This is a genomic window from Pseudomonas sp. Leaf48 (assembly GCF_001421885.1).
GTDB lineage: Bacteria > Pseudomonadota > Gammaproteobacteria > Pseudomonadales > Pseudomonadaceae > Aquipseudomonas.
Map to the genome: position 1 here is coordinate 344850 of NZ_LMLH01000028.1, position 337164 is coordinate 682013.

General features: G+C 59.9%; 287 protein-coding genes, 2 tRNA genes, 4 pseudogenes and 1 riboswitch (1 of these 294 cut by a window edge). Of the genes and pseudogenes, 155 read left to right on the forward strand and 138 right to left on the reverse strand.

The window, feature by feature from the left end:
* The 13 genes from ASE98_RS17480 to mdoH form a co-directional block, all read left to right on the forward strand.
* Nucleotides 1-540: the 3' portion of a HutD/Ves family protein gene (locus tag ASE98_RS17480; RefSeq protein ID WP_060542584.1), read on the forward strand. The gene continues 30 nt to the left of window position 1, outside the view; 540 of the gene's 570 nt are visible here — the last part of the coding sequence; its start codon lies off the left edge, out of view; it ends in the stop codon at nt 538-540.
* Between the two features lie 534 nt (nt 541-1074).
* On the forward strand, nt 1075-2742 hold the full coding sequence (hutU, locus tag ASE98_RS17485) for a urocanate hydratase (RefSeq protein WP_156465531.1): 1668 nt from the start codon (nt 1075-1077) through the stop codon (nt 2740-2742).
* Nucleotides 2743-3069: 327 nt separating this feature from the next.
* Entirely contained in the window at nt 3070-4038 is a 969-nt protein-coding gene (locus ASE98_RS17490) for an ABC transporter substrate-binding protein (protein ID WP_060542586.1), read from the forward strand.
* 70 nt (nt 4039-4108) lie between these two features.
* Nucleotides 4109-4960, forward strand: a complete 852-nt coding sequence (locus tag ASE98_RS17495; RefSeq protein ID WP_008018927.1) for an ABC transporter permease — start codon at nt 4109-4111, stop codon at nt 4958-4960.
* Nucleotides 4957-5787: a quaternary amine ABC transporter ATP-binding protein gene (locus ASE98_RS17500; protein WP_060542587.1), complete on the forward strand. Its 831-nt coding sequence runs from the start codon at nt 4957-4959 to the stop codon at nt 5785-5787. Before ASE98_RS17495 ends, ASE98_RS17500 begins: the two co-directional genes overlap by 4 nt.
* Nucleotides 5788-5921: 134 nt before the next feature.
* A complete protein-coding gene (locus ASE98_RS17505; protein WP_060542588.1) occupies nt 5922-7445 on the forward strand; it encodes an HAL/PAL/TAL family ammonia-lyase in 1524 nt (507 codons plus the stop codon).
* 130 nt (nt 7446-7575) lie between these two features.
* Nucleotides 7576-9108: a histidine ammonia-lyase gene (gene hutH / locus ASE98_RS17510; RefSeq protein WP_060542589.1), complete on the forward strand. Its 1533-nt coding sequence runs from the start codon at nt 7576-7578 to the stop codon at nt 9106-9108.
* Between the two features lie 332 nt (nt 9109-9440).
* The gene (hutI, locus tag ASE98_RS17515) at nt 9441-10646 is read left to right on the forward strand and encodes an imidazolonepropionase (RefSeq protein ID WP_060542590.1); all 1206 of its coding nucleotides are present in this window, start codon (nt 9441-9443) and stop codon (nt 10644-10646) included.
* Between the two features lie 9 nt (nt 10647-10655).
* On the forward strand, nt 10656-11459 hold the full coding sequence (gene hutG / locus ASE98_RS17520) for an N-formylglutamate deformylase (RefSeq protein ID WP_060542591.1): 804 nt from the start codon (nt 10656-10658) through the stop codon (nt 11457-11459).
* A 207-nt stretch (nt 11460-11666) separates the two neighbouring features.
* Nucleotides 11667-12638 carry a prolyl aminopeptidase gene (gene pip / locus ASE98_RS17525; RefSeq protein WP_060542592.1) on the forward strand — a complete coding sequence of 324 codons (972 nt, stop codon included), beginning with the start codon at nt 11667-11669 and terminating at the stop codon, nt 12636-12638.
* Entirely contained in the window at nt 12635-13072 is a 438-nt protein-coding gene (gene dtd, locus ASE98_RS17530; protein ID WP_060542593.1) for a D-aminoacyl-tRNA deacylase, read from the forward strand. The genes pip and dtd overlap by 4 nt, the downstream gene beginning before the upstream one ends.
* 351 nt (nt 13073-13423) lie before the next feature.
* Complete coding sequence (locus ASE98_RS17535) at nt 13424-15208, forward strand: glucan biosynthesis protein G (RefSeq protein WP_162237403.1); 1785 nt, start codon at nt 13424-13426, stop codon at nt 15206-15208.
* Nucleotides 15201-17771, forward strand: a complete 2571-nt coding sequence (gene mdoH / locus ASE98_RS17540) for a glucans biosynthesis glucosyltransferase MdoH (protein WP_060542594.1) — start codon at nt 15201-15203, stop codon at nt 17769-17771. Before ASE98_RS17535 ends, mdoH begins: the two co-directional genes overlap by 8 nt.
* Before the next feature lie 90 nt (nt 17772-17861).
* On the opposite strand, the gene ASE98_RS17545 is transcribed toward mdoH, so the two are convergent.
* Entirely contained in the window at nt 17862-20114 is a 2253-nt protein-coding gene (locus ASE98_RS17545) for a YncE family protein (protein ID WP_060542595.1), read from the reverse strand.
* 340 nt (nt 20115-20454) lie between these two features.
* Between ASE98_RS17545 and ASE98_RS17550 the strand changes: the two genes are divergently transcribed.
* From ASE98_RS17550 to ASE98_RS17560, 3 genes are all read left to right on the forward strand, one after another.
* A complete protein-coding gene (locus ASE98_RS17550; RefSeq protein WP_060542934.1) occupies nt 20455-21252 on the forward strand; it encodes a transporter substrate-binding domain-containing protein in 798 nt (265 codons plus the stop codon).
* Between the two features lie 131 nt (nt 21253-21383).
* Nucleotides 21384-22343 carry an amino acid ABC transporter permease gene (locus ASE98_RS17555; protein WP_060542596.1) on the forward strand — a complete coding sequence of 320 codons (960 nt, stop codon included), beginning with the start codon at nt 21384-21386 and terminating at the stop codon, nt 22341-22343.
* Nucleotides 22336-23070 (forward strand): amino acid ABC transporter ATP-binding protein, encoded by a 735-nt coding sequence (locus tag ASE98_RS17560; protein WP_060542597.1) that lies wholly within the window; start codon nt 22336-22338, stop codon nt 23068-23070. Before ASE98_RS17555 ends, ASE98_RS17560 begins: the two co-directional genes overlap by 8 nt.
* 93 nt (nt 23071-23163) lie before the next feature.
* Here the strand turns inward: ASE98_RS17560 and ASE98_RS17565 are convergent, their stop codons facing one another.
* The 12 genes and pseudogenes from ASE98_RS17565 to ubiE all read right to left on the reverse strand — a co-directional run bounded on the left by ASE98_RS17565 (nt 23164) and on the right by ubiE (nt 32317).
* On the reverse strand, nt 23164-24018 hold the full coding sequence (locus ASE98_RS17565; RefSeq protein ID WP_060542598.1) for a hypothetical protein: 855 nt from the start codon (nt 24016-24018) through the stop codon (nt 23164-23166).
* Between the two features lie 238 nt (nt 24019-24256).
* Nucleotides 24257-25129, reverse strand: a complete 873-nt coding sequence (locus ASE98_RS27810; protein WP_371318066.1) for a methyl-accepting chemotaxis protein — start codon at nt 25127-25129, stop codon at nt 24257-24259.
* A pseudogene (locus ASE98_RS27815) lies at nt 25112-26173 on the reverse strand (methyl-accepting chemotaxis protein); the annotation flags it as partial. The pseudogene ASE98_RS27815 and the gene ASE98_RS27810, both read right to left, overlap by 18 nt.
* A gap of 80 nt (nt 26174-26253) precedes the next feature.
* The gene (locus ASE98_RS17575) at nt 26254-26961 is read right to left on the reverse strand and encodes a 16S rRNA (uracil(1498)-N(3))-methyltransferase (RefSeq protein WP_060542600.1); all 708 of its coding nucleotides are present in this window, start codon (nt 26959-26961) and stop codon (nt 26254-26256) included.
* The gene (gene tatC / locus ASE98_RS17580) at nt 26958-27752 is read right to left on the reverse strand and encodes a twin-arginine translocase subunit TatC (protein ID WP_060542601.1); all 795 of its coding nucleotides are present in this window, start codon (nt 27750-27752) and stop codon (nt 26958-26960) included. The genes ASE98_RS17575 and tatC overlap by 4 nt, the downstream gene beginning before the upstream one ends.
* Nucleotides 27749-28207, reverse strand: a complete 459-nt coding sequence (tatB, locus tag ASE98_RS17585) for a Sec-independent protein translocase protein TatB (protein WP_060542602.1) — start codon at nt 28205-28207, stop codon at nt 27749-27751. Before tatB ends, tatC begins: the two co-directional genes overlap by 4 nt.
* A 10-nt stretch (nt 28208-28217) precedes the next feature.
* A complete protein-coding gene (locus tag ASE98_RS17590; protein WP_056852243.1) occupies nt 28218-28490 on the reverse strand; it encodes a twin-arginine translocase TatA/TatE family subunit in 273 nt (90 codons plus the stop codon).
* A 25-nt stretch (nt 28491-28515) separates the two neighbouring features.
* Nucleotides 28516-28848, reverse strand: coding sequence for a phosphoribosyl-ATP diphosphatase (locus tag ASE98_RS17595; RefSeq protein WP_046816939.1), 333 nt, complete (start codon nt 28846-28848; stop codon nt 28516-28518).
* Nucleotides 28841-29242 (reverse strand): phosphoribosyl-AMP cyclohydrolase, encoded by a 402-nt coding sequence (gene hisI / locus ASE98_RS17600; protein ID WP_033045332.1) that lies wholly within the window; start codon nt 29240-29242, stop codon nt 28841-28843. Before hisI ends, ASE98_RS17595 begins: the two co-directional genes overlap by 8 nt.
* Before the next feature lie 80 nt (nt 29243-29322).
* Nucleotides 29323-30927 (reverse strand): ubiquinone biosynthesis regulatory protein kinase UbiB, encoded by a 1605-nt coding sequence (ubiB, locus tag ASE98_RS17605; protein WP_060542603.1) that lies wholly within the window; start codon nt 30925-30927, stop codon nt 29323-29325.
* Nucleotides 30924-31547 (reverse strand): ubiquinone biosynthesis accessory factor UbiJ, encoded by a 624-nt coding sequence (locus ASE98_RS17610; RefSeq protein ID WP_060542604.1) that lies wholly within the window; start codon nt 31545-31547, stop codon nt 30924-30926. The genes ubiB and ASE98_RS17610 overlap by 4 nt, the downstream gene beginning before the upstream one ends.
* Entirely contained in the window at nt 31547-32317 is a 771-nt protein-coding gene (ubiE, locus tag ASE98_RS17615) for a bifunctional demethylmenaquinone methyltransferase/2-methoxy-6-polyprenyl-1,4-benzoquinol methylase UbiE (RefSeq protein WP_060542605.1), read from the reverse strand. Before ubiE ends, ASE98_RS17610 begins: the two co-directional genes overlap by 1 nt.
* 154 nt (nt 32318-32471) lie before the next feature.
* Here ubiE and ASE98_RS17620 point away from each other — a divergent pair, with 154 nt between their 5' ends.
* The 3 genes from ASE98_RS17620 (at nt 32472) to ASE98_RS17630 (ending at nt 34212) form a co-directional block, all read left to right on the forward strand.
* Complete coding sequence (locus ASE98_RS17620) at nt 32472-32747, forward strand: polyhydroxyalkanoic acid system family protein (protein WP_060542606.1); 276 nt, start codon at nt 32472-32474, stop codon at nt 32745-32747.
* 243 nt (nt 32748-32990) lie between these two features.
* On the forward strand, nt 32991-33413 hold the full coding sequence (locus ASE98_RS17625; protein ID WP_060542607.1) for a phasin family protein: 423 nt from the start codon (nt 32991-32993) through the stop codon (nt 33411-33413).
* A gap of 10 nt (nt 33414-33423) precedes the next feature.
* A complete protein-coding gene (locus tag ASE98_RS17630; protein ID WP_060542608.1) occupies nt 33424-34212 on the forward strand; it encodes a phasin family protein in 789 nt (262 codons plus the stop codon).
* A 186-nt stretch (nt 34213-34398) separates the two neighbouring features.
* Here ASE98_RS17630 and ASE98_RS17635 read toward each other — a convergent pair whose 3' ends face one another.
* The 10 genes from ASE98_RS17635 to ASE98_RS17680 form a co-directional block, all read right to left on the reverse strand.
* The gene (locus tag ASE98_RS17635; RefSeq protein WP_060542609.1) at nt 34399-35019 is read right to left on the reverse strand and encodes a TetR/AcrR family transcriptional regulator; all 621 of its coding nucleotides are present in this window, start codon (nt 35017-35019) and stop codon (nt 34399-34401) included.
* A gap of 27 nt (nt 35020-35046) precedes the next feature.
* Nucleotides 35047-36729 carry a class II poly(R)-hydroxyalkanoic acid synthase gene (gene phaC, locus ASE98_RS17640; RefSeq protein ID WP_060542610.1) on the reverse strand — a complete coding sequence of 561 codons (1683 nt, stop codon included), beginning with the start codon at nt 36727-36729 and terminating at the stop codon, nt 35047-35049.
* A 127-nt stretch (nt 36730-36856) separates the two neighbouring features.
* A complete protein-coding gene (gene phaZ, locus ASE98_RS17645; RefSeq protein ID WP_060542611.1) occupies nt 36857-37711 on the reverse strand; it encodes a poly(3-hydroxyalkanoate) depolymerase in 855 nt (284 codons plus the stop codon).
* A gap of 156 nt (nt 37712-37867) precedes the next feature.
* Complete coding sequence (gene phaC, locus ASE98_RS17650) at nt 37868-39547, reverse strand: class II poly(R)-hydroxyalkanoic acid synthase (protein WP_060542612.1); 1680 nt, start codon at nt 39545-39547, stop codon at nt 37868-37870.
* A gap of 257 nt (nt 39548-39804) precedes the next feature.
* Complete coding sequence (locus ASE98_RS17655) at nt 39805-40182, reverse strand: gamma-butyrobetaine hydroxylase-like domain-containing protein (RefSeq protein WP_060542613.1); 378 nt, start codon at nt 40180-40182, stop codon at nt 39805-39807.
* 114 nt (nt 40183-40296) lie between these two features.
* Nucleotides 40297-41634: an HslU--HslV peptidase ATPase subunit gene (hslU, locus tag ASE98_RS17660; protein WP_060542614.1), complete on the reverse strand. Its 1338-nt coding sequence runs from the start codon at nt 41632-41634 to the stop codon at nt 40297-40299.
* 55 nt (nt 41635-41689) lie between these two features.
* The gene (gene hslV, locus ASE98_RS17665) at nt 41690-42220 is read right to left on the reverse strand and encodes an ATP-dependent protease subunit HslV (RefSeq protein ID WP_007975582.1); all 531 of its coding nucleotides are present in this window, start codon (nt 42218-42220) and stop codon (nt 41690-41692) included.
* Nucleotides 42221-42592: 372 nt separating this feature from the next.
* Nucleotides 42593-43297 (reverse strand): SPOR domain-containing protein, encoded by a 705-nt coding sequence (locus ASE98_RS17670; protein ID WP_060542615.1) that lies wholly within the window; start codon nt 43295-43297, stop codon nt 42593-42595.
* Nucleotide 43298: 1 nt separating this feature from the next.
* Complete coding sequence (gene argS, locus ASE98_RS17675) at nt 43299-45035, reverse strand: arginine--tRNA ligase (RefSeq protein WP_060542616.1); 1737 nt, start codon at nt 45033-45035, stop codon at nt 43299-43301.
* A 235-nt stretch (nt 45036-45270) separates the two neighbouring features.
* A complete protein-coding gene (locus ASE98_RS17680) occupies nt 45271-47490 on the reverse strand; it encodes a primosomal protein N' (protein WP_060542617.1) in 2220 nt (739 codons plus the stop codon).
* Between the two features lie 281 nt (nt 47491-47771).
* Here ASE98_RS17680 and rpmE point away from each other — a divergent pair, with 281 nt between their 5' ends.
* The 3 genes from rpmE (at nt 47772) to ASE98_RS17695 (ending at nt 50266) form a co-directional block, all read left to right on the forward strand.
* A complete protein-coding gene (gene rpmE / locus ASE98_RS17685) occupies nt 47772-47990 on the forward strand; it encodes a 50S ribosomal protein L31 (protein ID WP_008047849.1) in 219 nt (72 codons plus the stop codon).
* Between the two features lie 35 nt (nt 47991-48025).
* Entirely contained in the window at nt 48026-48814 is a 789-nt protein-coding gene (locus ASE98_RS17690; protein WP_060542935.1) for a thermonuclease family protein, read from the forward strand.
* Between the two features lie 183 nt (nt 48815-48997).
* Complete coding sequence (locus tag ASE98_RS17695; protein WP_060542618.1) at nt 48998-50266, forward strand: malic enzyme-like NAD(P)-binding protein; 1269 nt, start codon at nt 48998-49000, stop codon at nt 50264-50266.
* A 238-nt stretch (nt 50267-50504) separates the two neighbouring features.
* Here the strand turns inward: ASE98_RS17695 and ASE98_RS17700 are convergent, their stop codons facing one another.
* The gene (locus ASE98_RS17700; RefSeq protein ID WP_442962710.1) at nt 50505-52943 is read right to left on the reverse strand and encodes a penicillin-binding protein 1A; all 2439 of its coding nucleotides are present in this window, start codon (nt 52941-52943) and stop codon (nt 50505-50507) included.
* A 219-nt stretch (nt 52944-53162) separates the two neighbouring features.
* On the opposite strand from ASE98_RS17700, the gene ASE98_RS17705 reads away from it, so the two are divergent.
* The 23 genes from ASE98_RS17705 (at nt 53163) to gspM (ending at nt 80180) form a co-directional block, all read left to right on the forward strand.
* Nucleotides 53163-54227, forward strand: a complete 1065-nt coding sequence (locus tag ASE98_RS17705; RefSeq protein WP_060542620.1) for a pilus assembly protein PilM — start codon at nt 53163-53165, stop codon at nt 54225-54227.
* On the forward strand, nt 54228-54794 hold the full coding sequence (locus ASE98_RS17710) for a PilN domain-containing protein (RefSeq protein WP_060542621.1): 567 nt from the start codon (nt 54228-54230) through the stop codon (nt 54792-54794).
* On the forward strand, nt 54791-55414 hold the full coding sequence (locus tag ASE98_RS17715; protein WP_060542622.1) for a type 4a pilus biogenesis protein PilO: 624 nt from the start codon (nt 54791-54793) through the stop codon (nt 55412-55414). The genes ASE98_RS17710 and ASE98_RS17715 overlap by 4 nt, the downstream gene beginning before the upstream one ends.
* On the forward strand, nt 55411-55938 hold the full coding sequence (locus ASE98_RS17720; RefSeq protein ID WP_060542623.1) for a pilus assembly protein PilP: 528 nt from the start codon (nt 55411-55413) through the stop codon (nt 55936-55938). Before ASE98_RS17715 ends, ASE98_RS17720 begins: the two co-directional genes overlap by 4 nt.
* A 13-nt stretch (nt 55939-55951) precedes the next feature.
* Nucleotides 55952-58033 carry a type IV pilus secretin PilQ gene (pilQ, locus tag ASE98_RS17725; RefSeq protein ID WP_060542624.1) on the forward strand — a complete coding sequence of 694 codons (2082 nt, stop codon included), beginning with the start codon at nt 55952-55954 and terminating at the stop codon, nt 58031-58033.
* Between the two features lie 4 nt (nt 58034-58037).
* Entirely contained in the window at nt 58038-58556 is a 519-nt protein-coding gene (gene aroK, locus ASE98_RS17730; RefSeq protein WP_060542625.1) for a shikimate kinase AroK, read from the forward strand.
* Between the two features lie 150 nt (nt 58557-58706).
* Nucleotides 58707-59807 (forward strand): 3-dehydroquinate synthase, encoded by a 1101-nt coding sequence (gene aroB / locus ASE98_RS17735; protein WP_060542626.1) that lies wholly within the window; start codon nt 58707-58709, stop codon nt 59805-59807.
* Nucleotides 59808-59817: 10 nt separating this feature from the next.
* Entirely contained in the window at nt 59818-61410 is a 1593-nt protein-coding gene (locus ASE98_RS17740) for an AAA family ATPase (protein WP_060542627.1), read from the forward strand.
* A gap of 349 nt (nt 61411-61759) precedes the next feature.
* The gene (gltB, locus tag ASE98_RS17745) at nt 61760-66205 is read left to right on the forward strand and encodes a glutamate synthase large subunit (RefSeq protein ID WP_060542628.1); all 4446 of its coding nucleotides are present in this window, start codon (nt 61760-61762) and stop codon (nt 66203-66205) included.
* A gap of 32 nt (nt 66206-66237) precedes the next feature.
* On the forward strand, nt 66238-67656 hold the full coding sequence (locus ASE98_RS17750; RefSeq protein ID WP_007975602.1) for an FAD-dependent oxidoreductase: 1419 nt from the start codon (nt 66238-66240) through the stop codon (nt 67654-67656).
* 255 nt (nt 67657-67911) lie between these two features.
* Nucleotides 67912-68979, forward strand: coding sequence for a uroporphyrinogen decarboxylase (gene hemE / locus ASE98_RS17755; RefSeq protein WP_060542629.1), 1068 nt, complete (start codon nt 67912-67914; stop codon nt 68977-68979).
* 279 nt (nt 68980-69258) lie between these two features.
* Nucleotides 69259-70725, forward strand: coding sequence for an N-acetylglucosamine-binding protein GbpA (gbpA, locus tag ASE98_RS17760; protein WP_060542630.1), 1467 nt, complete (start codon nt 69259-69261; stop codon nt 70723-70725).
* A gap of 75 nt (nt 70726-70800) precedes the next feature.
* Nucleotides 70801-71340 carry a type II secretion system protein N gene (locus ASE98_RS17765; protein WP_060542631.1) on the forward strand — a complete coding sequence of 180 codons (540 nt, stop codon included), beginning with the start codon at nt 70801-70803 and terminating at the stop codon, nt 71338-71340.
* A gap of 8 nt (nt 71341-71348) precedes the next feature.
* Complete coding sequence (gene gspD, locus ASE98_RS17770; protein WP_060542632.1) at nt 71349-73268, forward strand: type II secretion system secretin GspD; 1920 nt, start codon at nt 71349-71351, stop codon at nt 73266-73268.
* Nucleotides 73269-73272: 4 nt separating this feature from the next.
* Complete coding sequence (gene gspE, locus ASE98_RS17775; RefSeq protein WP_060542633.1) at nt 73273-74745, forward strand: type II secretion system ATPase GspE; 1473 nt, start codon at nt 73273-73275, stop codon at nt 74743-74745.
* 3 nt (nt 74746-74748) lie between these two features.
* Nucleotides 74749-75957 carry a type II secretion system inner membrane protein GspF gene (gspF, locus tag ASE98_RS17780; protein ID WP_060542634.1) on the forward strand — a complete coding sequence of 403 codons (1209 nt, stop codon included), beginning with the start codon at nt 74749-74751 and terminating at the stop codon, nt 75955-75957.
* 3 nt (nt 75958-75960) lie between these two features.
* Nucleotides 75961-76419 carry a type II secretion system major pseudopilin GspG gene (gspG, locus tag ASE98_RS17785; protein ID WP_060542635.1) on the forward strand — a complete coding sequence of 153 codons (459 nt, stop codon included), beginning with the start codon at nt 75961-75963 and terminating at the stop codon, nt 76417-76419.
* A 3-nt stretch (nt 76420-76422) separates the two neighbouring features.
* On the forward strand, nt 76423-76890 hold the full coding sequence (gene gspH, locus ASE98_RS17790) for a type II secretion system minor pseudopilin GspH (protein ID WP_060542636.1): 468 nt from the start codon (nt 76423-76425) through the stop codon (nt 76888-76890).
* Nucleotides 76883-77266 (forward strand): type II secretion system minor pseudopilin GspI, encoded by a 384-nt coding sequence (gene gspI / locus ASE98_RS17795; RefSeq protein ID WP_060542637.1) that lies wholly within the window; start codon nt 76883-76885, stop codon nt 77264-77266. The genes gspH and gspI overlap by 8 nt, the downstream gene beginning before the upstream one ends.
* The gene (locus tag ASE98_RS17800; protein WP_060542638.1) at nt 77259-77801 is read left to right on the forward strand and encodes a type II secretion system protein GspJ; all 543 of its coding nucleotides are present in this window, start codon (nt 77259-77261) and stop codon (nt 77799-77801) included. Before gspI ends, ASE98_RS17800 begins: the two co-directional genes overlap by 8 nt.
* Nucleotides 77798-78649, forward strand: coding sequence for a general secretion pathway protein GspK (locus ASE98_RS17805; RefSeq protein WP_060542639.1), 852 nt, complete (start codon nt 77798-77800; stop codon nt 78647-78649). The genes ASE98_RS17800 and ASE98_RS17805 overlap by 4 nt, the downstream gene beginning before the upstream one ends.
* On the forward strand, nt 78646-79752 hold the full coding sequence (gene gspL, locus ASE98_RS17810; protein WP_060542640.1) for a type II secretion system protein GspL: 1107 nt from the start codon (nt 78646-78648) through the stop codon (nt 79750-79752). Before ASE98_RS17805 ends, gspL begins: the two co-directional genes overlap by 4 nt.
* Nucleotides 79749-80180, forward strand: a complete 432-nt coding sequence (gene gspM, locus ASE98_RS17815; RefSeq protein ID WP_060542641.1) for a type II secretion system protein GspM — start codon at nt 79749-79751, stop codon at nt 80178-80180. Before gspL ends, gspM begins: the two co-directional genes overlap by 4 nt.
* Here the strand turns inward: gspM and ASE98_RS17820 are convergent.
* Nucleotides 80173-81396, reverse strand: a complete 1224-nt coding sequence (locus ASE98_RS17820) for an MFS transporter (protein ID WP_256352617.1) — start codon at nt 81394-81396, stop codon at nt 80173-80175. The genes gspM and ASE98_RS17820 overlap by 8 nt on opposite strands.
* A gap of 164 nt (nt 81397-81560) precedes the next feature.
* Here ASE98_RS17820 and ASE98_RS17825 point away from each other — a divergent pair, with 164 nt between their 5' ends.
* Together ASE98_RS17825 and ASE98_RS17830 are read left to right on the forward strand one after the other, a co-directional pair.
* The gene (locus tag ASE98_RS17825; RefSeq protein ID WP_060542643.1) at nt 81561-82463 is read left to right on the forward strand and encodes a LysR family transcriptional regulator; all 903 of its coding nucleotides are present in this window, start codon (nt 81561-81563) and stop codon (nt 82461-82463) included.
* A gap of 518 nt (nt 82464-82981) precedes the next feature.
* Entirely contained in the window at nt 82982-83245 is a 264-nt protein-coding gene (locus ASE98_RS17830; RefSeq protein ID WP_060542644.1) for a DUF6124 family protein, read from the forward strand.
* A gap of 42 nt (nt 83246-83287) precedes the next feature.
* Here the strand turns inward: ASE98_RS17830 and ASE98_RS17835 are convergent, their stop codons facing one another.
* The 3 genes and pseudogenes from ASE98_RS17835 to ASE98_RS17840 form a co-directional block, all read right to left on the reverse strand.
* Nucleotides 83288-83719: a hypothetical protein gene (locus ASE98_RS17835; protein WP_060542645.1), complete on the reverse strand. Its 432-nt coding sequence runs from the start codon at nt 83717-83719 to the stop codon at nt 83288-83290.
* 251 nt (nt 83720-83970) lie between these two features.
* A pseudogene (locus ASE98_RS27300) lies at nt 83971-84096 on the reverse strand (beta-ketoacyl-ACP synthase); the annotation flags it as partial.
* 86 nt (nt 84097-84182) lie between these two features.
* On the reverse strand, nt 84183-85079 hold the full coding sequence (locus ASE98_RS17840; RefSeq protein ID WP_060542646.1) for a DMT family transporter: 897 nt from the start codon (nt 85077-85079) through the stop codon (nt 84183-84185).
* Between the two features lie 175 nt (nt 85080-85254).
* Between ASE98_RS17840 and ASE98_RS17845 the strand changes: the two genes are divergently transcribed.
* Entirely contained in the window at nt 85255-86169 is a 915-nt protein-coding gene (locus tag ASE98_RS17845) for a LysR family transcriptional regulator (RefSeq protein WP_060542647.1), read from the forward strand.
* A 244-nt stretch (nt 86170-86413) separates the two neighbouring features.
* Here ASE98_RS17845 and ASE98_RS17850 read toward each other — a convergent pair whose 3' ends face one another.
* From ASE98_RS17850 to ASE98_RS17940, 19 genes are all read right to left on the reverse strand, one after another.
* Entirely contained in the window at nt 86414-87640 is a 1227-nt protein-coding gene (locus ASE98_RS17850) for a beta-ketoacyl-ACP synthase (RefSeq protein WP_060542648.1), read from the reverse strand.
* Nucleotides 87640-88368 (reverse strand): 3-oxoacyl-ACP reductase FabG, encoded by a 729-nt coding sequence (gene fabG / locus ASE98_RS17855; RefSeq protein WP_060542649.1) that lies wholly within the window; start codon nt 88366-88368, stop codon nt 87640-87642. Before fabG ends, ASE98_RS17850 begins: the two co-directional genes overlap by 1 nt.
* Nucleotides 88365-88826 carry a hotdog family protein gene (locus ASE98_RS17860; protein WP_060542650.1) on the reverse strand — a complete coding sequence of 154 codons (462 nt, stop codon included), beginning with the start codon at nt 88824-88826 and terminating at the stop codon, nt 88365-88367. Before ASE98_RS17860 ends, fabG begins: the two co-directional genes overlap by 4 nt.
* The gene (locus ASE98_RS17865; protein ID WP_060542651.1) at nt 88823-90019 is read right to left on the reverse strand and encodes a beta-ketoacyl-[acyl-carrier-protein] synthase family protein; all 1197 of its coding nucleotides are present in this window, start codon (nt 90017-90019) and stop codon (nt 88823-88825) included. The genes ASE98_RS17860 and ASE98_RS17865 overlap by 4 nt, the downstream gene beginning before the upstream one ends.
* Nucleotides 90016-90552 carry a hypothetical protein gene (locus ASE98_RS17870; protein ID WP_060542652.1) on the reverse strand — a complete coding sequence of 179 codons (537 nt, stop codon included), beginning with the start codon at nt 90550-90552 and terminating at the stop codon, nt 90016-90018. The genes ASE98_RS17865 and ASE98_RS17870 overlap by 4 nt, the downstream gene beginning before the upstream one ends.
* On the reverse strand, nt 90549-91796 hold the full coding sequence (locus tag ASE98_RS17875; RefSeq protein WP_060542653.1) for an NAD(P)/FAD-dependent oxidoreductase: 1248 nt from the start codon (nt 91794-91796) through the stop codon (nt 90549-90551). Before ASE98_RS17875 ends, ASE98_RS17870 begins: the two co-directional genes overlap by 4 nt.
* A complete protein-coding gene (locus ASE98_RS17880) occupies nt 91783-92943 on the reverse strand; it encodes a hypothetical protein (RefSeq protein ID WP_060542654.1) in 1161 nt (386 codons plus the stop codon). Before ASE98_RS17880 ends, ASE98_RS17875 begins: the two co-directional genes overlap by 14 nt.
* Entirely contained in the window at nt 92940-95279 is a 2340-nt protein-coding gene (locus ASE98_RS17885) for an MMPL family transporter (protein WP_060542655.1), read from the reverse strand. Before ASE98_RS17885 ends, ASE98_RS17880 begins: the two co-directional genes overlap by 4 nt.
* Nucleotides 95263-95955: an outer membrane lipoprotein carrier protein LolA gene (locus tag ASE98_RS17890; RefSeq protein ID WP_060542656.1), complete on the reverse strand. Its 693-nt coding sequence runs from the start codon at nt 95953-95955 to the stop codon at nt 95263-95265. Before ASE98_RS17890 ends, ASE98_RS17885 begins: the two co-directional genes overlap by 17 nt.
* Complete coding sequence (locus tag ASE98_RS17895) at nt 95952-96377, reverse strand: acyl-CoA thioesterase (protein WP_060542657.1); 426 nt, start codon at nt 96375-96377, stop codon at nt 95952-95954. The genes ASE98_RS17890 and ASE98_RS17895 overlap by 4 nt, the downstream gene beginning before the upstream one ends.
* Nucleotides 96370-97914, reverse strand: a complete 1545-nt coding sequence (locus ASE98_RS17900) for an HAL/PAL/TAL family ammonia-lyase (RefSeq protein WP_060542658.1) — start codon at nt 97912-97914, stop codon at nt 96370-96372. Before ASE98_RS17900 ends, ASE98_RS17895 begins: the two co-directional genes overlap by 8 nt.
* Nucleotides 97895-98842 carry an LpxL/LpxP family acyltransferase gene (locus tag ASE98_RS17905; RefSeq protein ID WP_060542659.1) on the reverse strand — a complete coding sequence of 316 codons (948 nt, stop codon included), beginning with the start codon at nt 98840-98842 and terminating at the stop codon, nt 97895-97897. Before ASE98_RS17905 ends, ASE98_RS17900 begins: the two co-directional genes overlap by 20 nt.
* Entirely contained in the window at nt 98839-99573 is a 735-nt protein-coding gene (locus ASE98_RS17910; RefSeq protein ID WP_060542660.1) for a glycosyltransferase family 2 protein, read from the reverse strand. Before ASE98_RS17910 ends, ASE98_RS17905 begins: the two co-directional genes overlap by 4 nt.
* Nucleotides 99574-99722: 149 nt before the next feature.
* Nucleotides 99723-101405, reverse strand: a complete 1683-nt coding sequence (locus tag ASE98_RS17915; RefSeq protein WP_060542661.1) for an acyl-CoA synthetase family protein — start codon at nt 101403-101405, stop codon at nt 99723-99725.
* On the reverse strand, nt 101402-101947 hold the full coding sequence (locus tag ASE98_RS17920; protein WP_060542662.1) for a hypothetical protein: 546 nt from the start codon (nt 101945-101947) through the stop codon (nt 101402-101404). Before ASE98_RS17920 ends, ASE98_RS17915 begins: the two co-directional genes overlap by 4 nt.
* Nucleotides 101944-102198: an acyl carrier protein gene (locus ASE98_RS17925; RefSeq protein ID WP_060542663.1), complete on the reverse strand. Its 255-nt coding sequence runs from the start codon at nt 102196-102198 to the stop codon at nt 101944-101946. The genes ASE98_RS17920 and ASE98_RS17925 overlap by 4 nt, the downstream gene beginning before the upstream one ends.
* A gap of 9 nt (nt 102199-102207) precedes the next feature.
* Nucleotides 102208-102483, reverse strand: a complete 276-nt coding sequence (locus ASE98_RS17930) for a phosphopantetheine-binding protein (protein WP_060542664.1) — start codon at nt 102481-102483, stop codon at nt 102208-102210.
* A complete protein-coding gene (locus tag ASE98_RS17935; RefSeq protein WP_060542665.1) occupies nt 102461-103273 on the reverse strand; it encodes a lysophospholipid acyltransferase family protein in 813 nt (270 codons plus the stop codon). The genes ASE98_RS17930 and ASE98_RS17935 overlap by 23 nt, the downstream gene beginning before the upstream one ends.
* Nucleotides 103249-103974, reverse strand: coding sequence for a beta-ketoacyl synthase chain length factor (locus tag ASE98_RS17940; protein WP_060542666.1), 726 nt, complete (start codon nt 103972-103974; stop codon nt 103249-103251). The genes ASE98_RS17935 and ASE98_RS17940 overlap by 25 nt, the downstream gene beginning before the upstream one ends.
* A gap of 357 nt (nt 103975-104331) precedes the next feature.
* On the opposite strand from ASE98_RS17940, the gene ASE98_RS17945 reads away from it, so the two are divergent.
* The gene (locus ASE98_RS17945) at nt 104332-105102 is read left to right on the forward strand and encodes a ParA family protein (protein ID WP_060542667.1); all 771 of its coding nucleotides are present in this window, start codon (nt 104332-104334) and stop codon (nt 105100-105102) included.
* Between the two features lie 124 nt (nt 105103-105226).
* On the opposite strand, the gene trxC is transcribed toward ASE98_RS17945, so the two are convergent.
* From trxC to ASE98_RS17965, 4 genes are all read right to left on the reverse strand, one after another.
* Nucleotides 105227-105661, reverse strand: coding sequence for a thioredoxin TrxC (trxC, locus tag ASE98_RS17950; RefSeq protein WP_060542668.1), 435 nt, complete (start codon nt 105659-105661; stop codon nt 105227-105229).
* Nucleotides 105662-105734: 73 nt separating this feature from the next.
* Entirely contained in the window at nt 105735-107198 is a 1464-nt protein-coding gene (selO, locus tag ASE98_RS17955; protein ID WP_060542669.1) for a protein adenylyltransferase SelO, read from the reverse strand.
* Nucleotides 107199-107246: 48 nt separating this feature from the next.
* Nucleotides 107247-110615 carry a mechanosensitive channel MscK gene (mscK, locus tag ASE98_RS17960; RefSeq protein WP_060542670.1) on the reverse strand — a complete coding sequence of 1123 codons (3369 nt, stop codon included), beginning with the start codon at nt 110613-110615 and terminating at the stop codon, nt 107247-107249.
* 34 nt (nt 110616-110649) lie between these two features.
* Nucleotides 110650-112392, reverse strand: a complete 1743-nt coding sequence (locus ASE98_RS17965; protein ID WP_060542671.1) for a potassium/proton antiporter — start codon at nt 112390-112392, stop codon at nt 110650-110652.
* Nucleotides 112393-112898: 506 nt separating this feature from the next.
* Here ASE98_RS17965 and ASE98_RS17970 point away from each other — a divergent pair.
* The 4 genes and pseudogenes from ASE98_RS17970 (at nt 112899) to ASE98_RS27825 (ending at nt 115466) form a co-directional block, all read left to right on the forward strand.
* Entirely contained in the window at nt 112899-113129 is a 231-nt protein-coding gene (locus tag ASE98_RS17970; protein WP_053153499.1) for a hypothetical protein, read from the forward strand.
* Nucleotides 113126-113428, forward strand: a complete 303-nt coding sequence (locus ASE98_RS17975) for a cell division protein ZapA (RefSeq protein WP_060542672.1) — start codon at nt 113126-113128, stop codon at nt 113426-113428. Before ASE98_RS17970 ends, ASE98_RS17975 begins: the two co-directional genes overlap by 4 nt.
* A gap of 145 nt (nt 113429-113573) precedes the next feature.
* Nucleotides 113574-114599, forward strand: a pseudogene (locus ASE98_RS27820) (HAMP domain-containing protein); the annotation flags it as partial.
* A 135-nt stretch (nt 114600-114734) separates the two neighbouring features.
* A complete protein-coding gene (locus tag ASE98_RS27825) occupies nt 114735-115466 on the forward strand; it encodes a methyl-accepting chemotaxis protein (protein WP_371318068.1) in 732 nt (243 codons plus the stop codon).
* Between the two features lie 114 nt (nt 115467-115580).
* Here the strand turns inward: ASE98_RS27825 and ASE98_RS17985 are convergent, their stop codons facing one another.
* Nucleotides 115581-117383 carry an acyl-CoA dehydrogenase gene (locus ASE98_RS17985; protein ID WP_060542674.1) on the reverse strand — a complete coding sequence of 601 codons (1803 nt, stop codon included), beginning with the start codon at nt 117381-117383 and terminating at the stop codon, nt 115581-115583.
* Nucleotides 117384-117636: 253 nt separating this feature from the next.
* A complete protein-coding gene (putA, locus tag ASE98_RS17990; protein ID WP_060542675.1) occupies nt 117637-121587 on the reverse strand; it encodes a trifunctional transcriptional regulator/proline dehydrogenase/L-glutamate gamma-semialdehyde dehydrogenase in 3951 nt (1316 codons plus the stop codon).
* Nucleotides 121588-122049: 462 nt separating this feature from the next.
* On the opposite strand from putA, the gene putP reads away from it, so the two are divergent.
* Complete coding sequence (gene putP / locus ASE98_RS17995; protein WP_060542676.1) at nt 122050-123534, forward strand: sodium/proline symporter PutP; 1485 nt, start codon at nt 122050-122052, stop codon at nt 123532-123534.
* Between the two features lie 145 nt (nt 123535-123679).
* On the opposite strand, the gene ASE98_RS18000 is transcribed toward putP, so the two are convergent.
* Entirely contained in the window at nt 123680-124000 is a 321-nt protein-coding gene (locus tag ASE98_RS18000; RefSeq protein ID WP_060542677.1) for a DUF6124 family protein, read from the reverse strand.
* A 719-nt stretch (nt 124001-124719) separates the two neighbouring features.
* Here ASE98_RS18000 and ASE98_RS18010 point away from each other — a divergent pair.
* The 6 genes from ASE98_RS18010 (at nt 124720) to ASE98_RS18025 (ending at nt 131498) form a co-directional block, all read left to right on the forward strand.
* Nucleotides 124720-127338 carry a hypothetical protein gene (locus tag ASE98_RS18010; protein ID WP_060542679.1) on the forward strand — a complete coding sequence of 873 codons (2619 nt, stop codon included), beginning with the start codon at nt 124720-124722 and terminating at the stop codon, nt 127336-127338.
* The gene (locus tag ASE98_RS26670; RefSeq protein ID WP_156465521.1) at nt 127325-127759 is read left to right on the forward strand and encodes a hypothetical protein; all 435 of its coding nucleotides are present in this window, start codon (nt 127325-127327) and stop codon (nt 127757-127759) included. Before ASE98_RS18010 ends, ASE98_RS26670 begins: the two co-directional genes overlap by 14 nt.
* 107 nt (nt 127760-127866) lie before the next feature.
* Entirely contained in the window at nt 127867-128436 is a 570-nt protein-coding gene (locus ASE98_RS26675) for a hypothetical protein (RefSeq protein WP_156465522.1), read from the forward strand.
* Nucleotides 128420-129082: a hypothetical protein gene (locus tag ASE98_RS18015; RefSeq protein ID WP_060542680.1), complete on the forward strand. Its 663-nt coding sequence runs from the start codon at nt 128420-128422 to the stop codon at nt 129080-129082. Before ASE98_RS26675 ends, ASE98_RS18015 begins: the two co-directional genes overlap by 17 nt.
* Nucleotides 129083-129306: 224 nt before the next feature.
* A complete protein-coding gene (locus tag ASE98_RS18020) occupies nt 129307-130440 on the forward strand; it encodes a hypothetical protein (RefSeq protein ID WP_236707817.1) in 1134 nt (377 codons plus the stop codon).
* A gap of 221 nt (nt 130441-130661) precedes the next feature.
* On the forward strand, nt 130662-131498 hold the full coding sequence (locus tag ASE98_RS18025; protein ID WP_060542682.1) for a 23S rRNA (adenine(2030)-N(6))-methyltransferase RlmJ: 837 nt from the start codon (nt 130662-130664) through the stop codon (nt 131496-131498).
* A gap of 99 nt (nt 131499-131597) precedes the next feature.
* On the opposite strand, the gene msrA is transcribed toward ASE98_RS18025, so the two are convergent.
* From msrA to aceE, 6 genes are all read right to left on the reverse strand, one after another.
* Nucleotides 131598-132245 (reverse strand): peptide-methionine (S)-S-oxide reductase MsrA, encoded by a 648-nt coding sequence (msrA, locus tag ASE98_RS18030; protein WP_060542683.1) that lies wholly within the window; start codon nt 132243-132245, stop codon nt 131598-131600.
* 182 nt (nt 132246-132427) lie between these two features.
* The gene (locus ASE98_RS18035; protein WP_060542684.1) at nt 132428-135124 is read right to left on the reverse strand and encodes a putative bifunctional diguanylate cyclase/phosphodiesterase; all 2697 of its coding nucleotides are present in this window, start codon (nt 135122-135124) and stop codon (nt 132428-132430) included.
* Between the two features lie 255 nt (nt 135125-135379).
* Nucleotides 135380-136765: an alkaline phosphatase D family protein gene (locus ASE98_RS18040; RefSeq protein ID WP_060542685.1), complete on the reverse strand. Its 1386-nt coding sequence runs from the start codon at nt 136763-136765 to the stop codon at nt 135380-135382.
* Between the two features lie 288 nt (nt 136766-137053).
* On the reverse strand, nt 137054-138331 hold the full coding sequence (locus tag ASE98_RS18045) for a hypothetical protein (RefSeq protein WP_060542686.1): 1278 nt from the start codon (nt 138329-138331) through the stop codon (nt 137054-137056).
* A 219-nt stretch (nt 138332-138550) separates the two neighbouring features.
* Nucleotides 138551-140509 carry a dihydrolipoyllysine-residue acetyltransferase gene (aceF, locus tag ASE98_RS18050; protein WP_060542687.1) on the reverse strand — a complete coding sequence of 653 codons (1959 nt, stop codon included), beginning with the start codon at nt 140507-140509 and terminating at the stop codon, nt 138551-138553.
* 11 nt (nt 140510-140520) lie between these two features.
* Nucleotides 140521-143166, reverse strand: coding sequence for a pyruvate dehydrogenase (acetyl-transferring), homodimeric type (gene aceE / locus ASE98_RS18055; RefSeq protein ID WP_060542688.1), 2646 nt, complete (start codon nt 143164-143166; stop codon nt 140521-140523).
* Between the two features lie 383 nt (nt 143167-143549).
* Here aceE and glnE point away from each other — a divergent pair, with 383 nt between their 5' ends.
* The 15 genes from glnE to ASE98_RS18130 all read left to right on the forward strand — a co-directional run bounded on the left by glnE (nt 143550) and on the right by ASE98_RS18130 (nt 161703).
* Nucleotides 143550-146489 carry a bifunctional [glutamate--ammonia ligase]-adenylyl-L-tyrosine phosphorylase/[glutamate--ammonia-ligase] adenylyltransferase gene (gene glnE, locus ASE98_RS18060; RefSeq protein ID WP_060542689.1) on the forward strand — a complete coding sequence of 980 codons (2940 nt, stop codon included), beginning with the start codon at nt 143550-143552 and terminating at the stop codon, nt 146487-146489.
* Nucleotides 146490-146740: 251 nt separating this feature from the next.
* Entirely contained in the window at nt 146741-147775 is a 1035-nt protein-coding gene (gene waaF / locus ASE98_RS18065; protein ID WP_060542690.1) for a lipopolysaccharide heptosyltransferase II, read from the forward strand.
* A gap of 1 nt (nt 147776) precedes the next feature.
* Nucleotides 147777-148838 (forward strand): lipopolysaccharide heptosyltransferase I, encoded by a 1062-nt coding sequence (gene waaC / locus ASE98_RS18070; protein ID WP_060542691.1) that lies wholly within the window; start codon nt 147777-147779, stop codon nt 148836-148838.
* On the forward strand, nt 148838-149959 hold the full coding sequence (locus ASE98_RS18075) for a glycosyltransferase family 4 protein (RefSeq protein WP_060542692.1): 1122 nt from the start codon (nt 148838-148840) through the stop codon (nt 149957-149959). Before waaC ends, ASE98_RS18075 begins: the two co-directional genes overlap by 1 nt.
* Complete coding sequence (rfaP, locus tag ASE98_RS18080) at nt 149960-150766, forward strand: lipopolysaccharide core heptose(I) kinase RfaP (protein ID WP_060542693.1); 807 nt, start codon at nt 149960-149962, stop codon at nt 150764-150766.
* Complete coding sequence (locus ASE98_RS18085; protein WP_060542694.1) at nt 150766-151500, forward strand: lipopolysaccharide kinase InaA family protein; 735 nt, start codon at nt 150766-150768, stop codon at nt 151498-151500. Before rfaP ends, ASE98_RS18085 begins: the two co-directional genes overlap by 1 nt.
* Nucleotides 151497-152249 (forward strand): lipopolysaccharide kinase InaA family protein, encoded by a 753-nt coding sequence (locus ASE98_RS18090; RefSeq protein WP_060542695.1) that lies wholly within the window; start codon nt 151497-151499, stop codon nt 152247-152249. The genes ASE98_RS18085 and ASE98_RS18090 overlap by 4 nt, the downstream gene beginning before the upstream one ends.
* On the forward strand, nt 152249-153700 hold the full coding sequence (locus tag ASE98_RS18095; RefSeq protein ID WP_060542696.1) for a lipopolysaccharide kinase InaA family protein: 1452 nt from the start codon (nt 152249-152251) through the stop codon (nt 153698-153700). The genes ASE98_RS18090 and ASE98_RS18095 overlap by 1 nt, the downstream gene beginning before the upstream one ends.
* A 253-nt stretch (nt 153701-153953) precedes the next feature.
* Complete coding sequence (locus ASE98_RS18100) at nt 153954-154289, forward strand: YceK/YidQ family lipoprotein (protein WP_060542697.1); 336 nt, start codon at nt 153954-153956, stop codon at nt 154287-154289.
* 163 nt (nt 154290-154452) lie between these two features.
* A complete protein-coding gene (locus ASE98_RS18105; protein ID WP_060542698.1) occupies nt 154453-156210 on the forward strand; it encodes a carbamoyltransferase family protein in 1758 nt (585 codons plus the stop codon).
* Nucleotides 156194-157324, forward strand: a complete 1131-nt coding sequence (locus tag ASE98_RS18110; protein WP_060542699.1) for a glycosyltransferase — start codon at nt 156194-156196, stop codon at nt 157322-157324. The genes ASE98_RS18105 and ASE98_RS18110 overlap by 17 nt, the downstream gene beginning before the upstream one ends.
* The gene (locus ASE98_RS18115; protein ID WP_060542700.1) at nt 157324-158220 is read left to right on the forward strand and encodes an antimicrobial resistance protein Mig-14; all 897 of its coding nucleotides are present in this window, start codon (nt 157324-157326) and stop codon (nt 158218-158220) included. Before ASE98_RS18110 ends, ASE98_RS18115 begins: the two co-directional genes overlap by 1 nt.
* A gap of 8 nt (nt 158221-158228) precedes the next feature.
* Nucleotides 158229-159671 carry a PIG-L deacetylase family protein gene (locus tag ASE98_RS18120; protein ID WP_060542701.1) on the forward strand — a complete coding sequence of 481 codons (1443 nt, stop codon included), beginning with the start codon at nt 158229-158231 and terminating at the stop codon, nt 159669-159671.
* Nucleotides 159668-160822, forward strand: a complete 1155-nt coding sequence (locus ASE98_RS18125; protein WP_060542702.1) for a glycosyltransferase family 4 protein — start codon at nt 159668-159670, stop codon at nt 160820-160822. Before ASE98_RS18120 ends, ASE98_RS18125 begins: the two co-directional genes overlap by 4 nt.
* On the forward strand, nt 160819-161703 hold the full coding sequence (locus tag ASE98_RS18130) for a glycosyltransferase (RefSeq protein ID WP_060542703.1): 885 nt from the start codon (nt 160819-160821) through the stop codon (nt 161701-161703). Before ASE98_RS18125 ends, ASE98_RS18130 begins: the two co-directional genes overlap by 4 nt.
* Nucleotides 161704-161726: 23 nt before the next feature.
* Here the strand turns inward: ASE98_RS18130 and ASE98_RS18135 are convergent, their stop codons facing one another.
* Nucleotides 161727-162941: an acyltransferase family protein gene (locus ASE98_RS18135; RefSeq protein ID WP_060542704.1), complete on the reverse strand. Its 1215-nt coding sequence runs from the start codon at nt 162939-162941 to the stop codon at nt 161727-161729.
* The gene (locus ASE98_RS18140; protein WP_060542705.1) at nt 162941-164803 is read right to left on the reverse strand and encodes an O-antigen ligase family protein; all 1863 of its coding nucleotides are present in this window, start codon (nt 164801-164803) and stop codon (nt 162941-162943) included. Before ASE98_RS18140 ends, ASE98_RS18135 begins: the two co-directional genes overlap by 1 nt.
* Nucleotides 164804-164959: 156 nt before the next feature.
* Between ASE98_RS18140 and msbA the strand changes: the two genes are divergently transcribed.
* Both msbA and hldE read left to right on the forward strand, forming a co-directional pair.
* On the forward strand, nt 164960-166762 hold the full coding sequence (gene msbA, locus ASE98_RS18145) for a lipid A export permease/ATP-binding protein MsbA (protein WP_060542706.1): 1803 nt from the start codon (nt 164960-164962) through the stop codon (nt 166760-166762).
* 123 nt (nt 166763-166885) lie between these two features.
* A complete protein-coding gene (hldE, locus tag ASE98_RS18150; RefSeq protein ID WP_060542707.1) occupies nt 166886-168307 on the forward strand; it encodes a bifunctional D-glycero-beta-D-manno-heptose-7-phosphate kinase/D-glycero-beta-D-manno-heptose 1-phosphate adenylyltransferase HldE in 1422 nt (473 codons plus the stop codon).
* A gap of 255 nt (nt 168308-168562) precedes the next feature.
* On the opposite strand, the gene ASE98_RS18155 is transcribed toward hldE, so the two are convergent.
* The 4 genes from ASE98_RS18155 to ASE98_RS18170 form a co-directional block, all read right to left on the reverse strand.
* Complete coding sequence (locus ASE98_RS18155) at nt 168563-169528, reverse strand: hypothetical protein (RefSeq protein ID WP_060542708.1); 966 nt, start codon at nt 169526-169528, stop codon at nt 168563-168565.
* A gap of 32 nt (nt 169529-169560) precedes the next feature.
* Nucleotides 169561-170373: an aldo/keto reductase gene (locus tag ASE98_RS18160; protein WP_060542709.1), complete on the reverse strand. Its 813-nt coding sequence runs from the start codon at nt 170371-170373 to the stop codon at nt 169561-169563.
* Nucleotides 170370-171545, reverse strand: a complete 1176-nt coding sequence (locus ASE98_RS18165) for an NAD(P)/FAD-dependent oxidoreductase (protein WP_060542710.1) — start codon at nt 171543-171545, stop codon at nt 170370-170372. Before ASE98_RS18165 ends, ASE98_RS18160 begins: the two co-directional genes overlap by 4 nt.
* 198 nt (nt 171546-171743) lie before the next feature.
* Nucleotides 171744-172076, reverse strand: coding sequence for a DMT family transporter (locus tag ASE98_RS18170; protein ID WP_008004867.1), 333 nt, complete (start codon nt 172074-172076; stop codon nt 171744-171746).
* A 102-nt stretch (nt 172077-172178) separates the two neighbouring features.
* Here ASE98_RS18170 and ASE98_RS18175 point away from each other — a divergent pair, with 102 nt between their 5' ends.
* Together ASE98_RS18175 and waaA are read left to right on the forward strand one after the other, a co-directional pair.
* Nucleotides 172179-173075, forward strand: a complete 897-nt coding sequence (locus tag ASE98_RS18175; RefSeq protein WP_060542711.1) for a LysR family transcriptional regulator — start codon at nt 172179-172181, stop codon at nt 173073-173075.
* Between the two features lie 11 nt (nt 173076-173086).
* Nucleotides 173087-174364 (forward strand): lipid IV(A) 3-deoxy-D-manno-octulosonic acid transferase, encoded by a 1278-nt coding sequence (waaA, locus tag ASE98_RS18180; RefSeq protein WP_060542712.1) that lies wholly within the window; start codon nt 173087-173089, stop codon nt 174362-174364.
* Between the two features lie 88 nt (nt 174365-174452).
* Here the strand turns inward: waaA and ASE98_RS18185 are convergent, their stop codons facing one another.
* A complete protein-coding gene (locus tag ASE98_RS18185) occupies nt 174453-175892 on the reverse strand; it encodes a TolC family outer membrane protein (protein ID WP_060542713.1) in 1440 nt (479 codons plus the stop codon).
* A gap of 205 nt (nt 175893-176097) precedes the next feature.
* A riboswitch (TPP riboswitch) is annotated at nt 176098-176203 on the forward strand.
* Nucleotides 176204-176366: 163 nt separating this feature from the next.
* On the opposite strand from ASE98_RS18185, the gene thiC reads away from it, so the two are divergent.
* Nucleotides 176367-178256: a phosphomethylpyrimidine synthase ThiC gene (gene thiC / locus ASE98_RS18190; RefSeq protein WP_060542714.1), complete on the forward strand. Its 1890-nt coding sequence runs from the start codon at nt 176367-176369 to the stop codon at nt 178254-178256.
* A 186-nt stretch (nt 178257-178442) separates the two neighbouring features.
* Nucleotides 178443-179735, forward strand: a complete 1293-nt coding sequence (gene cytX / locus ASE98_RS18195; RefSeq protein WP_060542715.1) for a putative hydroxymethylpyrimidine transporter CytX — start codon at nt 178443-178445, stop codon at nt 179733-179735.
* Here the strand turns inward: cytX and ASE98_RS18200 are convergent.
* Nucleotides 179704-180450, reverse strand: a complete 747-nt coding sequence (locus ASE98_RS18200; protein WP_060542716.1) for an RsiV family protein — start codon at nt 180448-180450, stop codon at nt 179704-179706. The two genes, cytX and ASE98_RS18200, sit on opposite strands and share 32 nt — an antisense overlap.
* A gap of 225 nt (nt 180451-180675) precedes the next feature.
* On the opposite strand from ASE98_RS18200, the gene ASE98_RS18205 reads away from it, so the two are divergent.
* From ASE98_RS18205 to parC, 8 genes are all read left to right on the forward strand, one after another.
* On the forward strand, nt 180676-181293 hold the full coding sequence (locus ASE98_RS18205; RefSeq protein WP_060542717.1) for an NUDIX domain-containing protein: 618 nt from the start codon (nt 180676-180678) through the stop codon (nt 181291-181293).
* On the forward strand, nt 181284-181736 hold the full coding sequence (locus ASE98_RS18210; protein WP_034148716.1) for a DUF1249 domain-containing protein: 453 nt from the start codon (nt 181284-181286) through the stop codon (nt 181734-181736). Before ASE98_RS18205 ends, ASE98_RS18210 begins: the two co-directional genes overlap by 10 nt.
* A 112-nt stretch (nt 181737-181848) precedes the next feature.
* Nucleotides 181849-182664: a 3',5'-cyclic-AMP phosphodiesterase gene (cpdA, locus tag ASE98_RS18215; RefSeq protein ID WP_060542718.1), complete on the forward strand. Its 816-nt coding sequence runs from the start codon at nt 181849-181851 to the stop codon at nt 182662-182664.
* 189 nt (nt 182665-182853) lie between these two features.
* On the forward strand, nt 182854-183462 hold the full coding sequence (locus tag ASE98_RS18220) for a YqiA/YcfP family alpha/beta fold hydrolase (RefSeq protein WP_060542719.1): 609 nt from the start codon (nt 182854-182856) through the stop codon (nt 183460-183462).
* A 50-nt stretch (nt 183463-183512) separates the two neighbouring features.
* Nucleotides 183513-185417, forward strand: coding sequence for a DNA topoisomerase IV subunit B (gene parE, locus ASE98_RS18225; RefSeq protein WP_060542720.1), 1905 nt, complete (start codon nt 183513-183515; stop codon nt 185415-185417).
* The gene (locus ASE98_RS18230) at nt 185417-186406 is read left to right on the forward strand and encodes an esterase-like activity of phytase family protein (protein WP_060542721.1); all 990 of its coding nucleotides are present in this window, start codon (nt 185417-185419) and stop codon (nt 186404-186406) included. Before parE ends, ASE98_RS18230 begins: the two co-directional genes overlap by 1 nt.
* On the forward strand, nt 186403-186927 hold the full coding sequence (locus tag ASE98_RS18235) for a retropepsin-like aspartic protease family protein (protein WP_060542722.1): 525 nt from the start codon (nt 186403-186405) through the stop codon (nt 186925-186927). Before ASE98_RS18230 ends, ASE98_RS18235 begins: the two co-directional genes overlap by 4 nt.
* Before the next feature lie 7 nt (nt 186928-186934).
* Nucleotides 186935-189202, forward strand: coding sequence for a DNA topoisomerase IV subunit A (gene parC / locus ASE98_RS18240; protein WP_060542723.1), 2268 nt, complete (start codon nt 186935-186937; stop codon nt 189200-189202).
* 71 nt (nt 189203-189273) lie between these two features.
* On the opposite strand, the gene ASE98_RS26855 is transcribed toward parC, so the two are convergent.
* Entirely contained in the window at nt 189274-189450 is a 177-nt protein-coding gene (locus tag ASE98_RS26855; protein WP_162237400.1) for a hypothetical protein, read from the reverse strand.
* Between ASE98_RS26855 and ASE98_RS18245 the strand changes: the two genes are divergently transcribed.
* Nucleotides 189379-190092: a PqiC family protein gene (locus ASE98_RS18245; RefSeq protein WP_060542724.1), complete on the forward strand. Its 714-nt coding sequence runs from the start codon at nt 189379-189381 to the stop codon at nt 190090-190092. The genes ASE98_RS26855 and ASE98_RS18245 overlap by 72 nt on opposite strands.
* A 250-nt stretch (nt 190093-190342) precedes the next feature.
* Here ASE98_RS18245 and ASE98_RS18250 read toward each other — a convergent pair whose 3' ends face one another.
* Nucleotides 190343-191863: an AhpA/YtjB family protein gene (locus ASE98_RS18250; RefSeq protein WP_060542725.1), complete on the reverse strand. Its 1521-nt coding sequence runs from the start codon at nt 191861-191863 to the stop codon at nt 190343-190345.
* A gap of 135 nt (nt 191864-191998) precedes the next feature.
* Here ASE98_RS18250 and serB point away from each other — a divergent pair, with 135 nt between their 5' ends.
* Nucleotides 191999-193213, forward strand: coding sequence for a phosphoserine phosphatase SerB (serB, locus tag ASE98_RS18255; RefSeq protein WP_060542726.1), 1215 nt, complete (start codon nt 191999-192001; stop codon nt 193211-193213).
* 126 nt (nt 193214-193339) lie between these two features.
* On the opposite strand, the gene asd is transcribed toward serB, so the two are convergent.
* The 3 genes from asd to ASE98_RS18270 are packed head-to-tail and all read right to left on the reverse strand — an operon-like array spanning nt 193340 to nt 196614.
* The gene (gene asd / locus ASE98_RS18260; RefSeq protein WP_060542727.1) at nt 193340-194200 is read right to left on the reverse strand and encodes an archaetidylserine decarboxylase; all 861 of its coding nucleotides are present in this window, start codon (nt 194198-194200) and stop codon (nt 193340-193342) included.
* 18 nt (nt 194201-194218) lie between these two features.
* Nucleotides 194219-195034 (reverse strand): thiosulfate sulfurtransferase, encoded by an 816-nt coding sequence (gene rhdA, locus ASE98_RS18265; protein WP_060542728.1) that lies wholly within the window; start codon nt 195032-195034, stop codon nt 194219-194221.
* Nucleotides 195035-195075: 41 nt separating this feature from the next.
* On the reverse strand, nt 195076-196614 hold the full coding sequence (locus tag ASE98_RS18270; protein WP_060542729.1) for an HDOD domain-containing protein: 1539 nt from the start codon (nt 196612-196614) through the stop codon (nt 195076-195078).
* A gap of 167 nt (nt 196615-196781) precedes the next feature.
* Here ASE98_RS18270 and motA point away from each other — a divergent pair, with 167 nt between their 5' ends.
* Together motA and motB are read left to right on the forward strand one after the other, a co-directional pair.
* Entirely contained in the window at nt 196782-197633 is an 852-nt protein-coding gene (motA, locus tag ASE98_RS18275) for a flagellar motor stator protein MotA (RefSeq protein WP_060542730.1), read from the forward strand.
* A 3-nt stretch (nt 197634-197636) separates the two neighbouring features.
* The gene (motB, locus tag ASE98_RS18280) at nt 197637-198701 is read left to right on the forward strand and encodes a flagellar motor protein MotB (protein ID WP_060542731.1); all 1065 of its coding nucleotides are present in this window, start codon (nt 197637-197639) and stop codon (nt 198699-198701) included.
* Nucleotides 198702-198748: 47 nt separating this feature from the next.
* Here the strand turns inward: motB and ASE98_RS18285 are convergent, their stop codons facing one another.
* The 4 genes from ASE98_RS18285 to rsgA all read right to left on the reverse strand — a co-directional run bounded on the left by ASE98_RS18285 (nt 198749) and on the right by rsgA (nt 201854).
* On the reverse strand, nt 198749-199240 hold the full coding sequence (locus tag ASE98_RS18285) for a toll/interleukin-1 receptor domain-containing protein (protein WP_060542732.1): 492 nt from the start codon (nt 199238-199240) through the stop codon (nt 198749-198751).
* On the reverse strand, nt 199240-200199 hold the full coding sequence (locus tag ASE98_RS18290) for a caspase family protein (protein ID WP_060542733.1): 960 nt from the start codon (nt 200197-200199) through the stop codon (nt 199240-199242). Before ASE98_RS18290 ends, ASE98_RS18285 begins: the two co-directional genes overlap by 1 nt.
* Before the next feature lie 2 nt (nt 200200-200201).
* Nucleotides 200202-200609 (reverse strand): TIR domain-containing protein, encoded by a 408-nt coding sequence (locus ASE98_RS18295; RefSeq protein WP_060542734.1) that lies wholly within the window; start codon nt 200607-200609, stop codon nt 200202-200204.
* Nucleotides 200610-200822: 213 nt separating this feature from the next.
* A complete protein-coding gene (gene rsgA / locus ASE98_RS18300) occupies nt 200823-201854 on the reverse strand; it encodes a small ribosomal subunit biogenesis GTPase RsgA (protein ID WP_060542735.1) in 1032 nt (343 codons plus the stop codon).
* Nucleotides 201855-201961: 107 nt separating this feature from the next.
* Between rsgA and orn the strand changes: the two genes are divergently transcribed.
* Entirely contained in the window at nt 201962-202504 is a 543-nt protein-coding gene (gene orn, locus ASE98_RS18305; protein ID WP_060542736.1) for an oligoribonuclease, read from the forward strand.
* A gap of 210 nt (nt 202505-202714) precedes the next feature.
* On the forward strand, nt 202715-203326 hold the full coding sequence (locus tag ASE98_RS18310) for a trimeric intracellular cation channel family protein (protein WP_060542737.1): 612 nt from the start codon (nt 202715-202717) through the stop codon (nt 203324-203326).
* A gap of 106 nt (nt 203327-203432) precedes the next feature.
* On the opposite strand, the gene queG is transcribed toward ASE98_RS18310, so the two are convergent.
* On the reverse strand, nt 203433-204497 hold the full coding sequence (queG, locus tag ASE98_RS18315; RefSeq protein WP_060542738.1) for a tRNA epoxyqueuosine(34) reductase QueG: 1065 nt from the start codon (nt 204495-204497) through the stop codon (nt 203433-203435).
* A 63-nt stretch (nt 204498-204560) separates the two neighbouring features.
* Here queG and ASE98_RS18320 point away from each other — a divergent pair, with 63 nt between their 5' ends.
* From ASE98_RS18320 to ASE98_RS18375, 12 genes are all read left to right on the forward strand, one after another.
* On the forward strand, nt 204561-206060 hold the full coding sequence (locus ASE98_RS18320) for a bifunctional ADP-dependent NAD(P)H-hydrate dehydratase/NAD(P)H-hydrate epimerase (RefSeq protein ID WP_060542739.1): 1500 nt from the start codon (nt 204561-204563) through the stop codon (nt 206058-206060).
* Nucleotides 206048-206518 carry a tRNA (adenosine(37)-N6)-threonylcarbamoyltransferase complex ATPase subunit type 1 TsaE gene (gene tsaE, locus ASE98_RS18325; protein WP_060542740.1) on the forward strand — a complete coding sequence of 157 codons (471 nt, stop codon included), beginning with the start codon at nt 206048-206050 and terminating at the stop codon, nt 206516-206518. Before ASE98_RS18320 ends, tsaE begins: the two co-directional genes overlap by 13 nt.
* A 3-nt stretch (nt 206519-206521) precedes the next feature.
* On the forward strand, nt 206522-207949 hold the full coding sequence (locus tag ASE98_RS18330) for an N-acetylmuramoyl-L-alanine amidase (protein WP_201782599.1): 1428 nt from the start codon (nt 206522-206524) through the stop codon (nt 207947-207949).
* 8 nt (nt 207950-207957) lie between these two features.
* Entirely contained in the window at nt 207958-209856 is a 1899-nt protein-coding gene (gene mutL / locus ASE98_RS18335) for a DNA mismatch repair endonuclease MutL (RefSeq protein ID WP_177336985.1), read from the forward strand.
* Complete coding sequence (gene miaA / locus ASE98_RS18340; protein ID WP_060542743.1) at nt 209856-210827, forward strand: tRNA (adenosine(37)-N6)-dimethylallyltransferase MiaA; 972 nt, start codon at nt 209856-209858, stop codon at nt 210825-210827. The genes mutL and miaA overlap by 1 nt, the downstream gene beginning before the upstream one ends.
* Before the next feature lie 93 nt (nt 210828-210920).
* Nucleotides 210921-211181 (forward strand): RNA chaperone Hfq, encoded by a 261-nt coding sequence (gene hfq, locus ASE98_RS18345; RefSeq protein WP_007902656.1) that lies wholly within the window; start codon nt 210921-210923, stop codon nt 211179-211181.
* A gap of 12 nt (nt 211182-211193) precedes the next feature.
* Entirely contained in the window at nt 211194-212495 is a 1302-nt protein-coding gene (gene hflX, locus ASE98_RS18350; RefSeq protein ID WP_060542744.1) for a ribosome rescue GTPase HflX, read from the forward strand.
* A 96-nt stretch (nt 212496-212591) separates the two neighbouring features.
* Nucleotides 212592-213767 carry an FtsH protease activity modulator HflK gene (gene hflK / locus ASE98_RS18355; RefSeq protein ID WP_060542745.1) on the forward strand — a complete coding sequence of 392 codons (1176 nt, stop codon included), beginning with the start codon at nt 212592-212594 and terminating at the stop codon, nt 213765-213767.
* A complete protein-coding gene (gene hflC, locus ASE98_RS18360; protein WP_046039827.1) occupies nt 213767-214636 on the forward strand; it encodes a protease modulator HflC in 870 nt (289 codons plus the stop codon). Before hflK ends, hflC begins: the two co-directional genes overlap by 1 nt.
* Before the next feature lie 309 nt (nt 214637-214945).
* Nucleotides 214946-216133 carry an ATP phosphoribosyltransferase regulatory subunit gene (locus tag ASE98_RS18365; RefSeq protein WP_060542746.1) on the forward strand — a complete coding sequence of 396 codons (1188 nt, stop codon included), beginning with the start codon at nt 214946-214948 and terminating at the stop codon, nt 216131-216133.
* A gap of 54 nt (nt 216134-216187) precedes the next feature.
* Nucleotides 216188-217477 carry an adenylosuccinate synthase gene (locus ASE98_RS18370; RefSeq protein ID WP_060542747.1) on the forward strand — a complete coding sequence of 430 codons (1290 nt, stop codon included), beginning with the start codon at nt 216188-216190 and terminating at the stop codon, nt 217475-217477.
* A gap of 149 nt (nt 217478-217626) precedes the next feature.
* Nucleotides 217627-219561, forward strand: a complete 1935-nt coding sequence (locus tag ASE98_RS18375) for a methyl-accepting chemotaxis protein (RefSeq protein ID WP_060542748.1) — start codon at nt 217627-217629, stop codon at nt 219559-219561.
* Between the two features lie 244 nt (nt 219562-219805).
* On the opposite strand, the gene ASE98_RS18380 is transcribed toward ASE98_RS18375, so the two are convergent.
* Nucleotides 219806-219892 (reverse strand) — tRNA-Leu (locus ASE98_RS18380).
* Nucleotides 219893-220060: 168 nt separating this feature from the next.
* A tRNA-Leu gene (locus ASE98_RS18385) sits at nt 220061-220147 on the reverse strand.
* Between the two features lie 224 nt (nt 220148-220371).
* Between ASE98_RS18385 and rnr the strand changes: the two genes are divergently transcribed.
* The 11 genes from rnr (at nt 220372) to ASE98_RS18440 (ending at nt 237489) form a co-directional block, all read left to right on the forward strand.
* Nucleotides 220372-222999, forward strand: coding sequence for a ribonuclease R (gene rnr, locus ASE98_RS18390; protein WP_060542749.1), 2628 nt, complete (start codon nt 220372-220374; stop codon nt 222997-222999).
* A complete protein-coding gene (gene rlmB / locus ASE98_RS18395) occupies nt 222996-223763 on the forward strand; it encodes a 23S rRNA (guanosine(2251)-2'-O)-methyltransferase RlmB (protein ID WP_060542750.1) in 768 nt (255 codons plus the stop codon). Before rnr ends, rlmB begins: the two co-directional genes overlap by 4 nt.
* A 308-nt stretch (nt 223764-224071) precedes the next feature.
* Complete coding sequence (gene rpsF, locus ASE98_RS18400) at nt 224072-224494, forward strand: 30S ribosomal protein S6 (RefSeq protein ID WP_003217491.1); 423 nt, start codon at nt 224072-224074, stop codon at nt 224492-224494.
* Between the two features lie 28 nt (nt 224495-224522).
* Complete coding sequence (gene rpsR / locus ASE98_RS18405; protein ID WP_002551829.1) at nt 224523-224753, forward strand: 30S ribosomal protein S18; 231 nt, start codon at nt 224523-224525, stop codon at nt 224751-224753.
* Between the two features lie 36 nt (nt 224754-224789).
* Complete coding sequence (locus ASE98_RS18410) at nt 224790-225683, forward strand: hypothetical protein (protein WP_060542751.1); 894 nt, start codon at nt 224790-224792, stop codon at nt 225681-225683.
* 19 nt (nt 225684-225702) lie between these two features.
* Nucleotides 225703-226149, forward strand: a complete 447-nt coding sequence (rplI, locus tag ASE98_RS18415) for a 50S ribosomal protein L9 (RefSeq protein ID WP_008035347.1) — start codon at nt 225703-225705, stop codon at nt 226147-226149.
* Nucleotides 226150-226270: 121 nt separating this feature from the next.
* The gene (gene dnaB, locus ASE98_RS18420) at nt 226271-227668 is read left to right on the forward strand and encodes a replicative DNA helicase (protein ID WP_060542752.1); all 1398 of its coding nucleotides are present in this window, start codon (nt 226271-226273) and stop codon (nt 227666-227668) included.
* A 264-nt stretch (nt 227669-227932) separates the two neighbouring features.
* The gene (locus ASE98_RS18425) at nt 227933-230236 is read left to right on the forward strand and encodes a YgiQ family radical SAM protein (RefSeq protein ID WP_060542753.1); all 2304 of its coding nucleotides are present in this window, start codon (nt 227933-227935) and stop codon (nt 230234-230236) included.
* Between the two features lie 512 nt (nt 230237-230748).
* Nucleotides 230749-234024 (forward strand): transglutaminase family protein, encoded by a 3276-nt coding sequence (locus ASE98_RS18430; protein WP_060542754.1) that lies wholly within the window; start codon nt 230749-230751, stop codon nt 234022-234024.
* Nucleotides 234025-234112: 88 nt separating this feature from the next.
* Nucleotides 234113-236599, forward strand: coding sequence for a circularly permuted type 2 ATP-grasp protein (locus ASE98_RS18435; protein WP_060542936.1), 2487 nt, complete (start codon nt 234113-234115; stop codon nt 236597-236599).
* The gene (locus tag ASE98_RS18440) at nt 236599-237489 is read left to right on the forward strand and encodes a transglutaminase family protein (protein ID WP_060542755.1); all 891 of its coding nucleotides are present in this window, start codon (nt 236599-236601) and stop codon (nt 237487-237489) included. The genes ASE98_RS18435 and ASE98_RS18440 overlap by 1 nt, the downstream gene beginning before the upstream one ends.
* A 244-nt stretch (nt 237490-237733) precedes the next feature.
* Here ASE98_RS18440 and ASE98_RS18445 read toward each other — a convergent pair whose 3' ends face one another.
* Nucleotides 237734-237913: a hypothetical protein gene (locus ASE98_RS18445; protein ID WP_060542756.1), complete on the reverse strand. Its 180-nt coding sequence runs from the start codon at nt 237911-237913 to the stop codon at nt 237734-237736.
* Between the two features lie 68 nt (nt 237914-237981).
* Complete coding sequence (locus tag ASE98_RS18450; protein WP_060542757.1) at nt 237982-238569, reverse strand: TIGR00730 family Rossman fold protein; 588 nt, start codon at nt 238567-238569, stop codon at nt 237982-237984.
* A gap of 344 nt (nt 238570-238913) precedes the next feature.
* On the opposite strand from ASE98_RS18450, the gene azu reads away from it, so the two are divergent.
* The gene (azu, locus tag ASE98_RS18455; protein WP_060542758.1) at nt 238914-239360 is read left to right on the forward strand and encodes an azurin; all 447 of its coding nucleotides are present in this window, start codon (nt 238914-238916) and stop codon (nt 239358-239360) included.
* A gap of 181 nt (nt 239361-239541) precedes the next feature.
* Here the strand turns inward: azu and nadE are convergent, their stop codons facing one another.
* From nadE to ASE98_RS18470, 3 genes are all read right to left on the reverse strand, one after another.
* The gene (nadE, locus tag ASE98_RS18460) at nt 239542-240369 is read right to left on the reverse strand and encodes an ammonia-dependent NAD(+) synthetase (RefSeq protein ID WP_060542759.1); all 828 of its coding nucleotides are present in this window, start codon (nt 240367-240369) and stop codon (nt 239542-239544) included.
* 4 nt (nt 240370-240373) lie between these two features.
* Nucleotides 240374-241597, reverse strand: coding sequence for a nicotinate phosphoribosyltransferase (pncB, locus tag ASE98_RS18465; RefSeq protein WP_060542760.1), 1224 nt, complete (start codon nt 241595-241597; stop codon nt 240374-240376).
* Nucleotides 241598-241826: 229 nt separating this feature from the next.
* The gene (locus ASE98_RS18470) at nt 241827-242738 is read right to left on the reverse strand and encodes a LysR family transcriptional regulator (protein ID WP_060542761.1); all 912 of its coding nucleotides are present in this window, start codon (nt 242736-242738) and stop codon (nt 241827-241829) included.
* Between the two features lie 174 nt (nt 242739-242912).
* On the opposite strand from ASE98_RS18470, the gene amaB reads away from it, so the two are divergent.
* The 10 genes from amaB (at nt 242913) to ASE98_RS18520 (ending at nt 254018) form a co-directional block, all read left to right on the forward strand.
* A complete protein-coding gene (gene amaB, locus ASE98_RS18475) occupies nt 242913-244403 on the forward strand; it encodes an L-piperidine-6-carboxylate dehydrogenase (RefSeq protein WP_060542762.1) in 1491 nt (496 codons plus the stop codon).
* 153 nt (nt 244404-244556) lie between these two features.
* Nucleotides 244557-245840 carry an L-pipecolate oxidase gene (gene amaA / locus ASE98_RS18480; protein ID WP_060542763.1) on the forward strand — a complete coding sequence of 428 codons (1284 nt, stop codon included), beginning with the start codon at nt 244557-244559 and terminating at the stop codon, nt 245838-245840.
* 362 nt (nt 245841-246202) lie between these two features.
* On the forward strand, nt 246203-247336 hold the full coding sequence (locus ASE98_RS18485) for a branched-chain amino acid ABC transporter substrate-binding protein (protein WP_060542764.1): 1134 nt from the start codon (nt 246203-246205) through the stop codon (nt 247334-247336).
* Between the two features lie 253 nt (nt 247337-247589).
* Nucleotides 247590-248504, forward strand: coding sequence for an ABC transporter permease subunit (locus ASE98_RS18490; RefSeq protein ID WP_046819754.1), 915 nt, complete (start codon nt 247590-247592; stop codon nt 248502-248504).
* 3 nt (nt 248505-248507) lie between these two features.
* Nucleotides 248508-249791 (forward strand): high-affinity branched-chain amino acid ABC transporter permease LivM, encoded by a 1284-nt coding sequence (livM, locus tag ASE98_RS18495; protein WP_060542765.1) that lies wholly within the window; start codon nt 248508-248510, stop codon nt 249789-249791.
* Complete coding sequence (locus tag ASE98_RS18500; RefSeq protein WP_060542766.1) at nt 249788-250660, forward strand: ABC transporter ATP-binding protein; 873 nt, start codon at nt 249788-249790, stop codon at nt 250658-250660. The genes livM and ASE98_RS18500 overlap by 4 nt, the downstream gene beginning before the upstream one ends.
* Nucleotides 250657-251373 (forward strand): ABC transporter ATP-binding protein, encoded by a 717-nt coding sequence (locus ASE98_RS18505; protein ID WP_060542767.1) that lies wholly within the window; start codon nt 250657-250659, stop codon nt 251371-251373. The genes ASE98_RS18500 and ASE98_RS18505 overlap by 4 nt, the downstream gene beginning before the upstream one ends.
* Nucleotides 251374-251721: 348 nt before the next feature.
* Complete coding sequence (locus tag ASE98_RS27310; protein WP_236707809.1) at nt 251722-252150, forward strand: hypothetical protein; 429 nt, start codon at nt 251722-251724, stop codon at nt 252148-252150.
* 72 nt (nt 252151-252222) lie between these two features.
* Nucleotides 252223-252984: an SDR family oxidoreductase gene (locus ASE98_RS18515; protein WP_060542768.1), complete on the forward strand. Its 762-nt coding sequence runs from the start codon at nt 252223-252225 to the stop codon at nt 252982-252984.
* A gap of 128 nt (nt 252985-253112) precedes the next feature.
* Nucleotides 253113-254018 carry a cation diffusion facilitator family transporter gene (locus tag ASE98_RS18520; RefSeq protein WP_060542769.1) on the forward strand — a complete coding sequence of 302 codons (906 nt, stop codon included), beginning with the start codon at nt 253113-253115 and terminating at the stop codon, nt 254016-254018.
* A 59-nt stretch (nt 254019-254077) separates the two neighbouring features.
* Here ASE98_RS18520 and ASE98_RS18525 read toward each other — a convergent pair whose 3' ends face one another.
* The 7 genes from ASE98_RS18525 to ASE98_RS18555 form a co-directional block, all read right to left on the reverse strand.
* Nucleotides 254078-255211: an AGE family epimerase/isomerase gene (locus ASE98_RS18525; RefSeq protein ID WP_060542770.1), complete on the reverse strand. Its 1134-nt coding sequence runs from the start codon at nt 255209-255211 to the stop codon at nt 254078-254080.
* 198 nt (nt 255212-255409) lie between these two features.
* Nucleotides 255410-255982 carry a HupE/UreJ family protein gene (locus ASE98_RS18530; RefSeq protein ID WP_060542771.1) on the reverse strand — a complete coding sequence of 191 codons (573 nt, stop codon included), beginning with the start codon at nt 255980-255982 and terminating at the stop codon, nt 255410-255412.
* Nucleotides 255983-256011: 29 nt separating this feature from the next.
* Nucleotides 256012-256626, reverse strand: a complete 615-nt coding sequence (gene ureG, locus ASE98_RS18535) for an urease accessory protein UreG (RefSeq protein ID WP_060542772.1) — start codon at nt 256624-256626, stop codon at nt 256012-256014.
* Nucleotides 256627-256648: 22 nt separating this feature from the next.
* On the reverse strand, nt 256649-257323 hold the full coding sequence (locus ASE98_RS18540; RefSeq protein WP_060542773.1) for an urease accessory protein UreF: 675 nt from the start codon (nt 257321-257323) through the stop codon (nt 256649-256651).
* On the reverse strand, nt 257320-257820 hold the full coding sequence (gene ureE / locus ASE98_RS18545; RefSeq protein WP_060542774.1) for an urease accessory protein UreE: 501 nt from the start codon (nt 257818-257820) through the stop codon (nt 257320-257322). The genes ASE98_RS18540 and ureE overlap by 4 nt, the downstream gene beginning before the upstream one ends.
* 225 nt (nt 257821-258045) lie before the next feature.
* Complete coding sequence (locus ASE98_RS18550) at nt 258046-258678, reverse strand: TetR family transcriptional regulator (protein ID WP_060542775.1); 633 nt, start codon at nt 258676-258678, stop codon at nt 258046-258048.
* A gap of 152 nt (nt 258679-258830) precedes the next feature.
* On the reverse strand, nt 258831-259217 hold the full coding sequence (locus tag ASE98_RS18555; RefSeq protein ID WP_060542776.1) for a hypothetical protein: 387 nt from the start codon (nt 259215-259217) through the stop codon (nt 258831-258833).
* A 378-nt stretch (nt 259218-259595) separates the two neighbouring features.
* On the opposite strand from ASE98_RS18555, the gene ASE98_RS18560 reads away from it, so the two are divergent.
* Nucleotides 259596-261665, forward strand: coding sequence for an AsmA family protein (locus ASE98_RS18560; RefSeq protein ID WP_060542777.1), 2070 nt, complete (start codon nt 259596-259598; stop codon nt 261663-261665).
* A 79-nt stretch (nt 261666-261744) separates the two neighbouring features.
* Here ASE98_RS18560 and ASE98_RS18565 read toward each other — a convergent pair whose 3' ends face one another.
* From ASE98_RS18565 to ASE98_RS18575, 3 genes are all read right to left on the reverse strand, one after another.
* A complete protein-coding gene (locus ASE98_RS18565) occupies nt 261745-262446 on the reverse strand; it encodes a hypothetical protein (RefSeq protein WP_060542778.1) in 702 nt (233 codons plus the stop codon).
* Nucleotides 262447-262526: 80 nt separating this feature from the next.
* Complete coding sequence (locus ASE98_RS18570) at nt 262527-263291, reverse strand: hypothetical protein (RefSeq protein ID WP_060542779.1); 765 nt, start codon at nt 263289-263291, stop codon at nt 262527-262529.
* Nucleotides 263292-263473: 182 nt separating this feature from the next.
* Nucleotides 263474-264004, reverse strand: coding sequence for a ferritin-like domain-containing protein (locus tag ASE98_RS18575; RefSeq protein ID WP_060542780.1), 531 nt, complete (start codon nt 264002-264004; stop codon nt 263474-263476).
* A gap of 72 nt (nt 264005-264076) precedes the next feature.
* Here ASE98_RS18575 and ASE98_RS26680 point away from each other — a divergent pair, with 72 nt between their 5' ends.
* Both ASE98_RS26680 and ASE98_RS18580 read left to right on the forward strand, forming a co-directional pair.
* Entirely contained in the window at nt 264077-264220 is a 144-nt protein-coding gene (locus ASE98_RS26680) for a hypothetical protein (protein WP_156465524.1), read from the forward strand.
* Between the two features lie 87 nt (nt 264221-264307).
* Nucleotides 264308-265198, forward strand: coding sequence for an esterase/lipase family protein (locus ASE98_RS18580; RefSeq protein ID WP_060542781.1), 891 nt, complete (start codon nt 264308-264310; stop codon nt 265196-265198).
* Nucleotides 265199-265216: 18 nt separating this feature from the next.
* On the opposite strand, the gene ASE98_RS18585 is transcribed toward ASE98_RS18580, so the two are convergent.
* Nucleotides 265217-266110, reverse strand: coding sequence for a DMT family transporter (locus tag ASE98_RS18585; RefSeq protein WP_060542782.1), 894 nt, complete (start codon nt 266108-266110; stop codon nt 265217-265219).
* A 96-nt stretch (nt 266111-266206) separates the two neighbouring features.
* Here ASE98_RS18585 and ASE98_RS18590 point away from each other — a divergent pair, with 96 nt between their 5' ends.
* The 3 genes from ASE98_RS18590 to ASE98_RS18600 all read left to right on the forward strand — a co-directional run bounded on the left by ASE98_RS18590 (nt 266207) and on the right by ASE98_RS18600 (nt 268530).
* Complete coding sequence (locus tag ASE98_RS18590) at nt 266207-267001, forward strand: AraC family transcriptional regulator (protein WP_060542783.1); 795 nt, start codon at nt 266207-266209, stop codon at nt 266999-267001.
* Between the two features lie 63 nt (nt 267002-267064).
* Complete coding sequence (locus tag ASE98_RS18595; RefSeq protein WP_060542784.1) at nt 267065-267370, forward strand: PsiF family protein; 306 nt, start codon at nt 267065-267067, stop codon at nt 267368-267370.
* 146 nt (nt 267371-267516) lie between these two features.
* Nucleotides 267517-268530 (forward strand): AI-2E family transporter, encoded by a 1014-nt coding sequence (locus ASE98_RS18600; protein WP_060542785.1) that lies wholly within the window; start codon nt 267517-267519, stop codon nt 268528-268530.
* A gap of 158 nt (nt 268531-268688) precedes the next feature.
* On the opposite strand, the gene ASE98_RS18605 is transcribed toward ASE98_RS18600, so the two are convergent.
* Complete coding sequence (locus ASE98_RS18605; protein ID WP_060542786.1) at nt 268689-269963, reverse strand: Hsp70 family protein; 1275 nt, start codon at nt 269961-269963, stop codon at nt 268689-268691.
* 296 nt (nt 269964-270259) lie between these two features.
* Between ASE98_RS18605 and ASE98_RS18610 the strand changes: the two genes are divergently transcribed.
* Both ASE98_RS18610 and ASE98_RS18615 read left to right on the forward strand, forming a co-directional pair.
* Nucleotides 270260-271207 (forward strand): DnaJ C-terminal domain-containing protein, encoded by a 948-nt coding sequence (locus tag ASE98_RS18610; RefSeq protein ID WP_060542787.1) that lies wholly within the window; start codon nt 270260-270262, stop codon nt 271205-271207.
* Between the two features lie 26 nt (nt 271208-271233).
* Entirely contained in the window at nt 271234-271539 is a 306-nt protein-coding gene (locus ASE98_RS18615; RefSeq protein WP_060542788.1) for a chaperone modulator CbpM, read from the forward strand.
* 199 nt (nt 271540-271738) lie between these two features.
* Here ASE98_RS18615 and ASE98_RS26110 read toward each other — a convergent pair whose 3' ends face one another.
* From ASE98_RS26110 to ASE98_RS18715, 22 genes and pseudogenes are all read right to left on the reverse strand, one after another.
* On the reverse strand, nt 271739-272788 hold the full coding sequence (locus tag ASE98_RS26110; RefSeq protein ID WP_082457580.1) for an RHS repeat-associated core domain-containing protein: 1050 nt from the start codon (nt 272786-272788) through the stop codon (nt 271739-271741).
* A 76-nt stretch (nt 272789-272864) separates the two neighbouring features.
* Entirely contained in the window at nt 272865-273992 is a 1128-nt protein-coding gene (locus ASE98_RS18620) for a sensor histidine kinase (protein ID WP_060542789.1), read from the reverse strand.
* Between the two features lie 252 nt (nt 273993-274244).
* On the reverse strand, nt 274245-275945 hold the full coding sequence (gene ureC, locus ASE98_RS18625) for an urease subunit alpha (protein ID WP_060542790.1): 1701 nt from the start codon (nt 275943-275945) through the stop codon (nt 274245-274247).
* A complete protein-coding gene (locus ASE98_RS18630; RefSeq protein WP_060542791.1) occupies nt 275942-276277 on the reverse strand; it encodes an urease subunit beta in 336 nt (111 codons plus the stop codon). The genes ureC and ASE98_RS18630 overlap by 4 nt, the downstream gene beginning before the upstream one ends.
* Nucleotides 276277-276810 carry a GNAT family N-acetyltransferase gene (locus ASE98_RS18635; RefSeq protein ID WP_060542792.1) on the reverse strand — a complete coding sequence of 178 codons (534 nt, stop codon included), beginning with the start codon at nt 276808-276810 and terminating at the stop codon, nt 276277-276279. Before ASE98_RS18635 ends, ASE98_RS18630 begins: the two co-directional genes overlap by 1 nt.
* 6 nt (nt 276811-276816) lie before the next feature.
* On the reverse strand, nt 276817-277350 hold the full coding sequence (locus ASE98_RS18640) for a GNAT family N-acetyltransferase (RefSeq protein WP_060542793.1): 534 nt from the start codon (nt 277348-277350) through the stop codon (nt 276817-276819).
* Nucleotides 277351-277359: 9 nt separating this feature from the next.
* The gene (gene ureA, locus ASE98_RS18645; protein WP_007907366.1) at nt 277360-277662 is read right to left on the reverse strand and encodes an urease subunit gamma; all 303 of its coding nucleotides are present in this window, start codon (nt 277660-277662) and stop codon (nt 277360-277362) included.
* A 210-nt stretch (nt 277663-277872) separates the two neighbouring features.
* The gene (locus tag ASE98_RS18650) at nt 277873-278709 is read right to left on the reverse strand and encodes an urease accessory protein UreD (protein WP_060542794.1); all 837 of its coding nucleotides are present in this window, start codon (nt 278707-278709) and stop codon (nt 277873-277875) included.
* Between the two features lie 54 nt (nt 278710-278763).
* Nucleotides 278764-279462 (reverse strand): urea ABC transporter ATP-binding subunit UrtE, encoded by a 699-nt coding sequence (gene urtE / locus ASE98_RS18655; protein WP_060542795.1) that lies wholly within the window; start codon nt 279460-279462, stop codon nt 278764-278766.
* Nucleotides 279463-279592: 130 nt separating this feature from the next.
* Nucleotides 279593-280462, reverse strand: coding sequence for an urea ABC transporter ATP-binding protein UrtD (gene urtD / locus ASE98_RS18660; RefSeq protein WP_060542796.1), 870 nt, complete (start codon nt 280460-280462; stop codon nt 279593-279595).
* On the reverse strand, nt 280459-281538 hold the full coding sequence (gene urtC / locus ASE98_RS18665) for an urea ABC transporter permease subunit UrtC (RefSeq protein WP_060542797.1): 1080 nt from the start codon (nt 281536-281538) through the stop codon (nt 280459-280461). The genes urtD and urtC overlap by 4 nt, the downstream gene beginning before the upstream one ends.
* A complete protein-coding gene (urtB, locus tag ASE98_RS18670) occupies nt 281538-283040 on the reverse strand; it encodes an urea ABC transporter permease subunit UrtB (RefSeq protein ID WP_060542798.1) in 1503 nt (500 codons plus the stop codon). Before urtB ends, urtC begins: the two co-directional genes overlap by 1 nt.
* A gap of 442 nt (nt 283041-283482) precedes the next feature.
* Nucleotides 283483-284748, reverse strand: a complete 1266-nt coding sequence (urtA, locus tag ASE98_RS18675) for an urea ABC transporter substrate-binding protein (protein WP_060542799.1) — start codon at nt 284746-284748, stop codon at nt 283483-283485.
* Between the two features lie 269 nt (nt 284749-285017).
* Nucleotides 285018-286397, reverse strand: coding sequence for a PepSY-associated TM helix domain-containing protein (locus ASE98_RS18680; RefSeq protein WP_060542800.1), 1380 nt, complete (start codon nt 286395-286397; stop codon nt 285018-285020).
* A gap of 129 nt (nt 286398-286526) precedes the next feature.
* Entirely contained in the window at nt 286527-288644 is a 2118-nt protein-coding gene (locus ASE98_RS18685; protein ID WP_060542801.1) for a TonB-dependent copper receptor, read from the reverse strand.
* Between the two features lie 86 nt (nt 288645-288730).
* Entirely contained in the window at nt 288731-289189 is a 459-nt protein-coding gene (locus ASE98_RS18690; RefSeq protein ID WP_060542802.1) for a DUF2946 domain-containing protein, read from the reverse strand.
* Between the two features lie 21 nt (nt 289190-289210).
* The gene (locus ASE98_RS18695) at nt 289211-289690 is read right to left on the reverse strand and encodes a copper chaperone PCu(A)C (RefSeq protein ID WP_060542803.1); all 480 of its coding nucleotides are present in this window, start codon (nt 289688-289690) and stop codon (nt 289211-289213) included.
* Nucleotides 289691-289738: 48 nt separating this feature from the next.
* Nucleotides 289739-290137, reverse strand: coding sequence for a DUF2946 domain-containing protein (locus tag ASE98_RS18700; protein WP_060542804.1), 399 nt, complete (start codon nt 290135-290137; stop codon nt 289739-289741).
* Nucleotides 290138-290234: 97 nt separating this feature from the next.
* A pseudogene (locus ASE98_RS27315) lies at nt 290235-290339 on the reverse strand (helix-turn-helix domain-containing transcriptional regulator); the annotation flags it as partial.
* Between the two features lie 136 nt (nt 290340-290475).
* Nucleotides 290476-291204, reverse strand: coding sequence for a cobalt-precorrin-6A reductase (locus ASE98_RS18705; protein WP_060542805.1), 729 nt, complete (start codon nt 291202-291204; stop codon nt 290476-290478).
* Nucleotides 291201-292298: a cobalt-precorrin-5B (C(1))-methyltransferase gene (locus ASE98_RS18710; protein WP_060542806.1), complete on the reverse strand. Its 1098-nt coding sequence runs from the start codon at nt 292296-292298 to the stop codon at nt 291201-291203. The genes ASE98_RS18705 and ASE98_RS18710 overlap by 4 nt, the downstream gene beginning before the upstream one ends.
* Nucleotides 292291-293502, reverse strand: coding sequence for a bifunctional cobalt-precorrin-7 (C(5))-methyltransferase/cobalt-precorrin-6B (C(15))-methyltransferase (locus ASE98_RS18715; protein WP_060542807.1), 1212 nt, complete (start codon nt 293500-293502; stop codon nt 292291-292293). The genes ASE98_RS18710 and ASE98_RS18715 overlap by 8 nt, the downstream gene beginning before the upstream one ends.
* A 168-nt stretch (nt 293503-293670) precedes the next feature.
* Between ASE98_RS18715 and cobG the strand changes: the two genes are divergently transcribed.
* The 4 genes from cobG to cobJ are packed head-to-tail and all read left to right on the forward strand — an operon-like array spanning nt 293671 to nt 298046.
* Entirely contained in the window at nt 293671-294993 is a 1323-nt protein-coding gene (gene cobG / locus ASE98_RS18720) for a precorrin-3B synthase (RefSeq protein ID WP_060542808.1), read from the forward strand.
* Nucleotides 294986-295612 carry a precorrin-8X methylmutase gene (locus tag ASE98_RS18725; RefSeq protein WP_019650629.1) on the forward strand — a complete coding sequence of 209 codons (627 nt, stop codon included), beginning with the start codon at nt 294986-294988 and terminating at the stop codon, nt 295610-295612. The genes cobG and ASE98_RS18725 overlap by 8 nt, the downstream gene beginning before the upstream one ends.
* The gene (locus ASE98_RS18730; protein WP_060542809.1) at nt 295612-296343 is read left to right on the forward strand and encodes a precorrin-2 C(20)-methyltransferase; all 732 of its coding nucleotides are present in this window, start codon (nt 295612-295614) and stop codon (nt 296341-296343) included. The genes ASE98_RS18725 and ASE98_RS18730 overlap by 1 nt, the downstream gene beginning before the upstream one ends.
* Nucleotides 296343-298046 (forward strand): precorrin-3B C(17)-methyltransferase, encoded by a 1704-nt coding sequence (gene cobJ, locus ASE98_RS18735; protein ID WP_060542810.1) that lies wholly within the window; start codon nt 296343-296345, stop codon nt 298044-298046. The genes ASE98_RS18730 and cobJ overlap by 1 nt, the downstream gene beginning before the upstream one ends.
* Nucleotides 298047-298124: 78 nt before the next feature.
* On the opposite strand, the gene ASE98_RS18740 is transcribed toward cobJ, so the two are convergent.
* Nucleotides 298125-298775 (reverse strand): hypothetical protein, encoded by a 651-nt coding sequence (locus ASE98_RS18740; protein WP_060542811.1) that lies wholly within the window; start codon nt 298773-298775, stop codon nt 298125-298127.
* A 244-nt stretch (nt 298776-299019) separates the two neighbouring features.
* Here ASE98_RS18740 and ASE98_RS18745 point away from each other — a divergent pair, with 244 nt between their 5' ends.
* Nucleotides 299020-299853, forward strand: coding sequence for a hypothetical protein (locus ASE98_RS18745; RefSeq protein WP_060542937.1), 834 nt, complete (start codon nt 299020-299022; stop codon nt 299851-299853).
* Between the two features lie 110 nt (nt 299854-299963).
* On the opposite strand, the gene ASE98_RS18750 is transcribed toward ASE98_RS18745, so the two are convergent.
* The 14 genes from ASE98_RS18750 to ASE98_RS18815 form a co-directional block, all read right to left on the reverse strand.
* On the reverse strand, nt 299964-300560 hold the full coding sequence (locus ASE98_RS18750) for a MarC family protein (protein WP_060542812.1): 597 nt from the start codon (nt 300558-300560) through the stop codon (nt 299964-299966).
* 64 nt (nt 300561-300624) lie between these two features.
* A complete protein-coding gene (locus ASE98_RS18755) occupies nt 300625-303402 on the reverse strand; it encodes a hybrid sensor histidine kinase/response regulator (RefSeq protein ID WP_060542813.1) in 2778 nt (925 codons plus the stop codon).
* Between the two features lie 99 nt (nt 303403-303501).
* Nucleotides 303502-304797, reverse strand: coding sequence for a phosphoribosylamine--glycine ligase (gene purD / locus ASE98_RS18760; RefSeq protein ID WP_060542814.1), 1296 nt, complete (start codon nt 304795-304797; stop codon nt 303502-303504).
* Nucleotides 304798-304950: 153 nt separating this feature from the next.
* The gene (gene purH, locus ASE98_RS18765; RefSeq protein WP_060542815.1) at nt 304951-306558 is read right to left on the reverse strand and encodes a bifunctional phosphoribosylaminoimidazolecarboxamide formyltransferase/IMP cyclohydrolase; all 1608 of its coding nucleotides are present in this window, start codon (nt 306556-306558) and stop codon (nt 304951-304953) included.
* Nucleotides 306559-306640: 82 nt separating this feature from the next.
* Complete coding sequence (gene fis, locus ASE98_RS18770) at nt 306641-306961, reverse strand: DNA-binding transcriptional regulator Fis (RefSeq protein WP_007907419.1); 321 nt, start codon at nt 306959-306961, stop codon at nt 306641-306643.
* A complete protein-coding gene (gene dusB, locus ASE98_RS18775) occupies nt 306958-307968 on the reverse strand; it encodes a tRNA dihydrouridine synthase DusB (protein WP_060542816.1) in 1011 nt (336 codons plus the stop codon). The genes fis and dusB overlap by 4 nt, the downstream gene beginning before the upstream one ends.
* Nucleotides 307969-308152: 184 nt before the next feature.
* Nucleotides 308153-309370 (reverse strand): DUF3426 domain-containing protein, encoded by a 1218-nt coding sequence (locus ASE98_RS18780; protein ID WP_060542817.1) that lies wholly within the window; start codon nt 309368-309370, stop codon nt 308153-308155.
* A gap of 30 nt (nt 309371-309400) precedes the next feature.
* Entirely contained in the window at nt 309401-310279 is an 879-nt protein-coding gene (prmA, locus tag ASE98_RS18785) for a 50S ribosomal protein L11 methyltransferase (protein ID WP_060542818.1), read from the reverse strand.
* 326 nt (nt 310280-310605) lie between these two features.
* On the reverse strand, nt 310606-311964 hold the full coding sequence (accC, locus tag ASE98_RS18790) for an acetyl-CoA carboxylase biotin carboxylase subunit (RefSeq protein WP_060542819.1): 1359 nt from the start codon (nt 311962-311964) through the stop codon (nt 310606-310608).
* Nucleotides 311965-311981: 17 nt separating this feature from the next.
* Complete coding sequence (gene accB, locus ASE98_RS18795; protein ID WP_060542820.1) at nt 311982-312446, reverse strand: acetyl-CoA carboxylase biotin carboxyl carrier protein; 465 nt, start codon at nt 312444-312446, stop codon at nt 311982-311984.
* Between the two features lie 48 nt (nt 312447-312494).
* Nucleotides 312495-312947, reverse strand: coding sequence for a type II 3-dehydroquinate dehydratase (gene aroQ, locus ASE98_RS18800; protein ID WP_060542821.1), 453 nt, complete (start codon nt 312945-312947; stop codon nt 312495-312497).
* Between the two features lie 132 nt (nt 312948-313079).
* On the reverse strand, nt 313080-314825 hold the full coding sequence (locus ASE98_RS18805; RefSeq protein ID WP_060542822.1) for a protein-disulfide reductase DsbD: 1746 nt from the start codon (nt 314823-314825) through the stop codon (nt 313080-313082).
* A 178-nt stretch (nt 314826-315003) separates the two neighbouring features.
* Nucleotides 315004-316950, reverse strand: a complete 1947-nt coding sequence (locus ASE98_RS18810) for a methyl-accepting chemotaxis protein (RefSeq protein ID WP_060542823.1) — start codon at nt 316948-316950, stop codon at nt 315004-315006.
* A 52-nt stretch (nt 316951-317002) separates the two neighbouring features.
* Nucleotides 317003-318673 (reverse strand): response regulator, encoded by a 1671-nt coding sequence (locus ASE98_RS18815; protein ID WP_060542824.1) that lies wholly within the window; start codon nt 318671-318673, stop codon nt 317003-317005.
* Between the two features lie 459 nt (nt 318674-319132).
* Between ASE98_RS18815 and ASE98_RS18820 the strand changes: the two genes are divergently transcribed.
* The 6 genes from ASE98_RS18820 (at nt 319133) to ASE98_RS18845 (ending at nt 325830) form a co-directional block, all read left to right on the forward strand.
* Nucleotides 319133-320200, forward strand: a complete 1068-nt coding sequence (locus ASE98_RS18820; RefSeq protein WP_060542825.1) for a DUF2333 family protein — start codon at nt 319133-319135, stop codon at nt 320198-320200.
* A 3-nt stretch (nt 320201-320203) separates the two neighbouring features.
* On the forward strand, nt 320204-320773 hold the full coding sequence (locus ASE98_RS18825; protein WP_060542826.1) for an NUDIX hydrolase: 570 nt from the start codon (nt 320204-320206) through the stop codon (nt 320771-320773).
* A 210-nt stretch (nt 320774-320983) separates the two neighbouring features.
* Nucleotides 320984-321355, forward strand: coding sequence for a translation initiation factor Sui1 (locus ASE98_RS18830; protein WP_060542827.1), 372 nt, complete (start codon nt 320984-320986; stop codon nt 321353-321355).
* 218 nt (nt 321356-321573) lie between these two features.
* Nucleotides 321574-323487 carry an arginine decarboxylase gene (gene speA / locus ASE98_RS18835; protein ID WP_060542828.1) on the forward strand — a complete coding sequence of 638 codons (1914 nt, stop codon included), beginning with the start codon at nt 321574-321576 and terminating at the stop codon, nt 323485-323487.
* A gap of 232 nt (nt 323488-323719) precedes the next feature.
* Nucleotides 323720-325039, forward strand: coding sequence for a type VI secretion system Vgr family protein (locus tag ASE98_RS18840; RefSeq protein WP_060542829.1), 1320 nt, complete (start codon nt 323720-323722; stop codon nt 325037-325039).
* Nucleotides 325036-325830, forward strand: a complete 795-nt coding sequence (locus ASE98_RS18845) for a DUF4123 domain-containing protein (RefSeq protein WP_060542830.1) — start codon at nt 325036-325038, stop codon at nt 325828-325830. Before ASE98_RS18840 ends, ASE98_RS18845 begins: the two co-directional genes overlap by 4 nt.
* Nucleotides 325831-325859: 29 nt before the next feature.
* Here ASE98_RS18845 and ASE98_RS18850 read toward each other — a convergent pair whose 3' ends face one another.
* The gene (locus ASE98_RS18850) at nt 325860-327209 is read right to left on the reverse strand and encodes an MATE family efflux transporter (RefSeq protein WP_060542831.1); all 1350 of its coding nucleotides are present in this window, start codon (nt 327207-327209) and stop codon (nt 325860-325862) included.
* A 72-nt stretch (nt 327210-327281) separates the two neighbouring features.
* On the reverse strand, nt 327282-327575 hold the full coding sequence (locus tag ASE98_RS18855; protein WP_060542832.1) for a hypothetical protein: 294 nt from the start codon (nt 327573-327575) through the stop codon (nt 327282-327284).
* Nucleotides 327576-327768: 193 nt separating this feature from the next.
* On the opposite strand from ASE98_RS18855, the gene ASE98_RS18860 reads away from it, so the two are divergent.
* The 5 genes from ASE98_RS18860 (at nt 327769) to ASE98_RS18880 (ending at nt 332256) form a co-directional block, all read left to right on the forward strand.
* A complete protein-coding gene (locus ASE98_RS18860) occupies nt 327769-328071 on the forward strand; it encodes a MazG-like family protein (RefSeq protein ID WP_060542833.1) in 303 nt (100 codons plus the stop codon).
* Complete coding sequence (locus ASE98_RS18865; RefSeq protein ID WP_060542834.1) at nt 328071-328820, forward strand: methyltransferase domain-containing protein; 750 nt, start codon at nt 328071-328073, stop codon at nt 328818-328820. Before ASE98_RS18860 ends, ASE98_RS18865 begins: the two co-directional genes overlap by 1 nt.
* A gap of 12 nt (nt 328821-328832) precedes the next feature.
* Nucleotides 328833-329453, forward strand: a complete 621-nt coding sequence (locus ASE98_RS18870; RefSeq protein ID WP_060542835.1) for a DUF4136 domain-containing protein — start codon at nt 328833-328835, stop codon at nt 329451-329453.
* A 53-nt stretch (nt 329454-329506) separates the two neighbouring features.
* Nucleotides 329507-330064, forward strand: a complete 558-nt coding sequence (locus tag ASE98_RS18875) for a DUF4136 domain-containing protein (protein ID WP_060542836.1) — start codon at nt 329507-329509, stop codon at nt 330062-330064.
* A 221-nt stretch (nt 330065-330285) separates the two neighbouring features.
* Nucleotides 330286-332256, forward strand: a complete 1971-nt coding sequence (locus ASE98_RS18880; protein WP_060542837.1) for a pilus assembly protein TadG-related protein — start codon at nt 330286-330288, stop codon at nt 332254-332256.
* Here ASE98_RS18880 and ASE98_RS18885 read toward each other — a convergent pair.
* Nucleotides 332253-334994, reverse strand: a complete 2742-nt coding sequence (locus ASE98_RS18885; protein ID WP_060542838.1) for a PAS domain-containing sensor histidine kinase — start codon at nt 334992-334994, stop codon at nt 332253-332255. The two genes, ASE98_RS18880 and ASE98_RS18885, sit on opposite strands and share 4 nt — an antisense overlap.
* Entirely contained in the window at nt 334991-335431 is a 441-nt protein-coding gene (locus tag ASE98_RS18890; RefSeq protein WP_060542938.1) for a TadE/TadG family type IV pilus assembly protein, read from the reverse strand. Before ASE98_RS18890 ends, ASE98_RS18885 begins: the two co-directional genes overlap by 4 nt.
* 75 nt (nt 335432-335506) lie before the next feature.
* Between ASE98_RS18890 and ASE98_RS18895 the strand changes: the two genes are divergently transcribed.
* Nucleotides 335507-335977 (forward strand): prepilin peptidase, encoded by a 471-nt coding sequence (locus ASE98_RS18895; RefSeq protein WP_060542839.1) that lies wholly within the window; start codon nt 335507-335509, stop codon nt 335975-335977.
* Between the two features lie 114 nt (nt 335978-336091).
* Nucleotides 336092-336874 (forward strand): response regulator transcription factor, encoded by a 783-nt coding sequence (locus tag ASE98_RS18900; RefSeq protein ID WP_060542939.1) that lies wholly within the window; start codon nt 336092-336094, stop codon nt 336872-336874.
* Nucleotides 336875-337164 lie beyond the last annotated feature (290 nt).

A 337164-nucleotide genomic window follows, 5' to 3' on the forward strand; every position in this document is an offset into this window, starting at 1 on the left:
GATTACCCGCGCATGCCATGGAAAAACGGCGGCGGCAGCACCGAAGAAATCACCCGCGATGCCGGCACCGGCCTGGATGGTTTCGGCTGGCGCTTGTCGATTGCCGATATCGGTGAATCGGGCGGGTTTTCCATGTTTGCCGGTTACGAGCGGATCATCACCGTGTTGCAGGGCGACGGCATGACCCTGTCGGTGGATGGTCGGAACACTCGAGCACTGTTACCACTGGATCCGTTTGCCTTCAGTGGCGAAAGCCACGTGTCCTGCACATTACTGGGTAGTCCGATTCGCGACTTCAACCTGATTTATGCGCCGCAGCGTTATGCCGCGCGGTTGCAGTGGTTGAAGGGGGAGCAGCGGTTCTTCAGTTCGGCGGGCACCGTGTTGGTGTTCAGCATCAGCGATGCGCTGGAAGTGGTGGTCGGTAACGGCGCTTCGAAACTGGGTCGGCATGATTGTCTGCAACTGGTCGGTAACAATGGGTTGGTCGAGATCGGCGTCAACGCTGACTGCTGTGTGATTGAGCTGGCTGCACACTGATCCAGCTGCTAGCGAAATTTCATTGTGGTGAGGGGGCTTGCCCCCGTTGGGTCGCGGAGCGGCCCCAAAGCCTGCGGCCGAATCTTTTCGGATGCACCGCACAAGTCGGTTTGCGACTGCTTCGCAGTCGAACGGGGGCAAGCCCCCTCACCACAAAAGCATTCACATTTCTTGTTTCAAAACCCGCACTACTTTGTTACCGAACGCCCCAGCGTGGCGCAAAACCACGTTCAAGTAACAACCAACATCGCTTGCAGAATATTCCCCAGAAAAAATTCATCTTCGCCAGAACCCCTGTTTCAGGCGCTCTCCAGCTGTTTCAGAATTTTTCTCCACTGCGCATCCAGCAAGTTGGCCGCTCGATTGCATATGCTTGTATGTACAAGTAAAGACGTATGCGTATGAGTCGACCGAGACTCCCCGCAACGTCCACTGATTCGCTTGTGGCGCTTTGACGCGCGCAGGCTGGCTTACCCACCGCCAGGGTTGGTTTGGATTGATCGCTGAGGAGTTTCTTTCGTGACTGACAACAAGATGACCAAGTTTCGTGACGTCGAAGTCCGCGCTGCCCGCGGTAACAAGTTGACCGCCAAAAGCTGGCTGACCGAAGCGCCGTTGCGCATGCTGATGAACAACCTCGACCCGGAAGTCGCCGAGAACCCTAAGGAGCTGGTGGTTTACGGTGGCATCGGTCGTGCGGCACGTAACTGGGAATGCTATGACAAGATCGTTGAAAGCCTGACCAACCTGAACGATGACGAGACCCTGCTGGTGCAATCCGGCAAGCCGGTCGGCGTGTTCAAGACTCACAGCAACGCACCGCGCGTATTGATCGCCAACTCCAACCTGGTGCCGCACTGGGCGAGCTGGGAGCACTTCAACGAACTCGATGCCAAAGGCCTGGCCATGTACGGCCAGATGACCGCCGGCAGCTGGATCTACATCGGCAGCCAGGGCATCGTCCAAGGCACCTACGAAACCTTCGTCGAAGCCGGTCGTCAGCACTACAACGATGACCTGAAAGGCAAATGGGTACTGACCGCTGGCCTGGGCGGCATGGGCGGTGCCCAGCCTCTGGCCGCAACCCTGGCCGGTGCGTGCTCGCTGAACATCGAATGCCAGCAGGTCAGCATCGATTTCCGCCTGAAAAGCCGTTACGTCGATGAACAAGCCACCGACCTCGACGACGCTCTGGCCCGCATTGCCAAATACACCGCCGAAGGTAAAGCGATTTCCATCGCCCTGCTGGGCAACGCGGCAGAAGTCCTGCCGGAACTGGTCAAGCGCGGCGTTCGCCCGGACATGGTCACTGACCAGACCAGCGCCCACGACCCGCTCAACGGCTACCTGCCGGCCGGCTGGACCTGGGATCAATACCGCGAACGCGCCAAGACTGAACCAGCCGCTGTAATCAAAGCCGCCAAGCAATCGATGGCCGTACACGTTAAAGCGATGCTCGACTTCCAGAAAATGGGCGTACCGACTTTCGACTACGGCAACAACATCCGTCAGATGGCGCAAGAAGAAGGCGTGGAAAACGCATTCGACTTCCCAGGCTTTGTACCGGCCTACATCCGTCCGCTGTTCTGCCGTGGTATCGGCCCGTTCCGCTGGGCTGCGCTGTCGGGCAACGCTGAAGACATCTACAAGACCGACGCCAAGGTCAAGGAACTGATCCCAGACGACGCGCACCTGCACAACTGGCTGGACATGGCCCGCGAGCGCATCAGCTTCCAGGGTCTGCCGGCACGTATCTGCTGGGTTGGCCTGGGTCTGCGCGCCAAGCTCGGCCTGGCGTTCAACGAAATGGTCCGCAGCGGTGAATTGTCCGCGCCCATCGTGATCGGCCGCGACCACCTGGACTCAGGTTCCGTATCGAGCCCGAACCGTGAAACCGAATCGATGCAGGATGGTTCCGACGCCGTGTCCGACTGGCCACTGCTCAACGCACTGCTCAACACCGCAAGCGGCGCGACCTGGGTTTCCCTGCACCACGGCGGCGGCGTCGGCATGGGCTTCTCCCAGCACTCGGGCATGGTGATTGTCTGCGACGGTACTGACGAAGCGGCCGAGCGTATCGCTCGCGTCCTGCACAACGACCCGGCGACCGGTGTCATGCGCCATGCCGACGCGGGCTACCAGATCGCGATTGACTGCGCCAAGGAACAAGGGCTGAACCTGCCGATGATTACCGGCAAATAAAACTAGCCTGTGGAAACTGCTTTGTGGGGGGGCGGGCTTGCTCGCGAATAGGCCGGTACATTCAACATCTGTACTGGCTGGCACGCCGCTTTCGCGAGCAAGCCCGCTCCCACAAAAAAAGCAGCGCCATGGAAAACGGTTTCACAACGAATTCCCGGTTGAGTCAAAGCGCAATCCTGGATCGTTTGTTCCTGCCGTCGAGCAGGACGCGATATCGAACAAAAGCTGAGTGTCGGTCGCGCCGCGGCGCAGGCCTGATTGGATGTGGACAGGGCTGGATGCCTCTTGACTGCCGTAAGCCAATTCATGATTAGGAGCGTCACAATAATGAAATCGAACAAGACCCTGCTGACCACGTTGCTTTCCATGGGCCTGCTGGCCAGCGCTGGCGCCACTCAGGCGGCGGGCTGGTGCGAGTCCGGCAAACCGGTGAAGTTTGCCGGCCTGAACTGGGAAAGCGCCATGTTGCTGACCGATGTGCTGCAAGTCGTGTTGGAGAAAGGCTACGACTGCAAGACCGACAGCCTGCCCGGCAACTCCATTACCATGGAAAACGCCCTGAGCAGTAACGATATCCAGGTGTTTGCCGAAGAGTGGGTCGGTCGCAGCGAGGTCTGGAACAAGGCCGAGAAGGCCGGCAAAGTCGTTGGTATCGGCGCTCCTATTGTCGGCGCCATCGAAGGCTGGTACGTACCGCGCTATGTGATCGAAGGCGACGCCAAGCGCAAGCTGGAAGCCAAGGCGCCGGACCTGAAGAACATTGCCGATCTGGGCAAATATGCGGCGGTATTCAAAGACGCCGAAGAGCCATCCAAGGGCCGTTTCTACAACTGCCCGGCCGGCTGGACCTGTGAGCTCGACAACAGCGAAATGCTGAAAAGCTATGGCCTGGAAAGCACCTACACCAACTTCCGTCCAGGCACCGGCCCGGCGCTGGATGCCGCGGTGCTGTCGAGCTACAAGCGTGGCGAGCCGATCCTGTTTTACTACTGGTCGCCAACGCCGCTGATGGGCCAGATCGACGTCGTGAAACTTGAAGAGAAACCAGGCGTGAACAAGGCCGTGGATATCAAGGTCGGTCTGTCCAAGACTTTCCACGACGAAGCGCCGGAGCTGGTGGCCGTGCTGGAAAAGGTCAACGTTCCAATCGAGCTGCTGAACGAGAACCTCGGTCGCATGGCCAAGGAGCGGATCGAATCACCAAAACTGGCCAAGATCTTTCTGAAGGAACATCCTGAAGTCTGGCACCAGTGGGTTAGTGAAGACGCAGCCAAGAAAATCGACGCGGCCTTGTAGGTCCGGCCTCTCCGACTGTCGTAACCGGCAGTCGGAGGCTTGATCGCAACCCCTTGATTGAGAGTCTCTTATGTTTCCCGAAAGCTTTACCTTTTCCATCGCCGACTGGGTCAACAGTTGGGTCGATTCGCTGGTCACCAACTACGGTGACGTGTTCCGGCACATCTCCGACACTCTGTTGTGGGCCATCGTCAATCTTGAAGGGTTGCTGCGCGCTGCGCCCTGGTGGCTGATGCTGGCCATCGTGGCGGGCGTGGCCTGGCACGCGACTCGTAAGGTGGTGACCACCGCCGTGATCGTCGGTCTGTTGTTCCTGGTCGGCGCGGTCGGCCTCTGGGACAAATTGATGCAAACCCTGGCGCTGATGATGGTGGCGACGATCATTTCGGTGTTGATCGGCATACCGCTGGGCATTCTCTCGGCCCGCAGCAATCGCCTGCGTTCGGTGCTGATGCCGTTGCTCGACATCATGCAGACCATGCCGAGTTTCGTGTACTTGATCCCGGTGCTGATGCTGTTCGGCCTGGGCAAGGTCCCGGCGATTTTCGCCACGGTGATCTACGCCGCGCCACCGTTGATCCGTCTGACCGATCTGGGCATTCGCCAGGTTGACGGCGAAGTGATGGAAGCGATCAACGCCTTCGGTGCCAACCGCTGGCAGCAATTGTTCGGTGTGCAACTGCCGCTGGCCCTGCCGAGCATCATGGCGGGCATCAACCAGACCACCATGATGGCCCTGTCGATGGTAGTGATTGCCTCGATGATCGGCGCCCGTGGCCTGGGTGAAGACGTGCTGGTGGGGATTCAGACCCTCAACGTCGGACGTGGCCTTGAAGCCGGTCTGGCGATCGTGATTCTGGCTGTGGTGATCGACCGCATTACACAGGCGTACGGTCGTGCACGGCATGAGGTGAGCAAATGAACAACGCAACCGTGAGCAAGATCGAAGTCAAAAACGTCTTCAAGATTTTCGGCAACCGCTCCAAGGATGCGCTGGCCATGATCGGCCAGGGCAAGACCAAGGACCAGGTATTGTCCGAAACCGGCTGCGTGGTCGGCGTGAACGACCTGTCGTTGAGCATCGGCAGCGGCGAGATCTTCGTGATCATGGGCCTGTCGGGTTCCGGCAAGTCCACACTGGTGCGTCACTTCAACCGCCTGATCGACCCGACCAGCGGTGCGATCCTGGTGGACGGCGTGGACATCCTGCAATACGACATGGACGCCCTGCGCGAATTTCGTCGGCGCAAGATCAGCATGGTATTCCAGAGCTTCGGCCTGTTGCCGCACAAGAGCGTGCTGGACAACGTTGCCTATGGCCTGAAGATCCGTGGCGAGAGCAAGGCCATGTGCAGCGAACGCGCGCTGCACTGGATCAACACCGTGGGCCTGAAGGGCTACGAAAACAAATACCCGCATCAGCTCTCCGGCGGCATGCGTCAACGTGTGGGCCTGGCCCGTGCTTTGGCGGCGGACACTGACATCATCCTGATGGACGAAGCGTTCAGCGCCCTTGATCCGCTGATTCGTGCGGAGATGCAGGACCAGTTGCTGGAGCTGCAAAAGACCCTGCACAAGACCATCGTGTTCATCACTCACGACCTCGACGAGGCCGTGCGCATCGGCAACCGCATTGCGATCCTCAAGGACGGGCGCCTGATCCAGGTCGGCACGCCGCGAGAGATCCTGCATTCGCCGGCGGATGAGTATGTCGACCGCTTTGTGCAGCGCCGGGCGGCGGTGGTTTAAGGGATGTTCGGTGGCTGTTCGGGCCCCTTCGCGAGCAAGCCCGCTCCCACATTTGGAATGCAATCCCCCTGTGGGAGCGGGCTTGCTCGCGAAGGCGGCGGTGAAGCTGCATCAATATTTGGATGAGGTTCAAAATGTCCCAGGCTGAAAAAATCGTTATCACCGAAGCGCAGGTCACTTGGCAGGACGTGGTCGCCGTTGCTCGTCATGGCGCACGGCTTGAGCTGTCGGCACCGATCTGGGCACGCATCGAAAACGCCCAAGCCATCGTCCAGCGCATCGTCACCAGCGGCGAGAATGCCTACGGCATCAACACCGGCCTGGGCGCGCTGTGCAACGTCTCGCTGCAGGACGAGCAACTCAGCCAGTTGTCGCGCAATACCTTGCTCAGTCATGCCTGCGGCGTCGGCGCGCCGCTGACCGACGAGCAGACCCGCTCAATCATCTGCGCCGCGATTATCAATTACAGCCACGGCAAGTCCGGCCTGCACCGGCAGGTAGTCGAAGGGCTGCTGGCGTTGCTCAACCATGGCATCACCCCACAAGTGCCATCTCAAGGCTCTGTCGGCTACCTGACTCACATGGCCCACATCGGTATTTCACTGTTGGGGGTCGGCAATGTCAGCTATCGCGGCCAGATCGTTTCCGCGCAGCAGGCTTTTGCGGAAGAGGGGCTGCAACCGGTCAAGCTTGGCGCCAAAGATGGCCTGTGCCTGGTCAACGGCACGCCGTGCATGACCGGCCTGAGCTGCCTGGCAATTGCCGACGCCACGCGCCTGCTGCACTGGGCTGATGTGATCGGCGCCATGAGCTTTGAAGCCCAGCGCGGGCAGATCAACGCGTTCGATGCCGAGATCATCGCGCTCAAGCCGCACCCGGGCATGCAGCAGGTCGGTATCAACCTGCGGGCATTGCTCGAAGGCAGCGAAGTCATCGCCCAGAGCAAAGGCATTCGCACCCAGGATGCCTTGAGTATTCGTTCTATTCCGCAAGTGCACGGCGCCGCCCGTGATCAGCTGGTTCATGCGACCAGGCAGATCGAAACCGAACTCAACGGCATCAGCGACAACCCGATGGTGCTGGGCACTCCAGACAACTATCGCGTGGTGTCCCAGGCCAACCCGCACGGCCAGTCCGTGGCGCTGGCGGCGGACCTGCTGGCCATCGCCATGGCGGAAATCGGCTCGATTGCCGAGCGTCGTCTGGACCGCCTGATCAACCCGCACGTCAGCGGATTGCCGGCGTTCCTGGTGGCCAACCCGGGCGTGAACTCCGGGATGATGATCGTGCAATACGTTGCCGCCTCGCTGTGTGCGCAAAACCGTCAGTTGGCGCAACCGGCGGTGCTCGACAATTACGTCACTTCGGGCCTGCAGGAAGATCACCTGAGCATGGGGACCAACGCTGCCTTGAAACTGCATCAGGCACTGGAAAACTGCACGCAGATCCTCGCTATCGAGTATCTGCTGGCGGCCCAGGCGTTCGAGTTTCTGAAAGAGCAGAGTTTTGGCGCTGGCACCGATGCCGCTTGGCGTCTGCTGCGCGAGCGTGTCCCGGCTTATGATCAGGACCGTTGGCTGGCACCGGACATTGCCGCCGCTGCCAGTGTTTTGAAAGACGCGAATTTGCTGCACAAAACCTTACCGAATCTGAACTGATTTCCATACAAAACCAGCGTGCCAAGGCGCCAGCCCCCTTAAAAAGGGGGAAGCGACGGACAACGGATATCTCCGGAGCGACTGGTAGGTCTCTTTACACAAGAGACGAAACTCATACAAGGAGCCAAAAATGACTGCGCTAAACCTAATTCCCGGCCAGTTGAGCCTTGCTCAGCTGCGTGACGTTTATCAGCAACCGGTGACACTGACCCTAGACAACAGCGCCTCGGCGCAGATCGAAGCCAGCGTTGCCTGCGTGGAGCAGATCCTCGCCGAGAACCGCACCGCCTATGGCATCAACACGGGTTTCGGCCTGCTGGCTTCGACCCGTATCGCCAGCGAAGACCTGGAAAACCTGCAGCGCTCGCTGGTGCTGTCCCACGCCGCCGGTGTCGGCCAGCCGATCAGCGATGACTTGGTGCGGCTGATCATGGTGCTCAAGGTCAACAGCCTCAGCCGTGGTTTCTCCGGTATCCGCCGGGTGGTGATCGACGCGCTGATCGCCCTGATCAACGCTGAGGTTTACCCGCACATTCCGCTCAAAGGCTCGGTCGGTGCATCCGGCGACCTGGCACCGTTGGCGCACATGTCGCTGGTGCTGCTGGGTGAAGGCAAGGCGCGTTACAAGGGTGAGTGGATGGAAGCGACCGAAGCGCTGAAAGTCGCCGGTCTGACCCCGCTGACCCTGGCTGCGAAGGAAGGCCTGGCGCTGCTTAACGGCACTCAGGTGTCCACCGCTTTCGCCCTGCGTGGCCTGTTCGAAGGCGAAGATCTGTTCGCCGGCGCCCTGGCCCTCGGTGGCCTGACCGTTGAAGCCGTGCTGGGCTCGCGCTCGCCGTTCGATGCGCGCATCCACGCCGCCCGTGGCCAGAAAGGCCAGATCGACGCCGCTGCCGCTTACCGCGATTTGCTCGGCGAGCGCAGTGAAGTTTCCGACTCCCACGAGAACTGCGAAAAGGTCCAGGACCCGTACTCTCTGCGCTGCCAGCCGCAAGTCATGGGCGCCTGCCTGACCCAGTTCCGTCAGGCGGCCGAAGTGCTGGCTGTCGAAGCCAACGCCGTATCGGACAATCCATTGGTGTTCGCCGCTGAAGGCGACGTGATCTCCGGCGGTAACTTCCACGCGGAACCGGTGGCCATGGCCGCCGACAACATGGCCCTGGCCATCGCTGAAATCGGCTCCCTGAGCGAACGCCGCATCTCGCTGATGATGGACAAGCACATGTCGCAACTGCCACCGTTCCTGGTCGCCAATGGCGGCGTGAACTCCGGCTTCATGATCGCCCAGGTGACCGCAGCGGCACTGGCCAGCGAAAACAAGGCGCTGTCCCATCCGCATTCGGTGGACAGTCTGCCGACTTCCGCCAACCAGGAAGACCACGTGTCCATGGCCCCGGCCGCCGGCAAGCGCCTGTGGGAAATGGCCGAGAACACCCGCGGGATTCTTGCTGTGGAATGGCTGGCGGCGGTTCAGGGACTGGATTTGCGTAATGGTCTGAAGACTTCGCCGGCGCTTGAGAAGGCTCGAGGGATTTTGCGTAAGGAAGTGCCGTTTTATGAAAAGGACCGGTTCTTTGCTCCGGACATTAATGCAGCCACTGAGTTGTTGGCTTCGCGCTGCCTGAACGAACTGGTGTCGGCGAAGTTGCTGCCGAGCCTGTAAGAACCAACCCCCTCACCCCAACCCTCCCGAAACGTCGGACCGCCCCCAGGGGGGAGAGGGGGAAAGGGAGCAGATCTTCAGGTTTTTCCAGGTTTGAGTTCGACTCGAGGTTTCAGGTGGATGCAAACCGGACAAGCAACACGGTCAGTTCCCACCCGCATGAGGAAAGGGTTTAGATCTTCGTGTTTTTCCAGGCCTGAGTTCGGCTCGAATTTTCAGGTCGCAGTACATCGAACATTCAACCTGGTCAGTCCCCTCTCCCTCCGGGAGAGGGTTAGGGTGAGGGGGCTCTTGAGGGCTCCCCGCCAAACGAATCCCAACGGAGGCCAACAGTGAAAACCCTCTGGCAACACTGCCACGTCGCAACCATGGCCCAAGGCGTCTACTCGATCATCGAGGATGCGGCCATCGTGACATCCGGTGCGCTTATCGAATGGGTCGGCCCACGCACCGAACTGCCGGCGGGCGAATACCCGGCGGTCAATGATTTGAATGGTGCCTGGGTGACCCCGGGCCTGATCGATTGCCATACCCACACGGTCTTCGGCGGCAACCGCAGCGGCGAATTCGAACAGCGTCTGCAAGGCGTCAGCTACGCGCAAATCGCGGCGGCCGGCGGCGGCATTGCCAGCACCGTGCGTGCCACCCGCGCAGCCAGCGAAGACGAACTGTTCATCAGCGCGGCCAAACGCCTGAAAAGCCTGATGCGCGATGGCGTCACCAGCATCGAGATCAAATCCGGCTACGGCCTGGACCTCGCCAACGAACGCAAGATGCTGCGCGTGGCGCGTCGCCTCGGCGCCGAACTGCCGGTCAGCGTGCGCAGCACCTGCCTTGCGGCGCATGCCTTGCCACCGGAATACGCCGATCGCGCCGACGATTATATCGATCACATCTGCGCGGAAATGCTGCCGGCCCTGGCTGCAGAAGGGCTGGTAGATGCGGTGGACGCGTTCTGTGAATACCTGGCGTTTTCGCCGGCCCAGGTCGAGCGCGTATTCGTCACTGCGCAAAAACTCGGACTGCCCGTGAAACTGCATGCCGAGCAACTTTCGTCACTGCACGGCTCTACTTTGGCGGCGCGTTACCACGCCCTGTCCGCCGATCATCTGGAGTTCATGACCGAAGAGGACGCCATTGCCATGGCCGAGTCCGGTACGGTGGCCGTACTGCTGCCGGGCGCGTTCTACTTCCTGCGCGAAACCCAGTTGCCGCCAATGGACGCCTTGCGTAAACACGGGGTAAAAATCGCCATCGCCAGCGACCTCAACCCGGGCACCTCGCCGGGCCTGTCGCTGCGCCTGATGCTGAACATGGCCTGCACCTGTTTCCGCATGACCCCGGAAGAAGCCCTGGCCGGCGCCACGATCCATGCCGCGACGGCGTTGGGCATGGCCGCTACCCACGGCTCGCTGGAAGCCGGCAAGGTCGCTGATTTCGTCGCCTGGCAAATCGATCGCCCGGCCGATCTGTCGTACTGGCTGGGCGGCGACCTGGAAAAACGCGTCGTGCGTCACGGCGTCGAGACAAGCCTGTAGGAGAGCGTTGTGGATAAGGTTCTGAACTTCAAACAAGGCCGCGTGCCGCTGCTGATCAGCATGCCCCACGCCGGTGTGCGTCTGACCCCGGCGGTGGAAGCCGGATTGATTCCCGACGCGAAAAGCCTGCCGGACACCGATTGGCATATCCCGCAGCTTTACGATTTCGCCGCCGAGCTGGGTGCCAGCACCCTGGCCGCCGAATATTCGCGATTCGTCATTGACCTGAACCGGCCGTCCGACGACAAGCCTTTGTACGTGGGCGCCACCACCGGTCTGTATCCGGCGACGCTGTTCGACGGCATACCGTTGTTCCGCGAGGGGCTGGAGCCTTCGAAAGAAGAGCGCGCGACTTATCTGGAGCAGATCTGGACGCCGTACCACAGTACCTTGCAGAACGAGCTGGCACGGCTGAAGGCAGAGTTCGGCTATGCGCTGTTGTTCGATGCCCACTCCATCCGCTCGATCATCCCGCACCTGTTCGACGGCAAACTGCCGGACTTCAACCTTGGCACCTTCAATGGCGCCAGTTGCGATCCTCAGCTGGCGACCGGGCTGCAAGCCATCTGCGCCCGTCACACGGAGTACAGCCATGTACTGAACGGACGCTTCAAGGGTGGTCATATCACCAGGCATTACGGCAACCCGGCCGAGAATATCCATGCCGTGCAGCTGGAGTTGGGCCAGTGCACTTACATGGAAGAGTTCGAGCCGTTCCGTTACCGACCGGATTTGGCGGAGCCGACGCGGGTGGTCTTGAAAGAGTTGTTGCAAGGGTTGTTGGATTGGGGCGACAAGCGCTACCAGCGTTAAACGTACCCCCTGTAGGAGCGAGCATGCTCGCGATGGACGTCAACGATGACGAGGGCTGCCTGGATGAATGCGGCGCCTTCAGGTTCTTCGCGAGCAGGCTCGCTCCTACATGTGCATGCTCACCGACGTAATTCGGGTTTATGATGCCCAACGGCAGAATAATAGAAGTCCCCCCAGGGATGACCTCGACCCCTTACGGAGTGCGCAATGCAGACTTTGTACCCGCAGATCAAACCCTACGCCCGGCACGATCTGGCCGTCGATGCAACTCACACCCTCTACGTCGACGAAAGCGGTTCACCGGCAGGTTTGCCGGTGGTGTTCATTCACGGCGGCCCCGGCGCCGGTTGTGATGCCCAGAGTCGTTGTTTCTTTGACCCCAACATCTATCGCATCGTCACCTTCGATCAACGCGGTTGCGGTCGCTCCACGCCTCACGCCAGCCTGGAAAACAACACCACCTGGGATCTGGTCGCCGACCTGGAGCGGATTCGCCAGCACCTGGGCATCGACAAGTGGGTGCTGTTCGGCGGTTCGTGGGGTTCGACCCTGGCACTGGCCTACGCGCAAACCCATCCGGAGCGTGTGCACGGCTTGATCCTGCGTGGGATATTTCTCTGCCGTCCACAGGAAATCGAATGGTTCTATCAGGCCGGTGCCAGCCGTCTGTTCCCCGATTACTGGCAGGACTACATCGCGCCAATCCCATTGGACGAGCGTGACGACTTGCTCACCGCCTTCCACAAACGCCTGGTTGGCAACGATCAAATTGCCCAGATGCATGCGGCCAAGGCCTGGTCGACCTGGGAAGGCCGTACCGCGACACTGCGCCCGAACCCGCTGGTGATCGATCGTTTCTCCGAGCCGCAACGTGCATTGTCCATTGCCCGCATCGAATGCCATTACTTCAGCAACAACGCCTTCCTTGAGCCGAACCAGTTGATTCGCGACATGGGCAAGATCGCCCACTTGCCGGGTGTGATCGTGCATGGCCGTTATGACGTGATCTGCCCGTTGGATAATGCCTGGGAATTGCACCAGGCCTGGCCGAACAGCGAGTTGCAAGTCATTCGCGACGCCGGCCATGCCGCCTCCGAACCGGGGATCACTGACGCACTGGTGCGGGCCACCGACCAGATGGCGCGGCGCCTGCTCGACTTGCCGCCCGAAGAAGCATGAAAGGCTTGTTGCAACGCGTGCGCGGCGCGCGCGTCGAGGTAGCAGGTGAGGTGGTGGGTGCCGTCGATCAGGGCTTGCTGGTTCTGGTTGCAGTGGAACCGGGGGACACCCGGGCGAGCGCCGACAAACTTCTGCATAAGCTGCTTAACTATCGGGTGTTCAGTGACGCCGAGGGCAAGATGAATCTGTCCCTGGCGGATGTGGGCGGCGGGCTGCTGCTGGTCTCTCAGTTCACCCTGGCCGCGGACACTAAAAGCGGGCTGCGTCCAAGTTTCTCGACCGCGGCCCCTCCTGCTTTGGGCGAGGAGCTGTTCGACTATCTATTAAGCAAAGCGAAACAGGTGCATGGCACTGTGGCATCAGGTAGATTCGGCGCGGATATGCAGGTGCACCTGGTCAATGATGGCCCGGTCACCTTCCTGTTACAGACCTGAAAGCGCTTGAAACAACTTTTTAAGCTCATTTCCACTGAAAACAGGGGCTTTTCGCGATAAATACTTTGTTACGCCTGATGCGTTGTAACGCGGCCTGCTAGATAATCGCGCGCTACGGGGATCGGCGTTCGTTGGTCCATTTTGACTTAGGTAGAGACTTGTCCGGAACCGTTTGGGGAATCATTTTGCCTCATCGGAGTCGGAACAATGCTCGCCAACTTGGCAAGAGTGGTTTGTGAGGTCGGGTTTTTCAGGCTCGGTAACGCACAGGCCCGTCAACTGGCCGTTGGTTTTTTGATCTGTTTTCGGCGAGGGTTGCTCGTGATTGTTAGTCCCTGTAATGCACCAAGAATGTCTGCCAAACGGTTTCGTAGCGCTCTGGTAGCGGGCTCAGCCCTGCTCTGCCTGCTCAGCGCCGGCCAGCTTTGGGCATTCAGTCTGGATGATGTCTCGGTCAAGGCAAAAGAGCTGGCCGCGCAGAAGTACGAAGTACCGCGCAGTAACCTGCCGAACGAATTCCGCGAAATGAAATTCGCCGACTATCAGAAGATCCGTTTTCTGACGGAAAAAGCAGAATGGGCCGACCAGAAGACGCCATTCAAGCTGTCGTTCTACCACCAGGGTATGCATTTCGATACGCCGGTGAAAATCAATGAAATCACGGCGAACACCGTCGAAGAGATCAAATACGACCCGAGTCGTTTTGATTTCGGCGATTTGCAGTTCGATCCTAAAGCCACCGAGCAACTGGGTTATGCCGGTTTCCGTGTGCTTTACCCGATCAACAAGGCCGACAAACAAGACGAAATCATGACCATGCTCGGCGCGAGTTATTTCCGCGTCGTGGGCAAAGGTCACGTCTATGGCCTGTCCGCTCGGGGCATGGCAATCGACACCGCCTTGCCGTCCGGCGAAGAGTTTCCGCGTTTCCGTGAATTCTGGATTCAACAGCCGAAGCCGGGCGACAAGCACCTGGTGATTTTCGCGCTGCTGGATTCCCCACGGGCCACCGGTGCGTATCGTCTGACCCTGCGTCCGGGCAGCGACACCATTGTCGACGTCAAGGCGCAGATGTTCCTGCGTGACAAGGTCGGCAAACTGGGTATTGCGCCACTGACCAGCATGTTCCTGTTTGGTGCCAACCAGCCGTCGAAAGTCCTCAACTATCGTCGTGAGCTGCACGACTCCAGCGGCCTGGCGATTCACGCCGGCAACGGCGAATGGCTGTGGCGCCCACTGAATAATCCGAAACACCTGGCGGTGAGCAACTTCTCGGTCGAGAACCCGCGTGGTTTCGGTCTGTTGCAACGTGGTCGCGACTTCAGCCACTACGAAGACCTCGACGACCGTTACGACAAGCGCCCAAGCGCCTGGATCGAACCTAAGGGTGACTGGGGCAAAGGTACCGTCGATCTGGTAGAGATTCCGACCGCCGACGAAACCAACGACAACATCGTGGCTTTCTGGAATCCGGAAAAACTGCCAGAGCCAGGTCAACCGCTCGACGTTGCTTACCGTATGCACTGGACCATGGACGAAGCCTCGATTCATGCGCCTGACAGTGCCTGGGTCAAACAGACTCTGCGCTCCACTGGCGACGTCAAGCAGTCCAACCTGATTCGTCAGCCGGACGGCAGCGTTGCCTATCTGGTGGACTTCGAAGGCCCATCCCTGTCGGCATTGCCTGCAGATACGGAAGTTCGCAGCCAGGTGAGCGTTGGCGACAACGCTGAACTGGTGGAAAACAGTGTGCGCTACAACCCTGAAACCAAGGGCTGGCGCCTGACCCTGCGGATGAAGATCAAGGACCCGAGCAAGGCCACCGAGATGCGCGCTGCGCTGGTGCAGAACATCGTACCGGCGGACCTGGCCAAGACCTCGGTTCCAGCGTCCAACTCGTCGGTTGCCAAGGCCGACAAGGTTGCCGCCAAGCAACAGGAGAAAGCGGACAAGGAAGCCAAGCAAGCGGAGGCCAAACAGGCCGAGACCAAGCCGGTTGCTGATGCCAAGGATCAGGCCAAAAAAGACGCCAAGCAGCCTGAAGCTGCCGACGCGGTCCCAGCCACACCGGAATCGGCCCCGACTGAAGAAGTCCTGACCGAGACCTGGAGCTATCAGTTGCCTGCCGATGAGTAATTCTCAAGTACAGCCAGAGACGCTTTCCGAGTATCTGGCGCATCTGCCCATGACCGACGAGCAACGCGCGGAACTCGCGGGTTGCAAGTCCTTCAGCGAGTTGCACGAGCGTTTGTCGTCCTCGATGTTCGACGCTCCGACCGAGGCCGTCCAGGCTTCGGTCGGCAAGCGCCTGACCCTGAGCACCGCCGAAGAGTTGCAGGACGCCGAAATGCTGGCGCTCGACGCCAGCGGTCGCGTTTGCCTGAAGGCGACGCCGCCGATTCGTCGGACCAAGGTTGTGCCGGAGCCGTGGCGCACCAACATTCTGGTGCGCGGTTGGCGCCGGATGACCGGACGGACCAATCCGCCGAAGCCGCCGAAGGATGAGCGCGTACTGCCGGCAGCGCGCTGGCGTACGGTCGGCTCGATCCGTCGTTATATTCTGTTGGTGTTGATGCTGGGCCAGACCATCGTCGCCGGCTGGTACATGAAGGGCATCATGCCGTACCAGGGCTGGTCGTTCGTCGACCTGAACGAAGTGCTGAACCAACCGTTGTTGCAGACTGCGACGCAAGTGCTGCCGTATGCGCTGCAGACCAGCATCCTGATCCTGTTCGGCATCTTGTTCTGCTGGGTATCGGCCGGTTTCTGGACGGCGCTGATGGGCTTCCTCGAATTGCTCACCGGTCACGATAAATACCGTATTTCCGGTAAAAGTGCCGGTAATGAGCCGATTCCCAAGGATGCGCGCACCGCGTTGGTGATGCCGATCTGCAACGAAGACGTGCCTCGGGTATTCGCCGGTCTGCGCGCAACGTTCGAGTCGGTTGCGGCCACGGGTGATCTGGATCGCTTTGACTTCTTCGTCCTCAGCGACAGTAACGACGCCGATATCTGTGTCGCCGAACAGCAGGCCTGGCTGGACGTCTGCCGCGAAGCCAAGGGCTTTGGCAAGATTTTCTATCGCCGCCGCCGTCGCCGCGTGAAGCGTAAAAGCGGCAACCTGGACGACTTCTGCCGTCGCTGGGGCGGTGACTACAAGTACATGGTCGTGCTCGATGCCGACTCGGTGATGAGCGGCGAGTGCCTGACCAGTCTGGTGCGCCTGATGGAAGCCACGCCGGACGCCGGGATTATCCAGACCGCGCCACGTGCGTCGGGCATGGATACCCTTTATGCGCGCATGCAGCAGTTTGCTACCCGCGTGTACGGTCCGCTGTTCACCGCCGGTCTGCACTTCTGGCAGTTGGGCGAATCCCACTACTGGGGTCACAACGCGATCATCCGCATGAAGCCGTTCATCGAGCACTGCGCCCTGGCGCCGTTGCCCGGTAAAGGCGCGTTTGCCGGTGCGATTCTGTCCCACGACTTCGTCGAAGCCGCGCTGATGCGTCGTGCCGGCTGGGGCGTGTGGATTGCCTACGACTTGCCAGGCAGCTACGAAGAGCTACCGCCAAACCTGCTCGACGAACTCAAGCGTGACCGTCGCTGGTGCCACGGTAACCTGATGAACTTCCGGCTGTTCCTGGTAAAAGGCATGCACCCGGTACACCGGGCGGTGTTCCTGACCGGCGTGATGTCCTACCTGTCGGCGCCGTTGTGGTTCTTCTTCCTCGTGCTGTCGACGGCGCTGCTGGCGGTCAACACGCTGATGGAGCCGCAGTACTTCCTTGAACCGCGCCAGCTTTATCCGCTGTGGCCACAATGGCACCCGGACAAGGCCATCGCGCTGTTCTCGACCACCATCGTGCTGTTGTTCTTGCCGAAGCTGTTGAGCATCATCCTGATCTGGGCCAAGGGCGCGAAAGAGTTCGGCGGCAAGTTCAAGGTGACCCTGTCGATGCTCCTGGAGATGTTGTTCTCCATGTTGCTGGCGCCGGTGCGGATGATTTTCCACACCCGTTTCGTTCTCGCCGCGTTCCTCGGCTGGGCCGCGACCTGGAACTCGCCGCAACGTGACGACGACTCCACGCCATGGAGCGAGGCGGTCAAGCGCCACGGTCCGCAAACCTTGCTGGGCTTCTTCTGGGCCTTGCTGGTGATCTGGCTGAACCCGAGCTTCCTGTGGTGGCTGGTGCCGATCGTCGGTTCGTTGATGCTGTCGATTCCGGTGTCGGTGATTTCCAGCCGCGTTGGCCTGGGCCTGAAGTCCCGTGACGAGAGCCTGTTCCTGATCCCTGAGGAATACAATCCGCCACAGGCGTTGCTGGCAACCGACCAGTACACCCATGAAAACCGCTGGCATGCGCTGAACGACGGCTTCGTTCGTTCGGTGGTCGATCCGCAGCAGAACGCCCTGGCGTGCTCACTGGCGACTTCCCGTCACGGGCAAGCCGAGCCGATCGAATGGCTGCGGGTAGAACGGGTGCGGCACGCCATGAAGGTCGGGCCTGATGGGCTGAGCAACAATGAGCGTGTGCAGCTGCTGAGCGACCCGGTGGCATTGGCTCGCTTGCACGAGCAAGTGTGGAGCGAAGGTCACCCCGAGTGGCTGGCTGCGTGGCGCAAGTCGGTGAAAGCCGATCCCCATGCGCCGCTGCTGCCGCTCAAGCCGCTGAGTGCGCAGCCTCAGTTGGCATGATAAAAAACCCCGCTAAGTTAGCGGGGTTTTTTTTGGTGCCTGGAACTAACTACTCTAGTGGTTCACAATAGATGTCCATTGTTGCTGCTGTTAAAGGGCAACTACTACGACTGTGTTGCTATTTTCTTGGGAGATGTAGGCCTTCGAGCCGTCAGGAGTAATGGCTATAAAAGCCCCCCCGCCCACCCAGATTTCTTGGATGATTTCATGCGTGTTTGTGTTGATAATTAATAAAAAATTACCTGAAACGACGTACGCTAGTGGCATGCTTGGGTGTGTTGCAATACTGCGAACGCTATCACGAGTGATCAGGTCGCCGATGACCGTATTGGTCGCGGTATCGATAACTACTAATTTGCTCCCGCCACAGTACAAGTATGGGCTGTGGGCGTTGGTTTGGGTCAAGGCAATTGTTTGGCTGGCGCTTGCCGGAATTCTCTCTATTATTTGCAAATCATTAGCGTCAAGAACCAATACGTCTTCTGATGATGGGTGCACTGAATAAAGGCAAGTATTACGGGGGCATAATGCCAGGGCGAAAGAGTCGATGTCGTTCACGGCTAACTGATCTCCAGAAAGAGCGCGGGATCGTCTAACGGATCTATTATTAGCACTATATGCATTTTCACCATCTGTACTTATTTTCATGTCGGAGGTGCCCCAAATACCATCTAAGTTATGAGTCATCTCATAGGTATTTGTGTTGTAGACATATATGTATGCGTCTGCGTTATCACAATCGAAGACGTACTTCCCGCCGGGATGAACAGCGATGGTTGTAGCCTTCCCGCGAGTTCGGGGTATAGTGTGTATTACGGTGTTGCTTTCAGTGCCAATGACAGAGACGCTTTGGCTTCCACTGTTTGCTACAAAGACTTTCTTTCCGTCAATGCTAACTCCAACTTGTGTTGGGGCAGTACCAACAGCAATGGTAGCGATGACTTTAGGCTCTCTTGCTATGTGATATTCGCGAACTACAAAAGGGACGGCAGAACTTATCTCGCCCGTTGCATTCAGCGAGACCAGGGCAATCACTTTAACTACTTCGTCATGGGGCAGCGTATTCAGGTAGTCTGCCGGAATCAATTGTTCGATCCGCTTGGCATCAAACTCCAATTGACTCACGGGGACCCCGTCGCGCAGCGTATATTTTCCCTGGTTTCCTTCCAGGAAAATCCAGACTGCCAGGCCTGTTCGCATAAATGGAAACTCGGAGATCTGAACGGCGTGGCTGTCGCGCGGATCGAGCTTACCGTCTACAGCTCCGGGCACTTTCACCAAATCCATAGCCGAAGGCAGCAGAGGTAGCACCTTCACTTGCAGAGCATCCGACAATTTGCTTCTGCTACCACGCGTGTACTTGTAGCTTGCCGTGAAGTTTTGACCCAAGTTGGCCGCGATGACGTTGATATCCAAATAGAAATCAACCAAGCGCTTAACGGCATCACCATATTTTGGCGGGATCACTGGTGTTCCGGCGTCGGGCGTACCCTTAACGTACGGCTCGATCTCGTCGGTGCCGAGCATGTCGGGGTTGCGTACACGGAGCGTGAAAGTTCCCAATTCCAGGACTTTCATGGGGTCAATCGTGGCCGTGGCGGGATTGTCCAGGGTCGCTTCCAGTATCTCCGGCACGGGTAATTCCAGTGCCGAGCCGACCCACATCTCCACGACATCGGAGCAGCGGGAGCTCTGCCCATCCACCAGCGTGTAGTAGATTTTTACAGGGCCATTCAGGTTCGCCAGGACAATCGCGCGATCAACGGTGAAATACAGGTCCTTGCCCTCCCAGATAAACTCAATCGGAAACTCCTTGGTGAAACTGCCTCCCGCTGCACCGCCTTCGAAATGCAGCCAAACAGAACGCCCGGCGATAAAGTCGGGGTGTGTCCGGGCGATGATCGTCGCATCAAACAGCGATTGCTTCGGGTCAAACACGAATTCCGGTGCCGGAGCTTCCACGATATCGACGCGCGGTAATTTTTCCGTGACGACATTGAGGTGCAGTGTTTCAGAGGGTAAATGCGTCCCTTGCTGGGTGATGATCTCGTAGGTAATTTTGAGGATTTTCAGGTTCTCGATATCGATGTCGCGCTCGTTGATCAAGCGAAAAATGATAGGGCCATTGCCTGTGGGCCTTGGAGGAAGGGTCCAGTGATACGGCATGCCGTCCTCACGGATACCATTCAATATGAGGAGGATGGCGTCAAGAGGGTTACCCTGGTGCGGCTCGATATTCACGGTGATCAGTGCCGATTTTTTCGGCAATTCGCCATTTGGGGCTTCAGTGACGGTGGCGGCCGGCAAGAGGGAAGTGGCTATATTGGGGGAGGTAGTAGACACGTTGAACTCCTTGTCAGTATTGGAATGAGGCCCTTGAGAGATGAGAATCCGACAGGGGCGCCTACCCAAGTAAATTCTTAAAAGCGCTAGCTGTGTAGCTGTCATAAATGACAGTTGCGACCAGTGGCTGCGACCCGATGCATAGGTCAGTACAGTTACCTTCATGGAATAACGGGCTTTTTTTGCCTGAACGTCGCCAAGCTCTTGTGCAAATGAACGAGTGCGTTAGCATCCATCCCCGAATTGGTGCGCCCGGATAATTTTTCTCCGTATTGGTGTGTTTCCTTACGGAAGCCACCATTTGCGCGCCTCATATCGCAATGGTTTTGGGGACTTGAAGATGAAGAAGTATCTGTCGATGCTGCTGGTCGGCGTCACGGCATTGGTTGCAGTCAGCGCGGCGCAGGCCGGTGCCATTGATGATGCGGTCAAGCGCGGCACCTTGAAGGTCGGCATGGACCCGACCTACATGCCGTTCGAGATGACCAACAAGCGCGGCGAGATCATCGGTTTCGAAGTCGACATCCTCAAAGCGATGACCAAGGCCATGGGTGTCAAGCTGGAGCTGGTGTCTACCGGTTACGACGGCATCATCCCGGCCCTGCTCACCGACAAGTTCGACATGATCGGCAGCGGCATGACCCTGACTCAGGAGCGCAACCTGCGCCTGAATTTCAGCGAACCGTTCATCGTGGTCGGCCAAACCTTGCTGATCCGCAAGGAGCTGGAAGGCACCATCAAGTCCTACAAAGACCTGAACACTGCCGACTACCGCATCACCTCCAAGCTTGGCACCACCGGTGAGATGGTCGCGAAGAAGCTGATCTCCAAAGCCAAATACCACGGCTATGACAATGAGCAGGAAGCGGTGCTCGACGTGGTCAATGGCAAGGCCGATGCCTTTATCTACGACGCGCCTTACAACGTTGTGGCTGTGAACAAGGTCGGCAACGGCAAGCTGGTATTCCTCGACAAGCCGTTCACCTACGAGCCCCTGGCGTTCGGCCTGAAGAAGGGTGACTACGACAGCATCAACTTCATCAACAACTTCCTGCACCAGATCCACGAAGACGGCACCTACGATCGCATCCATGACAAGTGGTTCAAAGACACCGCTTGGCAGAAGGACATGGAGTAAGGCTCGGTCAGATAGACCGCGTCGCGCCGAATCGCCAGCAGGCTGGCTCTCACAATGAAATGCATTCCCCTGTGGGAGCCAGCCTGCTGGCGATGACGGCCTCCAAGGCAACACAAATTCCGGAACCTGCAATGAAACAGAAAAAAGCCCAATGGCCCTGGCACGCCCTGACCGTGCTGGTGCTGATCGGTCTGGCCGGCGCGTTGTATTACGCCACCTCGCTGATGTCCTACGAATGGCGCTGGAACCGCGTACCGCAGTACTTCGCCTACCACGCCGAAGAATCCCAACGCGCCGCCGACATCTCCACCGTCAGCGAACTGGTGCGTAAAGGCGACAAGGCGCAAGTGACCCTGCGTAACGATGCAGGCGATGAACAACACCTGACCGTCGACGAAAACAGCCTGCAAGTCGCCCAGGGCGATGATGTGGCCGAAGGTGACGTGGTCGGCGTAACCCGCCATTGGGCCGCAGGACCGCTGATGTGGGGCCTCTGGACCACCTTGTGGCTATCGGTGGTCTCTGGTGTGCTAGGTCTGCTGATCGGCCTCGCCACCGGCTTGTGCCGCCTGTCGAACAACCCGACCTTGCGCGACCTCTCGACCATTTACGTCGAACTGGTGCGTGGCACGCCGCTGCTGGTACAGATCTTCATTTTCTACTTCTTCATCGGCACGGTGATGAACCTGTCCCGGGAGTTCGCCGGGATCGCTGCGCTGTCGCTGTTTACAGGTGCTTACGTAGCGGAAATCATCCGCTCGGGCGTGCAGTCGATCGCCCGTGGTCAGAATGAAGCTGCACGGTCCCTGGGCCTGAGTGCGGGTCAGTCGATGCGCCATGTGGTGCTGCCGCAAGCGTTCAAGCGCGTGTTGCCACCGCTGGCTGGGCAGTTCATCAGCCTGGTCAAGGACACCTCGCTGGTGTCGGTGATCGCGATTACCGAACTGCTCAAAAGCGGTCGTGAAGTCATTACCACGTCGTTCTCGCCGTTCGAAATCCTGTTCTGTGTCGCCGGCCTGTACCTGTTGATCAACCTGCCGCTGTCGAAAATCGCCAGCCGGCTTGAGCGGAGGCTCGCGCAAAGTGATTGAAGTCCGCGATCTGGTAAAAGTCTACGACACCCGTGGTCAGGTGGTGCGTGCGGTGGATAACGTCAGCACCACGGTGGCCAAGGGCGAAGTACTGGTGGTGATCGGCCCGTCCGGTTCCGGCAAGTCGACCTTTCTGCGCTGCCTCAATGGCCTGGAAGAGTTCGATTCGGGCTCGGTAAGCATCGATGGTCTGCAACTGGCTGACCCGAAAACCGATGTAAACGCGTATCGCCGCGAAGTCGGCATGGTGTTCCAGCACTTCAACCTGTTCCCGCACATGACCGTACTGGAAAACCTCTGCCTGGCGCAGAAAGTCGTGCGCAAACGCGGCAAAAAGGAGCGTGAAGCCAAGGCCTTGGCGCTGTTGGAAAAGGTCGGCATTGCGCAGAAGGCCAACGAGTTTCCGTCACGGCTGTCCGGCGGTCAGCAACAGCGCGTGGCGATCGCCCGGGCGCTGGCGATGGAACCGAAGGTGATGCTGTTCGATGAGCCGACCTCGGCGTTGGACCCGGAAATGGTCGGCGAAGTGCTGGATGTGATGAAGAACCTGGCCGTGGAAGGCATGACCATGGTGTGCGTCACCCACGAAATGGGTTTTGCCCGGGAAGTAGCCGATCGTGTGCTGTTCTTCGATCATGGCAAGTTGCTGGAAGATGCATCGCCAGCGCAGTTTTTCGATGCCCCGAAAGATCCGCGGGCTCAGGCATTTTTGCGCCAGGTTCTATAGCGCAAGCGCCTGTAGCCAGGTTTTTCAGCACGTCGCTTTGCCGTGAGCAGGCTCGGCGACGTGCGGGCGGATGCTGATATCAGCCGATATCAATTAGCTGCGCGCGCCTCTGGCCTTGTTAAGCTCAATGCATTTTTCGACGATGCCTGTGTCTTGAATGAAGTCTGCATTGATGATGTTGAAAACGCTATGTTGCGGATGGAACACGTCTGTCCAGACTTTCTCGCCTCGCCTCAGGCGCATTGGGCCTCCGGTGTTATAAATGGTCGCTGACAGTGAGCTGAATGTACTGCTGGAAACTCTTGCCCTGGCTCTGTTGATGAAACTTTCAAGTTGTGCTCGAGTTGTCTGATCGCCTTCCCATATGTGCTGGATGGTATTCCAGTAGGCGCCGCCTTCCCAGCAAATGATTACATTGCGATTAGGGTGGCTCTTCTTGATTTCGGCCAAAGTCAGGTTTCTTGCGGTGGGTGGGATCAGTAAATGATTCAGTTGGCTTAACTTGTTTCGAAAGCGTCCAATGCTGTCATTCAGATTTCTGCCACGGTCAAACTTGTGAATGTCCAGTATTATCAGCTCGCCACGATTTGACTCCGCGAACCTTTTGACCTCCGCAAGGCATTGGTCGAAATTTCTTCCAGGTAAACCATGTACACACTTGAACTCCTCGATGAATTTGTATCGAGGGACCTTCGAGCCACCAACATCTTTTCTGTAACTGTAGTCGGTAACGCGCAAATCGAGGACACGGGCACCCTGGTTCAACTGGGTGCCGAAAAAATAGTCCTGGCATGCCATCCAATTGCCGAAAACAGGATCCAGTGAGCCTTTATCCACACCGGAATTATGGGCAGAGGGTAGAGCGAGCTGGTGCACGCGCAGGTTCTTGATATGTTCATAGATGCCCGTCATCCAGGCATTGCCAAGTGTAAAGTTTGTTACGTTCATGATGTTCACTCCTTGTGATTAGCCAACAACAAGCATGTCTATGCGTAATAATCGCGTCTGCGCTATTAACATAGTGCTTTGCTGTGGTTCCTTTGATTGAGGAGTGAACTTAGCATGCCGGGTTTTTGGTTTGTGTTCGGCGCCTTTGTATTCAGTTTTTCTACAGTCGTAAGTTAGTGTTTTTATATTGTTGAGTGAGGGAGGGCTTGTCCGCGTTGGGCAAGCCCTCTTTAAATATTCAAACTTTAAAGCGCCCCACCAACATTTGCAGATGTGTACCCAATCGCGCCAGCTCAACACTGGACGCTGCCGTCTCTTCACTCGCCGCCGACGTTTGGTCCGACACATCCCGTACGTTCAACACGCTTCGGTTGATTTCCTCGGCCACGGCGCTTTGCTGCTCGGCCGCCGCTGCAATCTGTTGGTTCATCGCCTGAATGGTCGATACGGTACGGGTAATGCTTTCCAGTGAAGTACCGGCACGGCGGGTCAGTTCGACGCTGCTGTCGGTCAGGTTGCGGCTGTTGTCCATGATGGTCGCCACTTGCTGGGTGCCGTTTTGCAGGCCGACGATCAGTTCTTCGATCTCTTCGGTGGACTTCTGGGTACGCTGGGCCAGACTGCGGACTTCGTCGGCGACCACGGCAAAACCGCGCCCGGCCTCACCGGCACGGGCCGCTTCAATCGCCGCGTTGAGTGCCAGCAGGTTGGTTTGCTGGGCCACGGATTTGATCACGTCCAATACGCTGCCGATCTTGTCACTCTCGCGCTTGAGCTCACCCATGGCTTCGGTGGAGTTACCGACTTCCCTGGCCAGGCGCTCGATCTGGGCGATCGCTTCGCCGACCACCTTGTCGCCTTCGCGGGCCTGCTGGTCGGCGGCGACCGCCGCTTCGGATGCTTCCTCGGCGTTGCGTGCGACTTCCTGCACGGTGGCAGCCATTTCGTTCATGGCGGTGGCGACCTGATCGGTCTCGACTCTCTGACTGTTAACCCCGGCGCTGGTCTGCTCGGTGACGGCGGACAACTCCTCGGCAGCGCTGGCGATCTGGGTAACGCCATCACTGATCCCACCGATCAGTTCGCGCAGGCCCCGGGTCATGCCTTGCATGGCGCGTTGCAGTTGACCAAGTTCATCGCGGCGCAGGGACACAAGGTTTTGCGTCAGGTCACCGGCGGCCACGCGCTCGGCCACTGCCAGGGTCTGGTTCAGGGGGATGACGATTTGCCGGGTAATTGCCCATGCCGCCAGCAAGCCGAAGGCAATCGCCAGCGCGGTAACCAGGGTCAGCATGTTCTTGGCGTGAGCGGCATCGGTGTCGCGGACAACGGTTTGCGAAACGGTGAGTTTCTTGCTCAGGTCCAGCAGGATGTCGCCTTGGGCGGCCATGCGCTCCAGTGATTGGGTCGTGGCCATCTGGGAATCACTGAACTGGCTGACAGCGGCGCGATAGGCCTTGAGGGCGTCGGTGGCCTGTTGCAGGTTGGCCAGGTGCTCTTCGGGCAATGTGGCTGGAAGGCTCTCGAGGTTTTTCAGGGCATTGTCGATGCCGTCCAGGGCGGGCTGTGCAGCTTCGCTCTTGCCGCTGTAGGTGTAGCCGCGTACCTGGAAGCGTGCCTGCTGGATCAGCTTGCTGAGGTTGATCACGCTGTTGAAGGCGCTCACGCTGTCGCCTTGCAGCATGGATTTTTCCACTTCGGCGACACGGGCCACTGCGGTGTCGGCAGTGGCGCCGAGTTTGCTGCGGGCGTCCTCGCGCTGGGCGCCTGCCCGGGTCATGTCGCTGAACGCGCGGCGGTACTCGGCGACAGCGGCCAGTTGTTGATCCACCATGGCGGCGTCAGCTGGTTGCTCAATCAGGCTGCGCGCGGTATGCAGGCCGGTTTCGAGCTTGCCTAACAGGTCGTTGACGGCTGCGGGGCCTTGCTCGCCGCGACGCATTTCATAGTCCATGCGCGCCAGGCGCAGATCCTTGGTCAGCTCGTTGACAGTGGCGATGAAACCTAGCTTGTCGCCACGGCTGATCACGCCGCTCAGGCCGGACCAGCCGGTGAAGGTGATCAGCAGTGTCAGCAATAACAGCAGGCCAAAACCGATTCCCAGTTTGCGTTTGACACGTATGTGCCCAAGATTCTCGGCTAGCCAACTGTACATGCTACTTCTCCCCTGACCGCAAATTGGTTTTGTGGGGGGTATATCGGCGGCGCGCAGATATTCTGTAGGGCTGTGTGAATTTAGAAGAGGCGGGCCAATAGCGCGGTTACGGCGGTTTCGACGCGAAGGATACGCTCGCCCAACTGCACCGGTTGCAGGCCGGACTTGCCCAGCAAATCGATTTCATAGGGGATCCAGCCGCCCTCGGGGCCGATCGCCAGGGTCACCGGCTCGTTCAGCGCACGAGGGCAGGGCGGATAGTTGCCCGGGTGCCCGACCAGGCCCAGGGTGCCTTCGCTAATCGCCGGCAGGCGGTCTTCGACAAACGGCTTGAAGCGCTTCTCGATAACAACCTGTGGCAGTACGCTGTCCCGGGCTTGTTCAAGGCCGAGGATCAATTGCTCGCGAATCGCTTCAGGCTCAAGGAACGGTGTCTGCCAGAAGCTCTTCTCGACGCGATAGCTGTTGACCAGCACGATGCGTGGCACTCCCATGGCGGCCACGGTCTGAAACACCCTGCGCAGCATCTTGGGTCGTGGCAGGGCCAGTACCAGGGTCAGCGGCAGCTTGGCCGGCGGCGATTGGTCGAGTGTGACGCGCAACTCCGCTTCAGCTGCGTCCAGGCGCAACACCTCGGCCGATCCCATCAGCCCGCCGATCCGCCCGACACGCATGCTGTCGCCGACTTCGCAGCGATGTACTTGCTGCATGTGAGTCAAACGACGGTCGCGCAGGACCACCCGGTCAGCCGCGATAAAGTCGGCCTCCTCGAGGAGCAGCAGGTTCACGCTTGAGTCGCTGGCGGCTGGTCGTTGTGATCGTCAGCCGGTTGGTCGTCCGGATGTTCGCCGCGCTTGCTGATCAGGCTGCCGAACAGGATGCCAACCTCGAACAGCATCCACATCGGCACGGCCAGCAGTGTCTGCGAGAAGATGTCCGGCGGCGTCAGGATCATGCCGACCACGAAGCAGCCGATGATCACGTACGGGCGGATTTTCTTCAGGTATTTGACGTCGACCACGCCTATCCACACCAGCAGCACCACGGCCACCGGAATCTCGAACGCCACGCCGAAGGCGAAGAACAGCGTCATGACGAAATCCAGGTAGCTGCTGATGTCGGTCATCATTTCAACCCCGGCCGGGGTGGCGGCGGCGAAGAATTTGAAAATCAGCGGGAACACCAGGTAATAGGCGAACGCCATGCCAGCGTAGAACAGCAAAATGCTCGAAACCAGCAGGGGCACGGCGATGCGCTTTTCATGCTTGTACAGGCCCGGGGCGATGAAGCCCCAGATCTGATGCAGGATCACCGGGATGGCCAGGAACAGCGAGACCATCATGGTCAGCTTCAGCGGCGTCAGGAACGGCGACGACACGTCGGTGGCGATCATCGTCGCGCCGACCGGCAGGTACTCGCGCAGCGGCGTGGAGACGAAGGTGTAGATCTGCTGGGTGAAAGCGAACAGCCCGGCGAAGATGATGAAGATCGCCGCTACACAACGCAGCAGGCGGGTACGCAGCTCGGTGAGGTGCGAAACCAGCGGCATGTGCTGGTCATTTTCAGGAAGGTCGCTCATGGGGCTCGCGGCGGCAAAGTGGTGTCGTTAGGCGCTGCCGTGGTCGGCGTGGTCGGCGCGGCGGCTGGAGCAACAGGTTCTTCCGGGGTCGCCACAACGACTGGCGCAGCTTCAGTTGTGGCGACAGCGGGCGCCGGCGCAGGTGTTGGCGCGGCGGCAGTGTGAATCGTCTGCGTTCCAACGTGTTCGACCGGCGTCGGCTCCTGCTGGGTCGGCGTGAAGATCTTCCGCGCCTCCTGCTCAAGCGACAGGATGTGTTCGTTGTGCAGTTGCCGACGAATTTCGTCGGCACCGATCTCACGTTCAACTTCCTGTTTGATCGCATTGAAGCTGCGCTTCAGTCGCCCGACCCACAGGCCTGCGGTGCGCGCAGCGCCCGGCAGACGCTCGGGGCCCAGCACCAGCAGGGCCACGAGGCCGACAAGCAGCAATTCAGAGAAGCTGATACCAAACATTAGTCAGTGCTCACACGTCTTTGCGGATCGGCTCTTCGACTTTCTGTGCCTGCACGTCGATGGTGTGCGGCTGGTTTACAGAGGCCTGTGGCTGAACCGGTGGAACCGGTTGGGCTGGGGTCGCGGTCGGATCGGCCGGTTTTTCGTCATCGTTCATGGCTTTGCGGAAGCCCTTGATCGATTCACCGACGTCGGTGCCAAGGTTTTTCAGTTTCTTGGTACCGAATACCAGTACCACGACAACCAGGATGACGACCCAGTGTTTCCAGTCAAAAATGCCCATGCTGCTGCTCCTCTCTAATCGTTATTCAGGCGGACGGGCGCGAGGCTTTCTCGGCGTGTCCGGACAGACCGAAACGACGGTCCAGTTCATCGAGTACAGCCTGTGGATGCTGCCCCAGTTGGGCGAGCATGACCATGCTGTGGAACCATAAGTCGGCAGTCTCGTAGATTACATCGCTGCAGTCACCGCTGACGGCGGCATCCTTGGCTGCAATGATGGTTTCGACCGACTCTTCGCCGACTTTTTCCAGAATCTTGTTCAAGCCCTTGTGGTACAGGCTGGCGACATATGAGCTGTCGGCGGCGGCGCCTTTGCGCTCTTCCAGCACTTGGGCCAGACGGGTCAGCGTGTCACTCATGTTTGTGTCCTGCGCAATAGATGGCGTGCGGATCTTTCAGGACCGGGTCGACAGTCGTCCAGTCGCCGTTTTCGAAAACGCGATAGAAGCAGCTCTGGCGACCGGTATGACAGGCAATGTCACCGATCTGCTCGACCATCAGGATAATCACGTCGGCATCACAGTCCAGGCGCATCTCGTGCAGGGTCTGCACGTGGCCGGACTCTTCACCCTTGCGCCACAGTTTGCCACGCGAGCGTGACCAGTAAATGGCACGGTTCTCGGCTGCGGTCAGTTCCAGTGCTTCACGGTTCATCCAGGCCATCATCAGGACGCGCCCGGTCTTGTGATCCTGGGCAATCGCCGGCACCAGGCCATCTGCGTCCCACTTGATCTCGTCCAGCCAGTTTTTCATTTTCGACTCCGACAGCGAACCCGACATTTCATGAGTCAGGCTCAACGTTGAAACAGTGTGCCAGTGCGCAGCACAACTGGCTATCGGCGTACGACCAGATACAAACCGACAGCCATCATGATGCCCGCCGGCCAGTAGGCCAGATCGTTCAACGGCCCGCCTGCGGCGAGGACCGCGCCACCGGCCAGATGGGCCGTGCCGAGCAGGCGCAGGAACCAGTCGTCGTGGCGACGGTGCCACGGTGGTGGCGGGTCGTAGGCGTGGGGCTGGGACATACGTTCGAGCAGGTCGCGGGCCATGTTGGCCAAGTGCGGGATCTGTTCGAACTGGCTCTGCACATTGCCCAGTAGAGCTTTGGGGCTGACCCGCTCGCGCATCCAGCGTTCGAGGAACGGTTGCGCGGTGTTCCACAGATCGAGGTCCGGGTACAGCTGGCGGCCCAGGCCTTCGATGTTCAACAGGGTTTTCTGCAAGAGCACCAGCTGCGGTTGCACTTCCATGTTGAAGCGCCGCGCGGTCTGGAACAGGCGCATCAGCACTTGGCCGAAGGAAATATCTTTTAACGGTTTTTCGAAGATCGGTTCGCACACCGTACGGATCGCGGCTTCGAACTCGTTGAGTTTGGTTTCCGCTGGCACCCAGCCCGAATCGATGTGCAGCTGTGCCACGCGGCGATAATCGCGCTTGAAGAAAGCGAACAGGTTACGCGCCAGATAATCCTGGTCCTCCGGCGTGAGGCTGCCAACGATGCCGCAGTCGATCGCAATGTATTGCGGGCTCCACGGGTTCACGGTGCTAACGAAGATGTTGCCGGGATGCATGTCGGCGTGGAAGAAACTGTCGCGAAACACCTGGGTGAAGAAAATCTCCACGCCGCGCTCTGCGAGCATTTTCATGTCGGTGCGCTGGTCGGCGAGGGTGGCCAGATCGGTGACCTGGATGCCGTAGATACGCTCCATCACCAGTACTTTCGGCCGGCACCAGTCCCAATAGACTTGTGGTACGTACAGCAGCGGCGAGCCTTCGAAGTTGCGCTTCAACTGGCTGGCGTTGGCCGCCTCGCGCAGCAGGTCGAGTTCGTCGTAGATGGTTTTTTCGTAGTCCTGAACCACGTCGACCGGATGCAGCAGGCGCGCATCGGCGGAAAGTTTCTCAGCGGCGCGAGCGAGAATGAATAGCCACGCCAGGTCCTGGGCGATCACCGGTTTGAGGCCCGGGCGGATCACCTTGACCACCACTTCTTCGCCGGTTTTCAACTGCGCGGCGTGCACTTGTGCCACCGAGGCCGAGGCCAGCGGTTCGACGTCGAAACGGCTGAACACTTCACTGATTTTCTTGCCGAGCTGTTCTTCGATCAGCTTGACCGACACCTGCGAGTCGAACGGCGGCACGCGGTCCTGCAGCTTCATCAGCTCATCGGCAATATCCTCGGGCAGCAGGTCGCGGCGAGTGGAAAGAATCTGCCCGAACTTGATGAAAATCGGCCCCAGGTCCTGCAGTGCCAGGCGCAGGCGCGCGCCACGGCTCAGGTCCAGAGTCTTGCGCGGGAACCAGCGCCACGGCAGCGCATACCGCAACGCCCGTAAAAACCAGGGCAGCGGCAGGGCGAACAGCAGGTCATCGAGACGGTAACGGATCACAACGCGCTGGATGCGCAACAAACGGCGGACGGCAAGCAGCTTCATGCGTTATCGCTTGGGTCGAGGGATCGGGAAAGGCGCTCGAAGCGCGCCTCAAGTCGTTCCAGATCGAGTTTGATCCGGTCCAGTTCACTGAAGCGGGCCTCGGCTTCGCGCTGACCGACGAGGGTGCGCGATTCTTCGGCCAGGTAATCACCCAGGTTCTGGTTCAGGCTGGCGAACCCTTGCTGATACCAGCGGGCGCGGCTGCGCAGGTGGCCGCCGACCAGTTGCGTGGCGACCGGCCCCAGCCAGCGCGAGAGTTCGTACTCCCAGTCCAGCTCAAGGTCCTGAAGGATCGCCGCCAGTTCCAGCAGCACGCCGCTGTCACCGTCCAGTTCGACTTCCGGGGCGTGCAGCACCGCAGTCTTGTCCTTGCTTATCGCCAGTTTCAACAGGCTTGAGGCCGGTGCACGCAAGGTGCAATCGGCGCCGGTTTCCCACTGGGAGGCGAGCATCAGGCCTTCATCGCTGGGCAGGATGAACAGTTGCAGCGCCGGGCTGCGGCAGTCGACGGCTATTACCTTGCCGCTCAAATGCGCCAACCGCGGCAGCGCCGTGCTGTCGAGGCGCAGCACCCGGTTCAGGCCGGGTTCAACGCTGGCGAGCAGGCCGGCGAGCAGCATCAGGGCTTGATGCCGCGGTGCAGGGCAACGATGCCTGCGGTCATGTTGTGATAGGTCACGCGGTCGAAACCGGCCTCGACCATCATCGACTTCAGGGTTTCCTGGTTCGGGTGCATGCGGATCGATTCGGCCAGGTAGCGATAGCTTTCCGAGTCGTTGGTGATCAGCTTGCCCATCAGCGGCATGAAGGCGAACGAGTAAGCGTCGTAGGCCTTGGACATCAGCGCGTTGGTCGGCTTGGAGAACTCCAGAACCAGCAGGCGGCCGCCTGGCTTGAGCACGCGCAGCATCGAGCGCAGGGCGTCTTCCTTGTGGGTCACGTTGCGCAGGCCGAAGGCGATGGTCACGCAGTCGAAATGGTTGTCCGGGAACGGCAGTTTTTCCGCGTCGGCCTGGACGAACTCGACGTTGCCGGCCACACCCAGATCCAGCAGGCGGTCACGACCGACCTTGAGCATGGATTCGTTGATGTCGGCCAGTACGACCTGGCCGGTCGGGCCTACCAGATGCGAGAACTTTTTGGTCAGGTCACCGGTGCCGCCGGCGATGTCGAGTACGCGGTTACCGCTGCGCACGCCGGACAGTTCGATTGCAAAACGCTTCCAAAGACGGTGCATGCCGCCCGACAGAAGGTCATTCATCAAGTCGTACTTGGCGGCTACCGAGTGGAAAACCTCGGCGACTTTTTCCGCTTTCTGGCTTTCCGGAACGTTTTTGAAGCCGAAGTGAGTGGTGGGTTCGGCATCGCTGCCTTTGCGCTGATCAGTCATATCGCTGTCACCAGAAGAGAATGCGCGCCATTCTAATCCCCAAGGCATGCTTTGTCTTGGAATGGCTAAAGGTAAGATAGGCAATCGCCGGGACGATTTGACGCAGCGCGGGTCAAATGTCCTGACCAAGCATTCATAAAGCAGGAGTCATTCAATGGCCCGAATTAGTGTTGAACGTGCCCACGGCCTGGGTAAGGAAGCGGCGCGCGAGAAGGCCGACCAACTGGCACAGAAACTCTCCGATCAGTATGGCCTGGAGCCGCAGTGGTCAGGCGATACCCTGAACCTCAAGCGCTCCGGGGTCAAAGGAGCGGTGCATGTCAGTGAAGATTCGATCAAGGTCGATGTCGAGCTGGGCCTGATGATGTCGGCCATGAGTGGTATGATCAAATCGGAAATCGAAAAGGCGCTGGATAAAGCCCTGGTCTGATTTGCGGCTGTAATGAGATCCCTTGTGGGAGCGGGCTTGCTCGCGAAGGCGGTGTGTCAGTGAGATTTTTATCAACTGACCCACCGCCTTCGCGAGCAAGCCCGCTCCCACATTTGTTTTGGGGTGCCGCCAGAGATTTATGTCGGTTGTTAGGGTGCCGTTTCTAATTTTTCTCCCTACTTTGTGCCAGAGCCCGACACCTATCCGGGCAGTTCCTCAAACCTTTTGCGCGTGAGGTGCACCATGGCCAAAGTTATTCTGAAGAAAAAAATCGACGCATCGACCAGCGCTCTGGGCGACGTCAAATCCTACGCCCGCAAGATCTGGCTGGCAGGGCTGGGTGCCTACGCCAAGGTCGGCCAAGAGGGCGGCGAATACTTTCAAGAGCTGGTCAAGTCCGGTCAAGCTGTTGAAAAGAAAGGCAAAAAAGTAGTCGCTGAGAAAATCGAAGCGGCCAATAGCGAGATCGACGAAGCCAAGAGCGAAGTCAGCACTTTCAAAGGCAAGGTTGAAGTTCAGCTCGACCGCGTCGAGAAGGCCTTTGACACGCGTGTCGCAAGTACCTTGAATCGTATCGGTATTGCGTCTAAACATGACGTTGAGACACTCTCTGCCAAGCTCGATGAGCTGACGGCATTGCTCGAACGCGTCGCGCGTAAATCTTAAGGAGAACGGGATGGCTGTTAAAAAGAACACCGAGAAAGAAGGCAGCTCGTGGATCGGGAAAGTCGAAGACTACTCCCGTAAGATCTGGCTGGCTGGCTTGGGTGTGTACTCGAAGATCGACACTGACGGCAGCAAACTCTTCGATGCATTGGTAAAAGACGGCGAGAAAGCCGAGAAGCTCACCAAAAACGCTGTTGGCAAAAAAGTCGACGCCGCCAAGGATTCCGCTTCTTCCGCCAAGTCGCGTATCAGCGACGTGAAAGATCGTGCCCTGGGCAAATGGGATGAGCTGGAAGGTGCTTTCGACAAGCGTCTGAACAGCGCCATTTCGCGTCTGGGCGTACCAAGCCGCAATGAAGTCAAGGCTCTGCACAGCAAGGTTGATACCCTGACCAAGCAAATCGAAAAACTGACCGGTGCCAAGGTTGCGCCTGTTGCGGCCAAAACCGCGGCAGCCAAGCCAGCAGCTAAAACCGCTGCCAAGCCACTGACCAAGGCGGCTGCCAAGCCTGCGGCGAAAACTGCCGCTGCCAAACCTGCTGCAGCCAAAGCAGCGGCCAAGCCGGCCGCCGCCAAGCCAGCGGCTAAAACTGCAGCAGCCAAACCTGCAGCCAAACCGGCCGCAAAAAAACCTGCAGTGAAGAAGCCGGCAGCTCCGAAGGCCGCCGCAGCAAAACCAGCAGTGCCTGCCGCCAAGCCGGCAGCACCAGTCAGCGCATCGAACTCCGCTACCGCGCCGACCCCTGCTGTGACCCCGACTGTCGCGCCAGCTCCATCGACGCCAACCAGTCAGTCCTGATTCTTCAGGGCTCAAGAAAACGCCCGGCCTGCGAAGGTCGGGCGTTTTTTTATGCGTCGCATATCCCCTGTAGGAGCGAGCATGCTCGCGATGGTCGTCAACGATAACGCGGGCTTCCTGAATGCCTGCGGCGCCCTCAGGTTTTTCGCGAGCAGGCTCGCTCCTACAGGGACTGCATTGTCAGAGTTATCCGTGCTCGTCGAGATACTGCATCGCCATCTGCTCAGTCGCAGCCTTGAGCGACGGCAAAAGGTGTGGTGCCACCAGCATCATCACTTGATAAACCACCAGTCGCACTTCACCTTCGCGATCGAGAATTCGCTGATAGTCCAGGGAAAACAGCAGCGTCATGGTGGTCTGCTCCACCAGCTGTCCCAGCGCCTGGGTATCGCTGACCACCAGCCCCCGAGCCTGCAATCGCGCGAGCAACGACGCCATGGTGCGCTTGAGTGCATTGAGCAGATTACGAATGCCCTTGGCCAGTTTCGGCAGGCGTCCGGCGAGGTTGGACAGGTCCTGGAACAGAAACCGGTAGTGCGCCAGGCGTTCTACGATCAGGTGCAGGAACAGCCAGTAATCCTCTGGCGCCAGCTCGACATCGGCCGGTGGATCGAGCAGCGGTGAAAGCTCGCTCTGAAAGCGTTCGAACAGCGCAAGAATCAGCGGTTCCTTGCCGTGGAAGTGGTAGTACAGGTTGCCCGGGCTGATGCCCATTTCGTTGGCAACTTCCATGGTCGAGACGTTCGGTTCACCCTTCTGGTTGAACAACTGCAAGGCACATTCGAGAATCCGGTCGCGGGTTTTCATCCAGTCTTCTTAATGGTTCGTTTAGCGTCAGCGTACGCGCACGTAAGTACCGGGCGCCGCCTCCATCGGTGGATAATTCTGATTGCCGAGAGCCATGTGGGTTTCTTTCTTCGCGCCGGAGCGCTCCTGAATCCAGAGCAGCCATTGAGTCCACCAGCTGCCATCGACATGCTTGGCCTCGTAGTACCAGGCCCGTGGATCGCTGCTCAGTTTGCCGTTTTCGACGTAGTTGGCCTTCGGGTTGCCCGGCGGATTGAGAATGCTCTGCACATGACCGCTGTTGGACAGGACAAAGCGCCGCTCCCCACCCAGCAGCAGGGCGGAGCGGTACACCGCGTCCCACGGCGTGATGTGATCGTTGATGCCGGCCACGCTGAAGCTGTCGACATTTACCTTTTGCAAGTCGATTGGTGTACCGCAGACTTCCAGCCCGCCGGGGTGAGTCAGCGGGTTGTGCTTGAAGAAGTCCAGCAGGTCGCCATGCAGGGCGGCCGGCAGGCGCGTGTTGTCGTTGTTCCAGTAGAGGATGTCGAACGCTGGCGGCTCCTTGCCCAACAGGTAGTTGTTGACGAAGTAGCTCCAGATCAGATCGTTGGGGCGCATCCAGGCGAAAATCCTGGCCATGTCGCGCCCGTCCAGCACGCCCTTCTGATACGAGCGGCGCTTGGCGGCTTCAAGGGTCTGTTCATCGGCAAAGAGCGCTGCCGGACTGTCCATCTGGCTGTCCAGCAGGCTCACCAGATAGGTTGCGCTGGACACCCGCCGAAGCTGACGCTTGGCCTGCAGGTGGCCCTGCAACGCGGCAATGGTCAGCCCGCCGGCACAGGCGCCCATCAAGTTGACCTCGCGCGCACCGGTGATCGCCCGGCAGACATTCATGGCTTCTTCCACGGCTGCAACGTAGGTCGACAGCCCCCACTCGCGGTGACGCACATCCGGGTTGCGCCAACTGATCATGAAGGTTTGCAAACCGTTTTTCAGTGCGTACTGGACGAAGCTGTTATGGGGGCTCAGATCGAATATGTAGTATTTGTTGATCTGCGGCGGCACCACCAGCAGCGGTTTGGAATACTGCTTTTCGCTCATCGGCTTGTACTGGATCAACTCCAGCAATTCGTTGCGAAACACCACGGCACCCGTGGTGGTGGCGACGGTCCTGCCGACCTCGAATGCCTGCTTGGTGACTTGCCTGGGCAGGCCGTCGTTGTGCAGAAGATCGTCGATCAGATGGCTGATGCCGCGGACCAGGCTGTTGCCGCCGGAGTTGAAGATCTCCTTGATCGCCAGCGGATTGAGCAGGCTGTTTGACGGCGACACCGCGTCGTTGAGCAAGGTAAAAACGAAGTGAGCCCGGGCGCGATCATCCGTGCTCATGTTGCTCTCGTCGATCCAGGTTTTGGTCTGTTTCTGCCAGCTGAGGTAGGCCTGCAGACTGCGACGGTAAAACGGGTTGAGGCTCCATGCCGGGTCGGCGAAACGAGCGTCATGCGGATTGGTCGGGTGCAGGGTATCCCCCAGCAGCACGCGGCCAAGCTGACCACCGAGTTTCAAGGCATGTCGGGCGCTGTGCAGCGGATTGCGTACGCCGTAGGCGGCAACGCTGCGCAGGGTCGATAACAGATCCCGCCCACTCAGGCCGCTAATCGCACTTTGTGCATTGATAAACACGGCGGGAGTGGGTAGGGAATCCCTCGCTGGTTTCTCGCGCATGAATCAACACTCCTTCGTCTTCAGGCCAAACAAAACACCGAACCAGAACAAACATAGACACTGTAATGGGTTGTTGCGCGGCGCGGCGTCCTGCCAATGTCTTTGCGCAAGCAAAAGCCAGGCCGGTTTAGCCGCCCAATGGCGCCGGATGCGGATGCATTACCGCACGCTGGCGCTCCTCCTCAAGGAATTTCATGATGATCGGCGCCACTGCTTCGGCCCGGGTAATCAGGAACAGGTGTCCGTCGTCGATGATGTGCAACTGGGCGTTGGGAATTCGCCAGGCCAGCAGGCGCATGTTGATCAGCGGAATCAGTGGATCGTCATCCCCTGCCAGCACCAGGGTCGGCTGGTTGATTTTGTGCAGCCAGTGAACGCTGGTCCAGCCGAAGCCGGCAAACAGCTGCCAGTAGTAGCCGAGCTTGCCCGCCGAACGGACCTTTGCCGCGTGATTGGCTGCCAGGGTCGGATCGCGACGGAACGAGCCGCCATAGATCAGCGGTGCAATGCGGATAACGTGGGAGGGCTGGATGTAGCGTCGAGGGCTGGCCATCATCCACAGCACTTTCGGCTTGCCCGGCACCATCACTGCGCCCGCCGCTGTCGCAGCCAGTACCAGTTTCTTGCAGCGCTCGGGATAGTCATAGGCGAACTGCTGGGCGAGGGCGCCTCCCCAGGAAACGCCGATTACATTGACTTGTCCGTAGTCGAGATAATCGAGCATGCGTGCCGTGAGCTTGGCCAGTCCGGGAAAGCGATATGGCCGACTCGGCGTCGATGAACCGCCGACACCGGGGACATCGAAGGCGATGACTTCCAGGTCCGGGTCCAGGGCCGCGATGAACGGAAATACCAGCTCCAGGTTGGCGCCGATGCCGTTGAAAATCAGCAGGGGCGTCAAATGAGGCTTGCCGGGGCGTACCGCGGTGCGGAGCGTCTGGCCATCCAGATCGACGGTACGGAATATAAAGGGTTGCGGCATGCTTCAGGCCTTGTGAGTCGCAGTTTCGAATTCTGCCTCGATCCCCTGTGGGAGCGGGCTTGCCCGCGAAGGCGTCAGGTCAGTCGACATTGATGTTGATGATCCATAGCTTTCGCGAGCAAGCCCGCTCCCACAAAGGGGGGCGGGGTGTGTCTGTTACCGCTCGTGTACGTAAGTGCCCGGTGCAGCTTCGCCTGCCGAATAAGCCTTGTTGCCCAGTTTCAGTGGAGCCTTTTTCAGGTTGCCCGAGCGCTCGCCCAGCCATGCGTGCCAGTGCAGCCACCAGGAGTCGGTGTGTTTGGTCGACTCTTCCTGCCAGTCATCGGCATTGACGGGCATTTCAGTGCTGGTCATGTAGCGCGACTTCGGATTGCCTGGCGGGTTGAGGATGCTCTGGATGTGGCCGCTGCTGGACAGTACGAATTCAACCTTGCCGCCGAACAGTTGTGCCGACTTGTAGCACGAGCGCCACGGGGTGATGTGGTCGCTGGTACCGGCCAGGGAAAACACATCGACCGTGACCTGCTTGAGATCGATCGGCGTGCCGCACACTTCCAGTGCATTAGGTCGAATCAGCGGGTTGTTCTTGAACATTTCGATCAGGTCGCCGTGGAACGCGGCCGGCAAGCGGGTGGTGTCGTTGTTCCAGAACAGGATGTCGAATACCGGAGGCTCGTTACCCAACAGGTAGTTGTTGACCCAGTAGTTCCAGATCAGGTCGTTGGGGCGCATCCAGGCGAAAACTTTCGCCATGTCACGGCCTTCAAGAACGCCGGCCTGGTAGGACTGGCGCTTGGCGGATTCGAGGGTTTGCTCGTCGACAAACAGGGCCACGTCGCTGTCCAGGGTGGTGTCGAGCACACTGACCAGCAGAGTCAGGGAGTTGACCTTCTTTTCACCGAGCGCCGCGTAATGACCCAGCAGCGCGGTGCAGGTGATGCCGCCGGAGCAGGCGCCGAGCATGTTGATGTCTTTACTGCCGGTGATTGCGCTAATCACGTCGACCGCTTCCTTGAGCGCCTCGATGTAGGTCGAGAGGCCCCACTCGCGTTGCGCCTTGGTCGGGTTGCGCCAGCTGACGATAAAGGTCTGTACGTTGCTGCGCAGGCAGAAGCGCGCCAGGCTTTTTTCCGGACTCAGGTCGAAAACATAGAACTTGTTGATCTGCGGTGGTACCACCAGCAACGGCCGTTCATGGACCTGCTCGGTGGTCGGTTTGTACTGGATCAACTCCAGTACGTCATTGCGGAACACCACCGCACCTTCGGTCACAGCCAGGGTCTTGCCTACCTCGAATGCGCCCATGTTGACCTGGCTCGGCATGCCGCCGTTGTGTACCAGATCCTTGGCCAGATGCGAAAGGCCGTCGAGCAGGCTTTTGCCGCCGGTTTCGAAGAAGCGTTTGACCGCAGCCGGGTTGGCGGCGGTGTTGGTCGGAGCCATGGCCTCGGTCATGAGGTTGATCACGAAGTGCCCGCGACTGACGTCACCGGCAGGCAGGTTGCTTTCATCGATCCACTGGTGGAGCTCCTTGCGCCACGCCAGGTAAGTCTGCAGATAACGTTTGTAGAGCGGGTTCTGGCTCCAGGCCGGATCGTTGAAGCGACGGTCATCGCTCGACGGGTTCAGCTGGGATTTGCCCAACAATACGTTCTTGAGCTCCAGGCCGAAATGGGCAACATGCCGGGCGCTGTGAATCGGTTGTTTGATGGCCTGCCTGAGCACCATGCGAGCAGAAGCCAGTAGATCCTTTCCACGTAATCCAACGACTGGATTCAAACCCAGGGTGTTTTCCGAGGCTTGGTATTTCAAGTCATCGTTATTCTTGTCACTCATCTACGACGCTCCATTGTCCTGAGACCAGTACCGGGTCCTGCTGTGTACTCACACAGCTAATGCCAGGTACTCCCGCCCAGGTGACCGTTAATACTGCATCGCTGCTTTTCAGTTCAGAGATCACTGCAGGGAACTTGCCAGTTCCATTGGTTACCCGAGTTTTATTTTTTTCGCAAGCAGGCCGATCTGTGGCGCTGGAGCCGAGCATTCAAACAGATGAAATTAGAAAATGCCTTCTAAAGAACGACAGGCTCGGATTAGAGCATCAGCTTGACCACGGACTGGTCCGGATCGCGGGTTTTTCCGGCCGCTTTGAGCTCGCCAAGATAATCGTCCCAGAGTGCGTCATAACGTCGCGCCAATTCGTACAGGTATTCCCAGGTGAACAAGCCGCTGTCGTGACCGTCGTCGAATGTCAGTTTCAGTGCGTACTGACCGGCCGGTTCTATCTTGGTGAGAGCGACGTTGATTTTGCCGAATTGCAGGATGGGGTTGCCGTGGCCCTGGACCTCGGCGGAAGGCGAGTGCACGCGCAGGAATTCGGCAGGCAGGGTGTACTCCTCGCCGGACGCGTATTTCAGCGACAGGGTTTTCGAGGCTTTGTGCAGTTTGATGTCGGTGGGGAGTTGGGTCATGACCAAATGTCCGTTTGTATGCGTGGCCTGACCTTGTAGGAGCCGGCTGGCTGGCGATGGCGATCTGAGGTGCGCCATCGCCAGCAAGCCGGCTCCTACAAGGAATCACATGACCTACAGGATATAACGGGACAGGTCTTCGTTCTGCGCCAATTCGCCCAGGTGGCTGTTGACGTAGTCGGCGTCGATCTGGATGACCTTGCCGTCATGGCTGCTGGCCAGATCGCCGGCACTGAACGACACCTCTTCGAGCAGGCGCTCGAGCAGGGTGTGCAGGCGGCGGGCACCGATGTTTTCGGTCTTTTCGTTGACCTGCCAGGCGATCTCGGCGATACGCTTGATCCCGCTCGGCTGGAACTCGATGCCCAGGCCTTCGGTTTTCAGCAGAGCGCAATATTGCTCGGTGAGCGATGCGTGCGGCTCGCTGAGGATGCGTTCGAAGTCTTCCGGCGACAGCGCCTTGAGCTCCACGCGAATCGGCAGACGACCTTGCAGTTCGGGCACCAGGTCGCTCGGTTTGCTCAGGTGGAACGCACCGGAAGCGATGAACAGGATGTGGTCGGTCTTGACCATGCCCAGCTTGGTGTTGACGGTGCAGCCTTCGATCAACGGCAGCAGGTCGCGCTGCACACCTTCGCGGGACACGTCGACGCCACCGGAATTGCCGCGCTTGGCGACCTTGTCGATTTCGTCGATGAACACGATGCCGTGCTGCTCGACCGCTTCCAGAGCCTTGGCCTTCAACTCTTCATCGTTGACCAGACGGCTGGCTTCTTCGTCGCGCACCAGTTTCAACGCTTCTTTGACCTTGAGCTTGCGAGCTTTCTTTTTGCCCTTGCCCATATTGGCGAACAGGCTTTGCAACTGGTTGGTCATTTCTTCCATGCCCGGAGGCGCGGAGATATCGACGCCGGCCATTTCGGCGACTTCGATTTCAATCTCCTTGTCATCCAGCTGACCTTCACGCAGGCGCTTGCGGAACAGCTGGCGGGTGTTGGAGTCGGCAGTCGGGGTGTCGTCGTTGCTGAAACCCATGCGCGGCGGAGGAAGCAGTGCATCGAGGATGCGTTCTTCGGCGGCGTCTTCGGCGCGGTGGCGGACCTTGACGATTTCCTGTTCGCGCAGGAGTTTGATGGCGGCATCGGCGAGGTCGCGGATGATCGATTCGACATCGCGGCCAACATAGCCGACTTCGGTGAACTTGGTCGCTTCAACCTTGATGAACGGCGCATTGGCCAGCTTGGCCAGGCGACGGGCGATTTCGGTTTTGCCGACGCCGGTCGGGCCGATCATCAGGATGTTCTTGGGCGTCACTTCAACGCGCAACTCTTCGGGCAGCTGCATCCGGCGCCAGCGATTGCGCAGGGCAATGGCGACGGCGCGCTTGGCATCGTCCTGGCCGATGATATGGCGATTGAGTTCGTGGACGATTTCGCGGGGAGTCATGGACATAATATTTGGCGGACCTCAAGCAAGAATGAGCCGTGGCGCGATGGCCTGCACGGGCTTACTCGGCGCAGTCCTGCTCCTCAATGGTCTGGGTGTGGTTGGTGAATACACAGATGTCGCCGGCGATGCCGAGGGCGGTTTCGACGATTTCCCGGGCAGACAGGTCGGTTTTTTTCAACAGCGCGCTGGCAGCGGCTTGAGCGTAGGCGCCACCGGAACCCATGGCGATCAGGCCGTCTTCGGGCTCAACCACATCGCCGTTACCGGTGATGATCAGGGACGCATCTTTGTTTGCAACCGCGAGCATGGCTTCCAGGCGGCTCAGGGAGCGGTCGGTGCGCCATTCTTTGGCGAGTTCGACAGCGGCGCGAACCAGATGGCCCTGGTGTTTTTCCAGCTGGCCTTCAAAGCGCTCGAAGAGGGTAAAGGCGTCAGCTGTAGCGCCGGCAAAACCGGCGATGACCTGACCGTGATACAGGCGCCGAACTTTTTTCGCGTTGCCTTTCATCACGGTGTTGCCAAGGGAAACCTGGCCGTCGCCGCCCATGACGACTTTGCCGTGGCGGCGAACTGAAACGATGGTGGTCAAGGGAAGAGTCTCCACGCAGCGGGGCGAAAATGCCTTATGCCCATTCATATGGGGGTGGTGGAGTGGATTTCAACTGAGAGAAGCGATGGGGGACGAATGGCGTGCACTAATTGTGGCGAGGGGGCTTGCTGTGGTGAGGGGGCTTGCCTGTGGTGAGGGGGCTTGCCTGTGGTGAGGGGGCTTGCCCCCGTTCGGTCGCGCAGCGGCCGCAAAATCAGTATCCCGGATTTGCCTGAGGCAACGCGGTGTAGGGGTTTTGGGGGCGCTTCGCACCCCAGCGGGGGCAAGCCCCCTCGCCACAGGGGTTTTGGGGGCGCTTCGCACCCCAACGGGGGCAAGCCCCTCGCCACAGGGTTTGGGGGCGAGCTCTACTCAGCGGTTCTGGCGTTGTTGTAACAACAGATTGCTGAACCCGGCGCCGGCCAGTTGCTTCTGGGCTGTGGTCAGTTGTTCGCGGTTGCTGAACGGACCGACCAGAACGCGATACCAGGTTTCGTCTTTCACGGTGCCGGACTCGACCGCCACAGCCTGGCCGAGCAGGATGATCTGCGCACGAACCTTGTCTGCGTCAGCCTCTTTGCGGAACGAGCCCGCCTGCAGGAAGAACCTGGTCACCGGCGCAGCCTTGACCGGCGGCGCTGGCGGCGGCGTGATACCGGCCAGGGCTGCCTGCGCGCGGGCGGTATCGATCTTCGCTGCTTCCGCCGGGGTGACCGGCGTCGTCGGAATCGCCGGCACTTGTGGCGTCGGCAGGGTTTTTTCCGGCACGGCGTCCGGCGGCACGATGACTTCCGATTCCGGCAGCAAGGTGTAGAAGTCGTACTTCGGCTTCACCGGTTGCGTCGGGCTCGGCGGCGTCTTGTTGGCCTCGGCGATCTTGGCTTTCTGCTGTTGCTCGACCTTTTCGCGTTTGACCGTGTCACTGCCTTTGCCGGGCTCCAGCTTCATCAGGAACACGATGAACGCGCCGACCGTCAGGCCGATGGCCATCCACAGCCAGCCCGGGATCGGCTGCTTTGCTGGAGCTTGGTAACGGCTGGCGCCACGCTTGGGTGCAGGTTTTTTCTTGGCAGCCAACTTACATACGCTCCAGAGTTTCCAGGCCCAAGAGTTCCAGGCCTTGCTTGAGAGTGCGGCCGGTCAGCGCGGCGAGGCGCAGGCGGCTCTGCATTTGTGCCGGGGTGTCGGCGGCGAGGATCGGGCAGTTCTCGTAGAAACTGGAGAACAGGCCGGCGACATCGTACAGGTAGGTGCAGAGGGTGTGCGGCGTGCCTTTTTCCGACACATTGTTCAGCACTTCGCCAAACTGCGCGAGTTTCGCTGCCAGTTCATGCTCGTGCGGCGCCTCCAGAACGATCTGGCCTTCGACTTCGCTGAATTCCTTGCCGAGTTTGCGGAATACGCCAGCCACGCGGGTGTAGGCATACAGCAGATACGGCGCGGTATTGCCTTCGAAGTTCAGCATCAGATCGAAGTTGAAGCTGTAGTCGCTGGTGCGGTGCTTGGACAGGTCGGCGTATTTCACCGCACCGATGCCCACGACCTTGGCGATGTTGCGCAGGTCGGCCTCGGCCAGCTCCGGGTTCTTGTCCTTCACCAGGATGTAGGCGCGCTCCTGGGCTTCGGTCAGCAGGTCGATCAGCTTCACGGTGCCGCCGTCACGGGTCTTGAACGGACGGCCATCGGCGCCGTTCATCGTGCCGAAGCCCATGTGTTCCATTTCCATCGGATGGGTCACGAAGCCGGCCTTGCGCGCCACGGCGAACACTTGCTGGAAGTGCAGGGCCTGACGCTGGTCGACGAAATACAGCGCGCGATCAGCCTTGAGCTTGCCGCTGCGGTAGCGCACGGCGGCCAGGTCGGTGGTGGCGTACAGGTAGCCGCCATCGGCCTTGACGATGATGACAGGCAGCGGGTCGCCATCGGCATTTTTGAATTCGTCGAGGAACACGCATTGGGCGCCGTTACTCTCGACCAGCATGCCGGCGGCCTTGAGGTCATTGACCACGTTGATCAGGTCGTCGTTGTAGGCGCTTTCGCCCATCACGTCGGCCATGGTCAGTTTGACGTTGAGCAGTTCGTAGATCTTCTGGCAGTGGGACAGCGAGATGTCCTTGAACTTGGTCCACAGGGCCAGGCAGTCGGCATCGCCGGCCTGCAGCTTGACCACCAGGCCACGGGCGCGGTCGGCGAACTCTTCGGATTCGTCGAAGCGTTGCTTGGCGGCACGGTAGAAGTTTTCCAGGTCCGACAGTTCGTCGCTGGTGATCGGGTTTTCCTGCAGGTAGGCCATCAGCATGCCGAACTGGGTGCCCCAGTCGCCGACGTGGTTCTGACGGATCACTTCGTCGCCGAGGAATTCCAGGACACGTGCCACGCCGTCGCCGATGATGGTTGAGCGCAAGTGGCCGACGTGCATCTCTTTGGCCAGGTTCGGTGCCGACAGGTCAACCACCGTACGCTGCACCGGAGCGGCCTTGCGCACACCAATGCGCTCGTCGGCCAGGGCCGCGTCCAGGCGCGAAGCCAGGGCCTGGGTGTTCTGGAAGAAGTTCAGGAAGCCGGGACCTGCGATTTCGGTCTTGCTGACGTTTTCGTCTGCCGGCAACGCGGCGATGATTTTCTCGGCCAGGTCGCGTGGCTTCATGCCCGCAGGCTTGGCCAGCATCATCGCGATGTTGCTGGCGAAGTCGCCGTTCTTCTTGTCACGAGAGTTTTCCACCTGGATCGCCGGCGACAGGCCTTCAGGCAACACACCTTCGTTGACGAGTTGGGTGATGGCTTGTTGGATCAGCTGGCGAATGGTGTCTTTCATGGTCTTCTCTTTCGACCGCTGGCGCGGCGGCGCATCGTGCGCTGGTGGAAAAACTGGGCATTATCCGTTGCGAAGACGGGCTTGCCAACCTTAGCAGGCTGCTTATGGATGTGTGGTGACAAATAGACCGCTTTTGCGAGCAAGCCCGCTCCCACAAGGGTGGTGATATGACGCAGAACATGTGAACGCCGCGGGTCCTGTGGGAGCGGGTTTGCTCGCGAAAGCGATCCGCCAATCAATACAGATCCACGGGATCGACATCCAGAGACCAACGCACCGCCCGTCCGCTCGGCATCTGCTCCAGCACCAGCAACCAACTGGCCAGCAACCGATGCAACGGCGCCCGAGCCGTGGCCTGCAACAATAGTTGCGCCCGATATCGCCCGGCCCGGCGTTCCATCGGCGCCGGCACCGGCCCCAGAAGTTCAATTCCGGTCAGGTTCTGTTCGGCCAGCAAGCGTTCGGCTTCGCTGCACGCCTCATCAAGAAATCCTTCCGCCTGCCCCGGTTTATGAGCTTCGGCCCGCAGCAGCGCCAGGTGCGCAAACGGTGGCAAACCCGCCGCACGACGTTCGCTCAAGGCCTGTTCGGCAAAGGCGAAATAGCCTTGCTCGGTCAATTGCACCAGCAACGGATGATCAGCCAGGTGCGTCTGGATGATCACCTTGCCGGGCTCTTCGGCGCGGCCAGCGCGGCCGGCGACCTGGACGATCAGCTGCGCCATGCGCTCGCTGGCGCGGAAATCACCGGAGAACAAGCCGCCATCAGCGTCGAGGATCGAGACCAGCGTTACCCGTGGAAAGTGGTGTCCTTTGGCAAGCATTTGCGTGCCGATCAGAATGCACGGCTGGCCTTTCTGAATGGTCGCGAACAACTGGTTCATTGCGTCCTTGCGCGACGTGCTGTCGCGGTCTACCCGCAGCACCGGATAATCCGGGAACAGAATCGCCAGGCGCTCTTCGGCTCGTTCAGTGCCGGCACCTACCGGGCGCAAGTCGACCTTGTTGCATTTAGGGCACTGGCGCGGCACGCGTTCGACGTAGCCGCAATGGTGACAACGCAGTTCCCCGTAACGTTGATGCACGGTCATGCGCGCGTCGCAGCGCTGGCATTCGGACATCCAGCCGCAGTCATGACACAGCAGGGTTGGCGCAAAGCCCCGGCGGTTGAGGAAAACCAGTACTTGCTGACCGGCTGCAAGGGTCTGGCCGATGGCCTGTTGCATCGGCCCGGAAATGCCGCTGTCCAGCGGGCGACTTTTTACGTCCAGGCGCAGGAATCGCGGCTGCTTGGCGCCACCGGCACGTTCGTTCAGCCGTAACAGCCCATAGCGACCGGTGTAGGCGTTGTGCAGGCTTTCCAGCGAGGGTGTGGCGGACCCGAGGACAATCGGAATGTTTTCCTGCCGCGCTCTGACCAGTGCAAGGTCACGGGCGTGATAACGCAGGCCTTCCTGCTGCTTATAAGAGCCATCGTGCTCTTCGTCGATGATGATCAGCCCGGGGTTCTTCATTGGCGTGAACAGCGCCGAGCGGGTGCCGATGATGATGTCGGCCTCGCCGTCCCGGGCGGCAAGCCAGGCCTCAAGGCGCTCACGATCATTGACCGCCGAGTGGATCAGGGCGATGCGTGCATTGAAGCGTTGTTCGAAGCGCGCCAGGGTCTGCGGCCCTAGGTTGATTTCCGGGATCAGCACCAAGGCCTGCTTGCCGGCTTCCAGGCTTTCGCGGATCAGTTGCAAATACACTTCGGTCTTGCCGCTGCCGGTGACGCCGGCCAGCAGGAAGGCGTGATAGCTGTCGAAGCCGGCGCGAATCGCTTCATACGCGGCCTGCTGTTCGGGGTTGAGCGGCAGCTCGGGTTGCGCCAGCCAGTGTTCGTGGCGAGCACCAGGGGCGTGCCGGCGAATTTCGACCTGCACCAGATCCTTGGCCAGCAGCAGATCGAGGCTGTCCTTGCTCAGCATCAATTTGCTCAGTAACTGATGGGCGACGCCGTGGGGATGCTGCGCGAGTGTCGCCAGGGCTTCGCGCTGGCGCGGGGCGCGGGCGATGCGCGGGTCATCGAGGCTGGCGCCGGGCGCGGCGGACCAGAAGCGTTCCTGGCGTGCTTCGGCCAGTTCGCCCTGACGCAGTAGCACCGGCAACGCCCAGCTCAGGGTGTCGCCAAGGCTGTGCTGATAATACTGCGAGGTCCACAGGCACAGTTTGAACAGCGCCGGCGGCAGTGGCGGCGTGGCGTCGAGCAGGGCCAGGGCCGGCTTGAGTTTTTCTGCGGGTACTTCACTGGTGTCGGTGACTTCCACCAGGATTCCGATCATTTCCCGTCGACCGAACGGCACTCGCAGGCGCATGCCGGGGTGCAACTGGGCGCGCAGCACCCCGACCGGCGCGCGATAGTCGAACAGGCGGCGCAGAGGCGAAGGCAGGGCGAGGCGCAAAATGGCGTCGGGCACGCGGGGATCTCGATAGGCGGAACAAACAGCAGGGCTATGACCTGTGGGAGCGGGCTTGCTCGCGAAGACGGAGTGTCAGTCAGCATTCAAGTCGTCTGACACACCGCTTTCGCGAGCAAGCCCGCTCCCACAGGGGCGGCGATTTGGTCGGGAGCCTAGCAGACGACCGGTTTGAGGGACAGCTTGCGTGATTGGCATTGTCTGGTAGAATCCGCGGCCTAATTACGTGCGGTATTCAACAATAGTGTTGGGTGGCGGCACGCTAGCCCGAGGAAGACACCATGAAAGCTGATATCCATCCAGAATACCCAGCAGTTGCTGTTACCTGCAGCTGCGGCAACAAGTTCGAAACCCGTTCGACCTTCGGCAAAGCCCTGGCGATCGACGTTTGCAACGAATGCCACCCGTTCTACACCGGTAAGCAGAAGACTCTGGACACTGGCGGCCGCGTTCAGCGCTTCGCCGACCGTTTCGGTGCATTCGGTGCGAAAAAGGCCTAAGGCCGATCAACTTGGGAAGCCGTTACGGTTTTTCCTTGCTGATGAAAAAGGCGCCCCTGGTGGGCGCCTTTTTTATGTCCGCGATTTGGCTATCAACGGCCCAGGCCTTCTGCCCGGCGCCCAGTGGTTTGGCCTCGGTCGCGGTAGAACGCGTGACAGACGGCGACACCTTGCGCCTGATCGATGGCCGCAGCGTGCGCTTGATCGGCTTGAATACCCCGGAGCTGGGCAAAAAAGGGCGTAGCGACGAACCCTTCGCCGTGGCCGCGCGCAAGCGCCTCGAAGCGCTGGTGGCGGCGAGCGATGGACGGGTCCAATTGTTGCCCGGTAAAGAAAGCAAAGATCACTACGGCCGTACCCTGGCCCATGTCTACGGTGCCGATGGAGCCAACTTCGAAGCGCAAATGCTCGCCGAGGGCCTGGGTTTTCAAGTCGCGGTCGCACCGAATGTCGATCTGGTCGTCTGTCAGCAAGAGGCGGAACGCAGCGCCCGTCAGGCCGGGCTCGGCGTGTGGGGCCAGTCACCTGTGCTGAAAGCGGATCAGATCAACGCTCCCGGCTTTGCCGTGCTCAGCGGTCGTGTGAGCAAGGTTCAACGCAATCGCGGCGGGTTTTGGATCGAGTTGCAGGATTCAGTTGTATTGCACGTTGCCCCCAATTGGCTGGCGCGGTTCGATGAAAAATCTCTGGAAGGGTTGAAAGGCAGGCAAGTCGAGGCTCGCGGCTGGGTGCTGGACCGTTCGCGACGTGGAGGGCGAAAGGAAGGGCAGGCGCGCTGGATGTTGCAATTGACCGACCCGGCGATGCTTCAGGCAACGCAATGATAAAAAATTGTAGACATTTTTTCTTTCGATTGTGAACACTGTATCCCTTGTGTTCCGTGGCTCTTGGGCCAAAGTCGTAGAGCAGGGCGCTTGACAGGGGTGACCGGTCAGTCTTGTGGGGACTTTGCGAGGCGCGTATCCTCGCTGACCAGTCTGTCCCACAGTAAAAAGCGGAATGCCAAAATGTCTGATCTGAAAACTGCCGCTCTCGAATATCATGCCAATCCTCGTCCAGGGAAGCTGAGTGTCGAGCTCACCAAGGCCACTGCTACCGCCCGCGACCTGTCGCTGGCCTACAGCCCGGGCGTAGCCGAACCAGTGCGCGAGATCGCCCGCGATCCTGAACTGGCCTACAAGTACACCGGCAAAGGCAACCTGGTTGCAGTTATTTCCGATGGCACCGCGATTCTCGGCCTGGGTAACCTCGGCCCATTGGCTTCCAAGCCAGTAATGGAAGGTAAAGGCGTACTGTTCAAACGCTTCGCCGGCATTGATGTTTTCGACATCGAAGTCGACTCCGAAAGCCCTCAAGCCTTCATCGACACCGTCAAGCGCATCTCCATCACCTTCGGCGGCATCAACCTGGAAGACATCAAGGCGCCTGAGTGCTTTGAGATCGAGCGCACCCTGATCGAACAGTGCGACATTCCGGTATTCCACGATGACCAGCACGGCACCGCCATCGTGACCGCCGCAGGCATGATCAACGCCCTGGAAATCGCCGGCAAAACCCTGGCGCAAGCCAAGATCGTCTGCCTGGGCGCCGGCGCCGCCGCTATCTCCTGCATGAAATTGCTGGTGAGCATGGGCGCCAACATCGAAAACATCTACATGGTTGACCGTACCGGCGTGATCCATTCCGGCCGTGACGACCTGAACCAGTACAAGGCCGTGTTCGCTCACGCGACTGACAAGCGCACCCTGGCTGACGCACTGCAAGGCGCGGACGTATTCGTCGGCCTGTCCGGCCCGAACCTGCTGAGCCCTGAGGGCCTGCTGTCGATGGCGGCCAACCCGATCGTGTTCGCGTGCTCCAACCCGGATCCGGAAATCTCCCCGGAACTGGCCCACGCCACGCGTAACGACGTGATCATGGCTACCGGCCGTTCGGACTACCCGAACCAGGTCAACAACGTACTGGGCTTCCCGTTCATCTTCCGTGGTGCCCTGGACGTTCGCGCCAAGCGCATCAACGAAGAAATGAAAGTGGCTGCTGCCAATGCCCTGCGCGAACTGGCCAAGCTGCCAGTGCCTCAGGAAGTGTGCGACGCCTACGGCGGCATCAAGCTGGAATTCGGTCGTGAGTACATCATTCCAAAACCAATGGATGCCCGTCTGATCACCCTGATCTCCGACGCTGTGGCCAAGGCTGCGATCGAAACCGGCGTGGCGACCCTGCCGTATCCGAAGAACTACCCGCTCAAAAGCGTGGATGATGTGTTCAACGGCTAAGTCGTTGTAGCGCTTCAACAAAAAGCCCCGGCTCGTGAGAGTCGGGGCTTTTTTGTGCCTGAAGGTTTTGTGTCGATAGTGACGGCCCCATCGCCAGCAGGCTAGCTCCCACCTTGAAATGCGATCCCCTGTGGGAGCTAGCCTGCTAGCGATAGGGCCAGTCCAGTCAGCACATAACCCATTGACAATAAAAAGCCCCGACTCTCACGAGCCGGGGCTTTTGCATTGCGCTACATGATCAGAACAAGTCGATCGGCGCCGCTTCGTCAGCCGGCAGCGGGCTGCCAGGAAGATTGCCGTTGCCCAGTTCGTCGGCTGACGGCGGGGTGTCTTCGGCCTTGAACAGCTCGAAGTAAGCACCTGGCGTGCCTGGAGTGGCCGCACGACCGCTGATCGGGTCTACGCGCAAGCTTAGAATGCCCTCCGGTTCCGGCTGGGTATGTGGCGGCTTGTCTTTGAGGGCCGCACCCATGTAGCTCATCCAGATCGGCAGCGCGACTGTACCGCCGAATTCCTTGCGGCCCAGACTCTCCGGCTGATCAAAGCCAGTCCAGACGGTGGTCACGTAATCGGCGTTATACCCGGAGAACCAGGCGTCCTTGGATTCGTTGGTGGTACCTGTCTTGCCGGCGAGGTCGCTGCGACCCAAGGCCAATGCCCGTCGACCGGTGCCGCGCTTGATCACGTCCTCGAGCATGCTGTTGAGGATGTACGTGGTGCGCCCATCGACGATACGTTCGGCCACCGCCGGTGTTTGTGGCGCTGGCGTAGTGCCCGGGGTTTCGGCCGGGGTCGCATTGACGGTGAAGGCTTCAGCGGCCGGTACGGCGATGCCGTCGGTGATGGTGCCGCCCTGAGGCACGCTTGGCGGGTTGGCGACGAACAGCGTGTCGCCATTGCGGCTTTCGATCTTGTCGATGATGTACGGGGTGATCTTGTAGCCGCCGTTGGCGAAGGTGCTCCAGCCGGTGGCGATTTCCATTGGCGTCAGGGTCGCGGTGCCCAGCGCCAGGGACAGGTTGGGCGGCAGGTCCTGCTTGTTGAAGCCAAAGCGAGTGATGTAGTCGATGGTTTTGCCAACGCCCATCGCCTGCAACAGGCGGATCGATACCAGGTTGCGCGACTTGTACAACGCTTCGCGCAGACGGATCGGGCCGAGGAAGGTGTTGGTGTCGTTCTTCGGACGCCAGACCTTGTCCAGGTACTCGTCGACGAATACGATCGGGGCATCGTTCACCAGGCTGGAGGCGGTGTATCCACTATCCAGCGCAGCGCTGTACACAAATGGCTTGAAGCTCGAACCCGGTTGGCGCTTGGCCTGCATTGCGCGGTTGTAGTTGCTCTGCTCGAAGGCGAAGCCGCCGACCAGTGAGCGAATGGCGCCGTTCTGCGGGTCCAGGGAAACCAGCGCGCCCTGGGCTTGCGGGATCTGGCTGAATTTCAGCGAGTTGTCCGCCTGGCGCTGCACGCGAATCAGGTCGCCGACCTGGGCCACATCCGCAGGCTGCTTCGGATTGGGGCCCATGCTGTTGGTGTTAAGGAACGGGCGGGCCCATTTCATGGTGTCCCAGCTGACATGTCCCTCACCGCCACGGGTCAGTACTTGCAGGCCGTTCTTGTCGACCTGAGTGACGATGGCCGGTTCCAGGCTGCTGATGGTGCGTTGCTTGGTCAGTTCGGTGGCCCAGGCTTCACGGGTCTTGCCCGGCAGGCGTGACTCGGGGCCTCGATAGCCGTGGCGCTGGTCATAGGTCATCAAGCCTTCATGGACCGCGGTGTTGGCCATCTCCTGCAGATCACTCGGTACCGTGGTGGTGACGCGAAAACCTTCGGTATATGCGTCGCTGCCGTACCGGCCGACCATTTCGGCCCGCGCCATTTCGGCGATGTAGGGCGCGTTCACTTCCGGGGTCGGCACGTGATAGCTGGCGTTCAGCGGCTCGTTGATCGCGGTGGTGTAGTCGGCCTCGCTGATTTTTCCGAGCTTGTACATGCGCCCCAGGATCCAGTCGCGACGCTCCTTGCTGCGCGCCGGATTGGCCAGCGGGTTGAAGCGCGACGGCGCCTTGGGCAGGCCGGCAATCATCGCCATCTGCGCCAGGCTGACGTCGCGGATCGACTTGCCGTAATAGACCTGCGCCGCTGCCTCGATACCGTAGGCACGGTTGCCCAGATAGATCTTGTTGACGTACAGCTCAAGGATTTCGTCCTTGGTCAGCTGTCGTTCGATCTGCAGGGCCAGAAGGATTTCAGTGGTTTTGCGCGAGAAGCTGCGTTCGCTGGTCAGGAAGAAGTTCTTCGCCACCTGCATGGTGATGGTGCTGCCGCCGGACTGGATGTGTCCGCTTTTTACCAGTTGGGTGGCGGCACGCATCAGGCTGCTGGGGTCTACGCCGTAGTGGTTGGCGAAATTGTCGTCTTCAGCACTTAGTAACGCATTAATGAAATTGGGGGGAATGTCGGCGAAACGGATCGGGGTTCGGCGCATTTCGCCAAACTCTGCAATCAACTTGTTATCGCTGCTGTACACCCGCAAAGGGATCTGCAACTGGATGCTTCGCAGCGCCTCCACCGATGGCAAACCAGGGCTAAGGTAGAGAAACGCCCCGCTCAGACCCAAGAGGAGTCCGCAGAAAACCGCGACGATGGACCAACCGAAAAACTTCAGCAGACGAATCAAGGCTTTTGGATATCCAGGGCAAAGAATGAATTGGGCAGCAGGGTTCGGGCAAACAAGGAGAACGTCCCGCGCTCGAGCAAAAAGCGGAAAAAAACGCTGGGCATTATAAGCATTTTTCCGTCGAGAGCGTCATTTGCACTGGTGTCAAGACGGGCGGTTTGAACGCAATGGATATTGCACAGTCCGTAACTCACGGAAAGTCATAGGGAATTTGTAGTGCCAGGACTCTTCAACAAAAAGACCAATACGCTTTTGGGAATCGACATCAGCTCCACCTCGGTCAAGCTTCTGGAGCTCAGCCGCCAGGGGGGGCATTACCGGGTCGAAGCCTACGCGGTGGAGTCACTGCCTGTCGGTGCCGTGATCGAGAAAAACATTGTCGAGGTCGATGCGGTGGCGCAGGCCCTTACGCGTGCGCTGCTCAAGGCCAGAACCAGCCTCAAGAAGGCGGCAGTGGCGGTGGCGGGCTCGGCGGTCATCACCAAAACCATCGAGATGGATGCCGGCCTTGGTGACGACGAGATGGACCGCCAACTGAAGGTCGAGGCAGATCAGTACATTCCCTATCCGCTGGATGAAGTGGCGATCGACTTTGAGGTCCAGGGTCTCTCGGCCCGTAATCCCGGGCGCGTCGACGTACTGCTCGCCGCCTGCCGCAAGGAAAACGTCGAAGTCCGTGAAGCCGCGCTGGCGCTTGCCGGTCTGACCGCCCGTGTGGTCGACGTTGAGGCTTATGCGCTGGAGCGTTCATATGAGTTGCTTTCCCGCCGGCTGGAGGCTGCCCGGGAGCCCGTGACGGTAGCGGTGATGGACATTGGAGCGACGATGACCACCCTGAGCGTGTTGCGCGGCGGGCGGACTATCTACACACGCGAGCAGTTGTTCGGTGGCCGCCAGCTGACGGAAGACATCCAGCGCCGTTATGGCCTGACAATGGAGCAGGCGGGGCTGGCAAAGAAGAATGGCGGGTTGCCGAACGATTACGTCAGCGAGGTGTTGCAGCCGTTCTGTGAGCTGCTGGTACAGCAAGTGTCGCGTTCGCTGCAGCAGTTCTTCGCTTGCGGTCAGTACAACTCGGTCGACCACATTCTGTTGGCGGGCGGGACGGCGTCGGTCCCGGGGCTGGATCAATTGATAGAACAGCGATTGGGCACTGCGACGCAGGTGGCAAACCCGTTTCTGGGCATGTCCCTGTCCGGCAAGGTCAGCAAGGCGGCTCTGGTGAGTGACATGCCGGCACTTCTGATTGCCTGCGGGCTGGCCATGCGGAGTTTCGACTGAATGGCGCGGATCAATCTTTTACCCTGGCGCGACGAGCAGCGGGAAGTCCGGCGTAAACAGTTTCTGCTGATTCTTCTGGCCGTGCTGGTGGGTTCGGCAGGGGCGGTTTTGATCGCTAACCAGGTCGTCAGCGCCGCCATTGACCGACAAGTCGCGCGCAATGATTACATCGGTGGGCAGATTACCGTGGTCGAGGAACGCATCAAACAGGTCGATGACCTCAGGGATCGCCGCCAGCAACTGCTCGAGCGCATGCGCATCATCCAGGACCTGCAAGTTAACCGACAGATCAGCGGGCGGATATTCGACCAGTTGGCGCGCACCTTGCCCGATGGCGTGTATTTCACTGAAGTGGAAATGACTGGCCGCAACCTGTCCATCACTGGCGTGGCGCAATCGAACAATCGTGTGTCGGACCTGATGCGCAATCTGGAGGCTTCGGACTGGTTCGGCGCGCCGAGCCTTACCGAAGTCAAAACGACCACCGCCGGTCAGATGGGGCAGGCTAACGTTTTTCAACTGAGCGTTCGCCAGACTCAGCCTGCGGCAGCGGAGGACGGGCAATGAGTCCGTCCGAATGGGTCGAAGGACTGCGCAGGATCGACATCAACGACCTCGATACCAGCAACATGGGTTCCTGGCCACCAGTCATCAAGTTCCTGGTGGCCGTCCTGGTCATGATTGTGGTGGTAGCGGCGGGCTACAATTTTTCTACCCGTGAACTTGAGAGCCAACTCAATCTCAAGCATGAGGAGGAGTTCCTGCTAATGGAGCGATTCGCCGCCAAAACCCAAGTGGCAGCGAGTATGGAGCTCTACACGCAGCAACTGAAAGAAATGCAGAGTTCTTTCAATGTGCTGCTGGGGCAACTACCCAGTGACACTGAAGTGCCTGGCCTTCTGGAGGACATCACGCGTACCGGTCTGGGCAGCGGCCTGGAGTTTGAAGAGATCAAACTGCTGCCGGAGATTTCCCAGCCGTTCTACATCGAACTGCCAATCCAGATCACCGTCACCGGCGCCTATCACGACCTGGCCAGGTTCGTCAGTGGCGTGAGTGGTTTGCCGCGGATCGTGACCCTGCATGACTTCGACCTGGTGCCGGTCAATCCGGATGCTGGTCCGAAGTTGCGCATGAATATCCTGGCCAGGACTTACCGCTACAACGACCAGGGGCTGCATCAATGAGCCCTGCACGTTGTTTATCGGTCGCGGTGTTGTCGGCTGTGCTCGCCGCTTGTGACGCCGGTAATGACTTCAGTGACGTTGACGCGTACATGAGCGAAATGCGCCAGCGAGCCCCCGGCAAAATTGAACCAACGCCGACATTCCGGTCTTACCCGACATTCACCTACAGCGCGGCGAATCTGCGCAGTCCGTTTTCGCAGCAGGTCAGACTCGATTCGGCAGCTGGTAACCACGGCTCGCGCGCTGTTAGTCCCGACCCCTATCGGGACAAGCAATACCTCGAAGGTTTCAATATCGAGCAGTTTGAAATGGTCGGCACAATCTCCAATGCAACCGGATCTTTTGCGCTGTTGCGCGGGGCTGGTGGCGTGCATCGGCTGAAAGTCGGCGATTACCTGGGGCGTAATGACGGGCGAATAGTCGCGATCAGCGGCTCGCAAGTCGATGTGGTGGAAATTATCCCCGACGGTGAAGGTGCCTGGCTGGAACGCCCCCGGATTCTCCCTTTGAAACAGCACTCATAGTGGAACTCGAAAAATGAACAGGATTTTCACCGCCATCGGCCGTTCGCTATGGATAGCGTTGTTGTCGCCGATGGTCTGCGCATCCAGCCTCACGGCGCTGGACGTCGCCGCACTGCCGGGAGATCGCGTCGAGCTGAAATTGTCGTTCGACCAGCCGCCTCCCACGCCTCGGGGTTACACCACAGACTCGCCGGCACGTATTGCCCTGGACTTGCCCGGTGTCGTCAACCGGCTGACCAGCAAGACCCGCGACCTGGGTAACGGCAATGCCCGCAGCGCTACGGTGGTGGAGGCTGCAGACCGCACGCGGCTGATCATCAATCTGACCCGGCGCGCAGCGTACAGCGCGCGGGTAGAGGGCAACGATCTCTTCGTGGTGGTCGGACCGGCTGCGCAGGGGGCGCAGGGGGCGCAGGCAGGGCAGGTGGCCACTGTAACGCCGGCCCCGCCCCGGGCCAGTCTGTCGGCAGGCAAGGCTATTGGTGGTGTTGATTTCCAGCGTGGCCCCCAAGGTGAGGGCAATGTGCTCATCGACCTGTCGGATCCGTCGATCGTGCCGGAGGTCCAGGAGCGCGGGGGCAAGATCATCCTCGGCTTCGCCAGGACTGGATTGCCCGAGCGATTGCGCGTACGCCTGGACGTGAAAGACTTCGCTACACCGGTGCAGTTCGTCAGCGCCAGCGCGACCGGCGATCGGGCCACCATCAGTATTGAGCCTGGTGGACCGTTCGAGTACTCGACCTATCAGACCGATAACAAACTCACGGTTAGCGTCCGTCCGAAGACCGCCGACAACCTGCGCAAGCGTAATGCCGACCGCAATGCCTACAGCGGGGAAAAGCTCTCGCTGAACTTCCAGGACATCGATGTGCGTTCAGTACTGCAACTGATCGCAGATTTCACCAACCTGAATCTGGTGGCCAGCGATACCGTCCAGGGCGGTATAACCTTGCGCTTGCACAATGTGCCCTGGGATCAGGCGCTGGATCTGGTACTGAAAACCAAAGGTCTGGATAAACGCCAGGTCGGTAATGTCCTGCTGGTTGCACCAGCCGATGAAATCGCCGCCCGCGAGCGGCAAGAACTGGAATCGCAGAGGCAGATCGAAGATCTCGCGCCGCTGCGCCGCGAGTTGTTGCAAGTCAACTACGCCAAGGCAGCCGATATCGCCAAGTTGTTCCAGTCGGTGACCAGCGCCGAAGTGAAAGCCGATGAGCGGGGTTCGATCACCGTTGATGAGCGGACCAACAATATCATTGCCTACCAGACCCAGGATCGGCTCGAGGAGTTGCGCCAGATCGTGGCACAACTGGATATTCCGGTGCGCCAGGTCATGATCGAGGCGCGGATCGTCGAGGCTAATGTCGACTACGACAAAAGCCTGGGCGTGCGCTGGGGTGGCTCGATCCGCAACAGGGGTAACTGGAACGCGTCGGGAATAAAAAATGGCGGCGACGATGCCTCATCGATCCTCGGAACACCAGGCAGCACCAGCACCAATTCACCGTTCGTCGATATGGGGGTTGTAAACAATACATCGGGAATCGGCATTGCCTTCATCACCGACAATGTCTTGCTGGATCTGGAGTTGTCGGCCATGGAGAAGACCGGCAACGGGGAAATCGTCTCGCAGCCCAAGGTGGTCACGTCCGACAAGGAGACCGCCAAAATCCTCAAGGGCACCGAAATTCCCTATCAGGAAGCCAGTTCCAGTGGCGCTACCTCGGTGTCGTTCAAGGAGGCATCGCTGTCTCTGGAAGTGACCCCGCAGATCACTCCTGACAATCGGATCATCATGGAGGTCAAAGTCACCAAGGACGAACCGGACTACCTGAACAAGGTGCAGGATGTACCGCCGATCAAGAAAAACGAAGTGAACGCCAAGGTGCTGGTCACGGATGGCGAGACCATCGTAATTGGCGGCGTTTTCTCAAATACTCAAAGCAAGGTCGTAGATAAGGTGCCATTTCTTGGCGATGTGCCGTATCTTGGCCGCCTTTTCCGGCGTGATGTGGTTTCGGAGAAAAAATCCGAGCTGTTGGTATTCCTCACTCCGCGTATCATGAATAATCAGGCGATTGCTGTGAGTCATTGATTCTGTGCGAAATTTGATTCTTGTTGGACCGATGGGCGCTGGCAAAAGCACCATCGGCCGGTTGCTGGCCAAAGAGCTGCGCCTGCCGTTCAAAGATTCCGATAAGGAAATTGAATTGCGCACGGGCGCCAATATCCCATGGATCTTCGATAAAGAAGGCGAACCGGGCTTTCGGGACCGCGAGCAGGCAATGATTGCCGAGCTGTGCGACTACGATGGCGTGGTGCTGGCGACGGGCGGTGGCGCGGTGATGCGCGAAGCCAATCGCCGGGCGCTGCATGCCGGTGGGCGAGTGGTTTATCTGCACGCGTCTGTTGAGCAGCAGGTCGGTCGCACCTCTCGCGATCGCAACCGGCCCCTGTTACGTACCGCCGACCCGGCCAAGACCCTTCGGGATCTGTTGGCGATCCGCGATCCGCTCTATCGGGAAATTGCCGACCTGGTGGTCGAAACCGATGAGCGACCGCCGCGAATGGTCGTGCTCGACATCCTTGAACGCTTGCAGCATCTGCCGCCCCGTTAAAGCGCCGGACGAAATGCGCTATCCTCGGCGTCCTGCCATGGTCGCTCAAGACTGTGGCGCAAGGCTCCGGAACGGCGTCAGACCAGCAGAGGCCGTGGATATTCGTTAACTCAAGGCAGGACGCCTGATTCATCTTCACTGTGGGGACACATGCAGACACTCAAGGTCGATCTAGGCGAGCGCAGCTACCCGATTCATATTGGCGAAGGTTTGTTGGATCAGCCTGAGCTGCTGGCCCCGCACATTCGCGGTCGGCAAGTAGCCATCATCTCCAACGAGACTGTCGCGCCGCTCTATCTCGAGCGTCTGACTCGCAGCCTGGCGCAGTTCTCGGTGATTTCCGTGGTGTTGCCCGACGGCGAGGCCTTCAAGACCTGGGAAACCCTGCAACTGATTTTCGACGGTCTGTTGACCGCCCGGCATGACCGCCGCACCACGGTGATCGCCCTGGGTGGCGGTGTGATCGGCGATATGGCCGGTTTTGCGGCCGCCTGCTATCAGCGCGGTGTCGATTTCATCCAGGTGCCGACCACCCTGCTGTCGCAGGTCGACTCTTCGGTGGGCGGCAAGACCGGGATCAACCATCCGCTGGGCAAGAACATGGTCGGCGCCTTCTATCAGCCGAACGTGGTGCTGATCGATACCGCCAGCCTCAATACCCTTCCGGCCCGCGAACTGTCCGCCGGGCTAGCCGAAGTCATCAAGTATGGGCTGATCTGTGATGAGCCGTTCCTGACCTGGCTTGAAGAAAACGTCGATCGGCTGCGCAATCTGGATCAACAGGCGCTGACCTACGCCATCGAGCGTTCCTGTGCGGCCAAGGCTGCCGTGGTCGGCGCCGACGAGAAAGAGACCGGTGTTCGTGCCACGTTGAACCTGGGGCATACCTTCGGCCACGCGATTGAAACCCACATGGGGTATGGTGTGTGGCTCCATGGGGAAGCGGTGGCTACCGGCACTGTAATGGCGCTGGAAATGTCCGCGCGCCTCGGCTGGATCTCCGAACAGGAGCGCGATCGCGGTATTCGCCTGTTCCAGCGAGCCGGCCTGCCGGTCGTTCCGCCAGAAGAGATGACTGAAGCCGATTTTCTCGAGCACATGGCAATAGATAAAAAAGTGATCGACGGTCGTTTGCGCCTGGTGCTGCTGCGCCACATGGGCGAAGCGGTGGTGACCGACGATTATCCGAAAGAGGTTCTACAGGCCACGCTGGGGGCGGATTACCGCGCTCTGGCTCAGCTGAAAGGTTAATAAGAACACAATGACTAGTTTGCATGCCGACGAGGCTTTCCTCGGCCATTACCAGTTGAGTCATGACCCTTTTGCTCCACGGGTGCCTGGCTTCAAATTTTTCCCGGCCCAGCGCAAACCGGTGTTGGGGCAGTTACATCACCTGGCGCGCTATAGCCAGCTGCTGCTGGTGGTCACCGGCCCCCAAGGTAGCGGCAAGACCTTGTTGCGTCAGGCCCTGGTGGCCAGCACCAACAAACAGTCGGTGCAAAGCGTGGTGGTATCCGCCCGGGGTGCCGGCGATGCGGCGGGTGTACTGCGTCAGGTGGCCCAGGCGCTGGACGTCGCTCAGACCGATGTGGGCGCGATTCTGGCCCAAGTGGTGCAACTCGCCCTCACCGGGCAGGAAGTCTATCTGCTGGTGGACGATGCTGAGCAACTCGACGAGTCCGCGCTTGAGGCGTTGATGGCCCTGGCTGCCGGTGCACCGGAAGGTCGCCCGCACGTATTCCTGTTCGGTGAATCATCGCTGATCGCTCAGCTTGATGCTTTGCACCTTGAGGAAGAGCGCTTCCACGTCATCGAATTGCAACCTTACAGCGAAGAAGAAACACGCGAATACCTGGACCAGCGGCTTGAAGGCGCCGGCCGGGGTATCGAACTTTTTACCGCGGATCAGATCTCTGATATTCACGAAAGCTCCGAAGGCTGGCCTGGCAACATCAATCAGGTCGCCCGTGATGCAATGATCGAAGCCATGATTGCCAGCCGCTCAGCGGTCAAGCGTCCAAGAATGGGGTTCAATATGCCGAAGAAACACGTATTGGCGATTTCCGCCGTCGTCGTGGTCGCGGTAGCTGCCGCCTGGTTGATTCCAGGTCGCAACAAGGCACCGACCACGGGGGCTCCGGCCAATGAGCAAGCGCAACTGCCATTGGGGGAGGGGCAATCGCAGGCCAATGGTGGTGCTCCCGCCGTTGAATTCGCCGGCAACACCCAGCCAATGCCATTGCCATTGGTCGGCAACTCGCAACCGGTCATGCGCGGTCCATTGGCCGAAGCGGCCGGTGGCATCACCGAGGGCGACGACGGCGTGCCGCTCGAAGGCTCCAGCGAAACACCGCCGACTGTAACCACCACTGCGCCGCCTTCGGGCGTGCCGGCTGGCCCGGCGCCAACACCTGCTGCCAAACCGACGCCAGCACCTGCTCAGGTAGCTACCGCCAAACCGGCGCCGGTTCCTGCCGCCAAGCCAGCTCCAGCCCCGGCCAAGCCAGCCGTCGCCGCAGCAGCTGCCAAGCCTGCCGAGAAACCGGCTCCTGCGGCCAAGGCTGCGGGTGGCACCTGGTACGCCGGTCAGGCTCCGGGCAATTACGTGGTGCAGATCCTCGGTACCAGCTCCGAATCGGCCGCCCAGAGCTTCGTCAAGGAGCAGGGCGGCGAGTACCGTTATTTCAAGAAAGTCCTCAATGGCAAGCCGCTCTACGTGATCACCTATGGCAGTTTTGCCAATCGTGATGCGGCCGTTTCCGCCATCAAGGCCTTGCCAGCGAAGGTTCAGGCTGGTAAACCTTGGCCTCGCACTGTCGCCAGCGTCCAACAGGAACTGGCAACAACTCGCTGAAGATTCGGCGGCCTTACCCAGGCCGCCTCTCCAAGCACCTCAAAATTTCTACAAGTGCGCGCAACCATTCAGGCTGCGTGCCTTGTGGTGTCTGCGTCACAGTAGTCTTTGAGTCGTAGCGGTCAAAATTAAAAAAGTTTTGACTAGCACAGCGGATCGCTTTAAACCTTTCACAAATGCGACATGAATTTGCGACATTTCGTCGCCAAATTTGTGAGGCCAAGTGTCGGTGTGTACAATGACCTCCCTTTTGCCCCCGCAAAGCTGGCGTACGTTCGGCGCGGATGGTAAGTGGTTGAATTGAAAAGAAATTTGCCTCGAAAAGAGGCAGCCTGGTGAGAAAGTGTCTATGAAAGCAGGTCTGTACCAACCAGATGAATTCAAGGATAACTGCGGTTTCGGCCTGATAGCCCATATGCAGGGCGAGCCCAGTCATACCCTTTTGCAAACGGCCATCGAGGCCCTGACCTGCATGACCCACCGCGGTGGGATTAATGCCGACGGCAAGACCGGTGACGGTTGCGGTCTGCTGATTCAAAAGCCGGACGTGTTCCTGCGAGCGATCGCCCAGGAAACCTTCGGCGTCGAACTGCCCAAGCAATATGCCGTGGGCATGGTCTTCTTCAACCAGGACCCGGTCAAAGCCGAAGCCGCTCGCGAGAACATGAACCGCGAGATCCTGGCCGCCGGCCTGCAGCTCGTCGGTTGGCGCAAAGTGCCGATCGACACCAGCGTCCTCGGCCGCCTGGCCCTTGAGCGCCTGCCGCAGATCGAACAGGTGTTCATCGGCGGTGAAGGCCTGAGCGATCAGGACATGGCCGTCAAGCTGTTCACCTCCCGTCGTCGCTCCTCGGTCGCCAACGCCGCCGATAGCGACCACTACGTCTGCAGCTTTTCGCACAAGACCATCATTTACAAAGGCCTGATGATGCCGGCGGATTTGACCGCCTTCTATCCAGACCTGAGCGATGAGCGCCTGCAAACCTCGATTTGCGTGTTCCACCAGCGCTTCTCCACCAACACCCTGCCGAAATGGCCGCTGGCTCAACCGTTCCGCTTCCTTGCGCACAACGGCGAGATCAACACCATCACCGGTAACCGCAACTGGGCCGTGGCCCGTCGCACCAAGTTCACCAACGATTTGATGGACCTGGAAGAGCTCGGCCCGCTGGTCAACCGCGTAGGTTCCGACTCTTCGAGCATGGACAACATGCTCGAGCTGATGGTCACCGGCGGCATCGACCTGTTCCGTGGCGTGCGGATGATCATTCCGCCTGCGTGGCAGAACGTCGAAACCATGGACCCGGATCTGCGTGCGTTCTACGAGTACAACTCGATGCACATGGAACCGTGGGACGGTCCGGCCGGCGTGGTAATGACCGACGGTCGCTACGCGGTGTGCCTGCTCGACCGTAACGGCCTGCGTCCGGCGCGTTGGGTCACCACCAAGAACGGCTTCATTACCCTGGCCTCGGAAATCGGTGTCTGGAACTACCAGCCTGAAGACGTGATTGCCAAGGGGCGTGTCGGCCCGGGCCAGATCTTTGCCGTGGACACAGAAACCGGCCAGATCCTCGACACCGATGCGATCGACAACCGCTTGAAGTCCCGTCATCCGTACAAGCAATGGCTGCGCAAGAATGCCCTGCGCATCCAGGCAACCATGGAAGACAACGACCACGGTTCGGCGTTCTACGACGTCGATCAGCTCAAGCAATACATGAAGATGTACCAGGTCACGTTCGAAGAGCGCGACCAGGTGCTGCGTCCACTCGGCGAGCAGGGCTACGAAGCCGTGGGCTCGATGGGCGACGATACGCCGATGGCCGTGCTGTCCCAGCGCGTGCGCACGCCGTACGACTATTTCCGCCAGCAGTTCGCGCAGGTCACCAACCCGCCGATCGACCCGCTGCGTGAAGCCATCGTCATGTCGCTGGAGATCTGCCTCGGTGCCGAGCGCAACATCTTCCAGGAGTCGCCGGAACACGCTTCGCGCGTGATCCTCAGCTCGCCGGTCATTTCCCCGGCCAAGTGGCGCTCGCTGATGAATCTCGATCGTCCGGGCTTCGAGCGCGCGATCATCGATCTGAACTACGACGAAAGCGTCGGCCTCGAAGCGGCAATCCGCAACGTTGCTGATCAGGCTGAAGAAGCCGTGCGCGCCGGTCGTACCCAGGTTGTGCTGAGTGACCGTCACATTGCTCCGGGCAAGTTGCCGATCCACGCATCCCTGGCCACCGGTGCTGTGCACCACCGCCTGACCGAAAAAGGCCTGCGTTGCGACTCCAACATCCTGGTGGAAACCGCGACCGCTCGCGATCCGCATCACTTCGCCGTGTTGATCGGTTTCGGCGCCTCTGCCGTTTATCCGTTCCTGGCCTACGAAGTGCTGGGCGATCTGATCCGTACCGGTGAAGTGCTGGGCGACCTCTACGAGGTGTTCAAGAACTACCGTAAAGGCATCACCAAAGGCTTGCTCAAGATCCTTTCGAAGATGGGCATCTCGACCATTACTTCGTACCGCGGTGCGCAGTTGTTCGAAGCCATCGGCCTGTCCGAGGAAGTCTGCAACCTGAGCTTCCGTGGCGTGCCAAGCCGCATCAAGGGTGCGCGTTTCGTCGACATCGAAGCCGAGCAGAAAGCCCTCGCTACCGAAGCCTGGAGCCCGCGCAAGCCGATCCAGCAAGGCGGCCTGCTGAAGTTCGTCCACGGTGGCGAATATCACGCGTACAACCCGGACGTGGTCAACACTCTGCAAGCCGCTGTGCAGCAGGGCGACTACAGCAAGTTCAAGGAATACACGTCGCTGGTGGATAACCGCCCGGTGTCGATGATCCGCGACCTGCTGAAAGTCAAAACCCTCGACACTCCATTGGACATCAGCGAGATCGAACCGCTGGAATCGGTGCTCAAGCGCTTCGACTCCGCCGGTATCTCCCTGGGCGCCTTGTCGCCGGAAGCTCACGAAGCCCTGGCCGAAGCCATGAACCGCCTCGGTGCGCGTTCCAACTCCGGCGAAGGCGGCGAAGACCCGGCGCGCTACGGCACCATCAAGAGCTCGAAAATCAAGCAAGTGGCGACTGGCCGTTTCGGTGTTACTCCGGAATACCTGGTCAACGCTGAAGTGCTGCAGATCAAGGTTGCCCAGGGCGCCAAGCCGGGCGAGGGTGGTCAACTGCCGGGCGGCAAGGTCAACGGTCTGATCGCCAAGCTGCGTTACGCAGTGCCGGGCGTGACCCTGATTTCGCCTCCGCCGCACCACGACATCTACTCGATCGAAGACTTGTCTCAGCTGATTTTCGACCTCAAACAAGTCAACCCGAAGGCGCTGGTCTCGGTGAAGCTGGTAGCAGAAGCTGGCGTCGGCACCATCGCCGCCGGTGTGGCCAAGGCCTATGCGGACCTGATCACCATCTCCGGCTACGACGGCGGCACCGGCGCATCGCCGCTGACCTCGATCAAATACGCGGGCGCGCCGTGGGAACTCGGCCTGGCCGAAACCCACCAGACCCTGCGCGGCAACGACCTGCGCGGCAAAGTCCGGGTACAGACCGACGGCGGCTTGAAAACCGGCCTCGACGTGATCAAGGCAGCCATCCTCGGCGCTGAAAGCTTCGGCTTCGGCACCGCGCCAATGATCGCCCTGGGCTGCAAATACCTGCGCATCTGCCACCTGAACAACTGTGCCACCGGCGTCGCGACTCAGAACGAGAAGCTGCGCAAGGATCACTACATCGGCACCGTCGACATGGTGGTGAACTTCTTCACCTACGTCGCCGAAGAAACCCGTGAGTGGCTGGCCAAGCTGGGCGTTCGTTCCCTCGAAGAGCTGATCGGCCGTACCGATCTGCTGGAAGTCCTCGAAGGCCAGACCGCCAAGCAACATCACCTGGACCTGACCCCGTTGCTGGGCAGCGATCACGTGCCGGCGGACAAGCCACAGTTCTGCGGCGTGGAACGCAACCCGCCGTTCGACAAAGGCCTGCTGGCCGAGAAAATGGTCGACATGGCCACCTCGGCAATCAACGACAAGAGCGGCGCCGAATTCGCCCTGGATATCTGCAACTGCGACCGTTCCATCGGCGCGCGGATCTCCGGTGATATCGCCCGCAAGCACGGCAACCAAGGGATGGCCAGCGCGCCAATCACCTTCCGCTTCAAGGGCACTGCCGGGCAGAGCTTCGGTGTGTGGAATGCCGGCGGCCTGAACATGTACCTGGAAGGCGACGCCAACGACTACGTCGGCAAGGGCATGACTGGCGGCAAGCTGGTCATCGTTCCGCCGAAAGGCAGCATCTACAAGACCCAGGACAGTGCCATCATCGGCAACACCTGCCTGTACGGCGCTACCGGTGGCAAGCTGTTCGCCGCCGGTACCGCAGGCGAGCGTTTCGCCGTGCGTAACTCCGGTGCCCATACCGTCGTGGAAGGCACTGGCGATCACTGCTGCGAGTACATGACCGGTGGTTTCGTCTGCGTCCTGGGCAAGACCGGTTACAACTTCGGCTCAGGCATGACCGGCGGTTTCGCCTACGTGCTCGACCAGGACAACACCTTCGTTGACCGGGTAAACCACGAACTGGTGGAAATCCAGCGGATCAGCGGCGAGGCTATGGAAGCCTATCGCAGCCACCTGCAAAACGTGCTGAACGAGTACGTCACGGAAACCGACAGCGAGTGGGGTCGTGAACTCGCCGAAAACCTCGATGACTACTTGCGCCGTTTCTGGCTGGTCAAGCCTAAGGCTGCCAACCTGAAATCGTTGCTTTCCAGCACCCGTGCCAACCCGCAGTGATATGCGCCTGAAGAGTTTGATGAGGTTTTAAAATGGCTGAACGTCTGAATAATGACTTCCAGTTCATCGAGGTCGGGCGCAAGGATCCGAAGAAGAAACTGTTGCGTCAACGCAAGAAAGAGTTCGTGGAAATCTACGAACCCTTCAAACCCCAGCAGTCGGCCGACCAGGCCCACCGCTGCCTGGGTTGCGGTAACCCGTATTGCGAATGGAAGTGCCCGGTGCACAACTTCATTCCCAACTGGCTGAAACTGGTGGCCGAGGGCAACATCCTCCAGGCCGCGGAGCTGTCGCACCAGACCAACACCCTGCCGGAAGTGTGTGGCCGGGTGTGCCCGCAGGACCGCCTGTGCGAGGGTGCCTGCACCCTCAACGACGGCTTCGGCGCGGTAACCATCGGTTCGGTGGAGAAGTACATCACCGACACCGCGTTCGCCATGGGCTGGCGCCCGGACATGTCCAAGGTCAAGCCGACCGGCAAGCGTGTCGCGATTATCGGCGCGGGCCCGGCGGGCCTTGGCTGTGCCGACGTGCTGGTGCGCGGTGGCGTGACTCCGGTGGTGTTCGACAAGAACCCGGAAATCGGCGGTCTGCTGACCTTCGGTATCCCCGAGTTCAAGCTGGAAAAGACCGTGCTGAGCAATCGCCGCGAAGTCTTCACCGGCATGGGCATCGAGTTCCGTCTCAATACCGAAGTCGGCAAAGACGTGACCATGGAGCAACTGCTCGAAGAATACGATGCCGTGTTCATGGGCATGGGCACCTACACCTACATGAAGGGCGGTTTTGCCGGTGAGGATCTGCCGGGCGTGTACGACGCGCTGGACTTCCTGATCGCCAACGTCAACCGCAACCTGGGCTTCGAAAAGTCGCCGGAAGATTTCGTCGACATGAAAGGCAAGAAGGTCGTGGTCCTGGGCGGCGGCGACACGGCGATGGACTGCAACCGTACTTCGATCCGCCAGGGCGCCAAGTCGGTGACCTGTGCTTATCGTCGTGACGAAGCGAACATGCCCGGCTCGCGCAAAGAGGTGAAGAACGCCAAGGAAGAAGGCGTGAAATTCCTCTACAACCGCCAGCCAATCGCCATCGTTGGTGAAGACAAGGTCGAAGGCGTGAAAGTGGTCGAGACCCGTCTCGGCGAACCGGACGCCCGTGGTCGTCGCAGCCCTGAGCCGATCCCGGGCTCCGAAGAGATCATCCCGGCCGACGCCGTGGTCATCGCTTTCGGTTTCCGTCCAAGTCCGGCGCCGTGGTTTGAGCAGTTCGAAATCCAGACCGACAGCCAGGGCCGCGTTGTGGCTCCGGAACAAGGTCAGTACAAGCACCAGACCAGCAATCCGAAAATCTTCGCCGGTGGCGACATGGTGCGCGGTTCTGACCTGGTGGTGACGGCGATCTTCGAAGGCCGCAATGCCGCCGAAGGGATCCTGGATTACCTGGGCGTCTGATCCCCCGATCCAGACCTGAAATGGTATCAAAATGTGGGAGCGGGCTTGCTCGCGAAGACGGAGTGTCAGTCAGCAGTGATGTTGCCTGACACTCCGCCTTCGCGAGCAAGCCCGCTCCCACATTGGTTTCAGGGTGTTGCCAAACATCGCATTCCCCCGCGACAAATTGACCCGATAGACAAAAGGCTGACCTGCAACCGTGCCTTTTGCGCCCGGCTCTGAGAAAATGCCCGCACTTTTTTTCCGGATGCCGACATGACTGCCCTGAAGAACGACCGTTTCCTGCGCGCCCTGCTCAAGCAACCCGTAGACGTCACTCCTGTGTGGATGATGCGTCAGGCCGGTCGCTACCTGCCTGAATACCGCGCCAGCCGTGCCAAGGCCGGCGACTTCATGAGCCTGTGCATGAACCCGGAGTTCGCTTGCGAAGTCACCATGCAGCCGCTCGACCGCTATCCACAACTGGACGCGGCGATCCTCTTCTCCGACATCCTTACCATCCCCGATGCCATGGGCCAAGGCCTGTACTTCGAAACCGGTGAAGGTCCGCGCTTCAAGAAAGTCGTCAGCACAATGGCCGACATCGAAGCCCTGCCGATCCCTGATCCGCACAAAGACCTCGGCTACGTCATGGACGCGGTCAGCACCATCCGCCGCGAACTGAACGGTCGCGTGCCGCTGATCGGCTTTGCCGGCAGCCCATGGACCCTGGCCACCTACATGGTCGAAGGCGGCTCGTCGAAAGACTACCGCAAGACCAAAACCATGCTCTACGACAACCCGCAAGCCTTGCACCTGTTGCTGGACAAACTCGCGCAGACGGTCACCAGCTACCTCAACGGCCAGATCATGGCCGGGGCGCAAGCGGTGCAGATCTTCGACAGTTGGGGCGGCGCCCTCTCGGCGGCGGCGTACCAGGAATTCTCCCTGGCCTACATGCGCAAGATCGTCAGCGGCCTGATTCGCGAGCACGAAGGTCGCAAGGTGCCGGTGATTCTGTTCACCAAGAGCGGCGGCCTGTGGCTGGAAAGCATCGCTGACGCTGGCGCTGATGCATTGGGCCTGGACTGGACCTGCGACATCGGCAGCGCCCGTGACCGCGTCGGTAGCAAGGTAGCCCTGCAAGGCAACATGGACCCGACCGTGCTCTACGCCAAGCCGGAAGCAATTCGCACTGAGGTAGGCCGCATTCTTGCCAGCTATGGCAAAGGCAGTGGTCATGTGTTCAACCTCGGTCACGGCATTACCCCGGAAGTCGATCCGGAGCACGCAGGTGCCTTCCTGCGCGCTGTGCATGATTTGTCGGCGCAATATCACCAGTAACTAACACGCAACAAAATCTAAAACCTGTCCGGACTAGCGCCGGACAGGTTTTTTTGTGCTGTTTAATTACCGATTAAACAAATTTTCTGAGTTTGCAGGAAATTGATGTCAGACAATTCCATCTGTGGAGTTTTCCAGCTGCTATTGAAGATTAATCCTACATAGAGGTTACCTTAAGCTCCGTAATATTCCCGATGGATTGCTCTAGGCGAAAGCAAAGGGCGATATCGCAAGCACTGGCGCAATTTATGCGCCTTAATTTCGATAAGTTGGGAATTTATGAGCGTTACTTTTGTTAAGAGAGCTACGTTAACTGCGGGCACATCGTCGGTACTGTTGTTGTCGGCAATGTTGGCGTCGCAAAGTGCTTCCGCCCACGGATATCTTGAAGTGCCGCCTTCGCGTGCACTGCTTTGCCAGCAAGGCAAAAACGTTAACTGTGGCGGAGCCCAATACGAGCCGCAAAGTGTCGGTGAAACCTTCAAAGGCTTTCCGGCAGGTATCGGCGGTGCTCCGATGCAGGGGCCAGTCGATGGCAAAATAGCGAGCGGCGGTCACTCGCTGTTCTCCGCCGTGGACGCTCAGTCTGCGAACCGCTGGCACCTCACGGAAATCAAGGATCGCAACATTGATTTCCAATGGCAGTATCCGGCTCCTCACCCGGCCACAAAGCACGAGTACTTCATCAGCCGCAATGGCTGGAACCCGAATGAACCGCTCACGCGGGCCACTTTCGAACCTGCGGCATTCTGCACAGTCGATGGCGGTCATAAGCTTCCGGTAGCCGGCGCTAAACAAAACTGCCAAATCCCGGCTGACAAATCCGGTCAGCACGTGATTCTGGGGATCTGGACCGTGGGTGATACCGACGCGGCGTTTTATAACGTGGCGGACGTGAACATCCTTGCAGAACCTGAGTTGCCGGGTGGCTGGTCGGGGGTAGGCAGCATTGCTTCCTCGGATACGTTGCTGGTCGGGGACAAGGTCAAGGCTCGCGCATTCACCGCCAACGGTGAGAGCCCGCAGTACAGCGTCGAAATCAGTATCGACAACCCTGAGGAAGGTTCACCGAACGAATGGTCGTTCAAGCTGGCTGAAAAAATCAACCAGACTCACAAGCTCATCCGCGCCGGCGTTCGTGACGAAAACGGCAATATCGAGCCGATCAAAGGCAATAACAGCCTGTACGCCCAAAAAGAAAGCGGTGTGACCAGTTACATCGTGAAGGCTGACATCCTGCCAGACCCTGGCGCCAGGTTGGCAATCGGGTCGAAGCCAGAAAAATATCAGCTTGAAAAAGGCCAGGCCAAAGTCGATTTCGGCGTTGTCTCCACGCGCAAAATGAACATCGAAGTCAACCTGTACGACGAAAACCAGAAATCGGTGGGTTCCCTCAAACAAGAGATTGGCGCGCAGAACTATATTCTTTCGATGGATGTTCGCAGCAATCCCGGCGCACACACCCTGGTATTGACCGGCACCACTCTGGATGGTCGTACGACCCTTCAGGACAGCCAACCCGCAGAACTCGTCGGTGAAGGCGCAGGCGTCGAATACGACTTCGTATTCCCTGAGGGTATCAGCGGCTACACCGCCGGCACCAAAGTGCTGCAGCCGAAGACCAATGAAGTCTTTGAGTGCAAGCCATTCCCTGAGTCGGGCTACTGCAAACAGTACAGCCCCACCGCGAACGGGTACGAACCAGGTGTCGGTGCTCACTGGCACATGGCGTGGAACAAGCTGTAACTCACAGCGCAGGACTTCAGGCGACCTGAACAGGGTCGTCTGAAGACGGTGTTGCTGTGGAGCATCGAGTTAAACATGGCACTTTCGAATTTCATCAGCCAACGCATTCGCGTTCGCCTGGGCCGCCTTTTTTTGTACGTATTGCCAGTGACCTGCGCAGTATTCCTGGTATGGCAAGAGCGCAACTTTCGCGAGCAACTGGCTAAACCACCGCCTGCCATTGCTGCTCCGTCGGCACTGCCGGCACGCCAGCCATTGGACGCGACAGCGGTATCCAGCGTATTCGGTCTGTCGACCGGTACCACGCTGCAGCCCAGTGCCGAGCCGCTGACTTTGCAGGGCAGTTTTGTCGTCAGCAATGGTTTGTCCAAGGCATTGCTAAGCAATGCGCAAGGCTCGCGCCTTTATCAAGTGGGTGAGCGCTTGCCCGGTGGCAGTGTTCTTCGCCGCGTGGAGTTCAATCAAGTCGTGTTGTGGAACAAGGGGCGCGAAGAGCTTTTAACGCTTGCACCTTCTACCGCGCGCTTTTTGCAGCGACTCGACCCTTCTGTCGCTGCGCAACCAGTGACCACTGCCGCGCGTTTCCTTCGCCCGAGTTCCGGGCAGACAGAGTGATCTAACCCATGAATAGCTACACCGGCGCGCATTCCCTGCGCACCACGCTGCTTTTCCTCGTTTTGGCGACGGCAGTCTTGCCGGGCGTACTTTGCGCCGAAGAAAAACAATGGCAGTTGGCGATGAACAATGCCGAGTTGCGGGACATCGTCGAAGAAATGTCCGGCATTCTCGGTACCACCGTAGTGCTGGACCCCAGAGTCTCCGGACGCATCACGGTCATGTCCCCCAAAGCCCTGGATCGAGAAGGCGTGCGTCGCCTGTTCTATTCGGTTCTCGATGCGCACAATTTCACCGTGATCGACGAAGGTGACCGCGTCCTGATTACCCCTGTCGCTGAAGCCAAGACCAGGGCCGGCAGCGGCACTGCAAAAAATGCCACGGCTTCGCAATATGTCACGCAGGTCATCGAGTTGAGTACCAGCAGCGCATCCGACATTGCCGGGCTGGTGAGACCACTGATATCGGCCAACGGCTATGTGGGTCCATCGGTATCAGCCAACGCTGTGGTCGTCACTGATACGGCCGCCAATGTGAAGCGTGTCGCCAGGGTTGTCGCTCAATTGGATGCCGGCCAGAACAATCTGCATGCGGTCGTTCAACTGCGTCACGCTCAGGCGACAGACATTGCTCCCGTGATGGAGGCCTCGCTGGGCAAGCGCAATACCGAAGCAGTCATACAGGTCCTGGCCGACGGCCGAACCAACCGTTTGATCCTCATCGGTCCACCAGCCGTTCGCCAACGCCTGACCGATCTGGCCCGCAGGCTTGATACACCTGCCAGCGAGACCCTCGACAATGCGCGGGTGATTCGCCTGCGTCATAGCGATGCAAAGCAGTTGGCCGAGATCCTCGAGTCGATGACCCAAGGCAGAAAGCAGGCAACCACCCTAGGCAATGCCAAGGACACATCGACTGTTTCAAATTTCATGATCAAGGCTGATGAAAGCCAGAACGCGCTGGTGTTGATTGCAGAACCAGCGCAGGTGCGGACCATAGAAAACATCGTCCGACAGCTGGACCAGCCCCGGGCCCAGGTTTTGATCCACGCCGCCATCGTGGAAATCTCCGGAGATATCGCCGAAGCCGTCGGCGTCCAGTGGAACCTCAATACCGGCGATGCGTCAGGCTTTATCAACTTTCCCGGAACCGACATCCCGATTGTCGGTGGGTTGAAATTCGACGAGAAAAAATCGGCGCCGGAAGGGGCGATGTTGCGGCTGGGCAGCGACCGCTTTGGCGCGTTGATCTCGGCCCTGGCCAGCAATACCCACAGCAACCTGCTGTCGACGCCGAGCCTGCTGACCCTGGACAACCAGGAGGCGGAAATCATCGTCGGCCAGAACGTGCCGTTCAAGACCGGTTCCTACGCCACCAATAGCAACGGCGCGGATAACCCGTTCACCACGGTCGAGCGCAAAGACGTCGGCATCAGCCTGAAGATCAAGCCTTACATCAACGAGGGCTCGACCCTGCGGCTGGAGGTCGAGCAGGAAGTGTCGGATATTGCGCCGTCGGTTTCGGGCATTGATTCCTCTGACTTGATCACCAACAAGCGCGCGCTCAAAAGCACCATTCTCGCCGACGATGGCGAAATCATCGTGATTGGCGGCCTGATCCGCGACAGCGTGCGCACTCAAAAAAGCGGCGTGCCGCTGCTGCGTGACATTCCTTATCTGGGCGCGATGTTCCGCTGGAACCGCGACACCCAGACCAAAAGCAACCTGATGGTGTTCCTGCGCCCCACCATCGTGCGCAGCAAGGAAGACCTTTCCCAGGTCAGTCAGCAGCGCTACAACGCGCTGCGTGACTTGAGCAAGTCGGGGGCGGGGGAAAACAATTCACTGCTGCTGCCAGCAGAAGCGCGCGGCTTGTTCGACCCGGATCCCGACGCACCGACGTTCGACTTGCGCAGCAAGACGCGGTGAAGTCATGAGTGCAATCTGCGAGCAATTGCCCTTTGGGTTCGCCCGACGTTTTGGCGTGCTGCTGGAGCGTGATGGTGATGACCTGCGCCTGGTTCTGCGTAGCGATGCGCCGCTGACAGCGTTGGCCGAAGCGCGCCGGCTGTGTGGCCGGGAGCTGCCGATGCAGATTGTCGCAGCCGATGAATATGCAGCGCGGCTGGCGTCGACCTATCGCGAGGGACACAGCGCGGCCGAGCAGGTCGCCCAGGGACTGGACGACGAGCTGGACCTGCTCAGTCTGGTCGATCAGGTCCCGCAAACCGCCGACCTGCTGGAGCAACAGGGCGACGCGCCGATCATCCGGCTGATCAACGCACTGCTCGGTGAAGCGGTGCGCGAGCACGCCTCGGACGTGCACCTGGAAACGTTCGAGCAGTATCTCTCGGTACGCATGCGGGTTGATGGGCAGCTGCGCGAAATGCTCAGGCCCCGGCGCGAACTGGCGACACTGTTGGTGTCGCGAATCAAGGTCATGGCGCGCCTGGACATTGCAGAAAAACGCGTGCCCCAGGATGGGCGAATGGCGTTGCGCCTGGCCGGGCATGAAGTCGATGTGCGAGTCTCGACGCTGCCCTCAGCCCACGGCGAGCGGGTGGTGCTGCGCCTGCTCGACAAGCAGGCCGGCCGCCTTGATCTGCATCGGCTGGGCATGCCTGACGACACCCTTGCAGTGTTGCGTCATCTGCTGGGGAAACCCCACGGAATCCTGTTGGTGACGGGGCCGACCGGCTCCGGCAAGACCACCAGCCTGTACGCTGCGCTGAGCAGCCTGAATGACCAGACCCGCAACATTCTGACGGTCGAGGACCCTATCGAGTATCACCTGCCGGGTGTCGGACAGATGCCGGTCAATCCGAAGGTGGACATGACGTTTGCCCGAGGCCTGCGGGCAATTCTGCGCCAGGACCCGGACGTGGTGATGGTCGGCGAAATCCGCGATCGCGAGACGGCCGAGATCGCTGTGCAGGCGTCCCTGACCGGGCACCTGGTGCTCTCGACCCTGCACACCAACAGCGCGGTTGGTGCCGTTACGCGTCTGGTGGACATGGGCGTCGATGCCTACCTGCTGGCCTCGTCACTGGTGGGCATTCTGGCCCAGCGTCTGCTGCGCACATTGTGTTCCCACTGCAAGGTTTCGTACCCGGCGGACGCGGCGGCCTGTCAGCGCCTTGGACTCGATCCGGCCGCGCCGGCGCAGCTGTTCAGGGCGGCGGGATGCGAGCAGTGCCAGCACGGTTATCGCGGGCGTATCGGCATCTACGAATTGATCAGCGTGACACCTGCCGTTGCCGCATTGATTCACCAGGGCGCGAGTGAGCAGGCGCTGGTCGATGCGACGCGTCAGGTCTCGCGCAGTTTGTTTCAGGATGGTCGCCAGCGGGTGCTGGATGGCATGACCAGCCTCGACGAACTGCTGCGCGTGACCCAGGAGAACTAGCCGGTGCCGACGTTCGACTATCGCGCTCACGATGCACAGGGCAAAGGCTGCAAAGGGCGGCTGGAAGCCGACGGGCCGCGCCATGCGCGACAACTGTTGCGTGAACGCGGTTTGTGGCCTCGCACGTTGACCGAGGTCAGAGTCGACGCCAGTACGGGAAGGCAGGCCCGAGGCGGGCGTCTGAGCGCTGCTGACCTGGCGTTACTGACCTTGCAGTTGTCAACGCTGGTCCAGGCCGGCCTGCCCCTGGAAGAAGCCCTCGATGCAGTGGCGAAGCAGAGTGCCAAGCGCAAGGTCGCGGGCCTGTTGTCAGCCGTCAGGAGCCGGGTGATGGAGGGCCATGCGCTGGCATCGGCACTAGGGCAGTTTCCCAAGGCGTTTCCCGAATTGTTTCGCGCTACCGTCGCCGCCGGTGAACGGTCGGGGCATCTCGGTCATGTCCTGGAACAGTTGGCGGCTTATACCCAGGCGCGTCAGGCCTCGCGACAGAAGATCCAGATGGCCCTGGTGTACCCGCTGATCCTGATGCTGGCCAGCGTGGCGATCATCGGTTTTCTGCTCGGTTATGTAGTACCGGATGTTGTGAAGATCTTTGTCGACAGTGGCCAGCCGTTGCCTTGGCTGACCCAGGCTTTGATTGGGCTGAGCAACGGGCTGCGCGACCATTTCCTGCTGGTGATGGGGGTGCTGACAACGCTGTTCAGCCTGTGGCGCTGGAGCCTGCGTCAGCCGCCGTGGCGCCTGCGCTGGCATCGATGGGTGCTGAACACGCCTGTCATCGGCGAGGTGTTGCGCGCCATGGAAGCCGCACGTTTTGCCAGCACCCTGGCGATCCTTGGCAAAAGTGCGGTGCCACTGGTGGATGCACTGGAAATTTCCGCCGCTGTCATCGGCAACCTGACCATTCGCGCGCGGATGGTCGATGTTGCCCGTTCGGTTCGAGAAGGTGGAACCCTGACCCGCGGCCTGGAACTGAGCGGCGACATCCCGCCGATGATGCTGCACATGATCGCCAGTGGCGAACGGGCCGGCGAGCTCGATCGCATGCTGGCCCGTGCCGCCGAACAACAGGAAAGCAGTCTTGCCGCGCGCATTGCATTGGTGGTGAGCCTGTTCGAGCCGGCCATGCTGGTGTTGATGGGCGGCGTCGTGCTGCTGATCGTCATGGCCATTCTGCTTCCAATACTCAGCCTCAACCAATTGGTGAATTGACCCATGCAACGTTTCCGCAAACACAACATAGCCCGCGCGCAGCGAGGTTTTACCCTGATTGAAATCATGGTGGTGGTCGTCATCATCGGTGTACTGGGGGCCATTGTGGTGCCGCAGTTCATGAGCCGTCCCGATCAGGCCAAAGTCACTGCCGCCAAAATCGACATCCAGGCCATTTCTACGGCCCTGGAAATGTATCGCCTGGATAACGCTCATTACCCTTCGACACAGCAAGGTCTGGAAGCCTTGGTCAAACGTCCGTCCGGGGTACCGGTGCCGCGCAACTGGAATCCTCAGGGTTATCTCAAGAGCATGCCGGTCGACCCGTGGAATACGCCCTATCAATACCTCAACCCGGGTGTTCAGTCGGTCGACGGCAGTTACGACCTGTATTCCCTAGGCGCTGATGGCATCACCGGTGGTGAAGGGCATGCGGCCGATATCGGTCTGCGGAGCGACTGATCCATGGTTTACCGCTGCCGGGGTTTCACCTTATTGGAGCTGATGATCGTGATCGTTGTGGTCGGTGTTTTGCTGGGAATGGTGAGCCTGGCGACGAGTGTGAATCCGGCGCGTCAGGCCCTGCAGGAGGCGAATGCGATGGTGCACGTCATCGGGCAGCTGCGTGAACGCGCCGTGCTTGAGGGCCGGGAGTACGGCTTGCGGTTGAGCGTTGATGGCTACCGGGTGATGCGTCAGGGCGATCGCGGCTGGGAGCCCATGGCGATGTTGTATCGCTGGCCCGAAAACGTTCGACCGCGTTTGTTGCAAGACGGTTATGCATTGAGCCTGGGGGCTGACGAAGGGGCGCCGCAGTTGTTGATCTACAGCAGCGATGAAACCAGCGCCTTCACGCTGACACTCGGTTCCGGAAACCGGACCTGGCTGAGCCTGTCCAGTGACGGCATTGGCGAGGTGGTGATCGATGGCTAGTCGGCGATCCATATCGCGTATGGACGGCTTCACCTTGCTGGAGATCATGGTCGCCCTGGCGATTTTTGCGACGCTGGCGGCCGCTGTGTTGTCGGCCAGCCAATACGTTTTGAAGCAGACCGGCGCCGTTGAACAGCGACTCTTTGCCGCCTGGCTTGCGGACAACCAGTTGAACGAATTACGTGTGCAACCCGGGCTGGCGGTCGGTCAACAACAGATGGTCGTGCTCATGGACCGCAGGGAATGGCTGATCCACCAGTCCATCAGCGCCTCGAACGATCCGCGCCTGCTGAAGATCGACATTCACGTCAGCCATCCGGGCAGCGAGCACCCGCTGCACCGCGCCACTGGCTGGATACACGCTCGCCATGAATAAGCAGCGCGGGTTCACCTTGCTCGAACTGGTGATCGCCATGGCCATTTTTGCCGTGCTGGGATTGGCCAGTTGGGGATTGTTCGACAGCGTGGTACGGGTGCAACAGGGCACCGCGGCCCACGAGCGAGAGTTCAGAAACCTGCAGCGCGCCTTGGCAGTGATCGAGCGGGACCTGCTGCACGTTACCGAGCAGCCCATGGTGCTCACACCGACATTTTTGCAGTTGCAGCGCAGCAATTGGCGCAACCCCATGGATCAGCCCCGCAGTGAGCGACAAACCCTGATCTATCGCCTCGATGACGGCGCGTTATGGCGTGAAAGCCTGGTGGACGGCACGCCAGTGATGTCGCGGCAAAAACTCCTCGGGGATGTCAGTGGATTGCGCTGGCGTCTGTTCGACAGGCAGTCCGGCTGGGTCAGTGCCTGGCCGGTCGGCCCTGCTGATAAGGTACCCCTGGCCGTAGAAATGGAAGTGTCGACCGGACGTTTCGAGGCGATTCGCAGGGTGTTCCTGATGCCGGGGGCACTACCGTGAGTGGGCGCCAACGGGGAATAGCGCTGATCAGCGTATTGCTGATCATGACCCTGGCGTTGCTGATCACCAGCGGCTTGTTGCGCAGTCATGGACTGGCATTGCAAAGCAGCGGGCAACAACTGCAACAGATGCATTTGCATCAACTCGCCACTGGCGTGGAAACCCAAGCGCTGTTGCTGTTGCAGGGCGCGCTGCAGACGCCTGCAAAAACCGTCGACCGCACTCAGGCGTGGGCCCGAATGACTCCCGAGCTGGATCTCGAAGACGAGCAGGTGCGGGTGAGCATCGAAGATCTGGCCGGGCGCTTCAACCTCAACTCGTTGTTGCGCTCGGGACAGATTGACCAGGTCACCCTCAATCGTTGGGCGCGTTTGCTTGGTCTGCTGGGTTTACCGTCCTTGCAGTTGGACCAGGTCGGGCCATTGCGCGAACTCAGTCAATTGCGCCTGTTGCCGGGAATTGACGCGCAGATGTTGCGACAGCTGGAACCTTGGGTATCGATGCTGCCCAACGACGCTGTGTTGAATATCAATACCGCGCCAGCGCTGGTGTTACGCACGCTCGGCGAGGTTGATGCCTCGACCGCGGAGGCATTGGTCGAGCAGGGTTCGACGACACCATGGACAAGTGTTCAGGCCTTCACCCTGGACCCGCTGCTATCCACAGCGGACTTGAGCGGCCACGGACTGGGCATCCAGAGCCGCTGGTATCGGATCACCGTGCAAGTGAACCGGGACGGGCGCGGCATGCGCCTGGCCACTGATGTCGAATTCGACCCGGATACCGCTCAACTGAATGTGCTGCAACGACGTTTTCTACCTTCGAGTACCTATGAGATGGCGCAATGACTACCTGGCTTTACCTGACTGCCGAAGGCCTGGACTCGCATTCGAGCGATTGGCCCTGCTGCCTGTGGTCCGAGGCCGGGCAACGTCAGCACCTGCCGTTGACGCAAGCGGCCCCGATGCTCAAGGGGCAACGGGTCGACGTACTGTTGCCCATGGAAATGTGCAGCTGGTTGCGCAGCGATCCTTGGCCGACAAGACGCAGGCCCGAGGCTCAGGCCATTGCTTATGCCGTGGAAGATCAACTGAGCCAAGCGCTGGAAGAGGTGCATTTGAGTATTGGCGCGCGCGATCATGAGGGCTGCTTCCCGGTGATGGTGATCGGCCGGGAGCGGTTGACCGCCGTGCTAGCGTTGCTGGCTGAGGTGGGCATAGAGGTGCGCGCGGTCTTCGTCGATGCCGATCTGCTGCCCGCTGGACAGGCGCTTGGCGTCTGGTGGTTCGGTCGCTGGATGTTGGGCGCAGGGTTGTCGGCACGCATGGCGTTGTCCCAAGAGAGTCTGACGATGCTCACACCGTCACTGCCCGAGGACACCCAGTGGCTGGATGATCGTGAGGACCCGACGAGAACCGATCAATGGCTGAGCGCCCGCCCAGCGCATGCCATCAATTTGCTGCAAGGCAGGTTCGCCTTGCAGCACAGACGTCTGCCTTGGCGTAGCGGTGCGCTGGTGATGCTGACATCGATCGTGCTTGCCTGGGTGGCCGCAGAGGTGCGCATCGATTTTCTCGCGGGTGAAACCAGCCGTCTGGCGGTTCAGAATGAGCAGCGGTTCAAGACGCTCTATCCGCAGCAGAGCCGCATCGTCGACATGGCGGCGCAACTCAAGGCGCTGCAAAGCCAGCCGGCGGACCGGCAGAACACGCGAGTCGCAGGGCTGGTCAAGCTGATCGAACAGGTGATTGGTGCTAGCCATGTAGAAGTCCAGCGCATCGAATTTCGTGCAGGCGATGGCTGGAAAATCCAGCTGACTGCCAACAGTTTTGCCGAGCTGGAACAGTTGCGCGAGCGGGGGCGCCAACAGGGCCTTCCCGTTAGTGTCGACAGTGCAAGCAAGGCGCTCGATCGCGTGCGCGCCACCCTCACCGTGGAGGACGGAGCATGAAGCAGGCATGGCAACGCATATCTGCCCGCGAACAACGTTTGCTGCAGGTACTTGGCGGGTTTTTACTCATGGTGTTGGCGTTCACTCTGATCTTTCAGCCGACGCGCCAACGTCTGGAAACCGTCGAGCGGCAATATCAGCAACAGATGGGGCTGGCCGCGCAGCTGCAAAGGGCGCAACCGCGCAGCCAAACAGCTGTCGCCACTGATGAGCCGCTCTCGCTGCGCATCAGCGAAAGCGTCACGTTGGCGGGCCTGGAAATACGGCAGATGGAGAGCGAAGGCGAGCTGTTGCGCCTCACGCTTGATGGTGATGCGCAAACCTTGATGAAGTGGATCGATGACGTCGAGCGCGACGCCGTCGCGCTGCAATCGCTGACGCTGGAAAACCGTGAAGGGGTTCTGCAGGCGCAGATGGTGCTCAGGTAGCCGAGCCGTTCTGAGGCAGTAGCGGCAATTTCGCCAGCTTCAACGCGACCAGCAGCGCAATCAGCAGCAGCGTGCCAATGAACAGGCCGATTCCGTTCCAGCCGCCCAGGTGCCAGAACACTCCGCCGGCCGTGCCTGCAATGCTCGACCCGGCGTAGTAGCTGAACAGGTACAGCGATGAAGCCTGCCCCTTGGCCTTCAGGGCCCGGCGGCCGATCCAGCTGCTGGCAACCGAATGGGCGCCGAAGAAGCCGAAGGTGAAGATGAGCATGCCGATGATCACCAGCACCAGCGGCGTGAACATTGTCAGGGCAAGGCCGGCGATCATCAGCACGATGGTGCTCCACAGCACCTTGCGCCGGCCGAGCTTGTCGGCCAGGGCACCGATTTTTGCCGAACTGTAGATGCCCGACAGGTACACGATCGAGAGCAGACCGACAAACACCTGATCCATATGGTACGGCTCGGCCAGCAGGCGATAACCGATGTAGTTGAACAGCGTGACGAACGCGCCCATCAACACAAAGGCTTCGAGAAACAGCAGCGGCAGCCCGGCATCGCGAAAGTGCATGGTGAAGCCGTCGAGCAGGCTGCGCGGGTGCAAGGAGCGCGAGCGGAAGTTGCGCGACTCGGGAAGGATTTTCCAGAACACCGCCGCCGCGATCAACGCCAGGCCACCGATCACCAGCATCGCCGTGTGCCAGCTGACGAAGTCGATCAGTACCCCGGTAATCAGGCGTCCGCTCATCCCGCCAATTGCGTTACCGGCGATGTACAGACCCATCGCCAGGCCGATGTGGTGCGGGTGAATCTCTTCGCTCAGGTAGGTCATGGCAACCGCCGCCAGGCCGCTCAGGGACAGGCCGATCAGCGCACGCATCAAGAGCACGCCATGCCAGCTCGGCATCATGGCGCTGGCCATGGTGCAGAGTGCGGCGGCGAATAGCGCGGTAACCATCACCGGCTTGCGCCCGACACGGTCGGAGATGGGGCCGGTGATCAGCAAGCCGAAAGCCAGCATGCCGGTGGCTACCGAGAGGATCAGGCTGCTCTGTGCCGCGTTGATGGAATATTCGTGGGACAGCAGCGGCATCATTGGCTGCACGCAATACAGCAGGGCGAAGGTCGCAAAGCCGCCACAGAACAGTGCCAGCACCGTGCGCATGAACGCAGGGGTGCCTTTTTCGATGTAGATTTCCTGCAACTGGGCAGGCATATCGGGCGCTACTTCATGGGTGAGTGGGGCGATAGCGGTTTTCACTTTGGACCTCGGGATGGCGCAGCCGGTCAGGCAATGAAAAAAGCATATAGCTGGCTATTGATTCAATCCAATATATTGTTCGACCTGTTTGAGAGCTTTTACGACCTAATGAGGTTTCCATGGAACTGCGTCACCTGCGCTACTTCATTGCGGTCGCCGAAGAACTGCACTTTGGCCGCGCCGCACAAGTGCTGGGCATTTCCCAGCCGCCGCTAAGCCAGCAGATCCAGGCGCTGGAACAGGAAGTGGGCGCGCGCCTGTTCGAGCGTACCAATCGTCGGGTCGAGCTGAGTGAGGCCGGCCGACTGTTCCTGGAAGAGGCGCGCCTGGCATTGGCGCAGGTCGACAAAGCGGCGGATGTTGCACGGCGGGCGCAACTGGGTGAACTGGGCGAGCTGAAGATCGGCTTCACCTCTTCGGCTCCGTTCAACTCGACCATCCCCCAGGCGATTTTTTCCTTTCGCCAGCGTTTCCCGGCGGTGCACCTGAACCTGCGGGAAATGAGCAGCACCCAGGTCGCCGATGCGTTGGTGGATGAGTCGATCGAGGTCGGGATCATGCGCCCGCTTGGGCTGCCGGATAGCCTCAGTGTGGTCGAGTTGATGCGCGAGCCCTTGGTGGCAGTACTCAGTTCCAAGCATCCGCTGGTGAGTGGCAGTGAAGAGGGTCTATTTCTCTCGGCCCTGGCCCTCGAACCCTTCGTATTTTTCCCCCGCAGTTATGGCAGTGGCCTGTACGCGCAACTGCTCAGCCTGGCTCGCGATGCCGGCTTCAGTCCGCACTTTGCCCAGGAGGCGGGCGAGGCGATGACCATCATCGGCCTGGTCGCCGCGGGCCTCGGCGTATCGGTGTTGCCGGCGTCTTATCAACGCATGCGCATTGATGGTGTGGTCTATCGGCCGTTGCTTGATCCAGCGGCGGTTTCGGCGGTGTGGCTGGTGCAGCGCAAGGATCAGAGGTCGCCGATGGCCAAGGCTTTTGTGGAGTTGCTGACCAGGAAGGTTGAGCCGCTGCAGCCATGACGGCTTTGCCGTCAATCGCGGGCAAGCCCGCTCCCACAGTGTTCAGCTAGCGAGCACAATTTTCGCCACACCACAAAACCTGTGGGAGCGGGCTTGCCCGCGAAGGCGTCCGCAAGAATAAAAAAACAGCGAGCGGAAACGAGGATGCAACAACCCTGTCGGAAGCCTTTACCAACCGCTGTGGGACATTTCCGAAATCCATCGACAAGGCTACGACACCTTGCGGTCTTGCCTACAACAGATCCAGAATCCGCCGGCTTGTGCGCTTTAGGGGCTGTCGGTAGCTTGATCCGCGTCACTGATGGTCAGTGATCGGGTTTAGCAGCCCGTAGCAAATCGAAGCGCACATGCGCTCCTGATAGGCAGGTATGTCCATACCTGCCCTTGACGGTAGTTGTGCGCAGGGCGCCTTCGGGCGCGCCGGTTTTCGTTTTGCCCGGTCTGCTAACCTGCGTACAGCTGCCACCCTTTTGATCACAAGCGATTGGGTGTGGCCGCCTTTTTCAGGATGCTGAATCATGAGCGATACGCCAAACCCTGCGCATTCCGATCCGGACGCGCCACACCAGCCCAGCCCCCTTTTCCTCGTCGCACCCGATATCGATAACCACACGCTGTTGGAATACGCCTGTGTGTCACTGGCATCGGCTAATGTCATGGCCAGTGATTTCGCGAGGAGTCTCAACGGGGTGCAGGGCAACACGCTGCTGGGAATTCAGCAGTCGATCATGCTGGGGGAAATGGCGGTGAATCGAGTGCTGGATAATCTAGATCCACACTGATCGGCCCAAAAGATCGTGCCCATTCGCCGAGCGTGGGAACGATCAATAGTTTCCCGCGCGAGGCGTTTGATTTATCCGTGAGACGAGACTTTTGTAAATTTTGAACTGCTGAGTCAGGTAGGTCGACAGTGTGATGAAGTACACGGCGGATAGAGTGAAATGATTTGGGGCGAGCCAATAAGCTGTGCTTAGGAAAAGCAGTGCGGATGAAAATGTCGTCGCTGCCAGTGCAGATGTAATCGCGATTATGTTTGATGGTTTCCCATGTTTCAGGTGCTTGTATATGGGGTATTGGATGAGCGATAGCAATAAAAGTATCACCGTTACCCCGGTTGTTTTGAAAAGTGGAATCCCTATCGAGTCTGCATTGATTGGGTAGATATTGTCGGCGTAATTTGAAATCACGATGTAATAGCTCATGACGGTAGAGAATATCAATGTCGTGATGTACAGCGCTGGGTTGATTGTAATCATGGTGTATTCAAACAGTTAGAAAGAAGGACTCGCTGTTTTCCACTGATGATCGGTGTGCGAGGTCGTGAGTATTGACCCTACCGTGTAGCCTGAATTCTGGCTGTGGGACGTTTCCGAAATGAGGTACTCCGGGTTCCGAGTGTGTCTTTTCTTTGCGGGAGGAATTGAACGGTCGCCGTCCGGATAACACGGGGTATCAGGCAGCCCGCGTTATCGTTGACGTCCATCGCGAGCAGGCTCGCTCTTAAAGGTTACGACCAACGCCGAAAAGTCAGCGAAGTATTCACCCCGCCAAAGGCAAAGTTGTTGTTCATCACATATCGGTTGCACATCTGCCGGAACTCGCCGCGCAGGTAGTCGAGCTTGCCGCACATCGGGGCGCAGGTTGGTGCAAATGAACACGTGATGTTCGAAGGCCAGTGAATGATGTGCTGTGTCGTTCGTTAGTGATCAGGACCTCTGTTCAAATTTTGTTGGCAGGGACCGTGGCTTTGGATGGTTCGAGATGAAGAGCGAGTACGCTCGTCAGCACAATGGCCGCTCCTGCGATAACCATGGCAGAAGGGCGTTCGCTTAGAACCAACGAGGCCATCAACAACGCTGTGGGGGGTATCAGGTAGAGTGAAATGGACGCACGGCTCACGTTGCTCTGTGCCAATACGTATGCCCAGGCGAGGTACGCAAGGGCGCTGGGGAAGATGCCCAGAATCAGCACCGCAAGATTGACCGAGGCTGAGGCATTTTGTGCTTCGTTCCACAACCCCGGAGCATAAACAAGCAGCAGTGCCGTACCCGACCAAATGGTGTAACACACCATCGTCAGCCCGTCATACCGATGGGCATGGTGTTTCTGCAAGGCGAAATACAGACTCCAGGACAGAGCCGCCAGCAGAATCAACAGCCCATGCGCGTCCAGTTCACCAAAGCCACGGTCCCCGGTGACTACTACCGCGGTACCGAGTAGCCCACATAGCACACAGGTCCATTGCCAGCCGTTGACTCGATCTTTGAACACGAAATGTGCCAGTAACGTACTGAACAGGGGCGTGGACTGTGCCAGTACACTGGAGGCCCCGGCGCTAACGCCTTGTTGGCCGTTGTTTAGGGCGATGTGGTGCAGGCTGACGGCAAAGAACCCCAGCACCGCCAGCAGAGGCAGGTCTTTCAGGCGAGGCAGGGAAATACGCATCACCCCTGCGACGCCAGCCATGAATGTTGATGCGATGAGAAATCGCATCAGTGCGAGATGACCGGGCTCATAGGCCTCTAGTCCGATGTGGATTCCAATCGGGGAATAGGCCCAGCAAAGGATTACAAAACTCGCCGCCAAAGCGATTTTTATACCCGGTCTTGTTTTCATTAAACCGTAATCCTGGGTGCAATTTTACGCTCAACTAATCCCATAAAAATTCCTGCTTATTGAGAATATGAAAGGGCGACAGCATCACTGCATCGTGTGCCGGCTGAAGTATCAAAAACACCAAGCCGCACTACAAGTGACTTAAACTGACCCATGCATTCACTCTGGGTGAGCTATGGAATTTTCCCAACTGCGCATGTTCAAGACGGTTCACGACTTCGGGAGCATTGCGCGCGCCGCCGAGTTGCTGCACTGCGTGCCCTCCAATATCACGGCCCGGCTCAAGTCCTTGGAGCGAGAGCTCGGCACACCGCTGTTTTTTCGCGACGGCCGTGGGCTACGGATCACTCCAGCCGGGGAGGTATTTCTTGATTACGTGACGAAAATCCTGGGTCTGGCTGATGAAGCCAAGCGCGCGGTAGCGCCTGACAATACGCCTTGCGGTCCTTTGCGCATTGGCGCCATTGAGTCCAGTGCAGCCGGACGGCTGCCCCGGTTATTGTCCAAGTACCATGCGCTGTACCCGCAGGTATCGCTGGAGTTGAGCACTGGCACTTGGGCGCAACTGCTGGACGACACTGAGCACCATCGACTTGATGGGGTGATCGTGGCAGTGAACATTGAGCGCCCCGGTCTCAAGCGAGCGGTGGTGTACCGTGAAGATTTAATGCTCATCGCGTCCGAGTCCCATGGGCCATTACGCACAGCAGCGGATCTACAAGGTAAGGAAATTTTCATGTGGCCCCCAGGCTGTCCTTACCGGTTGGCGCTGGAGCAGTGGCTGGTGCGTCATGATCAGGTGTTGCCGATCGTGAGCATTGCAAGCTATGGCACCATAGTGGGATGTGTCAGCGCTGGTGCCGGCGTTGCGCTGGTACCTCGGGGTATCTATGAGCAATACCGCCACACTGCGGGTTGGCTAGGATATGAGTTTCCGGATCTGACGAGTATCGACAACCTTTTCTATTGGCATGAAAACGCAGGAAGACACCCGGCTCGGGAGGCGTTTTTGACGCTACTGCAGACAGAGTTCGAGGAACCAGCGGTGTTGGAAGGAGGCGCTTGTGCATCTCAGGTAGAACCTGATTGATTAGCGCAGCTTCACTTGCCCTCTCAACCCAACCAGGACATAAACGTCCCAGCGTGGCTCTCATGGATTTCGCCGCTCAGCGCTGCTGAGCTGACTTACCAGCGATGGCGGCCCTGAATATTGCGTTGTCCATCGGAGCGCCATCGTCAACAAGCCGGCTCCTACAGATTTGGGTGATGCAACCTATCAGCATGCACCCGCATTCCTGTAGAAACTGCCGCAGGCTGCGATGTTTTGAGTTTGCTTACGACCAACGCCGAAAAATCAGCGAAGTATTCACCCCGCCAAAGGCAAAGTTGTTGTTCATCACATACCGGTTGCACATCTGCCGGAACTCACCGCGCAGGTAGTCGAGCTTGCCGCAGTGCGGGTCGATCTCGTCGAGGTTGAAGGTGTGCACATACAGGTCGCGGTTGAGCATTTCGATGCTGAACCACGACTCCAGCGCGCCGCAGGCGCCGAGGGTGTGGCCGAGGAAGCTCTTCTGCGAGCTGATCGGCATGTGTTCGCCGAACAGGCTGCTGGTGGCCTGGGTCTCGGCGATGTCACCCTGTTCGGTCGCGGTGCCGTGGCCGTTGACGTAGCCGATGTCGGAGGGTGCAAGTCCCGCATCCTCCAGCGCTAGCTCCATGGCCCTACGCATGGTGACCTGTTCGGGGCGGGTGGTGTGCTGGCCGTCGGCGTTGCTGCCGAAGCCGACGATCTCGGCATGGATGCGCGCGCCACGGGCCAGGGCATGTTCCAGTTCTTCGAGCACCAGCATGCCGCCGCCTTCACCGATTACCAGGCCATCGCGCCCAGTGTCGTAAGGGCGCGGGGTGCGTTGCGGGGTGTCGTTTTTCAGGCTGGTGGCGTAGAGCGCGTCGAAGACCATGGCCTCGGTCGGGCACAGCTCTTCGGCGCCGCCGGCGAGCATCAGCGGCAGGCGGCCGAACTTGATGGCCTCGTAGGCATAGCCGATGCCCTGGCTGCCGCTGGTGCAGGCGCTGGAAGTCGGGATCAGGCGGCCGGTGAGGCCAAAGAAGATGCTGATGTTCGCCGCGGTGGTGTGCGGCATCATCCGTACATATGAGTTGGCGTTCAGACCTTCGGCCACCGAATTGAGCAGCATGTTGCCGAACGCCTTGATCTCGTCGGTGCTGCCGGTCGATGAACCGCAGGCGACGCCCATGCGTCCGTCCTTGATCGAGTCGTCGCCGAGCAATCCGGCATCAGCCAGGGCCAGTTCCGCCGCGCCTACCGCCAGCCGCGAAACCCGGCCCATGCTGCGCAGTTGCTTGCGGGTCCAGTGGCTCGGTACCTTGAAATCGTCGATGGGGCCGGCCAGGCGCGTGTTGAGTTCGGTGAAGCGATCCCATTCGTACATGCGCCGGATGCCGCTGCGGTTGGCCGCGAAGTTGCCGGCGATGGTCTGCCAGTCGCTGCCCAGTGAGGTGATGCCGGCCATGCCGGTGACGACGACGCGCTTCATCAGCACAGGCCTCCATTGACGGCCAGAACCTGCCGGGTGATGTACGACGCTTCCGCCGACATCAGGAAATTCACTGCGCCGGCCACTTCTTCTGGGGTACCCATGCGTTGTGCGGGGATCATTTTCATCAGTTCTTCCACCGGCACGTTGTCGTCGAGCATGGCCGTGTCGATCAAGCCGGGTGCGACACAGTTGACCGTGATTTTGCGCTTGCCCAGTTCAATCGCCAATGCCTTTGCCGCGCCAATCAGGCCGGCCTTCGAGGCGCTGTAGTTGACCTGGCCACGGTTGCCGATCAACCCGGATACCGAGGTTATGCAGACAATCCGCCCGGCGGCACGACGACGGATCATCGGCATCATCACCGGGTGCAGCACGTTGTAGAAACCGTCGAGGTTGGTGCGCATCACCACGTCCCAATCATCCTCGCTCAGCGCGGGAAAAGCACCGTCGCGGGTCAGGCCGGCGTTGAGTACTACGCCGTAATAGGCACCGTGGGACTCGACATCGGCTTCGAGGATGGCTTTGCAAGTGGCACGGTCGGACACATCGAATTGCAGGATACGCGCTTTGCGTCCCAAGGCTTCGATTTCAGACTGCACCGCTATGGCGTCCGTCAGGCCGCTGCGGCAATGCAGCACGATGTCATGGCCAGCCTGAGCCAGGCGCAAGGCGATAGCGCGACCAATGCCCCGGCTGGAACCGGTGACCAGTACGGATGGCGTCATGACTGGACTCCTTCGGGTTCATGAAGATATTGAGCCACTTGTGGCGGGCGATAAACATTCAACCGGGCGGTGGCGTGGATGCCCGGCGCGTTGATATGGCATTCGAACACGCCCATGCCGTTGTCGTCTTCCAGTGAGCGCAGGCTATGGAGGGTCAGTTCGGTGCCGGCAGGAAAGCTTTCGACGTTGCATTCGAACTTGCGGCTACCGAGCAGGAAGCCCAGTTCCACGGCATCGCCGCGCTTGCGCGCACGGCAACCGGCGAAGGCGGCCACACTCTGTGCCATCAGCTCGATGCCGACCCAGGCCGGCAGGCTACCGTCGGGTTGGCTGAACAGGCCGCCGGGCCTGACGGTCAGGCGGGTGTGAATCTGCTCATCATCGAATGCGAGGATCTGCTCGATGAGGATCATGTCGCCGGCGTGGGGCAGCAGTTCGGCGAGCGGCCAGTCAATCATGGGGCGTCTCCGATAATCAGGCTGACGTTGTTGCCACCGAAGGCGAAGGAGTTGCTCATCAGGTAGCGCGGTGCAATGGACGCCAGACGCGTGCCCGGGGTCACCCATAGCAGGGGTGGCAGCTCTGGATCGGGCTGGCCGTCCCAGATGTGCGGTGGCAGGGCTTGCTCGCTGTTGTCGTCGCTCAGGCTAAGCCAGCAGAATGCCGCTTCCAGCGCGCCGGCGGCCCCCAGCGTGTGACCGGTCATGGGTTTGCTCGACGAGCAGGGCACACCGGCAGGGAACAGGGTCGCCACTGCCTGGCTTTCCATGGCGTCGTTATGGGCAGTGGCAGTGCCATGGAGGTTCAGATAGGCGATCTGCCCTGGCTCCAGGTTGGCACGGCCCAGGGCCTTGCGCATCGCTTGAAGGGCGCCACGGCCAGAGGGTTCCGGGGCAGAAATATGGTACGCGTCGGAGCTGGCGCCGCTGCCCAGCAGGGCAATCGAGTGCCCTTCTGCCGGCTGTTTGCTCATCACGAACAGCACCGCCGCCTCGCCAATGTTGATGCCGTTACGGTTGACCGAGAACGGATTGCAGCGCTGTGCGCTAACTGCGTCCAGCGCCGAGAAGCCGTTGAGCGTCAGTTTGCACAGGCTGTCGACGCCGCCGCACAACACCGCGTCGCAGATGCCCAGGTCCAGCAGGCGTTGGGCGCTGATCAAGGCGCGGGCGCTGGAGGTGCAGGCCGTGGAAATCACGTAGGTCGGCCCGCTCAATTGCAGCCAGTCGGCGAGAAAGATTGCCGGCGCCGCCAGTTCCTGCTGCTGATAATCGTAGGCGGCCGGGAACTGCTGTTCGCGCAGGTATTGGGACAGCCCCTGGCTGGCTTCCTCGATTCCAGAAGTACTGGTGCCCAGCACGATACCGATGCGGTCGCGGCCGTAGGTCTGGATCGCATTGTCAATGTCCGGGCGGATTTGCAGCGCCGCTTCCAGCAATAGTTGATTGTTGCGAGTGTGTTGCCAGGGCGGCCCCGGTGGAATCGCCGCCAACTCGCCACGGACCGCAGCGACCGGCAACGAACGCTCCGGCACCCAGCCGGCTTCGTCACGCATGCCGGAGCAATCGCCGGCAAACAGGTTGCGGGCGACTTCGCGCTTGCCCCGGCCAAGGGCGCAGATCACCCCCAGGGCATTCAGGTAGGCGGTCATGGCGTATCACCGCTCAGGGGTGTGATTTCAAATACTGGACCTTTCTGCAACTGCAATTCAAAGCTCGTCGAATGTGAGTAGCGCACGTCCCAGCGATCGGGCAGGGACCGTTGGGCGCCGTGTTGCCAGGCGCCGGGATAATTGATCGCCAACTGATCTCTTGGTGTCAGTGCGAACAGCAGCGCCGCGAACAGCTCTCGGGCCTCTGAATTGGGTGGCAGCAGGCCGTCGGCCTTCCAGGTTTTATCAGTGAGTATCTGGCGTGCCTGGGGAATGCCGAGCAAGTCCATCATCGACCAGCGAATGCCGGCCCCTTCGCTCTGAATCACCAGTACCCAATGCTGACGCTGATCGTCCTGCATGCGCTCGATGTGTAATTGCAGCGGCAATTCCAGGCTCGGTGTTTGCTCGGGCAGCGGCGCCCGGCCGGCGCAGGCGCTCAGCAGTACGAGACACCCGAGCAGCAGATAACGCGGGAGCGACCAGCAACCGATATGGCTTCGCTCGACGCAGTTGTGGCTCAAAAAACTCATGTCCCGTCCCGTGCACAGAGTTCGGAAATGACCTTCAGCCGGCGCCTGGCTTCGCTGACGAACGGGTTGCGTACATCCCAGGCATATCCGGCCAGAATGGAGCTGATCATCCGGCGGATCTCCGGTGAACTGCCTTCATGATAAATCACATCCTGGAAGGTCCCGGCGTACCAACCTTCGACATAGCAACGGAATGTGTCGACGCCGCGCTTGAGCGGTTCGGCAAACTCGCTCTGCCAGTCAACGGACTCGCCTTGCAGCTGGCGGTGCAGCACCGCGGCGGCCATGCTCGCCGAACGCATGGCGATGGTCACCCCGGAGGAAAACACCGGGTCCAGAAATTCTGCTGCGTTGCCCAGCAGAGCGAAGCCTGGGCCATGGAGGGTCTTGACGTTGGCTGAGTAACCGCCGATGGCACGAGCCTCGGTATCCCACTGGGCATTCTTCAGCACGCCGGCCAGGCTCGGCGTTTCGGCGATGAAGCCGCGCAGGCACTCGTCCAGATTGTCGCTGCGGCCGGCGAAGTGCTCTGCTGCGGCGACCACGCCGACCGAGCAGCGCCCGTTGCTGAACGGGATGGTCCAGAACCAAACATCCCGTTGGGTCGGATGGGTGGTAATAAGGATTTTGTTGCGGTCGAAGCCCGGGCTGTCGATACGATCTTCGACATGGGTGAACACGGCCTGGCGTACCGGGAAATTCGACGGTGCCTCGAGGTCGAGCAAGCGCGGCAAAACCCGGCCATAACCGCTGGCATCGAGCATGAAAGCGGCCTGGATGCGGTACTCGCTGCCGTCTTCGCGGCGCACGCCGAGCTGGGGTCCGCACGAGCCCGTATCGACACTGACGATGGTCTCGCCGTAGCGCAACTCCACGCCTTGCAGCGCGGCCTGATCAGCCAGCAACTTGTCGAAGTCTGCGCGCTGCACCTGAAAGGTCGTCGGCTTGCCTTCGCTGAACGTGTCACCGAAATCAAAGGTGCTGTACTGCTCGCCCCAGGCAAACGCGGCGCCGTTTTTCACCTGGAAACCGGCGGCATTGACGGCGTCGAGCATGCCCGCTTCCTCGACGAAATCCAGGCAGTGGGACAACAGGCTTTCGCCGATGGAAAACCGGGGAAAATGCTGACGCTCGATCACCAGTACGTCGTGCCCCTTGCGCTTGAGCAGCGCGGCGGCGATGGCACCGGATGGACCGGCTCCGATGACTACGACCTGGCGATGTTCCATCTCAATGGTTGGCATGGGAGCTCCTTGCGGGAACGGCGGCTTTCGAGGGAAGACGGTGCATGCCGGCCAGGGCGGGCAGCAGCGTCGCGACCAGACCCATCAGCATCAGCGCAAAGTACAGCGCCGGGCTGATGAGTTGCTGTTGTAGCAACAGGTTGAGGAAGACGATCTCGCTCAAACCACGAATGTTCAGCAGGATACTTTCGCGCCAGCGGCTGGCGCCTTTGAACGGCGAGGCGGCCCAGCCGAGGCCGAGCCAGTTGCCCAGCAGTTTGCTGGCAATCGGCAACAGCAGCAGGGCGCTCAGTTGCACCCAGCCGAGGCTGTCCATGGCGCTGTGCACGTTGATCTGCACAATGCCGAAAGTGAGAATCAACGGGATGGCGATGTACGTCTGCAAGCGGCTCATCCACAGGGCTGGCAACGGTAATACCAGCGGTGCTTTCAGCGCGGCCATGATCAGCAGGTAGCCGATGCCGAAGATCAGTGCATTGAGCTTGTAGTGTTCGGCGACCACCAGCAGCGCGAAAAAGCACAGGCTGTAGAGCCACGTCTGGCGCAGACCGAGCAGGCGCAACAGCAGTGGCAGGCACGCACCGGCCAAGGGCAGCAACAGGCTGCTCAGGTGCAGGCTGCCCTGGGCGATGCCAAACAGCGTCCAGCAGGTGAGGTCGATGAGGATTGCGGTTTGCACCAGTCTGCGCGTGGCCGCGGGTGGGTAATCGATGTGGCGCAGGTACAGGTACAACACCGGAATCGCGGTAATGGCGAACAGCAAACCGACGGCCAGCGAGCTGATCCACGGTTGCGCCGGCAACAACCAGATCGCCGTGGCGAGACCGCAGGCGAATGGAATGCAGAAGCTCGGCAGGGCGATTTTCAGGCTCTGGCGATCCAGTTGCAGGTCGATCACATCGCTGAGGATGTAGCCCAGCAGCAGGGCGAAACTCAAGCTGTAGAGGTTTTTCAGCCACACCGGTGCTACCAGCGCGGCGCCGCTCAGTTGCCACTGAGGTTCAACCCAGAAGTACATCAGCAGCGGCAAGCCGATGGTCGCCAGGAGTAACTGGCTGACAATCGGAATCAGGCCAAAGCGACGGCCGACACGGGTGGCCAGGGCAAACAACACCAGGGCCATCGCCCAGAACAACACGACCATCATGCTGCTGGCTCCGTGACTGCAGCGGCATGTACCTGTCGACCGGCCCAGGGGGCGAGCAGGAAGCTGAAGATCAGGCCCAGGCTGACCGACAAGCCGAAGTTGCTCACCGCCGGAGTGCTCGACACCGCCAGCAGCCCGAACGACAGCCAGGTGGTCAACGCCGCCAGTAAAGTACCCAGCAGGCTCACGGCAGCGCCGCCGACTTGCTCGCGCATCAGGATCGCGTAGTCGACGCTGATCGCCGTCACCAGCAGCAGGCCGAACAGGCTGAACAGGGTCAATGGTTGCCCCAGCCAGCCGAGGCTGGCGAGGCTGCACAGCGCTGCCAGCAGCGGCAGAAAAACGATGCGCAGCGCCCCGCCGAAGCCGAATCGCAGGATCAAAACCAGCACGATCAGTACACAGGAGGCGAGTTTCAACTCTGCGGCGCTGACCTGGGTAGCGGCGAAGACGAGGTTCAACTCACCCAGCCGATCTACCAGTTCCACGCCAGGTAAATCGTGGGTCTGGGCCCGCAGCAAGTTCGGGTTATTCACACCTTGCAGGCTGACCATCGCCGCCACGCCATCATCGCTGGGGCCAAGCCATAGCGCTCTATAGGGCTCTGCCAGGGGGCCCGCCAATGCCGCATCGATGTCTTCGCCAGGCAATGCCTGCAATGTTGCCAATTCGGCGCGCAACGCCTCGACCGGTACGCCGATGTCGAGCAGCGGTTGCCAGAACTGCGGCAGCTTGCTCAAGGCTTCGCGCACTTGCTGCTGTTGGTTCTGCGGGCTGACCAACTGGTTGAGGGACAGGTAGCCCTGGAGCTTTTCCAGGTTGCGCAACTGATCCAGGCGTTCGCTCAGGGCGGTCTGGCGTTCGAGCAGTTGCTGCTGATTGGCGGCGCGTACCAGGAAGAACTGGCTGGTGGGTTGATAACCGGTGATCTGCGCGATGGTCCGGGCTTCATCGGTCAATTGCTGCGGCGCGGCGATCCATTGGCGAATGTCGTTTTTGCTTTCGAGTTGCAGCAGGCCAGCGACACAGAAAGCGATCAGCAGCGCCAGCAACACTGGCGTGCTCACCCGTTTGAGCAGCGCTTCGCGACGGCCCAACAGGTATTCGCTCACCCGCAGCGGCCATTGCGCCGGGCGCAGGTCGGCACCCTTGAGCAGGGCCGGCAGCAGGCACACGGCAGACAAATAGGCGCCGAGCAGGCCGGCGGCAGAGAACACGGCAATCTGGGTGAGTGCCGGGAAGGGCGTCCAGGCCAGGGCCAGATAACCGATGGCGCTGGTAATCAGGCTCAGCGTGAGTCCTGGAAGGGTCAGGCGCAAAGCCGGCCAGCTGTGCCAGGGTTTCAGGCTCCAGCTCTTGGACAGGTAATGCAGCGGGTAATCGACCGCGACGCCGATCAGGCTCGAACCCAGCACCAGCGTCATCACATGCATGTGGCCAAACAGCGCCACGCAGGCCACCGCGCCGAACAGCATGCCCACCAGCACCGGGACGAAGGCCAGCAGTACGCGCCAGCGGCGGAAGGCCAGCAGCAACAGCAAGAGAATTCCCAGCGTGGCGCCGCCACCCACCCAGGTCATTTCCCGGGCGGCCTGGCGTTGGCCTTCGGCCGCATACAGCAAGCCGCTGGCGGCCAGCAGTTGAACGTCGCTTTGCGCCGCTACTTCGCGGCCATGCTCGAGCAGGTCGGCCACTTGCAGTGGCAGGTTCATGTCGAAGGCGTTGCCGATGGTGCGTGCGCGCAGCAGCACCCAGCTTTTACCGTTCGCGTCGGCGATCAAGGCGCCGCTGCCAATGTCCAGTTGCACTGCGCCGTGTTTCGGCTGGCTGTTCTGGATACGCCCGGTCAACCCCAGCCAGTCATCCTGGCTCGATACCAGGCTGAAGCCGTTGAACGGGTCGAACAGCGCCTGCACTCGTTCCTGGATAAATGCGTCGGGATGTTCGGTCAATAGCGCGCGGTCTTCGGCGGACAGCATCGCCAATCGGCCTCGCAGCAACTGTGTGCGCAGTGCTGGCAAGTCGGCTTGCAGGGTCCACTGGACCTTTTCGAACAGGCCGCTGGCCTGCCATTGTTCGCCCAGTTGCTGCGCCATGGCGATGGCTTGTTGGCGATCAGAGTGGCCCACCAGCACCAGCATTTCGCGGTTCAGCGGTTCTTGTATGCGCTGTTCGGCGCGCTGCTCGAGGGCGTCAGGTGCTGTACCGGGCACCAGATCCATCAGATTGGCCGACAGCGGTGCGCCGTCACGCCATTGCCAACCGGCGAGCGCCAGTACTGCCAGCAGCAGGGTCAGGAATAGCCACGGCAGCCTGCGCTCACTCGGCAAAGTCATGTTGCTCCGCTTCGCTCAACGGTTGGGCGCCGGTGCTGTCCTGCATGCGCAACAAGGTGCTGTCGCCCTGGGTTTCGAGTAGTTCGATGCTTTGCACCAGCTCGGCACCGGTGATATTGATCCGGTTGAACACTTGCTTGAGCAGCATCGAGCGCGGCACCAGTGTGAGCTGCCAGGCTCGGGCGTCGCCACTGAGCGAGAGCTCGAAATCGCGCTGCAAGCCAGTGCTGTCACCTTGCAGCACCGAGAGGAACAGGCGGTTCTGTTCGGCGCCAGCGGCCTTGCCCGGGACCATTTGCCAGCCTGCGGCGTCACGACGGGCAATGCCTTTTTCGTTGATTCGATAATCCTGCTGCAACGGGGTTTTCAGCAGCCACAACAATCCGTGGTTTTTCGCGAGCACGAAAGTGCCGGTGCTGGTCAGCGGCTTGGGCAGGGCGCGCAGGTGTTTTTCCTGGATGAAGTTGCCGTGAATGACCTCGGGTTTGGCCAGTTGAGTACTCAGTTGCTGCAGGTCGAATGCATGGGCCAGCCCTGGGATGCCCAGTAGTACGCAGAACACTGTAGGGGCGAGCCTGCTGGCGAAAAAGCGCAGTGTCAGGTGTCCAGCGTTATCGTTGACGACCATCGCGAGCGTGCTCGCTCCTACAGGGGGGCGGGGGCGCCAGAAAATCATGGCAGGGCCCTCGCTACGGCGTCGGTGAACACCTTGGGCGAAGCCAGTTGCATTTCGCGGCTGGCGATGTCGACGGCCACTTGCACGGAGACGGCGCGGGTCAGGCGTTCGCCGGTGTGCAGGTCGCTGATCAGGTAATTGATCTTCAACCGGTTCTCCCATTCCACCAGATTGGCTCGTACGTTCAGCTTCTGGCCGAACACTGCACCGCGCACGTACCGCAGTTGCAGGTCGATCACCGGCCAGGCGTAACCCGACTCGGACATGGCGTTGTAGTTGTGGCCGATCCTGTCCAGCAGCGCGCAACGGGCGACTTCCAGGTATTTGACGTAATGGCCGTGCCAGACCACGTACATGCTGTCGACGTCGAAGAACGGCACGACAATTTCAGAATCAGTGTGCAGAAATCCCTTGCTACGCATGCAGCCTCCAGTGTTGAGCGGCGATGCGTTGCAGGCACAGGCGCAATTCGCCCTCCAGGGCACGATCTTCAATGACCGGCGCAAAGTCCTTTGCCAGTGCTTCGCGCATTTCTGCCAGCGCCGGTGGCAATGGACGGGCGTCCTCGGCCAGGCCGCGCAGCCAGACACCCTGGTTGGCTGCGAGCAATGTGGCGGCGGCTACTTGTTCGGTCAGTTCCAGCACGCGGATCGCATCGCGAGCGGCGATGGTGCCCATGCTGACCTTGTCCTGGTTGTGGCACTCGGTGGAGCGCGAAAAGACGCTCGCCGGCATGGTGTTTTTCAGCGCTTCGGCGGTCCAGGCACTGGTGCCGATCTGCACGGCCTTGAAGCCATGGTTGAGCATGGCCCGGTCGGCGCTGGCACCGGAAAGGTTGCTCGGCAGGCCGTGGTTGTAGCGCTCATCCACCAGCAATGCCAGTTGGCGATCGAGCAGGTCGGCGACGTTGGCCACCAGGTTCTTCAGGCTGTCCATGGCGAACGCGATGTGACCGCCGTAGAAGTGCCCGCCGTGCAGCACTCGCTCGGCTTCGGCGTCGATGATCGGGTTGTCGTTGGCGCTGTTGAGTTCGATCTCGATGAACGAGCGCAGCCAGTTCAGGCTGTCGGCCAGCACGCCGAGCACATGGGGTGCGCAACGCAGGGAGTAACGGTCTTGCAGGCGATGCAACGGCGCGGTCGGTGCGTCGATTGCCAGATCTTTGCGCAACCAGGCGGCGACCTGCATTTGCCCGGGGTGCGGCTTGGCGGCGAACAGACGCTCGTCGAAATGTTCCGGGTTGCCTTGCAGGGCCACCACGTTCAGCGCGGTGATCCGGGTCGCCAGTTGCAGCAGGTAGTCGGCGCGGGCATAGGCCAGGCAGGCGAGCCCGGTCATGACGGCAGTGCCATTCATCAATGCCAACGCTTCTTTCGGGCGCAACACCAGCGGTTGCCAGCCGAGTTCGCGATGGACGTCGGCGGCTTGTCGGCGCTCGCCACGGAACAACACTTCGCGTTCGCCGGATAACGTGGCGGCGACGTAGGACAGCGGCGTCAGGTCTCCGCTGGCGCCTACTGAGCCTTCTTCGGGAATCAGCGGCAGGATGTCGTGCTCGAGGAAGGCTTGCAGGCGCTCCAGCAGTTCCACGCGTACCCCGGAAACGCCCTGGCACAGCGACTGCAAACGTGCCGCCAACACCGCGCGGGTGGCTTGGGCGTCGAGCAGTTTGCCCAGTCCGCAGCCGTGGAAGGTGTAAAGATGACGCGGCAGGGCTTCGACATGATGCAGCGGTACCGCGACCACACAGGAGTCGCCGTAGCCGGTGGTCACACCATAGATGACGCCTTCCTTGTCCAGCAGGGAGTCGAGGAACTGCGCGCCCTTGGCGATGCGCTGGCGGAACCCGGGGTCGTCCTGCAACTGCGTTGGTGCCTGGCCGTTGGCCAGGGCCAGCACGTCTTCGATACGCAAAGGTAGTTCGCCGAAGGTTACCGGCTCAAGCGTTGGCGTCGTCATCGGTCTTCCAGAAAGGGTAAAAGTTGAACCATTGGCGTGGCGCTTCGAGGCAATAGTGACCCAGACGCTCGGCATAACGGCAAGCCCACTGATGTATGACCTGCTCGCGGTCGCTACGTTTCCAGGTGATCGCGTCGGCGAAGGGTTCCAGCGTCAGGCGGTAGTCGCCGTCGGGCTTTTTCAGGCACAGCAGCAGGTTGACCGGGCATTTCAGCAGGCCGGCCAGCAGCCACGGGCCCTGGGGGAATCTTGCCGGGTAACCGAGGAAGTCCACCGTCACGCTGCGCCCGCCATGCAATGGCACGCGGTCGCCGGCAATCGCCAGCCACTCGCCGCGCTCCAGGCGTTCGTGGAGCTGCAGCATGATGGCGGGATCAAGTTCGCTGACCTGAATCAAGCGCAGATTGCTCGCCCCGGCCTCGCCCAACAAACGATTGAACTGCTCGGCGTGCTTGGTGTGCACCAGCACGTTCATGGTGACTTTCTCGCCGAGTTCCGCCAGCGCGCGGCAGACTTCCAGGTTGCCCAGGTGCGCGCCCACGAGCATCTGCCCGCGAGTACCACGCAACTGAGTGCGCAGCAGCGCCGGGTCGATGATTTCGATTTGCTCGATGCTCAGCTTGCCGTTCCACACGTCGAGCTTGTCGAGCATGGAATCGGCAAAGGCCATGAACTGTCCGAAGACGCGCCAGTGGGTCGGACGCAATTCGTTGCGGCCGCTCCATTGGGCAAGGCGTTGCTGGTACTGCCAGGCGCTTTGCCGGGCGCTGCGGCCGAACAGGAAAAAATACAACACGATGCCATACAGCAGCGGGCTCAGCAGGCGACGGCCCAGTACTTTGGCGCCGAATGCGGTGAGCTTCATCAACCAGAAACTGCCGCGCTCTTCACGGTCGGCCCAGTGCGACTTGTCGGCGCTGTTGGTCATGCTCGCCACCTTCGCCAGAGGATCGCCGGCGCGCGCAGCAACATGCCGAAGAACAACCGGGTGTGCATGCTGGAAATCAGCACGTTGTCGTGGAACAGGCGGAAATGCGATACACCATCCAGCGGGTAACGAACCCGGGTTTGCAGCCATTGCATCGGCTGATTGCGCCAGGCCAGGCGCACCAGGATGTCCGAGTCGAAGTCCATGCGCTTGCCGATCCTCGCCGACTCGATCACTGCCAGAACCGGTGGCAACGGATAGACCCGGAAGCCGCACATGGAATCGCGAATCTGCAGGGACAGGGTGTTGATCCAGACCATGACGTGGGTCAGGTATCGGGCATACAACCGGCCCTTTGGCACACTGGCGTCGAATTGCGGGTAGCCACAGATCACCGCCTGCGGATGAGCCCTGGATTGCTGGATAAACCGTTCGACGTCCTGCAGGTCGTGCTGTCCATCGGCATCCACCTGCAGGGCATGGCTGAAACCCAGGCGCGAGGCTTCGCGCAAGCCGGTCATGACCGCGCCACCCTTGCCCTGGTTGGCGGCGAGACGGATCAGGTACACCATGTCCCGCCGCGCCAGTTGGTCGAGAACCCTGGCACAGGCCGGACTGCTGGCATCGTCCACCAGGATGCACGGCAGGTTACGGGCAATCAGCGCATCGACTACCGTGGTGATCGCGGCTTCGTGGTTGTACACCGGGATAATGGCGCAGGGGCTATGCATGGTGGCATACACCTGAAAGACCGGGGTGCCTGCTTCGCGAGCAAGCCCGCTCCCACACTGGATTGCCGCAGGTCCCATGATCCACTTGCCACACCGAACCCCTGTAGGAGCGAGCATGCTCGCGATTGAGTGCGCAGCACTCACCAAGGCTATGCCTCACTTGAAGCCTCCAGCAAAATCCGCCCACTGGAACAGGTAGCAGTCTCATCGCGATAGGTGAAATACAGTTTGCTGCGAGCCGAATCAAAGCGCAGGTGCAACTGGATTTCATCGCCCGGTCGTATCAGTTGCTGGAATTTCAACACTTCCATCCCGGCGAACTTTCCCCGCAGGGTCATCAATTGCTGGCCGAGACTCAGCGCCCAGTCCACCTGTACCACGCCAGGCAACACCGGCGCGGTGGGGAAGTGGCCGCTAAAGTAGGCCAGGTCCGGCGGCACGGCCAGCTGCAGGCTCCATTCGCCATCGGTTTCGACCTGCGCCAGTACCTGTGGTGCCTTGGGGCGCGGAGCCAGCAGCAAAGACTCGACATCGACCTGAGGCAGCTTGCCCTGGGCATTCAATGGCATTTGTCGCAGCAGACGCCAGCGTCGTGGCAAGGCCACTGTTTCGCAGTGCTGGCCCAGATGTTGGCGCAGTTGTTCGGTCAATGTGCGTCGACCCTGGTTGCGCAAGGCGTGCAAGCCGGATTCACTCAGCACCAGCAATGCGCCTAGCGAAGCGCGGTTTTCCTGGATGACGCCCAGGCGCGCCTCGGCCACCCACTCATGTTGCATCAGCGCCTGTTCGAGCATGGGCAGCGAGATGCGTTTTTCTTCCAGCTTGACGATCCGGTCCAGCCGCCCGAGCAACTCGAAACGGCCATCAGCGGCAATGCGCACGGCATCGGCGGTGTGTTCGATATGGCCGCTGGGCAGGTACGGTGAAGCGATCAGCAACGCGCCGTCACTGTCCTGGCTAAGCACGACATCCGCGAAAGGCTGCCAGGCGTCATGGCCCTGGCGCCAGGCGATGCCACCGGTTTCCGAACTGCCGAAAATCTCCAACGGCCATTGTCCAAGGCGTTCATGCAGCCGCTGCGCGGCCTCGGTCGGCAGCGCGCCACCGGAAGAAAACACTTGGCGCACGGCGCTCAACGCCGGCCAGTCAAGGTTGTCGCCCATACGCTTGAGCAGTGCCGGGCTGGCGACCCAGGCGAATGCCGGGTGCTCGCGACTGGCGCGCTGCAAGTCTTCCGGGAAAGCCAGTTGCCGACGCAGGAATGGGCGCCCGGCGCACAGCGGCCACAACAGCCGAAACAACAGACCATAGATGTGCTGGGTGGCGACGCTGCCGATGATGCACGCCGGGCCCAGTCCGGTCCCCCACAACTGCTCCAGAGCTTCAATTTCATTGGTCAGTTGGCGCAGGGTTTTCTCAATGCGTTTGGGCTCGCCACTGGAACCGGAGGTGCACAGGCTTAGCCGGCATTGATCCGGATCCAGTGCTGCCGGGGCGAGTGGCGACTGACAGAAGTCGTTCAGATGTGCATCGTCGGGCTGATCGGTCAGCCACAGATCGACATCATTCGACCAGCGCTGGCGCGTTTGCGGTTGCAGATCGGCTGGCAGCAACACATTGACCCCGGCACGCCAGGCACCCAACAGCGCGATCGCCAGGTCGGCGGCGTCTTCCAGGTGCACGGCTATGCGTTGCACGCCTTGGGCCTGCAAGCCAGCGGCCAGTTGCAGCGCCTGTTCGCACAAGCGGGTGTGATCCAGCTCCGGTTCGGTCGTTACGACGCGCGCCGACTGAGTCTTGAACAGCAGTTGCTCAAGTTTTATCCAGGTCATGGGCGGCCTCGTACCCGTTGTCGAATGAGCCATTCAATGGCAAACATCAGGCCTATCAATCCGTAGGAAATCAGGCCGGTGTACAGCATCCACCAGCTCAGCGGCGCCCAAAGCGTCAGGGCGGCAGCGCACAAACCGTTGCAGAGAAAAAACAGGCACCAGGCGATGGTCACCTGACGGGTATAGCGAATGGCCCTGGCCGGCAGCCGAGGTTCACGCAGACGGGCCAGGCGCTCGATCATCGGTGGGCCGTATTTCAGGCTCAACCCGAACAGCCCCAACATGAAGGCGCTGATCAGTACCGGATACCATCGCAGCAGTGCCGGGCTATCGAGCAGCGCCAGCAGCAAACAGAACACGATTGCTGCGGTGGCCATCCACGAACTGCCAGGTCGTCGCCTGCCGGCCAGTGCCCGGGCCAGCCACAGGCTGCCCAGCAACAGGCCGAACTGCCATGGAGCAAAGTGCTCCATGCCGAAATACACGGCGAAAGGGTATAGCAGGCCCGCCAGCAACAGGCCAAGGCCGATCAATCGGCTCATGCGGCCGGTTGAACCAGACGGTAGACCGCCTCGACCACGTCGCTGACGGTACGCACCGATTTGAATTCTTCGGCGGCGATTTTCTTGCCGGTCTGGCGCTTGATGTGATCAATCAGGTCGACGGCGTCGATGCTGTCGATTTCCAGATCCTGGTACAGGTTGGATTCGAGGCTCACACGCTCGGGCTCGAGTTCGAACAGCTCGACCAGGGCATCGCGCAAGGTGTTGAAAATGTCTTCACGAGTTTGCATGGTCCGGTCTCAAGCTGCCTGTTTTGCGGTAACGAAAGCTGCAAGGCTAGCCACGTTACTGAAGTGACTACGGGTGTCTTTGGCATCGGCGTCGATTTTGATGCCGTATTTTTTCTGGATCGCCAGGCCCAATTCCAGGGCGTCCACCGAGTCCAGGCCCAGGCCTTCGCCGAACAAGGTCTGGTCGTTGCCAATGTCGTCGGCACTGATGTCTTCGAGGCCCAGGGCGTCAATGATCAACTGTTTGATTTCCTGCAGCAGGCTATGGCTGTTCAGTTCGCTCATCTTCGGCGAGCTCCTTGATAAAGTAAGAGTGCAAATATTCGTTGAGCTTGCGCGAGGCCTGCGGGGGCGGCCCCAGCGCTGCGAAGGTTTGTGGGTCTATATCGGCACCTACCCGGAAACTGAAGTGCACGCGCCGTTTGGGGATGCGATACCAGGGTTCGGCCTTGGTCAATGTGCTCGGGCTGACCTTGATGATAACCGGGGTGAGGATTTTCGCACCGCGCAAGGCGATTGCCGCTCCCCCCCGATGAAAGGCGGGTGCCTGGCCTGGCTGGGTGCGAGTACCTTCCGGAAAGATGATCAGGGTCTGGCCACTTTTCAGGGCGTCGGCGGCGGTGTCGAGCATGTCCATGCTGCCGTCGTTGCTGATGTATTCGGTGCTGCGCAGGGGCCCACCGGTGAAAGGGTTTTCAAAGAGGCTTTGCTTGACGACGCAATTGGCATGACGCACCAGGCCGATCAGAAACACCACGTCGATCAATGACGGATGATTGGCGATGATCATTTGCCCCGGCCGCCCCAGTTTTTCCGCACCTTGAATGTCGTAGGTCAGCACACCGCTGCGGCTCATGAACTGCACGAACAACCAGAAACAGCGGCTGACCATTTGCCGCGCCCGCCGCCGATGGGTCTGGGCATCGCCCGGCAGGCAGTTGAGCAGCGGAAAAATCACCAGGCGCAGGCACAGGCCGCCCAACCCGAACAGGGCAAAGCTTGCGGCGGTGGCCAGCAGGCGCCAGTAGTAGGCGTTGCGGTTTTTTTCGGTTACAGGTTGCGTTGCCAGGTCCATACACGATTTTTCCAGGCATGTTGGCAGGTGGTTTGCTGGCCCAGCAGTGTCGGCAGCAGATTCAGGGCGTGAGGCCAGCAGGTTTTTGACAACGCTTCAGAGGGGCTGTTCAGGGACAGCTGCCAGTCGGTTCCTGCGGTGATCAACAGGCCCAGGGCATAAGGGAAGGGTACGTCGTCGATCCAGGTCGAATAGGCTTCGGGCGGTTGCTCTTCGGTAATGACCAGTAGCACCGCTGGTGCCCCTTCGGCCAGCAGTGCCGCAGCCTCCAGCATGCCGTGCTCCAGGCCGTCGCCAGCTGCGGCGAGGGCCGTCATTTCGCTGGTTTCGCCACGCATGATCGACCACAGTCCGATGATGGCGTTGTGTACCGACAGGCTGAACTGGGTCGGCGAAAGCGGCTGGTCGCTCGCCAGGTCGCTGAGAATGTCGAAGGTGCGCGGGGTTTCCCCGTGACGGGAAATGTAGACCAATGGCAGGTCTTGCCGACCATCGGCTAATGGCCAGGCGACACTGAATGCCATCCGCGCCAGTCGGCCGAGTCGCCGACGCTGCATCGCCGGTAGAAACGAGACGTCGGGAGCGGCATCGCTACCTTGCAGCACAACTGGATGTCGGCTCCAGGCTTGCCAATCGTCCACGCTTTCGAGCCCAGGGGCCCACGCGCGCCATTGGGCGATGTTGAAGTTGATCAAAGACATTCATCCCGCCCCTGCGGGCTTTCTTGACGCGTTGAATGACCCGTCATCTACGGCTCACCCTTACGTGGCGCACGGCGCCGAGTGGCCCGCATTATCCCGGTGCGGCTGACGTGTAGCAAATGTTGGTTACATTTTGCTCAGCTAAATGTGTCGAACGGCCCACAGAAGCCAATTGTGGGGCAATTATCCATATTCTCATCAACTTGATCTGTCAGCGTTGACTGTGGATGACGCATGGGTTTACCGCTTTTTCAGCAAGAGAACTCGCGTGACTGTGTAGTCCCTTTCCGTTTAGGTAGCGGAGCCATGCCGTGGACCACTACACTCGGTCATTCTTTGATACACGGGGGTTTTGACATGCGGCGCGTGGTGTTCAATCAGAAAGGTGGCGTGGGCAAATCCAGCATTGCCTGCAATCTGGCGGCTGTCAGCGCGAGCGAGGGCTTTCGCACCTTGCTGGTGGATCTTGACGCCCAGGCCAACTCCACTCAGTACCTGACGGGCCTCACCGGCAGCGACATTCCCATGGGTATTGCCGATTTCTTCAAGCAGACGCTGTCCTCCGGGCCGTTCTCCAAGAAGAATCAGGTCGATATCTACGAAACCCCGTTTGAAAACCTGCACGTTGTGACGGCCACCGCCGAGCTGGCGGATTTGCAGCCAAAGCTTGAGGCCAAGCACAAGATCAACAAGCTGCGTAAATTGCTTGAAGAGCTGAGTGAAGACTACGACCGGATTTACCTCGATACACCGCCGGCGTTGAATTTTTACGCAGTTTCGGCGCTGATTGCCGCTGATCGCGTGCTCATACCTTTCGATTGCGACAGTTTCTCTCGCCAGGCGCTGTATGGCCTGATGGCGGAAATCGAAGAGTTGAAGGAGGACCATAACGAAGGGCTGGAAGTTGAGGGCATTGTCGTCAACCAGTTCCAGGCCCGCGCCAGTCTGCCCCAGCAGATGCTCGACGAGCTGATCGCCGAAGGCCTGCCGGTGCTGCCGGTGTACTTGACCAGCTCGGTGCGCATGCGCGAATCCCACCAGGCCAACACGCCACTGATCCATCTTGATCCACGGCACAAGCTGACCCAGCAGTTTGTCGAGTTGCACAACCTGCTGGAAAAGGCCTGAATCTCGTGGCTGACACCAAAACACTGTGGGAGCGAGCTTGCTCGCGATGACGGCCTCAAATCCAGCCTATCCGTTGACCGAGCGATCCCATCGTGAGCTGGCTCGTACATTGAGTCGAGGTGCGTCAGATCCCCTGGCTACGCAACCAGCTCATCAATTGCGGTAACGGGAAGGCTCCGCTCTGGCGTGCAACCTCCCGGCCGTTCCTGAACAGAATCAGGCTCGGAATCGAGCGAATGCCCAATTGCGCCGACAACTGCTGGTTCGCTTCGCTGTCCAGCTTGGCCAGCCGACACTTGCCCGCCAGTTGCCCGGCTGCCTGTTCGAACACCGGCGCAAACGACTTGCACGGCCCACACCAGTCCGCCCATACGTCCACCAGTAAAGGCAAATCGCCCTTGATCTGGCTGGCGTAGTCCCCTTGCTTCAATTCGAACGGTTTGCTCAGCAAGACGCCGGCTTTGCAGCGGCCGCACTTCGGTTGGTCACCGATGCGCTCGGCAGGGATGCGGTTGAGGCCGTTGCAGTGTGGGCAGGGGATGAGGAGTGAGTCAGTCATCGCGGATGGTCCAGTTGGAAGCGGGTCCTCCTTAATTGGAGGCGCCCGCCAGGATTTTCAATTGCGGCCAGCCTCACGACGAACAACTGATCTCCAGATGCTTGCCCCACTCCGGCGGCCGCTCTGCATAACTCTCCATCCCGGGTTGCTCCTCGAACGGATTGCTCAGCACCGCGTGCAGCCGGCGCACTTCCGAGTAGTCGCCGTCCTGCGCCGCATCGATGGCTTTCTGCGCCAGGTAGTTGCGCAGGATGTACAGCGGGTTTACCGCATTCATTCTTTTGCGGCGTTGTTCCTGGTCAGCCTCGCCTTCACGCGCGACCCGCGCGATATACAGCGCGCCCCAGGCATCGAAACCCTTGATGTCGACAAAGTCATCACGCAATCGGGCAGTGGCCTGTTCCGGTGCCTGCTCGCCCAAGCGGCGGAAGAACAGGCTGTAGTCGACGCAGCTGTTCTGCATCAGCTGCAACAGATGCTCCAGCAATTTCTGGTCATCATCTTCGGCAGTGGTCAGGCCGAGGCGGCGGCGCATCAGGTCAAGGTAGTGAGCCTGGAACAGCGGCAGATACAGGCCAAGGGTTTCGCGCAGGGCCTCGACGCTGATGAATGGCGTCAGGGCCTGCGCCAGGGCGCTAAGGTTCCACTGGCCGATCGGCACCTGATTGCTGAATGAATAGCGACCCTGGTCATCGGAGTGGTTGCAGATGAAATTGGCGTCGAAGTCATCGAGGAAGGCGAACGGGCCGAAGTCGAAAGTGATGCCGAGGATCGACATGTTGTCAGTGTTCATCACCCCGTGGCAGAAGCCGTAGGCTTGCCACTTGGCGATCAGTTCGGCATTGCGCTCGACCACTTCGCGGAACATCGCCAGATACGGCTCCGGTTGTTCCAGGCAATGGGGGAAGTGCATGGCCAGCACGTGATCGCCCAGTTCTTTCTGCTGTTCGGGGCGTTTGGTGTAGTAGAAGTACTCGAAGTGCCCGAAGCGCACGTGGCTCGGCGCCAGGCGCAAGACCATGGCGGCGCGCTCCTGTTTCTCGCGCCACACCGGGGTGTCGGAGCCGATCACGCACAGGGCACGGGTGCTCGGGATGTTCAGGGCGTGCAGGGCTTCGGAGGCGAGAAACTCGCGGATCGATGAGCGCAATACCGCCCGCCCGTCACCCATGCGCGAAAATGGCGTCTGGCCGGCACCCTTGAGGTGCAAGTCCCAATGCTCGCCGGCCTGGTTATACACCTCGCCCAACAGCAGGCCGCGGCCGTCGCCCAGTTGCGGGTTGTAGGAACCGAACTGGTGACCGGAATAGACCATCGCCCTTGGAATGGCATCGGCCCAGAGCTTGTGGCCGCTGAACAGTTCGGCGAACTCCGGGGTTTCGGCCACGGCCGGGTCGAGGTCCAGCAGCGCCATGGCGGCGGGGCTGGCCACGACCAGGCGCGGATTGTCGATGGGCTCGGGCAGCACATGAGCGGAAAACGCATCGCCCAAGCGGTCGAAGCGATTATCGAAAGTCAGTTCGTCGAGGGCTTTCAAGGGCCGGCTCCAGCAGAATGTCCGAGCATTCTGCTGGGGATTGGCCGGTTAGTCGAGTTTGGCGGCGGGCGGTTCTTGCGCGGGCTTGCGGTCGACGATCGGCACGATGGTTTTCGCTTCCGGCTCGATCGGCACCATCTTGTATTCCTGGCCGTGCAGGTTCTTCAGGTAAACCTCCATCTGGCGGAACGAGATGTTGATGTGCTGCTTCTTGAACTCGCGGTTGATGAAGCGGTTGACCTCGTCGAGCACCGGGTTGCGGTCACCGAGGTCGCGCACGTGCATGCGCAATTCGTGGTCCAGGGTGCTTTCACCGAAGTTCAGGAAGTACACGTGGGGTTCCGGATCTTTCAATACTCGCGGATTATCGCGGGCGGCCTTGAGCAGCAATTCTTTCACCAGATCGAGGTCCGAGCCATAGTCCACGCCGAGCTTGAGGGTTACCCGGGTGATGGTGTCGGTCAGCGACCAGTTGATCAGTTGTCCGGTAATGAACGTCTTGTTCGGGACGATGATGTCCTTGCGGTCGAAATCGGTGATGGTGGTGGCGCGGATGCGGATCTTGCTCACGGTGCCCGACAGGTTACCGATGGTGATGGTGTCGCCGATGCGCACCGGACGCTCGAACAGGATCATGATGCCGGAGATGAAGTTGGCGAAGATCTCCTGCATACCGAAGCCGAGGCCGACCGACAGCGCTGCCACCAGCCACTGCAACTTGTCCCAGCTCACGCCGAGTGTCGACAGGGTCGAGACGAAACCAACGCCGGCGATCACGTATGACAGCAGGGTGGTGGTGGCGTAGGCACTGCCCTGGGCCAGGTTGAGTTTCGACAGCACGAACACTTCCAGCAGGCCCGGCAGGTTTCGCGCCAGGGCGAAGGTAATGCCGATGATGATCAGCGCGCCGAGCATGTCGCCGATGCTGATCGGCACCATGCTCATGTTGGCGCCGGTGCCGCTGGTGTATTCGTACAGGGTGATGTTGTCCAGGTACGAGAACACCGAGATCAGGTCGGACCAGACCCAGTACAGCGCTGCGATGAAGCCGCTGAGCAGCGCCAGGCGGATCAGGCGCAGGGACTGTTCGTTGACCTTCTCGATGTCCAGCGTGGGTTCCTCGATCACCGCTTCGCCGTCCCCGGCCTCTTTCGCCGCCTGGCGTTTGGCCAGGGCGCGCTGGTAGGCCAGGCGGCGAGCCGCCACGCTGAGGCCGCGCACGAAGGTGGCTTCGATCACCAGCCAGAACATCAGCAGGTACAGGGTGTTGATCAGGCGATCACTAAGTTTCAGCGCGGTGTAGTAGTAGCCGAAGCACACTGCCACGAACAGCGCGACGGGCAGGGCGGTGAACATGATTCCCAAGGTCTTGCGGAACAGCGAGGCGTTTTCGTGGGTCGGGCTGCTGATCAGCAAGCGGCTGAGCAATAGCGTCATCAAGGCATAGCAGGTGAGTACCACCGGCATGCCGAGTACGTCATCGGCCAATGCCGCCGGTTGCAGTTCGGCAACCGCCACCACTGTCACCAGGGCCATCACCACCATGCCCAAGCGGCGGACCCAGCCACGGAGGAATTCGACCTGGGGTTTTTCCCAGCGGAAATGCAACTCCGCCACGCCACCGGGCGACAAAATCCGGTAGGCGGTATAGAAGACCAGCCAGGCCTGGGCCATTTGCATCAACGCTGCGCCGACACTGGCGTTTTGCTCCCGTGCGTCGATTTGCAGGGCCAGGCCGCACAAGCCCAAGGCCAGTGCCACCGGCATCGCCAGCAGGATATTGATCAGGATCGCCTGGGGCGTGTGCCACTGGCTGTCGCGTTTGAAGTGGCCGATGTCCTGGTGCACCTTGTTCAGTCGCGCATACAGCTGCTTGCGCCGCCACAGCAGGGCGCCGATCAGCAGGGCCAATGGCAGGAAGAGCAGGGGGCGCTGGGTCAGGCCGTCGACCAGCTCGCTGAAGCTTGAGGTCAATGGCAGCGAGTCGACCTGGCGCTCCAGGCGATCCGGCACGCTGTACAGCCATTCCAGGTCCAGCGGTTTGTTACTGGGAATCCAGAACATCTGCTCATCTAGCGTCGCTCGCAGGCTTTGTGCGGTGCTGAGCAATTGCTTCTGGTTCAACTGCAGGGTGATGGACTCGTTGAGCACCGCGCTAAGTTCGCGATTGAGCCGCTCCAGCAGGTCGGCACGGGTGGTGGCCAGTTCCAGCAGGCTTTTGCGCAGCTGTGGGGTGACCTGCTCAGGCGGCTGGGTCGACAGCAGGTTGTCGACGTAGGTCGCCGGATTGCTGAGCATCTCCCGTTGCTGGCTGACTTCGAACTGATACAGGCGGATGTCGGCAATTTGGTCGGCAAGGTTGCGGTCGACCCGCAGGCGCGGCAAGGCCTGCTTCTGTTTGTACAGAATCTTGGACAGCAGCAGGCTGCCCTTGAGCACGTTGATCTGTTCATCCAGGGCCGAATCGCTCTGGGTCACGCTGTCCAGTTGCTGCTTGGTCATCAGGTTTTGCTGGGTGACTTCGTTGAGACGGTCGGTGCTTTTGAGCAGGTAGTCCGACAGTTTCAGGTTGGCCGAACTCTCGGTGGCCAGAAGACTGCTGCCACCGGACTTTTGTGCTTCGATGGATTGCTGGGTGACGGTTTCCTGGGATTGCGCCAGGCGCTTCTGGTTGATCAGGTTTTGCAGGTCCTGGATTTCCTGATCCAGGCGCTCGGAGCGCTCCGATAGCAAGTCATGCTGGCTCTTGCCCAGGTCTTGCAGCTGGGTATTGCCGGCCAGTTCCTGGCGACGCAGTGGAATCAGGGCGTTCAGTGCCGCGAGTTCGGCATTGAGCTGGTCGCGCTGCTCGGCGCTCAGGGTTTTGCCGGCGTCTTTGCCTGTCTTGAGGATGTTGTTGATCTGCTGGATGCGCGTCTGGCTGGCGGAAATCTCCGCCTGGGCCCGCTCCGGCCGGGTCTGGGCGGTGATGATCAGGCTGTTGGCTTCGGCCAGGGCTTTTTGCAGATCGCTCTGCTGCGTCGAGCGTTCGGTGAGCACCTGCTCCAGTTGCTGAATCGGCTCTTTGGCGAAGCGTTGCGCGACCGGCGACACGGTGGTGGCTTTGAGCCGGGTCAGTTCGCGCTGGTTCTCTATGGTCTGGCGGGGTGCGCTGCTCAATTGCTGCTTGAGATCGGCCAGCTTCTGCTCGTAATCGCGCTTGCTGTCGAGCTGCGTGAGGGTGTTCTGCAGGACAGTTTGCAGGGCCTTTTGATCGGCTTCGGGCAGCTTGCGATCAGCGATCTTGTTCAGGCTCGCTTGCACGGCTTCGCTGCTAGGCGGTTCGGCCGCTTGTGCCGCTTGCGGTAAACCAAGGGAACCGACAGAAAGACTCAAGCCCAGCAGGGCAATGGCGAAAATGGAGCGCAGGTTAGGCATAAAGACCGGTCAAGCAAGTGATAGTGGGAGCAGTTTAGAGGAAGAGCCCGGGGCCCGGGCGACTTCCTTCGGGGAATCTGACGCCCACTTTGCCGATCTTGTTCCCGTCCATGACCGCAACTGTCCAGATGGTGTTGTTCCACTCCACCTGGTCGCCGACCACTGGTGCGCCACCGACTTTCTGGGCAATGAAGCGGGCCAGGGACATGTCCGGATCGATGCCTTCGACCTTCAACCCGTAGAGTGCAGCAACCGCGGCCAGCTGGGCGTCTCCTTCGAGGACGAAGTCGCCGAAGAAGCGCAGATCGAGGCCCCGTTGCGGGGCCTGGCTGAAGAGTTTTCCCAGGGCCGGCAGGTTGTGCTCATGGCCGATTACGCACAGCAAATCATCGACTTCGAGCACCGTACTACCCGACGGATGGAGCAATTGTTGGCCGCGAAACAGGGCCGCGATGCGGGTACCCTCGGGCATTTTCAGTTCCCGCAGGGGGGAGCCGATGCACCATTTCTCTGCGCCAAGGCGATAAACGAACAACTCCCATTCGCTGGTGACGTGCACCTCCAGAGCGGAGCGGGAGATTGGTGCAGGGTCCGGGGGCACGGTCACTTTCAGCAGTTTGGCGACCCAGGGCAGACTCGTGCCCTGCACCAGCAGCGATACCAGCACGATGAAGAATGCGAGGTTGAAATAAAGCTGGGCGTTAGGCAGGCCAGCCATCAGCGGGAACACCGCCAGAATGATCGGAACCGCGCCACGCAAGCCTACCCAGGAAATGAACGCCTTCTCGCGCCCATGGAAAGCCTTGAACGGCAGCAGGCCGACCACGACCGACAGCGGCCGCGCAAACAGAATCATCCACAGCGCCAGAGCCAGCGCCGGCAGGGCGATCGGCAGCAGGTCGTGAGGCGTCACCAGCAAACCCAGCACCAGGAACATGCCGATCTGCGCCAGCCAGGCCATGCCGTCGAGCATGTGCAGGATGCCGTGGCGGCTGCGCACCGGGCGGTTGCCGATCACCAGTCCGCACAGGTACACCGCGAGGAAACCGCTGCCGTGCAGGGCGTTGGTCAAAGCAAACACCACCAGGCCACCGGCAATGACCAGGATCGGATAAAGGCCGGTGGCCAGGTTGATGCGGTTGACCAGTTGCAGCATGAGCCATCCGCCGCCGAGGCCGATGACGCCACCAATGCCGAACTCGCGCAACAGGTGGGTCAGCAGGCTCCAGTGCAGCCCGGTCTCGCCGCTGGCGAGCATGTCGATCAAGGTGACGGTGAGGAATACCGCCATCGGGTCGTTGCTGCCGGATTCGATCTCGAGGCTGGCGGTCACCCGTTCGTTCAAGCCTTTGCCACCCAGCAACGAGAACACTGCCGCTGCGTCGGTGGAGCCGACGATGGCGCCGATCAGCAGGCCTTGAATCAGGTTCAGGTTGAACAGCCACGCGGCGGCCATGCCGGTCAGCCCTGTGGTAATCAACACCCCGACCGTGGCCAGCGACAACGCCGGCCATAACGCGACGCGGAAACTCGAGACCCGGGTGCGCAAGCCACCGTCGAGCAGGATCACCGCCAGTGCCAGGTTGCCGACCAGGTACGCCGTGGGGTAGTTGTCGAAAATAATGCCGCCACCGTCAACGCCGGCCGCCATGCCGACGGCCAGGATGATCACCAGAATCGGGATGCCGAGGCGCGATGAAAGCGAACTCACCAGAATGCTTGCACCTACCAGCAACGCGCCGATCAAGAACAGGCTGTTGATGGTCGTCGCATTCAAAGGCAGTACTCCAGAAAGCTGAAAGGCGGGCACAAACTGACCATGCAGTCTGCGTGCCAGCGATTCTAACCTGTTGAAATGCGATGCTGTCAAAAAGCTTTTTGACGGAGCTAACTGCGATCTCAAATTGAGTGCAGTCACTGTGGCGAGGGGGCTTGCCCCCGTTGGGTCGCGAAGCGACCCCAAGTCGGCCGGTGCAATATTTCCTGGAATATCCCGTCTGCAGGTTTTACGGTTGCTGCGCAACCGAACGGGGGCAAGCCCCCTCGCCACAGCAAGCCCCTCAAGCCCCTCAAGCCACAAAAGGCTATACCGCCCAAGCATTCGACCCAGCTGGCGAGATCGGGCGACGAAGTGCAGGAACCAGATCGCCGTAGTACAGTCTTTAAAACTCGCGGGAAAGGTCACCCGCCAGGAAAATCAAGGCATTGCGCCCGTATAACCCTGGCATCCATGATGACTTTTCTTTATCGTACGCGCCCTTTGAAAAAGTCCGGAAAATCAAAATGTTGGAAGCATCCCTAAGCCAATTGGAACAACTGGTCAGCGACCTGGTACAACAGAACCAGGCCCTGCTCGGCACCAACCAGACCCTGACCGCAGAATTGGCCCAGGCCAAGGATGAGAACGAAAGCCTGCAATTGAGCCTGATGGAGCAGGAAGAGAAGCAAGGCGCCACTGCGGCTCGCATCCAGGCTCTGGTCGAGCGCGTCAGCGCAGGTCCCGTCAGCGCATGAGTTACAACGCCGCAGGGGTAAAGGTCGTCTCGATCCTGGGAGAGGACTATTCGATCAGGGCGCCGGCCGGGGAAGAGCAGACCCTGCTGGACGCCGCATTGATGTTGAAGGCTGCCTTGGCCGATACCAAAAGGAAGTACCCGACGCTGATCGGTGACCGACTGCTGGTGCTGGCCGCGATGAATCTGTGTTCCCAGCAGATTGAAATGCAAAAGCAGCACAAGCTCGAACTCGACCGTTACCAAGAGCAAGTCAGCGCCACGGTCGAAGTGATTTCCAAGACGATCAACCAGGCCTGATCGGTTTTGCGCACAACCAAAGAATAAATTGTCGATGTAAATGTATACATTCGGCATGGCTGTTGCAGTGTTTCAGCCTCTTATTCTTTGGGGGTGCTCCATGCAGTTCTGGCGACGCAGTATCCAGTGGCAATTGATCCTCAGCATGGGCAGTGCCCTGCTGGTCAGTATTCTGATTGTGGTTGGCCTATATACCCTGGTAGTTAATCGCCTCGCCCAGAGCTACCTGGTCGAGCAGGCACTGCCGTCGAGTATCGAAGCGATGCGCAACGACATCGAGCGCATCCTCGTCCAACCCCTCACCGCGGCGAGGGATATCGCCAGCAACAGCATGGTGCGTGACTGGTTGGCCGGGGGCGAAGACAGTGACCAGGCCGGCACTTTTACTACCTATCTGGAAGGTATCCGCGCCGAGCACAAGGCCTTTACCGCGATTATTATCGGCAGCGCGTCCAACCATTATTTCACCGAAAAAGGTCTGGACCGGACGCTCAGTCGTTCCAACCCCACAGACGCCTGGTTCTACTCTTTCCTCGACAGCAACCAGCCACGCACTCTCAATATCGACAATGACACCGCCACCGGAGAATTGGCGCTTTTCATCGACTTCAAAGTCGAGCAGGCCGGGAAAGTCGTGGGTGTTGCCGGGCTTGGCCTGAGCATGAAAGAGCTGTCTGAGCTGATCCACAACTTCAACTTTGGCGAGCGCGGCAAGGTCTATCTCGTGCGTTCTGACGGTTTGATCCAGGTCCACCCGGAGGCGCAATTCAGCGGTAAGCGCACCCTGGTCGAACAAATCGGCGGCTCGGCGGCCCAGGCGGTGATGGGTCAAAAAACTGCCACCAGCAGCAGCTTCCAGCGCGACGGTGAAGACTTCCTCGCATTAAGTCTGCCCCTGCGCGATCTCGGCTGGACCCTGGTGGCCGAAGTGCCGCAATCGCAGATCTACGCCGAATCCCGTCGCGCGATGTGGATGAGCAGTGGCATCGGTCTGGCGGTGGCGCTGGTGTGCCTGTTGCTGGTGGTATTGCTGGCCCGTGGTCTGGTCAGGCCGATTCGGCAGGTAACAGCCGCATTGGTTGCCATTGGTAGCGGCGGTGGAGATTTAACGCACCGGCTCGATGCCAGTCGCGCTGATGAACTGGGGGACCTGGCACGCGGATTCAATCGCTTCCTCGACAGCCAGCACGGCATGATCGGCGAAGTGCTGACCACCAGCGAACGCTTGCGCACCGCCGTCAGCCAAGTGGCGCGAGTGGTGGATAACACCGCTGAACGCTCCGGCCGCCAGCAGGAAATGACCGATATGGTTGCCACCGCTGTCCACGAAATGGGCCTGACCGTGCAGGAGATCGCCCAGAATGCGGGCAACGCGGCAGTCGCCTCGCAATCGGCCCGGGATGAAGCGCTGCTGGCGCGGGATGTGGTCGGCGGATCGATTCGGCATATCGAAAGCATGTCCGACGAAATCGGCGTGGCGGCCACGGCCGTGGGGGAGTTGGCCCATCAGGTGGCCTCGATCGATCAGGTACTGGCGGTGATTCGCGGGATTTCCGAGCAGACCAACCTGCTGGCGTTGAACGCGGCCATCGAAGCCGCTCGGGCCGGAGACATGGGGCGCGGATTCGCGGTGGTTGCCGATGAGGTGCGAACCCTGGCGCGGCGTACCCAGTCGTCCACTGATGAAATTCAGCAGATGATTGGCAGCCTCAAGCTGGGTGCGGAAAACGCGGTGTCCTCGATGCATGCCGGGCAGGCGGCGACGGGTACCGGCGTCGAGTCGAGCCAGCGCACCGGCGCGTCGCTGACGGCGATTACCGGGCAGGTAGAACGCATTAGCGACATGAACCACCAGGTGGCGACCGCGACTGAAGAGCAGTCGGCCGTGACCGAAGAAATCAATCGCAATGTGCAGGGGATTTCGGATTTGGCGCGGGCGACGGCGGGGGAGGTCAGGGCTTGCCGCGAAGACTGTCAGACGTTGCAGCGATTGGCGGATGACCTGGCGCGGCAGATGGGTGGGTTTCGCTTGAGCTGATGTGTTGTCGGTGTGGACCCCTTCGCGAGCAAGCCCGCTCCCACAGTTGATCGCATTTCAACTGTGGGAGCGGGCTTGCTCGCGAATGGATTCAGCAGCACTGGAAGGCTTTAGTCAGAACCACTCATCCTGCATCCCAAGGCATACATCATCCCGCGCCTCAAGAATCGTCAGTTCATGGTGACAACCCGGTACTTCCCACGTCAGGAAGTAGCGCGCCGCTTGCAGCTTGCCTTTATAGAAGCTCGCATCCGCCGTATTGCCCTTGGCCAGGCCTTCCTCGGCACGAATCGCCTGTTCCAGCCAACGCCAGCCAATCACTGCGTGACCAAATACCTTCAAGTACAGCGCCGAGTTCGCCAGGCTGCTGTTGACCTTGCCTTGTGCCATGTCCATCAGCAGGCCGATGGTCACGCTCTGCAGGCGCGCCACCAGTTTTTCCAGCGGCTCGCGCAACGCAGTCAACGATTCATGGGCTTGTGCTCGCTCAGCGGTATTGGCGATCAGGCGGATCAGTTGCTTAAGCCCCGCACCGCCGTTCTGCGCCAGCTTGCGGCCCAGCAGGTCGAGCGACTGAATGCCGTGGGTGCCTTCGTGGATCGGGTTCAGGCGATTGTCGCGGTAGTACTGCTCCACCGGATACTCACGGGTATAACCGTGCCCACCAAGGATCTGGATCGCCAGTTCGTTGGCCTTGAGGCAAAACTCCGACGGCCAGGATTTGACGATCGGCGTCAGCAGATCCAGCAGTTCCTGGGCCTGCTTGCGTTCCGCCTCGGTCTCAAGGGTGGTGGTGTCATCGAACAGTCGCGCCGCGTACAACCCGAGGTCAAATGAACCTTCGACGTAAGCCTTTTGCGTCAGCAGCATGCGTTTGACGTCGGCGTGCTGGATGATTGCCACCGGCGCGGTGTTTGGGTCCTTGCTGTCCGGCACGCGACCCTGCGGGCGCTCGCGGGCGTATTCCAGCGAGTACAGATAACCGGCGTAGCCGAGCATTACCGCGCCCATGCCGACGCCGATCCGCGCTTCGTTCATCATCTGGAACATGTAGCTCAAGCCATGATGCGCCTTGCCCACCAGATAACCGACGCACTCACCGTTATCGCCGAAATTCAGCGCGGTAGACGTGGTGCCGCGCCAGCCCATCTTGTGGAACAGGCCAGCCAGCAGCACATCGTTGCGCTTGCCCAGGCTGCCGTCATCGTTCACCAGGAACTTGGGCACGATGAACAGGGAAATGCCTTTCACTCCGGCCGGCGCATCCGGCAACTTGGCGAGCACCATGTGCACGATGTTTTCGGAAAGCGGGTGATCGCCGCCGGAGATGAAAATCTTGTTGCCCTTGAGGCGATAGGTGCCGTCGGACGCAGGCTCGGCACGGGTACGAATATCCGACAGCGATGAGCCGGCGTGAGGTTCAGTGAGGGCCATGGTGCCGAAGAAGCGTCCATCGATCATCGGTTGCAGGAAGCGGCGCTTCTGTTCCTCGGTGCCAAAGCTCTCGATCAGGTTGGCCGCGCCCATGGTCAGGAACGGATAAGAGGTCGATGCCGCGTTGGCCGATTGGAAGTGCGCAAAACAGGCTTGGGACAAAAGCGTGGGGAGCTGCATGCCGCCAGCGTCGAAACTGCGCGCGGCGTTGAGAAAGCCGGCTTCGAGGAAGGCATCCACCGCCGGTTTCACTTCCGGAATCAGGATTGCCTGGCCGTTTTCATAGCGCGGCTCGTTCTCGTCGCCCTTGCGATTGTGCGGGGCGAAGAACTTCTCGGCGATGCTGCGGGCGGTGCCGATGGCTGCATCGAAGGTTTCGCGGTTGTGCTCGGCGAAACGCTCACGCTGGGTCAGGCCCTCGGCATCGAGGACTTCATACAGCTCGAAAGCCAGATTACGGGAACTGAGCAACGTCTCGGACATGGCGGCCTACCTTTTATTGGGATGGGCCGAGTCTAGTCATGTGAATTTATGCTGAATAGCATGATTGATGAGCGTGATAATTGGGCCGGGCGGCGACTTTGCAGGCGCCACAAAGCAAATGTGGGAGCGGGCTTGCTCGCGAAGAGGCTCCATTCAACATTTAAGTTGACTGACAGTCCGCTTTCGCGAGCAAGCCCGCTCCCACAGGGTTTTGGTTGCCAGGCAGCATTCGCGGCTGCCCGGTTTATCGGATTTAACCGATGGTCATCAGGCTGGCGTTACCGCCCGCCGCAGCGGTGTTAACGCTCAACGCCCGCTCGATCACCAGGCGCTCCAGCGCAATGTTGCTCTCGCCCTGGGCCAGGCCCTGAACCCCGACGATCGCACCGGCACGCTTGGCCACTTGCTGGCAAACCGAACGCAACTGATCGGAATGGCCGTGATGCAGGACTGCATCAAATACCACTTCGTCCTTGTTCCAGTCGGAAACCAGCTTGATGCGCACCTGAATGTCCTTCGGCAGACGTGCGAACAAGGCCTTGGTCAAGTCCGATTCCGGCCATACCGCCGAACCACCTACAGCCAGTACGGCTGCCAGTTGCGTCAGCAGATCGCCTTCGACTTCCGTCAGGCACAGCACGTGTTCGCGTGGCAGGATCGCATAGCTGTTGCGCTCGCCGGTCGGGCCGGCGAGTACACGGGTGATCCCGCTTTGCGATTGCGCGGCGAACTGCACGCACAGGGTGCTCAGGTCGGCGAACTTGTTGCTGTCGGCCCAGGCTTTCAGCGCGGTCAGCGGCTTGCTCATGGCATCGCGTAGACGAACGTCCGGCGCTGCGATGGCGTCACCGCGAGCGAAGGATTGTTCGATCGCATCGGTAGGACGGGTCGACAGCAGGCGGTACAGGTACAGCGGGCCGCCGGCTTTCGGACCGGTACCCGACAGGCCTTCGCCGCCGAATGGCTGCACGCCGACCACGGCACCGACGATGTTGCGGTTGACGTAGACGTTACCGGCATTGACGGTGTCGATCACCTTGGCGATGGTCTCGTCGATGCGGGTGTGTACACCCAGGGTCAGGCCGTAGCCGGAAGCATTGATCTGGGCGATCAGTTGATCGATGTCTTTGCGCTTGTAGCGAACCACGTGCAGTACCGGGCCAAAGATCTCCCGTTGCAGTTCGTCGAAGCTTTCCAGTTCGATCAGCGTTGGCATCACGAAGGTGCCACGTTTGACTTCTTCGGCGTCGGCGATAGCCACCTGGTACACGCTGCGACCTTTGTCGCGCATGGCCTGGATGTGCTTCTCGATGCCAGCCTTGGCTTCGGCGTCGATCACCGGGCCGATGTCCACGGACAGGCGCTCAGGGTTGCCGAGACGGCTTTCAGCCATGGCGCCCTTGAGCATTTCGATGACGCGGTCGGCGGAATCTTCCTGCAGGCACAGCACGCGCAGGGCGGAGCAGCGCTGACCGGCGCTGTCGAAGGCCGACGAAACCACGTCGATCACCACTTGTTCGGTCAGGGCCGAGGAGTCGACGATCATCGCGTTCTGGCCACCGGTTTCGGCGATCAGCGGGATTGGACGACCCTGGCTGTCCAGGCGACCGGCAATGTTGCGTTGCAGCAGACGAGCCACTTCAGTGGAGCCGGTGAACATCACGCCTTTGACGCGATCATCACCCACCAAGCCTGCGCCGACGGTTTCGCCACGGCCCGGCAGCAGTTGCAGTACGCCCTCCGGGATGCCGGCTTCGAGCAGCAGGCGCACGGCCTGAGCGGCCACCAGCGGCGTTTGCTCCGCAGGTTTGGCCAGTACCGGGTTACCGGCAGCCAGTGCCGCAGCCACTTGACCACTGAAGATCGCCAGCGGGAAGTTCCATGGGCTGATGCACACCACTGGACCCAGCGGACGGTGAGCGTCGTTGGTGAAATCGTTGCGTGCCTGCACCGCGTAATAACGCAGGAAGTCTACGGCTTCGCGCACTTCGGCGATGGCGTTGGCGAAGGTCTTGCCGGCTTCGCGGGCCAACAGGCCCATCAGCGGCTGGATTTCGGCTTCCATCAAGTCGGCGGCACGCTCCAGAATCGCGGCGCGCTCGGCTGGTGGTGTGGCCTGCCAGATCGGTGCGGCGTTGAGAGCGCACTGGATGGCGTTGTCGACGTCTTCTACCGTGGCTTCCTGCACATGACCGACCACGTCGCGCAGATCGGACGGGTTCAACACCGGTGCCGGAGTTTCAGTGCTGGAGGCGCAACCGAGCATCGGCGCGGCTTTCCAGTGGTTGTGAGCGGTTGCCAGCAGGGCGCAGGACAGCGAAGCCAGACGATGTTCGTTGGCCATGTCGATGCCGCTGGAGTTGGCGCGTTCGGCACCATACAGGTCGCGCGGCATAGGGATGCGCGGGTGTGGCAGGCCGAAACCGCCTTCCAGCGTTGCCATCTGCTCGATGCTTGCCACTGGATCGGCAACCAGTTCCTGGATGGAAATCGACTGGTCGGCGATGCGGTTGACGAACGAGGTGTTCGCGCCGTTTTCCAGCAGGCGACGTACCAGGTACGCCAGCAGCGTTTCATGGGTGCCGACCGGAGCGTAGACGCGGCACGGACGGTTCAGCTTGCCTTCGGACACCTTGCCTACAACCTGCTCGTACAGAGGCTCGCCCATGCCGTGCAGGCATTGGAACTCGTACTGGCCAGGGTAGTAGTTCTGCCCGGCAATGTGATAAATCGCCGACAGGGTGTGAGCGTTGTGCGTAGCGAATTGCGGGTAGATGACTTCCGGCACCGACAGCAGTTTGCGTGCGCAAGCGATGTAGGAAACGTCGGTGTACACCTTGCGGGTGTAGACCGGGTAGCCTTCCAGGCCTTCGACCTGGGCGCGCTTGATTTCGCTGTCCCAGTACGCGCCTTTCACCAGGCGGATCATCAGGCGATGACGGCTGCGGCGAGCCAGGTCGATCACGTAGTCGATTACGTACGGGCAGCGCTTCTGGTAAGCCTGGATCACGAAACCGATGCCGTTCCAGCCGGTCAGTTGCGGCTCGAAGCACAGGCGCTCGAGCAGATCCAGCGACAGCTCGAGGCGGTCGGCTTCTTCAGCGTCGATGTTCAGGCCGATGTCGTATTGCTTGGCCAGCAGGGTCAACGACAGCAGGCGCGGATACAGCTCGTCCATCACGCGCTCGTACTGAGCGCGGCTGTAGCGCGGGTGCAGTGCGGAGAGCTTGATCGAGATACCCGGGCCTTCATAAATCCCGCGACCGTGGGACGCTTTGCCGATCGAGTGGATGGCTTGTTCGTACGAGGCCAGGTATTTCTGCGCGTCGTGTTCGGTGAGTGCGGCTTCACCGAGCATGTCGTAGGAGTAGCGGAAGCCCTTGGCTTCGAACTTGCTGGCGTTGGCCAGGGCTTCGGCGATGGTTTCGCCGGTGACGAACTGCTCGCCCATCAGGCGCATGGCCATGTCGACGCCCTTGCGGATCATCGGCTCGCCACTCTTGCCGATGATGCGGCTCAATGACGAAGTCAGGCCGGCTTCGTTGTGCGTGGACACCAGCTTGCCGGTCAGCAGTAGACCCCAGGTAGCAGCGTTGACGAACAGCGACGGGCTGTTGCCCAGATGCGGATGCCAGTTGCCGGTGCTGATCTTGTCGCGGATCAGCGCATCGCGAGTGCCTTTGTCCGGGATGCGCAGCAGTGCTTCGGCCAGGCACATCAGCGCCACGCCTTCCTGGGACGACAGGGAGAATTCCTGCAACAGACCCTGAACGATGCCGGCACGGCCGCCAGCGCTCTTCTGGTTGCGCAGTTTTTCCGCAATGGATGCGGCAAGTTTGTTGGTGGCTTCGGCCATCGGTGCCGGCAGACGCGCCTGCTCGATCAGCATTGGCACCACTTCCGGCTCAGGGCGACGGTAGGCAGCGGTGATCGAAGCGCGCAGCACCGATTGCGGCAGGATGCTTTCGGCGAATTCCAGGAAGCACTGGTGGGCATGATCCAGAGGCGCATCGACGGTGTCGTCGGAATCCTTGGTCAAACCGCTCAGCTCAGTCAGGGTTGCACCACCCTCGAGTTTTTCCAGGTAATTGAAGATTGCCTGCTTGATCAGCCAGTGCGGCGTGCGATCAATCGAGGTCGCGGCGGCCTTGAGGCGTTCGCGGGTCGGGTCGTCAAGTTTGACCCCAAGGGTGGTGGTAGCCATGTTTTTATCCTCATGTTTGCCACGACTGCGTGGCATCAGCTGGCGGCAAGATTAGCCGTGCGCCTGTTGAGGTGCAACCGGGTGCAACCCTTTTTTTATCGGAATATTACGCAGCTCGTCAGGAAATAAATTCTGCTACGTCAGCGTTGTCTCTGCTTGGTGCTTTTTAGATAGGTTGGCGGTGGTTCTTGCTCCGAAAAGGAGCAAAAAAGCGGGTTTGAAGTTTATTTCAGACTCGGTGCAACTTATTCGCACGAAACAGGTTGCACCTTATTTGCTTTGTTGAATAGCATTCGCGCCCAAGGTGCAACCCGGTCGAAATCCGGGTGCTCCGGCCGATGGCTTTCCTGGGGAAACATCGGTCATAAATGCGCGGGATCCCGAATCGTCTGTCAAACGTCACCGTTTGCGCGCGGTTCACCAGCCGCCGCTACATAAAAACAAAGCCAGGGCGTCACTTAAATGAGCGTAAGCAATCCAACCCTGATCACGTTCGTGATCTACATCGCAGCAATGGTGCTGATCGGCTTGATGGCCTATCGCTCCACCAACAACCTTTCCGACTACATTCTGGGCGGCCGTAGCCTGGGCAGCGTCGTGACCGCGTTGTCCGCCGGTGCTTCCGACATGAGCGGCTGGTTGTTGATGGGCCTGCCGGGCGCCATCTACATGTCCGGTCTGTCCGAAAGCTGGATCGCTATCGGCCTGATCGTCGGTGCCTACCTGAACTGGCTGTTCGTCGCCGGCCGTCTGCGCGTACAGACCGAGCACAACGGCGATGCGCTGACCCTGCCGGACTACTTCTCCAGCCGTTTCGAAGACAAAAGCGGCCTCCTGCGGATCATCTCCGCCGTCGTGATCCTGGTGTTCTTCACCATCTACTGCGCTTCCGGCATCGTAGCCGGTGCCCGTCTGTTCGAAAGCACCTTCGGCATGTCCTACGAGACAGCGCTGTGGGCCGGTGCTGCGGCGACTATTGCCTACACCTTTATCGGCGGATTCCTGGCTGTAAGCTGGACCGATACCGTACAAGCCACCCTGATGATCTTCGCGTTGATCCTGACGCCGGTTATCGTGCTGTTGGCCACCGGCGGCGTCGACACCACTTTCCTGGCCATCGAAGCGCAAGACCCAAGCAACTTCGACATGCTCAAGGGCACCACTTTCATCGGCATCATCTCGCTGATGGGCTGGGGTCTGGGCTACTTCGGCCAGCCGCACATCCTGGCGCGTTTCATGGCGGCCGACTCGGTGAAATCGATCGCCAAGGCCCGTCGCATCTCCATGGCCTGGATGATCCTGTGCCTGGGCGGCACCGTGGCCGTAGGCTTCTTTGGTATCGCTTACTTCTCGGCGCACCCTGAAGTGGCCGGTCCCGTGACCGAAAACCACGAGCGTGTGTTCATCGAACTGGCCAAGATCCTGTTCAACCCATGGATCGCCGGGGTACTGCTGTCGGCCATTCTGGCGGCGGTAATGAGCACCCTGAGCTGCCAGTTGCTGGTGTGCTCGAGCGCCCTGACCGAAGACTTCTACAAGACCTTCCTGCGCAAGTCCGCTTCCCAGGTTGAACTGGTCTGGGTGGGCCGCGCCATGGTGCTGCTGGTTGCCCTGATCGCCATCGCGATGGCGGCCAACCCGGAAAACCGCGTGCTGGGCCTGGTGAGCTACGCCTGGGCTGGTTTCGGTGCCGCGTTCGGTCCAGTCGTACTGATCTCCGTGATCTGGAAAGACATGACCCGCAACGGCGCACTGGCCGGTATCCTGGTTGGCGCGATCACCGTGATCGTGTGGAAACACTTCGAACTGCTGGGCCTGTACGAAATCATCCCTGGTTTCATCTTCGCCAGCCTGGCGATCTACATCGTCAGCAAGCTGGGCGCGCCGACTGCCGGCATGCTGCAGCGCTTTGCTGCTGCCGAGGCGGATTTCCGTCTGAACAAGTGATGGGGATGAGCTGAGGCTCTGATCTTTCGCTGCACATGAAACGGCCCGCTTCCTTTGGATGCGGGCCGTTTTCGTTCATAGCATCAGACGATTGTTAAAAGCATTCTGCGTAGCTGCTGCAATGGTGTTAGCTATGCCAAGACAGTCACTGCGGATCAAGTTGATCCAGTGCTCGATTTACCGCCAGTTCACCCAGCATGATCACCTGCGCAATCCCCAGCAGCGCGTTGCGCGGGGTCCCTTGCAGATGGTCCGCCAGATCCGTGGACATCACGCTAGCCGATGCCAGTGACTCACATGCATATACCAGCAAAGTTGCTGTATCGAGTTCCGGATTGACTGTGAAGAAGGGGCTGGGGTTGTGCGGCGCGGCCATTATGCTGGCAGCCAACTGCGGTCTTATGGGGTCAGAAGTGTTGTGTGGTGATGGCGAATCTGTCGGAGGATCGGGAGTTACCTTGACCATGATTTAGCTCTCGGTTGGAGCTGCTTTTCCGGTCCGCGACTAAACAAATGGAGGCAGCTGTGCACAGGTTAGTCGACCGACGAGCTAAGAAATCGGCGCACTCGAAAGTGCCCTGCGCACAGCCACCATAACAACAGGTACGGCATACCTGATTGAATGGCGCTTACACAACTTAGCTACTACAGGCGACTAAACCCGATCACTGATGGGCAGTGACGCAAGCCAAGTTACCGAGCGGCTCCGAGGCGCACAAGCGGGCGGATTCTGGCGTAGCTGTAGGCAGTGACGCAAGATTTTGTAGCTTTCAAGGAGTGTTCGAGAGAGTTCTTAAACAAACGCGATTTATGCACCAACCCCTTCCTGCTACACGGCTCTCCCATTGTAGGAGCGAACCTGCTCGCAAAGGGCTCTGCCAGCGATTGCAGCGGTCCGAGGGAAGCCCACATCGCTAGGTCGACACGATCAAAGAAGTGGCCGTGCATGGACATCTTCTCAGCAAGAGATTTTCCTTACGGATTAAGCGCACTCAAGATTCGGAATCCTCCTACGAGCTCCGTGAAAACGTCCTATTTAAAACCAAGTCCGCTTAGCCAAAGCTCCTGTCCTCTGGCACCAGCATGCATTACGGCCCTACCTGACCGTCTCGGCACGGTCCGGGAAGGAGCAGCCATGCGTGCTGACTACCCCGTGAGAGCTGCCACACAAGGAGTGAACACAGCATGCGCGACTTGCTCATCTGGTTTTTTGGCACCGAGTCTTCATTTGGTCGCAAGGCAGGTTTAAATAGATCGGCCATGCAGAGCTCCCCGGCCCTGACCACTGCGCAGCCCTTACCGGAAAAATCTCTGCCACAAGAGTCCTTGCAACCGCTGAAGAACTGGTGCCATCCGTTCAAGGACAGCCGTAACCCACTGGAGCAACTGACCCACCTGGCCAATGCTAATGCCGGTTACTACCCCCTCGGGCGCGGCGGACTGTGGCACGGCGGTGTGCATTTCGACAGCGGCACCGCCGGCACCCTGAAACAATCCAGCGTGCACTGCCTCGCCGACGGCGAAGTGGTGGCTTACCGCATTGACACCCATTCTCCGAAAACAACTTACACCGCCAACCAGCAAGCATCCGAGAACTCCTACTCACGCAACTTCGTGTTGGTGCGTCATCGTTTGCAACTTCCCAGAATCCAGGGCAAATCGGATGCGCCGCCGAGCCTGACTTTCTACAGCCTGTACATGCACCTGCAGGACTGGGCGGTGTATCGGGATTCCACACTCACCCGCCCGGGTTTCTGGCCCGAACGACCAACTCATCGCGTGAAGCAAGCCGTAAGGGATTTCCACCCGAGTACACCTGAGCAGTCAGGCCTGCAAGTAAGTCACAAGTGGCATGGCCAGATGATTGATCTCCTGCCGCGAGGCGCTGAGGTGAACATCAGTGGCACTGGGGAATTCCGCAAGTTGGAAAACACCTTGGGGCCGGCCGAACTGCTCAATGCCGACGGTTCTATCAAGGGGTACATCGCTGCCAGAGTGCTCAGAGACCAAGACCGCAAAGAGACTCGTGTCCAGTCATCGCAACCAAAGGTTTACGTCCGCTCTTCGCCGGTGATTGCTAAAGACAACGTAATCTTCCAGCTGCCGACAGGATCAGATATCACGGTCAGTGGCACAGGCGAATTTCGCAAACTAGAACGCGTAAACCAATATGTGAAATTCGACGCGCTGGAAAACGCTATTGAGCCTGTAGCGGTTGATCAAGTGGTAGTGCTCGGTACCCCCGTCGCAGTCAAGGCGGGCGATCTGATCGGTCATCTTGGCCTGTATCACGACAACGGTACTGGCTTGCTGGAGGAAAGGCTCCACCTGGAAACCTTCAGCGGCGATGACGTTGAAGTGTTTATTGAAGCCAGTCGGGCCTGGGCCAAGCGCCTGCCGGAAAAAGACAAAACCTGGCTCAAGCTCGCCAAGGGTACGCCCGTAGTTTCGCCGGAGGGCAATCTCACCGTTGGCCAATTGGAAGCATCGAGGGCCTCCAGTCCGCTCAGTGCTGCCGACTTGCTCGTCCCCAAGACTCTGTTGGACAAATTACCGGCCAGTCACAAGCGACACATGCCCGCGAGTCCGCCCCGCAAGGCGTGCAACTGGTATTACCTGGAAGAACTGTTGCATGACACCAATAACACTCCGCTGAAGGGCTGGGTGCGCGAAGAAATCGGCGTCACGCCTTGGGTGAGCCCGTGGGCGTGGGAAGGCTACGATTTTATCTACGAATACGACGTTCCTCAGGAATTCCTGGCCTCTTTCCTTCGTACCATGAAAAAACTGAGCGAGTCGCAACTTGAACGCTTTGGGCCAATTGCGGATGAGGGTGACACGGGGCCGTTGAAGCAGCGGCTGTACGACATTATCGACCGCAACCGGGATGGCCGGATGACAGCTAAAGAGCTGCGAGCAGCAATCAGTCTGCCGGCCCACGCACAGGCGATTTCGCAGTTGATCGTTTGTTGTGACAGCGAGTGGTATTACAAGGAAGGCAAATGGGATCGGCTTGATGAATTGCTCGGCCATAGTGGCTCGACGCCGAACTTGAATTGGTTTCAGGAGAAGCGGCGAATCAGGCAGTTGAGTTGGTGGAGTGAGGTGGCGGAGCGGGTTGGGCTGCCAGGGCATGGAGAGGTTTATCACTTTCATCCGCTGGGTTTGACTGGGATGTTTGCTCGTGAAAGAAATGGATTGTGGGTGTTAGGCAAAACCTCTGAGCGTTATGAGTCGGGAGGTCGAGGGCCTGGTGTTATTTCTACAGGAGGAGGTGATTATGGTGGTATCTCCTATGGAGTCTATCAAATGTCATCAAACATGGGGGTTGTTCAAAAATTCATCGAGCTTTCTGCCTACGCTCACGCATTTGTTGGATTGGATGCTGGAACTGCTGAGTTTAATGAGAAATGGAGAAGTATCGCAAATAGTTCACCTGAAGAATTTAGAGGTGCGCAGCATAATTATATTAAAGTTACTCATTACGACGTGCAGGTGAAAGAGATTTTGAGTGATATCGGGTTTCCTATTGATAATAAAGATGCAGCACTGAATGATATGGTGTGGTCGACTAGTGTTCAGTTTGGTCCGAGAACAAAATTAATTAAGCGGGCTCTGAATGGCTTGGTTGTACCATCGCTCTCAGTGATTGAGATTATACGCGCAGTTCAAGATTATAAAATATCAAATAATTCTACTCTTTTTGCAAGCTCGCCTACATTGCAGTCAGGTCTGTTGGCAAGAGCAATCGACGAAAAAAGCAAGTTACTTGATTTGGAGGGGAGGGCGTATGAGGTTGAGTAGTCTTAGTGCGATATTCTGCGTGTTATTTTTGGGTTTTTTCTCGGAGGTTAATGCGGCATGCCACCATGGAGGGCATGATTCAATATGGGAAAAGACAGGTCAAAAATACTCTGAATGTATCAATAAAGCCGAAGGTGTACATCCGAAGATAATTAGCTGTATTCGCGGAGAGATAAGTCGTCAAGATAAAATCATTGAAAATAAAACTGCGGATGCGGCAAAAAATTTGCTTACTGCGGATCTCATTTCGTCTATTAGTAAAAGTAAGCGGGTATGGGAAAAATATGTACGGGAGTCATGCGGATTATACGGTGAATTGGGGGGGCAACGATCTGAGTTGCTAATAGAGAATTGCGTCTTGAAAGAGGTTATGTGGAGGGGTGTTTTTATTGATGATTTAATTAGTGAGGCTGATTTGTAGTGGCAATGCTTGCGTGGGTGGAGTAGGGGTAAGTCATTTTGTATTCGCTAGTGGCCATGTTTTCAGCTTTCCTGAATATTAAAAGACAAAAGTGGTGCTTTTTCTAGATGTTTACGGCTAACACAGATTGTCAGCGTCTCAGGAGTGCGCTGGTTCGATCGGATAAAGCAGTTCAGTTAGCCTGGGCTAGAGAGATTCTTCGTACAAATAGAGCTGGGTGGAAACAAGCCTTCAATTCATTGGGGAGTGAGCAAGAATTCCAGGAGATTCAACTTCGGGAGGCGGCTTCCTATCATTCAAATGTACAGCGCTGCATTAGAGATATGAGAGCAATATCACCTTCTATCATGAACGAGATTAGTGTATTGACTTACGTAGCTCTCTATGATCTTTGTGTCCAGCAAGGAGGGTTGGAAAAAGGCAGTACATTACTTGAAATTCGAAGCAGAGTAGACAGCGAGACACCGCTAACCCAGGAGCATTTATTAAAAATCTGTGTACAAGAAAGAGCTAAATCTGCCTCAAGTCGATGGGCAACTGACTGCCTGATCCGAAGAATGGGGATTATTCAGGCCGCTCCTTATTCGGCAACCCTTCAAGGAAATACGGCAAATCGTAACAATACGAATTTTCATCTGCTTGGGGAGGTTAAAGGAAAACATGTATGCGAATTATGATTACTCAATCAAAGCTGCATTTACCCTTGCCATGATCCTGTTTTGCGGTTTTTCGCTCGCACATGCCGGCAATGTACTTAGCGAGCACAAGGAGATAAAGGGCGTAGCATGCAATGCTTCCGGAGAGTGTGCATTAGATATTAGTGATACTGCTAAGCAAATAGTTTTGGCGTGTGAGACACCAAAGGTCGAGGTGACATGGAACCGTGCGAAACAGAACGCATTCCTCATTGCGTGTGATTGCGAATGCACTTCTCATGATAATGTTGGTTGGCTTGTAGATGAAGATATGTCAACTGGTAAGTACAGGATTGGAAGGTTGGATTTAGGTAAAAAATACACCGTGGAAGAATTGCGTCGAACGGTGGGTGATATTCCGGATATCTTCCAGTCGCATCCTTTATGTGGAGAGCCTGATAATGAGCTTCTAAAGAAAAGTTTTTTCGTTAATTTGCTCAAGCATCCTACTAGCAATGAAAGCTCTCCATACTGCTTTTCTCCGCTATATATTACGAAAGATGATGGGCTGCTGAAATTTAGAGGCCATAACGATGGTGGCGAATCAGGTGTGGTTCAGTTTCGTGAGAGTGATGGACCTACTATTTATGCAGAAATATTGAAGCTAGTAGATAATATAAAATATTAACACTCATTCATTAAGTGTATCTCCGGCTTTTGGGTTTAACGAGCGCGCGATGCTTAAAGAGGTACTGGTTGCGCATGTCAATCCACGAAGTGTTATTGGCTGGAGAGTGATCGTGTTGATGTTAGAGTGAGGACGGTTTAGTTATGCCCGTTAGAATTGATCAGATCCCCAGTCCCGCGCTACGTCCTGACCCACCGCGTGCTTGGTTATGGTTCAGTCTGTTGATGGTGTTCTTGTTGCTTGGCGTTGGAGGAGTCGTATTATTTTGCGACCAAACTACTATTCAACAACCTTTTGAATTTTGGCTCCCAGCCATCGGAATTCCTTTCCTGGGCTGGTGCGTGCTGGGTTTCGGGCGTTTATTGCTTCACGTTGGTCAGCATTCTGTTGCCGATGGTTGGGATGATGCCCGGGAAAAGGATATGAATCTTAAAGTTTCTCAGGGTCGGAGCTCACTAAAAGTATTGGCAGCTAGCCTGTACACCGCAGTTCGAATTCCAGGTGAGCCCCCGACTCAGCAGCTCGATAATTTAATGGATGGAGTTACACCTTTGAGAGCGCAGCCAGCGAGGCAGGGCGCAGAGATATCGCGTCACACCCGTCTCGTCAGCGGTATCGATGGCGATCCCAGGCGAACGCTGCTGCGCATCTTGAAGTCAGTACTCGCCGATGTGTCGTCGGTTTTGGCTCAGCTTCCCGACGATCAGCCATTGGCACTTTTGCTTGAAGTCGACACCGGTTTACCGGAGGAGCAATGGCGTCGAGTGTGGCGTCGCGCCTGGCGCGAATCGGGTATTCGTCAATCTTCCACCCCCCTCGAGGTCGGTGGTCTGACCGCAGTGGATCATTGGCTCGATCATCGTATCCAAGATCAGGCGTTGTTGTTGGTTGTCGCCTTGCAATTTGCTCCGAAGCTTCCCGCAGGCACAGCAGAAGTTGCTGCCGGACTGTTATTTGGAAATCAACTGACGCAAACCACTTTAGTACCTATCGCCCGCCTCCACCGTCCGGAACAAGAGCGTAAACCCACCGCTGATGATTTGGTTTACGCAACGCGCCAATCCCTCGATTGGGTACCGGTGGACGCGAATTCCATCGAGCAAGTCTGGCGGGTGGGTATCGATTCGCAACGACATGGCGCGATTGCAAGTGCCCTGGCTGGCGTTCCCATGGGCAAAGCAGGCGTGTGCAATCTTGATGAGTCGCTTGGCTTTCCAGGGTGCGCCTCACCTTGGTTGGCGATTGCTGCTGCGGCGCAAACAATACAGCGTGGCATAGGGCCGCAGTTCATTTTCAGTGGCAGCGTTGCTGATAATGGTCTTTGGGGAACAGTTTTGACACCTATAGTGGTCAACTAACTCCAAACGCCTGGGTCGCAGGCTTGGATGTGCTGAAAGTGGTGGTTGGCGGTTGCTCGCGCGGTCTTCGGCGGGTGAAGGCGTCGTCACAAGATCAAGATCAAAAGATCGCAGCCTTCGGCAGCTCTACAGGGGGAGGAGGGCAGGTTTGCCACTCGGCTGCGAGGTCCTGACTTGCCGGCCGGTAAAAGGTAAACTTGCCGCCCTGCGCAGGAGCAACCATGAATTATCGTCACGCCTTCCATGCCGGCAATCACGCCGATGTGTTCAAACACCTGACCTTGACCCGCCTCATCGCCTTGATGTCGCGCAAGGAGCAGCCGTTCGCCTATCTCGATACCCATGCCGGGATCGGGCTGTATGACTTGCAGGGCGATCAGGCCAATCGTACCGGTGAGTACCTGGAAGGCATCGCGCGTTTGTGGGATCAGCCGGATCTGCCGTTGCTGACGGCGGATTACATGCAGGTGCTGCATGAGATGAACCCCGATGGCCAGTTGCGCTATTACCCGGGCTCGCCGGAGCTGGCGCGCCGTCTGACTCGCCCGCAGGATCGGGTCATGCTCAATGAGAAGCATCCGGAAGATGGCCTGCTGCTCAAGGACAACATGGCCGGTGATCGCCGGGTCAAGGTGCATTTGGGCGAGGGCTGGCATGTTCCACGTGCGATGTTGCCGGTGCAGGAGAAGCGTGCGGTGATGCTGATCGATCCGCCGTTTGAAAAGCTCGACGAGATGCAGCGCTGCGCCGCATCGTTGAAAGAGGCGATTGGCCGGATGCGTCAGACCGTGGCGGCAATCTGGTACCCGGTGAAGGATCAGCGCGCGTTGCGCCGTTTCTATCAGGATCTGGCCGGCACCGGTGCGCCGAAGTTGCTGCGGGTAGAGTTGCTGGTGCATCCGCTGGATACGCCGGACTGTCTGAATGGTTCCGGGTTGGCGATTGCCAATCCGCCGTGGGGGCTGGAGGAGGAGTTGCGCGAGTTGCTGCCGTGGTTGTCCGAGAAGCTTGGGCAGACCCAGGGTGGGTGGCGGATGGATTGGTTGATTGCCGAGTAATGCTCGGCCCGTAGGAGCCGGCTTGCCGGCGATGGCGCCCTAAAGGTCACCGCTGGACCCAGCCATCGCCGGCAAGCCGGCTCCTACAAGTGCTTTGCGTCAGATCGGGCAAGTCACGCCCGTACCGCCAATCCCGCAATAGCCTTCCGGGTTCTTGGCGAGGTACTGCTGGTGGTAGGCCTCGGCGAAGTAGACCGTTGGAGCTTCTTCGATTTCGGTGGTGATCTGGCCTTTGCCAGCCTTGGTCAGTTCGACCTGGAACACTTCTTTGCTGCGTTCGGCGGCGGCCAGTTGCGTCGGGTTGGTAGCGTAGATCACCGAGCGGTATTGGGTGCCGATATCGTTGCCCTGGCGCATGCCCTGGGTCGGGTTGTGCAGTTCCCAGAACATCTTCAGCAATTCTTCGTAGCTGACTTTTGCCGGCTCATAGACCACGAGCACCACTTCGCTGTGGCCGGTCAGGCCTGAGCAGACTTCTTCATACGTAGGGTTTGGCGTGAAGCCGCCGGCGTAACCCACCACGGTGCTGACCACACCTTCACGCTGCCAGAAGCGACGTTCTGCGCCCCAGAAGCAGCCGAGGCCGAAGATCGCAAAGTCGACATCGGTGGCGAACGGGCCCAGTAGCGGGGCGTCGTGGACGAAATGTCTTTCCGGTAGGTTCATCGGTGTTTCGCGGCCGGGCAGAGCTTGATCTTTAGTAGGAAGCACGTTTTTGTTCACCAGAATTTCCGAGCGCAGAACCATGATCAGTCCTCTCAGTCAGGTTGGGTTGTAAATAGTCAGAGCGTCAGTGTGCCCAATACCTGGCAGATGCGCACTACCCTTGTGGGAGCGGGCTTGCTCGCGAAGGCGGTTTATCAGGCACATTGATGTCGACTGACTTACCGCATTCGCGAGCAAGCCCGCTCCCACAGGGGATCTGTGTATTACAGTGATATCGGGCCACGCGGGTAGCGCTTTAGCTTCTCGATCAGATCGGCGCCCGGGATCGGGCGGTCGAACAGGTAGCCCTGGCCGACGTCGCAGCGGTGACGGCGCAGGAACGACAACTGCTCGGCGGTTTCGATGCCTTCAGCCACGACCTTGAGTTTCAGGTTGTGGGCCATGGCGATCACCGCGGAGGTGATTTCCATGTCGTCCTGATTGTCCGGGATTTCGTGAATGAAGCTTCGATCAATCTTGATGATGTCGATGGGGAATTTTTTCAAGTAGCTGAGCGACGAGTAACCGGTGCCGAAGTCGTCCATGGCCAGGGTCAGGCCCAGGCGTTTGAGCTGGTCGAGTTGCAGGTGGGTGTCTTCGGTGGCTTCCAGCAACAGGCCTTCGGTCAGTTCCAGCTCCAACAGGTGCGCCGGCAGGGCTTCCTCCTTGAGGATGTTGGCAATGGAGGCAACCAGTTCCGGATCGGAGAACTGCTTGGGCGACAGGTTGATCGCCACCTGCAGGTTGCCCAGGCCGGCGGCGCTCAGCGCTTTGCTCATGCGGCAGGCCTGGCGGGCGATCCACTTGCCGATGGGAATGATCAGGCCGGTTTCTTCGGCGACGCTGATGAACTGATCCGGGCGGATCATGCCCTTTTCCGGATGATCCCAGCGCAGCAGTGCTTCCATACCCAGCAGGCGACCGCTGCGCAGACACAGTTTGGGTTGGTAGAACACGTCGAGTTCGTTCTGGGTCAGTGCGCGGCGCAGGTTGTTTTCGACGAACAGCTTGTAGCTGGCCTCGGCATTCAGTGCTTCAGTGAACACCTGCACCTGATGTTTGCCGTTGGCCTTGGCTTTGTGCAGTGCCAGGCCGGCGTTACGCATCAGGGTCTGCGGGTCACGTCCGTGCAGCGGCGCGCAGGCCAGGCCTACGGAGCCAGTGACACTGATTAACTGGTTGTCGACGAACATCGGCTTATCGAGGGTGGCCAGTAACTGATTGGCGACCTGCTGGCCTGACGAGGGATCGCTGTCGTCCAGCAGCACGGCGAATTCATTACTGGCGAAGCGCGCCAGGCTGCCGCTCGAGACCAGGCTGTTGCGCAAGCGTCGGGCCAGGCTGATCAGCAGTTTGTCGCCGGTCTGGTGGCCGAGGCTGTCGTTGATCCGCTTGAAGTTGTCGATGTCCACCAGCAACAGGCTGATTGGCGCATCGCTGTCCCGGGCGAAGCGTTCATCGAGGTTGCGGATGAAGGCAGGGCGGTTACCCAGGTTAGTCAGGTTGTCGGTGTAGGCCAGGCGCTCGATGCGTTGCTGGGCGAGTTTGGTCTGGGTGATGTCTTCGTAAATGCCGATGTAGTGGGTCAGTTCGCGGTTGTCGCCATAGACCTTGGAAATCGACAATTGGCCCCAGTAGGGTTCGAGGTTCTTGCGCCGGCTCTTGAATTCGCCCTGCCAGCTGTTGCTTTTGGCCAGCGCCGAAGGCGCGTCGAACAGCAGTTCGCTGAGGTTCTCCAAGGCGGGCAGTTCCGACAGGCGCTGGCCGTGGACTTCATCGGTGGTGTACTGGGTGATCGCGGTGAAACTTGGGTTGACGTACTCCACCACGCCGTCGCAGTTGACCAGTAGAAAGGCGTTGGCGCTTTGCTCGACTGCCCGCTGGAACAGGTACAGGGCGCTGGTGGCGGTGCGGCGGTTGTGGTTGCTGATGACCTGGGCGAACTGATCGGCCAGTTCGCCAGCAAAGGCGATTTCGTCAGATTGCCAGGCGCGGGTGGCGCCGTTTTGTTCGAGGCAAAGCACGCCGACCACCTGACCATCGACACGGACACTGGCGTCGAGCATGGCGTTGACATCGCGCGGACGCAGGCTTTCGGCTATTTCCCGGGTGCGCGGGTCGCGCATGGCGTTGTGGGCGTCGATGGCGCGGCCGGTGTGCAAGGCATCGAGATAGTCGGGGAAGTCGCTGACGTCGATCGGTTCCGGTAACTGGTACTCGTGGGTTGCACGGTGATAGGCCGAGATTGGCATCAGCCTTGAGCCTTCGAGATTCCACAGGCTGGCACAGTCGATCTGGTAAATGTCGCAAGCACTGCGCGTGATCAGTTCGGCGGCTTCTCGCAAGGAGTTGTTGCTGCTGTAGCGTTGACGGGTCAGCAGCAGGATCAGGTCTTGCTGAGCGCGCACCCGGTCAAGATGCTGCAACTGCTCCTGCTGGGTACGCTGGTTGAGCTCAAGGGCGATCTGCAGGCGCGAGTTCTGGGTTTCCAGGTCCAGGGCGGTCTGCAGCGGGTTATCCTCGAACAGGCCGCCGATCACCATCAGATAGCCACGCAACAGGTGTCGATTGTGTTGTTTGTAGGCTTCGCCCATCTCCAGGAGGTTCAGGGAGCCTGAGGGCGTGTGCAGGTTATAGTGGATCAGGTAGTGCGTGCTTTCGCTCAACTGTTGCTGGATTGCGTCGTGCAGTTGATAACGAACTTGCGGCTCCATCAGGCTGGCGTAGGGCGAGTCTACCAAGGCACAGAGGTCCACCGCCGGCAGGCCGAACTGCCGTTCGCAGTTGGGATCGAGAAACAGCAGTGCCCAGCTAGGTTCATTCAGCCGTTCGAAACGCAGCATGCCGAGCCGCGAGGGCACAGGCAATTGCGTCACTACCTCGGCCACCATACGGCTGGCGGCATCGGGTTGGCTTTTCATGGAGGGAACTCGCTTCGAATGTGCTGATAGCGCCGGGCTCACGCCCTCTCGATTATTGCGTGCGGCAAGGTTGCATCATTGCGACACCGACTTACAAGAGACATGAAGGCCAAGTGCTATAAGAATATGTCGGCAGGGGCGAAGATTTCTTCAGTAGGGGGCTGAAAGTAAGTGCCGGCCCATGAAAGATCGCAGCCTGCGGCAGCTCCACATGGAGCGCATTCCAGTGTGGGAGCTGCCGCAGGCTGGGATCTTTTATCGCAACGAAATGCTGGTCGATTGCAAAAGTCCGCCATTGCGATCGTGATAATTCACCTGAATGTGCCCGGCCTCTACCACCAGGTGGGCAAAGTTGTCCTGGCTGATCACCGGGCTGGTCAATTCATGCTGATAGTCACCTGTGGCCGTCCGTGCCAGCGGTTGGTCGAGGATAAAAGAGGATTGCGTGGCGTAGGGCAGCAATTTGCTGTTGCACAGGGGCGATGACACGATGGTGTGAACTTCGAAATCCGCATCGGCACTGTGCTTCAGTCGGCTGGTCAGGGAGCCATGAACATCGCCCGAAATGAAGATGACATTCTTTACGTTGTGCTCGCGGATCGTCTCCAGCAGGCGCAGGCGTTGTTGCGCAAAGGCTTTCCAGGCATCGCCATCGAGAATTTTCCGGTCGGGGTAAAACACGACGCTGGTGACCACGAATTTGACCCGGGCCGGGCTGTTGATCAGCCAGGTGCACAGCGCCTGTTCCTGTTCTGCATCAAGAATGCGTCGATCATCGGCACTTAAATTTCGGCGTGTGCGGCTGTCGGTTACAAACCATTCGATATCCCCTTCGAAGATCTGATACCAGTACTTATCCAGCTTTTTGTTTATTTGTCCGTCTGCGCAAAGTTCGTGGGCGGGACCATGGCTGGCCTGATATATCTCATAGGCTTTCAGAGCGTTGAGATATAAAAGATCATCGCTTTTGCTTTTGTTGGCCGGCCAATTGTCTTCTATCTCGTGATCATCGAGGATCATATAGGTTGGCAGGCTGGACATTAAATCGGCGATCCTGGGTTGCGAGAAGGCCACGCGATACTTTTGCAGGATGTCCTTGAGTTTGCGGTCTGGCGCGAAGACGTTCAGGTCATCGACGTAGATCTGGTCGCCGGTCATCACCAATGCGCTGACAGGCGGGTCGGCGAGTTCCGCCAGGCGTGACATCGACGCGAAGATCCTGTCTCCCAGATGCGGTGCCGCGGCAATGCCCGCGGTCATGCGCAGGTAACGGCAGGAACCGGTGAGGTAGGCGCGGGGCCGGGTTGATTGAGTGGAGCGGGTGCGAAAACGATAGATCTGTTGCGGCCAGTGCAGAGGCGACTCCTCCGCGGGAGGTGTCGGGTGCATGGATTTGAACCAGCCCGCCTGATATTCATAGACGGTATCGGCACAAAGCCCGTTCAGTGCGATGACTTCGGACATGTCGTGCGCGGGTTCGAGCCTGGTAAAAACACCCGGCGACCAAAGAACTTCGCCGCGGCGCCGATAACGAATTCCGGCATATGCCAGGGTGTTCTTTTGTACTTCGCCGCGCAAGAAAATGCGTGCATGATTAATTGTCGTATGACCAATGATTGGGCCAACTGTCGGTTTAAGCATGTTTGAGTCCATTCGGTTTATGCTGATTAGGCAAATGATGTTGTTCTCGGCCGTAGTTAATAACCGTTGAATGATCCTAGTTATTTGACCTTGAAAAATGTCGAGCCGAAATGGATTCGATTTGTGGGCGAAGTCAGCCACAAATGTAAGAAAACGGTTTTCTTCAGGGCAAAAAAAGCCCCGCCAAATTGGCGGGGTTGAGAGACAAGCGTGGTGCTGTCGTTCAGCTTGATGAACGGCCGCGGCCCCACGCAGATGCTAAGGAAACGCTCGAAAAGGATTCAAGACTCAGGCGTCCAGTTCGTAGCGTCGTACCGAACCCGCCGAGTTATCAGCCTGCCCGCCGACTGCGAGCAACCGGGTACCGGAGCTAAGGAGAATGTCCCAGAAACTTCCCTCCGGCTCTTCGAACAAACCATGAGTGCCAAAGTTTGTATCGGGTTGGCCATTGGCAAGGTAGCGGGCCAGAACGCCATGAAATCGTGGCCCTGGCGAGATGACCTGGCCGGCACACAGGATCAAATTATCGGGGTCCGGTTGTACGCGCTCGAAACGAAAGGTGCGGGTGTCGGCCGGGGTAAGTACAGGCTCGAAGCTCTGGTCGATCCATCCGTCAGCAGTAAACCTGACCGTCCAGCCGGCAGTAGTCTGCTGGTCGGTCAAAAAATAGCCAGAAGCGAGCAATTTTTCATCCGGTGTCGGGGTCAGTGACAGGAAGGCGCGTTTGCCAGGTATGTCCGTGAAGCCCGCTACGCCGAATGACAGGTCGGGTTCACCGTCCAGGGTCAGGGCAGCCAGCAATGCGCCTGCTCTATGCTGACCGGCCAATACGAGGCGTGGTTCGAGGCTGCCCACAACCTGTGCGATGACTCCATTCAATTGGCAGGGGCCGTTTTTGTAAGTGATCTCGGTGTAGCCTTTGCCGTGAAATCCGGTATCAAGTTTGCCGTTCTGGGCCAGGCGGATCAGAACGGTCCTGGCCGGTTCGTCGAACCAATTGTCGACCACGAAAGGAATCAGTATTTGGCCCTTGGGAGTCACGATGGGTGATGAGCTGTGGTTGCCATTGCGAGCCCCACTGCGTGCCATTGAGGTCCGGGCCGCGGTTTTTCCAGAGGAGCCCAGCTCGACGATGGTCACGCCCTCGGTGCCGAAAGTACGGTCACGTTGCCCATTGCTCAGGTACATGGCGAACCCTGGAATGAACTCATCCTCATCGTCGATCATGGCTGTCAGCAGCAATCGACCGTCAGGCATCAATTGAATATTGATACCGTCGCTGTTGCGTTCATCATCGAAATTTTCAGCGACATGGCCACCGCTACCAAAACTCCGGTCCAGACTGCCGTCCTCATTCAAAGCGATCAGCAGGGCATGGCCGGCGTAGCTGCTGACGAGCACCATTGAGCGATCAGGGCGCATAATCACCCCATAGATGGACGAGGCAGACACCCCATTACCCAGCAGTGCTGCGTTGCACACAACCGTGCCGAGGGTGCCGAAGGTCGTATCCAGGCGTGGAGTGGAGAGGGGGGTGGTGCTGATGGGTTCAAGTGGGACTTGCATGTCTATCATCCTTGTTAGTGGGGCAAAGTTTTGCCCTGGTAATGGATGAAACGACAAAAAGGCTGAAGCGCTCAACTCTCAGAAATACCAGTTTTGGTCTTTTGGAGTGGCCTTGGAAACAAAAAAAAGCCCCGCCAAATTGGCGGGGTTGAGGTACGAGCGTGGCGCTCGGAAACGTGGAACGCGACGGGCCCTCCGGTGAAGGAGGGCCGGCCGGTATTACAGCAGCATGGTGCGGATGTCGCCCAGCAGGTCGCTCAGACGCTTGGTGAAGCGTGCAGCAGCGGCACCGTTGATCACGCGGTGATCGTAGGACAGCGACAGGGGCAGCATCAGTTTCGGCTGGAAGGCTTTGCCGTCCCAGACTGGCTGGATGGTTGCCTTGGAAACACCGAGGATCGCCACTTCCGGCGCGTTGACGATCGGCGTGAAGCCGGTGCCGCCAATGTGGCCGAGGCTGGAAATGGTGAAGCACGCGCCTTGCATCTCATCCGACGAGAGCTTCTTGGTCCGGGCTTTTTCAGCCAGGGAAGCAGCCTCGGCGGCCAGTTGCAGCAGGCTCTTCTGGTCGACGTTCTTGATGACCGGTACCAGCAGGCCATCCGGGGTGTCGACGGCGAAACCGATGTTCACGTACTTCTTGCGGATGATCGCCTTGCCGCTTGGTGCCAGCGAACTGTTGAAGTCCGGCAGTTCCTTGAGCAGATGCGCGCAGGTCTTGAGCAGCAGTGGCAGGATGGTCAGCTTGACGCCAGCCTTCTCGGCCACGGCTTTCTGGCCGACGCGGAACGCTTCGAGTTCGGTGATATCCGCCGAGTCGAATTGCGTCACGTGCGGCACGTTCAACCAGCTGCGGTGCAGGTTGGCAGCACCGACCTGCATCAGGCGGGTCATCGGCACTTCTTCGATTTCACCGAAGCGGCTGAAGTCCACGACCGGAATCGGCGGGATGCCCGCGCCACCGGTTGCGCCAGCAGCAGCGGCCGGTGCTTCCTTGGCCTTCTGCATCATGGCTTTGACGTAAACCTGCACGTCTTCTTTCAGGATGCGACCGTGCGGACCGCTGGCGCCAACGGCACTCAGCTCGACGCCGAATTCACGGGCCAGTTGGCGCACTGCCGGGCCGGCGTGAACCTTGGCGCCCGGTTTGGCTGGAGCAGCAACCGGAGCGGCAGCAGCAGGTGCAGCGGCAGCCGGAGCAGCAGCGGCTGGCGCAGGAGCGCTCGCAGCAGCGGCAGGTGCCGGGGCAGCAGCAGGCGCCGCGCCTTTGACTTTCAGCTTGAGAATCAGGTCGCCGGTGCCGACTTCGTCATCGAGCTTGACGGAGACGCTTTCCACCACACCCGCGGCAGGCGATGGGATTTCCATGCTCGCCTTGTCGGATTCCAGGGTGATCAGCGACTGGTCGGCTTCAACGGTGTCGCCGGCCTTGACCAGGACTTCGATGATCTTGGCCTTGCCCGCCGAACCGATATCCGGAACGTGGATGTCCTGAACGCTATCGGCAACCGGTGCAGCAGGAGCGGCGGCCGGTGCCGGAGCAGTGGCGGCAGGAGCAGCGGCCTGAGCAGGAGCAGCGGCAGCAGCCGGCGCCGCAGCGCCCGCCACTTCCAGATCCAGAATCAGGTCGCCGGTGCCGACTTCGTCGTTGAGCTTGACGCTGATGGCCTTGACCACGCCAGCGGCAGGCGACGGGATTTCCATGCTGGCCTTGTCGGACTCCAGGGTGATCAAAGATTGATCAGCTGCGACGGTGTCGCCGACCTTGACCTGGATCTCGATGATCTGGGCCTTGCCCGACGAACCGATGTCCGGCACGTGCACTTGCTGAACCGAAGCGGCAACCGGCGCAGCAGCAGGAGCGGCCGGCGCTGGAGCAGCGGCCGGTTTCTCTTCGGCTTTGGCGGCTGGCGCAGCGGCGGCCGCTGGAGCCGCAGCAGCGGCACCTTCGACTTCCAGCTCCAGCAGTTCGTCGCCTTCTTTCAGGCGATCGCCCAGCTTCACTTTCAGGCTCTTGATAATACCGGCCTTCGGCGCAGGCACTTCCATGCTCGCCTTGTCCGATTCCAGCGTCAGGATGCTCTGGTCGGCTTCAATACGGTCGCCGACCTTCACAAACAGTTCAATTACTTCACCTTCACCGCTGCCGATGTCAGGTACGCGAATGAGTTCGCTCACAGAATCTCTCCTCAGCAGTCCAGTGGGTTGAGTTTTTCCGGGTTGATACCGAACTTGGCAATGGCTTCAGCCACAACCTTAGGTTCGATGTCACCACGGTCAGCCAGTGCTTCCAGGGCTGCCAACACCACGAAATGACGGTCAACTTCGAAGAAATGACGCAGTTTCTTGCGGCTGTCGCTGCGGCCGAAACCGTCGGTGCCCAGGACTTTGAATTCCTTGGACGGTACCCACTGACGGATCTGCTCGGCGAACAGCTTCATGTAGTCGGTAGAGGCGATGACCGGACCTTTACGGCCGTTCAGGCACTCTTCGACGTAGCTCAGCTTCGGCTTCTGGCCAGGGTGCAGACGGTTGCTGCGCTCTACGGCCAGGCCATCGCGACGCAGTTCGTTGAAGCTGGTAACGCTCCACACGTCGGCGCCGACGTTGAACTCTTCACGCAGGATCTTCGCTGCTTCACGGACTTCACGCAGGATGGTACCGGAGCCCATCAGCTGAACGTGGTGCGCCGCTTCGCGGGTGTCTTCTTCGAGCAGGTACATGCCTTTCTTGATGCCTTCTTCGGCACCGGCCGGCATGGCTGGCTGCTGGTACGACTCGTTCATCACGGTGATGTAGTAGAAGACGTCCTGTTGCTCTTCGGTCATCTTCTTCATGCCGTCCTGGATGATCACCGCCAGCTCGTAGCCGTAGGTTGGATCGTAGGTGCGGCAGTTCGGGATGGTCGCGGCCAGCAGGTGGCTGTGACCGTCTTCGTGTTGCAGGCCTTCACCGTTCAGGGTGGTACGGCCGGCGGTGCCGCCGATCAGGAAGCCACGGGTACGGCTGTCGCCAGCGGCCCATGCGAGGTCGCCGATACGCTGGAAGCCGAACATCGAGTAGAAGATGTAGAACGGCAGCATTGGCTGGTTGTGGCTGGAGTACGAAGTACCGGCAGCGATGAAGGAGCTCATGGCGCCCGCTTCGTTGATGCCTTCTTCGAGGATCTGGCCCTTCTTGTCTTCCTTGTAGAACATCACCTGGTCTTTATCGACTGGCTCGTAGAGCTGGCCGACGGACGAGTAGATGCCCAACTGACGGAACATGCCTTCCATGCCGAAGGTACGGGCTTCGTCCGGAATGATAGGAACGATGCGTGGACCGATTTCCTTGTCCTTGACCAATTGCGCCAGGATGCGCACGAAAGCCATGGTGGTGGAAATTTCACGGTCGCCCGAGCCGTCGAGGATGGCCTTGAGGGTATCCAGTGGCGGCGTCGGTACGCTGAAGCTTTGTGCGCGACGCTGTGGCACGAAACCACCCAGAGCAGTGCGGCGCTCGCTCAGGTAGCGGGCTTCGGCGCTGTTTGGTTCTGGCTTGAAGAACGGCAGGTTCTCCAGCTCTTCGTCCTTGACCGGAATGTCGAAGCGGTCGCGGAACAACTTCAGGCTGTCGACATCGACTTTCTTGGTGTTGTGCGCGGTGTTTTTCGCTTCGCCGGCACCGGTGCCATAACCCTTGATGGTCTTGGCCAGGATGACGGTAGGTTGTTCTTTGTGGTTGACCGCTTCGTGGTACGCCGCGTAGACCTTGTACGGGTCGTGGCCACCACGGTTGAGCTTCCAGATCTCGTCGTCGGACAGGTCTGCAACCATCGCCTTGAGTTCTGGCGAGTTGAAGAAGTGTTCACGCACGAACGCGCCGTCTTTGGCTTTGTAGTTCTGGTACTCGCCGTCGATGACTTCGTCCATGCGGCGTTGCAGGATACCGTCGACGTCCTTGGCCAGCAGTGGGTCCCAGAAACGGCCCCAGATGACTTTGGTCACGTTCCACTGAGCACCGCGGAAGACGCCTTCGAGTTCCTGGATGATCTTGCCGTTGCCGCGAACCGGGCCGTCGAGGCGCTGCAGGTTGCAGTTGATGACGAAAATCAGGTTGTCCAGCTTCTCGCGGCCAGCCAGGGAGATCGCGCCCAGGGATTCCGGCTCGTCGCACTCGCCGTCGCCCAGGAAACACCAGACTTTTTGCTTGCCGGCAGGAATGAAGCCACGGGCTTCCAGGTACTTCATGAAGCGAGCCTGGTAGATCGCCTGGATCGGACCCAGACCCATGGAAACGGTCGGGAACTGCCAGAAGTCAGGCATCAGCCAAGGGTGCGGGTAGGACGACAGGCCCTGACCGTCTACTTCCTGGCGGAAGTTGTTCATCTGGTCTTCGGTGATGCGGCCTTCCATGAATGCACGGGCGTAAACGCCTGGCGAGGTGTGGCCCTGGAAGTAGATCAGGTCGCCGCCGTGTTCGTCGGTCGGGGCCTGGAAGAAGTAGTTGAAGCCGATGTCATACAGGGTCGCACTGGAAGCGAAGCTGGAGATGTGACCACCCAGGTCAGAATCTTTCAGGTTCGTACGCATTACCATGGCCATCGCGTTCCAGCGTACCAGCGAGCGAATGCGGCGTTCCATGAACAGGTCGCCAGGCATGCGTGCTTCGTGGGTAACGGGGATCGTGTTGCGGTAAGGCGTGGTGATGGCGTAAGGCAACTGCGAGCCGCTGCGGGTCGCGAGTTCACCCATACGGGTCATCAAATAGTGAGCGCGGTCTTCGCCTTCTTTGTCGAGAACCGATTCCAGGGCGTCCAGCCATTCCTGGGTTTCGACGGGATCGAGGTCTTGCATGGCTTGCTCCAGGGCGGAAAGGCTTCCAGAATCGGTTGCCTGAGTTTGCGACTGGCCTTGTGGGCAGACGTTATGAATTCTTGGATTGCCGACAGGTTGTTCCGGCGGCGTGTAGTTTTACTACAAATCATCCGGCATTTCAGCTTCGCTAATGTATATACGAGTAGTAAAACTACAGATCAGCGGCTTGTGGCCCTCGGCTGCGTTGTGAGATTAATCATTAAGGTTGGTGTTTTATCAACCAAATCAGGTAAAAGTTTGATGCTGGCTGCCACAATAAAAGAAAATTCAGCTATTTCTAACTTTTGTTCGACACTCCTTCAGGTAGTGGGTTTGCCAGATTCACTACATGCAGCCCGTTGCACGCCGATCAAGGATAGACCATGAGCCTCCCACCGCTTGCCGTACTGCCCGCCATTCTTGTGCCGTTTGTCACCCGCGCCGAGCAGTCGTTCCGTGACGCCGTCGCCGCCCTAGACGATGATCATGGGCTGTCGACGTGGACGCCTGAACGCTGGGCGCAATTTGCGAGGGTAACCGCCGCCAGCGATTTCGTGATTGAACAGAGCGTTCGTGACCCTTTGATATTGCTGGATCTGGTGCAGTCCGGCGAACTGGACCGGCGCTTCGCCGCCGGTGAGTTGTGCGCGCAGATCGCTGGCGCCGTAAATGCCGCCGAAACAGAAGATCAACTGGGCCGCGCCTTGCGTCGGCAGCGAGCGCGCCAGCAGGTGCGGATCATCTGGCGAGACCTGACCCGCCAGGCTGACCTGGTGCAGACGTGCCGCGACCTCTCGGACATGGCCGATGCGAGTATCGATCAGGCCTATCGGTGGTTGTACACGCAACATTGCCAGCAGTTCGGCGTGCCGACCGGTCGGCGCAGTGGCGAGCCGCAGCAGATGGTCATCCTTGGCATGGGCAAGCTCGGTGCAGTGGAGCTCAACCTGTCGTCGGACATTGACCTGATTTTCGCCTATCCCGAGGGCGGCGAAACAGTCGGTGTCAAACGTGCCCTGGATAATCAGGAGTTCTTCATTCGACTCGGTCAGCGCCTGATCAAGGCCCTGGATCCGATGACTGTCGACGGTTTCGTATTCCGCGTCGATATGCGCTTGCGTCCCTACGGTTCGTCGGGTGCCCTGGTGCTGAGTTTCAACGCACTGGAACAGTATTATCAGGATCAGGGGCGTGACTGGGAACGCTACGCGATGATCAAGTCGCGGGTGGTGGCCGGCGATCAGGTGGCTGGTGCACAGTTGCAAGACATGCTGCGCCCGTTCGTATACCGGCGTTACCTGGACTTCTCGGCCATCGAAGCGCTGCGCACCATGAAGCAGCTGATTCAGCAGGAAGTCCGGCGCAAGGGCATGGCCGACAACATCAAGCTCGGCTCCGGCGGTATTCGCGAGGTGGAGTTTATCGCCCAGGCTTTCCAGCTGATCCACGGAGGTCGGGACCTGAGCCTGCAACAACGTCCACTATTAAAGGTGTTGGGCACGCTCGAAGGCCAGGGGTACCTGCCGCCAGCGGTCATCAGCGAATTGCGCGAAGGTTACGAATTCCTGCGGTACACCGAACACGCGATCCAGGCAATTGCCGACCGGCAGACGCAAATGCTGCCGGACGGTGAGCAGGATCAGGCACGCATTGCCTTCATGTTGGGCTTCGCCGATTGGCCGGCATTTCATCAACAACTGATGTATTGGCGTGGTCGCGTCGCCTGGCATTTCGCCCAGGTGATTGCCGACCCTGATGAAGAGCAAGGCGCCGAAAGCGAAGTCGTGGTGGGCGGAGAATGGTTGCCGTTGTGGGAGCAGTCCCAGGACGAAGAGGCCGCTTGTCGTCAGCTTGAAGAGGGCGGCTTTGCTGATGCCAGCAAGGCGTTGAAGGCCCTGGCCGGCCTGCGTGGCAGTCCACAGTTGCGTGCCATGCAGCGTCTCGGGCGTGAGCGTCTTGATGCCTTTATTCCTCGCTTGTTGGCCCAGGCCGTTGAGCACGCGGATCCCGATCTGGTGCTGGAGCGGGTGTTGCCATTGGTTGAGGCCGTGGCCCGGCGTTCCGCTTATCTGGTATTGCTGACCGAAAACCCCGGGGCACTGCGTCGATTGCTGACCTTGTGCGCCGCAAGCCCGTGGATCGCCGAGCAGATCACCCGGTTCCCGTTGTTGCTGGATGAGCTGCTCAACGAAGGCCGGCTGTTCAAGCCGCCATTGGCGCCGGAACTGGCCGCTGAACTGCGCGAACGCCTGACGCGGATTCCCGAGGACGATCTCGAACAGCAAATGGAAGCCCTGCGCCATTTCAAGCTGGCACACCGCTTGCGCGTCGCCGCTTCGGAAATCGCTGGCAGCTTGCCACTGATGAAAGTCAGCGACTATTTGACCTGGCTTGCCGAAGCAATTCTCGAGCAAGTGCTGGCGCTGGCCTGGCGCCAGACCGTGGCCAAGTACGGTACACCGTTGCGCACCGATGGCACGTTGTGCGATCCCGGCTTCATCATTGTCGGTTATGGGAAAGTCGGCGGCATCGAACTCGGGCATGTTTCGGACCTGGACCTGGTATTCATCCACGATGGCGATCCCCAGGCTGAAACCGACGGACCGAAACCGATCGATGGCGCACAATTTTTCACCCGGCTCGGGCAGCGGATCATTCACCTGCTGACGGCCCAGACCAACTCCGGTCAGTTATATGAAGTGGACATGCGCCTGCGACCTTCCGGTGCGTCGGGTTTGCTGGTGACTTCGCTGGGCGCATTTGCCCGATATCAGCAAGGCGAGGCCTGGACCTGGGAACATCAGGCGTTGGTAAGGGCGCGAGTGCTGGTCGGCAGCGAGGATGTCGGTCGGGCATTCGAGCAGATTCGCGCGCAGATCCTGGGGCAGGTGCGCGACCTGTCGACCTTGCGCAAGGAGGTCAGCGAGATGCGCGCCAAGATGCGCGATAACCTCGGCAGCAAGAGTACGGCGGCCGGCACCGGGGCGAATGCCTTCGAAGCCACGGCGCCGTTCGATCTCAAGCAGGACGCCGGAGGTATCGTCGATATTGAATTTATGGTGCAATACGCGGCCCTGGCGTGGTCGCAAACGTGCCCGCCGTTGCTACGCTGGTCTGACAATATCCGCATTCTGGAAGAGCTGGAGCGCGAAGGACTGATGCCTGCCGAAGACGCCAGTCTGCTGCGCGAAGCTTATAAGGCCTACCGCTCCGCAGCCCACAAACAGGCCTTGCAGAAGGACGCCGGGGTGATACCGGGCGACCAGTTCGTGGATGAACGGCGGCAGGTGATGCGAATCTGGCGCGAGCTGGGGCTAGGCTGAAACGGAATTTGCAACATCGAATACCCAGTGTGGGAGCGAGCTCGTGTGGTGAGGGGGCTCAATGTGGCGAGGGGCTTGTGTGGCGAGGGGGCTTGCCCCCGTCGGACTACGCAGTAGTCCCCGACCACTGTTATGGAGCCGCTTCGCAACCCAGCGGGGGCAAGCCCCCTCGCCACATTTGATCTGCAGTGTTTTGTAGAATTTTCGAGGCGGGGAGGCGTAGGCCTCCCCGGTTCGTTTTTGGAAACCACATGAAAATTCTGATTGTAGGGCCCAGTTGGGTCGGTGACATGGTGATGGCGCAGACACTTTTTCAGTGCCTGAAGCAGCGTCACCCGCAATGCGAAATCGACGTGCTGGCCCCCGAGTGGAGCCGGCCGATTCTTGAGCGCATGCCCGAAGTGCGCCAGGCCTTGAGCTTTCCGCTCGGCCATGGCGCGCTGGAGTTGGCCACGCGCCGGCGCATCGGCAAATCCCTGGCCGGCCAGTACGATCAGGCGATCCTGTTGCCCAACTCCCTGAAATCGGCACTGGTGCCGTTTTTTGCCGGCATCGCGAAACGCACTGGCTGGCGCGGCGAATTCCGTTACGGCCTGCTCAATGACGTGCGTACGCTGGATAAAGAGCGTTACCCGCTGATGATCGAGCGCTTCATGGCCCTGGCTTATGAGCCGGGTGCCGAGATGCCCAAGCCCTATCCGCGGCCGAGGCTGAAAATTGACCCGGTGACCCGCGAGGCGGCATTGGCCAGGTTTGGCTTGGCCCTCGATCGCCCGGTGCTGGCGTTGTGTCCTGGTGCCGAGTTCGGCGAGTCCAAACGCTGGCCGTCCGAGCATTACGCCAAGGTCGCGGAAGCTAAGATCCGGGACGGATGGCAAGTCTGGCTATTCGGCTCGAAAAACGATCATGCCGTCGGTGAGGATATCCGCGCGCGGCTGATTCCCGGTTTGCGCGAAGAGTCAGTGAACCTCAGTGGCGATACCTCGCTGGCCGAGGCCATTGATCTGTTGTCCTGCGCCGACGCGGTGGTCTCCAACGACTCCGGCCTGATGCACGTCGCCGCCGCGCTGAATCGCCCGCTGGTGGCGGTCTATGGCTCGACATCGCCAGGCTTCACGCCACCGCTGGCCGATCAGGTCGAAATCGTGCGCCTGGGCATCGAGTGCAGTCCGTGTTTCGACCGCACCTGCCGCTTTGGTCATTACAACTGCCTGCGCCAGCTCATGCCGCAAGCGGTGAACGAAGCCTTGCAACGGTTGCAGGGCACTGTGGTCGAGGTCAAATAGCTTGCGGGTACTGCTGATCAAGACTTCTTCGCTGGGCGACGTGATTCATGCGTTGCCGGCGTTGACCGACGCGGCGCGGGCGATCCCCGGCATCAAGTTCGACTGGGTGGTGGAAGAGGGTTTCGCCGAAATTCCTACCTGGCACCCGGCAGTGGACAAGGTGATTCCAGTAGCTATCCGCCGCTGGCGCAAAAACCTGTGGCAGACCATCAGGAGTGGCGAGTGGAAGCGCTTCAAGCAAAGCGTTCGCGCCACCCGATACGACCTGGTCATCGACGCCCAGGGCCTGCTGAAAAGTGCCTGGCTCACCCGTTACGTAAAAGCGCCGGTGGCCGGTCTCGATAAAAGTTCGGCGCGCGAGCCCATCGCTGCGCGATTTTATAACCGGCGCCTGGCGGTTGCCCGTGGCCAGCATGCAGTGGAGCGGGTACGCCAGTTGTTCGCCATTGCCCTGGGTTATGACCTGCCAAAGGGGTTGGGCGACTACGGCCTGAACGTCGAGCCCCTGGTTGAATTGCCGCGCAAGAACCCGTACGTGCTGTTTCTGCACGGCACCACCTGGGACACCAAGCACTGGCCCGAAGCCTACTGGCGCGAGCTGGCCGAGCGGGTTGGCTATCTCGGGGTCGGGGTGAAGCTGCCGTGGGGCAATCCGGTCGAGAAAGCTCGTGCCGAGTGGATCGCCCAAGGCATGAAGCACGTCGAAGTGCTGCCGAAGTTGAATCTTGCCGGCGTCGGTAAGGTTCTCGCAGGGGCGCAGGCCTGCGTAGCGGTGGACACCGGCCTGGGCCATCTGGCTGCTGCGCTGGACGTGCCGACGTTGTCTTTGTTCGGTCCGACCAACCCGGGCCTGACCGGTGCCTATGGCAAGTCGCAGATCCACCTGGCCAGCGACTTCCCTTGCGCCCCATGCCTGCAAAAGAAATGTACTTATCAACCGACGGCCGAAGACGCCCGCCGGTTTGACCTTAAACGCGAGTGGCCACTGTGCTTCACGCGTCTGAATCCCGAGCGTGTCGCCAGCCGACTGAGCACGTTGTTACTGGCTGAGGAGCTGCGCTGATGCAATTGGCTTTTGTCTTGTACAAATATTTTCCGTTTGGCGGCTTGCAGCGCGACTTCATGCGCATCGCCCTGGAGTGCCAGCAGCGCGGTCATCAGATCCGTGTTTACACGCTGATCTGGGAGGGTGACATACCGCCTGGCTTCGAAGTGCTGGTGGCGCCGGTCAAGGCGTTCTTCAACCATCGGCGTAACGAGAAACTCAGCGAGTGGATGGAGGCCGACCTGGCCAAACGTCCGGTCGACCGCCTGATCGGCTTCAACAAAATGCCCGGGCTGGACGTCTACTACGCCGCCGACGGCTGCTTCGAAGACAAGGCGCAGAACTTGCGCAACTCGCTGTACCGTCGCTGGGGTCGCTACCGGCATTTCGCCGAGTACGAGCGTGCGGTGTTCGCCAAGGACGCCAAAACCGAAGTGCTGATGATTTCCGAGGTCCAGCAGCCGCTCTTCATCAAGCATTACGGCACGCCGCTTGAGCGCTTTCATTTGTTGCCGCCGGGGATCTCTCAGGATCGTCGCGCGCCGGCCAATGCCGCCGAAATTCGCGACGGGTTCCGCCGTGAATTCAACCTCAAGGACGATGACTTGCTGCTGGTGCAAATCGGCTCCGGGTTCAAGACCAAGGGCGTTGATCGCAGTCTCAAGGCGCTGGCGGCGTTGCCCGCTGATCTGAAGAAGCGCACCCGGCTATTTGTAATTGGCCAGGACGACCCCAAATTATTCCAGATGCAGAGCGCCGCGTTGGGGCTAGGCGACAACGTGACGTTCCTCAAGGGTCGTAGCGATATCCCGCGTTTCCTGCTCGGTGCCGACCTTTTGATCCACCCGGCGTATAACGAAAACACCGGGACCGTATTGCTCGAAGCCTTGGTGGCCGGGCTGCCGGTGTTGGTCAGTGCCGTCTGTGGTTACGCCCATTACATCGCCGAGGCCGACGCCGGTCTGGTGCTGGACGAACCCTTCGAGCAGGCGCAACTGACTCAGTATCTGACCGGCATGTTGAAAGACGCGCAAGCAAGGGCGGCCTGGAGTCGCAATGGCCTGGCTTTCGCCGAGACAGCCGACCTCTACAGCATGCCGCAACACGCGGCCGATGTGATTCTGGCGGAGCACGCTTAAATGAAGTTGATGCTGGCTGAACCGTTCAAAAGCCTTTGGGCCGGGCGCGACCCGTTCGCCGAAGTCGAGGGGCTCGAGGGCGAGGTGTACCGCGAGCTTGAGGCACGCCGCACCCTGCGTACCGAAGTGAACGGCAATGGATTTTTCGTCAAGATTCACCGTGGCATCGGCTGGGGTGAGATTTTCAAGAACCTGCTCACCGCCAAGCTGCCGGTACTGGGAGCCGGTCAGGAATGGAAGGCTATCCAGCGCTTGCAGGAAGCCGGCGTACCGACCATGACCGCCGTGGCATATGGCGAGAAGGGTGGCAATCCGGCGGACCAGCACTCCTTCATCGTTACCGAGGAACTGGCTCCAACGGTCAGCCTGGAAGACTTCAGCATCGATTGGGTCAAGCAACCACCCGAGGTAAAACTCAAGCGGGCGCTGATCGCCGAAGTCGCACGGATGACGGGCATGATGCATCGCGCCGGGGTCAATCACCGCGACTGCTATATCTGCCATTTCCTGCTGCATACCGATAGGCCGGTGACGGCTGAAGACTTCAAGCTCTCGGTGATCGACCTGCACCGTGCCCAGACCCGCCCGGCCATCACGCAGCGCTGGCGCAACAAGGATCTGGCAGCACTGTACTTCTCGGCCCTGGACATCGGCCTGACCCGCCGCGACAAATTCCGTTTCCTCAAAGTCTATTTCCAGCGACCGCTGCGCCAGATTCTCAGCGAAGAAGCCGGGCTGCTGAGCTGGCTCGACGGCAAGGCCAACAAACTCTACGACCGCAAACAGCGATACGGGGATGCGCTCTGATGGCGGGTTGGAAACTGGAGCCGGCTTACAGCGATCTGGCAGAGGACTTTGGCAGTCTTGAGGCCGTGTTTGCGCTTGAGGGCGAGCAACTGACCCGTGATCTGCTGTCCGAGGTCATCCGCGTGCAGCGCAATGGCGTGAATTATTACGTCAAGCGTTACGTCGGCGCCGGTAAGGGCTTGCGTCGTTACCTGGGTAAACCGCGGGTGAAAATGGAATGGCAGAACCTCAAGCGTTTTGCCAAGTGGGGCATTCCGACCGCCGAAGTGGTGGCATGGGGCCTGGAGCGACGCGGAGCGGCCTATGCCCGGGGGGCGATGATTACCCGTGAGCTGCCGCGCACCGAAGACATGTCTGTGCTGGCCGAACGGCGCGATCCGAAACTCGCGGATCGTGCATGGGTCGACGCCGTGAGTCGCCAGTTGGCCTGCTATACCCGAATCATGCATGACCACCGCTTCACCCATAACGATTTGAAGTGGCGCAATTTGTTGATTGACGACGAGGCCCGGTTGTTTCTGATCGATTGCCCCAACGGTGATTTCTGGCGCGGCTTTTGGCTCAAGTACCGGATCACCAAGGACCTGGCATGCCTGGACAAGGTTGCCAAGTATCAACTGTCGGCGACTCAACGCCTGCGCTTTTACCTGCAATACCGCGGGCGGACCCGGCTCAATGCCGCCGACAAAAAGCGGATCCGACACGTGGTGAGATTTTTCGAGGGACGCGAATGATTGATTTTCTGGCAGCTGAAGACCATGCGCTGCTTGAGCGTCACGGTCTGGCCACCTTCGATGCACTCTGGGCCAAGCAGCTCGAGGCGGTGGATGAGCCCAACACCGGTCGTGGTGGCTGGAGCAGTGTGTTTCGCCTGGATCTGGAGGGTCGTGGCTTTTATCTCAAGCGTCAGTGCAATTACATGACCCGCACCTTGCGCGCGCCCTTCGGCGAGCCGAGTTTCGCCCACGAATTTCGCAATATCGTGCGCTATCAGAATTTGCAAATTCCTGCGCTGCATGCGGTGTTCTACGGCGAGCGCAAGGTTGATGGCGAAGTCCGGGCGATCCTGCTGACCCGCGCTCTGGACGGTTGGGATGATCTGGACTCGCTGTTGCAACACTGGCCGCAATTGAGCGAAGTGCAGCACAGCGAAATTCTCAAGGCTTGCGGCGAGCTGGCCCGGCAGCTTCATGGCGCACGTCAGGTGCATGGGTGCTTTTACCCCAAGCACATCTTCTTGCGTGCGTCCGGCAACAGCTATAAGGGCCAACTGATCGATCTGGAAAAGACCCGTCGATTGCTGTACGGGCAGCGTGATCGGGTCAAGGATCTGGAGCCGTTGATCCGTCGTGCGCCACAGTGGGGCGAGGCGCAGTTGCGCCAGTTGCTCGCTTCCTATCTGGATCAGCCGCTGGATAGTTCGCTGATCGACACCTGGCTCCAGCGTCTGACGGCGCGGCGCAGCCACAAGAGGGTGCGTTGATGCGCTTGTCGGAACTCAAAGCCAGCGGTCGCAATCCCTCCCTGCCACTGAGCGTGTCCCTGGCCGATGCCGCCGGCACCGCCGACTTGCAGTTGTTGAGCTTGTTGCGGGTTTTGCCAGGGCAGCGTTATGTCGGTGCCGGCATCTGGCGTGGCCGGCCGGTGTTGGCCAAGTTGCTGGTCGGCAACAAGGCGGCACGGCATTTTCAACGAGAGCTCGATGGCGTGCGCCTGTTGTCCGCCCAAGGGTTGACCACGCCGCAATTGTTGGCTGATGGCCTGAAAGACGGCGAGGGCGGCTGGCTGCTGTTTGATTTTCTGGAAAACGCGCAAAGCCTCGGCGATACCTGGAAACACGTTGAGCATTTGCCGGTACTGGCTGACGAACAAACCGCAGTGCTGGCCGAGGCGTTGGGTGCCATCGGGCAAATGCACCGCAAGGGCCTGTGGCAGGAAGACCTGCACCTGGACAACCTGCTGCGTCAGGGCGGGCGCTTGTATTTGATCGATGGTGCCGGGATACGCTGCGAAACGCCCGGTCAGGCGCTGTCGCTGCAAAAAGTCCTGGAAAACCTCGGTGTGTTTTTTGCCCAGTTGCCCAAGTCCCTGGAGCCATTTACTGAAGAGTTGCTGGTGTACTACCTGCTGAGCAACGGCGAGCACGCTTTGCCCATGGAGGGGTTGCAGAAGCAGATCGACAAGGTCCGTGCCTGGCGCCTCAGGGATTACCTGATCAAGGTTGGTCGCGAATGTACGCTGTTCAGCGTCCAGCGCGGGGCCTTCGGCTTGCAAGCGGTCCGCCGAGAGGAAGAGTCGGCCATGTTGCCGGTACTGGAACAGGCCGATGCCCTGCTTGATCAGGGGTACCTGTACAAGACGGGCGGTGCGGCGAGTGTCGGCAAAGTCGAGGTGAATGGCCGCACGCTGGTGATCAAACGCTACAACATCAAGGGTTTTGCCCACTGGCTCAAGCGCTTCTGGCGACCGAGCCGGGCCTGGCATTCCTGGTGCGAAGGCAATCGCCTGGCGTTCCTCGGGATTGCCACGCCCAAGCCGCTGGCGTTGCTGGAGAAGCGTTTTCTGTGGCTGCGCAGCCGAGCCTATCTGATCACCGAGCACCTGCCAGGGCCGGATATCATCGAGCGATTTGCGCCGTACGTTGAGAGCGGCGACGCGCCGGAATCAGAGCTGCTTGCCCTGGATCATCTGTTTGCAGAGCTGATTCGCGAGCGGATCAGCCATGGCGATTTCAAGGGGCATAACCTGTTCTGGCAGGAAGATCGCTGGGCGTTGATCGATCTGGATTCGATGTGTCAGCACGCGTCTGTCAGCAGCTTCGGCCCTGCCTATGCGCGGGATCGGGCGCGCTTCATGCGCAATTGGCCTGAAAGCAGTGCGCTCTATCAGGTTATTGACCGGCGACTGCCCAGGGATATCTCCAGCGCCAGCTGATCGGGCCTGCGGCCCTGTCGCCAGAACTCCGTCCCGAGCAAGCGTGCTCCCACAGAGATTGCTGCTGAACTAAAAGCCAGTGAACACCTCTGGCCAAATGTGGGAGCCAGCCTGCTGGCGATGGGGCCGGCACAGGCAACCCGGATTAGACTGCAAGCCCCTGTGAGCCGTCCTACATGATCTTGGGAAGCCGTGAACTGCCGCCCGGGTAAGTTGGGGTGTTAGGTTGCCTGACGTTCTCGGAGGGCAGCTTTTGACGATAAAAACGATTGTTGTAATCGGTGCTGTTTCACTGATGTTATCCGGCTGCGGGACCGCGCATACGGTGCTGCAGAGTGACGCCGATGCTGCTCGCGGCCTCAGGAAGCAAAAGACTTACTGCCAGTCGATTCCCCGTGTCTATAGCGGTCTGGCCTACGATTTTTGCGTTTTGAACGCCCCGCCCGACCCCACAGGTGTCCTGCTGCCATTCGTCTTGCTGGACCTGCCTCTCTCCGGCGTCTTCGATACGGTTTCCCTGCCCTACACGATTTACCGGCAAACCGTGGATGGCAACCTCGGTATTTACTGGAGGCCCGGCGTAAATTGAGATCGGCGGGGCGCCGCAGCGCCGTCCTGCTGCTCGCGGCTAGAGGCTTGTCGCTGCTTTTACGCTATAATCCCGCCCTTTAGCTGTCTCTCGCCCACTTGCGAGGGCACATTAATTTTCGAGGCGCTTGCGCCTGCATGCAGACTAAAGAGGCTAGACCCCTGTGGCATTGACGATTCTTGGCCTGTCCGGCGCCCTTAGCCATGATCCTTCCGCAGCCTTGTACATCGACGGCAAGCTGGTCGCGGCTGCTGAAGAAGAGCGCTTCGTGCGCGATAAACATGCAAAGAACCGCATGCCCTACGAATCGGCGAAGTTCTGCCTGGAACAGGCCGGTATCAAGCCTTCCGACGTTGACGTGGTGGCGATTCCATTCGCTCCGATCAGCCTGTTCGGCAAGGCCCGCTGGCAGTACGCCAAGCGTTACTGGTACGCCCCGGACCGTGCACTCGACGCGATCCTGATGGGCAACCGTCGCTACAAGCGCTATCGCAACAAGATCGTCTGGTGCCTGGAGCAACTGGGCTTCGATCCGAAGAAGATCAAGATCGAGCCGGTCGAACACCACCTGGCCCACGCCTCCAGTGCCTACCACTGCTCCGGCTTCAAGGAGAAAACCGCGATCCTCGGGATCGACGGCAAGGGCGAGTACGCCACGACCTTCTTCGGTTACGGCGAAAACGGCAAGATCCACAAGATCAAGGAATTCTTCGATCCTGACTCCCTCGGCGGCCTGTACGGCGCGATCACCGAGTTCCTCGGTTTCGATATGCTCGACGGTGAGTTCAAGGTCATGGGCATGGCGCCGTACGGCGACGCCAGCAAATACGATTTCTCGCGCCTGGCCTCTTTCGAGAACGGCGAGTTGGTCATCAACACCGACTACGCCAACGTCATCGGCCTGCGTCGCTACAAAGAGAAGGGCAAGGGTTACTACTTCTCGCCGAAGCTGATCGAGTGGCTGGGGCCCAAGCGCGAAGGCGACATCGCCGACGAGCCTTACATCCACTACGCCGCGAGCATCCAGGCGCTGTTCGAAAAAATTGCGCTGCAGATGATCGACCACTACCTGGGCGACGTGCTCAAGGAAACCGGCAAGCTGGCCTACGCCGGTGGCTGTGCGTTGAACGTCAAGCTGAACCAGAAAATCATCGCCCGCGACGACGTCAAGGAACTGTTCGTGCAGCCTGCATCCGGCGACGCCGGTACCGCGGTGGGCGCGGCAGCCTATGTGTCCAACGCCCGTGGCGTACCGGTCGAGAAGATGGAACACGTCTACCTCGGCCCGTCGTACAGCAACGAAGACGTGATCGCGGCCTGTGCCCGTCACGAGAACAAGCCAACGTGGCGCAAGCTCGACAACATGCCGGAGCAGATCGCCAGGATCATGGTCGACGGTAACCCGGTGGCCTGGTTCCAGGGCCGCATGGAGTTCGGTCCGCGTGCACTGGGCGGTCGCTCGATCATCGGTTGCCCGAGCGTGGCCGGCGTGGCCGATCGCATCAACCACCAGATCAAGTTCCGCGAGCGCTGGAGGCCTTTCTGCCCGTCGATGCTCGACACCGTGGCACCGCAGATGATCAAGATCGATCACCCGGCCCCGTTCATGACCTTCACCTTTGAAGTAGCGGAAGAATGGAAGACCCGCGTGCCGGAAGTGGTCCACGAAGACGGGACTTCCCGCGCCCAGGTGCTCAAGCGCGAATACAACCCGCGCTACTACGACATGATGAAAGCGCTGGAAGTGCTGACCGGTAACGGCGTGTCGCTGAACACTTCGCTCAACCGTCGTGGCGAACCGATGATCTGCTCGCCGACGGACGCCCTGAACATGTTCTTCGGTTCCGATCTACAGTATCTGATCATGGAAGACATCCTGGTGGTCAAAGAGGGCGCGAACGCATATGACACGCTCGGCTGAACGCCATGTGCTGCAGTTTTGTCACGGCTATGACGGGCCGTTCCTGGACTGCGCCCGGCAGTACGCCAGCCTGTTCGCGGGGACCGGTTATCGAGTGACCACGGTGTTTCTGACCGGGGTTGCCGATGCCGACGTCGCCGCAGGATGCGCCAGTGATGAAGTGCTGTTCATGGAGTACAGCTCCAAGGCCATTCGTGGCCTGAAGCTGGGGGCCATCGGCGATCTGCGCAAGATCGCCGCGTCGCGCAACTTCAGTTTCTGCATCGCCCATCGTTTCAAACCCATCTACATCGCCTTGCTCGGCACGTCGTTGCCGGTGATCGGTGTGCATCACGGGTTTGACGACTACAAGCGCGTCAGCCGCAAGCTGTTTGCGCACATATTCCGCAAGCGCCTGAGTCTGCTTGGCGTGTCCGACGCGGTGCGCGACGACATGCGCAAGTGTCTGCCGAAATGGCCGCATTCGCGGATTCGTACGTTGTACAACCGTATTGATGTGGAGGCCTTGCAGGCGACTCAGGTATCGGCCCGCGAAGCTCGGGAAACCCTGGGCCTGTCGGCGGATGCCTGGATTGTCGGCAATGTCGGGCGCCTGCATCCGGACAAGGATCAGGCCACGTTGCTGCAGGGTTTTGCCGAGGCGCTACCGGGACTGCCGGGCAACAGCCAACTGGTGATTCTCGGTTCCGGTCGCCTGGAAGAGGATCTCAAGTCGCTGGCCCGTGAGCTTGGCATTGGTGATCGCGTGCTGTTTCTCGGTCAGGTACCTGATGCCCGCAACTATTTCCGGGCCTTCGACGTATTCGCCCTGAGTTCCGATCACGAACCGTTCGGCATGGTCCTGCTGGAGGCTATGGCCGCCGGGGTGCCATTGCTGGCCACGGCTTGTGGTGGGGCGAGGGAAGTGGTCGAAGGTGTCGGCATCCTGTTCCCGCTCGGTGATGCCGCGCGTCTGGCGCAAGGCCTGCAACATCTGGCCGGCATGGATGAGCAGCAGCGTGTCCAGTGTGCCGGGCTGATGCTCGAACGCTTGCGCGAGCACTTCTCCGATCGCGCGGTACGCGATGCTTTCTGGCATTTGCCACACGTTACCGAACTGGCACAGAGGGGCTGATGCTCAACCGATTTCAAGGCTGGCGCGAGCGTGGCTGGGCGGTAGTCGATGCTTCGACTTACGCCCAAGCCTGGCAACTTCATGGCGGCAGCGTCGCGACCCACCCCATGGTGGTCGAGCGGCTGGCCAATCTGGCCGACATCCCGGTGCGTTACCTGGCCTGGGAACAGAACGGTGAGCTCAAGGCGGCGATCCCGACCTGGGGCCGCGACCTCGCCTTATCCAAGGACGTGCTCAAGCGCAGGGGCAAAAAAGGCCTGTTCGACCTGGGCAATGCCGAGATCATTCTGCCAGCTGCTGCCGATGCCCAGGCGCCGCTGCGACATCGCGGTCGCTATTTGTCGGCACTCAACGAAGGCCGCTTCAGCGGCATCAAGTTGCAGGCTGAACAACTGGCCATGGCGCGCACGCCGGAAGAGCTGTCGAAGAAATTTCGTTACAACCAGCGCCGCGAATTGCGCCTGCTGGAGGAGGCGGGCGGCGTGGTGCGTGCTGTCTGCGAGTTTTCCAGTGGCGAGCTGGCAGCGATTTACTGTGATCTTTTCCAGCGTCGCTGGGGCTTCCCGGCGACGGGGGCCGAGCGTATGGCCGAGGTCATCGGGTTGCTGCGTGAATTGCTGATCGGTTCGGTGATTTTCCTCAACGATGCGCCGATCGCCATTCAACTGGTGTATCGGGTCGAGACGCCACAATGGATCAGCGTCGAGTACATCAATGGTGGCGTCGATCCCCAGACCCGCGAGTTCAGCCCCGGCAGCGTGTTGAGCTTCCTCAATACCCAAAGCGCCTGGGAGCATGCCCGGGCACTGGACAAACCGTTGCGCTTTTCCTTCGGTCGCGCCGACCGTGAATACAAGGATCGCTGGTGCAATCCCGTGCCGGTCTTCACCGTATGAGCCAGCCCATGAGCCGCAAACAGCAACTGCTCAAGCGCCACCGGCGCAATAAACGTATCGGTCTGCTGATTGCGCTGGTGTTGCTGGTAGCCATTGGTGTGCTGGTGGTCTGGTGGTTGCCGCTGCTGGTCGCGGTCCTGGGCTGGATAGCCCACGAAGCCTGGTTTGCCGACCACCTGTTCTACTCGCCCAAAGACGACTACCAGTACAGTTTTCCCCCCTACACGCCGCAGCCCAAGGTGCACCTCAATGGTGAGTATTTGCGGCTGGACGAAGGGGTCATGCTGGTCGACGACGCAACACTGATACTGGCCCTGCGGGTAAAAAGCACCTGGCTGGGGCGCTTCATCGATCCTGTGGTCGAGTTGTGTGGCGGCGATAACCCGGACCGGCAAACATTCGAGCGCGGTGTCAACGGCCTGCGTTACCTCAATCTTACAGGGCAGGCGCAGGTACTTTCGCGCGGTGAGTTACGTCTGTGCGGGCGTTTTTGCCGCGTGCTCGGAGAGCCCGTGCTGTGGGCCTTGGAACATCCGGATTACCGACGTCAGCGGGTAATGGTGATCGCCCCGCACGCCGATGACGCCGAATTGGCTGCCTATGGTTTGTACAGCCAGGCGGACGAGGCCTGGATCGTTACGCTGACGGCCGGTGAAGTCGAAGCCGGACACTACCGGCAGATGGGTATGGATAAGGTTGAAGCAGCCCGCCTGAAAGGTCGTTTGCGCGCCTGGGACAGTATCGCCGTGCCGCGCTGGGGCGGAGTGCCGCAAGCCCATTGCGTACAACTGGGTTATTTTTGTCTGCAACTGGCGGCCATGCAGGCCTCGCCAACCTCGCCGGTAGCCTCGCGCGAGGCCGACTTGAGCGACACCCGGCTGTTCCGCCAACTCAATCCCTTTGCTTTGCCGGGCGACGCCGACGGTGCGCCGACCTGGAATAATCTGCTGGCGGACCTGCGTGAGTTGCTGTTGCGCGCGCGGCCCGAAGTCATCGTCCTGCCGCACCCGACCCTCGATCCGCACCCTGACCATATCTGCGCCCAGGCGGCCGTGCTCGAAGCCTTGCAAGGCCTGGACTGGCAGCCAACCACATTGTTGGGCTACGCCAACCACTTGCACGACAACGATCGCTGGCCGATGGGTGATAGCGGTCATGGCATCGCCCTGCCACCCGCCTTTGATCCGGCCGCGCCGATGCAACCCTGCTGCCTGCCGATATCGCTGGAGCTCCAGCGTGACAAGGCCATGGCGTTGGGCATGATGCACGACCTGCAACCACCCATGCCGTTCAAGCGGCGTCTACGCCGGTTGATTCAGCGGCTGTTGGCCGCCCGGGTACCGCCAACTTATGGCGAGAACGAATTCTTTCGCAAGGCAGTTCGGCGTCACGAACTTTTGTGGACCATCAAGCACACACCAGGCAATGTTTCTCAGCGGGGAGAGTTATGAGTCAGCGGTCAAAGGTCTTGCAGCTGCAGCCTGACTACAACGTCAAAGCCCATGATTTCGCCGACCTCGCGGAGCAGATCGTCAAGGCCTTGCCGAGCGATCGCTATGAAGTGACCGCAGCCTTTCTGCGTGGCAGGCCTGGCCCCGGCGAGGCAGTGAGCCGGGCCGACCGTTCGGTGTATTTCGAATTTTCCGACAAGTCCCTCAAGGGCATGCGCCTGCGCGCCATGTGGCAGCTGTACAAGTTCTGCCGCAGGGAAAAATTCGACGCGGTGATCTGCAATCGCTTCAAGCCGGTAAACATGATGCTGACGCTCAACCGATGGTTGAAAGTGCCGCTGTGCATCGGCATTTCCCACGGATTTGGCGAGTACGACCGGTTTTACCGGCGTCGCCAGACCCAGCGTCTGATCGATCGCCACTGGCGCTTCGTCGGGGTATCCCCGGCGGTAAAACAGTATTTGCTCGATTGTGACTGCGGTTTCACCGACCAGAACACCTACGCCATCACCAACGCCATCGACATCGAACAGGCCGAGAGTTTGCAGCACTCTCGGGAAAAGGCCCGTGAAATGCTGGGTATCGATCCGTCGGTGCGATTGATTGGCGCACTGGGTCGCCTGGTCCCGGTCAAGGGCCATATTTATTTGCTGCAGGCTTTTGCCGAACTCAAGGATAAATACCCGAACACGCAATTGGCGATCATCGGCGCCGGGCGAGAAGAGTCGCGCCTGGCCGCGGAAATCGACCGCCTGGGCCTCAGCGGTCGCGCCCATTTGCTGGGGTTCAAGGAAATAGCCCTGCAGTACATTCGGGCATTCGACATCTGGACCATGCCTTCTTTGGCTGAAGGCCTCGGGCTGGCGCTACTCGAAGGCATGAGCGGGCATTTGCCGGTGATTGCCTCGAACGTACCGGCCATGTTGCCGCTCATCGAGGGGGCTGGTGGCCTGGCGATTACACCGAAGGATGTGCCAACGTTGCAGGCGGCGCTGGACACTTACCTTGGCCTTTCGGATGACGAACTCAAGGCCAAGGGCGAGCAGGCCTTCCGTTATCTGCAGCAACACCATGACATCGAGGAGTTCCGTCGCGAATACCTCAATCTGATCGACTCCGGCCTGGAACAGGCCAGCAAGGAACAGCCATGAACGACGCGCAACCCATTGTCACGGTCATCATCCCGTCGTACAACCACGCTCCTTACATCGAGCAAAGCATCCTCAGCGTCCTCAACCAGACCTATCCGAACATCGAGTTACTGGTAGTCGACGATGGCTCGAAGGATGACAGCGTCGAGCGGATCAAGGCATTGCAGGCAATCCATGGTTTCGACTTCCGGGTCCAGGAAAACCAGGGTCTGACCAATACCCTCAACGGTGCAATTGCCCGGTCCAAAGGCAGCCTGATCGTGCCATTCGGTTCGGATGACATCATGCTGCCGGAGCGAATCGCCACCCAGGTCGCTCATATGGATGGCAAGCCGGAGGTCGGCATTTGCGCTGGCAACATCGAATTGATCGATGCCGAAGGCAATCTCTACCCCGAGAAGCGCCAGCGCCGGGATGTACCGTTCCGTCGTCTGGATTTCGAAGATATGTTCCTCGAGCGCAAGCCCTATCCTCCGGCTCCAACCCTGATGATCCGCCGCGAAGCGCTGGACAAGGTGGGCGGTTTCGACCCGACCATTCGCCTGGAGGATTTGCTGATCGAGCTGAAGGTGACTCACGCCGGTTACTTCATCGATGGGCTGAATGTGCTGATGGCGCGCTATCGCAAGCACGCCACCAACTCCTACAAGAACCACCGTTTCATGATCGACAGCATCCTGCGCACCTATGCGCTGTTCAGCGACCATCCGCTGTATGACGAGGTGCGCTACAAGTTTCTCAACTCGATGTTTCTCAAGACGGCCAACCGCGATCGCAAGCTGGCGCGAGAGCTCTTGGCGCAGATTCCGCTCAAGGCTTGGAACAAGAAGACCTGGCGAGGTCTGGGGCGATTGTTTTTTTCACGTGTGGAAAAAGACTGAGCCCGGGGCGTTGCTCAAGGTTATCAAGCAACTTCGTCCGAGAACTCTTTGCGGGTCTTCCTGTTGTGTCGTATCCACTGCAGGGTTTTCTTGCCTGCCGTGATGCCTGGTTTCTCGATGTAGACGTAGGTCAGGCTGCTGATGACGATCAGCAGGAAGCTGCACAGCGCCATCAAGGGCAGGAAAGTCCAGGTTTCCCGCGCATCCAGGTGCAACAATGGCGGCAGGCGCTGTACCAGAACCCAGAGCACGAAACCATGCAGCAGGTAGGTGCTGTAACTGATTTCTCCCAACCAGCGGATGCTGCGTGGCTTCAAGACGCCAAACAATAGATTGCCGGATGCCACGATAGTAAAAAATACGGTCAACAGCAGCAGCGGGCCCAAGCGGAAAGCGCGGTTGAATGCCGTAAATGCAATGGCCAGCGCCACCAGGGCGATGATTCCTGCCATTGGCGACTTGCCCCAGGCCAGCAATTGCGGCCGGCGAATCCAGTACGCAGCCGCGATGCCGCCGAGAAAGCCTGTCAGGTAGTGTTTCTTCAGCGAGTGCTCCCAGCCCACCAGCTGATAAAGTGCATAGATACCGATCAGGCAAAGCACCGTCTGCGCCCAGCTACCGCGATAGATGAACACCATGCCCGCCAGCGGCAGTGACAGGTAGAAGAACACCTCGTATCCCAGTGTCCAGGTGACGTTCGAGATCAGCATGCCGGTCTGGGGGTATTGATTGACGTCAGGTCGGTCGAACACCAGCCAAGCCAGAGTCTGGGCAATGATCCGGCCGACAGGTTCCTTCAGCTCCCAGTTCTGCACATAGAACACCGTCACGAACACTGCCAGCATCAGCGGCAGGTAGAGCGGATAGAGGCGAAACACCCGCGATACGGCAAAGGCCAGCCAGTCGTGCTGCCGCCCGTGGGTGAGCAGCCGGTCCCAGAACAGGAAGCCGGTAATCATGAAGAACAGTGCGACGCAGCCCTGGCCGAGCTGGGCGTAGAGGTTGTTCGGCGGCAAGTCGAACACACCGGTGCGCAGGAATATCCAGGTGATGATGGAGTGGTGCACAAACACGCCGAATGCCAGATAGCCACGCAGGCCATCAATGCCGGCATAGCGGCTTTCGCCAGAGTGATCCAGCTGTCGGGCGAACGCTGGCACGGTGCGTATCATCAGCGCAGCCGTGGCGATCGCGAGCAGATAGGCCGTCAGGGCAATCAGCGGGTTGGTTTCTGTCATCAGTGAGTCCGGGCCGGGGGAGGGCCGGCCAGCACTTGCCTGTGCAAATTGGCCACGTCGGACTCCGATGCTGTCGCGGCGTACCCCTGGAGCAGCGCGTCGAAATGATCCTCGAACAACCAGCGCCGATCCTCGGCATACCGCTGCATGTGGCGCAGATTGCGGCGACGCAGCGCAGCGCTCAGTGACGAAGGATAAATACGCATGTCGGCTATATCGATCAGGCCGAACTCACCGTCTTCGAGCACCAGTACGTTGCCCAGGTGCAGGGAGCGGAAGTAGACGCCTTGCTGATGCAATTGCGCCATGAACTTGCCGAAACGCTCCACCAGCGCCTGGCGCACTGCCGGGGCTGTGATGCCTTGCAGGACCTGGCGCAGCGTATTGCCAGGCAGCGGCGAGTAGTGCACTGCGGTATGGCCGTCTTCGAGGCGATAGAGGTCAAGGATGTGCGGGGTGGGAATACCCATGCTGCGCAATTGCACACTGTTGACGGCGAACCGTTCAGAGTAAGGGTTAAAACTCCCCGAGGTGTACCAGCGGCGGCGGCGAAACAATTTGAGGAAGCTGCCGTCAGCCAGGCGCAGGACTTTCGGGCCCAAGCCATCCTCTTCAATAACCCGGGCATCGGCAGTCAGTTGCTGCAAGGAGCCCTTTGTCATTGTCTTGACTGGCATGTCCAGGAGGCGTCTGGCCCGCTGATTGATGCTCAATGCTACGATCAGTGCCAGTGGAATCCACAGCAGGAACCAGTGTTCCTTGGGACGCGAGATAATGCCGCCGCCTTCAGTCAAACCGGCACCGATACCAAAGGCCAGCCACGTTGAGGCGATGATGAACAGCGGTTGCAGGCGATGGGTCCAGCAGCTGATAAAGCTGCGAATGTGGAAGAATAGCCATGGCAGCAAGCCGATGATACCCACGGCGTAAAGTACTCCGAGGGCAAAATTATGGGGTTCTTGCAGGGTATAACCGATACCCGGATCGAGTGACAGTGGGGCGTTATAGCCATGCCCGATCCACGGATGGTCGGCAATCTTGTCCAGGGTCAGTTGCCAGAGTTCGAAGCGAAATGAGCTGCCTCTTTCAATGATTTGCTGCGAAAAAAACGTGAAAACGACCGCTCCGGTAGTGAGCACGGACGCCAGCATCACGACGGAGCGCCGATTCCAGCAGACAAAGCACAGCCACAGGGCGGCTATCGACAGCGCTGCCAGAGGAGTTCTGGAGCCGGTTGCGATCACCGCGGCGAGCAAGATCGCCGTCGCAGGGAGGCTCAACCAAAGTACCTGCAGGCGCTTGCAAGTCATGCTCAGGCTTAGCCAGTAGGCGCAGAAAAAACCGAAGACATGGGAGCTGAGCAGTGGGTTATCAAAGGCGCCGACACCGATCAGACGCATCTCCGGTTCGTAGATCTGGCCAAACCTGTAGAGGTTGTAGGCTGAGGCGACCACTGCCACGGTCGCGGCGCAGAACAGCAGGGGGGCAATGATTTCGCTGCGATAGCGCACCATCAGCGCGCAGCCGACGAAAAGCAGAAAGGTATGCAAGGCGGGTTTGAGCTGACTGGCGGGAACGTCATCAACCGGGCTCCAGGACAAGCTGAGCAATGCCCATCCCAAAAACAGCAGTACCGCAATGATGATCGGATCCTTCAGCAGTTCTTTACAGATGCCCGGGCGCAGGCACAGGGTAACGAATGCCGGAATGCTGAACAGGCCATAATACAGTTTGTGGTGCACGCTGCGCCCCGGCAGAAAAAACATGGCGCAGAGCAACAGGAAATATCCGAGTGGAAGGATCCACAGGCAAATGAAATCGAAAACTCGATTGGATGTAGTGTTCAATCCGCTTAATTGCATGCTGAGAGACTTATTCCTGAAATTGAGCAGCCCTGCCCGGCCAGGGAGCAATCGATGAATATTTGACGCGCCACAATACACCGTCTTTATGCGATTGCCAGAGACCCGGGGAAGCTGTGCTAAAGTCAGCGTCCTTTTCATCGACAATCGCGTGATATGACCGACTCCAGTCTCTCCGCAAGCCCTTCAAGCTTGAAAATCTACTTCCGTCTGCTCGGCTACGTCCGGCCATATATCAGTCTGTTTCTGATCAGCATCGTCGGTTTTCTGATTTTCGCTTCGACGCAGCCAATGCTGGGCTACATTCTCAAGTACTTCGTAGACGGTCTGTCCAATCCCGAGGCCGTGCTGTTTCCAAGCGTGCCCTACCTGCGTGACCTGCAATTGTTGCAGGCTGTGCCGTTGCTGATCATTCTCATCGCAGCCTGGCAAGGTCTTGGATCCTATCTGGGAAACTATTTTCTGGCCAAGGTTTCCCTTGGGCTAGTCCATGATCTGCGGGTTCAGCTATTCAACAACCTGTTGGTGCTGCCTAACCGGTATTTCGACAAGCATAACTCGGGGCACCTGATTTCACGTATCACCTTCAACGTGACAATGGTCACGGGGGCGGCCACAGATGCGATCAAGGTCGTTATTCGTGAAGGCATGACGGTGGTCTTCCTGTTCGCCTCGCTGCTGTACATGAACTGGCGCCTGACGCTGGTCATGGTCGCCATCCTGCCGCTGATCGCTCTCATGGTGCGTACGGCGAGCAAAAAATTCCGCAAACAGAGCAAGAAAATCCAGTTGGCCATGGGTGACGTAACGCACGTGGCCTCGGAAACCATCCAGGGTTATCGCGTGGTGCGCAGCTTCGGTGGCGAAACCTACGAAGAAAAACGCTTCTACAACGCCAGCCAGGGAAACACCGACAAACAGCTGCGCATGACCCGTACCGGCGCCATTTACACGCCACTGTTGCAACTGGTGATCTACACCGCCATGGCTGTGCTGATGTTCCTGGTCCTGTTCCTGCGCGGTGACGCTTCTGCCGGTGACATGGTGGCCTACATTACCCTGGCCGGTCTGTTGCCCAAGCCGATCCGTCAATTGTCCGAAGTCAGCTCGACCATCCAGAAAGGCGTGGCCGGTGCCGAAAGCATCTTCGAGCAACTGGACGTCGAGCCTGAGGTCGACACCGGCACAGTCGAGCGCGACGTGGTCAGCGGTCGTCTGGATGTGCGCAATCTCAGCTTCACTTATCCCGAAACCGAGCGCCTGGTGCTCGATGACATCAGCTTCTCGGTCGAGCCTGGGCAGATGGTGGCGCTGGTGGGGCGTTCGGGCAGCGGAAAATCCACCCTGGCCAACCTCATTCCGCGTTTCTATCATCACGATAAAGGCGAAATCCTCATCGATGGTGTTGAAGTCGAGCAGTACAAACTGTTGAACCTGCGCAAGCACATCGCTCAGGTAACCCAGCATGTGACCCTGTTCAGTGACACCGTGGCCAACAACATCGCCTATGGCGATCTGGCCGGCGCCCCCCGAGAAGACATCGAGAAAGCCGCCAGGGACGCTTACGCGATGGACTTCATCGCGCAATTGCCCCAAGGCCTGGATACCCAGGTCGGGGAAAATGGTGTGCTGCTGTCCGGTGGCCAGCGCCAGCGTCTGGCGATTGCCCGCGCGCTATTGAAGAACGCCCCGTTGCTGATCCTTGACGAGGCGACGTCGGCGCTCGATACCGAGTCCGAGCGGCATATTCAGGCCGCGCTGGATCAGGTCATGAAGGGGCGTACCACACTGGTGATCGCTCACCGCTTGTCCACCATCGAGAAGGCCGATCTGATCCTGGTCATGGATCAGGGGAAAATTGTCGAGCGGGGCACCCATGCCCAACTGCTGGCGCAGAACGGCTACTACGCCCGCCTGAATGCGATGGGCCTAGATGCCCCGGCGCAAGACATCGCCTGACCTGCGACAAGAGGGTGGGCCGGGCTCACCCTTTCTGAATCATCAGGTTGCAGCCGTCGCACAAGCCGACGCCAACCCTGTGTTAATATCGCGCCCCTGTTCATTCTGTATGTGGGTTGCTCCATGAAGTTGTCGATGCCGCGATTCGATCAAGCCCCTGTCTTGGTAGTCGGCGATGTCATGCTCGACCGTTACTGGCATGGTGGTACCTCACGGATTTCCCCTGAGGCGCCGGTGCCTGTGGTCAAGGTCGATCACATCGAGGACCGCCCGGGCGGTGCCGCCAACGTAGCCTTGAACATTGCCGCCCTCGGCGCACCGGCCTCGCTGGTCGGCGTGACCGGCGACGATGAAGCCGCCAACAGCCTGGCCAACAGCCTTGAGGGCGCGGGCGTGCGGGCGTTGTTCCAGCGCATTGCGCATCAGCCGACCATCGTCAAGCTGCGGGTCATGAGCCGGCACCAGCAACTGCTGCGTATCGACTTCGAAGAACCCTTCGCCACCGATGCCCTGGCATTGGCAGCGCAGGTCGACGAACTGCTCGAAGGCATCAAGGTGCTGGTGCTGTCCGACTACGGCAAAGGCGCGCTGAGAAACCACCAGGCGCTGATCCAGGCCGCCCGTGCCCGTGGCATTCCGGTGCTGGCCGATCCCAAGGGCAAGGATTTCTCGATTTACCGTGGTGCGAGCCTGATTACGCCTAACCTCAACGAATTCGAAACCATCGTCGGTGGTTGCGCCGATGAGCACGAGCTGGTGAACAAGGGCGCGCAATTGATGCACGACCTGGACCTCGGTGCCTTGCTGGTGACCCGTGGCGAGCATGGCATGACCCTGTTGCGCCCTGATCACCCTGCGTTGCACCTGCCGGCCCGTGCCCGTGAAGTGTTCGACGTGACCGGTGCCGGCGATACGGTTATTTCTACCCTGGCAGCGGCGATTGCCGCCGGAGAGGAACTGCCCCACGCCGTGGCCCTGGCCAATCTTGCAGCGGGTATCGTGGTCGGCAAACTCGGTACGGCGGCCATCAGCGCGCCGGAACTGCGTCGGGCGATTCAACGTGAAGAAGGGTCCGAGCGCGGGGTGCTGGGCCTGGAGCAACTCCTGCTGGCGGTTGCCGATGCCCGGGCGCATAACGAGCGGATCGTCTTCACCAACGGTTGCTTCGACATCCTGCACGCCGGCCATGTGACCTATCTCGAGCAGGCGCGAGCCCAGGGTGATCGCCTGATCGTGGCGATCAACGACGATGCCTCGGTCAGCCGCTTGAAGGGGCCGGGTCGTCCGATCAACAGTGTCGACCGGCGCATGGCGGTGCTGGCGGGTCTGGGAGCGGTGGACTGGGTGATCAGCTTCCCTGAGGGCACACCGGAAAACCTGCTGCGCGAGGTCAAGCCTGATGTGCTGGTCAAGGGTGGTGACTATGGCATCGACCAGGTGGTTGGCGCGGATATCGTGACTGCTTACGGTGGCACCGTGAAAGTGTTGGGGCTTGTGGCAAACAGCTCAACCACGGCGATCGTCGAGAAGATCCGCAATAACTGACGGTGATGAGAGCTTGCTGTGGCAAGGGGCCTACTGTGTCTAGGGGGGCTCTGTGGCTATGGGGCTTTCTGTGTCGAGGGGGCTTGCTGTGGCGAGGGGGCTTGCCCCCGTTGGGCTGCGAAGCAGCCCCCCAAAATCTCTGACGCCTCAAAATCTTGTGAGCGCTTCGCGCTCAAACGGGGGCAAGCCCCCTCGCCACAGAAATCCTCTTCACCACGGGAACCTCTTTTTCACTGGTTCCCCCTTGTGCCTTTTCTATCGTGTGGCCTTGCGCGGCACCATTTTCTTCAGCAGCTGTTTGGCTTTTCCGCGCAAGCGCGCCAGGCCAGAGTCCTTCCCAGGCGGCGTCAACCCCTGCTGCCGTACCCAGTCCTTCCAGCGAATCCGCTCATCGCGCACCAGCCAGCCTTCCTGCCGGGCAAAGCTCTCGGCCAGGTACAGCCCGCGGGTGCTCGCCGGGTACAACTGATCCTTTTTCAAGGTATAGAGCTCGGCCATCGGGTGACCGTCCTGCAAAGGCATCAGGTACAGGTCCGGGCGCTTGCGGTCGAGGCGGGCGACGAGTTGATCGCCTTCCAGCCTTTCGTCGACATGGAACAGGCTCAAGGATTTGGCTTCCTTGGGCACTTCCAGGCGCAAGTCGTAGATCAGTTGCAGCGACGCCGTCGGCAAATGAACGTAGGCCCGGGGCCGCTCAATCAGTTGCAGATTCGCGCAACGCACCGGTCGCGCCGAGCCGGACAGTGGCGTCAACCGAAACGGCAGGGCTTCACGGTAATGCAGGGCCGTGGAGTAGGGTGCCGGCAGCCAGGTGTCGTTGAAGCGTCCACCGAGCCAGCCTTCGGGGGTTTCCAGCAGGCACTCTTCGGCAATTTCCTGGATCGCTGTGTGCAACGGCAGGTTCAGCTCGTGGGCCGGTACATAGCCGGAGATCAACTTGAGCACCACGTCGCCGCGGTCCTGACGACGCTGGCGAACCAGCACCCAGTAATCGCGATTCTGCCAATGCAGCGTCAAGCGCACCGAGACGCCGAGGTTGGCCAGTTCCAGGGCAAAACGCTCGCTGTCACTGACCGTCACCGGGCGACGACGTTGCAGGGTCTGAGTGAAGTTCAGCGGCCTGCCGACGCTTTGGTAAGTCAGGCCTTCGGGGGTCGCTTCGACGAATAACGGCAGGGTCTTGAAGTTGCTCGGGTTCTTTCTTATGAGCGTACGCGGCATGTCGGCTCCTGCTTAAGGCCGCGTGGGCGGCGTCAGTTGCTACGTAGGACCTGGGCAACGGTCGCGACATTGTGGGCGAGGTGCAACGGATTGATGGTGCCGACAATAGCACTGGCAACACCGGGATGTTCAAACAACAACTCGAAACTGGCGCGCACCGGATCAACGCCCGGGCTCAGGCAAACGTGACCGCTGGCTAGGGCTTTTTTCACCAGAATGGCTTTGCCGTGTGCAGCAGCATAGTCAATGACGGCTTTCTCGTTCTGTTCGTTCAGATTGTAGGTGACCATCGCACAGTCACCTTGCTCCAGTGCTTTCAAACCGCCATCGACGGTTTTGCCGGAGAAACCGAAGCCACGGATCTTGCCCTCGGCCTTCAACTCGGCGAGCGTCCCGTAGACCTCGCAGTCATTGAGGATTGCCAGGTCGTCACCGTCGGAGTGCACCAGCACCAGATCGATGAAGTCTGTTTCCAGACGTTGCAGGCTACGTTCTACCGACATGCGCGTATGTGCGGCGCTGAAATCGTGGCGCGACAGACCGTCGGCAAACTCCTCGCCGACCTTGCTGACAATCACCCATTCATGACGCTGGCCGCGCAGCAACGGGCCGAGGCGTTCTTCGCTGCGGCCGTAGGCTGGAGCGGTATCGATCAGGTTGATGCCAAGGTCGCGTGTCAGTTTGAGCAACATGCGCGCTTCGTCGTCGTCGGGGATCTTGAAACCGTTGGGGTACTTCACCCCTTGATCGCGGCCCAGCTTCACCGTGCCCAGGCCAAGGGGCGATACCAGCAGGCCGGTGCTGCCCAAGGGGCGATGCAAATCGTGCAGGGTCGGCTGGCTCATGGCAACAATTGCTCCCAGGCTGGAACGCCCATCGGCGGTTTCGGCAGTTCCGGCAGTGGCGCCGGATGGCCTGGCTGGATACCGTCGCGGGTCAGGCTGGCGATGACCCGGTCGGCGAAATCAGGTGCCAGCGCCAGTTTGGTCGGCCAGCCGACCAGCAGTCGATCCTGCTCGGCGAGGAATGCGTTGTCCGGGCGGACCAGCCCCGACTGCAGCGGCTCTGCACGGTCGACGCGCAGGGTCGCCCATCGCGCGGTGCTCAGGTCGATCCACGGCAGCAACTGACCGAGCTCTTTGTGCGCCGTGGCAATTTGTGTGGCGGGTTCACGGGCCACACCTTCGGCTTCGGCGATGTCACCGCCCAAGTACCAGACCCACTGGCCATCGGCGGCCGGGTGGGTGGTCACGGTCAGGCGCGGTTTGGTGCCCCCGCCCAGGCAGTGGGCGTACAGCGGCTTCAGGCCCGGGCCCTTGGCGATGATCATGTGCAGCGGTCGGCGCTGCATGGCTGGCTGGTCAATGCCCAATGCCGCCAGCAAGTCGGCGGTGCCGGCGCCGGCGCTGAGGACGATGCGTTGGGCACGGATTTCTCGCTCATCAACCTTCAGTCCGACCAGATCGCCGTTTTCCCGAATCGGTTCGATCTTGTGCCCGGCGAGCAAGCCGTCACCCGCCAGGTCGGCAAGGCGCTGGATCAGGCTCGGAACATCGATCACCAGCTCCGCGAGGCGATAGACCTTGCCCTTGAAGCGCTTGTCTTGCAGGGCCGGCGGCAGTTGTTCGCCCTTGACCTGATCGACGCGACCGCGCACGGCCTTGCTGGCGAAAAAACTGGTGAGGTTGCCGGCGAGGGTACCGGGCGACCACAGGTAATGAGCTTCGGACAACAGGCGCACGCCGGACAGGTCCAGCTCGCCGTCGCCGGCCAAGGCTTCACGCCAGCGGCGCGGCATGTCGGCGATGGCTTCCGAGGCGCCGGTCAGGGCACCGTGCAGCGCGTACTTGGCACCGCCATGGATAATGCCCTGGGACTTCAGGCTCTGCCCGCCGCCAAGGCTGGCGCTTTCCACCAGTACGGTCGAATAACCCTGGCGGCGCAGGCGCGCATTCAGCCAGAGGCCGGCGACACCAGCGCCGACAATCAGAACGTCGGTGGAAATAACGGATGGCATTCGGCGACCTCAGTGTTCAAGACGAGGACGCAGTATACAGACTCGAAGAAGAGTCGATTTGTTGGTGATCAATAGGGTGGACGCAAATCCTGTGGGAGCGGGCTTGCTCGCGAAGGCGGTGTGTCATTCAGAATGGAAGTTGGCTGGCTTTGCGCCTTCGCGAGCAAGCCCGCTCCCACAATGGAGCTTAATGCGTCTTCAGTGCCCGGCAGTTTTGGAGAAGAGCTGGATGACCACAACGCCCAGCACAATCAACGCCATCCCCAGCATCGCCGGTACGTCCAGCTTCTGCCCGTAGATAAACAGTGCCGCGACGCTGACCATCACGATGCCCATGCCGGCCCACACCGCGTATGCCACGCCTACCGGGACGCTGCGCACCACCAGGGTCAGCATCCAGAAGGCAATGCCGTAGCCGACGATCACCAGCAGCAGCGGCAGCGGAGTGCTGAAGCCTTTGACCGCTTTCATGGAAACAGTGGCAATCACTTCGGCGCAGATGGCAATGGCCAGGTAGTAGTAAGCGGTCATGGGTCAATCCTCGTGTGAAGTGTTGCTCTCTGAGGTCGGCATTCTAGAGTCTGGCCAGATGCGGTAAAGTCATTACCTATCTGTTTTGAAGATGGGTTTAGCATGCAGTGGAATCTGGAACAACTGCGCCTGTTCGTCAGCGTAGCGGAGCAGCGCTCGTTTTCCGCCGTGGCGCGGGATCAGCGCAAGGCGCAATCGGCGGTCAGCAGTTCGATCGCGCTGCTGGAAGAAGACCTGGGTGTGAGTCTGTTCGACCGCAGCAGCGGGCGCCAGCCTAAGCTCACCGAGGCCGGCAACGCGTTGCTGGAAGAGGCACGGGAAGTGCTGCGCCAGTGCGAGCGTCTCAACGGCCGGGCGCTGGCGATGATGCGCGGGCAGGAGGCATTGCTGCGGTTGGCCCAGGACGAGGCGATGCCTTATCAGCCGATCATCGAAAGTTTTGAAGCGCTGGCCGAGCAGTTTCCCAGTCTGGAAGTGCAGTTGACCAGCGCCGCGCAAGGGGAAGTGGCGCGTAAGCTGGTGGAGCGTCGCGCCGATCTGGGTTTGCTGTTTTTTCACGACCAGATTCCTGAAGCGCTGGAGCGGCGGGTGCTCGGTAGTGTGGAAATGGTCACGGTTTGCGGCGTCGATCATCCATTGGCGAAGCAGACCCACGTGAATTGCCAGGCGCTGGCGCAGCATCGTCAGTTGTTGATGTCCACCCAGTCCAGCGTCTATCCCGGCAGTGAGCCGGCCAGTCCGCAGGTCTGGCGTGCCGACAGTTTCTACGTGATGGCCGAATGGCTGGTGCGGGGCCTCGGCTGGGCCTGGTTGCCACGCCATGTGGTGCAGTACCCGACGTACCAGAATCAGATGGTCGAACTGGTCAGCGAATGGACCCCGCCGGCCCTTGTGGTGGAACTGGTCTGGCGTCGCGACGAACCGCTGGGCCCGGCCGCGCGCTGGCTCGCCGAACGTTTTGCCGTGCACTTGCAGGCGATTGGCGTGAAAAGCCGATAAACTCCGCCGCCATGAATAGAACTCTCTACACCGCGCTGTTTTATCTGGGGCTGCCACTGGTAGCGATTCGGCTATGGTTGCGCTCGCGCAAGGCGCCGGCGTACGCCAGGCGCATCGGCGAGCGCTTTTCCTATGGGATGCCGGCGATGCAACCGGGCGGCATCTGGGTGCACGCGGTGTCGGTGGGAGAAAGCATTGCCGCCGCGCCGATGATCCGCGCCTTGCTGCAACGTTATCCAACGTTGCCGATCACCGTGACCTGCATGACTCCGACCGGTTCGGAACGCATCCTGGCGTTGTTCGCCAATGAGCCGCGTATCCAGCACTGCTATCTCCCATACGACCTGCCGTGCGCGGCCAAACGTTTCCTGGACCGGGTCCAGCCGAAGCTGGCGGTGATCATGGAAACCGAATTGTGGCCCAACCATATTCATCAATGCGCCAGGCGCGGGATTCCCGTGGCGTTGGCCAATGCGCGCCTGTCCGAGCGATCGGCCAAAGGCTACGGCCGGTTTCGCAAATTGACCCAGCCGATGCTCGCCGAGATGAGCCTGTTCGCGGTACAGACCGAAGCCGAGGCCCAGCGCTTTCTTGAGTTGGGTGCGCGCCCGGAGACGGTGCAAGTGACCGGCTCGATCAAATTCGACCTGACCATTGACCCGCAACTGCTGGTGCGCGCCAGCGAACTGCGCCAGCAATGGCAGGCCCAGGAGCGTCCGGTGTGGATCGCCGCCAGTACCCACGACGGTGAAGATGAAGTGGTGTTGGCGGCCCATCGGCAGTTGCTGGCCAATCATCCCGACGCTCTGCTGATACTGGTGCCGCGTCATCCGGAGCGCTTCAATTCGGTTCACGCCCTGTGCCGGCAGCAAGGCTTTGCCACGGTGCGTCGCTCCAGCGGCGACGCAGTAGAGGCAGGCACTGCGGTGCTGTTGGGCGACACCATGGGCGAGCTGCTGTTTCTCTACGCTTTGGCCGACAGCGCGTTCGTCGGCGGCAGCCTGGTGCCCAACGGCGGGCATAACCTGCTGGAGCCGGCCGCCTTGGCCAAGCCGGTTTTGAGCGGGCCGCACTTGTTCAATTTTCTCGAAATCTCCGCGCAGTTACGTAGTGCCGGGGCGTTACAGGAAGTAGAGGATGCCGAAGGACTGGCGCTGGCGGTGCAGCGGTTGTTCGAGTTGCCGCGGGATGCGCAGCGGATGGCTGAGGCAGGGTTGAATGTAATGCGCAGCAATCAGGGTGCGTTGCAGCGGTTGCTGGATGGGTTGGGGCGGTTGATCGACCGTTAGACCGTGTTGCTTGAATTGAAAAGATCGCAGCCTTGTTTCACTCGACAGCTCCTGCAGGGAGCTGCCGGAGGCTGCGATCTTTTGCTTTTTATTGCTCCGGTCTTGCCTTCAGTTGCTCGGCCGCAGCCTTGGCCAGGTCCGGCGGCAGGAAGTCCTTGTCCGGGTTGTAGTTGGGGTTGAGCCAGCGAGCCAGGTCCTGCAGATCCCCAGGGTTCAACGTGCCTGCCTGCTGCTTCAGGCGCAGGTTGTCCAGGATGTAGTTGTAGCGGGTGTTGTTGTAGTCGCGCACCGAGGTGTACAGCTGGCGCTGCGCATCCAGGACGTCGACGATGTTGCGCGTACCCACCTGGTAACCGATCTCGGTCGCTTCCACTGCGCTCTGGTTGGAGATGATCGACTGCTTGCGCGCCTGCACTTGCTCGACGTCGGTGTTCACGGCGCGGTGCAGGTCGCGGGTGTTTTCGACGATTTGACGACGCAGGGATTCACGCTGCTGCTCGGTCTGGTTCAGTTGCGCATAGGATTGGCGCACCTGGGAGGTGGTCAGGCCGCCGCTGTAGATCGGGATATTCAATTGCAGGCCCACGGTCGTTTGCTCGACGTCGCCGCTGTAAGCCTGGGGAAGATTATTGGGGTTGCTGAAACCCAGGGCGTCGTTATCACCTTTTTCGTACTTGGCTACTGCGTCCAGGGTTGGCAGGTGCCCGGCCTTGCGCTGCTTGAGCGTTTCCTCGGCGGCGCTGACAGCATAATTGCTGGCCAGCAGATTGAGGTTCTGCCTGGCTGCCGTTTCGACCCAGGCTTTGGCGTCGTTCGGCGCGGGCGGCAGGATCGGCAAGTTATGGCTGATGCCCTGGATCGAGTTGTACCGACGGTTGGTCAGGGTGACCAAGGCTTCGAACGCGTCATCCACCTGGCGCTGCGCGACGATGCGGTTGGCGCGCGCGGTGTCGTAGCTGGCCTGGGAATTGAGTACGTCGGTCTTGTCCGAGAGGCCGACATCGAAACGCTCGTTGGACTGATCGAGTTGACGTTTGAACGCGGCTTCTTCGGCCTTGGTCGAGGCCAGGGTGTCCTGGCTACGCAGCACGTTGAAGTAGCTGTCGGCGGTCTGCAGGATCAGGTTTTGCTCAGTTGCCGAGAGCTGCAGAGCGGCCTGTTCGTTCACATCCTTGGCAGCCTGGAACTGGAACCAGCGATCGGCCCGGAACAGCGGCTGCGCCAGGGTCGCCTGATACGAATTGGCATTGCGGTTAGCCGTTGCCGAAGGCTGGTCGATCGAGGTGCGCACGTTGGCCACGTCCGCACCACCGGAAAGATTGGGCAGAAGTCCGGCGCGGGCCTGCGGCACCACTTCTTTTTGCGCGCCGTATTGGGCGACGGCGGCAGCCAGGTCGGAGTTGTTGTTCACGGCCTCCTGGTACACGCTGACCAGGTCTGTCTTGTTCGATAAGGGCGCTTCTGCTGCCCAGGCCATTCCGTTGGACGCACAAGACACGGCAAGGGCCAGTGAGAGTTTGCGCAGCATAGGCGTTCCCTAGATTTGATATTACACAGGTAATTTGAGCGCCAAGGCTAAGGCGCGGCTCGTTCAGCGTCAATGCGCCGTCCGGCGTAGCGAGTGTAGTTGTGCAGCGGGGCGGCAACAATCCTGTCTATGCGTGTTATTACGCCATTCATCGTGGTGGTTATAGCGGAGTTGGCGTTCTTTGCCAGTTGTGTCTAGACTGGCCGGGTTCTTGTCGGGGTGCCTTGCTATGAGGCTGAGATCGAATAATTTCGGATCCCGTTGAACCTGATCAGGTTAGCGCCTGCGTAGGGAACAAGATTTCTCGTCACCCGGCGAGTCCTCTTGTGCTTCGTCCGGGATGTTGTTCGACAATCGAACACCCCTCGAGCACTGAGCACAGCACAGCTGGTTTTCCAGCGCCCGTGCGTCCATTCGTTTACAGGTTCGCTCCGACAAAATTCCACTGCCTGGATGCTGTCTGGAGAGCCCGTGATGACTACAAAAGCAAAAATCGCTACCAACCTGAGTGACTCGGCCAAGGTCGATCAACAATCGGTGCAGCCGTTTACCCGCTCGCAAAAAATCCATGTTCAGGGCACTCGCCCGGACATTCTCGTGCCGATGCGCGAAATCAGCCTCGACGTGACGCCGACCGACTTCGGCGGCGAGGTCAATGCACCGGTCGTGGTCTATGACACCTCCGGCCCTTACACCGATCCCAATGTCATCATCGACGTGCGCAAAGGCCTGGCGGATGTACGTTCGCCGTGGATCGAATCCCGTGGCGACACCGAGCGTTTGAGCGGCCTGAGCTCGAACTTCGGCCAGGAACGCCTTGCCGATCCAGAGCTGACCAAGCTGCGTTTTGCCCACGTCAACAACCCGCGTCGCGCCAAGGCGGGCGCCAACGTCAGCCAGATGCACTACGCGCGCAAAGGCATCATCACCGCCGAGATGGAATACGTCGCCATCCGCGAAAACATGAAGCTGGAGGTGGCCCGCGCCGCCGGCCTGCTGGACCAGCAACACGCCGGTCACAGCTTCGGCGCCAGCGTGCCGAAGATCATCACCCCCGAATTCGTCCGTGACGAGATCGCCCGCGGCCGCGCGATCATTCCGGCCAACATCAACCACACCGAACTGGAACCGATGATCATCGGCCGCAACTTCCTGGTGAAGATCAACGGCAACATCGGCAACAGCGCCTTGGGTTCGTCCATTGAAGAAGAAGTGGCGAAGCTGACTTGGGGCATTCGCTGGGGTTCGGACACGGTCATGGACTTGTCCACCGGCAAACACATTCACGAAACCCGCGAGTGGATCATCCGTAACTCGCCGGTGCCGATCGGTACCGTACCGATTTATCAGGCCTTGGAAAAAGTCGGCGGCGTGGCCGAAGACCTGACCTGGGAGCTGTTCCGCGACACGCTGATCGAACAGGCCGAGCAGGGCGTCGACTACTTCACCATCCACGCCGGCGTCTTGCTGCGCTACGTGCCGATGACCGCCAAGCGCGTGACCGGCATCGTTTCCCGTGGCGGTTCGATCATGGCCAAGTGGTGCCTGGCACACCACAAAGAGAACTTCCTCTATACCCATTTCGAAGACATCTGCGAAATCATGAAGGCCTACGACGTCAGCTTCTCGCTGGGTGATGGCCTGCGTCCGGGCTCTATCGCCGACGCCAACGATGAAGCACAGTTCGGCGAACTGGAAACCCTCGGCGAGCTGACCAAGATCGCCTGGAAACACGACGTGCAGTGCATGATCGAAGGTCCTGGCCACGTGCCGATGCAATTGATCAAAGAGAACATGGACAAGCAGCTCGAATGCTGCGACGAGGCGCCGTTCTACACCCTCGGCCCGCTGACCACCGACATCGCGCCGGGCTACGACCACATCACCTCCGGTATCGGCGCGGCGATGATCGGCTGGTTCGGTTGCGCCATGCTCTGCTACGTGACGCCGAAGGAACACCTGGGCCTGCCGAACAAGGATGACGTGAAGACCGGGATCATCACCTACAAGATCGCCGCGCACGCAGCCGATCTGGCGAAGGGGCATCCGGGTGCGCAGATCCGCGACAATGCCTTGAGCAAGGCGCGTTTCGAGTTCCGCTGGGAAGACCAGTTCAACCTGGGCCTGGATCCGGACACCGCTCGTTCGTATCACGACGAGACGTTGCCGAAGGATTCGGCCAAGGTCGCGCACTTCTGTTCCATGTGCGGGCCGAAATTCTGCTCGATGAAGATCACCCAGGAAGTCCGCGAGTATGCGGCCAACCAGCGGATCGAAGCGCTGGACGTCGACGTCGCCCAAGGCATGGCCGAACAGGCCGAGCGCTTCAAGCAGGAAGGCAGTCAGCTGTACCAGAAAGTTTGATCTGACCTGTGATTGACGGCGCCTGCGCTGCCGTCTTCGCGAGCAAGCCCGCTCCCACACTGGATCTCCTGTGAACACAAATTTTGTGTACGACCGAGATCAATGTGGGAGCGGGCTTGCTCGCGAAGGCGTTGGAACAGGCACCGAATTACTCAATGACACACTTATCCCTCTGAGATAACACCCTTGAGCATTCAACCCAGCACTTACTCCCCTGACATCGCCGTGCCGACCGACAAACGTGTGTTCGGCGGCCGCGATCTGTTTTCCCTGTGGTTCTCCCTCGGCATCGGCCTGATGGTGTTGCAGACCGGCGCCCTGTTGGCGCCAGGCCTGGGCCTGTCCGGCTCGTTGCTGGCAATCTTCCTTGGTACGCTGGTCGGCGTTCTGCTGCTGGCAGCGGTGGGCGTGATCGGTTCCGACACCGGTCTGTCGTCGATGGCCGCGCTCAAACTCAGCCTCGGTGCCAAAGGCGCGAGCCTGCCGGCTGTGCTGAATTTGCTGCAACTGATCGGTTGGGGGGCGTTCGAAATCATCGTCATGCGCGACGCCGCCAGTCTGCTCGGTACCCGTGCATTCAGCGAAGGCTCCCCCTGGGCGAGCCCGCTGCTGTGGACCCTGTTTTTCGGTGCCCTGGCAACCCTGCTGGCAGTCAGTGGGCCATTGACCTTCGTGCGCAAAGTCCTGCGCAAGTGGGGCATCTGGCTGCTGTTGGCTGCGTGCATCTGGCTGACCTGGAACCTGTTCGCCAAGGCCGATCTGGCAGCATTGTGGGCCCAGGCCGGTGACGGCTCGATGCCATTTGCCGTGGGCTTCGACATCGCCATCGCCATGCCGCTGTCGTGGCTACCGCTGATTGCCGACTACTCGCGCTTCGGCAAGCGGGCGAAAAACGTTTTTGGCGGCACCGCCATCGGCTTCTTTATCGGTAACTTCTGGCTGATGAGCCTGGGCGTGGCCTACACCCTGGCGTTCGCGCCGAGCGGTGAAGTCAATGCACTGCTGTTGGCGCTGGCGGGTGCCGGCCTGGGGATTCCGCTGCTGCTGATTCTGCTGGACGAGTCGGAAAACGCCTTTGCCGACATTCACTCGGCGGCAGTGTCCAGCGGCTTTCTGTTGCGCCTGAAGGTCGAGCATCTGGCCCTGGCCATCGGCGTGATCTGCACCTTGATCGCCTTGCTGGCGCCATTGGCCCAGTACCAGAACTTCCTGCTGCTGATCGGTTCGGTGTTTGCGCCGCTGTTTGGCGTGGTGCTGGTGGATCACTTCATCCTGCGCAAGCGCAGCGCCCAGGTAGCGTCAGCTGCCTTGCGCTGGCCGGCGCTACTGGCCTGGCTGGGCGGAGTCAGCACCTATCACCTGTTGGCCAATCTCTATCCGGACGTTGGTGCAACCCTGCCGGCGCTGGTCCTGGCAGGGCTGTTGCAACTGGTGCTGGGCCGGGCTTTCAGTTACGGCCGGGAAACAGCTCGGGTTTGATGATGCCGTTCAGGCGTGGGTAGGGGATCTTCAGTTCGACATGGCCCAGCGCGTAAGGCGCGATGCTGCTGGTTTCGTACTTGAGGATCACCCCGCCATAGGTCAGCGCCACGTTCTGGGTTTTCTGGAACGGCCAGCTCTTCACGAACTCCGGTTCCTGATCGAGCTTGGTGCTGATCAGCCAGCTGTTGTGCGCCACCTGTGCCGCTTTCCAGAATGCCTCTTCCTGCCCCGGCACCAGCATGTCGGACAAGGTCAGCACTTTATGCTGCTGGCGCGAATAGTTGATGAAACCGCGACCCGGCGTGCCATGGGCACCGCCAGTATCCAGGTAACTGGACAACTCGATGATCACCAGGCCGTCATGTTGCTCGCGTACCTTGGCCTGCAAGTAGATGCTGTTGCCCGGGCCGGCACTGCGCAAAAACTGTTCGCGATAAGCCGCCAGGGTCGGTGCCACTGGTGCGTCAGGCGAAGTGCGGGTCATCTGCAGCAGGCGTTTTTCGATGATGCCGTCAAGCTGTGGCTCGTCCGGGAAGTGCAGGGTGTCGATGTTGACCAGTGGGCAATCCTGGTTGGTGCAACCAGTTTTGAGCTGTTCGGAAGCGTCGCGGGTGGTTTCCAGCGGCGCACGGTAATTGGGCTGAAACAGGCTCTGGCAAGCGCCCAGGGTCAGGGCGATGGCGGCCACAGAGACAATTTTGAAAAGTGACATGGGCGTCCTTTCTGAAACAGGGGAAGGCAAAAAGTTATCCGCTTCGACTCTCAACGAAGCAATCAGTTCGCCACTAAGCTAATTAGAGTGGGTTTCGTCTTCACCGTCCATCCCGCTGACGGCAAAGGGGCTGCATCAAACGCCACCGGCGCGTTAGGATGGCGCGAAGTCGAGGCTCCAGGAAAAAAGGAACCTCGTAAAGGATTTGCAGGAACGAGGATTGCCATGACCGATTTCACCACCGCCATTCCGACCGCCGTTGATATCGTACGGCGCGAGAAGTGCTTCGAGGGCTTCTACAAGCTCGACCGCGTGCACTTGCGTCACGAATTGTTCGCAGGGGGCATGAGCCGGGAAATCAGTCGCGAACTGTTCGTGCGCCATGATGCGGTATGCATGCTGCCTTATGACCCGCAGCGCGACGAAGTGGTGTTGATCGAGCAGTTTCGCGTCGGCGCCCTGGGCAAGACTGACAATCCTTGGCTGGTCGAACTGGTCGCTGGTCTGATCGACAAGGATGAAGTGCCGGAAGCAGTTGCTCACCGCGAAGCGCAGGAGGAAGCTGGGCTGGAAATCAGCGCGCTGTGGCCGATGACCAAATATTTTCCATCGCCCGGCGGCAGCAACGAATTCGTGCATCTGTACCTGGGGCGTTGCGAAACAACCGGGGTTGGCGGCCTGCATGGGCTGGAGGAAGAGGCAGAAGATATCCGCGTCACGGTCTGGGCCTTCGAAGATGCCCTGCAGGCCGTACGCGACGGGCATATTGCCAACGCGGCGAGCATCATTGCCTTGCAATGGCTGGCTTTGAACCGCGCTGAAGTGAGGGGGTTATGGTTGTAAACAAGCTGCGCGATCGCTATCGGGTGGATCTGGTGGGGCTGCAAGCATCCTGCGAAGCGAACTACGCGCGCCTGATGCGACTGCTGCCGGACATGCGCAGCGAGCCCGCCGCGCGGCGCATCGCCGTGACCCATGGCGAGCAGATGCTTGGTGTGCTGGCGCTGGAGGTGCTGCAGGTGTGCCCTTACACCACGACCCTGCAAGTGCGCCAGGAACACAGCCTGCCCTGGCTGCCGGTGCCGCAACTGGAAGTGCAGGTCTATCATGATGCCTGCATGGCTGAAGTGGTCAGCGCCGAACATGCACGGCGCTTTCGTGGCATCTATCCTTACCCGAACGCCTCGATGCACCAGCCAGACGAAAAAGCCCAGTTGAACATGTTCCTGGGCGAGTGGCTGAGTCATTGCCTGGCATTGGGCCATGAGTACGAAGTAGTACGTTAATCGAGCGCTGCAGTTGTGAACTGCGTCAGGTTCACAGGTTTCCCCTTTCGTTCGTCCCCCAGCATAATTGCGCCAACCCTCCATTCCCGTGATCACACCCTGGGAGAACGTCTTGCCGAGCGTATCGACATTGACCACCGCCGATGCGGCGTTGCTGGTGCAACTCTCCGACAGCCATCTGTTTGCCGAGACGCACGAAACACTGCTGGGCATGAACACCCGTGACAGCCTGCAAAAGGTCATCGAACTGGTGCGCGCGCAGCAGCCGCGAATTGATCTGATCATTGCCAGTGGCGACCTTTCCCAGGATGGCACGCTGGAGTCCTACCAGCAGTTTCGCGACCTGACCCGCCAGCTTGCTGCGCCGGCGCGCTGGATCCCCGGCAATCACGATGAGCCGCAGATCATGGCCCAGGCAGCGGTGCAGAGCGGTTTGCTGGAGCCGGTGGTGGATATCGGCAACTGGCGAGTCACGCTGCTTGATTCGGCTGTGCCGGGTTCGGTGCCCGGATATTTGCAGGACGAGCAATTGCAGTTGCTGGCCAGGTCATTGAGCGAAGCGCCGGAGCGGCATCACTTGGTGTGTTTCCATCATCACCCGGTGTCGATCGGTTGCGCATGGATGGAACCGATCGGTTTGCGCAATCCCGAAGCGCTGTTTGCGGTGCTGGACCGATTTGCGCAGGTACGTGCGGTGTTGTGGGGGCATGTGCATCAGGAGATCGATCAAATGCGCAACGGTGTGCGTTTTCTCGCCTCGCCCTCGACTTGCATCCAGTTCGAGCCGGGTAGCGACGATTTCAAAGTGAGTGATCAGGCGCCGGGGTATCGGTGGTTGCGGTTGTTGCCCGATGGTGGGCTGAAGACCGGTGTGGAGCGCGTCACCGGGTTTGATTTCACCGTGGATTACGGCTCCAACGGCTACTGACTGTTTATTTTCAGGTAAACCGGGGCGTGGCCCCGCTCCCACACTGCACTTGCGTCGGTCACAAATCCCCTGTGGGAGCGGGCTTGCTCGCGAAGGCGTCTACACAGGCGCCATGAACTCTATGGATATCCCCGATTCCCCAGACTCCCTGTAAACTCTGCCTCTTTACCCGACGCACAGGGAGCTCAAATGTCCGGTTCGATCCTATATATCCACGGTTTCAACAGTGCGCCTGCCTCAAAGAAGGCCACCCAGTTGATGGTCGTGATGGAGCGCCTGGGCCTGAGCAATCAACTTCGCGTTCCGGCCTTGCATCACCACCCGCGCGAGGCCATCGGTCAGCTGGAACAGGCGATTGCCGAGCTGGGTCGGCCACTGCTGGTAGGCAGCTCGCTCGGCGGCTACTATGCCACTCACCTGGCCGAGCGCCATGGCTTGAAAGCCCTGTTGATCAACCCTGCCGTCAGTCCGCACCGGATGTTCGACGGGTTTCTGGGAACGCAGAAAAACCTGTATACCGATGAAGCCTGGGAGCTGACCCACGACCATGTGACCGCCCTGGCCGAACTGGAAGTGCCGGCGCCCCAGGATCCGCAGCGTTTTCAGGTATGGTTGCAGACAGCTGACGAAACGCTGGACTATCGCCTCGCCCAACAGTATTACCGGGCATGCGCCTTGCGTATCCAGGCCGGCGGCGACCACAGTTTCCAGGGTTTTGCCACGCAACTGCCGGCCATGTTGAGTTTTGCCGGCATTGGCACCGATTTGTATCAGGCAATCGATTTCACCGCATTGTGAGCGATAGCCCCATGAATTCTTTTTTCACCGAACACTGACGACGAGACCCCATGGCCACTCCCAGCGCTAGCTCTTATAACGCAGACGCCATCGAAGTCCTCTCGGGCCTCGACCCGGTGCGCAAACGCCCCGGCATGTATACCGACACCAGTCGGCCGAACCACCTCGCCCAGGAAGTCATCGACAACAGTGTCGACGAAGCCCTGGCCGGGCATGCAAGGTCTGTACAGGTCATCCTGCATGCCGACCATTCCCTGGAAGTCAGCGATGACGGCCGTGGCATGCCGGTGGACATTCACCCCGAAGAAGGTGTGTCGGGCGTCGAGCTGATCCTCACCAAGCTTCATGCCGGTGGCAAGTTTTCCAACAAGAACTACCAGTTCTCCGGCGGTTTGCACGGGGTGGGTATTTCCGTGGTCAACGCCTTGTCGACCGAGGTTCGGGTACGCGTAAAGCGTGACGGCAATGAATATCAGATGACCTTCGCCGACGGTTTCAAGAAAACCGAGCTGGAAGTAATCGGCACCGTCGGTAAACGCAATACCGGTACCAGCGTGTTCTTTGCGCCGGACCCGAAATACTTTGACTCACCGAAATTCTCCATCAGCCGCCTCAAGCATGTGCTCAAGGCCAAGGCGGTACTGTGCCCGGGGCTGCTGGTCAGTTTTGAGGACAAGGCCAGCGGCGAGAAAGTCGAGTGGCATTACGAAGACGGACTGCGTTCCTATCTGGTCGACGCGGTCAGCGAGTTCGAACGCCTGCCGGACGAGCCGTTCTGCGGCAGCCTGGCCGGTAATAAAGAAGCCGTTGACTGGGCGCTGCTGTGGCTGCCCGAAGGCGGCGATGCGGTGCAGGAAAGCTACGTCAACCTGATTCCGACAGCTCAGGGCGGTACCCACGTCAATGGTTTGCGCCAGGGCTTGCTCGATGCCATGCGCGAATTCTGCGAATTCCGCAGCCTCCTGCCGCGTGGGGTGAAACTCGCACCGGAAGACGTCTGGGAACGTATTGCGTTCGTGCTGTCGATGAAAATGCAGGAGCCGCAATTTTCCGGTCAGACCAAGGAACGCCTGTCGTCCCGTGAGGCGGCGGCGTTCGTTTCCGGTGTGGTCAAGGATGCCTTCAGCCTGTGGCTCAACGCCCATCCGGAAACCGGCATGCTCCTGGCGGAACTGGCGATCAACAACGCCGGTCGTCGCCTGAAGGCCAGCAAAAAGGTCGAACGCAAGCGCATCACCCAAGGGCCGGCGCTGCCGGGCAAGCTGGCCGACTGTGCGGGACAGGATCCAATGCGTTCGGAGCTGTTCCTGGTCGAAGGTGACTCCGCCGGTGGCTCGGCCAAGCAGGCGCGGGACAAAGAGTTTCAGGCGATCCTGCCGTTGCGCGGCAAGATTCTGAACACCTGGGAAGTCGACGGCAGTGAAGTGCTGGCCAGTCAGGAAGTGCACAACATCGCCGTTGCCATCGGCGTTGACCCGGGCGCGGCGGACATGAGCCAGCTGCGTTACGGCAAAATCTGCATCCTCGCCGACGCCGACTCCGACGGCCTGCACATCGCAACCTTGCTGTGCGCCCTGTTCGTCCAGCATTTCCGCCCGTTGGTGGATGCCGGTCACGTCTATGTCGCCATGCCGCCCCTGTACCGCATCGACCTCGGCAAAGAGATTTACTACGCCCTCGACGAGGCCGAGCGCGATGGCATTCTCGATCGCCTGGTGGCCGAGAAGAAACGCGGCAAGCCGCAGGTCACCCGATTCAAAGGCCTGGGTGAGATGAACCCGCCACAGTTGCGTGAAACCACCATGGATCCGAACACCCGGCGCCTGGTGCAGCTGACATTGGATGATTTCGAGGCGACCTCGGAAATCATGGACATGCTGCTGGCGAAGAAACGCGCCGGCGATCGCAAGAACTGGCTGGAATCGAAGGGCAACCTGGCAGAGGTTCTGGGCTGATGCGTCTGGGCTTTGCCCTGGCTTGCGCACTGCTTCTGACATCGTTCACGGCGTCCGCCGAGCCGGTGCCGCAGTTGCGCCTGTTGTCCGGGCATGCCGTTGACGGCATGCGCGGCGGCAACCTGTCGGGGTTGGCCCAGTGCGGTAATGAGCTGTGGACAGTTTCTGATCGTGATGACAATCAGATCTACCGCCTGGATACCCGCGAGCACGTCTGGCAGGCCGAAACCGTGCACATTGAAGTGCCTGCGGTACCTGACAGCGGCCTGCCGTGGGGGTTGAAGTCCCGTGTTTGGGCGGCTTCGTTCGTGCGTGGCGGCGATCTGGACTACGAGGGAATCACCTGCGACAGCGCCGGCAATCGCTACGTGGTCAGCGAGGGCCACGCGGCTGTGTTGCAAATTCCTCCGAGCGGACCGGCGAGCTGGCTTAAGATTTCACCCACAATGGTTCGTGAAGCGCGGGCCAGGGGCTTGTTGTTGCAATTCAATTCGATTTTCGAGGGCTTGGCGATCAATCCGGCGGGTGACCAGTTGTGGCTCGCCGCCGAGCGCCAGGGCCGTGGGTTGCTGCTGATCAAGCGCAAACAGACCGTGTGGGACTGCGAGGGTGGCTGCGTGTTGTTGAGCGAAGCCGGCAGGGAAATGCAGCCAGCGCAATTTCCCAAGGCCAAAGCCGTGTCCCGGGACTTTTCCGATGTGTCCCTGTTCAGTGGCAAGTTGTTCACTCTGGAGCGCAATAACTACAAGATTTGCCGGCGTGATCCGCAGACCGCCGAAGTCGAGCGGTGCTGGTCGTACGCTGATGAGCTATTGCACGATAACCTTCGTTATTCTCAGAACTATGGGTTGGAAGAAGCGTTGGTGGTGGATGCCGATGGCGCCTGGATCGGTGTCGATAACAACAACGGTACTCGCGCCGATGGCGAAAACCGTCCGGTGGTCTGGCGTTTTGCCGCGCCCGACGGTGGCTGGAGCGCCCAGCCTTGAGCCAGCAAACCCCAGGCAAGCGCGCCGGTCGGGTGTTGATGGTGCTGGCGTGGTGTGCCGCGTTATTTCTGGCAACGCGATTTTTCGGTCAGTGGGAAGAGCGTCAGCAAAACCCGAATGTGGTGGTCAGCTCGCAGCAGGGCGAAGGATTCATCGAAGTGAAACTGGTCAGCAATGCTCAGGGTCATTTCGTCGCCAGCGGCCAGATCAACGGCCAGCCCGTGAGTTTCCTGCTCGACACCGGGGCGACCGATGTATCGATCCCGGCCGGGCTGGCCGAACGATTGAAGCTGGAGCAAGGCTTCGGCGTGACCCTCAGCACGGCCAACGGCTTGAGCGAGGGCTATCGCACGCGTATTGAACGCCTGCAACTGGGCGACATAGTGCTGCACGATGTGCGCGCTCTGGTGGCTCCAGGGTTGCATGGCGACCAGGTGCTGCTCGGCATGAGCGCACTGAACAAACTTGAATTTACCCAGCGCGGTGGCACCATGCTGCTGCGCCAGACAACGAACCGATGAGGCCCGCATGAGCGACTCCCTTGATCTCAGCCTGGACGGTGTAGAACGCCGGTCACTGGCTGACTTCACCGAAAATGCCTACCTCAACTACTCCATGTACGTGATCATGGACCGTGCCTTGCCGCATATCGGCGACGGCCTGAAACCGGTACAGCGGCGTATCGTCTACGCCATGAGCGAGCTGGGGCTGGACGCCGACTCCAAGCACAAGAAATCGGCGCGTACCGTCGGTGACGTGCTCGGCAAGTTCCACCCCCACGGCGACTCGGCGTGCTACGAAGCCATGGTCCTGATGGCCCAACCGTTCAGCTACCGCTATACGCTGGTCGACGGCCAGGGTAACTGGGGTGCGCCGGATGATCCCAAGTCCTTCGCTGCCATGCGTTACACCGAAGCGCGGCTGTCGCGTTATTCCGAAGTGCTGCTCAGCGAGTTGGGCCAGGGCACGGCGGACTGGGGGCCGAACTTCGACGGCACACTGGATGAGCCGCTGGTCTTGCCGGCGCGTTTGCCGAACATTCTGCTCAACGGCACCACGGGTATCGCCGTGGGCATGGCCACCGACGTTCCGCCGCACAACCTGCGCGAAGTCGCCACCGCTTGCGTACGCTTGCTCGACGAGCCAAAAGCCACGGTCGAACAGCTCTGTGAACACATCCAGGGCCCGGATTACCCGACCGAAGCGGAAATCATCACGCCGCGCGCCGACCTGCTGAAAATCTACGAGACCGGTCGTGGTTCGGTGCGCATGCGCGCCGTGTATCACATCGAAGATGGCGACATCATCGTCACCGCGCTGCCACATCAGGTTTCTGGCGCCAAGGTGCTCGAACAGATCGCCGCGATGATGCAGGCCAAGCCGTCCAAGGCGCCGCAGATCGCCGACTTGCGTGACGAGTCCGACCACGAGAACCCGTGCCGGATCGTGATTATCCCGGGCGCGCGGAAAAACTTTGACCACGATGCCCTGATGCAACATCTGTTCGCCAGCACCGAGCTGGAGTCGAGCTACCGGGTCAACATCAACATCATCGGCCTCGATGGCAAACCGCAGCTGAAAAACCTGCGGGCCTTGCTGGTCGAGTGGCTGGAGTTCCGGGTGCAGACCGTGCGTCGGCGCCTGCAATTCCGCCTCGATAAAGTCGAGCGTCGCCTGCACCTGTTGGACGGCTTGTTGATTGCCTACCTCAACCTGGATGAAGTGATACACATCATCCGCACCGAGGAGCATCCAAAGGCCAGTCTGATTGCGCGTTTCGCCCTGAGCGAAATCCAGGCCGACTACATCCTCGACACCCGTTTGCGTCAGCTGGCGCGACTGGAAGAGATGAAGCTGCGTGCCGAGCAGGATGAACTGCTCAAGGAGCAAGCCAAGCTGCAAGCCCTGCTGAGCAGCGAAGCCAAGCTGAAGAAGCTGGTGCGCACCGAGCTGATCAAAGACGCCGAGACCTACGGCGATGACCGTCGGTCGCCGATCGTCGAGCGCGCTGAAGCCAAGGCCCTGACCGAGCACGATCTGCTGCCGAACGAGAAAGTCACGGTCGTGCTCTCGGAAAAAGGCTGGGTACGTTCCGCCAAAGGCCACGAAATCGATGCCACCGGGCTTTCCTACAAGGCCGGAGACGGGTTCAAGGCCCTGGCGGCCGGTCGCTCCAACCAGTTTGCGGTATTTATCGACTCCACCGGTCGCAGTTATTCAGTGGCCGCACACACGTTGCCATCGGCCCGTGGCCAGGGCGAGCCGCTGACGGGGCGCCTGACGCCGCCACCCGGGGCGACTTTCGAATGCGTGCTGATGCCCGAAGACGACGCGCTGTATGTCATCGCTTCCGACGCCGGATACGGGTTCGTGGTCAAAGGTGAAGATCTGCAGGCCAAGAACAAGGCGGGCAAGGCGCTGTTGAGCCTGCCGAACAACGCGAAGGTGATTTTGCCGCGGCCGGTGGCTGATCGCGAGCAGAACTGGCTGGCCTCGGTGACTACCGAAGGTCGCTTGCTGATCTTCAAGATCAGCGATCTGCCACAATTGGGTAAGGGCAAAGGCAACAAGATCATCGGCATATCCGGCGATCGTGTCGCCAGTCGCGAAGAGTATGTAACGGACATCGCAGTGATCCCGGACGGTGCAACCCTGGTGTTGCAGGCCGGAAAACGTACCTTGTCCCTGAAAGCGGACGACCTCGAACACTACAAGGGTGAGCGCGGGCGTAGGGGTAACAAATTGCCACGTGGCTTCCAGAGGGTGGATGCGCTGCTCGTCGAAAACCTCAATTAAGCGTCCCAGAGCGGCCGATCTACGATTTAAGCTGTAGATCGACGCTTTCGCGCTGGAGTCGGAACGCATATTCACGGATGATATGGCCTTTCAAGCGCCGGCGTGGCCGAGCGTTCTTCATATTTTTTGAGTATTTTCACTGTGGTCAGCCTTGTGGCGACCACCTGGATGGGATGATGACTGTTCTGCGCCTTCCTTTTTTGCTCATGCTCGCTGGCGTTCTCGGCCTGGCGGGCTGCAGCGTTCATCAGCCGGTGTCGCTGTACCAACTGGACAGCGGAAGTCCGGTTCAGCCTGCGCAAAGCGCGGGCATGGCTGTTTTGTTGGGCCCGGTAATCGTAGCCGACTATCTGCAGCGTGAAACCCTGTTGCAACGTCAGCCGGATGGCAGTCTGCAGGCGTCTACCGACGGTCGTTGGGCGGGCAGCCTGTCTTCGGATATCGATCAGCTGCTGTTACGGCAAGTTGCCGGTCATCTGGACAGTCAGCGTGTAGTGCTGGCCCCAGCGACATTGGGCTTCACTCCGGACGTCCAGGTACTGCTGACCATCACGCGCCTGGACTCGGGTGAAAAGCAGCCGGCCATTCTGGACGCTCAATGGCGTCTGATCGACCGTCGCGGCCAGGTCCGTGACAACCGCATCATCCATTTGCAGGAACAGCATGCCGGCAATACCGCGGCTCAGGTTCAGGCTCAGGGTGTGTTGCTGCAACGCCTGGCCGAGCAATTGTCCGTGGCGCTCAAGCCTCTGGCCAATCAACCGCCGATCGCCGACACCCCGCGTAAATCGGCGGCCAAGCCTGCGGCACCGGCAGTTCAGCAGGAAAAACAGCCGAAGATCCCTATGGCTGCACCGATTCGCACGGATATGGAAGTGTTCCGCTTCTAAGTCTGCAGCGAGTCAAGTCAGAGCCCGCCTTGTGCGGGCTTTGTTGTTTCTGCAGGGTGGGATTTCTATCAGCTGTCCCGGCCTCTTCGCGGGCAAGCCCGCTCCCACAGGTTTCAAGGGCGTTCAAATTATTGTTGTGCGACACGGACACTGTGGGAGCGGGCTTGCCCGCGAAGAGGCCGGGACAGGCAACAAAAAAGCCCGCAGACGATCACTCATCTGCGGGCTTCGTTGTTGCCGGGGCTAATGGTTACGCCCGGCGCTCATGCATTCGCGCCAATTGCCGTTCCAGCAGCGATGGATAAGGCTCCATCAGCCGCTCTACACAGCACGCACCTTCGGGGCTCGCGATCGGCCGGATACGCGCGCGCTGGCGGATCAGGGCGTCGTCACTGATCTTGCGCTCCACCAGCAGCAGGTTGCGGCTGTGTTGCGACAGGGCCAGGGCATCCTGGGCACTGTCGGTCAGCAGCAGGTCGATCTGGCTCAGTCCGAACAGCTCGTCGCCCAGGGTCAGGCCCAGCTGAAGTTGCAGGGTGATGCCGCTGTCGGCGACCTCAATTTGCAACTGATGACCCAGCGCTCGCAGCAGTTCACCGCAGCAAATGGCGTTGGTCAGGTAATCGTCGCCGCTGTCCTCGGTGTGGAACAGCATCAGCGTGCTGCCATCGTTCAAAGTCTCGACTTCACCCTGATACAGCGAAGCGGCCTGATCGAGGCAATCGCGATAGCGTTCGAGCAATTCCTCAAGGCGTGCTCGCGGCAAGCGCCGCAGTTGTTCCTGGGAGCCCAGTTGCACCGCCAGCACCGCGCTGTGTTGCGGCACACTCGGGGTAGCCTTGCGGATCACCGGCTGAGCGGCGCTGCCCAGGGACTCGTCACGCAAGTCGGCGAACGGATCTTCATCATCGTCGTCCTCGACGGTGCTGACGACCTGTCGTGGCGCAGGTTTGAGGGCGGCCATCGGGCGGCTCTCGTCGAAACTCGGGTCGCGCAGGTTGCGCACTTCGAATGCCGGCTCGGCGTCCTCATCGACGTCGTCGAACTCTGGCTCCGGCACCGGCTCTGGCTCGCGGGGTTCCGGGGCGTAGTTGGCGTGCAGCTGACGGGCCAGATCGCCGATTTCGTCCTGGCGGTCGGTGGCCGGCGTGTATTCGTCGATATTGCGCAGCCACACGCGCAATTGCAGCAGCGGCGTGGACAGATACCGGCCCATGCGCAGGCTCAAGGCCAGGGACAGCGCCAGCAGGATCGCGCTCAGGATGCCCATGCTTTGCAGGCTGATGGTCATCGGCTGCTGGAACTGGTCCATGTCCAGGCTGATGCGCAGTTGCCCGGCGGTCACGTCCTGGAAGGTGATCTTGCTCTGGTACATGCCCTCGGCTTCGCCCAGCAGGCCGTGCTTGGGACGCTGACCGGCCTCGGCGAGGATGCGGTTATCCGGGCTGTAGATGGCGGCGTGGGCCACCAGCTTGTTCTTGGTCAGGTTGTTGAGCAGCACGTTGAGGCTGAGGATGTCGTTGGATACCAACAGCTCGGTAGCCGAGGTGGCTGTCTGCGTGGTCAGGCTTTCGCCCAGCGCATCCGCCTGCTCGTGCATGGCCTGCTTGAACTGCAAACCCATCACGCCGGCGTAGATGACCAGGGCCAGGGCGACCAGGATCACGTTATGGCTGGCGATGCGTAATGCAATCGGCACACGGCGGTGGCGCAGTGCCCGGAAGATCAGCAGAAAGAAGTTATCGGTTTTTACTGGCGTGGGCCGGTTCACTTGAGCTCGGCTCTTTTGTCCGTGAAGTTGACGCGCAGTATAGCGACAGGGTCTGGGCCGGCAAAGCGCTCACGGTGCCCGATGGTCACTGAAAGTGGGTAGAATGCGGTTTTTTTCCACCTGCGGGGGTGCGCCTTGCGCGAAATCGTCCTGATAAACATCACGGGAGTCGACCGTCCGGGTCTGACTGCGGCCATTACCGGCGTTCTGGCCCAGGGTGGTGTGAACATTCTCGACATCGGTCAGGCGGTGATCCACGACACCCTGTCGTTCGGCATCCTGGTTGAAATTCCTGACACAGAGCAAGGCAAGTCCGTGCTCAAGGACATCCTGTTCAAGGGATACGAACTCGATCAGCAGGTTCGATTCACGCCGGTCTCCGAAGAGGACTACCAGCAATGGGTCGGCAACCAGGGCAAAAAACGCCACATTGTCACCCTGCTGACCCGCAAAGTGACGGCGGGGCAGTTGCAGGCCGTCAGCTCGATTACCGCCAAATATGGTTTGAACATCGACCACATCGATCGTCTGTCCGGGCGCATGCCTCTGGACACGCCGGCTGACAAGGGCAAGGGTTGCATCGAGTTTTCCGTGCGCGGCGAAGCGGCCGATCCGCAAGCGCTGCGAGCCGAATTCCTCAGCGTCGCCCAGGAATTGAACGTCGATATCGCCTTCCAGGAAGATTCGTTGTTCCGGCGTAATCGTCGCCTGGCGGTTTTCGACATGGATTCGACCCTGATCGAGGCCGAAGTCATCGACGAGCTGGCCAAGGCTGCGGGTGTCGGCGACAAGGTATCGGAAATTACCGAGCGGGCGATGGCCGGTGAGCTGGACTTCCGCGCCAGCTTCAAAGAGCGCCTGGCTTTGCTCAAGGGGCTGGATGTCGGCGTGCTGGATTCGATCGGCGCCTCCCTGCGCCTGACCGAAGGCGCCGAAACCCTGTTCGCCGAGCTCAAGCGCCTGGGCTACAAGACGGCGATTCTGTCCGGTGGCTTCACCTACTTCGCCAAGCAATTGCAGGCCAAACTGGGCATCGACTACGTGTTCGCCAACGAGCTGGAAGTGGTGGACGGCAAGGTTACCGGTGTCGCGGTCGAGCCGATCGTCGATGCGCAGCGCAAGGCGGATTTGCTGAAGGAACTGGCACACAAGGAAGGTTTGCGCCTGGAGCAGACCATTGCGGTCGGTGACGGTGCCAATGACTTGCCGATGCTGGCGATTGCCGGGTTAGGCGTGGCGTTCCGTGCCAAGCCGCTGGTCAAGCAGTCGGCCAAGCAGGCGATTTCGACGCTGGGGCTGGATGGCGTGTTGTACCTGCTGGGTTTGCGCGATCGCGACGGACATCTGTAACGCGCAAGCCCACTGTAGGAGCGAGCATGCTCGCGATGGACGTCAACGATGACGCGGGCTTACTGAATGCCTGCGTCGCTCTCAGGTTCATCGCGAGCGTGCTCGCTCCTACAGTGATTGTGTCTGTCAGGCCTTCGGTGAGCCCATGCCTTGGCCCATCTGCACGGCAACGCCGGCAGTCATTTCTTCAGCCCACTTGACCTGATCCGGCCCGAACAGCACCACTGCGGTCGAACCCAGTTTGAAACGACCCAGCTCTGCACCTTTTTCCAGGTGGATCGGCGCGCGCGCGGCTTCGTCGTAGCGGAAGGTTTTCAGCTCGCGCTTCGGCGGCGTGACCAGGCCGGCCCAGACGGTTTCAATCGAGGCCACGATCATTGCGCCCACCAGCACCACGGCCATCGGCCCACGCTCGGTGTCGAAAATGCAGGCTACGCGCTCATTACGGGCGAACAGTTCCGGGACGTTTTCCGCCGTGGTCTGGTTCACCGAGAACAGGCGGCCCGGGATGTAGACCATCTCGCGCAAGGTGCCGGCCAGCGGCATGTGCACGCGGTGGTAGTCTTTGGGCGACAGGTAAATGGTCGCAAAGTCACCACCCATGAACGGCGCAGCGTTTGCCGCATCGCCACCCAACAGTTCCAGCACGCTGAAGCTGTGGCCCTTGGCCTGGAACACGCGACCGTGCTCGATCGGACCCAATTGGCTGATTGCGCCGTCGGCGGGGCTGAGAATCGCGCCAGGGGTCTGGTCCAGTGGACGGGCACCGTCTTTCAGTGCGCGGGTGAAGAACGCATTGAAGTGCTCGTAGGCGGTCAGGTCTTCGACCAGCGCCTGGGACATGTCCACCTGATAGCGCTTGGCGAACCAGGCGGTGAAGGCGTTCTTGAACCAGCGCACGCGGCATTCGGCGATGCAGCCGGCCAGTCGCGAGAGCAAGTTGTGGGGCAGCAGGTACTGACTGAGGATAAACAGACGCTTGTTCATTAACTGTCCTTAAAAACCTTAAATCTCTACAGGCGTATCGGGATGGTTGCCCCATTCGCCCCAGGAGCCGGCGTAGCCTTTGACCCGCGGATAACCGAGAGCCTTGGCCACCAGATAGGTGAAGCCAGAACGATGATGGGTCTGGCAGTGGGTAATCACTTCTTTGTCTTTGCTGATCCCGAGCTGTTCGAGGATCTGCGGCATATCGGTGCGGATGCGCAACTGGCGTGCCTGATCCATGCCCGCGGTCCATTCGAAATTGACCGCGCCGGGAATGTGCCCGCCCTTGGCTGCCAGCACTTTCTCGCCGGAGTACTCCAGCGGTCCGCGCGCGTCCCATATCGCCAGGTCGGCGGCGCCGAGGCGACTTTGCAGGTACTCACGGGTGGCAGTGGGTTCGTCGTGCAGGGTCAGTGAAACCGGGCCACCCACCGATGGCGGAATCTGGATCGACATGGGCAAGCCTTCCGCCAGCCAGGCCGGCAGGCCGCCATCTATATAGTGGTACTTGCTGTGGCCGATGACATCCAGCAGCCAGATGAAGCGGCCGGCCCAACCGCCGCCTTCGTCGTCATACACCACGTAGACCGCATCGGGGTTGTGCCCCAACTCGCCAAACAATGTTTCCAGTGCTGCCCGCGCAGGCATCAGCCCCGGGGCAGGTGCCTGGCCGAGTTGCGTGCGTTTCGGATCGACAAAACGCGCGCCGGGAATGTGCCCTTCGGCGTAACGGGTGGCACTGGTCAAGTCCACCAGAATCAGTTCGCGGGCGTCGAGGCGAGGGAGCAAGTCGCTCGGCTCGATCACCAGCGGCAAGCCAGAGAAGTCAGACATTTGAGGTCTCCAGAGCACAAAAGGGAGGATTGTAACGCAGCTTATCGGCCACGGTGACTAAAGCTGTGCAGGGCTTTCTCGATGCACTGGGCAGTTTTGCCGAAGGCTTGCACGCAAAGTTCCGAGAATGGCCCGCCCGCCTGATCGGCCACGACAATCATGATCACCCGGCCATTGTTGACCAGCGAACGCAACAGCAGGTGTTCACCACTGAATTGCGAACGCAGGCTGTTGGGTAGCAAGGCTGAAAATTGCCCGTTGTTGGCCGGCGTCAGGCGCACTTGCGCCTGTTGCGCGAGCAGTCGTTGCAACACGCTGCTCTGACTGACCGCAAAATTCAGCCCGGCGGCTTCCTGCGGTAACCCGGCCGTCTGGTGCACCCGCAGGTTAGTCTGGGTGCGATCGGCCATCAGGATCATCACTCGGCGCATGCCGCAGGCCACCAATGCGTCACGTGCCGCGATGGTCAGGTGCATGGCGTTGGTGAAACGGCTCGGCTCGTGCAGCAATTCGGCACATTGCCTGCGCCACTTCGCCAGGTCTTCGGCGGTCGGTGCCGCAGCCGGCAACAGCCTGGTATGGATGCGCTTCGTGCCACATGGCCAGATCAACGACTCGGCGGGGTGCCAGAGATCGGGCATGGCGTGATGGCGGGCGCTGTTGGCCGCCTGCTGGTGCAGCTGTTGTTGCACTTCGTGCATCGGTATTTGCAGGTAGAGGCTGGTCAAATACTGCCAACGCTCACTGTGCGGGCTGTCCCAGGCCTGTTGCGCCGACAGCGCCAGACCATTGGCCAGCAACACGGTGTTGGCCGGTTGATTGAGCCACCGGCGCAAGGTTGGATCGTCATCGAGGCGGTTTTGCTGGCGCAATGGATGCTCGCTGTCACGCGCGATGCGCAAGACTTTCACCAGTTCGCGCTGCTCGCAGAGCAACAGTCGATAGCCCTGCAGCACCCAGATCGGCAGGTGCCAGATCTCCACCAGGGCCTGGCATATTTCCAGCAGGCGCACGCCAAACAACTGCTTTTCGACTTTGCGCGCCGACTCGCCCTTATGAATGACCCGCAGCTCCCAGTCTTCGAGTAATTGCGGGTGCGTCAGCGCCAGCGGCCACAAGGGTGACAGAAACAACAGGCTGCCCCAGTGGATGTCCTGCCAAAGCCGCGCCAGGCGACTGGCAAAAAAACCCTTGGCTTGTTGCGTGGCGTGCTGACTGATCATCTGCATCTGGCGCAAGGCCTTGGGAATCCCGGCCTGAGGTTCGACAGGCAGGCGCGCGAGCAGCTCTTGGGTGCGCTTGAGGCCAAGGCGATTGATTGCGACCTCAAGGTTTTCGGCGGGCGTGGTCATGCTGCCATGGGTGTGGCGGTTGGCTTCGCGAATCACGCTCAGGGCAAGGGCCGGGCTGTCCTGCATCAGGTCGGCAATGTCGCGCAACGAGCGGCGATTATCGCCGATTGCGTTACACACCAGGTCATGGCTGGCTTGTGGAACCGGCAGGCGTACGCCATCGAGAAGCTTGACCCAGCCTTCGACAGTGGTCGGTTTTGCAGTGGGGACGTTCGTTTCGTTAGCCATGGCTGGAGGCGATCATTGTCAACGTTACCTATGCCCTGAGTGGGTCAAATTATCTTTTCGCCTGAACTGGCTATAGTCTGGCGCAGTTTTGCCGATAAATAGAAGAAGAGATTTTTTAACTTCCGAATATGACCTTGAACCCGACTCAGTAAGTGCTCTCCTAACCTATGGCTAAATTAATCGGCATCATTGTCGTATTCGCGAGCGTACTCGGCGGATACGTGCTTTCCCACGGCAAGATTGCCGCCCTGATCCAGCCTTTCGAGGTGATGATTATCGGCGGCGCAGCCCTTGGCGCCTTCGTGCAGGCCAACCCCGGCTACATGACGATGCACGTGCTCAAGAAGTCCTTGAGCCTGTTCAGCTCGCGTTTCAATCATTCCTTCTATCTTGAAGTGCTGGGCCTGATCTACGAGATCCTCAACAAGAGCCGCCGCGAAGGCATGATGGCCATCGAAGGTGACATCGAAGATGCCGCCGCGAGCCCGATCTTTGCCAAGTACCCGACTGTCCTCAAGGACGAGCGCATGACCGCGTTCGTGTGCGATTACCTGCGCATCATGTCCTCCGGCAACATGGCGCCCCACGAACTTGAAAACCTGTTCGACATGGAACTGGCCAGCCTCAAGGAAGACCTGGACCATCCGTCCCACGCGGTGAACGGCATTGCCGACGCCATGCCGGGCTTCGGTATTGTCGCCGCGGTACTGGGCATCGTGGTGACCATGGCTTCGCTGGGTGAAAGTGACCAGAAAATGATTGGTGTCCACGTAGGTGCGGCGCTGGTCGGTACCTTCTTCGGTATTCTCGCTGCTTATGGTTTCTTCGGCCCCCTGGCGCATGCGCTGCGTCACGATGCCAAGGAAGAGTTGAACATCTACGAAGCCATCAAGGCTTCGCTGGTCGCTTCGGCTTCCGGCATGCCACCGTCGCTGGCCGTGGAATTCGGACGCAAGGTTCTGTATCCGGCGCACCGTCCAAGCTTTGCCGAGCTGGAACAAGCGGTTCGCGGTCGTTAAGCCATGGAAAACAATCAGCCGATAATCATCAAGCGCGTCAAGCGCTACGCCAGCGGGCATCACGGTGGCTCGTGGAAAATCGCCTTCGCCGACTTTGCCACGGCGATGATGGCGTTTTTCCTGGTGTTGTGGCTGCTGTCCACCGCCACGCCAGAACAGAAGTTAGCCATCTCCGGTTACTTCAAAGACCCGGTCGGCTTTACCGAAAGCGGTACGCCCTACATCATTGATTTGGGCGGAACGCCGACCCTGGCACCGGAAAACACCCTTAACCCCGAGGATAAGTCGCAGCCGCAACCGGACCGGGTGACAGTCGACACCGATCAGGTCGAAGGTATGGCCGAAATGGTTGAGAGGGAACGCCTCGAACTGTTGCTGCAGGAATTGCAGAACAAGGTCGACGAGAACCCGCAACTGCAAAAGTTCAAGGACCAGATCCTGTTCGAGATCACGCCGAACGGCTTGCGCATCCAGATCATGGACGCCGAGAACCGGCCGATGTTCGACTCAGGCTCAGCACGCCTGAAGCCGTATTTCGAAGACATCCTGCTGGCCATGGCCGACACCATCAAAGCGGTGCCAAACAAGATCAGCATCAGTGGCCACACCGACGCCAAGCCGTACACCGGCACCGGCGATTTCGGCAACTGGGAGCTCTCGGCCAACCGGGCCAACGCGGCGCGGCGTGCGCTGGTGGCGGGCAGTTACCCGGAATCGCAGGTGGCCCGAGTGGTCGGTTATGCCTCCTCGGCCTTGTTCGATCGCGAGCATCCGCTCAACCCGGTCAACCGTCGCATCGACATCGTCGTGCTGACCAAAAAAGCCCAGCGGACCATCGAGGGTGCACAAGGCGCGGACCCTGCCCCCGCTGCCCCGCAAAGCTCGGCTACTCCGGACGCGGCACCGGCCACGCCAACCGCACCAGCCAAGCCGGCTGATCCGAACGCGTTGCCGGCGGACAAGGAACCGCTGCCGGCCCACGAACTGCGTGAGCGCCTGAACCTGTTCGATGACCCGCCGCCAAAGCCGGGCGAAACGGCCAAGCCGGCTGCAACGCCAAAGCAGTGAGCGACAAAAAAGCCGACAGTGATGTCGGCTTTTTTGTCGGCGCTACCTCAGAAACCCCGGTTAATTCTGGATTTGAGGTCGCTGTGGAAGCGGTCGGCATTGCTCCTGTTGGCGCTGCGCATGGACTCGCTACCGTTTATAGACTCCAGTGACATCGAACGCTTGAGTATCGCTTCGCTGCGATAGGCATCAATGAAAAACTCGATGTCTTTCTCGTGGGTAAGTTTCGGCCACTTGTCGAGGTACAACGGCAGTTCTGCCGGGCCGGTCTTGAACGAGCAGATGCGTCGATTGGTGATGGTCGCCTCGCCGATTTCGAACGGCACCCACCAGGACAGGGCGGTTTTATCCGAGACCACTGCCAGCAAGTGCGTGCATTCACTGATGTTGCGGGTAATCACGCCGGTGATGTCGTCGGTGGTCTGTGACTCCGGGTCCAGCACGTCGAGGTAAGTCTTGATGTTGGCCTGCATGAGGCGGTTATTGATGTTGATCGCATGGGCGCGATCCATGTGGCGGTAGCTGATAAAGACTGGCATCAGAAATGTCCCTTGATGGCGAGTTCGCGGTAATAGGCGCCGAGGGCGGTGAGCCGGCAGCCGGTGGAATGGATGGCGGCGTAGTACATATGCTCGGCGTCCACCGGTTCGATGAGACTGTGGCGGTTGCACTTTTGCAGCTGGGCGAAGACCTCACCGTGCTCCGGGTTGAACTCTGGCTCGGTGGGCTCAAAGCTGGGGGCGAGGGGGTACACCGACTCCGCTTCGGCAAACCATTCGGGGAGTTTGCGCAGGATTTCCTTGGGGATTAGCGGTGACACTTCGCGCAGCGAAATGAACTGCGAGACGTTGGTCTTGAACACCGGACGCTGCTCCCAGGCGTCGAGGGCATTGTCGACAAACGAATACAGGCTGCCAGGCGTGATCTTGCCCAGGATGTTCGCAGCGCCGCCGTGCAGGGCCTGGAGCAACAATCCGGTGAACACACCGTGCTGCGCGCCTTCCATCGCCGGTTCTTCCTTTTTGCAGGCGGTGAGGATGGTCATGCCTTCACCGACCACGCTGCCCTCGCTGCGCAAGGCGCGCAACTCGCCGGCCGAGCCGCTCTGGCAACAGTCGAGAATGATCACCTTGTTTTTGATCCTGGTCGCCTTGGTCGCCCAGTTGAGAATGTCGCTGATGCGAATCCCGTCCTTGGGGTTCCTGTAATCCTGAGGGATCAACATGCCTTCGTCGGTATCGCTATCGAAGCTGCCGTGGCCGGCGAAGTACAGCAGCGCGACGTTACAGTCGCCGGAAAACAAATCGCGTATCTGGTCTTCGAGCTTTTCCCGGCTCAGGTAATCCTCGGCGGAGGTCAGAACGATGTTCTTGAAGTTCGGATCGCCGTTGGCGTCAGTCTTGAGCACGGAAGCCATGGCCATGGCGTCGTTACTGCAGCCGCTCAGGCGCGAAACGTGGGTGTAGTCGTTGATGCCGATAAACAGTCCCTTGCGCATGGTTACACCGCCGTATGCTGGCGAATCGCGCTGATGATGCTGTTGGTGTTCCACGCGCACTCGGCATGGGCCGCGTTACGCACCACAGTGGAAATTCGCTCGGCACCGAACGGCTTGATCGCGATGATCACCTTGCCCATGCGCTTGGCGATCTCGATTTCCTTGTTGATCCACTTGCTGTACGTGGAATACATGCCGGCCATGATCAGCACCGCCGAGCATGCACGGATCTTGTTTTCGATGGCCTCCTCAAGCTGTTTGTCGGTTTTGGCGCCCACGATCGGGTTGTCCGTTGGCACCGAAAAATTCTTGTACATGAAACCGGGCCTGGCGTTGAGCAGGCGCACGAGATTGTCGTGGGCGTGGGGGTAGCTCCACGAATGGCTGATGAACAAATGGTAGGTTTGCATAGGTGTCCCTCTGTGTCGCCGGAGTGCGAAGAGGGCTTGAACTTAGGTGATTGGCGAACGGCTACAAGGGCTCGGCGCTTAAAGAGAAATGCCCTACAAGCAGGCGTGCGAATGCCTTACAGAAAGGTCTGACGTTTAAAACGGCGGGATTTTGTTTCGGGGCAGGGCCGCCACCCACCACCCCGTTGGCATCGGAGCGGTGGGCGCGTCTGTTTAGTAGCCGTTTTCCGGCAAGCTGGCGATGATCGAGCGGTAGCTGTTCATGCGTTGTTGCTGCACGCGGCCATCTTCCAGGGCCTTGAGCAGGGCGCAACCGGGTTCGCGGTCGTGCTTGCAGTCGCGGAAGCGGCAGGTGCCGAGCAGGTCGTTGAACTCGATGAAGCCGGCTTCGACATCGGCGCGGCTGACGTGGCCCAGGCCGAATTCGCGGATGCCCGGGGAGTCGATCAGTTCACCGCCGCCGGGGAAGTGGAACAATCGCGCGGTGGTGGTGGTGTGGGTGCCCTGGCCGGACAGTTCGGACAACGGCCCGACGCGGGTCTCGACGTTGGGCAGCAGACTGTTGACCAGCGAGGACTTGCCGACACCGGACTGGCCGACGAACACGCTGATGCGCCCGTCCAGTTGTTTCTGAAGTTGCTCCATGCCGTTGCCATGGTGTGCCGACACTTCCAGCACCGGGTAACCGAGGGTGCGGTAAACCGCGAGCAGGGCGTTCAGGGCCGGTGCGTTGTGTTCGTCGATCAGGTCGAACTTGTTGAGCAGCAGCAGTGGCTTGATGCCCGCATGCTCGGCGGCCACCAGATAACGGTCGATCAGGTTCGCATGGGGCTCGGGCAGCGGTGCAAACACGATTACGATCATGTCGACGTTGGCCGCTACCGGCTTGAGCTGGCCACGGCTGTCCGGGCGACACAGCTCGGTGTTGCGCGGCAGTTGCGCGACGATCACGCCGATGCCCTGGTTGCCGGCACGCCAGACCACCTGGTCGCCAGTCACCAGCGCCGGCAGGTTGGCGCGCAGGTGGCAGCGGAACACCTGGCCGGCCAGTTCACCGTCGCGAGCCTCGACTTCGACCTGCACACCGAAGTGCGCGATCACCAGGCCGTGCTGTTCCGGGCCCAGGTCACCGCCCTCGAGTGCCTCGACAGCCGAGGACTCGCGTTTGGCGGCGCGGGCAGCGCGTTCGCCCTGAATCTTTTCGATGCGCCAGTTTTGACGACGATTGAGTTGGCGTTTGGCCATGGGTGTTCCGTATCAAGAATGCAGCGATTAGGTAAAGCGGCGGCGAGTTTAGCACGCCCGGCCACCGGCCTAGGCTAAACTGCGCAGCATTACTTGGGAGCCGACACATGCAAAACTCGCAGAACCTTATCTGGATCGACTTGGAAATGACCGGTCTGAACCCTGATACCGACGTCATCATCGAGATGGCCACCATCGTCACCGACAGTGACCTGAACACCCTGGCTGAAGGTCCGGTGATCGCGATCCACCACAGCGACGCCATCCTCGCGGGCATGGACGAATGGAACACCCGTCAACACGGTGGCTCCGGACTCACCCAGCGCGTTCGCGACAGCCGCATCAGCATGGCCGAAGCCGAAGCGCAAACCATTGCCTTCCTGGAACAGTGGGTGCCGAAGGGCAAGTCACCGATCTGCGGCAACAGTATCTGCCAGGACCGTCGCTTCCTTTATACCCACATGAAATCTCTGGAAAGCTATTTCCACTACCGCAACCTCGACGTGTCGACCCTCAAGGAGCTCGCCGCGCGCTGGGCACCGGACGTTCGCGACAGCTTCAAGAAGGGCAGCACCCACCTGGCGCTGGACGACATCCGCGAATCGATCGCCGAGCTGCAGCACTACCGCAAGCATTTCATCAAGTTCTGATTGGGCGGCGCCTTTGTGGCGAGGGGGCTTGCCCCCGTAAATCGGCCGGCGCGGACTTACTGACAAAACACTTTGGCTTGGTTTTGGGGCCGCTTCGCGAGCCTGCGCGGGTAACCCCCTCACCACGGGAGCAGTGCTTTCTATGGAGCACTCTTTTGGTGCCTTGTTGAAGTGAGTAGACTGCGCGCCTTTTGTGCAAGGACCGCCACCATGTTGCTGATGCTCTACCTGATCGCCATCACCGCCGAAGCCATGACCGGCGCCCTGTCTGCCGGCCGGCGCGGCATGGACTGGTTTGGCGTGGTGCTGATCGCTTGTATCACAGCGCTGGGGGGCGGTTCGGTGCGCGACGTATTGCTCGGGCACTATCCGCTGACCTGGGTCAAACACCCCGAATACCTGGTGCTGACCTCGGCCGCGGCAATGATCACGGTGTTTACGGCGCGCTGGATGCGCCACCTGCGCTCGTTGTTTCTGGTGCTCGATGCCGTGGGCCTGGTGGCATTTACCCTGATTGGCTGCATGACTGCTCTGGAAATGGGCCATGGGATGTTGGTGGCATCGGTCAGCGGCGTGATCACCGGTGTGTTTGGCGGCATCCTGCGGGATATTTTCTGCAACGACATCCCGCTGATCTTCCGTCGCGAGCTTTACGCCAGCGTCTCGTTTGCCGCGGCGTGGTGCTACATGCTGTGCATCTACCTGCAATTGCCCAGCGAGCAGTCGATCCTGATTACCCTGTTCGGCGGTTTCCTGCTGCGGTTGCTGGCCATCCGTTTTCACTGGGAAATGCCCAAGTTCGTCTATAACGACGAAGCCTGAACGCGGGCCTCTGTAGGAACGAGCCTGCTCGCGATGGACGTCAACGATAACGCGGGCATCCTGAATGCCCGCGGCGCTCTCGGGTTTTTCGCGAGCAGGCTCGCTCCTACAGGAGTCCGTGTTGTTTCAGGGCCCACTCGACGTGTTCGCGCACCAACTCCGAGGGGTATTCCCTGCGAGCCTTCAGCGCTTCGAGCACTGGAATGGTCGAAGGCGCATTGCCCAGCCCGACCGCCAGGTTGCGCAGCCAGCTGTGATAGCCCGCCCGGCGTAGCGGCGAGCCTTCGGTGTTGCTGAGGAACTTGTCCTCGTCCCACATGAACAAGTCGGCCAGCTCGGCGTTGTCCAGGTTGTGCCGCGGCTTGAAGTCGCTTTCGCCGGAGGGGCGGGCAAAGCGGTTCCATGGGCAGACAATCTGGCAGTCATCGCAACCGAACACCCGGTTGCCGATCAGCGGTCGCAGATCTTCGGGGATGGCGCCTTTGAGTTCGATGGTCAGGTAGGAAATACAGCGTCGGGCGTCCAGCACATAGGGGCCCACGAAAGCATTGGTCGGGCAGATATCGAGGCAGGCCGTGCAGCGGCCGCAATGTTCGCCGGCGTGGGGCGGATCCACCGGCAGCGGCAAATCGACGAACAGCTCTGCCAGGAAGAAATAACTGCCGGCCTTGCGATTCAACACCAGGGTGTTTTTGCCGATCCAGCCAAGGCCCGCCTGCTCGGCGATGGCTTTTTCCAGCACGGGCGCGCTGTCGACGAAAGCACGGAACCCGAACGGGCCGATCTGGGCCTGAATTTTTTCTGCCAGTTGCTGCACGCGTTTGCGGATCAACTTGTGGTAATCGCGGCCCAGGGCGTAACGCGAGACGTAGGCTTTTTCCGGTTGGGTGAGCATTTTCGCCATTTGCGTGTCGCCCGACAGGTAGTCCATGCGCAGGGACACCACGCGCAGCGTGCCCGGCACCAGCTCTTCGGGATGCGAGCGTTTGCTGCCGTGGGCGCCCATGTACTCCATTTCGCCGTGGTAGCCGGCTTCGAGCCAGTGCTCCAGGTGCTGCTCATGCTCGGCCAGGTCGAGGCCGCTGATGCCGACTTGCTGAAAGCCCAGCTCGCGGCCCCAGTCCTTGATGGATTGGGCGAGGGCGGGCAGATCTGTGGTAATAGCAGGCATGAGACAAGAGAAACCGGAGCTGAGGTGCGTATAATTCTGCCAGACATCGGAGCCTGAAGACGCATGCCGCACACTAAAGATGAATTACCCGACGCGCTGTACAGCGCCGCGCAAGTGCGAGGGCTCGATGCGAGCCTGATCGCGGCCGGCACACCGGGCTTCGAATTGATGCAGCGCGCGGCCCGAGCGACGTGGCGGGCGCTGGTGCGGCAATGGCCGACAGCGAATGAACTGTGCGTGTTGGCCGGACATGGCAATAACGCCGGGGACGGGTATCTGGTGGCCGTGTTGGCCCAGCGTGCCGGATGGGCGGTGCGGGTGCTGGCGGTGGGGAATTCGCAGCGCTTGCAGGGCGACGCGGCGTTGGCCCATGCCGAGGCAGTGTCCGAAAACGTGGTCATCGAACCCTGGACGGCACAAACCGGATTGCGCGGCATTGTGCTGGATGCTTTGCTTGGCACCGGTCTGAGCGGTGACGTGCGTGAGCCGTATGCCGGCGCCATCGCCGCGATCAATGCCAGCGCACTGCCGGTTGCGGCGGTGGATATTCCGTCAGGGTTGTGCGCGGATACGGGTCGCATCCTTGGTCGTGCCGTGAGTGCCGACCTGACGGTGACCTTCATTGGATTGAAGCTGGGATTGTTCACCGGTGAAGCAGCGGACGTGGTCGGCGAGCTGGTATTCAATGATTTGCACGCGGATCCGCAGATGCTTGCGGGGGCGCCGGTCAGCGCTCGCCGACTGATGCCCGGTAACCTGCCGCGGCTGGCCTCACGAGCACCGGCTTCGCACAAGGGAAAATTCGGTCATGTATTGCTGATTGGCGGCGACCACGGTCTGGGGGGCGCTATCCTGCTCAGCGCGCAAAGCGCACTTCGCAGTGGCGCCGGCATGGTGTCCGTGGCGACCCGCGCCGAACATGTCCCTGCTGCGCTGGCCAGAATTCCCGAGGCGATGGTGCTGGGAACCTCTTCAGCCAATCAGTTGATGGAATTGCTACAAAAAGTGTCCGTGTTGGTCGTCGGTCCGGGATTGGGCCGGGCCGGCTGGGGGCGCAGTCTGCTGTCGGCGGCATCCGATGCGGCCCTGCCACAAGTGTGGGATGCCGACGCGCTGAACCTGTTGGCCGAAGAGCGTGCAACTCTGCCCAGGGATTGCGTAATCACCCCGCATCCGGGGGAGGCCGCCCGGTTGCTCGGGATAAGCACCGCCGAGGTTCAGGCGGATCGTCCGGCAGCGGCCCATGCACTGAGCAAAAAATACACAGCGGTCGTGGTTTTGAAAGGCGCGGGCAGTCTGGTCGCCCATCCCGACGGGCGACTGGCGCTTTGTCATCAGGGGCATCCGGCCATGGCCACTGCGGGTCTCGGTGATGTGCTGGCCGGCCTGGTCGGCGCGCTGCTGGCCCAAGGCATGACGGCGTTCGATGCGGCCTGCCTGGGGGTGTGGTTGCACGCCAATGCTGGCGCGCAACAAGGTAAATTCGGCCGTGGGTTGGCGGCCAGTGATCTGATTCCAGCCATTCGTCAGTTGTTGGAGGAGCATGCACCGTGTCTGAAGTAACCCTGTACCTGGCCGATGAGCAGGCCATGAGCGACTTTGGCGCACGCATCGCCCAAACTACCCAAGGTCATGGCCTGATTTTTCTTGAGGGGAATCTTGGCGCGGGGAAAACCACGCTGTCCCGGGGTATCATCCGGGGCCTGGGTCATGTCGGGGCGGTGAAAAGTCCGACGTTTACCCTGGTCGAGCCCTACGAAATCGGTGAAGTACGCGCTTTCCATTTCGACTTGTACCGCCTGGTCGATCCGGAAGAGCTTGAGTACCTGGGCATTCGCGACTATTTCGAAGATGATGCCCTGTGCCTGATCGAATGGCCGGATAAAGGTGCGGGCTTTTTGCCAAAGCCCGACCTGACCATTACCATTAGCCCGCATGACAGCGGGCGTTCGCTGAAAATTTTATCCCAGGGCTCGCGCGGCGAGGTCTGGTGTGCCGCCTTGGCGTTGGAATCCAAATAGATGATGGGGTTAGGTATGCGCTTTCGCGCGTTGGTGGCTGCCGTAGGGATGGTGTTTTTGGCGGTGACCGTCGACGCTGTGGCCGATTCGAAGGTCAACAGTGTTCGTCTGTGGCGTGCACCGGACAACACACGACTGGTGTTTGACCTGACCGGTCCCGTGCAGCACAGTGTTTTTACCCTTACCGCACCGGATCGCCTGGTCATCGACATCAACGGCGCGACCCTCGCTGCGCCGCTGAACGTCAATACCTCGAATACTCCAATCACCGCCATGCGCTCGGCCCAACGCACGCCGACCGACCTGCGCGTGGTCATCGACCTGAAAAAGGCCGTTACTCCGAAAAGCTTCTCCCTGGCGCCGAATGCCCAGTATGGCAACCGGCTGGTGGTCGATCTGTTCGATAACCCGTCCGATGCCGCGCCGCCGCCAGCACCGACTCCATCCGTTGCCACGGTGCCGGCGGTGCCGGTTACACCTGTGGAACCAGCGATCAAGCTGCCTCCCGCCCCAGCTGGCAAGCGCGACATCATTGTGGTGATCGACGCCGGTCACGGTGGCGAAGACCCGGGTGCCTCGGGCTCGCGCGGTCAGCGCGAAAAAGACGTGGTATTGGCCATCGCCCGCGAGCTGCAGCGTCAGGTCAACGGCATGAAAGGCTTCCGCGCCGAATTGACCCGTACCGGTGACTACTTCATTCCATTGCGCGGCCGAACCGAGATCGCCCGCAAGAAGGGTGCCGACCTGTTCGTTTCGATTCACGCCGACGCGGCGCCTTCGGCTGCGGCCTTTGGTGCGTCTGTGTTTGCCTTGTCTGATCGCGGCGCGACGTCGGAGACGGCCCGCTGGCTGGCCGACAGCGAAAACCGCTCCGACCTGATCGGCGGTGCCGGCAACGTCAGCCTCGATGACAAGGACCGCATGCTTGCCGGCGTGCTGCTTGACCTGTCGATGACGGCGTCCCTGACGTCCAGCCTGAACGTTGGACAAAAGGTATTGACCAATATTGGCCGGGTAACGCCACTGCACAAGCAACGGGTTGAACAGGCAGGGTTCATGGTGTTGAAGTCTCCGGATATTCCGTCGATCCTCGTGGAAACCGGGTTTATCTCCAATGCCAACGAGGCATCCAAACTGTCAGCGGCAAATCACCAGCAGGCGCTGGCTCGCTCGATCAGCAGTGGTGTGCGCCAGTTCTTCCAGCAAAATCCACCACCGGGTACTTATATTGCCTGGCTGCGCGACTCCGGCAAGATCGCCCAGGGGCCGCGTGACCATCGGGTAAGCCCGGGCGAAACGCTGGCGATGATCGCTGTGCGTTATCAAGTGTCACCGGCTTCCCTGCGTAGCGCCAACAAGCTGCCGAGTGACGAGCTCAAGGTCGGTCAGCACCTGACTATTCCGGGTAACGAGCTGGCGGCCAAGGAATGAATCAGGTCATCAGCAACAGTGCTCGCATCGAGCTGCTCAGTCCACGGCTGGCGAACCAGATTGCTGCCGGTGAGGTGGTCGAACGCCCGGCATCGGTGATCAAGGAACTGTTGGAAAATAGCCTCGATTCCGGTGCCCGGCGTATCGATGTCGATGTCGAGCAAGGTGGTGTCAAACTGCTGCGGGTGCGTGACGATGGCAGCGGCATTTCTGCCGATGACCTGCCGCTGGCCCTGGCCCGTCACGCCACCAGCAAGATTCGCAATCTGGAAGACCTCGAGCAGGTCATGAGCCTGGGTTTTCGTGGTGAGGCCCTGGCCTCGATCAGCTCCGTGGCGCGCCTGACCCTGACATCCCGCACCCGCGACGCTGACCAGGCCTGGCAGGTCGAAACCGAAGGGCGTGACATGGCGCCCCGGGTACAGCCAGCCGCCCACCCAGTCGGCACCTCGGTTGAAGTACGCGATCTGTTCTTCAATACCCCGGCGCGGCGCAAGTTTCTCAAGACCGAAAAAACCGAATTCGATCACCTGCAGGAAGTGATCAGGCGCCTGGCACTTGCGCGGTTCGACGTGGCGTTTCATCTGCGCCACAACGGCAAGACCATTCTCAGCCTGCACGAGGCCCACGATGATGCGGCCCGCGCCCGACGAGTAGCGGCGATCTGCGGCCCGGGGTTCCTGGAGCAGGCGCTGCCGATTGAAATCGAGCGCAATGGCCTGCACCTGTGGGGTTGGGTCGGGTTGCCCACCTTCAACCGCAGTCAGGCGGATTTGCAGTATTTCTTCGTCAACGGCCGTGCCGTGCGTGACAAGCTGGTGGCCCATGCGGTGCGCCAGGCCTACCGCGATGTGCTGTTCAACGGCCGGCACCCGACTTTCGTGCTGTTTTTCGAAGTTGATCCAGCAGGCGTCGACGTCAACGTGCACCCGACCAAGCACGAAGTTCGCTTCCGTGACGGCCGCATGGTCCACGATTTCCTCTACGGCACCCTGCATCGCGCCTTGGGTGATGTGCGTCCGGATGATCAACTGGCAGCACCGGTCGTGACCGCAGTCGTCCGACCTAGCGGTATCGAAGCGGGTGAGTTCGGTCCCCAGGGCGAAATGCGCCTGGCGGCCAATGCGCTGCTGGAGCAGCCCCAGGCGCAGCCGTCGTTCAATGCTCCGGCCGGTTCTGGCGCTGGCGCGGGTTATCAGTATCAATATTCGCCACGCCCGCAGGCCGCTGTGCCGGCAGCGGAAGCGCAGGCTGCGTATCGCGAGTTCTTCGCGCCGCTGCCTGAGGCCAACGCCATGGCGCTACCGGATGGGCAGGGTGATATCCCGCCGCTGGGTTATGCGCTGGCGCAACTGAAGGGTATCTATATTCTTTCCGAAAACGCTCAGGGGTTGGTGCTGGTGGACATGCACGCCGCCCACGAGCGGATCATGTACGAGCGCCTGAAAATCGCCATGGCCAGCGAAGGCCTGAGCGGTCAACCGCTGCTGGTGCCTGAGTCGCTGGCGGTCAGCCAGCGTGAGGCCGATTGCGCCGAAGAGCACGTCGCCTGGTTTCAGCGCCTGGGTTTCGAATTGCAGCGCCTTGGCCCGGAAACCCTGGCCATCAGGCAGATTCCAGCCTTGCTCAAGCAGGCGGAAGCCAACCGCCTGGTCGGTGATGTATTGGCCGACCTGATGGAATACGGCACCAGTGATCGCATCCAGGCGCATCTGAACGAACTACTCGGGACCATGGCCTGTCATGGCGCGGTTCGGGCGAATCGACGGCTGGCCTTGCCGGAAATGAACGGTCTGCTGCGTGACATGGAAAACACCGAGCGCAGCGGTCAATGCAACCATGGCCGACCGACCTGGACCCAACTGGGGCTGGACGATCTGGACAAACTGTTTTTGCGCGGTCGTTGATGAGCCAGTTTCCCCCTGCAATTTTCCTGATGGGCCCGACCGCCGCCGGCAAGACCGACCTGGCCATCGAACTCACCAAGGTCCTGCCTTGCGAGTTGATCAGTGTCGATTCAGCCTTGGTCTACCGGGATATGGATATTGGTACGGCCAAGCCTTCCAGGGAGCTCCTGGCGCAATATCCGCATCGCCTGATTGATATTCTTGACCCGGCCGAGAGCTACTCGGCTGCCGATTTTCGCCGTGACGCCCTGCAAGCCATGGCTGATATCACGGCTCGCGGCAAAATACCGCTGCTGGTGGGCGGCACAATGCTCTATTACAAGGCTCTGGTCGAAGGCCTGGCCGATATGCCGGCGGCTGATCCCGAGGTTCGCGCGCAGATTGAGGAAGAGGCTGCACGCCTTGGCTGGCAGGCCTTGCACGAACAGCTTGGGCAAATAGACCCGGAGTCTGCGGCGCGTATTCATCCGAACGATCCGCAGCGACTTAGTCGAGCGCTGGAAGTTTATCGTGTCAGCGGTCAAAGCATGACTGCCCTGAGATTGCAACAATCTGTGCAAAGTACTGAAGCAGCCGCTTCGGGACGGCAACAATTGCCCTATACTGTCGCAAACTTGGCGATTGCCCCGGCAAATCGCCAGGTACTGCATGAGCGAATTAAACAAAGATTCACTTTAATGTTGGAACAGGGATTCATTGACGAGGTCGTAGCCCTGCGTAAGCGAAGTGACCTGCATGCCGGGTTGCCGTCTATACGTGCAGTAGGCTACCGACAAGTCTGGGATTACCTGGATGGCAAGCTGACACAAGCCGAGATGCAGGAGCGTGGAATCATCGCCACGCGCCAGTTGGCAAAGCGTCAGTTCACCTGGCTGCGCAGTTGGGCTGATTTACACTGGCTGGACAGCCTCGATTGCGACAATCTGCCACGCGCCTTGAAATACTTGGGGACCATCTCCATATTGAGCTGAGTCTTCGCAATTGCCGTCTATCCTTGGGGGTGGGGCGGCCAAAGCCATCTGAATACCTATTTTTTATATTGAATCCTTAAAGGAGTGCGGCACATGTCAAAAGGGCATTCGCTACAAGACCCTTACTTGAATACTTTACGTAAAGAGAAAGTTGGGGTTTCCATCTACCTGGTCAACGGTATCAAACTGCAAGGCACGATCGAGTCCTTCGACCAGTTCGTTATCCTGCTGAAAAACACCGTAAGCCAGATGGTCTACAAGCACGCTATCTCTACAGTGGTACCGGTTCGTCCAATTCGTCTGCCAAGCGCAACCGAATCCGAAGCTGGTGACGCTGAGCCAGGTAACGCCTGATAGGAGTCTCCTTTGTTCTTTGAGCGCCACGGTGGTGGTGAGCGAGTCATTCTCGTTCACTTGGATGGACAGGACCCTGAGGCGCGCGAAGATCCGCAGGAGTTTCAGGAGTTGGCTAATTCGGCTGGCGCCGAGACCGTTGCGTTTTTTAACGTGCCGCGTCATCGGCCAACCGCCAAATTCCTGATCGGCAGCGGCAAGGTCGAGGAACTGCGCGACCTGGTCAAGGCCGAAGAGGCCGATCTGGTGATTTTCAATCACATCCTCACGCCCAGTCAGGAACGTAACCTCGAACGTGTTTTCGAGTGTCGCGTGATCGACCGTACCGGTCTGATTCTCGATATTTTCGCCCAGCGCGCCCGTACCCATGAAGGCAAGCTCCAGGTAGAACTGGCCCAGCTTGACCACATGAGCACCCGGCTGGTTCGAGGCTGGACCCACCTTGAACGCCAGGGTGGTGGTATCGGCATGCGTGGTCCGGGTGAAACCCAGCTGGAAACCGACCGCCGTTTGCTGCGGGTTCGCCTGCGGCAGATCAAGGGCCGGCTGGAGAAAGTGCGCAGTCAGCGCGAACAGTCGCGACGCGGCCGCTCCCGTGCGGATATCCCTACCGTGTCCCTGGTGGGGTATACCAACGCCGGCAAATCCACGCTTTTCAATAACGTGACGAAATCCGACGTGTACGCGGCTGACCAGTTGTTTGCCACGCTGGACCCGACCCTGCGCCGTCTGGAACTGGACGATTTGGGGCCGATTGTCCTGGCGGACACTGTAGGGTTCATTCGCCACTTGCCGCACAAGCTGGTCGAGGCATTTCGGTCTACTCTCGAAGAGTCGAGCAACTCCGACCTGTTGTTGCACGTGATCGATGCGGCCGAACCCGATCGCATGTTGCAGATCGAGCAGGTTATGGTGGTGCTGGGCGAGATTGGTGCCCAGGACTTGCCGATCCTCGAGGTCTATAACAAACTCGATTTGCTTGAAGGCGTTGAACCGCAAATCCAGCGCGACGAAAACGGCAAGCCCCAGCGGGTCTGGCTGTCGGCGCGTGATGGCACGGGTCTGGAATTGCTTGAACAAGCCATTGCCGAGTTGCTTGGCAGTGATTTGTTCATCGGTACCTTGCGCTTGCCGCAACGATTCGCTCGACTGCGTGCGCAGTTTTTCGAACTCGGTGCGGTGCAAAAAGAAGAACACGACGAAGAAGGCATCAGTTTGCTTGCCGTTCGTTTGCCCCGGGTCGAGTTGAATCGACTGGTAAGCCGCGAAGGATTGCAGCCGATGGAATTCATCGAGCAACACACTTTGCAATAAAAGCCTGAGAAAGCGGTTGTGTCGTGGTGACAGGCATTCTGTAGCATTGGTCGGCGCGCCGTGGGTGCGTCTTTGCTTTATCAGATGGAGAGCGCTATGGCTTGGAATGAGCCGGGTGGCAACTCGAATAATCAGGACCCTTGGGGTGGCAAGCGTCGTAACAACGGCGACCGCAAGGGACCACCGGATCTCGACGAGGCCTTCCGAAAGCTGCAGGAAAGCCTGAACGGGTTGTTCGGTGGTGGTAAAAAACGTGGTGGTGACGACGGCGGTGGTCCGGGCAAGAGTGGCGGCTTTGGCGGCCTGCTCGGTATCGGCCTGGTCGTGTTGGCGGCCGTATGGCTGTACAGCGCGGTCTATGTAGTCGACGAGCAGGAGCAGGCCGTGGTGCTGCGCTTCGGCAAGTACTACGAAACCGTTGGCCCGGGCCTGAATATCTACTTCCCGCCGATCGACAAGAAGTACATGGAGAACGTCACGCGTGAGCGTGCCTACACCAAGCAGGGCCAGATGCTGACTGAAGACGAAAACATCGTCGAAGTGCCGCTGACCGTGCAGTACAAGATCAGCAACCTGCAGGACTTCGTGCTGAGCGTCGATCAGCCGGAAGTCAGCCTGCAGCACGCGACCGACAGCGCCTTGCGCCATGTGGTGGGTTCCACCGCGATGGACCAGGTGTTGACCGAAGGTCGTGAATTGATGGCCAGCGAAATCAAGGAGCGTCTGCAACGCTTCATGGATACCTATCGCACCGGTATCACCGTTACCCAGGTCAACGTGCAGAGCGCAGCAGCACCGCGTGAAGTTCAGGAAGCCTTCGATGACGTGATCCGCGCCCGTGAAGACGAGCAGCGTTCGCGCAACCAGGCTGAAACCTATGCCAACGGCGTCGTGCCGGAAGCCCGTGGTCAGGCCCAGCGCATCCTCGAGGATGCCAATGGCTACCGTGACGAAACCGTCTCGCGCGCCAAGGGTGAGGCCGACCGCTTCACCAAGCTGGTCGCCGAGTACCGCAAGGCCCCTGAAGTCACCCGTCAGCGTCTGTACCTGGACACCATGCAGGAAGTCTTCAGCAACACCAGCAAGGTTCTCGTGACCGGCAACAAGAACGGCCAGAGCAATCTGCTGTACTTGCCGCTGGACAAGATGGTCGAGAGTGGTCGCAACACCAGCACCCCGGTGAGCAGTGCGGCAGCCACCAGCAATGAAGCGAATGCGCGTGCGGCAGCCGATCTGCAGCAACAGCAAGCACGTACCAGGGAGAGTCGCTGATGAGCAATAAATCGCTGATCGCCCTTATTGTCGGCGTCGTCGTGGCGATCGCTGCCTGGAACTGCTTCTACATCGTGGCTCAGACCGAGCGTGCGGTGTTGCTGCAGTTCGGTCGCGTGGTCCAGACCGATGTTCAGCCAGGCCTGCATGTGAAAGTGCCTTACGTTAACCAGGTGCGTAAATTTGACGCACGTCTGATGACGCTGGATGCACCGACGCAACGCTTCCTGACGCTGGAAAAGAAAGCCGTGATGGTCGATGCCTACGCCAAGTGGCGCGTGAAGGACGCTGAGCGTTTCTACACCGCGACTTCCGGCCTCAAGCAGATCGCCGACGAGCGTCTGTCCCGTCGTCTGGAATCGGGTCTGCGTGACCAGTTCGGTAAGCGCACCCTGCACGAAGTGGTGTCGGGTGAACGTGATGCGCTGATGGCGGACATTACGGCTTCGCTGAACAAGATGGCCGAGAAAGAGCTGGGCATCGAAGTGGTCGATGTTCGGGTCAAGACCATCGACCTGCCCAAAGAAGTGAATCGCAGCGTGTTCGAGCGTATGAGCACCGAGCGTGAGCGTGAAGCTCGCGAGCACCGCGCCAAGGGTAACGAGTTGGCCGAAGGCATCCGTGCCGACGCCGATCGTCAGCGCCGCGTGCTGCTGGCTGAAGCCTATCGTGAATCCGAAGAGGTTCGCGGTGACGGCGATGCCCAGGCTGCTGCGATCTACTCCAAGGCCTACGGTCAGGACCAGGAGTTCTACGCGTTCTACCGTAGCCTGCGCGCTTACCGTGAAAGCTTCGCGAACAAATCCGACGTCATGGTCCTCGACCCAAGCAGTGACTTCTTCCATTACCTGGAAAAAGCCAAGCCTTGATACGACGTTGACCTGAATCATCCCGCCGGGCGGCTAAAACCTCTGGCGGGGTGATCCTTTGGGGAAACGTGTGTATGATGCGGCAGCCGGGAAATCCCCGGCTTTTTTGCGTCTGCATGTTTGATTGTTTTTTTAAGCAGATGCCGGGCCGATTGGCTCGACAGTTTTTCGAGGAAAGTGGTTGGCGAAGCCGGTAGAAGGGCTTTTCGCTCCGTCGCTCATGCGCGTGGTTTGTGCGCAAACCGACCATTTTCTGCTTCACTCAAGGCTCGCCGACAGGCTGGTCGCCCGGAGATAGGGGAAGGCGTAATGGCAACGGTAGACCGCTGGCTTCTGCCAGATGGCATCGAAGAAGTACTGCCACCGGAGGCGGCGCGCATTGAAGTTGCGCGTCGTCAGGTGTTGGATCTGTTCCAGAGCTGGGGTTACGAGTTTGTCGTGACTCCCCATATCGAGTACCTGGAATCCCTGCTGACCGGCGCGGGCCAGGACCTGGATTTACGCACCTTCAAGGTCATCGACCCGCAATCGGGCCGGCAGATGGGTTTCCGTGCCGACATTACGCCGCAAGTGGCGCGGATCGATGCGCATACCTTGCGTCGCGAAGGCCCGAGCCGCCTGTGCTATGCCGGCAGCGTGCTGCATGCCCAGCCGCGAGCCCTGTCGTCCTCGCGCAGTCCGATCCAGCTGGGAGCCGAGTTGTACGGCGATGGCAGTCCGAGCAGTGACGTTGAAGTCATCAGCCTGATGCTGGCCATGCTGCAACTGGCCGATGTGCCGGACGTGCACATGGATCTGGGACATGTTGGCATCTACCGCGGCCTGGCCCGCGCTGCCGGTTTGTCCGGTGAGGTTGAACAGCAGTTGTTCGATGCCCTGCAACGCAAGGCTATCGACGAAGTCATTACCTTGACCGAAAGCCTGCCTGCCGATTTGTCGGGCATGTTGCGCGCCCTGGTTGATCTGTGTGGCGGTCGTGAAGTACTGACTGCCGCGCGCGAGCGCCTGGCCAATGCGCCGGCGCCGGTACTGGCGGCGCTGGACGATTTGCTGGCAATTGCCGAGCGTCTGTCCGTGCGTTTCCCGCAGCTGCCGCTGTACTTCGACCTGGGTGAGCTGCGCGGCTACCACTACCACACCGGCGTGGTATTCGCCGTGTTTGTGCCGGGTGTCGGCCAGTCGATCGCCCAAGGCGGTCGTTACGACGATATCGGCGCCGACTTCGGCCGCGCCCGTCCGGCAACGGGCTTCTCTACCGATTTGAAAACCCTGGTGACCCTGGGGCGTGCTGAGATCGAGCTACCGTCTGGCGGTATCTGGATGCCTGACAGTACGGATGCGGCACTCTGGCAGCAGGTTTGCCAGTTGCGCAGTGAGGGTCAGCGTGTCGTTCAGGCTTTGCCTGGGCAACCTTTGGCCGCCGCCCGTGAAGCGGACTGCGACCGGCAATTGATTCAGCAGAACGGGCTTTGGCAAGTATCGCCACTGGCTTCTTGAGTTTTCCCGCCGGCTGCCGCCGGCACCAAGTTTGCGCGAATGAGGACAAGTGTTATGGGTAAGAATGTCGTAGTCCTGGGCACCCAATGGGGTGATGAGGGCAAAGGCAAGATCGTTGATCTGCTGACCGAACATGCTGCCGCCGTAGTGCGCTACCAGGGCGGCCACAACGCAGGCCACACCCTGGTGATCGACGGCGAGAAAACCGTCTTGCACCTGATCCCGTCGGGCGTACTGCGCGAAGGCGTGCAGTGCCTGATCGGCAACGGCGTGGTGGTTGCACCAGACGCTCTGCTGCGGGAAATCATCAAGCTGGAAGAGAAAGGCGTACCGGTGCGTGAGCGCCTGCGTATCAGCCCGTCCTGCCCGCTGATCCTGTCCTTCCACGTTGCGCTGGACCAGGCCCGTGAAAAGGCTCGTGGCGAGCTGAAGATCGGTACCACCGGTCGCGGCATCGGCCCGGCTTACGAAGACAAGGTTGCACGTCGCGGCCTGCGTGTTGGCGACCTGCTCAACATGCCGCGCTTTGAAGACAAACTGCGTGAACTGGTGGATTACCACAACTTCATGCTGGTGGGTTACTACAAAGAGCCAGCCATCGAATTCGACAAGACCCTGGCTGAGTGCAAGGAATACGCTGAGCTGCTCAAGCCGCTGATGCTGGACGTGACTGCCGAGCTGCACGACCTGCGTCGCGCTGGCAAAGACATCATGTTCGAAGGTGCCCAGGGTTCGTTGCTGGACATCGACCACGGTACCTACCCGTACGTGACCAGTTCCAATACCACCGCTGGCGGCGTTGCTACCGGTTCGGGTGTTGGCCCGATGTTCCTGGACTACATCCTGGGCATCACCAAGGCTTACACCACGCGTGTAGGTTCGGGTCCATTCCCGACTGAGCTGTTCGACGAAGTCGGTGCGCATCTGGCCAAGCAAGGTCACGAGTTCGGCGCGACTACCGGCCGTGCTCGCCGTTGCGGCTGGTTCGACGCCGTTATCCTGCGTCGCGCTATCGATGTGAACAGCATCTCGGGCATCTGCCTGACCAAGCTGGACGTACTCGACGGTCTGGAAACCATCAACATCTGCGTCGGCTACAAAGATGCACAAGGCAACGCCGTTGCCCCGACTGATGCTGACAGCTACGTGGGCCTGCAGCCCGTGTACGAAGAAGTGCCGGGCTGGACCGAGTCGACCGTGGGTGCCAAAACCCTGGAAGAGCTGCCTGCTAACGCTCGTGCTTACATCAAGCGCGTCGAAGAGCTGATCGGCGCGCCGATCGACATTATTTCGACGGGCCCGGATCGCAACGAAACCATCGTTCTGCGTCATCCGTTTGCTTGATAAGCTGTTGATGTAACAAACAAAGGCCCCTTAATCGGGGCCTTTGTCGTATATGCCTGTAGGACGGCATGACCTTTGCTGTAATCGTTGCTTATTGCATCGCTTCCAGCGCGCCATCAATTTAATGGCGCCCAGCAGAGGGGTTTTAAGTGTCTGCCGTTCTCTCACTGTTACAAAGCCGTCTCTTGCGGCCAGTGTTCGTTACTCTCGGTATCGCCCTTTTGGTGCAGGTGCTGGTGGCTGTTGCCCTGACCCGGAGCACAGTGACCGCTCTGGAAGCCGATCTGGGGGCTCGGCTGGGTGCCGACAGTCAAAAGCTTGCCAGTGAGCTGGAGCAGGCCGGGCGTGAAGTCACGTCAAGTCTGGACAGTCTCTCCGCCAGTACCCGTCAGCGCCTCACCGCCGGTTTGTCCACGCGATTGCAGCAAGAGCAGGCGCAATTGCGTTCGACTCTGGAAAAGGCCCTGAAGGAATCTGCCAATGATATGGCGCAGCTTTTGGCATCGGTCGCACCTCGGGCCATGTGGGATAACGATGTCCCGACCTTGTCCGAATTCGCTCGTCGCGCCCAGCGCAATCCCAATGTGTTGTTCGTGGTGTATGACGATGCTACCGGCCAGCATTTGACGCGCTATCTGAATCGCGAAAACCCGATCAACAAGGTATTGCTGGAAAAAGGCCAGGGTGAGCGGGCGCTGGATAAGGTGCTGGACGCGGCGAAGAGCGATCCGTCGGTGTTCTACATCGAGGCTTCGATCAGCCCGAACGGTGTGGAAATCGGCAAGGTGTTGATGGGCGTCTCGAAGGCTTCGGTGGAGGCTGATGTTGCAGCCCTGGACAAGCGTTTCTCGGCGCTGATCGCCAGCAGTGATCAACTGGTTGGTGACAGCCTCAAAGGCGCGGCGGCTGACAGTGCGGCGGCCATGGGGGCGCGCCTGCAGTCGGCGCAGTCCACGGCGGCCGAAATGAAAGCCAACACCACCAGCACGGTGCAGGAAGCTGCGGCCACCTTGCGCTGGCGCATCGGTGTGTGCCTGGCGGTGGTGGGCTTTGGGGTCTTGCTGTTGCTGGCTGTGGTGCTCGGGCGGCGAGTGGTCAACCGCCTGAAAATGCTGATTGTCGCCATGGATGACCTGGCGGCGGGCGAGGGGGATCTGACCAAGCGAGTAAAAATCAGCAGCAAGGACGAGATTGGCGACATGGCCTCGGCGGTCAATCGTTTTGTGGATAAGTTGCAGCCGATCGTGCGCGAGGCGGGCGATGTGGCCCAGCGCACCGGGGTTGAAATCGGCGCCATGACGTTGCGCAACGCCGGTGCTGATGCTGCGGCAGGCATGCAGCGTGATGAGGTGGCGGAAAGTTTGCGTGCCTTGTCGCAAATGGCCGATGAGGCGCAATCGGAAAGTCATGCCATGCAGGCAGCGTTGAAGCAGGTCGTGGAAATTCGTCAGGCTACCGACGAAAACACCCGGACCTCGGCGAAAGTCGGCAGTCTGATCGAGGAGCTCGCCGGCCAAGTCAATACCGGTGCGCAGGTCATCGAACGCCTGGCGCAGCAAAGTCAGCAAATCGAGGTGGTGCTCACGGTGATCCACGGAATTGCCGAGCAGACCAATCTGCTGGCGCTCAACGCGGCCATCGAGGCGGCGCGGGCTGGCGAGACCGGGCGCGGGTTTGCGGTGGTGGCTGATGAGGTGCGGGCACTGGCGAGCAAGACGCAAAGCTCCACCGGCGATATCCAGGCGCACATCGTTGCCTTGCAGCAGGGCGCGCGTGAGGCGGTTGCGGCAATCGGTCAGGCCGGGCGTCAGGCCAACGAAGGTTTGCTGGTGTTGCGAGACAGTTCGCGGTTGCAGCAGTCGGTGCAGGCGTCGGTCGAGCAGGTGCACGCGGCAATCGGCCTGGCGACCCAGGCTGCCGCGCACCAGGCGCAGGGCGCTCAAGCGGTACGTGGCCGGGTCGAGACCATTCATGCGCAGGCCGAGAAGGCTGCCAAGGCTGTTGTGGAGACGACGGCCAGTGGCAAGGTGCTGGATGGGCTGGCAGCGCAGTTGAAAGCGAGCCTGGGGCAGTTCCGGGCTTAGATTATCTCTTGCCCGACCTGACGCCTTCGCGAGCAAGCCCGCCCCCACATTGAATCGAGTGCAATACGATTAAATGTGGGGGCGGGCTTGCTCGCGAAGGCGATGTCGGCAGCGCTGATGCCTTGGCATCTGGCTTGTCCGGCGCAAACAAAAGAGGGGTGATGCCACAGATGAACCCCGGAAACGCAAAAACCCGCTTTCGCGGGTTTCTGTGAAACTCAAGGCCGAAACCTTGAATTTGAATTGGTGCCCAGAAGAAGACTCGAACTTCCACGACCTTGCGGTCACCAGCACCTGAAGCTGGCGTGTCTACCAATTTCACCATCTGGGCATTCATCTTCAGCGTTGCCGCTGTTGATGTGGCGCACTATACGGAGGGTCTTTTGATCTGTAAACCCCTGATTTTAAAATTATTAAATCAGATGTTCAGAATGCAAAAAACCCGCTTTCGCGGGTTTTTGTGTGAGCCTTGAAATTGATCTAATCTCAAGCTCGAAATTGGTGCCCAGAAGAAGACTCGAACTTCCACGACCTTGCGGTCACCAGCACCTGAAGCTGGCGTGTCTACCAATTTCACCATCTGGGCAGTATCGGCAACGTCTCCGTCGTCGATGGCGCGCACTATACGGAGGGTCTTTTTGACTGTAAACCCCTGAGATCAAAAAAACCTGAAAAATTTCGCCAGCGGTCTTCAAATCAGCGTTGCAGTGTCGATAAAGGGCTTTAGAAGGGCTCTCGGAGCCTGAAATTTCCCGTTTCATTACGCCTATGCCAAACTAACCCGCATATAGACAAGGTGAAAACTCTCTAATGGCCGATTGGCAGTCCCTCGATCCCGAGGCCGCTCGTGAAGCGGAAAAATACGAAAACCCTATTCCTAGCCGCGAACTGATCCTTCAGCACCTTGCTGATCGGGGTTCGCCTGCTAACCGCGAGCAACTGGTCGAAGAGTTTGGTCTGACCACAGAAGACCAGATCGAAGCCCTGCGCCGCCGCCTGCGCGCCATGGAGCGCGATGCTCAACTCATCTACACCCGTCGCGGCACTTATGCGCCGGTGGACAAGCTCGACCTGATCCTGGGCCGCATCAGCGGTCACCGCGATGGCTTCGGCTTCCTGGTGCCGGACGACGGCAGTGATGACCTGTTCATGAGCCCGGCGCAAATGCGCCTGGTGTTCGATGGCGACCGTGCCCTGGCGCGGGTTTCCGGCCTGGACCGTCGTGGTCGCCGCGAAGGCATGATCGTCGAGGTGGTATCCCGTGCCCACGAGACCATCGTCGGCCGTTACTTCGAAGAAGGCGGTATCGGCTTCGTGGTTGCCGATAACCCGAAGATCCAGCAGGAAGTGCTGGTGACACCGGGCCGCAATGCCAACGCGCAGATCGGTCAGTTCGTCGAAGTGAAAATTACCCACTGGCCGACGCCACGCTTCCAGCCGCAAGGCGACGTGGTCGAAGTCGTGGGTAACTACATGGCGCCGGGCATGGAAATCGATGTCGCCCTGCGTACGTATGACATTCCTCACGTCTGGCCGGAAGCTGTACTCAAGGAAGCCGGCAAGCTCAAGCCGGAAGTCGAAGAGAAAGACAAAGAGAAACGCATCGACCTGCGCCATCTGCCGTTCGTCACCATCGACGGCGAAGATGCCCGCGACTTCGATGACGCGGTCTACTGCGAAGCCCGTCCAGGCAAGCTGCGCCTGTTCTCTGGCGGCTGGAAGTTGTACGTGGCCATCGCCGACGTCTCCAGCTACGTCAAGCTCGGCTCCGCGCTGGACAACGAAGCCCAGGTTCGCGGTAACTCGGTGTACTTCCCCGAGCGCGTGATCCCGATGCTGCCCGAGCAGTTGTCCAACGGTCTGTGCTCGCTCAATCCGCAGGTTGACCGCCTGGCCATGGTTTGCGAGATGACCATCTCCAAATCCGGCGAAATGACCGATTACTGCTTCTACGAAGCGGTGATTCACTCCCATGCCCGCCTGACCTACAACAAGGTCAGCGCCATGCTGGAAACGCCGAAAGCCACCGAAGCGCGCAAGCTGCGTGGCGAATACACCGACGTCGTGCCGCACCTCAAGCAACTGTACTCGCTGTACAAGGTGCTGCTGGCTGCGCGTCATGTGCGTGGCGCGATCGACTTCGAAACCCAGGAAACCCGGATCATCTTCGGTACCGAGCGCAAGATCGCGGAAATTCGCCCGACCGTGCGCAACGATGCTCACAAGCTGATCGAAGAATGCATGCTGGCGGCCAACGTGGCCACCGCCGAATTCCTGAAAAAGCACGAAATTCCTGCGCTGTATCGCGTGCACGATGGCCCGCCACCGGAGCGTCTGGAAAAACTGCGCGCCTTCCTCGGCGAGCTCGGCCTGTCCCTGCACAAAGGCAAGGATGGCCCGTCGCCAAAGGACTATCAGGCACTGCTGGCCGGTATCAAGGATCGTCCGGATTTCCACCTGATCCAGACCGTGATGCTGCGCTCGTTGAGCCAGGCGGTGTACAGCGCCGATAACCAGGGCCACTTCGGCCTGAATTACGAGGCTTACACGCACTTCACCTCGCCGATCCGCCGTTACCCGGACTTGCTCACGCATCGGGCGATCCGCAGCGTCATCCATTCGAAACAGGACACCCCGCACGTTCGCCGTGCCGGTGCGATGACCATCCCGAAGGCGCGTATCTATCCGTACGACGAAGCGGCCCTGGAGCAACTCGGCGAGCAATGCTCGATGAGCGAGCGCCGTGCCGACGAAGCGACCCGTGACGTGGTGAACTGGCTCAAGTGCGAGTTCATGAAAGATCGCGTGGGCGAGTCGTTCCCGGGGGTGATTACCGCAGTGACCGGTTTTGGCTTGTTCGTCGAGCTGACCGACATCTACGTCGAAGGCCTGGTGCATGTCACCGCGCTGCCGGGCGATTACTACCACTTCGACCCAGTACACCACCGCCTGGCCGGTGAGCGTACCGGGCGCAGCTTCCGTCTGGGTGATACCGTGGAAGTGCGGGTCATGCGCGTCGACCTCGACGAACGCAAGATCGACTTCGAGATGGCTGAAAAGACCATCAGCGCGCCAATCGGCCGCAAAAAACGCGGCGCCGAAACCGCAGCACCGGCAGCTAAAACCGCAGCAGAGCCGGCACCGGCAAAAACCGGTCGTCGTCCTGCCAAGGAAAAGGCCGCCGAGGCTTATCGCCCAAGCGATGCAGCAGCGAAAAACGCTGAAGTGCGCAAGAGTCGTGAAATGAAGCAGGCGTTGCTCGCCGGCGCGAAAAGCGGCGGTAAAGCGGCGTCTGGGGGAAAGACCAGCCGGTCGGCGCCTGACAAGGCTGTCGGCGGCAAACCAGCCAAACCGAGCAAGCACCGTAAAGGCCCGCCAAAAGCGGGCTCGGCTCCAGCCAAGAGTGGCGGGGCGCGTAAACCTAAGGCCAAGTCATGAGTCAGTTGGAAAAGATTTATGGCGTACACGCTGTCGAAGCGTTGCTGCGTCATCACCCCAAACGCGTCAAGCAGATCTGGCTGGCCGAAGGCCGCAATGACCCTCGTGTCCAGACGCTGATTGAGTTGGCCAATGAAAACCGGGTCCAGGTCGGCCAGGCCGAGCGCCGTGAAATGGACGCTTGGGTTGAAGGCGTGCACCAGGGTGTGGTCGCGGAAGTGAGCCCGAGTCAGGTGTGGGGCGAGGCGATGCTCGACGAGTTGCTCGATCGTACTGACGGCGCGCCATTGTTGCTGGTGCTCGACGGCGTGACCGATCCGCATAACCTCGGTGCCTGCCTGCGTTCGGCCGATGCGGCGGGCGCGCTGGCAGTGATCGTACCGAAGGACAAGTCGGCAACCCTGACTCCGGTTGTACGAAAAATCGCCTGCGGTGCAGCGGAAGTGATTCCGCTGGTTGCCGTGACCAACCTGGCGCGCACCCTGGAAAAACTCCAGCAGCGCGGCTTGTGGGTTGTCGGTACGGCCGGTGAAGCTGAGGTCAGCCTGTATGACCAGGATCTGACCGGCCCGACCATCCTGATCATGGGAGCCGAAGGAAAAGGCATGCGTCGCCTGACCCGCGAGCATTGCGACTACTTGGTCAACCTGCCGATGGCCGGCAGCGTCAGCAGTCTCAACGTTTCTGTTGCAACCGGTGTCTGCCTGTTCGAAGCGCAGCGCCAGCGCAGCGTCAAGGCCAAGGCTGCTGCCAAAAAGGCTTGAGTCGTACGCGATCAAAATGTGGGAGCGGGCTTGCTCGCGAAAACGGAGTGTCATTCAGCGAAAATGCTGGATGTGATACCGCATTCGCCAGCAAGCCCGCTCCCACATTGGTTTTGTGCAAGGGCAAAGATAGGTGATTGTTCAAATAATCACCAATTACCTTGCGCCTCCCGCGTCCCTTCTCTACAATTGCGCCCCTTGCTGTGATGGCAGGCACCCATGTGTCTAGCGTCCGCAAGTCCATAAGTGTCATTCACTCCTTGTCTGACCGCTTTTGAGCGGCAGGCTACAACCCGTAAGGAGCATTCATGCGTCATTACGAAATCATCTTTTTGGTCCACCCGGATCAAAGCGAGCAAGTCGGCGGCATGGTTGAGCGTTACACCAAGCTGATCGAAGAAGACGGCGGCAAAATCCACCGTCTGGAAGATTGGGGCCGTCGTCAACTGGCCTACGCAATCAACAATGTTCACAAGGCTCACTACGTGATGCTGAACGTTGAGTGCACTGGCAAGGCCCTGGCCGAGCTGGAAGACAACTTCCGCTACAACGATGCAGTGATCCGTAACCTGGTCATCCGTCGCGAAGAAGCCGTTACCGGCCAATCCGAGATGCTCAAGGCTGAAGAAAACCGCAGTGAGCGCCGTGAGCGTCGCGACCGTCCTGAGCACGAAGGCGCTGAAAGCGCTGACAGTGATGACAGCGACAACAGCGATAACGCTGACGAGTAATCCACGGACCTTTTAAGGAGCCTATCAAATGGCACGTTTCTTCCGTCGTCGTAAATTCTGCCGCTTCACCGCTGAAGACGTGAAAGAGATCGATTACAAAGATCTCAACACTCTGAAAGCCTACGTATCCGAGACCGGCAAAATTGTTCCAAGCCGTATCACCGGTACCAAAGCTCGTTATCAGCGTCAGCTGGCCACCGCTATCAAGCGCGCCCGCTTCCTGGCCCTGCTGGCCTACACCGACAGCCACGGCCGCTGAGACCGGGCAGTCGACACGTAGCAAAGGATTGAATGTATGCGTGCCTTAGCTGAGTTCATCATGCGGGGCCGTATGCAGGCCACTCTCGTAGTGGCTGGATGCGCGGCATTGCCGCTGTTGTATTGGTTGGGTGCTGCCGCTGGATGCCTCGTGCTCCTGCGGCGCGGATTGAAGGACGCCCTCGGCGTTCTTGCTCTGGGACTGCTGCCGGCATTGATCTGGTGGCTTTACTCCGACGACCCACGGGCACTTCTGGTGCTGCTGGGGTCTGCGAGCCTTGCGTTGGTTTTGCGCGCAAGCGAGTCCTGGAACCGCGTGCTGCTGGTCAGCATAGCGATGGGAGTGGTGTTTGCAGTGGTGCTGGGGACAGCTTTTGCTCCCCAAATCGAGATGCTGGCGCAGGCTTTGATAAAAGTCATGCCGTCGCTACTTGGTGATGTCTACCAGAAGTTGTCGGTAGACGAGCAAGCGCATTTTGCGTCCCTGATTGCACCAGTCCTGACCGGCCTTATTGCGGCCTTGTTGCAAATCGTCAGCTTGTTGAGCCTGCTTGTCGGGCGCTACTGGCAGGCGTTGTTGTACAACCCGGGTGGATTCGGTCGCGAGTTTCGCGCCATCCGTATCTCGCTTGTGCCGGCGATGTTGCTGCTGGCGTGCATGCTTCTGGGGCCGAACTTCGGTCCGCAGATGGCCATGTTGACGCCGTTGTGCAGCGTACCGCTGGTGTTCGCCGGGCTGGCCCTGATTCACGGGCTGGTGGCGCAAAAGCGACTGGCCAGGTTCTGGCTGGTGGGGTTGTACGTAACGCTGTTGCTGTTCATGCAGCTGATCTATCCGTTGCTGGTGGTCCTGGCCATCGTCGACAGCCTGATTGATTTTCGCGGTCGTCTGGCGCCGAAAGACGCCGATAACGCGAACGGTGAAGGTTAAAAGTTAAGAGGATTTTCACATGCAACTGATCCTTCTGGAAAAAGTCACCAACCTGGGCAACCTGGGTGACAAAGTGAACGTTAAGGCTGGTTACGGTCGTAACTACCTGCTGCCTTACGGCAAAGCTACCGCTGCGACCCCAGCCAACCTGGCTGCGTTCGAAGAGCGTCGCGCTGAGCTGGAAAAAGCTGCAGCAGACCGTAAAACGTCGGCTGAAAGCCGCGCTGCCCAACTGGCCGAGCTGGAAGTGACCATCACTGCCACCGCTGGCGACGAAGGCAAGCTGTTCGGTTCGATCGGTACTCACGACATCGCTGATGCACTGACCGCCTCTGGCGTTGAAGTTGCAAAAAGCGAAGTTCGTCTGCCGAACGGCACCATCCGCAACGTAGGTGAATTCGACGTGGCCGTGCACCTGCACGCCGAAGTTGAAGCCACCGTACGCGTTGTCGTGGTAGCAGCTTAAGCAACACCTGTCGGCTGGCACCCGCGGGTGCTTGCCGGTAACATCGGGCACGATCCTGTTTACAGGTCGTGCCCTTTGTCTTTCTGGCATCCCCGTTTCTACATCCTGATTCCAAGTGGCCATGAACGAAATCTCCGCTCCCGAGCAATACGATCTGCAAACCGCCGCGCTGAAGGTACCGCCACATTCCATCGAGGCCGAACAGGCCGTACTCGGTGGTCTGATGCTGGACAACAACGCCTGGGAACGCGTGCTCGATCAAGTCTCCGACGGCGATTTCTATCGACATGACCACCGTCTGATATTCCGTGCTATCGCCAAACTGGCCGATCAGAACTCCCCGATCGACGTTGTGACCCTGTCCGAACAACTGGACAAGGAAGGTCAGACCTCGCAGGTCGGCGGCCTCGGTTATCTCGGTGAACTGGCGAAAAACACTCCGTCTGTCGCCAACATCAAGGCCTATGCGCAGATCGTCCGCCAGCGCGCGACATTGCGCCAACTGATCGGCATCAGCACCGAGATCGCCGACAGCGCCTTCAACCCGGAAGGTCGCACCGCCGAGGAGATCCTCGACGAAGCCGAGCGTCAGATCTTCGCGATTGCCGAGGCCCGGCCGAAAACCGGTGGCCCGGTGGGCGTGAACGATCTGCTGACCAAGGCCATCGATCGCATCGACACGCTGTTCAACACTGACAACGCCATTACCGGTCTGTCCACTGGCTATACCGACCTTGATGAGAAGACCAGCGGCCTGCAGCCGGCTGACCTGATCATCGTCGCCGGTCGTCCATCGATGGGTAAAACCACCTTCGCGATGAACCTGGTGGAAAACGCCGTCCTGCGCAGCGACAAGGCAGTTCTGGTGTATTCCCTCGAGATGCCAGGCGAATCGCTGGTCATGCGTATGCTGTCGTCTCTCGGCCGGATCGACCAGACCAAGGTGCGTTCCGGTCAGTTGGAAGATGACGACTGGCCGCGCCTGACCTCGGCGGTCAACCTCCTCAATGACCGCAAGCTGTTCATCGACGACACCGCCGGTATCAGCCCGTCGGAAATGCGTGCGCGTACCCGGCGTCTGGCGCGTGAGCACGGTGAGATCGGCCTGATCATGATCGACTACCTTCAGTTGATGCAGATTCCAGGTTCCGGCGGCGACAACCGAACCAACGAGATTTCTGAAATCTCGCGTTCCTTGAAGGCCCTGGCCAAGGAATTCAACTGCCCGGTGGTGGCACTGTCCCAGCTCAACCGTTCCCTCGAGCAGCGGCCGAACAAACGCCCGATCAACTCCGACCTCAGGGAATCCGGAGCGATCGAGCAGGACGCCGACGTCATCATGTTCGTGTACCGGGACGAGGTGTATCACCCGGAGACCGAGCATAAAGGCATCGCCGAAATCATCATCGGCAAGCAGCGGAACGGCCCGATCGGCTTTATCCGCCTGGCCTTTATCGGTAAGTACACCCGATTCGAAAACCTGGCGCCGGGTAGCTATAACTTCGATGATGACGAATAACTGTTGATGCAGGGCCTCTGTGGCGAGGGGGCTTGCCCCCCGCTGGGCTGCGAAGCGGCCCCTGTTTTCCCTCTGTTAAGCCATTGACGACTGCTTCGCAGCCGAACGGGGGCAAGCCCCCTCGCCACAGGTATTTAATTGGTCTGTGGAATTTGCACTGAAGTAGCTCCCACCAATTTCCGACCACAGCCGTCGGAATTGGTCAAAATTTGTGCTATATTCCGCGCCCGCGAAATTCAATGAAAGCCAACACCGGTTATCGACATGCAAGCAGCCAAGCCGTTATTTGACTATCCCAAGTACTGGGCCGAATGTTTCGGGCCAGCGCCATTCCTGCCCATGAGCAGGGAGGAGATGGATCAGCTCGGCTGGGATTCCTGCGACATCATCATCGTCACTGGTGATGCCTACGTCGATCATCCGTCGTTCGGCATGGCAATCATCGGCCGGCTGCTGGAGTCCCAGGGCTTCCGCGTCGGGATCATTGCCCAGCCTAACTGGCAGTCCAAAGACGACTTCATGAAGCTCGGTGAGCCGAACCTGTTCTTCGGTGTCGCGGCCGGCAACATGGACTCGATGATCAACCGTTACACCGCCGACAAGAAAATCCGTTCCGACGACGCTTATACCCCGGGCGGCATGGCGGGCAAACGTCCGGATCGTGCCAGCCTGGTGTACAGCCAGCGTTGCAAGGAAGCCTACAAGAATGTGCCGATCGTCCTCGGTGGCATCGAGGCCTCCCTTCGCCGCATTGCGCACTACGATTACTGGCAGGACCGGGTACGCAACTCGATCCTGATCGACGCCTGCGCCGACATCCTGCTCTACGGCAACGCCGAGCGGGCGATTGTCGAAGTCGCCCAGCGTCTGTCGTTTGGCCACAAGATCGAAGACATCACCGACGTGCGCGGCACCGCGTTCATCCGTCGTGATACACCCAAGGACTGGTACGAAGTCGACTCCACGCGTATCGACCGTCCGGGCAAGATCGACAAGATCATCAATCCGTATGTGAACACCCAGGACACCCAGGCCTGCGCTATTGAGCAGGAGAAGGGGCCGGTCGACGATCCGAGCGAAGCCAAGGTCGTGCAGATCCTGGCCAGCCCGAAGATGACCCGCGACAAGACCGTGATTCGTCTGCCATCGGTCGAGAAAGTCCGCGGTGACGCGGTGCTGTACGCCCACGCCAACCGCGTGCTGCACCTGGAAACCAACCCGGGCAATGCCCGTGCGCTGGTGCAGAAGCATGGCGAAGTCGACGTCTGGTTCAACCCGCCGCCGATTCCGATGACCACCGAAGAAATGGACTACGTGTTCGGCATGCCTTATGCGCGTGTACCGCACCCGGCTTACGGCAAGGAAAAGATTCCGGCCTACGAGATGATCCGTTTCTCGGTGAACATCATGCGTGGCTGTTTCGGTGGCTGTACTTTCTGCTCGATCACCGAGCACGAAGGGCGGATCATCCAGAACCGTTCCGAAGAGTCGATCATTCGCGAAATCGAAGAGATTCGTGACAAGGTGCCGGGTTTTACCGGCGTTATTTCCGACCTCGGCGGCCCGACCGCGAACATGTACCGCATCGCCTGCAAGACGCCGGAAATCGAATCTGCGTGTCGCAAGCCGTCCTGCGTGTTCCCGGGCATCTGCCCGAACCTGAACACGGACCACTCGTCGCTGATCCAGCTTTATCGCAGCGCCCGTGCCTTGCCGGGTGTGAAGAAGATCCTGATTGCTTCCGGCCTGCGCTATGACCTCGCGGTCGAGTCGCCGGAATACGTCAAGGAGCTGGTGACTCACCACGTCGGTGGTTACCTGAAGATCGCCCCGGAACATACCGAGGAAGGTCCGCTCAACCAGATGATGAAGCCGGGCATCGGCAGCTATGACAAGTTCAAGCGCATGTTCGAGAAGTACACCAAGGAAGCGGGCAAGGAGCAGTACCTGATTCCGTACTTCATCGCGGCCCACCCGGGTACTACTGACGAAGACATGATGAACCTGGCCCTGTGGCTCAAGGGCAATGGTTTCCGTGCCGACCAGGTGCAGGCGTTCTACCCGTCGCCGATGGCCACCGCCACCGCGATGTACCACTCGGGCAAGAACCCGCTGCGCAAGGTCACCTACAAGAGTGACGGCGTGACTATCGTCAAGAGTGAAGAGCAGCGCCGTCTGCACAAGGCGTTCCTGCGTTATCACGATCCGAAGGGCTGGCCGATGCTGCGTGAAGCGCTGACCCGCATGGGCCGTGCCGATTTGATCGGGCCGGGCAAGAACCAGTTGATCCCGCTGCACCAGCCGTCCACTGACAGCTACCAGAGCGCCCGTCGCAAGAACTCGACGCCGGCCGGCAGCCATAAGGTTACCGGGGAAAAGACCACCAAAATCCTGACCCAGAACACTGGCTTGCCTCCGCGCGCCAGCGATGGCAGTAACCCGTGGGACAAGCGCGAACAGGCCAAGGCGGCGGCATTTGCCCGCAATCAGCAGGCGGCCAAGGAGCGCAAGGATGCAGCCAAGGGCAAAGGCCCCAAGCCTGCGCGCAAGCCAGTAGTACCGCGCTGACCGCCTTCCCCCTCACCCCAGCCCTCTCCCCCAAGGGGGCGAGGGGGAAAGGGAGCCGATCTCCATGCCTTTCGGAACCTGAGTTCGACTTGAGCTCTCAGGTCGTAGGTTTTCGACCAGGAGAGCCGATCTCCATGCCTTTCGGAACCTGAGTTCGACTTGAGTTCTCAGGTCGCAGGTTTTCGACCAGGAGAGTTCATCTCCATGCTTTTCGTAGCCTGAGTTCGACTTGATCCCTCAGGTCGCAGTATATCGACCAGACCACTCGGTCAGTCCCCTCTCCCTCTGGGAGAGGGCTAGGGTGAGGGAGCAGACTCAAGCCGGACGCAAAGTCCGAAGCCCCCGCAGCCAACCCTTCGCCACATTAACGTGCAACTGCCTCAAACCAATTCCCCGCATCGCCCGGTTTTGGTGCTGTACTGCCTTCAGCAACCGGAGAACGCGCCAGCACCACTGGATGGCATAAGTCTTGCGCGCTTTCCGATACGCTTAAGGCTCGCAGGAGGCACGCCGTGTCGATTCATGTCGCATTGCACCATGTCACGCACTATCGCTACGACCGCTCCGTCGAGCTTGGCCCGCAGATCGTTCGTCTGCGCCCGGCGGCCCACAGTCGCACGCGGATTCTGTCCTATGCGCTGAAAGTGTCGCCCGAGCAACACTTCATCAACTGGCAGCAGGACCCCCAGGGCAACTACCTGGCGCGTCTGGTGTTTCCGGAAAAAACCGATGAACTGCGGATCGAGGTGGATCTGCTGGCGGAGATGGCGATCTTCAACCCGTTCGATTTCTTCCTCGAACCTTATGCGGAAAAAATCCCGTTCACTTACGCCGCAGACGAGCGCAAGGAACTGGCGCCCTACCTGGAAACCTTGCCACTGACGCCGAAATTCCAGGCCTACCTGGACGGCATCGATCGCACGCCGCTGCCGGCGGTGGATTTCCTGGTGGCGCTCAACCAGCGTCTGAGCGAAGACATCGATTATCTGATCCGCATGGAACCGGGCGTGCAAACGCCTGAACATACCCTCACTCAAGCTTCCGGCTCTTGCCGCGATTCGGCGTGGTTGCTGGTGCAACTGCTACGCAATCTCGGGCTGGCGGCGCGTTTTGTCTCCGGTTACCTGATCCAGCTGACGGCCGATGTCAAAAGCCTCGACGGACCGTCCGGTACTGAAGTCGACTTCACCGATTTGCACGCCTGGTGTGAGGTGTATTTACCCGGTGCCGGCTGGATCGGCCTGGACGCGACATCCGGGCTGTTTGCCGGTGAAGGGCATATCCCGTTGGCCTGTAGTCCCGATCCGTCCTCAGCGGCACCGATCAGTGGCCTGGTGGAGCCCTGCGAATGCGAGTTCAGCCACGAAATGTCGGTGGAGCGGATCTGGGAAGCGCCAAGGGTCACCAAACCCTACAGCGAAGAACAGTGGCTGGCGATCCAGTCCCTGGGCCGGCAGATCGATGCCGATCTCCTGAAAGGTGATGTCCGCCTGACCATGGGCGGTGAACCTACCTTCGTCTCCATCGATGATCCGGACGGCGCCGAGTGGAACACCGCCGCACTGGGCCCGGACAAGCGTCGCCTGTCTGCCGAGTTGTTCCAGCGCATGCGCCGGCGTTATGCACCCCAGGGTCTGGTGCACTTCGGCCAGGGTAAGTGGTACCCCGGTGAGCAACTGCCGCGCTGGTCGCTCAATTGCTATTGGCGCCGCGATGGTGTGCCGATCTGGACAAACGGCGCACTGATTGCCGATGAGCAACAGGACTACGGTGCCGATGGCGAGCTGGCCGGGCGTTTTCTGGCGAGTGTCGCCGAACGCCTGAAAATTCCGACACGGTTTGTGTTCCCGGCCTACGAAGACAATTTCTATTACCTCTGGCGCGAGGGAGCATTGCCACAAAACGTCAGCGCCGAAGACTCCCGCCTGGAGGAACCGCTGGAGCGCGCGCGTTTGCGTAAAGTCTTCAGTCAGGGGCTGGACAAGGTCATTGGCCAGGTCCTGCCATTGGCGCGTACCGCCAAGGGTGATCACTGGCAAAGCGGTCGCTGGTATCTGCGCGACGAACACTGTCGCCTGGTGCCTGGGGATTCGCCGTTGGGCTATCGCTTGCCACTGGCTTCGCAGCCGTGGGTAAAAGCGGCGGAGTATCCGTTCATCCACCCGCAAGACCCGAATCAGGACTTCCCGCCACTTCCGGATACCACGCAATCTCAGAATCAGGGATCAGCAGCCGTTACCGAAGACCGGGTGCCAAAAATCGACGAGTCCGCCGACTGGCTGACCCGCACTGCCTTCTGCGCCGAAGCGCGCGAAGGGCGCCTGTACCTGTTCATGCCACCGCTGGAACGGGCTGAGGATTACCTCGAATTGGTCGCTGCGATCGAAGCCACCGCTGAAGAGCTGCATTGCCCGGTGTTGCTGGAAGGCTACGAGCCGCCGAGCGACCCGCGCCTGAGCAATTTCCGTATCACCCCCGATCCTGGTGTGATCGAGGTCAACGTACAGCCGTCCGCCACGTGGGACGAGTTGGTCGATCGCACTGAGTTCCTCTATGAACAAGCGCGCCAGACCCGACTGACCACCGAGAAATTCATGATCGACGGGCGTCACACCGGCACCGGCGGCGGTAACCATTTCGTATTGGGTGGTGCGACGCCGGCGGACTCGCCGTTTCTGCGCCGGCCGGACTTGCTGCGCAGCCTGATCAGCTACTGGCACAACCATCCGTCTTTGTCCTACCTGTTCTCCGGCCTGTTCATCGGCCCGACGTCCCAGGCGCCGCGTGTCGATGAGGCGCGTAACGATGCCTTGTACGAACTGGAGATTGCCTTCGCCCAGATGCCTGAGCCGGGGGAGGAATGCCCGCCGTGGCTGGTCGACCGGTTGCTGCGTAACCTGCTGATCGACGTGACGGGCAACACCCATCGCGCCGAGTTCTGTATCGACAAGCTCTATTCACCGGACGGCGCGACCGGGCGCCTCGGTTTGCTTGAGTTGCGTGCCTTTGAGATGCCGCCCCATGCTCGCATGAGCCTGGCTCAGCAGTTGTTGTTGCGGGCGCTGGTCGCACGGTTCTGGCGCGAGCCTTATGCGCCGGCGAAGCTGGCGCGCTGGGGCACGGAGCTGCACGACCGCTTCCTGTTGCCACACTTTATCGAGCAAGATTTCGCCGACGTCATCGTTGATCTCAACGCCGCCGGTTATCCCGTGCGGGCCGAGTGGTTTGCAGCGCACCTGGAATTCCGCTTTCCCAAGGTTGGCGATTACGCCGTCAATGGTATTGCGCTGGAGTTGCGTCAGGCGCTTGAACCCTGGCATGTGCTGGGCGAGGAGGGCGCGGTCGGTGGCACGGTGCGTTATGTGGATTCATCCCTTGAACGTGTGCAGGTAAAGCTCAGCGGCCTGCCGCCCCAGCGTTATCTGCTGACTTGCAACGGCAAACCCGTGCCGCTGCAACCAACCGGGCGGGTCGGCGAATTTGTCGCGGGCGTGCGTTTTCGCGCCTGGCAGCCGGCCAACTGTCTGCAACCGACCATACCGGTCCACGCGCCTTTGGTGTTCGACCTGGTCGATACCTGGATGCAGCGTTCGCTGGGTGGCTGTCAGTACCACGTTGCCCACCCGGGCGGACGCAACTACGACAGCTTGCCGGTGAACGCCAACGAAGCCGAGAGCCGGCGGATGGCACGTTTCTTCCGCATCGGACATACGCCAGGAAAACTGGCGATACCGAACGTTGAAATCAACGACGAGCTACCGCTGACCCTCGATTTACGACGTTTTTAGACCGTACGCGACGTCCGGATTTTTCGTCTATCCGGGCGTCATGAGCCTGCGTTAGTCTGACTGTTCATTGCTGTCTGCCGAGCACTCCATGCCTGACCTGCTAGACCGCTACCCGCTGACAGCGGGCACCTATCACGAACTGCTCGACGACAGTGGCGCCGTGCGTGCGCACTGGCGACGTCTGTTTGAGCAATTGCAGCGCAGCACGCCGGCGCAACTGGTGCAGCGTCAGGCACTGCTGACCCGGCAGATCCAGGAAAACGGCGTGACCTACAACGTCTATGCCGACCCCAAGGGCGCTGACCGGCCGTGGGAACTGGATCTGCTGCCCCATGTGATTGCCGCTGATGAATGGGGGCAGTTGTCCGCCGGTATTGCGCAGCGGGCGCGGCTGCTCAATGCGGTTCTGGCCGATCTGTACGGTCCGCAACGTTTGATCGCTGAAGGCCTGTTGCCGGCCGAGCTGGTCTTCGGCCACAACAACTTCCTCTGGCCCTGTCAGGGTATCAAGCCGCCGGATGGCGCTTTTCTGCACCTGTATGCAGTCGATCTGGCGCGCACCCCCGATGGCCGCTGGTGGGTCACGGCGGACCGGACCCAGGCACCGTCGGGCGCCGGTTATGCGCTGGAAAACCGCACCATCGTGTCCCGAGCCTTTCCTGAGCTCTACCGTGACTTGAAGGTGCAGCACCTGGCCGGATTTTTCCGGACGTTGCAGGAAACCCTGGCACGACAGGCTCCGGGCGATTCTGATGCGCCTTTGGTGGTGCTGCTGACGCCGGGGCGCTTCAACGAGAGCTATTTCGAACATCTCTATCTGGCGCGGCAGCTCGGTTATCCGCTGGTCGAAGGTGGTGACCTGACGGTGCGCGATGCCACGGTCTACCTGAAAACACTGAGCGGGTTGCGCCGGGTCCACGCGATCATGCGCCGGCTCGACGACGACTTCTGCGACCCCCTGGAGTTGCGCACCGACTCGGCACTCGGCGTGCCCGGCCTGCTCGAAGCCGTGCGACAGGGGCGGGTGCTGGTGGCCAATGCCCTCGGCAGCGGTGTGCTGGAGTCGCCGGGACTGCTCGGTTTCCTGCCCAGGATCAACCAGTTCCTGTTCGGCGAAGAATTGATCCTGCCTTCCATCGCCACGTGGTGGTGCGGTGAAGCACCGGTGCTGGCCCAGGCGCTTGAAAAACTTCCGGAGCTGCTGATCAAACCGGCGTTTGCGTCCCAGAGCTTTTCCCCGGTTTTTGGCCGTGATTTAAGTGAAGAGCAGCGTCAATCCCTCGCCAAGCGCATGCAGGCGCGGCCATACGCTTATGTTGCGCAAGAACTCGCGCAGTTATCCCTGGCGCCGATCTGGCAAGCTGAAGACGGTCAACTGCAACCACGTGCCATTGGCATGCGCGCGTATGCGGTGGCCAGCCGCGAGGGCTATCGAGTCTTGCCCGGTGGCTTGACCCGGGTCGCCGCCCAGGCGGATGCCGAAGTGGTGTCGATGCAACGCGCAGGCGCAAGCAAGGACACTTGGGTGCTCGGTGATCGCCCACCCAGCGGTGAACAGTGGAAAGCCCAGCGCAACATCGGTGTACGCGATCTGGTGCGGCGCGATCCGTACCTGCCCTCGCGGGTGGTGGAAAACCTGTACTGGTTCGGCCGTTATTGCGAACGCTGCGACGACAGCGCGCGGTTGCTGCGCATCATGCTGACGCGCTATGTCGATGGCGATGACCCGCAAGCCCTGCAGTCGGCGGTCGAGCTCAGCGAACGGCTGATGTTGTTACCCGATGAAGGCGAGCTGCCGGAACGCTTGCTGGTGGCGTTACTCGGTGATGACTGGCCGTTCAGCCTGCGCACCAATCTGCAACGTCTGCAGTGGGCCGCCTCTCAGGTGCGCGGCAAGCTCTCGCGGGAAAACTGGCAGGCGCTGGTAGAGTTGCAACGCGACGCCCTCGAGTTGGAAGCTGAAGACCCGGATTTCGGCGAGTTGCTGGATTTTCTCAACCGCCTGGTGATGTCTTTGGCGGCACTGTCCGGTTTTGCCCTGGATGACATGACCCGGGATGAGGGCTGGCGTTTCCTGATGATTGGCCGGCGAATCGAGCGACTGCAATTTCTCTGCGCCAGCCTGGCGGCGTTCCTGCGTGGTGCCGGGGCCTTCGATCAATCCAGTCTGGAGTGGCTGCTGGAACTGGGTAACAGCAGCATTACCTACCGCTCGCGGTACCTGGCAGTGGCGCAATTGATCCCGGTGTTCGACCTGTTGCTGCTGGACGAAGAAAACCCGCACGCGGTGCTGTTCCAGTTGAAACTGGTGACCCGTACGGTCAAGCGCTTGAACGATGACTTTGGCGCTGCGCGCGAAGCGGTGCTGCCAGCCCTGGTGGAGCGGCTGGCGCGCTTCGACCTGGGCTGTCTGGAACACTCATTGTTCGGCGATGCCAGCGTCCGGGCTGCCATAGACGGGCTGGCGGGGTTGCTGCAAGAGATTGCCGACGCCAGTGGACACGTATCGGATCGTCTCGCGTTGCGGCATTTCGCGCATGTCGATGATGTCAGTCAACGTACGGTGTCTGTGTGATGAGTGCCCGCTACCAGATTTTCCACGACACCCATTATCACTATGACAGTCCGGTGTCCCTCGCCCAACAACTGGCCCATTTATGGCCACGGCCTTGTGCCTGGCAGCACTGCGTCAACCAGCAGTTGCAGATCAGCCCGGATCCCACTTCGCGCCGTGATGAACTGGATGTGTTCGGTAATCCAGTGACGAGGCTGGCATTCGAGCGTCCCCATGATGAGTTGCTGGTCAATGCCAGCCTGACGATCGAAGTGCTGCCCCGACAGATAGCGGATTTCCACCTGTCCCCGGCGTGGGAAGAAACGCGCAGAGTGCTGACCTACAGCGGCCAGGCACTTTCCCCCGAACTGCTCGAGGCCTGCCGGTACCGGTTCGAATCACCCTATGTGCATCTAAAGAGGAATTTCGTCGAATTCTCGGAAAGTTGTTTTCCGGCGGGCAGGCCGTTATTGCTGGGTGTGCAGGCCCTCATGGAGAAAATCTTCAGCGAATTCACTTTCGATGCCGAAGCGACCCAGGTGGCAACACCACTGGTGGAAGTGCTGGAGCGCCGCCGCGGAGTCTGTCAGGACTTCGCTCACCTGATGCTGGCCTGCGTACGTTCCCGGGGGCTGGCGGCACGCTATATCAGCGGCTACCTGCTGACCCAGCCACCACCGGGCCAGCCACGATTGATCGGCGCCGACGCGTCCCATGCCTGGGTCTCGGTGTTTTGTCCGGTACAGGGCTGGGTGGACTTTGATCCGACCAACAACGTGCAACCGGCGCTGGAACACATCACCCTGGCCTGGGGCCGGGACTTTTCCGATGTGTCGCCGTTACGGGGGGTGATTCTGGGTGGTGGCAATCATGATCCCGAGGTACGGGTCACCGTGATGCCACTGGAATAACGCCGATCCGCTGTGGGAGCCAGCTTTATGGTGAGGGGGCTTTTGTGGTCAGGGGCTTTTGTGGCGAGGGGGCTTGCCCCCGCTGGACTGCGCAGCAGGCCCAATACCAAAAAGCTCAATGGGTCAGATAGAACCCGAACCCGGATATGGGGGGGCGCTTCGCGCCCCAACGGGGGCAAGCCCCCTCGCCACAAAGCTGCCAAGCCTGGACGCAGATTGATCAGGTCATCCGGCCCGGAGGTTCTCAGGCGTCGGGCGCCTGATCTTTCGGTGCATCAACATCGTCTTCTGCCGCCACTTCACCCTCAGGGTTCAGTGCGGTTTCTTCAGCTGAAGCTTTCTTGCGCTGAAGCTTTTCCTCTTTCTTCTGCTCCTTGGCCAAGTCTCTCTGACGTTTGGCGAAGGAATAATTAGGTTTAGCCATGGGCGATCCTCTTGGGTCGAAGGTGAGGTTGAGCGGCGCATATTCTGCCCTGTATCGATGCCCAGCCGTTAGCTGGGTTTTTGCTCGATCCACTTTGGCACCACTGTCGGCTGCCAGGCATCCAGTTCATCAAGCAGCGATTGCGGCGATTCGCTCACTTGCAGCATGTCACGGTGCGGTTCGCGAACGAAGCCTTCGCCGACGATATGATCGAGAAAAGACGTCAGTTTGCTGTAGAAACCGTTCACTTCCAGCAGCCCCAGCGGCTTGCCGTGGTAGCCAAGCTGGCCCCAGGTCCAGACCTCGAACAGCTCTTCCAGAGTGCCCAGCCCACCTGGCAGAGCGATAAAGGCATCGCTGAGTTCGGCCATCCGCGCCTTGCGCGCATGCATGCCATCGACCACTTCCAGGCGGGTCAGGCCTTTGTGGCCGATTTCCTTGTCCATCAGGCTTTGCGGGATGATGCCGATTACTTCACCGCCAGCCGCCAGCGCCGCATCAGCGACGATGCCCATCAGGCCCACGGCGCCTCCGCCGTAGACCAGGGTCAGGTTGCGTGCAGCCAGGGCCTGACCAAGGGCCACGGCGGCTTCACGGTAAGCCGGGTTGGTGCCGGTGCTGGCGCCGCAAAATACACAAACGGATGTTAAAGACATGCCTTGCTCCTGGGTCGATCAGGGGCACAGAGTAAAGGCAGGCGCGCGACGCTCCAAGGGCTAAACTTCCCGTTCAGGCGTTTGATGGGTACCACTGGCGCCGCAGGCGTAGGCGGCGAGCAAGCTGCACAACAAGCTGTTGATGGACATGAGCGGTACTCCGGTTCAGAGATGACGCCCTGATGATAGGGCCGGACCAGACGCTTGGCCGGTAGATTGTCTGCATCGGGCTAATAGCTCAAAAGTTGTATACAATTTTTGATTCAAATCATAGGAACTTGCGAAGATTTCAGGCAGTCTTCTGTGCATTCGCGTTTTCGATAACCCTGCCTTGGAGATTCACCATGTTTGCCAAACTTGTTGCGGTATCCCTGTTGACACTGGCGAGCAGCCAACTGATGGCTGCCGAGTGCAAGACCACCATTGACTCCACCGATCAAATGTCCTTCAACACCAAGGCCATCGAAATCGACAAGAGCTGCAAGACGTTCACCGTTGAACTGACTCACTCCGGCAGCTTGCCGAAAAACGTCATGGGTCATAACTGGGTGCTGAGTAAAGAAGCCGACATGCAGCCGATCGCCACTGACGGCCTGGCCGCCGGTATCGACAAGAGCTATCTGAAAGAAGGCGACGCGCGCGTCATCGCTCACACCAAGATCATCGGCGCCAAGGAAACCGACTCGGTGACCTTCGACGTGTCGAAGCTGGATGCGGCTGAAAAATACGGCTTCTTCTGCTCGTTCCCGGGCCACATCTCGATGATGAAAGGCACTGTGACCCTCAAGTAAGTCGGAATATCGCGTTATCGCTCATCGCGGGGCGACGCTCCCACAGGGGTTGTGATCAATACAAATCACTGTGGGAGCGGGCTTGCTCGCGAAGAGGCCGGTAGCATCCACACAGGCTCCGACCAAAGAAAAGCCCGCTGAAGATCAACGCTTCAGCGGGCTTTTTCATACCACTCACAAATCAAGGCGCAAACGGCATTACCCGCTTGTGATGAGTCTTGTTGTACGTATCACAAATGATCTTGAACGCTTCCTCGCGCACCGGTTCACCATGCAGAAACGCGTCGATCTCGGCATAGGTCACGCCATGGGACGCTTCGTCAGGTTTGCCTGGGGACAGGTCTTCAAGGTCGGCCGTCGGGATTTTCTCCACCAGCGACTCCGGTGCGCCGAAGCTGCGAGCAATGGCACGCACCTGGTTTTTCACCAGGCCGCTGAGGGGGGCCAGGTCACAGGCGCCGTCACCGAATTTGGTGAAGAAGCCCATCACCGCTTCAGCCGCGTGGTCAGTTCCGATCACCAGGCCGTGAGCCGCACCGGCGATGGTGTATTGGGCGACCATGCGCATCCGCGCCTTGGTGTTGCCGAGCACGAAGTCCACCGATACCGCATGCTTGCCTTCAAACGCCGCCACTTCATTGGCCAGGGATTTGACCGCCGGGCCGATGTTCACGGTGTGGCGCTCGTCCGGTTTGATGAAGTCCACGGACGCCTGCGCGTCGTGTTCATCGAACTGGGTTTCGTACGGCAGGCGTACGGCGATGAATTTGTAGGCGGCGTCACCGCTGCGCTGGCGCAGTTCGCGGATGGCGCGCTGTGCCAGCAGGCCGGCGGTGAGCGAGTCGACGCCACCACTGATGCCCAGCACCAGGGTTTTCAGTCCGGAATTGAGCAGGCAATCCTGAATGAAAGTAACGCGCCGGGCCACTTCGGCTTCAAGCGCGGCCTCGTCGGCGAACGGCGGCTGGACATTGAGCTGTTCAGCAATCTCACGCTGTACGGCTTGCATGAATTCACTCCTTGCTAGATAGACTGGATGGGGCAGGAACCTGGAACACGTGTCGCAGATAGGCGACGAAATTCGGGTCTTTACAGTGAGTCTTGCCTGGCTCGTCGGAGATCTTCGCCACCGGCTGGCCGTTGCAGGCGGTCATTTTAAGCACGATGCTCGTCGGTTCGACACCGGGAATGTCGCACGTCAGGTTGGTACCGATGCCGAAACTGACATTGATCCGCCCGCGCAGCGCCCGGAATATCTCCAGGCACCGGGGCAGGGTCAGGCTGTCGGAGAAGGTCAGCGTCTTGCTCATCGGGTCGATGCCGAGCTGGTGATAGTGGGTAATGGCTTTCTCCGCCCACAGGATCGGGTCACCGGAGTCATGACGCAGGCCGTCGAACAGCTTGGCAAAAAACAGATCGAAATCGCCAAGGAACGCATCCATGGTGATGCAGTCAGTCAGGGCGATGCCGAGCAGGCCACGGTACTCGCGGACCCAGCAGTCGAGAGCGGCAATCTGGCTGTCGATCAGCCGTGGGCCGAGTTGCTGATGGGCCATGATCCACTCGTGGGCCATGGTGCCCAACGGTTTCATGCCCAGCTCCCGGGACAGGTGCACATTGCTGGTGCCGACGAAGCGTCCGGGGAAATCATGCTTGAGCACGTTCACCACTTCTTCCTGCACGCGGTACGAAAAACGCCGACGGGTGCCGAAATCGGCTACCTGCAATTCGGACAATTCGTCGCTGCCGGCGTTGGCACTCAGCCAGTCGAATTTGCTGTAGAGCTGCTCGCGCGCCTGTTCCAGGACGACTTCCCGGTAGCGATAGCGGTTGCGCACTTCGCTGATCAGCGCCAGAAGCGGCACTTCGAACAGAATCACGTGCAACCAGGGACCGCGCAGGCGGATGAACAGCTCGCCGTTTTCAATTCCCGTGTGGATGTAGCGCAGATTGAAACGGAACAGCCCGAGAAAGCGCAGGAAATCCGGTTTCAGGAAGCTGATGCGCTCCAGGAAACTCAACTGGTCGGCACTCAGGCTCAACTCGGCCAAGCGCTCGATCTGGAAACGGATTTCCGCCAGGTACGGGCGCAGATCCTCGCCATTACGACAACGAAACTCCCATTCGACTTCCACGTTCGGGTAGTTGTGCAGCACCGCCTGCATCATCGTCAGTTTGTAGAAGTCGGTGTCGAGCAGGTTCTGCACGATGCGATCGGCAAACACACTCTCGCTCATAACGGGGGTCTCCAGGCGGGTCGCGGCCTGTGGTCGCGACGGTTCAGCTGTTTCAACGAATGGGCGTAGTGGCGCATATCAATGGCCAGAATTGCCAGCAATTTCCAGACCGCAGCAGATCCCCTGTGGGAGCGGGCTTGCTCGCGAAGGCGGAGTGTCATTCAACATGGATGTCAATGACACACCGCCTTCGCGAGCAAGCCCGCTCCCACAGGGGTTGGGTACACCTTTAAATTTGTGAAATGTCCGGGCTATCAATCTGCTCCAGCATCCACTTCACAAATACCCGCACCTTGGGCACTTCCGCCGAATGTTCCGGATAGGCCAGGTAGTAAGCGTCGCTGCTGGGCATTGCATGCTGCCAGGCAATGACCAGCTTGCCGTCAGCCAGTTCCTCTTCCACCAGAAAACGCGGCAACAGCGCCACGCCACAACCGACCTGGGCGGCGCGAATGCACATGTAAAAGGTTTCGAAACGCGGGCCGTGGTAGCTGTGTTCGGTGTGGTAGCCCTGACTGTCGAACCAGTCATGCCAGGCTTGGGGCCGTGAGGCGTTTTGCAACAGGACCAGATCGGCAAGTTGCGTCGGGTCGGTTAACGGCTTGGCGGGCAGGCTGTCGGGGGCGCAGACAGGCACAAGCTCTTCACCGAACAGTTTCAGGCACTCAGTGCCGGGCCGTGCGCCTTGGCCGAAGTAGAACGCCAGGTCACTGCGACCTTGCAGCAGGTCGTCGGCTTCCTGCTCATTGCACAGGTCCAGATGGATTGACGGGTGGCGCAGGCGCCAGCCCTTGAGGCGCGGCACCAGCCAGCGCGCGCCGAAGGTCGAGGGCGTCGAGACACGCAGGACTTCGGTTTCACCGCCGTAGGAACGCAAGTAGTGGGTCGACATCTCTACCTGAGTCAGGATTTTTCGTACTTCCACCAGGTACAGATCGCCGGCGGGCGTCATTTGCAGGCGTCGGCGAACCCGGCGAAACAGCAGGTGCTGCAACAACTCTTCGAGTTGCGCGACCTGTTTGCTCACGGCGCTTTGGGTCAAATTCAGCTCTTCGGCGGCCCGGGTGAAGCTCAAATGCCGGGTCACGGCTTCGAAACACTGCAGCGCAGTGATCGATGGCAAATAGCGTTTGTTCAGCATGGGTGGTCCTTTGTGCTTATTTCTTATTGCCAACAATGCGCAGCATGAATAAACGGAATGATATCTCTCTTAAAGGTCGTTTGTTGAGTAACCTGCGGGAGGCTAAAACTACAGGTCTGATCAGCCGCGATCCATCGGCTGCACGCATTCTGTCTTTTGCTTGAGGAGTGACCCATGGTTGCCGCATTGCTTGATCGTCTAGGTGTGAACCCGGCCCTTTACCAGAACGGCAAAGTGCCGGTTCATTCCCCCATCGACGGCAGTCGCATCGCCGCCGTGAACTGGGAAGGCGCTGCCGAAGTCGAGCAGCACATCAGTCGCGCAGATCATGCGTTCGAGTTGTGGCGCAAGGTGCCGGCACCACGCCGTGGCGAACTGGTGCGGCAACTGGGCGATATCCTGCGTGAATACAAGGCTGACCTCGGCGAGTTGGTGTCCTGGGAAGCCGGCAAGATCACCCAGGAAGGTCTGGGTGAAGTTCAGGAAATGATCGACATCTGCGACTTCGCCGTCGGTCTGTCCCGCCAGCTGTACGGTCTGACCATCGCCTCCGAGCGTCCTGGCCACCACATGCGTGAAACCTGGCATCCGCTGGGCGTCGTCGGCGTGATCAGCGCTTTCAACTTCCCGGTCGCGGTCTGGGCCTGGAACGCCACGCTGGCGCTGGTCTGCGGCAACCCGGTGATCTGGAAGCCGTCAGAGAAAACCCCACTGACCGCGCTGGCTTGCCAGGCTCTGTTCGATCGCGTGCTGAAGAATTTCAGCGACGCACCTGCGCACCTGAGCCAGGTAATTATTGGCGGTCGCGATGCCGGTGAAGCTCTGGTCGATGATCCGCGTGTTGCGCTGGTCAGCGCCACCGGCAGCACTCGCATGGGCCGCGAAGTGGCACCGAAAATCGCCGCGCGCTTCGCCCGCAGCATTCTGGAACTGGGCGGCAACAACGCGATGATTCTCGGCCCAAGCGCCGACCTGGACATGGCCGTTCGCGCCATTCTGTTCAGCGCCGTCGGCACAGCCGGTCAGCGTTGCACCACGTTGCGTCGTTTGATTGCCCACGAATCGGTCAAGGAAGAAATCGTCACCCGTCTGAAAGCCGCCTATTCCAAAGTGCGCATCGGTCACCCACTGGAAGGCAACCTGATCGGCCCGCTGATCGACAAAAACAGCTTCGAAAATATGCAGGATGCTCTGGAGCAGGCCCTGAGCGAAGGCGGCAAGGTGTTCGGCGGCAAGCGCCAGCTGGAAGAGCAGTTCCCGAATGCCTATTACGTTTCGCCGGCCATCGTCGAAATGCCGGAGCAGAGCGATGTGGTCTGCCACGAGACCTTCGCACCGATTCTTTACGTGGTCGGCTACAGCGATTTCCAGGAAGCCCTGCGTTTGAACAACGCGGTGCCACAAGGTCTGTCGTCCTGCATCTTCACCACCGACGTGCGTGAGGCGGAACAGTTCATGTCCGCGGTGGGCAGCGATTGCGGCATCGCCAACGTCAACATCGGCCCGAGCGGCGCAGAAATCGGCGGCGCGTTTGGCGGGGAGAAAGAAACCGGTGGCGGCCGTGAATCCGGTTCCGATGCATGGCGCGGCTACATGCGCCGGCAGACCAACACCGTGAACTATTCGCTGGAGTTGCCGTTGGCTCAAGGGATCACGTTCGACTGAGTCTCAAGTCGAACAAGATTCCCTGTGGGAGCGGGCTTGCTCGCGAATGCAATCTGTCAGCGATATTAATGGTGACTGGCATACCGCTTTCGCGAGCAAGCCCGCTCCCACACTGATTTGTGTGGGTGGTTAGGTTTCTGTTGGAGTCTGGCAATGCCGTTACGCGAAGAATGTCTGTGGGAAAAACTGACGCCGCAAAGGCCCGACAACTCGGCGCTCAAGGGGGAAGTAAAAGTCGATGTATGCGTCATCGGCGCCGGCTTCACCGGTTTGTCGGCGGCGGTACATCTGCTGGAACAAGGCAAAACTGTCTGTGTGCTGGAAGCCCATCGCGCTGGCCACGGCGGTTCCGGGCGCAATGTCGGGTTGGTCAACGCCGGCATGTGGATTCCACCGGACGAGATCGAAGCCGGGTTTGGCGAAGAGGTTGGCAGCCAGCTCAATCGCATGCTCGGTGCGGCTCCATCCCTGGTGTTCAGCCTTGTGGACAAGTACAACATCGATTGCCAGTTGCGCCGCGAAGGCACGCTGCACATGGCGCACAACGCCCGTGGCGAAGCGGACTTGCGCAGTCGCGAAGAACAATGGAAGCGCCGTGGGGCGCCGGTGGAATTGCTCACCGGTCAAGCCTGCGAGCAAGCCACCGGCACTAAAAAGATCGCCGCTGCGTTGCTCGATCGCCGTGCCGGCACCCTCAATCCGATGGCCTACACCACCGGCCTGGCCAAAGCGGCCATCGGCCTTGGTGGACAGCTGTTCGATCATTCCCCGGTCACCCGGCTCGAACGCCAGGGGCAGCGCTGGTCGGTGCAAACCGCCCAGGGTTCGGTACTGGCCGAGCAAGTGGTCATTGCTTCAAACGCTTACACCGAAGGCGACTGGACCGAATTGCGGCGCAATTTCTTCCCCGGTTATTACTATCAAGTGGCGTCGGTGCCGTTGACTGAAGACGCTGCGCAGCAAATCTTGCCTGGTGGCCAAGGGTCCTGGGATACCCGCCAGGTCCTGAGCAGTATCCGTCGAGACAAAGACGGGCGCCTGCTGCTTGGCAGTCTCGGCAACGGCAATCAAAAGCCGGCCTGGTTTCTCAAGGCCTGGGCCGATCGGGTTCAGCAACACTACTTCCCGTACCTCAAGCCGGTGGAATGGGAATGCACCTGGACTGGTTGCATCGCCTTCACCCCCGATCATCTGATGCGCCTGTTCGAACCGGCGCCCGGCCTGGTGGCAGTGACCGGTTACAACGGCCGGGGTGTAACAACGGGTACAGTGGTCGGCAAAGCCTTTGCCGATTACTTGTGTAACGGAAATCCTCAATCCTTGCCGATACCCTTCGCCCCCATGCAACCCTTGGCGGGAGTCGGATTGCGTAGTTGTCTGTACGAGGCGGGTTTCTCGCTGTATCACGCAGGCCAGTGCCTGCGGATCGTGATTTGATTGTTGATATCGATAGCAGAAAGCGGCGCTTTTTCGATCTGCAGCTAGCCTGTAGTGGTGCGGGTTGTAGCAGTCCCGCACCAGCAGTGTGCACTTCGGTGACGCACGATGTTACAGGCTGGTTGCACGTCGTTTGGTGTCGCGGTTGCAATGATGGCGCGCGTGGGTTGCGCCTCAAAAAAACTTAGGTTTTACCTTCCGCGGTTTAGACGGTTGCACGCCCAATGAAAATGGGCTCGAGACAGTCGAAATAATAATAAAGCAGCGACTTTTTTCAGAATAAAAAACCGATGGCACGGCCCTTGCTCTGAGCAGTCAGAGAAGTCGCAGTGCCAATTAAAAAAACCATGGAGCACCACCTCATGTCCCAGACGTTTTACAAGAAAGGTTTTCTGGCCCTCGCAGTGGCAGCTGCGTTGGGTGTTTCTGCGTTTGCTCAGGCTGACATCAAGATCGGCGTAGCGGGACCAATGACTGGCGCCAACGCGGCATTCGGCGAGCAGTACATGAAGGGTGCACAGGCTGCGGCCGATGCGGTCAACGCAGCGGGCGGCGTAAACGGGGAAAAAATCGTACTGGTCAAGGGCGATGACGCCTGCGAACCGAAACAGGCTGTGACGGTCGCCAAGGACCTGACCAACCAGAAAGTCGCCGGCGTGGTCGGTCACTTCTGCTCCTCGTCGACCATCCCGGCCTCCGAGATCTATGACGAAGCGGGCATCATCGCAATCACTCCAGGCTCCACCAACCCGGCTGTTACCGAGCGCGGCCTGAGCGCCATGTTCCGTATGTGTGGGCGTGACGACCAGCAAGGCATCGTTGCCGGCGACTACATCGTCGACGTGCTCAAGGGCAAGAAGGTTGTCGTGCTGCACGACAAGGACACCTACGGCCAAGGCCTGGCGGATGCCACCAAGGCTCAGCTTGAGAAGCGTGGTGTGAAGCCTGTGCTGTATGAAGGCCTGACCCGTGGCGAGAAAGACTTCAGCACCATTGTCACCAAGATTCGCGGTGCCGGCGCTGACGTCGTCTACTTCGGTGGCCTGCACCCGGAAGCCGGTCCTCTGGTGCGTCAACTGCGTGAACAAGGGCTGAAAGACGTCAAGTTCATGTCCGACGACGGCATCGTGACCGACGAACTGGTGACCACCGCTGGCGGTCCGCAATTCGTTGACGGCGTGCTGATGACTTTCGGTGCCGACCCTCGCCTGCTGCCAGACAGCAAGGCTGTGGTAGACGCCTTCCGCAAGGCCGGTACCGAGCCTGAAGGCTACACCCTGTACGCCTACGCTTCGGTACAGACCCTGGCTGCGGCCTTCAACGGCGCCAAGTCCAACAAGGGCGAAGAAGCGGCTGCATGGCTGAAGAAAAACCCGGTCAAAACCGTCATGGGCGAGAAGACCTGGGACGGCAAGGGCGACCTGAAAGTGTCCGACTACGTGGTTTACCAGTGGGACAAGGACGGCAAATACCACCAGCTGGAAAAACAGAAGTAAGGGCTTACCTGATCAGTTGAGCCGCGCTGCTCCCCTGCAGGAGCGAGCATGCTCGCGAAAAACGTCAACGATAACGCGTGCTTGCTGGTTAAACGCGTTGTCCTCAGGTTCTTCGCGAGCATGCTCGCTCCTACAGGGGGGCGGTGGTGGCTTGCCTGATCGTGTCTAACATCGCTCCGACGTACATCTGTATTTTTCTTAGAAGAGCCGCACACCCACAGGTGTGCAGGTTCTCATTGCGTGAGATTGCGTTATGGATGGTATTTTCCTGCAGCAACTGGTCAACGGCCTGACCCTCGGGTCGGTCTATGGCCTGATAGCCATCGGCTACACAATGGTCTACGGCATCATCGGCATGATCAACTTCGCCCACGGCGAGGTTTACATGATTTCCGCTTACCTCGCGGCAATCAGTCTGGCTCTGCTGGCATACTTCGGTATTGAATCCTTCCCGCTGCTGATGCTCGGCACCCTGATCTTCACCATCGTCGTCACGGCGGTGTATGGCTGGGTCATCGAGCGTGTCGCCTACAAACCCCTGCGTAACTCCACTCGACTGGCACCGCTGATCAGCGCCATCGGTATCTCGCTGATCTTGCAAAACTATGCGCAAATCGCCCAGGGCGCCAAGCAACAAGGTGTTCCAACGTTGCTCACGGGAGCCTGGCGTGTCGAGGTCGGTACAGGTTTTGTGCAGTTGACCTACACCAAGGTTTTCATTCTGGTCGCCGCGTTTGTCGGCATGGCCGCGCTGACCTACATCATCAAGTACACCAAGCTCGGCCGCATGTGCCGTGCAACCCAGCAAGACCGCAAGATGGCTTCGATCCTGGGGATCAACACCGACAGGGTGATTTCCTACGTGTTTATCATCGGTGCAGCGATGGCGGCCCTGGCCGGCGTACTGATCACCATGAACTACGGCACATTCGACTTTTACGCCGGCTTCATCATCGGGATCAAGGCGTTCACCGCCGCGGTACTCGGCGGGATTGGTTCGCTGCCTGGCGCCATGCTCGGCGGGATTATCCTCGGGATTTCCGAGTCGCTGTTTTCCGGTCTTGTGAACTCGGACTACAAAGACGTTTTCAGCTTCTCGCTGCTGGTTCTCGTTCTGGTCTTTCGGCCCCAAGGCCTGCTCGGCCGTCCTCTTGTGTCGAAGGTGTAAACGATGTCTTCAACCACTAAAAAAACCATTGATATCAAAAAAAGTCTGGTTGACGCGATTCTTGCCGGCCTCATTGCCCTGATTGTGTTCGGGCCGATTGTCGGCGTCGTACTCGATGGCTACGGCTTTAACCTGGAAACCACCCGGGTGGCCTGGATTGTCGCCATAGTCATGGCGGGTCGATTCGCCCTGAGCATGTTCCTGCAAACCCCGAAGGGTCTGAAAATTCTCGAAGGTTTTGAGTCCACCGGTTCCGGGGTCCATGTTCTGGCGCCAGACTACAAGTCGCGGTTGCGCTGGATCATCCCGCTGGTGATCGTCATCGCCGTGGTGTTTCCATTTTTCTCCAACTCCTACCTGCTGGGCGTGGTCATTCTCGGGTTGATCTACGTGCTGCTGGGCCTGGGGCTCAACATTGTGGTCGGCCTGGCCGGCCTGCTTGACCTGGGTTACGTGGCGTTCTACGCCATCGGCGCCTATGGCCTGGCACTCGGTTATCAGTATCTGGGCCTGGGTTTCTGGACGGTGTTGCCACTGGCGGCAATCACAGCCGGGCTGGCCGGTTGCATCCTGGGTTTCCCGGTGCTGCGCTTGCACGGTGACTACCTGGCGATCGTGACCCTGGGCTTCGGTGAAATCATTCGCCTGATTCTTAACAACTGGCTGTCCCTGACCGGCGGCCCGAACGGCATGCCTGCACCACTGCCGACTTTCTTCGGCCTGGAGTTCGGCAAGCGGGCGAAGGATGGTGGCGTACCGTTCCATGAGTTCTTCGGTATCGCCTACAACCCGGACGTGAAGTACTACTTCATCTACGCGGTGTTGTTCCTGGTCGTGTTGGCTGTGTTGTACATCAAGCATCGTCTGGTGAAGATGCCGGTCGGTCGTGCCTGGGAAGCGCTGCGTGAAGACGAGATCGCTTGCCGCTCCATGGGGCTGAACCACGTGCTGGTCAAGCTCTCGGCGTTCACCATCGGTGCATCGACGGCCGGTCTGGCGGGTGTGTTCTTCGCCACCTACCAGGGCTTCGTCAACCCGACCTCGTTCACCTTCTTTGAATCGGCCCTGATCCTCGCCATCGTGGTACTCGGCGGCATGGGCTCGACCATCGGCGTAGTGATTGCAGCCTTTGTGTTGACCGTCGCCCCGGAGTTGCTGCGAGGCTTCGCCGAATACCGCGTCCTGCTGTTCGGCATCCTGATGGTGTTGATGATGATCTGGCGACCACGCGGCCTGATTCGGATCAGCCGCACGGGTGTGACCCCGCGTAAAGGAGTAGCGCCATGAGCGAAGTCGTACTCTCTGTCGAGAAGCTGATGATGCACTTCGGCGGCATCAAGGCGTTGAATGATGTGAGCCTGCAGGTCAAGCGCAACTCTATCTTCGCCCTGATCGGCCCCAACGGCGCCGGCAAGACCACCGTGTTCAACTGCCTGACCGGGTTCTACAAGGCCTCCGGCGGCAAGATCGAACTGAACGTGCGCGGGCAGCAGACCAACGTCATCCAGTTGCTGGGCGAATCGTTCAAGCCGACCGATTTCGTCTCGCCCAAAAACTTCATCACCCGGTTGCGCTACAAGATGTTCGGCGGCACCCACCTGGTGAACCGGGCCGGGCTGGCGCGGACCTTCCAGAACATTCGCCTGTTCAAGGAAATGTCGGTACTGGAAAACCTGCTGGTGGCCCAGCATATGTGGGTCAACCGCAACATGCTGGCCGGTATCCTCAACACCAAGGGCTACCGCAAGGCCGAAAGCGATGCGCTGGACCACGCCTTCTACTGGCTGGAAGTGGTGGACCTGGTGGACTGCGCCAACCGCCTGGCGGGTGAATTGTCCTACGGCCAACAGCGCCGCCTGGAAATCGCCCGGGCCATGTGCACCCGTCCGCAGATCATCTGCCTCGACGAACCGGCCGCTGGCCTCAACCCTCAGGAAACCGAAGCGCTGAGCGCGATGATCCGGCTGCTGCGCGACGAGCACGATCTGACCGTGGTGCTGATCGAACACGACATGGGCATGGTTATGAGTATTTCCGACCACATCGTGGTGCTGGACCACGGCATCGTCATCGCCGAGGGCGGCCCCGATGATATCCGCAACGACCCGAAAGTGATTGCAGCCTACCTGGGCGCCGATGAAGAGGAGGTGGTATGACCCAGCCCATCCTCGAACTCCAGGAACTGGACGTGTTTTACGGGCCGATCCAGGCCCTGAAGAAAGTTTCGCTGCACATCAACGAAGGAGAAACCGTCAGCCTCATCGGTTCCAACGGCGCCGGCAAGTCGACACTGCTGATGTCGATCTTCGGTCAGCCGCGCGCGGCGAACGGGAAGATTCTCTATCAGGGCGTGGACATTACCCACAAGTCGTCGCACTACATCGCCTCCAACGGCATCGCGCAGTCGCCGGAAGGGCGGCGGGTGTTCCCCGACATGACCGTCGAGGAAAACCTGCTGATGGGCACCATTCCGATTGGCGACAAGTACGCCAAGGAAGACATGCAACGCATGTTCGAGCTGTTCCCACGGCTCGAGGAGCGGCGAACCCAGCGAGCGATGACCATGTCCGGCGGCGAGCAGCAAATGCTCGCCATCGCCCGTGCGCTGATGAGCCGACCCAAGTTGTTGCTGCTGGACGAGCCGAGCCTGGGGCTGGCGCCAATCGTGGTGAAGCAGATTTTTGCGACCCTGCGCGAACTGGCCAAGACCGGCATGACCATCTTCCTGGTGGAGCAGAACGCCAACCACGCGCTCAGACTGTCGGATCGTGCGTATGTGATGGTCAACGGAGAAATCCGCATGACGGGTACCGGCAAGGAGCTGCTGGTCAACGAGGATGTGCGTAACGCGTATCTTGGTGGGCACTGATTCCACGCTGAAGTAACCAAGCCCCGACGAGCAATCGCCGGGGCTTTTTTACATCCCCGAAACGGCGGTCATCCCTTGTGGGAGCGAGCCTGCCCGCGATTGCGGCGGTACAGTCAGCATCGAGGTGACTGACACTGCGCAATCGCGAGCACGCTCGCTCCCACAGGTTTTTTGCAGGCATTCAGGAAATTGTGGAAAACAAATTTTCCAAGCTCCGAAAGCGCGACATAAAGCCGCTGTAAATAGTTGTTTTGACACGGTTTGGACTTGTCCCCGTTTGCTGTGGAACTGGCTGTGAATAACGTGGGAGTAGCTGGCTGAAGGCCTCTGAATCCGTGGCTTGCGTGGGTGTGGTTGTTTTTTGATCAGGCGTTTTTACGTAGCCTAAAGCCTGCTTTGTCAACCTTTTTGTTGATGATGAAACCGCGTCAAAATGGCGTGGATAAGCCTGTGGATAAGTCTGTGATTAAACTCTGGAAAGACTTCGCTGAAGGCCGTGGTTACTGGCTTGGCGCCATCGCCCGTTTGCCCGGTCGATCGTGCAAAATGCCATGGACTACACCGCAGACTATCGAGGGTCAAGCAAAAAAGTTTCAAATCACCGCGCAAAGCCTTGTGGATAGCGGCTTGCAGCTTTTCCACTTGCCCCCAAAGACTGTGGACCGGCCTGTGGATAACGTGCGTGCACATGGCGCAAAGCCCCGTACCGTATGGCGCGCAATGGATTGGCTGTTTTTTGTACAGTGTCGGCCCGCCGGGAACGTGTTGCCGGTATGAGCGCGGCGCGGCATGCTGCCTGCTGATTTTCTATTCCAATGGCTGGCGATCAGCCGACGCAAGGAGAACACGATGTCCAACACCCTGTTTATTACCGGCGCGACTTCCGGTTTTGGTGAAGCCTGTGCCCGTCGTTTTGCCGAGGCCGGCTGGAAGCTGGTGCTGACAGGTCGTCGTGAGGAGCGCCTGAATGCGCTGTGCGCCGAGTTGTCGAAGCAGACCGAGGTCCATGGCCTGGTGCTCGATGTGCGCGACCGCAAGGCCATGGAAGAGGCGATCGCCAACCTGCCGCCGTCCTTCGCCAAATTGCGTGGGCTGATCAACAACGCAGGGTTGGCCTTGGGTGTTGATCCAGCGCCCAAGTGCGACCTGGACGATTGGGACACCATGGTCGATACCAACGTCAAAGGCCTGATGTACAGCACCCGTTTGCTGCTGCCTCGCCTGATCGCCCACGGTCGCGGTGCCGGCATCATCAACCTTGGCTCCATCGCCGGTAACTATCCGTACCCGGGCAGCCACGTCTACGGTGCGACCAAGGCATTCGTCAAACAGTTCTCCCTGAATCTGCGTTGCGACCTGCAAGGCACCGGTGTGCGCGTCAGCAACATCGAACCGGGCCTGTGCGAGAGCGAGTTCTCGCTGGTGCGGTTTGCCGGCGACCAGGAACGCTACAACGCGACCTATGCCGGAGCCGAACCCATCCAGCCGCAAGACATTGCCGAGACCGTCTTCTGGGTCCTCAATGCTCCGGCACACATCAACATCAACAGCCTGGAGCTGATGCCGGTCAGCCAGACCTGGGCTGGCTTCGCGATTGAGCGCAAGGCTTAAGACCGAGTAACGGCCATTCGCGGGCTTGCCCGCGAAGGGGCCGGAACAGGCAGTACAAGACATCAGCTAGACTCCTCCCTCAAGTAACCCGCCGTACACGGCGGTCTAGAGGTATTAGAGGAGCTCAAGTGAGTAATCGAGGCGAGCAGTCGCTGCTCAAACAATCAACCTTTCTGATGCTCGCCGTGACAGTCGCCGGGATCATCACCGGTTTTGTTTCGGGCGCTCAATCCATCCTGTTCGATGGCTTCTTTTCGTTAATCGCAGCCTTCATCAAGGTGCTGATGCTGATCACCGCGCGGCTGATCGCCAAGGAAAGCAATCAGCGCTTCCAGTTCGGCTCCTGGCACCTGGAGCCCATGGTGCTGGTGATCGAAGGCAGTTTCATATTCCTGGTGGCCGTTTACGCCTTTCTCAACGGTGTGTTCGGCATCATCAGCGGCGGCCGGGAGGTCGAGCTCGGGCTGGTGATCTTTTATGCGGCGGTGTTTACGGTCGTTGAACTCATTTATTTCTTCTACGTCCGCCATCGCAATCGCACACTCAAATCATCACTGATCCAGTTCGACAACATCAGTTGGCTTGTGGACGCAATGCTGTCGGCGGGCCTGCTGGTGAGTTTCCTCATCGCGTTGCTGCTCAAAGTTCAGGGGTACGACGAATGGGCGGTGTATGTCGACCCGCTGATTCTGATTCTGCTGGCCTTGGGCATGCTTCCCCCGGCTTTCAAAATCCTTGGTCCGGCTTTGCGCGAAGTGCTGGGTATCGTCCCGGATCAACTGGACGACAAGGTGCGTCAGGTGATGGAAGCGGCCAAGCTCGAGCACGGGTTCGATGATTACATTTCCTACGTGCAGAAACACGGACGGGCGTGTTTTATCGAGATTCACGTGGTGCTGCCGGGGGATTACCCGATCGATGGCGTTGGGGACCTGGACCGGTTACGGGAGGACATTTCCGCGAAACTCGGCAAGGCGGATGCGGCGAGATGGTTGACCATCAGCTTCACTGGCGACCGCAAGTGGATTGAGTAGCACGTATAGCCAGATCGCAGCCTGCGCCAGCTCTGCCGGAGGCTGCGATCTTTCGCAGGTCAGGCAAGGTAATCGGCCAACCCGCGGTAACAAGTCGCCAGGTGATAAGGCGTGGTCGATGGCATGTCGCGACGGCTCACTTCACCATGTTCATCCCGGCATTCATACCAACCGTGCGCGTGCAGCGAGTGCTGCTTTAATGCCTGCAATTGACGCAGCACCACGGCTTCGCTGTGCGGGCGTAGCGTCAAGGCGCGCAGGTACTCGGCCTGTGCCCAGATGCGTTGCGTAGCGTCCCGGGAGCCGCCATCCGGCCCGAGGTCCAGCATGGCCCGCACGGCTCCGGTCTGTTGCTCGACGCCCAGTTGCTCGGTAAAGGTGAACGCGCGTTCCAGCGAGTCATGCAACTTCGAGCCACGCAGCAGCTCGCTGGACTCCAACAGGAAATACCACTCGAACTGGTGGCCCGGCTCGAACCAGTTATCCACAGCATCGAGCGGCTTTTCCATCAGCACACCGTGTTGTGGATCAATAAAGCGCTTTTGCATGGCTGTGCATAACTCGACAAGCGCCTGTTGTACGGCGAGGTCTTCGCGAACCGATAGCGTGGCGAGGAAGGCTTCCGCCAGGTGCATCAGCGGGTTTTGCAGGGGGCCGCTATCAAGGCAAGACCAATCGCGCTCGAGCGTGGCTTCGTACAGGCCGTCGCCCGTGGCGAAACGTTGCGACACCACTTCCAGGGCGGCGTTGAGCACCGACTCCACTAACGGCTCGCGGACCTTGTCCCAGTAATGGGCGCAGGCGAACAGGATGAAGGCGTGGGTGTACAGGTCTTTGCGCTGGTCCAGCGGCGCGCCCTGTGCGTCGACGCTGTAGAACCAGCCGCCGTGCTCGGCATCGTGGAAATGCCGCTGCAGGGAACGGAACAGCGCCGCTGCGCGCTCTTCGGCGGCCGGCACCTGGCCGATCAGGCTGGCAAACACAAACAGCTGCCGCGCACAGGCCATGGCCCGGTAACGCTGTGGGGGCAGCGCATGCTGCTCGGCGTCCAGTGCCTCGTAAGGCAGCGCCATGTCGGCGTTCCAGCCCGGGCCTTGCCAGAGCGGCACAATGACGTCCAGGAAATGCTGTTGCACTGAAGCGAACAGGGCGGTCAGTTCAGGCTGGGAGGCGGAGCGGGAAACATGCGGCATTGGCTGGCGTCGTCACGGCAGGGTTAATTGCGCGACATGGTAGCAGAGAGGCTGACCGCAGAGATGCGGTGTCTGTCAGGCCGTCATCGCGGGCAAGCCCGCTCCCACAGGATTTGCGCCGAATCTTAATAGTGTGGACACCCTGTAAATTGTGGGAGCGGCCTTGCCCGCGAAGAGGCCGGTTCAGGCAACAGGGACTCAGCCTGCCAGCAGCCATGCCCCGGTCGCGGCCGAAGCAGCACCGGCCAGTCTCACCAGTGGTGCGGCGGCCTGCGGCAGTACCCGCACCAGCGCATATCCGCCGGCGTGCAACACCGCCGTCGCGGCTACAAATCCTGCGGCATAGGTCCAGGGACTGGTCATTTCCGGCAACTCCAGACCGTGCGCCACGCCATGGAACAGCGCAAACAACGCTGTCGCGCCAACCGCCATGGCCAATGGCGGACGCACCGCCAATGCCACTGCCAGGCCCAGGGCCAGCACTGAAGCGGCAATCCCGTTTTCCAGCGCCGGCAGGTTGATCCCGGCAAAGCCCAGCAGCCCGCCGATCAACAGGGTGCCAACAAAGGTACACGGCAGGGCCCAACGCGCGATGCCTTGCTGCTGCGCCGCCCACAGGCCGACCGCCAGCATTGCCAACAAGTGGTCGAGGCCGCCGATCGGGTGGCTGATGCCGGCGATCAAGCCGTTGTCGCCGTGCCCCGGGTGGGCGAAGGCGAGGGCCGGGGTCAACAGCAGGGCCGTCGCGGCGAGGATGCGTTTGAGTGTCATGGATAAGCTTCCTTGTTGAAAAGTCGTTATCAGGCAGCCGTCAGCAGGCCCTGGCGTTCGATGAAGGCGATGATCTCTTCCAGGCCCTGGCCGGTTTTCTGGTTGCTGAACACGAAGGGCTTGCCGTTGCGCATGCGTGTTGTGTCGCTGTCCATCAACGACAGCGAAGCACCCACCAGCGGCGCGAGGTCGATCTTGTTGATCACCAGCAGATCGGATTTACAGATTCCCGGCCCGCCCTTGCGTGGCAGTTTGTCGCCGGCGGACACGTCGATAACGTAGATGGTCAGGTCGGACAGTTCCGGGCTGAATGTGGCGGAGAGGTTGTCGCCACCGGACTCCACCAGAATCAGGTCCAGCCCCGGAAAACGCCGGTTCAGTTGATCCACCGCTTCGAGATTGATCGAGGCGTCTTCTCGGATCGCCGTGTGCGGGCAGCCACCGGTTTCGACACCGATGATGCGTTCCGGCGCCAGGGCCTCGTTGCGCACCAGGAAATCGGCGTCTTCGCGGGTGTAGATGTCGTTGGTGACGACGGCCAGGTTGTAGCGCTCGCGCAGGGCCAGGCACAGGGCCAGGGTCAACGCGGTTTTACCGGAGCCGACCGGACCGCCGATACCGACGCGCAGGGGTTGTGCGTTCATGTGATTCTCCAAAGTAAGGGCCCTAGGAACGGAATAGACGGCTGTATTGGCGCTCATGGGCCATACACGCCAGGGACAGGCCGAAAGGGGCGCTGCCGTAATGCTCGGGATCGATTTGAGTGGCGTGGTGTTGAGCTTGTTGAAGGAGCGGCACCAGTTCGCTGGTCAGGCGCTGTGCGGCTTGCTGGCCCAGGGGCAAGGTTTTCATCAGTACCGCCAGTTGGTTTTCCAGCCAGCTCCACAGCCACGCGGCCAGCGCATCCTGCGGGCTGATCTGCCAGGCGCGAGCGGCCAGGGCCCAACCAAGCGCCAGATGTGGCTCGGGACGCTGCTGGAGAAACCTGCGGGCCGCCTCATCGAGTTCCGGCAGGCCATTGAGCAGTTGCTGAAGGGAATAGCCCATCTGCCGGCTTTCCTGATGCAGCTCACGGGTTTCCCGGCTGGCGCGATGCTCTTCGCAGCGGTGCAGCAACTCGCCCCAGTTCTCCTCCACGGCGGCCACGCAATGGGCGAGCAGCAATGGCGCTTCAAAGCGTGCCAGATTCAACAGCAACTGATCGCTGATCCAGCGTCGGGCACTGTCGGGATCGTTGACGCGGCCGTTATCCACCGCCATTTCCAAGCCTTGAGAATAGCTGTAGCCGCCAATCGGCAGTTGCGGGCTGGCCAGGCGCAAGAGCGCCCAGGCCGGGTTCACAGGCGCACACCGAACTGGTGCAGTTTCGGCGCGTAGTTGAAGTCTTCGTCGCCGTGGCGCGAATGGTGGTGGCCGCCGCCGTATGCGCCGTGTTCAGGCTGGAACGGTGCTTCGATCGGTTCGACCTGTGCGCCCAGCTGTTCGAGCATGGCCTTGAGGACGTAATCGTCGAGGAGGCGCAACCAGCCGTCGCCGACTTGCAGGGCCACGTGACGGTTACCCAGATGATAGGCGGCGCGAGTCAGTTCAAAGGCGTTGGCGCAGGTGACGTGCAGCAGCTGCTCGGGACGTGCGCAGACGCGGACAATGCGACCGTCTTCGGCGTGCAGGTATTCGCCGTCATACAGGGGAGGCTGGCCGCGCTCCAGAAACAACCCGACGTCCTCGCCCTCGGCACTGAAACAGCGCAAACGGCTTTTGCTTCGGGCCTCGAACGTCAAGTGAAGCTCGGCGGCCCACTCAGGTTGAGGGTCGATTCTGCGATGAATCACCAGCATGGGATGACTTCCAGCAATGGACAATGCTCAGGCTAGAGCAAGGGGCTTGCCAATAGCGGGAAGTGTAGGAAAAGGCTGTGGGAAATGTAGGACGTGTGCGGTTGGGATATTTTTTTTGATTGAAGTTGGTGCGTTGATTTTTCTGATGCCCTTCTTTGGGGCGTCATTAAGAGAGCGCAGCGTACGGTAGCTCTTGCAGGGGGCGTGCTGCGATCTTCCTATGGATTACTCGGTGCTTCCGAGTCCCTGCCAGTGCTTGAGCCCAATAAAAATAAAGCGCAACTGCTGGGTGATCTTCGCTTGCGGCGTCAGATGTTCGGGCAACGCTTCGGCAGGCGGGTCGATGATGTCCGGCAGGGTGGCGAATACGCTTTTTACGATCAGATCGGCCATGACGCTCAGGTCAGCGATGCCCAGATGTTGCAGTTTCGGCATCAACGACAGATCAGCCGCCAGGTCCGAACTGATGTCTTCGCGCAGTCGGCCGATCGCCAGACGCACCGGCACCGAGCCGCCGTATTGCTCGCGAGCGAGAAACAGGAACTGTGAACGGTTGGCGCTGACCACGTCGAGGAAGATCCGCACGGAAGCATCGATGATGCCGCCCATGACGAACTCATTGTGCCGCACCAGGCGGATGGTTTCGCGAAAGGTCTGGCCGACTTCGCTTACCAGCACCAGGCCCAGCTCATCCATATCGGCGAAATGACGATAGAAACCGGTGGGCACTATGCCGGCGGTTTTCGCCACTTCGCGCAAGCTCAGGCTGCCGAATCCTCGGCCGCCGTCCATCAAGCGCCGGGCGGCGTCCATCAGGGCGTTACGGGTCTGTTGTTTCTGTTCGGCGCGGGGCAGCATCGCAAGGTTTTTCTGCAAAGGGAGAGCGGCGCACTCTAGCAAATCGGCTTTGCCGGCGTCGAACGACTATGGGGGATCACGCGGGGAAGGGCGGTGTTGAAAAATCAAAGCCCAATCCGGTGATTGGGCTTTTTTTCTGAGCGACCATGGGCTTAGCTCAGAGTGCTGTTGCGTTCGATTACGCGATCACCACCACCTTCAGCAAGGGTCTGGCCTTGTGGAGTGCGGTCCGAGCCATCGGAGGCGAGGGTCTGGCCTTGTGGAGTGCGGTCCGAACCATCGGCGGCGAGGGTCTGGCCTTGCGGGGTACGGTCGGAACCGTCCTGAGTGATCAGGCCTTTTTCTTTCAGGCGATCATTACCGCCTTCGGCAAGGGTCTGGCCCTGTGGGGTGCGATCGGAACCATCAGCGGCGACCGTTTGGCTGAAAACCGAGTGGCTGTCTTTGACCTGGGGAGTGGCCTGGTCGGCGGCGGGCAGGGCAAAAGCGCTGCTGGCCAGCATCGAGAGGGTAAGGCTAAGTAGTAGTTGGCGTTTCATGATCGGGTGCTCCTCGTAAGGGCTTGAAAGTGGCTACGAGGGCAATGCTACTCTCGATAACTCGATATAAAAGTTCATAAACGCAATGGTAATAATCAACGGAATTGATTGTTTGCCCGCGGGCCTCTAGGTCAGGCGTTCCGGTCGCGGGCTTTGCCATGAAATGGCTGTTTTCGACCTGGCTGTGTCTCACAAAAATAAGGGCTCGGTGACGCTGCAAGAACTCATTGGTCAGCATTTGACTCGCAGATTTACGCGATATCGGTTAAACCTGCGGAGCTTTTACCAGTCGTAGATTGCATGGCGGGCCGTTTCTGGCTCACCGTTTCATAGGTGCGCCGCGGTCATGGCGCCCAGTCGTATCAGGAGTCCTGTGCAATGACGCGCACCCGTAAAGTACTTTCCTGGACCTTCGCCAGCCTTTTTGCACTGCTGGCAATTCTGGTACTGGTCATCGTGTTCTTCGATTGGAACCGGATCAAACCGAATATCAATGCCAAAGTCTCCGAGGAGCTGCACCGTGCGTTTGCCATCAACGGCAACCTCGCGGTGGTCTGGCAGCGCGAACCTGATGAAGGAGGCTGGCGCGCCTGGGTGCCTTGGCCGCATGTGGTAGCGCAGGATTTGAGCCTGGGTACCCCGGACTGGTCGAAGGCGCCGCAGATGGTCACCCTCAAGCGCGTCGAACTGCGCATCTCGCCCTTGGCGTTGCTCGCGCAACGCGTGGTCATTCCGCGTATCGACCTCACCGAACCCAATGCCGAGCTGCAGCGCCTGGCCGACGGGCGTGCCAACTGGACGTTCAAATTCGATCCCAAGGACCCGAATGCCGAACCGTCGAACTGGGTAGTCGATATAGGTGCAATCGGCTTCGACAAAGGCCATGTCACCCTTGATGACCGGCATCTGAAAAGCCAACTCGATGTGCTCATCGATCCTTTGGGCAAGCCGATCCCGTTCAGCGATATCGTTGGCGACAAAACGGCAAAAAAGGTCCTGGAGAAGGGGGCAGCGCCGCAGGATTATGCGTTCGCCCTCAAGGTCAACGGCCAGTATCACGGCCAGAAGCTGACGGGCCAGGGCAAGATCGGCGGTTTGTTGGCCTTGCAAGACTCGAACAGACCGTTTCCGCTGCAGGCGCAGGTGAAGATCGCCGATACCAGCGTCGAGCTGGTCGGTACCCTGACGGACCCGCTGAATCTCGGCGCCCTGGACCTGCGCCTGAAACTGGCGGGCACCAGCCTGGGCAATCTTTACCCGCTGACCGGCGTGATCCTGCCGGATACGTCCCCCTACACCACCGACGGTCACCTGATCGCCAGGTTGCATGAGGCCGGTGGCGCGGTATTTCGCTATGAGGAGTTCAACGGCAAAATCGGCGGGAGTGACATCCACGGCAGCCTGAAATACGTCGCCAGTCAGCCACGGCCGAAACTCAGCGGCTCGCTACTGTCCAATCAATTGTTGTTTGCCGATCTGGCGCCGCTGATCGGAGCCGATTCCAATGCCAAGCAACAAGCCCGTGGCGGTGATAGCAAGCAACCGGCGGACAAGGTGCTGCCAGTCGAAGAGTTCAAGACCGAGCGCTGGCGTGATATGGACGCGGATGTCGAATTCACCGGCAAGCGTATCGTCCACAGTGAAAAGCTGCCGTTCAATGACCTCTACACCCACCTGGTGCTCACCGATGGTGTGCTCAGCCTGGAGCCGCTGCGCTTCGGTGTGGCCGGCGGCAAGCTGGATGCGCAGATTCGTCTCAACGGCCATACCGATCCGCTGGAAGGCCAGGCAAAACTCACTGCCAGGGGGTTCAAGCTCAAGCAGTTGTTCCCGACCTTCGAGCCGATGAAAACCAGTTTCGGCGAGCTCAATGGCGATGCCGATATCAGCGGGCGCGGCAACTCGGTGGCGAAATTGCTGGGCAGCGCCAACGGCAAGCTGAAAATGCTGATCAACGACGGCGCTATCAGTCGAGAGCTGATGGAGTTGGCGGGGCTGAATGTTGGCAATTACGTGGTTGGCAAGATCTTTGGCGACAAGGAAGTGAAGATCAACTGTGCGGCTGCCGATTTCGACATCAAGAGCGGTCTGGCGACCACGCAGCTGTTTGTCTTCGATACCGAGAACGCAATCATCTATATCGATGGCACGGCGAATATGGCGACCGAGCAGTTGGACTTGACCATCACTCCGGAATCCAAGGGTTGGCGTTTGATTTCGTTGCGTTCACCGCTGTACGTGCGGGGCAAGTTCATCAAGCCCGATGCTGGGGTCAAAGCAGTGCCGTTGATTTTGCGTGGTGCGGGAATGGTTGCGCTGGGTGTGATTGCCGCACCGGCGGCGGGCTTGCTGGCGTTGGTGGCGCCGAGCGGCGGAGAGCAGAATCAGTGTGCGCCGTTGCTGGAGCAGATGAAGGAAGGAAAGGCACCGAAAACAGTGAAGGGTTGAAGGCCTGCGGCTGTCCGCACAAGGAATGTTTAAGGGGCGCCTATGCGCAGTAATGGGCCGCAGGTTCTTCAATGCAGAGTCAATCGCTGGAGTCAGTTTCAGTTTCAGTTTCAGTTTCAGGAGTAATGGCGTGGAACAAATGGGTCCGCGCCTTGCTACCGAGTTTAGCGAACACCTGGTTTCTAATTGAGGCGTACTTGTCCTCCATCAAACGAGTGCTCCACAAGGACGTTTCGATATCTCCGAGGATGAGCGTTTCACGGATCGGTTGCTCAAGGAAGGTTATGTCTACCTTTTTAGAGGTTTCGAGTGATAATTGAAGCGAAACGATTTTTTTGTTTTCGCAGACAACCGTCAATAGAGTACTCACGTTGAACGAAGGGAACTCTTCGAGCGCAGGTGGTTTTTCTGTTTGAATCCTGCTCAGGAACGCATTGCTGGCGGGCGACTCGCTGGGGAGTTGCGTGACGATCGATAATGCAGTTTTAAGTTGTTGTAGCTGTTTTTCGCTTAGTTCTTCGGATAGAGCGTTGGTCGCAATTTTTAGCACGCTGGATGGCGATTTTGGACGGCGGCTATTTTTGAATTTCCCAGATTCCCAGAACAGCCTTCCTAACGAGGTCGTATAAGAAGAGAGCCAGCGCTCGGCGGTCCCGTTAGCTATTAAACTTGCCAGTAAGGATGCGTGCAGAATATTTTCTTTGAAGTGCTCTGGGTGTAGACCGAGGAATAGGGTTATGTGCCCGTCGACTATATAGATGTCGGGTGATAATGGTTTCATGTGATTCTGCGCTAATGAAGTTGGATTTGGTTGGCGCTGAGGTCGTAATAAAAAACCTCGGCGCCATTTTTAACTGGGCTTTATTGGAAGCCTGGGATGCCGTCAAGGAATTCGTCAGCGGCGTTCCCCAACTTTTCAAGAACCTTGTTTCGGACCCTGCCGTACAGTTGAGTGTTGAGATAAACGGGGGTGGCCATTGATTTCACGGCGGTGGATTTAGTGGTCGATTTCCACCAGAGAATACCCCGGGAGCTTTCCTTTACATCTACACTTATGTAGCTGAGAATCATCATGGGAGAGCCTTCCCGGGTTTGCCAGACCGGAGAAATGTCAAAGTTGGCGTCATAGCCTGTTTGCGCATTTCGCTCATAGATTTTGATCAGCCCGTCGTCCCCTTTAACGCCTTCCACGGCTTTGCCGGCCAGTTGCGCCAAGCGTGGTGCATTTGCGCCAACCAGGTTTTGAAGGATGTCAAAGGCTACACCGTCCATTGTCAGGCCTGTTCTTTGTATTACCTTGTTCTGATTGTTGATTTTGCTGTATGTCCAGCCGAGGGTACGCAGGCCCTGTACATAATAGTCGTACCACTGCTCCAGTTCTTTTTTGATGTCATACTTCTGTGAGGCGGCGTTTTGCATCAGCAGTTTACAGTTATCGACGTCATCGCGGTTTTGAGCAGATACTCCTGCCACGTAAATATTCATCATGTCCGGGCCGACAGTGCCGCTTTCCTTGGATGGATCAATCGGCAGACTGTCAGGTGCTGAGGAAAATGCTCGAGGTTTTACTGTTTTTGGTAGTGCTGGTAACGAATCGATGAATTCAAGCTGGTCTTCAAAATACATGGGTATAGTCCTTTATGGAATTATGCAGACGTCTTGTCTGTGTTTTAAATATAAGGATTTTGTATTTTAAATCTACTGTGCGATTGTAACTTGATGCTCGTGTGTGTGGGGGGTGCAAGATGATCTGCTGGTCAATAAAAAAGGCCTGATAGCAAATTAATTGCGATAAGGCCTGGTTGCTATCAGAGATCTTTGAGTATGTCCGCCATGTCATCCGCATGCTCTTCTTCCTGAGCCAGAATATCCTCAAAGATGCGTCTGGTAGTCGGGTCTTTTTCGCCAATGTACTGAATAATCTCGCGATAACTGTCGATGGCAATTCGCTCGGCCACCAGATCCTCGTAGACCATTTCCTTGAGCGAGTTACCCGCCACGTACTGAGCATGGGAGTTTTTCGTTAGTGTGTCAGGGTTGAACTCCGGTTCACCTCCCAGTTGCACGATTCGCTCGGCAAGTCGGTCGGCGTGTTCACCTTCCTGTTTGGCATGTTCGAGGAATTCTTCTGCAGCGACGTGAGCTTTTAGGCCACTGGCCATGAAGTAGTGGCGTTTGTAACGCAGCACGCAGACCAGTTCGGTGGCCAGCGACTCATTGAGCAGGCGTAGTACTTCCTCAAGGTTGGCACTGTAGTCCTCGGTCACGGCGCCGTTTTCGACGTTCTTGCGCGCACGTTCGCGAAGGGTGGTTACGTCAGACAAATGCATGTCACTCATCTCGTTCTCCTGGAGGCTAACCCGGTTTGCGTCACGCCTCTGAGGACGTGATCGCTACTTAAGGTGTGAGTGATGACTCCGGCGAAAAGTTTTATGAGATTTTTGGCAACAGATCGAACCCCCCGGGTTCAGCCTGCAGCCTTGCAAAACGGCCCGAAATTCATCGACATTGCGGATGTCGTGGAGGGCGTCGTGCAGTTGCAGCAAGGCATTTGACATAGACTTGTCATCTTCGCTGGCGATGCTTGGCTGATGTCTTGCATCGCGCCTTGCGTCACCCACCGATCACAAGGATGTTCGCCCATGTCGCAAGGTTCTGCTGCGCGCTATCCGCTGGTGCTGGTCCCGGGAATGCTCGGGTTTGTCCGTCTGCTGCTCTATCCGTACTGGTACGGGATCGTCGAGGCGCTGCGCCGTAATGGTGCGGTGGTGTTTGCGGTGCAGGTCTCACCGCTCAATTCCACCGAGGTGCGTGGCGAGCAGTTGCTAACTCACATCGACGAAATCCTCCGGGAAACCGGAGCCGCCAGGGTCAATCTGATCGGCCACAGCCAAGGCTCACTGACTGCCCGCTATGCCGCGGCCAAGCGCCCGGACCTGGTCGCATCGGTCACTTCGGTGGCGGGGCCGAATCATGGCTCGGAGCTGGCGGACTATCTGCACAAACACTACCCCCATGACAGCGTCAAAGGCCGGCTGATGAGTTTCCTGCTACGGCTGATCGCCTCGTTGATGGGCCTGCTGGAAACCGGCTATCGCGGGCCGAAGCTGCCGGTGGACATACATGCCTCCCATCACTCCCTCACCACCGAAGGCGTGGCGCTGTTCAACCAGCGTTATCCACAGGGATTGCCTGATACCTGGGGCGGGCAAGGGCCGGAGGAGGTCAATGGCGTACGCTATTACTCATGGTCCGGCACCTTGCAGCCGGGCAAGACCGACAAGGGGCGCAACCTGTTTGACGGTACCAACCGCAGTTGCCGGTTGTTCGCCAAAACCTTCGTCCGTGAAGCCGGGCATTGTGATGGTATGGTCGGGCGCTACAGCTCGCACCTTGGGACGGTGATTGGTGACGAGTATCCGCTGGATCACTTCGATATCGTCAATCAATCGTTGGGACTGGTGGGCAAGGGGGCGGACCCGATCAGGTTGTTTGTCGAGCATGCGGCACGATTGCAGGCAGCCGGTGTTTAACAGGAAGACGGCGATGCGTCAGGTCAGGCTAACGCTGACCTTGCGGCCTAATACAGTGGTCCAGCGCTCAGAAAGAATCACCCCGCCCAGGGTCAACATCCCCCCCACCAAGTGATACATCGCCAGCTGCTCATGCAGCACCACCGCCGCAATCAGCGCGGTAATCAACGGCAGCAAATTGAAAAACAAGGTGGTCCGGCTCGGCCCCAGGCGTATCACGGCCTGCATCCAGGCCAGCGGGGCAACCATCGAAGCCAGCAGGCAGGCGTACAGCACCAGCGGAGTGTTCTGCAGGGTCAAGCCGGCCTTCTCTGAGAAAAGGAACAGCGGAAACAACACCACCACCGCTACCAGCACCTGCAAATACAGGAGTACCAGCGGCGGCAGTTTCAGCTGCCACTTCTTCAGCAACGTGCTGTAGACCGCATAGGCCAGGGTGGCGATCAGCATCATTGCGTCGCCGAGGTTTACCCCGTGCTCCAGTAGCGTGTCGAGGCTGCCCGAGGACACCACCACCAGCACACCGGCGAACGACAACACGGCACCCGCCAGCGCGCCGATGGTCAGGCGCTGACCGAGGCTGATGATTGCCATGGCCAATGACATAAGTGGCATCAGCGACAGGATAATGCCCATGTTCGTGGCCGAAGTGAGGCTTGCGGCGAAGTAGGCCAGGCTCTGGTAGACGGCCATGCCGAGAACGCCGAGGACAAAGACCTTGCCCAGGTTCGGGCGGATCGCCGGCCAATGGTTCAGCACTGGCTTGAGCATGAAGGGGGTGAACAGCAGGCCGGCGAGCAGCCAGCGGTAGAAGCCGATCTCGGCGGGGAAGATCGCCCCGGCTGACATCTTGGTGATCACGGTGTTGCCGGCCCAAATGAAAATGGCCAGCAGGGGATAAGCGTATTGCATGGGAAAAACCAGAACGTTAATGAGGGGCAATTATCCGCTTGTCTGGATACAAGCCTATACTTCTATCCAGACAACCCGCCCCTGATTTCGGACAGCATGAACAGTAAGCACATCGACCTGCTGGATTTCAGCGAATTGCCGACCCCGGTATATTTCCGCTATGCCGATTTCGAAACCCACGAATACGCCTCGGCACACCGCCACCCCTGGGGGACCCTGGAGTATTCGGCCAACGGCGTGTTGCACATGGAAATCGGCAGCAGCCGGTTCATGTCGCCACCGCAATATGCAGTGTGGGTACCACCCGAGACCGAGCACAGTTTCTACAGTAACCAGCCAATCAACTATCGCGCCGTGTGTCTGGCGCCGACCCTTTGCCGCGATCTGCCAAAACAGGCCTGCACCCTGGCCATCAGTGACATCCTCAAGGCAATCCTCAAGGACTTCGCGGCCCGCGACGTGAAAATCCCCGACTGCGATGCGGACCAGCGCCTGGCTCAGGTACTGGTGGATCAACTGCAACAAGCGCCGGTGCACGAGTGTTATTTACCTTACGCCAGCAGCTCCGGATTGCTCGGGGTTCTGCAAGCCTTGCAGGCCGAACCGGGCGATAACCGCCCCCTGGCGGAGTGGGCCGCAAGCATTCATGTCAGCGAACGTACGTTGGCGCGCCAGTTTGTCCGTGAGTTGGGCATGAGTTTTGGTGAGTGGCGCCAGCGCTTGCGCTTTCTGGCGGCCATCGAAGCTCTCGATAGTCATCGCAGCATTCAGGAAGTGGCTTTCGACATGGGCTACAGCAGTGGCTCGGCGTTTATTGCGATGTTTCAGCGCCAGGCCGGCTGCACGCCGGAGCAATATCGGCGCAGCCAGCTGGAGAACAGGAAGGCGTAACGGGGGTTGTCTACACTCCTAACCATGCTGCCCCCCTTGCTGCTACGACCAGGAGAAAACTCCATGAAGATCTTGCGTGTCCCGTTGTTGATGATTGGTTTGCTACTGTGCTCCCAGGTTTTCGCCACCACGCCCCAGCAGGAGAAAATGACCACCTGCAACGCCGAAGCTTCTGCAAAAAGCCTTAAAGGCGATGAACGCAAAGCCTTCATGAGCACTTGCCTGAAGGTGGCACCAGCGGTTGAGGAAGCCGGTACTGCCCTGACCCCTCAGCAAGAGAAGATGAAGTCCTGCAATGCCGACGCCACCAGAAAAGTCCTCAAGGGCGATGAGCGCAAGGCGTTCATGAGTAGTTGCCTCAAGAAATAAAGCCAGGCGCGAAGATGCGGGGGACGGTCAGGGGGCGAGTGCATTTACTTGAACCCCGACAAAGGTCGACCCACACAATCCCTAGTGCTCACAAGGGATCGCTGGCAGACTGCCAATCCTTTTTACGCCGTTTGTTTTGAGGCTGTATGCCAACGTTTTCTCAGCGACAAATCTTGCTGGTCATCAGCTGGGTCATCATTTTTGGCGGGCTTCTACTGGTCCTGCCCCTGCGGTTGCTGCCCAGCTTGCTGGCCGGGTTGCTGGTTTTCGAACTGGTCAACATGCTCACCCCGCAATTGCAGCGGCTGATCGAGGGCCGGCGTGCGCGCTGGCTCGCGGTGGCGTTACTGGGAACCTTGATTGTCAGCGTGCTGACGCTGATCTTTGCCGGCGCCTTCAGCTTTCTGCTGCACGAGGCGGAAAACCCGGGTGCTTCGCTCGACAAGTTCATGGGGGTGGTTGATCGCGCGCGCGGACAGTTACCGCCGTTCATCGACGCTTATCTGCCGGCCAGCGCCGCCGAATTCCGCGTGGCGATTGGCGAGTGGGTGAGCAAGCACCTCAGCGATCTGCAATTGGTCGGCAAGGATGCAGCGCACATGTTCGTGACGTTGCTGATCGGCATGGTGCTGGGTGCGATCATTGCCTTGCAGCGAGTGCCTGATCTGACCAAACGCAAGCCGTTGGCCGCTGCACTGTTCGATCGGCTGCACCTGCTGGTTCAGGCGTTTCGCAACATCGTGTTTGCCCAGATCAAGATCTCCCTGCTCAACACCTTCTTCACCGGTATCTTCCTGGCGGTCGTGCTGCCGATGTTCGGCATCAAGCTGCCGTTGACCAAGACCCTGATCGTGCTGACCTTCCTGCTCGGCCTGTTGCCGGTGATTGGTAACCTGATGTCGAACACCCTGATCACTATCGTCGGGATGTCCCTGTCGATCTGGGTCGCCATGGCCGCGCTGGGTTACCTGATTTTTATCCACAAGCTTGAATACTTCCTCAATGCACGCATTGTCGGCGGGCAGATCAGTGCCAAGTCGTGGGAGTTGCTGTTGGCAATGCTGGTGTTCGAGGCCGCGTTCGGCCTGCCGGGGGTGGTGGCGGGGCCGATTTACTACGCTTATCTGAAGAGTGAGTTGAAGCAGGTGGGAATGGTTTGATCTGCTGTTGATCTGATTGTGGCGAGGGGGCTTGCCCCCGTTCGGTTGCGCAGCAACCGCAGTCAGTTGAATCAACACATCTGACGGTATGCGGTGTCTGGTTTCGGGGCTGCTGCGCAGCCCGACGGGGGCAAGCCCCCTCGCCACAGGGTTGCAGATCAGTCCATGGAGCCGTAGCGTTTTGCAGCCTCGATCGCCAGACCACTGCCGATACTGCCAAAGATGTTCCCTTCCACATGCCGCGCATTCGGCAGCATCGCCGAGACACTGTTGCGCAAGGCCGGAATCCCGCTCGAACCACCGGTGAAGAACACCGTGTCCACTTGATCGACCCGCACGTTGGCGTCATTGAGCAATTGCGTCACGCTGTTGCGCACCCGCTCCAGCAGGTTGTCGATGGCTGATTCGAACAGGGCGCGGCTCAGCTCCACGCTCAGGCCCTCCTCGATGCGATCCAGCGGCACATGGCGGTGCTCAGCGTGGGTCAGCTGGATCTTGGTTTCTTCCACTTCCATCGCCAGCCAGTGCCCGGCGCGCTGCTCGATCAGCTTGAACAGGCGATCGATGCCGCCGGTGTCTTCGATGTCATAGCGCATGCTGCCCAGGGCCAGCTGGGATTTCTGCGAGTACACCGAGTTGATGGTGTGCCAGGTCGCCAGGTTCATGTGGTGGCTGGTCGGCATGTAGGCACCACTTTTCATCCGGCTGCCGTAGCCGAACAGCGGCATCAGGCCGGCCAGCGAGAGCTGTTTGTCGAAGTCGGTTCCGCCGATGTGCACGCCGCCGGTGGCGAGGATGTCCTCGTGGCGGTTATCCACAGCCCGGCGCTCCGGCGACAGGCGTACCAGCGAGAAGTCGGAAGTACCACCGCCGATGTCCACAATCAGGACAAGCTCTTCTTTTTCGATGGTCGACTCGTAGTCGAACGCGGCGGCAATCGGTTCGAACTGGAAAGACACTTCCTTGAAGCCGATCTTGCGGGCCACATCCACCAGGGTGTCTTCGGCTTCCTTGTCGGCCATCGGGTCATCGTCAACGAAAAACACCGGACGGCCCAGTACCACTTCTTCGAATTCCCGACCGGCGGCGGCTTCGGCGCGGTTCTTGAGCTGGCCGATGAACAGGCCGAGCAGGTCCTTGAATGGCATGGCCGTACCCAGGACGCTGGTGTCGTGCTTGATCAGCTTCGAGCCCAGCAGGCTCTTGAGCGAGCGCATCAGGCGGCCTTCGTAGCCCTCCAGGTACTCGTGCAGCGCCAGCCGGCCGTACACCGGGCGGCGTTCCTCAATGTTGAAGAAGACCACCGAAGGCAGGGTGATCTTGTCGTCCTCCAGCGCGATCAGCGTTTCCATGCCGGGGCGCAGCCAGCCGACGGTGGAGTTGGACGTGCCAAAGTCGATACCCACGGCACGGGCTGGAGATGCGTTGTTCATGTCTTTCAGGTTCCGGTTAAAAAACGGCCGCGCAGTGTATGTCAGAGTGCGACAGATTCGAAGGCCGACTATCTGCTAAATCTCGCAGCGCTATGTCTTGAAAGACGCGTCGACACCCCCAAACTACCCTGCATCAACCGGACAGCCGCGCGACTGCTCGCAAGAAGCACCGCCTGCTGCCGATAAACTTCTTCTGCGCCGGCCGGTCACAACATTGAGATCGGGCAGACCAAAGGCTGCAAACAAGCGCATGCTGTGGCCTGTGGCGCGATTTTTAACGGATGGTGATTCCCGCGATGGATTTCAAAGACTATTACAAGATTCTCGGTGTGGAACCGACAGCGGACGACAAGGCGATCAAGGCCGCCTATCGCAAGCTGGCGCGCAAATACCACCCGGATGTCAGCAAGGAAAAGGACGCCGAAGCCAAGTTCAAGGATGCCTCGGAAGCCTATGAAGCACTGAAAAGTGCCGACAAACGCGCCGAATACGATGACTTGCGCCGCTATGGCCAGCACGGTCAGCCGTTCCAGGGGCCACCGGGCTGGCAGAGCCGTGGTGGTTTCGGTGGCGGTGGTCAGGATACGGGCGATTTCTCGGACTTTTTCAGTTCGATCTTCGGCAACCGTGGCCCTGGTTTTGGTGGTGGTGAACAGTCACGTCGCAGCACTGGACGTCGAGGGCAAGACGTGGAAATGGAACTTGGGGTTTTTCTCGAAGAAACACTGTCGACCGAATCGAAGAAAGTCACCTTCCAGGTGCCGCAGTACAACGCGGCCGGCCAGCATGTGAGCAACACCAGCAAAAGCCTGAACGTGAAGATTCCGGCCGGCGTGACCGATGGCGAACGCATCCGCCTCAAAGGGCAGGGCGCCCCGGGTGTCGGTGGCGGCGCCAATGGCGACCTGTACCTGACGATCCGTTTTGCGCCGCATCCGAAATACGATGTCGAAGGCGAAAACCTGATCATCACCCTGCCGCTGGCACCGTGGGAGCTGGCCCTGGGCGCTGAAGTCGCGGTGCCGACCCTGACTGGCAAGATCAACCTCAAGGTCCCGGCCGGCAGCCAGAATGGCCAGCGCATGCGCGCCAAGGGCCATGGCCTGATGAACAAGGCTGGCGAGCGCGGTTATCTGTTTGTGCAGTTGAAGGCGGTTATGCCGAAGAAATCGGACGACGACATCAAGGCCCTGTGGCAGGAACTGGCGAAAAAAGCCGCATTCGATCCAAGAGAGAACTTTTGACCCTATAGAACAAGGAGTCACTGACCATGAGCAGCCCCCTGATCGTTCAACTGGACCTGGCCGAATTCTGCGAGGCGACCGAGCTGTCGGACGTCTACGTGATCGAAATCGTCGAGCACGGCATCCTCGAACCTCAGGGCACCCTGCCCAAGGATTGGCGCTTCACCGACTACGAACTGACCTTGGCCAAACGCGCCGCCAAGCTGCGGCGCGATCTGGAACTGGAATGGGAAGGGGTTGCGCTGGCGCTGGATCTGCTTGAGGAGGTCCAGCAGTTGCGGGCGGAGAACCGGATGTTGAGGCAGCGGTTGGGGCGGTTGGTTGTTGAGTAATCAATCCTCGCACGCCACTCTGACAGGCAAGGCTATGGCCTGAAGCGGTAGGTACCTTACTCATATCACATTTCACGTTAACGGCTTAACAAGGATCGTACTGACGCTTCCTTCGTCTCAAATCATTGACTCTTGCGTATGTCACTCATTTTCACCTTTTCAGTACTACTTTGCGTGAACGTCCCGTCAGGATTTCTATTTACTCTGTATGTACGGATGACCCCACCGGGTAGCTGTCTTGATGATGGAATGGGAGGAAAAATAGAATCAGACGCAGGAGCAGGACGAGGAGGAATAGGGGGAGGCGTGTGTACCCGGCTCGTACTTGAAGTTGCGTTACTGGTTGGGGCTTTGGAGGCGTGACATAGACGTTGGCCCGATTGTTGGGTCGGGGGCTTTCCAGCGTTCTATATCCTTTTTGTTTCGAACTGGAACCACCGCCACCGAAGCCTCTGGTGTTAATTTGCTCGCCGTTCGGTCCATAAGTTGTGTAGGTGGAGCCTCTACGTGGAGAGTGCGGGCTGCCGCCGGATATCGGAGGGGAATAATTTACGCGCGCAGGTCGGGGCGAACCTGCACCGGCAATCGCATGTATAGCCGCAATCGTTGCTGCGGTCGCATTGCCATTGCCGGTCGGGCGTGTTGCGTTGGGGAGAGTGATGTCAGGATCATTGTATTTCATTCCTGACGTTGCTGACGTTGCTGACGGTGCTGATGAGGCAATCGCCGCACCTATTTCTGCGAACGCTTTAAGTGCCCCGATTTTGGTCGGATCCCTTCGACCCGATGTCGCTATAAAATCAGGGCCACCCAAGAAGAAATCCAACCCGCGAAGTATGGTTTTCCAGCCGAAATGCCCCGTCGGATCGGTAAAGTTCACCGGGTCACCCACGCAATACATGTAAGCATTCAACCCTCCGCCCCCAAACGGACTCCAGCTATCCGGGCTATGAAACCGCATCAGTTTCGGGTTGTACGCGCGGTAGCCATTGCCCAGTAAATACCAGCCAATGTTCGTTTCGCGCAGTTCGCCGTTGAAGCCCAGGCGTGTGGCAACCTCCTGTCGTGCGGACTGCTCGCCGTAGACGGAATAGGCAATAGGGTTTGGCCTGCTTCCGGCGATTTCGGCGATCACGGAATTACTGGCGTCGGTGGCAAGCAGGATGGCGCGGGATTGGCGTTGATCATCAGTGATTGTGCGGGGCATGGCGAAGCCTTCTTTAAGAGATCGGCGTTGCAATGCACTCATTCTGACGTTGTCATTGAGCTTGTTGTACTAGCAGAACTGATAGTGCGGCGAATCTCCAGGAGCTGTGTGGGAGCTCCTACTGGCTCCTGCGGGGCAACACCACGGTAAACAGCGTCCCCTCCGTCTCATTGGAACTGACCTCGATCGTCCCTGCGTGCGCGGTGACCACTTCCTTGACGATAAACAGGCCCAGGCCGAGGCTGGTGGTGGGTTGGCCGAGTTCTTCGCTGGCGCTGCGCACCAGTGGGTCGAAGAGGGTGCTGATCGCCTCCTGCGGAATCGGCACGCCATAGTTATGCACCTTCAGGCGAACACAGTCCGGCTCGCCATTGAGGCTGATCGTCACATCACGCTTGTTTGAACCATGTTGCAGCGCATTGCCAATCAGGTTCTGCAGCATCTGGGCAAGGCGCCCGGCATCCCAGAGCCCTCGGGTGTCCCCCGTCACTTCCACTCGCGGATCGCTTTCAGGGTTGCCCGCGCAGGCCTCGGCAATCGCCGCGTGCGCCGCATCAGCCAGGTCCATGGGGGCAGGCTCGAGCGGCAGGCTCTTGCCCAGCCGACTGCGCACCAGTTCCAGCACATCGCTGACCATCACCGCCATGTGTCGCGCGCTGTGCTTGATGTTGATTGCGCAAGTCAGTGCATCGCCTTCGAGGGGGGCTTTGCGCAACAGCATGTCGGTGGACATGGTTACCGCTTGCAGCGGCGCACGCAGGTCATGGCCCAGGATTGCCAGAAAGATGTCCCGCGAGCGATTGACCTGTTCGGCATAGGCTGCGGTGGATTCGGCCAAGGCTTCGTCGATGGCTTCATTGAAGCGGATCATGTCCTGGAAGTAGGCAAGGTCTGGGGATTGCAGACTGTTGACCCACAGGCGGATCACACAGGCGCGCAGATGACGAAACTCCGAGGTCATCTGCACGAGATCGAAGCCGACGGTGTGGCGCAATTCGCCGTGGCTGGCGGCGGCAATGTCCAGGCTCGGCGTTTTTTCCGGGCCTTCTCCCTTGGCCTTGGCCTCCTGCTCGCTGGCGGTTTGCGCCTTGCGCATATCGGTTGCCGCGGCGAGCAGGATCGATTTCGCGTGATCGCGCAGTGTTGCGCGGTCCAGCGAGTCGTCGGCGTTGATGGCGTCGGCGAATTTCTCCCATTCATCAACGATGCGATCCACGTGCTGCAAGATGAAGTCAGATAAACGCATGGCTGGGTGTCTGTGTGGTAGTGGTAGCGAAAGAGTGTGGCGCATCCGGGGGGCTTTGTCGTTGCCCAAGAGCAAGCGCCGATAAAGAGGCGCTACAGGATGACCGCTGCCATTGATCGGCAGGGCCAACCCCCATAGGGACTAAATACCATTTGCCATAAAGGCGCACTGGCATAGAACGGGCTTTGCAACAGGAGTCCCCCAGTGCAAGCAACAGGTAGCTCACACTGGGGCCTGTGCATGTTCGATGGTTCAGAACAGGAAATATCGCTGGGCCATCGGCAATACATCTGCCGGCTCGCACCACAGCAACACACCATCGGCCTTGACCTGATAGGTCTGCGGATCGACGTCGATGTCCGGCAAATAGTCGTTGTGGATCAGGTCGGTTTTCTTGACCTCGCGACAGCCCTTGACCACGGCGATTTTCTTTTTCAATCTCAGTGCTTCGGGCAAACCCGCCTCCTGCGCCGCCTGGCTGATGAAGGTCAGGCTGGTGGCGTGCAGCGAGCCACCGTAGCTGGCGAACATCGGGCGGTAGTGCACCGGTTGCGGGGTCGGGATCGAAGCATTGGCGTCGCCCATCAGGCTGGCGGCGATGGCGCCGCCTTTGAGGATCAACGTCGGTTTCACGCCGAAAAACGCTGGGCGCCACAGCACCAGGTCGGCCCATTTGCCCACTTCGATCGAACCCACTTCATGGCTGATACCGTGGGTGATCGCCGGGTTGATGGTGTACTTGGCGATGTAGCGTCTGACGCGGAAGTTGTCGTTGCCCTCACCATCGCCGGGCAGTTGGCCGCGCTGTTTTTTCATCTTGTCGGCGGTTTGCCAGGTGCGCGTGATGACTTCACCGACACGGCCCATGGCCTGGCTGTCGGAGCTGATCATCGAGAACGCGCCGAGGTCGTGGAGGATGTCTTCGGCGGCAATCGTCTCGCGACGGATGCGGCTTTCGGCGAAGGCCACGTCTTCGGCAATGCTCGGGTCCAGGTGGTGACAGACCATCAGCATGTCCAGGTGTTCGTCGATGGTATTGCGGGTGAAAGGGCGGGTCGGGTTGGTCGAGCTCGGCAGCACGTTGGCAAAGCCGCAGGCCTTGATGATGTCCGGGGCATGACCGCCGCCCGCGCCTTCGGTGTGATAGGTGTGGATGGTGCGGCCCTTGAAGGCGGCGAGGGTGGTTTCGACAAAGCCCGACTCGTTGAGGGTGTCAGTGTGGATCGCCACCTGCACGTCGTACTGGTCGGCCACCGTCAGACAGTTGTCGATACTCGCCGGGGTGGTGCCCCAGTCTTCGTGCAGCTTCAGGCCGATGGCGCCCGCCTTGACCTGTTCGATCAGGGGCTCCGGCAGGCTGGCGTTGCCCTTGCCGGTGAGACCGATGTTCATCGGGAACGCATCGGCGGCCTGGAGCATGCGCGCCAGGTGCCAGGGCCCGGACGTGCAGGTGGTGGCGTTGGTGCCCGTGGCCGGTCCGGTACCGCCGCCGATCATTGTGGTGACGCCGCTCATCAGCGCTTCTTCGATCTGTTGCGGGCAGATGAAATGGATGTGCGTGTCGACGCCGCCGGCGGTGAGGATCATGCCTTCACCGGCGATCACTTCGGTGCTGGCGCCAATGGCGATGGTGACGTTCGGTTGCACGTCCGGGTTGCCGGCCTTGCCGATGCCGGCGATGCGTCCGTCCTTGAGACCGACGTCGGCCTTGACGATGCCCCAGTGGTCGATGATCAGCGCATTGGTGATTACCGTGTCGACCACTTCGGCGGCAAGCAACTGGCTTTGCCCCTGGCCATCGCGGATCACTTTGCCACCACCGAACTTCACCTCTTCACCGTAGGTGGTGAAGTCTTGTTCCACTTCGATCCACAGCTCGGTGTCGGCCAGGCGGACCTTGTCACCGAGGGTTGGGCCGAACATGTCGGCGTAGGCTTGACGGGAAATCTTCATTGCAGCTCCTTGCAAAAATTCATTGTGGCGAGATCGCCCATGATCCTGCCGGCAAACCCGAATACTCGGCGATGCCCCGCCAGGTCAACCAGCTCAACCTCCCGGCTCTGCCCCGGCTCAAAACGCACGGCAGTCCCGGCAGGGATGTTCAGGCGCATGCCACGGCTGGCGGCGCGGTCGAAGGTCAGGGCGTCGTTGGTTTCGAAAAAGTGGTAGTGCGAGCCGACCTGGATCGGCCGGTCGCCGCTGTTGGCCACTTTCAGAGTGGTCGTGCGCCGGCCGGCGTTGAGTTCAATGTCGCCGGGCTGGATCTGGTACTCACCGGGAATCATCAATGGGCTCCTTGGAGAATCTTGTAGTAGAGGGCAGTCGGCATGTAACGGCCGCTGGGGTCGCAGGCGTAGTCGGGGATTTCACCGGCGCGGGTGTAACCCAAGGCCTTGTAGAAGTCTTCGGCAGGGGAGCCGGCTTCGGTGTCGAGGTAAAGCATGCCCCGCTGGTGTTGCAGGGCCGCCTGTTCGAGGGCGCTCATCAACTGCTGGCCGAGGCCGCGCCGCCGCGCATGCTCGCGCACCAGCAGTTTCTGCACCTCGGCGCGGTTCAAGCCATTGGCTTTGCGACACAGGCTCAGTTGCACACTGGCTTGCACCTGTTCGTCGTTGACCACCACCCACAGCAACACATTGCCGTTGTTCAGGTTCTCCTGCACTTCGTCGAAATATGCGCGGGCCTGCGCCGCGTCCAGATCCGCCATGAAGCCGACGCTGGCGCCATAACCCACAGCGTCGAGCAGCAGGTCGATCAGGCCCTGACGATAATGGGCAAAGCTCTCAGCGTTGACGCGTCGCAACTGGGCGGCGTTCATCGGGCATTACTCCTGCTTGGCGCCGGGTGGCTGCGCGCCGGGATTGAGGGTCAATTGCATGAAAGTCAGGTCCAGCCAGCGGCCGAACTTGGTGCCTACTTGAGGCATCTGTCCGGTAGTCACGAAGCCGATCCGCTCATGCAAGCGAATGGACGCCGCGTTGCCGCTTTCGATGGCAGCGACCATCACGTGCTTGCCGCAGCCTTTGGCGCGTTCGACCAGCGCATCCATCAGTTTCGGCCCGAGGCCGTTGCCACGCTGATCGCTGCGCACATACACCGAGTGCTCGACCGTGTGGCGAAAGCCGTCGAACGGGCGCCAGTCGCCGAATGAGGCGTAGCCCAGCACGGCGTTATCGGCGTCGACGATCACCAGGATCGGATAGTTCTGGGATTGCCGTGCGCTGAGCCAGGCCTGGCGGTTGCCGAGGTCGACCGCCTGCTCGTTCCAGATTGCCGTGGTGTTGAGCACGGCGTCGTTGTAGATGTCACGGATGGCCGGCAGGTCGGCATGCAGGGCATCGCGAATGTGGTAAGTCATGACCCGGCCTCAGGCGATGGGTTGATGGACGGTGACCAGTTTGGTGCCGTCGGGGAAGGTGGCCTCGACCTGGATCTCCGGGATCATTTCCGGGATGCCTTCCATCACTTGTTCGCGGCTCAGCAGGGTGGTGCCGAAGTGCATCAGCTCGGCCACGGTCTGACCGTCACGGGCGCCTTCGAGCAGGGCGGCGGAGATATAGGCCATGGCCTCCGGGTAATTGAGTTTCACGCCGCGCGCCAAACGCCGCTCGGCGACGAGGCCGGCGGTGAAGATCAGCAGCTTGTCTTTTTCGCGTGGGGTCAGGTCCATCGTTTGAATCCATAAGGGCAGTTTTTTGAGGTTCTTGCGGTGTGGGGTGTGTCAGATGCGACGGCCCCTCACCCTAGCCCTCTCCCGGAGGGAGAGGGGACTGGTCTCGGTTGCCTGTAAGGTCCGGATCAGTCAGTTGCATTCTTGTGTCTTGAACAATCACATCGGTCAGGCTCCCTCTCCCTGCGGGAGGGGGGTGAGGGTAGGCCTTCATGTACTCCAGATTCTCGGCAACACAGCCTCACGGCCAAGCAGCGCCGGCCTGAGCAATCGCCACAAATCAATCAGCCAGCCGCGCGCCAGCAACGCTTCACTGGCCAGACAGCGCGCAACCAGCAACCCCGGCAATTGCGTCAAATCCCCGCGCACGTCATTGGCCAGCGAGCGGCAGCGCTCAAGCAGTTCGTTATCAATCTCCCCGGTCACCAGTAATGTCGCAAACACCGGCTGCCCATCCAGCCCTATCGGCGAATCGAGCAAGCCATCAGCCCCGACAATGCGCTGACGTTCGTGCCAGAGCAACTGGCCGTCACGGCGGATATCCAGGTGCGCCTGGAAATGCCCGAGGTCGAAACGCTCACCACTGGCCGGTCGACCCAACGCCACCACGTCCCAGTAGAACAGCCGGGCATCACCTTCAAGGTTGATGCAGGTGCTGAGTTCGGCCTGGGCGGCGCTGAAAATGATCGTTTCCTGCGGCAGCCATTCCAGGGTCGCACCCGCTGCTACGTGCAGTTTCAGCTGTTGATAAGCGGGGCCGGCGGCGCGATACCATTTCGCCGCGCCCGGACTTGTGATTTGCGCCCAGGCATCGCGCTCGACCTTGGCCGTGATGTCCAGACGATCACCACCGGCGATACCGCCCGGAGGGTGGACGATGATGTGCTGGCAGACTTGCGGCCCCTCGGCATACAGATGTTTCTGCACCCGCAACGGACCTTGGTGGCGGCGCATGACAGGGCGCGTGCTCTCGCCGAAGCGGGCATAAGCCAGTTCCAGCTCGGCGTGCCAGCTGGGCGTGAACAGGAGCGAGGCAGGTAAATTCATGTTTTGTAATTATCGTTAGGACGCTACAGATTATCGTAACCCTGCAGCGTAGCTTTAAATAGTGACCAGGCCGCGCACGCCCTCGGCTTCCATGTTTTCGCCGCGACCCTGTTGCACGATCTCTCCCCGGGACATCACCAGGTATTGATCGGCCAGTTCGGCGGCGAAGTCGTAGAACTGCTCCACCAGCAGGATCGCCATGTCACCACGGGCCGCCAGTTTCTTGATCACCGCTCCGATCTCCTTGATCACCGACGGCTGGATGCCTTCGGTAGGTTCGTCGAGGATCAGCAGGCGTGGCCGGCTGGCCAGTGCCCGGCCGATAGCCAGTTGCTGTTGTTGGCCGCCGGACAGATCGCCGCCACGGCGTTGTTTCATTTGCAGCAATACCGGGAACAGCTCATAGATGAACGCCGGGACCTCCCTGGCTTCGGAACCGGGAAAGCGCGACAGGCCCATCAGCAGATTTTCTTCCACGGTCAGCCGGCCGAAAATCTCCCGGCCCTGAGGTACGTAGGCGATGCCGGCATGCACCCGCTGGTGTGGCTTGAACGTGGTGATCGGCTTGCCTTCCCAGTTCACCGCGCCTTCTTTGGCAGGCAACAGCCCCATCAGGCATTTGAGCAGGGTGGTCTTGCCGACGCCGTTGCGCCCGAGCAGGCAGGTGACCTCACCGACCTTCACGTCGAACGTCAGGCCGCGCAGGATGTGGCTTCCGCCGTAGTACTGGTGCAGCTTGTCGACTTGCAGCATCTTCAAATTCCTCTCAACCCCTGTAGTAGCCGGCTTGCTGGCGATCGCGGTGGGGCAGGCGACCATGATGTTGGCTGACACGCCGCCATCGCCAGCAAGCCGGCTCCCACAGGGGGCTGTGTTTACAGGTCTAGCGACCGAGGTACACCTCGATCACCCGCTCGTTATCCTGCACCTGCTCCAGCGACCCTTCAGCCAGCACGCTGCCCTGGTGCAACACGGTCACGTGGTCGGCGATGGAGCCGACGAAACCCATGTCGTGCTCCACCACCATCAGTGAGTGCTTGCCGGCCAGGCTTTTGAACAGCTCTGCGGTGAATTCGGTTTCGGCGTCGGTCATGCCGGCCACCGGTTCGTCGAGCAACAACAGTTGCGGGTCCTGCATCAGCAACATGCCGATTTCCAGGAACTGCTTCTGGCCATGGGAGAGCAGACCGGCTGGGCGGTTGACCGAGGTCGTCAGGCGTATGGTGTCCAGCACTTCGCCAATGCGATCTTTCTGTTCGCCACTCAAGCGCGCTCGCAGGCTGGCCCATACCGACTTGTCGGTTTTCTGCGCCAGTTCCAGATTCTCGAACACGCTCAGTGCTTCAAACACCGTCGGCTTCTGGAACTTGCGACCGATGCCGGCCTGGGCGATCTGCACTTCGCTCATCTGCGTCAGGTCCAGGGTCTCGCCAAACCAGGCCTTGCCGTGGCTGGGCCGGGTCTTGCCGGTGATGACGTCCATCAGTGTGGTCTTGCCCGCGCCATTGGGGCCAATGATGCAGCGCAGTTCGCCGACGCCGATGTACAGGTTCAGATTGTTCAGGGCGCGGAATCCATCAAAGCTGACGCTGATGTCCTCCAGGGTCAGGATGGTGCCGTGACGAGTGTCCAGGCCTGGGCCGACGCGTTGGCCCAGGCCAATGGCGTCGCGGCTGCTGCCGGCATCCTTGTTCGGCTCCACTGGAAAGAAGGCCGGTTCGAGCATGAACTCAGCTGTCGCAGTCACTCTCATTGTTCACCTCTTTTCTTCAGCAGACCGATCACGCCCTTGGGCAGGTACAGGGTCACGACGATGAACAGCGCACCGAGGAAGAACAGCCAGTACTCCGGGAAAGCCACGGTGAACCAGCTCTTCATGCCATTGACCACGCCAGCGCCGAGCAGCGGACCTATCAAGGTGCCACGACCGCCGAGTGCCACCCAGACGGCGGCTTCGATGGAGTTGGTCGGCGACATTTCGCTCGGGTTGATGATCCCGACTTGCGGCACGTACAAGGCACCCGCCAGGCCGCACAACACGGCGCTCAACACCCAGACGAACAGCTTGAAGCCACGGGGGTCGTAACCGCAGAACATCAGCCTGTTCTCGGCATCCCGAAGCGCGGTCAGCACCCGGCCAAACTTGCTTTGCGCCAGCCGCCAGCCGATGAACAGGCTCGCCAGCAGCAACAGCACCGTGGCGAAAAACAGTACCGCGCGGGTCGCGGGTTCAGTGATGCCGAAACCGAGAATGGTGCGGAAATTGGTGAAGCCGTTATTGCCGCCAAAGCCGGTTTCGTTGCGGAAAAACAGGAGCATGCCGGCGAAGGTCAGGGCCTGGGTCATGATCGAGAAATACACGCCCTTGATCCGCGAACGGAAGGCAAAGAAGCCGAACACCAGCGCCAGCAATCCAGGCGCCAAGACCACCAGACACATGGCCCAGAGGAAGCTGCTTGTGCCGGTCCAGTACCACGGCAATTCGGTCCACGACAGGAAGGTCATGAAGGCCGGCAAGCCATCGCCGGAGGCCTGGCGCATCAGGTACATGCCCATCGCGTAGCCGCCGAGGGCGAAGAACAGGCCGTGACCGAGCGACAGCAATCCGGCGTAACCCCAGACCAGATCCAGGGCCAGGGCGACGATGGCGTAGCAAAGAATCTTGCCCACCAGGGTCAGGGTATAGGCAGAGATGTGCAGTGAGCTGTCCGGCGACAGCAGCGAGAGCAGCGGCAATGCCAGCAGCACAACGAGGGTCACTGCACCGACAGCGAGGGTTACCTTGGGGCCGGCCTTTTGTGTGGCCGTGAGCATCAGGGGCTGGTTCATCAGTCGATCACCCGTCCTTTCAGTGCGAAGAGGCCTTGCGGACGCTTCTGGATGAACAGAATGATCAGCGCGAGGATGAGGATCTTGCCGAGTACTGCACCGATCTGCGGTTCGAGAATCTTGTTGGCAATGCCCAGGCCGAAGGCGGCCAGTACGCTGCCCGCCAGTTGGCCGACACCGCCCAGCACCACCACCAGGAACGAGTCGATGATGTAGCTCTGGCCGAGGTCCGGGCCGACGTTGCCGATCTGGCTCAGGGCGACGCCGCCGAGTCCTGCAATGCCCGAACCCAGCCCGAAGGCGAGCATGTCTACACGCCCGGTAGGCACGCCGCAGCAGGCCGCCATGTTGCGGTTCTGAGTGACTGCGCGGACGTTGAGACCCAGGCGCGTCCTGTTCAGCAGCAGCCAGGTCAGCACCACCACAAACAGGGCGAAGGCAATGATCACGATGCGGTTGTATGGCAGCACCAGATTCGGCAGCACTTGAATGCCGCCTGACAGCCATGCCGGGTTGGCGACTTCCACGTTCTGTGCGCCGAACACCAGACGCACCAGTTGAATCAGCATCAGGCTGATGCCCCAGGTGGCGAGCAGGGTCTCCAGCGGCCGGCCATAGAGATGGCGAATGATCGTGCGTTCCAGCGCCATGCCGATCGCCGCGGTGACAAAAAACGCCATCGGCAGGGCGATCAACGGGTAGAACTCGATGGCCTGCGGGGCGTAGCGCTGGAACAGCAACTGCACGACATAAGTCGAGTAGGCGCCGATCATCAGCATTTCGCCGTGGGCCATGTTGATCACGCCGAGCAGGCCGAAGGTGATGGCCAGACCCAGGGCCGCCAGGAGCAGAATCGAGCCGAGCGACATGCCGCTGAAGGCCTGGCCAAGCAGTTCGCCCACCAGCAGTTTGCGTTTGACTTGAGCCAGGCTGGTTTCGGCGGCGGTACGTACGCCGGCATCGGTTTCGACGCCCGGTTCGAGCAAGCCTTCGAGGCGAGTGCGGGCCAACGGGTCGCCGGTTGCACCCAGCAAACGCACGGCGGCGAGGCGCACGGCGGGCTCCGCATCGACCAGTTGCAGGTTGGCCAGGGCCAGGCTCAGGGCGGCGTGAACGGTTTCGTCTTTTTCGCCCGCCAGTTGCTGGTCGAGGAATTTCAGCTGCGCCGGTTTTGCACTTTTCTGCAGTTGCTGTGCGGCGCCCAGACGTATCTTGGCATCGGCGGCGAGGAGCTGATGGCTGGCCAGCGCGGTGTCGATCAGGCCCCGCAGGCGGTTGTTCAGGCGCAGGGTTTTCGGCTGGCCGTCGACGGTCAATTCGCCTTGTTGCAGGGCGTTGACCAGTTCGATACGGACCGGGTCGGGTTGGGCGGCCCAGGATTCAAGCAGTTTTGCTTGCTGCATGGGGTTTGCGGCGACGAAGTCTTCGGCGTCACCAGCATGGGAGGCCATCGGCAGTAGCAGTGCCATGGCGAGGATGAAGCGGTGCAAGGCAGTGGGCATTGGTGGTGGTTCCTGTCTGCGGTGGCCGATGGAGCTGGGTTCGGCGTTGAATCCGCCCCTCACCCTAACCCTCTCCCAGAGGGAGAGGGGACTGACCGGGTTGTTTGGTCATCCAGCATCGACCTGGCAATCCTGTGTCGAACTCAGGCTTTGAAAACCGGCTCCATTTCCCTCGCACGCTTGTGGGCGCTTTGAAAACCGGCTCCATTTCCCTCGCACGCTTGTGGGCGAGGACGCTGWCCGGGTTGTTTGGTCATCAGCATCGACCTGRYAATCCTGTGTCGAACTCAGGCTTTGAAAAGCTTGAAAACCGGCTCCGTATTGCGTCGAACTCAGCCTTTGAAAAGCTTGAAGATCGGCTCCCTTTCCCCCTCTCCCCCCTGGGGGAGAGGGTTGGGGTGAGGGGGTGGTTCTCAAGCCCGCCTCAAAACCCGAATTCGCCTCAGTTGCTCTTCACCGCATATTCCGGCTTCTTGTCGTTACCCGGAATGAACGGGCTCCATGGCTGGGCACGGATCGGTCCCTCGGTCTGCCACACCACGTTGAACTGACCGTCGGCCTGGATCTCGCCGATCATCACCGGCTTGTGCAGGTGGTGGTTGGTCTTGTCCATGGTCAGGGTGTAACCGGACGGCGCAGCGAACGTCTGGCCGGCGAGGGCTTCGCGGACTTTGTCGACGTCGGTGGATTTGGCTTTTTCCGCAGCCTGGGCCCACATATGGATACCCACGTAGGTGGCCTCCATCGGGTCGTTGGTCACCGCTTTATCGGCACCCGGCAGGTTGTGTTTCTTGGCGTAGGCTTTCCAGTCAGCGACGAATTTCTTGTTCGCCGGATTTTCCACCGACTCGAAGTAGTTCCACGCTGCCAGGTTGCCCACCAATGGTTTGGTGTCGATGCCGCGCAGCTCTTCTTCACCCACCGAGAACGCCACGACCGGTACATCCGTAGCTTTCAAGCCCTGGTTGGCCAGCTCTTTATAGAACGGCACATTGGAGTCGCCGTTGACCGTGGAAATAACGGCAGTCTTGCCGCCCGCCGAGAACTTCTTGATGTTGGCAACGATGGTCTGGTAATCGCTGTGACCGAACGGCGTGTAAACCTCTTCGATGTCCTTGTCGGCCACGCCTTTGGAGTGCAGGAACGAACGCAGAATCTTGTTGGTGGTGCGCGGGTAGACGTAGTCGGTGCCAAGCAGGAAATAGCGTTTGGCGCTGCCACCTTCTTCGCTCATCAGGTATTCCACCGCCGGGATCGCTTGCTGGTTCGGTGCGGCACCGGTGTAGAACACGTTCGGCGACATCTCTTCACCTTCGTATTGCACCGGGTAGAACAGCAGGCCGTTGAGTTCTTCAAACACCGGCAGCACCGACTTACGCGACACCGAAGTCCAGCAGCCGAACACCACAGCGACCTTGTCCTGGGTCAGCAACTGTCGGCCCTTCTCGGCGAACAGGGGCCAGTTCGATGCAGGGTCCACGACTACCGGTTCGAGCATCTTGCCGTTCACACCGCCCTTGGCGTTGATTTCGTCGATGGTCATCAAGGCCATGTCCTTGAGCGACGTCTCGGAGATCGCCATGGTCCCGGACAGGGAGTGCAGGATGCCGACCTTGATGGTCTCAGCAGCCTGGACGGTCCAGGTCATACCCATGGCGGCAATGCTTGCCGATAGTGTGAAAGCCTTGATCAAGCTGCGACGCTTCATTGTGCGATCTCCATGAACTTGGAAGTTTTCTTGGTTGGCAGATGCGGACTACTGAAGGGTCTTTAGCAAGGGCTGTGCCCGGTCGGGAAAAGACAGGGAAATACCGTGCCAGAGCAGTTGTGCGGGGCGCTGGCGCACCATGAAGGGACGAGGTCGGGGCAGTGGTGCGAAGAGGTGCGCCACATTGGGGCGCAAGGTGTGCCTGCAGGAGCTGCCGCAGGTTGCGGCAGCTCCTGCACGTCAGAGGAGAGTTCGGGCGATCGCCTGCCTCATGAGGACGATGAGGTCGGTTCAGTTTGTCGGGTGAAGCGCGACAACAGCACCCGATCGAGCAGCCAGACCACCACCAGCGAAGCACCCACCAGCGGGAACGCTACCGCCAGGGCGAACATGATCACCATCGCGGTTTTCCATTTCGGCAGGTCGTGGCGCAGCGGCGGTACCCCGAACTTGCCTTGCGGGCGACGCTTCCACCAGATCACCACGCCGCTGACGGCGCTGAGCAGAATCATCAGGCAAATCAGCAGCACGATAATCTGGTTTAACACGCCGAACATTTTGCCTTCGTGGAGCATCGCGCCAATCTCCGTGGCGCGTGCGACGGTCCCGTAATGCTCGAAGCGCACATCGGCAAGAACGTTGCCGGTGTACTGATCAACATGCAGGGTGGCGTCGTTGCGCGGGTCGTCGGCGAATACGGCGATGGTGAACACACCGGTCGCGGAGGTCGGCAAGGTGATGCTGTAGCCTGCTTCGACCTTGCGTTGGGTGGCGATGTTCTGCACGTCTTGCAGGCGGATGGTCGGCGCGGCCGGGCCGGCAGATGCAGCGTCGTGACCCATGTGTTCGGCATGGCCGCCGGACATTGGCATCGGTGTGTTTTCCATGGCCCATGGCACGGTCTGGCGCGTGGCGGTGTTGAGGCTGCGCGCCTCGACATCGGACTTGGGCACGTCATCCCACATGGCGGCCGGGAAGGTGTTCCAGACTTCTGCATATTGCTTGCCCCAGAACCCGGTCCAGGTCATGCCGCTGAGCAGCATCACCAGCAGCAGGGATGCACCCCAGAACCCGGTCACAGCGTGCAGGTCACGCCACAGCACGCGACCGCGGCTGTTCAGGCGCGGCCACAAAATGCCAGCGGCCTGGCCGCGCGGCCACCACAGGAACACGCCGGACACCACCAGCACAATGCCCCAACCGGCGGCCAGTTCGATCAGTCGATCACCCACGGTGCCGATCATCAGTTCGCCATGAATCGCCCGGGCAATGGCCTGCAGGTTTTTCTTCGCGTCTTGCTCGCCGAGAATGTCACCGTGGTAGGGGTCGACGAAAACGTTCAGCTCCTTGCCGGCGTCGAGGACGACGAACTGCGCGCTGCGCTGCGTATTTACCGGTGGCAGGTACTGGCTGACCTGGCCCTGTGGATAAGCAGCTTTGACCCGTGTCAGCAGGTCATCGGCCGGCACAGTGTGATGTCCGGCCGGCACGTTGAACAGGCTGCTGTACATCAGCGAGTCGAGCTGCGGTTTGAACAGGTAGATGGTGCCGGTCAGGGCCAGCATCACCATGAAAGGCGCGACGAATAACCCGGCATAGAAATGCCAGCGCCAGGCCATGTTGTAGAAATTCACTTTGGGCTGTTTCATCACGTGTGCTCCGCTGTGGCGAAATCATTTATTGTTTAAAAAATCGCAGCCTCGTTTCACTCGACAGCTCCTACAGGGTGTACGGCGGTCCAATGTAGGAGCAGCCTGAGGCTGCGATCTTTTTTCTTGTCAGAAACTCATATCGACCTTGGTCCAGAGCGTGCGCCCCGGTTCCTTGATGGCTTGCGGGTCACTGGCCGGATAGCCGAAACCTGCGTTGCCGGCCAGGTTCAAATGCTCGGCGTAAGCCTTGCCGAACAGGTTGTCGACGCCACTGCTGACCTTCCAGTTTTTGTTGATCCGCCAGGCACCGTTGAGGGAGAACACGCCGAAACCCGGCGTCTTGTCGAAGTCCTTGCCGACTACGTTGCCCTTGTTCTGGTCGATACGGTTTTGCGCCGCGACCACTCTCCACAGTGCCCCGGCGCTCCAGTTGTCTTCGCTGTAAGTCAGACCGAAACGCGCATCCAGGGGTGGCATCTGCGGCAAGGCGTTGCCATCGCTGCTGTTCTTGCCCCAGGCGTAGGCCAGGGTTGCATCGGCTTTCCAGTTGGCGGTCAGGTTGTAGGCCGCGCCCAGCTCGCCGCCCATGATTCGCGCGTCGATGTTCTGCGCTTGCGAGGTCGTACCCATCATCCCGGGGGTGTAGTCGAACAGGATGTAGTCGCGCACCTGGCCGATGTAACCCGAGGCCCAGGCTTCAAGGTCTGCGGTTTTGTATTGCAGGCCGAAATCAAGCTGAGTGGTTTTTTCCGGCTTGATCGAATCGAAGGCGTTCACTGAACCTGCGGGGCCGGAGTTAGGCGAAAACAGCTCCCAATAATCGGGAAAGCGCTGGCTGTGGCCGAGGCCTGCGTACAGGGTGGTCGGGCTGTCGGCCAGGTCGTGCTCGTAGCGGACGAAACCGCTCGGCAGGGTGTCGGCACGGGTGTCGTCGAGGGTCGGATTGGGCCGGGTCGACATTCCCGAGCCGAGTGTTTGCCGGTAATCCTTGGCCGAAGCGCGATCCAGGCGTGCGCCGCTGATCAAGCGGTCACGGTCGGCGGCGTACCAGGTCAGCTCGCTGAACACGCCGTAATTGTGAAAGTCGGCGTCCTTGGTGAAGGGCTGGTTTTTGTAGGTGTCGATGCCCATGGCACTGCGCTGGCGGTGTTCGTTGGTCTGCGCGTCGAGGCCGCTGATCAGTTGCACATCCGCCCAGCGCCAGGTGGCCTTGATCCGGGCACCCAGGGTGCGACGGTCGACGTTTGACGCCATGGGGCCGGCCATCATCCCGGTACCGGACGGCGTGCGCAGCGTGTAGTTGTCCATCACGTGATCGGCGTAGTTGTAGTAGACCTGCGCCTCGACCTTATCCAGCACGTCACCGATGTTCGATTGCTCGAAGCGCAGGCCAAGGCTCTCACGCAGGAACTGTGAGCCATCCATGCCGCGCCCGGCGTAACGCGCTTCGCCATCGCCCTTGCCGGCAGTCAGCTCCAGCAAGGTATCGGCGTTCGGGGTCCAGCCAACGGCAACGTCACCGTTCCATTTGTCGTAGCGCGACGGCACGGTGTCGTTGTTACCGTCCTGGTAATCGTCAGAGTGTGCGGTGTTGCCGATGACTCGCACGTAGCCCGACGGGCCGCCGGCGGCCGCATCAACGACTTTGTCGAAGCGGCCATTGGAGCCGGCCAGTACGCTGGCGTTTACCCGCGTGCCCAGTTCGCCGAAGTGTTCCGGTTCGCGGTCGAAGAGGACGGTGCCGGCCGAGGCGCCTGGTCCCCATAGAACTGATTGCGGGCCTTTGATCACGGTGAGCTGGTCGTAGGTTTCCGGCGAAATGTACGAGGTCGGGGCGTCCATGCGGCCTGGGCAGGCGCCCAGCAGCATGCTGCCGTTGGTGAGGATATTCAGGCGTGAGCCAAACATGCCGCGCAGCACCGGATCGCCATTGGTGCCGCCATTGCGCACCAGGGCGAAGCCCGGAATGGTTTTCAGATAATCACCGCCATCGCTGGCCGGTACCGGTTGGCGCGGGTCCTTGGGGTTGGTGACGATGGTCAGGGGTGAACTCGGAGCAATGGCGGTGATGACCGTCGGGCTCAGTTCTTCACTGTGAGCTGAATGGTCATCGGCCAGCGCAGATGGCGCCAGCAAGGCACCGCACAGGATCGCGGTGGCGTGCCTGAAACGAACACTGGATTCGTTCAGAGCTAAAGAGGCTTGGGCAATGCTCAAGCACGGGACAGCAGAAAACCTGGACATGACAATTTCCATCGAACATTCGTAAACGACACGGTCGGCAGCCTCGGGCTGTCTTCTCAACCGTGTGTGAAATCCGGAGTGGTTGTTTACGCGACGACGGGCGGGGCGCGGCTGCGGGCGCCAGGGAAGAAGGTTTGCCGGGCATGGCCCAAGTGAGGTGAGGGTGGGGTGAAGGTGTTGGCGTGCGCGATGGCGAACGTCGTGAAAGACTCGCCACCGGTGAGTGCCGGGCAGTTGAACAGCAGGCTGCAATAGCCACATTTTTCCCACAGCGCATGATGCCCGGCTGCAGGTGGACAGTGTTCGGCGGCAGCTTGAGTGCCGTGGTCGGCGTGATCCATTGCCGCCATATCCATGCTCATGTCCATGCTCATATCCATGGGCATGTTCATAGGCATGGGGGTGCGCGAATCCATCGGCATCGACTGAGAAATCAGCGGACCGATAAAGATCATCAGCATGGCGAACAGGCTGATCCAACTGCCGCGTGTCAGGCTCAATGGCTGACGGACGGGCAAGGATCTGCTGGCGCTAAGCGGGCGCATGGGCGGCTTTGACTCAGGCGATTACGGGTTGTGTACGTGCGCTTGCACGCTATCCGGTGCCTGCTTGCGCACCACAACTTCGACCGTCACGTCACCGGCCTTCTCGAAGTGCAGGGTCAATGGAAAGTGCTTGCCGTCACTGAGCAGGCTGCGGTCTTTGAGATTCACCAACATCACGTGGTAAGCCATCGGCGCGAAAGTGACTTCGCCGCCCGCAGGGATTTGCACGCTGGTTACCGGCTGCATTTTCATCAGGTCGTTGTGCATCACATGCTCGTGCAGCTGAGCTTCGCCGGAAACCGGCGAGTCGACGCTGAGCAGACGGTCGGCAGCGTTGCCTTGGTTGTGGATGACGAAATAGGCAGCCACGGTCGGTGCGTTAGGCGGCAACTCCTGGGACCAGGGGGTGGCGATTTCCAGTGCGCCGACCTTGTATTCGTCGGCATTGGCAAAGCAGGCAGGCAGCAGCAAGGCGGCCAGGACGATGAGTTTGTTCAACATGGCAGTTCTCCAGGGCGATTCAGGACGCAGGTCAATTGCGAGAAAGAATCACACCAGAGGAGACGCGCGGGGGTTGAGGCTCGGCCATTGCTGGCGCGGTGTCGGTGTATCGAGAGAAGCGGCGGGCAGGCTTCGATTGGATTCGAAACGGGCGAAATACAGTTGCGGTTCATGCCCGGGTAGCGCCACCAGCGCAGCGGAACCGGAGCAGCACCAGCAATGCTGCATGTTGGAGTGTTCGTCGCCTTGCGGGGCTTTCTGCCCGATATCGCCCAGGGAAATCGCCACCATCTTGGTGCCACCGGACGAACAGAAACTGCCCCACAACAATTGTTCGGCAGGCGCCTTGGCCGACTGCGCCATTGCTCCGGACATCGGCATGGCGAGCAGGTTGAACAGCACTGCGAAACAGGCTATCCAGGCAATTGCGAGCCGTTGTCGGGACATGGGACAAATCCGGTTGGGTGAGCGATCAGGCGCGGGCTATTTAGCCTGATCAAGGCCGATAAGTAAAAACACCGCGTGCGGTGTGGTGTCGCAGCGTTCAGAGAGCAACAGCATGCAATCGCAAACCCAACGCCTTCATCACTTTCATAATAGTCGCGAATTCCGGATTGCCAGTGCTGCTCAGCGCTTTGTACAGGCTTTCGCCTCGTTTTTGATTTGACTTGTGCAGCGATGCGCTTGACGAGATCAGCGGGGGGCTGACTTTAGGGCTGGAATCGTAGAGTCGATACCGGCTTTATCTGAAGGAGCTGTAGGAGAAGTCGAAAATTATGCAGGCATCAAAAGCGATTCGATAGCGAGAGCGCTGCCAGCGCTTGCGCCACCGACTCAAACTCCCGTTCAACACTCGGCAATGGCGGCCGCTGCAGGACAATCACCGGCAGCCCACGCTCGCGCGCCACGTCCAGCTTCGGTTCGGTGGCGGCGCTGCCGCTGTTTTTGCTGATCAGCACGTCGATGTGGCGGCGTGCAAACAAGGCGCGTTCATCGTCGAGCAGGAAAGGCCCGCGGGCGCCGATCACTTCGCAGCGGGCGTTGCCGGGATAAACCTCCAGCGCGCGCAGGGTCCAGAATTGCTCAGGGGGGATTTCGTGCAGATGCTCCAGGGGTTCGCGACCCAGGGTAAACAGTGGTCGACGGAAAGGTTTCAGGGCTTCGATCAGTTCGGCCCAATCCCTGACTTCTCGCCAGTCATCCCCCGTCCGGGCCTGCCACGCCGGACGCCGCAATGCCCAGCAGGGAATGCTGCTCAAGCGAGCGGCGGTTGCGGCGTTGTGGCTGATTTGCGCAGCGTAGGGATGAGTGGCATCGAGCAACAGATCGATGCCTTCATCGCGAACAAACTGCGCCAGGCCTTCTGCACCACCATAGCCGCCTACGCGAACCTGGCACTGCAGATCCGTCGGTACCCGGCCGACGCCGGCCAGGCTGTAGATATGCTGCGGCCCCAGCGTTCGGGCGATGGCCAGGGCTTCGGTCACACCGCCGAGCAACAAAATGCGCTTCATTGAAAAGCTCCCGCGTGGCCGACAATTCCACCCTGGCGATCGATAGCAAAGACTTCCACCTGAACCTGCGCCGGTACCACGCTGCGGGCAAATTCCAGGGCATGCCGGCACACCTCATCGCCCAGGGCAATTCCCGCCGCACTGGCCATCGCCAGGGCTTGTTGACTGGTATTGGCTTCGCGGATGCCTTGCTGTAGTTGCGCATCGGCGCCGATGGCTGCCGCCCATAACGCCAGCTGCGGCAGGTCGATGCTCGAATGACGGCTGTGCAAATCCATGTGCCCGGCCGCCAGCTTGCTGATCTTGCCAAAGCCGCCACACAGGCTGAGTTTATCCACAGGCACTTTGCGCAGGTGCTTGAGCACGGCACCAACAAAGTCGCCCATTTCGATCAGGGCAATTTCCGGCAGGTCGTAAACCCGGCGCATGGTGTCCTCGCTGGCGTTGCCGGTGCAGGCGGCGATGTGCAGGTAACCGTTGGTCTTGGCTACGTCTATGCCTTGATGAATCGAGGCAATGTAGGCCGCGCAGGAAAATGGCCGGACGATGCCACTGGTGCCGAGGATCGACAAGCCGCCGAGAATGCCCAGGCGCGGGTTCATGGTTTTCAACGCAAGGGCTTCGCCATCCTTCACGTTTACCGTGACCTCGAAACCACCGCTGTAGCCATGTTCGCAGGCCAGTAGGGTCAAGTGATCAGTGATCATTTTGCGCGGCACCGGATTGATCGCCGGCTCACCGACGGCCAGCACCAGCCCGGGCCGGGTCACCGTGCCGACGCCACGCCCGGCATGGAAACGAACCCCCGGTTCGCTGCTCAGGCGTACCCGGGAGTAGAGCAGGGCGCCGTGGGTGACGTCCGGATCGTCGCCGGCATCCTTGATCGTGCCCGCTTCCGCACCGTCATCGGTCAGGCGGCAGAACTCCAGGCGCATCTGCACCTGTTTACCCTTGGGCAACACGATCTGCACCGCGTCAGCGCTGCTGCCGGCGAGCAACAGGCGTGCGGCAGAGAGGCAGGTGGCGGTGGCGCAACTGCCAGTGGTCAGGCCACTGCGCAGCGGGGCGGGTTGTTCGGCGGTTTCGTCACGCATCGAAAGGTTTTGTCACGTCCAGCAGGGTAATCGGCAAGGCCTGGCGCCAGGTATCGAATTCTCCCAGCGGTTGTGCCTGAGCGATATGAATGCGGGTCAGCTCGCCGCCGTGCATTTCGCGCCACGCCATCAGGGCCATTTCGCTTTGCAGGGTGACGGCATTGGCGATCAGGCGACCCCCGGGCTTGAGCGCGGCCCAGCAGGTGTCGAGCACGCCTTCACGAGTGACGCCGCCGCCGATGAAAATCGCATCCGGAGCTTCCAGCCCGGCCAGGGCTTGCGGCGCACTGCCGCGAATCAATTGCAGGCCGGGCACGCCGAGGGCATCACGATTGTGCTCGATCAACTGTTGCCGCCCGTCATCCGCCTCGATGGCCAGCGCCCGGCAGCCAGGATGGGCGCGCATCCATTCGATGCCGATCGAGCCACTGCCGGCACCGACATCCCACAATAGTTCGCCAGGGACCGGGGCGAGGCGGGCGAGGGTGATCGCGCGTACATCGCGTTTGGTCAGCTGGCCGTCGTGCCTGAATGCCGAGTCGGGCAGGCCGGCCAGACGCGACAGGCGCGGTGTGCCGGGTTCAGCGATGCACTCGATGGCGACCAGGTTCAGGTCGGCGATTTCCGGATCGGTCCAGTCGCTGGCGATGCCATCGATACGACGTTCGGCTTTGCCGCCCAGATGTTCCAGCACGCTCAGACGACTCGGCCCGAATCCGCGTTCGCGTAACAGCGCGGCAATCGCGGCAGGGCTTTGGCCGTCGTTGCTGAGTACCAGCAAACGAATGCCGCAGAACAACTGCGCGTTGAGCGCCGTGATCGGGCGGGCGACCACCGACAGCGTCACCACATCCTGCAACGGCCAGCCCATTCGCGCGGCGGCCAGTGAGCAGGATGAGGGTGCCGGCAGTATCAGCATGTCATCGCAGGGCAGTAGTCGAGCGAGGCTGGCGCCGACACCGAAGAACATCGGATCGCCGCTGGCCAGGACGCACACGGGTTCACCCCGCAGCGCCAGCAACGGATCGAGGGAGAAGGGGCTGGGCCAAGTCAGGTGTTCGCCGCCTATGCACGCTGGCAATAAATCCAGATGCCGCTGGCCGCCAAAGATCTTCGATGCACGCAACAACGCATGGCGGGCATTCTTGCCCAGGCCTTTGAAACCGTCTTCACCAATGCCTACTACCGTCAGCCAGGGTGTCATGCCGTCCCTCAATCGCGCGTTCATCGTTATTGGGCGGCATGATAGCGCGGGTTCCCTGAGCTGACTGCCTTGTATTCCCGACCGGAGTCTTTTCATGCGGTGAAGTAAAGCAGGCATAATACCGCGCACTTTTGCCGTCCATTGCCTTGCCACCTGAACGGGTCATCCTTGAACCAACGTCCACCATCTTGCAGCTTGCGCCCCTCGGCCTGTCCGGGGTTGCTGCGTATTGTCCCGGCACTGGATGGCGGTATCTGCCGGATCAAGCTTGCGGGTGGGTCGATCAGCAGCGCACAGGCCGTAGCGGTGGCAGCAGCGGCTGAACAGTTCGCCGGTGGTGTGATCGAGGCAACCAACCGCGCCAACCTGCAGATTCGCGGCATTGGCAGTGCGCACGCGGCATTAATCGACAGCCTGCTGGCTACCGGGTTGGGGCCGCGCACGGCGGCGGGCGATGATGTGCGCAACCTGATGCTCAGCCCGGGCGCCGGGATTGACCGGCACATGCTGGTCGACACACGCCCGTTGGCGCAACAGATCCTCGCCACGCTGCAGAGTCATGAACCTTTCCACGATCTCAGCGCCAAGTTTGCCGTACAACTCGATGGTGGCGAGGCCCTGGCGATGCTCGAACATCCCCATGACCTGTGGCTCTCGGCATTTGTGCAAAACGGCGAACGACGGCTGGCATTCGGTCTGGCGGGATGTCCCACGGACAGGCCGGCCGGTTCGGTTGCCCTCGACGATGGCCATGATCTGGTGGTCGCTGTGCTTGAGTTGTTCCTCGACCTTGCGCGCCCCGAGCAAACGCGGATGCGCCATTTGTTGGTCGAGTACAGGGTCGAGGATCTGCTGGCGCGGCTGGCCAGGCGTGTAGCCGTTCAGGCCGTTGTCGATTGGCAGCGTGTCCCCCACGCAGATGTCCTGCACATTGGTAGCCATCCCCAGGCTGATCCTGCTTTCGTTTATGTAGGGGCGGCGCCTCCTTTGGGTCGCCTAGCGCCGGCGATGCTCCGGGGCGCGGCGCAACTCGCCCAGGAGTTCGGCGACGCCAGCCTGCGTTTCACACCATGGCAAAGCCTGTTGTTGCCCAATGTCCGATTGGCTGATGCCGTTGAAGTCATCCAGCGTCTACAAGGGCTGGGCCTGCAGTGTCAGGCCAGTCATCCGTTGACCGGTTTGATTGCCTGTACCGGTTCACACGGGTGCGCCAAGGGGCTGGCCGACACCAAGGGCGATGCGCTGCAATTGGCGGCGCTGCTGCAACGTCAGGGGGCTGCGCTGAGTGTGCATTTGAGCGGATGCCCGCGCTCCTGTGCCGCCGCACACACCGCACCCGTCACACTCCTGGCCATCGCCCCCGGTTACTACGACCTCTATTTTCGCGATCCAGCGCAGCCGGGTTTCGGCACGCTGCACGCACGCAACCTTACTATTGAAGCGGCCGCGACCTTGCTCGACGCCCTCTCTCGGAGCCCCCTTGATGCTTGATTACATCCGCGACGGTCAGGAGATCTATCGCAACTCCTTCGCGATCATTCGCGCCGAGGCCAACCTCGACCGTATCCCGGCCGATCTGGAGAAACTCGCCGTCCGTGTGATCCATGCCTGCGGCATGGTCGAGGCCATCGACGGTTTGCAGTTTTCCGAAGGGGCGGGCAAGGCCGGGCGCGACGCGCTGGCCGCCGGCGCGCCTATCCTGTGCGATGCGCGGATGGTCAGCGAAGGTGTGACCCGCGCCCGTTTGCCGGCGAACAATCCGGTGATCTGCACGCTGCGCGATGACAGCGTGCCGGAGCTGGCACGTGAACTGGGCAACACCCGTTCCGCCGCCGCGCTGGAACTGTGGCGCCCGCATCTGGAAGGCAGCGTGGTGGTGATTGGCAACGCGCCGACCGCACTGTTCTACTTGCTGGAAATGCTCGATGCCGGCGCACCGAAACCGGCGCTGATCCTCGGTTTTCCGGTGGGCTTCGTCGGTGCCGCCGAGTCCAAGGCGATGCTCGCGGCGGACAGCCGTGGCGTGCCGTTTGTCATCATGCAAGGTCGCCTCGGTGGTAGCGCCATGGCCGCCGCCGCCGTCAATGCCCTCGCCACGGAGATCGAATAATGCAGCAACCTGGACGATTGATCGGCCTTGGCGTGGGCCCCGGTGATCCGGAACTGATTACTGTCAAAGCGTTGCGCTTGCTGCGCGAGTCTCCGGTGGTGGCGTACTTCGTCGCCAAGGGCAAGAAGGGCAATGCCTTTGGCATAATTGAAGCGCATTTGCAGGGCGCTCAAACCTTGCTGCCGCTGGTGTATCCGGTGACCACCGAAGCTTTGCCGGCACCGCTGTCCTATGAGCAGGTGATCAGCGACTTTTATGATGACGCTGCACAGGAGCTCGCTGCGCATCTGGACGCGGGTCGTGATGTGGCAGTGATCTGCGAAGGCGATCCGTTCTTCTATGGCTCCTACATGTACCTGCACGACCGGCTCGCCGAGCGCTATCAGGCCGAAGTCGTACCAGGCGTGTGCTCGATGCTCGGCGGTGCTTCGGTGCTGGGGGCGCCGCTGGTGTATCGCAATCAGAGCCTGTCGGTGTTGTCCGGCGTGCTGCCTCACGATGATCTCAAACGCCGTCTGGCTGATGCCGATGCGGCGGTAATCATGAAGCTGGGGCGTAACTTTCCCAAGGTGCGTCAGGTGCTGGAAGAACTCGGTTTGGCCGAACGCGCGTTGTATGTCGAGCGCGCGACCATGGCCAATCAGAAGATCGTGCCACTGGATCAGGTCGAACCGATGTCCTCGCCTTACTTCTCGTTGATCATCGTTCCGGGTGAAAGGTGGCAAGGCTGATGACTCGTCCAGCTCCGGCAATTGTCATTCTCGGCAATGGCAGCCTCGCCACCGCGCGCAAGATTCAACAGGTGTACCCCGGCGCCTTGATCCACGGCCTGGTCGGGCGGGTCGAGGGTGCGGACCGTGACTATCATGAATTCGGCGCGAACTTGCGCGAGCTGTATCAGCAAGACTCGCCGATCATTGCCCTGTGCGCCGCCGGGATCGTGATCCGCACGCTGGCGCCGTTGTTGCTGGAGAAGGGCGCCGAGCCGCCGGTGCTCGCGGTGGCCGAAGATGGCAGCGCCGTGGTGCCGCTGCTCGGTGGCCTTGGCGGGGTGAATGTCATGGCACGGGAAATTGCGGCCGGGCTGCAGGTTGCAGCGGCGATCACCACCAGTGGCGAATTGCGCTTCGGTACCTGCCTGCTCAATCCGCCCAGCGGCTACACCCTTGGCGATCTGGAGCTGGGCAAGCGTTTCGTTTCCGATCTGCTGGCCGGGCACAGCGTGCGTGTCGAAGGTAACGCGCCCTGGCTGGATCAGGCGCAGTTGCCCGAGGATCCGGCGGCGCTTCGTTCGATTCATGTCGGCAGCGCCGCGCGTGAGGCCAGGGCTGATGAATTACTGATCTATCCACGGAGTGTCGCCGTGGCGGTCAGCACTGGTGTGGTGGATGTGCCGCAGGCGATTCGCGCGGCGTTGCAGCAGGCCAACGTCGCGGTGCAATCGGTGGCTTGCCTTCTGGCGGCGGACGATCAGATGGCCAATCCCACGTTGCGTGAAGCGGCGCTGGAGTTAGGCGTGCCGCTGCGCTTCGTGGCGCCGGCGGTCGATATCGGCGCCTTGGCCCGTAGTGCGGTGCCTGGAGCGACCGTCGAAGTGCCCCTCGACAATATTGCGATTGCCATAGCCGATCAGCCGCTGCAAGTCGCGCAAATCGGCAGGGCGCGCGGGCGACTGGCGGTAATCGGCCTCGGCCCTGGCGCAGCCGAGCTGATGGTGCCGGCGGTCAAGGCCGAACTGGCGCGGGCCACCGATGTACTGGGTTACGAAACCTACGTGCGCATGGCCGGGCCGTTTCGCGCCGATCAAGTGCTGCACTGCACCGACAACCGCGAAGAAATGCAGCGTGCCCGCCACGCTTTCGAACTGGCGGCACAGGGTCGTTCGGTGATCGTCGTGTCCTCTGGTGACCCGGGTGTGTTCGCCATGGCGGCGGCAGTACTTGAGGCGTTGCATGAGTCGAGTGATCCGGCCTGGCATAACGTCGATCTGGAAATTCTGCCGGGGGTATCCGCTTCGCTCGCCACCGCTGCTCAGGCCGGTGCGCCGCTGGGGCATGACTTCTGCGTGATGTCCCTGTCGGACAACCTCAAACCCTGGTCAATCATCGAGAAGCGACTGGATCTGGCCGCCGAAGCAGATCTGGCGCTGGCGTTCTACAACCCGATTTCCCGCTCCCGGCCATGGCAACTGGGACGTGCGCTGGAGATCGTCGCACGGCATCGCATCGCTGAAACGCCGGTGGTGCTGGGCAGGGATATCGGTCGACCGGGCCAGACCTTGCGTGTCACCACGCTGGGAGCTTTGACCCCGGATCAGGTGGATATGCGCACCATGGTGCTGATCGGTTCGTCCACTACCTGTGTATTCCCTCGCGCGGATGGGGGGGAGTGGGTCTATACGCCGCGATGGTATGGCGACAAGCCCGCGACTTGATCAACCAACGCCCTTTCGAGGGCGTTTTAACGTCGATCTGAGAGGTAAAGGCTTTTGGCCTCTAATCAACGGCGATCGTTACTGCTGCCGCTTCCTCAACGCAAACCGTTGCGTGACTTGCTTACGAAGTTTAGCCTCCATGGACTGCCTTTTTGACTCGAGTTTGTTTCTATCCAGTTTAAGAAACGCCCACTGCTGAATAAGTTCTGCTGATTGTTTTTCCCAGGCCCAAAACAGAAAGTTGCTCCGTTCGGTATGGCTGCTCAATTCAAGATTAAAGACGGCCATATGAAGGTCCCCCTTTGAGTCGTAACGGGCTGGCGCTACCTGGAAGCGCCGTCCTTTAAGGCTCTCTTCATCCAGTGAGTTTACGGCGGGTTTGTCCTGCTTCAAGGCGTCCAGGGTATCGATCATGGCGTTCCCTTGACGGGGATCGCTCATGGATTGCGCGCTCTGCACCAGAAATTCAGCAATGCTCCCGGTAATGATCGACCGAGTGCGTGTAGTGATGGCACCTTCATGAAGCGACCATCCAAGATGCCAAAACGTTCGAACGTATTCATCCAGCCAGTCATTCGTAGCGGCATAGCGATTATGAGCAAGGTCGGCTGACGTTGTTGCGAGTTGTGTGCAGTCAGTCAAATTGTCAAAGTCGTGCAGGGATAACTCGCCGATACATGAAATAAGATTATGGCTCATAACCATTCCGGTGGGTGCTGTATTGCTCATAAGTAATTCCTGGGGCGTATGAAGTTGTGCATGGTTTGTAGGTGGGACAGGTTAGCGCCATGACGGTACTTGTTGTATGTGGATTTCTTGTCGAGTTGATTCCTTGGGGCTGGTTTTGATTGTTATGGTTGCTGGATATACATAAGTTGAATGAGTATTTTGTTTGTTGGTCAGGGAGGGTGATGCGTTAATCTTGTTTTATGCCGGACAGGGCATGAAATCACTCATAAAAGGAAGCTTGAGCATGGATAATATGGAAAGTGTGATTAGTGTTGCGCAAAGTGTCGAATTGGTTCGCGAGCGCCTGCGTAAACGTCAGTCAAGGCGGTTATCTGCATCTCGAGTAAAAAATTTTTCGGCAGTGGAACCTTCCAGTCCAACCAAAGAGCTGGATGCGCTAGTACTGGGTAATACGCTGATAGGCTATGGCGGCAACATATCGCTGGAAAATATGGCGATTATCGAAAATCTCATCAAGTTTTCGAAGCTTGAAGCGAGTTTCGAAGTTCCAGATGATGATGGTGGCGATCCGCAGGCCTGGTATCTTGCGTTTCTGAAATGCATGGATGAAGTTGGTTGTTTTGTCGCTGACTCTGGTTATACGGTCTATCACAAGCAATCCCATCAACTGACAATGGATAATATCGTTACCGATATCGTCAAAGCGGGTGTCGATGCCGCAAAAGCAGCAATCCCCGGGGCTACTGCGCTCAATGCGGTGCTGGATTCGACTTTGGGTGCCTTGAAAAACGAACCCGAAGCGATAAATTTGTTTAATAGTGAGGTTGCCAAGGATAAAGGGGTAAGGCTGGCGATAATGCCATGTGATCAATTGACGAACGGTATTATCCTGACTTCGCTTTCGTCAATTGATGTTAACGGTGGAAGTGACGAGAAGGGAGTGATTTTCTTTGACTGGAAAAGTTCAGGTCGCAATATTTTCCGAGGAACTTCCTACATTACTTTCAATCCTCTTCGCTATGCGGCAGTGAAAAAAGATCTCGAAGAGTATCTTGGCGACCATTTCAATGCTGCGATGAGTAAAAGGATCCAGCGGCGCAAGAAAGCAGGCAAGTAATAAAATAATGCCAATGGCGAAATGTCATTGGCTTTCTTCGGCGTGTGCAAGTGAGCATCAAAGCCCGTGATACCACCAGGGCGCTGAAAGCGCCGATATAAATCGAGCTTTCAAGGAACCAGATACCCCTTCACCCCGGTAAAAATAATCTGCGCCGCCAACGCACACACAAACAACCCCATCAACCGGCTGACAATCTGCAAGCCCTGGTCACCCAGAATGCGCTCGATGCGGCTCGACAGGTACAGCACCACCCCCACGGTGAAACTGGCCAGGGCGATACTGAGAATGGCTGTGAGCTTGTCGTCCCAATGCGGCTGGCCTATGCCCATTACCAGCAAGGCACCGATCGTGCCGGGGCCGACCGTCAGCGGAATGGTCAGCGGGACGATGGTGACATCCTGCTGCACGTTGTCGGTCTGTACAGCTGACTTGCCCTGGGCCATGCCCAGTGCCGAGATGAACAGCACACTGCCGGCACCGATGCGGAATGCGTCCACCGTGATGCCGAAGACACCGAAAATCATCCGGCCGAACAGATACAGGAGCACGCTCGAGACCAGGGTGGCGAATGCCACTTTCCAGGCCAGCCGCTTCTGTTCCTTGCGTGAATAACCGCGTGTCAGGCTGATGAAGCAGGACAAGACGAAGAACGGGCTGTAGAGCACCAGCATCTTCAGGTAAACGCTGAACAACTCGTGGAGCATGGTGCGTAGCTCGTCGGTGAGGAAGGTCGAGGGGAGTCTATCAGGCGTTTTGAAGTCTGTCGGCTCAAGAGGTATGGGTCGCTGCGCGATTCTGCTGGTCGCGCTGGGCGACCCAGTGTTCGATCAGCTCGCGCAACTGCGACAGTTCAACCGGTTTGGCCATGTGCCCGTCCATGCCGGCCTGGCGTGCACGCTCTTTATGTTCGGCAAGGATATGGGCGGTCAATGCCACCACCGGGGTGCGGACCCGCTGGTTGCCGACTTCCCAGGCGCGCAGTTGCTGGGTCGCCGAGAAGCCGTCGAGGATCGGCATTTCGCAGTCCATCAGGACCAGGTCGTAGCGCTGGGCCTTCATCGCTTGCAAGGCTTCTTCGCCATTGCAGGCGGTGTCCGGGTGAAGGTTGAGCTTGCCGAGCATGCCGCGGATGACCTTGGTCGAGATGCTGTTGTCCTCGGCCACCAGAATGCGGAAATCACTCGGTACCATGACCGCCGGGCCCGGGCCGATTTGTGGTTGCTGGGTGACAATCAGGCCTTTGTTGCGTTGGGTCAGTTCGTCGGCCAGGGTCGTCTTGAGGGTATAACCGGCCACCGGTTTGGCGAGGATGCGCTTGATCCCTGAATTGCGCGCAATGATCTTGCTGGGCGCGTTGCTGATGCCGGTGAGCATGATCAGCAGGATGTCGTGGTTCAGGCTCGGGTCTTCCTTGATCTTGGCTGCCAGTTGCATGCCGGTCATGCCGGGCATGTTCTGGTCGAGCAGGACCGCGTCGAAATAATCGCGCAGGTGCGCCTTGGTACGCAGCAATGCCAGGGCCTCCTTGCCGGATGAGGCCGCACTCACGTTAAGGCCCCAGGCAGTGCACTGCTGAACCAACACTTTGCGACAAGTGTCGTTGTCGTCCACCACCAGCACGCGGGCACCTTGCAACGGGCCATCGAGGTCAGAAGTCGGGTGTTCGAGGCGGTCCGGGTCGAGGGGTAGGGTCAGCCACAAGGTGCTGCCCTGGTTGTTGCCACTCTTGATGCCGAACTCGCCTTGCATCAGGCGAATCAACTGGCGAGCGATCACCAGCCCCAGATTTCCGCCCAGATGGGTGGCCGAGAGGAAGTGTCGGCTGTGCAGTTCGGCATGCATGAGCGCGTCGCGCTCCTGGGCGTCCATCGGCTCGCCGCTGTCCTGCACGGCGATGCGCAGGCGCGGTTTGGTCGTCCGTTCATCCAGTGCCACGACGATCAGGATTTCACCTTCGTCGGTTTTCTTCAGGGCATTTTCCAGCAGGCTCAGCAGGGTCTGACGCAAACGGGTAGGGTCGCCGCTGATCACCCGCGGCACCTGCGGTTGAATGAAGCTGATCAGTTCGACGTTCTGCTGCTCGGCCTTGGCGCGGAAGATGCTCAGGCAGTCCTCGATCAACGCATTGAGGTCGAACTGCACATCATCGAGTTCTATCTGCCCGGATTCGAGCTTGGAAATGTCGAGGATTTCGTTGATCAGCGTCAGCAGTTCATTACCGGCGCTGTGGATGGTTTGTACATAGTCGCGCTGCTTGACCGAGAGTGGCGTGCCCAGCAGCAGCTCGGTCATGCCCAGAACGCCATTCATCGGGGTGCGGATCTCATGACTGATCTTCGCCAGGAACTCGGCCTTGGCGTTGATCTCGGCGTTGCTGGCAGCCAGGTCGCGGCTGATGCTGAAACGGTCTTCGGTGATACTGCGCTGGCGCTCGCTCAAGGCGATGCTCATCAGCAAACCACTGATGCAGACGAAGGCGAGCAGGGTGGTGATCAAACCTTGGGGCTCGATCAACGTCAGCCCCAGCAGGGCAGGCAGGATCACCAGGGTCCCGAGGTTGAATACCACCATGGCGGCCACGAAATAGCGTGCCGGGCGATAGCCTTTTTGCCAGTGATAAGCGCTCACGAACAGCATGGTCAGACCGGCCAGGGCAACCAGGGCGTAGGTGATCAGGTTCAGTGGCAGGGTGTTGACGAACAGCAGCATCAGGCTACAGGCCGTGATGATGACGACCTCACCCAGCAGTATCCTGTTCAGCGGATGCGGACCGAGTGGCGAGAAGAACTGGTAAGCGAGCATCAGGCCGCAAGGTGCCGTCAGCAACAACGCCAGGTAAGCGCCCGGCGTTTGCAGTGCGCGCCAGTCCGGCAGCCATGGCCCGGCCAGGTTCAACAACAGCATCAGGCTGAGCATTAACATCGCTTCGCATGTCGCCAACCACAAACTGCTGCGTGACCGGGTGTAGGCATAGCGGATGAGGTTGTGCAGGACGAGCATGCCGATGCACCCGAACAGCAGGCCATAAATCAGCATCTGGGTTTGTCTGGCCGCGGTCACGACCGCCGATTGCAGGGTGATGTAAGGCCGCAACTGGTGGTCGGAGGCCAGTTGCAGATAAACGTCGAGGGGTTTCTCGCTTTGTGGCAACGGCAACATGAAGTCGGTACTGGGCAGTGGCCGCTCAGCCAGGGGCTGTTCGTTGCCCGTGCTGGAGTGTTCGATCAGAGTGTCGCCATCGAGCACATACAGATTCAACTGGCGCAGGTCGGGTGCGAAGACTCGCAACAGTTGTTCATGCTTGCCCGGGGTAAGCCTGAAGCGTAACCATAGCGCGCCACCGGGTTCGGCCGCGGTGATGTGGTCGAGTTCGATGGGGCTGAATTGATTGGTGTAACGTGCGGAGCGGATGTCGCTCAGTTGCAGATCGCCCTGTTCGTCGAGCAATATCGCCCAGCCACTGCCTTGCGCGGCAAAGGCCGGCAGCATGCAGAGCAAGGTCACCAGCGTGACGGTTAAACTTATGGCATTCCTGAGCCAGCGCACGGCGAAATCCCTTCTTAGGTTGATGCCATAATATAACGATGCGCGGCGCGGCAATAGCCAGGCAAGGGCCCGTGGTCCTTGCCTGGCGTGGTGCTTACCTTATTCCTGGTTCTCGCCACGCTCGCGGGCAATGGCGCGATAGCCAATGTCCTTGCGATAGAAACAGCCTTCCCAGTCAATCTTTGCCGCCAGCTTGTAGGCCTGCTGTTGAGCAGCATCCACGCTGGCACCCATGGCAGTGGCGCACAGCACCCGACCACCGGCTGTCACGACCTGACCATCCTTGAGCGCAGTACCCGCGTGGAAGACTTTGCCTTCCAGTGTCGCAGCGCTATCCAGCCCATTGATGGCTGTACCCTTGGCGTAGTCACCAGGATAGCCGCCAGCGGCCAGGACGATGCCGACGCTCGGGCGCGGGTCCCATTGGGCTTCAACCTTGTCCAGCGCCTGTGCCAGGGCTGCTTCGACCAGCAGCACCAGGCTCGACTGCAAACGCAGCATGACCGGCTGGGTCTCCGGGTCACCGAAACGGCAGTTGAACTCGATGACTTTCGGATTGCCCGCCTTGTCGATCATCAGACCGGCGTACAGGAAACCAGTGTAGACGTTACCTTCCTCGGCCATGCCGCGAACGGTCGGCCAGATCACCAGGTCCATGACACGCTTGTGCACTTCGGCGGTGACCACCGGAGCCGGGGAATAGGCACCCATGCCGCCGGTGTTCGGGCCGGTGTCGCCGTCGCCGACGCGTTTGTGGTCCTGGCTGGTGGCCATTGGCAGTACATTCTTGCCGTCGACCATGACGATGAAGCTGGCTTCTTCGCCGTCGAGGAACTCTTCGATCACCACTCGCGAACCGGCGTCACCGAAAGCATTGCCAGCCAGCATATCGCGCACGGCGTCTTCGGCTTCGGCCAGGGTCATGGCGACGATCACGCCTTTACCGGCAGCCAGGCCGTCGGCCTTGATCACGATCGGTGCGCCTTTTTCACGCAGGTAAGCCAGGGCTGGCTCGATCTCGGTGAAGTTCTGGTAATCGGCGGTCGGGATCTTGTGGCGAGCCAGGAAGTCCTTGGTGAAAGCTTTCGAACCTTCCAGCTGAGCGGCGCCAGCAGTGGGGCCGAAGCAATCCAGGCCACGGCTGCGGAACAGATCCACAACACCGGCAACCAGTGGCACTTCAGGACCGACGATGGTCAGGGAAACGTTTTTCTCGGCAAAGTCTGCCAGTTGCTCAAGCGCCAGTACGTCGATGGCGACGTTCTCGCACTTGGCTTCGATGGCGGTACCGGCGTTGCCCGGGGCCACGAAAACTTTCTGCACGCGCGGATCCTGAGCCACTTTCCAGGCCAAGGCGTGTTCACGGCCACCGCTGCCAATGATCAAAACATTCATTTCAAAAACCTCGGATGACGCTAATTCTGTTGAGCACCGCTGGGGTGCTTTTCTGTGGGAGCTGGCCTGCCGGCGATGCAGGCAACTCGGTCTATCAGCTAAACCGAGGGGATGCTATCGCTGGCAGGCCAGCTCCCACAGTGGATCGTGTGCTTAGTGACGGAAGTGGCGCATGCCGGTGAAGACCATGGCGATGCCGGCTTCATCAGCTGCTGCAATCACTTCATTGTCACGCATCGAGCCGCCTGGCTGGATCACTGCAGTGATGCCAACCTTGGCCGCGTTATCCAGGCCGTCGCGGAACGGGAAGAATGCGTCGGAGGCCATTACCGAGCCTGCCACTTGCAGGCCAGCATGTTCGGCCTTGATTGCAGCAATACGCGCGGAGTTCACGCGGCTCATCTGGCCGGCGCCGACACCGATGGTCTGGCGGTTCTTGGCGTAGACGATGGCATTGGACTTGACGTACTTGGCGACTTTCCAGGCGAAGATCAGGTCGTGGATTTCCTGCTCGGTCGGCGCGCGCTTGGTCACGACCTTCAGGTCGTCGGCGCTGATCATGCCGATGTCGCGGCTCTGTACCAGCAGACCACCGTTGACGCGCTTGTAGTCCCAGGCAGCGGCGCGATCAGCCGACCACTCGCCGCAGGCCAGCAGGCGTACGTTGGCTTTGGCGGCCACGATGGCGCGGGCTTCTTCGCTGACGCTTGGGGCGATGATCACTTCGACGAACTGACGCTCGACGATGGCTTTGGCGGTTTCAGCATCCAGTTCGCGGTTGAAGGCGATGATGCCGCCGAAAGCGGATTCGGTGTCGGTAGCGTAAGCCAGGTCGTAGGCCTTGCGGATGCCGCCTTCGGCGTCCGGGCTCACGGCCACGCCGCACGGGTTGGCGTGCTTGACGATCACGCAAGCCGGTTTGACGAAGCTCTTCACGCATTCTAGCGCGGCGTCGGTGTCGGCCACGTTGTTGTACGACAGTTCCTTGCCCTGCAGTTGGGTCGCGGTGGCGATGCCGACTTCGGCAGGCTTGGCTTCAACATAGAACGCCGCGCTCTGGTGCGGGTTCTCGCCGTAGCGCATTTCCTGGGCCTTGATGAACTGGCTGTTGAAAGTGCGCGGGAATTCGCTGCGACCTTCGGTGCTCAGTACTTCGGCAGCCTGGTTAACGGTGCCCATGTAGTTGGCGATCATGCCGTCGTAGGCTGCGGTGTGTTCGAAGGCCTTGAGCATCAGGTCGAAACGTTGAGCGTAGGTCAGGCCGCCGGCCTTGAGGCCTTCCAGGACACTGGCGTAGTCGCTGGCGTTGACCACGATGGCCACGTCTTTGTGGTTCTTCGCTGCCGAACGAACCATGGTCGGGCCGCCGATGTCGATGTTCTCGATCGCTGTCGGCAGGTCGCATCCTGGCTTGTTGATGGTGGCTTCGAACGGGTACAGGTTGACCGCTACCAGGTCGATCGGCTTGATGCCGTGCTCGTTCATGATGGCGTCGTCGATACCGCGACGACCAAGGATGCCGCCGTGGATTTTCGGGTGCAGGGTCTTTACCCGACCGTCCATCATTTCTGCAAAACCGGTGTAATCCGCGACTTCCACTGCGGCAACGCCGTTGTCCTGCAGCAGCTTGAACGTTCCGCCGGTGGAGAGGATCTCGACGCCCAGGGCTTCAAGCTCCTTGGCGAATTCGAGGATCCCGGTCTTGTCGGAAACGCTGATCAAGGCGCGGCGGATCGGCAGGCGGGTAGTCTGGTCGGTCATCTCAATTTCCATCAAAAGCAAAGGAAGTCAGCAAAAAAGGCGACCGGTTTTACGCGGGCGCCTTTCTGGTTTGATTGAATGCTTACAGCAAATCGTACTGCTTGAGTTTCTTGCGCAGCGTGCCCCGGTTCAGTCCGAGCAGCTCGCTGGCCTTGGTCTGGTTGCCCTTGACGTAGTTCATCACGCACTCGAGCAGGGGAGCCTCGACTTCGGAGAGCACCAGGTTGTACACATCCGTGACGGCAGCGCCCTCAAGGTGGGCGAAATAATTGTGCAGCGCCTTCTCGACACTCCCGCGAAGGGTCTGGCCTTCTTCGCTCGGCGTATTGAGGTGCTGTTTCAAATTCACGTTGTCGCTCACGGGTGTTGTTCCACTCACTAAAGTCTCGGTCATCATCGTCATGCGGCCACCCCTTCTCCGTCCCCTGTCAGGCTCTTGTAACGTTCGGCGAAGAACTCCCGGACGTTGGCGCATTGTGTTTCCGTACCATCCAAACGATTGAAGTGGGCGCGAAATTCCCTGGCGCCCGGCAAGGTTGCGAGATACCAGCCCACATGCTTGCGAGCAATGCGCACACCCATGACATCACCATAAAAGGCGTGCAGGGCAGCCAAATGCTCTAGCAGTATGCGTTCCACCTCGATCAGTTCCAGCGCCGGGAGCTTCTCGCCGGTACGCAGGAAATGGTCGATCTCGCGAAAAATCCACGGCCGCCCCTGGGCGGCCCGGCCAATCAACAGGCCGTCGGCACCGGTCGCGTCGAGCACGTACCGGGCCTTTTCCGGCGAATCGATATCGCCGTTGGCGAAGACCGGAATCGACACGGCCTGCTTGATCGCGGCAATGGTGTCGTATTCGGCTTCACCTGTATAAAGATCGGCACGGGTGCGGCCATGCACCGCCAGCGCCGTAATGCCTGCCTGTTCGGCGATCTTCGCCACCGTCAGGCCGTTCTTGTTGTCCCGGTCCCAGCCGGTACGGATTTTCAGGGTGACCGGCACATCAACCGCAGCCACTACGGCCTGCAGGATCTCGGTGACCAATGCTTCATCCTTCAACAGTGCGGAACCGGCGGCCTTGTTGCAGACCTTCTTCGCCGGACAGCCCATGTTGATATCAATAATCTGTGCGCCCAGCTCGACATTGGCCCGGGCTGCATCCGCCAGCATCCGGGCATCACCACCGGCGATCTGTACCGAGCGTGGCTCGGGATCACCTTCGTGGATCATGCGCATGCGTGATTTGCGGGTGTTCCACAAACTCATGTCACTGGTGACCATTTCCGAAACCACGAGTCCCGCACCCAAACGCTTGCACAGCTGACGAAAGGGCTGGTCGGTGACGCCCGCCATCGGGGCGAGAATCAAGCCGTTATTTAATGCGTATGGACCGATGCGTACCGCCGACATAGGACTTCCCTGTTGTGGGGCCGGATCATGAGAGTTCGAAAAAGGGTTGGCATGATACCCGCTCTCGATGACTGGTTAAAGGCTGAATTGAACAAAATCTGAACAGCTATTCTGTTATTGCCTGTGGTTTGGTTTGCCCGGGGCGCTCAGAAAGCCGGTGTCAATTGCCAGCCGGTGAAGGGCTTCACTCTGGAGAATGGAAGCTGAGGCTGTAATTCACGGCTTTTGCGCCAGGGTCGAGAATGTCCAGGGCGATGTGGATCGGTGTTTGCGGTGGCATTTCGGCCAGGCCTTCGAGATCGCCGCTCAGGTACTCGCCGGGTTTGAATCGACGGCTGGCTATCAGATGGCCGTTGAGATCGGCAAAGCGCAACTCCAGCAGCGGGAACGGCTGGGAGAAGGGCGCGCGGTTATAGATGATTGCATCGACAACCAGGGCGCCGTTGAACTCCGGGTGACTGCGTACTACCAGGTTGCTGCTCTTGATTTTCGCGATGTCGACTTTCGAGGGCACGGTGCAACCGATGTGCGGGCACAATTGCTGGAACCAGGGGCGGTATTGATCCTGACGTGCCAGTTCATCGAAGTGGTAAGCGATGTACTGGCCGGCGAGTGCGCCAGCGGCGAGCAGGGTCAGCAGCAGCCAGAGCAGCCGACGGCCCCAGGGCGTGCGGCGCTGTTGCCAGTCCAGTTGCAGCGGGTCGTCGGTCAGGTCCTGCAGGACTTCGGCGCGCACGCCTGGTTCGCGCTCACGTCGTTTGCGCAGTGGTTCAATCGAAGGCAGGTGGTCGTCGAACGCCTGCTCGTCGGTTGCCGACAGGCGTTCATGGTTGAGTGGCGCGTCGAGTGGATCGTGCAGGCGCAATTGTGGTGGCTGCGGCTCGTCGTCCAGATCGACCGGCTCCAGGGTCAGCGAGGGCTCGGTGCGCGAGGCCGGTTCCGGCTCGGAGTCCGGGGAATCGTTGTCGACGGCTTGAGCGCGATCGGCGGCCGATTCGCTGAACAGGCTGTCGGACCATGGCTCTTCATCTTGCTCGACGGTATCGCGACGGGCGCTCAGCGAATCATCACGATGCCGGCTGAATTCGGTGGTCGGCTGGATTTCACGTTGTTCCAGCCGGGCGAGTTCTTCGTCGAGGTCCAGGCTGTCCAGATCCAGTTCGGTGGCGCTCCATTGCTTTTGGCTGATGGCACGCGGCTGCGCAGGCTCGGTCGGTTCGGCGGCCACAGAAGCCGATACAGGCGCTTCCTTGCCTGCTTGCTCAAGCAGCTGCTTGGCAGCATTGAAAACCTGCAGGCATGAGCCGCAACGAACCACGCCCCGCGCCACGCTCAACTGAGCATGGCTGACGCGGAAGCTGGTTTGGCAATGCGGGCACTGGGTGACGAAGCTGTCGGTCATGCGGCGATCCGGATTATGCAGGCGCCCATTCTAGCGCCGACGGCCAGTGATGCGCACCCAGCCATCGCGATTGGCGATCGGGTCCAGATCGAAGTCTTTGGCGTAGGCAGCAGCGACGTCCTCACCTTGCTCGGCGAGGATGCCCGACAGCGCCAGGCGACCGCCCGACTTGACCAGACCAGACAATTGTGGCGCCAGGGAAACCAGCGGGCCTGCAAGAATATTGGCCACCAGTACATCAGCCTGAACCTGCGGCAAATCTTCCGGCAGGTACAGTGGGAACAATTCATCGGCGATGTTATTGCGCCCGGCGTTGTCGCGGGAGGCTTCCAGCGCCTGCACGTCGATGTCGGTGCCGACGGCTTCCCTGGCGCCCAGCAGCAGGGCGGCAATGGCCAGAATCCCCGAGCCGCAGCCAAAGTCCAGCACGTTGCAGTCTTTGAGGTCCTGGCCGTCGAGCCATTCCAGACACAGTGCGGTGGTGGGGTGAGTGCCGGTACCGAACGCCAGGCCCGGGTCGAGCAGCAGGTTTACCGCGTCAGGCTCCGGTGCGGCATGCCAGCTCGGCACGATCCACAGGCGCTGGCCGAAGCGCATCGGCTGGAAACCGTCCATCCAGCTGCGTTCCCAGTCCTGGTCTTCGATCACTTCGCTGTGATGCTCGGGCAGCGGACTGCCGGTCAACAGTTCGAGGTGAGCCAGTACCGGGCCGGGCTCGGTACCGCCTTCGAACAAGGCCAGCAGGTGCGTGTGCGACCACAAAGGAGTGGTATTGAGTTCCGGCTCGAAGATCGGCTGATCTTCGGCGTCCATGAAGGTCACCGACACGGCGCCCACTTCAAGGAAAGCGTCTTCGTAGGTTTCGGCTTGTTCTGGGCTGATGGCGAGACGGACTTGCAGCCAAGGCATGGCGGGCACCTTTGAAAAATATTGATTGCAGCCTAGCGGGCTGCGAGAAGCGCGCAAGTTTACGCGAGAGCGGGGAAGAAGACGACCGGGTTGGCACGCAATCAGGGCCGCACAGCTACCTGTGGCGAGGGGGCTTGCCCCCGTTGGACTGCGAAGCGGTCCCAAAAACGGCTGGTCGGGTTTGTCTGGTGTAATTGGATTGGATAGTTTTGCGGCTGCTGCGCACCCGAGCGGGGGCAAGCCCCCTCGCCACAGGGAGCGTGGCGGTGATGTTTAGAAACAACAAAGCCGCCCGAAGGCGGCTTTGTCAGGTGCAGGGTCGAAGCTTAGTGCTTCTCGCCAGCCAGCTTGTGCTCGAGGTAGTGAATGTTCACGCCCCCTTTGCAGAAGCCTTCGTCACGAACCAGATCACGGTGCAGCGGGATGTTGGTCTTGATCCCGTCGACTACGATCTCGTCCAGCGCATTGCGCATGCGCGCCATGGCTTCGTCACGGGTTGCCCCGTAAGTGATCAGCTTGCCGATCAACGAGTCGTAGTTCGGCGGAACGGCATAGCCACTGTACAGGTGCGAATCGACGCGAACGCCGTTGCCGCCTGGAGCGTGGAAATGCTTGACCGTACCCGGGCTCGGCATGAAGGTTTTCGGATCTTCGGCGTTGATCCGGCATTCCAGCGAGTGACCGCGGATAACCACATCATCCTGGGTGAACGACAGCTTGTTGCCGGCGGCGATGCTGAGCATCTCCTTGACAATGTCGATACCGGTGACCATTTCCGAAACCGGGTGCTCTACCTGAACACGAGTGTTCATTTCGATGAAGTAGAAGCGACCGTTTTCGTACAGGAACTCGAAAGTGCCCGCGCCACGGTAACCGATGTCGATGCACGCCTTGACGCAGCGAGCGAAAACTTCCTGGCGAGCCTTCTCGTCGATGCCCGGTGCCGGCGCTTCTTCGAGAACTTTCTGGTGACGGCGTTGCAGCGAGCAATCGCGGTCGCCCAGATGGATGGCGCTGCCCTGGCCGTCGGAAAGCACCTGGACTTCCACGTGGCGTGGGTTGGTCAGGAATTTTTCCAGATAGACCATCGGGTTGCCGAACGCCGCGCCTGCTTCGGAGCGGGTCAGTTTGGCCGAGGAAATCAGGTCTTCTTCTTTATGCACAACGCGCATGCCGCGACCACCACCGCCGCCAGCGGCCTTGATGATCACCGGGTAACCCACTTCGCGACCAATGCGCAGAGCGGTTTCTTCGTCTTCCGGCAGCGGGCCGTCAGAGCCCGGAACGGTCGGTACGCCAGCGGCGATCATGGCGTGCTTGGCCGATACCTTGTCGCCCATCAGGCGAATGGTTTCGGCTTTCGGGCCAATGAACGCGAAGCCGGAGTTCTCGACCTGCTCGGCGAAGTCGGCGTTTTCCGCAAGGAAACCGTAGCCCGGGTGAATGGCGGTGGCGCCAGTCACTTCGGCTGCGGCGATAATTGCCGGAATGTGCAGGTAGGAGTGGGCGGCCGATGCCGGACCGATGCAAACCGATTCGTCTGCCAGGCCCAGGTGCATCAGTTCCTTGTCAGCCTTGGAGTAAACGGCGACGGTCTTGATGCCCATCTCTTTGCAGGCGCGCAGGATCCGCAGGGCGATCTCACCGCGGTTGGCGATCAGAACTTTTTCCAACTTCGCAGTCATCAAAGGCTCTCCGCGGTTCAAACGATGGTGAACAGCGGTTGGTCGTACTCAACCGGCTGGCCGTCTTCAACGAGGATGGATTCGATCACACCGCTGGTTTCAGCTTCGATGTGGTTCATCATCTTCATGGCTTCAACGATGCACAGGGTGTCGCCTTTCTTCACGGTCTGGCCGACTTCCACGAAGGACGGCGAGGTTGGCGAAGATTTGCGATAGAACGTACCGACCATCGGCGAACGGGCAACGGTGCCGTTCAGTACGGGTGCGGCAGGCGCCGCAGGTGCGGCAGCGGCAACCGGAGCGGCGGCAGCGGCTGGCGCGGCAGCCGGAGCAGGCATTGGAGCCGGTGCGTAGTACTGCTGAGCCGGGGTCTTGCTGTGACGACTGATGCGTACGGACTCTTCGCCTTCCTTGATCTCGAGCTCGTCGATGCCGGACTCTTCCAGCAATTCGATCAGTTTCTTAACTTTACGGATATCCATGAATCATCAACTCCCAAGGGTCGGTCAGGGGCGTTCAACGCTTGTTGTTCAAGCCGTTGCCTGTCTTTCAAGCTGCTCTAGTGCGGCCTCCAGGGCCAGTCGATAACCGCTGGCGCCAAGGCCGCAGATCACTCCCACCGCTACGTCGGAGAAGTAAGAGTGATGGCGGAAAGGTTCGCGTTTGTGCACGTTAGACAAATGCACTTCGATGAATGGGATGCTCACCGCCAGCAGCGCGTCACGTAATGCGACACTTGTATGTGTAAAAGCTGCTGGATTGATCAGAATGAAGTCCACGCCTTCGCCGCGAGCGGCATGAATGCGGTCGATCAATTCGTACTCGGCATTGCTTTGCAGGTACAGCAGATGGTGGCCGGCTTCACGGGCGCGACGTTCCAGGTCCTGGTTGATCTGCGCCAGCGTCGTGGCACCATAGGTGCCCGGTTCACGGGTGCCGAGCAGGTTCAGGTTGGGTCCGTGCAGAACGAGTAGCGTCGCCATCGGCTGTTCCTTGGTTATCTGTGTGCAGTTGTCAGAACCCGGCGACTATGCCGCAAAGCGTTTATGACTGTCCAGTTCTCTGCAATAGCCAGCACGATGACCGATGTTTGCGCGAAATATGTGACCGCTTGATTAAATCCGGTCATTCGCCCTGTCGACACGTTCGGCGAAGTCCGTTGCGTTGATCTCGCCGATTACCCGCACATCGCTACGCTCGACCCCGTCCTTGCCGAAAAACATCAGGGCTGGTGGGCCAAACAGTTGATAGCGGTCGAGCAGGGCGCGCTGCTCGGCATTGCTGGCGGTGATGTCGAAACGAATCAGCCGATAGCCCTTGAGACGCTCGATCACGGTGGCGTCGTTGAGGACTTCACGTTCAATGACTTTGCAGCTGATGCACCAGTCGGCGTACCAGTCGAGCAATACCGGGGTTGCGGAGGATCGGGCTTCAGCCAGCGCCCGGTCGAGGTCCGCGGGGGTGCTGACAGTTTGCCAGGCGTTGATGCTTGACGGCTGCGCAGCATTTTCGACGAGCCGTGGCTGACCAATCGGATTGAACGGATCGGTCTGTCCGCTGAACGCGCCGTACCAGCAGCTCAGGGCGTAAAACACCAGGAACATCCCGAGCAGTTGGCCCAGGCGTTTTCGCGGCGGCTTGTAGACGAACTCCAGCGCGCCCATGAACAATCCGACGCCACCGGCCAGCAGGCCGATCAACAGCAAAGTCACCTGGCCGGGCAGGACGCGACTGAGCAGGGCAATGGCCAGCCCCAGCAACAATACGCCAATCGCGTTTTTTACGTAGATCAGCCATGGCCCGCTTTTTGGCAGCCACGCGGCACCGCCCGTGGCCACCAGCAACAGCGGTGCACCCATGCCCAGACCGAGCATGAACAGTTTCAGCCCGCCGCCCAGGGCATCGCCGCTGGCGCTGATGTACAGCAGTGCGCCGGCCAAAGGCGCCGAGACACAGGGTGAAACCAGCAGGCTGGACACTACCCCCAGAACCGCGGCGCCCCACAATGAGCCGCCTTCGGTGCGACCGGCGATGCGATCCAGGCGGCTGCTGATGGCGTTCGGCAACTTGAGTTCGAATACGCCGAACATCGCCAGGGCGAACAGCGCAAAAAACATCGCGAAGGGCACCAGCACCCAGACCGATTGCAGTCGCGCCTGCAGATTGAGTTGTGCGCCGAACAGGCCCATGAGTGCGCCGAGCAGGGCAAAGCAGGCGGCCATCGGCAGGACATAAGCCAGTGACAGATTGAAACCGCGCCAGCCTCCGACCTGGCCGCGCAGCACTACGCCGGAAAGAATCGGCAGCATCGGCAGTACGCAGGGGGTAAAGGTCAGGCCGATGCCCGCAAGGAAAAACAGCGCCAGTTCACGCCAGGTCCAGGCATAAGCCTGTGCCGGGCCACCACTGCCGTCGATGCTTAAACGCTCGGTTTCCGGCGGATAGCACAGGCCCTTGTCGGCGCAGCCCTGATAGGTCACGGCGAGGGTGAAGGCACGTTGATCGGTGCGTGGCAGTTCTACATCGAGAATGCCGTGATAGACCTCGACATCGCCGAAATACTCATCGTGTTTCTTCTGACCGTCGGGCAACTTTGCCGCCCCGAGGGTGACGTCGGCTGGATCGGCGCGAAACTGGAAACGGTGGCGGTAGAGGTAGTAACCCTCGGTCGCGACAAAACGCAGCTTGATCGATTGCGGCGTGCTTTCAACCAGGCTCAGCTGGAAGGCTTCTCGCACGGGCAGGAAGTCGGCGCTGTTGTTGATCGAACCGAGGGTCGAACTGGGCCGGCTCTCCAGCAGGCCGGCGGCACTGGCCGGCAGGGCAAAGACTAAAAGCAGCAGGCAGAGCAAGCGGCGCATGACGATCTCGCGTATCGGAATTGGGGGGATGATAGCGGACGGTGGGCCGGTGTGCAGGGGGAGTTTTGCGGTGGTTTTTCTGACGCCTTCGCGAGCAAGGCCGCTCCCACAGGTGACCGCGTTCTTTCATGGGAATGCGGTCACCTGTGGGAGCGGCCTTGCTCGCGAAGACTATCTGTCAGACGCGGAAAGCCTGAACGGCTGTATGCAGCCGCCCACCCAACACCAACAGTTTTTCCCCCTGCTCACGCCCCTCACCGATACGCAGTAAATTATCCCCGCCCAACTGATGAATCCTTTCACTGTGGTCTCGGATCTCACTCACCGCGCCACTCTGCTGGGCCGTGGCATCGGCGATGCGTACGGCGGTGTCGGAAATGGTCTGGATAGCCCCAACGATCTTGTCCAGCGCGCCGTCGGCGGCCTGGGCCTGGCTGGCGGTTGCTTCTGCGTGTTCCAGCTGGGTGCGCATGCCTTCCACTGACTGTCGCGCGGCGGTCTGCAGGCCGGCGATCAGGCTTTGTATCTCGCCGGTGGCCCCGGCGGTGCGTTGGGCCAGCGAGCGAACCTCTTCTGCTACCACCGCGAAGCCCCGACCCATTTCCCCGGCCCGTGCCGCTTCGATGGCCGCGTTCAGGGCCAGAAGGTTGGTCTGCTCGGCAATCGAGCGGATCACCGTCAACACACCACCGATGGTGGCCGATTCCTCGGCCAGGTGTTCGATCATCTGTGCATTGCCTTGTACTTCACCCACCAGCGCGTGCAGGCCGGTGAGGCTCAGGCCGATGACCTTCTGCCCGTGCGCCACTGCCTGGCCGGCGTGGCGGCTGGCGTCGGCGGCCTGGCTGGCATCGCCGGCGACCTGTTGAATGGTCGCTTCAAGTTCGCTCAGGGAATCGCGGATGATTGCCGTGTCCCCGGCCTGATGCTGGGCCCCGTCGTGCAGGTCATTGCTCAGGTCAGCCAGGGTTCGGCTACTGCCGGCGACCTGTTCGGCGTTGAGGCGAATGGTGCCCACAAGGTCCACCAGATAGGCACGCAAGCGGTTGAGCGATGCTTGAATGTCATGCAGTTCGCGGTTGGTGTTGCCCAGTTGAATGTCGCGGCTGAAGTCGCCTTCGGCCCAGGTCGAGAGGGCCGGGGCGAGCAGGGTCAGGGTGCGGGCCAATTTCCGTTGCAGCGTGTCAATCAGCAGGGCGATCAACAGGATCAGACCGATCATCAACCCTTGCATCAGCCGCACTTCGCTCTGGATCTGCCCGTGCTGGGCGCGCACCACCGGTTCCAGCCCGGCGATGGCTTGTTGTACGCCGGCGATTTTCAGATGAGTTGCGCTGCTGAGGTCGGCACGTTTCTGAATCTGGTCACGGGTGCGCGAAAGTTCGGCCGGGTAGCGGGTGAGCAGGCTGTGGAGTTCGCGCTTGAGGCTGACACCGGCGTCTTCGGTCACAGCTTTTTCCGTGCTCTGCAGGCCCATCATCGAGGCGAAGTCATCGGTGTTCGATTCACTGCTGGCGGTGACGCCCAGCAGCGGGAGGCTGTCCAGTATCTCTGCCTGGGCCCTGATGCTGGCGACTTCTCGCTCGACGTCGGCGGCCAGTTCACTTCGTCCGCTGCTGACCAGTTTGTCCCGCGCCAGCGACAGTCTGCCCAAGTGCTGCGAGGCGACGAGCAAGGGTGTCAAGTACGCTGCGTTGCCGCTGGCGTACTGGCTCAATTGAGCCAGGCTGGCGCCGATTTCCCGTTCAGCCTGCAGCAGCAGCGCTTGCGGATCACCGGCAAGTTTGCCGGCGGCCAGCAGGTCGGTTCTGCTGAATTGCGCAAGGTTCGACAGGCTCGGGCGCAATGAGTCGGCCAGGTCTGGTGGCAGTTCGCCAAGTTCCTGTTGCAGGCTGTCGATGGCCTGGCTGGCGCTGCTCAGGCGCAAGGCATCGCCACTGCCCAGATACTCCTCAACGTTGCGCGCGACTTCATTCTGAAAGGTCTGCGACAGCTCCAGGTAGCGTTCCATCAGCAGATACGGGCGCTCAAGGGCTTTTTGCGACCACCATAACGTAGCGCCGAGGGCCACGCAGACGGCCACCAAAAGGAGGGTATTGAGATTGGTCAGCAGCTTCAGGCGCATTAAGGACTACCAACGGCAGAAATGGTGAGCGCCAGAAGTTATTGCGTTCCTGTTACAGAGTTATGACCGTATCGGTCGGATTTGATGAAAAGGTGGCACTTTGCTTTATCGCCTGTTCCGCCTGAATGCGGTTGCGACCGGCGTTCTTGGCACGATATAGCGCCTCATCCGCCTGACTGGCCATCAACAGGCTGTCTGAGTCATCACCGAGTTCAATTAGCCCGGCACTGAAGGTGCACCACAGGTCCTGAGGCTGAGCCGGGTAATGAATCTCGGCAAAGCGCTGACGGATTTCATCGAGCACGTTGTAGGCCGCTTCGATATCAGTGTCCGGCATGACGATGGCGAATTCCTCACCGCCATAGCGGCCGATGAAGTCGGTCTTGCGCAGACGTTGCTTGAGGAACAGCGCCAGGCTCTTGATCACCCGGTCGCCCATGGGGTGGCCGTGGCTGTCATTGACCCGTTTGAAGTGGTCGATGTCGAGCATCGCAAAACTCAGCGGCTTGTTTTCGCGGCGGGCGCGGAACGAGCAGTCTTCGAGCAATTGCAGTATGTGCGTGTGGTTGTACAAGCCGGTGAGGCTGTCACGAACCATCCGTGCCTTGAGGTTGCGCGCCCGTGCCGCGCGGTTGCGCACAGTGGTGATCAGGTGACGGGGCTTGATCGGCTTGGTCAGGAAGTCGTCGCCACCTTCGCTCATGGCATCGAGTTGCTTGTCCAGGTCGTCTTCGGCCGACAAGTAAATGATCGGCACGCTGACATAGCGGTCGTTGTGGCGAATCACCTTGGCCAGTTCCGTACCGGTGCAGGCCGGCATGTACATGTCGAGGATGATCAGGTCTGGCTGGAAATCCGCCAGTTCGGCCATGGCCTGGATCGGTTCGATCAGGGTCCGGGTAACGATCCCCGCGCTGTTGAGCAGACGTTCGGTGTGCAAGGCCTGGGCGCGGGAGTCATCGATGATCAGCACTTTATAGGGTTCGTAGGGGGCGACGCAGGTCAGGACTTCGATCTTCTCCAGCAGGCTCGACGCTTCGAGGGTGCCGGTGAGGAATTCCCGGCCACCGGCGCGCACAGCAGCGAGGCGGGTCGGGGTATCGGTTTCGTGCAGGCTGAAGAACAACAGCGGCAGAAGATGATCAAGGCCTTCCTGGGCTTCGGCGGCCAGCTTGAGACCGACCCCGGGTCCGCTGAAGTCGACGTCCATGACGATCGCGGCCGGCAAACGCTCGGCCATCGAGGAGCGAAATGCGTCTACGCTGTCCAGGTACTGGGCGCTGAGCCCGAAGAATTCCAGTTGCTTGGCCAGGCGCTCGGCGCGGTCATTGTCCTGCAACATCACATAGATCGGCTTGCGCACAGGCGGCAGGAAGGTGTTGTCGAGATGGTCTGCATGGCGCAGACCGGTGCGTGACAAACGCTGCATCAAGCGATTGAGGTCTGTAATCAGATCGCTGCTCAGGCGTGCGCGATTGGCCTCGACAGCCTTGAGCGAATGACCGATCTGACGGGCCAGTTCAATGTGTTCCTGCTGCTCGAAACGTTCGGCGAAGCGCAACAGGCGCAAGTTGGCTTCACTCAATTGTGCCAGGTCGGCGCAGGACCATTCAGCGTGTTGCAGGCGCTGCCATATCTCAAGAATCTGACGAGCCTGATGAATTACCCGCTGGGCAAAGTGGTGCTTGAGACGCTCGCGGCTGGGATCTTCTGGCTCGGTCATATCCTGACTACTAGTTAGGGGGTACGCTGAGATCGACTGGTGGCTCTATGCTAGCACCTCTTTTCAATGACATGAGAGGTGTAGGGTAATTATCTGTAAACCGACCTCATTCAGTTTGTGACTGGTCGGTCCGCTCCTGGCTCGTAAAATCAGGCCTTTGGCCGATCAAATGCCTCTTTCAGAGCGATCCGCGCAAAGAGGACTTTGAGTGTTTCTGGTCTTGCGCAGGGGCAAATCTGCGCGCTTTTTTGGGCGCTGGTACCTAAGGTATTCCCTGATGGGACCTGATCATGACCAACAAGTCTGCTTCAAGGTTGGCGATGGGTGTCCCGGTTACGATTTTTTCGTCCGCCCGCCCGGTAATTTCCGCCAACAGCGCATTGGCGGGTGCCGGGCAAAGGCACGTTGTTGTATGGTTGTGGTCGAACCGTGAACTCAAGTGATTGAAAGGATATCGCCATGCTGGACTGGAAAAACCGCGAAGGCAGTGCGCCTGAACGTGCCGCTGAACCCAAGTCGGCCACCCGCAGTTATCTGGGCGGCCTGTTGTTCAGCCGGGCGCTGGCTACGCTGGTCGTTCTTTACCTGCTGGTGACGATTGCGCTGGGCTGGTACTGGAGCCAGGAACCCGCGTTGTTCCCGGTCCAGCAAACCGCACAGATGGCTGCCGAGAGAGAAGGCAAGCAGATGGTCATCGGCTACACCACGGTGGAAACCCTCAAGACCGTTGCCGGTACTTTGTTGGCCAAGCCGGGCGGCTATATATCCAATGACCGTTTCCCGCCGGGACTGTGGATGGACAACATGCCGAGCTGGGAGTACGGCGTGCTGGTGCAGGTTCGCGACCTGAGCCGCGCCCTGCGCAAGGACTTCGCCCGTTCGCAGTCACAGTCCGCCGAAGACGCCGATCTGGCCAAGGCCGAACCGCGTTTCAACTTCGACAATAAAAGCTGGGTGCTGCCATCCAGTGAGTCCGAATACCAGGAAGGCATCAATTCCCTGAGCCGCTATCAGGCGCGCCTGTCTGATCCGAACCAGAAAGGTGCGCTGTTTTATGCCCGCGCCGACAACCTGAACAACTGGCTGGGTGATGTCGGGACGCGCCTGGGTTCGTTGTCGCAACGATTGTCGGCCAGTGTCGGCCGGGTCAAGCTCAATACCGCCTTGAAAACCGAGGTTGTAGCCCCGGGTGAAGTGCCGCAGGTCGACGAGGAAATCGTCGAAACACCATGGATGCAGATCGACAACGTGTTCTACGAAGCCCGCGGTCAGGCCTGGGCTTTGTCCCATTTACTGCGCGCCATCGAAGTCGACTTCGCCGATGTGCTGGCGAAAAAGAACGCCACGGTCAGTGTGCGCCAGATCATTCGTGAACTGGAGGCGTCGCAGGAGGCTGTATGGAGCCCGATGATCCTAAATGGCAGCGGTTTCGGCGTGCTGGCCAACCACTCGCTGGTCATGGCCAACTACATCTCCCGGGCCAACGCCGCAGTGATCGATTTGCGTCAATTGCTCAATCAGGGCTGAGTCATGGTTGATAGCTGCGCCGATAACTTACGCGAGGCCGCGCACCGGGCGGCCTCTGATGCCGAGCAAATCGCCTGGGTCGACGAGCAGGACAATCCGCTCGGGTCCCTGGCCCGTTCGGACCTGCGCGAGCGCGGGCTGATCGGGCGCGGCACCTACATCATGTTGTTCAACTCCGCCGGGGAGTTGTGCGTGCACCGGCGCACCCTGAGCAAGGCGATCTACCCCGGTTACTGGGACGTGGCAGCAGGCGGCATGGTGCTCGCCAGTGAAACCTATGCCGAGTCCGCGGCCCGTGAGCTGGAGGAGGAGTTGGGTGTCAGTGGTGTGGAACTGACCGCCCATGACCATTTTTTCTTTGAAGACACCGGCAATCGCCTGTGGTGTTCGGCGTTTTCCGCGGTGTGGGACGGGCCGTTGATCCTGCAACCGGAAGAAGTGCTGGAAGCGCGTTTCATCCCCATCGAACAGGTGATGCTGGAAATCCAGCAGAAGCCCTATTGCCCGGACTCCCTGGCAGCGTTGAAGCGTTATCTGAAGGCTAAACAAACCAGCGTCGCAAAAGAGCTATAAATTGGCGCCGATTGGCTCTTAGCAATCGGCGTTTTTGCCGTTACACTGCGCGACCTTTTCAAACTGAACCGGTATGGCTGTAACTGTAGGAGCGAGCCTGCAGGGTTATACCGTTTCAGTAGCGCTGCCCCTGCCTGAGTGGGGCTTCGCGGTCGATGGCACCTGCCCGGGTTGCTGCGACCAGTCTTTGTCCTCCAAAGAGGATTGCCGGTGGCCAAAAAAGCCGCATCCTTCGCCGCCCTCGGTGGCCTGGTATTTTCCACCGACGCAGGTCGTCATTGCCCGGAATGCAGTAAACCGGTGGACGCCTGTATCTGCAAACAGACCGTTATCCCGGCCGGCGACGGCGTTGCTCGCGTGCGTCGCGAAAGCAAGGGCCGTGGCGGCAAGACGGTGACCACCATCACCGGCGTGCCGCTGGCTGAAGACGCGCTCAGGGAACTGGCGACCACGTTGAAAAAGCGTTGTGGCACAGGCGGAGCGTTGAAAGACGGGATCATCGAAATCCAGGGCGATCATGTCGAGCTACTCTTGGCGGAGCTGATCAAGCACGGCTTCAAAGCGAAGAAGTCCGGCGGCTAGCAGCCTCTGTGAAACCCACCCCCGGCTTGACCGGCCTCGATTGCATTCGGGCCCGGCGCCGTCTACATGGTTTTCACAGAGCCTGTTCATGACCGGTATCTAAACTCGTAGCGGTCGGCGGGGTCTATGACCTCGTTGACCAACCGTCATTTTCATTCTTTAGACTGCGCCGGCCTGAACCCAGGCGACGCACTATGACTTCTTTATAGGGGACTTCGATGTCCGTACGACGCACACGCAAAGACGATGGCAGCCAATGGACAGTTGCGGACAGCCGCAGTGTTTACGGGATTCGCCATTGGGGGGCCGGGTATTTCGCGATCAATGACGCCGGTCGCGTCGAAGTTCGTCCGAACGGTCCGAGCAGCTCGCCTATCGACCTGTTCGAGCAAGTCGACCAGCTGCGCAAGAGCGGCTTGTCCTTGCCGCTGCTGGTACGGTTCCCGGATATTCTGCAAGACCGCGTGCGTCAGCTGACCGGCGCGTTCGACGCCAATATCGAGCGTCTGGAATACCAGAGCAAGTACACCGCGCTGTACCCGATCAAGGTCAACCAGCAAGAAGCGGTGATCGAGAACATCATCGCCACCCAGAATGTCTCCATCGGTCTGGAAGCCGGCTCCAAGCCTGAGCTGCTGGCGGTGCTGGCACTGGCGCCGAAGGGCGGCACCATTGTCTGCAACGGCTATAAGGACCGCGAGTTCATCCGTCTGGCGCTGATGGGCCAGAAGCTCGGCCACAACGTGTTCATCGTGATCGAGAAAGAGTCCGAAGTCGGCCTGGTGATCGAAGAAGCGGCGTCGCTCAAGGTCAAGCCGCAGGTCGGCCTGCGCGTACGCCTGTCGTCCCTGGCCTCGTCCAAGTGGGCGGACACCGGTGGCGAAAAATCCAAGTTCGGTCTGTCGGCGGCGCAGTTGCTGTCGGTCGTCGAGCGCTTCCGCGCGGCCGGTCTGGACCAGGGCATTCGCCTGCTGCACTTCCACATGGGCTCGCAGATCGCCAACCTGGCGGACTACCAGCACGGCTTCAAGGAAGCCATCCGCTACTACGGCGAACTGCGCAACCTCGGCCTGCCGGTCGATCACATCGACGTCGGTGGCGGCCTGGGCGTGGACTACGACGGCACACACTCGCGTAACGCCAGCTCGATCAACTACGACATGGACGATTACGCCGGTGTCGTGGTCGGCATGCTCAAGGAATTCTGCGACGCGCAGAGCCTGCCGCATCCGAACATTTTCTCCGAAAGTGGCCGCTCCCTGACCGCGCACCATGCCATGCTGGTGATTCAGGTGACCGACGTCGAGAAACACAACGACGAAATCCCGCTGATCGAAAACAAGGAAAACCTGCCGGAAACCGTGCAGTGGCTGGTTGACCTGCTGGGTCCGACCGACATCGAGATGGTCACCGAAACCTACTGGCGCGCCACGCACTACATGAGCGATATCGCGTCGCAGTACGCCGACGGCAAGCTGACCCTGGCCGAGAAAGCCCTGGCCGAGCAATGCTACTTCGCCGTGTGCCGTCGCCTGCACAATTCGTTGAAGGCGCGTCAGCGTTCGCACCGTCAGGTGCTCGACGAACTCAACGACAAGCTGGCCGACAAGTACATCTGCAACTTCTCGGTGTTCCAGAGCCTGCCGGACACCTGGGCCATCGATCAGGTACTGCCGATCATCCCGCTGCATCGCCTCGATGAAGAGCCGCTGCGTCGTGCGGTGCTGCAGGACCTGACCTGTGACTCCGACGGCAAGATCAACCAGTACGTCGACGAGCAGAGCATCGAAACCAGCCTGCCGGTACATGGCCTGAACGAAGGTGAGGATTACCTGCTGGGCGTGTTCCTGGTGGGGGCTTACCAGGAAATTCTCGGCGACATGCACAACCTGTTCGGTGACACCGACTCGGTGAACATCTACCAGAACGCCGACGGCAGCGTGTACCACGCCGGTATCGAGACCCATGACACCATCGAAGACATGCTGCGCTATGTGCACTTGTCGCCGGAAGAACTGATGACCCACTACCGCGACAAGTGCGCCAGTGCCCGCATCAGTGCCAGCGAGCGCACGCAGTTCCTCGATGCCCTGCGTCTGGGGTTGACTCGTTCGTCCTACCTGTCTTCCTGAGGTCAGGGACGCGCTGACCAGATCGTCTGAATTTTTTTCCGGTTTCTGCGGAAATTTCAGATGATCTGGTGCGGCATCTCTCTTTATCCTGTAGGAAATTTCCACGCTGCGGCGATCAAAGCAAAAACGTCCTCTTTTCGCGTAGGCCGTTTCCTAAGTTGTACTTCTGCCCTCTACTCGGCCATGTCTCTCGGCGAGAATCCCCGGCCGCCCCCCCAGTAGAGAAATGCCGATGTCCAATCCAGTCAGCGAGCCCTCATTTCGTCTGGATGTAGCCGGTCTGCCCGATCCCTTCGAGGTCCTTGCCTTTACCGGTAAAGAGGCTGTCAACGAGCCGTTTGTGTTCGATGTCGAACTGCTGATCCATGACTCGGTGCCTGACCTTGCCAGCTTGTTGTATCGGCCGGCCACTTTGTACTTCGGGCCGCCAGGAAGCTGCATCTGCGGACAACTGCATGAACTTGTCCAGCGTGACCAGGGCCTGGGGAGCAGGCTTTGCCAGATCCGTCTGGGGCCGAAGCTGGCGTGTCTGGGCCAGCGCTTCAGCCAGCGGATTTTCAGTGGCCGTTCGGTGCCGCAAATCATCGATCAGGTGCTCAAGGAACACGGCATCGTCGGCGATGACCGACGCTTCGAGCTGGAAGGCGATTATCCATTTCGCGATTTTTGTACGCAGTACAAGGAGTCGGATTTGCAGTTTCTCCAGCGCCTGTGTGCCGAGGAACAGCTTGATTACCACTTCGAACACCTGGCGCGTCGCCACCGCGTGGTGTTCCGTGATGATCGGCAGCAACTTCCCCTGAGCGAGCGTGCATTGTTTCGTAGCAAGGGTGAGCAACCGGCAGTACGTGAGTTCGAACTTCAGTGCTCCACGGATTCTGCGGTGCAGTTTGCTGATTGCCGTACGGACCTGGCGACCTTGCGCAGCGGGCAACTGATGCCGCTGGCCGATCACCCGGTTGCCGAGTGCAATCAGCGCTGGTTGCTGACCCATATCGAGCATCGGGGCAGCCAGGATCCGCTGACGCCTTATTACAATCAGACTCGCGCCCTGAGTGGGCGTATTCCTTTCGAGCCACCCCGCTCAGTCACCAAGCCACGCATGCACGGTCTGCAGCGGGCATGGGTGGTGGAAGTCGATGAACTGCGCCCGGCTCCCGGCAGACCGGTACCGGTGCAATTCGACTGGCTGTATCAAGGCGAAGGAGCGTCCCCCAGCCACTGCTGGCTGCCCCTGGCGGCCGATTTGCAGGCGCTCACTCTGGAGTCACTGCGAGAAGGGACCGAAGTGCTGGTGAGCTTCATCGACGGAGATCCGGACCGGCCTTTGATAACCAGCCTGCTTCACGCCCCGCAAGACGACGAGGCAGCGAGCGCCCTCATGGCGCAGTGCCCGGCAACTGTCCAGGCCGGTCTGCAGCAATGGCTGGGCTCCGGTGAGCCGCTCATGTTGCTGTGCCTGCTGCCCGGTGGTGGCAGCTTCAACCATTGCGAACAGGCGCTTTGCACTTGTCGTGCAGCGCTGCGGCTCGAACATGGTGGTCGGGCATGATCACCACGCAAATGCCCACCCCACGCCCCCAGTGGCTGTTGCTGGATGTGCCGGGTTCGCCAGGGGTGGTGACGGTCTTGCAGCAGACCTTTGTGCAAGCCCGGCGGTTCTGGCTGTTCGAGGGCACCGAGTGGCATGCGCTGCATGAGCACGGACCTGTACTCGTTGATCTGCGCACTTGCCCGGCGCTGGCTGATTTATGCCTGGTCGACGGGCAACGCTGGCGCGGCTTGCTGATTGTCAGCCAGACCTCGGAGCTGACGCTGCTGGCGCACTTGCGACGGATGCTCACGGTCACTGTCGGCGTGCATCGGGCCCTGTTGAGTTATTACAATCCGAACACCGCCAGTTACTTCTTTGATGCTTGTGATGCGGTGGAGTTGAGTCGCTGGCTAGGGCCGATCAGCCAGCTACGCTGGTTCGGTGGCACCTGGGCCGACCGTGCGATCGGTTGCGAAGGCTGGCAGCGCCTGCTGAATCCGGCGCTGGCGGTTACCCCCTTGGCCGTTGAGGAAAGCCTCAGTGCCTGGCAACGGGAGAAGCTGCAAACCTGCCTGCTCGAACAACATGCCTGGCGCTGGAGTCGATCCAGCGGGATCGATTTCACCCGCCTGTGGCCCCTGCTGCAGGAAGGGCTGACACTGGGTTTCACTGAGCGTGCAGTGCTTGATGGCTGGATCTGGCTGCGCATGCAGTTCCCCGCGGCGATACCTGTGCAGCCGATGTCGGGGCTGACTCAACAGGAGCGCCTCGATAGCCTGCGTCAGTTATGGCAGAACAACCAACCCTGAACGCAAATCGATGGCGAGCCCATGCCGGTTCAGTGCGTTGCGTGGGCAAACCAGCCATCGTCGCGCTGCAGGCGCCAGGCGATGACACCCAGGGTCAGGCTGCGCAGCACCATGAATACCAGAAAGGTTATCCACAGGCCGTGGTTGCCCCAATCCTGCAATTCCCAGCCAAACGGTAATACCAGCACCACCGTCAGCAGCATGCCGTTGCGCATCTCTCGGGCGCGGGTGGCGCCGATGAACAGTCCGTCGAGCAGGTAACTCCAGACGGCAATCAACGGCAGCGCGGCGAGGTAGGGCAGGTAGATGAAGGCGGTGTCGCGCACGCTTTGAATGTCGGTCTGCATCTCGATGAACAGATGCCCGGCGAATAGAAACAGCACGGCAAAGCCCAGACTCGCCAGCAACGACCAGCCACAGGCCACCACCAATGAACGGCGCAGGGCATCGCGGTCGCGGGCGCCGATGGCATGCCCGCACAGGGCTTCCACCGCATGGGCCAGGCCATCCAGCGCATGGGCGGTCAGCAGCAGGCCGTTGAGCAGCAGCGCGTTGGCGGCGACGGTAGCGTCGCCCAGCCGGGCGCCTTGCACGGTGATCAGGAAAAACACCGATTGCAGCGCCAGGCTGCGGATGAAGATATCGCGGTTGACTGCCAGCAGCGGGCGCCAGCTCTGCCATACCGCCAACGCCGCCCAGACGATATGCCCAGGGTAGGCGCGCAGGGCCTTGCGGGTCATCAGCAGACCGATCAGCGCACCGGTCCATTCGGCTATCACCGAAGCCCTGGCCGAGCCGACCACGCCCCAGTCCAGCCCGAGGACGAACCACAGGTTCAGGGCAATGTTGACCAGGTTGGTGCTCAGCAGAATCGCCAGCGGTGCCCGGGCGTTCTGGGTGCCCAGGAACCAGCCGACCAGCGCATAGCTGGCCAGCGCGGCGGGCAGGCCAAACAGCCGGGTGTGAAAGAACTCGCGGGTCAGTTGATCAAGCTCGGCCGACGGCTGCATGAAATGCAGCGCGATACCACTCAAGGGTACGCCGAGCGCTCCCAATATGACGGCCAGGCCCATGGCCAGCAACAGGCCTTGCAACAGAATCTGCCGCAGCGCCGCACCATCCCCGCGCCCGGCGGCCTGGGCGGCGAACCCGGTCGAGCCCATGCGCAGAAAGCCCATTGCCCAGGCGAGAAAGGTATACAGGCTGGCGCCGACCGCGACGGCACCGAGTTGGTGGGCATGGGGCAGGTGGCCGATGACGGTGCTGTCGACCAGCGCCACTAGCGGCACGGATATGTTCGAGAGAATCATCGGTGCGGCAAGCGCCCAGACCCGGCGATGGGTGGGGCGGTCGCGCCAGTCGGCGGTCAGGTTGGACATGCAGGCTCCTTGGGGGAGCGGGCATTGTATCGACACATTCGCAATCTTCCGTATTCCATTACGCAAGCGGTGTCAGTGAATTATCCAGCTCAACAACCAGAGCCCCAGCATCATCCAGATGATCCCCATGATGATCGACGCATTGAGAAAAGCGCGGATTGCCGACCACAGCAGCACCAGGCCGAGGATCAGGGTAATGATGCTGACGATGGAGGTGTCCATGCCCAGGGCGTTGGACAAACCTTCGACAAAGTTGCTGCTGGCCTGGCTCAGCAGATTGAACAGCCCACTGAGGCCATCAACGACGAAGCGGATGATCGAGCCCAGTAACTGACCGAGCCATTCGGAAAAACCTTCTACCTGCATGGAGTGACGTCCTGATCAAAGAGAGGCATGGTTGCCGGATTTGAGCTTGGGCTGTCGATCATGGCACCGAGTTCCCCGCAGGGGCTGCCCAAAGCTGCGATCTTTTCGATTATGACGCAAAGTCCTCGGGATGACGCTGCCACTTGCCTTCACTGCCCATCCCCCCGAAGCTATACGCCTTCAGGAGAACCCGATGAACCTTGTTGAACTGACCGAACGCCTGCACGCCATCCGTGATCGCAATGACTGGCGGCAATTTCACAGCCCGAAAAACCTGGCCATGGCCGCGAGTGTGGAAATGTCCGAGCTGGTGGAGATTTTCCAGTGGCTGAGCGAAGACCAGTCACGCCAGTTGCCGGCGGAAAAGCTGGCGCATGCCGGTCAGGAAGTTGGCGACATCGTGCTGTATTTATTGCTGCTGTGCAGCGAGTTGGGGCTGGATATGGAAGAAGTGGTGCGCAGCAAACTGGCTGACAGTGAACGGAGGTTCAGCTGATGAGCGACCGTCATTTCGATCAACTGGCGACCCGTTTCGCTGAAAAAATCTACGGCGGCGCCAAAGGTGCCATCCGCCTGGCGGTGTTGCAGGCGGACCTGGCTGAAACCCTGCCGGACCGGCCGCTGCGAGTGCTGGACATTGGCGCCGGCCTTGGCCACATGTCTTTATGGTTGGCCCAGCGCGGCCATCAGGTGACCCTGGCCGAACCCGCCGAGCCGATGCTCGAAGGTGCCCGCCAGCGTTTCGCCGAGGCCGGCCAGACCGCGACCTTCATTCAGGCGCCATGGCAGGAGTTGCTCGGCCAGCTCACCGAACCCTACGATCTGGTGCTGTGCCACGCGGTGCTGGAATGGCTGGCTGAGCCTCACGCGATCCTGCCGGTCCTGCATCAATTGACCAAGGCGGACGGCTGGCTGTCCCTGGCGTTCTACAACCGCGATGCGCTGATTTACCGCAACTTGCTCAAGGGCCACTTCCGCAAGATGCGCAAGAATGACATGGCCGGCGAAAAGCAGAGCCTGACCCCGCAGCAACCCCTTGATCCGCGCGAACTGGCGGCGCAACTTGAAGGTCTGTGGCGGGTCGAAACCCAGAGTGGGGTGCGGGTTTTTCACGATTACATGCCGGTGGAGTTCCAGGCCCGCGCCGAACTGGCGGATCTGCTGGAAATGGAACTGGCTCACCGCCGTCACCCAAGCTTTGCCGGGCTCGGGCGTTACTTGCACTGGATTTGCCGGCCGATCTGATCGGAGCGCGAAATGATGAGTCGTTCAGCTGTGCTGGTGTTCTGCCTGGGGTTGGCGGCCTGTCAGGGCAGCAACCCTTATGTGGCCAGCTCCAGGCCCTTGCCGCCGGCGCCACCCCAGGCGGCCAATACCTTCGACCATAGCGCCTATCCTGCGCCGATCCGGAACTATGGACAGTACCGCAGCTGGGCCTGGCTCGACGGGCATCCGCCACCCGGCACGGTCTGGGCGGATTCGGCCCAGGTCGCCGAAGCGGTCAGCAGTGCGCTGGATCAGCGAGGGTTGCGACCGCTGCACGGTAACCGTCCGGCAGACCTGTTCGTCAGCGCCGACCTGCGCATGGAAACCCGCTTGCGTCAGGTTCAGGATGACTACTACGGCGGTGTCTATGGCGGTTATGGTGGCTACAACCACGGGTACGGCTCGGGCTACGGCATGTACACCGCCGTGCCGATTGTTCGCACCTATTCGGAACAGGTCATGGTGGTCCAGGTAGACCTGTATGACGCCCAGAGCGGCCAGGCCATCTGGAGTTCCAGCGCCGAGACTGGCAATGCTGACAGCGAAAGCAAGCGGGTCGATGCCATTCGTGAGGCTGTGGAAAAGGCAATGTCGGCGTATCCTCCTCATTAATTTCTGTAGATAAGAAGCATTTCGCATCGTTGTTTTTCAACCGGAGAACCATCATGTTTCGCCGTCTCGCTTTACTGGCAGTGGCCGCGTTGCTCAGTGCCTGCGCTGCCAACCAGGTCAATCATGACTTTGATGCCAGCCGTGATTTTGCGGCTTACCACAGCTGGAGCTGGAAAGAGCCCGCCGTGCAATACCGCCCCGATGATCCACGGATCCAGAGTGACCTGACCGATCAACGCATCCGCCAGGCTGTTACCGACCAGCTCGATTCCCGTGGCTTGCGTCAGGCAACCGCCGACGCCAAGGGTGACTTGAATGTGCAGACCTACCTGATTGTCGAAGACCGACAACAGCAGGTGACCACCAGTTATGGCGGCGGTTGGGGTAACCCGTGGAACGGTTACTGGGGCGCGCCGATGTATAACGAAACCCGCAACGTCAACTACAAGGTAGCGACCATCCAGATCGACATACTCGATGGCAAGGACGGCAGACTGGTGTGGCGCGGCAGTGATGAGCAGATGCTCAGCCGCACGCCGAACCCCTCGGATCGAAGCAATGCCATCCATGAAACGGTCACCCGGATTCTGGCCAACTACCCACCACGATAAGCCCCTCCTGCCTACCCTGTGGGAGCGGGCTTGCTCGCGAAAGCGATTTCTCATTCAAGGCAGGGTCGCCTGAGAAACCGTATTCGCGAGCAAGCCCGCTGCCACAGGGTTCATTTTTGGATCTTGAGTGGCGAGTTGCCAGCAGCCATGGCCACCTTTGTCTACACTGCTTCTCACCAACGGAGGTCGAGCCCGGCAGTGCGTCGGCAAAGGAGTGCGCCATGTCTCCCCGCATGCAGTTTCGCGGCCCGGCCCGACAACGGGGGGCGATCGGCCTGATGGCGGCGCTGACCCTGACCCTGGCCCTGGGATTCATGCTGTTGGTGGTCGATACCGGCAGGCTTTACCTGGAGCAACGCAAGCTGCAGCGGCTGGCCGACGTTGCCGCACTGGAGGCGGTCAGCCGCAATGGCGATTGCCTGGTGCCGGCGGCCACGGCGACGGTTTACGCCCTCGAGAGTGCCACCCGCAACGGCTACAACGCTGCCGACAGCATGACCCTGAACACCGACTGCGGTTCATTGCAAACGGGCGCCGACAACCTGCGCGCCTTCGTCGTCGATGCCAGCAAGAAAGAGGCGATTCGCGTGGTCGCGACCCATACGGTACCGACCAGCGTCGCGCGGGGCATTTTTGCCCTGATGGGGGCGGGCCCTGTCAGCCAGACCACCCAACTCTCGGCCACAGCCGTCGGTGCTGCCGCAGTCCTGCCGCCCCTGGCGATGTTGACCATTGGCAGTACGGCGCTGGTAGTCGACTCCAGCCGGTCGGCGGCGTTGAACCTGCTGTTGGGGCAAATGCTGGGCGGGAGCCTGAACTTGACGGTCGCCGGGTGGCAGGGCCTGGCCGATACCCAGATCAATCTGCTGGGCTACCTGAATCAATTGGCCCTAGACGTCAACGTCAGCGCCGGGGACTACACCCGGTTGCTGAGCACCAACATCGGCCTGACCCAGTTGCTGGACACCGCCATCACCGTACTTCAGGCCGGCGGGCCCACCACCAGTGTGGCGATCAGCGGGCTGACCGGTTTGAAGGCGGCGGCGGGGAGTACTTCGATTGTCCTGGGGCAATTGCTGCAACTGCAAACCGGGGCGGTCTCGTCGGCGCTCAATACCAATTTGCAGGTGTTCCAGTTGGTTGAGGCGTTTGTGCAAGTAGCCAACAGCCAGAACAGCGCCGTGGCCAATATCCCCCTGAACATCCCGGGCCTGGCTAACGGCGGGGTTCAGGTCAAAGTCATTCAACCGCCGCAATTGTCGGCCATCGGCAACCCGGCGCTGGTCAATGGCCTGATCAATGACCCCAACCGCATTTACGTGCGTACAGCTCAAGTGCGCACGCTTGTGTCGTTGAATTTGCCGGTACTGTCGGGTGTCAGTGGTCTGGCCAGCGCCCTCACCAGCAACACACTGTTAGGTGGATTGACCGATACCTTGAACAACCTGCTGCACCTGAATCTGGCCGGTACTGTGGGTTCGCTGTTGTGCACATTGACCGGAACGTGCCAGATCACCGACCTGAAGATCCTGCCCACACCGACCATCGACATCGCGTTGGAGGTGGCGGCTGCCGACAGCCACGTGACCGGCTACAACTGCGCCAGTAGCGGCACGAAAACCCTGACCACCGAGACCAACACCTCCCTGGTGAAACTCAAAGTCGGCAAGATCGACATGGCCAATGCGTTCTCTTCGTCGGCCGACGTCAGCGTGCAACCCTTGGCGTTAATTGATATCGGCAAGGTCAATTGCGTGCTCTGGGTGTGCAATCCAGCCACTCGCGTGCCGTTTTACGGCGGTGGCCTGGGGGTGAAGATCGACACCTCGGTGGCCAGTTCGCAAAGCACCCACGTTTACAACCAGCCACCGGAAATCAAGCAGCCACCGTTGCTCTATAACCTGGGTACGCAAGGCATCGTCAACAGCCTGAGAGCGAGCCTGGGCGGCGTTGAAGTCCAGGCCTATAGACCCACCGGTTCAAGTCTTCTGGGGGGAGTGCTGGTCTTGGCGGCCGGCGCCCTGGATGACGTCAACAGTACGTTGGGCGGCGTGATCCGGGGCTTGCTGAGCCCCTTGCTCGACCCGATTCTTGACGCGCTGCTGGCCAACCTGGGTATCACTCTGAACAAGGTTGATGTCGGCGCCAACCTGAGTTGCAAGCCACCGGGCCGACCCTCGCTGGTGATCTAGGCCGGGGTGGCAATCGGCAACTCGATACAGAACCGCGCGCCCTCGTGGCAATTGGTGACGCTCAGTCTGCCGCCCATGTTTTCGACGATGCCGTAACTGACCGACAGCCCCAACCCGGTGCCGACCCCCACCGGTTTGGTGGTGAAGAACGGTTCGAAAATCCGTTCCAGCAGACGTGAATCGATACCGCCACCGTTGTCCTCGACCCACAGTCGCACCGTGTCCGCATCCCGCTCGGCATTTAGCGCAATCCATGGGTTGAAATCGGCCTGGGACTCGCGCTTGCCCAGCAGCGCATCTCGGGCATTGACCATCAGGTTGATCAGCACTTGCTCCAACTGGTCGACGTGACCGCGTATCTGTACTTCAAAATCAGTCTCGGTGATCCGCAGATCAACGCCTTTGCCGCGCATGCCTTCGGTCAGCAGCGACAGTGTGCCTTCAATCGCCTGGACCGGATCGAACAGTTGCTGTTCGATGTCCGAGCGTCGCCCGAATACCCGCATGTGATCCACCACCCGCGCTGCGCGCTGCACCTGGGAGTCGATGCGTTTGAGCTTGTCGGTCAGGTAATCGACCTGCACGTCGCCGTTGCTCAGGCGTTTGAGCACGTTGGTGACCGCCATGCGCATCACGTTCAACGGCTGGCTGATTTCATGGGCCAGACCGGTGGCCATTTCGCCCAGGGTGGCCATCTTCGCGCTTTGCGTGAGTTGTTGTTGGGAGCGCCGCACCTCAGTGTTGTCGCGGCCCACGGCCTGAATTTCCAGCAAGCGGCCCTGATCATCGAACACACCGCGATCCGACCAGATCCACCAGGCATGTTCGCGGCCCGGCAGTTGCAAGTTGATTTCTGCGGTGCTGACCGGAAACTCCGGGCTCAGCCGGCTCAGCCTCTGAGTGAATGAATCGCGCTGTTCCCGGGACATCCAGGTGCCCAGATCGACTCCCGGCAACTGTTCGGGCGCGAGCTCCAGGTAGGTCGCCAGCGGCCGATTGCCGAAGCTCAGAATCAGCTCCGGGTTGTAACGGCAGATCATCGCCGGCGAGTCTTCTACCAGAATCCGGTAACGTTCCTCACTCTGTTTGACCTGTTCGGCAGCCAGCGTCGCCTCAGTGACGTCCAGCCACAGCCCCACGGCTTCCACAGGCAGGCCGAGGTCATCGCGCAGCAATTTGGCCTCATCGAGCATCCAGTGGTAATCACCGCGGCTGTCGCGCATGCGATAACGGCTGCGCACCGAACCTTCGCGCAGCAACAGGCGGGTGCGCTCGAAATAGTGCGGGCGGTCTTCGGGGTGAACCCGGTCGGCCCAGCTTGCGCCGGCGCAATCGGCGAGGGTCCAGCCCAGCAGTGGCAGCAGGCTGTCACTGAAGTAACTCGTTTGCAGCGCTCCTTCGGCGTAGCGCTGCACGTAAATGACGGCGGGGGAACTGGCGATCAGGTTATCGAGGCGCGCATGGGCGGCCGCGGCGTTTTGCTCCTGGTTCTTGATGTCGCTGATATCGAGCATGAAACCCACCAGCCGGCGATTTCTGACATTACCCAACGCCTGGCCTTGCAGGCGATACCAGGTAGGTGCCGGCCCATCTTCCGGGCGCTGCAAGCGCACGCAGCACAACAACGGTGTGCCTTCGTCCTGCAGCGCCTGCAGGCTGCTGCGCAACTGTTCGCGGTCGGCGGGATGTATTTGTTCGAGCCAGCTCTGCATGGGTAATCGTGTAGTTTGCAGGTTCAGGGCGTTGGCCAGGGAAGGTGCCAACTCAATCTCGGTATTGTCGCTGAACAGCTCCCACCAACCGGTACCCAGCAAGACTTGCAGCGATTCCAGGCGCTCCAGTTGCAGCTGGTGCCGATGTTCACGCAGACGCTCCAGCAGGGGGCCGGCCAATGCCGCGGCAATTTGCAGCCAGTCGCGATCGCTGATGTCGCGGGCGCGTTCCAGCACCGGATAGAAACCGCAAAGCAACCAGGCGACTACGCCCCGGGCATCGTGATAAGGCACCGCAAACCCGTCGGTATTACCGAAGGTGGCCTGCAAGCGCGGATGTTCATGCATGGACAGGCGTTGCGGTGCAGTACCGCTCAGGCTGTCCAGACTCGTGCCCAGGCTCTGGCCGCTTTGCCATAGCTGCGGTGCGTCGAGGGCCGCGTACTGTCGATGAATCTGCCAGCCCTGTTCCTGCTCATCGAGCAATGCCAGAGCAATGCATGGAATCTGCAAGCGCTGCGCCAAGCCTTCCAGCTGCTCGCCCAGCACTTCGGGCAAGCGCGTCAGGCTGCACAGGCGCAGTTGCTCGCCGATCTGCATCGTCAGCACCTGGCACTGCTCGCGGATGCGCGACTGTCGACGCTCCAGCAACAGGTCACCGATGTCCAGTAGCTGCAACTGCCAGTCATTGACCTGAGGTTGCACCCAGCCGCGCAGATGCAGGGGAGGGCCATTGAGGCTGTAGAAGTCCAGGTCCAGCATCTGCCCCTGCCAATCGGCCGGCGAGCCTTCGATGACGAGTGCGCAGTGGGGCAAGAGAAAGTCGAGCAGATGCGGCACCTGCGGCCCCGGTATCTGTTGCGCCAGCAGGTGCCGTAACGGGCCAGTCACCTGAGTCACCCGGCCCTCGGCATTGAGCTGTAATTGCAGGCCGAAACCGGTGACAGGCGGCAATTGCGAAATGTCTGGCGGGGGTGGTGGATGGCGATTGAGCAGGCGCCCGAACAGCTTGTCCCCGGCGCTCAAAATTGCAGGCTCGAACTGGCGGTTAGCGTCGTCGGCAGATTGGGCACCCGGCCAATCCCCGGCAAGCTGAGAAACGGGATGACGGCGCCGATTTTATTGCTCGGGTAATGAATGCTGACCTGCAGCAGCCCGCCCACGTAGGTCACTGAGGCGTCGGTGGCGACATTGAAATTCAGCGCTGTGGGTATCCACGCCAATTGCAGGCCAAGTTCGGTCTTGGCGCGGGTTTTCAGTGCAGCCTCGTAATTGGCGGTGGTCGGGTCCAGTGCCACGCTACGGCGCACGGCTTCGGCAGTCGACTGGTTGAACGACTGCATCAGCAGCAGGGGCAGGCTGTAGCTGACAATGCCGTAAAACACGGCAAAAAAAATTATGAAGACCAGGGCGAATTCAATCGCGACGGCACCTTTCTGCTTGCGGGGGAAGCTGATTTTCACGAGTGTGTCTACCCTGACCATCACAAAGTAATGTCAGCATAGAATCATTCAGCCAAAACGGACGTTTTTTACCTGATGCAAAGCTTTGTTTTATTGATCTGGCTGGCGCTTTGCGCGGCACAGGATGCCAGGGAGCGGCACATCGCCAATGGCTTGACCCTTGGCGTGGCAGCATTGGCGCTGGCCTGGTTGCTGTGGAGCGGTACCACATGGTTGGGGGCCCAGGCGCAAGAAGGTGGTTGGGCGTTACTGCTGGCGCTTGGGTTTACTTTGCCCGGGTATGCCTTGCGACGCCTAGGCGGCGCAGACGTCAAACTCATGGCTGCGCTGGGGCTCGCGACGGACGGTACGCATGTGCTCGGCACGTTTATCGGCGCCGGATTGGCCAGTGTTTTCTGGCTGTTGCTGGCGCCAAGAGTCTGGCTTCATATGAGTCAAGGGCTTAGAAATCATCTTTTTTATATGGCACCTGAAATGTCAAAGAAGCTGCCATTCGCCCCGTTCGTTTTGGCTGGGTTGGCGCTTACGTTCGCCTGGGGGCTCTAGTTGAACGTGATATGTACATAGCGGCAAACAAAGTCTATTTTTCAGGCAGTAGTTGCACAGCCTGTTGCTGTCGGTGAAGGACGGGTCAATTTTTGGCCTCACATGGAGTTGCTCGTGAACAAAGTTACTTCGGCATTAAAGGTTCTTGTGGTCGACGATGCCCCTATGATCGTCGAAGAGCTCTGCGAATTTCTGGAGGACAAAGGTTACCGCTGCGTTCCCTGCGAGTCCGGTTTCGGGGCGATCGAGCGTTTCAACAATGACCTTGATATCGGCCTGGTGTTGTGTGATCTGCATATGCCCCGCATGAACGGGATCGAACTGGTTCAGGAACTGCAACGGCTTTCGGGAAAACATCGCGCGTTTGAGGCGATCATGCTTACCGGGGGGGCTGACAAACAGGATGTGATCAAGGCCTTGCGCGCCGGGGTCGCCGATTATTATCAGAAGCCGATTGATCTGGACGAGTTGCTCGAGGGCATACAGCGTCAGGAAGCTGCGTTGCACGAGAAGCGCAAGAGTTTGCAACTGGGGCATTTGAATCAGAAGCTGCAGTATCTGTCCGAGTCGATCGATGGTCTGTATCAGGATCTGGACAAGGTTCGGCGTGCTCCGCATTTGGTGAATTCTGCTGGCGGAGCCGTTGATGAGGCGGACCGGGTCGAGATGCCGGCGATTTTCAACCAGCTGTCGCCGCGGCAACTGGATGTGGCGCGACTGGTGGGCAAGGGGCAGACCAATTATCAGATTGCCTGTGAGTTGGGGATTACCGAGAACACGGTGAAGTTGTATGTGTCGCAGGTGTTGCGTTTGACGCATATGCGTAATCGGACGCAGATGGCTTTGGCGTTGTCGCCTGGTAATTCCGGGGGGCGGCACAGGGTTGCTGTGGATTGATCGCTTGGTCTTGGTCTTGGTCTTGGTCTTGGCGGCCTCTGGGCCGACCAGGTTCTTGGTTGATTGAGTACATATCCGTTGCTGCGGTAACGGCGGCTTATGGTTTCGCCCTTACGGCGACTCCCTTTTTTACAAGCGCCTAAAAAAGGAAGCAAAAAACGCTAGCCCCAGCGTCCGGCCCCTCGCTAAGGCTCGGCGTTCCTTCGCTCCGGTGTCCATCCGGKGGCATCGCCTCCGGTCGGCTTCGCTTCGACCTCCTCTCGATGCGTTCGACTTCGTCGAACGGCGCT

Bases quoted from the DNA above. Each gene is read 5' to 3' on its own strand.
- rpmE (WP_008047849.1), top strand. From the start codon at position 47,772: ATGAAAGCTGATATCCATCCAGAATACCCAGCAGTTGCTGTTACCTGC.
- ASE98_RS18715 (WP_060542807.1), bottom strand. From the start codon at position 293,502: ATGACACCCTGGCTGACGGTAGTAGGCATTGGTGAAGACGGTTTCAAA.
- ASE98_RS18035 (WP_060542684.1), bottom strand. From the start codon at position 135,124: ATGAAAAGCCAACCCGATGCCGCCAGCCGTATGGTGGCCGAGGTAGTG.
- ASE98_RS18000 (WP_060542677.1), bottom strand. From the start codon at position 124,000: ATGGTCAAGGTAACTCCCGATCCTCCGACAGATTCGCCATCACCACAC.
- rhdA (WP_060542728.1), bottom strand. From the start codon at position 195,034: ATGTCTGACTTCTCTGGCTTGCCGCTGGTGATCGAGCCGAGCGACTTG.
- ASE98_RS18090 (WP_060542695.1), top strand. From the start codon at position 151,497: ATGATTGATTTTCTGGCAGCTGAAGACCATGCGCTGCTTGAGCGTCAC.
- ASE98_RS18525 (WP_060542770.1), bottom strand. From the start codon at position 255,211: ATGCCGCATGTTTCCCGCTCCGCCTCCCAGCCTGAACTGACCGCCCTG.
- purD (WP_060542814.1), bottom strand. From the start codon at position 304,797: ATGAATGTTTTGATCATTGGCAGCGGTGGCCGTGAACACGCCTTGGCC.
- rfaP (WP_060542693.1), top strand. From the start codon at position 149,960: ATGAAGTTGATGCTGGCTGAACCGTTCAAAAGCCTTTGGGCCGGGCGC.
- ASE98_RS18555 (WP_060542776.1), bottom strand. From the start codon at position 259,217: ATGAAACGCCAACTACTACTTAGCCTTACCCTCTCGATGCTGGCCAGC.
- ASE98_RS18515 (WP_060542768.1), top strand. From the start codon at position 252,223: ATGTCCAACACCCTGTTTATTACCGGCGCGACTTCCGGTTTTGGTGAA.
- ASE98_RS18850 (WP_060542831.1), bottom strand. From the start codon at position 327,209: ATGTCCAACCTGACCGCCGACTGGCGCGACCGCCCCACCCATCGCCGG.
- ASE98_RS26855 (WP_162237400.1), bottom strand. From the start codon at position 189,450: ATGAACGCTGCAGCCCGCCAGGCCGAGAACGCCAGCGAGCATGAGCAA.
- urtA (WP_060542799.1), bottom strand. From the start codon at position 284,748: ATGAAGCGTCGCAGCTTGATCAAGGCTTTCACACTATCGGCAAGCATT.
- ASE98_RS18290 (WP_060542733.1), bottom strand. From the start codon at position 200,199: ATGCGCAAGGGACTGTTTATCGGCATCAACGACTACACCCACGTTTCG.
- hflC (WP_046039827.1), top strand. From the start codon at position 213,767: ATGAGCAATAAATCGCTGATCGCCCTTATTGTCGGCGTCGTCGTGGCG.
- ASE98_RS17500 (WP_060542587.1), top strand. From the start codon at position 4,957: ATGAACAACGCAACCGTGAGCAAGATCGAAGTCAAAAACGTCTTCAAG.
- aroB (WP_060542626.1), top strand. From the start codon at position 58,707: ATGCAGACACTCAAGGTCGATCTAGGCGAGCGCAGCTACCCGATTCAT.
- ASE98_RS18410 (WP_060542751.1), top strand. From the start codon at position 224,790: ATGCGTGCCTTAGCTGAGTTCATCATGCGGGGCCGTATGCAGGCCACT.
- ASE98_RS18680 (WP_060542800.1), bottom strand. From the start codon at position 286,397: ATGAAACAGCCCAAAGTGAATTTCTACAACATGGCCTGGCGCTGGCAT.
- rplI (WP_008035347.1), top strand. From the start codon at position 225,703: ATGCAACTGATCCTTCTGGAAAAAGTCACCAACCTGGGCAACCTGGGT.
- ASE98_RS17550 (WP_060542934.1), top strand. From the start codon at position 20,455: ATGAAGAAGTATCTGTCGATGCTGCTGGTCGGCGTCACGGCATTGGTT.
- fabG (WP_060542649.1), bottom strand. From the start codon at position 88,368: ATGACGCCATCCGTACTGGTCACCGGTTCCAGCCGGGGCATTGGTCGC.
- ASE98_RS17830 (WP_060542644.1), top strand. From the start codon at position 82,982: ATGAGCGATACGCCAAACCCTGCGCATTCCGATCCGGACGCGCCACAC.
- ASE98_RS18880 (WP_060542837.1), top strand. From the start codon at position 330,286: ATGTCTCCCCGCATGCAGTTTCGCGGCCCGGCCCGACAACGGGGGGCG.
- ASE98_RS17850 (WP_060542648.1), bottom strand. From the start codon at position 87,640: ATGAAGCGCGTCGTCGTCACCGGCATGGCCGGCATCACCTCACTGGGC.
- asd (WP_060542727.1), bottom strand. From the start codon at position 194,200: ATGAACAAGCGTCTGTTTATCCTCAGTCAGTACCTGCTGCCCCACAAC.
- ASE98_RS18750 (WP_060542812.1), bottom strand. From the start codon at position 300,560: ATGCTCCACGAGTTGTTCAGCGTTTACCTGAAGATGCTGGTGCTCTAC.
- ASE98_RS17490 (WP_060542586.1), top strand. From the start codon at position 3,070: ATGAAATCGAACAAGACCCTGCTGACCACGTTGCTTTCCATGGGCCTG.
- ASE98_RS18870 (WP_060542835.1), top strand. From the start codon at position 328,833: ATGATGAGTCGTTCAGCTGTGCTGGTGTTCTGCCTGGGGTTGGCGGCC.
- ASE98_RS18470 (WP_060542761.1), bottom strand. From the start codon at position 242,738: ATGCTGAACAAACGCTATTTGCCATCGATCACTGCGCTGCAGTGTTTC.
- ASE98_RS18530 (WP_060542771.1), bottom strand. From the start codon at position 255,982: ATGACACTCAAACGCATCCTCGCCGCGACGGCCCTGCTGTTGACCCCG.
- ASE98_RS17695 (WP_060542618.1), top strand. From the start codon at position 48,998: ATGTCTGATCTGAAAACTGCCGCTCTCGAATATCATGCCAATCCTCGT.
- hldE (WP_060542707.1), top strand. From the start codon at position 166,886: ATGAAGTTGTCGATGCCGCGATTCGATCAAGCCCCTGTCTTGGTAGTC.
- hfq (WP_007902656.1), top strand. From the start codon at position 210,921: ATGTCAAAAGGGCATTCGCTACAAGACCCTTACTTGAATACTTTACGT.
- ureC (WP_060542790.1), bottom strand. From the start codon at position 275,945: ATGAAGATTTCCCGTCAAGCCTACGCCGACATGTTCGGCCCAACCCTC.
- gspE (WP_060542633.1), top strand. From the start codon at position 73,273: ATGAGTGCAATCTGCGAGCAATTGCCCTTTGGGTTCGCCCGACGTTTT.
- dnaB (WP_060542752.1), top strand. From the start codon at position 226,271: ATGAACGAAATCTCCGCTCCCGAGCAATACGATCTGCAAACCGCCGCG.
- gspD (WP_060542632.1), top strand. From the start codon at position 71,349: ATGAATAGCTACACCGGCGCGCATTCCCTGCGCACCACGCTGCTTTTC.
- msrA (WP_060542683.1), bottom strand. From the start codon at position 132,245: ATGGTTCTGCGCTCGGAAATTCTGGTGAACAAAAACGTGCTTCCTACT.
- ASE98_RS17590 (WP_056852243.1), bottom strand. From the start codon at position 28,490: ATGGGCATTTTTGACTGGAAACACTGGGTCGTCATCCTGGTTGTCGTG.
- ASE98_RS27810 (WP_371318066.1), bottom strand. From the start codon at position 25,129: ATGCAAGGCATGACCCGGGGCCTGCGCGAACTGATCGGTGGGATCAGT.
- ASE98_RS18450 (WP_060542757.1), bottom strand. From the start codon at position 238,569: ATGTCTTTAACATCCGTTTGTGTATTTTGCGGCGCCAGCACCGGCACC.
- ASE98_RS18075 (WP_060542692.1), top strand. From the start codon at position 148,838: ATGCAATTGGCTTTTGTCTTGTACAAATATTTTCCGTTTGGCGGCTTG.
- orn (WP_060542736.1), top strand. From the start codon at position 201,962: ATGCAAAACTCGCAGAACCTTATCTGGATCGACTTGGAAATGACCGGT.
- thiC (WP_060542714.1), top strand. From the start codon at position 176,367: ATGACTACAAAAGCAAAAATCGCTACCAACCTGAGTGACTCGGCCAAG.
- cobJ (WP_060542810.1), top strand. From the start codon at position 296,343: ATGACTCGTCCAGCTCCGGCAATTGTCATTCTCGGCAATGGCAGCCTC.
- hutU (WP_156465531.1), top strand. From the start codon at position 1,075: ATGACCAAGTTTCGTGACGTCGAAGTCCGCGCTGCCCGCGGTAACAAG.
- ASE98_RS17630 (WP_060542608.1), top strand. From the start codon at position 33,424: ATGGCTGTTAAAAAGAACACCGAGAAAGAAGGCAGCTCGTGGATCGGG.
- fis (WP_007907419.1), bottom strand. From the start codon at position 306,961: ATGACGATGATGACCGAGACTTTAGTGAGTGGAACAACACCCGTGAGC.
- nadE (WP_060542759.1), bottom strand. From the start codon at position 240,369: ATGCAAGCCGTACAGCGTGAGATTGCTGAACAGCTCAATGTCCAGCCG.
- ASE98_RS17920 (WP_060542662.1), bottom strand. From the start codon at position 101,947: ATGAGCCGATTGATCGGCCTTGGCCTGTTGCTGGCGGGCCTGCTATAC.
- ASE98_RS18575 (WP_060542780.1), bottom strand. From the start codon at position 264,004: ATGAGTGACATGCATTTGTCTGACGTAACCACCCTTCGCGAACGTGCG.
- hslU (WP_060542614.1), bottom strand. From the start codon at position 41,634: ATGTCCATGACTCCCCGCGAAATCGTCCACGAACTCAATCGCCATATC.
- ASE98_RS17710 (WP_060542621.1), top strand. From the start codon at position 54,228: ATGGCGCGGATCAATCTTTTACCCTGGCGCGACGAGCAGCGGGAAGTC.
- ASE98_RS18615 (WP_060542788.1), top strand. From the start codon at position 271,234: ATGAGCAGCCCCCTGATCGTTCAACTGGACCTGGCCGAATTCTGCGAG.
- ASE98_RS18020 (WP_236707817.1), top strand. From the start codon at position 129,307: ATGGTGTTCTTGTTGCTTGGCGTTGGAGGAGTCGTATTATTTTGCGAC.
- putA (WP_060542675.1), bottom strand. From the start codon at position 121,587: ATGGCTACCACCACCCTTGGGGTCAAACTTGACGACCCGACCCGCGAA.
- ASE98_RS26110 (WP_082457580.1), bottom strand. From the start codon at position 272,788: ATGAGTGCATTGCAACGCCGATCTCTTAAAGAAGGCTTCGCCATGCCC.
- amaA (WP_060542763.1), top strand. From the start codon at position 244,557: ATGCCGTTACGCGAAGAATGTCTGTGGGAAAAACTGACGCCGCAAAGG.
- ASE98_RS18205 (WP_060542717.1), top strand. From the start codon at position 180,676: ATGACCGATTTCACCACCGCCATTCCGACCGCCGTTGATATCGTACGG.
- aroQ (WP_060542821.1), bottom strand. From the start codon at position 312,947: ATGGCGACGCTACTCGTTCTGCACGGACCCAACCTGAACCTGCTCGGC.
- ASE98_RS18560 (WP_060542777.1), top strand. From the start codon at position 259,596: ATGACGCGCACCCGTAAAGTACTTTCCTGGACCTTCGCCAGCCTTTTT.
- ASE98_RS18445 (WP_060542756.1), bottom strand. From the start codon at position 237,913: ATGGCTAAACCTAATTATTCCTTCGCCAAACGTCAGAGAGACTTGGCC.
- trxC (WP_060542668.1), bottom strand. From the start codon at position 105,661: ATGACTGACTCACTCCTCATCCCCTGCCCACACTGCAACGGCCTCAAC.
- ASE98_RS18330 (WP_201782599.1), top strand. From the start codon at position 206,522: ATGGGGTTAGGTATGCGCTTTCGCGCGTTGGTGGCTGCCGTAGGGATG.
- ASE98_RS18550 (WP_060542775.1), bottom strand. From the start codon at position 258,678: ATGCTGCCCCGCGCCGAACAGAAACAACAGACCCGTAACGCCCTGATG.
- ASE98_RS18635 (WP_060542792.1), bottom strand. From the start codon at position 276,810: ATGAACGCCGCCCAGTTGCGACGCGTCAACGCTGAGAGCTTTGCCCAT.
- ASE98_RS17910 (WP_060542660.1), bottom strand. From the start codon at position 99,573: ATGCATAGCCCCTGCGCCATTATCCCGGTGTACAACCACGAAGCCGCG.
- ASE98_RS18025 (WP_060542682.1), top strand. From the start codon at position 130,662: ATGAATTATCGTCACGCCTTCCATGCCGGCAATCACGCCGATGTGTTC.
- gspL (WP_060542640.1), top strand. From the start codon at position 78,646: ATGACTACCTGGCTTTACCTGACTGCCGAAGGCCTGGACTCGCATTCG.
- ASE98_RS17765 (WP_060542631.1), top strand. From the start codon at position 70,801: ATGGCACTTTCGAATTTCATCAGCCAACGCATTCGCGTTCGCCTGGGC.
- ASE98_RS17890 (WP_060542656.1), bottom strand. From the start codon at position 95,955: ATGATTTTCTGGCGCCCCCGCCCCCCTGTAGGAGCGAGCACGCTCGCG.
- hisI (WP_033045332.1), bottom strand. From the start codon at position 29,242: ATGAAAAACTGGCTGGACGAGATCAAGTGGGACGCAGATGGCCTGGTG.
- ASE98_RS26680 (WP_156465524.1), top strand. From the start codon at position 264,077: ATGACTCCGGCGAAAAGTTTTATGAGATTTTTGGCAACAGATCGAACC.
- urtD (WP_060542796.1), bottom strand. From the start codon at position 280,462: ATGAGAGTGACTGCGACAGCTGAGTTCATGCTCGAACCGGCCTTCTTT.
- amaB (WP_060542762.1), top strand. From the start codon at position 242,913: ATGGTTGCCGCATTGCTTGATCGTCTAGGTGTGAACCCGGCCCTTTAC.
- ASE98_RS17610 (WP_060542604.1), bottom strand. From the start codon at position 31,547: ATGCTGCTCGCCGGCCTGCTCGCCAGCGTTGAACCCGGCCTGAACCGG.
- ASE98_RS18580 (WP_060542781.1), top strand. From the start codon at position 264,308: ATGTCGCAAGGTTCTGCTGCGCGCTATCCGCTGGTGCTGGTCCCGGGA.
- livM (WP_060542765.1), top strand. From the start codon at position 248,508: ATGTCTTCAACCACTAAAAAAACCATTGATATCAAAAAAAGTCTGGTT.
- ASE98_RS17860 (WP_060542650.1), bottom strand. From the start codon at position 88,826: ATGATTGACTGGCCGCTCGCCGAACTGCTGCCCCACGCCGGCGACATG.
- ASE98_RS18780 (WP_060542817.1), bottom strand. From the start codon at position 309,370: ATGACCGACAGCTTCGTCACCCAGTGCCCGCATTGCCAAACCAGCTTC.
- ASE98_RS17895 (WP_060542657.1), bottom strand. From the start codon at position 96,377: ATGCGTAGCAAGGGATTTCTGCACACTGATTCTGAAATTGTCGTGCCG.
- ASE98_RS18845 (WP_060542830.1), top strand. From the start codon at position 325,036: ATGATCACCACGCAAATGCCCACCCCACGCCCCCAGTGGCTGTTGCTG.
- rnr (WP_060542749.1), top strand. From the start codon at position 220,372: ATGGCCGATTGGCAGTCCCTCGATCCCGAGGCCGCTCGTGAAGCGGAA.
- pilQ (WP_060542624.1), top strand. From the start codon at position 55,952: ATGAACAGGATTTTCACCGCCATCGGCCGTTCGCTATGGATAGCGTTG.
- gspG (WP_060542635.1), top strand. From the start codon at position 75,961: ATGCAACGTTTCCGCAAACACAACATAGCCCGCGCGCAGCGAGGTTTT.
- ASE98_RS18310 (WP_060542737.1), top strand. From the start codon at position 202,715: ATGTTGCTGATGCTCTACCTGATCGCCATCACCGCCGAAGCCATGACC.
- ASE98_RS17970 (WP_053153499.1), top strand. From the start codon at position 112,899: ATGTTGGAAGCATCCCTAAGCCAATTGGAACAACTGGTCAGCGACCTG.
- ASE98_RS17880 (WP_060542654.1), bottom strand. From the start codon at position 92,943: ATGATGGTCGTGTTGTTCTGGGCGATGGCCCTGGTGTTGTTTGCCCTG.
- pip (WP_060542592.1), top strand. From the start codon at position 11,667: ATGCAGACTTTGTACCCGCAGATCAAACCCTACGCCCGGCACGATCTG.
- ASE98_RS18690 (WP_060542802.1), bottom strand. From the start codon at position 289,189: ATGCGCCCGCTTAGCGCCAGCAGATCCTTGCCCGTCCGTCAGCCATTG.
- gspI (WP_060542637.1), top strand. From the start codon at position 76,883: ATGGCTAGTCGGCGATCCATATCGCGTATGGACGGCTTCACCTTGCTG.
- ASE98_RS18650 (WP_060542794.1), bottom strand. From the start codon at position 278,709: ATGAATTTACCTGCCTCGCTCCTGTTCACGCCCAGCTGGCACGCCGAG.
- dusB (WP_060542816.1), bottom strand. From the start codon at position 307,968: ATGTCGGCGGTACGCATCGGTCCATACGCATTAAATAACGGCTTGATT.
- tatC (WP_060542601.1), bottom strand. From the start codon at position 27,752: ATGAGCGACCTTCCTGAAAATGACCAGCACATGCCGCTGGTTTCGCAC.
- ASE98_RS18595 (WP_060542784.1), top strand. From the start codon at position 267,065: ATGAAGATCTTGCGTGTCCCGTTGTTGATGATTGGTTTGCTACTGTGC.
- ASE98_RS27825 (WP_371318068.1), top strand. From the start codon at position 114,735: ATGGTTGCCACCGCTGTCCACGAAATGGGCCTGACCGTGCAGGAGATC.
- ASE98_RS18155 (WP_060542708.1), bottom strand. From the start codon at position 169,528: ATGCCGCGTACGCTCATAAGAAAGAACCCGAGCAACTTCAAGACCCTG.
- ASE98_RS18210 (WP_034148716.1), top strand. From the start codon at position 181,284: ATGGTTGTAAACAAGCTGCGCGATCGCTATCGGGTGGATCTGGTGGGG.
- ASE98_RS18220 (WP_060542719.1), top strand. From the start codon at position 182,854: ATGTCCGGTTCGATCCTATATATCCACGGTTTCAACAGTGCGCCTGCC.
- ureA (WP_007907366.1), bottom strand. From the start codon at position 277,662: ATGGACCTGACCCCACGCGAAAAAGACAAGCTGCTGATCTTCACCGCC.
- rlmB (WP_060542750.1), top strand. From the start codon at position 222,996: ATGAGTCAGTTGGAAAAGATTTATGGCGTACACGCTGTCGAAGCGTTG.
- ASE98_RS17925 (WP_060542663.1), bottom strand. From the start codon at position 102,198: ATGCAAACTCGTGAAGACATTTTCAACACCTTGCGCGATGCCCTGGTC.
- ASE98_RS17835 (WP_060542645.1), bottom strand. From the start codon at position 83,719: ATGATTACAATCAACCCAGCGCTGTACATCACGACATTGATATTCTCT.
- ASE98_RS18185 (WP_060542713.1), bottom strand. From the start codon at position 175,892: ATGCTGCGCAAACTCTCACTGGCCCTTGCCGTGTCTTGTGCGTCCAAC.
- prmA (WP_060542818.1), bottom strand. From the start codon at position 310,279: ATGCCTTGGCTGCAAGTCCGTCTCGCCATCAGCCCAGAACAAGCCGAA.
- ASE98_RS17975 (WP_060542672.1), top strand. From the start codon at position 113,126: ATGAGTTACAACGCCGCAGGGGTAAAGGTCGTCTCGATCCTGGGAGAG.
- mdoH (WP_060542594.1), top strand. From the start codon at position 15,201: ATGAGTAATTCTCAAGTACAGCCAGAGACGCTTTCCGAGTATCTGGCG.
- ASE98_RS18865 (WP_060542834.1), top strand. From the start codon at position 328,071: ATGAGCGACCGTCATTTCGATCAACTGGCGACCCGTTTCGCTGAAAAA.
- ASE98_RS17535 (WP_162237403.1), top strand. From the start codon at position 13,424: ATGTCTGCCAAACGGTTTCGTAGCGCTCTGGTAGCGGGCTCAGCCCTG.
- ASE98_RS18570 (WP_060542779.1), bottom strand. From the start codon at position 263,291: ATGTATTTTGAAGACCAGCTTGAATTCATCGATTCGTTACCAGCACTA.
- pncB (WP_060542760.1), bottom strand. From the start codon at position 241,597: ATGAGCGAGAGTGTGTTTGCCGATCGCATCGTGCAGAACCTGCTCGAC.
- waaF (WP_060542690.1), top strand. From the start codon at position 146,741: ATGAAAATTCTGATTGTAGGGCCCAGTTGGGTCGGTGACATGGTGATG.
- ASE98_RS18270 (WP_060542729.1), bottom strand. From the start codon at position 196,614: ATGGCTAACGAAACGAACGTCCCCACTGCAAAACCGACCACTGTCGAA.
- parE (WP_060542720.1), top strand. From the start codon at position 183,513: ATGGCCACTCCCAGCGCTAGCTCTTATAACGCAGACGCCATCGAAGTC.
- ASE98_RS17985 (WP_060542674.1), bottom strand. From the start codon at position 117,383: ATGTCCGAGACGTTGCTCAGTTCCCGTAATCTGGCTTTCGAGCTGTAT.
- ASE98_RS18320 (WP_060542739.1), top strand. From the start codon at position 204,561: ATGCCGCACACTAAAGATGAATTACCCGACGCGCTGTACAGCGCCGCG.
- ASE98_RS18085 (WP_060542694.1), top strand. From the start codon at position 150,766: ATGGCGGGTTGGAAACTGGAGCCGGCTTACAGCGATCTGGCAGAGGAC.
- ASE98_RS18590 (WP_060542783.1), top strand. From the start codon at position 266,207: ATGAACAGTAAGCACATCGACCTGCTGGATTTCAGCGAATTGCCGACC.
- ASE98_RS18485 (WP_060542764.1), top strand. From the start codon at position 246,203: ATGTCCCAGACGTTTTACAAGAAAGGTTTTCTGGCCCTCGCAGTGGCA.
- ASE98_RS18285 (WP_060542732.1), bottom strand. From the start codon at position 199,240: ATGCCAGTCTTTATCAGCTACCGCCACATGGATCGCGCCCATGCGATC.
- ASE98_RS18125 (WP_060542702.1), top strand. From the start codon at position 159,668: ATGAGTCAGCGGTCAAAGGTCTTGCAGCTGCAGCCTGACTACAACGTC.
- ASE98_RS18685 (WP_060542801.1), bottom strand. From the start codon at position 288,644: ATGTCCAGGTTTTCTGCTGTCCCGTGCTTGAGCATTGCCCAAGCCTCT.
- ASE98_RS18860 (WP_060542833.1), top strand. From the start codon at position 327,769: ATGAACCTTGTTGAACTGACCGAACGCCTGCACGCCATCCGTGATCGC.
- urtE (WP_060542795.1), bottom strand. From the start codon at position 279,462: ATGCTGCAAGTCGACAAGCTGCACCAGTACTACGGCGGAAGCCACATC.
- ASE98_RS18825 (WP_060542826.1), top strand. From the start codon at position 320,204: ATGGTTGATAGCTGCGCCGATAACTTACGCGAGGCCGCGCACCGGGCG.
- ASE98_RS17900 (WP_060542658.1), bottom strand. From the start codon at position 97,914: ATGACGACGCCAACGCTTGAGCCGGTAACCTTCGGCGAACTACCTTTG.
- dtd (WP_060542593.1), top strand. From the start codon at position 12,635: ATGAAAGGCTTGTTGCAACGCGTGCGCGGCGCGCGCGTCGAGGTAGCA.
- phaC (WP_060542612.1), bottom strand. From the start codon at position 39,547: ATGAGTGACAAGAATAACGATGACTTGAAATACCAAGCCTCGGAAAAC.
- phaZ (WP_060542611.1), bottom strand. From the start codon at position 37,711: ATGCCGCAACCCTTTATATTCCGTACCGTCGATCTGGATGGCCAGACG.
- ASE98_RS18175 (WP_060542711.1), top strand. From the start codon at position 172,179: ATGCAGTGGAATCTGGAACAACTGCGCCTGTTCGTCAGCGTAGCGGAG.
- ASE98_RS18370 (WP_060542747.1), top strand. From the start codon at position 216,188: ATGGGTAAGAATGTCGTAGTCCTGGGCACCCAATGGGGTGATGAGGGC.
- ASE98_RS18435 (WP_060542936.1), top strand. From the start codon at position 234,113: ATGCCTGACCTGCTAGACCGCTACCCGCTGACAGCGGGCACCTATCAC.
- rpsR (WP_002551829.1), top strand. From the start codon at position 224,523: ATGGCACGTTTCTTCCGTCGTCGTAAATTCTGCCGCTTCACCGCTGAA.
- ASE98_RS18200 (WP_060542716.1), bottom strand. From the start codon at position 180,450: ATGTCACTTTTCAAAATTGTCTCTGTGGCCGCCATCGCCCTGACCCTG.
- ASE98_RS18165 (WP_060542710.1), bottom strand. From the start codon at position 171,545: ATGCCATCCGTTATTTCCACCGACGTTCTGATTGTCGGCGCTGGTGTC.
- ASE98_RS18600 (WP_060542785.1), top strand. From the start codon at position 267,517: ATGCCAACGTTTTCTCAGCGACAAATCTTGCTGGTCATCAGCTGGGTC.
- ASE98_RS17865 (WP_060542651.1), bottom strand. From the start codon at position 90,019: ATGACCGCCTACCTGAATGCCCTGGGGGTGATCTGCGCCCTTGGCCGG.
- ASE98_RS18815 (WP_060542824.1), bottom strand. From the start codon at position 318,673: ATGACCGAGCCAGAAGATCCCAGCCGCGAGCGTCTCAAGCACCACTTT.
- ASE98_RS18440 (WP_060542755.1), top strand. From the start codon at position 236,599: ATGAGTGCCCGCTACCAGATTTTCCACGACACCCATTATCACTATGAC.
- ASE98_RS18010 (WP_060542679.1), top strand. From the start codon at position 124,720: ATGCGCGACTTGCTCATCTGGTTTTTTGGCACCGAGTCTTCATTTGGT.
- ASE98_RS17845 (WP_060542647.1), top strand. From the start codon at position 85,255: ATGGAATTTTCCCAACTGCGCATGTTCAAGACGGTTCACGACTTCGGG.
- ASE98_RS18895 (WP_060542839.1), top strand. From the start codon at position 335,507: ATGCAAAGCTTTGTTTTATTGATCTGGCTGGCGCTTTGCGCGGCACAG.
- ASE98_RS17840 (WP_060542646.1), bottom strand. From the start codon at position 85,079: ATGAAAACAAGACCGGGTATAAAAATCGCTTTGGCGGCGAGTTTTGTA.
- ASE98_RS17740 (WP_060542627.1), top strand. From the start codon at position 59,818: ATGACTAGTTTGCATGCCGACGAGGCTTTCCTCGGCCATTACCAGTTG.
- ASE98_RS18810 (WP_060542823.1), bottom strand. From the start codon at position 316,950: ATGCGCCTGAAGCTGCTGACCAATCTCAATACCCTCCTTTTGGTGGCC.
- ASE98_RS18705 (WP_060542805.1), bottom strand. From the start codon at position 291,204: ATGAAGCGCATTTTGTTGCTCGGCGGTGTGACCGAAGCCCTGGCCATC.
- ASE98_RS18740 (WP_060542811.1), bottom strand. From the start codon at position 298,775: ATGAGCAATACAGCACCCACCGGAATGGTTATGAGCCATAATCTTATT.
- ASE98_RS18140 (WP_060542705.1), bottom strand. From the start codon at position 164,803: ATGCAATTAAGCGGATTGAACACTACATCCAATCGAGTTTTCGATTTC.
- msbA (WP_060542706.1), top strand. From the start codon at position 164,960: ATGACCGACTCCAGTCTCTCCGCAAGCCCTTCAAGCTTGAAAATCTAC.
- ASE98_RS17825 (WP_060542643.1), top strand. From the start codon at position 81,561: ATGGAACTGCGTCACCTGCGCTACTTCATTGCGGTCGCCGAAGAACTG.
- queG (WP_060542738.1), bottom strand. From the start codon at position 204,497: ATGCCTGCTATTACCACAGATCTGCCCGCCCTCGCCCAATCCATCAAG.
- ASE98_RS18505 (WP_060542767.1), top strand. From the start codon at position 250,657: ATGACCCAGCCCATCCTCGAACTCCAGGAACTGGACGTGTTTTACGGG.
- motA (WP_060542730.1), top strand. From the start codon at position 196,782: ATGGCTAAATTAATCGGCATCATTGTCGTATTCGCGAGCGTACTCGGC.
- ASE98_RS17505 (WP_060542588.1), top strand. From the start codon at position 5,922: ATGTCCCAGGCTGAAAAAATCGTTATCACCGAAGCGCAGGTCACTTGG.
- ASE98_RS26675 (WP_156465522.1), top strand. From the start codon at position 127,867: ATGTTTACGGCTAACACAGATTGTCAGCGTCTCAGGAGTGCGCTGGTT.
- ASE98_RS18585 (WP_060542782.1), bottom strand. From the start codon at position 266,110: ATGCAATACGCTTATCCCCTGCTGGCCATTTTCATTTGGGCCGGCAAC.
- ureE (WP_060542774.1), bottom strand. From the start codon at position 257,820: ATGCTGGTGATTCATCGCAGAATCGACCCTCAACCTGAGTGGGCCGCC.
- ASE98_RS17885 (WP_060542655.1), bottom strand. From the start codon at position 95,279: ATGACTTTGCCGAGTGAGCGCAGGCTGCCGTGGCTATTCCTGACCCTG.
- glnE (WP_060542689.1), top strand. From the start codon at position 143,550: ATGAGCCTCCCACCGCTTGCCGTACTGCCCGCCATTCTTGTGCCGTTT.
- ASE98_RS17820 (WP_256352617.1), bottom strand. From the start codon at position 81,396: ATGCCTGCCCAGTTGCAGGAAATCTACATCGAAAAAGGCACCCCTGCG.
- ASE98_RS18820 (WP_060542825.1), top strand. From the start codon at position 319,133: ATGCTGGACTGGAAAAACCGCGAAGGCAGTGCGCCTGAACGTGCCGCT.
- ASE98_RS18840 (WP_060542829.1), top strand. From the start codon at position 323,720: ATGTCCAATCCAGTCAGCGAGCCCTCATTTCGTCTGGATGTAGCCGGT.
- ASE98_RS18620 (WP_060542789.1), bottom strand. From the start codon at position 273,992: ATGCGTTTATCTGACTTCATCTTGCAGCACGTGGATCGCATCGTTGAT.
- rpsF (WP_003217491.1), top strand. From the start codon at position 224,072: ATGCGTCATTACGAAATCATCTTTTTGGTCCACCCGGATCAAAGCGAG.
- ASE98_RS17870 (WP_060542652.1), bottom strand. From the start codon at position 90,552: ATGAGTTTTTTGAGCCACAACTGCGTCGAGCGAAGCCATATCGGTTGC.
- ASE98_RS18700 (WP_060542804.1), bottom strand. From the start codon at position 290,137: ATGTCCCGACAACGGCTCGCAATTGCCTGGATAGCCTGTTTCGCAGTG.
- ASE98_RS18230 (WP_060542721.1), top strand. From the start codon at position 185,417: ATGCGTCTGGGCTTTGCCCTGGCTTGCGCACTGCTTCTGACATCGTTC.
- urtC (WP_060542797.1), bottom strand. From the start codon at position 281,538: ATGAACCAGCCCCTGATGCTCACGGCCACACAAAAGGCCGGCCCCAAG.
- ASE98_RS26670 (WP_156465521.1), top strand. From the start codon at position 127,325: ATGAGGTTGAGTAGTCTTAGTGCGATATTCTGCGTGTTATTTTTGGGT.
- ASE98_RS18730 (WP_060542809.1), top strand. From the start codon at position 295,612: ATGCAGCAACCTGGACGATTGATCGGCCTTGGCGTGGGCCCCGGTGAT.
- ASE98_RS18120 (WP_060542701.1), top strand. From the start codon at position 158,229: ATGAGCCGCAAACAGCAACTGCTCAAGCGCCACCGGCGCAATAAACGT.
- ASE98_RS18745 (WP_060542937.1), top strand. From the start codon at position 299,020: ATGGATAATATGGAAAGTGTGATTAGTGTTGCGCAAAGTGTCGAATTG.
- gspM (WP_060542641.1), top strand. From the start codon at position 79,749: ATGAAGCAGGCATGGCAACGCATATCTGCCCGCGAACAACGTTTGCTG.
- ASE98_RS18565 (WP_060542778.1), bottom strand. From the start codon at position 262,446: ATGAAACCATTATCACCCGACATCTATATAGTCGACGGGCACATAACC.
- ubiE (WP_060542605.1), bottom strand. From the start codon at position 32,317: ATGACTGATCAGCGCAAAGGCAGCGATGCCGAACCCACCACTCACTTC.
- ASE98_RS17930 (WP_060542664.1), bottom strand. From the start codon at position 102,483: ATGAGCGAACTGAACAGCCATAGCCTGCTGCAGGAAATCAAACAGTTG.
- ASE98_RS18135 (WP_060542704.1), bottom strand. From the start codon at position 162,941: ATGACAGAAACCAACCCGCTGATTGCCCTGACGGCCTATCTGCTCGCG.
- ASE98_RS18045 (WP_060542686.1), bottom strand. From the start codon at position 138,331: ATGCAAGTCCCACTTGAACCCATCAGCACCACCCCCCTCTCCACTCCA.
- ASE98_RS17915 (WP_060542661.1), bottom strand. From the start codon at position 101,405: ATGACCTGGATAAAACTTGAGCAACTGCTGTTCAAGACTCAGTCGGCG.
- ASE98_RS17595 (WP_046816939.1), bottom strand. From the start codon at position 28,848: ATGAGTGACACGCTGACCCGTCTGGCCCAAGTGCTGGAAGAGCGCAAA.
- ASE98_RS18855 (WP_060542832.1), bottom strand. From the start codon at position 327,575: ATGCAGGTAGAAGGTTTTTCCGAATGGCTCGGTCAGTTACTGGGCTCG.
- urtB (WP_060542798.1), bottom strand. From the start codon at position 283,040: ATGCCCACTGCCTTGCACCGCTTCATCCTCGCCATGGCACTGCTACTG.
- parC (WP_060542723.1), top strand. From the start codon at position 186,935: ATGAGCGACTCCCTTGATCTCAGCCTGGACGGTGTAGAACGCCGGTCA.
- ASE98_RS18875 (WP_060542836.1), top strand. From the start codon at position 329,507: ATGTTTCGCCGTCTCGCTTTACTGGCAGTGGCCGCGTTGCTCAGTGCC.
- ASE98_RS17720 (WP_060542623.1), top strand. From the start codon at position 55,411: ATGAGCCCTGCACGTTGTTTATCGGTCGCGGTGTTGTCGGCTGTGCTC.
- ASE98_RS17715 (WP_060542622.1), top strand. From the start codon at position 54,791: ATGAGTCCGTCCGAATGGGTCGAAGGACTGCGCAGGATCGACATCAAC.
- ASE98_RS17625 (WP_060542607.1), top strand. From the start codon at position 32,991: ATGGCCAAAGTTATTCTGAAGAAAAAAATCGACGCATCGACCAGCGCT.
- ASE98_RS18425 (WP_060542753.1), top strand. From the start codon at position 227,933: ATGCAAGCAGCCAAGCCGTTATTTGACTATCCCAAGTACTGGGCCGAA.
- ASE98_RS18490 (WP_046819754.1), top strand. From the start codon at position 247,590: ATGGATGGTATTTTCCTGCAGCAACTGGTCAACGGCCTGACCCTCGGG.
- ASE98_RS17905 (WP_060542659.1), bottom strand. From the start codon at position 98,842: ATGACCAACAGCGCCGACAAGTCGCACTGGGCCGACCGTGAAGAGCGC.
- ASE98_RS18015 (WP_060542680.1), top strand. From the start codon at position 128,420: ATGTATGCGAATTATGATTACTCAATCAAAGCTGCATTTACCCTTGCC.
- ASE98_RS17565 (WP_060542598.1), bottom strand. From the start codon at position 24,018: ATGAACGTAACAAACTTTACACTTGGCAATGCCTGGATGACGGGCATC.
- ASE98_RS18160 (WP_060542709.1), bottom strand. From the start codon at position 170,373: ATGAGCCAGCCGACCCTGCACGATTTGCATCGCCCCTTGGGCAGCACC.
- ASE98_RS17655 (WP_060542613.1), bottom strand. From the start codon at position 40,182: ATGACCCAACTCCCCACCGACATCAAACTGCACAAAGCCTCGAAAACC.
- ASE98_RS17495 (WP_008018927.1), top strand. From the start codon at position 4,109: ATGTTTCCCGAAAGCTTTACCTTTTCCATCGCCGACTGGGTCAACAGT.
- ASE98_RS18130 (WP_060542703.1), top strand. From the start codon at position 160,819: ATGAACGACGCGCAACCCATTGTCACGGTCATCATCCCGTCGTACAAC.
- ASE98_RS18245 (WP_060542724.1), top strand. From the start codon at position 189,379: ATGACTGTTCTGCGCCTTCCTTTTTTGCTCATGCTCGCTGGCGTTCTC.
- ASE98_RS17935 (WP_060542665.1), bottom strand. From the start codon at position 103,273: ATGGACCTGGCAACGCAACCTGTAACCGAAAAAAACCGCAACGCCTAC.
- ASE98_RS18805 (WP_060542822.1), bottom strand. From the start codon at position 314,825: ATGCGCCGCTTGCTCTGCCTGCTGCTTTTAGTCTTTGCCCTGCCGGCC.
- ASE98_RS18640 (WP_060542793.1), bottom strand. From the start codon at position 277,350: ATGACTTACCACATTCGCGATGCCCTGCATGCCGACCTGCCGGCCATC.
- phaC (WP_060542610.1), bottom strand. From the start codon at position 36,729: ATGCGCGAGAAACCAGCGAGGGATTCCCTACCCACTCCCGCCGTGTTT.
- ASE98_RS17875 (WP_060542653.1), bottom strand. From the start codon at position 91,796: ATGCCAACCATTGAGATGGAACATCGCCAGGTCGTAGTCATCGGAGCC.
- ASE98_RS18500 (WP_060542766.1), top strand. From the start codon at position 249,788: ATGAGCGAAGTCGTACTCTCTGTCGAGAAGCTGATGATGCACTTCGGC.
- mscK (WP_060542670.1), bottom strand. From the start codon at position 110,615: ATGCCTAACCTGCGCTCCATTTTCGCCATTGCCCTGCTGGGCTTGAGT.
- accC (WP_060542819.1), bottom strand. From the start codon at position 311,964: ATGACTGCGAAGTTGGAAAAAGTTCTGATCGCCAACCGCGGTGAGATC.
- ASE98_RS17750 (WP_007975602.1), top strand. From the start codon at position 66,238: ATGGCTGAACGTCTGAATAATGACTTCCAGTTCATCGAGGTCGGGCGC.
- ubiB (WP_060542603.1), bottom strand. From the start codon at position 30,927: ATGAAGCTGCTTGCCGTCCGCCGTTTGTTGCGCATCCAGCGCGTTGTG.
- accB (WP_060542820.1), bottom strand. From the start codon at position 312,446: ATGGATATCCGTAAAGTTAAGAAACTGATCGAATTGCTGGAAGAGTCC.
- ASE98_RS18605 (WP_060542786.1), bottom strand. From the start codon at position 269,963: ATGAACAACGCATCTCCAGCCCGTGCCGTGGGTATCGACTTTGGCACG.
- ASE98_RS18110 (WP_060542699.1), top strand. From the start codon at position 156,194: ATGACACGCTCGGCTGAACGCCATGTGCTGCAGTTTTGTCACGGCTAT.
- gspH (WP_060542636.1), top strand. From the start codon at position 76,423: ATGGTTTACCGCTGCCGGGGTTTCACCTTATTGGAGCTGATGATCGTG.
- ASE98_RS18695 (WP_060542803.1), bottom strand. From the start codon at position 289,690: ATGTTGAACAAACTCATCGTCCTGGCCGCCTTGCTGCTGCCTGCCTGC.
- purH (WP_060542815.1), bottom strand. From the start codon at position 306,558: ATGACCGACCAGACTACCCGCCTGCCGATCCGCCGCGCCTTGATCAGC.
- waaA (WP_060542712.1), top strand. From the start codon at position 173,087: ATGAATAGAACTCTCTACACCGCGCTGTTTTATCTGGGGCTGCCACTG.
- ASE98_RS18040 (WP_060542685.1), bottom strand. From the start codon at position 136,765: ATGCTTAAACCGACAGTTGGCCCAATCATTGGTCATACGACAATTAAT.
- ASE98_RS18115 (WP_060542700.1), top strand. From the start codon at position 157,324: ATGCTCAACCGATTTCAAGGCTGGCGCGAGCGTGGCTGGGCGGTAGTC.
- ASE98_RS18710 (WP_060542806.1), bottom strand. From the start codon at position 292,298: ATGCGTGACGAAACCGCCGAACAACCCGCCCCGCTGCGCAGTGGCCTG.
- rsgA (WP_060542735.1), bottom strand. From the start codon at position 201,854: ATGGCCAAACGCCAACTCAATCGTCGTCAAAACTGGCGCATCGAAAAG.
- argS (WP_060542616.1), bottom strand. From the start codon at position 45,035: ATGAAAGACACCATTCGCCAGCTGATCCAACAAGCCATCACCCAACTC.
- ASE98_RS17945 (WP_060542667.1), top strand. From the start codon at position 104,332: ATGCGGCGCGTGGTGTTCAATCAGAAAGGTGGCGTGGGCAAATCCAGC.
- ureG (WP_060542772.1), bottom strand. From the start codon at position 256,626: ATGAACGCACAACCCCTGCGCGTCGGTATCGGCGGTCCGGTCGGCTCC.
- ASE98_RS17800 (WP_060542638.1), top strand. From the start codon at position 77,259: ATGAATAAGCAGCGCGGGTTCACCTTGCTCGAACTGGTGATCGCCATG.
- hemE (WP_060542629.1), top strand. From the start codon at position 67,912: ATGACTGCCCTGAAGAACGACCGTTTCCTGCGCGCCCTGCTCAAGCAA.
- azu (WP_060542758.1), top strand. From the start codon at position 238,914: ATGTTTGCCAAACTTGTTGCGGTATCCCTGTTGACACTGGCGAGCAGC.
- ASE98_RS18365 (WP_060542746.1), top strand. From the start codon at position 214,946: ATGGCAACGGTAGACCGCTGGCTTCTGCCAGATGGCATCGAAGAAGTA.
- aceE (WP_060542688.1), bottom strand. From the start codon at position 143,166: ATGCAAGACCTCGATCCCGTCGAAACCCAGGAATGGCTGGACGCCCTG.
- ASE98_RS18170 (WP_008004867.1), bottom strand. From the start codon at position 172,076: ATGACCGCTTACTACTACCTGGCCATTGCCATCTGCGCCGAAGTGATT.
- putP (WP_060542676.1), top strand. From the start codon at position 122,050: ATGAGCGTAAGCAATCCAACCCTGATCACGTTCGTGATCTACATCGCA.
- gbpA (WP_060542630.1), top strand. From the start codon at position 69,259: ATGAGCGTTACTTTTGTTAAGAGAGCTACGTTAACTGCGGGCACATCG.
- hflK (WP_060542745.1), top strand. From the start codon at position 212,592: ATGGCTTGGAATGAGCCGGGTGGCAACTCGAATAATCAGGACCCTTGG.
- ASE98_RS18630 (WP_060542791.1), bottom strand. From the start codon at position 276,277: ATGATTCCCGGTGAGTACCAGATCCAGCCCGGCGACATTGAACTCAAC.
- ASE98_RS18095 (WP_060542696.1), top strand. From the start codon at position 152,249: ATGCGCTTGTCGGAACTCAAAGCCAGCGGTCGCAATCCCTCCCTGCCA.
- speA (WP_060542828.1), top strand. From the start codon at position 321,574: ATGTCCGTACGACGCACACGCAAAGACGATGGCAGCCAATGGACAGTT.
- tatB (WP_060542602.1), bottom strand. From the start codon at position 28,207: ATGTTTGGTATCAGCTTCTCTGAATTGCTGCTTGTCGGCCTCGTGGCC.
- ASE98_RS17940 (WP_060542666.1), bottom strand. From the start codon at position 103,974: ATGTCTTTGATCAACTTCAACATCGCCCAATGGCGCGCGTGGGCCCCT.
- ASE98_RS17620 (WP_060542606.1), top strand. From the start codon at position 32,472: ATGGCCCGAATTAGTGTTGAACGTGCCCACGGCCTGGGTAAGGAAGCG.
- ASE98_RS17555 (WP_060542596.1), top strand. From the start codon at position 21,384: ATGAAACAGAAAAAAGCCCAATGGCCCTGGCACGCCCTGACCGTGCTG.
- hutH (WP_060542589.1), top strand. From the start codon at position 7,576: ATGACTGCGCTAAACCTAATTCCCGGCCAGTTGAGCCTTGCTCAGCTG.
- miaA (WP_060542743.1), top strand. From the start codon at position 209,856: ATGAGCCAGTTTCCCCCTGCAATTTTCCTGATGGGCCCGACCGCCGCC.
- ASE98_RS18295 (WP_060542734.1), bottom strand. From the start codon at position 200,609: ATGCAAACCTACCATTTGTTCATCAGCCATTCGTGGAGCTACCCCCAC.
- ASE98_RS18725 (WP_019650629.1), top strand. From the start codon at position 294,986: ATGCTTGATTACATCCGCGACGGTCAGGAGATCTATCGCAACTCCTTC.
- gltB (WP_060542628.1), top strand. From the start codon at position 61,760: ATGAAAGCAGGTCTGTACCAACCAGATGAATTCAAGGATAACTGCGGT.
- ASE98_RS18610 (WP_060542787.1), top strand. From the start codon at position 270,260: ATGGATTTCAAAGACTATTACAAGATTCTCGGTGTGGAACCGACAGCG.
- motB (WP_060542731.1), top strand. From the start codon at position 197,637: ATGGAAAACAATCAGCCGATAATCATCAAGCGCGTCAAGCGCTACGCC.
- ASE98_RS17635 (WP_060542609.1), bottom strand. From the start codon at position 35,019: ATGAAAACCCGCGACCGGATTCTCGAATGTGCCTTGCAGTTGTTCAAC.